General features: G+C 74.0%; 410 protein-coding genes, 4 pseudogenes and 1 riboswitch (2 of these 415 only partly in view). Of the genes and pseudogenes, 188 read left to right on the forward strand and 226 right to left on the reverse strand.

What is annotated here, in order from left to right:
* Positions 1–651: the 3' portion of an alpha/beta hydrolase-fold protein gene (locus ACU436_RS12990; protein WP_459024892.1), read on the forward strand. Its footprint begins 492 nt before the window's first position; only the last 651 of its 1,143 coding nucleotides appear in the window; the start codon falls outside the window, past its left edge; the stop codon is at positions 649–651.
* Between the two features lie 36 nt (positions 652–687).
* Here ACU436_RS12990 and ACU436_RS12995 read toward each other — a convergent pair whose 3' ends face one another.
* The 13 genes from ACU436_RS12995 to ACU436_RS13055 form a co-directional block, all read right to left on the reverse strand.
* Complete coding sequence (locus ACU436_RS12995) at positions 688–2,163, reverse strand: glutamate--cysteine ligase (RefSeq protein ID WP_459024894.1); 1,476 nt, start codon at positions 2,161–2,163, stop codon at positions 688–690.
* Positions 2,164–2,261: 98 nt separating this feature from the next.
* Positions 2,262–3,119, reverse strand: a complete 858-nt coding sequence (locus tag ACU436_RS13000) for a sugar phosphate nucleotidyltransferase (RefSeq protein ID WP_459024896.1) — start codon at positions 3,117–3,119, stop codon at positions 2,262–2,264.
* Between the two features lie 55 nt (positions 3,120–3,174).
* Positions 3,175–4,101 (reverse strand): DMT family transporter, encoded by a 927-nt coding sequence (locus ACU436_RS13005; protein ID WP_459024898.1) that lies wholly within the window; start codon positions 4,099–4,101, stop codon positions 3,175–3,177.
* Positions 4,102–4,187: 86 nt separating this feature from the next.
* Complete coding sequence (locus ACU436_RS13010; protein ID WP_459024900.1) at positions 4,188–5,948, reverse strand: serine/threonine-protein kinase; 1,761 nt, start codon at positions 5,946–5,948, stop codon at positions 4,188–4,190.
* A gap of 93 nt (positions 5,949–6,041) precedes the next feature.
* Entirely contained in the window at positions 6,042–7,031 is a 990-nt protein-coding gene (locus ACU436_RS13015) for an aldose epimerase family protein (RefSeq protein ID WP_459024902.1), read from the reverse strand.
* A gap of 25 nt (positions 7,032–7,056) precedes the next feature.
* Positions 7,057–8,544, reverse strand: a complete 1,488-nt coding sequence (gene araA / locus ACU436_RS13020) for an L-arabinose isomerase (protein ID WP_459024904.1) — start codon at positions 8,542–8,544, stop codon at positions 7,057–7,059.
* Positions 8,541–9,230 (reverse strand): L-ribulose-5-phosphate 4-epimerase, encoded by a 690-nt coding sequence (locus ACU436_RS13025; RefSeq protein WP_459024906.1) that lies wholly within the window; start codon positions 9,228–9,230, stop codon positions 8,541–8,543. The genes araA and ACU436_RS13025 overlap by 4 nt, the downstream gene beginning before the upstream one ends.
* Positions 9,227–10,903, reverse strand: a complete 1,677-nt coding sequence (araB, locus tag ACU436_RS13030) for a ribulokinase (RefSeq protein WP_459024908.1) — start codon at positions 10,901–10,903, stop codon at positions 9,227–9,229. Before araB ends, ACU436_RS13025 begins: the two co-directional genes overlap by 4 nt.
* Positions 10,904–11,042: 139 nt before the next feature.
* Complete coding sequence (locus ACU436_RS13035) at positions 11,043–12,089, reverse strand: LacI family DNA-binding transcriptional regulator (RefSeq protein ID WP_459024910.1); 1,047 nt, start codon at positions 12,087–12,089, stop codon at positions 11,043–11,045.
* Between the two features lie 77 nt (positions 12,090–12,166).
* Positions 12,167–13,450 carry a nickel-dependent lactate racemase gene (gene larA, locus ACU436_RS13040; protein WP_459024912.1) on the reverse strand — a complete coding sequence of 428 codons (1,284 nt, stop codon included), beginning with the start codon at positions 13,448–13,450 and terminating at the stop codon, positions 12,167–12,169.
* Positions 13,447–14,220 carry a 5-formyltetrahydrofolate cyclo-ligase gene (locus ACU436_RS13045; RefSeq protein WP_459024914.1) on the reverse strand — a complete coding sequence of 258 codons (774 nt, stop codon included), beginning with the start codon at positions 14,218–14,220 and terminating at the stop codon, positions 13,447–13,449. Before ACU436_RS13045 ends, larA begins: the two co-directional genes overlap by 4 nt.
* On the reverse strand, positions 14,217–15,017 hold the full coding sequence (locus tag ACU436_RS13050) for an SDR family oxidoreductase (RefSeq protein WP_459024916.1): 801 nt from the start codon (positions 15,015–15,017) through the stop codon (positions 14,217–14,219). The genes ACU436_RS13045 and ACU436_RS13050 overlap by 4 nt, the downstream gene beginning before the upstream one ends.
* A gap of 69 nt (positions 15,018–15,086) precedes the next feature.
* The gene (locus tag ACU436_RS13055; RefSeq protein WP_459024918.1) at positions 15,087–16,007 is read right to left on the reverse strand and encodes an NADP-dependent oxidoreductase; all 921 of its coding nucleotides are present in this window, start codon (positions 16,005–16,007) and stop codon (positions 15,087–15,089) included.
* Between the two features lie 99 nt (positions 16,008–16,106).
* Here ACU436_RS13055 and ACU436_RS13060 point away from each other — a divergent pair, with 99 nt between their 5' ends.
* On the forward strand, positions 16,107–17,030 hold the full coding sequence (locus tag ACU436_RS13060; protein WP_459024920.1) for an AraC family transcriptional regulator: 924 nt from the start codon (positions 16,107–16,109) through the stop codon (positions 17,028–17,030).
* A 653-nt stretch (positions 17,031–17,683) separates the two neighbouring features.
* On the opposite strand, the gene ACU436_RS13065 is transcribed toward ACU436_RS13060, so the two are convergent.
* From ACU436_RS13065 to ACU436_RS13080, 4 genes are read right to left on the reverse strand one after another with little or no spacing between them, the layout of a single operon-like run.
* Entirely contained in the window at positions 17,684–18,589 is a 906-nt protein-coding gene (locus tag ACU436_RS13065) for a phosphotransferase (protein ID WP_459024922.1), read from the reverse strand.
* 48 nt (positions 18,590–18,637) lie between these two features.
* The gene (locus ACU436_RS13070) at positions 18,638–19,864 is read right to left on the reverse strand and encodes a GNAT family N-acetyltransferase (RefSeq protein ID WP_459024924.1); all 1,227 of its coding nucleotides are present in this window, start codon (positions 19,862–19,864) and stop codon (positions 18,638–18,640) included.
* A 43-nt stretch (positions 19,865–19,907) separates the two neighbouring features.
* Positions 19,908–21,023, reverse strand: a complete 1,116-nt coding sequence (locus ACU436_RS13075) for a glycosyltransferase family 4 protein (RefSeq protein ID WP_459024925.1) — start codon at positions 21,021–21,023, stop codon at positions 19,908–19,910.
* Positions 21,024–21,081: 58 nt separating this feature from the next.
* The gene (locus ACU436_RS13080; protein WP_459024927.1) at positions 21,082–21,939 is read right to left on the reverse strand and encodes a metallophosphoesterase; all 858 of its coding nucleotides are present in this window, start codon (positions 21,937–21,939) and stop codon (positions 21,082–21,084) included.
* Positions 21,940–21,993: 54 nt separating this feature from the next.
* Here ACU436_RS13080 and ACU436_RS13085 point away from each other — a divergent pair, with 54 nt between their 5' ends.
* Complete coding sequence (locus ACU436_RS13085; protein ID WP_459024928.1) at positions 21,994–23,253, forward strand: MFS transporter; 1,260 nt, start codon at positions 21,994–21,996, stop codon at positions 23,251–23,253.
* On the opposite strand, the gene hrpB is transcribed toward ACU436_RS13085, so the two are convergent.
* On the reverse strand, positions 23,250–25,694 hold the full coding sequence (hrpB, locus tag ACU436_RS13090; protein ID WP_459024929.1) for an ATP-dependent helicase HrpB: 2,445 nt from the start codon (positions 25,692–25,694) through the stop codon (positions 23,250–23,252). The two genes, ACU436_RS13085 and hrpB, sit on opposite strands and share 4 nt — an antisense overlap.
* A gap of 41 nt (positions 25,695–25,735) precedes the next feature.
* Entirely contained in the window at positions 25,736–26,680 is a 945-nt protein-coding gene (locus tag ACU436_RS13095) for a hypothetical protein (RefSeq protein ID WP_459024930.1), read from the reverse strand.
* 205 nt (positions 26,681–26,885) lie between these two features.
* Here ACU436_RS13095 and ligD (ACU436_RS13100) point away from each other — a divergent pair, with 205 nt between their 5' ends.
* Entirely contained in the window at positions 26,886–27,869 is a 984-nt protein-coding gene (ligD, locus tag ACU436_RS13100) for a non-homologous end-joining DNA ligase (RefSeq protein WP_459024931.1), read from the forward strand.
* Between the two features lie 129 nt (positions 27,870–27,998).
* Positions 27,999–28,838 carry a polysaccharide lyase family 7 protein gene (locus tag ACU436_RS13105; RefSeq protein ID WP_459025696.1) on the forward strand — a complete coding sequence of 280 codons (840 nt, stop codon included), beginning with the start codon at positions 27,999–28,001 and terminating at the stop codon, positions 28,836–28,838.
* Between the two features lie 17 nt (positions 28,839–28,855).
* Here ACU436_RS13105 and ACU436_RS13110 read toward each other — a convergent pair whose 3' ends face one another.
* Positions 28,856–29,365 (reverse strand): MarR family winged helix-turn-helix transcriptional regulator, encoded by a 510-nt coding sequence (locus tag ACU436_RS13110; protein WP_459024932.1) that lies wholly within the window; start codon positions 29,363–29,365, stop codon positions 28,856–28,858.
* Positions 29,366–29,514: 149 nt separating this feature from the next.
* On the opposite strand from ACU436_RS13110, the gene ACU436_RS13115 reads away from it, so the two are divergent.
* Entirely contained in the window at positions 29,515–30,900 is a 1,386-nt protein-coding gene (locus ACU436_RS13115; protein WP_459024934.1) for an MFS transporter, read from the forward strand.
* Between the two features lie 769 nt (positions 30,901–31,669).
* Here the strand turns inward: ACU436_RS13115 and ACU436_RS13120 are convergent.
* Genes ACU436_RS13120 through ACU436_RS13135 form a run of 4 tightly spaced genes read right to left on the reverse strand, consistent with a single transcriptional unit; the run spans position 31,670 to position 32,896 of the window.
* On the reverse strand, positions 31,670–31,837 hold the full coding sequence (locus ACU436_RS13120; protein WP_459024935.1) for a hypothetical protein: 168 nt from the start codon (positions 31,835–31,837) through the stop codon (positions 31,670–31,672).
* On the reverse strand, positions 31,824–32,180 hold the full coding sequence (locus ACU436_RS13125; protein ID WP_459024937.1) for a DUF3618 domain-containing protein: 357 nt from the start codon (positions 32,178–32,180) through the stop codon (positions 31,824–31,826). Before ACU436_RS13125 ends, ACU436_RS13120 begins: the two co-directional genes overlap by 14 nt.
* A complete protein-coding gene (locus tag ACU436_RS13130) occupies positions 32,177–32,647 on the reverse strand; it encodes a phage holin family protein (RefSeq protein ID WP_459024939.1) in 471 nt (156 codons plus the stop codon). Before ACU436_RS13130 ends, ACU436_RS13125 begins: the two co-directional genes overlap by 4 nt.
* A 30-nt stretch (positions 32,648–32,677) precedes the next feature.
* Entirely contained in the window at positions 32,678–32,896 is a 219-nt protein-coding gene (locus ACU436_RS13135) for a hypothetical protein (protein WP_459024940.1), read from the reverse strand.
* Between the two features lie 179 nt (positions 32,897–33,075).
* On the opposite strand from ACU436_RS13135, the gene ACU436_RS13140 reads away from it, so the two are divergent.
* A complete protein-coding gene (locus ACU436_RS13140; RefSeq protein ID WP_459024941.1) occupies positions 33,076–33,531 on the forward strand; it encodes an ATP-binding protein in 456 nt (151 codons plus the stop codon).
* A 46-nt stretch (positions 33,532–33,577) separates the two neighbouring features.
* Here ACU436_RS13140 and ACU436_RS13145 read toward each other — a convergent pair whose 3' ends face one another.
* On the reverse strand, positions 33,578–35,023 hold the full coding sequence (locus ACU436_RS13145; RefSeq protein ID WP_459024942.1) for a pyridoxal phosphate-dependent decarboxylase family protein: 1,446 nt from the start codon (positions 35,021–35,023) through the stop codon (positions 33,578–33,580).
* Positions 35,024–35,186: 163 nt separating this feature from the next.
* Here ACU436_RS13145 and ACU436_RS13150 point away from each other — a divergent pair, with 163 nt between their 5' ends.
* Positions 35,187–36,395, forward strand: a complete 1,209-nt coding sequence (locus ACU436_RS13150) for an MFS transporter (protein ID WP_459024944.1) — start codon at positions 35,187–35,189, stop codon at positions 36,393–36,395.
* Between the two features lie 155 nt (positions 36,396–36,550).
* Here ACU436_RS13150 and ACU436_RS13155 read toward each other — a convergent pair whose 3' ends face one another.
* A complete protein-coding gene (locus ACU436_RS13155; protein ID WP_459024945.1) occupies positions 36,551–36,886 on the reverse strand; it encodes a histone-like nucleoid-structuring protein Lsr2 in 336 nt (111 codons plus the stop codon).
* A 12-nt stretch (positions 36,887–36,898) separates the two neighbouring features.
* On the reverse strand, positions 36,899–37,468 hold the full coding sequence (locus ACU436_RS13160; protein WP_459024947.1) for a hypothetical protein: 570 nt from the start codon (positions 37,466–37,468) through the stop codon (positions 36,899–36,901).
* Between the two features lie 129 nt (positions 37,469–37,597).
* On the opposite strand from ACU436_RS13160, the gene ACU436_RS13165 reads away from it, so the two are divergent.
* The 5 genes from ACU436_RS13165 to ACU436_RS13185 all read left to right on the forward strand — a co-directional run bounded on the left by ACU436_RS13165 (position 37,598) and on the right by ACU436_RS13185 (position 42,305).
* Positions 37,598–37,921 (forward strand): hypothetical protein, encoded by a 324-nt coding sequence (locus tag ACU436_RS13165; RefSeq protein ID WP_459024949.1) that lies wholly within the window; start codon positions 37,598–37,600, stop codon positions 37,919–37,921.
* Between the two features lie 202 nt (positions 37,922–38,123).
* Positions 38,124–39,707 carry an acyl--CoA ligase family protein gene (locus ACU436_RS13170; RefSeq protein WP_459024951.1) on the forward strand — a complete coding sequence of 528 codons (1,584 nt, stop codon included), beginning with the start codon at positions 38,124–38,126 and terminating at the stop codon, positions 39,705–39,707.
* Positions 39,708–39,789: 82 nt separating this feature from the next.
* Entirely contained in the window at positions 39,790–40,119 is a 330-nt protein-coding gene (locus tag ACU436_RS13175) for a DUF3817 domain-containing protein (protein ID WP_459024953.1), read from the forward strand.
* Between the two features lie 198 nt (positions 40,120–40,317).
* Positions 40,318–40,887, forward strand: coding sequence for a TetR/AcrR family transcriptional regulator (locus tag ACU436_RS13180; RefSeq protein ID WP_459024954.1), 570 nt, complete (start codon positions 40,318–40,320; stop codon positions 40,885–40,887).
* Positions 40,884–42,305 (forward strand): MFS transporter, encoded by a 1,422-nt coding sequence (locus ACU436_RS13185; protein WP_459024956.1) that lies wholly within the window; start codon positions 40,884–40,886, stop codon positions 42,303–42,305. Before ACU436_RS13180 ends, ACU436_RS13185 begins: the two co-directional genes overlap by 4 nt.
* On the opposite strand, the gene ACU436_RS13190 is transcribed toward ACU436_RS13185, so the two are convergent.
* From ACU436_RS13190 to ACU436_RS13210, 5 genes are all read right to left on the reverse strand, one after another.
* Positions 42,250–43,476, reverse strand: a complete 1,227-nt coding sequence (locus ACU436_RS13190) for a trans-sulfuration enzyme family protein (protein ID WP_459024958.1) — start codon at positions 43,474–43,476, stop codon at positions 42,250–42,252. The two genes, ACU436_RS13185 and ACU436_RS13190, sit on opposite strands and share 56 nt — an antisense overlap.
* Positions 43,477–43,485: 9 nt before the next feature.
* Positions 43,486–44,301, reverse strand: a complete 816-nt coding sequence (locus tag ACU436_RS13195; RefSeq protein ID WP_459024960.1) for an SWIM zinc finger family protein — start codon at positions 44,299–44,301, stop codon at positions 43,486–43,488.
* Complete coding sequence (locus ACU436_RS13200) at positions 44,294–47,398, reverse strand: DEAD/DEAH box helicase (RefSeq protein WP_459024962.1); 3,105 nt, start codon at positions 47,396–47,398, stop codon at positions 44,294–44,296. Before ACU436_RS13200 ends, ACU436_RS13195 begins: the two co-directional genes overlap by 8 nt.
* 534 nt (positions 47,399–47,932) lie before the next feature.
* Positions 47,933–48,928 (reverse strand): ABC transporter substrate-binding protein, encoded by a 996-nt coding sequence (locus ACU436_RS13205; protein WP_459024964.1) that lies wholly within the window; start codon positions 48,926–48,928, stop codon positions 47,933–47,935.
* Positions 48,925–49,698 (reverse strand): GntR family transcriptional regulator, encoded by a 774-nt coding sequence (locus ACU436_RS13210; protein WP_459024966.1) that lies wholly within the window; start codon positions 49,696–49,698, stop codon positions 48,925–48,927. Before ACU436_RS13210 ends, ACU436_RS13205 begins: the two co-directional genes overlap by 4 nt.
* A 163-nt stretch (positions 49,699–49,861) precedes the next feature.
* Here ACU436_RS13210 and ACU436_RS13215 point away from each other — a divergent pair, with 163 nt between their 5' ends.
* A complete protein-coding gene (locus ACU436_RS13215) occupies positions 49,862–50,845 on the forward strand; it encodes a mannonate dehydratase (RefSeq protein ID WP_459024967.1) in 984 nt (327 codons plus the stop codon).
* 513 nt (positions 50,846–51,358) lie between these two features.
* Here the strand turns inward: ACU436_RS13215 and ACU436_RS13220 are convergent.
* Positions 51,359–52,087 (reverse strand): MBL fold metallo-hydrolase, encoded by a 729-nt coding sequence (locus ACU436_RS13220; RefSeq protein WP_459024969.1) that lies wholly within the window; start codon positions 52,085–52,087, stop codon positions 51,359–51,361.
* Positions 52,088–52,166: 79 nt separating this feature from the next.
* Between ACU436_RS13220 and ACU436_RS13225 the strand changes: the two genes are divergently transcribed.
* From ACU436_RS13225 to ACU436_RS13245, 5 genes are all read left to right on the forward strand, one after another.
* Positions 52,167–52,598, forward strand: coding sequence for a TIGR03668 family PPOX class F420-dependent oxidoreductase (locus ACU436_RS13225; RefSeq protein ID WP_459024971.1), 432 nt, complete (start codon positions 52,167–52,169; stop codon positions 52,596–52,598).
* A gap of 126 nt (positions 52,599–52,724) precedes the next feature.
* Positions 52,725–54,053: an ABC transporter substrate-binding protein gene (locus tag ACU436_RS13230; protein WP_459024973.1), complete on the forward strand. Its 1,329-nt coding sequence runs from the start codon at positions 52,725–52,727 to the stop codon at positions 54,051–54,053.
* A gap of 25 nt (positions 54,054–54,078) precedes the next feature.
* Entirely contained in the window at positions 54,079–55,005 is a 927-nt protein-coding gene (locus tag ACU436_RS13235) for a carbohydrate ABC transporter permease (RefSeq protein WP_459024975.1), read from the forward strand.
* A complete protein-coding gene (locus ACU436_RS13240; RefSeq protein ID WP_459024977.1) occupies positions 55,002–55,829 on the forward strand; it encodes a carbohydrate ABC transporter permease in 828 nt (275 codons plus the stop codon). Before ACU436_RS13235 ends, ACU436_RS13240 begins: the two co-directional genes overlap by 4 nt.
* 14 nt (positions 55,830–55,843) lie before the next feature.
* Positions 55,844–58,639, forward strand: coding sequence for a family 78 glycoside hydrolase catalytic domain (locus ACU436_RS13245; RefSeq protein WP_459024979.1), 2,796 nt, complete (start codon positions 55,844–55,846; stop codon positions 58,637–58,639).
* Here ACU436_RS13245 and ACU436_RS13250 read toward each other — a convergent pair.
* From ACU436_RS13250 to ACU436_RS13260, 3 genes are all read right to left on the reverse strand, one after another.
* Complete coding sequence (locus tag ACU436_RS13250; RefSeq protein WP_459024981.1) at positions 58,617–59,852, reverse strand: MFS transporter; 1,236 nt, start codon at positions 59,850–59,852, stop codon at positions 58,617–58,619. The genes ACU436_RS13245 and ACU436_RS13250 overlap by 23 nt on opposite strands.
* A gap of 171 nt (positions 59,853–60,023) precedes the next feature.
* Positions 60,024–60,776: an IclR family transcriptional regulator gene (locus ACU436_RS13255; protein ID WP_459024983.1), complete on the reverse strand. Its 753-nt coding sequence runs from the start codon at positions 60,774–60,776 to the stop codon at positions 60,024–60,026.
* The gene (locus ACU436_RS13260; protein ID WP_459024985.1) at positions 60,773–62,206 is read right to left on the reverse strand and encodes an APC family permease; all 1,434 of its coding nucleotides are present in this window, start codon (positions 62,204–62,206) and stop codon (positions 60,773–60,775) included. Before ACU436_RS13260 ends, ACU436_RS13255 begins: the two co-directional genes overlap by 4 nt.
* Positions 62,207–62,422: 216 nt before the next feature.
* Here ACU436_RS13260 and ACU436_RS13265 point away from each other — a divergent pair, with 216 nt between their 5' ends.
* Both ACU436_RS13265 and ACU436_RS13270 read left to right on the forward strand, forming a co-directional pair.
* Positions 62,423–64,366, forward strand: a complete 1,944-nt coding sequence (locus tag ACU436_RS13265; protein ID WP_459024987.1) for a primary-amine oxidase — start codon at positions 62,423–62,425, stop codon at positions 64,364–64,366.
* Positions 64,359–65,885: an APC family permease gene (locus ACU436_RS13270; RefSeq protein WP_459024988.1), complete on the forward strand. Its 1,527-nt coding sequence runs from the start codon at positions 64,359–64,361 to the stop codon at positions 65,883–65,885. Before ACU436_RS13265 ends, ACU436_RS13270 begins: the two co-directional genes overlap by 8 nt.
* A 169-nt stretch (positions 65,886–66,054) precedes the next feature.
* Here the strand turns inward: ACU436_RS13270 and ACU436_RS13275 are convergent, their stop codons facing one another.
* Positions 66,055–66,546 carry a Gfo/Idh/MocA family oxidoreductase gene (locus ACU436_RS13275; RefSeq protein ID WP_459024989.1) on the reverse strand — a complete coding sequence of 164 codons (492 nt, stop codon included), beginning with the start codon at positions 66,544–66,546 and terminating at the stop codon, positions 66,055–66,057.
* Between the two features lie 286 nt (positions 66,547–66,832).
* Here ACU436_RS13275 and ACU436_RS13280 point away from each other — a divergent pair, with 286 nt between their 5' ends.
* The 5 genes from ACU436_RS13280 to ACU436_RS13300 are packed head-to-tail and all read left to right on the forward strand — an operon-like array spanning position 66,833 to position 73,509.
* Positions 66,833–68,038 (forward strand): hypothetical protein, encoded by a 1,206-nt coding sequence (locus ACU436_RS13280; protein WP_459024990.1) that lies wholly within the window; start codon positions 66,833–66,835, stop codon positions 68,036–68,038.
* A complete protein-coding gene (locus tag ACU436_RS13285; protein ID WP_459024992.1) occupies positions 68,035–70,461 on the forward strand; it encodes a serine/threonine-protein kinase in 2,427 nt (808 codons plus the stop codon). Before ACU436_RS13280 ends, ACU436_RS13285 begins: the two co-directional genes overlap by 4 nt.
* A 57-nt stretch (positions 70,462–70,518) precedes the next feature.
* Complete coding sequence (locus ACU436_RS13290) at positions 70,519–71,550, forward strand: PP2C family protein-serine/threonine phosphatase (RefSeq protein WP_459024993.1); 1,032 nt, start codon at positions 70,519–70,521, stop codon at positions 71,548–71,550.
* 3 nt (positions 71,551–71,553) lie between these two features.
* Positions 71,554–72,843 carry a vWA domain-containing protein gene (locus ACU436_RS13295; RefSeq protein ID WP_459024995.1) on the forward strand — a complete coding sequence of 430 codons (1,290 nt, stop codon included), beginning with the start codon at positions 71,554–71,556 and terminating at the stop codon, positions 72,841–72,843.
* Positions 72,844–73,509, forward strand: a complete 666-nt coding sequence (locus ACU436_RS13300) for an FHA domain-containing protein (protein ID WP_459024997.1) — start codon at positions 72,844–72,846, stop codon at positions 73,507–73,509.
* Here ACU436_RS13300 and ACU436_RS13305 read toward each other — a convergent pair.
* Both ACU436_RS13305 and ACU436_RS13310 read right to left on the reverse strand, forming a co-directional pair.
* The gene (locus ACU436_RS13305) at positions 73,497–74,462 is read right to left on the reverse strand and encodes a glutamate ABC transporter substrate-binding protein (protein WP_459024999.1); all 966 of its coding nucleotides are present in this window, start codon (positions 74,460–74,462) and stop codon (positions 73,497–73,499) included. The two genes, ACU436_RS13300 and ACU436_RS13305, sit on opposite strands and share 13 nt — an antisense overlap.
* Entirely contained in the window at positions 74,459–75,802 is a 1,344-nt protein-coding gene (locus tag ACU436_RS13310; protein ID WP_459025001.1) for a hypothetical protein, read from the reverse strand. The genes ACU436_RS13305 and ACU436_RS13310 overlap by 4 nt, the downstream gene beginning before the upstream one ends.
* 151 nt (positions 75,803–75,953) lie before the next feature.
* Between ACU436_RS13310 and ACU436_RS13315 the strand changes: the two genes are divergently transcribed.
* Entirely contained in the window at positions 75,954–78,011 is a 2,058-nt protein-coding gene (locus tag ACU436_RS13315) for an acyltransferase family protein (protein WP_459025002.1), read from the forward strand.
* 149 nt (positions 78,012–78,160) lie between these two features.
* On the opposite strand, the gene ACU436_RS13320 is transcribed toward ACU436_RS13315, so the two are convergent.
* Both ACU436_RS13320 and ACU436_RS13325 read right to left on the reverse strand, forming a co-directional pair.
* Positions 78,161–81,622 carry an ATP-binding cassette domain-containing protein gene (locus ACU436_RS13320; protein WP_459025004.1) on the reverse strand — a complete coding sequence of 1,154 codons (3,462 nt, stop codon included), beginning with the start codon at positions 81,620–81,622 and terminating at the stop codon, positions 78,161–78,163.
* 172 nt (positions 81,623–81,794) lie between these two features.
* Entirely contained in the window at positions 81,795–82,466 is a 672-nt protein-coding gene (locus tag ACU436_RS13325) for a LysM peptidoglycan-binding domain-containing protein (protein ID WP_459025006.1), read from the reverse strand.
* A 238-nt stretch (positions 82,467–82,704) separates the two neighbouring features.
* Between ACU436_RS13325 and ACU436_RS13330 the strand changes: the two genes are divergently transcribed.
* Both ACU436_RS13330 and ACU436_RS13335 read left to right on the forward strand, forming a co-directional pair.
* Positions 82,705–83,298 (forward strand): tetratricopeptide repeat protein, encoded by a 594-nt coding sequence (locus ACU436_RS13330; RefSeq protein WP_459025008.1) that lies wholly within the window; start codon positions 82,705–82,707, stop codon positions 83,296–83,298.
* Between the two features lie 45 nt (positions 83,299–83,343).
* Positions 83,344–84,942 carry an amino acid permease gene (locus ACU436_RS13335; protein WP_459025009.1) on the forward strand — a complete coding sequence of 533 codons (1,599 nt, stop codon included), beginning with the start codon at positions 83,344–83,346 and terminating at the stop codon, positions 84,940–84,942.
* Positions 84,943–84,969: 27 nt separating this feature from the next.
* Here ACU436_RS13335 and ACU436_RS13340 read toward each other — a convergent pair whose 3' ends face one another.
* Both ACU436_RS13340 and ACU436_RS13345 read right to left on the reverse strand, forming a co-directional pair.
* Positions 84,970–85,482, reverse strand: coding sequence for a DinB family protein (locus ACU436_RS13340; RefSeq protein ID WP_459025011.1), 513 nt, complete (start codon positions 85,480–85,482; stop codon positions 84,970–84,972).
* A gap of 49 nt (positions 85,483–85,531) precedes the next feature.
* Positions 85,532–85,951 carry a hypothetical protein gene (locus ACU436_RS13345; RefSeq protein ID WP_459025013.1) on the reverse strand — a complete coding sequence of 140 codons (420 nt, stop codon included), beginning with the start codon at positions 85,949–85,951 and terminating at the stop codon, positions 85,532–85,534.
* A gap of 72 nt (positions 85,952–86,023) precedes the next feature.
* Between ACU436_RS13345 and ACU436_RS13350 the strand changes: the two genes are divergently transcribed.
* The gene (locus tag ACU436_RS13350; protein WP_459025015.1) at positions 86,024–86,626 is read left to right on the forward strand and encodes a TetR/AcrR family transcriptional regulator; all 603 of its coding nucleotides are present in this window, start codon (positions 86,024–86,026) and stop codon (positions 86,624–86,626) included.
* Here the strand turns inward: ACU436_RS13350 and ACU436_RS13355 are convergent.
* The 6 genes from ACU436_RS13355 to ACU436_RS13380 all read right to left on the reverse strand — a co-directional run bounded on the left by ACU436_RS13355 (position 86,607) and on the right by ACU436_RS13380 (position 97,445).
* Positions 86,607–88,928, reverse strand: coding sequence for a phosphotransferase (locus ACU436_RS13355; protein ID WP_459025016.1), 2,322 nt, complete (start codon positions 88,926–88,928; stop codon positions 86,607–86,609). The genes ACU436_RS13350 and ACU436_RS13355 overlap by 20 nt on opposite strands.
* Before the next feature lie 187 nt (positions 88,929–89,115).
* A complete protein-coding gene (locus tag ACU436_RS13360) occupies positions 89,116–89,454 on the reverse strand; it encodes a DUF3040 domain-containing protein (protein ID WP_459025018.1) in 339 nt (112 codons plus the stop codon).
* A gap of 88 nt (positions 89,455–89,542) precedes the next feature.
* Positions 89,543–90,448 carry a L,D-transpeptidase family protein gene (locus tag ACU436_RS13365; protein WP_459025020.1) on the reverse strand — a complete coding sequence of 302 codons (906 nt, stop codon included), beginning with the start codon at positions 90,446–90,448 and terminating at the stop codon, positions 89,543–89,545.
* 138 nt (positions 90,449–90,586) lie between these two features.
* On the reverse strand, positions 90,587–92,344 hold the full coding sequence (locus tag ACU436_RS13370) for an ABC transporter ATP-binding protein (RefSeq protein WP_459025022.1): 1,758 nt from the start codon (positions 92,342–92,344) through the stop codon (positions 90,587–90,589).
* Positions 92,337–94,004 carry an ABC transporter transmembrane domain-containing protein gene (locus ACU436_RS13375; RefSeq protein ID WP_459025024.1) on the reverse strand — a complete coding sequence of 556 codons (1,668 nt, stop codon included), beginning with the start codon at positions 94,002–94,004 and terminating at the stop codon, positions 92,337–92,339. Before ACU436_RS13375 ends, ACU436_RS13370 begins: the two co-directional genes overlap by 8 nt.
* A 33-nt stretch (positions 94,005–94,037) precedes the next feature.
* A complete protein-coding gene (locus ACU436_RS13380) occupies positions 94,038–97,445 on the reverse strand; it encodes an indolepyruvate ferredoxin oxidoreductase family protein (RefSeq protein ID WP_459025026.1) in 3,408 nt (1,135 codons plus the stop codon).
* A 144-nt stretch (positions 97,446–97,589) separates the two neighbouring features.
* Here ACU436_RS13380 and ACU436_RS13385 point away from each other — a divergent pair, with 144 nt between their 5' ends.
* Positions 97,590–98,024 (forward strand): Lrp/AsnC family transcriptional regulator, encoded by a 435-nt coding sequence (locus ACU436_RS13385; protein ID WP_459025027.1) that lies wholly within the window; start codon positions 97,590–97,592, stop codon positions 98,022–98,024.
* On the opposite strand, the gene ACU436_RS13390 is transcribed toward ACU436_RS13385, so the two are convergent.
* The 7 genes from ACU436_RS13390 to ACU436_RS13420 all read right to left on the reverse strand — a co-directional run bounded on the left by ACU436_RS13390 (position 98,025) and on the right by ACU436_RS13420 (position 104,739).
* On the reverse strand, positions 98,025–99,221 hold the full coding sequence (locus ACU436_RS13390) for an alpha-D-ribose 1-methylphosphonate 5-triphosphate diphosphatase (RefSeq protein WP_459025029.1): 1,197 nt from the start codon (positions 99,219–99,221) through the stop codon (positions 98,025–98,027).
* 85 nt (positions 99,222–99,306) lie between these two features.
* Entirely contained in the window at positions 99,307–100,038 is a 732-nt protein-coding gene (locus ACU436_RS13395) for an ATP-binding cassette domain-containing protein (protein WP_459025031.1), read from the reverse strand.
* Positions 100,039–100,040: 2 nt separating this feature from the next.
* Entirely contained in the window at positions 100,041–101,876 is a 1,836-nt protein-coding gene (locus ACU436_RS13400) for an alpha-D-ribose 1-methylphosphonate 5-phosphate C-P-lyase PhnJ (RefSeq protein WP_459025032.1), read from the reverse strand.
* Positions 101,873–102,964, reverse strand: coding sequence for a carbon-phosphorus lyase complex subunit PhnI (locus ACU436_RS13405; protein ID WP_459025034.1), 1,092 nt, complete (start codon positions 102,962–102,964; stop codon positions 101,873–101,875). The genes ACU436_RS13400 and ACU436_RS13405 overlap by 4 nt, the downstream gene beginning before the upstream one ends.
* A 1-nt stretch (position 102,965) precedes the next feature.
* Positions 102,966–103,541 (reverse strand): phosphonate C-P lyase system protein PhnH, encoded by a 576-nt coding sequence (gene phnH, locus ACU436_RS13410; protein WP_459025036.1) that lies wholly within the window; start codon positions 103,539–103,541, stop codon positions 102,966–102,968.
* A 44-nt stretch (positions 103,542–103,585) separates the two neighbouring features.
* On the reverse strand, positions 103,586–104,014 hold the full coding sequence (locus ACU436_RS13415) for a phosphonate C-P lyase system protein PhnG (RefSeq protein WP_459025038.1): 429 nt from the start codon (positions 104,012–104,014) through the stop codon (positions 103,586–103,588).
* The gene (locus ACU436_RS13420; protein ID WP_459025040.1) at positions 104,014–104,739 is read right to left on the reverse strand and encodes a GntR family transcriptional regulator; all 726 of its coding nucleotides are present in this window, start codon (positions 104,737–104,739) and stop codon (positions 104,014–104,016) included. The genes ACU436_RS13415 and ACU436_RS13420 overlap by 1 nt, the downstream gene beginning before the upstream one ends.
* A 175-nt stretch (positions 104,740–104,914) precedes the next feature.
* Between ACU436_RS13420 and ACU436_RS13425 the strand changes: the two genes are divergently transcribed.
* The gene (locus ACU436_RS13425) at positions 104,915–105,490 is read left to right on the forward strand and encodes a hypothetical protein (RefSeq protein WP_459025042.1); all 576 of its coding nucleotides are present in this window, start codon (positions 104,915–104,917) and stop codon (positions 105,488–105,490) included.
* A gap of 131 nt (positions 105,491–105,621) precedes the next feature.
* Here ACU436_RS13425 and phnE read toward each other — a convergent pair whose 3' ends face one another.
* Genes phnE through ACU436_RS13440 form a run of 3 tightly spaced genes read right to left on the reverse strand, consistent with a single transcriptional unit; the run spans position 105,622 to position 108,970 of the window.
* A complete protein-coding gene (gene phnE / locus ACU436_RS13430; protein WP_459025043.1) occupies positions 105,622–107,229 on the reverse strand; it encodes a phosphonate ABC transporter, permease protein PhnE in 1,608 nt (535 codons plus the stop codon).
* Complete coding sequence (gene phnC, locus ACU436_RS13435; protein WP_459025044.1) at positions 107,226–108,044, reverse strand: phosphonate ABC transporter ATP-binding protein; 819 nt, start codon at positions 108,042–108,044, stop codon at positions 107,226–107,228. The genes phnE and phnC overlap by 4 nt, the downstream gene beginning before the upstream one ends.
* Entirely contained in the window at positions 108,026–108,970 is a 945-nt protein-coding gene (locus ACU436_RS13440; RefSeq protein ID WP_459025046.1) for a phosphate/phosphite/phosphonate ABC transporter substrate-binding protein, read from the reverse strand. The genes phnC and ACU436_RS13440 overlap by 19 nt, the downstream gene beginning before the upstream one ends.
* A gap of 350 nt (positions 108,971–109,320) precedes the next feature.
* Between ACU436_RS13440 and ACU436_RS13445 the strand changes: the two genes are divergently transcribed.
* Genes ACU436_RS13445 through ACU436_RS13460 form a run of 4 tightly spaced genes read left to right on the forward strand, consistent with a single transcriptional unit; the run spans position 109,321 to position 113,110 of the window.
* Positions 109,321–109,941, forward strand: a complete 621-nt coding sequence (locus ACU436_RS13445) for a bifunctional 4-hydroxy-2-oxoglutarate aldolase/2-dehydro-3-deoxy-phosphogluconate aldolase (protein ID WP_459025048.1) — start codon at positions 109,321–109,323, stop codon at positions 109,939–109,941.
* Positions 109,938–110,891, forward strand: a complete 954-nt coding sequence (locus ACU436_RS13450) for a sugar kinase (RefSeq protein WP_459025049.1) — start codon at positions 109,938–109,940, stop codon at positions 110,889–110,891. The genes ACU436_RS13445 and ACU436_RS13450 overlap by 4 nt, the downstream gene beginning before the upstream one ends.
* A gap of 45 nt (positions 110,892–110,936) precedes the next feature.
* A complete protein-coding gene (locus ACU436_RS13455) occupies positions 110,937–112,349 on the forward strand; it encodes an Nramp family divalent metal transporter (RefSeq protein ID WP_459025051.1) in 1,413 nt (470 codons plus the stop codon).
* A gap of 14 nt (positions 112,350–112,363) precedes the next feature.
* Positions 112,364–113,110, forward strand: coding sequence for a pirin family protein (locus ACU436_RS13460; protein ID WP_459025052.1), 747 nt, complete (start codon positions 112,364–112,366; stop codon positions 113,108–113,110).
* 43 nt (positions 113,111–113,153) lie between these two features.
* Here ACU436_RS13460 and ACU436_RS13465 read toward each other — a convergent pair whose 3' ends face one another.
* The 4 genes from ACU436_RS13465 to ACU436_RS13480 form a co-directional block, all read right to left on the reverse strand.
* Positions 113,154–113,591, reverse strand: coding sequence for a DUF1707 SHOCT-like domain-containing protein (locus ACU436_RS13465; protein WP_459025054.1), 438 nt, complete (start codon positions 113,589–113,591; stop codon positions 113,154–113,156).
* Positions 113,592–113,685: 94 nt separating this feature from the next.
* Positions 113,686–116,001 (reverse strand): penicillin-binding protein, encoded by a 2,316-nt coding sequence (locus ACU436_RS13470; RefSeq protein ID WP_459025056.1) that lies wholly within the window; start codon positions 115,999–116,001, stop codon positions 113,686–113,688.
* 82 nt (positions 116,002–116,083) lie between these two features.
* Positions 116,084–116,755, reverse strand: coding sequence for a maleylpyruvate isomerase family mycothiol-dependent enzyme (locus tag ACU436_RS13475; RefSeq protein WP_459025058.1), 672 nt, complete (start codon positions 116,753–116,755; stop codon positions 116,084–116,086).
* Between the two features lie 22 nt (positions 116,756–116,777).
* On the reverse strand, positions 116,778–117,329 hold the full coding sequence (locus tag ACU436_RS13480; protein WP_459025060.1) for a MarR family winged helix-turn-helix transcriptional regulator: 552 nt from the start codon (positions 117,327–117,329) through the stop codon (positions 116,778–116,780).
* Positions 117,330–117,378: 49 nt separating this feature from the next.
* Here ACU436_RS13480 and ACU436_RS13485 point away from each other — a divergent pair, with 49 nt between their 5' ends.
* Positions 117,379–118,653 carry an amidohydrolase family protein gene (locus ACU436_RS13485; protein ID WP_459025062.1) on the forward strand — a complete coding sequence of 425 codons (1,275 nt, stop codon included), beginning with the start codon at positions 117,379–117,381 and terminating at the stop codon, positions 118,651–118,653.
* A 49-nt stretch (positions 118,654–118,702) separates the two neighbouring features.
* On the opposite strand, the gene ACU436_RS13490 is transcribed toward ACU436_RS13485, so the two are convergent.
* Entirely contained in the window at positions 118,703–119,830 is a 1,128-nt protein-coding gene (locus tag ACU436_RS13490; RefSeq protein ID WP_459025064.1) for a LacI family DNA-binding transcriptional regulator, read from the reverse strand.
* A 156-nt stretch (positions 119,831–119,986) separates the two neighbouring features.
* Here ACU436_RS13490 and ACU436_RS13495 point away from each other — a divergent pair, with 156 nt between their 5' ends.
* The 7 genes from ACU436_RS13495 to ACU436_RS13525 all read left to right on the forward strand — a co-directional run bounded on the left by ACU436_RS13495 (position 119,987) and on the right by ACU436_RS13525 (position 128,017).
* Positions 119,987–121,276 carry an ABC transporter substrate-binding protein gene (locus tag ACU436_RS13495; protein ID WP_459025066.1) on the forward strand — a complete coding sequence of 430 codons (1,290 nt, stop codon included), beginning with the start codon at positions 119,987–119,989 and terminating at the stop codon, positions 121,274–121,276.
* A gap of 3 nt (positions 121,277–121,279) precedes the next feature.
* Entirely contained in the window at positions 121,280–122,221 is a 942-nt protein-coding gene (locus ACU436_RS13500; RefSeq protein WP_459025068.1) for a carbohydrate ABC transporter permease, read from the forward strand.
* Entirely contained in the window at positions 122,211–123,143 is a 933-nt protein-coding gene (locus tag ACU436_RS13505) for a carbohydrate ABC transporter permease (RefSeq protein ID WP_459025070.1), read from the forward strand. The genes ACU436_RS13500 and ACU436_RS13505 overlap by 11 nt, the downstream gene beginning before the upstream one ends.
* Positions 123,144–123,173: 30 nt before the next feature.
* A complete protein-coding gene (locus ACU436_RS13510; RefSeq protein ID WP_459025071.1) occupies positions 123,174–123,941 on the forward strand; it encodes an SDR family NAD(P)-dependent oxidoreductase in 768 nt (255 codons plus the stop codon).
* Between the two features lie 5 nt (positions 123,942–123,946).
* A complete protein-coding gene (locus ACU436_RS13515) occupies positions 123,947–125,455 on the forward strand; it encodes a heparinase II/III domain-containing protein (RefSeq protein WP_459025073.1) in 1,509 nt (502 codons plus the stop codon).
* 7 nt (positions 125,456–125,462) lie between these two features.
* Entirely contained in the window at positions 125,463–127,355 is a 1,893-nt protein-coding gene (locus tag ACU436_RS13520) for a DUF4962 domain-containing protein (RefSeq protein ID WP_459025075.1), read from the forward strand.
* Positions 127,356–127,432: 77 nt separating this feature from the next.
* Positions 127,433–128,017 carry a hypothetical protein gene (locus ACU436_RS13525; protein WP_459025077.1) on the forward strand — a complete coding sequence of 195 codons (585 nt, stop codon included), beginning with the start codon at positions 127,433–127,435 and terminating at the stop codon, positions 128,015–128,017.
* A gap of 194 nt (positions 128,018–128,211) precedes the next feature.
* Here ACU436_RS13525 and ACU436_RS13530 read toward each other — a convergent pair whose 3' ends face one another.
* Positions 128,212–128,910 carry a GntR family transcriptional regulator gene (locus ACU436_RS13530; protein WP_459025079.1) on the reverse strand — a complete coding sequence of 233 codons (699 nt, stop codon included), beginning with the start codon at positions 128,908–128,910 and terminating at the stop codon, positions 128,212–128,214.
* Between the two features lie 97 nt (positions 128,911–129,007).
* Here ACU436_RS13530 and ACU436_RS13535 point away from each other — a divergent pair, with 97 nt between their 5' ends.
* From ACU436_RS13535 to ACU436_RS13555, 5 genes and pseudogenes are all read left to right on the forward strand, one after another.
* A complete protein-coding gene (locus ACU436_RS13535) occupies positions 129,008–129,916 on the forward strand; it encodes a dihydrodipicolinate synthase family protein (protein WP_459025081.1) in 909 nt (302 codons plus the stop codon).
* The gene (locus ACU436_RS13540; protein ID WP_459025083.1) at positions 129,913–131,616 is read left to right on the forward strand and encodes a dihydroxy-acid dehydratase; all 1,704 of its coding nucleotides are present in this window, start codon (positions 129,913–129,915) and stop codon (positions 131,614–131,616) included. Before ACU436_RS13535 ends, ACU436_RS13540 begins: the two co-directional genes overlap by 4 nt.
* Before the next feature lie 18 nt (positions 131,617–131,634).
* Positions 131,635–131,859 carry a hypothetical protein gene (locus ACU436_RS13545; protein WP_459025085.1) on the forward strand — a complete coding sequence of 75 codons (225 nt, stop codon included), beginning with the start codon at positions 131,635–131,637 and terminating at the stop codon, positions 131,857–131,859.
* 268 nt (positions 131,860–132,127) lie between these two features.
* Positions 132,128–132,349 (forward strand): hypothetical protein, encoded by a 222-nt coding sequence (locus ACU436_RS13550; protein ID WP_459025087.1) that lies wholly within the window; start codon positions 132,128–132,130, stop codon positions 132,347–132,349.
* Positions 132,350–132,553: 204 nt separating this feature from the next.
* Positions 132,554–132,829: pseudogene (locus tag ACU436_RS13555) on the forward strand (LysE family translocator); the annotation flags it as partial.
* 6 nt (positions 132,830–132,835) lie between these two features.
* On the opposite strand, the gene ACU436_RS13560 reads toward ACU436_RS13555, so the two are convergent.
* Genes ACU436_RS13560 through ACU436_RS13570 form a run of 3 tightly spaced genes read right to left on the reverse strand, consistent with a single transcriptional unit; the run spans position 132,836 to position 135,880 of the window.
* The gene (locus ACU436_RS13560; RefSeq protein WP_459025089.1) at positions 132,836–134,347 is read right to left on the reverse strand and encodes a tripartite tricarboxylate transporter permease; all 1,512 of its coding nucleotides are present in this window, start codon (positions 134,345–134,347) and stop codon (positions 132,836–132,838) included.
* 10 nt (positions 134,348–134,357) lie between these two features.
* Positions 134,358–134,861, reverse strand: a complete 504-nt coding sequence (locus tag ACU436_RS13565; protein ID WP_459025091.1) for a tripartite tricarboxylate transporter TctB family protein — start codon at positions 134,859–134,861, stop codon at positions 134,358–134,360.
* Positions 134,861–135,880 carry a tripartite tricarboxylate transporter substrate binding protein gene (locus ACU436_RS13570; RefSeq protein WP_459025093.1) on the reverse strand — a complete coding sequence of 340 codons (1,020 nt, stop codon included), beginning with the start codon at positions 135,878–135,880 and terminating at the stop codon, positions 134,861–134,863. Before ACU436_RS13570 ends, ACU436_RS13565 begins: the two co-directional genes overlap by 1 nt.
* Positions 135,881–135,983: 103 nt before the next feature.
* Between ACU436_RS13570 and ACU436_RS13575 the strand changes: the two genes are divergently transcribed.
* The 5 genes from ACU436_RS13575 to ACU436_RS13595 all read left to right on the forward strand — a co-directional run bounded on the left by ACU436_RS13575 (position 135,984) and on the right by ACU436_RS13595 (position 141,043).
* Positions 135,984–136,889 (forward strand): LysR family transcriptional regulator, encoded by a 906-nt coding sequence (locus tag ACU436_RS13575; protein WP_459025095.1) that lies wholly within the window; start codon positions 135,984–135,986, stop codon positions 136,887–136,889.
* A gap of 70 nt (positions 136,890–136,959) precedes the next feature.
* Positions 136,960–137,874: a 5-dehydro-4-deoxyglucarate dehydratase gene (gene kdgD, locus ACU436_RS13580; RefSeq protein ID WP_459025096.1), complete on the forward strand. Its 915-nt coding sequence runs from the start codon at positions 136,960–136,962 to the stop codon at positions 137,872–137,874.
* Entirely contained in the window at positions 137,874–139,208 is a 1,335-nt protein-coding gene (locus ACU436_RS13585) for an enolase C-terminal domain-like protein (RefSeq protein ID WP_459025102.1), read from the forward strand. Before kdgD ends, ACU436_RS13585 begins: the two co-directional genes overlap by 1 nt.
* Positions 139,209–139,229: 21 nt before the next feature.
* On the forward strand, positions 139,230–140,366 hold the full coding sequence (locus tag ACU436_RS13590; protein ID WP_459025103.1) for an L-talarate/galactarate dehydratase: 1,137 nt from the start codon (positions 139,230–139,232) through the stop codon (positions 140,364–140,366).
* A gap of 56 nt (positions 140,367–140,422) precedes the next feature.
* Positions 140,423–141,043 carry an L-threonylcarbamoyladenylate synthase gene (locus ACU436_RS13595; protein ID WP_459025105.1) on the forward strand — a complete coding sequence of 207 codons (621 nt, stop codon included), beginning with the start codon at positions 140,423–140,425 and terminating at the stop codon, positions 141,041–141,043.
* Between the two features lie 101 nt (positions 141,044–141,144).
* Here ACU436_RS13595 and ACU436_RS13600 read toward each other — a convergent pair whose 3' ends face one another.
* Entirely contained in the window at positions 141,145–141,444 is a 300-nt protein-coding gene (locus ACU436_RS13600; RefSeq protein ID WP_459025107.1) for a MoaD/ThiS family protein, read from the reverse strand.
* The gene (locus ACU436_RS13605; RefSeq protein WP_459025109.1) at positions 141,441–142,556 is read right to left on the reverse strand and encodes a WD40/YVTN/BNR-like repeat-containing protein; all 1,116 of its coding nucleotides are present in this window, start codon (positions 142,554–142,556) and stop codon (positions 141,441–141,443) included. The genes ACU436_RS13600 and ACU436_RS13605 overlap by 4 nt, the downstream gene beginning before the upstream one ends.
* Before the next feature lie 538 nt (positions 142,557–143,094).
* On the opposite strand from ACU436_RS13605, the gene ACU436_RS13610 reads away from it, so the two are divergent.
* Together ACU436_RS13610 and ACU436_RS13615 are read left to right on the forward strand one after the other, a co-directional pair.
* Complete coding sequence (locus ACU436_RS13610; RefSeq protein WP_459025111.1) at positions 143,095–144,507, forward strand: hypothetical protein; 1,413 nt, start codon at positions 143,095–143,097, stop codon at positions 144,505–144,507.
* 31 nt (positions 144,508–144,538) lie between these two features.
* Positions 144,539–145,747 (forward strand): cysteine desulfurase-like protein, encoded by a 1,209-nt coding sequence (locus ACU436_RS13615; protein WP_459025113.1) that lies wholly within the window; start codon positions 144,539–144,541, stop codon positions 145,745–145,747.
* A 107-nt stretch (positions 145,748–145,854) separates the two neighbouring features.
* Here ACU436_RS13615 and ACU436_RS13620 read toward each other — a convergent pair whose 3' ends face one another.
* Both ACU436_RS13620 and ACU436_RS13625 read right to left on the reverse strand, forming a co-directional pair.
* On the reverse strand, positions 145,855–146,529 hold the full coding sequence (locus tag ACU436_RS13620; RefSeq protein ID WP_459025115.1) for an RNA polymerase sigma factor: 675 nt from the start codon (positions 146,527–146,529) through the stop codon (positions 145,855–145,857).
* A 46-nt stretch (positions 146,530–146,575) separates the two neighbouring features.
* Positions 146,576–147,088, reverse strand: coding sequence for an Lrp/AsnC family transcriptional regulator (locus ACU436_RS13625; RefSeq protein WP_459025117.1), 513 nt, complete (start codon positions 147,086–147,088; stop codon positions 146,576–146,578).
* Between the two features lie 67 nt (positions 147,089–147,155).
* Between ACU436_RS13625 and ald the strand changes: the two genes are divergently transcribed.
* The 7 genes from ald to ACU436_RS13660 all read left to right on the forward strand — a co-directional run bounded on the left by ald (position 147,156) and on the right by ACU436_RS13660 (position 154,347).
* Positions 147,156–148,274 carry an alanine dehydrogenase gene (ald, locus tag ACU436_RS13630; RefSeq protein WP_459025118.1) on the forward strand — a complete coding sequence of 373 codons (1,119 nt, stop codon included), beginning with the start codon at positions 147,156–147,158 and terminating at the stop codon, positions 148,272–148,274.
* A gap of 86 nt (positions 148,275–148,360) precedes the next feature.
* On the forward strand, positions 148,361–149,407 hold the full coding sequence (locus ACU436_RS13635) for a diacylglycerol/lipid kinase family protein (protein WP_459025120.1): 1,047 nt from the start codon (positions 148,361–148,363) through the stop codon (positions 149,405–149,407).
* 8 nt (positions 149,408–149,415) lie between these two features.
* Positions 149,416–150,183, forward strand: coding sequence for a precorrin-6A synthase (deacetylating) (gene cobF, locus ACU436_RS13640; RefSeq protein WP_459025122.1), 768 nt, complete (start codon positions 149,416–149,418; stop codon positions 150,181–150,183).
* Positions 150,180–150,959, forward strand: coding sequence for a cobalt-precorrin-6A reductase (locus ACU436_RS13645; RefSeq protein ID WP_459025124.1), 780 nt, complete (start codon positions 150,180–150,182; stop codon positions 150,957–150,959). Before cobF ends, ACU436_RS13645 begins: the two co-directional genes overlap by 4 nt.
* A 165-nt stretch (positions 150,960–151,124) precedes the next feature.
* Positions 151,125–152,300, forward strand: coding sequence for an ABC transporter substrate-binding protein (locus ACU436_RS13650; RefSeq protein WP_459025126.1), 1,176 nt, complete (start codon positions 151,125–151,127; stop codon positions 152,298–152,300).
* A 44-nt stretch (positions 152,301–152,344) separates the two neighbouring features.
* On the forward strand, positions 152,345–153,328 hold the full coding sequence (locus ACU436_RS13655) for a FecCD family ABC transporter permease (protein WP_459025128.1): 984 nt from the start codon (positions 152,345–152,347) through the stop codon (positions 153,326–153,328).
* Positions 153,325–154,347: an ABC transporter ATP-binding protein gene (locus ACU436_RS13660; protein ID WP_459025130.1), complete on the forward strand. Its 1,023-nt coding sequence runs from the start codon at positions 153,325–153,327 to the stop codon at positions 154,345–154,347. The genes ACU436_RS13655 and ACU436_RS13660 overlap by 4 nt, the downstream gene beginning before the upstream one ends.
* 96 nt (positions 154,348–154,443) lie before the next feature.
* Here the strand turns inward: ACU436_RS13660 and pip are convergent, their stop codons facing one another.
* From pip to ACU436_RS13675, 3 genes are read right to left on the reverse strand one after another with little or no spacing between them, the layout of a single operon-like run.
* Positions 154,444–155,394, reverse strand: coding sequence for a prolyl aminopeptidase (pip, locus tag ACU436_RS13665; RefSeq protein ID WP_459025132.1), 951 nt, complete (start codon positions 155,392–155,394; stop codon positions 154,444–154,446).
* Positions 155,395–155,410: 16 nt separating this feature from the next.
* Positions 155,411–156,187, reverse strand: a complete 777-nt coding sequence (locus ACU436_RS13670; protein WP_459025134.1) for a class I SAM-dependent methyltransferase — start codon at positions 156,185–156,187, stop codon at positions 155,411–155,413.
* Positions 156,188–156,228: 41 nt separating this feature from the next.
* A complete protein-coding gene (locus tag ACU436_RS13675) occupies positions 156,229–157,266 on the reverse strand; it encodes a DNA polymerase IV (RefSeq protein WP_459025136.1) in 1,038 nt (345 codons plus the stop codon).
* 95 nt (positions 157,267–157,361) lie between these two features.
* Between ACU436_RS13675 and ACU436_RS13680 the strand changes: the two genes are divergently transcribed.
* Positions 157,362–159,044 carry a S8 family serine peptidase gene (locus ACU436_RS13680; RefSeq protein WP_459025138.1) on the forward strand — a complete coding sequence of 561 codons (1,683 nt, stop codon included), beginning with the start codon at positions 157,362–157,364 and terminating at the stop codon, positions 159,042–159,044.
* 131 nt (positions 159,045–159,175) lie between these two features.
* Here ACU436_RS13680 and ACU436_RS13685 read toward each other — a convergent pair whose 3' ends face one another.
* Positions 159,176–160,633 (reverse strand): GDSL-type esterase/lipase family protein, encoded by a 1,458-nt coding sequence (locus ACU436_RS13685; protein ID WP_459025140.1) that lies wholly within the window; start codon positions 160,631–160,633, stop codon positions 159,176–159,178.
* Positions 160,634–160,812: 179 nt separating this feature from the next.
* On the reverse strand, positions 160,813–162,987 hold the full coding sequence (locus ACU436_RS13690; protein ID WP_459025142.1) for a SpoIIE family protein phosphatase: 2,175 nt from the start codon (positions 162,985–162,987) through the stop codon (positions 160,813–160,815).
* 230 nt (positions 162,988–163,217) lie between these two features.
* Between ACU436_RS13690 and ACU436_RS13695 the strand changes: the two genes are divergently transcribed.
* Positions 163,218–167,732, forward strand: a complete 4,515-nt coding sequence (locus ACU436_RS13695) for a HAMP domain-containing protein (protein WP_459025144.1) — start codon at positions 163,218–163,220, stop codon at positions 167,730–167,732.
* Positions 167,729–168,271 carry a response regulator gene (locus tag ACU436_RS13700; protein WP_459025145.1) on the forward strand — a complete coding sequence of 181 codons (543 nt, stop codon included), beginning with the start codon at positions 167,729–167,731 and terminating at the stop codon, positions 168,269–168,271. Before ACU436_RS13695 ends, ACU436_RS13700 begins: the two co-directional genes overlap by 4 nt.
* Positions 168,272–168,372: 101 nt before the next feature.
* Here ACU436_RS13700 and ACU436_RS13705 read toward each other — a convergent pair whose 3' ends face one another.
* Together ACU436_RS13705 and ACU436_RS13710 are read right to left on the reverse strand one after the other, a co-directional pair.
* A complete protein-coding gene (locus tag ACU436_RS13705; protein ID WP_459025147.1) occupies positions 168,373–168,549 on the reverse strand; it encodes a CsbD family protein in 177 nt (58 codons plus the stop codon).
* An 83-nt stretch (positions 168,550–168,632) separates the two neighbouring features.
* On the reverse strand, positions 168,633–169,661 hold the full coding sequence (locus ACU436_RS13710; protein WP_459025149.1) for an AbrB family transcriptional regulator: 1,029 nt from the start codon (positions 169,659–169,661) through the stop codon (positions 168,633–168,635).
* A 344-nt stretch (positions 169,662–170,005) separates the two neighbouring features.
* Here ACU436_RS13710 and ACU436_RS13715 point away from each other — a divergent pair, with 344 nt between their 5' ends.
* The gene (locus tag ACU436_RS13715) at positions 170,006–170,413 is read left to right on the forward strand and encodes an STAS domain-containing protein (protein ID WP_459025151.1); all 408 of its coding nucleotides are present in this window, start codon (positions 170,006–170,008) and stop codon (positions 170,411–170,413) included.
* 90 nt (positions 170,414–170,503) lie between these two features.
* On the opposite strand, the gene ACU436_RS13720 is transcribed toward ACU436_RS13715, so the two are convergent.
* Together ACU436_RS13720 and ACU436_RS13725 are read right to left on the reverse strand one after the other, a co-directional pair.
* The gene (locus ACU436_RS13720) at positions 170,504–171,244 is read right to left on the reverse strand and encodes an ATP-binding protein (protein ID WP_459025152.1); all 741 of its coding nucleotides are present in this window, start codon (positions 171,242–171,244) and stop codon (positions 170,504–170,506) included.
* Positions 171,245–171,570: 326 nt separating this feature from the next.
* The gene (locus ACU436_RS13725) at positions 171,571–175,980 is read right to left on the reverse strand and encodes a SpoIIE family protein phosphatase (RefSeq protein ID WP_459025154.1); all 4,410 of its coding nucleotides are present in this window, start codon (positions 175,978–175,980) and stop codon (positions 171,571–171,573) included.
* 275 nt (positions 175,981–176,255) lie between these two features.
* On the opposite strand from ACU436_RS13725, the gene ACU436_RS13730 reads away from it, so the two are divergent.
* A complete protein-coding gene (locus ACU436_RS13730) occupies positions 176,256–177,470 on the forward strand; it encodes a glycosyltransferase (RefSeq protein WP_459025156.1) in 1,215 nt (404 codons plus the stop codon).
* Between the two features lie 105 nt (positions 177,471–177,575).
* Here ACU436_RS13730 and ACU436_RS13735 read toward each other — a convergent pair whose 3' ends face one another.
* From ACU436_RS13735 to ACU436_RS13750, 4 genes are all read right to left on the reverse strand, one after another.
* Positions 177,576–179,276 carry a formate--tetrahydrofolate ligase gene (locus tag ACU436_RS13735; protein ID WP_459025158.1) on the reverse strand — a complete coding sequence of 567 codons (1,701 nt, stop codon included), beginning with the start codon at positions 179,274–179,276 and terminating at the stop codon, positions 177,576–177,578.
* A gap of 285 nt (positions 179,277–179,561) precedes the next feature.
* Positions 179,562–179,975, reverse strand: a complete 414-nt coding sequence (locus ACU436_RS13740; RefSeq protein ID WP_459025160.1) for a hypothetical protein — start codon at positions 179,973–179,975, stop codon at positions 179,562–179,564.
* A complete protein-coding gene (locus tag ACU436_RS13745; protein WP_459025162.1) occupies positions 179,972–180,562 on the reverse strand; it encodes a hypothetical protein in 591 nt (196 codons plus the stop codon). Before ACU436_RS13745 ends, ACU436_RS13740 begins: the two co-directional genes overlap by 4 nt.
* A gap of 51 nt (positions 180,563–180,613) precedes the next feature.
* Positions 180,614–180,871: a hypothetical protein gene (locus ACU436_RS13750; protein ID WP_459025164.1), complete on the reverse strand. Its 258-nt coding sequence runs from the start codon at positions 180,869–180,871 to the stop codon at positions 180,614–180,616.
* Positions 180,872–181,075: 204 nt separating this feature from the next.
* Between ACU436_RS13750 and fabG (ACU436_RS13755) the strand changes: the two genes are divergently transcribed.
* The 3 genes from fabG (ACU436_RS13755) to ACU436_RS13765 all read left to right on the forward strand — a co-directional run bounded on the left by fabG (ACU436_RS13755) (position 181,076) and on the right by ACU436_RS13765 (position 184,067).
* Positions 181,076–181,837 carry a 3-oxoacyl-ACP reductase FabG gene (gene fabG / locus ACU436_RS13755; RefSeq protein WP_459025167.1) on the forward strand — a complete coding sequence of 254 codons (762 nt, stop codon included), beginning with the start codon at positions 181,076–181,078 and terminating at the stop codon, positions 181,835–181,837.
* A 24-nt stretch (positions 181,838–181,861) separates the two neighbouring features.
* Complete coding sequence (locus ACU436_RS13760) at positions 181,862–183,115, forward strand: DUF4032 domain-containing protein (RefSeq protein WP_459025169.1); 1,254 nt, start codon at positions 181,862–181,864, stop codon at positions 183,113–183,115.
* A 139-nt stretch (positions 183,116–183,254) separates the two neighbouring features.
* A complete protein-coding gene (locus tag ACU436_RS13765; protein WP_459025697.1) occupies positions 183,255–184,067 on the forward strand; it encodes an SAM-dependent methyltransferase in 813 nt (270 codons plus the stop codon).
* A gap of 161 nt (positions 184,068–184,228) precedes the next feature.
* Here ACU436_RS13765 and ACU436_RS13770 read toward each other — a convergent pair whose 3' ends face one another.
* The 7 genes from ACU436_RS13770 to ACU436_RS13800 all read right to left on the reverse strand — a co-directional run bounded on the left by ACU436_RS13770 (position 184,229) and on the right by ACU436_RS13800 (position 192,909).
* Positions 184,229–185,590 carry a hypothetical protein gene (locus ACU436_RS13770; RefSeq protein ID WP_459025171.1) on the reverse strand — a complete coding sequence of 454 codons (1,362 nt, stop codon included), beginning with the start codon at positions 185,588–185,590 and terminating at the stop codon, positions 184,229–184,231.
* Between the two features lie 58 nt (positions 185,591–185,648).
* Positions 185,649–187,397, reverse strand: coding sequence for a thiol reductant ABC exporter subunit CydC (cydC, locus tag ACU436_RS13775; protein WP_459025173.1), 1,749 nt, complete (start codon positions 187,395–187,397; stop codon positions 185,649–185,651).
* Positions 187,390–189,063, reverse strand: coding sequence for a thiol reductant ABC exporter subunit CydD (gene cydD / locus ACU436_RS13780; RefSeq protein WP_459025175.1), 1,674 nt, complete (start codon positions 189,061–189,063; stop codon positions 187,390–187,392). The genes cydC and cydD overlap by 8 nt, the downstream gene beginning before the upstream one ends.
* Positions 189,060–190,061, reverse strand: a complete 1,002-nt coding sequence (cydB, locus tag ACU436_RS13785; RefSeq protein WP_459025177.1) for a cytochrome d ubiquinol oxidase subunit II — start codon at positions 190,059–190,061, stop codon at positions 189,060–189,062. The genes cydD and cydB overlap by 4 nt, the downstream gene beginning before the upstream one ends.
* 25 nt (positions 190,062–190,086) lie before the next feature.
* Complete coding sequence (locus ACU436_RS13790) at positions 190,087–191,520, reverse strand: cytochrome ubiquinol oxidase subunit I (protein WP_459025179.1); 1,434 nt, start codon at positions 191,518–191,520, stop codon at positions 190,087–190,089.
* Positions 191,521–191,647: 127 nt separating this feature from the next.
* Positions 191,648–192,370: an anti-sigma factor family protein gene (locus ACU436_RS13795; RefSeq protein ID WP_459025181.1), complete on the reverse strand. Its 723-nt coding sequence runs from the start codon at positions 192,368–192,370 to the stop codon at positions 191,648–191,650.
* Complete coding sequence (locus ACU436_RS13800) at positions 192,367–192,909, reverse strand: sigma-70 family RNA polymerase sigma factor (protein ID WP_459025183.1); 543 nt, start codon at positions 192,907–192,909, stop codon at positions 192,367–192,369. The genes ACU436_RS13795 and ACU436_RS13800 overlap by 4 nt, the downstream gene beginning before the upstream one ends.
* 193 nt (positions 192,910–193,102) lie before the next feature.
* On the opposite strand from ACU436_RS13800, the gene ACU436_RS13805 reads away from it, so the two are divergent.
* The 8 genes from ACU436_RS13805 to ACU436_RS13840 all read left to right on the forward strand — a co-directional run bounded on the left by ACU436_RS13805 (position 193,103) and on the right by ACU436_RS13840 (position 202,085).
* A complete protein-coding gene (locus tag ACU436_RS13805) occupies positions 193,103–193,786 on the forward strand; it encodes a hypothetical protein (RefSeq protein ID WP_459025185.1) in 684 nt (227 codons plus the stop codon).
* 198 nt (positions 193,787–193,984) lie between these two features.
* Positions 193,985–194,629, forward strand: coding sequence for a DUF6529 family protein (locus tag ACU436_RS13810; protein ID WP_459025187.1), 645 nt, complete (start codon positions 193,985–193,987; stop codon positions 194,627–194,629).
* A 10-nt stretch (positions 194,630–194,639) separates the two neighbouring features.
* Positions 194,640–195,110, forward strand: coding sequence for a Rieske (2Fe-2S) protein (locus ACU436_RS13815; RefSeq protein ID WP_459025189.1), 471 nt, complete (start codon positions 194,640–194,642; stop codon positions 195,108–195,110).
* Positions 195,111–195,231: 121 nt separating this feature from the next.
* Positions 195,232–197,154, forward strand: coding sequence for a methylmalonyl-CoA mutase family protein (locus ACU436_RS13820; protein ID WP_459025191.1), 1,923 nt, complete (start codon positions 195,232–195,234; stop codon positions 197,152–197,154).
* A complete protein-coding gene (scpA, locus tag ACU436_RS13825) occupies positions 197,151–199,310 on the forward strand; it encodes a methylmalonyl-CoA mutase (RefSeq protein WP_459025193.1) in 2,160 nt (719 codons plus the stop codon). The genes ACU436_RS13820 and scpA overlap by 4 nt, the downstream gene beginning before the upstream one ends.
* Positions 199,311–199,318: 8 nt before the next feature.
* Positions 199,319–200,302, forward strand: a complete 984-nt coding sequence (gene meaB / locus ACU436_RS13830) for a methylmalonyl Co-A mutase-associated GTPase MeaB (protein WP_459025195.1) — start codon at positions 199,319–199,321, stop codon at positions 200,300–200,302.
* Positions 200,303–200,435: 133 nt separating this feature from the next.
* Positions 200,436–201,239 (forward strand): metal-dependent hydrolase, encoded by an 804-nt coding sequence (locus ACU436_RS13835; RefSeq protein WP_459025197.1) that lies wholly within the window; start codon positions 200,436–200,438, stop codon positions 201,237–201,239.
* Between the two features lie 33 nt (positions 201,240–201,272).
* Positions 201,273–202,085, forward strand: coding sequence for a DUF1932 domain-containing protein (locus ACU436_RS13840; RefSeq protein ID WP_459025198.1), 813 nt, complete (start codon positions 201,273–201,275; stop codon positions 202,083–202,085).
* A gap of 120 nt (positions 202,086–202,205) precedes the next feature.
* Here the strand turns inward: ACU436_RS13840 and ACU436_RS13845 are convergent, their stop codons facing one another.
* From ACU436_RS13845 to ACU436_RS13885, 9 genes are all read right to left on the reverse strand, one after another.
* A complete protein-coding gene (locus ACU436_RS13845; RefSeq protein ID WP_459025200.1) occupies positions 202,206–202,373 on the reverse strand; it encodes a hypothetical protein in 168 nt (55 codons plus the stop codon).
* Between the two features lie 153 nt (positions 202,374–202,526).
* Positions 202,527–203,267 (reverse strand): GntR family transcriptional regulator, encoded by a 741-nt coding sequence (locus tag ACU436_RS13850; protein WP_459025202.1) that lies wholly within the window; start codon positions 203,265–203,267, stop codon positions 202,527–202,529.
* 69 nt (positions 203,268–203,336) lie between these two features.
* Positions 203,337–203,657 (reverse strand): methyltransferase domain-containing protein, encoded by a 321-nt coding sequence (locus tag ACU436_RS13855; RefSeq protein WP_459025204.1) that lies wholly within the window; start codon positions 203,655–203,657, stop codon positions 203,337–203,339.
* Between the two features lie 712 nt (positions 203,658–204,369).
* Entirely contained in the window at positions 204,370–205,098 is a 729-nt protein-coding gene (locus ACU436_RS13860; protein ID WP_459025205.1) for a ferredoxin reductase, read from the reverse strand.
* A 7-nt stretch (positions 205,099–205,105) separates the two neighbouring features.
* On the reverse strand, positions 205,106–205,714 hold the full coding sequence (locus ACU436_RS13865) for a sulfite oxidase-like oxidoreductase (RefSeq protein ID WP_459025207.1): 609 nt from the start codon (positions 205,712–205,714) through the stop codon (positions 205,106–205,108).
* Between the two features lie 7 nt (positions 205,715–205,721).
* Positions 205,722–206,612 carry a DUF4126 family protein gene (locus ACU436_RS13870; protein WP_459025209.1) on the reverse strand — a complete coding sequence of 297 codons (891 nt, stop codon included), beginning with the start codon at positions 206,610–206,612 and terminating at the stop codon, positions 205,722–205,724.
* A 10-nt stretch (positions 206,613–206,622) separates the two neighbouring features.
* A complete protein-coding gene (locus tag ACU436_RS13875) occupies positions 206,623–207,090 on the reverse strand; it encodes an NUDIX domain-containing protein (protein ID WP_459025211.1) in 468 nt (155 codons plus the stop codon).
* Positions 207,091–207,116: 26 nt separating this feature from the next.
* Complete coding sequence (locus ACU436_RS13880) at positions 207,117–208,205, reverse strand: glycoside hydrolase family 172 protein (protein ID WP_459025213.1); 1,089 nt, start codon at positions 208,203–208,205, stop codon at positions 207,117–207,119.
* 74 nt (positions 208,206–208,279) lie between these two features.
* Positions 208,280–210,178 carry an FAD/NAD(P)-binding protein gene (locus ACU436_RS13885; RefSeq protein ID WP_459025215.1) on the reverse strand — a complete coding sequence of 633 codons (1,899 nt, stop codon included), beginning with the start codon at positions 210,176–210,178 and terminating at the stop codon, positions 208,280–208,282.
* Positions 210,179–210,456: 278 nt separating this feature from the next.
* On the opposite strand from ACU436_RS13885, the gene ACU436_RS13890 reads away from it, so the two are divergent.
* Positions 210,457–211,566, forward strand: a complete 1,110-nt coding sequence (locus tag ACU436_RS13890) for an LLM class flavin-dependent oxidoreductase (protein ID WP_459025217.1) — start codon at positions 210,457–210,459, stop codon at positions 211,564–211,566.
* Positions 211,567–211,583: 17 nt separating this feature from the next.
* Here the strand turns inward: ACU436_RS13890 and ACU436_RS13895 are convergent, their stop codons facing one another.
* Positions 211,584–212,357, reverse strand: a complete 774-nt coding sequence (locus ACU436_RS13895; protein ID WP_459025219.1) for an LLM class F420-dependent oxidoreductase — start codon at positions 212,355–212,357, stop codon at positions 211,584–211,586.
* A gap of 468 nt (positions 212,358–212,825) precedes the next feature.
* Here ACU436_RS13895 and ACU436_RS13900 point away from each other — a divergent pair, with 468 nt between their 5' ends.
* A complete protein-coding gene (locus ACU436_RS13900) occupies positions 212,826–213,188 on the forward strand; it encodes a DUF742 domain-containing protein (protein ID WP_459025221.1) in 363 nt (120 codons plus the stop codon).
* Between the two features lie 182 nt (positions 213,189–213,370).
* Here ACU436_RS13900 and ACU436_RS13905 read toward each other — a convergent pair whose 3' ends face one another.
* The 3 genes from ACU436_RS13905 to ACU436_RS13915 all read right to left on the reverse strand — a co-directional run bounded on the left by ACU436_RS13905 (position 213,371) and on the right by ACU436_RS13915 (position 218,597).
* Positions 213,371–215,500 (reverse strand): putative bifunctional diguanylate cyclase/phosphodiesterase, encoded by a 2,130-nt coding sequence (locus ACU436_RS13905; protein ID WP_459025223.1) that lies wholly within the window; start codon positions 215,498–215,500, stop codon positions 213,371–213,373.
* Between the two features lie 100 nt (positions 215,501–215,600).
* Positions 215,601–215,972: a hypothetical protein gene (locus tag ACU436_RS13910; protein WP_459025225.1), complete on the reverse strand. Its 372-nt coding sequence runs from the start codon at positions 215,970–215,972 to the stop codon at positions 215,601–215,603.
* 93 nt (positions 215,973–216,065) lie between these two features.
* Positions 216,066–218,597, reverse strand: coding sequence for a DEAD/DEAH box helicase (locus tag ACU436_RS13915; RefSeq protein WP_459025227.1), 2,532 nt, complete (start codon positions 218,595–218,597; stop codon positions 216,066–216,068).
* Between the two features lie 62 nt (positions 218,598–218,659).
* Between ACU436_RS13915 and ACU436_RS13920 the strand changes: the two genes are divergently transcribed.
* The 3 genes from ACU436_RS13920 (at position 218,660) to ACU436_RS13930 (ending at position 223,347) form a co-directional block, all read left to right on the forward strand.
* Positions 218,660–220,177: an ATP-dependent DNA ligase gene (locus ACU436_RS13920; protein ID WP_459025229.1), complete on the forward strand. Its 1,518-nt coding sequence runs from the start codon at positions 218,660–218,662 to the stop codon at positions 220,175–220,177.
* 66 nt (positions 220,178–220,243) lie between these two features.
* Entirely contained in the window at positions 220,244–220,990 is a 747-nt protein-coding gene (locus ACU436_RS13925; RefSeq protein ID WP_459025231.1) for an HAD family hydrolase, read from the forward strand.
* Positions 220,987–223,347, forward strand: coding sequence for a glycoside hydrolase family 65 protein (locus tag ACU436_RS13930; RefSeq protein WP_459025233.1), 2,361 nt, complete (start codon positions 220,987–220,989; stop codon positions 223,345–223,347). The genes ACU436_RS13925 and ACU436_RS13930 overlap by 4 nt, the downstream gene beginning before the upstream one ends.
* A 74-nt stretch (positions 223,348–223,421) precedes the next feature.
* Here the strand turns inward: ACU436_RS13930 and ACU436_RS13935 are convergent, their stop codons facing one another.
* A complete protein-coding gene (locus ACU436_RS13935) occupies positions 223,422–224,066 on the reverse strand; it encodes an SDR family NAD(P)-dependent oxidoreductase (protein ID WP_459025235.1) in 645 nt (214 codons plus the stop codon).
* 165 nt (positions 224,067–224,231) lie between these two features.
* Between ACU436_RS13935 and ACU436_RS13940 the strand changes: the two genes are divergently transcribed.
* Positions 224,232–224,810 carry a DUF6328 family protein gene (locus tag ACU436_RS13940; RefSeq protein ID WP_459025237.1) on the forward strand — a complete coding sequence of 193 codons (579 nt, stop codon included), beginning with the start codon at positions 224,232–224,234 and terminating at the stop codon, positions 224,808–224,810.
* A gap of 49 nt (positions 224,811–224,859) precedes the next feature.
* On the opposite strand, the gene ACU436_RS13945 is transcribed toward ACU436_RS13940, so the two are convergent.
* Entirely contained in the window at positions 224,860–225,630 is a 771-nt protein-coding gene (locus tag ACU436_RS13945) for an RNA polymerase sigma factor SigF (protein ID WP_459025239.1), read from the reverse strand.
* 237 nt (positions 225,631–225,867) lie between these two features.
* Here ACU436_RS13945 and ACU436_RS13950 point away from each other — a divergent pair, with 237 nt between their 5' ends.
* Positions 225,868–228,111, forward strand: coding sequence for an ATP-binding domain-containing protein (locus ACU436_RS13950; RefSeq protein ID WP_459025699.1), 2,244 nt, complete (start codon positions 225,868–225,870; stop codon positions 228,109–228,111).
* The gene (locus ACU436_RS13955) at positions 228,104–228,307 is read left to right on the forward strand and encodes a hypothetical protein (protein WP_459025241.1); all 204 of its coding nucleotides are present in this window, start codon (positions 228,104–228,106) and stop codon (positions 228,305–228,307) included. The genes ACU436_RS13950 and ACU436_RS13955 overlap by 8 nt, the downstream gene beginning before the upstream one ends.
* Positions 228,308–228,563: 256 nt before the next feature.
* Here ACU436_RS13955 and ACU436_RS13960 read toward each other — a convergent pair whose 3' ends face one another.
* The 5 genes from ACU436_RS13960 to ACU436_RS13980 form a co-directional block, all read right to left on the reverse strand.
* A complete protein-coding gene (locus ACU436_RS13960; RefSeq protein WP_459025243.1) occupies positions 228,564–229,331 on the reverse strand; it encodes a 3-oxoacyl-ACP reductase in 768 nt (255 codons plus the stop codon).
* A 24-nt stretch (positions 229,332–229,355) separates the two neighbouring features.
* The gene (locus ACU436_RS13965) at positions 229,356–230,075 is read right to left on the reverse strand and encodes a gamma-glutamyl-gamma-aminobutyrate hydrolase family protein (RefSeq protein ID WP_459025245.1); all 720 of its coding nucleotides are present in this window, start codon (positions 230,073–230,075) and stop codon (positions 229,356–229,358) included.
* Positions 230,056–231,399, reverse strand: a complete 1,344-nt coding sequence (locus ACU436_RS13970; protein WP_459025701.1) for a glutamine synthetase family protein — start codon at positions 231,397–231,399, stop codon at positions 230,056–230,058. The genes ACU436_RS13965 and ACU436_RS13970 overlap by 20 nt, the downstream gene beginning before the upstream one ends.
* 113 nt (positions 231,400–231,512) lie before the next feature.
* Positions 231,513–233,354, reverse strand: a complete 1,842-nt coding sequence (locus tag ACU436_RS13975; RefSeq protein ID WP_459025247.1) for an amino acid permease — start codon at positions 233,352–233,354, stop codon at positions 231,513–231,515.
* 17 nt (positions 233,355–233,371) lie between these two features.
* Positions 233,372–234,313, reverse strand: a complete 942-nt coding sequence (locus ACU436_RS13980; protein ID WP_459025249.1) for a phosphotransferase — start codon at positions 234,311–234,313, stop codon at positions 233,372–233,374.
* Positions 234,314–234,366: 53 nt separating this feature from the next.
* On the opposite strand from ACU436_RS13980, the gene ACU436_RS13985 reads away from it, so the two are divergent.
* The 3 genes from ACU436_RS13985 (at position 234,367) to ACU436_RS13995 (ending at position 238,203) form a co-directional block, all read left to right on the forward strand.
* Positions 234,367–236,820: a GcvT family protein gene (locus tag ACU436_RS13985; RefSeq protein WP_459025251.1), complete on the forward strand. Its 2,454-nt coding sequence runs from the start codon at positions 234,367–234,369 to the stop codon at positions 236,818–236,820.
* A 371-nt stretch (positions 236,821–237,191) separates the two neighbouring features.
* Positions 237,192–237,611: a DUF742 domain-containing protein gene (locus ACU436_RS13990; RefSeq protein ID WP_459025253.1), complete on the forward strand. Its 420-nt coding sequence runs from the start codon at positions 237,192–237,194 to the stop codon at positions 237,609–237,611.
* Positions 237,601–238,203, forward strand: coding sequence for a GTP-binding protein (locus ACU436_RS13995; RefSeq protein WP_459025254.1), 603 nt, complete (start codon positions 237,601–237,603; stop codon positions 238,201–238,203). Before ACU436_RS13990 ends, ACU436_RS13995 begins: the two co-directional genes overlap by 11 nt.
* A gap of 7 nt (positions 238,204–238,210) precedes the next feature.
* On the opposite strand, the gene recQ is transcribed toward ACU436_RS13995, so the two are convergent.
* From recQ to ACU436_RS14010, 3 genes are all read right to left on the reverse strand, one after another.
* Positions 238,211–240,070: a DNA helicase RecQ gene (recQ, locus tag ACU436_RS14000; RefSeq protein WP_459025255.1), complete on the reverse strand. Its 1,860-nt coding sequence runs from the start codon at positions 240,068–240,070 to the stop codon at positions 238,211–238,213.
* Between the two features lie 178 nt (positions 240,071–240,248).
* Complete coding sequence (locus ACU436_RS14005) at positions 240,249–242,237, reverse strand: GTP-binding protein (protein ID WP_459025257.1); 1,989 nt, start codon at positions 242,235–242,237, stop codon at positions 240,249–240,251.
* Between the two features lie 124 nt (positions 242,238–242,361).
* Entirely contained in the window at positions 242,362–243,126 is a 765-nt protein-coding gene (locus tag ACU436_RS14010; RefSeq protein ID WP_459025259.1) for a GntR family transcriptional regulator, read from the reverse strand.
* A gap of 105 nt (positions 243,127–243,231) precedes the next feature.
* Between ACU436_RS14010 and ACU436_RS14015 the strand changes: the two genes are divergently transcribed.
* From ACU436_RS14015 to ACU436_RS14040, 6 genes are read left to right on the forward strand one after another with little or no spacing between them, the layout of a single operon-like run.
* Positions 243,232–243,945 (forward strand): GntR family transcriptional regulator, encoded by a 714-nt coding sequence (locus ACU436_RS14015; protein WP_459025261.1) that lies wholly within the window; start codon positions 243,232–243,234, stop codon positions 243,943–243,945.
* The gene (locus ACU436_RS14020) at positions 243,942–244,793 is read left to right on the forward strand and encodes an ABC transporter ATP-binding protein (protein WP_459025263.1); all 852 of its coding nucleotides are present in this window, start codon (positions 243,942–243,944) and stop codon (positions 244,791–244,793) included. The genes ACU436_RS14015 and ACU436_RS14020 overlap by 4 nt, the downstream gene beginning before the upstream one ends.
* The gene (locus ACU436_RS14025) at positions 244,790–245,638 is read left to right on the forward strand and encodes an ABC transporter permease (RefSeq protein WP_459025264.1); all 849 of its coding nucleotides are present in this window, start codon (positions 244,790–244,792) and stop codon (positions 245,636–245,638) included. Before ACU436_RS14020 ends, ACU436_RS14025 begins: the two co-directional genes overlap by 4 nt.
* Positions 245,635–246,486: an ABC transporter permease gene (locus ACU436_RS14030; protein ID WP_459025266.1), complete on the forward strand. Its 852-nt coding sequence runs from the start codon at positions 245,635–245,637 to the stop codon at positions 246,484–246,486. The genes ACU436_RS14025 and ACU436_RS14030 overlap by 4 nt, the downstream gene beginning before the upstream one ends.
* A 33-nt stretch (positions 246,487–246,519) precedes the next feature.
* Positions 246,520–247,566 (forward strand): ABC transporter substrate-binding protein, encoded by a 1,047-nt coding sequence (locus ACU436_RS14035; RefSeq protein ID WP_459025268.1) that lies wholly within the window; start codon positions 246,520–246,522, stop codon positions 247,564–247,566.
* Positions 247,567–247,583: 17 nt separating this feature from the next.
* Entirely contained in the window at positions 247,584–248,348 is a 765-nt protein-coding gene (locus ACU436_RS14040) for a fumarylacetoacetate hydrolase family protein (protein WP_459025270.1), read from the forward strand.
* 21 nt (positions 248,349–248,369) lie between these two features.
* On the opposite strand, the gene ACU436_RS14045 is transcribed toward ACU436_RS14040, so the two are convergent.
* Positions 248,370–248,849, reverse strand: coding sequence for a MarR family winged helix-turn-helix transcriptional regulator (locus ACU436_RS14045; RefSeq protein ID WP_459025272.1), 480 nt, complete (start codon positions 248,847–248,849; stop codon positions 248,370–248,372).
* Positions 248,850–248,938: 89 nt separating this feature from the next.
* Here ACU436_RS14045 and ACU436_RS14050 point away from each other — a divergent pair, with 89 nt between their 5' ends.
* On the forward strand, positions 248,939–250,501 hold the full coding sequence (locus ACU436_RS14050; RefSeq protein ID WP_459025274.1) for an FAD-dependent monooxygenase: 1,563 nt from the start codon (positions 248,939–248,941) through the stop codon (positions 250,499–250,501).
* Between the two features lie 7 nt (positions 250,502–250,508).
* On the opposite strand, the gene ACU436_RS14055 is transcribed toward ACU436_RS14050, so the two are convergent.
* Together ACU436_RS14055 and ACU436_RS14060 are read right to left on the reverse strand one after the other, a co-directional pair.
* Positions 250,509–252,380, reverse strand: a complete 1,872-nt coding sequence (locus ACU436_RS14055) for an ABC transporter ATP-binding protein (protein WP_459025276.1) — start codon at positions 252,378–252,380, stop codon at positions 250,509–250,511.
* On the reverse strand, positions 252,377–254,152 hold the full coding sequence (locus tag ACU436_RS14060) for an ABC transporter ATP-binding protein (protein ID WP_459025278.1): 1,776 nt from the start codon (positions 254,150–254,152) through the stop codon (positions 252,377–252,379). Before ACU436_RS14060 ends, ACU436_RS14055 begins: the two co-directional genes overlap by 4 nt.
* A 136-nt stretch (positions 254,153–254,288) precedes the next feature.
* Here ACU436_RS14060 and fgd point away from each other — a divergent pair, with 136 nt between their 5' ends.
* Positions 254,289–255,320, forward strand: coding sequence for a glucose-6-phosphate dehydrogenase (coenzyme-F420) (gene fgd, locus ACU436_RS14065; protein ID WP_459025280.1), 1,032 nt, complete (start codon positions 254,289–254,291; stop codon positions 255,318–255,320).
* A gap of 1 nt (position 255,321) precedes the next feature.
* Here fgd and ACU436_RS14070 read toward each other — a convergent pair whose 3' ends face one another.
* The 6 genes from ACU436_RS14070 to ACU436_RS14095 all read right to left on the reverse strand — a co-directional run bounded on the left by ACU436_RS14070 (position 255,322) and on the right by ACU436_RS14095 (position 261,085).
* The gene (locus ACU436_RS14070; RefSeq protein WP_459025282.1) at positions 255,322–255,714 is read right to left on the reverse strand and encodes a DUF4235 domain-containing protein; all 393 of its coding nucleotides are present in this window, start codon (positions 255,712–255,714) and stop codon (positions 255,322–255,324) included.
* A 14-nt stretch (positions 255,715–255,728) separates the two neighbouring features.
* Complete coding sequence (locus tag ACU436_RS14075) at positions 255,729–256,526, reverse strand: AfsR/SARP family transcriptional regulator (protein WP_459025284.1); 798 nt, start codon at positions 256,524–256,526, stop codon at positions 255,729–255,731.
* A gap of 247 nt (positions 256,527–256,773) precedes the next feature.
* The gene (locus tag ACU436_RS14080) at positions 256,774–257,745 is read right to left on the reverse strand and encodes an ATP-binding protein (protein ID WP_459025285.1); all 972 of its coding nucleotides are present in this window, start codon (positions 257,743–257,745) and stop codon (positions 256,774–256,776) included.
* Positions 257,742–258,794, reverse strand: coding sequence for an MEDS domain-containing protein (locus ACU436_RS14085; protein WP_459025287.1), 1,053 nt, complete (start codon positions 258,792–258,794; stop codon positions 257,742–257,744). The genes ACU436_RS14080 and ACU436_RS14085 overlap by 4 nt, the downstream gene beginning before the upstream one ends.
* A gap of 210 nt (positions 258,795–259,004) precedes the next feature.
* Positions 259,005–260,585, reverse strand: a complete 1,581-nt coding sequence (locus tag ACU436_RS14090; protein ID WP_459025289.1) for an acetolactate synthase large subunit — start codon at positions 260,583–260,585, stop codon at positions 259,005–259,007.
* Positions 260,582–261,085, reverse strand: a complete 504-nt coding sequence (locus ACU436_RS14095; RefSeq protein WP_459025291.1) for an OsmC family protein — start codon at positions 261,083–261,085, stop codon at positions 260,582–260,584. Before ACU436_RS14095 ends, ACU436_RS14090 begins: the two co-directional genes overlap by 4 nt.
* A gap of 400 nt (positions 261,086–261,485) precedes the next feature.
* Here ACU436_RS14095 and ACU436_RS14100 point away from each other — a divergent pair, with 400 nt between their 5' ends.
* From ACU436_RS14100 to gcvP, 9 genes are all read left to right on the forward strand, one after another.
* Entirely contained in the window at positions 261,486–262,139 is a 654-nt protein-coding gene (locus ACU436_RS14100) for a CDP-alcohol phosphatidyltransferase family protein (RefSeq protein WP_459025293.1), read from the forward strand.
* A gap of 9 nt (positions 262,140–262,148) precedes the next feature.
* Complete coding sequence (gene gcvH, locus ACU436_RS14105) at positions 262,149–262,535, forward strand: glycine cleavage system protein GcvH (RefSeq protein ID WP_459025295.1); 387 nt, start codon at positions 262,149–262,151, stop codon at positions 262,533–262,535.
* A 139-nt stretch (positions 262,536–262,674) separates the two neighbouring features.
* On the forward strand, positions 262,675–263,127 hold the full coding sequence (gene garA, locus ACU436_RS14110) for a glycogen accumulation regulator GarA (RefSeq protein WP_459025297.1): 453 nt from the start codon (positions 262,675–262,677) through the stop codon (positions 263,125–263,127).
* A gap of 136 nt (positions 263,128–263,263) precedes the next feature.
* A complete protein-coding gene (locus ACU436_RS14115; RefSeq protein WP_147259945.1) occupies positions 263,264–263,737 on the forward strand; it encodes a bifunctional nuclease family protein in 474 nt (157 codons plus the stop codon).
* A gap of 141 nt (positions 263,738–263,878) precedes the next feature.
* Positions 263,879–264,457 (forward strand): MerR family transcriptional regulator, encoded by a 579-nt coding sequence (locus tag ACU436_RS14120; protein WP_075953851.1) that lies wholly within the window; start codon positions 263,879–263,881, stop codon positions 264,455–264,457.
* Between the two features lie 14 nt (positions 264,458–264,471).
* The gene (locus ACU436_RS14125) at positions 264,472–266,130 is read left to right on the forward strand and encodes a LuxR C-terminal-related transcriptional regulator (protein WP_459025299.1); all 1,659 of its coding nucleotides are present in this window, start codon (positions 264,472–264,474) and stop codon (positions 266,128–266,130) included.
* Positions 266,131–266,232: 102 nt separating this feature from the next.
* Positions 266,233–267,102, forward strand: a complete 870-nt coding sequence (locus ACU436_RS14130) for an alpha/beta fold hydrolase (RefSeq protein WP_459025301.1) — start codon at positions 266,233–266,235, stop codon at positions 267,100–267,102.
* Positions 267,099–268,316, forward strand: a complete 1,218-nt coding sequence (locus ACU436_RS14135) for an NAD(P)/FAD-dependent oxidoreductase (protein ID WP_459025303.1) — start codon at positions 267,099–267,101, stop codon at positions 268,314–268,316. The genes ACU436_RS14130 and ACU436_RS14135 overlap by 4 nt, the downstream gene beginning before the upstream one ends.
* 18 nt (positions 268,317–268,334) lie before the next feature.
* A riboswitch (glycine riboswitch) is annotated at positions 268,335–268,424 on the forward strand.
* A 151-nt stretch (positions 268,425–268,575) separates the two neighbouring features.
* Positions 268,576–271,434: an aminomethyl-transferring glycine dehydrogenase gene (gene gcvP, locus ACU436_RS14140; protein ID WP_459025305.1), complete on the forward strand. Its 2,859-nt coding sequence runs from the start codon at positions 268,576–268,578 to the stop codon at positions 271,432–271,434.
* A gap of 201 nt (positions 271,435–271,635) precedes the next feature.
* Here the strand turns inward: gcvP and ACU436_RS14145 are convergent, their stop codons facing one another.
* The 3 genes from ACU436_RS14145 to ACU436_RS14155 all read right to left on the reverse strand — a co-directional run bounded on the left by ACU436_RS14145 (position 271,636) and on the right by ACU436_RS14155 (position 275,205).
* Complete coding sequence (locus ACU436_RS14145; protein ID WP_459025307.1) at positions 271,636–272,727, reverse strand: DUF4037 domain-containing protein; 1,092 nt, start codon at positions 272,725–272,727, stop codon at positions 271,636–271,638.
* A gap of 115 nt (positions 272,728–272,842) precedes the next feature.
* Entirely contained in the window at positions 272,843–273,886 is a 1,044-nt protein-coding gene (locus ACU436_RS14150) for a hemolysin family protein (protein ID WP_459025309.1), read from the reverse strand.
* Complete coding sequence (locus tag ACU436_RS14155; RefSeq protein ID WP_459025311.1) at positions 273,883–275,205, reverse strand: hemolysin family protein; 1,323 nt, start codon at positions 275,203–275,205, stop codon at positions 273,883–273,885. Before ACU436_RS14155 ends, ACU436_RS14150 begins: the two co-directional genes overlap by 4 nt.
* Positions 275,206–275,433: 228 nt before the next feature.
* Between ACU436_RS14155 and coaA the strand changes: the two genes are divergently transcribed.
* Together coaA and ACU436_RS14165 are read left to right on the forward strand one after the other, a co-directional pair.
* Positions 275,434–276,471, forward strand: a complete 1,038-nt coding sequence (gene coaA, locus ACU436_RS14160; protein ID WP_459025313.1) for a type I pantothenate kinase — start codon at positions 275,434–275,436, stop codon at positions 276,469–276,471.
* 35 nt (positions 276,472–276,506) lie between these two features.
* Positions 276,507–276,968 (forward strand): MarR family winged helix-turn-helix transcriptional regulator, encoded by a 462-nt coding sequence (locus ACU436_RS14165; protein ID WP_459025315.1) that lies wholly within the window; start codon positions 276,507–276,509, stop codon positions 276,966–276,968.
* A 51-nt stretch (positions 276,969–277,019) separates the two neighbouring features.
* Here ACU436_RS14165 and ACU436_RS14170 read toward each other — a convergent pair whose 3' ends face one another.
* Both ACU436_RS14170 and ACU436_RS14175 read right to left on the reverse strand, forming a co-directional pair.
* Positions 277,020–277,817, reverse strand: coding sequence for a DUF427 domain-containing protein (locus ACU436_RS14170; protein WP_459025316.1), 798 nt, complete (start codon positions 277,815–277,817; stop codon positions 277,020–277,022).
* A 40-nt stretch (positions 277,818–277,857) separates the two neighbouring features.
* On the reverse strand, positions 277,858–278,559 hold the full coding sequence (locus tag ACU436_RS14175) for an SIMPL domain-containing protein (RefSeq protein ID WP_459025318.1): 702 nt from the start codon (positions 278,557–278,559) through the stop codon (positions 277,858–277,860).
* 290 nt (positions 278,560–278,849) lie between these two features.
* Between ACU436_RS14175 and ACU436_RS14180 the strand changes: the two genes are divergently transcribed.
* Genes ACU436_RS14180 through ACU436_RS14200 form a run of 5 tightly spaced genes read left to right on the forward strand, consistent with a single transcriptional unit; the run spans position 278,850 to position 284,077 of the window.
* A complete protein-coding gene (locus ACU436_RS14180; protein WP_459025320.1) occupies positions 278,850–280,646 on the forward strand; it encodes a serine/threonine-protein kinase in 1,797 nt (598 codons plus the stop codon).
* Entirely contained in the window at positions 280,643–281,836 is a 1,194-nt protein-coding gene (locus ACU436_RS14185) for a heparan-alpha-glucosaminide N-acetyltransferase domain-containing protein (RefSeq protein ID WP_459025321.1), read from the forward strand. Before ACU436_RS14180 ends, ACU436_RS14185 begins: the two co-directional genes overlap by 4 nt.
* Positions 281,837–281,882: 46 nt before the next feature.
* Positions 281,883–282,509, forward strand: coding sequence for a dihydrofolate reductase family protein (locus ACU436_RS14190; protein WP_459025323.1), 627 nt, complete (start codon positions 281,883–281,885; stop codon positions 282,507–282,509).
* Between the two features lie 6 nt (positions 282,510–282,515).
* Positions 282,516–282,845: a YciI family protein gene (locus tag ACU436_RS14195; protein ID WP_459025325.1), complete on the forward strand. Its 330-nt coding sequence runs from the start codon at positions 282,516–282,518 to the stop codon at positions 282,843–282,845.
* Entirely contained in the window at positions 282,842–284,077 is a 1,236-nt protein-coding gene (locus ACU436_RS14200) for an RNA polymerase sigma factor (RefSeq protein WP_459025327.1), read from the forward strand. The genes ACU436_RS14195 and ACU436_RS14200 overlap by 4 nt, the downstream gene beginning before the upstream one ends.
* Before the next feature lie 165 nt (positions 284,078–284,242).
* On the opposite strand, the gene ACU436_RS14205 is transcribed toward ACU436_RS14200, so the two are convergent.
* The 7 genes from ACU436_RS14205 to ACU436_RS14235 all read right to left on the reverse strand — a co-directional run bounded on the left by ACU436_RS14205 (position 284,243) and on the right by ACU436_RS14235 (position 293,067).
* On the reverse strand, positions 284,243–285,016 hold the full coding sequence (locus ACU436_RS14205) for an SWIM zinc finger family protein (RefSeq protein WP_459025329.1): 774 nt from the start codon (positions 285,014–285,016) through the stop codon (positions 284,243–284,245).
* A gap of 37 nt (positions 285,017–285,053) precedes the next feature.
* Complete coding sequence (locus tag ACU436_RS14210; protein ID WP_459025331.1) at positions 285,054–287,819, reverse strand: DEAD/DEAH box helicase; 2,766 nt, start codon at positions 287,817–287,819, stop codon at positions 285,054–285,056.
* Positions 287,816–290,101, reverse strand: a complete 2,286-nt coding sequence (locus ACU436_RS14215) for an ATP-binding cassette domain-containing protein (protein WP_459025332.1) — start codon at positions 290,099–290,101, stop codon at positions 287,816–287,818. Before ACU436_RS14215 ends, ACU436_RS14210 begins: the two co-directional genes overlap by 4 nt.
* 47 nt (positions 290,102–290,148) lie before the next feature.
* Positions 290,149–290,598: a nitroreductase/quinone reductase family protein gene (locus ACU436_RS14220; RefSeq protein ID WP_459025333.1), complete on the reverse strand. Its 450-nt coding sequence runs from the start codon at positions 290,596–290,598 to the stop codon at positions 290,149–290,151.
* The gene (locus ACU436_RS14225) at positions 290,595–291,404 is read right to left on the reverse strand and encodes an ABC transporter permease (RefSeq protein WP_459025335.1); all 810 of its coding nucleotides are present in this window, start codon (positions 291,402–291,404) and stop codon (positions 290,595–290,597) included. The genes ACU436_RS14220 and ACU436_RS14225 overlap by 4 nt, the downstream gene beginning before the upstream one ends.
* Positions 291,401–292,369, reverse strand: a complete 969-nt coding sequence (locus ACU436_RS14230; protein WP_459025337.1) for an ATP-binding cassette domain-containing protein — start codon at positions 292,367–292,369, stop codon at positions 291,401–291,403. Before ACU436_RS14230 ends, ACU436_RS14225 begins: the two co-directional genes overlap by 4 nt.
* A 95-nt stretch (positions 292,370–292,464) precedes the next feature.
* Positions 292,465–293,067, reverse strand: coding sequence for a PadR family transcriptional regulator (locus tag ACU436_RS14235; RefSeq protein WP_459025339.1), 603 nt, complete (start codon positions 293,065–293,067; stop codon positions 292,465–292,467).
* Positions 293,068–293,185: 118 nt separating this feature from the next.
* On the opposite strand from ACU436_RS14235, the gene ACU436_RS14240 reads away from it, so the two are divergent.
* Entirely contained in the window at positions 293,186–293,803 is a 618-nt protein-coding gene (locus ACU436_RS14240; protein ID WP_459025341.1) for a DUF4232 domain-containing protein, read from the forward strand.
* Here ACU436_RS14240 and ACU436_RS14245 read toward each other — a convergent pair.
* Positions 293,793–294,674: a TIGR03564 family F420-dependent LLM class oxidoreductase gene (locus ACU436_RS14245; RefSeq protein WP_459025343.1), complete on the reverse strand. Its 882-nt coding sequence runs from the start codon at positions 294,672–294,674 to the stop codon at positions 293,793–293,795. The two genes, ACU436_RS14240 and ACU436_RS14245, sit on opposite strands and share 11 nt — an antisense overlap.
* A gap of 95 nt (positions 294,675–294,769) precedes the next feature.
* Between ACU436_RS14245 and ACU436_RS14250 the strand changes: the two genes are divergently transcribed.
* Positions 294,770–295,633 (forward strand): LysR family transcriptional regulator, encoded by an 864-nt coding sequence (locus ACU436_RS14250; protein WP_459025345.1) that lies wholly within the window; start codon positions 294,770–294,772, stop codon positions 295,631–295,633.
* Between the two features lie 18 nt (positions 295,634–295,651).
* Positions 295,652–296,476: an alpha/beta fold hydrolase gene (locus ACU436_RS14255; protein ID WP_459025347.1), complete on the forward strand. Its 825-nt coding sequence runs from the start codon at positions 295,652–295,654 to the stop codon at positions 296,474–296,476.
* 18 nt (positions 296,477–296,494) lie between these two features.
* Here the strand turns inward: ACU436_RS14255 and ACU436_RS14260 are convergent, their stop codons facing one another.
* The 3 genes from ACU436_RS14260 to ACU436_RS14270 form a co-directional block, all read right to left on the reverse strand.
* A complete protein-coding gene (locus ACU436_RS14260) occupies positions 296,495–297,499 on the reverse strand; it encodes a sigma-70 family RNA polymerase sigma factor (protein ID WP_459025349.1) in 1,005 nt (334 codons plus the stop codon).
* Positions 297,500–297,601: 102 nt separating this feature from the next.
* Positions 297,602–298,798: a CynX/NimT family MFS transporter gene (locus ACU436_RS14265; RefSeq protein WP_459025351.1), complete on the reverse strand. Its 1,197-nt coding sequence runs from the start codon at positions 298,796–298,798 to the stop codon at positions 297,602–297,604.
* 79 nt (positions 298,799–298,877) lie between these two features.
* On the reverse strand, positions 298,878–299,531 hold the full coding sequence (locus ACU436_RS14270; RefSeq protein WP_459025353.1) for a FadR/GntR family transcriptional regulator: 654 nt from the start codon (positions 299,529–299,531) through the stop codon (positions 298,878–298,880).
* Positions 299,532–299,624: 93 nt separating this feature from the next.
* On the opposite strand from ACU436_RS14270, the gene ACU436_RS14275 reads away from it, so the two are divergent.
* On the forward strand, positions 299,625–300,242 hold the full coding sequence (locus ACU436_RS14275) for a CG0192-related protein (protein WP_459025354.1): 618 nt from the start codon (positions 299,625–299,627) through the stop codon (positions 300,240–300,242).
* Between the two features lie 481 nt (positions 300,243–300,723).
* Here the strand turns inward: ACU436_RS14275 and bfr are convergent, their stop codons facing one another.
* Both bfr and ACU436_RS14285 read right to left on the reverse strand, forming a co-directional pair.
* On the reverse strand, positions 300,724–301,209 hold the full coding sequence (bfr, locus tag ACU436_RS14280) for a bacterioferritin (protein WP_459025356.1): 486 nt from the start codon (positions 301,207–301,209) through the stop codon (positions 300,724–300,726).
* 133 nt (positions 301,210–301,342) lie between these two features.
* Entirely contained in the window at positions 301,343–301,540 is a 198-nt protein-coding gene (locus tag ACU436_RS14285; protein ID WP_459025358.1) for a (2Fe-2S)-binding protein, read from the reverse strand.
* Positions 301,541–301,617: 77 nt separating this feature from the next.
* Between ACU436_RS14285 and ligD (ACU436_RS14290) the strand changes: the two genes are divergently transcribed.
* From ligD (ACU436_RS14290) to ACU436_RS14305, 4 genes are all read left to right on the forward strand, one after another.
* Entirely contained in the window at positions 301,618–303,531 is a 1,914-nt protein-coding gene (ligD, locus tag ACU436_RS14290) for a non-homologous end-joining DNA ligase (RefSeq protein WP_459025360.1), read from the forward strand.
* 26 nt (positions 303,532–303,557) lie between these two features.
* On the forward strand, positions 303,558–304,355 hold the full coding sequence (locus tag ACU436_RS14295; protein WP_459025362.1) for a glycerophosphodiester phosphodiesterase family protein: 798 nt from the start codon (positions 303,558–303,560) through the stop codon (positions 304,353–304,355).
* Positions 304,356–304,461: 106 nt separating this feature from the next.
* Positions 304,462–305,778: an MFS transporter gene (locus ACU436_RS14300; RefSeq protein WP_459025364.1), complete on the forward strand. Its 1,317-nt coding sequence runs from the start codon at positions 304,462–304,464 to the stop codon at positions 305,776–305,778.
* Positions 305,779–306,022: 244 nt separating this feature from the next.
* Positions 306,023–306,367, forward strand: coding sequence for an RNA polymerase-binding protein RbpA (locus ACU436_RS14305; protein ID WP_142101180.1), 345 nt, complete (start codon positions 306,023–306,025; stop codon positions 306,365–306,367).
* 50 nt (positions 306,368–306,417) lie between these two features.
* On the opposite strand, the gene ACU436_RS14310 is transcribed toward ACU436_RS14305, so the two are convergent.
* The 7 genes from ACU436_RS14310 to ACU436_RS14340 all read right to left on the reverse strand — a co-directional run bounded on the left by ACU436_RS14310 (position 306,418) and on the right by ACU436_RS14340 (position 312,945).
* Entirely contained in the window at positions 306,418–306,915 is a 498-nt protein-coding gene (locus ACU436_RS14310; RefSeq protein ID WP_459025367.1) for a phosphoribosyltransferase, read from the reverse strand.
* A 73-nt stretch (positions 306,916–306,988) separates the two neighbouring features.
* The gene (locus ACU436_RS14315) at positions 306,989–307,834 is read right to left on the reverse strand and encodes a polyprenol monophosphomannose synthase (protein WP_459025369.1); all 846 of its coding nucleotides are present in this window, start codon (positions 307,832–307,834) and stop codon (positions 306,989–306,991) included.
* Positions 307,827–309,431 (reverse strand): apolipoprotein N-acyltransferase, encoded by a 1,605-nt coding sequence (lnt, locus tag ACU436_RS14320; RefSeq protein WP_459025371.1) that lies wholly within the window; start codon positions 309,429–309,431, stop codon positions 307,827–307,829. The genes ACU436_RS14315 and lnt overlap by 8 nt, the downstream gene beginning before the upstream one ends.
* Before the next feature lie 357 nt (positions 309,432–309,788).
* The gene (locus ACU436_RS14325; protein ID WP_459025373.1) at positions 309,789–310,664 is read right to left on the reverse strand and encodes a PIG-L deacetylase family protein; all 876 of its coding nucleotides are present in this window, start codon (positions 310,662–310,664) and stop codon (positions 309,789–309,791) included.
* An 89-nt stretch (positions 310,665–310,753) separates the two neighbouring features.
* Positions 310,754–311,074, reverse strand: a complete 321-nt coding sequence (locus ACU436_RS14330) for a DUF3040 domain-containing protein (RefSeq protein ID WP_459025375.1) — start codon at positions 311,072–311,074, stop codon at positions 310,754–310,756.
* 122 nt (positions 311,075–311,196) lie between these two features.
* Positions 311,197–312,738: an amidohydrolase gene (locus tag ACU436_RS14335; RefSeq protein WP_459025377.1), complete on the reverse strand. Its 1,542-nt coding sequence runs from the start codon at positions 312,736–312,738 to the stop codon at positions 311,197–311,199.
* An 18-nt stretch (positions 312,739–312,756) separates the two neighbouring features.
* Entirely contained in the window at positions 312,757–312,945 is a 189-nt protein-coding gene (locus ACU436_RS14340) for a PspC domain-containing protein (protein ID WP_459025379.1), read from the reverse strand.
* 235 nt (positions 312,946–313,180) lie between these two features.
* Between ACU436_RS14340 and ACU436_RS14345 the strand changes: the two genes are divergently transcribed.
* From ACU436_RS14345 to ACU436_RS14355, 3 genes are read left to right on the forward strand one after another with little or no spacing between them, the layout of a single operon-like run.
* The gene (locus tag ACU436_RS14345; RefSeq protein ID WP_459025381.1) at positions 313,181–314,227 is read left to right on the forward strand and encodes a GDSL-type esterase/lipase family protein; all 1,047 of its coding nucleotides are present in this window, start codon (positions 313,181–313,183) and stop codon (positions 314,225–314,227) included.
* 23 nt (positions 314,228–314,250) lie between these two features.
* Entirely contained in the window at positions 314,251–315,702 is a 1,452-nt protein-coding gene (locus ACU436_RS14350; protein ID WP_459025383.1) for an amidase, read from the forward strand.
* A gap of 16 nt (positions 315,703–315,718) precedes the next feature.
* The gene (locus tag ACU436_RS14355) at positions 315,719–316,972 is read left to right on the forward strand and encodes an amidohydrolase (protein WP_459025385.1); all 1,254 of its coding nucleotides are present in this window, start codon (positions 315,719–315,721) and stop codon (positions 316,970–316,972) included.
* Between the two features lie 9 nt (positions 316,973–316,981).
* Here ACU436_RS14355 and ACU436_RS14360 read toward each other — a convergent pair whose 3' ends face one another.
* Entirely contained in the window at positions 316,982–317,692 is a 711-nt protein-coding gene (locus ACU436_RS14360; protein WP_459025386.1) for a TetR/AcrR family transcriptional regulator, read from the reverse strand.
* Positions 317,693–317,765: 73 nt separating this feature from the next.
* On the opposite strand from ACU436_RS14360, the gene ACU436_RS14365 reads away from it, so the two are divergent.
* Positions 317,766–318,623, forward strand: coding sequence for an NAD(P)H-binding protein (locus ACU436_RS14365; protein ID WP_459025388.1), 858 nt, complete (start codon positions 317,766–317,768; stop codon positions 318,621–318,623).
* 8 nt (positions 318,624–318,631) lie between these two features.
* Here ACU436_RS14365 and ACU436_RS14370 read toward each other — a convergent pair whose 3' ends face one another.
* Positions 318,632–319,759 carry a M24 family metallopeptidase gene (locus ACU436_RS14370; protein ID WP_459025390.1) on the reverse strand — a complete coding sequence of 376 codons (1,128 nt, stop codon included), beginning with the start codon at positions 319,757–319,759 and terminating at the stop codon, positions 318,632–318,634.
* 65 nt (positions 319,760–319,824) lie between these two features.
* Between ACU436_RS14370 and ACU436_RS14375 the strand changes: the two genes are divergently transcribed.
* Positions 319,825–320,769: a 5'-3' exonuclease gene (locus ACU436_RS14375; RefSeq protein WP_459025702.1), complete on the forward strand. Its 945-nt coding sequence runs from the start codon at positions 319,825–319,827 to the stop codon at positions 320,767–320,769.
* A 42-nt stretch (positions 320,770–320,811) separates the two neighbouring features.
* Here the strand turns inward: ACU436_RS14375 and ACU436_RS14380 are convergent, their stop codons facing one another.
* From ACU436_RS14380 to ACU436_RS14390, 3 genes are all read right to left on the reverse strand, one after another.
* Entirely contained in the window at positions 320,812–322,023 is a 1,212-nt protein-coding gene (locus tag ACU436_RS14380) for a GNAT family N-acetyltransferase (RefSeq protein WP_459025704.1), read from the reverse strand.
* 2 nt (positions 322,024–322,025) lie between these two features.
* Positions 322,026–323,480, reverse strand: a complete 1,455-nt coding sequence (locus ACU436_RS14385; RefSeq protein WP_459025391.1) for a DUF4333 domain-containing protein — start codon at positions 323,478–323,480, stop codon at positions 322,026–322,028.
* An 88-nt stretch (positions 323,481–323,568) separates the two neighbouring features.
* On the reverse strand, positions 323,569–326,328 hold the full coding sequence (locus tag ACU436_RS14390) for a DEAD/DEAH box helicase (protein WP_459025705.1): 2,760 nt from the start codon (positions 326,326–326,328) through the stop codon (positions 323,569–323,571).
* Positions 326,329–326,396: 68 nt separating this feature from the next.
* On the opposite strand from ACU436_RS14390, the gene ACU436_RS14395 reads away from it, so the two are divergent.
* A complete protein-coding gene (locus tag ACU436_RS14395) occupies positions 326,397–326,528 on the forward strand; it encodes a hypothetical protein (RefSeq protein WP_459025728.1) in 132 nt (43 codons plus the stop codon).
* Positions 326,529–326,579: 51 nt separating this feature from the next.
* On the opposite strand, the gene ACU436_RS14400 is transcribed toward ACU436_RS14395, so the two are convergent.
* Positions 326,580–327,500 (reverse strand): DsbA family oxidoreductase, encoded by a 921-nt coding sequence (locus tag ACU436_RS14400; RefSeq protein WP_459025393.1) that lies wholly within the window; start codon positions 327,498–327,500, stop codon positions 326,580–326,582.
* Positions 327,501–327,557: 57 nt separating this feature from the next.
* On the opposite strand from ACU436_RS14400, the gene ACU436_RS14405 reads away from it, so the two are divergent.
* Together ACU436_RS14405 and ACU436_RS14410 are read left to right on the forward strand one after the other, a co-directional pair.
* Positions 327,558–328,115, forward strand: a complete 558-nt coding sequence (locus ACU436_RS14405; protein ID WP_459025395.1) for a TetR/AcrR family transcriptional regulator — start codon at positions 327,558–327,560, stop codon at positions 328,113–328,115.
* Positions 328,116–328,276: 161 nt separating this feature from the next.
* Positions 328,277–328,612, forward strand: coding sequence for a DUF1330 domain-containing protein (locus ACU436_RS14410; protein WP_459025397.1), 336 nt, complete (start codon positions 328,277–328,279; stop codon positions 328,610–328,612).
* Here ACU436_RS14410 and tatC read toward each other — a convergent pair.
* From tatC to pafA, 6 genes are read right to left on the reverse strand one after another with little or no spacing between them, the layout of a single operon-like run.
* Entirely contained in the window at positions 328,605–329,564 is a 960-nt protein-coding gene (tatC, locus tag ACU436_RS14415; RefSeq protein WP_459025398.1) for a twin-arginine translocase subunit TatC, read from the reverse strand. The two genes, ACU436_RS14410 and tatC, sit on opposite strands and share 8 nt — an antisense overlap.
* A gap of 10 nt (positions 329,565–329,574) precedes the next feature.
* Complete coding sequence (gene tatA / locus ACU436_RS14420) at positions 329,575–329,880, reverse strand: Sec-independent protein translocase subunit TatA (RefSeq protein WP_459025400.1); 306 nt, start codon at positions 329,878–329,880, stop codon at positions 329,575–329,577.
* A gap of 54 nt (positions 329,881–329,934) precedes the next feature.
* A complete protein-coding gene (locus ACU436_RS14425; protein ID WP_459025402.1) occupies positions 329,935–330,108 on the reverse strand; it encodes a hypothetical protein in 174 nt (57 codons plus the stop codon).
* A 7-nt stretch (positions 330,109–330,115) separates the two neighbouring features.
* Complete coding sequence (locus ACU436_RS14430) at positions 330,116–331,087, reverse strand: helix-turn-helix transcriptional regulator (RefSeq protein ID WP_459025404.1); 972 nt, start codon at positions 331,085–331,087, stop codon at positions 330,116–330,118.
* A complete protein-coding gene (locus ACU436_RS14435; protein WP_459025406.1) occupies positions 331,084–332,079 on the reverse strand; it encodes a helix-turn-helix transcriptional regulator in 996 nt (331 codons plus the stop codon). Before ACU436_RS14435 ends, ACU436_RS14430 begins: the two co-directional genes overlap by 4 nt.
* 57 nt (positions 332,080–332,136) lie before the next feature.
* Positions 332,137–333,498 (reverse strand): Pup--protein ligase, encoded by a 1,362-nt coding sequence (pafA, locus tag ACU436_RS14440; protein ID WP_459025408.1) that lies wholly within the window; start codon positions 333,496–333,498, stop codon positions 332,137–332,139.
* A 110-nt stretch (positions 333,499–333,608) separates the two neighbouring features.
* Here pafA and ACU436_RS14445 point away from each other — a divergent pair, with 110 nt between their 5' ends.
* On the forward strand, positions 333,609–335,156 hold the full coding sequence (locus tag ACU436_RS14445) for a phosphatase PAP2 family protein (protein WP_459025410.1): 1,548 nt from the start codon (positions 333,609–333,611) through the stop codon (positions 335,154–335,156).
* Positions 335,153–336,613 carry a serine hydrolase domain-containing protein gene (locus ACU436_RS14450; RefSeq protein WP_459025412.1) on the forward strand — a complete coding sequence of 487 codons (1,461 nt, stop codon included), beginning with the start codon at positions 335,153–335,155 and terminating at the stop codon, positions 336,611–336,613. The genes ACU436_RS14445 and ACU436_RS14450 overlap by 4 nt, the downstream gene beginning before the upstream one ends.
* Here ACU436_RS14450 and ACU436_RS14455 read toward each other — a convergent pair.
* From ACU436_RS14455 to ACU436_RS14480, 6 genes are all read right to left on the reverse strand, one after another.
* Positions 336,591–336,965, reverse strand: coding sequence for a VOC family protein (locus tag ACU436_RS14455; protein ID WP_459025414.1), 375 nt, complete (start codon positions 336,963–336,965; stop codon positions 336,591–336,593). The two genes, ACU436_RS14450 and ACU436_RS14455, sit on opposite strands and share 23 nt — an antisense overlap.
* A 33-nt stretch (positions 336,966–336,998) precedes the next feature.
* On the reverse strand, positions 336,999–337,787 hold the full coding sequence (gene prcA, locus ACU436_RS14460; protein ID WP_459025415.1) for a proteasome subunit alpha: 789 nt from the start codon (positions 337,785–337,787) through the stop codon (positions 336,999–337,001).
* A gap of 46 nt (positions 337,788–337,833) precedes the next feature.
* Positions 337,834–338,703, reverse strand: a complete 870-nt coding sequence (prcB, locus tag ACU436_RS14465) for a proteasome subunit beta (RefSeq protein ID WP_459025417.1) — start codon at positions 338,701–338,703, stop codon at positions 337,834–337,836.
* Positions 338,704–338,773: 70 nt separating this feature from the next.
* Entirely contained in the window at positions 338,774–338,971 is a 198-nt protein-coding gene (locus tag ACU436_RS14470) for a ubiquitin-like protein Pup (protein ID WP_459025419.1), read from the reverse strand.
* Between the two features lie 149 nt (positions 338,972–339,120).
* The gene (dop, locus tag ACU436_RS14475) at positions 339,121–340,620 is read right to left on the reverse strand and encodes a depupylase/deamidase Dop (protein WP_459025707.1); all 1,500 of its coding nucleotides are present in this window, start codon (positions 340,618–340,620) and stop codon (positions 339,121–339,123) included.
* 53 nt (positions 340,621–340,673) lie between these two features.
* On the reverse strand, positions 340,674–340,817 hold the full coding sequence (locus ACU436_RS14480; protein WP_459025421.1) for a hypothetical protein: 144 nt from the start codon (positions 340,815–340,817) through the stop codon (positions 340,674–340,676).
* A 16-nt stretch (positions 340,818–340,833) separates the two neighbouring features.
* On the opposite strand from ACU436_RS14480, the gene ACU436_RS14485 reads away from it, so the two are divergent.
* On the forward strand, positions 340,834–341,415 hold the full coding sequence (locus ACU436_RS14485; RefSeq protein WP_459025422.1) for an NUDIX domain-containing protein: 582 nt from the start codon (positions 340,834–340,836) through the stop codon (positions 341,413–341,415).
* Positions 341,390–342,868, forward strand: a complete 1,479-nt coding sequence (locus ACU436_RS14490) for an amidase (RefSeq protein ID WP_459025424.1) — start codon at positions 341,390–341,392, stop codon at positions 342,866–342,868. The genes ACU436_RS14485 and ACU436_RS14490 overlap by 26 nt, the downstream gene beginning before the upstream one ends.
* On the opposite strand, the gene lpdA is transcribed toward ACU436_RS14490, so the two are convergent.
* Positions 342,858–344,267, reverse strand: a complete 1,410-nt coding sequence (lpdA, locus tag ACU436_RS14495) for a dihydrolipoyl dehydrogenase (RefSeq protein WP_459025426.1) — start codon at positions 344,265–344,267, stop codon at positions 342,858–342,860. The two genes, ACU436_RS14490 and lpdA, sit on opposite strands and share 11 nt — an antisense overlap.
* Before the next feature lie 20 nt (positions 344,268–344,287).
* Entirely contained in the window at positions 344,288–344,806 is a 519-nt protein-coding gene (locus ACU436_RS14500) for a MarR family winged helix-turn-helix transcriptional regulator (protein WP_459025428.1), read from the reverse strand.
* Positions 344,807–344,892: 86 nt separating this feature from the next.
* On the opposite strand from ACU436_RS14500, the gene ACU436_RS14505 reads away from it, so the two are divergent.
* The gene (locus ACU436_RS14505; protein ID WP_459025430.1) at positions 344,893–345,456 is read left to right on the forward strand and encodes a YceI family protein; all 564 of its coding nucleotides are present in this window, start codon (positions 344,893–344,895) and stop codon (positions 345,454–345,456) included.
* On the opposite strand, the gene ACU436_RS14510 is transcribed toward ACU436_RS14505, so the two are convergent.
* Complete coding sequence (locus tag ACU436_RS14510) at positions 345,419–346,459, reverse strand: LysR family transcriptional regulator (RefSeq protein WP_459025432.1); 1,041 nt, start codon at positions 346,457–346,459, stop codon at positions 345,419–345,421. The two genes, ACU436_RS14505 and ACU436_RS14510, sit on opposite strands and share 38 nt — an antisense overlap.
* A gap of 85 nt (positions 346,460–346,544) precedes the next feature.
* Here ACU436_RS14510 and ACU436_RS14515 point away from each other — a divergent pair, with 85 nt between their 5' ends.
* Genes ACU436_RS14515 through ACU436_RS14530 form a run of 4 tightly spaced genes read left to right on the forward strand, consistent with a single transcriptional unit; the run spans position 346,545 to position 350,134 of the window.
* Positions 346,545–347,867, forward strand: a complete 1,323-nt coding sequence (locus tag ACU436_RS14515) for a CitMHS family transporter (RefSeq protein WP_459025434.1) — start codon at positions 346,545–346,547, stop codon at positions 347,865–347,867.
* On the forward strand, positions 347,864–349,186 hold the full coding sequence (locus ACU436_RS14520; protein WP_459025436.1) for an acyclic terpene utilization AtuA family protein: 1,323 nt from the start codon (positions 347,864–347,866) through the stop codon (positions 349,184–349,186). Before ACU436_RS14515 ends, ACU436_RS14520 begins: the two co-directional genes overlap by 4 nt.
* Positions 349,167–349,499, forward strand: a complete 333-nt coding sequence (locus ACU436_RS14525; RefSeq protein ID WP_459025438.1) for an AtuA-related protein — start codon at positions 349,167–349,169, stop codon at positions 349,497–349,499. Before ACU436_RS14520 ends, ACU436_RS14525 begins: the two co-directional genes overlap by 20 nt.
* A gap of 20 nt (positions 349,500–349,519) precedes the next feature.
* The gene (locus ACU436_RS14530) at positions 349,520–350,134 is read left to right on the forward strand and encodes a gamma carbonic anhydrase family protein (protein WP_459025440.1); all 615 of its coding nucleotides are present in this window, start codon (positions 349,520–349,522) and stop codon (positions 350,132–350,134) included.
* Between the two features lie 6 nt (positions 350,135–350,140).
* Here the strand turns inward: ACU436_RS14530 and ACU436_RS14535 are convergent, their stop codons facing one another.
* Positions 350,141–350,956, reverse strand: coding sequence for an SAM-dependent methyltransferase (locus ACU436_RS14535; RefSeq protein WP_459025442.1), 816 nt, complete (start codon positions 350,954–350,956; stop codon positions 350,141–350,143).
* Positions 350,957–351,052: 96 nt separating this feature from the next.
* Between ACU436_RS14535 and ACU436_RS14540 the strand changes: the two genes are divergently transcribed.
* Positions 351,053–351,772 (forward strand): helix-turn-helix domain-containing protein, encoded by a 720-nt coding sequence (locus ACU436_RS14540; protein ID WP_459025444.1) that lies wholly within the window; start codon positions 351,053–351,055, stop codon positions 351,770–351,772.
* On the opposite strand, the gene ACU436_RS14545 is transcribed toward ACU436_RS14540, so the two are convergent.
* Positions 351,751–352,152, reverse strand: coding sequence for a VOC family protein (locus ACU436_RS14545; RefSeq protein WP_459025446.1), 402 nt, complete (start codon positions 352,150–352,152; stop codon positions 351,751–351,753). The genes ACU436_RS14540 and ACU436_RS14545 overlap by 22 nt on opposite strands.
* Before the next feature lie 10 nt (positions 352,153–352,162).
* Positions 352,163–352,936, reverse strand: a complete 774-nt coding sequence (locus ACU436_RS14550) for an AraC family transcriptional regulator (protein WP_459025448.1) — start codon at positions 352,934–352,936, stop codon at positions 352,163–352,165.
* Positions 352,937–352,990: 54 nt separating this feature from the next.
* Here ACU436_RS14550 and ACU436_RS14555 point away from each other — a divergent pair, with 54 nt between their 5' ends.
* Positions 352,991–354,145: an MFS transporter gene (locus tag ACU436_RS14555; RefSeq protein ID WP_459025450.1), complete on the forward strand. Its 1,155-nt coding sequence runs from the start codon at positions 352,991–352,993 to the stop codon at positions 354,143–354,145.
* Positions 354,146–355,025: 880 nt separating this feature from the next.
* On the opposite strand, the gene arc is transcribed toward ACU436_RS14555, so the two are convergent.
* The 3 genes from arc to ACU436_RS14570 all read right to left on the reverse strand — a co-directional run bounded on the left by arc (position 355,026) and on the right by ACU436_RS14570 (position 358,972).
* Positions 355,026–356,789 (reverse strand): proteasome ATPase, encoded by a 1,764-nt coding sequence (gene arc, locus ACU436_RS14560; protein WP_459025708.1) that lies wholly within the window; start codon positions 356,787–356,789, stop codon positions 355,026–355,028.
* A gap of 214 nt (positions 356,790–357,003) precedes the next feature.
* The gene (locus ACU436_RS14565; protein ID WP_459025710.1) at positions 357,004–357,846 is read right to left on the reverse strand and encodes a tRNA (adenine-N1)-methyltransferase; all 843 of its coding nucleotides are present in this window, start codon (positions 357,844–357,846) and stop codon (positions 357,004–357,006) included.
* A gap of 178 nt (positions 357,847–358,024) precedes the next feature.
* Positions 358,025–358,972, reverse strand: coding sequence for a RecB family exonuclease (locus tag ACU436_RS14570; protein WP_459025452.1), 948 nt, complete (start codon positions 358,970–358,972; stop codon positions 358,025–358,027).
* A gap of 49 nt (positions 358,973–359,021) precedes the next feature.
* On the opposite strand from ACU436_RS14570, the gene ACU436_RS14575 reads away from it, so the two are divergent.
* On the forward strand, positions 359,022–359,561 hold the full coding sequence (locus ACU436_RS14575) for a hypothetical protein (protein WP_459025454.1): 540 nt from the start codon (positions 359,022–359,024) through the stop codon (positions 359,559–359,561).
* The gene (locus ACU436_RS14580; RefSeq protein WP_459025456.1) at positions 359,558–360,358 is read left to right on the forward strand and encodes a thioesterase family protein; all 801 of its coding nucleotides are present in this window, start codon (positions 359,558–359,560) and stop codon (positions 360,356–360,358) included. The genes ACU436_RS14575 and ACU436_RS14580 overlap by 4 nt, the downstream gene beginning before the upstream one ends.
* Positions 360,359–360,535: 177 nt before the next feature.
* On the opposite strand, the gene hisG is transcribed toward ACU436_RS14580, so the two are convergent.
* The 4 genes from hisG to metH all read right to left on the reverse strand — a co-directional run bounded on the left by hisG (position 360,536) and on the right by metH (position 366,157).
* A complete protein-coding gene (gene hisG, locus ACU436_RS14585; RefSeq protein WP_459025458.1) occupies positions 360,536–361,447 on the reverse strand; it encodes an ATP phosphoribosyltransferase in 912 nt (303 codons plus the stop codon).
* A 33-nt stretch (positions 361,448–361,480) separates the two neighbouring features.
* Positions 361,481–361,744 (reverse strand): phosphoribosyl-ATP diphosphatase, encoded by a 264-nt coding sequence (locus ACU436_RS14590; RefSeq protein ID WP_459025460.1) that lies wholly within the window; start codon positions 361,742–361,744, stop codon positions 361,481–361,483.
* 161 nt (positions 361,745–361,905) lie between these two features.
* A complete protein-coding gene (locus ACU436_RS14595) occupies positions 361,906–362,559 on the reverse strand; it encodes an HAD family hydrolase (protein ID WP_459025462.1) in 654 nt (217 codons plus the stop codon).
* Positions 362,560–362,596: 37 nt separating this feature from the next.
* Entirely contained in the window at positions 362,597–366,157 is a 3,561-nt protein-coding gene (gene metH / locus ACU436_RS14600; protein WP_459025463.1) for a methionine synthase, read from the reverse strand.
* Positions 366,158–366,223: 66 nt separating this feature from the next.
* On the opposite strand from metH, the gene ACU436_RS14605 reads away from it, so the two are divergent.
* Both ACU436_RS14605 and ACU436_RS14610 read left to right on the forward strand, forming a co-directional pair.
* A complete protein-coding gene (locus ACU436_RS14605; RefSeq protein WP_459025465.1) occupies positions 366,224–367,108 on the forward strand; it encodes a PAC2 family protein in 885 nt (294 codons plus the stop codon).
* Positions 367,109–367,160: 52 nt separating this feature from the next.
* Positions 367,161–368,303 (forward strand): MFS transporter, encoded by a 1,143-nt coding sequence (locus ACU436_RS14610; RefSeq protein WP_459025467.1) that lies wholly within the window; start codon positions 367,161–367,163, stop codon positions 368,301–368,303.
* A gap of 91 nt (positions 368,304–368,394) precedes the next feature.
* Here the strand turns inward: ACU436_RS14610 and ACU436_RS14615 are convergent, their stop codons facing one another.
* The 3 genes from ACU436_RS14615 to mshC all read right to left on the reverse strand — a co-directional run bounded on the left by ACU436_RS14615 (position 368,395) and on the right by mshC (position 370,553).
* Entirely contained in the window at positions 368,395–368,796 is a 402-nt protein-coding gene (locus ACU436_RS14615; RefSeq protein ID WP_459025469.1) for a hypothetical protein, read from the reverse strand.
* A gap of 10 nt (positions 368,797–368,806) precedes the next feature.
* Positions 368,807–369,175 (reverse strand): DUF2237 family protein, encoded by a 369-nt coding sequence (locus tag ACU436_RS14620; RefSeq protein WP_459025471.1) that lies wholly within the window; start codon positions 369,173–369,175, stop codon positions 368,807–368,809.
* A 130-nt stretch (positions 369,176–369,305) separates the two neighbouring features.
* Positions 369,306–370,553: a cysteine--1-D-myo-inosityl 2-amino-2-deoxy-alpha-D-glucopyranoside ligase gene (gene mshC / locus ACU436_RS14625; protein WP_459025473.1), complete on the reverse strand. Its 1,248-nt coding sequence runs from the start codon at positions 370,551–370,553 to the stop codon at positions 369,306–369,308.
* A 63-nt stretch (positions 370,554–370,616) separates the two neighbouring features.
* On the opposite strand from mshC, the gene ACU436_RS14630 reads away from it, so the two are divergent.
* Together ACU436_RS14630 and ACU436_RS14635 are read left to right on the forward strand one after the other, a co-directional pair.
* Positions 370,617–371,186: a TetR/AcrR family transcriptional regulator gene (locus tag ACU436_RS14630; protein ID WP_459025475.1), complete on the forward strand. Its 570-nt coding sequence runs from the start codon at positions 370,617–370,619 to the stop codon at positions 371,184–371,186.
* 5 nt (positions 371,187–371,191) lie between these two features.
* Positions 371,192–372,370 (forward strand): FAD-dependent monooxygenase, encoded by a 1,179-nt coding sequence (locus ACU436_RS14635; RefSeq protein ID WP_459025712.1) that lies wholly within the window; start codon positions 371,192–371,194, stop codon positions 372,368–372,370.
* A 10-nt stretch (positions 372,371–372,380) separates the two neighbouring features.
* On the opposite strand, the gene ACU436_RS14640 is transcribed toward ACU436_RS14635, so the two are convergent.
* Positions 372,381–372,548, reverse strand: coding sequence for a hypothetical protein (locus ACU436_RS14640; RefSeq protein WP_459025477.1), 168 nt, complete (start codon positions 372,546–372,548; stop codon positions 372,381–372,383).
* Positions 372,549–372,641: 93 nt separating this feature from the next.
* Between ACU436_RS14640 and ACU436_RS14645 the strand changes: the two genes are divergently transcribed.
* From ACU436_RS14645 to ACU436_RS14655, 3 genes are read left to right on the forward strand one after another with little or no spacing between them, the layout of a single operon-like run.
* Complete coding sequence (locus tag ACU436_RS14645) at positions 372,642–373,532, forward strand: N-acetylglucosamine kinase (RefSeq protein WP_459025479.1); 891 nt, start codon at positions 372,642–372,644, stop codon at positions 373,530–373,532.
* Positions 373,533–373,564: 32 nt separating this feature from the next.
* The gene (locus tag ACU436_RS14650; protein ID WP_459025713.1) at positions 373,565–374,590 is read left to right on the forward strand and encodes an SIS domain-containing protein; all 1,026 of its coding nucleotides are present in this window, start codon (positions 373,565–373,567) and stop codon (positions 374,588–374,590) included.
* Complete coding sequence (locus ACU436_RS14655; RefSeq protein ID WP_459025481.1) at positions 374,587–375,747, forward strand: N-acetylglucosamine-6-phosphate deacetylase; 1,161 nt, start codon at positions 374,587–374,589, stop codon at positions 375,745–375,747. Before ACU436_RS14650 ends, ACU436_RS14655 begins: the two co-directional genes overlap by 4 nt.
* 101 nt (positions 375,748–375,848) lie before the next feature.
* Here ACU436_RS14655 and ACU436_RS14660 read toward each other — a convergent pair whose 3' ends face one another.
* A complete protein-coding gene (locus tag ACU436_RS14660) occupies positions 375,849–377,798 on the reverse strand; it encodes a VWA domain-containing protein (protein WP_459025482.1) in 1,950 nt (649 codons plus the stop codon).
* A complete protein-coding gene (locus tag ACU436_RS14665) occupies positions 377,791–379,179 on the reverse strand; it encodes an ATP-binding protein (protein WP_459025484.1) in 1,389 nt (462 codons plus the stop codon). Before ACU436_RS14665 ends, ACU436_RS14660 begins: the two co-directional genes overlap by 8 nt.
* Before the next feature lie 116 nt (positions 379,180–379,295).
* Between ACU436_RS14665 and ACU436_RS14670 the strand changes: the two genes are divergently transcribed.
* On the forward strand, positions 379,296–380,282 hold the full coding sequence (locus ACU436_RS14670) for a zinc-binding dehydrogenase (protein ID WP_459025485.1): 987 nt from the start codon (positions 379,296–379,298) through the stop codon (positions 380,280–380,282).
* Positions 380,283–380,322: 40 nt separating this feature from the next.
* Complete coding sequence (locus tag ACU436_RS14675) at positions 380,323–381,648, forward strand: MFS transporter (protein WP_459025714.1); 1,326 nt, start codon at positions 380,323–380,325, stop codon at positions 381,646–381,648.
* Here the strand turns inward: ACU436_RS14675 and ACU436_RS14680 are convergent.
* Positions 381,645–382,454, reverse strand: a complete 810-nt coding sequence (locus ACU436_RS14680; RefSeq protein WP_459025486.1) for an FAD:protein FMN transferase — start codon at positions 382,452–382,454, stop codon at positions 381,645–381,647. The two genes, ACU436_RS14675 and ACU436_RS14680, sit on opposite strands and share 4 nt — an antisense overlap.
* Positions 382,455–382,789: 335 nt before the next feature.
* Here ACU436_RS14680 and ACU436_RS14685 point away from each other — a divergent pair, with 335 nt between their 5' ends.
* Positions 382,790–383,833 (forward strand): fatty acid desaturase family protein, encoded by a 1,044-nt coding sequence (locus tag ACU436_RS14685; RefSeq protein ID WP_459025488.1) that lies wholly within the window; start codon positions 382,790–382,792, stop codon positions 383,831–383,833.
* A 15-nt stretch (positions 383,834–383,848) separates the two neighbouring features.
* Here the strand turns inward: ACU436_RS14685 and ACU436_RS14690 are convergent, their stop codons facing one another.
* The 3 genes from ACU436_RS14690 to ACU436_RS14700 are packed head-to-tail and all read right to left on the reverse strand — an operon-like array spanning position 383,849 to position 385,937.
* Positions 383,849–384,751, reverse strand: a complete 903-nt coding sequence (locus ACU436_RS14690; protein ID WP_459025490.1) for a M56 family metallopeptidase — start codon at positions 384,749–384,751, stop codon at positions 383,849–383,851.
* Positions 384,752–384,764: 13 nt separating this feature from the next.
* The gene (locus tag ACU436_RS14695) at positions 384,765–385,115 is read right to left on the reverse strand and encodes a BlaI/MecI/CopY family transcriptional regulator (RefSeq protein ID WP_459025492.1); all 351 of its coding nucleotides are present in this window, start codon (positions 385,113–385,115) and stop codon (positions 384,765–384,767) included.
* A gap of 42 nt (positions 385,116–385,157) precedes the next feature.
* Positions 385,158–385,937: a L,D-transpeptidase gene (locus ACU436_RS14700; protein ID WP_459025494.1), complete on the reverse strand. Its 780-nt coding sequence runs from the start codon at positions 385,935–385,937 to the stop codon at positions 385,158–385,160.
* 140 nt (positions 385,938–386,077) lie between these two features.
* Here ACU436_RS14700 and ACU436_RS14705 point away from each other — a divergent pair, with 140 nt between their 5' ends.
* Complete coding sequence (locus ACU436_RS14705) at positions 386,078–387,568, forward strand: MFS transporter (protein WP_459025495.1); 1,491 nt, start codon at positions 386,078–386,080, stop codon at positions 387,566–387,568.
* Between the two features lie 87 nt (positions 387,569–387,655).
* Here ACU436_RS14705 and ACU436_RS14710 read toward each other — a convergent pair whose 3' ends face one another.
* Positions 387,656–388,495: an LLM class F420-dependent oxidoreductase gene (locus ACU436_RS14710; RefSeq protein ID WP_459025496.1), complete on the reverse strand. Its 840-nt coding sequence runs from the start codon at positions 388,493–388,495 to the stop codon at positions 387,656–387,658.
* A 64-nt stretch (positions 388,496–388,559) separates the two neighbouring features.
* Here ACU436_RS14710 and ACU436_RS14715 point away from each other — a divergent pair, with 64 nt between their 5' ends.
* The 4 genes and pseudogenes from ACU436_RS14715 (at position 388,560) to ACU436_RS14730 (ending at position 392,603) form a co-directional block, all read left to right on the forward strand.
* Positions 388,560–390,077 (forward strand): FAD-dependent oxidoreductase, encoded by a 1,518-nt coding sequence (locus ACU436_RS14715; protein WP_459025498.1) that lies wholly within the window; start codon positions 388,560–388,562, stop codon positions 390,075–390,077.
* Complete coding sequence (locus ACU436_RS14720) at positions 390,074–391,654, forward strand: bifunctional 3'-5' exonuclease/DNA polymerase (protein WP_459025500.1); 1,581 nt, start codon at positions 390,074–390,076, stop codon at positions 391,652–391,654. The genes ACU436_RS14715 and ACU436_RS14720 overlap by 4 nt, the downstream gene beginning before the upstream one ends.
* Before the next feature lie 218 nt (positions 391,655–391,872).
* Positions 391,873–392,151: pseudogene (locus tag ACU436_RS14725) on the forward strand (ArsR/SmtB family transcription factor); the annotation flags it as partial.
* Positions 392,148–392,603, forward strand: coding sequence for an SRPBCC family protein (locus ACU436_RS14730; RefSeq protein WP_459025501.1), 456 nt, complete (start codon positions 392,148–392,150; stop codon positions 392,601–392,603). The pseudogene ACU436_RS14725 and the gene ACU436_RS14730, both read left to right, overlap by 4 nt.
* A 134-nt stretch (positions 392,604–392,737) precedes the next feature.
* Here the strand turns inward: ACU436_RS14730 and ACU436_RS14735 are convergent, their stop codons facing one another.
* Genes ACU436_RS14735 through ACU436_RS14745 form a run of 3 tightly spaced genes read right to left on the reverse strand, consistent with a single transcriptional unit; the run spans position 392,738 to position 395,153 of the window.
* Positions 392,738–392,956, reverse strand: a complete 219-nt coding sequence (locus ACU436_RS14735) for a VanZ family protein (RefSeq protein ID WP_459025503.1) — start codon at positions 392,954–392,956, stop codon at positions 392,738–392,740.
* A gap of 25 nt (positions 392,957–392,981) precedes the next feature.
* Positions 392,982–393,881: an SGNH/GDSL hydrolase family protein gene (locus tag ACU436_RS14740; RefSeq protein WP_459025504.1), complete on the reverse strand. Its 900-nt coding sequence runs from the start codon at positions 393,879–393,881 to the stop codon at positions 392,982–392,984.
* Between the two features lie 57 nt (positions 393,882–393,938).
* Positions 393,939–395,153, reverse strand: a complete 1,215-nt coding sequence (locus ACU436_RS14745; RefSeq protein ID WP_459025715.1) for an RNA polymerase sigma factor — start codon at positions 395,151–395,153, stop codon at positions 393,939–393,941.
* A gap of 129 nt (positions 395,154–395,282) precedes the next feature.
* Between ACU436_RS14745 and ACU436_RS14750 the strand changes: the two genes are divergently transcribed.
* Positions 395,283–395,534: a hypothetical protein gene (locus ACU436_RS14750; RefSeq protein ID WP_459025506.1), complete on the forward strand. Its 252-nt coding sequence runs from the start codon at positions 395,283–395,285 to the stop codon at positions 395,532–395,534.
* Here the strand turns inward: ACU436_RS14750 and ACU436_RS14755 are convergent.
* Complete coding sequence (locus ACU436_RS14755) at positions 395,498–396,643, reverse strand: NAD(P)/FAD-dependent oxidoreductase (RefSeq protein ID WP_459025508.1); 1,146 nt, start codon at positions 396,641–396,643, stop codon at positions 395,498–395,500. The two genes, ACU436_RS14750 and ACU436_RS14755, sit on opposite strands and share 37 nt — an antisense overlap.
* 63 nt (positions 396,644–396,706) lie before the next feature.
* Between ACU436_RS14755 and ACU436_RS14760 the strand changes: the two genes are divergently transcribed.
* Positions 396,707–397,162, forward strand: a complete 456-nt coding sequence (locus ACU436_RS14760; RefSeq protein WP_459025510.1) for a pyridoxamine 5'-phosphate oxidase family protein — start codon at positions 396,707–396,709, stop codon at positions 397,160–397,162.
* A gap of 6 nt (positions 397,163–397,168) precedes the next feature.
* On the opposite strand, the gene ACU436_RS14765 is transcribed toward ACU436_RS14760, so the two are convergent.
* The gene (locus ACU436_RS14765) at positions 397,169–398,503 is read right to left on the reverse strand and encodes an ABC transporter substrate-binding protein (RefSeq protein WP_459025511.1); all 1,335 of its coding nucleotides are present in this window, start codon (positions 398,501–398,503) and stop codon (positions 397,169–397,171) included.
* 311 nt (positions 398,504–398,814) lie between these two features.
* On the opposite strand from ACU436_RS14765, the gene ACU436_RS14770 reads away from it, so the two are divergent.
* Complete coding sequence (locus ACU436_RS14770; protein ID WP_459025513.1) at positions 398,815–401,547, forward strand: nitrate- and nitrite sensing domain-containing protein; 2,733 nt, start codon at positions 398,815–398,817, stop codon at positions 401,545–401,547.
* Positions 401,548–401,631: 84 nt separating this feature from the next.
* Here ACU436_RS14770 and ACU436_RS14775 read toward each other — a convergent pair whose 3' ends face one another.
* Complete coding sequence (locus ACU436_RS14775; RefSeq protein WP_459025515.1) at positions 401,632–402,642, reverse strand: acyl-CoA dehydrogenase family protein; 1,011 nt, start codon at positions 402,640–402,642, stop codon at positions 401,632–401,634.
* Entirely contained in the window at positions 402,639–403,808 is a 1,170-nt protein-coding gene (locus tag ACU436_RS14780) for an acyl-CoA dehydrogenase family protein (protein ID WP_459025517.1), read from the reverse strand. Before ACU436_RS14780 ends, ACU436_RS14775 begins: the two co-directional genes overlap by 4 nt.
* A gap of 99 nt (positions 403,809–403,907) precedes the next feature.
* Here ACU436_RS14780 and ACU436_RS14785 point away from each other — a divergent pair, with 99 nt between their 5' ends.
* On the forward strand, positions 403,908–405,395 hold the full coding sequence (locus tag ACU436_RS14785) for an NAD-dependent succinate-semialdehyde dehydrogenase (protein WP_459025519.1): 1,488 nt from the start codon (positions 403,908–403,910) through the stop codon (positions 405,393–405,395).
* A 24-nt stretch (positions 405,396–405,419) separates the two neighbouring features.
* On the opposite strand, the gene ACU436_RS14790 is transcribed toward ACU436_RS14785, so the two are convergent.
* The 5 genes from ACU436_RS14790 to ACU436_RS14810 form a co-directional block, all read right to left on the reverse strand.
* Positions 405,420–405,869: a hypothetical protein gene (locus ACU436_RS14790; RefSeq protein WP_459025521.1), complete on the reverse strand. Its 450-nt coding sequence runs from the start codon at positions 405,867–405,869 to the stop codon at positions 405,420–405,422.
* Complete coding sequence (locus ACU436_RS14795) at positions 405,866–407,674, reverse strand: hypothetical protein (RefSeq protein ID WP_459025522.1); 1,809 nt, start codon at positions 407,672–407,674, stop codon at positions 405,866–405,868. The genes ACU436_RS14790 and ACU436_RS14795 overlap by 4 nt, the downstream gene beginning before the upstream one ends.
* Before the next feature lie 377 nt (positions 407,675–408,051).
* A complete protein-coding gene (locus tag ACU436_RS14800; RefSeq protein ID WP_459025524.1) occupies positions 408,052–409,518 on the reverse strand; it encodes a polysaccharide biosynthesis protein in 1,467 nt (488 codons plus the stop codon).
* Between the two features lie 118 nt (positions 409,519–409,636).
* Positions 409,637–410,017: a hypothetical protein gene (locus tag ACU436_RS14805; protein WP_459025526.1), complete on the reverse strand. Its 381-nt coding sequence runs from the start codon at positions 410,015–410,017 to the stop codon at positions 409,637–409,639.
* A 152-nt stretch (positions 410,018–410,169) separates the two neighbouring features.
* A complete protein-coding gene (locus ACU436_RS14810; RefSeq protein WP_459025717.1) occupies positions 410,170–411,225 on the reverse strand; it encodes a glycosyltransferase family 2 protein in 1,056 nt (351 codons plus the stop codon).
* A 306-nt stretch (positions 411,226–411,531) separates the two neighbouring features.
* Here ACU436_RS14810 and ACU436_RS14815 point away from each other — a divergent pair, with 306 nt between their 5' ends.
* The 5 genes from ACU436_RS14815 to ACU436_RS14835 all read left to right on the forward strand — a co-directional run bounded on the left by ACU436_RS14815 (position 411,532) and on the right by ACU436_RS14835 (position 415,997).
* Complete coding sequence (locus tag ACU436_RS14815; protein ID WP_459025528.1) at positions 411,532–412,377, forward strand: glycosyltransferase family 2 protein; 846 nt, start codon at positions 411,532–411,534, stop codon at positions 412,375–412,377.
* Positions 412,378–413,362: 985 nt separating this feature from the next.
* Positions 413,363–414,073: an energy-coupling factor ABC transporter permease gene (locus ACU436_RS14820; RefSeq protein ID WP_459025530.1), complete on the forward strand. Its 711-nt coding sequence runs from the start codon at positions 413,363–413,365 to the stop codon at positions 414,071–414,073.
* Positions 414,070–414,432 (forward strand): PDGLE domain-containing protein, encoded by a 363-nt coding sequence (locus ACU436_RS14825; protein ID WP_459025532.1) that lies wholly within the window; start codon positions 414,070–414,072, stop codon positions 414,430–414,432. Before ACU436_RS14820 ends, ACU436_RS14825 begins: the two co-directional genes overlap by 4 nt.
* Positions 414,433–415,212, forward strand: a complete 780-nt coding sequence (gene cbiQ / locus ACU436_RS14830) for a cobalt ECF transporter T component CbiQ (RefSeq protein ID WP_459025534.1) — start codon at positions 414,433–414,435, stop codon at positions 415,210–415,212. It begins immediately after the preceding gene.
* Positions 415,213–415,283: 71 nt separating this feature from the next.
* Positions 415,284–415,997, forward strand: coding sequence for an energy-coupling factor ABC transporter ATP-binding protein (locus tag ACU436_RS14835; protein WP_459025719.1), 714 nt, complete (start codon positions 415,284–415,286; stop codon positions 415,995–415,997).
* Here the strand turns inward: ACU436_RS14835 and ACU436_RS14840 are convergent.
* Entirely contained in the window at positions 415,984–416,592 is a 609-nt protein-coding gene (locus ACU436_RS14840) for a dihydrofolate reductase family protein (RefSeq protein ID WP_459025536.1), read from the reverse strand. The two genes, ACU436_RS14835 and ACU436_RS14840, sit on opposite strands and share 14 nt — an antisense overlap.
* A gap of 145 nt (positions 416,593–416,737) precedes the next feature.
* Between ACU436_RS14840 and ACU436_RS14845 the strand changes: the two genes are divergently transcribed.
* Entirely contained in the window at positions 416,738–417,745 is a 1,008-nt protein-coding gene (locus ACU436_RS14845; RefSeq protein ID WP_459025537.1) for a sigma-70 family RNA polymerase sigma factor, read from the forward strand.
* On the opposite strand, the gene ACU436_RS14850 is transcribed toward ACU436_RS14845, so the two are convergent.
* The 3 genes from ACU436_RS14850 to ACU436_RS14860 form a co-directional block, all read right to left on the reverse strand.
* Positions 417,718–419,112 carry an SPFH domain-containing protein gene (locus ACU436_RS14850; RefSeq protein WP_459025539.1) on the reverse strand — a complete coding sequence of 465 codons (1,395 nt, stop codon included), beginning with the start codon at positions 419,110–419,112 and terminating at the stop codon, positions 417,718–417,720. The genes ACU436_RS14845 and ACU436_RS14850 overlap by 28 nt on opposite strands.
* Positions 419,113–419,142: 30 nt before the next feature.
* Positions 419,143–419,577, reverse strand: a complete 435-nt coding sequence (locus ACU436_RS14855) for an NfeD family protein (RefSeq protein ID WP_459025541.1) — start codon at positions 419,575–419,577, stop codon at positions 419,143–419,145.
* A gap of 75 nt (positions 419,578–419,652) precedes the next feature.
* Positions 419,653–420,465 carry a DUF3097 domain-containing protein gene (locus tag ACU436_RS14860; protein WP_459025543.1) on the reverse strand — a complete coding sequence of 271 codons (813 nt, stop codon included), beginning with the start codon at positions 420,463–420,465 and terminating at the stop codon, positions 419,653–419,655.
* Between the two features lie 141 nt (positions 420,466–420,606).
* Here ACU436_RS14860 and ACU436_RS14865 point away from each other — a divergent pair, with 141 nt between their 5' ends.
* Positions 420,607–421,434: a hypothetical protein gene (locus tag ACU436_RS14865; RefSeq protein ID WP_459025545.1), complete on the forward strand. Its 828-nt coding sequence runs from the start codon at positions 420,607–420,609 to the stop codon at positions 421,432–421,434.
* 21 nt (positions 421,435–421,455) lie between these two features.
* Here the strand turns inward: ACU436_RS14865 and ACU436_RS14870 are convergent, their stop codons facing one another.
* The 4 genes from ACU436_RS14870 to ACU436_RS14885 form a co-directional block, all read right to left on the reverse strand.
* Positions 421,456–422,583, reverse strand: coding sequence for a M20 family metallopeptidase (locus ACU436_RS14870; protein WP_459025546.1), 1,128 nt, complete (start codon positions 422,581–422,583; stop codon positions 421,456–421,458).
* Entirely contained in the window at positions 422,580–423,881 is a 1,302-nt protein-coding gene (locus ACU436_RS14875) for an MFS transporter (protein ID WP_459025547.1), read from the reverse strand. The genes ACU436_RS14870 and ACU436_RS14875 overlap by 4 nt, the downstream gene beginning before the upstream one ends.
* A gap of 81 nt (positions 423,882–423,962) precedes the next feature.
* Positions 423,963–424,463, reverse strand: a complete 501-nt coding sequence (locus ACU436_RS14880) for a GyrI-like domain-containing protein (RefSeq protein WP_459025548.1) — start codon at positions 424,461–424,463, stop codon at positions 423,963–423,965.
* A 29-nt stretch (positions 424,464–424,492) separates the two neighbouring features.
* Positions 424,493–425,305 carry an SDR family oxidoreductase gene (locus tag ACU436_RS14885; protein WP_459025549.1) on the reverse strand — a complete coding sequence of 271 codons (813 nt, stop codon included), beginning with the start codon at positions 425,303–425,305 and terminating at the stop codon, positions 424,493–424,495.
* 78 nt (positions 425,306–425,383) lie between these two features.
* Here ACU436_RS14885 and ACU436_RS14890 point away from each other — a divergent pair, with 78 nt between their 5' ends.
* Positions 425,384–426,313 (forward strand): LysR family transcriptional regulator, encoded by a 930-nt coding sequence (locus ACU436_RS14890; protein ID WP_459025551.1) that lies wholly within the window; start codon positions 425,384–425,386, stop codon positions 426,311–426,313.
* Positions 426,314–426,328: 15 nt separating this feature from the next.
* Here ACU436_RS14890 and ACU436_RS14895 read toward each other — a convergent pair whose 3' ends face one another.
* Entirely contained in the window at positions 426,329–427,405 is a 1,077-nt protein-coding gene (locus tag ACU436_RS14895; protein ID WP_459025553.1) for a response regulator receiver protein, read from the reverse strand.
* 256 nt (positions 427,406–427,661) lie between these two features.
* On the reverse strand, positions 427,662–428,492 hold the full coding sequence (locus ACU436_RS14900) for a FadR/GntR family transcriptional regulator (protein WP_459025555.1): 831 nt from the start codon (positions 428,490–428,492) through the stop codon (positions 427,662–427,664).
* A gap of 78 nt (positions 428,493–428,570) precedes the next feature.
* Between ACU436_RS14900 and ACU436_RS14905 the strand changes: the two genes are divergently transcribed.
* The 13 genes from ACU436_RS14905 (at position 428,571) to ACU436_RS14965 (ending at position 442,092) form a co-directional block, all read left to right on the forward strand.
* The gene (locus tag ACU436_RS14905) at positions 428,571–429,611 is read left to right on the forward strand and encodes an LLM class flavin-dependent oxidoreductase (protein ID WP_459025557.1); all 1,041 of its coding nucleotides are present in this window, start codon (positions 428,571–428,573) and stop codon (positions 429,609–429,611) included.
* Positions 429,608–430,852 carry a peptidase dimerization domain-containing protein gene (locus tag ACU436_RS14910; protein WP_459025558.1) on the forward strand — a complete coding sequence of 415 codons (1,245 nt, stop codon included), beginning with the start codon at positions 429,608–429,610 and terminating at the stop codon, positions 430,850–430,852. The genes ACU436_RS14905 and ACU436_RS14910 overlap by 4 nt, the downstream gene beginning before the upstream one ends.
* The gene (locus ACU436_RS14915) at positions 430,849–432,189 is read left to right on the forward strand and encodes an MFS transporter (RefSeq protein WP_459025559.1); all 1,341 of its coding nucleotides are present in this window, start codon (positions 430,849–430,851) and stop codon (positions 432,187–432,189) included. The genes ACU436_RS14910 and ACU436_RS14915 overlap by 4 nt, the downstream gene beginning before the upstream one ends.
* Positions 432,186–433,049 (forward strand): FAD binding domain-containing protein, encoded by an 864-nt coding sequence (locus tag ACU436_RS14920; RefSeq protein ID WP_459025561.1) that lies wholly within the window; start codon positions 432,186–432,188, stop codon positions 433,047–433,049. Before ACU436_RS14915 ends, ACU436_RS14920 begins: the two co-directional genes overlap by 4 nt.
* Positions 433,043–433,519: a (2Fe-2S)-binding protein gene (locus ACU436_RS14925; protein ID WP_459025563.1), complete on the forward strand. Its 477-nt coding sequence runs from the start codon at positions 433,043–433,045 to the stop codon at positions 433,517–433,519. Before ACU436_RS14920 ends, ACU436_RS14925 begins: the two co-directional genes overlap by 7 nt.
* Positions 433,516–435,771, forward strand: a complete 2,256-nt coding sequence (locus tag ACU436_RS14930; RefSeq protein ID WP_459025565.1) for a xanthine dehydrogenase family protein molybdopterin-binding subunit — start codon at positions 433,516–433,518, stop codon at positions 435,769–435,771. Before ACU436_RS14925 ends, ACU436_RS14930 begins: the two co-directional genes overlap by 4 nt.
* Positions 435,768–436,730, forward strand: coding sequence for an asparaginase (locus ACU436_RS14935; RefSeq protein WP_459025567.1), 963 nt, complete (start codon positions 435,768–435,770; stop codon positions 436,728–436,730). The genes ACU436_RS14930 and ACU436_RS14935 overlap by 4 nt, the downstream gene beginning before the upstream one ends.
* A gap of 81 nt (positions 436,731–436,811) precedes the next feature.
* Complete coding sequence (locus ACU436_RS14940) at positions 436,812–437,276, forward strand: nitroreductase/quinone reductase family protein (RefSeq protein WP_459025569.1); 465 nt, start codon at positions 436,812–436,814, stop codon at positions 437,274–437,276.
* Between the two features lie 114 nt (positions 437,277–437,390).
* Positions 437,391–438,620, forward strand: a complete 1,230-nt coding sequence (locus tag ACU436_RS14945; protein WP_459025570.1) for an FAD-dependent monooxygenase — start codon at positions 437,391–437,393, stop codon at positions 438,618–438,620.
* A gap of 71 nt (positions 438,621–438,691) precedes the next feature.
* The gene (locus tag ACU436_RS14950; protein ID WP_459025572.1) at positions 438,692–439,861 is read left to right on the forward strand and encodes a tyrosine-type recombinase/integrase; all 1,170 of its coding nucleotides are present in this window, start codon (positions 438,692–438,694) and stop codon (positions 439,859–439,861) included.
* Between the two features lie 118 nt (positions 439,862–439,979).
* Entirely contained in the window at positions 439,980–440,090 is a 111-nt protein-coding gene (locus ACU436_RS14955; protein WP_459025574.1) for a DUF397 domain-containing protein, read from the forward strand.
* A gap of 178 nt (positions 440,091–440,268) precedes the next feature.
* A complete protein-coding gene (locus tag ACU436_RS14960) occupies positions 440,269–441,231 on the forward strand; it encodes an LLM class F420-dependent oxidoreductase (RefSeq protein ID WP_459025575.1) in 963 nt (320 codons plus the stop codon).
* A gap of 48 nt (positions 441,232–441,279) precedes the next feature.
* The gene (locus tag ACU436_RS14965) at positions 441,280–442,092 is read left to right on the forward strand and encodes a methyltransferase domain-containing protein (protein WP_459025576.1); all 813 of its coding nucleotides are present in this window, start codon (positions 441,280–441,282) and stop codon (positions 442,090–442,092) included.
* 73 nt (positions 442,093–442,165) lie between these two features.
* On the opposite strand, the gene ACU436_RS14970 is transcribed toward ACU436_RS14965, so the two are convergent.
* From ACU436_RS14970 to ACU436_RS14990, 5 genes and pseudogenes are all read right to left on the reverse strand, one after another.
* On the reverse strand, positions 442,166–443,200 hold the full coding sequence (locus tag ACU436_RS14970; protein ID WP_459025578.1) for a ferrochelatase: 1,035 nt from the start codon (positions 443,198–443,200) through the stop codon (positions 442,166–442,168).
* 7 nt (positions 443,201–443,207) lie between these two features.
* Positions 443,208–443,984, reverse strand: coding sequence for an enoyl-ACP reductase FabI (gene fabI, locus ACU436_RS14975; protein WP_459025580.1), 777 nt, complete (start codon positions 443,982–443,984; stop codon positions 443,208–443,210).
* A 29-nt stretch (positions 443,985–444,013) separates the two neighbouring features.
* Positions 444,014–444,724, reverse strand: a complete 711-nt coding sequence (gene fabG, locus ACU436_RS14980) for a 3-oxoacyl-ACP reductase FabG (RefSeq protein ID WP_459025582.1) — start codon at positions 444,722–444,724, stop codon at positions 444,014–444,016.
* A gap of 50 nt (positions 444,725–444,774) precedes the next feature.
* Positions 444,775–445,713 (reverse strand): annotated as a pseudogene (locus tag ACU436_RS14985) (RNA polymerase sigma factor); the annotation flags it as partial.
* Positions 445,714–445,727: 14 nt separating this feature from the next.
* Positions 445,728–445,994, reverse strand: a complete 267-nt coding sequence (locus tag ACU436_RS14990) for a hypothetical protein (protein ID WP_459025583.1) — start codon at positions 445,992–445,994, stop codon at positions 445,728–445,730.
* Positions 445,995–446,126: 132 nt separating this feature from the next.
* Between ACU436_RS14990 and ACU436_RS14995 the strand changes: the two genes are divergently transcribed.
* On the forward strand, positions 446,127–446,843 hold the full coding sequence (locus tag ACU436_RS14995) for a TetR/AcrR family transcriptional regulator C-terminal domain-containing protein (RefSeq protein WP_459025585.1): 717 nt from the start codon (positions 446,127–446,129) through the stop codon (positions 446,841–446,843).
* 30 nt (positions 446,844–446,873) lie between these two features.
* Here ACU436_RS14995 and ACU436_RS15000 read toward each other — a convergent pair whose 3' ends face one another.
* The 5 genes from ACU436_RS15000 to ACU436_RS15020 form a co-directional block, all read right to left on the reverse strand.
* Positions 446,874–447,077 carry a cold-shock protein gene (locus tag ACU436_RS15000; RefSeq protein WP_142101412.1) on the reverse strand — a complete coding sequence of 68 codons (204 nt, stop codon included), beginning with the start codon at positions 447,075–447,077 and terminating at the stop codon, positions 446,874–446,876.
* A 202-nt stretch (positions 447,078–447,279) separates the two neighbouring features.
* Positions 447,280–448,266 (reverse strand): VWA domain-containing protein, encoded by a 987-nt coding sequence (locus ACU436_RS15005; RefSeq protein ID WP_459025587.1) that lies wholly within the window; start codon positions 448,264–448,266, stop codon positions 447,280–447,282.
* Positions 448,267–449,145 (reverse strand): DUF58 domain-containing protein, encoded by an 879-nt coding sequence (locus tag ACU436_RS15010; RefSeq protein ID WP_459025721.1) that lies wholly within the window; start codon positions 449,143–449,145, stop codon positions 448,267–448,269. It lies immediately after the preceding gene.
* Positions 449,146–449,282: 137 nt separating this feature from the next.
* A complete protein-coding gene (locus ACU436_RS15015) occupies positions 449,283–450,320 on the reverse strand; it encodes an AAA family ATPase (RefSeq protein ID WP_459025589.1) in 1,038 nt (345 codons plus the stop codon).
* Positions 450,321–450,502: 182 nt separating this feature from the next.
* Positions 450,503–451,834 carry a C40 family peptidase gene (locus ACU436_RS15020; RefSeq protein ID WP_459025591.1) on the reverse strand — a complete coding sequence of 444 codons (1,332 nt, stop codon included), beginning with the start codon at positions 451,832–451,834 and terminating at the stop codon, positions 450,503–450,505.
* Positions 451,835–452,091: 257 nt separating this feature from the next.
* Between ACU436_RS15020 and ACU436_RS15025 the strand changes: the two genes are divergently transcribed.
* Together ACU436_RS15025 and ACU436_RS15030 are read left to right on the forward strand one after the other, a co-directional pair.
* The gene (locus ACU436_RS15025; RefSeq protein ID WP_459025593.1) at positions 452,092–454,902 is read left to right on the forward strand and encodes an aconitate hydratase; all 2,811 of its coding nucleotides are present in this window, start codon (positions 452,092–452,094) and stop codon (positions 454,900–454,902) included.
* A 170-nt stretch (positions 454,903–455,072) separates the two neighbouring features.
* On the forward strand, positions 455,073–455,969 hold the full coding sequence (locus tag ACU436_RS15030; RefSeq protein WP_459025595.1) for a LysR family transcriptional regulator: 897 nt from the start codon (positions 455,073–455,075) through the stop codon (positions 455,967–455,969).
* 81 nt (positions 455,970–456,050) lie between these two features.
* On the opposite strand, the pseudogene ACU436_RS15035 reads toward ACU436_RS15030, so the two are convergent.
* Positions 456,051–456,818, reverse strand: a pseudogene (locus ACU436_RS15035) (oxidoreductase).
* Positions 456,819–457,026: 208 nt separating this feature from the next.
* Here ACU436_RS15035 and ACU436_RS15040 point away from each other — a divergent pair.
* Complete coding sequence (locus ACU436_RS15040; protein WP_459025597.1) at positions 457,027–457,737, forward strand: TSUP family transporter; 711 nt, start codon at positions 457,027–457,029, stop codon at positions 457,735–457,737.
* On the opposite strand, the gene ACU436_RS15045 is transcribed toward ACU436_RS15040, so the two are convergent.
* The gene (locus ACU436_RS15045) at positions 457,724–458,827 is read right to left on the reverse strand and encodes a LacI family DNA-binding transcriptional regulator (protein WP_459025598.1); all 1,104 of its coding nucleotides are present in this window, start codon (positions 458,825–458,827) and stop codon (positions 457,724–457,726) included. The genes ACU436_RS15040 and ACU436_RS15045 overlap by 14 nt on opposite strands.
* Positions 458,828–458,876: 49 nt before the next feature.
* On the opposite strand from ACU436_RS15045, the gene ACU436_RS15050 reads away from it, so the two are divergent.
* Positions 458,877–460,712: a glycoside hydrolase family 2 protein gene (locus ACU436_RS15050; RefSeq protein ID WP_459025600.1), complete on the forward strand. Its 1,836-nt coding sequence runs from the start codon at positions 458,877–458,879 to the stop codon at positions 460,710–460,712.
* Positions 460,713–460,717: 5 nt separating this feature from the next.
* Here ACU436_RS15050 and ACU436_RS15055 read toward each other — a convergent pair whose 3' ends face one another.
* Positions 460,718–461,373 carry the 3' portion of a ribonuclease activity regulator RraA gene (locus tag ACU436_RS15055; protein ID WP_459025602.1) on the reverse strand. Its footprint extends 88 nt past the window's final position, so the window shows 656 of its 744 coding nt (coding positions 89–744); its start codon lies off the right edge, out of view — the gene reads right to left on this strand; the stop codon is at positions 460,718–460,720.

A 461,373-nucleotide genomic window follows, 5' to 3' on the forward strand; every position in this document is an offset into this window, starting at 1 on the left:
CGGACGGCCGCGTACCCGCTGCTGGTCGTGCACGACGGCGGCGACTTCCTGCAGTACGCCGCGGCGAAGACCGTGCTGGACAACCTGATCCACCGGCTCGACGTCGCCGAGACCGTCGTCGCCTTCGTCCACCCGCAGGACCGCCTCGCCGAGTACGCGGACTCGGCGGCGCACGCCCGGTTCCTCACCCGGGAGCTGGTGCCGCGGCTGGAGGCGGAGCTGCCGCTCGTCGGCCAGAGCTCCGGCCGCTGCCTGCTCGGCTCCAGCTTCGGCGCGGTCGCCTCGCTCTCGGCGGCGTACCGGGCCCCCGACGTCTACGGCTCGCTGGTGCTGATGTCCGGCTCGTTCGTCTTCACCGACATCGGCGGGGCCGACCACGGCGGCGGCCCCGCCCTCGACCCGGTGGTGCGGTTCGTGAACCGCTTCCGGCAACGCCCCCGGCGGGTGGCCGATCGCCTCTTCGTCAGCTGCGGGGTGTACGAGCCGCTGATCACCTACAACCGGTCGGTCGTGCACACCTTCGAGTCCACCGGCATGGCCGTGCGCTTCGTCGAGACGCGCGACGGCCACAACTGGGAGAACTGGCGCGACCGCCTCCGCGACGCGCTGTCGTGGGTCTACCCCGGCCCCCAGAAGCTCGTCTACGAATGACCCGTGCGAGCGAGCCATGAACACAGCGTGGGCCACTCACGAGGAGGCAGCCCGCTCCCAGGTGTGCACGGGCTCGTTGCCGTGCATGTTCTCGACGTAGCGCCGCAGCATCTCGTGCAGCGCCGCGACCCGGTCCCCGCCGAGCGCCCGCACGGTGTCGACCTGCCACGTTGCGCCGTTCGCGCCGGTGACGCAGCGGGCCTCGGCGATACCGAGCAGCCGGTCCCGCACGGCCGGGTCGACGCCCCACGCGTCCAGGCCCGCGTGTGCCAGCGGCAGCAGCCTGCGCAGCACGAGCTCGGCGGCGGACACCGGCCCGAGGCCCGGCCAGTAGAGCGTGGCGTCGAGGCCGTCGCGGGCGCCGCTGTGGAAGTTCTCCTCGGCGGCCGAGAACGACATCCGGGACCACACCGGCCGCTCGTCCTCGGCGAGGGTGCGCACGAGGCCGTAGTAGAAGGCCGCGTTGGCCATGGCGTCCACGACCGTCGGTCCGGCGGGCAGCACCCGGTTCTCCACGCGCAGGTGCGGCCGCCCGTCGACGACGGCGTAGATCGGCCGGTTCCAGCGGTAGACCGTGCCGTTGTGCAGGGAGAGCTCGTCGAGCGACGGCACCTCGCCGCGGCCGAGCTGCTCGATCGGGTCGGCGTCCTCGCAGATCGGTAGCAGCGCGGGGAAGTACCGCGTGTTCTCCTCGAACAGGTCGAACACCGAGGTGATCCAGCGCTCGCCGAACCACACCCGCGGCCGCACCCCCTGCTCCTTCAGCTCCTCGGGCCGCGTGTCGGTGGCCTGCTCGAACAGCGGGATCCGCGTCTCGCGCCACAGCTCGGTGCCGAACAGGTAGGGCGAGTTGGCGGCGAGCGCGAGCTGCACGCCGGCGATCGCCTGCGCCGCGTTCCAGTACTGGGCGAACTCGGCGGGGCTGACCTGCAGGTGCAGCTGGAAGCTCGTGCACGCCGACTCGGGCGTGATCGAGTCGGTGTAGGTGCTCAAGCGCTCGACACCCTGGATGGCGAGGGCCATGTCCTCGCCCCGCGCGGCGAAGATCTGGTCGTTGAGCAGGGCGTAGCGCGGGTTCGCGCTCATCGACTCGATGCTCACGTGGCGGGGCATGAGCGTCGGGAGGATCCCGATCATCACCAGTCGCGCGTCGCCGGCCCGGGCGCGCCCGTCGGCGGAGTTCAGGCTCGCCCGCACGGTCTCCTCGAACGAGACGAGCCCGGTGCCGCCGATCTCGCGCGGCGGGACGTTGATCTCGATGTTGAACTGGCCCATCTCGGTCTGGAAGGCCCGGTCGGCCACCAGGCTCAGCACCTTCTCGTTGACGTTCGCGGGCTCGCCGCGCTCGTCGACCAGGTTGAGCTCGATCTCCATCCCGGTGAGCGGCCGCTCGAAGTCGAACTGCGACTCCCGCAGCATCTGGGTCAGCGCGTCGAGGCACCGGCGGGTCTTGTCGCGGAACCTGCGGCGGTCCTCCCGGCTGAACTCCCTGTGCTCGACCTCGCGCCCCACCGGATGCCCCCTCCGTCGGACGTGCGGAAGCCCCCATCGTCGGTCCCCCGGGCGGCGGACGTCCACCACGAGCGGCCGGCAGCGTGGAGACGCGACAGCTAGCGCCCCACGGCGACCTCGGCCCGCAGCCGAGGCGGGAACAGCTCGGGTGCCACGAGCCCGTCGTCGTCGAGGTCCGGGCCGAGGTCTCGCTCCCAGACCATCCAGGGCCGGTCGCCCGCCCGGTAGGCCGCGTCGAGGGCGTGCCGCTCCTTCACCGTGTCGGCCGGCTGCCAGAACCCGCGGTGCCGGTAGGCCATCAACCGGCCCTCCTTCGCCAGCGGCCGGCACGCGTCCATGATCAGGTCCCCGTTCCGGGGCAGGTGGTCGAAGACCTCCGGGCGCAGCACGAAGTAGCCGCCGTTCTCCCACAGCGGCATCTCCTGCAGCGTCGTGATGCCCGCGACCCGGTCGTCCTCGCCCACGTCCACGCAGTGGAACGCCGACTGCGGCGGCACCGCCAGCAACGCGCCCACCGCGTCCGAGCGCCGGAACCTGTCCACCATCGAGTTCAGCGGCAGGTCGGTGAGCACATCGGCGTAGTTGGCCAGGAACATCTCCTCGCCCGCCACGTGCCGGCGCACCCGGCGCAACCGCTCCCCGATCGGCGAGTCGAGCCCGGTGTGGACGAAGGTGATCGTCCAGTCCGAGATGTCGCTGCCGAGCAGGTGCACGTCGCCGCCGCGCAGCACGAAGTCGTTGGACGCCGTCTCGGAGTAGGTGAGGAAGAAGTCCTTGATGTGGTGCGCCCCGTAGCCCAGGCACAGCACGAAGTCGGTGTGCCCGAAGTGCGCGTAGTAGCGCATCACGTGCCAGATCAGCGGGCGCGGGCCCACCGGGTGCATCGGCTTGGGCAGGTCGGACACGCCGTCCCGCATCCGCATCCCGAAACCACCGCAGAACAGCACGACCTTCATTCGATGAACCCCACACCCGTCGTCGAGACGGGGCCTCCCCCTGAAGCCCCCGTGATCACCCCATAGTGCCCGCAGATTCGATCGTGAGCATTGCTTCCTTCTTCCGGGCCGGCCGCGCCCGCACCCCGAGCACCAGTCCCGCGACGACCAGCGCCGTCCCGGCCCACACCCCGGCGCTCGGCACGGGGGCGCCGAGCAGCACGCCGACCGCGGCCGCGGCGACCGGCGCCACACCGGTCAGCAGGCCCGCCACCGCGGTGCCCAGCCGTCCGACCGCCGAGTACCAGAGGACGAACGCGATCGCGGTGAGGACGACGGCCAGGTACGCGATCGCGGCGAGGTGGGACACGCGCAGCGTCGCCGCCGCGGCGGGGCCCTCCGTGACGGCCGCGAGCACGACGAGCTGGGCCGTGGCGATCCAGCAGGTGTGCACCGAGACGCCCCACGGGCCGTGCCGGCGCAACACCGGCACCGCGAGGAGGGTGAACCCGACCTCGCACGCCAGCACCGTCGCCGCCCAGCCGAGCCCGGCGAGGTCGGTGCGCCCGCCGCTCTGCACCAGCACCGCGCCCGCCGTGACGACCACGGCGGCGAGTGCCGCGCCGCGCGCCGGTCGCCCGCCCTCCAGCAGCGGTCCCAGGAGCGCGAGCACCACCGGCACGCACGCCACCGCGACGCCGAGCGCCGCGGGCTCGGCGTGCTCGGAGCCGCGCACCAGCGCGACGTTGAACAGCACGAGCCCGGTCGCGGCCACTCCGGACAGCCACAGCCACTCGGCACCCCGGGGTGCCCGGACCGGTACCCGGGTGGCGCGGGCCAGGGCGAGGAGCAGGATCGAGGCCGCCGCGTAGCGGATCGCCTGGACGGTGAACAGCGGCGCGTCGGCCAGCACGCCGGACACGGCCACGCTGCCGCCCACGCTCGCCATGGCCACGGCTCCCATGGCGAGGGCGCCACCCCGCGTCCCGGTTCGGATCGTCATGCCTTCAGCCTGGGCGAGAATGGTTCTCCGAGGAGGTCCATTCGCCCGCCAGGCTGTAGGTCCAATCCGCGGCGCGGGCGCGGACCTTAGGACGCGGCGGGCAGGCGCTCGACCGCGGCCGTGGCGACCGTGACGCCCAGCGCGCACGGATCGGGGACCGGGAGCGGCTGGTCGACCTTCACGATCAGCAGTTCGTCCCCCGGTTTCCCGCCCGGCTCGGTGTAGGGCCGGTGCCGGATCGTGATGTCGCACCCGGCGCGGTCCTCGTCCGGCCGGGTGGCGGCATCGCGGCCGGCGATCTTCACCGGCTTGCCCGCCTCCGGTTTGATCCCCTCGTCGCGGTCGTAGGTGACCACGATGGACGCCCCGGTAGCGACGTTCTCCCAGTCGCAGTACCACCCGGCGAAACCCGGGTCGGGATCGACGGTCTCCAGGCCCGGCACCTTCGCGACGGTGGCCCGGTCGAGCAGCCCGCACGCGTCGACCATGGCCAGCGACCGGGTGTCGAACGGCGCCGAGCGCCGGGGCACCGGGCCGCGGGTGAGCACCGCGAGCGCGGCGTCGGTGGCGACATCGGCGACGGCGCACGGGTCGGGGGCCGGGCCCAGCAGGAGCTGACCGGAGATGCGGACGTCGCTGCCGTCGGTCAGCCGCAGCGTGCGGACGCACTCGCCGTTGACCGGTGCGCCACGCACGATCACCAGGCCGTCGCGCTCCTCGGGCACACCCTCCGGAGGCGCCTCGCTGGCCGCGGCCAGCTGCAGCCGCGCCACGGAGCGGTCCGGTCCGACCTCGATGTACACGTCGCAGCGCTCGAAGCCCCCGCCGTCGGTCTCCAGGATGGGCTTGCCGAACCGCTCGAACGTCTCGGGGCGCAGCAGCGAACACGGGTCGGCCGTGGCGGGCTCGCCGAGCGTCGGGGCGGGCCCCGTCGCGTTGACCGCCTGCGAGACCGCGCTCGGCCAGACGACCAGGCCGGCCGCTGCCGCCACCACGATCGCGGCGACCGCCGCGACCGAGACCCAGAGCCACCGCCGCCCACCGGTGCGCTCGCCGCGCCCGCCGGGCCCGGCACGGGCCACCTCGGCGAGCATCTGAGCGGCCTCCGCAGCCGCCGGCCGCTCGCGCGGCCTGCTCTCGAGCATGCGCATCAGCACGGGGCCGAGCGCCCCGGCCCGGCGCGGCGGCTCGACGACCCCCTTCATCGCCGCCGCGCGGCTCTGCCCGAGGTCGCCCTCCCCCCACGGGGACCGTGCCTCCACCGCCGCGTACAGCGTGGCCGCGAGCGAGAAGACGTCGGCCTGCGGGCCGGCCTCCAGGCCGTTCGCCACCTCGGGGGCCAGGAACTCCACCGCGCCCTTGCCGTCGGTGGCGGGGATCCCGAGGCCGGTGAGCGTGGCGTGGTCGCCCGCGCCGACGAGGACGTTCCGCGGCGTCACGGCCCGGTGCACGACGCCGCGTGAGTGCACGTAGGCGAGCGCCCCGGCCACCTGCGCGCCGATCCCGGCCGCCTGGTGCGGGGGCATCGGCCCGGTGACCGTGAGCTCGGTCAGGTTGGGGGCCCCCGCATACGTCATGACCAGCCACGGCTCGCCGTCGTGCTCCACCACCCGCTGCACCGAGACGATGTTCGGGTGGTCCAGCAGCGAGGCGATCCCGGCCTCCGCGCGCAGCCGTTCCCGGGCGCGCTCCCGCTCCGGGGGCGGCAGCTGGGACAGGCGAGCCCGTCTCAGCTCCACGGTGGCGTTCGACCCCTGTTCGGTGGCCCGCCACACCTCGCCGGTGCCGCCGGTGCCGATCTCGGCATCGAGGCGGTATCGCCCGGCGATCAGGTCACCACGCTCCACGGATCCCCCCACTGCCATTCGACCCGGCGCACGGTAGCGGACGCCGCGCCTGGTCACGCGCGCGCGTCCGCATCGGCCGTTGCGGCCATACCACTAACGGGTGCCGAACGTGAACACCATCCGGGAGCGGTACTCCTCGCCCGGGCGCAGGACGGTGGAGGGGTAGTCGGGGTGGTTCGGCGCGTCCGGGAAGCCCTGGGCCTCCAGGCAGAAGGCGTCGGTCTGGCGGGCCGTGCTGCCGTCGCGGAGCACCAGCGTGCCGTTCAGCATGTTGGCCGAGTAGAACTGCACGCCCGGCTGGTCGGTGCGCAGCTCCAGGGTGCGCCCGCTGCGGGGCTCCACCACCCGGGCGGCGGCCCGCAGCTCGCCGGCCGGGCCGTCGATCACGTAGTTGTGGTCGTGCCCGTGCACCGCGCGGAGCTGGGGATGGCCGTCGCGGATGCGGGCACCGAGGCGCGCCGGGGAGCGGAAGTCCAGGGGCGTGCCGTCCACCGGGATCGGCGGGCCGGTGGGCAGCGACTCGTCGTTCACCGGCAGGACACGGCCGGCGTGCAGCTGCACCTCGTGGTCCTCGGCGCTGCCGCCGCCTGCGAGGTTCCAGTAGGTGTGGTTCGTGAGGTTCACCACGGTCGGCTTGTCCGTGGTGGCGGTGTGCTCGATGGCGAGCTCCGGGCCGGTCACGGTGTAGGTGACGGCCGCGGCGAGCGTGCCGGGGAAGCCGTTGTCCCCGTCCGGGCTGGTGTGCCGGAGGGTCACGGACGAGCTCTGCGGACCGTCGGTCGACCACACGACCGACTCGAAGCCGCCCGGCCCGCCGTGCAGCACGTTCGCACCCTCGTTCGGCCGGATCCGATGCTCGACCCCGTCGAGCGTGAACCGGGCACCGGCGATCCGGTTGGCGTAGCGGCCCACGCAGGCGCCGAGGTAGCCGGGGGCGTCGCGGTAGGCGTCGAGGTCGGCGAGCGCGAGGGTGGTCTCGCCCCACGTGCCGTCGCGGTCCGGCGTGCGGACCGAGACGATCCGTGCGCCGTACGCGATCACGCCGACCTCGAGCGCGCTGCTGCGCAGCCACATCACGTTCATGTGCATTTTCTACAGGGCCTCGTTCCTACAGGCCCCCGGCCAGCCGGTAGTACGCCTGGTTCCACCGCAGCTCCTGCTGGAACCGGCGCACCCGCGTGTCGCCGTCGATCACGACGAGCTCGGTGCGGGCGAACTCGGCGAGGTCGGCGACCTCCTCCGTGGACAGGGCCGTGGAGAGCACGGTGTGGTGCGGGCCGCCTGCCATGATCCACGTCTCGGCGGAGGTGGCCAGGTCGGGCCGAGGCTCCCAGACCGCGCGCGCGACGGGCAGGTTCGGCAGCGGCTCGTCCGCCGGCACGACGTCGATCTCGTTGAGCACGAGCCGGAACCGGTCGCCCATGTCCGACATGCCGACCACGAAGCCCGCGCCGGGTTCGGTGTCGAAGACCATCCGGACCGGGTCCTCGCGGTTGCCGATGCCCAGCGGGTGGATCTCGATGCGCGGGGTGCCGGCCGCGATCGTCGGGCACACCTCGAGCATGTGCGCACCCAGGATCTTCGGGGTGCCCGGGCCGAGGTGGTAGGTGTAGTCCTCCATGAACGAGGTGCCGCCGGGCAGGCCCTCGGCCGCCACCTTGAGCGTGCGCAGGAGCGTGGCGGTCTTCCAGTCGCCCTCTCCGGCGAACCCGTAGCCCTCGGCCATCAGCCGCTGGACGGCCAGGCCGGGCAGCTGGCGCAGGGCACCCAGGTCCTCGAAGTTGCTGGTGAAGGCCTTCGCGCCCGTGCTCTCCAGCAGCGCGCGCAGGCCCAGCTCGATCCGGGCGCCGTAGCGCAGCGACTCGTGCCGCTCGCCGCCGCGGCGCAGCTCCGGGGCGACGTCGTAGCGCTCCTCGTATTCCGCGACCAGGCGGTCTGCCTCCGCGTCGAGGCTCGCGTGCACGGCGTCGGCCAGGTCGGTGACGGCGTAGCCGTTGACGGTGACGCCCCAGCGCCACTGCGCCTCGGTGCGGTCGCCCTCGGTGACTGCGACGTCCCGCATGGTGTCGCCGAAGCGGGCCAGCCGCAGCGTGCGCACCTCGGCCCAGCCGCGCGCCGCCCGCGTCCACGCCGCGATCTTGCGCTGCACGCCGGCTTCGGCCACGTGCCCGGCGACGATCTTGCGGACGACCCCGAGCCGGGCCTGGATGTACCCGAACTCCCGGTCGCCGTGGGCGGCCTGGTTCAGGTTCATGAAGTCCATGTCGATTTCTGCCCACGGCAGCGCCTGGTTGGCCTGCGTGTGCAGGTGCAGCATTGGCTTCCGCAGCGCGTCGAGGCCGTGGATCCACATCCGGGCCGGGGAGAACGTGTGCATCCACGCGATCACGCCGATGCAGTCCGGGTCGGCGTTGGCCGCCAGCATCGTGGCGTGGATGCCCTCGGAGTCGGTGAGCACCGGCTTCCAGGCGAGGTCGGCCGGCAGGGTCGCCCCGAGCTCCTTGGCGATCTCCTGCGACTGCTGGGCGACCTGCTGCAGCGTCTCCTCGCCGTAGAGCCCCTGGCTGCCGGTCAGGAACCAGACCTGCCCCATCATCGCCCCTTCTGCTGGCCGTAGACGTTCTGATAGCGGTCGTAGAGCGCGTCGACGTCGTCCTGCGGGATCGGGACGAGCGGGCCCATCTGGCGGGCGATGAACGTCGAGCGGGCGACGTCCTCGCACATCACGGCGGCCTTCACCGCCGCCTTGGCGTCCGGGCCGATCGAGAACACGCCGTGGTTGCGCATGATCACCGCGCGGGAGCGGTGGCCCGTGAGCGTGTCGACGATGCCGCGGCCGATCGCGTCGTCGCCGATGCGGGCGAACGGGCCGAGCGGGATCGGGCCGCCGAACTCGTCGGCCATCGCCGTGAGCACGCAGGGGATCGGCTCGCCGAGTGCCGCCCACGCGCTCGCGTAGCCGGAGTGGGTGTGCACGACGCCGCCCACCTCGGGCATGTGCCGGTAGACGTGCGCGTGCGCCTCGGTGTCGCTGGAGGGGGAGTGGTCGCCCTCGACGAGCTCGCCGGAAAGGTCGCAGACCACCATCCGGTCGGCGGACAGGTCGTCGTAGGACACGCCGCTCGGCTTGATCACCATCAGGTCGTGGCCCGGCACCCGCGCGGACACGTTGCCGGCCGTCCAGACCACAAGGCCGTAACGCACCAGCTCGGCGTGCAGTGCGGCGACGCGCTCGCGCAGCTCGTCCACGGCCGCCTTGGCGCCGTCGGGAACGGCACTCACCTCGTCACCGCCGCCCGACGGATCGCCCGCAACCGGTGCAGCACATCGTTTTCTCCTCGTCCGAAGTAGTCGTGCAGGCGGCGGTACTCGGCGTAGAGCGCGTCGTAGGCGCGGGCGCGCTCCGGGTCGGGTGTATAGGCGCCCCGGTGCGCGCCGCCCATCGCCGCGGCGGCGGAACGGACGTCCGGGTAGGCGCCGGCGGCGACGGCGGCGTGGATGGCGGCGCCGAGGGCGGGGCCCTGCTCGGACACGATCGTCGAGAGCGGCATGTTGCACACGTCGGCGTAGAGCTGCATGAGGAAGCGGTTCTTCAGCAGCCCGCCGGCCACCACCAGCTCCCGCACCGGTACACCGGACGCCTCGAAGGACCCGATGATGGTGCGGGTGCCGAAGGCGGTGGCCTCGAGGAGGGCGCGGTAGGTGTGCTCGGGCCGGGTGGCGAGCGTCTGCCCGACGATCACGCCGGAGAGCTCGTGGTCGACGAGCACCGATCGGTTGCCGGAGTGCCAGTCCAGCGCGACGAGCCCGTGCTCGCCGACCTCCTGCTCGGCGGCCAGCTCCGTGAGGAGGTCGTGCACGTCGATGCCCCGCTCGGTGGCCCGCCGGTGGTACTCCGGCGGCAGGGACGTCTCGACGAACCAGGCGAAGATGTCGCCGACACCGCTCTGGCCCGCCTCGTAGCCCCAGGTGCCGCGCAGGACGCCGCCGTCCACCACGCCGCACATGCCGGGCACCTCGGCGAGCTGCTCGCCGATCATCACGTGGCAGGTGGAGGTGCCCATGATCGCGACCAGGCGGCCGGGCTCGAGCGCGTTCGCGGCGGGCACGGTGGCGTGGGCGTCGAGGTTGCCGACCGCCACCGCGATGCCTTCCGGCAGCCCGGTCCAGGCCGCGGCCTCGGCGGTGAGGCCGCCCGCGCGGTCGCCGAGCTGGGCGATCGGGTGGTCCAGCTTGTCGTCGACGAACCCGGCGAAGCCGGGGTTCAGCGCGGCGAGGTACTCGCGGCCGGGGTGGTGCCCGTCCTGGTAGATGCCCTTGTAGCCGACGACGCAGGCGTTGCGGACGTACGTGCCGGACAGGCGCCAGATGATCCAGTCGGCGGCCTCGACCCAACGCTCGGTGCGCGCGTAGGTCTCGGGGTCCTCCTCCAGCAGCTGCAGCGCCTTGGCGAACTCCCACTCGCTCGAGATGCGGCCGCCGTAGCGCGCGAGCCAGGCCTCGCCGCGCTGCCGCGCCACCTCGTTGATCCGGTCGGCCTGGCCCTGCGCGGCGTGGTGCTTCCAGAGCTTCGGGTACGCGTGCGGGCGGTCGGCGTACTCGGGCAGCTCGCAGAGCGGGGTGCCGTCGGTGAGCGTGGGCAGGACCGTCGACGCGGTGAAGTCGGTGGCGACGCCGATCACGTCGCGCGGGTCGACGCCCGCCGCGGCCACGGCCTTCGGCACGGCGACCTTGAGGACCTCGATCCAGTCGCCCGGGATCTGCAGGGCCCAGTCCGGCGGCAGGGCCGCGCCGGTGGCCGGCAGCGTGTGGTCCACGACCCCGTGGGGGTAGGGGTGCACGGCGCTCGCCAGCTCGGCGCCGTCGGACACCCGGACGACGACCGCGCGCCCGGACAGCGTGCCGAAGTCGATGCCGACGGTGACGGCGCCCTGCGGGGCGTGCGGACTGGCCACGGTGCGATCTCCCGTCGGACGGCGTTGTTAGCGCTCACAATCGGGGGCGGGTGGGGGCCTTGTCAAGGACACCGGGCGAACCCCTCTGACATCCCAGGTTGAGGGATCGCCGTGGCGGAACCGGGCTGCGGGAGCGGTGTCAGGCGGGACCCGTGCTACGGCGCAGGACGAGGTCGGTGGGCACCAGGTCGGACCCGGACTCGGGGCCGAAGCCCACCGCCTCCTCCGGTCGGATGATGTCGAGCAGCAGGCGCACGGCGCGCCGGCCCGCCTCGGGGAAGTGCTGGCGCACCGTCGTCAGCGGCGGGCCGAAGAACTCGGCCTCCGGCACGTCGTCGAACCCGACAAGGCTGACGTCCTCCGGCACGCGGCGGCCGGCCTCGTCGAGGGCGCGCAGGGCGCCGAGCGCCATGTGGTCGTTGGCCGCGAACACGGCGGTGAGGGCCGGGTCGGTGGCGAGCAGGCGTTGCATCGCGGCGAAGCCGGAGCGCGCGCTCCAGTCTCCCGCCTCGGGTGTGGTGACGGGCGCGCCCGCGTCGGTGAGCGCCGAGTGCCAGCCCTCGACGCGCCAGCGGGCGTCGAGCCAGTCGGCGGGCCCTGCCACGTGGTACACGGTGCGGTGCCCCAGCTCCAGCAGGTGGCGGGTGGCGCGGGCCGCGCCGCCCCGCTGGTCGATCCCGATCGCCGGCACCGGCGCGATCTCGCCCGCGCTCCCGCCGCCGAGCAGGCCACCGACGAAGACGGTGGGCACCGGCCGCAGCTTCGCGGTGAGGACGTCCACCGCGTCGAGCTGGGCGGCGAGCGCCACGACGCCCTCGACGGACTGGTCCTGCAGCCGGCCGAGCGCGCGCTCGACGGCCTCGTAGCTGATCCGCTCGACCACCGCGATGCTCACGCCCATGCCGACCGTGCTGGCCGCCTGCTCGATGCTGTACAGCGTGCTCACCGGCCCGTACAGCACCGTGTCGAACGTGATCACGCCCAGGGCGCCCGAGCGGCGGGTGGCGAGCGCGCGCGCCACCGCGTTGCGCCGGTAGCCGAGCTCCTCCATGGCGGCCAGCACGCGGGCCCGGGTGGTGTCGCTCACGTGCGGGGAGCCGTTGACGACGCGTGAGACGGTCTGGTGGGACACGCCCGCCAACCGCGCGACGTCGGTCATCACGGGTGCCTGTGCGGGTTCCACCATGGGGCACATGCTCGCACGCGCGGTTCCCGGGCGATGTGATCCACTCGCGCCCGCCGGAGCCGCGGCTCGAACCGGGTTCAGGCCAGGTAGGGGATCGTCTGCGGGCCCTCGGGCAGCACGCACACCCGCGCGTCCGGTCCCGCGGCCGAAAGCGCCCGCTCCACGGTGTCGGCGATGTCGGCGGTCTGCTCGAGGTGGGCGGTGGCCAGCGCCTCGTCGGACAGGTACGAGGTGTGCATCACCACCCGCGCGAGGTTCTGCACCTTGGCCTGCACCTGCACCTGCCACTGGTCGGGCACCGTCTGCGGCCGCGCCTCGATGGCGTCGAGCAGGGCGCGCGGGGACGGCGCCGATGCCAGGACCTCGCGGTACGAGCCGTGGTCGGGGAACCCGTCGCGGCACTCGGCCGCGCACACGATCGTGCCGCCGTCGCGCACCACCGTGGCGCCCGCCGTCATGCCCTTCACCGACTGGTAGAGGTTCTGGTCGAGCGGGAAGCCCGCGTTCGTCGTCACGACCACGTCGAAGCGGCCGTCGACGGGGCGCATCGCGAGCCGCCTCGCCGCGTCCCGCGCGGCGGCGTGCATCGCGAACAGCTCACCGCCGAACGCCTCGACGATCTGCTGCTCGCGGTTGAGCACGACGTCCAGCGCGAAGTCGACCCGGCCGACCGCGCCGACGACCGCCCGGATGTCGTCGTGCACCGGGTTGCCCTCGCAGACCGCCCAGGTGGCGTGCGGGTGCCCGATGCGGCGGGCGTCGTGCAGCGTGAGCACGGTGTCGAGCCCGGCGAGGCCCGGCGCCACCATCTTGGGGCCGCCGCTGAAGCCCGCGAAGAAGTGTGGTTCGACGAAGCCGGTGGTGATCCGCAGGTCCGCCTCGGCCCAGTGCCGGTCGAGCCACACCGGCACGCCGTCGCCGTGGGTTCCTAGGTGCACGAGCGACGACGCGTCGCGCGCGTCGTGGTTGACCACCTGCACGGCGTCGACGACCCGGTCGCCGAGCATCGCGCGGATCTCGGCCTCGGTGTTGCCGCGGTGGGTGCCGGTGGCGACGAGGATCACCACGTCGTCGAGGTCGACGACGCCGTCCAGCTCCTCCAGCACGGCCGGGACCATGAGGTGCCGCGGCTGCGCGCGGGTGCCGTCGCACATCGAGATCGCGACCCGCTGCCCGGGCCGGGCGATCTCGCGCAGCGGCGGCCCGGCGACGGGCCGCCGCAGGGCCGTGCGCAGGACGTCGCGCTGGTCGGTCGCGCCCGCCGCGTAGACCGGCTCCACCACGGTGGTGCGCGCGGCCGGCAGGTCCACCGCCAGCCCGGCCTCGCCGTAGGCGAGCCGCACCCGTGTGGTCCCCGTCATCGTGCCGCCTCCTTCTCCAGGGCCCGCAACAGCGGGATCGCCTCGATCTTCTCCCGCGTGAGCTCGGTCCAGCGGATGCCGTCGGTGGGCCGCGCGCCGCGCCGTTCCCGGCAGTCGATCACCCGGTCCGGCGTGACGACCAGGTCGACCGGGGCGTCGTGCGGCGCGGTCGGGATCGCGCCTGGGGGCCGGACCTGCAGCTCGTGCACGGTCGTGACCACCAGCGTCCCCGGGCCGACGAGCCCGGCCGCCGTGGCGAGCGCGAACTCCAGGTCGGCGAACCCGCCGCCCTTGCCCAGCCGTGCGCCGTCCTCGCCGACGGCGACGCACCCGCTCACGACGAGGCCGACCGGCTCCAGGTCGGCGACGGCCACCCGCCGGGCCGAGCGCGTCGCCCCCGCGATGGAGGCGGCGCGCCGGGGCGGGTCGGCGAGGTGCCCCGGATCCAGCAGGAAGAACGGCTCGGGCTCGGCGAGGCGCGGCACCGCCATGTAGACCGTCTTGCCGTCCTCGAGGGCCCGCTGCCGCACCGGGAGCTGGGCCGAGTCGGGGTTGGCCTTGACGGTGGCGGCGGCCCTCCACGCGTCCGTCTCGGCGAGTTTCCCAGCCGCGGCCTCGGCCCCGGTGAAGTTGGAGATGCGGTTGCGGGCGCCGGGGAACCGTGCCACCCGTGCCTCCGACAGCGCCGTCCAGACCTCGTCGCGCAGCGCCGCCTTCGCGGCGAGCAGCTCGGGATCGCCGCCCGCGTCGTGGTCGTGCCGCCTGCTCACGACCCCGCGGTCCGGCGCCGGTCGCCCTGCGCGCGCAGCCGGGCGAGCGCCGGCAGCCCCACCCGCGGCAGGATGCCGGCGATCCGCATCGCCCCGGACCGGTAGCCGGGGACCGACCGCACGATCCGGCGCGCGTCGAGCAGCGCCACGGCCGCGTCCGCGACCGCGGCCGGGGTGAGGAGCGACCGCTGTGAGAACAGGATCGCCGTGTCCGGGCTGGACTGCTCGTCGCGCACGAGCGCGGTGTCGGCGGCGTCCGGGCAGAGCGCGTGCGCGCGGACCGGCACCCGCGCCATGTCCAGCTCCCCCTGCAGGCTGGTGGTGAAGCTGAGCACGGCCGCCTTGGTGGCCGCGTACACCGCGAGCCCCGGCACCGGCCCGTGCGCCGACATCGACGCGATGTTGAGCAGGTGCCCGCCGTGCTCCCGCATCGCCTCGACGGCCGTGCGGGAGCCGTGCACCACGCCCAGCAGGTTGACCTCGACCTGCAGCGTGACGTCCTGCTCGGGCTGCTCCCACACCCGCCCGGCCCGCAGCACGCCCGCGTTGTTGACCCACACACCGACCGGACCGAGCTCGGCGGCGGCCGCCGCGACCCGGGCGTGGTCGGCGGGCACCCGCGCGTCCGCCGGCACGGCCGCGACGCCCAGCTCGCCGGCCGTGGCGGTGACCGCATCGGCGTCCAGATCGGTGATCAGGACCCGGTGGCCGCGGGCCACGAGCCGGCGGGCGATCTCGCGGCCGAACCCGCGGGCGGCGCCGGTGACGACGGCGACGGAGGTCTGTGCGGTGGTCACGGGCGACACCCTGCCACTCCGGGCTGCCATGTGAGACATCAGCCGAAGTGACGGCGGAGTGCACGGGCCTCAGGGCAGCAGGACGATCTTGCCGCGGGTGCGCCGCAGCATGAGCTGCCGGTACGCGGCGCGGACCTCGGTGAGCGGGTACGTCGCCGCGACGGGGACGTCGAGCTCGCCTGCGGCGACGAGCTTGGCGAGCTCGCCCAGGACCTCGACGTTCGCGGACCCGGCCATCCCCTCGCCCTTGACCCCGGTCCGCGCCGCCGCGGCGAAGTCGATGATCGTGTTGACGCGGTCCTTCGCGACGCCGAGCCCGAGCGCGAGGTCGACGTAGCCGTCCCCGAAGGTGTCGATGAACGCGTCGACGCCGCCGGGCGCGGCCGCCCGGATGCGGTCGGCGACCCCGTCGCCGTAGGTCAGCGCGGTGACGCCGTGTTCGGCCAGCCAGGCGTGGTTGGCCTCGCTCGCCAGGCCGATCACCGTGGCCCCGGCCCGCCGCGCGAGCTGCACGGCGATCGACCCGACCCCGCCCGCGGCGCCGGCGACGACGACCGTGTCGCCCGGGCCGGCGCCGGCCGCGTGCACGGCCGCGTGGGCGGTGGTCCCGGCGACGAACAGCGCCCCGGCGGCCTCCCACGGCACGTTCGGGTCCCGGCGCACGAGGTGCGCGGCGGGCACCACGACCAGCTCGGCCTGGGCGGCCCGGGTGTCGACCCAGCCGATCACGTCGTCGCCCGCCGTCCAGGTGGACACGTCCGGCCCGACGGCCTCGATGCGCCCTGCGAGGTCGCTGCCCTGGCCGGACGGGAAGGTCGCGGGCCAGGTCTCCCGGAACACGCCGATGCGGATCGCGTTCTCGCCGGGGTTGATCCCGGCGGCCCGGACGCGGACCAGTACCTCGCCGGGTCCGGGCCGCGGTCGTGGCACGTCCCGGACCTCGAGCACCTCGATGTCGCCGTACCCGTCGAACTGCACTGCCAGTGACATGGCGCCACTCCTCCTCGTGTTGTGGCATCCATACAACGCGCGGCCGGTGCGGTCATCCATGCTGGATCGGCGCGAAAATATGTGTCATCGTCTCATCTCGTGGACGTGCTCACAGATCTGTTGCAGCGCTCCCGTGCGCGTGGGGCGGCGTTCTCGCACTCGACGGCGCGCGGCGAGTGGGGCGTGCGGTTCCCGGAGGCGGCCCAGCTCGCCATCCACGGGATCCTGGGCGGCGAGGCGTTCACCTGGACCGAGCGGCCCGGCGAGGCCCGCCGCGTGCTCCCCGGCGACGTCGTCCTGATCCGGGGCCCGTCGCCGCACCACATGGGCAGCACCCCGGTCGCCGACCTCGTCCCGTTCGCCGGCCACCCGGCGGCCGCACCCCCGTCCGGCGCGGTCCGGATGGAGCTCGGCTCGGGCGACGGCGACCCGACGACGTTCTTCTGCGGCGCGTACCGCTTCGAGGGCGACCTCTGCGCCGGCCTGCTGGCCGGGCTGCCGCCGCTCACCGTCGTGCGCCCGCTCGCCGGGTCCAGCCTGCGCGCCACGCTCGACGTCTTCGCGGGCGAGCTCATGGCGGAGGGGCCCGGCCAGCAGGCGCTGCTGGACAGCCTGCTGGACGTGATCCTCGTCCAGTCCCTGAGGGAGCAGCTCGCGTCCGACGTGGACGCGGCCCCCGGCTGGTTCCGCGGCATGGCCGACCCGGGCGTGGGAGCGGCGTTGCGCGCCATCCACGCCGACCCGCGGCGGGAGTGGACGGTCGCCGGCCTGGCCGCCGAGGCCGCGCTGTCGCGGGCGACCTTCGCGCGGCGCTTCACCCACCTGCTCGGGCTCGCCCCGCTGGGATACGTCACGGACTGGCGGATGGCCCTGGCCCGCGAGCAGCTCCGCGCGGGCGATCCGAGCCTCGCCGCCGTCGCCCGCGCGCTGGGCTACGCGTCGGAGTTCTCGTTCGCGGCCGCCTTCAAGCGCCACCACGGGGTGGCCCCGGGCCGCTGGCGGGCCACCGCGAGATCGGCCTGAGCCCGCCTGAGATGAGTGGGTCCGAATCCGATGATCGCGAGGCGGGTGTCGGCGGCCCCGGGAGGTATCTGTCGGATGTCGGCCCGATCAACACTATGGCGCCGTACTGCTGTTTTGGCCCGCCACGAAACAGCAGTACGGATCCAACGTGCGCCTGACCGCCGCACCCCCGCTCACGGGTCGCCTCCAGTGGGGTCCTCGAGTTGATCTCAAGGCGACGGCAGAGACGGTCTCGCGGGAACTGGCGTGCCCGAGCAGCGCGGCAGTCCGGCCCGAGCCGGGAACGGCGCGCCAAGCCGGACATTTCATGATGATGTCGACACCTTAGGTGTCGGCCGGCCGCAGACCCCATGACGTCTACGTGATCATGCAAAGCCGCATACGCCCGTGGGCGACGCTTGATCAGCGGAATCGGGACCTGGCGTTCGTATCGAGGGTGTTGCCGAATCGGCCGCGGCGGCGTTTCGGCGATCAAGGTGAAATGGTCGCTAGTCGATCTTCAACAGCGACCATGACCCCTTGATTGCCGCCCTGACCTGCCGTTATCGGGTGCACATCGTCGTTGCCGCAACCATCCGACCCGGGAGGCCGTGATCGATGCGGGGTGGTGTTCGCATCCACCTCGGATCAATCTCCGGGGTCGGACTTGCGCCTCAGGCGAGCCGCGACGCCGCCACGGTGAGCCAGCGGTCCACGTCGTCCGGGCCGTGGTGGCGGATCGCCCAGTCCACCAGCCGCAGCCCCATGTGCGCCCAGTAGGCGCGCAGGCTCGCCTCGTCGAACAGGTCGTCGATGCGGTTGTCGAGCCACCGGGCCGCGGCCGACCGGGCCGAGCGGTCCTGGGCGTCGACGGCGGGCGCGGCGAGGTCGAAGCGCAGCGTGATCAGGGCGAAGCGGTGGTCACCGCGGCCGACGCCGTCCCAGTCGACGACGCCGGTGACGGCGCCGGTGCGGTCGACCAGCACGTTGCCGGGGTGGAAGTCCATGTGCACGAGGTCGTCGCCTGCCATCCGGTGCGGCGACGCGGCGCCGATGCGGCGCACGACGTCGAGCAGGCGCCGGGTGCGCTCGTCGTACTGGGCGAGCGTCTGGTGCAGGCAGAAGCCGGGCCCGCTGCGCAGCAGGTACAGCTCGGCGGCCGGGACGTCGGGCCGGCCGCGCAGGAGACCGGCGCCGCGGCCGGCGATCGCGACGAGGCCCTCGACGAGCGCCAGGTCCACCCGGGAGGGCGGCTCGCCGGGCAGCCGCTCCTGCACCACGGCGATCCGGTCGGCGAGGCGCCGGACGAGCTCGTAGCGGGGTGCCGGGATCCCGGCGGCCCGGGCGAGGCCGAGCAGCTCGCCGGTCCGCTCGATGCGGGCCCACGCCTCGTCCGTGGCGTCGCCCCAGTGCGTGAGGACGCCCTCGTGGCCGTCCGGCCGGCGAACGAGCGCCGCCCCGACCTGGCCGCCGGGCAGCGGCCCGACGAGCTCCAGCTCCACCCCGGTCTCGGCCTGCAGCCGGGCGAGGAGGTCCGCGGGGTCGAGCCGGGTGACGGGGGGAGCGGCGGGGTCGGGCACAACCGGCCACCTTATCCGGGAACGGCCGATTCGGAACCCGGCCCCGAGTCAGAACTCGGTGCCGTGCTGCGGGCTGCGTTCGCCCTGGAAGGCGGCGGTGAGGCGGCGCACGACCGCCGGGTCGTCGGCCTCGATCAGGCGGGCCCGGGCGAGCGAGCCGGCGTGCGCGCCGCCGAACAGCAGGGAGCCCAGCGCCGCCACCCCGACCCCGACGACGGGAGCGCCGCTCTCCGCGGGCACGCACTCGGCCCCGTCCGGCCCGCCGCGGAGCCGGAAGCGCCCGCCCCGGTCGAGGAAGGGGTCCCGCACGTCGAGGACGACGTCGACCTCGGTGCCGTAGCGGCGGGCGGCCAGCGCGGCCGGCACGTCGAGCACCCGGGCCCACATGCCGTCGTGCTGGCTGACGGTGCGCATCTGGCGGGGGTCGGCGAGCAGGAACTGCAGGGGCTCGGCCGCGGTGAGCGACCGGGCGGAGACGGTCTCCACGAGGTCGAGCGCGAGCAGGGTGCGCCAGAGCGCGATGTACGCCTCGTCGGTGGCCGTGGCCATGTCGGCGACGCGGCAGGTCCACGTGGCGCGGTCGATGCGGTAGGAGACGTAGCCGTCCGGATGGACCAGGTGGAACAGTGCCGTGGCCCCGCCCCGCTGCGACTCGCGGTCGGCCAGGTGCACGTCCCACCACCGATCGGTGCGCGACAGGGCGCCCGGTGTCCGCGCCGCCCACCTCCGGTGGATGTCCGGGGCGATCCGGCGCACCTCGTCCGTCTCGACCTGGCGGACGCCGCCGGTCTCGGGCAGGTCCGATCGGAGCGTGGCGCGGCGCCTGCTGATCTGCACCTCGCGGTGCTCGGTGGCGATCCCGTAGCCGAACCGGCCGTAGATGACGCCCTCGCTGGCGGTGAGCAGGGAGACGGCGAGGCCGTCGGCGCCGAACCCGCGGTGCTGCTCGGCCATGAGCGCCCGCAGGATGCCGCGCCGGCGGTGGGTGACCGCCACGGACACCCACGTCACGCCGGCCGCCGGGAGCGCCGCGCCCCCCGGCAGCGTCACGTCGAACGGGTACGAGCCCGTGACCCCGACGATCTCGCCCCGGTCCTCGGCGAGGACGTAGCGCTCCGGGTCGAACAACGCCCGGATGTCCTCCAGGCGCTCGGCGGTGTAGTGCTCGGCGAACGACCGGCCGTCGACCACGGCAATGGCCGGGAGGTCGGCGGCGGTGGCCCGGCGCAGGGTGATCGACGGGGGGACGAGGGGCGGCGCGTCGTGGTGCAGCACGACACCACAGTCTGCTGCGGTCCGGCGTGGGCGTCGACCGGATTCAGGCGCGGCCCGCCAGCACGTCGTCGTAGACGGCGCGCAGGCGGCGCGCCCAGCCGGCCGCGTCGTACTCGGCGAGGAAGCGTGCCCGCGCCGCCGCGGCCATCCGGGCGCGCCGCTCGTGGTCCTCGGTGAGCCCCACCAGCGCGTCCACGAGCGGGGGTGCGCTCAGCGGGACGAGGACGCCGGTCCCGGGCGGGACGATCTCGGGGACGCCCCCGACGCGGGTGGCGACGACCGGCACGCCGGCCGCCATCGCCCGCAGCAGCGCGGTGGGCGCGGCCCCGGACGTCGCGGTGTGCACGACGAGGTCGGCGGCGGCGAGGAGGCCCGCCGGGTCCTGGTGGCGGTGCACGAAGCGGACGCGGCCGGACAGGTCGGCGCTGCGGTCGACGCGCGACTCCAGCCACGGCCGCATCGGGCCGTCGCCGGCGAGCGCGACGGCGAGGGGGAGCCGGTCGGGAAGCGCCTCGACGGCGTCGAGCAGGAGCTCGTGGCCCTCGCCGCGGCGCATCGGTGCGCTGCTGACCACCAGCACCTCGTGGTCGGCGACGTCGAGGGCGGCGCGGCGGGAACTGCGGGTGGCCGGGTCCAGCACGCCCGGGTCGGCCACCCCGTTGGGCACGACGACGAGGTTGCGGCCGGTGCCCGTGAGGCCCCGGTACCACTCGAGCTGGACCTGCGAGATCGCGATGGTGCGGGCCATGAAGCGCTGGCGGGCGACGATGCGGGCGGTGCGCTTGAGGCGGTCGCCGCGGTCGGCGGGCATGTTCTCGATGCGGTGGAGCGTGGACACCGCCGGGATCCGGTTGCGGACCGCCGCCGCGGCGCCGACCACGTCCGCGGGCGGCAGGTGGGTGTGCACGAGCTGCGCCCCGTGCGCGCGCAGCTGGGCGGCGGTGCGCGCGACCGCCCGCGGGTCGAAGCGTGCGAGTCCCAGCTCGACGACCGGCACGCCGAGCCGGCGCAGCGGGCTCACGTAGGTGGTGTCGGAGGTGGCGGCGAGGGCGACGACCACCAGCTCGAGGCCGGCGTCGGCGGCCGCGCTCGCGAGGTCGCCGAGCCCGATCTCCGGGCCGTTCGGATGCAGGGTCGGGACGAGGTGCGCGATCTTCACACTGCTCTCCGCGGCGAGTCGCATCCGGTCGGTGACCACGCCACGCTACCGGAACCCCTCAGCCGCTCCAGGCGGCCCGGAAGTCCGCGATCGTGGGCTCCATCGTCGCGGCCGAAACGTCCGACATGCGCCGCGCGCCGGTCGGCACGCTCGTGGTGAGCAGCCCGTCCGGGAACAGGTCGATCCGGCTCACCGACGGCGTGGCCAGCCCGCGCAGCGCGGCGCCGGGGGCGAGCGAGTCGAGGGTGGTGGCGATCGGGCCCCCGGTCCAGACCGGTACGCCGCCGAGGGTGCCGGCGCTGACGACGTGGGTGTGCCCGGCCAGCACGAGCCGCACGTCGGTGCCCGCGACGGCGGCCGCGAGGTCCTCGCGGCGGAGCAGCGGGATCGAGGCGGCCAGCGGCGCGGCGCTCGGCAGCGGCGGGTGGTGCAGCGCGAGCACCGTGCCGGCGGGCGCCGGTTCGGCGAGCTCGGCGCGCAGCCGGTCCAGCTGCCCGGCCGCGAGCGCGCCGTGCGGGTGACCGGGCACGGTGCTGTCGAGCACGACGATCCGCACGTCCCCCACCCTGACGGTGTGGTCGAGCGGCCCGGTCGACGGCGGCTCGTCCAGCAGGTGTTCGCGCAGCGCGGCGCGGTCGTCGTGGTTGCCGGCGACGTACACGAGGGGGGCGCCGAGCCGGGCCGCCGCGGGTTCGACGATCGCGCGGAGGCGGCGGTACTGCGCGGGCCGCCCGTGCTCGGTGAGGTCGCCGGTGAGGACGAGTGCGGCCGGGCGCATCGCGGCGTCCTCGACGGCGCGCAGCGCCTCCTCGAGGACGGCCGCGGTGTCGACGCCGCTGGGGAGCTCCTCCCCGTCGGCGACGACGTGCAGGTCGGTGAGCTGGACGAGCGTGCTGGTGGGAGAGGAATGCGTCACAACGCCCATCTTGCCGCAGCGGATCATTAGCAACGCTATCTATACTCGGGCGTCGTGAGTGCTCAGAGCAGCCCCTTCCGGCAGCCGAAGGCCGTCTGGGCCGTCGCCTTCGCCTGCGTCATCTCGTTCATGGGCATCGGCCTCGTCGACCCGATCCTGCCGGCGCTCGCCACCCAGCTGGACGCGAGCCACACGCAGGTGGAGCTGCTGTTCACCAGCTACCTGGTGGTCACGGCCGTCGCGATGCTGGTCACCGGTGCGGTATCGAGCCGGATCGGCGCGAAGCGCACGCTCATCGCGGGCCTCGTGCTCATCGTCGTGTTCGCGGCGGCGGCCGGGGCCGCGGACAGCATCACCGGCATCGTCGGCTTCCGCGCCGGATGGGGCCTGGGCAACGCCCTCTTCATCGCGACCTCGCTCGCCGTGATCGTCGGGTCCGCGAGCGGCGGCTTCGCCGGCGCGATCGTGCTCTACGAGACCGCGCTGGGCATCGGGATCGCCACCGGGCCGCTGCTCGGCGGGTTGCTCGGCAACATCAGCTGGCGCGGGCCGTTCCTCGGCGTCTCCGTCCTCATGCTGATCGCGCTCGTGGCGACCGTGGTGTTCCTGCCGCCGACACCCAAGCCGGAGCGACGCTTCTCCCTGCGGGAGCCCATCGTCGCGCTGCGGCACCGCAGCCTGCGGACGACGAGCGTCACCGGCCTGCTCTACAACTGGGGCTTCTTCACGCTGCTGGGCTACGCGCCGTTCCTCATGGACCTCGACGCGCTGCAGCTGGGTGCGGTGTTCTTCGCCTGGGGCCTGCTGGTGGCGATCTTCGCGGTGTTCGGCGCGCCGTGGCTGGACGGCCATTTCGGGACCGCGCGCACCCTCACCGTCTCCCTCGTCCTCGTGGCCGTGATCCTCGCCGTGATCGGGACGTTCCCCGGCGCACGCTGGGTCGTCATCGTCGCGGTCGTCGCATCCGGGGCGCTCGTCGGGCTGAACAACACGCTCGTCACCACGGCGGTCATGAGCATCTCGCCGGTGCCGCGGCCCGTGGCGTCGGCGACGTACGGGTTCGTGCGGTTCATCGGCGGCGGCCTCGCCCCGTTCGCGGCAGGCCTGCTCGCCGAGAACCTGAGCGTGCACGTGCCGTTCCTGCTCGGGGCGGTCGTCGTGCTGGCCGGCGCCGTGCTGCTGCAGACGGTCCGCGCCGACCTGAACCGGGCCACCGAGTCCGCCGCGGAGGCCGAGGAGGCCGTCACCGAGGTGCCGACGCTGGAGGAGGAGGCGGTCATCGCCCAGGAGGCCATCGCCCGGGAGCGTTCCTAGCGGGGTTGGCGGCGGCGGGTGGGCGGTGCCGACCGCGGGTCCTCCGGCCATGCGTGCTTCGGGTAGCGGCCCCGCAGCTCCGCCCGGACCTGCGGGTAGCCCGTCGTCCAGAACGTCTCCAGGTCCGCCGTGACGGCGGCGGGGCGCCCGGCGGGCGACAGGAGGTGCAGCAGCACCGGGAGCCGGCCGCCCGCCACCGCGGGCGCGCCGGTCCAACCGAACACCTCCTGCACCCGCACCGCCAGCACCGGGCGCTCGCCCGAGTAGTCGAGGGCGATCCGGGAGCCCGACGGCACCGCGATCCGCTCGGGCGCCAGCTCGTCGAGGGTGGCGGCCTCGCGCCAGCCGAGCAGGGTGCGCAGGATCCCCGCGGCGTCGACGCGGGACAGGTCGGCGCGGCCGCGGGCGGACGTGAGCGGGCCGCCCCACCAGGGGCCGGGATCGGCGAGCAGGGCCTCGTCCGTGACGTCCGGCCACGGCGGCCCGAGGGTGCGGTGCAGCGTGGCGAGCCGGTCGCGCAGCCTGCGCGCGCCGTCCGTCCACCGCAGCAGGCCGAGGCCCTCTGTGCGCAGGCCGTCGAGCAGGGCGGCGCGCAGGGCGTCGGGCGGGGGACGGGGGATGCGGCGCTCGTCGAGGACGATCGCCCCGAGCCGCCGGACGTGCCGGGCCACGACACCGGCCGGGTCCCCGCGCACCCACGCCACCTCATCGGCCTCCGCGAGGAGGGCGGGCGCGGCGCGCACGGCGAGCTCCCGGTCGGCCGCGGCGGCGAGGCGGACCCGGCCGTGGTCGGCGCCCGGCGTCCGGTCGGCCACGGCGACGGCGAGCCACTCCTGGTCCTCGAACGCCGTGCCGGCCGGCAGCTCCACGGCCGTGCCGCCGGCCATCAGGTAGCGCCGGGAGCCGGGGGAGCGGCGGCGGGCGAGCCGTTCCGGATGGGCGAGCGCGGTGACGAGGGGGGCGATGAGTGCGGGGTCGTCCCGCCCGCCCGTGCCGTCGACGAGCCGCTGCAACCGGCGCACCTCGGCCCGCCACCGCCCGGATCCCGGCGCCGTGCCGGAGCGCAGCCTGCGCAGCTCGGCGTCCGCCTCGACGCCCGCGGCGAGCGTGTCGTCGTCGAGCAGCGCCACCACCTCGGCGGCGGCGCGCGGGCCGACGTCCGCGGCCCCGTCGAGCAGGGCCCGCGCCAGCCGCGGATGCAGGCCGAGGTCGGCCATCCGGCGGCCCCGGTCGGTGACCGCCTCGCCGGACAGCGCCCCGAGAGCGCGCAGGACCGCCCGGCCGGCCCGCAGCGGGCCCTCCGGCGGGGTGTCCCACCAGCGCAGGCCGGCGCCATCGGGGGTGCCCCAGCAGGCGAGGTCGAGCGCGAACCGAGTGAGGTCGGCGGTGCGGATCTCCGGATCCGGCTCCGGTGCCAGCAGCTCGCCCTCGGGCCAGCAGCGCAGCACCCGCCCCGGGCCCTCCCGCCCGGCCCGCCCGGCGCGCTGCTCGGCCACCGCCGCCGACACGCGGATCGTGACCAGCCCGGCCAGGCCGCGGCGGTGGTCGGTGCGCGGCACGCGGGCCAGCCCGGCGTCGACCACCGCGCGGACGCCGGGCACGGTGAGGCTCGACTCCGCGACGGCGGTGGCGAGCACCACCCGGCGGCGCGGCCCCGGTCGCAGCGCCCGGTCCTGTTCCGCAACGGGCAGGCGCCCGTGCAGCGGGAGCACGTCCGCGTCGATCCCGCTCAGCGCGGAGGCGGTGCGCCGGATCTCCGCGACGCCGGGGAGGAACGCGAGCACGTCGCCGGCACCCTCGTCGAGCGCGGTCCGGACGGCGCGCGCCACGCAGGCCTCGACGCGCTCGCGGCGCGCCGGCGGGACGTGCCGGACCGCCACCGGGAACGCCCGCGCCGGCACGTCCAGCACCGGCGCCGGGTCGGCCCCGCCGAGCAGCTCGGCGAGCCTGCGGGTGCGCACCGTCGCCGACGTCGCCAGCAGCTGCAGGTCCGGGCGCAGCCCGTCGCGGGCGTCCAGCAGCAGCGCCAGGAGCAGGTCGGCGTCGAGGTGCCGCTCGTGGCACTCGTCGAGCACCACCGCGGCGGTGCCGGGGAGCTCCGGGTCGGCGACGAGCCTGCGCAGCAGGAGCCCCGACGTCACGACCTCGATGCGGGTGGCCGCGGACGTGCGGGCGTCACCGCGGACCGCGTACCCGACCGTGCGGCCGACGTCCTCGCCGAGCAGGGCCGCCATCCGCGTGGCCGCGGCCCGCGCCGCCAGGCGGCGGGGCTCGGCGACGACGACCTTGCCCGTGAGCCCCGGCGCGAGCGCCAGCGGAACGAGCGTGGTCTTGCCGGTGCCGGGCGGCGCCACCAGCACCGCCGAGCCGGCCGCGGCGAGCGCGGCCGTGATCTCGGGGAGCGCGGCGCGGACCGGGAGGTCGGGAAGGGCGGGGATCATCGCTCGCGAGGATGACAGCAGGCACGCGGAGGGCCGCCGGCCTATGCCTCCAGCTCCTCGAGGCGGGCCTTGGCCCGCGCCGTGCGGGACGCGGCCACCCCCACCGCGCGGGCGGAGGCCTTCGCCGCGGTCTCCGCGTCGCGGGCGGCCGCGGTCGTCGTGCGCTCCTCCTCGCGGGCGGCCTCGATCTCGGCGGTGAGGTCGGCCACCCGGCGGCGGGCGTCGTCGCGGGCGGTGACGGCCTCGTCCCGCGCGGCCTCGTCGGAGTCCTGTGTGGCCCGCGCCGCCGCCTCCTCGTCCTCCGCGGCGGTGAGCGCCTCCGCACGCCGGTCGCGCTCGGCCCGCAACCGCTCGCGCCGGGCGCGCTCGGCCGCGCCGTCGCCGTCGTCCTCGGTGCCGTCGTCCCCGGCCTCGGGGGCCTCCTCGGGTCGCGGTGCCGGACGGGTGGGCGGCGCCGGCGCGGCGCCCGGGTCGGCCTCCGGCCCGAAGCCCGTGTAGCTCAGCGTGCGCGTCAGCCGCCCGGACCGCACCTGCTCGGCGATCTCCGGCCGGGCCAGCGCCGCGTCGAGGATCCCCTGCAGCTCGCGCAGCACGCTCTCGGCCGCCGGGTCGCCCGCCTCCTGTGCCAGCCGTCCCGCCTCGCGGGCCATCGCGGCGACGAGCTGGTGGCGCTTGCTGGACAGCTGCCGCAGCGCCGTGCCGTCGAGGGTGCGCTGGGCGTCCGCGAGCCCGGTGGCGAGCGCGAGCAACCCCTCGAGCTGCGCCGCGCGGCGGCGGGCGAGGAGGTTCGCGAGCCACGCGGCCTTGGTGGGTCTGCGCAGCCTGCCGATGGCCTTCGCGAGCTCGCGGTCGCCCCGCTCGCGGGCGGTGGCGACGGCGGCGTCGCGCGCCCCGATGAACTCGTCGGGCGGCACGGCGTACAGCTCGTCGGCAGCGTCGTTCAGTCCGGCGTCCAACCCCGTGTCGGGTTCGGCGTGTTGCGACACACACCGATCCTAGTGCGCCGTTCCGGCCCGAAGATCCGCCCGATTGCGCGCGCAACAGTTACCGTGGGGTAGCACGGCAGGCGGACCCCCGGCCGCCCCCGTGCCCCCGGCGGCCGCCTCCCCACCCCCTCGAGAGGCGGCCGCCGGCCCATCCGATCGGGATCCCGGGATGCGCAGCCCGCGGTGGCCCGGGCAGGCTCCCGGGATGGTCCCGACCACTCCACTTCCGCCGCCGGTATCGCCGATGCTGGCCACCGCCGGGGAACCGCCCGCGGGCGCCGGGTGGTCGTTCGAGTTCAAGTGGGACGGGGTGCGGGCCGTCACGGCGGTGGCGGGCGAGCGGATCCGCGCGCAGAGCCGCCGCGGCAACGAGGTCACGGCCGGGTACCCGGAGCTCGCCGACCTCGGCGCGCTGCTGGACGGCAGGCCGGTCCTGCTCGACGGCGAGGTCATCGCGCTCGACGACGACGGCCGGCCCGACTTCGGCACGCTGCAGCACCGGATGCACGTGCGCATGCCCGACCCGGAGCTGGTCGAGCGCATCCCGGTGTCCTACGTCGTCTTCGACCTGCTGCACCTGGACGGTGCGTCGCTGCTCGGCGAGCCCTACGACCGGCGGCGCGAGCTGCTCGAGGGCCTGGGGATCGCCGGGCCGCGGGTGCGCGTGCCCCCGGCGGCCGCGGGGGTGAGCGGCGCGCAGCTGCTGGAGGTCGCGAGGGCCCATGGCCTGGAGGGCGTCGTCGGGAAGCGGCGCTCCGCGCGCTACGAGCCGGGCCGCCGCTCGCCGGCGTGGGTGAAGACGGCGTTGCTGCACACCCAGGAGGTCGTGATCGGCGGCTGGACCACCGGGGAGGGGCGGCGGGCGCAGAACATCGGGGCCCTGCTCCTGGGCGCCTACGACGCGAGCGGGTCGCTGCGGTACCTCGGGCACGTCGGCACCGGGTTCACCGAGGCCGCGCTGCGCTCGCTGCTCGCCGAGCTGCAGGTCAGGGAGCGGGGGACGAGCCCGTTCGACGAGGAGGTCCCGCGCGACGAGGCGCGCAAGGCGCGCTGGGTGGCGCCGGAGCTGGTGGGCGAGGTCGTCTACCGGGTGCTGACGAAGGAGGGGCGGCTGCGGCACGCGGCCTGGCGGGGCCTGCGCAGCGACAAGGACCCGGCCGACGCGACGATCCGACCGCCGCGGTCGTGACCGACCAGGTGATCCACATTCGAGTGACTCGGCATCACAAGTCGCAGCGGCGTGATTACCGTTCGACATCGTCCGCTCCCGCACCACTCACGCTGACCCCGCGCGAGTCCGGCCGAGGGGAAGTCCGTGATGACGTTCAGCCACCCGCTACTGACCACCGCGATCGCCGCCGCGCTGTCCGCCGGCGTCTCGGGGATGTCGCTCGGCGCCGCACCACCGCTGCCGGCACCTCCACCGGCCGAGGCGGTGGCGGGGCCACCGGCGCAGGAGGCTCCGCTGGCCCCCGGGAAGGCGAGCGTGCCCGCCGACCTCCTCGACCTCAGCAACTGGAAGCTCACCCTCCCGACCGGGGACGCGGGCAGCCCCGTGGAGGTGCTCTCCGGGACGCTCTCGCAGTTCACGAACGAGTTCTTCAAGGTCAACGACTCGCGCAACGGCGTGGTCTTCACGGCGAAGGTCGGCGGCGTCACGACGAAGAACAGCCACTACCCGCGGTCCGAGCTGCGTGAGATGCAGGATGGGGAGAACGCCGCCTGGTCGAACCCCGGAGGCACGCACACGCTCGAGGTGCGCGAGGCGATCCTCGAGGTCCCGAAGGTCAAGCCGGAGGTCGTGGCGGCGCAGATCCACGACGGCGACGACGACGTCCTGCAGGTCCGCCTCGAGGGGGAGCGCCTCTCCGTGCAGTCCGACGACGGCGAGAGCGAGACCGTCATCGACCCCGCCTACCGGCTCGGCACGCCCTACGACCTGAAGATCGTCGCCGAGGGCGGGCGCGTCGACGTCCACTACAACGGGGCGAAGAAGGCCGAGCTGAACAAGAGCGGCACGGGCTGGTACTTCAAGGTCGGCGCATACGTGCAGTCGAGCACGGAGAAGGGCGACCGGGAGGGAACCCCGGGAGCCGTCGCCGTCTACGCGTTGAAGGTGACCCACACCGGCGGTGAGGAGTCGGCCCGCCTCGGGTGAGGGTGGCGGGCCGGGCGTCAGCCCGGCGGCCGCTGACCGGGTGTTCCCGGGGCCGGCTCGGCGTCGAGCTTGTCGAAGTAGGCCTCGATGTCGTCGACCCAGCGGGTGATGAGCGTGCACACCTGTCGCCGGTCCTCGACCGGCCAGCCGGCCACCGCCTCACGCATCCAGCTCTTGATCACCGCGTGGTAGCGGTCGATCAGCTCGGCCCCCTCCGGGGTCGGCGCGAGCCGCGCCACCCGCCGGTCCTCGGCGTCCACGGTCTTCTCGAGCAGGCCACGGGCGACCAGCCGCTGGACCTGCCGGGTGGCGTGCGGCCCCTCGACCTGCATCGCCTCGGCGAGCTCCTTGACGCTGAGCGGCTGCTCCGCCTTGCGCACGAGCCCCAGTATCTGCAGACCGATCCGGTCGAGCGTGATGCCGGCCTCGGCGCAGGCGCGTTCGGACAGCTTGGCGCGCCGCAGCATGCGGGTCATGCGGCTGATCGACGTCGTGGCCTCCAGCAGGTCGTCGCCGTAGTCCTCCACGACAATCTCCCTTGACGGTTACCTAAGTTAGGTATGTAGTCTCGCTGGCAGGTTACCTACCTAAGTTAGCCGTTTGAAAGGTTGAGATGGCACAGGCTCTCCAAGCCGCCATGACCGATGCCGGATCGAGATCTCCCCGCTCCCCGGTCGTGGCACCCACCCAGGGCCGGTCGGTCGTCGCCGCGGCGGCGTTCGGGGCGGCGGTCACCGTGATGCAGCAGAGCGCGGTGCTCCCACTCCTCCCGCGCCTGCAGGCCGAACTGAACGTCGGCGTGGCCGCCGTGAGCTGGACGTTCACGATCAGCATGCTCGTCGGCGCGGTGGCGACGCCGCTGTTCAGCCGGTTCGGCGACATGTACGGGCGGCGGCGGATGCTGCTGGCGTCGTTCGTCATGCTGCTGGCCGGCTCGGTGATCGCGGGTCTCGCGTCCTCGCTGCCCGTGCTGCTGGTCGGAAGGGTGGTGCAGGGCTTCTCGGTCGCCGTCATCCCGCTGTCGATCGGTGTCGTGCGGGGCGTCCTGCCGCCGGAGAGGCTGGCCACGGGCATCGGCATGATCAGCGCGACCATCGGCATCGGGAGCGGGATCGGCCTGGTGCTGAGCGGGGTGATCGCGCAGTACACCACCGGCTTCCGGGCCGTGTTCTGGGTGATGGCGGTCCTCGCCGCGGCCGCGCTGGCGGTCGGTGTGGTCTTCCTGCGCGACCCGACACCGCCGCAGGGCGGGCGCCCGGACATCCCGGGCGCGGTCCTCCTGGCGGGCGGCCTGGTCACGCTGTTGCTCGGCATCACGGAGGGCCAGAGCTGGGGCTGGACCTCCGCCCGCATCCTCGGGCTGTTCGCCGCCTCGGCCGTGCTCTTCGCGGTCTGGGTGGCCGTCGAACGGCGGACCGCGGAGCCGCTGGTCGACATCGGCCTGCTGACCCACCGCGGCACGGTCGGGGCGAGCGTCGCCTCCATGCTGCTCGGGTTCGCGATGTTCGGCGGCTTCTCCCTCGCCCCCCAGTTCGTGCAGGCACCGGCCTCCGCCGGGTACGGGTTCGGCGCGTCCGTCCTGCAGGCCGGGCTCTACCTGCTTCCCGCCTCGCTCCTGATGATGATCGTCTCGCTGGCGTCCGGCGGGCTGATCCGCCGGCTGTCCGCGCCGTACGTCGTCGCGATCGGGGCGGTGCTGACCGGGGTGTCGGAGCTGTGGCTCGTGCTGTCCCACACCCACGTCACCGACGTGCTGAGCTCGATGACGCTGCTGGGTCTGGGCATCGGGCTGGCCTACTCCGCGCTCGCGACGATGGCGATCGAGCACGTCGACCCGTCCAGGACCGGCGTCGCCAGCGGTGTGAACAGCCTCGTCCGCATGCTCGGGGCGAGCATCTCGGGGGCGCTGGCGGCGGCGCTGCTCGCGGCGCACGTGACGCCGGGCGCGACGCTCCCGTCGATCGGGGGGTACGAGCTGGGCTTCGGCATCACCGCCGTCGGTGCCCTGCTCGCCGCCGTCTTCGCCGTCTGCTTCGGGCTGCTCAACCGTCGCCCGGGCTAGGAGGCTGGGGTCTTTCGCCGGAGCGGCTTGATCAGCGAATCGGTGCAGTCGCGGCCGCATGTGGCCGCTCTCGCACCAGGCGGCCGATCATGCCCGTCGGGTGGTCGGCTTGATCAGCAGCTGGGTGCGAGAGTGGCCGTATGGTGTCTGTTGCCGGATCGGGCGCGTTGCCGTCGCTCGCGCATGTCGTGTCGCCTCGGGTATCCGGTGGTCGAGGGGTTGGTCGGTGTCCCGGGACCCGTGGGCGAGTGGGGCCCCGACGTGGTGCACGCCGGTTTCCGGCGAGACCGTCATTTGGCTCGAGATCGACGTGACGGGTCTCGGGGAAGATCCAAGCCTCGTGAGGTCTACGTGGTCCCGGTGGACAACTTCTGCCGGCCGGGTTCGGCGGCATCTGCCCAGCGAGGCGGGCACCCGTGTGCCGCGGGTAGTGCTTCCCCATGATCACATGCCTGGAACCGTCCTCGGGAGGACCATGAGGGGGATCTCGCAACGATCAGCGCGTCATGATCGGTGCGAGATTCGCCGCAGCGCCCACCCGAGGGCGCCCAGCCACAGCTGATCACGAAGTGGCCGCCTCCGGTGGCGCCGCGCGCGCCCACCGGGCAGGCCCCGGCCTGCCCGGGCTGCAGCCCGGAGTGGTCGCAGAGGCTCACAGGTCAACGATCAAGGCGACCGGCGCGAGCAGCGATCCAAGCCCCTCATGGAACAACTGGGGATATCCAGGCGTCCAACGCCGCGTGGGCGTGGCGCAGTAGGCCAGAGCTGTTCATGGTGCTCCTGGAGGGCCGGTCCGCTCGGGCGGGTCGTCGTCGGCGGGTGGCTCCGCCGACGCCCACTCCTCGCGGTTCGACCCGCCCGGGCCGAGCTCACCGGCGACCTGGTCGGCGAGCGCCTCGTCCTCTCGGGGGCTGTGCTTGGAGTTACCGCGCTCCATCGGCGTCCTCCTTCCGGGGCCTGCGCCGGCGGCACAGGCTGCGCAGGGACAGCAGCAGGAGGGCCGCGATGACCCCGCCGACGACCATCGGCCGCCGGCGCACCGCGTCCTCGACGGCGGGTGCCTTCTCGACCATCGCATCGCGGGCGACGTCGCGGGCGTGCGCCACCCGGGCCTGCACCCGCTCCGCGGTCTCGGCGCGCTTCTCGCGCAGCCGCTGCGGCACGTCGGCACGGTGGACCAGCTCCTCGACCGTGTCGCCGAGCTCCGAGCGCAGCTGCTCGACGTCCCGTTCGACGACCTCGCCCTCGTGCGGGGTGCCTGCACCCCCGGGCGCAGTCACCGGTGCACCGCGTTCCGCACGGCGTCCACGTCGCTCTGGACGCCCTGGACGGCCTGCTCCGGCACCGGGGGTGTCGCCCGCCGCAGCCGGCCCCGCCCGACGAAGGCGAGGATTGCGGCCACGAGCAGCAGCACCACCCCGATGATCAGCGCCGACAGCCACACCGGGACCACGGTGGCGAGCCCGGCGATCGCCGCCGCGACCAGCGCGCCGACCCCGAAGAGGGCCACCACGCCGCCTGCCCCGGCGAGGCCGGCTCCGGCACCGGCACGCTTGCCCTTCGCGGTGAGCTCGGTCCTGGCGAGCTCCAGCTCGCGGCGGAACAGCTCGGAGAGCTGCGTCGAGAGCCGCCGGACGAGCTCGCCGGTCGAGACGTCGCTGAGCCCGGTACCCGTCGTAGCGTGCTCCGGCGCCCCCGGGAGGGGCGCCGACCGCTGGGCCGGCACATCCGTCGTGTGCGAGGTCATGTCCAGGGCCTACCCGGGGATCCGGCCCCGCTAACGCATGGCGGCCTCCAGCTCGGCGACGGCGCCGGACACGGCGATCACGCACGCCCCGCGCACGAACTGCTCACCCGCGCCGTCGCGCAGCCGCCGCACATCGGAGCCGTCGGTGCCGAGTGCCGCGGCGAGCACCTCGACCGCGTCGGCCGGCTGCTCGAGCATGGTCGCCGGCTCGGCGTCGCCGGTGGCCACGTTCGCCAGCAGCACGCTCACCTGTAGCACCCATGCGCGGAGTGGGCAGCTCCCACTTCTGCCGCTGATCGCCGTCCTGCGGGTGAACCGCAGGTGAACGAAGCGACCGCCGGTCCGTGCGGCGCGGCGAACGGGCCACCGGACGAATGGGGGCGGCGGGCGACGTTTGCTTCTCGGTGGAGTGGTGGAACGTGACGGGCATGGAGGTTTCGCGCCGGCCCGCCCCCGGCCACATCGAGTTCGTCCACCGCAGTTGGCCCGCCGATCCGCATCAGCTTTCGCTGATCCGGCGGGAGCTGTCCGGCTGGCTCGCCCCGCTGGCGCTCACGGAGGTGGAGGTCGCCGATGTCGTGCTCGCGGTCGACGAGGCGGCCGCGAACGCAGTCCGCCATGCCTACGGCCCCGACGAGGCCGGGGCCGTCGAGCTCACGCTGTGGACGGAGTCGGGGACCCGCACGGAGCCCGGGACGCTGTGCATCGAGGTCGTCGACCACGGCAGCTGGCGTCCACCCGCCGACCAACCCACGGAAGGTGGGCGGGGGATCCCGCTGATGAGCCACATGTCCGAGTCGGTGCTCATCCGCTACGACGACCGCGGCAGCCGGGTGCTCCTGCGCCACCGGATCCCCGGTGAGCGGGAGCACGAGGAGGCCTGACCGCGTTGTGGAGCCATGACGCTGTTCTGGCGGTCTCCTGGCAGCGCTATGGAGCCACAACGCTCCGGGAGGACTTCAGCTCGGACCATAGGTGGTCTACATCCGTTTTCTCCGTCGTCACCGAACCTATTGCCACGCGGATGACGTAGCGGCCTTCGGTCACCGTGTGGGTCAGGAAGGCGGCACCCGTGGCGTTGACGCGGGCGAGGACCTCCCGGGAGGCGGCGTCGTCGGCGTCCGGGCCGGCCCCGGTCACCACGCGGAGGCAGACCAGCGCGAGGGACGGCTCGGCGGCCAGCTCGAACCCCGGGTCGGCGCGCACGCGGTCGGCGAGCGTCGCCGCGAGCGCGACGTGCTCGCGGATGTGCGACCGCAGGCCGGTGAGCCCGGCGCCGTGCACCACGGCCCACAGCTTGAGGGCCCGGAACCGGCGCCCGAGCGGCACCTGCCAGTCGCGGTAGTCGACCACCGCCCCCGACTCCGACGCGGTGTTGCGCAGGTACTCCGGGGTGATCGACAGCGCCGCCGGGAGCGCCGCACCATCGCGCACCCACAGCAGCGACGCGTCGAACGCGGTGAGCAGCCACTTGTGCGGGTTCGTGGAGAACGAGTCGGCGAGCTCGACGCCGTCGAGCAGGTGCCGGAACTCGGGGCACAGGGCGGCCACGCCGGCCCACGCGGCGTCCACGTGCACCCACGCGCCGTGCTCCCGGGCCACGTCGGCCACGGCTCGCACCGGGTCGACCGCGCCGGTACCGGTGGTGCCGACGGTCGCGCAGATCAGGACCGGCCGCAGCCCGGCCGCGACATCGGCCTCCAGGGCCGCGGCCAGCGCGTCCGGGTGCATCGCGAGCGAGCCCGGCGCCGTGTCCACCGTGCGGAGCGCCCCCGCGCCGAGCCCCGCGACGCGCACCGCCTTCGCCAGTGAGGAGTGGGTCTCCGCGGTGACGTAGACCCGCTCGTCGCCGCGCACCCCGGTCTCCCGCCACCCGGCGTCGGCGCGGTGGAGCGCGGCGAGCAGCGCGACGAGCGCGCCGGACGACGCCGAGTCCTGGATGCAGCCGCCCCCGCCGCCGGCGAACGTGAACGCCGGGTCGAGGCCGAGTGCGGCGGCGAACCCGTCCACCACGACCTGCTCCACCTCGGTGGCGGCGGGCGAGGTGGACCACAGCATCCCCTGCGCCCCCAACGCGCCGGAGAGCATGTCGCCGAGGAGGGAGTGCAGCGACGCGCTCGCGGGGAAGTAGCCGAAGAACCGCGGGTGCTGCCACAGCGTGCTCGCCGGCACCACGACCCGGTCGACGGTGTCGAGGAGATCTTCGAGCGGGGCGGGATCCTCGGGCAGCGTGGCCGGCAGCCGGGCCCGCACCCATCCGGGTTCCACGCGGGGCTGCACGGGAAGCTGGTCGAGCCCGGCGCGGTGGTCGGCGATCCAGTCGACGACGGCGTGGCCGAGCCTGCGGAACTCCTCGGGGTCGAGATCGGCGGTCACGCATCCCACGCTATCGGGGTGTCCACGACCGGGACGGAGTCGGGAACTTGCTTCAGTTGCACGAACGGCACTCTCGTTCGCCCCACTCGGGGCTGGCTGCGAGTGGCAGGACTCACGTGCAGTCCCGGCAGCGGACGGAGCGGGCGCGGAGCATGGTCGAGCGGTGACGACCGACATCGGCAGAGCCGGCGAGCGGACCCGGCTGCGGCTGCTGCAACTGACCGCCCTCACCAGCTCCTGCGACCGTTTCGCGCTGGCCCCGATGCTCGTCGTCATCGGCCTCGACCTGGGGGAGCCCCTCGTCGCTGTGCTCGCCGTGGCGAGCGCGTACTTCCTGGCCTACGGGCTCATGCAGCCCGTGTGGGGCCTGGTCAGCGATCGGATCGGGCGGGTCCGGGTCATGCGGGTGTCGCTCCTGGGCGCCGCAGTGGCGGGCGCGGTGTCGGCGCTCTCCCCGAACCTGCTGGTCTTCGGCATCTCCCGCACGGTGGCGGCCGCGTGCGTCGCCGCGCTGGTCCCGGCCACGCTCGTGTACGTCGGCGACATGTGGGAGGCGCGGCTGCGGCAGCGTCCGCTCGCGGAGGTCCTCACGGCGTCGTCACTGGGCACCGCGGTGGCCACGGCCGGGGCGGGGGTGCTCGCACAGGTGATCGGCTGGCGCGTGGTGCCGGCGCTGACCGGGATCGCGGCGGCCGTGCTGTGGGTGGCGCTGCGCCGCCTGCCGGAACCGGAGCGCCAGCCGATGACCGGCAGCCCGCTGCGGTCGATCACCACGGTGCTGCGCCACCGGTGGGCGCTCGTCGTGCTCGTCCTGGTGCTCGTCGAGGGCGTGGTCGTGCTGGGTGTCGTGACCTACCTGGCGCCCGCCGTGCAGGCGCTCGGGTTCTCGGCGGCGGTCGGCGGGCTGGTCGCGGCGTCGTTCGGGGCCGGCGCCGTGGTGCTGTCCCGCCTCGTCCGGATCCTGGTCGGCCGCCTGTCGGCGCCGGCGCTCGCAACGGTCGGCGCGGCCATGCTCGCCGCGGGGTGGGCCCTGCCCTCGCTGACCGTGTCGGTCCCCACCGTCATCGCCGCCGGCGTGCTGCTGGGCGGGTCGTGGGCCTTCCTGCACACCACGTTGCAGAGCTGGTCCACGGAGGTGGTCGCGGAGGAGCGGGCGACGGTGGTGGCCCTGTTCGCCGCGCTGCTGTTCCTCGGCGCCGCCGTCGGGACCGCCGTGCTGGCTCCGCTCGCCGACGCCGGTGACTTCCAGGCGGTGTTCCGGGTGGCGCTCACGGTGGCCGTGCCGCTGGCGATCGCGGCCGTTCTCGCCCGCCGCCGTTACGGCGACCGAGGCAGTGACCCGGGAAACGTCGACCCCTCGCCGGCACCCTGACGGCGGCATGACGAGACCCCCCGATCGCCGCAACGCGAGAGGCCGGCACTCGAACGCACATCGTTGCCGAGCTGTTGCCGAGCGGCACGGTCATCCGGCTCGACGACGCAATCCGGATGACCCGCCCTCGCGCTGATGTCCCGGCGTGTCTTGTCTCAGTGCGCCTTGTGGTAGGCCTCGAGCACGTTGGATGGGATCCGGCCCCGCTCGGAGATCTTCATGCCCTGCTGCTGGGCCCATTCCCGAATGGCCTGGTTCTGCTCGCGGTCGGTGCTGGGCCGGGCCGTGGCGACGGCGCCACCCGAACGGCGGCGGCCGCTCGTGCGACGAGCAGCGGAAATGAAGGGCGCGAGGGCATCGCGCAATCTGGCGCCATTGGAGGAGGACAGGTCGATCTCGTAGGACTTGCCGTCCATCGCGAACTCGACCTGCTCGTCCGCGTCGCTGCCGTCCAGGTCGTCGACCAGGGTGACGGTCGTCTGCTTGGCCACTGGTGCTGCCTTTCAGAACTGCTCCGGGTACGCCGGACAACCCGCCGGGGCGGGCTTGCGGCGCAGGAGAACGGTGGGCACTAATTTCGGGATCGATGATAAAGGAGGTAGCCACGCATTGTCGATCCGGGTCCGACTCTTGGGGGGCGCCGTGGCCGGAATGGATCGCGCGCCGGGGAAAGGGGAGCCTCCGGGCATCGCGGGAGCCGCTGGCAGCTTCACGGCGATCTCACCGCCGAGCCGGAACCCGGGAGCGAGGTCGAGATCGTCGCCGCTCCAGAACCGTCCGGGGTCATACCAGTCCGGGCTGCGATCCGGCGGCAATAACCCCATCTCCTGGTAGGTGCGGGCTACGACCTCCGCGCAGTAAGCGCTCTCCAACCCGAGGTCCGTTCCGGAACCGCTTCCGCGGAGTGCGGCGGGCAGCCGCCCGCGCAACCACCGGCCCGCGAGCCGGACCGTGGACGGGAACGGGGCGCCGTCCAACCGGGCGACCGCCCGCAACGCGCCGTTCTCCTCGGCGCGGCCGATGGGGCCCGCCAGCCGGCGCAGCCAGGCCCGCTGCCCGTAGCGGTGGCCCACTGGAGCACCGCTACGGGCAGGTCGTGCAACTGCACGCCGCGGTGCCGGGTGCCCGCCCAGCGGTCGGGGAGCGCCCGGCCCAGCTCGGCGTGCCACATCAGCGGTGGCAGGTCGTCGACGACGAGGGCCATGCCGACGTGGTTCACCGTGGCGTTGGTGACGCCGCGGATCGCCCGGTCGGCGCGGGAGGAGCCGCGGAAGAGGCAGATGTCGCCCCGTGCGCATCAGCTCGCAGGCCTGGTCGAGGGTGATCTGTTCCCCGAGCACCGGATCAAGTTGGTGCGCCGCGGTTGTGGAAGGTGCTCGGGCTCGCCGGTCTCGCCGGGGTCGCGACCGCCGGGCGTCGTCATCGGCCGGAGCGAGCGGCAACGGCGGGCGTACCCGCCGGAGGAGATCCGGGCGCGGCTGCACGAGCGGGTGGCCGCGCTGGAGGAGGCGCCTCCTCCGGGGTGACCCGCGGGGGCGGGCAGACCCAGCCGCAGCGGGTGTGGTCCCAGTAGCAGCCGCGGTGGTGGTGGTGTCCGGGCTCGGCGAGCGGGTCGGTGCTCATGATCGGTCCCTTCGACGGCGGGAAGCCCGTCGGGTGTGCCTGCGTGCTCGGCCCGTGCGGAGCGGGCGTTACCACCCGCCCGGAGCCGCGGGAGATAGTGACCGCATGGATGCCGCCGTGGATGTCGACGTGGACCTCTCGTTCGAGCCCCTGACGCCGGTGTCGTTCCTCGATCGGGCCGCGGCCGCGCACGGCGACCGGATCGCCGTCGTGGACGGGGACCGGCGCTACAGCTACGCGCAGTTGCACGACCGGTGCCGGCGTCTGGCGGGAGCGCTCGCCCCGCTCGCCGGCGGCCGTCCGGTGGCCGTGCTGGCGCCGAACACCCACGTGCTGCTCGAGGCGCACTTCGGGGTGCCCTGGGCCGGCGTGCCGCTGGTCGCGATCAACACCCGGCTCGCGGCGCCGGAGGTCGCCTACATCCTGGAGCACTCGCGGGCGGCCGTCCTCGTGCACGACCCGGTGTTCGACGGGCTGGTCGCCGACGCCGTGTCCGGGCTGGCCGAGCCGCCGGTGCTCGTGCCGGTGGGGGAGCGGTACGAGGAGCTGCTCGCCGCGGCCGCCCCGCAGGCCGCCGCCCCGGCCGACGAGCGCGCGCTACTGTCGGTCAACTACACCTCGGGGACGACCGGGCGCCCCAAGGGCGTGATGTACCACCACCGCGGCGCCTACCTGCAGGCCCTCGCCATGGCCGCGCACACCGGGCTGTCCCCGTCGGCGGTGCACCTGTGGACGCTGCCGATGTTCCACTGCAACGGCTGGTGCTTCCCCTGGGCGGTCACCGCGGCCGCCGGCACCCACGTCTGCCTGCCGAAGGTCGAGCCCGAGGAGGTCTGGCGGCTGGTCCGCGAGGAGGGCGTCACGCACCTGGAGGGGGCGCCGACCGTGCTCTCGATGATCGCGTACGCCGACGGCGCCGCCCCGCTGGACCGCACGGTGCGCGTCGCCGTGGGCGGGGCGCCGCCGTCGCCCGCGATCCTGCGCCGGATGGGCGAGCTCGGGTTCGACGTCACGCACCTCTACGGCCTCACCGAGACGTTCGGGCCGGTGATGATCTGTGACTGGCGGCCGGAGTGGAACGGCCTCGACGCCGCCGAGCAGGCGCGGCGCAAGGCCCGGCAGGGCGTGGGCAACATGATCTCGTGCCGGGCCCGGGTGGTCACGCCGGACGGCGCGGACGTGCCGGCCGACGGCGCGACGATCGGCGAGATCGCGCTCCGCGGCAACAACGTGATGCTCGGGTACCTGCGCGATCCGGAGGCGACGGCGGCCGCGGCCCCGGACGGCTGGTTCCGCACCGGCGACCTCGGCGTCCTGCACCCCGACGGCTACGTCGAGCTGCGGGACCGCAGCAAGGACGTGATCATCTCCGGCGGGGAGAACATCGCGAGCGTCGAGGTGGAGCAGGTCCTCGCCGACCACCCCGCCGTGCTGGAGGCGGCGGTCGTGGCCGCGCCCGACGAGCGCTGGGGCGAGGTCCCGATCGCCTACGTCACCCTGCACGACGGTGCGAGCGCCACCGCCGACGAGCTGCGGGAGCACGTCAGGGGCAGGCTCGCGCGGTTCAAGGCGCCCAAGGCGGTGGTGTTCGGTCCGCTGCCCAAGACCTCGACCGGAAAGGTCCAGAAGTACGTGCTGCGACGGCGCACGGCCGGGGCGAGCGGGTCGGCGCCGGAGCCGTCGGTGTGATGATCTCGCCGACTAGCGGCGGATACGCTCGGTGGTCGGCCCCGGCAAACGGGTGGGATCATGCGTCCGGCAGAGTGAAGGGGTGGCTGTCGTCTCCCCGTCCACCGGCGCACTGGCGTTCCGCGTCGTCGCGATCGCCGAGGCGTGCTCGTGGGCCGGCCTGCTCGTCGGGATGTTCTTCAAGTACGTCGTCGTGTTCGACGACATCGGCGTGAACGTGTTCGGCCCGATCCACGGCGCGCTGTTCATCGCCTACGTGGTCGTCACGCTCGTCGTGGCGCGCACCTTGCGGTGGCGCCTTCCGGTCACGCTGATCGCGCTGGCCGCGAGCATCCCGCCGCTCGCGACGCTGTGGTTCGAGCGGCGGGCGCGTCGTCAGGGCATGCTCGCCGAGCCGGTGGCCGTCGCCTAGTGCGACGCTCGCTCGTCCGGGGGCGCCCCCCGCCGTCGGGCCCGGGGCGGGGTCGCCCGCCGGGCCCGATGGCCCCTCCCGGACCACCGCGCATCGGCTGACCGCCGAACATCAGCACGACCAGGTCCCGCCGGCCCGGTCCGCGCGGAAGGATCCCGCCCTACTAGTTAGTAGTCACTCACTAGTAACTTGAGTGGCGTGAGCCCACGCATGAGCGCCGGCGAGAGACGCGCACAGGTCCTCGCGATCGCGGCCCGGGAGTTCGCCGACCACGGCCTGCACGGCGCGTCCACCGAGGCCATCGCGCGCGCGGCGGGAATCAGCCAGCCCTACGTCTTCCGCATGTTCGGCACCAAGAAGGCCCTGTTCCTCGAGCTCGTCGGCGCCGCGTTCGACCGGGTCGCCGATGGCATGGCCGAGGCGGCTGCAGGCCGCGCCGGGCTCGAGGGACTGGCGCCGATGGGCCGCCAGTACTACGACCTGCTGGCCGACCGCACCTCGCTCCTGCTGCAGCTGCAGGGGTTCGCCGCCTGCGGGGACGCCGACGTGCGCGAGGTCGTGCGCTCCCGCTTCGCCCGCTTGTGGGAGGTGGCCGCCGGTACGGGCCTGGATGCGATCACGGTCAAGACCTTCCTGGCCTACGGGATGCTTCTGAACACCGGCGCCGCCCTGGGCGTGGACGAGGTCGACGAGCCCTGGGCGCAGGGCGTGCGTACGCGGGTGCGGGCGGGCCTGTTCGAGCACGTGACCTCGGAGTCGAACACGTGACCGCTCCGAGGCGGAACGAGACCGGCGAACGGTCCGAAGCCGCGGCGCCCGCGCTACTGGCGCCCACGCTGATCTTCATCGCCCTGGTGGTGGCCGCCATCGGCAGCCTCGGCGCGCCCCTGATCACCGCGGTCGCGGTCGAACACCGCGTCTCGCTGGCCGCAGCGCAGTGGACCCTGACCAGCACCCTGCTGGCGGGCGCGGTGGCCACCCCGCTCCTGGGCCGGCTCGGCACCGGCGGGCGCCGCCGGACCACGATCCTGGCCACCCTCGCCGTCGTCCTCGCGGGCAGCGTGCTGACCGTGCTGCCCACCCCGTTCTGGTGCGTCCTGCTCGGCCGTGCCCTGCAAGGCGTCGGCCTGGGCCTGACCGCTCTGATGATGGGTGTGGCCCGGGACCACCTGCCCGCCGAGCGTTCCCGCCGCGTGATCGCGATGATCTCGGTGGCCTCCACCGTGGGCATCGGCGTCGGCTATCCGCTCGCCGGGTTCCTCACCGACGCCGCCGGGCTGCACGCCGCCTACGCCATCGGCCTGGTCGTCTCGGCGCTCGCGCTGGCCGGCGCCTGGGCGGCGATCCCCGCCGCGCGGGTCGGGAAGGCAGCCCGCCTGGACCTGCCCGGCGCGTTCCTGCTGTCGGCCGGGCTGCTCGCGATCCTGATCGACGCCTCCCAGACGAGCCTCTGGGCCACCCGCCCGGGCACGGCCGTCGCGGTGGGCGCCGTGGGTGTGCTGCTGCTGGCCGGGTGGGCCCGGCGCGACCTGCGCACCGACCAGCCGTTGGTCGGGCTGCGCCTGCTGCGCCACCGCCCGGTGGCGGTGGCGAACCTCGCCATGGCCCTGGCCGGGCTGGGGATGTACCTGCTGCTGGCCCTGGCCACCCGCTACGCCCAGACCCCCACCAGCGCGGGGTACGGGTTCGGCCTGAGCACGTTCTGGGCGGGCCTGGCCCTGGTGCCGTTCTCCCTGGCCGGATTCGTCGCGGGCACCGCCGCACCCAGGACCGCCGCCCGCCTGTCGCCGCGCGGCATCCTCACCGTCGGCGGCGCCGTCGTCCTCGCCGCGTTCGCGGTGTTCCTGGCCGTGCGGGGCAACCTGGTCGGGCTCCTGGTGGCGCTGGCGGTGCTGGGCTACGGGGTCAGCACGTTCTCCGCGGCCATGCCCCAGATCATCCTGGCCGCCACCCCGGCGGCCGAGACCTCCGCGGCGATGGCGTTCAACCAGGTCGTCCGCAGCGTCTTCTTCTCCTTCGGGTCCGCGATCGCGGGCCTGGTCCTCCAGGCGCACACGCCGGAAGGCCTCGAGTTCCCGGCCGAGTCGGGCTACGCGACCGCGGCCGTGATCGGCATCGTCGTCATGATCGCTACCGTGGCGACCGTGACGGGGTTGCTCCGCGCCGAGGACCGACGGTCGCCGTGAGGGCCTGGTCGAGGTCGGCGACCAGGTCCCGCGGGTCCTCCAGGCCCACCGAGAACCGCAGGTGCCCGTACCGGCGGAAATCCTCCGGGTAGAACCGGGCGCGCTCGTCGTCGCCGGACACGTGCACGATCAGCGACTCGTCGTGCCCGAGCGACACCGCCGACGTGATGACCCGCAGCGCCGCGACGAACCGGTTCTGGGTGTCGGCGTCGCCGGAGACGGCGAACGCGAGCATCCCGCCGAACCCGCCGTCCAGGGTGCGGGCGGCGAGGGCGTGCTGCGGGTGCGACGCGAGCCCCGGGTAGGCCACGTACGCCACGCGCGGGTCCTCCACGAGGAACTCGGCCACCGCCAGCGCCGCCGCGCAGTGGGCCCGCATCCGCATCGGCAACGTGACCGAGCCGCGCATGATCAGCCAGGCGTTGAACGGGCTGATCGCCCCGCCGACGTTCACCATCGCGTCCGCGCGCACGGCCTCGACCAGCGCCGTGCCCGCCGCACCCGCACCGATGACGGCGCCGCCCATCGCGTCGCCGTGGCCGTTGATGTACTTGGTGAGCGAGTGCACGACGACGTCCGCCCCGAGCGCGAGCGGGCGCTGCAGGACGGGCGTGGCGAACGTGGCGTCCACCGAGCAGACGGCGCCCGCGGCGTGCGCGATCTCGGCGACCGCGGCCACGTCCGTGATCCGCGTGGTCGGGTTGGCGGGGGACTCGACGTGCACCAGCCGCGTCTCCGGGCGGACGGCGGCGGCCACGGCCCGCGGGTCGGACGAGTCGACGAGCGTGGCCGTGATCCCGTACTTCGCGGGCAGCAGCTCGGTGAGCAGCCGGTACGTGCCGACGTAGGTGTTGTCGGAGCAGACGACGTGGTCGCCGGAGCGCAGCGCGGTGAAGAGGAGGGCGTGTATCGCGGCCATCCCGCTGGCGAGGGTCACCGCGGAGGTGCCGCCGTCGAGCGCGGCGAGCTTCTCCTCCAGCCACCCCTGGTTGGCGCCGCCGTTGCGGGTGTAGAGCCGCGTGCCGGTGCCCGACCAGGACAGCCCCGACGGGTCGTCGGGCAGGGCGTAGGAGTTGGCCATGACCAGCGGGCGGCGGATCGCCCCGCTCCCGGCGTCGACGGCGTTGCCGCCGTGGACGGCGAGAGTGGCGAGGTGAGGGGAGTTCGACACGACTCCTTTCTAGAGCTCCGTGCCCAGCGCCCGGTAGGCCGGGCGCAACAGCTCGGCCAGCTGCTCGCCACGCACCTCGATCGGGAACGGCGGCACCTGGTCCAGCAACGCATCCGGCGGCGTGCGCGGCCCGGCGAGCTGCTCGGGCAGGTCGGCCGCCGCCCAGAACCGGTCCATGACCTCGGCGAGGTCCTCCCCGTGTGCGGCGGGTGGGGCCGCCGAGCGCCGGGCGCGCAGCTCGTCCAGCAGCGCCTCCCGGTGCCGGCCGCGCAACGCGAGGATCTGGAACGGGTCGGCGTCGAACCGCTCCGCGAGCACGTAGCAGACCGCGGCGAGGTGCTTGCACGGCACGGCGTGGTCGGGGCAGCTGCAGTCCATCGCCAGGTCGCGCTCGGTGGCCGGGAAGAGCGAGAGCCCCACCGCCTCGAACACCCGCTCGATGTCGCGGGGCATCTCCCCGTTGAGCAGCGCCGCCGCGTACGAGGCGTCGTCGGCCAGCGCCTGCGCCACCGCCGCCCACTCCGCCTTGCCGAACGCCGGCACGCCCACCCGCACCTGGTAGGGCTGCGGCCGCGAGCCCTGCACCCGGGCGGTGGCGCCGCCCACGTCGACGTCGAGGGAGACGATCTGGCCGGCGCGCGCGTAGCTGCGGCCCCGCGAGAGCCGCCCGCCCATCCCCAGCGACTCCAACACCGACAGGAACCGCTTCGACCACCACGTGCGCGCCACCGGACCGCGGGTGCTGTTGATCTGGATGCCGCCCTCGACCTTGCGCGGCCGGGCGGGCGCGGCGTCGCGCCACCAGAAGGGATCCGGGTCAGGCATCGGGGTCCTCCTGATCGGACTCCTCCTGCAGGGCTTCCCCGCCGAGCGTGAACAGCTCCCGCAGCGACTCGGTGGACAGCTCCGTGAGCCAGCCCTCGCCGTCGCCGACGACCATGGAGGAGAGTGCCTTCTTCTTGGTGATGAGCTCGTCGATGCGCTCCTCGACAGTGCCCGGGCACACGAACTTGCGGACCTGCACGTTGCGGCGCTGGCCGATGCGGAACGCGCGGTCGGTGGCCTGGTTCTCGACGGCCGGGTTCCACCAGCGGTCGAGGTGGACCACGTGGTTGGCGGCCGTGAGCGTGAGCCCGGTGCCGCCCGCCTTGAGCGAGAGCAGCATGATCGGCGGGCCGGCACCGGCCTGGAACCGCGTGACCATCTCGTCGCGCCGCTTCTTCGTGGTGCCACCGTGCAGGAACGCGACGTCGGTGTCGAAGCGGGCCGACAGGTGCGGGACGAGCATGTGGCCGAACTCGGTGAACTGGGTGAAGCACAGCACGCGGTCGCCCTCGTCCAGGATCTCGGCGAGGATCTCCTCGAGCCGGATGATCTTGCCGGAGCGCCGGCCGACGGGGGAGCCGTCGTGCAGCAGCTGCGCCGGGTGGTTGCAGACCTGCTTGAGCTTGGCCATCGCCGCGAGGACGTTGCCGCGGCGCTCGATGCCCTCGGAGTCCTCGATCTTCTCCAGCATGTCGTCGACGACGGTGCGGTAGAGCGACGCCTGCTCGCGGGTGAGGCGGTAGTGCTGCGTGACCTCGATCTTGTCGGGCAGGTCGTCGATGATGGTGGGGTCGGTCTTGACCCGGCGCAGCAGGTACGGGCGCGTGACGCGGCGCAGCAGCGCGGCCGCGTCCTTGCTGCCGTGGCGCTCCACCGGGATCGCGTAGCGCGTGCGGAAGGCGTCGGCGGTGCCGAGCAGGCCGGGGTTGAGCACGTCCATGATCGACCAGAGCTCGGAGAGCCGGTTCTCCACCGGGGTGCCGGTGAGCGCGACCCGGTGCTCGGCGTCGAACCGGCGCACGGCCCGCGCGTGTGTGGCCCGGCTGTTCTTCACCGCCTGCGCCTCGTCGAGCACGAGCCGGCGCCACGCGACCCGTGCCAGGTCGTCGCCGTCGCGGGCGGCCGTGGCGTAGGTGGTGACCACGAGGTCGGCGTCGGCCACGGCGGCGAGCAGCTCCTCGCCGTGGGCGCGGCCGGCGCCGTGGTGGGCGAGTACGCGCAGATCGGGGGTGAACCGGGCCGCCTCGCGCTGCCAGGTGCCGACCAGCGACATCGGGCAGACCAGCAGGGTGGGGCCCTGAGCCTCCCGCGCCCGCTCGTGGGCCTCGAGGGCGAGCATCTGCACGGTCTTGCCCAGCCCCATGTCGTCGGCGAGGCAGGCGCCGAGGCCGAGCGCGGAAAGGAACGCGAGCCAGGACAGGCCGCGCTGCTGGTAGGGCCGCAGCTGGGCGTGGAAACCCGGCGGCGGTTCGACGGCTGTGATCGTGCGCTCCGCGGTGCCGGCGAGGAGCTCGCCGATCCAGCCGTCGACCCGGACGTCGGTGAGCGGGAGCGGGAGCTCGTCCTCGGGCCAGTCGTCGGGGTGGCGCTGGGCGAGCGCGAGCACCTCCGCGGCGGTCGGCGCGGCGGAATCGGCGCGACGCCGCGCGCGGCGCAGGAACTCAAGGCCCTTGCGCAGCCGCTCCGCATCGACGCTCACCCACCGGCCGCGCAGCCGCACCAGCGGCGCCTTCGTGGCGACGAGATCGCTGATCTCCTCCTCGGAGAGCTCCTCGTCGCCCACCGCGATCGACCAGCGGAACTCCGCCAGCTGCTCGCGGCCCAGGCCGCTGCGGGTGAGCACGCGGTCGGCCGGGGTGCTGCGGGCGGACAGGGTGAGCCCGACGCGGCGCGCGCCGTCCCACCCGCGGGGCAGCTGCACCCCGAACCCGGCCTCGACGAGCAGCGCGGCCCGGGAGGTGAGGAACTCGTGGGCGTCGTCGACGGTGAGGTCGAGGTGGTCGGGCCGGGCCTGGCGCAGTGCCCGGGCGAGCGCCGGGTACACCAGCGCCGCCCGGCCCAGCTCGGCGAGCATCAGCTCCTGGGGTTCGGCGAGCAGCCGCGCAGCGGCACCGGCCCAGACCTGCTCGCCCGGTACGAGCAGGCTCGGGTCGGCGGTGGACTGCAGCAGGAACTCCAGCACCCAGCGGGTGCCGTCGCCGGTCTGGTCGAGCGTGTCGGGCCCGGGATCGGACGGGTCGTGCAGCGTGGTGATCTCCGAGAGCCGGAAGGAGGCCCGGCCCTCGCCGGTGGTGTCGGCGCCGACGGCGTCCCACCCGGCCACGGCGTCCTGGAGGGTGGAGACCTCCGTGGCCGCGACCGACTCGTCGATCCGGCCGTCGGCGGTGAGCAGGGCGGCGAGCCACGCGTCCGTGGCCGGCAGCGGCCCCGGCCGCGGCGGCAGCAGCGTGACCGGTTCGGGAGCGCGGGCCAACCGGTCGCGCACCGCGGCGTCGGTGAGGGCCTCGAGCGCGTCGGCGAGCAGGTCGTGCGGATCGGGCCCGGCGTCCGGTGCGACCGCTTCCGCTCGCCCGATCGGCGGCAGCGCACCCACCAGCGCGTCGAACGCGACGGCGTCGAGCCCCTGCACGACCGGGCGCCACCGGGCGAACGCCCGGCCGCCGGAACGGCGCAGGGTGGGCAGCACCCGGCCGCGGGCGGCGAGGTCGGCCGCGAGCGCCGCCACCGCGCGGAGGTGCTCCACCGAGCTGCCGTAGCGCGCCTCGTCGGCCGGGTCCTCCAGCTCCGCGGCATCGACGGCGAGCGCGGGCACCGTCCACGCGCGCAACGTGGGACCGCCCCGCGGCGCCCCGGCCCGGCCCCCGCTGCGCACCAGCTCCGGCGAGGCGAGCGGCCCGCCCGGGCGCGAGGGCAGCAGGAGCGTGGCGGCGGCCGGCTTGCCCGGGTGCAGGGCCGCGAGCGCGGACACCGGCGCCGCGAACGGGTGCGGCCGCGCGGGGCGCAGCGAGCGGCTCGACGAGCCGGTGGGCCGGTCGCCGTCCTCGGCCCAGAGCAGCACCCCGCGGCCCGGGGACCAGAGGGCGTGGACGGCGAGCACGGGATCAGGTTACGGAGCGGCCCCGACAACCGGTGGTGTCGGGCTCGAGAGCCCGGTGATCAAGGGCAGATGGTCGCTGCGAGCTCCGCGATCCGCCGGTGCCGCTCTCCCCAGGGCTGTCGTCAGCGTTGTTCCTGCGTTCGCCGGGCGATCTCGACCACCACGCAAGGCCAGCGGACGCCCCGGTGGCCGCATCCGATACAACGGCTCTTGGCGTCCGGGCGGTGGATCGCGAGGGCGCGACGCGCGGCGCCCGGCTGTGCCGCCATGAACCGCGCTGCGGCAGTGATGCAGTCGACGGGCTCCAACGGGGTTCCGCCGTCATGATCAGTGACCACGGCTCATCGCCACCAGCCGCGGGACCGCCGGTATGCGACGTACTCGCGGAAGGTGACCTGTTCCAGTCTGGCGGCGAGCCGTCGTCGTCGACGCTCGCTAATGATCTTCCCCAGCTGTCCCGGTAGCGGCGCAACGACATGTTCAACCCCTCGTCCTGGATGGGAAGAGGGTAGCGAACTTGGTAATACAAGTCCATCACGCGGCTGCCAGCTGACCCTGTCGCCAGCGCACCATCGCCATTCGATGTGCGGTCTGGACGCCCGCGCCGTCCACTGCGAACGCCCCGAACATCGTCGTCGTCCGGAGGCCGGCAGCAGCTCGCAGGAGATCATCTGCCGCTGTTCCGCCAGCAAGACCGGCGCAATGCACGGCGAGGGCTGCCGCTGCCACCGCCTGGACGGCGGGATAGTCGGGCAGAGTGCCGGTCCGGCGGCGGTACGCACCGAGGAACGCTGCCTCGGACGGCCCGATCGCCACGTCGCATCCCGTGCCCGGAAACCACTGGGCGACACCGAGCACGCCGTCGCTGTCGCCCACGGCATCGTGGAACTCGCGTACCCCAGCGGCCACCGTCCCGATGGTGCGTGGTGGTCGGGGTGCGGTCCGGGTTGCTGCCACGAGGGCGGTGTCCTCCTCGAAGGTCCCCGCGCAGAAGAGATCCCACGGCCTGTCGTCCGCGGGCAGGCTGTCGTGACCTGCGCGCACCGTCTCGACGCCGATCTGCGCCGCAGTCCGTTCGGCGCCGGCCACGACCTGGGTCGCGAAACGCCCGCGACCCTCGACGAGGACGAGCCGAGGATGATCGACTGTTTCGGCGAGGTGGCGGACGAACGGGGCGGCATACTCACTGGTCGGCGTCAGGATGGACACGACCCGACCGGGGGCGGCGTGCTGCACGTCGTCGCCCGATCCTCCGTGGTTCCAGATCAATCGGTCGCGCTCCACGGCCGTCTGCGCGGCCGCCCGCATCAGCAACGTCGAGTAGGGCCCGAGCAGTAGGTCGCACCGTGGAGAGAGCGCATCCAACTGCCGCCGCACCGTGGCAACGTCTCCCCGATCGTCCTCGACGATGACGTCTGTGCCGGGGGCCAGCTCGCGCCAGCACTCGAGGGCGTGGGCCGCCTGCACGCCGAACCGTGCGAACCGTCCGGACAAGGAAAGGACGGCTCCGAGTCGAAGAGCGCCGGTCACAGGTCGACCTCGTATCGAAAGGTGTGCCGATCGGCTGTTGCGACGGAAACCTGAACCTCCACCGCGTCACCTGAAACGTCGTACATCGTCCTGTGCACCTGGACTACCGGCACCCCGGGTGGGATCCGCAGCAGCTCGACCTCCTCCGGTGTCGGCATCCGGCTGACCAGCTCGTCGACGGAACGTGCCAGCCGACGCCGGATGGGACCGTCGGGGTCCTCGACGATGCGGGCGGTGCCACCGGGGACGAGTGACTCCTCCGCGATCCGTGTGCCGCGCACCAGGGTTGCAGGAAAGTAGCTGTCGACACGCGCGACCGGCTCGCCCTCGATCAGGAACAACCGCCTCCTCAGCACGAGCGGTGTTTCCGGTGCAGCTCCCAGGAGTGCCACGATCTCGGCCGGTCCGGTCGCCTCCGTCACTCCGAGGAGACGCTGCTCAGGGTGTAGGCCTTGTTCCCTCGCCTGGGCGTTGAAACCGGCCAGTCCGGCAGAGCGGTGTCTCCGGAAGTTCGTGCCGGTCACGGTCAGGCGCACGCTCGGACGTGGGCGCACGAACGTTCCGCGTCCCTGCTCGGTGACCACGAGGCCCTCGGCCTTCAGAACGGCGATGGCGCGGCGCACGGTAGGTCTGCTCGCCCCGAACCGCTCTGCGAGCGTCCACTCCGATCCGAGTTGGTCGCCGGGCGGCAGCTCGCCGCTGACAATCGCGTCACGCAGGTCCGCGACGATGCGGTGGTACGGAAATCCTGCGCTCGACGATTCCGCCATGGACCGACCCTACGGCCGCGATGCCGCACCAACCCGGACCCGCCGCCGAGAGGTTCGTTTCCGTGATCGAGCTGTGGATGTGCCGTCTCACGGACGGTACGGTCGACGGAGGTTCACTCCAGCGGGATTACGTTCTGCGTAGCGGAACAGGAATGGGTGGTCGATGAGGATCGCGGAGATGCTGCCGGCCGATCGAGCGGACGGCAGCCTCTGGCCGCTGATGCGCCAGGCGGGCGTGACCGACGCGGTGGGCACGCTTCCCGGCGACCCCCGGCCGCAGCCGGGGCACGACGCACCGTGGGACTACCTGCCCATGGTCCGCACGAAGGACCTCTACGAGCGCAACGGCTTCGACCTCGGCGTGATCGAGTGGCGCCCGCCGTTCAACCTCGCCAAGCGCGGCCTCCCCGGACGCGACGAGGAGATCGAGACCGTCTGCACGATGCTGCGCAACATGGGCAGGCTCGGCATCCCGGTCTGGTGCTACGAGTGGATGACCGACCGCAACTGGGTGCGCACCAGCACCTCCGTCCCGGCGCGCGGCGGCTCCACCGTCACCGGGTTCGACCGGGCGGTCTTCGAGGCCGGGCCGCCGCCCCCGCTCGGCACGATCTCGGAGGAGCAGCTCTGGGAGAACCTGGAGTACTTCCTCGCGCGGGTGCTCCCCGTCGCCGAGGAGGCGGGCGTGCGGCTCGCCATGCACCCCGACGACCCGCCGATCTCACCGCTCGGCGGCATCGGGCGGATCATGTCGAGCGTCGACGGCTTCCGGCGGCTGCTCGAGGTCTCCGACAGCCCGATGAACGGCGTCACGTTCTGCCAGGGCAACTTCCGGCTCATGACCGACGACCTGCCCACCACGATCCGTGACCTCGGGGACGGCGGGAAGATCTTCTTCGTGCACTTCCGGGACGTGGAGGGCACGGTCGACAGCTACGTCGAGACCTGGCACGACGCCGGGCCCACCGACATGGGCGCCTGCATCGACGCCTACCGCGGCATCGGGTTCGACGGCCTGATGCGCTCCGACCACGTGCCCACCCTGCACGGCGAGGTGGGCACGCAGGCCGGGTACGGGGTGCTCGGCCGGCTGTACGCCGTCGGCTACATCCGCGGCCTGCTCGAGGGCAGGGCCGGGCGCCCCTAGCCGGGCCGGGCGGCCCCGGGATTGCAGCAAAGCCACTTTCACGCAGCGAGGTTGCGTGGAAGTGGCTTGGCTGCAACGGGGCTCAGCGCGATCGGAGATCGCGGCCAGTCGATCTCCGATCGCGAGCACCTCCCCTTGGTTTCCGTGGCCGGGACCCCAGGACCGATGATCCGAGCGCCATGATCGGTACGATCGGGACATAAGCCGCATGGGTGCAGTTCATGTCCCGATCCTGCTGATCAAGGCGATCGCGGCGGCCATCTCCGAGTGCCGACGCGCGGGACCTGTCTGCTGGTCATGCCCGAGGCCTGATGGTCGTGATCAGCAGGTTGGTGCAGGGGCGGCCGGATGTGGCCGTTGGTGCACCGACCCGATGATCATGCATCTCGGGCCACCCCCGGAGGGTGCCCCTGGCCGGGCCGGGCCGCGGCCCCGGGATTGCAGCAAAGCCACTTCCACGCAGCCAGGTTGCGTGGAAGTGGCTTTGCTGCAACGGGCTCGGCCGGCGCGTGGCTACTCCGGCGTGTCCGGCCGGACCGTCCTGGCGAGGAACCGGCGCACGGCCTCGCGCGCGCCGTCGACGATGTCCGGGCCGTGGGTGAACCCCACTCGGTCGTACTCCAGCTCGCCCAGGACGTGCGCGGTGCGCCTGGTCATCCGGAAGTCGGTGCACAGCATCCGGGGCGGGTAGCGGAGGCCGAGCACGTTGAAGATCGCGTCGCCGGTGATCAGCGTGCGGGTGGGCTCGTGCAGGAGGGAGATGTGCCCGGGGGAGTGGCCGGGCGTCGCGACCACCCGCAGCCCTCCGGCGGCGTCGAGCAGCCGGCCGTCCACGAGCTTCTCGCCCACCGGCACCGGTGGGAAGCGGCCGTTCTGCAGCCGGGCGAAGATCCGGCCGACCGGGTACGTGCGATCGCTGGGCGGGCTGGTGCCGGCCTCGGCGAACCCGGCGTCGTCGGCGTGCACGGCGACCGGGGCGTCGGTGCGGGCGGCCATCTCCCGCGCGCCGCCCGCGTGGTCGGGGTGGGCGTGGGTCAGCACGATCCGCTGCACGTCGGAGGGGTGTTTCCCGAGCGCGGCCAGCCCGGCGACGATCCGGGCCGGCGCGCGGTCGAGGCCGGCGTCGACGAGCGTGACGGCACCGTCGTCGCCGACGAGCGCGAACGAGTTGACGGCCCACGACCCGACGGTGGGGATGCGGAAGACGCCCGGTGCGACGGCCACGGCGGCGGGAGGAGCCATGCACGCGCAGCGTAGCCCTGATCGTCTGGCAGGGGCCTCAGCGATCGCGCCGGGCGGATCCGCGCACCACACTGCGCGGGTGCCCGCGCTCGATCCCGTGACGATGCGGTCCCGGTTCGCCGCCGCCCCGGTGGCCCGGCTGGCCACCCTGCGCCCCGACGGCACCCCGCGGTTGGTGCCGGTCACCTTCGTGCTGCTCGACGGGCTCGTCTGCTCGGCCGTGGACGAGGTCAAGCCCAAGACCACCACCCGGCTGGCGCGCCTGGCCGACGTCGGGCGCGACCCGCGGGTGGGCGTCGTCGTGGACCACTACGCGGACGACTGGTCGGCGCTGTGGTGGGTGCGTGTCGACGGCACCGCGGCGGTGCACGAGTACGGCGGGCTGCGCGAGCGGGCGCTCGCCGCGCTGGCCGCCAAGTACCCGCCGTACGCGGCGGCGCCGCCGGCGGGTGCGCTCCTGGTGGTCACACCGTCGCGGTGGGCCGGTTGGGCCGCCGCCGACCAGCGGTGAAACCTTTCACTACTGATCGTTTCTCGTGGCCGCGCGTGAGGTTCGACTTGACGCAAGTCACATGCGCCAATAGGGTCGCCGCAGCGTCTGAAACGTTTTAATTCCCGTCCCGACAAAGAGGTCCTGATGAGGAAGCAGACATCACCGCGCCGTCACCTGCGGATGATCGCGCTCGCGGCCGGCGCCGTGCTGGCCCTCGCCGGCTGCAGCGCCGGCAGCCTCGGCTCCAGCAGCGGTGGGGACGGGGTCTCGCTGACCTTCCTCGTCGGCAGCAACCAGAGCACGGTGAACGCCGCCGAGAGCGTCGCCGAGGCGTTCATGGCGCAGAACCCCGGCATCACCGTCGACGTCGAGACCCGGCCCAGCGGGTCCGAGGGCGACAACATCGTCAAGACCCGGCTCGCGACCGGCGACATGGCCGACGTGTTCGTCTACAACTCCGGGTCGCTGTTCCAGGCCATCGGCCCCGAGCAGAACCTCGCGCCGCTGACCGACCAGCCCTGGGTCGGCTCGCTCGAGGAGAACTTCAAGCGGGTCGTCAGCGCGGGCGACCAGGTCTACGGCGCCCCGTTCGGGCCCCAGCTGACCGGCGCGATCCTCTACAACAAGAAGATCTACGCCGACCTGGGCCTGCAGATCCCGCGCACGTGGGACGCGTTCATGGCGAACAACGACGCGATCAAGGCGGCCGGCACCGTCCCGGTCATCCAGACCTACGGCGAGACCTACACCTCCCAGCTGTTCGTCCTCGGCGACTTCCACAACGTGGCCGCGGCCGAGCCGGACTTCGCCGAGCGCTACACCGCGGGCCAGGCGAAGTACGCCACGTCCCCCGCCGCGCTCAAGGGCTGGGAGCACCTGCAGCAGCTGCACGACCTCGGCTACTACAACGAGGACTTCCCCACCGCCAAGATGGAGGAGGGCATGCGGAAGCTCGGCGAGGGCGAGGGCGCGCACTACCCGATGCTCACCAACGGCATCCCCACCCTCACCATCGCCTCGCCCGAGGGCGCCAAGGACGTCGGCATCTTCCCGATCCCGGGCGACGACCCCGCGAAGAACGGGCTGACCGTCTGGTCGCCCAACGGCGTCTACATCCCGAAGACCACCGAGGGGGCGAAGCTGGACGCCGCGAAGAAGCTCGAGGCGTTCATCGCGAGCCCCGCGGGGTGCGACGCGCAGTCCGAGGGGGCCACGCCCACCGGGCCGTACGCGGTGGACGGGTGCACGCTGCCCGCCGACGTCCTCCCGGCCACCACCGACTTCCAGACCTACATCGACGCCGGGACCTACAGCCCCGCGCTCGAGTTCCTGTCGCCGATCAAGGGCCCGGCCCTGGAGCAGATCACCGTCGAGGTCGGCTCCGGCATCCGCTCGGCCGCCGACGGCGCCGCCCTGTACGACCAGGACGTCCGCAAGCAGGCCCAGCAGCTCGGGCTGCCGGGGTGGGACTAGCGGCGACCATCCGGAGAGCGACCAGATGGCCATCACCACCACGAGGAGCAGCGCCGCCCCCGCCGGGGCGGCGCCGCCCGCGTCCACCGGGCGGCGGCCGCGCAGCCAGTACCCGACGTGGTTCTACGTGCCCGCCGCGATCATCTACACGATCTTCTTCCTGGTCCCGACGTTCGCCTCGTTCTGGTTCAGCCTCACGCGCTGGAGCCTGTTCGAGTTCGAGTTCATCGGGATGGACAACTTCGTCCAGTTCTTCCGGGAACCGGCGCTGGTCACCGGCCTGGTCAACACGGTCGTCTACGGGGTCGTGACGTCGGGGCTCAAGGTCGTGCTCGGGCTGCTGCTCGGCGTGCTGCTGACCTCCCAGATCATCGCGCGGGGATTCCTGCGGTCGGTGGTGTTCTTCCCGGTGCTGGTCAGCACGATCGGCGTCGGGATCACGTTCCAGGCCCTCATGGACCCCTTCGGCGGCCCGATCAACGAGGCGCTCGCCGCCGTCGGGATCGCGGGGCCGGGCTGGCTCACCGACCCGTCGATCGCGCTGCTGTCGGTGGCGCTGGTCGACGTGTGGAAGGGCGTCGGGCTCGCGACCGTCATCTACATCGCGGGCATCGTCTCGATCCCGCAGGAGTACTTCGAGGCGGCGCGGGTGGACGGCGCCGGGCCGATGGCGCAGTTCCGGCACGTGTTGCTCCCGCTCGCGCGCCCCGCGACCGTCACCGTGATCATCCTGTCCCTGATCGGCGGCCTGCGGTCGTTCGACCTCATCTGGGCGATGACGCGGGGCGGGCCCGGTTTCACCTCCGACGTGATCGCCTCGGTGATCTACAAGCAGTACCAGGCCGGGTTCTACGGCCTGTCCACCGCCGGGAACGTCCTGCTGTTCGTCCTGGTCACCGCGATCGTCCTGCCGCTCTCGCGGTTCCTCTCCCGCAAGGAGGTGCAGATGTGAGGACCGCGACCCGCTACTGGCTCGGCACGGCGGCGATCCTCGCGTTCGCCTTCCTGTTCGTCGTCCCGTTCGCGTTCGTCCTCGTCACCGCGATGAAGACGCAGCAGGAGGCGGGCCTGCTGGAGTTCACCTGGCCCACCGAGATCGCGCTGCTGGACAACCTGCGGGAGGCCATCGAGGCGCGCGACTACATCCTCATCATCGCGTTCATCAACAGCACGATCCTCACGGTCTCCAGCGTGGCGATCATGGTGATCATCGCGGCGATGGTCGGGTTCGTCCTGCAGCGCCGCCCCACCCGCTGGACCGGGTTCGTCAACTTCCTCGTGCTCTCCGGGCTGATCATCCCGCCCGCCGTGGTACCGACGATCTGGGTGCTGCAGGGGCTGGGCCTGTTCCGGACCATGCCGGGGCTGATCCTCGTCGAGGTCGCCTACGGGATGTCGTTCTCGATCCTGCTGTTCCGGGCCTTCATCTCCACGGTGCCGCGCGAGCTGGACGAGGCCGCGACCATCGACGGCGCGGGCCCGCTGCGCCTGTTCTTCCGCGTGATCTTCCCGCTGCTGCGCCCGGTGGCCGTCACCGTGATCGTCGTGCAGTCGGTGGTGGTCTTCAACGACTTCACGCACCCGCTGTACTTCCTGCCCGGCGAGCAGAACGCCACCGTGCAGCTCACGCTCTACAACTTCCAGAGCCAGTACGAGACGCAGTACAACCTGCTGTTCATGAACATCCTCCTCATCACCATTCCCCCGCTGGTGATGTTCCTGTTCTTCAACCGCCAGATCGTGGCCGGCATGACCGCCGGTGCCATCAAGGGCTAGTAGAGGGAGAATCCGTGCCGTCCGTCGTCCGTGTCACCGCCGAGTACGCCACCGATCGGACCACCGTCGCCACCGCCCGCCCCCGCCTGTCCTGGGTGACCGAGTCCGACGCGCCCGGATGGCTCCAGGCCGGCGCCGAGATCGACCTGGACGGCGGCGCCACCGTGCGGCTCGACGGGCGCGACTCGGTGCTGGTCGAGTGGCCCTTCGCCCCTCTCGGGGCCGGCGGTGCGCACACCGTGCGGGTCCGGGTCACGGGTGCCGACGGCGCGACGTCGGAGTGGAGCGAGCCACACGAGATCGTGGCCGGGTTCCTGCCCGACGGCGGCTGGGTGGCGGAGCTGGTCGGTCTCGACGAGCCGGCGGGGCACGCGCAGCCCGCGCTCCTGAGGACCGGTTTCACCGTCGACGGCCCGGTGCGCCGTGCCACCCTCCACGCCACGGCGCACGGCGTCTACCAGGTCGAGGTCAACGGCCGCGAGGTGGACGACGAGGTGCTCAAACCCGGCTGGACACCGTACGAGCAGCGGTTGCTGCACGAGACCACCGACGTCACGGCGCTGCTCGCCGACGGCGCGAACGCGGTGGGTGTGTGGCTCTCGGGCGGGTGGTACACGGAGCGGTTCGGCTTCCGGAACGCGGAGCTGCACTACGGGCCGCAGCCGGCGGTGGCCGTCCAGCTCGTGATCGAGTACGCCGACGGGCGGACCGCCACCGTGGCGAGCGGCCCGGACTGGCGCGCCACGGCCGAGGGCCCGCTCACCGCGGGCGGCATCTACGGGGGGGAGTCGTTCGACGCCCGGCGCGCGCTGCCCGGCTGGTCCGCGCCCGGGTTCGACGACTCCGGGTGGGCGCCGGTGCGGGTGGACGAGACGGGCGTCGTGCCCGAGGCCCGCAACTCGCCGGCGGCCCGGCGCACCGAGGAGGTGGCGGTCCGGGAGGTGCTGACGACCCCGAGCGGGGCCACCGTCCTCGACTTCGGGCAGAACGTCGTCGGGTGGCTGCGGATCACGGTGACCGGCGAGCGCGGCCAGGAGGTGGTGCTGCGCCACGCCGAGGTCCTCGAGCACGGGGAGCTGTGCACCCGGCCGCTGCGCCGGGCCGAGGCCACCGACCGCTACACCCTCGCCGGCGGCGGCCCGGAGACCTGGGAGCCGCGCTCGACGTTCCACGGGTTCCGCTACGTGCAGGTCGAGGGCTGGCCGGGCGACCTCGACCCGGCGGACGTCGTCGCGGTCGTCGTGCACACCGACATGCGCCGGACCGGGTGGTTCGAGTGCTCGTCCGACCTGGTCAACCGGTTGCACGACAACGTGGTGTGGGGGATGCGGGGCAACTTCCTGCACGTCCCCACCGACTGCCCGCAGCGCGACGAGCGGCTCGGCTGGACCGGCGACATCCAGGTCTTCTCGCCCACCGCCACGTACCTGTTCGACTGCGACGGATTCCTCACCTCATGGCTCACCGACCTCGCGCTGGAGCAGCGGCGCCACGGCGGGGTGGTGCCGTTCATCGTCCCGAACGTCCTCGAGCGGGCCGCCACGCCGGCCGCGGCGTGGGGTGACGCCGCCACCGTGATCCCGCACGTGCTGTACGAGCGTTTCGGCGACCGCGGTGTACTGGCCGCCCAGTACGACAGCATGCACGACTGGGTGGAGGTGCTGCTCGCGCTGGCGGGTCCCCGGCTGCTGTGGGAGGGCCGGTTCCAGTTCGGGGACTGGCTCGACCCGGCGGCCCCGCCGGACCGCCCCGGTGACGCCACCACCGACCGCGACCTCGTGGCGAGCGCGCACCTTCACCGCTCCACCGACCTGCTCGCCCGGGCCGCCGGCCTGCTGGGCCGCGACGACGACGCCGCGCACTACCGGAAGCTGGCCGAGGACGTGCGGGCCGCGTTCGTCCGCGAGTACGTCACCCCGGCCGGGCGGATGATGTCCGACACCCAGACCGCCTACGCGATGGCGCTGGTGTTCGGCATCGTCACCGAGCCGGGGGAGCGCCGCGTGCTGGGTGAGCGCCTCGCCGAGCTCGTGCGGGTGGCCGGCTACCGCGTGGCCACGGGGTTCGTCGGCACCCCGATCGTGCAGGACGCGCTCACCGGCAGCGGCCACCTGGACGCCGCCGCCCGGATGCTGCTGCAGACGCAGTGCCCGTCCTGGCTCTACCCGGTGACGATGGGCGCCACCACGGTCTGGGAGCGCTGGGACAGCATGCTCCCGGACGGCACCGTGAACCCCGGCCAGATGACCTCGTTCAACCACTACGCCTTCGGGGCCATCGCCGACTGGCTGCACCGTGTGGTCGCCGGCCTCGCGCCGGCCGCGCCCGGCTACCGCGAGCTCGACGTCGCCCCGCACCCGCTGCCCGGCCTGGACCGGGCGCGCACCGCGCACGAGACGCCGTACGGGCGCGCGTCCGTGGGCTGGGAGCGGCAGGGGGACACGATCGTCGTCGACGTCGTGGTGCCCGCCAACACCACCGCCACGGTGCGGCTGCCCGGCGGCGCCGAGCCGGTCGTCGTCGGCTCGGGCACCCACAGCTGGGAGGTGCCGAACCCGGCGCCGGGCAACGGCCGCGGGCCCGTCACGCTGGAGACGCCGCTCGCCGACGTGATCGACGACCGGGCGGCGTACGACGCGCTCCTCGGGGCCGTCCGCGGGCGGGACGAGGCGAAGGTGCAGGAGCTCCTCGACCAGACCCGGTGGCTGCCGCACATGTCGCTGGTCGATGCGCTCGGCCGCATGCCGGCGGAGATCCGCGAGGACGTGCGCACCGCGCTGGAGACGGTCAGCCGGGGCCGGGCCGGGTAGCCCACCGGCCGCCGGTGCTGCCGCCGGCCACGGCGAGCACCACGACCGCGGCGAGCACCACCATGAGCGGTGCCGTCCAGCCGCCGGTGGCGGCGTGGACGGCGCCCAGCACCGGCGGCGCGGCCCCGGCCACCGTGTACCCGCCGCCCTGCACGAGCGCGGAGAAGTGCCGGCTCTCCGCGGCGTCGCGGGCCACCCGCACGATCAACGAGAAGATCGCGACCAGCCCGCCGGCCTGGGCGAACCCGCCGACGACGCACCAGACCGTCCACAGCTGCGGCGCGAGGACGAAGCCGAGCGGGACGGCCGTCCACGCCGCGCACACGACGAGGACGGTGGTGAAGGGCCCGGTGCAGCGCAGCAGCACCGGCACGCCGAACGCCCCGGTGAGCGCGGCGATCTGGAAGACCGACGCCGCAGCGCCCGCGGTGGCGGCGGGCATCCCGAGCTCGTCCCGCAGGATCTGGGGGAGCCAGGCCGTCATGCCGTAGTAGGCGAAGGCCTGCCCGGCGAACGCCGTGGTCAGCACCCACGCGATCGGGCGGCGCCACCAGGCCGGGTGGTCCGGCGCGTCCGGCGCGTCCGGCGTGTCCGGGGCGGGCGCGGGTGCCGGTTCCGGTTCGGGGTGCCGGGTCGCCCACCACCAGACGGCGGCGGAGCCGACGACCAGCACCCCCCAGCTCGCCAGCGCGAAGCGCCAGCCGGTGGCGGCCGCGATCGGCACGGTCAGCGACAGCGTGAGCATCGACCCGACGTTGAGCGCCGCGGTGTACGCCCCGAGGACCGCGCCCGCGTGCCGGGGCAGGTCCCGCCCGATGACCACCGGGATCGCCACGTTGCCGGCCGTGATCGCCAGGCCGAGCAGCACCGTGCCGGCGATCGCGGCCGGCAGGCCGTCGAGGGAGCGGACCACGATCCCGACGAGCAGGACGCCCAGGGAGACGAGCACGCCCCGGGCGAGCCCCAGCCGGGCGAGCAGCGCCGAGGCCAGCGGGGTGGCGAGCCCGAAGCAGAGGACCGGGAGGCTCGTGAGGAGCCCGGCGGTGGCGGCGTCGATCCCGAGGTCGGCGCGGATCGGGTCGACCACCGCGGAGACGGCCACGAGCGGCCCGCGCAGGTTGAGCGCCAGGAGCAGGATCGCGGTGATCAGGAGCGCCGCCGGCACCGCGGGGGAGTCGGACGCGGGGAGGGAGCGGGGGCGGGCGGCGGTCACGTGGCTCCATGCTCCTGCCCGCGGCCTGCGGAGTCACGCGGAGGTGAGAGGACAGACAGGCGCGCGCCCCGGGTGCGCCCGGGCAGCCACACACCAAGATTGGTGCTCACACATGAACTGCAGTTGGTGTGCGAGCGCGCATGTTGGTGTGTGACGGGGAGGACCCTCAGTTCAGGCGAGCAGGGGGGAGAGGCGCTCGGCGTGCTCGCGCAGAAGGGCGACGAGCTCGTCGTTCGGCTCCGCGACGCGCTGCGGCGGCCCGGCCAGCGCCAGCCCGGCGACGATCTCGCCGGTGCCCGGGCCGCGGACGGGTACGGCGAGGCAGCCGCGGTCGGGGCGCAGCTCACCGCACTGCCGGGCGAGGCCGGTGGTGGCCACGGTGGCGAGCTGCCGGTCGAGGGCGCCGGCGTCGACGACGGTGTGCTCGGTGAACCGGCGCAGGTCGCGGGCCACCGCCCGCCAGTCGGGCTGGTCGGCGAGCAGCAGCTTCCCGAGCGCCGACGCGTGCGGGTACCGGGTGATGAGGGTCGGCTCTGCCGGGGGGTGGTCGGGGTCGGTGTCGACGAGCGTGACCTGCCCGGTGGTGAACGACGCGAGGTGCACGCCCCAGCGGACGAGCCCGCGCAGGTGCTCCACCACCGCGCGGGCCGCCGTCGGCGGGGTGGTGACGACGGGGAGTGCGAGGCGCGCCGCCCGGCGGCCGAGGGCGAACCCGCGCAGGTCGGGCAGCCGCACGAGGTACTCCTCGCCGACGAGCAGGTTGAGCAGCCGGTATGTGGTGGCCTGCGGCAGCTTGAGCGCGGCCGAGATCTCCTTGGCGGTGACGCCGGGACCCGCCGCGACCACCTCCTCGAGGACGGCCAGCGCGCTGCGGACCGCGCGGGGCTGGCGGCCCGAGAGCGGGAGCGGGTCGATCCCGGTCACGCGGCGCGCCCCGTATGCACGTCGGCCGTCGACGGTTCGTCGTACACGCCGATCGCGGCGAGCTCGCGCGGCCGCCGGAGCCGCAGCACCGCGTACCAGGCGAGCGCGGCGAGCACGAGCGCGCCGAGCACGATCGGGACCACGCCGCCGAGCTCCGAGATGACGAACGCGCAGCAGACCCCGGCGAGCACCGGCACGGCGACGGAGGTGACGACCAGCGGTGCGACCGTGAGCTCGCCGATCCGCCGCAGGAACAGCGGTGCGGCGAGCGCCACGAGCAGGTAGGCGACGAGGTAGCCCGCGGTCGCGACGCTGATCAGCTCGCGCAGCATCGTCAGGCCGGGCACCCCGGCCAGGAACAGTGCCGCCGGGACCGCCGCGCCGACGGGGACCGCGACGGCGATCGCGACGTGCGGGGTGCGGTAGCGGCGGTGCGTCGCCCCGATGCGGCGCGGCACGATCCCGTCGCGTGCCATCGAGAACAGCACGCGGACCAGCGCGTTCGTGGTCGCGAGGGTGCACGCCACGAACGAGGTGGCGATGCCGAGGTCGAGCAGGACGGCGAGCCACGGCGTGCCGTGCGCCGCGGCGAGGGTGACGACCGGCTCCGGCTGCCCGCCCAGCGCCCCCGCGAAGCCGACGACCTGCGTGTGGGCGGCGAGCAGGGTCAGCAGTCCCACCAGCGCGGCCGTACCGAGCACCGCCCGCGGGACCGTGACGAACGGCCGCCGCGCCTCCACCCCGAGGGTGGTGGCGGCCTCGAAACCGATGAACGCGCCCATCGCGGGCAGCACCCCGGCCACGACGCCCGCGATGCTCCAGTCCGGAGTGGCGCCGGCCGGTGCGGGCGGCGCCGGGGGACCGGCCAGCAGCACGACGAAGATCACGAGCATCAGCCCGATGGAGACGGCCTCGACCGCGAGCACGATCCGCGCCGACACCCGCACACCGCGCAGCACGAGCCCGGCCGCGAGCACGGCGAGTACCACGACGGCCGCGGCCCCCACCGCGGGCGGCGGGATCCACCCCAGCCGGCGCAACAGCGCCCCGGCGTAGAGCACCGCCCCGGCGAGGACCGCCATGAGGAGCACGGCGTACCCGGCCAGCAGCGCGGCACCGCACGCGAACGCCGCAGCGGGTCCGAGTCCCTTCGCCGTGAGGCTGTACAGCGAGCCGGCCGCGGCCATCCGGCGGGTGAAGGTCGCGATGCAGGCCCCGACGGCGAGCGCCACCGCGGTGGCGAGCACGAACGACCAGACCGTCGCCGTGCCGCCGGTGGTGGCCACGATGGCCGGGATGGTCGCCATCCCGGCGGCGGGCGCGGCCGTGGACACCGACTGCGCGAGCACCTCGAGGGGGCGGAGGTTGCGCCGGTCGAGCCCGTGCACGGGCGAGCGGTGCCGCAGCGCCGCCAGTGCCCCGTACCGCATCGCTCACCTCCGATGATCCGACGGACGCTAACCCGGCGACCGCGGCCGCGACAGGCGGAAACGGCTCGAATGAGAATCGTGCGACGGGGATTCTCATGACGTGAGGACGATCACAGCCACCTTTCGCGGCTGCGGAGACCCGCCTTTGACGGCGGCGTCGTCCAGCGGTGACCGTCCCTCATCACGCTCTCGCCGATGACGCAGGGAGGAACCCGCATGACCACCGTCGAGGACCGGCGTGCCGCGACCACGGCCGCAACCCATCCGCTCGCGATGACCAGGAGCGCGGAGGTCGACCGGGTCCGGGAGACCCTCGTCGCCGCGGGCCTGCTCACCGACACCGTCCGCTTCGCGTTCTTCGCCCCGGAGGAGCCACCGAAGCCGGCGGTGCTCGCCCACGCCGAGGGTGCACCGCTCGACCGCCGGTTCCGGGCCGTGCTGCTGGACCTGGCGACCGGCCGGTCGTGGGACACGGTGGTGTCGGCGACGAACGGTGCGGTGGTGTCGTCCCGCGAGCTCGACCCGCCGGTGGACGGCCAGCCGCCGATCATCGACGCCGAGTTCGAGCTGATCGAGGACATCCTGAACGCCGACGAGGGCTGGCTCGCCGCCTTGGCGAAACGGGACGTCGAGCCGGCGTCGGTGCGAGCGGTGCCGCTCTCGGCGGGCGTGTACGACCACCCGGAGGAGATCGGCCACCGGATCGTGCGCTCCTTCGGGTTCCGCCAGGACCACGAGCGCGACCACCCGTGGGCGCACCCGATCGACGGGCTCGTCGCCTACGTCGACCTCACCGACCGGCGCGTCACCCGGATCATCGACGTCGACGCGCCCCCGGTCCCGGCGACCTCCGGCAACTTCGACGACCCGCAGGTGCAGGGCCCGCCGCTCGACTCGCTGCGGCCGATCGAGATCACCCAGCCCGACGGCCGCAGCTTCACGGTCGAGGACGGCCGGGTGCGCTGGGGGAAGTGGGACCTGCGCATCGGGTTCAACGAGCGCGAGGGCCTGACCCTGCACCAGATCGCCTTCGACGGGCGGCCGATCTGCTACCGCGCCTCGGTCGCCGAGATGGTGGTGCCCTACGCCGACCCGGCGCCGACCCGGTTCTGGCAGAACTACTTCGACTGCGGCGAGTACATGTTCGCCCGCTACGCCGACTCGCTGCAGCTGGGCTGCGACTGCCTCGGCGACATCCACTACGTCGACGCCGTGATCGCCGACGACCTCGGCACGCCGAAGACGATCACCAACGCGATCTGCGTGCACGAGGAGGACACCGGTGTGGCATGGAAGCACTCCGACATGTTCACCGGCTCGCGCGAGGTGCGCCGCCAGCGTCGCCTGGTGATCTCGTTCTTCACGCCGATCGGCAACTACGACTACGGCTTCTACTGGTACCTCTACCTCGACGGCACCATCCAGCTCGAGGTCAAGGCCACCGGCATCGTGTTCACCGCGGCCTACCCCGAGGGCGGCAACGACCACGCCACCGAGGTGGCGCCCGGCCTCGGCGCTCCGTACCACCAGCACCTGTTCTCGGCGCGCCTCGACATGACCGTCGACGGCGTGCGCAACGCGGTCGTGGAGGCCGAGGCCGAGCGGATGCCGATGGGGGAGGGCAACCCGTACGGCAACGCGTTCCGGCAGCGGCGCACGCGCCTGACCCGGGAGTCGCAGGCGCGGCGGCGCGCGGACGGGTCCGTCGTGCGCACCTGGCACGTCGTCAACCCGGAGAAGCAGAACGCCCTCGGCCAGGACGTCGGCTACGCCCTGGTGCCGGAGGGCCGGGCCACCCTGCTCGCCGACGAGGGCTCCTCGATCCACGCGCGGGCGACCTTCGCCACCAACCACCTGTGGGTCACCCGCTACGACCCGGCGCAGCGCTACCCGGCTGGCGACTTCGTCAACCAGAACCCGGGCGGTGCGGGCCTGCCCGCGTGGGTGCGGGCCGACCGGGAGATCGACGGCGAGGACGTCGTCGTGTGGCACACGTTCGGCACCACCCACTTCCCGCGGCCGGAGGACTGGCCGGTCATGCCCGTCGACCACACCGGCTTCACGCTCAAGCCGGTCGGGTTCTTCGACCGCAACCCCGCTCTCGACGTGCCCCCGTCCCGTTCTGCGCACTGCCACGGTGAGGGGCCGGGCGATGGCTGACACGGCCGCGACGCCGGCGGCCACCGCGGGCGGCTTCCACCGCACGCTCGGCCTGCGCGACGTCATCGCGCAGAGCCTGTCGGTGATCGCGCCGGCGATGTCCGGGGCGTTCCTCACCTACCTGGCGTCGACGAAGGCGGGCGGCGCGACGCCGCTGGCCTACCTGCTCGGCACCCTCGCCATGCTCGCCGTCGGCGGCACGGTGGCGATGTTCGCGCGCTCGCTGTCCTCGGCGGGGTCGATGTACACCTACATCACCCGCGGCGGCGGCAAGGTGCTCGGCTTCCTCGGCGGCTGGTGCTACGCGGCGGCGTTCCTGGTGCTCGGCGGCGCGGTGCTGTGGGGCTTCGGGTTCTTCACGGCGAGCCTCGTCGCGCTGCTCACCGGCGCCGACCCGGCCTGGTACTGGTTCTCGCTGGCCGGGCTCGTCGTCATCGCGCTGATGAGCCTGTTCGACATCCAGGCCTCCACTCGCACCCAGCTGGCGATCCTGCTGGTCACGATGATCGCCCTGCTCGCCGTGGCCGTCGCCGTCATCGCGGTCGGGGCGCCCGCCGTCAGCGTCATCGACGGGACCACGCCGGTGGCCGACCCGGGCCGCAGCCTCGACCTCGCCGCGTTCTGGCCGTCCGCGGCCGGCGTCTCGTGGACGGGGGTGCTGTTCGGGCTGTCGTTCGCGATGCTGTCGTTCACCGGGGCCGAGGCGAGCGCCGTGCTGTCGGAGGAGACGCGCGACCCGCGGCGGGCGATCCCGCGGGCGATCATCGGGTCGATCGTCGTGGCCGGGCTGTTCTACCTGGTGATCACCTACGCGACGGCGGTCGGGTTCGGGGTGCAGCAGGCGGCCACCGACTGGCCGACGTCCGTGGCGGGGCTCGCCGCAGTCGCCCCGAACGAGGCGGTCGGCGCGGTCGTGCTGGCGTGCGCGGCGCTGGCGAGCCTGTTCTGCGCGCTCGGGGTGCACATCGCGGTCTCGCGCGTGCTCTTCGCGATGGGGCGCGAGCGGGTGCTGCCCGCCTGGCTGGGCGTGCTGCACCCGCGGTGGGGCACGCCGTGGCGCGCGATCGGGCTCGACCTGGCCGTCTGGGTGCTGCTGGCCGTCGTGTCCGTCCTGCTCACGAGCCAGGAGAGCCAGGTCGCGCTGGCCGGCGGGATCGAGGGCGGGCAGACCGGTGGGATCTTCCTGTTCACCTTCCTCGCCGGCATCGGCACGCCGCTGGTCATGGCCGTGTACCTGATGCTCGGGATCGCGGGCGCGGCGCAGGGCCGGCGCACCGGCAAGCCGTGGTTCACGGTGACGGGCGTGCTCGCCGCGCTGGTCGGGGCGCTCGCGGTGGTCGGCGGGCTCTACTACTCGTTCGTGCCCGCCGCGCCCGACACACCCGTCGTGCTGCAGGTCGCGATCGTGCCGTGGGTCTGCCTCGTGATCGCCGCCGCCGGCCTGGCCGTGGCCGCCTGGACCTGGCGCTACCGGCGGGACGTGTGGGCCGACATGGGGCGGATCTTCGACGAGGTCTAGTGGCCGCAGTCGGTTCGGTCATCACACCCGTCCGGAGCTCCTGATCACGAGGCTGGGGCAGCGATCGGCGAAGTCGGGACCCTGGCGCTCGGATAGCGGTTCCCATTGATCGCATGCTTGCGACCGTCCTCGGGAGGGCGCGGAGCGGGATCTCGGAACGATCAACTCGTCACGATCGGTCCGAGATTCGCCGCAGCGCCCACCCGAGGGCGCTCAGCCACACCTGATCATGAGAGCGGCCTCCGGCGGCGCTGCGCGCCCACCGGGCAGCGGTGCTCGTGCTGCTCGCCTTGCCGGCCGCCGCCTGGCTGCGACCGGCGGGCCGCGGCACGGGTTCGGGTGGGCCGGCGGGTCGCCGAAGTCGGCGATCGGGAGGCGCTCGCCGTCGCCCTCGGTGTAGAAGATCCGCCCGAAGGCGCCCTCGGCGAGCTTCCCGCGGGCGAACACCGTGGCCGGGTGCTAGTAGCTCCGTCTCGCCCATCATGTAGGTCAGCCCCGTCTTGCGGACGGCCTCGATGATCGCGCCGATCTCGTCGGCGGTGATCGCCATCGGCACCGCGGAGTAGACGTGCTTGCCCGCCTCGAGCGCCGCCACCACGAGCGGGCCGTGGGTCCAGCGTTGCGTGAAGATCGCGACGGCGTCGACGTCCGACGCGAGCACGTCCTCGAAGGGCGGCCCGCTCCGGGAGCACGTCCGTGGCGTACACGGCGCTCACCCCGGGGTGCTTGTGGAACAGCTCGGTGAACCGGCCGGCGAACTGCCCGGCCCCGACGAACCCGATCGAGAACATGGACGCCCTTCTTTGCCAGACGATCTTCTGATGACGAGAACCGGTGATCAGCCTGCCCGTTGCCAAACCGTCGCTCAGCGCCATGCCCCGACGGTCCTGATCGCGCTACCCTGCCGACACGATGGGGTGCTGTGTGGCTGGGGGGCGTGACAGCGGATGACGGGCGGAAGTAGCCGGGTGCCCACCGGCGGGGTCGAGGCGGAGCTGGCGCAGCGCAGCGCCGCCGAGGGGCGGATCGCGACGTCGCTGGTCGAGCTGGAGCAGCATCCGGCGCACGCGCTGCTCTCCGCGGGACGGTTGACCGGCCGCACGGAGCGGGAGTGGGCGAGGGCGAGCGACGACCTCGCCGGCCTGTGGCGGGACTTCGACACCTACCGGCGGGTCGTCGCCTCGGCCCGGGACGCGCTCGCCCGCGGCGCGGACGACCCCGAACTGCACCGGCTGCTGCGCGAGCCGTCCATCGAGGTGGGGCGCTCCGTGGTCGAGCGGCGGCTCACCGGTGCCGTCGAACGCGTCGACACCATCACGCTCGGCGAGCTCGCCGAGCGGATGGAGGCGGCGTTCGACCGGGTCCACGACCTGTTCGTCACCAGCCACGACCTGCACGAGAGGTTCCTCGCCGCGATCGGTCCGCTCGCCGAGAGCCTGCGAGGTGCCCGGCAGCTGGCCGCCGACCTGGAGGACGCCCGCGTGGGGGAGCTGACCACCCGGGTCGAGGAGCTCACGGCCAGGTACACGACCGACCCGCTCGCGCTCGCCGACGCCCCACCGGACGACGCGCTCGCGGATCTCGGGGCGCGCGTCGACACCCTCACCGCCGACCTCGACCGGGCCGGCGCCGCGCGCGACGGGTGGGACGACCGCCTCGCCCGGGTGGACGCCGCGATCGTCGAGATCGAGACCGCCCGCTCCGCCGCCGAGCAGGTGCGCCTGCGCGCCCAGGAGCTGGTCGTCACCGCCCCGCTCGATCCCGCACCGGACCGCACCGCTGCGCTGCGCGGTGTGCTGAGGGCGTTGGTCGACGGTCGCCTCCCGAGCCGCCGCACATGGCCCGCGCGTGCGCGGGCCCTCACCGACCTGGAGACCGAGGTGGACGTGGCGGCTGCGGAGGTGCGCACGGCCCATGTGCTCGCCGACGGCCTGTTGGAACGGCGCACCGAGCTGCGCGGCCGGTTCGAGGCCTACCGGGCGAAGGCCGGCCGGCTCGGCCTCTCCGAACGCCCGGACCTCCTCGCGATCGACACCGACGTCCGCCGCCTGCTCTGGACGCGCCCCGCCGATCTCGCCGCGGCCACCCGCGCACTGGTGTCCTACCAGCAGCTCCTGGCCTCCGGTGACAGCTCCACGGGGAGGTCGGCATGAGCTCCGGCCAGGCCTGTGGCCGTCCCGGCTGCGACGGCACGATCGACGGTGGCTACTGCGACACGTGCGGGCTGGCGGCGACACCCGCGGCCCAGCCGTCCGCGCAGCCCACCCCGGCTGCCGCGAGCGGCCCGCAGGCCTGCGAGCGCCCCGGCTGCGACGGCACCATCGACGGCGGCTACTGCGACACGTGCGGGCTGGCGACCGCGAGCGAACCGGCCGTCTCGTCCTCGACGGCCCCGTCGACCGGGCCGTCGACCGCGGCTTTCACCGGGCCGAGCGGCTGGTCCAGCACCAGCGGCGGCAGCCGCCCGTCGCGCCGCGGCTCGGGCCGCACCTCCACCACCGCGCGCAGCCGCCTCGGGGCCGGCCTCGTCGACGTGCCCGCGGTGCCCCGGGTCGACCCGGCGAACGCCCTGCTCACCGACCCCCAGGTGCCGGAGGAGAAGCGCTTCTGCAGCACCTGCCAGCGGCCCGTCGGCCGGTCCAAGGGCGACCGGACCGGCCGTCCCGACGGCTTCTGCCCCCACGACGGCACGCGGTACTCGTTCACCCCGAAGCTCGGCAAGGGCACCGTCGTCGCCGGCCAGTACGAGGTGCAGGGCTGCCTCGCCCACGGCGGGCTCGGGTGGATCTACCTCGCCACCGACCTCAACGTCGACAACCGCTGGGTGGTGCTCAAGGGCCTCCTCGACTCCGGCGACGCGCACGCCATGGCGGCGGCCGTTGCGGAGCGCAGGTTCCTCGCGCAGGTGAACCACCCGAACATCGTCACGATCCACAACTTCGTGCAGCACCCCGACGAGGACGGCACCCCCGTCGGGTACATCGTCATGGAGTATGTCGGCGGCTCGTCGCTCAAGGAGCTGATGGACGACCGCCGCCGCCCCGACCGGACGCTCGACCCGATGCCGGTGCCGCGCGCGATCGCGTACATGCTGGAGATGCTGCCGGCGCTCGGGTACCTGCACGAGGGCGGCCTGGCGTTCTGCGACTTCAAGCCGGAGAACGTGATCCAGTACGAGCGGCAGCTCAAGCTGATCGACCTGGGCGCCGTGATCCGGTTCGACGACCTGGCCAGCGACGTCTTCGGCACGAAGGGCTACCAGGCGCCGGAGATCGGCGCCGACGACGTCGTCGACAACGGCCCGTCCGTGTCCTCGGACGTGCACACCGTCGGCCGCACGCTCGCCGTGCTCGCCCTCGCGATGCCACCCGCTCGCCGCGGCGTGCCCACCCCGATCCCGGACCCGGCGGAGCACGAGGTGCTCGCGCGGCACGAGTCGTTCCACCGGCTGCTCCTGCGGGCCACCGACCCCGACCCGCTGCGCCGGTTCGGGTCGGCCGACGAGATGGCCGACCAGCTCGGCGGCGTGCTGCGCGAGGTGCTGGCCACCGACCGCGCCGAGGGGGTCGACGACGGGTCCGGCCCGGTGCCACCCGCGGTCTCCACCGTGTTCGGGCCGCCGCGTGGCACGTTCGCCCCCGGCCTGCTCGCGGACACCGGCACCGATACGGCCGAGCCGGGTCGACCCGATCCCGCGCGGGTTGCCGCGATGCTGCCGGTGCCGCTCGTCGACCGCGACGACCCGGCGGCCGGACTGCTCGCCGCCTCGGCGCCCGCCACCCCCGCGGACGTCGAGCGGGTGCTCGCCGCGGCGCCGAAGGGCAGCCGGGCTCTGCAGCTCGCCCTCGTGCGCGCCCACCTCGACGCGTCCGACGCGGAAGCGGCCACGCAGGCCATCGACGCGCTCGCCGCCGAGGACGCGGACGACTGGCGGCTGGACTGGTTCCGGGGTGTCACGGCGCTCGTCGAGGGCCGGGTCGATGCGGCGTGCACGGCGTTCGACACCGTGTACTCCACGCTCCCCGGCGAGGCGGCGCCGAAGCTGGCGCTCGCCGCCGCGTCGGAGTGCGCGGGCCAGGACGAGCCTGCGGGCCGCTACTACGCGCTGGTGGCCCGGCCGGATCCGGGGGTGGCCGACGCCGCGTTCGGGCTGGCCAGGGTGCGGGTGCGGGCAGGCGACCGCACAGGTGCGCTCGGGGCGCTCGACGCCGTGCCGGAGGCGTCCAGCGCTTTCGTCGTCGCCCAGCTCGCCGCGGTCGAGGTGATCCTCTCCGGCCGCTTCGGCACCCGTCCCGGCGAGGCGGACCTGCGGGCGGCGGCCACGCGGGTGGAGGGACTGCGCCTCGACGAGGCCACCGCGGAGCGGGTGCGCGCCCGCCTGTTCGAGCAGGCGGTCGAGCTCGCCCCGAACGGCGCGGGTGGCGCGCCGCTCCTGACGTGCCCGTGGGACGAGCGGTCGCTGCGGCTGGCCCTCGAGACGAGCCTGCGTGCCTCGGCCCGGCTGGCGTCCGACTCGTCGCAACGGGTCGTGCTGGTCGACCGGGCCAACGCCGTGCGCCCCCGGACGTGGGTGTAGCCGATGCCGGAACAGACGAGCCCACCGGTCGCCGCGTGCCCCCGGTGCGGGGATTCCGTGGAGGACCACCGCTTCTGCGAGAACTGCGGGCAGGACCTGTGGCTGCGCCGGGGCGGGGCCGCCCGGTTGCCGGCGGGCCCCTGCCCCGGGTGCGGCGCGAACGGCGGTAACGGGTCGGGCAACGGGAACGGCTCCGGTGGCGTCGACGGGGCGGGGGAGGGCTACTGCGGCAACTGCGGGTTGCGCCGCTCCGACGGCACCGAGCGCGTCGAGGCCGACCTCGGCCGGCTCGCCGGGGTGAGCGACCGGGGGCACTCCCACGCCCGCAACGAGGACGCGATGGCCGTGGGGGTGCTCGACGCCCCCGGCGGGCGGGCGGTCGTGGCCGCCGTCGTCTGCGACGGCGTGTCCACGGTGGACTCGCCGGAGCTGGCCTCCCGGGCGGGGGCCGACGCCGCGCTCGACCGCTTGTTGCACCCGAGCGGGCCCGACATGAAGGAAGCCGTGGCGCAGGCCGCGGCTGCGGTGGAAGCGGTCGCGCAACCGAACATGCGGAACCCGCCGTCGTGCACGCTCGTGGCGGCCGTCGTGCAGCCCGGCGCCGGCGACGACCCGGAGAACGGCGCGGAAACCGGCACGGAGCACGGCGTCTCGATCACGGTCGGGTGGGTCGGCGACAGCCGGGCCTACTGGCTCGCCGGCCCGGACGCGGCCGAGCCCGCGCGCCTGCTCACCGTGGACCACTCGTGGGCGGTGGAGATGGTCGCGATGGGAGCGCTCGACATGGACGCGGCGATGGCCGACCCGCGTGCGCACGCGATCACGCGGTGGCTCGGGGCCGGGGGCGAGCCCGAGCCGGATGTCGTCACATTGCGCCCGGCCGGTCCCGGCCTGCTCCTGCTGTGCTCGGACGGGCTGTGGAACTACCTGCCGGGTGCCGCGGAACTGGCCGAGGCGGCGCTGCCCGCGCTCGCGCGCGGCGGGCCCGCGGCCGTCGCCCGCGTGCTCACGGCCATCGCCCTGGACGCGGGCGGGCGCGACAACATCACGGTGGTCGCCGTGCCCGTCGGAACCCGTACGAGGAGGTAATGGATGACCGACGAGCAGTTGTTCACCGTCGAGGTCGACCAGAACAGCTACCTGCCGGTGGATGCGACCGGGGTGGACGCGATCGTCACGGTCACCGCGGGCGAGGGTGTGGCCGGTCCGGCCCCGGCGTCCGACGTGCTCGAGGTGATCGTGATCGACTGCTCGACGTCGATGACGGGGAGCAAGATCCACGCCGCTCGGCAGGCCACGGTGGCGGCGATAGGCGCCCTGCGGGACGGTGTGTCGTTCGCGGTGGTGGCCGGTAGCCACGTCGCGAAGCAGGTCTACCCGGCGGCGGGCACGGTCGTGTCCGGCGACGTGACGCGGTGGGAGGCCACCCGGCTCGTCGACCGGCTACGCGCCGACGGCGGTACCGGGATCGGGAACTGGCTCACGCACGTCGGCGCGCTCGCCCGCGCGCACCCCGGCTCGATCAAGCACGCCATCCTGCTCACCGACGGCCAGAACGGCGAGTCACCCGAGTACTTCTCGAACGCGCTCGACGGCGCGCTCGGCGCCTTCACCTGCGACTGCCGCGGCGTGGGCACCGACTGGCAGGTCGAGGAGCTGCGCACGATCGCCACCGCGATGCTCGGCACCGTCGACATCGTGGCCGACCCCGACGACCTCGCCGCCGACTTCCAGTCGATCATGGGGGAGGCCATGGGCAAGAGCATGGCCGAGATCTCCCTGCGCCTGTGGACTCCGCGGGGCGCGGACATCCGGTTCGTCAAGCAGGTGGCTCCCACCGTCGAGGACCTGACCGGCCGGCGCACGGACGCCGCCCGGCAGAGCGGCGACTACCCGCTCGGGTCCTGGGGTGCCGAGTCGCGCGACTACCACATCGCGATCGACGTCGCGGCCGGGTCGGTCGGCGACGAGATGCTCGCCGGGCGGGTGAGCGTCGTGCGGCCCGGATCAGACGGCTCCGAGGACACGGTGCTCGGGCAGGGCCTGGTGAAGGCGATCTGGACCGAGGACACCGCGCTGTCCACGCGGATCAGCCGCGGCGTCGCCCACTACACGGGGCAGGCCGAGCTCGCCGAGGCCATCCAGGAAGGCCTCGCCGCGCGGAAAGCGGGTGACGAGCCCACGGCCACCGCCCGGCTCGGGCGCGCGGTCGCGCTCGCCGCCGCGTCCGGCAACGACGGCACCGCCCGGCTGCTGGAGCGGGTGGTGGAGGTCGTCGACGCCCCGTCGGGCACCGTCCGGCTGCGCAAGGCCGTCGCCGACGTGGACGAGATGACCCTCGACACCCGCTCCACCCGCACCGTACGCGTACGGGGCGAGTAGATGACCACCTGCACCGAGGACCACTCCGCGGCCACGGGCGAGTACTGCGACGTCTGCGGGCTGCGGCTGCACGGCGCGCCCGCCGCTGCGGCCGCACCCGCGCCGGCCGAACGCTGCCCGAGCTGCGGGGCCGCGCGTGAGGGCCGCTTCTGCGAGGTCTGCGGGTACGACAGCGCTCTGGGACCGCCGCCGGAGGGCACCGCCGTCCCGGCGCCGGAGGATTCGCAGCCCGCCCCGCAGCCGACCGGCGGGACGTGGACGGCGGTGGTGCGCGCCGACCGCGCCTGGTTCGAGGAGGTCGTGAGCCGGCAGGGGCCGGATGCGGGCTCGTTGCAGTTCCCCGCGTTCAGCACGGAGCGCCGGTTCGCGCTCGACCGGCCGCAGCTGTCGCTCGGGCGCCGCAGCCGGTCGCAGGGCATCGAGCCGGACATCGACCTTTCCGCCCACCCGGTCGACCCGGGCGTGTCCTCGCTGCACGCACTGCTCGTCGGCCGCGCCGACGGGGGCTGGGACGTGGTGGACCTCGACTCCACGAACGGCACGGTCGTGGGGGACGGGCCGGACCCGATCCCGCCGAACACGCCCGTCCCGCTGGCGGACGGGGCCGTGGTCAAGGTGGGTGCCTGGACCACGGTCACGCTCGTGGGCCCGGATCAGTCCCGGTAGACGGGCGGCGGGGGAGGCGGCACCGGGTCGAGCCGGCCCGTGTACCAGAACCGGTTGCTGGCGGCGAGGCTGCCGTCGGCGCGGGCGGCCTCGAGCACCCCGTTGACGAAGCGGACGAGGTCGGGCTCGTCGGGCCGCATGCCCACCGCGTAGCGGGCCGCGGTCAGTACCCGGCCCACCACCCGGGTGTTGGGGTCCTGCGCGGCGAGCCCGGCGAGGATCACGTCGTCGCTCGACACCGCGGCGACCCGGCCGCGCTGCATCTCCAGGACGCAGTCCGGGATGCCGGGGAGCGACTCCACCTGCAGCCCGAGATCGCGCAGCACGATCTCCGTGGTGGAGCCGAGCGAGGTGCAGACGGTGCGCCCGCGGAGGTCCTCGACCTCCCGGATCCCGCTGCCGTTCGGCACCAGCAGGCGCTGCAGGGCCGGCATGTAGGGGGCCGAGAACTCCACCAGCCGCTGCCGCTCGCAGGTGACGGTGAAGTTGTTGACGACCACGTCCACCTGGTCGCGCTCGAGCGTGGTGGCCCGGTCGGCGATGTTCAGCACCACGAACTGCACCCGTTCCGGGTCACCGAAGATCGCCTCCGCGATCCGGCGGGCGACGTCGATGTCGGATCCTTCGAGCCGGCCCGTGAGCGAGTCGCGGTACCCGGTGAGGAACTTGCCCTGGTCCACGCCTGCGATCAGCCGGCCCCGGTCGGCGATCGCGGCCATCGTCGAGCCGGCCGGCATCGCGCCGGGCGCGGGCAGCGGCCCCTGCGGGCGAAGGCTCTCGCGCACCTCGGTGCAGGCCGGGGTGGGCGCCGTGGGCGCGTCGGCCTGCGGGGCGGGCGCGGGCCCGGCGGGCGCGCCGGTGGCGGCCGGGCCGATCAACAGGGCGCCGCCGAGCGCGAGCACAGCCCCCACCACCAGGTAGATGGCCGGCCTGCGGGCATCGACGGTCCTCACCGGTACTCCTCCACCCGTTGCGCGATCCCGGCGGCGGCCGCGGCCGCCGCCACCAGCGCCAGCAGCGCCGGACCGACCGTGAGCCCGGTGAACGCGGCCGCCGCGGCGTCCGACTCGGCCCGGAACGCCGCCCGCTCGGCGTCGATCGTCTCGCCGGTCACCGCGCCGAGCCGGTCGAACGCGACACCGGAACCGTCGGGGTCCTCTCCGGTGGCCGACGCGACGGCCTCCCGGTAGAGCCCGCCGTCGTCGAGCTCGCGCAAGCTGCGGTGGGCGGTGCGCCACTCCTCGACGGCGGTGCGGACCGCGGTGATCCGGTCGTCGGTGTCCGGACCGGCCGCGTCCGTGGCGGCGGCGAGGAGGCCGGGCTCCGCCGCCGTGCCGATGACGCCGTCGATCGCGGTGGTGAAGCCCGTGTCGGCGGCCCCGCCGCCCCGGGCAACCAGCACCAGGCTCTCGTTGCTGCGCGCCTGCAGCACGGCGGCCCTGGCGTCGTCGAGGGTGTCGGCGATCCCGCTGTGCCGTTGGGCATCGGTGAGCCGGCCGCTCGCCACCGAGGTAGCGACCACCCACCACAGCAGCGCGAGCACGACGGCCGCCGCCGCAACCGACAGCCCCACCGACAGGACGCGCTGGGTGCGCCGGCGTTCCCGCACGGCGGCGTCGATCACTGCGGCGAGCGCGGCGATGCCGATGAGCAGCACGGCGACCGGTGCGCTCCCGGCGCGGCCGAAGGCGCCGTCGAGCGCTGCGGCCTGCAACGTGCGCAGCTCGTCGGCCGCCGGCAGGATCTCGCGCGCCATCAGGCGGGAGGCGCTGTCGAGGTACGACTGCCCCAGCGGGTAGCCGAGCCGGTTGTAGGTGCGCGCGGACTCCACGAGGCCCGTGTAGACCGGGAGCTGCGCCGAGATCGTGGCGAGGGCCGGGGCCGCGGGATCGTCGGCGGGCAGCAGTCCGGCGGTGTGCACCAGCCGGGCCGTTGTGTCGGCGATGTCGCGGTCGTAGCGGGCGCGCAGCTCGGCAGGCTCCTGCCCACCGGAGACGAAGCCGCTGGTCGCCATCGCGTCGGCGTCGGCGAGCGACCGGTACATCTCGGCGGCGTCGGCGTGCACGGCGGCGATGCGGGTGCCCCCCTCGCTGACCGCGTCCGTGCGGGCGGCCCCGTCGACCAGGCTGAACACTCCGGTGAGCAGGCACCCCAGCACGAGGACGGCGCCGACGCGGCGCAGCCGGTCGGGTGTGGTGGGGCCGGTGGCGAGCACCCGCAGCCGCTTCCGCAGGCCGCTCCGGGTGGCGCTTCCCGCCCGGGGACGGGTGGCGCTCTCGAGGTCCAGGCTCACTCGTCCCCCCAAACGCTCGAGGCCCGGGCGCCCAGACTAGAACCAATCGCCCTCCCGAATGGTCAAGATCCGGTCAGGATCCGACGTGGGCGAAGATCGCGATTCGCGACTTCCTAAAATCAAGTGATCGATCGCGGAGGGGGAGGACTGCATGACACCGCGTGAGCAGCCGGGTGGGCATCCGGTCGTGCGACCGGGTGTTGCGTCGGCGTTCCGCCCGGAGCTGCAGGGTCTACGTGCGCTCGCGGTCCTCCTCGTCGCCGTCTACCACATCTGGGTCGGTCGGGTCTCCGGCGGCGTCGACGTCTTCTTCCTGGTGTCCGGCTTCCTGCTCACGGGCCAGTTGCTGCGCGCCGCCGGCCGTGGCGACCTCGACGTCCGGCGCCGGTGGACCCGCTCCGTCTCGCGCCTCGTGCCCGCCGCGGCGGTGGTGCTCGTCGTCACCACGGTGGCCGCCGTGCTCGTCCTTCCGGAGGGCCGCTGGGGCCAGACGGTCCGCGAGATCGTGGCCTCGGCCCTGTTCCTGGAGAACTGGCAGCTCGCGGCCGACTCGGTCGACTACGCCGCCCGCAACAACGTCGAGAGCGTGGCCCAGCACTTCTGGTCGCTGTCGGTGCAGATGCAGGTGTTCCTGCTCTGGCCGCTGCTGTTCGCGGTGGTGGCGCTGGCCTGCCGCAACGTGGCCCTGATCGATCGGCCCGGCACCCTCCGGCGCACCGCGACGATGGTGCTGCTGGGGGTGTTCGCGGCGTCCCTCGTCTACTCGGTGGACCTCACGATCACGAACCAGCCGCTCGCGTACTTCCACACGCTGACCCGGCTGTGGGAGTTCGCGCTCGGCGGGCTGCTCGCGCTGCACGGCGACCGGATCGTCCTCTCGCTCCGGGCCCGCGTGGCCGCCGGCTGGACGGGCGTGGTCGGGCTGGTGGCGTGCGGTGCGCTGATCCCGGTCGCGCAGGCCTTCCCCGGCATCGCCGCGCTGTGGCCCACCGGCTGCGCGGCGCTCGTGCTGCTGGCCGGCTGCACCGGCGCGCCGCTGGCCGCCGACCGGATCCTCACCGCGGCCCCGGCCCGCTACCTGGGCGACATCAGCTACGGGCTGTACCTGTGGCACTGGCCCCTGCTCGTGCTGTACCTGCAGGGCACCGGGGCGGAGTCGGTCGGCTTCGGCACGGGCGCGCTGATCATCGGGGTGGCCACGGTCCTCGCCGCGAGCACCCACGAGTTCGTCGAGAAGCCCCTCGCGCGCCGGCGCGGCGGCACCCGCCGGCAGGCCCGGATCACGGTGGCCTGCACCGCGGCCGTCCTCACCGTGGCGCTCGCCTGGCAGGTGGCCGCCGTGCTCCGCGTCGACCCGGAGGCCGTGCTCGGCGACGACGCCCACCCGGGCGCCCACGCGCTGCTCTCGGACGACGAGATCTCGCCCGCGCCGCTGCTGCCCTCCGCGGTGGCGGTCACCGAGGACTGGGTACGCATCGAGCGATGGGACTGCACGCCGATGACCGGCTTCCCGATGGACGCATGCGCCCAGCCGTTGCGCGTGGCCGAGGACACGCAGGAACTCGTGCCGCCCGACCGCAGGATCGTGGTCGTGGGCGACTCGCACGCCCAGCAGCTCACCGGCGCGCTGCTGCCGATCGCGGAGCAGCACAACTGGCAGATCATCGCCATCGTGCGCGGCGCGTGCCCGTTCTCCACGGCGTCCGAGGTGGTGCCCGACGAGGCCGACTGCCTGGCCTGGAACGCCGCCGCCGCCGACGAGATCACCGCGCTGCAGCCGGACGCCGTCGTCACCCTCGCCACCCGCGACGCCCGCGTCGGCCAGACCGAGCAGACCCCCGCCGGGTTCGTCGAGCGGTGGCGCCGGCTCGACGAGCAGGGCATCCCGGTGATCGCGCTGCGCGACAACCCGCGGTTCGACCACTCGGTGCCCGACTGCGTGCAGACCCGACCCGACGACGTCGGCGGCTGCGGCGTGGACCGTGCGGACATCTACGCGCCCACACCGCCATGGGCCGACCTGCCCGACATCCCCCCGAACGTCACGTTCGTCGACACCGCCGACGCCGTGTGCGACGCGGAACGCTGCCCGCCGGTGATCGGCAACGTCCTCGTGTACATGGACGACAACCACCTCACGGCCACCTACAGCACGTCGATGTCCGACCTGCTCGCGAGCCGGATCGAGGAGGGCCTGGGCTGGCCGTGACTCGGTCGGCGGTCTCGCTCCGGCGCGCGGGGCCACCGGAGGCCGGTTTCGCGGGCATGATCATTGCTTCGGCGCGAAAGCGGGCGAATCTGGCCCGGGAACGCGCCGAATCGCCGATCGAGTGCAGTCAGTGTGACCGGGGGTTCTGGTCAACCCGCCAGGTGGCCCCAGCGCCCGGCGAGCTCCGACCACGGTCCCGTGGCCGCCACCCTCCCGTCCTCCAGCACCACGACGCGGTCGGCGCGGGCCAGCGCGGAGCGCTTGGAGCTGCAGCCCACCACCGTGGTGCCGCGGCGGCGCAGCGCCTCCCACAGCTCGATCTCGGTGCGGGCGTCGAGCGCGGAGGAGACGTCGTCGGCGACCAGCAGTTCGGCCTCCGTGGCGAGGGCCCTGGCGAGCGCCAGCCGCTGCACCTGTCCACCGGAGAGCCGCACGCCGCGGTGGCCGATCAGCGCCCCGTGGCCGCCCGCCTCGTCGACGTCGGCCTCCAGCCGGGCGTCGTCGAGCGCGTCCTGGAGCGGCCGGTCGTGGTCGAGTGCGACGTTGTCGGAGAACGAGCCGGACAGCACGCGCGGCACCTGGCCGACGTATGCCACCTGGCCGGGGCGCAGGAAGAGCTGCGGGTCGTCGACCTCGAGGTCGTTCCAGCGGATGCTGCCCTCGTGGTCGACCAGCCCGGCGAGGCCGGCGAGCAGGCTGGACTTGCCGGCGCCGACGCGCCCGGTCAGCAGCACGAGCGAGCCGGCGTCGATCGTGAGGTCGACGTCCTGGACGCCGACGGTGCCGTCGTCGTGCACGGCGGTGACGCGGTCGAGGCTGAGGCGCTTGAGCGGCACCCGGCCGGGCGCCGGGGGCGCGGGGGCGGTGCCCGCCGCGAGGTCGACGCCGGGCGGCAGCCGGGTGAGGTCGGCACCGCCTGCGAGGTCGGACGTCGCCTGCAGCCAGCGATGGGCCACCGGGGCCTCGGTGACGGCCGCGCCGAACACCACGCCGAACCAGCCGGACCCGCTCACCACGGTGGTCACCAGCAGGGCGGTGGCGAGGTCCCAGCCGCCCGCCAGGTGCACCGCCCATGCCGTCACCACGCCGATCTGCATGAGCAGCGCGGGCGCCCCCTCCAACAGCATGCGCACCCGCTGCTCCCGCACCGCGGCCGCGACCCGGCGCCCGTCCACCCGCCGCAGGTGCTCCTGCACGTCGGTGGTGGCCGCGGCGAGCTTGACGGTGCGCGCGGCGTCGAGCACCGACACCAGGGCCGCGCCGAACCGGGCCCGCGCGTCGCCCGCGACACGTGCCGACGACCCGGCGAGAGGGGCACCGAGGGCCGACACGGCCGCGGACACGAGCAGCACGGCGCCGAGCACGCCGCCTGCGAGCAGGTTCTGGCCCGCGACGGCCGTGGCCAGGACGACGAGCGCGCCGCCCGCCACGTCGACCCAGCGGTCGACGTAGAGCACGAGGCGGTCGGAGTCCAGCGCCCTCGCCACGACCTCGCCGGCGGGGGTGCGGGCCAGGCGCCGCTGCATGGTCTGCCCGCACAGCACGGCGAGGCGCATTCGCAGCGTGACGGCCGACCACCACTGCGGATAGGTGCGGAAGGCGACCGCGAGGGCCAGCGGCGCGAGGAGCAGCGTCGTGGCCAGCGGAGCGGCCGAGCTCCACGGGGACGCCCCTTGTTCGAGGGCGCTCACGAGCCGGCCCCACAGCCAGCCCGTGACCACCCCCCACACGCCCAGCAGCGACGCCACGAGGAAGGCGGTCCCGCCCAGCAGGCCCCAGCGCGGGTGGGCGAGCATCGTGCGCACCACCGTGCGGGCGAGGCGGGCACGCACCGGCGGGGGAGCGGGCTTCGGTGGACGCCGGACCGCGGTGCCGAACCGGGTGGCGGGCTCGACGGCGGGTTCGCCGTCGCCTGCCGCGGCGAGCAGGTCGCGGAACGGTCCCGGCTCGGCCGCGAGCCGGACGCGATCGCCGTGTTGCACCAGGCGCCCGCCGTCGAGCACCGCCACGGCGTCGCAGCGGCGGGTCGTGGAGAGCCGGTGCGCGACGACGATGCCGGTGCGGCCCGCGAGGAGCCGGTCGGTGGCGTGGGTGACGCGGCGCTCGGTCTGCGGGTCCATGCGTGCGGTCGCCTCGTCGAGCACGACCACCGCGACGTCGCGCACGAGGAGCCGGGCGAACGCCACCAGCTGTTCCTCGCCCGCGGACAGCGTGGTGCCGCCGGCGCCGAGCCGGGTCTGCAAGCCGCCGGGCAAGGCGGCGACCCACTCGGACAGGCCGAGCGCGTCGACGGCAGCCTCCACCGCGGCCGGTGGGACGTCCCCGAAGAGCGTGATGTTCTCCTCGAGGGTGGCCGTGAGGATCTCGGTGCGCTGGGTGACCACCCCGACGGCCCGGCGGAGGTCCGCCACGTCGGTGGCGGTGACGTCCTGCCCGGCGACGAACACGCTGCCCGGTGGCGGCTCCACGGCGCGCGACAGCAGCTTGGTGAGCGTGGACTTGCCGGCCCCGGTGCGCCCGACCAGCGCGCACGTCGTGCCGGCGGGGACGGTGAGGTCGACCGACCGCAGGGCGAACCCGCCCGGGTAGCCGAACGTGAGGTCCCGGACCTGCACCGGGCATCCCGTGCCACCCGGCAGGGGACGCCCGCCGACCGGCTCCTGCGGCGCGGCCAGGAGGCCGCGGATGCGCTGGAGCGCGCCCAGCCCGGCCTGCACCTCGGGCATCTGCATGCTGATGTTGTTCAGCTGGCCCCCGAACGTGGTGAAGAGCAGCCAGAGCGTGACGAGCTCGGCCACCCCGAGCCCGCCCGCGCTGACGAGGGCGGCTCCGGTCACGGCGAGCGCGGCGAGCATCCCGTGCAGGACCAGCCCGCTGCGCAGCCCGACGCGCGTGGCGGTGGCGCAGGTGGCCGCGACGCGGCATAGCACCTCCCGCGCGCGCAGCGCGTACTGGCGCACGACGTGCGGTTGACCGAGCGAGGAACGCACGTCGTCGCGGCCGGCGACGGCCTCCTCCAGTTGGGCGGAGTGGTCCGACCACGCGGCTTCCTCCGCGAGCTTGCGCGCGGCGATGACGGCGGTGAGCGGGCGGACCAGCGCGGCCGCGAGCAGCCCGACGACGGGGAAGGCGATCCAGGCCGGCCACCAGGTGAGGCCGGCGACCACCCAGGCCAGCACGGACCGCAGCGCGGCATGCCCGAGCTGCCACCCGGTGCGCCGCATCAGCACGCCGAGCTGGCGGGCGTCGTCGTCGACGCGGTCGAGCACCTCCCCGACGGCCTGCTCCTCCAGCACCGGTAGCGGCTGGTGGAGCGCGGCGTGCAGCAGGTCGGCGCGCAGGCGCCCCTCGGCGCGCCCGACGACCCCGGAGAACGCGGTGCGGCCGGCGGTGTCGAGCGCGGTGGCCCCGACCAGGAGCGCGCCGAGCAGCCCGATCAGCCCGGCGTCGGGGTGTTCGGCCACCCGGCCGGCGACCACGGCACCGAGCGTCTCGGCGACCGCGGCGACGACGACGAGCGCGGTGACCACGGCGCTGGTGCCGCCGGCGAGACGCCGCCAGGTGAGCGGCGGCACCGCAGGTCGCCGCTCGCGCAGCCCGCTCTCGTCCATGCCCCCCGGCCCGTGCCCCCCGCCGGCCCTCGTGCCGGAGGTCGGACACTAGCTGCCGCGGAGGCGGGATGCGCCCGATTTTCCGGGGCTCTCGCGGCCGGGTCCGGTGGAGCGAGCGGCTCGTTCGCGCGCTTGGTGCGAGCGGGTGTGCCGTTCGCTCGCGGTCGGGACACTAGGAGATGCGCAGGCGGGCGCCGGCGACGATCCGGTCGGCGTCGGCGATCTCCGGGTTGAGCCGCAGCAGCTGCGAGACGGTGATGTTGTGGCGTGACGCCAGGCCGGTGAGCGTGGCGCCCTCGGGGATCGCGATCTCGTTCGGCGGCGCCGGCCGGATGACGAGGCTCGCGCCCGCCTGGATCCGGTCGGGGTCGGCGATTGCGTTCTGCTCGGCGATCTGCTCGAGCGGGACCTGGTAGCGCAGGGCGATGCGGGCGAGCGTCTCCCCGGGCTGCACGGTGTGGGTGGCCGGCCGGTCCGCGTCGGGTGGCGGGCCGGGTTCCGGTGGCGCGCTGCGCGGCGGCTCGGGGCGCGCCGACCCCGGGCGCGGTGGGACGTCGGGGCCGGTGGAGGTGGCCGGCGCGCGCGGGGTCGTCGGCCGGGGCGGCGAGGGTGGCACGGCCGGCTCGGCCGGGGGTTCCCCGACGGGGGCGGGGGTGGCGGGCTGCGGCTCGGACTGGGACGCGGTGATCACCGCGATCACCGCGGCGGCGACCGGGACGGCGGCGAGCAGCCCGATCAGCGCCTGCTTGCCGGTGACCGGGCGCCGACCACCGCCTTCGGCACGCGCGTCGGAGGCAGCGGACTCGAGGTCCCGCCGCAGCCTCTCGTGATCGGGCTCGTTCATCGCGCGTATTCTCCATCCCTCGTTCGGGTGTACGCCACCGGGTCGGCTTACGCGGACGGTGGTCACATCCGGCCGTCGCGGCTTGCATCCCCCGTGGTCGATCAGGTTGACTCTCCACGTTCGGCCGAGCGGTCGTCACGGAACGTGTCGACACGATCCCTTGGGGGTCTGAATGCCCTGGTGGTCCGGTGAGGCGGACGGTGAGTTGCCCGTCGCCGCGGATGGATCGCGACCGGCGGTGCGGGGTGCCCCGGAGCGGGGCACCGTGCAGGAGCTCGCGGTCCGCAACGCTCGTGCGGCCGCCCTCTTCTCGGCGGGCAACGTGAAGGAAGCCGCCGCCATGTTCGAGGACACGCTGCGCGGGTGCCGCGCGCTGCTCGGGCGCGACCACCACGCCACGCTGACCGTCGCGGGCAACCTCGGCGCCGCGCGGGTGTCGGCGGGCAAGCGGCGGGAGGGCATCCACATGATCGCCGAGAACGTGGCCGACCGCGCGCGCCTGCTCGGCGACGAGGACCCCCGCACCCTCACCGCCCGCGACGCGCTCGCCGTGGCGTACCGGCTCGCCGGTGACGTGGACGACGCCGTCGAGATCTCGGGGCAGGTCACCTCGCAGCGACGGCGGAACCTCGGCCCGGCCCACCCCGACACGCTCACCTCGCGGATGGGCCTGGCCCGCGCCCAGGCCGCGGCCGGTGACCTCGAGGCGGCCACCGCGCTGCTGAGCGCCGCCGTGCAGGACGCGGAGCAGGCGCTCCCGCCGCGTCACCCACACCTCACCGCCCTCGTCGACTGCGCCGAGGCCATCGGCATGACCCGCCGCGAGGGTTAGCCCCCGGAACTCCGAGCTCCCCACCCCCCGAACCGAGGCAATACCATGTCGACCCCGACCGGCTACCTGACGCGCGAGCGCGAGACCGCGCGCAGCGACGAAGCCCTGCTGCTGCGCCTGGGCTACTCGCAGGTGCTCTACCGCCAGATGGGCGGGTTCTCGAACTTCGCCATCTCGTTCACGATCATCTCGGTCCTCGCCGGGTGCCTCACGTCGTACTACCTCGCGTTCAACAACGGCGGCCCGATCGCGATCACCTGGGGCTGGTTGCTCGTCGGCGTCTTCTGCGTGCTCGTCGCGATGGCGATGGGCGAGATCGCGTCCTCGATGCCCACGGCGGGAGCGCTGTACTTCTGGGCGTCCAAGCTCGGCGGGCCCGCGTGGGGCTGGTTCACCGGATGGTTCAACCTGCTCGGCCAGATCGCGGTGACCGCCGCCATCCAGTACGGCTCGGCGACGTTCACGACGGCGCTGCTGAACCTCTGGTTCCCGAGCCTCGTCGGCACCGACACGACCACGATCTTCATCGTCTTCAGCGTGATCGCCGCCGGCCAGCTGGGGCTGAACCTGTTCAACGTCAACCTGCTGTCGCGGATCAACGCCCTGTCCGCGTGGTGGCACATGGCCGGGGTCGCGCTGATCGTCGTGATCCTGATCATCGTGCCGACCCAGCACCGGTCGGCGGCGTTCGTGTTCGGCGAAGTGATCAACAACTCCGGGTTCTCCGACACGAGCATCTGGTTCGTCTTCGGCCTCGGGCTGCTGATGGCGCAGTACACCGTCACCGGGTACGACGCCTCGGCCCACATGAGCGAGGAGACGCGGGGGGCGTCGCGCGCCACGGCGCTGGGCATCGTGTGGTCCGTCGTGGCGTCGGTCGTGTTCGGGTTCATCCTGCTGGTCGCCGTGACGTTCGCGGTGCCGGACGTGCAGGGCACCCTCGACGCCGGCGGGATGGCGGTGGTCTACATCTGGTCCGAGGCCACCAACGAGTCGTGGGCCGAGTTCATGCTGATCATCGTCGTGATCGCGCAGCTGTTCTGCGGCACCGCGTCGGTGACGTCGGCGTCGCGGATGATGTTCGCCTTCTCCCGCGACCGGGCGGTGCCCGGGTCGCGGCTGTGGCGCCGGGTCGGGGCCAACCGCGTGCCGGTGAACGCGGTGATCGCGATCGCGGTCACCGCGTGGGCGCTGATGCTCCCGACCCTCGCCAACGGTGTGGTCGGCTACGCGGTCGGCACCTCGATCGCCGTGATCGGCCTCTACATCGCGTTCGCGCTGCCGATCATCCTGCGGATCAAGGCCGGCGACCGGTTCGAGGCGGGCGCCTGGAGCCTCGGCAGGCACTACAAGTGGATCTCCCGGATCGCGGTGGTCTGGATCGGGCTGGTGTGCGTCCTCTTCCTGATGCCGATCTCGCCGAACGGCATCCCCGGGGCCGAGGGCTTCGCCTGGGAGTCGGTGAACTACGCCCCGCTGACGGTGGGCGGCGCGGTCGTCCTGTTCGGCGGCTGGTACTTCGTCTCGGCCCGCAAGTGGTTCACCGGGCCGGTCCGGGAGACCCGCACCCAGGAGGATCTCACCACCGCCCAGTACGAGAACGGCCGCTCGCACCACGTGCGCCAGCCCGTCCGGCCGTACTGACCCGGCCGTACCGCCGCGGGACGGGGCTCAGCGCCCGGCCGCCCGCAGCATCCGGAGCTGGCCGAGCTCCGCGGTGTTCTTCATGAGCTCGGCGTTGGCCCAGGCCAGCATCTGAGCGACGGTCATCCCGGCGTCGGCCGGCCAGGGGAACGGGGCGGGCGCGGCGAGGTCGGCGTCGGTGAGCCGGTCGAGCACCGTGAGCCACTCGTCGTGCAGCCCGCGGAGCCAGTCGACGGTGGCGGCGGGGCCGGGCCACGCCACCGCCGTCCGCTCGTGCGGTTCGCGCCCCTGCGCGTGGTCGGTCGTCACGGTCCACCACCAGCCGAGGTGCCAGGTCACCCAGCCGATCGTCGGCACCGGGACGGGGTCGGGCTCGGTGTCGGCCCAGTCCGGCACCCAGCTCCCGTCGGGCCCCTGCCGCACGGTCCAGCAGCGCGCCGCCGGTTCCCAGAGGAAGTCCTCGGCGGCCAGCAGTTCCAGGTGCAGCTCGGCGAGCGACCAGGTCAGGTCGAACTGCCAGCGCAGGAGGTCGGGCGGCACCCGGTGATCATCTCGGCGCGCCGCCGCTCGTGCACCTCGATTTGCCGACTCACGCGGCCCCGCGCCACCGGTGGCGGGCCGTGGGGTGGACCAGGGCGCCGGCCGGAGGGACCTCGACGCCGACGGTCCGCCGCACGAGTCGCCGCTCCCGCTCGTGCGCGGCGGCGAGCGCGGGGACGTCGGAATGGGCGTCCAGGAGCGCGCGGACGCCCCGGCCGCCCGTGGCGGGATCGATCCACGCCGCCACGACCGCGGCGTCGAAGTCCGCAGGAGAGCCGTCGGGCGCGTTCTCGAGCAGCGCGTCGACGCGGGCGAGGAGCGCCGTGCGCCAGCGGTGGTGGAGCGCGAGCAGGAACGCCTCGACATTGCCGAACGCGGCCTCGACGTCACCGCGGCGGCTGATCTCCGGGCGCCCGGTGCGGACGGCCTCGGCGAGCACCTCGCGGATCAGCAGGAACTTCGGGGACATGGCGTCGGTCTCCAGCGCTGCGATGGTTACATACTCTGTGTACGTACTCTGAGTATGTCGTAGACTCCGTGCATGTCAAGGCCGAAGAGCCGCCGCGAGCTCTACTCGGAGGCCACCCGCGCCGCGCTGCTGGAGACCGCCACCGCGATGTTCGCCGAGCGCGGCTTCGCGCGGACGTCCCTGGACGACATCGCGGTCGCCACCCAGGTCACCCGCGGCGCCGTGTACCACCACTTCGAGAGCAAGCAGGCCGTGTTCGAGGCGGTCTACGACGCGCTCGAGCAGGACATGACGGCGCGGGTCTCGGCCGCGGCGGCCGAGCAGCCGGACGCGTGGCAGGCGGGGATGTCCGCGCTCGACACGTTCCTCGACCTGTGTTGCGAGGACCGGTACGGCCGGCTGTGCTGGCTGGAGGGCCCGATCGCGTTGGGCTGGGCGCGGTGGATGGACTACGAGAAGAAGTACGCGTACGCGCTGATCGACGGGTTCCTGCAGGCCTCCCGGGAGCAGGGGCTGCTCGCCGCGGTGCCGGCGCCGACGACGAGCGAGCTGGTCTTCCACCTGCTGGGCGGGGCCGGGCGCATCATCGCCGAGTCACCGGAGGCCGACCGCGGAGCGGTGCGTGACGGCTGCGCCGCGACGATCCGCCGGATGCTCAACGGGTTGCGCGCGTAGCCGGCTCGGCCCGGGCCCCCTGCGTGCGGCGGAGCAGGTCGGCGGCACCCTGCACGACCACGCGCACGTTGCGCCGGTTCCACACCGGGTTGGCGGCCATCCGGTCCGAGCGCGTCACGCAGGAGTTGACGTGCTCCAGCCAGCCGAGCAGGACCAGCAGTTCGGGGGCGAGGGCACTGCCGCCGAGCGCGGACTGGCAGCCGACGAGCACGTCGCCCTCGGCCCGCGGCATGCTCTCGAGCCACCGCAGCACCGCCGGGCCGTACTCCTCGCCGTTCGCCATCGCCTCCGCCATCGGCATGAAGGTCGCGACGTCGAGCACGGACAGGCCGTCCGGCTGCGCGGTGCACCAGTCGATGATCGCGCTCACCTGCCCGTTCGGTGCGGCGAGCAGGTTCACCGGCAGGTAGTCGCCGTGGGTCCAGCCCACGCCGACGATCTGGCCGCGCAGCTGGGAGTCCACCAGCGCGGCGAGCCGGCCCGCCTCCGTCCGCAACCCGGACGGCAGCGTGCGGGAGATCGCGGCGATCGGGCCGTGCACCCAGCTGTCGAGCTCCGCGTCCCCGATCCGGCGCAGGGTGGACGTGTGCCGGTGCAGCTCGCTGATCGCGGCGACCGCACTGGACTGGAAAGCGCCGCGGCGCGCCGGGTCGGCCAGCGCGTCGGGTCCGGGCTCGCCGGGCAGCATCGTCTCGGTGAGGCAGTAGGTGTCGCCGATCTCGGCGGTGCCGAGCACGCGGGGGATGAGCGGTGTCCAGTGCTGGAGGCGCGGGTCGGCGTGCAGTGCCGCCAAAGCCGCCGTCTGCTGGCGCAGCTCCAGCTGCCCGTTCGCGGTGTCGGCGGCCTTGAGCAGGGCCTGGCGCTCGCCCGCCGGCCCGACGGCGACCACGACCGTCTCGGAGCCCCCGCCCATGCGGGAGCCGAGCGCCCAGCCGGCCGGGGCGCCCAGCCGCTGCAGGCCGTCCGTGCCGACCCGGCGCAGGAGGGCGGAGCTCCGGATGGCGTCGAGCCACCTTCCGGGCGGGCCGGGGACCCACGGTGCGCTCGTGATCAGCACGATCGCCGCGACGGCGCACTGCGCGATCAGCCAGGCCAGCCCGACGGCAAGGACGCCCAAGTGCGGCATGAGCACCCAGGCCAGCCCGATCGTGAGCACCGAGAGGGCGGTCGGCACGCCGAACTGCACGCTCCGGTGCTGCCGGACACGCGCCGTGCTGGTGGCGGCCGCCGTGATCACGTTGGGGATCGCGGAGAGGGCGACGAGCGCGAGCGCCCCGGTGCCCGTGGCGGCGTAGTGCGGGCCGAACAGCGCGAGCACCAGCGGCGCGCCGAGGGCCAGGACCAGGGCGACCGGGACCACGAGCATCAGCCCGCGCCGCACCGTCTCCCGCCGCGCCTTGTCGACCTGCGCCGGGTCGGCCGCGCTGTGGGCGATCATCGACTGCCCCATGCCGGAGGGCACCATGTACAGGGCGAGGCCGAACTGCCAGACCATGTTGTAGGCGGCCGCCGCCTCGGCGCCGAGCCGGCCGAGCACCAGCACCGGCAGGCCCATCATCGCGGCCTGCCAGAAGAGTGCGCCCACGTAGTCGGCGCCGATGAACCGGCCGATGGCGCCCACCGTGATCGGCACCGCGCGGTCGGCGGTCTTCTGGCCGTGTGCGGGCAGCAGCCGCAGTGTCAGCCACAGGTTGATCGGCAACACGACGACGGCCGTGGCGATCACCCAGGACAGGGCGATGCCACCCGGCACGGCCGCCAGGGCGACCACGATCAGCAGGCCGATCTTGAGCACGGAGAAGGCGACGTTCTGGAGCGGCACGGAGGTGGCCCGGCCCACGGCGGTGAGGACGTAGGGCTGCAGGCTGAACAGCGTCCACACCGGGCAGCTCACGGCGAAGAAGGCCACCAGGGCGCCGTAGCCGGCCACGTCGACCAGCTCGGGAGCCCACCAGATCGCGCCGAGGGCGAACCCCGCGCCCGCGAGGGCGGACACGGCGACCGCCACCAGGAAGCCGAGCACGACGAGCCGCCGCGCCGCCGCGCCCGCGACGGGGACGAACCGCAGCAGTGCGTGGGACATGTTCAGGTGCGCGACGCCGCCGACGAGCATCAGCGACGAGAGCGCCACCGCGTTCACGCCGACCACCTCGGCCGGGAACATCTGCGCGGCCAGCACCCAGTAGAGCAGCCCGACCGCCGCCGTCACGCCGGAGCTCATCACCAGGGCCAGCCCGTCGCGGTGCTGCGGTGCCCGCCACCCGTTCAGCAGGCCTTTCACCCGCGCGACCGCCACTGCCACCTGCGCGCCCTCCAAAGGGAACCGGGCCGTAGAAACACCTTCGTGAACACCGTGTGGACGACAGCCGAACACCGCCGGTCCAGGGGACATCCTGCCGGAGTGCCGGATCTGTCCGCTCTCGGCCCCGGGGGACCGGCCGGTTCCCCGGCCGATCGGCTGGTGAGCGCTACGCCTGTTGCGGGGTGGATCAGCGGCCGTCGTCGTCCGGGAGCCGCTCCTGCTTCTCGATCGCCCACAGCATCCCCCACGGCACGACGATCATGGTGCCGATCACCGCGAGCAGCGCCCACACGATGGTGGGCACGAGCCCGGCGGCGGCCAGGACGGCGAAGACCGAGACGACGAGGAACGCGGCCTCCACGGCACCGGCCGGCACCGGCCGTGCGGTGGCCGTGGGACGGGCCATCTCCCGGGCGAGGCGCGGCGCGCTCGCGTCGAGGTCGTGCTCGATGGCGGCGAGGATCTCCCGCTCGCGGCCCGAGAGGGCAGGTGGCTCGTCCGGGTTCGACGCCGGTGGCGGGGGCATGCGCGACCCTCCCCACGTGGTGGTGGCCGTGGTCTACGTGTCTAGTTTACGCAGATTGTCCGGATTGACGTGCGCTCCGAACGTGCCGTCAGTAGACGGTGACCTCCGTGCCCACCGGGGCGACGTCGCTGGCCCACAGCAGGTCCATGGCCGCGTTGGTGACGCGCACGCAGCCGTGGGACGCCGGGTGCGCCGGGATGCTGCCGGAGCCGTGCACGGCGATGCCGCCGTGGAAGTACTTCGGCCGGTAGAGCATCCCCAGCTCCGCCTCGCGCATGCCGTTGATCTGGCGGTCGATCTCGAAGTCGCCGCGCGGGGTGCTCGCCACGCCCGAGCCGCCGGACGGGCGGTCGTAGGCCTCCCCGTTGCCGGTGGAGGTGTTCAGCGCCCATTGCACCTCGCCGCCGCGCACCACGAGCAGCAGCTGCCGCTCCAGGTCGACCTCGATGTGGTCACCCTCGTCGTCGTGGGGCGCGGGCCGCGACGCCGTCGGGAGCTCCGCGCGCGTCAGCGGTCCGGCGATGCCGTCGCGGTCGAGATCCGCTTCCTTCTGGAAGGCCATCACGGCCTGGCGGGTGAGCTGCCCGTAGTGACCGTCGATCTCTCCGAGCCAGTAGCCGAGCGTGGACAGGCGCTGCTGGATCTCCAGCACGGCGGGCCCGGACGAGTCGAGGTCGAGCACCGCGTCGGCGGCCTCGGGCGTGGGCGGGGCGGAGCTGGGCGGTGCCGTCGGGGACGCCGAGATGGGGGGCACGGTGGTGCCGGGCGGGGCAGTGGTGGCAGGTGCGGGCGCCGTGGCCGCGGGCGGGAGGCTGTCCGTCGAGGGGAGGAGCGGGCCGCCGCACGCGCCGGTGAGGGCGAGACCGCCCGCCACGACCACGGTGACCGCGAGCCGGACCGGTGTGCGGGCGGGGTGGTGTGGTCCTGCGCCCTGTGCATCGTCGACTGCTGCGCCGGCGGCCATGATGTACTCCTCGGGTCCCGAAACGATCATGCCCGGAGGAGTGTCCGTCGAAACGCCACGGCGCCTCGACCGCGGCCCCCGACCGGTCGGCATCGTCGAGATCATCCTGCATGCCGGGGTGCGCGGCCCGCATATCGCCCCCTGGACGCGGCGATGTCACCCGCCAGGTCAACGGGCGGTTCGCTGGGGACGCCCGTGCCACGAGTCCCATAGCGCTGCGTAGGCGCCACCGGCCCCGATGAGGTCGTCGTGGGCACCGATCTCGGTGATGCGCCCGTCCTGGAGCACCGCCACCCGGTCCGCGTCGTGGGCGGTGTGGAGCCGGTGGGCGATCGCGACCACGGTGCGTCCGGCGAGCGTGGCCGCGAGGGCCCGTTCGGTGCTGCGGGCGGAGGTCGGGTCGAGCAGCGCGGTGGCCTCGTCCAGGACCACCGTGTGCGGGTCCGCGATCACGACGCGGGCCAGCGCGAGCTGCTGGGCGACGGCGCCGCCGGGCTGGAGCGCACCGGGGCCGAGCCGGGTGTCGAGGCCGTCCGCGAGCTCGTCGAGCCGGCCGCCGACGGTGGCGAGCGCGGCCCGCAGCGCGTCGTCGCCGGCGTCCGGGTCGGCGAGGAGGAGGTTGTCGCGCACGGTGCCGAGGAACACGTGGTGCTCCTGGGTGACCAGGACGACGTGGCGGCGGCGCTCCGCGCGGTCGAGGTCGGCGATCGGGACGCCGCCCACGGTGACCGCGCCCGTGCGGGGGGCGTCCAGCCCGGCCAGGAGCCTGCCGAGGGTGGACTTGCCCGCCCCCGACGGCCCCACGAGGGCGATCCGCTCGCCCGGGTGCAGGTCCAGGTCCACGCCGCGCAGCGCGTCGCGGTCGTGTCCCGGGTAGCCGAAGTGCACGTCCCGCACGGCGATGCGCTCGCCCTGCGGTGCCCCGACCGGCCGCGCGGCCGGCGGTCCGGGTGGGTCGCCGGTGACGCCCTCGACGCGGGCGAACGCGGCGGTGCTGCTCTGCAGCTGCTCGAGGCGCCAGAGGATCTCGTTGAGGGGTGGCGCCAGCTGGAGCAGGTAGAGCGCGGCGGCGGCCACGGCGCCCAGCGTCACGGCTCCGTCGGCGAGCAGCGCCCCGCCGACCAGCAGCACCGCGACGACCGGGAGCACGTGGCAGACGTCCACGGCCGGGAACAGCACGCTGCGCAGCGCGAGCGTGCGTTCCCGGGCGAGCACGGCCGTCTCGACCGCCGCGCGGGACGCGTCGATCCGGCGCTCCTGCAACCGGAGGGCCTCGACCGTGCGGGCGCCGGCCGCGGTGGCGGTGAGGACCTCGGCGAGCGCGGCGGTGGCCGAGCCTTCCGCGAGGTAGGCGGCGTGGGCGCGCCGCAGGTACCAGCGCGCCGCGAACCACATCCCGACGAGGCCGACGAGGCCGCAGGCACCGAGCAGGGGAGCCACGACCACCACGGCGGCGAGCAGGAACAGCGCCTGGACCGCCGCGATGAGCAGTGCCGGACCGCCGTCCCGGAGGGTGACGGCCATCGCGGCCACGTCGCCGGTGCCGCGGGCGGCGATCTCGCCGGTGCCGGCCCGCTCCACCACGGCGGTCGGGAGCTCGAGCACCCGAGCGACGTACCGCTCGCGCACCCGGGAGAGCGTGCGCTCGCCGAACCGGAACGCGACCCACCGCGCCTGGCGCGCCAGGAGCAGCTGGACCACCGCGCACGCGAGGATGCCCAGCGCCAGCCGGTCCACGACCGCCGGGTCGCTCCCGGCTCGCACCTCGTCCAGGATGCGGCCCACCAGCCACGGCCCGGCGAGCCCGGCCGTGGCGGCCAGCGCGTTCAGCGCGACCATGGCGGTGACCGCCCCGGCGTCGGCCCGCGCCAGACCCAGAGCGGCGCGGCGCGCGGCGGCCGGAGTGGCGACGGGGAGCTCACCCACGGGAGACCACCGCCCGGTAGCGCGGCTCGCCGGCGAGCAGCTCGTCGTGGGTGCCGGTCGCCGCAACCCGCCCGTCCAGCAGCAGGCACACCGTGTCGGCGTGTGCCAGCACCAGCGGCGAGGTGGTGGTGACGAGCGTGCTGCGGCCGACCCGCGCCGCGCGCAGCCCGGCCGCCACCGCCGCCTCGGTGTGCGCGTCGAGCGCCGAGGTGGGATCGACGGCGAGCAGTACCTCGGGGTCGGCGACGAGGGCCCGGGCCAACCGGACGCGCTGGCGCTGGCCGCCCGACAGGTTCCGGCCGTCCCCGTCGACGCGCCCGGCGAGCCCGCCCGGCAGCCCGTGCACGACCTCCTCGACCGCCGCGGTCGCCACGGCTCGCTGCGCTGCCCCGTCGTCCTCCGGACCGGGCCCCGCCAGCACGTCGCGCAGCGGACCGGCGAACAGCGCGGCGTCCGGGTCCGCCACCAGGATCCGCTCCCGGACCTCGCCGATGGCGACCCCGTCGATGCGGTGCCCGCCCCAGGTCGTGTCCGAGCCGGCGAACCGGCCGAGCCGGTCGACCACGGCCGCGGCGTCGGCCGGGCGGGGGCTCACCAGCGCGGTGAACGAGCCGGTGGCCAGCTCCACGCCGGAGTCCGGGTCGCGCAGCGGCGCCGGTGCGCGCGGACCCGGCCCGCCGGTGGCCGGCTGGGGTTCGAGGGCGAGGAACCGCGCCACCCGGTCGGCGGCGACCCAGCCGCGGCTGAGCTGGTGGCCACCCTCGATGAGGGTGCCGACGGGCGACACGAGCAGGGCCGCGTAGCCGTACACGGCCAGCAGGTCCCCGACCGTCATCGCGCCGCCCGCGGCCGCTCGGGCGGCGACCCAGGTCACGGCGCCGACGAACAGCACCGGCAGTCCGGCCCCGACGGCCTCGATCCAGCTGCTGATCGTGCCGACCCGGTACCCCTCGGCGCGCAGGGCCCGCGAGGTGCGGCCGTAGCGCCGCGCGACGACGTCCTCGCCGCCGAGGCCGGCCAGCACGCGCAGCCCGCCGGCGATGTCCAGCAGCCGGGCGGTGAGCGCGCCCTGCCGGACCCGGTAGGTCGCCTCGACGGTCCGGAGCCGGCCCATCAGCGGCCCGACGAGCACCGCCAGCAGCGGCACGCCGAGCAGCACGACCACGGCCAGCGCCGGCGCGACCAGGCCCATCAGCACGGTCACCAGCAGCAACGTGACCACCGCACCGACACTGGGCCCGGTGACGGTCAGGGCGGTGCTCACCGTGAGGACGTCGCCCAGGCCGATGGTGGCGACCTCGCCCGCCGTGGTGCGGGCGGGCAGGGCGGCACCGAGGCGGGTGGCGTGCACCAGCACCGAGTGGGCGATGCGGAACGTCGCGTCCATCCGAACCCGCGACATGGTGCGGTGGCGCAGGATGTTCAGCGCGGCGGCGGCGACACCGGCCGCGAGCAGCGCACCCGTCCAACCGGCCAGCGCGGGCCAGTCGCCGGGGGAGAGCCCCTCGTCGACGGCGCGCCCGAGCAGGAACGGCACCAGCACGACGCTCGTCAACGACAGCGTGCCGAACACCGACCCGGCCGCGACCCGACCACGCTGGCGCACCACCAGCCACCAGAGCACGTGACCCGCACTCGCGCGGGCCGGCACGTCGATCACCGGCCCCCCGATGCCCGATCCGAACTCGCGGACCTACGTTGCCAGATCGGCGAGCGCCGCGGCGGCCTTTTCCCGGAAGGCGGTCACGGAGCGGAGCTTGATCTCCTCGTAGCCGCGGATCACGTCCGGCAGGGCGGCGATCTCCGTCACGGCATCGGCGGTGTCGGGCCGCAGGTGCTCGAGGGCCTCGCGGACGAGCGCCTGGTACTCCGGCACGAGCGCGCGCTCGACGCGGCGGACGTCGGCGCGCCCGAACGGGTCGAGCGCGGTGCCGCGCAGCCGGCGCGCGGCGCGCAGCGCCCGGAACGCCGGGCCCGCGGAGCGGCGCAGCCGGATCTTGCGGGTCATCCCGAGCGCGCGCAGCACCGGCGGGTGCAGCAGCACGGAGACGGCGGCGTCCGGGCCGAACTCGGCGTCGCGGCGCGCCTGCTCGGCCGGGTCGAGGTGCAGCCGCGCCACCTCGTACTCGTCCTTGTAGGCCATGAGCTTGTGCAGGCCGCGGGCGTAGGCGGCGGCGACCCGCTCGCCGGCGTCCGCTCCGGCCCGCTCGGCGGCGATCGTCGCGACCCGCTGGACCTCCTCGGCGTAGCGGTCGGCGTAGCGCTCGTCCTGGTAGCCGGTGAGGTCGGCGACGCGGGTGGCGAGGACGTCGGCGAAGCCCGTCGCGGTGTCGGGGGCGGCGGACGCGCCGGTGGCGGCGGCCACGGCGGCCGGTTCGGCGACGGCGGCGCGGCCCCAGCGGAACGCGGCGAGGGTCCTCTCGACGCCCGCGCCGTTCAGCCGGATGGCCTGCTCGATCGCCTCCGCCGCGATCGGGATGCAGCCGTGCTGGAACGCCGCGCCGATCAGCAGCATGTTGGCCGGCATGTGGTCGCCGAGGAGCGCCTCCGACAGGCCTTGCGCGTCGACGTGCAGGGCCGCGTCCGCACGGGTGGCCCCGGCGATCCGGTCGAGGGCGTCGGCGGGGGAGCCGGGTACGGCCACGCGCCCGGTGACCATGGCCGCCGTCGGTACCACGGCGGAGCTCACCACCGCGATCGTGTGCCCCGGCCTGGCGACGGCGAGGTTCGCCTCGGAGGCGGCGCCGAGCAGGTCGAAACCGATGAGCACGTCCGCGGTGCCGGGAGAGGCCCGCAGGGCCCCCCGCACCGGCTGCTTGGCGATGCGGACGTCGCTCACCACCGGCCCGCCCTTCTGGGCCAGCCCGATCTGCTCCAGCCCGGCCGCGTAGCGACCGTCGAGGTGCGCGGCCATCTGCAGGATCTGCGACACGGTGACGACGCCGGTGCCGCCGATGCCGGGCATGCGCAGGAGCGTGGTGTCCTCGGTGAGTCGGCTCACCGGCTCGGGGAGCCCGGTGGGCGGGTCCGGAATCGGCCGCGGGCGCCGGCTGCCCGGTTCGACCAGCAGGAACGAGGGGCAGTCGCCCTTGAGACAGGACAGGTCGGTGTTGCAGGAGGCCTGGTGGATGCGGGTCTTGCGGCCGAACTCGGTCTCCACCGGCTGCACGGACAGGCACGTGGAGGCCTGCGCGCAGTCGCCGCATCCCTCGCACACGCGCTCGTTGATCACGACCTTCGCGGTGGGCGCGGGAAGCTTCCCGCGTTTGCGCAGGCGTCGCTCCTCGGCGGCGCAGCGGTCGTCGTGGATCAGGACGGTGACGCCCTCCAGGGCGGCGAGCTCCCGCTCGGCAGCGGCGAACTCGTCGCGGTGCGCCACGGTCGCGATCGGGTCGAGGGTGACGCCGCGGTAGCTGCCCGGGTCGGCCGTGGTGACGACCACGCGGCGCACACCCTCGACCGCGAGCCATCGGGTGAGCGCGGGAACGTCGAGGCGGCCCTCGGCGCGCTGGCCACCGGTCATCGCGACGGCGTCGTTGTAGAGCAGCTTGTAGGTCATGGTGACGCCGGCGGCGACGGCCGCGCGGACGGCCAGGGACCCGGAGTGGTGGAACGTGCCGTCGCCGAGGTTCTGCACGAAGTGGCGGTCGTCGGTGAACGGGGCCAGCCCGAGCCACTGCGCGCCCTCGCCGCCCATCTGCGTGAGCCCGAGCTGGTGGCCGCGGCCCGCGCCGTCGAGCGCGATCATCGCGTGGCAGCCGATGCCGACGCCGACGAGCGTGTCGTCGCCGGTGCGCGTGGAGGTGTTGTGCGGGCAGCCGGAGCAGAAGAACGGGGTGCGGGCGGCGAGGGGGAGCGCGATCCGGGACGGCGGCTTGGGGGTGATCGCCTCCAGGTGGACCGTGGAGGTGCGGGGGAGCCGGTCGGGGCCGATGCGGGCGGCGAGCGCGCGGGCCACGTCCTCGGCTCCGAGCGCAGAGCGGGCGGGGAGCAGCGGGCGGCCGTCCGGGTCGTGGCGGCCGACGATGCGCGGCACGCCCGCACGGCCGTACAGCGCCGACTTGAGGTGGTTCTCGAGGAACGGCACCTTGTCCTCGACGACGAGCACCTCGTCGAGGCCGTCGGTGAGCTCGGCGAGGTGCTCGGCGTCCACCGGGAACGGCATGCCGAGGGTGATGATCCGCAGGCCGAGCGCCTCCATGGCGGGCTCGTCGAGCCCGAGGTCGTCGAGGGCGCGTTGCACGACCGCCGCGACCGTGCCGGACGCGAGCACGCCCAGGCGCGCGTGCCGGGCGGTGAACGAGATGCGGTTGAACCCGGCCGTGCGCGCGTAGGCGCGGGCGAGGTCGAGCCGCCGGGTCAGCGCGTCGTGCTCGGCGTCGAGGGCGGTGGCGCCGACGAGGACGCGGGGCGCCTCCTCGGCGCGGCCCGGCACCGGCACGCCGAGCTCGAGCGCACCGACGTCGACCGTGGCGGCGGCGTCGGCGACGTCGGCCACGATCTTCATCCCGGTCCAGAGCCCGCAGGCGCGCGACATCGCCACGGCGTGCAGCCCGAGCTCGACGATCTCCGCGACGGATCCGGGCGCGAAGAGCGGGAGCACCAGGCTCTGGGCCATCGGCTCGCAGGAGCTGGGCACGGTGGAGGACTTGCAGGACGGGTCGTCGCCGATCAGGGCCACCGCGCCACCGAGCGCGGTGGTGCCGGCGAGCGTGCCGTGCCGGATGGCGTCCGCCGCCCGGTCGAGGCCCGGGTTCTTGCCGTACCAGAAGCCGGTGACCCCGTCGTGCCGGCGGCCGGGGGCCTGGCGCAGCAGCTGGGTGCCGGCGACGGCGGTGGCCGCGAGCTCCTCGTTGACGGCGGGCCGGAAGACCACGCCCGCATCGTCGAGGAACCGGCCGGCGCGGCCCATCTCCTGGTCCAGCCCGGCGAGCGGCGAGCCCTGGTACCCGCTGACGAACGCGCGGGTGTCCAGGCCGCGGGCGGTGTCGAGCCGGCGTTGCTCGAGGATCATCCGCACGAGCGCCTGGATCCCGGTGAGCAGGACCCGGCCGTTCAGGGCGGTGTACTTGTCGTCCAGCGTGACTGTGGTGGGCGGCACCCTCGACCTCCGTCAGTGCGGGTATGAGGAGGAGACCCGGTTCGGACCCGATCGGGCAAGAGCCCGGGCGTCTCCACCAGGAAACACGCAAAGAGGTTGTGCTTGGATCGGTCGGAAGTGGATGTTCTTTGCGCGGAGGGTTATGTGGTCGACGACACGGATCGCCTGCTCGTCGACCTGCTGGTGGCCGACGGCCGTCGAACCTACTCCGAGATGGCCGTGGAGGTGGGGCTCTCGGTCGCCGCGGTGAAGCGGCGGGTGGACCGGCTGCGCGAGCTCGGCGTGATCACCGGGTTCACGGTGCAGGTGGACCACGCGAAGCTCGGCCAGGGTGTCGAGGCGTTCATCGAGCTGCGCTTCCTCGGCACGACCCGGGTGAGCGAGATCGTCCGCTCGGTGTCGACCATCCCGGAGGTGCGCGCGGTCTTCACGCTCGCGGGCGACCCGGACGCGCTGGTGCAGCTGCGGGTGCGCGACCTCGGCCACCTGCAGCTCGTGATCGACACGCTGCGCCGTTCCGGCTCGGTCACCGGCACCCGCACCCTCATGGTCCTGGGCTCGTGGGAGCGGGGCGGCTGATCACCAGGGCCCCTCGGCCCGCAGCACGGTCCGCACCACCGGCCAGGGCCGCCCGGCCTCGACGAGCACGAGGTCGGCGCGGCCGCCGGGAGTCAGCGCGCCTCGGTCGGGGAGCGCGACGGCCTCCGCGGCGCCCGCCGTCACCAGCCCGACCGCGGCCGGCAGGGTCGCGACGCCGTCGGCGGCGAGCAGGAACGCGGCGGCCAGCAGGCCGGACGGCAGGTAGTCGGAGGCGAGCGCGGTCACCAGGCCGCGGGCCACGAGCTCGCGCGCGGAGGCGTTGCCGGAGTGCGAGACGCCGCGCAGCGCGTTCGGCGCGCCCATGACCACCGGCATGCCGCGCTCCCTCGCCGCGACCGCGGCCCCGGCGGTGGTGGGGAACTCGGCCACCGCCCCGCCGCGCCCGGCCAGCGCGGCGATCTCCGCGGCCGACGCCGGATCGTGCCCGACCAGGCGCACCCCGCCGTCCCGCGCCAGCCCGCCCAGCACGGCCAGGGCCTCGTCCCGGACGCCGGCGTTCGCCTCGCGCTGGGCGACGAACGCGTCGACGTGGGCGCGGGCCTGCTCGGTGGTGAGGTCGCGGGTGCCCATGACCCACCGCTCGTAGAAGCTGCGGTCGGCGTACTGGCCCTGGCCGGGCGTGTGGTCCTCGTGCGAGACGAGCGCGGTCGCGCCGAGGCCGGTGAGCCGGGTCCGCAGTGCCGCGAGCCCCTCGGCGGACCGCACGTCGAGCCGGTGCAGGATGCGGTGCTCGACGGGGCCGTCGCCGCGGTCGGCCACCTGGCGGCACATCTCGAGGGCCGCGTCCACCGAGCGCACCTTGAGCGAGCCCTCGCCCTGCTCGAACGCGGCGCCGTGGAAGACCGTCGTGATCCCGGCGGCGCGCAGCTTGCCCTCGAACGACAGCAGCGCGAACCGCCACGGCATCTCGGCGCCGGGGCGCGGCATCCGCTCGCGCTCGAGCCCGTCGGAGTGGACGTCCACGAGACCGGGCAGGCAGTAGGCCCCGCCGCCGTCCACGTCGGCGCTCGTGCCGGCGGGGTGCGGGCCGACCTCGGCGATGCACCCGCCGCGGACGGCGATGCGGGCGTCGTCGAGCACGCGGTCGGGCAGGACGGCCCGCACGTGCCCGAGCACGTAGTCGGCGGGCGGGCGGCCGAGCGACCACGGCGCCGCCGTTGCCGCTGAGGCGGTCACCGCCCGCCCCCGAACCGCAGCATGGTGGCTTTACTCCGGTTGAGCCGGAGCAAAGCCACCATGCTCCGGCGGGTGACCGGGCTACTCATGCCGCCACCTCCAGCACCTCGCGCGGTGTGCCCGCACGGGACACCCGGCCGTCGCTCAGCTCCACCACGCGGGTCGCCAGGCGGCGCATCGCGTCGGCGTCGTGGAAGACCGCGAGCACCGCGACGCCCGCACCCGACAGCGACGCGATCAGCTCGAGGGCGCGCTCCCGGTTGGCCGGGTCGAGCGCCGACACCGGCTCGTCGAGCAGCAGCAGCCGCGGCGGGCGCACGGTGGCCGCCGCGAGGTTGACGCGCTGGCGCTCGCCGCCGGAGAGCACGCCGCAGTCGACGTCCCACAGCGCCTCGTCGAGGGCGAGGCGGCGCAGGGCCGCCGCGGCGGCATCGGTCGCGGCGACGCGGTCCAGCCCGCGCCGGCGTGCGGCTGCGGCCACCAGCGCGAGCGGACCGGTGCGCGGCGGCGCGGCGAGGAACTGCGAGACGTACCCCAGCTCGCGGGCCCGCAGCCGGGCGAGCGCGCGGTCGGGGAGGGCGGTGAGCTCGACCGGCCCGCCGTCCCCGCACAGGGTGACCGTGCCCGCGTCGGGCAGGTAGGTGCGGTGCACGCAGCGCAGCAGGCTCGACTTGCCCGCGCCGCTCGGCCCGGCCAGCGCGACGTGCTCGCCGGCGTCGACGTCGAGGTCGACGCCGCGCAGCGAGGCGACGGTGCGTCCGTCGACGGTGTGCAGGGTGAACGTCTTCTCGAGGCCTCTGACCTGCAGGACGCTCATGATCACCTCCGGGCTGCGGCGACGAGCCGCTGGGTGTAGGGGTGGTGCGGGTCGCGGAAGAGCTGGTCGGTGAGCCCCTGCTCGACCACCTGGCCGAGCTGCATCACCAGCGACCGGTCGGTGAGCGCCTCGATCACCGCGAAGTCGTGGCTCACCACCACGGCGGCGACGTCACGCTCGGCGAGCAGGCCGCGCAGCAGGTCGAGCACGCCCGCGGCGACCGACGCGTCGAGGCCGGTGGTCGGCTCGTCGAGCAGCAGGATCTCCGGGTCGGTGGCGAGCGCCTTGGCGATCTGCACCCGCTGGCGCATCCCGCCGGAGAACGTGCGCACCGGGTCGTCCATCCGGGAGAGCGGCACCTCGACGCGCTCCAGGAGCTCCGCGGCGCGGGCGCGGATGGCGCCGTAGCTGCGCCAGCCCGCGGCCGTGAGCCGCTCGGCGATGTTGCCGCCCGCGGTGACGTCCAGCGCGAGCCCCTCCGAGGGGTCCTGGTGGACGATGCCGAGCGTCGCGATCCGCAGCTTCCGCCGGGCCGGGCCGTCGAGGGCCATGACGTCGGTGCCACCCCCCTCCACGGCGGACAGGAACAGGTGCCCCGCCGTGGCCGGCTCGTCGCCGACGATGCAGCGCAGCACCGTCGACTTCCCGGACCCGGACTCGCCGATCAGCCCGAGAGCCTCGCCCGGGGCAACGTCGAACCCGACGTCCCAGGCGGCCACGATCGCCCCGGTGGAGGGGCTGACGGCGGTGCCGTGCGCGGGCCCGGTCCCGGGGACGGCGGCGGCCCCACCGGGCCCGTGCACCTTCCCGATGCCCTCGACGAGGAGCGCCCACTCGGGGCCGTCACCCGTTGAAACGCCACTTTCACGCAACGGCGTGGCATGGAAGTGGCCTTCCTGCAGTCGGGCAGCGCGGTTCGCCGGGGACGGCAGCAAGTGGAGCGGGGCCGCCTTCCGGTGGGACGCCTCGTCGGCGTCGCCTTCCGCCACCCGCGCGCACCACTCCGTGTCGCTGCACGCGAAGCGGCCGGGCCCGGCCTCGACCAGGAACGTGTCGTCGGAGCCGCAGCGGATGCACCGTCCGTCGGCACCCTCCACCTCGAACGGCACGTCGTCGAACGTCAGGGGTTCGACGTCGGTGTGCGGGGGCACCGCGTAGATCCGCTTCTCCCGCCCGGCCCCGAAGAGGCTCAGGTGCTCCGAGCGGTGCAGCCGCGGCACGTCCCAGCGCGGGATCGGCGTGGTGGCCATGACGTAGCGGCCCCCGACGAGCACCGGGTAGCCGGTGGACCTGGTGATCACCCCGTTGCGGACGAGGTCCTCGTAGAGGCTGACCCACATCGTCGAGTAGTCGGCCTCGGCGTGCATGCGGGCGCACTCGGCCACCGAGCGCTGCACCCCGCGCAGCGGCTCGGGCACCGGCACCTGCAGCACGAGCACGTGCCCGTCGTGAAGGGGCTGCTCGGGCACCCGGTGCCGGGTCTGGATCACCGTGGCCTCGCGCGAGTCGGCCGACTCGGTGCAGCCGTTGCTGCCGGCGATGAGGCGCCGCAGGTTGGTGGCGTTGACGCCGGCGTCGTCGCCCTGGTCGATCACCTTGACGGTGTCGTCCGCACCGATCACGCCGAGCGTGACCTGCAGGCCGCCCGAGCCCCACCCGCGCGCCACCGGCATCTCCCGGGACCCGAAGGGCACCTGGTAGCCGGGCACGCAGACGGCGGTGAGGGCGGCGCGGCGGATCTCGCGCTTCGCGCCCTCGTCGAGGATCCCGACGGGGGCGGTCGTGGCGTCGATGCCGGCGAGCAGCTCGTCGACACCGGTCGTGGTTGCGAGGGTCATCGACAGTCCCTCCCGGGGGGATCGGTGGCCACGCCCGTCGCGCGCATGGCCTGCTTGCGCTCGACCATCGACCGGAACGTGACGTAGTGGGGCAGCTTGAGGTGTTCGAGGAACCCGGCGGAGTCGAGGCCGTCGGTGGTGAGCAGCAGCAGCTGTTCGAGGGGGCCGGTGCGGCCGAAGCGGCGGCAGGCGATGTCGAGGTTCGCCATCGCGATCGCCTTGCGCTCGTTGTGCCCGAAGCACAGGCCGTAGCCGACGTCGAAGCGGGTGCGGTCCTCGTCGGCGCCGTCGAGGTCCTCGATGGCCTCGGTCTCGGTGGCGCGGAACCGGCCGACCTGGACGGGGTTGCCGGTGTGCGGGTGCCGCACCCGGAGCGGGAGGTGGCCGTGGCGGACCTCGCCGAGCGTCACCTCGTGGATGTCGCCGTCCGGGCCGAGGATCGAGCGGTACCAGAGCCCGACCAGCGCCCCGGTCTCCGCGCGCGCCATCGAGGCGAGTACGGCCGAGCGCGGTGCGGGCGGCCGGGCCGGGCGCCGGGTGACGTCGAAGGGCGCGGCGGTTCCCGGGGTGTGCTCGACGAGCAGCCCCTGGGACCTGAGGAAGGCCGAGAACCGGGTGGGTCGCCGCTGCTCCGGGCCCCGCGCCGGCGCCGCGCCATCGGACGAAGGTGCTGTTCGTGCGGGGGGAGAGGGCTCGCGCTCCAGCATCCTCCCCGTGTAGTCCGTGGTGCGGCCCAGCAGCTGCGGGCCCTCGGGTGTGCGGTGGGCCGGGACGATGCGGCGCAGCACCACCATGTCGTCGGGGTCCACCGGCTCGCTCACGGCCAGGCGGGGCAGCGTCGAGCGGTGGGCGCGCACGAGGTGCGCGGCTTCCAGGGTGTCGCCCTCGGCCTGCCGGAACGCGTCGGCGGCGGTGGGCTCGTGGTAGAGCCCGGCCTCGCCCTGCACGCGGTCGACGGCGAGCCGGAAGCGGGCCGTGATCTGCTCGGTCGACGCCCAGGGCGCCGGTGCGTCGTCGCGGGCCTCGCGCACCAGGCGCTCGGCCGCGAGGATGGCCTCGAGCCCGCCGCGGGCTCCGGAGTAACCCATCTCAGCTCTCCTCGATCCGGGTGCTGCGGGGGATGCCCAGCACCGCGCCGTCCGGGGTGACGAAAAGCAGGTCGGGCCCAGCGGGGAACACCGTGGCGGCGCGGGTGGCGACCAGGTCCGCGGGGAGCCCGCGGGGGGTCACCGTGCGGGTGCCGGGGACCCCCGGCCCGGACAGGGTGAGCGCCGGCCCCCCGTCGAGCGCCGGCACGGCGAGCGTGACGAGGGCCGCCTCCTCCGGCGCTCCCGCGCTGCCGGCGCGGATCGCGCCGAGCTCGCCGGTTGCGAGGGGCCGCAGCGCGGCCACCAGGCGGGCCGACCCGAGCGCGGCCACCGGGGCGGACGTCGCGGTGCCGAGCGCGACCGCCCACGCACCGTCCCCCGCGTCGTCCACCGTGTCCCCGAGCACGCACGTCGGCGTGTCCAGGTCGGCGAGCGCGAGGACCGGCAGCAATGCCGCCGGCGCCTCCGTGACCGGGAGGTCCGCCGGCACGCCGGGATGCGCGAGCGCGTCGAGCACGACCCGGAACGCGCGCTGCGCGGTGTCCGCGTCCAGCACCGGGAGCAGGGCGGATGTCACGAGCCCTCGCCGTGCTGTGCCCATTGGTTCGCCCGCAGGCTCGATCACGCCAGCTCCTCGAACTCGACGACGGTCGGGGCGAGCCGCGCCCATTCCTCGGCCTCGGCCGCGGCCTCGCGGGCGGCGACGCGCCCGCACAGGTCGAGCACGTCCGCGGCGTGGGGCCGCCCGGCCTGCACCTCGGCGTCGCAGATCGCGGCGGCGAGGGTCGCGGCGCGGTCGTCCCCGAGCCGCATCGCCCACCCGCGCGACCCGCCCAGCTCCACCTCGGCCTGCACGGCGAGGACGTCGCCGAGCAGGAACCGGTCGCCGGCGATCGGCTCGGTCACCTGCGTGGCCACGCAGCCGACCTCGGGTGCCCGCAGCACGCGGGGCACCGCGCCGTCGGCGAGGCAGGCGTCGGCCAGCCCCACCAGCTCCTCGGGGCGGGCGAGCGCCAGCATGGCCGCCCGCTCCTCTCGCGAGTACTTCATCACCCTCCTTCCGGTGGCGAGCCCAGCTCGACCACCACCCGGACCGCGTCCGAGCGCATCCACGACCTGCTGCACATGACCGGGCGCCCGCTCGCGGCGTCCCGGCTGACGCTCTCCACCAGCCACACCGGCCGGCTCGGTTCGATGTCCAGGCCCGCGCAGACGGCGGGCGGGGGTACGTCGAGGCTCACCCGGCACCACGCGCGGACCGGCTCCACCCGGGCCACCTGCCGCAGCACCAGGTCGAGCGACTCGGCGGCCTGCACCGCCAGGTCGAGGTCGGCGACGAGGTCCACCGGCACCCACTCGTGCACACGTGCCGCGAGCAGGTCGTCGACGTAGGACTGCCGCACGAGCCGGTGGCAGGGGGTCCCGGCCGGCAACCCGAGCCCGGGCGCGTGCTCGGGCGGGAGCGGCAGCACCTCGATGCCCCGCACGACCGTGCGCGGTTGCGCACCGGCCGCGGCGACCGTCTCGTGCCACGACGGGCGCCGGTCGTGGGAGATCGTGTAGTCGATGCGCCGGTTCACGAACGTGCCCGCGCCCTGCACCCGCCGAACCAGGAGCCGGCGTTCCAGCTCCTGCAGGGCGGCCCGCGCCGCCGCGCGCCCCACCCCGAACCGCCTGCCGATCCCGTGCTCCCCGTCGACGCGGGAACCCGCGGGTGCGCCGGTGAGCTCGGCGGCGAGCTCTTCGGCGATCTCCAGGTACCGGGTGGTCGTCACGGCCGGCAACGCTGCCGGGCCGGCTTGTCCGGACAACGGCGCCGCCGGTAACGGGCGAGGAAACGGCCGTGAACGTCCGGGCCGGTTGTCGCCCGGTCGACCCGGGAGATCTGCACGGGTCACCCGTGACGGCACGCACCTGCCGTTCGCGTCCGCTCCGGCCGAACCTGGGGACATGACGACGATCGAGTCGCGCCCGGTGGGGCGCACCGTGGCGGCCGTGGCCCGGCGCTGGCCGACCGCTCTCGGGTTCGCCCTCGGCGCCGACGTGTTCTTCGCCGAGGTGACCGACGCGACCACCCACGGCTACGCGCGGTTGCTGATGCTCATGCCCTTGCTCTACGTCGTGCTGGCGGTCCTGCGCCGGCAGCACGCCAGCTGGCCGGCCCTCGCCGTCCTCGGCGGCGGGTTCGTCCTGCTCCGCATGCAGGACGCGGTCGAGCCGGCCGTCGTGATCCTCGCCGCCGCCCTCGGCGCGACGGTCTGGGGCGCGAGCCACGGCCGGCACCGCGAACACGACTTCCGCGTGCAGCTCGCAGGGCTGGCCGGGTTCGCCGCGGTCGCGGCGGCCGGGCTGGCGATCCACCCCGACGTCGGCCGCTACCTCGTCGCCGCCGGCATGCTCGCCCACGGGATCTGGGACTTCGTGCACATGGCGAAGGAGCGCACGGTCTCCCGCTCCTACGCCGAGTGGTGCGGTGCCCTGGACGTGACGGTCGCGGTCGGGCTGGTCGTCGTCCCCCTGCTCTGAGCCGGTTGCCCCCGACGGCCCGGCCGGTCTCGCGAGCATGATCAGCGCTTCGGCGCGAAAACGGGCGAATCTCGCACGGGAACGCGCCCGATCGCCGATCATGGGGCTGGGACGCGGCCGCGCGCCGAGGGCTAGCGGACCGCGCGGCGCAGCCACAGCGCGAGCAGCTCGACCGCCATGACCGTGGCGAAGACCAGCACCATGATCGTCGTGACCACCCCGAACTCCATGACGCGCGACGCGTTGAGCAGGTAGAACCCGATCCCGCCCGCCCCCACGATGCCCAGGAGCGTCGCGGAGCGGATGGCGACGTCGAGCTGGTAGAGCAGGTGCGCCACGATCGCGGGCGCGGCCTGGGGGAGCGTCACCGCCGTGAGGACCTGCAGGCGGGACGCGCCGGTGGCCCGCACGGCCTCCTGCACGCGCACGTCGGTCTCCTCCAGGGAGTCGGCCACGAGCTTGCCCAGCAGGCCGACCGCGCCGATCGCGAGCGCCAGCGCCCCGGCCACCGGGCCGAGCCCGGTGATCACGACGAACACGATGGCGATGATCAGCTCCGGGATCCCGCGGACCACCACGATGACGCCCCGGAACGCGGCGGCCACGCCGGGCGCCGGCGCGACGTTGCGGGCGGCCATGGCGCCCACCGGCAGCGCGAGCAGGGCCCCGAGGAGCGTCGCCGCGAGCGCGATCTGCACGGTGACGGCGAGCTCCGCGAGCAGGTCGGGGAGGATCCCGCCGGTGCTCGGCGGCCAGAACAGGCCCAGCGTCGTGGGCAGCTGCCCGGCGCCGGTGACGAGCTGCGCGGGGGAGAGGCCCGCCACGGGCACCGAGAGGGCGATCACGGCCACGGTCGCGCCCGCGTAAGCGGCGGCGCGGACCCGCGGGGCCGTCCACGGCGGGGTGAGCCGGCCGGCCGGCGGGGGCGTCGGCGCGCGGCCGGTCGTGTTCAGCAGCAGTGCCCGGCGCACCGCGCCCGAGATCAGCTCGACCGTCACGCAGAGGCCGAGCACGATGAGCGCGAGCGCCATGCCGCGCTGGTAGTCGAGCCTGCGCAGGGCATTCGCGATCTCGAAGCCGAGGCCCCCGACGCCCACGAACCCGAGCACCACGGAGATGCGCAGGTTGATGTCGAACCGGTGCAGGGCGGTCGCGACGAACGCCGGCAGCACCCCGGGCAGCACCCCGGTCACCAGCTCCTGCAGCCGTCCCGCACCCGCGGACCGCGCGGCGGTGCGCGGGCCCTCGTCGACCTGCTCGATGGCGTCGGCGTACAGCTTGGCGACCATGCCCACCGAGTGGAGCCCCATCGCGAGCACGCCCGCGGCGGCGCCGAGGCCGAAGAGGCGGAAGAACACGATCGCGAGCACCACGTCGGGCACGGCGCGTGCGACGACGACCAGCGCGCGGGCGCCGTAGCGGGCAGCGGGTCCCGGGCTGGTGTTGCCCGCGGCGAGCACCGCGACCGGCACGCTGAGCAGCACCGAGAGCAGGGTCGCGCAGACGACGATGGCGAGGGTCTGGCCGCACAGCGCGAGCACCTCGTGCAGCGGCGGGAAGTCCAGCGGCACCGTGCGGGACAGGAAGTCCGCGGCGTTGCCCGCGCTGTCGACGAGGGTGGCGACGTTGAGCCGCAGCTCGCCCACCGACCAGATGGCCGCGCCGAGCAGCCCGAGCAGCACCAGCACGGCGGCCGTGCCGGTGCGCGAGGGCCGGGCGAGGGTGCCGGTATCCGTCACCGGGTGAGCACCGGGACCGCGGCGGGCGTCCGGGGCGCGTACACCGCCATGGCCGTGTCGTGGTCCAGCCCGGCCACCGGCCGGTCGAGTACCACCTGGCCCGCGCGCAGGCCGACCACCCGCTCGCCGAGCGCGAGCGCCAGGTCCACCTGGTGCAGGCTGCACAGCACCGTGAGCCGGTCCTCGCGGGCGAGCGTGGCGACGAGCCGGAGCACCTGCGCGGCCGACTCCGGGTCGAGCGAGGCCACGGGCTCGTCGGCGAGCAGGATCCGTGGCCGCTGCAGCAGCGCCCTGGCGACGGCCACCCGCTGCTGCTGCCCGCCGGAGAGGGTGTCGGCGCGCTGGAAGCGCTGGTCGGCCAGCCCGACCCGGTCCAACTGCTCCAGCGCGGCAGCGCGCACGCGCCGCGGGTAGGTCGGCAACCCGAGCCGCGGGCCACGCAGCGTGCCCAGCGCGCCGGTGCAGGCGTTCTCCAGCACCGTCAGGCTGCCCACGAGGTGGAACTGCTGGAACACCATGCCGACGCGTCGCCGCAGGCCCCGCAGCGCGGCCCCGCCGGCCGTGCCGGCGTCGGTGCCCAGCACCCGGACCGTGCCGTCCGACGGGCGGTGCAGGCCGTTCACGTGCCGCAGGAGCGTCGACTTGCCCGAGCCCGACGCGCCGAGCAGCACGACGACCTCCCCCGCGTGCACGGTGAGGGAGACGTCGTCGAGGGCGTGGACGCCCGGGCCGAACCGTTTGTGGACGCCGGTGAGCTCGACGACCGCTTCCGGTGCGTGCGTCATCGTCGCGCCGCTCAGCTCAGGCTCGTGCACGACTCGGCCTTCGTGACGTCGCAGACCCGACGCACCCCGTTGTAGAGCGCGTCGTCCACCGCGACGTAGCCCCAGCCGCCCTCCTCGCCGACCTCGCAGTCGGCCGCAGTGGCGCAGAACCCGTTCGCGGTGAGGTAGTCGACGTTCGCCTTCTGCGCGAACGCGTCGGCGATCACCTGGCGGCGCTGCGGGTCGACGTGGCTCGACACGGCCACCGGGGAACCGGCGATCATCTCCGAGCGCCACACGACGCGCAGCTGCCCCGCCTGCAGCTGCCCGGAGTCGATGAGCTGCTTGTCGACGATCGTGTCGTAGGCGAAGCCGGCGTCGCACTGACCGCTGGCCACCGCGAGGGCCGACGCGTCGTGCCCGCCGGCGAACACCGGCGTGATCCCCTTGGCCGGGTCGACGCCCGCCTCGATCAGGCCCGCGGTGGGGTAGAGGTAGCCGGAGGTGGAGTTCGGGTCGACGAAGCAGACGGTGCGGCCGGCGTACCCGGCGAGGTCGGTGATGTCGGAGTTCGCGGCGGTGATCCCGTAGGACTGGTAGCCCGGCTCTTCGCCGGGGGCGTCCACGACCGACGCGATCGGCGTGATGCCCGGGTCCTGGCCCTTGGCCAGCACGTAGGAGAACGGGCCGAACATCGCGACGTCGATCTGACCGGCGCGCATGCCCTCGATGACGGCGGCGTAGTCGGTGGCGTTCTGGAACTCGACCTTCGTGCCGGTCTCGCGCTCCAGCATCGCGATGACGGCCGCGTAGCTCTGCTGCAGCGAGGTCGACTCCTCCGACGGGACGGCGGCGAACACCAGCGCGTCACTGCCGGCGTCCGCACCGGCGGGGGAGCCGACGGCGCTCTCACCGCACGCGGTGAGCGCGAGCAGGGCCGCGCACGCGACGGCGGCGCGGCGAAGTGTTGAGATCATCGGGGCAGCTCCTCGGGCCCGCCGGTCACGGTCGGCAGCGAGCCTGGGCCGTGCGGGTGCCCGTGCCGGCACGGCCGGGTGACGCGGGGGCGAACGGGGCCGGACGCTTCGGGTGACCGGTCCGGACAGCGGTGCGAGTCGGAGATCACGGTGGCCGATCATGAATAGCGGCGCGCCGGCCGCTTGTCGTCCCGCCTCGGGGCGGCCATCATGGCGCGAGCTTGGTGAAACTTCATTCCACTACGTAAAACGTCGCTGGTGCCGCCGCGGGAACCCCGTTTCCGGCGCCCGCGGAAGGGGGACGACCGCCTGTGACCGGATTCAGCGCACCCGATCATGATCGCGTTCCGGTGGGTGCCGCGCTCGCCGCCACCCGCGTCGTCGCGATCCTGCGGGCGGAGAACGCCGACCGCGCCGAGGCCGTGGTCGACGTCCTCGTCGAGGCCGGCGTGCGCAGCCTGGAGCTGACGCTCACGACCAAGGGCGCCCTCGACGTCGTCGAGCGGCTCGCGGCCCGCGTCCCGGCCGAGGTGGAGGTCGGTGTCGGCACCGTGCTGACCGCCGCGGACGTCGATTCCTCGGTGGCCGCGGGCGCGCGGTTCGTCGTGTCCCCGTCCGTGGAGCCGGAGGTGATCGCCGCGGCGCTGCGCCACCGCATCGCGAGCTACCCGGGCGCGTTCACCCCCACCGAGATCGCCGCGGCGTGGAAGGCCGGCGCGAGCGCGGTGAAGCTGTTCCCGGCCGGGCACCTGGGCCCCGGCTACCTCAAGGACGTGCGCGCCCCGCTGCCGGACATCCCGGTGGTGCCCACCGGTGGCGTCGACATCGCCTCGGTCGGCGGGTGGCTGGCGGCGGGGGCGGTGGCCGTGGGCATGGGCTCGCCGCTGATCGGCGACGCGCTCTCGCCGGACGGGGACCTCACCGCTCTCGCCGAGCGGGCGGCGGCGGCGCTCGCGGCGGCCCGTTCATGACCGGCACCGGGCTGGTCACCCTCGGCGAGACGCTCGGGCTGCTCGTCGCCGAGGACGTCGGCCCGCTCTCCCTCACCAGGGGGATGCGGCTGTCCATGGGCGGCGCGGAGTCCAACGTCGCCATCGGCGTCTCCCGGCTCGGCGTCGCGGCCACCTGGGTCGGGCGGCTGGGCCGCGACCCGATCGGTGACCTCATCGAGCGGAACCTGCTCGCCGAGCGGGTCCAGGCCGTCGTGCACCGTGACGACGCGCCGACCGCGCTCATGCTCCGCGAGCGCCGCACCGGCTCCGTGCAGAACGTGACGTACTACCGCCACGGCAGCGCCGGCTCGCACCTGCAGCCTGCGGACGTGCCGGCCGGGATCGTCGAGGGTGCCGGGGTGCTGCACCTGACCGGCATCACGCCGGCGCTGGGGGAGGGCCCGGCCGCGGCCGTGCGGGAGGCGCTCGGCCGGGCCCGCGCCGCGGGCGTGCCGGTGTCGGTGGACCTCAACTACCGGTCCCGGCTGTGGGACCCCGCCACCGCGGCTCCGGTGTTCCGGGAGCTCGCCGCGGGCGCGGACATGCTCTTCGCCGGCGACGACGAGGCGCGCATCGCGCTGGAGGTCGACGGGGCCACCGGCCCCGAGAAGCTGGCGGCCGCGCTGGCCGAGCTGGGACCCCGCGAGGTCATGATCAAATGTGGCCGGCGCGGCGCCACCGCGTTGATCGACGGCCGCTCGATCGACGTCCCGGCGGTCCCCGTGCACGCCGTCGACAGCGTGGGCGCGGGCGACGCCTTCGTCGCCGGCTACCTCGCGTGCCGGCTCACCGGCCGCGACCCGGACGAGGGCCTGCGCACGGCGGCCGTCACCGGGGCGCTCGCCGTGACCGTGCCCGGCGACTGGGAGGCGTCCCCCCGCCCGCACGAGCTGTCCCTGCTCGATGCGGGAGAGGACGTGCAGCGCTGAGGCCCGGGCTCCCCGAACGATCACTGAACTACGAAAGGCACGTCCATGTCCGCCGACCCGTCGACGCTGTTCCCCACGAAGTACCTGCCCCCACCGCAGGTGCGTGAGCTGCCCGCCCCGCCGGTGAACCAGTGGCGGTACGTCGGCCCCGGCATCATCGCCGCCGGGGTCGGGCTGGCGAGCGGCGAGTTCATCCTGTTCCCCTACATCGCCTCCCAGATCGGGCTGGGCTTCGTCTGGGCCGCGCTGCTGGGGCTGATCACCCAGTACTTCCTGAACATGGAGATCGAGCGCTACACCCTCGCCACGGGCGAGACCGCGATCACCGGGTTCAGCAGGCTGTGGCGGCACTGGGGCCTGGTGTTCGCGGTCCTCGCCTACTTCGCGAACCTGTGGCCGGCGTGGGTGACGAGCTCGGGCACGCTGTTCAGCTACCTCTTCGGGGGCAGCCCGTCGATCATCGCGATCGTGCTGCTGGTCCTGGTCGGGGCGATCCTGACCCTCGCCCCGGTGGTCTACAACGCGCTGGAACGGGCGCAGATGGTGAAGGTGGCGGCCGTCGTGCTGCTGCTCGTCGTCGGGGCGGCGCTCGCCGTCGGCGCGGCGTGGGCCGACGTGCCGAAGATCGTCACCGAGGCGCAGTTCCCCGCCGCGGAGCTCGGGTTCGCCACGCTGATGGGTGCGCTCGCGTTCGCCGGTGCGGGCGGTGGGCAGAACCTCGTGCAGAGCAACTGGATCCGGGACAAGGGCTTCGGCATGGGCACCTACGTGCCGAAGATCGCGTCGCCGCTGACCGGGGAGCCCGAGGCCCGCGGCCGCGTCGGGTTCGTCTTCACACCCACCGACCAGAACCTCGAGCACTGGCGCGGCTGGTGGCGCTTCGCCAACCGCGAGCAGCTCTGGACGTTCGTGCTGATCTCGTTCCTGTCGATCGTGTTCATGTCGCTGCTGGCCTACGCGACGGTGTTCGGCCACCCCGACGTCACGAACGACATCTCGTTCCTGAAGATCGAGGGGAACGTGCTGATGGACCGGGTCGGCACCTGGTTCGGGTACTTCTTCTGGGTCATCGGGGCGGTGTCGCTGTTCGCCGCGGCGCTGGGCATCGTCGACTACACCAGCCGGCTGGCCGCCGACGTGCTGAAGACGGTGTACTTCCCCGACACCTCGGAGAGCAAGCTCTACGCCGGGCTGGTGTGGGGGCTCGCGGTGATCGGGATCATCGTGATCGCGGCCGGCTTCTCCCAGCCCATCGTCCTGGCCGTGATCTCGGCCTGCGTGGGCGGGGTGATGATGTTCATCTACTCCGGCCTGCTGATCGTGATCAACAAGAAGATGCTGCCGGCGGCGATCCGGATCCGCGGGTTCCGGGTCGGTGCGCTGGTGTGGTCGGTGCTCCTGTTCGGCGTGCTCGCGGTGCTCACGGTCATCCAGCAGGCCGGGAAGCTGATCGGCTGAGCTAGTGTCCCGAGGTGCGCCGCATCGACCGGGTCGAGGAGGCCCTGCACACCGGCCCGGACGCCGAGGTCGACGACAAGTGGCTGCACGTGCGGCCCGGCGACCCGCGCACGGCCCCGTTCCTGGTGCTGTCGGAGGACCGGATCTCGGTGCCGGGCTTCGAGTGGCACCCGCACCGCGGCATCGAGACGGTCACGGTCGTCCTGGACGGTGCGCTGGAACACGACGACGACGCGGGCGGCGCCGGCGTGCTGGAGGCCGGCGACGCGCAGTGGATGACCGCGGGTCGCGGCATCGTGCACCGGGAGGTCGCCGCCCCGGGATCGCACGCCCACGTGCTGCAGCTGTGGCTGGAGCTGCCCGCGGACGCGCGGGAGGCGCTGCCGGGACATCAGCAGCTGCGCGCCGCGGATCGTCCGCGGATCGCGCTGCCGGGTGCGGAGGTGGACGTGCTCGCCGGCACGGTGGAGGGGGTTCGCGGCCTCGCGCGGCCTGCCGCCCCGGCGCAGGTCGTGCTCGTCGTGCTGGCCCCTGGCGCCGCGCTCGACCTGCCCGTTCCGGCGGCCGACCGCGCGTTCGCCCTCGTGATCGAGGGGGACGCGGCGGTGGCGGGCGAGCCGGTCCGGGCGCGCCGGACGGCGTGGGCGGAGCCGGCGGACGAGACGTACCTGCCCCTCCGGTCCGGACCGGCGGGCGCCCGCCTACTGGTCGCGAGCGCCCCTCCCAGCCCCTCACACACCAACTCTGGTGCCCGCACATGAACTGCAGTTGGTGTGCGAGCGCCGAAGTTGGTGTGCGAGCTCGTCAGGCCGCGGCCGCATCGGGTGGCGTTCGCGTTGCGAAGCGGCGGTGGACCAGCACGCTGAGGCCGAGCCAGAACATCGGCCACACCGGCCAGAACCAGGGCGCGGGGTCCATCGCCCACCGCGTCACGAGGAACACGGCGAGGAAGCCGACGATCGCGACGTGGACCGCGAGCCGCCTGCGGGCTCCGGTGGTGAGCGGACCGCGCCGCCCGGGTGCGATGGGCCGGTCCGGCCTGGTCTGCTCCGCTGTGGGCAGGTCCACCGTGAGCGGCACGAGCTCGTCACGGGTGACGGCGGCGTAGGCGGCGCCCTGGCGCTCGTCGGCCTCGGCGATGGTGAGGAGCCCGGCGCTGGCGGCCTCGCGCAGGCGCTCGGCGACCGCCTCGCGCTCGGCGTCGGAGGCGCGGATACCGGTGGGGTTCGAAGGTGTCGTCATGCCCTCGATGCTGGCCCGCACGCGGGGCCGGCGCGTCGGCTCGGCGGAGGTAGTTCCCCTACGCCCCCCGTCGTACGGGAACACCCGTAGGGGATCAGCCCGCGCCCGGCGGCGGGGGCGGCGGCGGAACCGATCCGCTGCTGATCTGCAGCACCACGGTCTCCTCCGGCAGCGCCGTGCCCCGCGGGGACTGCCCGATGACGGTGCCGGCCGGTGCCGCGCTGTCGACCGTGCCGCTCTTGACCGGGAAGCCGGCCCGGTCCAGCCGGGCCCTGGCGTCGGCCTCCGTGCGCCCGATGACGTCGGGGACGCGGGCGGCCGCACCGCCCTCGAGGTAGCGCGGGTCGGTGGGCGGCAGCGGCTCGAACGGCTGCCCGGCGAGCAGGGGCGTCATGGTGCCGAACCAGGTCTGGGCCGGCGTCTTGCCGCCGAAGATGTTGCCGCTGCGGCAGGCGAACGGGGCGCCGGGGCCGTCGCAGAGCGGCCGGGGGTTGGACGAGTTGTCGAACGTGATCACCGCGCCGGCCATCTGCGGCACCACCCCGAAGAACGCGGCGGACTGGTGCACCTGGGTGGTGCCGGTCTTGCCGGCCATGGGCCGGGTCCAGCCGAACTGGCCGGCGGCGCCGCCGGCCGTGCCGCCCGGCTGGTCGTCCTTGGACAGCCCGGTGAGCAGCGTGTCGGCCAGCCCGGGCTCGACGACCTGCTCGCACGCCGCCTCCGGCACGGGCACGGCGTTGCCGGCGGCGTCGGTGATCGATTCGATGGGCGTGGGCGGGCACCACCTGCCGCTGCTGGCGAGCGTGGCGCCGACGTTCGCCAGCTCCAAGACGCTGGTGGGGGTGACGCCGAGGGTGAAGGACGCCTGGTTCTGGGCCTTGGTGACCTCGGCGATCGAGCGGTCGGTGGGGCGTCCGGTGGCCGGGTCGACGAACGGGGTGGTGGCGAGCGAACGCATGCCCAGCCGCACCGCCATGTCGACGACGGGCGGGACGCCGGTGAACTCCTCCAGCCTGATGAACGCGGTGTTCGGCGACTGCGCCAGCGCGTCGGTGAGCGAGAGCCGCGGGGGGTAGCTACCGGCGTTCTCCACGGGGATGGGGCGGCCGGCGCCGTCCCGGTAGATCGGCGAGGCGTACCCGCCGGGCGGAACCTCGATCTGGGTGTTGATGCCCAGGCCCTTCTCCAGCGCCGTGGCCGCGGTGAAGATCTTGTAGGTCGAGCCCGCGCCGAGGTTCACCGGCTCGTACGGCAGCCCGTAGCTGGTCTCGTGCGCCGCGGCGTCGAGGCCGAAGACGCGGCTGGACCCCATGGCCAGCACGCGGTGCGCGTCGGCGCCGGGCTGCACGATCGACATGACGTTGGCCGCGTCGGGCGAGTCGGGGGGCACCTGAGCCTTCAGCGAAGCGGTCATGGCGGCCATCGCGTCCGGGTCGAGGGTGGTGCGAATGGTGTAGCCGCCACGCTCGAGCTGGGTGCGGGAGATCCCGGCCGCGGCCAGGTAGTGGAGCAGGTAGCTGCAGAAGAAGCCGTCGTCGCCGGCGCCGATGCAACCGTTCGGCAGGGTGTCGAGCGGCGAGACCACCCCGAGCGGGCTGGCGAGCGCCGCCTGCGCCTGCTCGTCGTCGATCATGCCCTGCTCCTGCATGAGCCGGATCACGAGGTCGCGCCGCTCGTGCGCGGCCTCCGGGTGGCGCGCCGGGTCGAACCCGCTGGTGCTGCGCACCATCCCGGCGAGCAGTGCGGCCTGCGGGATCGTGAGCTCGTCGGGCGTCACCCCGAAGTACGTGCGGGCCGCGGCGGCGATGCCGTACGCGCCGTTGCCCCAGAACACGGTGTTGAGGTAGCGGGTGAGGATCTCCTTCTTCGTGAGCTGCTGCTCCAGCTGCATCGCGATCTGCACCTCGCGCAGCTTGCGCGCGGGCGTCTGCTCGACGGCCTGCAGCCGCTCGGTCTCGCTCCCGGCCAGCACGTAGAGCGTGTAGTTCTTGACGTACTGCTGGGTGAGGGTGGAGGCGCCCTGCTCGATGTCGCCCGACGCGGTGTTGGCGAGCACGGCCCGTAAGGTGCCGGCCCAGTCGACGCCGCCGTGTTCGAAGAAGCGGCGGTCCTCCACCGCGATCAGCGCGGCGATCATCGCCGGCGCCACCTGGTCGGCCGTGACGAGCTCGCGGTCCTGCGCGAACAGGTGGGCGATCGGGGTGCCGCGGCTGTCGGTGACGGTGGTGGTCTGCGGGAGCGCGCCGTCGATGAGTTCGGTGGACAGGCCGCTGAGGCTGTCGCTGGCCTGGTTGGCGGCCATTCCGGCGCCGGCGGCGAGCGGATAGGACACGCCGGCGACGAGCACGCCGGCGAGCAGGCAGAGGCCGAGCAGCAGCCCGACGCATCGAAGGATCAGACGCCCCCGCACACCCCATGACGGTAGCCGCGAAGGCGTGAGGCCGCAGTCGGAGAACGGCCCCGCGGGGCCGCGTTCTCGCCCGCCGCGACTTTCAACCGAGGACGGGCAGTCGGGCGGCGAGCAGGCCGGCCCCTGCCGACTGTTCCTCGTCGGGCCGCACGCGGCCGGTGCCGATCAGCACCGTCGTCTCGTCGTCCCAGGGGAGCCGGCCGCCGGCGAGCTCCTCCACGACGGCCCGGGCCGCGGTCAGGGCGGCCGGGGCGGGGGGTTCGAGGGTGAGCTCGACGCCGAGGTCCAGGTGGTGGACGGCGAGCTCGAGCGCCCAGGTGGCCAGGAAGTCCCCGGTGCGCATGGTGCGGCCCTGGATCGCGACGGCGCCGTCGGGCAGCGCGTCGACGGCCGCGACGAGGGCGTCGGCGGTGGGGCGCAGGTGCGCCACGATCCCGGTGGGGCACCGGTAGGCCCCGCCCATCGTGCGGACGAACCGCACGTGACCCACGGGGCCGGCCGCGGGCTGGGGCCCGGCCGGGGCGCTCCAGTAGCTCGCGGCATCGGTGTCGGGGCAACGGTCGGTGGGGCTGACGACGCCGAGCAGCATCTCGTGCAGGCCCAGGTGCACGTGGACGAGCACGTCGCCCACGGTCCAGCCCCGGCAGCGGCTGGTGGCGAGCAGTTGGTCGTCGTCGAGCCCGTCGGCCACGACCCGCAGCGCGTGCAGCCCGTCGAGGAACGCGGTGCGCCCTGCGTCGTGGTCGACCTGCACCCGGGAGAGGCTAGCGACTCCGTCACCCCGGGCCCGGCCGGCGGGGCCTGCGCGCGGCCGGCGCCCCCGGCCGGCGGATCGTGCCGACCGCGGCGAACACCTCGCGCAACGCGGCCGCGGCGGCGGCGAGCACCGGCTCGGGGACGGCGGAGAGCACGGCGGCGTGGGAGGCGGTGCTCGTGCGCACGGCCTCCTCGGCGAGCGCCACACCGTCGGCGGTGAGGGCCACGAGCGTGCCGCGGCGGTCGTCCGGATCGGGCATGCGGGCGACGAGGCCGCGGGCGGCGAGGCGGTTGACCACGTTGCTCGTGCCGCCGGAGGACAGCAGCAGGGCGCGGGTGAGGTCGTTCGGCCGGCAGGCGTAGGGCTTGCCGGCCCGGCGGAGCGCCGCGAGGACGTCGAACTCGGCGGGGGTGAGGCCGAGGTCGGGCAGCTCGGCGTCGACGGCGTCGCCGAGGGTCCTCGCGAGGAGGGTGACCCGTTTGACCAGCTCGGTCTCCGGGCCGAGCACGTCGGGGAGCTCGGACTGCCAGGCCGCGATGAGCTCGTCGGCGGGATCGGTGAAGCGCACCATCTTCTTATGGTATAGCTTTACGGAAAGCTACTCAAAGAGGGGGATGAGAATGGCCGAGCTCCTCGTCAGAGGCGGGTGCGTCATCGACATGCGTCCGCATCCGGTGGTCCTGCGCGACACCGACGTGCACGTGGTCGACGGCCGGATCGCCGCCGTGGGCCCCGGGCTCGTGGTGCCGGGGGCCGACGTGGTCGACGCCCGGCAGCGGATCGTGCTCCCGGGTTTCGTGGACACCCACCGCCACGGCTGGCAGTCCGTGCTGCGGGCCAGCGCCCTCGACGTCGACCTGGGCGGCTACCTGGAACGGGTCGCCGGCCGGCTCGCGCGGGCCCTGGGACCGGACGACGTCGCGACGGCCAGCCTGCTCACCGGCCTGGAGTGCCTCGACGCGGGCGTCACGACCGTGCAGGACCACGCGCACATCGCCTTCACACCCGAGCACGCCGCCGCCGTCGTGGAGGGGCTGCAGGCCGCGGGCGTGCGGGCGGTGTTCGGGTACGGACGGCCGGTCCTCTCGGAGCCGCAGCCGTGGCGGCCGGGCGACGTGCGGCGCGTGCGGCAGGAGGTACTGCCCGGCGACGACGGCCTGGTGACGATGATGCTGGCCGCACTCGGCCCGACGCACGGGGGCGTGGAGGAAGCGGTCGCCGACTGGAACCTCGCGCGCGAGCTGGGCCTGCGGGTCGCGGTGCACATCGGCGCGAGTCCCGAGGTTCCGCGTCCGGTCGCGCTGCTGCGGGAGCTGGGCATCGTCGCGCCGGGCACCCTGTACGTGCACGGGAACTCGCTGCCCGACGACGAGCTGGGCCTGATCGCCGGCACCGGGGGCGCCCTGTCGATCACCCCGGCCGTCGAGGCGCGGATGGGACACGGGGCACCGGTACTGGGCCGGGCCCGGGCGCGCGGCGTGCCCACCGGCCTGGGCGTCGACGTCGTCACCACCGTGCCCGGCGACATGTTCTCGGTGATGCGCGCCGCGCTGCTCAGCGTGGACGCGTCCGGCGGGGAGCGGGTGCCGATGGCCGACGTCGTGGCGGCCGCGACGCTCGGTGGCGCCACGGCGCTGGGGATGGCGGACCGCATCGGTTCCCTGCGCCCGGGCGCGCAGGCCGACATCGTCCTGCTCCGCACCGACGCCGTGGGCGCCGCGGGCGGGCACGACCCGGTGGGCCTGGCGGTGAACGCGCACCCGGGCCTCGTCGACACCGTGCTGGTCGCGGGCCGGGTGGTGAAGCGGGACGGGCGGCTGCTGCACCCCGCGGTCGCGGAGGTGGTCGCGGCGGCGAACGAGGTCGCGACGAGGCTGACCCCCTCTGCCCCGTGAGTGGATAGGAGTGTTCCAGCACTCGTATCCACTCACGAGGGGCCGGGGCTCAGGCGCGCGGGGCCGGACCGGTGGAGCTGCGCACCACCAGCTCGGGGCGCAAGAGCAGGGAGCCGCCGCCCGCCGCGCTCCCGCCCGCCGCGCTCCCGTTGGTCGCACTGCCGTTGGTCGCGCTGCCGTTGGTCGCACTGCCGTTGGCCGCCCCGCCGTTCCGGTCGACGCCGGCGCGCAGGTGGGCGAACGCGGCGTCGGCCATCGCGGGGAGCGGCTGGCGGATGGTGGTGAGGGGCGGGGAGGCGAGGTCGGCGAGCACGATGTCGTCGAAGCCGACCACGGACAGGTCCGTGCCCACCTGCAGGCCCGCGTCGCGCGCGCCGGCGATGATGCCGAGCGCGCACATGTCGTTGATCGCGACGATGGCGGTGGGCGGGCGGCCGGTGCCGAGCAGCTCGCGGGCGGCGGAGCGGCCGAGGTCGGGGAAGTCGAGGTCGCCGTAGTCGTGGTCCGCGGCGCCGGACCAGACGAGGGTGTCGTCGGCGGTGAGGCCGAACTCCTCGAGGGCGGCCTCGAACCCGCGGAACCGGGCGCGGCGGTTCACGCTGCGCAGCGAGCCGGAGACGAAGGCGAGCCTGCGGTGGCCGAGCTGCAGCAGGTGCCGGGTGGCGAGCTCGGCCCCGACGGCGTTGTCGACGCTGATGTTCACGAGCGACGCCGGGTCGCCGGCCTGGGCCGTGCGGTCGAAGGCGACGAGGGTGAGCCCCTGCTCGACGAGCGGGCGCACGTGGTCCAGCGACGGCAGCGACGAGCAGAGCACGACGCCGCGGACGCCGTCGGCCCACAGCTCCTCGAGGTAGTCGCGCTCCCGGGCGGGGTCGCGCTCGCTGTTGCACAGCAGCACCCGTTGGCCCGCCTGCAGTGCCGCCGCCTCCAGGTGGCGCGCGAACGTGCCCCAGAACGGGTTGGCCACCGACGGGACCACCAGCCCGAGCGCCTGGGAGCGGCCGGTGCGCAGCGACCGGGCCGGGCCGTTGGGGCGGTAGCCGAGCCGGGCGATAGCCTCCTCCACGCGCTCGCGGGTCTGGGGCAGCATCCGGTCCGACCGGCCGTTGAGCACGTTCGACACCGTGCTCGGCGAGACGCCTGCTTCCGCGGCGACCTGGTGGATCGTGACACTCACCGCGCCTCCTCGACTGTCCACATCCCCGCCCGATGTCGATCGTTGACAGGGCATGATGGCGCACCTAGTTTGGTGCATCGTTGCAATGGTGCAACGTTGCAGTGGTGAGCGCCACCCATCCGGCCGATCCACATCGCAGTGGAGGGGAGCTCAGAGATGACCATCCGACACCGGTCGGTCCTGCGGACCGTGGCGGTCGCGGCGGCCGGCCTCGTGGCCCTCGCCGCGTGCGGGGGGCCCGCGCCGGGCGGCGGTGGCGACGGTGCCGAGAGTGGCGAGATCACCATGCTCACGCCGATCTTCGAGGAAGCCGACGGCCACGCGGTCCTGGAGCAGCAGCTCGCCGCGTTCAAGCAGCAGTACCCCGACATCACCGTCAAGCCGGACTACACGTCCTACAGCAAGCTCAACGAGAAGCTCACCACGTCGATCGCGAGCGGCCAGCCCTACGACGTGATGCTGATGGGCGCCGGCTGGATCCCGCCGTTCGCGGAGAAGGGCGTGCTGGCCGACCTGCAGAAGGACCCGGCCCAGCTGGCGTCGCAGTACTACGAGGGCGCCCTGTCCCCGGGTCTCTACCAGGACAAGGTCTACGGCCTGCCGATCATGATGGACACCCGGATCGGCCTCTACCGCAAGGACCTGTTCGCGCAGGCCGGGATCACCGAGCCGCCGAAGAACTTCGGACAGCTGCGCGACTACGGCAAGCGGCTCACCCAGCGCAACCCCGACGGGACGCTCGCGGTCGCCGGGCTGGACGTGCTCGGCATCGACCCGCGCCAGGAGTTCCTCACCATGCTCTGGGCCGCGGGCGGCGAGCTCTTCGGCCCGGACGGCGCACCGGCGTTCAACTCGCCCGCGGGGGTCGAGGCGCTGCAGACGATGACCGATGTCATCCAGGTCGACCGCAGCGAGGACATCGGGTGGGCCGAGCCCAACTCGAAGACCGGCAACGTGATGGCGCAGGGCCGCGTCGCGATGATGGTCGGGCACCACAACTTCTGGACCGCGATCCAGAAGGAGAACCCCGACCTGATCGCGCAGGACAAGCTCGGGTTCTTCGTGATCCAGGACGAGCGCCCCGCCGTGTTCCAGGGCGGCACCCTCGCCACGGTCGCGGCGCAGAGCAAGCACCCGGCGGCCGCGAAGGCCCTGGCCGAGTTCATGGCGTCCGAGGGTCCGGCGCTCGCCGCGAACCAGCAGCGCGGCAACATCCCGGGGCTGAAGTCCCTCGAGTCCTCGGACTTCGTGCAGCAGAACAAGGCGATCCAGTTCGCCATGCAGCACTTCGACAGCGTGCACTCCGAGGGCGGCGTGCCGCAGTGGCTCGACATCCGCGACAAGTTCAAGCCGGCGGTCGAGAGCGCGATGCTGGGCCAGAAGACCCCGAAGCAGGCCCTCGACGACCTGGCGGCCGAGGCGTCGGCCGCGCTGGCCGGAAGCTGAGCGATGGCGGCTCCGACCACGGCACCCCCGGCCGCCCGCGTGGCGGCCGGGGCGCACCGGCGTCAGCGCCCGTTCGGGCGCGAGCGCCGGCGGGCGGCATACCTCATGCTCGCCCCGGCCGTGGTGCACCTGGCGTGGTGGATCGGCATCCCCACGGTCGCGACCTTCGTGCTCGCCTTCACCCACTACGACATCCTCGCCGGCACCATGACCTGGGCCGGCCTGGACAACTTCGTCGCGATCTTCCGCGACCCGGTGTGGTGGAAGGCGATCTGGAACACCGTCGTCTACACGTTCTTCACGGTGCCCGTGGCGATGGCGGTCGCCGTGGTGATCGCCGTGCTGCTCAACACCAGGATGCGGGCCCGGGCCTGGTACCGCACCGCCGTGTTCATGCCGCACATCACCGCGACCGTCGCGATCGCGCTGGTCTGGATGTGGATGTTCGAGCCGAACATCGGCCTGTTCAACTGGGTGCTGTCGTGGTTCGGGGTGCGCGGCCCGGCGTGGGTCTCCGACCCGGCGTGGGCCATGACCTCGGTGATCCTGATGAGCGTCTGGAAGGGCATCGGGCTCAAGATGGTCATCTACCTCGCCGCGCTGCAGGGCGTCCCGCACGACCTGTACGAGGCCGCCGAGATCGACGGCGCGGGGCCCGTCCGCCGCTTCTTCGCGATCACGCTGCCGCTGCTCGGGCCCGCCACCTTCTTCGTCCTGGTCGTCTCGCTGATCGACTCGTTCCAGGTGTTCGAGCAGTTCTACGTGCTGACGCCGGAGGGCGGCCCGGCCAACGCGACCACCGTGATGACCTACGAGATCTACAAGTCGGCGTTCCAGCGTTTCGACATGAGCACGGCGAGCGCGCAGAGCGTGGTGCTCTTCGTCTTCCTGCTGGTGCTGACGATCATCGGCAGGCGGTTCACCGGGAGGGACGATGTTGCCTGAGGGCACGTCGGCCGAACCGGTGGCGCCTGCGTCGGGGGCGCCCGGGCCGGGGCGGATGGGGGGTGCGCCCCGGCCCGGGCGGGTCGTTCTGCACGCCGCGCTGGTCGTGCTGTCGCTGCTGATGGTGGCGCCGTTCGTGTGGATGGTGCTGACCTCGTTGAAGTCGCACGCGGAGGTCATGGCCTACCCGCCCACGGTCCTGCCGTCGGTGTGGCAGTGGGTCAACTACCCGGACGCGCTGCAGTTCGCGCCGTTCGGCACGTACTTCCGCAACAGCCTCGTGATCGCCGTGACCCACACCGCGATCAACGTGGCGCTCGCGGCGATGGCCGGCTACGCGCTGGCCCGGCTGCCGTTCCGCGGACGCTCGCTGCTGCTGATGCTCGTGCTGGCGGCGATGATGATCCCGACCTTCACCAAGATCGTGCCGCAGTACCTGATCGCGAAGACCATGCCCTTCTTCGGCGGCAACGACTTCCTCGGCCGCGGCGGCAGCGGCTGGCTCGACTCGTGGTGGGGGCTGATCGTGCCGGGGGCGGTCACGCCGCTCGCGATCTTCCTGTTCCGCCAGTTCTACCTGTCGCTGCCGCGCGAGCTGGAGGAGGCCGCGCGCCTGGACGGCCTCGGCGAGTTCGGCATCTTCGCCCGCGTGATGACGCCGCTCATGAAGCCGGCGATCGCGACGGTCTCACTGATCACGTTCGAGAACAGCTGGAACAACTTCGTGTGGCCGCTCATCGTCACCCGGAGCGACGAGCTGCGGGTGATCCAGGTCGGGCTGGCCGCGTTCCAGCAGGTCGACGAGACGCTGTGGGAGTACATGATGGCCGGCACCGTGCTCGCCACGCTGCCGATGATCGTGCTGTTCCTGTTCACCCAGCGATACTTCGTCCAGGGCTTCGCCACTGCGGGGATCAAGTAATGGGATCGAGCAAGTAGTAAGGGAGATCGCGTGAGTTTCGATCTGACGGGCCGCCGTGCCCTGGTCACCGGCGCCGGCCACGGCATCGGCGCGGGCATCGCCGAGGGGCTCGCGGCCGCGGGCGCCGACGTCGTCGTGCACCACGGCCACTCCGCCGGGCCGGCGGCCGAGGTCGTCGAGCGGATCGGCGCACTCGGGCGCAAGGCCACCGCTATCGGTGCGGACGTCACCGTCAGCGCCGAGGTCGACCGCCTCGTCGACGAGGCCGTGGGCTTCCTCGGCGGCCTGGAGATCGTCGTCACGAACGCGGGGCACCTCATCGGGCGCTCGCCGGTCGCGGAGATGACCGATGAGCACTTCTCGAAGGTGGTCGAGGTCAACCTCGGGTCCACCTTCCGCACGGTGCGCGCGGCGATCCCGCACCTGCGCGCGGCCGGCGCCAAGGGCCGGGTCGTCACGATGGCCTCGCTCGCTGCCCACAACGGCGGCGGCGCGGGCGCTGCCGTGTACGCCGCGTCGAAGGCCGGGGTCGTCGGGCTGACGAAGGGCCTGGCCAAGGAGCTCGGCCCGGCCGGGATCACGGTCAACGCGCTCGCCCCCGGCTTCATCGGCGGCACCGCCTTCCACGACACGTTCACCCCGCCCGAGGCGCAGAAGGCGATGGTCGGCGGCATCGGGGTCGGCCGCGGCGGCACCGTCGAAGACGTCGCCGGTGCCGTGGTCTGGCTCTGCTCGGACGCCGCCGCGTTCATCAACGGCACCACCGTCGACATCGACGGGGGCGTCGGGTACCGGTGAGCCCGGTGGCGCCGGCGGTGCTGCCGGGCGAGCGGGGTGGGTGGTGGCACCACTACGTCTGCCCCGCCCACGGGGTCGAGCTCGAGCACGCCGGCCTGCTGACCGGCGAGTTCCCCGAGGGCGGGGCGCCGTGCGCGCACGGTTGCCGGGTCGACACCCCCGACGTGCGCGGCGCGTGGACCGTGCTCGCCCACCAGGCGTGCGCGCGGGCCATCCTCGCGGCCGCGGGGGGATCGGCGGACGAGCGGGCCGGCGCCGTCGCGCTGCTGCGCGAGTACGCCGACCGCTACACCGCGCTCGGCGCCACCGGCCACAACGGTGCCGCCGGCTGGATGCTGCGCGGGCGCCTGTTCCAGCAGGCCCTCACCGAGGCGATCTGGGCCGTGCCGATCGGGCGCGCCGCGCGGCTGCTCGGCGACCCGGTGCCCGAGCTCACGGAAGGCCTGGCCGAGGCGGCCCGGATCGCCCGCGACTCCCTGGTGGCCGAGGGGCGTTTCCGCTCCAACTACACCGCATGGCTGGACGCGGCGGGCGCTGCATGCACCGGCAAGCCCGAGTGGCTCGACGGGCCGCACGGGATCTTCGCGCACGTCCTCACCTCCACCCACCCCGACGGGTGGGAGTGGGAGGCGAGCACCTACTACCACTCGTTCGTGCTGCGGGCCTACCGGCACGCGATCGCAGTCGTGCCGGGGGTCAAGGTGCCGGCCACCGTGCGGGCGCGGATCGACGCGATGGCCCGCGTGCTGCGGGAGCTCGTCGTACCGGGCGGGCTGCTGCCGTCGCTGCACGACGGCCCGTACCGGCGCGCGGAGTGGGACCGCGAGCTCGCCGAGCTGGACCTGACCCCGGCCGCCCGGCGCCCCGTCACCGTGCACCCGGACGCGGGTTACGCGCTGCTGCACGGCAACGGCGTGCACGCGGTGCTCGACTACGGGCCGCACGGCGGGTCCCACGGCCACCTGGACACGCTGTCGCTCTACCTCTACGGCGAGAACGCGCCCTGGCAGCCCGACCCCGGCCAGGTCCCGTACGGGCACGCGTACTGGCGCCGGTACTACGCGTCCACGGCGGCGCACCCCACGTTCTCCGTCGACGCCCTCGACCAGGCCGAGTGCACGGGAGAGCTGGTGAGCGTCGGCGCGGAGGAGGTGACCGTCGCCTGCGGTACCGCCTACGAGGGCGTGAGCGCGGTGCGGCGCGTCGTGCTCACCCCGGACGGCACGCTGCGCGACGAGCTGTCCGTCACGGCCGACCGGCCCCGGCGGATCGCCGCGCACCTGCGCCCGGACGTGTCGCTCACCGTGCGCACCGACCCGGACGGCACGGTCCGCACCGGGTGGGGCGCCGGCCTGAACGGCACCCACACGACGTCAGGTGCGGCGGCGCGGTTCGTCGCCCGCCCCGGCCCGGGCCCGGCCGACGACCCGCAGCGCACCCGCACCCACGTCGACTGGGTGGCCGAGGACGCCACCGCCGTCACGTTCCGATCGACCTACCGGGTAGGGAAGTAAGAGGCACGTGGAACCGCTCCTGATCGCCGGCCGCCTCGACGACCTGCGCGCGTCGCTCACCACGACGCACGCGGCGCAGTGGCGCCGGCTCGCCGAGCAGTGCGACTGGTACCGCGGGCAGACCCCGCCGCCCGAGCACCCGACGGCGAGCATCACCTACTTCGGCCCGGCCGCGGCCAACCTCGCGCTGGCCTACCGGCTCACCGGGCAGCGCGGCTACCTCGACGAGGCGTGGCGCTGGATCGCCACGGCCATCTCTTACCCGCACTGGGGCAAGGCCAAGATGCCCGACCACGACCTGGACGCGGGCTGGATCCTGCACGGGCTGTCGCTGGCGTACTCGTGGCTGCGCGACGACCTGCCTGCCGACCGCGCCGCCGCGCTGCGGGAGAAGCTCGAGCGCCACGGGGAGCGGCTGTACGGGTTCGCGGTGGAGTCGGAGGGCTCCTGGTGGTCGTCCAGCTTCTGGCAGAACCACAACTGGATCTGCTACGCGGGCCTCGCCACCGCGGGCTACGCCCTGGACCGGCCCGAGTGGACGGACCGGGCACGCGACAACTTCGCCCAGGTCCTCGAGCTGATGCCGGCCGACGGGTCCGACTCGGAAGGCGTCGTCTACTGGCGCTACGGCGTGCCCTGGCTCGCGATCTACGCCGACCTCCTCGAACGCACCGAGGGTGTCGACTGGTGGCGGCGCGGCTCGTTCCTGGAGAACACGTTCACCTGGCGGCTGCACCAGTGCGCGCCCGGGTTCGAGGAGAACGTCGACCACGGCGACTGCCACGACCGCCGCAGCGGCCACAGCGTGGCGCTGTACTACAAGTTCGCCGCCGCCTACGGCGACGGGCGCGCGCAGTGGCTCGCGAACCGGGTGGCGGAGCGGTACTTCTGGCGCGAGGCCTACGCGTCCGGCGTCAAGCCCGGCGTGATGCCCGAAGCGTTCTACGAGCTGCTCTGGTACGACCCGGCCGTCTCACCCGTCGACCCGGCGGGCGAGCCGACCGCGGCCCACTTCCCGGACCTCGGCCAGGTCACCGCCCGCACCTCGTGGGCCGACGACGCCGCGTTCGTCAGCTTCAAGGCCGCCCCGGGCGGCGGGCACACGGCGTGGGACACGGCCGAGCGGTTCCGGCGCGAGCGGGGCTGGGAGACGCTCTCGGCCGGGCACCACCACCCCGACGCAGGCGGGTTCGTGCTCGCCGCGCACGGCGCGTTCCTCGCCGTCGACTGCGGTTACTCGAACGCGAAGCGGGCGGCTGAGCACAACCTCGTGCTCGTCGACGGGCAGGGCTGGGCGGGGGAGGGCCGCTACCACGTCTACCAGGACCTGCCCCACGAGTCGCAGCCCCTCCTGCGGGACGTCGCGATCGTGGACGGCTGGGTGCACGCGGTGGCCGAGTCGGCCGCCATGTTCGACCCCGCGCTCGGGGTGCGGCGGGTGGACCGCACGCTCGTCGTCACGCCGCGGGGGCGGCTCGTGCTGCTCGACCGGCTGGCCGCCGACGAGCCGCGGGAGTGGACGTTCCTGCTGCACAGCGACTGGCCCGCGGACCCGGTCGACGGTAGGTGGGCGATCCGCTCGGGCTCGGGGATGGCCTGGCTCACCACCCTCACGCCCGGCCTGCACGCCGAGCAGGCCGACACGGCGATCGAGGCCAACCCCACCGGCAGCACCCCCAGCCTGCGGATCACGAAGACGCTGCGCACGGTGCGGATCACCACGCCCCGCGCCGCCGAGACGGTGCTCCTGACGACCCTGGAACCGACGGGCGCCCTCGACCCCGAGCCCGCCCTCGCCCGGGCGATCCCCGACGGCGTCGACTTCGGCGACGAGCAGGTCCGCCTCCCGGAGACGGGTTCTCCGATGCTGACCAGCGGGGGTAGGGCGACCCGGATATGAGCCCGGCGGCCGTGGAGCGAACGGCACCTTCGCACGCACCTTGCGAGCGAGCGGGCCGCTCGCTCCCGGTGGCTGGGGTGGGGTGGGCCGGTCCGGCCCTGCGGGGCCTCGAGTTCGTCGCCTTCCCCGCGCTGGCGGGCGCCGCGTTCTGCCTGCTCGCGCTCGGCGTCGTGACCTGGCTGCCCGCGCTGGCGGCACTCGCGTCCGCGCTGCGCCGGTGGCGGCGCGACGGCGACACCCGCTGCTTCACCGGCGTCCTCGCGGCCTTCCCGGGGTACTGGCGGGCGATGTGGCGCCACGCGCTGGTGGCGACCGTCGCGCCGGCCGCGATGCTCGTGGCGATCGGGTTCCTCGCCGGGCGCCCCGAACCCGTGTCGATCCCGCTGCTCGCGGTGCAGGTCGGCGGGCTGGCCGCGTTCGCCGTCTACCACCTGGCGCTCGCCGTGGTGGCCGGCGCCGACCCGGACGCGCGACCGGTGTGGCGCGCCCGGGCCCTCGCGTTCGCGTTCGGTTCACCGCGCCGCGGTCTCGCGCTGCTCGCCGCGCTGGTGCTCGCGCCGTTGGTCGGGCTGCCGCTCGTGCTCGGTCCGCTGGTGTTCGGCCCGAGCATCCCGGTGCTGTGCGGCCTGGCGCTCCTCGATCGGCCGGCCGCGGAGCGCTGAGCCCGCACGCTCGCACACCAACCTTTGCGCTCCCACACCAACTGCAGTTGGTGTGCCGGCGCCGAAGTCCGTGTGCGACGGACGGATGGCGGGGCGCTGCCGGCCCGGTTCGGCCGCACACCAACTTCGGCGCTCGCACACCAACTGCAGTTCGTGTGCCGGCACCACAGTTGGTGTGCGACCGCCCGGCGGGCTCAGCCGTCGGCCGACGGCGACCCCGTGCGGGCGTCCTTCAGGCGGTCGTAGGCGCCTACCAGGTGCTTGTCGATCACCGCGACGGCGGCATCGACGTCGCCGCAGGCGACGATGTCGCGGATCGCCCGGTGCTCGGGGTGGGCGATCTCGTGGAAGTCGCGCCGCGCCTGGTGGCGGTCGTGCAGGAACATCGCGACCTGGCTGCGGGTCTGCTGCCACGAGAGCGTCAGCCTGCGGTGGGCGGCCGCGCGGACGAGCACGTAGTGGAAGGCGAGGTCGAGCTCGACGGCCAGCCCGGGGGAGTAGTCGGCGTCGAGCCGCTGCATCCGCTCGAGGATGGCGTCGAGCTCGGCGAGGTCGTTCTCGGCGAGCCGGCCGCAGGCGCGCTCCACCGCGAGCCGCTCCAGCGCGCGCCGCAGCGTGTAGACCTCCTCGGCGTCCTCGGTGGTGAGCGTGATGACCTGGGCGCCGCGGTGGCGCCGCAGCACCACGAGGCCCTCCCGAGCCAGCTCGACCAGCGCCTCGCGCACCGGCCCGCGGCTCATGCCGAGCGCGGTGGCGAGCTCGGCCTCCCGCAGGTGCGCGCCCTGGGGAAGGGCGCCGGTCGTGATCATCTGCCGGATCGCGGGCACCACGGTGGCCGACAGCGCGGGGCTGGGTTGGGTCTCGATCGTCATGTGGTCGAGCGGCCCAGGCACGGGGCCTCCCTCGGGGCGCATAGTTCGTAGATTGTAAACAATTGACTTTCGGTCGAGCGACGATCAGGCTACCGGCAGCGCCGACGAAAGGAAGTCCGTGACCGTCGAGAAGCTCGCCCCCGGGGTGTGGGGGGTCCTCGCCACACCGCTGACCGCCGACGGCGCGGGCGTCGACACCGAGTCCCTGACGCGGCAGGTGGAGCACTACGTCCGCATCGGGGCCACCGGGCTCACCGCCCTCGGCGTGTTCGGGGAGGCGGCGCGGCTCACGCCGCAGGAGCGGCGCACCGTCATCGGCACGGTCGCGGCGGCCGCCGCGGACCTCCCGATCGTGATCGGGCTGTCCGCCCTGGACGCGGAGGCGGCCTGCGCGGAGGCCGAGAACGTGCTCGACGCGCTCCACCGCCCGCCGGCCGGGCTGATGGTGCAGGTCGGCTCGCCCGACCCGGACGCCGTGGTCGCGCAGGCCACCACGGTCGCCGAGCGCACCGGGCAGGGGATCGTCGTGCAGGACTACCCCGTGGTGAGCGGGGTCTCGATCGCCACGGACGACCTCGTCGCGGCCGTGCGGCGGATCCCGGCCGCGGTGGCCGTGAAGTCGGAGTCGTCGCCGAGCCCGCCCGCCGTCGCGAAGCTCGTGGCCGGCGTGGACGTGCCGGTCTTCGGCGGCCTGGGCGGCACCGGCCTCCTGGACGAGCTCGCCGTCGGCGCCGCCGGGGCCATGACCGGCTTCTCGGTGCCGGAGGGCCTCATCGCGTGCGTGACCGCGTTCCGCGACGGCGGGTTCGCCGCGGCCCGCGAGGTGTGGCTGGACTACCTGCCGCTGGTCAACTTCGAGTTCCAGGCCGGCATCGCGCTGTCGCTGCGCAAGCACAGCTTCGTGCACCGCGGGCTGATCGCCACGTCCGCGGTCCGCCCGCCGGCCGCCCTCGCCCCGGAACCCCTGCTCGGCGTGTTGCTGGAGCACCTGCGGCACACGCCGCACGCGCTGCAGGTCCCCTCGTGACCGATGCGGTGAACGGTCTCGACCAGGGATTCGCCCAGTACGGCGACATCGGGTTCTCCCGGTTCCTGCGCCGCAGCTTCCTGCACGCGAGCGGGCGCTCCCCGGAGTCGCTCGACCGGCCCGTGATCGGGATCGCGACGTCGGCGAGCGACTTCAACCCCTGCCACCGCGCGCAGCCGGAGCTGGTGGCCTCGGTCGAGCGCGGGATCCTCGCCGCGGGCGGGCTCCCGATGGCGTTCCCGACCATCTCGCTGGGCGAGAGCTTCCTGACACCCACCTCGATGGTGTTCCGCAACCTCATGGCCATGGACGTCGAGGAGATGGTGCGGGCGCAGCCGATGGACGCCGTCGTGCTGGTCGGCGGCTGCGACAAGACCGTGCCCGCGCAGCTCATGGGCGCGTTCTCGGCGGGCCGCCCGGCGATCCAGCTCGTCACCGGGCCGATGTCCACCGGCCGCTACCACGGCGAACGGCTCGGCGCCTGCACCGACTGCCGCCGGTTCTGGGCGCGGTACCGGGCGGGCGAGGTCGACGACACCGAGATCGACGAGGTGGAGTACAACCTCGCCACCACCGCCGGGACGTGCGCGGTGATGGGCACCGCCAGCACGATGGCCTGCATCGTCGAGGCCCTGGGCATGGCCCTGCCCGGCAGCGCCACCGCCCCCGCCGTGCACGCCGACCGGCTGCGGGCCGGCGAAGCCACGGGCGCCGCAGCCGTGGAGATCGCCCGAACCCGGCGCACCCCGGACCAGGTCGTCACGGCGGCGTCGGTGCGCAACGCGCTGCGCGTGCTGCTCGCGATCGGCGGGTCGACGAACGCGCTCGTCCACCTCACCGCGGTGGCCGGGCGACTCGGCCTGCGGGTCGACCCCGACGAGCTCAACGCCCTCTCCGACACCACACCGGTCCTCGTGGAGCTCAAGCCCACCGGCGAGCACTACATGGAGGACCTGCACGCCTCCGGTGGCCTGGCCGCGGTGCTGCACGAGCTGCGGGACCTGCTCGACCTGTCCGCCCCGACCGTCACCGGGAAGACGCTGGGCGACGTGCTCGGGGCCGGCCCGCGCTGGGTCGACCGCTCCGTCGTCCGCCCGCTGTCGGATCCGGCGCGGCCCGTGGGCGGGCTCGTGTGGCTCGCCGGGTCGCTCGCGCCGCAGGGCGCGGTGATCAAGCGGTCGGCCGCCGACCCCGCGCTGTTCGAGACCACCGGGCGGGCCGTCGTGTTCACCTCGCTCGAGGACCTGGCCGCCCGGATCGACGACCCCGACCTCGACGTCGAGGCCACCGACGTGCTCGTCCTGCAGAACGCCGGCCCCCGCGGCGCCGGCATGCCCGAGGCCGGCTACCTGCCGATCCCGGGCAAGCTCGCCCGCGCCGGCGTGAAGGACATGGTGCGCATCTCCGACGCCCGCATGAGCGGCACCGCCTACGGCACGATCGTCCTGCACGTCACGCCCGAGGCGGCGGTGGGCGGCCCGCTCGCGCTCGTGCGCACCGGCGACCCGGTCCGGCTCTCGGTGCGCGAGGCCCGCCTCGACCTGCTCGTCGACGACGCCGAGCTGGCCCGCCGCCGCGCGGTGCTCCCCGCACCACCGCCCGGGCCGGCCACCGGCTACGGGCGACTGTTCCACGAGCACGTGCTCGGGGCCGACCAGGGCTGCGATCTCGACTTCTGCGTGCCCGCGGCGCGCTCGTGATCAAAGCCGGCCACGCCGGTGCCGGGCGCGAAGCCGTCCCAGCATCTCGGCATCTCCCGGGCGAAGCGGTGCGAGTTCAAGGCCGGAAAGCACCCGGCGAAGCCGCAGGACATCACGGTCCTGTGCGGCTTGCTGCAGACCGAGGATGGGGCGGAGCTCTTCTTCACCCGCGCCGAGCGGCGTGCCTTCGCCGCCGGTGCGCGAGCGGGCGAATGCCGGCCCGCGCTCGGCCCGGTGCGCTGAGAGCTCGCCGGTCCCGACGGTCCCGCGGAAGGCCCCGGCGGTCGCATTTCGGCACGCTGCGTGCGTGATCCTGTCGCCCCGGTCGCGGTGCATCACTCGATCGGGCGGGATCGCGTCGCCGACGGTGAGAATCGTGCTCCTATGGTCTGGAGCAGATCGAAGCCGGGTGGGGATCCCCGGCGACGCGCCCGTGACCTCGGCTTTTCTTCGGAAGTCGGCCACTCGACGGCTGCGCTGCCGATCTGGGGGAGTCGGAGGAGGGGCGATCATGTTCACCCTGATCGTGCTTGCCAGCGGAACGACCATCACGCCGCTGATCAGGTTCATGCTCGCCGGGTTCGAGTTCCTCTCGGTCGGTGCGGTGGTGCTCCGGATCACGGACGCGATCCGGGGGCCGCGCCTGGCGGATCTCGCGGCCCAGCGGCGGGAGCGGTGGGAGGCGGTGCACCCGGATCCGGCGGGTGACGGTGCCGACCAGGACGACGACTGACGCCACTCGGGGCCGCGCCAGCTGTAGCAGCGATCAAGGGGAAATGGTCGCTCCTGGAGATCATTTGGCTACCATTTCGCCTTGATCGGTGAGCCGGTGCGCGTGTCATGCCCATCGTGTGGTGCGTCCTCGCCCTGGGCGTCGCGATCTGGCTCAGCTGGAGCCGTCCCGGCTCGTCCTTGCGGGTGAGCGGCGTTCGGCGATGGCTTCGTCGTCATGCTCGCCAACCCGAAGGCCGCGGTGTTCATGATCGCGTTCTACCCGCAGTTCGTGCCGGCCGACATGCCGCTCTTCGCCGCCACGGCCGTGCTCGCTGCGCTGCGGGTCGTGCTGGAGACCGGCTACTACCTGGCTCTCGCGGCCGGGGTCGCGCGGGCGGGCGGCTGGTTCCGCGGCCCCCGTGTCCGGGCGCGGCTGGAGGCCCTCAGCGGCACCGTTCTGGTCGGGCTGGGGCTGCGGGTGGCCGTGACCGTCCGCTGACGCGCACTACCGGTTCTCCGCGAGCTCCTTCGCGGGCGTCCGGCGGCGGGTGAGCGCGAGCCGCACGAGCGGGAGGAGCGCGACCACCACGAACGCGGCGAGCAGGGTGCCGGAGATCGGGCGGGTGACGAACCCGGTGGCGTCGCCCTCGAAGATGATCAGCGAGCGGCGCAGGGAGTCCTCCAGGAGCGAGCCGAGCACGAAGGCGAGCACGAGCGGGCCTGGTTCGAACCCGAGCTTCTTCATCAGGTAGCCCAGCGCGCCGAAGACGATCACGAGGACGATGTCGAAGACGTCGTTGCCGACCGTGTAGACGCCGATGAGCGTGATCAGCACGGTGATCGGCGCGAGGATCGTGGCCCGCACGCGGAGGATCCGGACGAACAGGCCGACCAGCGGGATGCTCATGATCAGCAGCAGGATGTTGCCGACGTACATCGAGTTGATCACGCCCCAGAACAGGTCCGGGTGCTCGGTGACCAGTTGCGGCCCGGGGCTCACGCCCTGGATGAGCAGCGCCCCGAAGATCACGGCCATCGTCGCGTTGGCCGGGATGCCCAGCGTCAGCAGGGGGATGAACGACGAGGTGGCGGCCGCGTTGTTGGCGGTCTCCGGCGCCGCGACACCCTCCACCGCGCCCCGCCCGAACCGCTCCGGTTCCTTCGCGCGCCGCTTCTCGATCGCGTAGCCGGCGAGCGAGGCGATCGTGGCGCCGCCTCCCGGCAGGATCCCGAGCAGGAACCCGATCACCGAGCCCCGGCCGATGGCTCCGGACGAGGCCCGCAGGTCGGCTCGCGACGGCCAGACGTTCGCGACGCGCTTCGGGGCCTGCACCGCGCGGTGGCGCTCCTCGAGGTTGTAGAGGATCTCCCCGAGCCCGAACAGTCCCATCGCGATCGGCACGAAGTCGATGCCGTCGGCCAGCGAGAGGTTCTCGAACGTGAACCGCGCGGCGCCGGTGAAGCTGTCGCGACCCACGGTGGCCAGCAGCAGCCCGATGCACGCGGCGACGAGCGCCTTGACCCGGTGGCCGCTGCTGATCGTCGCGACCAGCAGGATGCCCAGCAGCGCGAGCGCGGTGTACTCGGGCGGGCCGAAGTCGAGTGCGAACCGCGCGACCACCGGCGCGAGCAGCGACAGCGCCACGATCGACACGGTGCCGCCGACGAACGAGCCGATCGCCGCGATGCCCAGCGCGGTGCCGGCCCGGCCCTGGCGGGCCAGCGCGTGCCCGTCGAACACCGTGACCACCGAGGACGCCTCGCCGGGCAGTCGCAGCAGCACCGAGGTGATCGTGCCGCCGTACTGGGCGCCGTAGAAGATGCCGGCGAGCATGATGATCGCGGTCACCGGCTCGAGCCCGAACGTGATCGGCAGCAGGATCGCGATCGTGGCCGACGGACCGAGCCCCGGCAGCACCCCGATCAGCATGCCGACGACGACGCCGATGAGGCAGAACAGGAGGTTCGTGGGCTCCAGCACGACGCTGAAACCCTCGACCACCGGTGTCAGGTCCATGGGGCCTCTTCTAGAACATGTGCGGGATCGGGACGGAGAGCAGCCCGACGAAGACGACGTAGAACGCGACCACGGTGGCCAGGCTCGTGATGACCGAGGTACGCCAGGACTCGCCGCCGAGGAACTTCAGCCATCCGAACATCAGCAGGGCCGACGGGATCTCGAAGCCGATCACCGCGATGAGCGCCACGAACCCGACCATCGTGGCGAGGCCGGCGAGCACGAGCCGGCTGGCGGCGGTGAACCGCTCGGCGTCGCGGGTCCGCCCGGCCAGTGCCAGCAGCCCGAGCCCGAGGACGACGAGCACGATGCTCACCAGCAGCGGCCAGGTGCCGCTTGCGGGGCTGGCGGTGCTGCCCACCCCGAGCGCGAGGGAGCCGAGCAGCGTGGCCACGCCGATCCCCACCACCACGGCGGCGACGACGACGTCGGTCACCCGCCCGGCGACGGGCGGCCGGAACTCGTGCTCGACCTCCTCCACGTCGTGCACGGCGTCCGGCAGCCGTTCGCTCACTACTCCGCACCCAGCTCGATGCCGTACTGCTCGGTGACCTTGCGGTAGTCGTCGAGGCTGGCGGTCCACTGGGCGGAGAGCTCCGTGCCGCCGACCTCGTTCGGCGTCAGCTGGTTGTCGGCGTTGAACTGCTTGTAGGCGTCGCTGCCGAACGCCTTTCCGAATGCGGCGCGCAGCCGGTCGAGCACGGCGGGCGGGGTGCCCTTCGGGGCGGCGACGGCACGGCTCTGCTGCACCGGGACGTCGTAGCCCGCCTCCACGGCGGTGGGCGTGTCGGGCAGGTAGGAGGGCCGCTGCGGCGCGAACGTGACGATCGGTGTGAGCGCACCCGCCTGGATCTGCTCGACGGCCTCGCCGAGCTGGATCGAGCCGACGTCGACCTGGCCGCCGAGCACGGCGGTGAGCGTGGGTGAGCCACCGTCGAAGGGCACGGCGCTGGCGGGGATGCCGGCCTGGTTGAACAGCAGCGCCTGCGAGAGCTGGCTCCCGGTTCCGACGCCGGTCGTGCCGTAGGTGATCGGGCGTCCCGCGTTCGCCAGGTCCTGGACGGTGTGCAGGCCCGAGGAGGACGCGGTGACGAGGACGTAGTCGTCCTGGGAGACGCCGGTGACGACCTCGTAGTCGGTGATGGCGACGGCCTCGTCGGCCGAGACGGCCAGCGGCGTGATGTACGCGAGGCTGCCGTTGAAGATCATGAGCTGGTGGCCGTCGGGTGCGGCCGTCGCGAGCTCCTGGGCGGCGAGCGCGCCGTTGGCCCCGGGCTTGTTCTCGACGACGACCGGCACGCCGAGATCCTCGGACGCCTGCTCGGCGAGCGCGCGGCCGATCAGGTCGGTGCTGCCGCCGGGGTCCTGCCCGACGACGATCGTGATGGGGTCCCCGCCCGGGAACTCCTCGGCGCTGCCCGTACTCCCGGAGTCGCCCGAGCCGAGGTTGCCACCACAGGCCGTGAGCGCGACGGCGAGCCCGAGCCCGATCCCGAGTCCGAGCCGGCGGCGCCCGGCGACGGTCCTGGTCATGTGGTTCTCCCCTTCGAGATGCCGCTTCCTCTGCCGGGGCAGCCTAGGAACGCCGGTCATGCCTGTCCAAATCCGATGGAGCATGGATTGATACCGGCAAGGCATGATGGGAAGCGTGGCCTACACCCTCGAGCAGCTTCGCGGGTTCGTGGCCGTCGCCGACGAGCTGCACTTCGGCCGGGCCGCCGCCCGCCTGAAGATGACGCAGCCGCCCCTCTCGCGCCAGATCCAGAAGCTGGAACGGGCCGTCGGCGCGCAGCTCCTCGTGCGGGACAACCGGCGCGTGAACCTCACGGCGGCGGGCCAGGTCTTCCTCGCCGAGGCACGCCGGCTGCTGGCCCTCGCCGACGCGGCCCCCGATCTCGCGCGCCGCGTCTCGTCGGGCACGAGCGGTGTGGTGCGCATCGGGTTCACCGCGGCGTCCACGTACGGCGTCCTCGGCCAGCTGCTCAACGAGCTCGGCGGGCGGCTGCCCGACGTCGCCGTCGACCTGGCCGAGATGGTCACCCGCGAGCAGGTGGCGGCCCTGGCCAACCGGGAGATCGACCTCGGGCTCGCCCGCCCGCCGTTCGACCGCGACACGTTCGAGTCGCGGCTGCTGCACCGGGAACCGATGCTCGTCGCGGCGCCGGTCGGGCACCGGCTGCTCGTGCTCGAGCGCCCCGTGACCGCGGCCGACCTCGAAGGCGAACCGGTCGTCATGCACTCGCCGACGAAGGCGCGCTACTTCTACGACCTGATCGCCGGGGTCGTCCCGATCCCGGAGGAGGACATCGTCCACAGCGTGAGCCAGGTTCTCACGATGCTGTGGCTGGTGGAGGCGGGCCGCGGGATCGCATTCGTGCCGGCGTCGGCGACCCGCCTGCCGATCGCGGGTATCGGCTTCGTGCGCCTCGCCACGCTCGTGCCCGAGCCGGTGGAGCTGCACCTGCTGTGGGTGAAGGAGTCCGCCAACCCGGCGTTGTGGCAGGCCCTCGACGTCCTGGACGGCTATGCGGTCACGTCCTGATGCAGGCCGGGTATCGCACCATGCGGAACCGCTCTTGGACAGGCATCGTCGCGGTTCTTACGGTGACCGCGTGACGCTGCTGCCCCCGGACGTGCTCGCCGACCGGCTCCGGTCCGGTCTGCTGTCCTTCCCGGTGACCCACTTCGACGCCGACCTCCAGTTCGACGAGCCCCGGTACCGGGAGCACCTGGCCTGGCAGGCCGGGTTCGACGTCGCGGGCCTGTTCGCCGCGGGGGGCACGGGGGAGGGCTTCTCGCTCACCCCGCCCGAGGTCGACCAGGTCGTGCGCACCGCCGTCAGCGAGGTCGGAGACCGGGTGCCCGTCGTCGCGCCGGCCACCGGCGCCACCGCGCTCGCCGTCGCGCAGGCGAAGGCCGCCCAGGACGCGGGCGCGTCCGGCGTGCTGCTGTTCCCGCCCTACCTCACCGAAGCGGGGCAGCGCGGGCTCGCCGAGCACGTCTCCGCCGTCTGCCGGGCCACCGACCTTGGTGTGATCGTCTACAGCCGGGCCAACGCCGTGCTGACCGACGTCACCGTCGCCGAGCTCGCCGACCGCAACCCGAACCTGGTCGGGTTCAAGGACGGCGTCGGCGACATCGAGCGGCTCACCCGCATCTACGCCCGGCTCGGCGACCGGCTGACCTACATCGGCGGCCTGCCCACCGCCGAGACGTTCGCGTTGCCGCTGCTGCAGCTGGGCGTGAGCACCTACTCCTCGGCGATCTACAACTTCGTGCCCGAGTTCGCGCTGCGGTTCTACGCCGCGGTGCGCGCGCAGGACCGGGAGACCGTGTACCGGCTGCTCTCGGAGTTCGTGATCCCCTACCTCGACATCCGCGACCGCGGGAAGGGGTACGCGGTGTCGATCATCAAGGCGGGGCTCACGGCCGTCGGCCGGGACGGCGGCCGCGTGCGCCCGCCGCTCACCGACCTCACCGAGGACGAGCGCGCCGATCTGGCGACGCTGGTGCAGAAGGTCTCCTGATGACGGGCGCGGCATCGCCGACGGTGGCGCGGGTGGAGGTCGTGCCCGTCGCGGGCCACGACAGCATGCTGCTCAACCTCAGCGGCGCGCACGGTCCGTTCTTCACCCGCACGATCGTGATCGTCACCGACAGCGCCGGACGCACCGGCGTCGGCGAGGCGCCCGGCGGGGAGGGGATCCGGCGGACGATCGCGGACGCCGCCGACCTGCTCGCCGGCGAGCCCCTGGCCCGCGCCGGATCGCTCCTGCGGTCCGTGGCCGACGCCTTCGCCGACCGCGACTCCGGCGGGCGCGGCCTGCAGACCTTCGACCAGCGCACCACGATCCACGCCGTCACGACGCTGGAGTCGGCGCTGCTCGACCTGCTGGGCCAGCACCTCGGCGTGCCGGTGGCCGAACTGCTCGGCGACGGGCAGCAGCGCGACGTCGTCCCGGTGCTCGGCTACCTGTTCTACGTCGGCGACCGGCGGGCCACCGACCTGCCCTACGTCGTCGAGGAGAACCCGCACGACGACTGGGAGCGGCTGCGCCGCGAGCCCGCGCTGACCCCGAAGGACGTGGTGGCGCTCGCCGAGGCGGCCCAGGCCCGCTACGGGTTCGCCGACTTCAAGCTCAAGGGCGGTGTGCTCGCCGGGGAGGAGGAGATCGCCACGGTGCGGGCCCTCGCCGCCCGCTTCCCGGACGCGCGCATCACCCTCGACCCCAACGGCGCGTGGCCCCTGGCCGAGGCCGTGGAGCTGTGCCGCGACCTGCACGACGTGCTCGCCTACGCCGAGGACCCCGTCGGCGCGGAGGGCGGCTTCTCCGGCCGCGAGACCATGGCGGAGTTCCGCCGGGCCACCGGCCTGCCCACCGCCACCAACATGATCGCCACCGACTGGCGGCAGCTCGCGCACGCCGTGCGCGCCGGCGCCGTAGACATCCCGCTCGCCGACCCGCACTTCTGGACCATGCGTGGGTCCGTCCGGGTCGCGCAGCTCTGCTCCGGGTTCGGGCTGACCTGGGGCTCGCACTCCAACAACCACTTCGACGTGTCGCTCGCGATGTTCACCCACGTCGGTGCGGCCGCGCCCGGGCCGATCACCGCGCTCGACACGCACTGGATCTGGCAGGACGGGCAGGCGCTCACCCGCGAGCCGCTGCGGATCTCGGGCGGCGCGATCGCCGTGCCCGACGCGCCCGGGCTCGGCGTCGAGCTCGACCGGGACGCCCTGGCCGCGGCGCACGAGCGCTACCGCGAGCACGGGCTCGGCGCCCGGGACGACGCCGTCGCCATGCAGTACCTCGTGCCGGGCTGGGAGTTCGACCCCAAGCGCCCGTGCCTCGTCCGCTGACCACCTTTCGAAGGAGCCGCATTGTCCGCCGTCCTGGACCGGATCAGCTCGGTCACGCTCTCGTCGGTGACGTTGCCGCTGCCGACGGGCATCAGCGACGCGAAGGTGCTCACGGGCCGGCAGCGGCCGATGACCGAGGTCGCCTTCCTCTTCGCCGAGATCACCACCGAGGCGGGCCTGGAGGGCGTCGGGTTCAGCTATTCGAAGCGGGCCGGGGGACCGGCCCAGTTCGCCCACGCCCGCGAGGTTGCCCCCGACCTGGTCGGGGAGGACCCCAGCGACATCGGCCGGCTGTGGACCAAGCTCGTATGGGCGGGTGCCTCCGTCGGGCGCAGCGGCGCCGCCACCCAGGCCCTCGCGGCGGTCGACGTGGCGCTGTGGGACCTCAAGGCCAAGCGGGCCGGCCTGCCGCTGGCCAAGCTGCTCGGCGCCCACCGCGACTCCGTGCGCTGCTACAACACCTCGGGCGGCTTCCTGCACGAGCCCGTCGGGCAGGTGCTCGACAACGCCACTCGCACCCTCGAGTCCGGCGTCGGCGGCATCAAGATCAAGGTCGGGCAGCCGGACCGGGCCGAGGACCTGCGCCGGGTCCGCGCCGTCCGCGAGCACATCGGCGACGACGCGCCGCTCATGGTCGACGCGAACCAGCAGTGGGACCGGCCCACCGCGATGCGGGTCGGGCGCGCACTCGAGGAGTTCGGCCTCGTCTGGATCGAGGAGCCCCTCGACGCCTACGACGCCGAGGGCCACGCCGCGCTCGCCCGCTCGCTGGACACCGCGATCGCGTCCGGCGAGATGCTCACGAGCGTCGCCGAGCACGCCGAGCTGATCCGCCACGACGCCGTCGACATCCTGCAGCCCGACGCCCCGCGCATCGGCGGCATCACCCAGTTCCTGAGGCTCGCCGCCCTCGCCGAGCAGCGGAACCTCCAGCTCGCGCCGCACTTCGCGATGGAGATCCACGTGCACCTCGCGGCCGCCTACCCCCTCGAACCGTGGGTCGAGCACTTCGACTGGCTCCACCCGCTCTTCCCCGAGCGCCTGGAGATCCGCGACGGCCGGATGCACCTGTCGGAGCGGCCCGGCCTGGGCGTCACGCTCAGCGACAAGGCGCGGGAATGGACGATCGAGAAGATCACCGTGGAGAGACCGCGCTGACCCGCACGGGCGTTTCGATCTGCCGGGAGCGACCGATCCGTCCTACGCTCCGCCACATGGCGCGGTACTTCGACGTCCACCCGGTCGATCCCCAGAGACGCGCGATCGGCCAGGTCGCGGCCATCGTGCGCGACGGTGGGCTGATCGCATATCCCACCGACTCGTGCTTCGCGCTGGGCTGCCAGCTCGGCGACCGGGACGGCATCGACCGCATCCGGTCGATCCGCAAGCTCGACGACAAACACCACTTCACGCTGGTGTGCAGCGACTTCGCCCAGCTCGGGCAGTTCGTGCACATCAGCAACACGGTGTTCCGGGCGGTCAAGTCCGCGACGCCGGGCAGCTACACCTTCATCCTCCCGGCCAGCAAGGAGGTGCCGCGGCGCCTGCTGCACCCCAAGAAGAAGACCGTGGGCGTGCGCATCCCGGAGCACACCGTGGCGCAGGCCCTGCTCGCCGAGCTGGGCGAGCCGCTGCTGTCGTCCACCCTGCTCCTGCCCGACGAGCCGGAGCCGCTCACCCAGGGCTGGGAGATCAAGGAGCGGCTCGACGGCGCGGTCGACGCGGTGCTCGACTCGGGCGACTGCGGCACGGAACCCACCACGGTGGTCGACTTCTCCGGAGACGAACCGGAGATCACCCGCCGAGGCGCAGGCGACCCGAGCCGCTTCGAGTAGCCGCGCCTGCCCGCCCCGCCCCGGAACCGCAGCATGGTGGCCATACTCCGGCTCAACCGGAGTATGGCCACCATGCTGCGAATCGGGAGCCGTTGCGGGCCTCAGCCGCCCGCCATCGCACCCACCACCAGGAACGGCTCCTTTCCCGCCACCACCTCGCTCGGGAGCGGCGCGTCGGGCTCCTCGTGGGACAGGTCCTCCTCGCAGGCGAAGAACCGCACGAAGGCGCGGCGGCGCAGCGTGCCGTGGTCGCGGATCGTGCCGCGCAGCACCGGGTGGCGGGCCTCCAGGGCGTCGAGCACGGCCCGCTGGGTGACCGGGGCCGGCACGTCGAGCCGGACCTCGCCGTCGACCTGTGCCAGCTTCCGCAGGTGCGCGGGCAGCTTCACCCTCACGGTCATCGCAGGGTCTGGACCTGCACCGACAGCACGGCCGGCAGGTTCTCGACGATCGGGGCCCAGGTGTCGCCCGCGTCGGCCGAGGCGTACACCTGGCCGCCGGTCGTCCCGAAGTACACGCCGCAGCCGTCCAGCGAGTCGACGGCCATCGCGTCGCGCAGCACGTTGACGTAGCAGTGCTCCTGCGGCAGGCCCTTGGTGAGCGGCTCCCACTCGTTCCCGCCGGTGCGGCTGCGGAACACCCGCAGCCGGCCGTCCGGCGGGAAGTGCACGGAGTCGCTCGTGATCGGCACGACGTAGACGGTGTCGGGCTCGTGCGCGTGCACGTCGATCGGGAACCCGAAGTCGCTGGGCAGTCCCTCGCCGATGTCGTACCAGTGGCCGCCGCCGTCGTCGCTGCGCATCACGTCCCAGTGCTTCTGCATGTAGAGCGTGTCCGGCCGGTCCGGGTGCATCGCGAGGTTGTGCACGCAGTGCCCGACCTCGGCGTCGGTGTCGGGGATGCCCTCGGAGCGCAGGCCGCGGTTCGCCGGCTCCCACGACGCGCCGCCGTCGGCCGTGCGGAAGACGCCCGCCGCGGAGATCGCGACGTGCATCCGCGCCGGGTCCCGCGGGTCGACGACGATCGTGTGCAGGCACATCCCGCCCGCGCCCGGCTGCCAGTTCGGCCCGGAGCCGTGCTCGCGCAGGCCGCGCACCTCGGTCCAGCTGCCGCCACCGTCGGTGCTGCGGAAGAGCGCCGCGTCCTCGACGCCTGCGAGCACGGTGTCCGGGTCGGTGGCCGACGGTTCGAGGTGCCACACCCGCGCGAACTCCCACGGGTGCGGGGTGCCGTCGTACCACTGGTGGGTGCCGGGCACGCCGGCGTAGGCGAACTCGTTGCCCACCGGCGACCAGGTGGCGCCCCCGTCGTCGGAGCGTTGCACGATCTGCCCGAACCAGCCGCCCGACTGCGACGCGTACAGCCGGTCGGGATCGGCCGGCGACCCGGCCACGTGGTAGATCTCCCACCCCGCGAAGTGCGGTCCGCTCACCTCCCAGCGCTCGCGCACCCCGTCCGCGGTGAGCACGAAGGCTCCCTTGCGCGTACCCACCAGGACCCGGACACCGGTCATGGCACTCCTCCTCGCACATCGGTCGTCCCGGCCGGGCGCGCATACGCCCGGCGCAGACTTATGACCTCCCGCGGCAGCGGAACTCATCGGTGGCGAGCGCTTGTACCACTCCGCCGCGGCGAGGCGGCCGCTCGCCACCCGCCGGTAGGCGAAAGGCACCCGAATGGGCTACGGTGCCTGCCGCCCTACGCAGGTCACGGCCGGTCGGGGCCGCCCGTCGCAGAAAGGCGCGCCCTGAGCGCACTCTCCGCGCTCGCGATCAGTGGGAGGCCGCCGCGGGGTAGCGTGCGGTCGCCAGGGCAGCCGGTGACGTTGCCCGACCGTGACACATGTCACGCCGCTCGGGGGTGGAACCGGCACGACTCGTCGACCCTTTGGAGAGGACTGGCTGGTGGACAGAGGTTACGAGGGAGACTCGGGCTACCTCGCGCACCTCGGATCCGCTGCGGGCACCGACCGGTGGGATGCCGGCGCGCCTGATTTCGCCGTCGATCGAGGTGCTGTCGATCGTGGCGGTGACGATCTTGGTGGGGACGATGTGGCCGCCGGGATCGCGCGGCGGCTGCAGGCCCGGCTCGACCGCCACATCTGGCTGCTGGAGCGGCTCCAGGCCGAGCAGCTCTACCCCGAGCCGCCCGGCCTCCCCGAGATGCAGGACACGGCCCACCGGATGCGCCGCGACGCCGAGAGCCTCCTGCTGCTCGCCGGGCACGAGCCCGGGGTGCGGTCGGCGGGGCCGCGCCCGCTCGGCGAGCTCGTCTCCGACGCCGCCGCCGTGGCCGAGGAACCCCACCGGGTGGACGTGCGGTCGGCCCCGGCCGTCCTCGTCGCGCCGGCGGCCGCGGTGGAGCTCGTGCACGTGCTGGCCGAGCTGGTCGATCACGTCACTGCCGTCTACCCGGGTGCCGGCATCGATCTCGTGAGCCGGGTTGAGCGCTCCGCCCGGGGCAGCGGCGCCACCGTCGACGTGCTGGTAGACGGTGCGGCCCGGTACGACCCCGACGGGCTCGGTAGCCACCGGGCCGCCGCCGCGGCCGAGGAGCTCTCCCGGTGCTCCCGGCACGGCATCGCCCTTCGCCGGCCCCCCGCCGGCCCCCCGCCCGCAGGCTCCGGACTCGTGGCGAGCGTCCACTGCCCGCCGTCGGTGGTCACCGTGGAGGAGCCGGTGCTCCCCACGCCGGAGCCGGCGGTGGACCGCACCGGGTTGTCCTCCTTCTCGTCGCTGTCGTCGTTGTCGTCCCCGCCGCCCGCGCCCCCGGTGCCGCCCGCGCCCCCTATGCCGCCCGTGCCGTCGTCGCCACCCGTGCCCTCGTCGCTGTCTTCGCTGTCGTCGCTGTCGACGTACGAGTTCGGCTTCGACGCGGGCAGCGGCAACGGGCACGGGACGAACGGCACCAACGGCACCAACGGCACGACCCTGCCCCCGAGCGGGGAGCCGACCAACGGGAGCGTGCGGCCGTCGCTGTCGTTCGACGAGGCACCCGCCTACTCGCCGTCGTCCTCCTCGCAGGTGGACGAGCTCTTCGGCCCGTTGCTCGACCTGCCGCTGGAACCGATCGACGACCGGTACGCCACCCCGATCTTCGAGGCGATCGCGTCCGCGTGGTTCCGCGAGGACGAGTCGGGCGGTGGGCCGGGTCCGTCCGGCCCGATGGACTGGGAGACACCGCAGGACGACGAGTGGCGCGAGGCCGCGGCCCGTGCCGCCCGTTCCGAACCGGCGCCCCCCACCACGTCCAGCGGCCTGCCCCGCCGCCGCCCGGGTGACCAGCTCGTACCGCCCCCGCGCACCACCGAGAACGGCCGGAGCGCCGGCGTGCCGCGCCCGACCCCGCCCGCGGAGCGCGCACCCGACCGCGTCCGGGACCGGCTCAGCACCTACCAGCGCGGCCTGCACGAGGGACGGCATCGTGCCGACGGCGAGGGTGGCCCCGAGCCCGACGACTGGTGATTACCGCCCCGTCCCGTGACATGGTGTCGGGGTGATCTACGACGTCGCGGCGGTTCGCGCCCAGTTCCCGGCCCTGGAGGCGGGATACGCCCACTTCGACGGTCCGGGCGGCTCCCAGGTCCCCGCCCCGGTGGCGGATGCGGTGGCACGCACGCTGGTGGCTCCGCTGGCCAACCGCGGCCGCGTCACCGCATCCGAGCGCATCGCCGACGACATCGTCGTGGCCGCCCGCCGTGCCGTGGCCGACCTGCTCGGCGCCAACCCGGCCGGGGTCGTCTTCGGCCGCAGCATGACCCAGATCACCTTCGACGTCGCCCGCACCCTCGCGGCCACCTGGGAGCCCGGCGACGAGGTCGTCGTCAGCTCGCTCGACCACGACGCCAACGTCCGGCCCTGGGTGCTGGCCGCGGAGGCGGTGGGGGCCCGCGTGCGTTGGGCGGAGTTCGACCCGGCCACCGCCGAGCTCCCGGCGGAGGCCGTGGCGCAGGTCCTCTCCCCGCGCACCCGGCTCGTCGCCGTCACGGCCGCGTCGAACCTGCTCGGCACCTGCCCGCCGGTCCGGGCGATCACCGACCTCGCGCACGACGCCGGCGCCCTCACCTACGTCGACGGGGTGCACGCCGCCGCCCACCAGCCCGTGCACGTCGAGACCCTCGGCGCGGACTTCTTCGCCTGCTCCCCGTACAAGTTCCTCGGGCCGCACTGCGGGGTGCTCGCCGCGGCGCCCGCCGTGCTCGAGGGGCTGCGGCCCCAGAAGTTGCTGCCCTCGTCCGACGTGGTGCCGGAACGCTTCGAGCTCGGCACGCTGCCCTACGAGCTCCTCGCCGGCACCACCGCGGCGGTCGACTTCCTCGCCGGTCTGGCCCCGCCGGGGTCCGGCGGCACCCGGCGCGACCGGCTCGTCGGCGCGCTCGGCGCGATCGCGGCGCACGAGGATCGGCTGCGGGAGCGGATCGAGGACGGGCTCGCCCGGCTCCCCGGCGTCACCGTGCTGTCGCGGGCGGCGCACCGCACGCCCACGCTGCTCGTCACGTTCGCCGACCGGGAACCGGCCGCGGCGTACGCCTTCCTCGCCGAGCGCGGGGTGCACGCGCCCGCGGGTGCCTTCTACGCCCTCGAGCCCTCGCGCCGTCTCGGCCTGGGCGACACCGGGGCGCTGCGGATCGGCCTGGCGCCCTACGTCGACGACGCCGACGTCGACCGGCTCCTAGCAGGGCTACGGGAGTTCGTGCAGTCCTGAGCCCCGGCCCCGGCAACCTCACCGCGCACATCGTGGCTGCACCGCACACATGCCCGACCATGTGTGCGGACCCCAGACGGTGTGCGCGGCCGGCCGGGGCGGCCGCCTCAGGCGACGAACGCCGGGTCCAGCCGCTCGCGCAGGCGGCGCAGGCCGTCGGACGTGTACCGCTTCACCGCTCCGGCGGACAGCTGCATGACCTCGGCGGCCTCGGCCACGGACAGCTGCCACTGCATCCGCATGACGACGGCCTCGCGCTCGCGGGGTGAGAGCGTGGCGAGCGCGTCGCGCAGGACCGCGGCGTCGGCGACCTGGGTGGAGACGTCGACGCGGGCGCTGGGGGTGTCGTCGCCGCCGCGCTCGGGGTCGTCGATGCTGACGTTCGCCCGGGCCGGGATGACCTCGCGCAGCTCGCGGTTGATCTCGTTGCAGACGGCGGTGAGCACGTAGGCCTGCATGTTGGTGATCTCGGGCGGGTCGCCCTGCTGGCGGCGCAGGATCTTCTCGAAGGCCCGCTGCACGACGTCCTCGGCGCGGCCGGCGTCGCCGACCTTGCGCGTGGCGTAGCGGACCATCGCGGGCGAGCGCTCCCGGTAGGCCGTGGCGAGCCGCTCGGCGAACGCCGCGGAGTCGACCCGCGACACGCGTCCGATCCGCGACCGCCCCGGCGGCACCAGCCCGAGCACGGTGCCCTCGCCGCGCTCGGCCGCGGCCTGGAACAGCCGCGTGAGAAGAGGGAATTCCTCGACAGGATCGACGTCCACGTTGCCCCCCGGACTCATGGGATCACATCCTACGGGGACGGCGTGCCGAGTTGCGGGCCCGCGCTCAGATGCCGCGGCGGCCGGCCGCCCTCGTGTGCTCGAAGATCAGGTTGGTCTCGGTGCCCGCGATGCCGGGATCGCGGTTGAGGTGGTCGGCCACGAACGCGCGCAGCGCGTCGGTGCTCGAGGTGGCGACGTGCAGCAGGAAGTCGTTGGCGCCCGCGAGGAAGTAGACGTCCAGCACCTCGGGGCGGCCGGAGAGCGCCGCGACGTGCTCGGTGAGGCTCCCGCGGGCGTGCGGCTGGAGCCGGATGGCGATCATGGCCTCGAGGTCGTGGCCGAGGGCGCGCGGGTCGATGTCGGCGTGGAAACCGCGGATCACGCCACCCGCCCGGAGGGCGCGCACGCGGGCGAGGCAGGTGGACTGGGCGATCCCGACCCGGTCGGCCAGCTCCTTGTTGGAGATGCGCGCGTCGTCGGCGAGGACCCGCAGGATCGACCGGTCGGTCCGGTCGAGTCGAACGTCCTTCGGCCGGAGCGGCCTTGGAGGCCGCGGACCTGCAGGTGGCAATGGCATTGGAGTAACGTACCGAATCTCCTGCGGAACAGTTGCCGGCAATCGGCATTATCTTCATGCTCTGAGCATGAGGATAGGTGTGGCCCGCGAGGTCAAGAACCACGAGTACCGGGTGGCGCTGACCCCGGCCGGGGCACGGGAGCTCACCCGCGCCGGACACCACGTGCTCGTCGAGCGGGGCGCTGGCGTCGGCAGCTCGATCAGCGACGCCGACTTCGAGGCGGCCGGTGCGCGCATCGTCGCCACCGCCGACGGCGTGTGGGCCGCGGCCGACCTGCTGCTCAAGGTCAAGGAGCCGATCGAGCAGGAGTACCACCGGTTGCGCCGCGACCAGGTCCTCTTCACATATCTGCACCTGGCGGCGTCCAAGGAGTGCACGCAGGCGTTGCTCGACGCGGGCACCACCTCGATCGCCTACGAGACCGTGCGCCTGCCCGACGGGAGCCTGCCGCTGCTCGCCCCGATGAGCGAGGTCGCGGGCCGGCTCGCGCCGCAGGCCGGCGCGAACGCCCTGCTGCGGGCCGCCGGCGGCCGCGGCGTGCTGCTCGGCGGGGTCCCGGGGGTGCGGCCGGCGAACGTCGTGGTGATCGGCGCCGGCGTCGCGGGCCAGAACGCGGTCGCGATGGCGGTCGGGCTCGGCGCCGACGTCACGGTCCTCGACCTCGACCTCGGCAAGCTGCGCCGGATCGACGAGCGTTACGCGGGGCGCGTCCGCACCGTCGCCTCCAACGTCCACGAGCTGGAGCAGGCCTGCCTGGACGCCGACCTCGTGATCGGCGCCGTCCTCGTGCCCGGCGCCCGCGCCCCGCGGCTGGTCGAGGGCGACCTCGTCCGGCGGATGAAGCCGGGCTCCGTGCTCGTCGACGTCGCGATCGACCAGGGCGGCTGCTTCGAGGACTCGCGTCCCACCACGCACGCCGACCCGACCTACACCGTGCACGGCTCGGTCTTCTACTGCGTGGCCAACATGCCTGGCGCCGTCCCGCACACCTCGACGTACGCGCTGACCAACGCGACGCTTCCCTACGTCCTGCGCCTGGCGAACCTCGGCTTCAGCGACGCGATCGCGGCCGACCCCGCCCTCGCCGCCGGCCTGTCGACGCACCACGGTGCGCTCACCAACCTGCAGGTCGCCCACGACCTCGGCCTGCCCTACGCCGACCCGCACAGCCTCGTCGCCGCCTGAGCCGGCCTCACGCTGTCGGGCTACGCCGCTCGGTTGTGTGGCGTAGGCCGCGCGCCCGGAGCGGGCAGGGCGCATAGGGTTCCGCCGTGAACGAGTGGTGGGTCTTCGCGCTCGCGACGCTGCTCGTGGTCGGGCTGCTCGTGGCTGTCGTGGTGCGGGGGCGCCGGCGCGCCGCCGACCCCGACTCGCTGACCGCCGAGCCGGAGGACCGCCCCATCGCCGCCGTGGTGGTGAACCCCACGAAGATCGAACCGGGTACGCGGCAGCGGATCGAGGCGGTGTGCCTCGGGCTCGGCTGGGCCGACCCGCTGTGGCTGGAGACCACGGTGGACGACCCCGGCACCGGGCAGGCGAAGCTCGCGATCGAGAAGGGCGCGGACGTCGTGCTCGCCTGCGGCGGCGACGGCACCGTCCGTTCGGTGGCGGAGGCACTGACCGGGACCGGGGTGGCGATGGGCCTGGTGCCGGTGGGCACCGGGAACCTGCTCGCCCGCACCGTCGGCACCCCGGACAACGTGGCCGCCGCCACCCGCGTCGCCCTCACCGGCGACGACCGGACCATCGACGTCGGCCGCATCCGGATCGACGGCGCCGAGGAGGAACGGGTGTTCCTCGTGATGGCCGGCACCGGATTCGACGCCGCGATCATGGAAAGCACTCCGGAGGCGTTGAAGGTCAGGGTCGGCCCGCTCGCGTACGTGATCTCCGGACTGCGCGCGATGCGCGGCCGGCGCATCCGCGTGACCCTCAGCCTCGACGACGGGCCACCGCTGCGCCGCCGCACCCGCACCGTCCTCGTCGGGAACAGCGGCACCCTGCTCGGTGGGCTCGTGCTCATGCCTCGCGCGGCGATCGACGACGGCGTCCTCGACGTGGTGAGCCTCGCGCCGGGCACGATCGCCGGATGGATCGCCGTGGCCCTGCGCGTCATCACGAGACGTCCCCGCGGGCACGAGCGCGTCGAGCACTGGCAGGCTCGCTCGATCCTGATCCGCACCGAGGCCCCGCAGCCCTGCCAGGTGGACGGCGACCCGGTGGGCAACGTGCAGGAGCTGTCCATCCGCGTCGAGCCGCACACGTTGGTACTGCGCGTCCCGGACGTCCCGTCGCCGGACGCGCCGTACGTGGGATAGGAGCGAGAGTGCGCACGATCTACGTGATCGGTATCGGCGCGGGCGACCCCGAGCACCTCACGCTGCAGGCGATCGCCGCGATGAACCGCGCCGACGTGTTCTTCACGATCGACAAGGGCGAGGCGAAGGCCGAGCTGACCGGCCTGCGCGCCACCTTGCTCGCCCGCCACGTCACACACCCGCACCGGGTGGTGACCGCGCGCGACCCGGAGCGGGACCGCAGCGCCACCAGCGGCCGGTACGCGGGTGCGGTGGCCGACTGGCAGGAGCGCCGGGCTGCACTCTACGAGCGGATGCTCGCCGACGAGGTCGGCGACGACGGGTGCGGCGCCTTCCTGGTGTGGGGCGACCCGGCGCTCTACGACGGAACCCTGCGGATCCTGCAGCGGATCCGCGACCGGGGCGCCGTCGCGTTCGAGGTGGTCTCGGTCCCGGGCATCAGCGCCGTGCAGGCGCTCGCCGCAGCACACGGGGTCCCGCTGAACCGGGTCGGGCGGGCGGTCACGGTCACGACGGGGCGCAGGCTCGCCGACGAGGGACCGCCTCCGGGGGTGGACGACGTCGTCGTCATGCTGGACGCGGTGGACGCCTTCGCCGCATTGCCCGACGCCGCCTGGGACATCTACTGGGGTGCCTACCTCGGCACCCCTGACGAGGCGCTCCTGCACGGGCCCCTGCAACAGGTCAAGGCGGAGATCGTGCGGCGACGCGCCGAGCTGCGGGCCCGCAAGGGCTGGATCATGGACACCTACCTGCTGCGGAGGCGGACCCGGTGACTCCACCCACGACCGTTCGGCGCAGCGTTCTCGTACTCGGCGGCACCCACGAGGCACGCCGCCTCGCGGCCGCCCTGCACCAGGATCCCGCGTTCGTCGTGACGTCGTCGCTCGCCGGGCGCGTCGCGGTGCCGAGGCTGCCCTGCGGCGACGTCCGCATCGGCGGGTTCGGCGGCGCCGAGGGCCTCGCCGCGTGGCTGCGGGGGCACCGCACCGACGTGGTCGTGGACGCCACGCACCCGTTCGCCGCCCGGATGACGGCCAACGCGGTCGCGGCGGCCGCGGCCACCGGCGTGCCGCTGGTCGTGTTGCGGCGGCCCGGCTGGGCCGAGGGGCCGGGGGACCGGTGGCGCCGGGTCCCCGACGCCGGGAGCGCGGCCGAGCTGGTGCCCCGCCTGGGGACGCGGGTGTTCCTCGCCATCGGCAGCGGTGACCTGGCCGCGTTCGCCGGCCTGGACGCCTGGTGCCTGCTGCGCGCGGTCGACCCGCCGCCCCCACCGGTACCGGCCCGGCACCACCTCGTGCTCGCGCGCGGCCCGTTCACGGCCGATGCCGAGCGCGCGCTGCTGCGCGAGCACCGCGTCGAGGTGGTCGTCGCGCGGGACAGCGGCGGCGAGCTGACCGCGGCGAAGCTGGTGGCCGCGAGGGAGCTGGGCCTGCCCGTCGTGCTGATCGCCCGCCCGCCCGTGCCGGACGCGCCGGCCGTCGCGAACGTGGAGGAGGCCGTGGCGTGGCTCTCCGCGGCGTTCCGGGAGCCCGGTGATCATCACGAGTGATCACCGCGAGATCCGCGGCACCGCCCTTCGCGGGGCCCCACAGCGCATCTCGGAGCGATCACTGGCGCATGATCGGTCCGAGATGCCTGCACGCGCCCTCGCGAGGGTGCTGAGGCAGATCTGGGAACGATCATCGTGCTGCCCAGCCCGTTCGTGAGGAGAGCCGTGACCAGCCCCCGCCGCGCCTCCGGGTGGTCGCTGCTGGCCCTGCTGGCCCTGCTGGTTGCTGCTTGCGGCGCACCGGCGGCCGCCCCGCCCGGCCGGTCCGCGGACTGCCCGCCGGGCGCGGGGTCGGTGCCGGCGCCGGTGGACCTGCGCTACGCCACGAACGTCTCGGTGCGCGAGGCCGACGGCTACCGGGTGCTGACGATCGCCCGGCCGTTCCCGGGAGGTGCGCCCGAGTCGACCGTGCTGGTGCCCTGCGGCGCACCCGCGCCGGCGCTGCCGCCGGAGCTGGCCGGCGCGCCGGTGGTCGAGGTGCCTGTGCGCAGCGTCTACGCCGCGTCGACCACCCAGCTGCCGATGATCGTCGCCGTCGGTGCCCTCGACGCCCTCACCGGCGTCGGGACGCCCGGTTTCGTCTCCGGGCCCGAGGTGCGTGCCCGCATCGACGCCGGCCGCGTGGCCGGGTTCGCCACCGGCGGGCAGGTCGACGTCGAGCGGGTGGTGGCGGCCGCGCCGGACGTGCTGCTCAGCGAGGGCACCGACGACCCCGCGTTCCCGACGCTGCGGGAGGCGGGGATCCCGGTGCTCGGCTGGGCGGAGTACCTGGAGAGCGGCCCGCTCGCGCAGGCCGAGTGGATCAAGGTGATGGGCGTGCTGACCGGTCGGGAGGCCGAGGCCGAGCGGGTGTTCACGGCCATCGAAGCGCGTTACCGGGAGCTGGCGGCGCTCGCGGCGGGCGGGCCGCCGGTGCCGGTGCTGGCCGGGCAGGTCTACGAGGGCGGCTGGCGGGTGCCGACCGGCGGGAGCACCGCCGGTGCGCTCCTGCGCGACGCGGGCGCCACGTGGTCGCAGGCGGGCAACCCGGCGTCCGGCGGCATCCCGGAGGACTTCGAGACCGTCTACACGGCCGACGGCGCGGCCCCGGTCTGGATCGCCGACGGGCCCTGGCCGACGCTCGCCGACGTCACCGCGGCCGACCCGCGCTACGCCGCGCTCGCGGCGGTCCGCACCGGTCAGGTGTGGAACCGGGACCGGCGGATCGGCCCGACCGGGGGCAACGAGCTGCACGAGCGCGGCGTGACCCACCCCGACGAGCAGCTCGCCGACCTGGTCGCCGTACTGCACCCGGACCTGCTGCCCGGGCACGAGCTCACCTACCTGCGGCGGGTGTCGTGACGCGCCGCCACAGGCTCCTCGCCACGACGGGTGCCGTCACGGTTGTGCTTTTCGTGCTGGCCGTGGCGCTCGGCCCGGTGAGCGTCCCGCCGGCCGACACGCTGCGGGTGCTCACCGGCGCCGCGCCGTCGGACCCGCGGTGGAGCGTGCTGATCGGCACGGTCCGGCTCCCGCGGGCGTTCACGGCCGCGCTGGTCGGCGCCGCGCTCGGTGTGGCGGGCGCGCTCGTGCAGACGCTCTTCCGCAACCCGCTCGCCGACCCGTACGTCCTGGGCGTGAGCTCCGGCGCCGGGCTGGGGGTGGCGCTGTCACTCGCCGCGGTCGGCGGCGCGACCTTCACCGAAGGCCTCGCGGGCGTCGGCGCGCTGGGCGCCGTGGGTGCGGCGGCGGTGGGCGCCGCGGCCGTGCTGGGGCTGGTGCTCCTGCTGGCGCGCTGGGTGCGCTCGGTGGTGACGCTCCTGGTGGTCGGGGTGATGGTGGGCGCCGCGACCACCGCGGTCGTCGGGCTCGTGCTCGCCTGGAGCGACCCGCGGATCGCCCAGCAGTTCCTGGTGTGGGGGCTCGGCAGCGTCGACGGCACGAGCCGGGCCGACCTCGCCGTGCTCGCACCCGTCGTGGCCGCGGGCCTCGCGGTGGCCGCGCTCTCGGTCAAGCCGCTGAACGCGCTCCTGCTCGGCGAGGCGCACGCCCGCAGCGTCGGCGTGCCGGTCCGGCGGCTGCGCGCCGCCGTCGTGCTCGCGGTCGCGCTCCTGGGCGGCGGGGTCACCGCGTTCTGCGGCCCGATCGCGTTCGTCGGGATCGCGGTGCCGCACCTCGCCCGGGTGCTCGTCGACACCTCCGACCACCGGGTGCTGCTCCCGGTCACCGCGCTCGTCGGGGCCGCGGTGGTGCTGGCCTGCGTGCTGGCGGGCCATCCGCCCGGCACCGAGGTCGTGGTGCCGCTGAACGTCGTGACGTCGCTGGTCGGTGCGCCGGTCGTGATCGCGCTGCTGCTGCGGAGCAGGCGGTTCGCCGTCGCGGTCTCGTGATCGTTCTCGACGGGCTGTCGGCCGGCCACCGGGCGGGGCGGCGGCGACCGCCGCGCACCGTGCTCGCCCGGGTCGACGCCCGGGCCGCGGCCGGCGAGCTGACCGTGCTGGTCGGGCCGAACGGCACCGGGAAGTCCACCCTGCTGCACACCGTCGCCGGCCTCCTGCCACCGCTCGCCGGCACGGTCCGGCTGGACGGCACCGACCTCGCCGCGCTGCCACCCGCGGAGCGCGCCCGCCGGCTCGCCGTGGTGCTCACCGAGCGCGTCGAACCCGGGTTGCTGTCCGTGCAGGAGCTGGTCGCGCTCGGCCGCCACCCGCACACCGGCCCGACCGGTGCGTTGCGCGACACCGACCGGAAGGTGGTGGCCGCGGCCGTCGACGCGGCCGGGGCCGGGCACCTCGCCGGCCGGCGGGTGGCGGAGCTGTCCGACGGCGAGCGGCAGCGCGTCCTCGTGGCCCGCGCGCTCGCCCAGGAGCCCGCCGTGCTGCTCCTCGACGAGCCGACCGCGTTCCTGGACGTGTCCGCCCGCGTCGGGCTGCTCGGTGTCCTGCGGCGGCTCGCGCGCGAGGACGGGCTGTGCGTGGTGGTGTCCACCCACGACCTCGAGCCCGCCCTGCGCGTCGCCGACCGGGTGTGGCTGCTCGACCGGGCCGGCGGGTTGCGCACCGGGCCGCCCGAGGCGCTCGTGGCGGCCGGCGCGGTGGCGGAGGTGTTCGAGGCGCCGGGACTCGCCTTCGACCCGGCCGCGGGAGCGTTCACCATGCGCCCGACGGCCGGTGGACCGCCCGTGGCGGTGGTCGCGCCCGACCCGGAGGCCGCGCTCGTGGCCCGGCTGCTCACCCGGGAGGGCTGGGCCGTGGGCCGGGAGGGCGGCGCGCTGGTGTCGCGGACCGCGCCCGGCCGCTTCACCGCGGTGGACGGGGGAGGGACGGTCGAGGGGTTGGACTGGACGGAGCTGGCGGCGTGGGCGCGCAGGGCGGGCCCCGATTGCGGCAAAGCCACTTCCACGCAATGAGACTGCAGGAAATTGGCTGCGCATTCCCCGGCGGCCCCCCACCTTGCTTCGCTGCGGCGGTGGCTCCCCGGAAGTGCGTTCGGGCTGCAATGGGCCTCAGCTGCGGGCGAAGCGGTCCAGGGCGGCCAGCACGTGGGCGCGCATCGTGTCGCTTCCCGTGTGCCCCGAGTCCTCGACGATCACCAGCTCGGCGTCCGGCCACGCACCGGCGAGCTCCCAGGCGGTGCGCGGCGGGCTGCCCATGTCCAGGCGCCCGTGCACGAGGAAACCGGGGATGCCCGCGAGCCGGCCCGCGTCGCGCAGCAGGGCACCCTCCTCCAGCCAGGCGCCGTGGGAGAAGAAGTGGGCGCAGATGCGCACGAACGCCAGCTGGGCGAGCGGCGGCCGGTCGCCGTACGCGCCGGTGCGGGCGTTCGGCTCCGCCGAGATGACGGCGTCCTCCCAGGCGATCCAGTCCCGGGTGGCCTGCTCCCGGACGGCGGGGTCGGGGTGCTGCACCAGGCCCGCGTACGCCGCCACGAGGTCGCCGTCGCGCTCGGCGCGCGGCACGCCGTCGCGGAAGCGTGCCCACGCCTCCGGGTAGAAGCGCCCGACGCCGCGGTAGAGCCAGTCGATCTCCGACCGGCGGGTGGTGGTGACGCTCGGGATGACGATCTCCGAGACGCGGTGCGGGTACCGCTGCGCGTACGCCAGGATCAGCGTGGAGCCCCACGACCCGCCGTGCAGCAGCCACCGCTCGATCCCGAGGTGCTCGCGCAGCCGTTCCATGTCGGCGACGAGGTGTGCGGTGGTGTTCCCGCGCATGTCGGTGCAGGGGTCGCTCGCGTGCGGGACGCTGCGCCCGCAGCCGCGCTGGTCGAGCAGCACCACCCGGTAGCGGTGCGGGTCGAACGCGCGGCGGTGGCCCGGCGTGCACCCGGAACCGGGCCCTCCGTGCACGACGAGCGCGGGCTTGCCGTCCGGGTTGCCGCAGGTCTCCCAGTACACCTGGTTGCCGTCGCCGACGTCGAGCATCCCGTGGTCGTACGGCTCTATGGGCGGGTACACGCCCCGAACGTAGTGATCAGGCCGGGCGGGCGGCGAACAGTATGTGCGTGCCGCCGTCGCGCGCGCCGGGCTCGGCGCACGCGGCGATCTCGTGCTCGACGAACCGCCGCCAGGCCTCGCGGTCGGCGGCGAGGTGCGCGAGCGAGGCGGGTGGCCCGGCCGACGCCCAGTTGCTCGCGCTGCCGCCGGCGAGCTGCCCGCCCGCCGTGTGGACGAGCTCCGCCACTTCCGACCACCGGTACCTGCGCTCGGCGGTCTCCGGCCGTCCGTCGACCTGCCGGTCGAGGCCCGGTGGGTGGTGGCGCCACGAACCGAGCAGCGACAGCACCGACGCGACGACGACGCCGTCCGTCCCGACGACGCGCAGGAGCCCGCGCAGGGCCCCGGCCGCGCAGCCGCGCACGGCCGACAGCGGCCCCCCGTAGGCGAGCACCACGTCGAACTCGCCGTCGGCGTACCGGCTCACGTCCGGGCCGTCGAGCACCTCCCGCCGCAGCACGCTGCGCTCGGCGGGGGTGCCGCGCACCCGGCGCTCGTGGGCGGCCAGCCGGGCGGACGACGGGTCGGTGACGACGACGCGGCAGCCGCGGGCCGCGAGCTCGGTGGTGAACCGGTTGGCCCCGGCCCCGATCTCCAGCACGTGCGCGCCGCGCGGGACGAACCGGCGCAGGAACCGGCGGTGGACCTCGCGGCTCACCCAGCCGCACGCGTCGGCGTCCGGGCGGGCCGGCCCCTGCTCACCGAGCCGGTCGAAGTGCTTCCGCACCGCCCCCACCGCCGCGCTGTGATCCACGGGACCGACGATCCGTGGATCGGACTGAGGTGTCTCTCAGCTCACACCGGCCCGAACTCCGCCCGCACCCCCAGCAGGCGCACCGGGCGGCGCGAGGAGAACAGTTCGAGCACGTCGAGGGCGGCGGCGGCGAACCGGTCGGCGTCGGTGGTGGGGGCGTCGAGGGTGGCGCTGCGCGTGTAGGTCGAGAACGGTGCGAAGCGCACCTTCACCGCCACCCGCACCGCCGGGCGGCCGGCACCGTCGATCTCGGAGGCCAGGCGGCGGGCGAGCGCGGCCACCTCCGTGCGGACGTCGGCCCAGTCGGTGAGGTTCTCCTGGAAGGTCGTCTCGTGGCTGCGCGAACGCGGCACCCAGGGCGTGCCCTCCACCACCGCGCGGCCGATCCCGCGACCCAGCTGCACGTACCACGGCCCCAGCGCGGGGCCGAGGTCGGCGGCGAGCACCGCGGGGTCGGCGAGCGCCAGCTCCCGCACGGTGGTGATGCCGCGGTCGGCGAGCTTGCGCGCGGTCTTCGTGCCGATGCCCCACAGCGCCCGGGTGGGGCGGTCGAACATCACCTCGGCCCAGTTGGCGGCGGTGAGGCGGTAGACGCCACCGCCGGCCCCCGGTTTGGCGAACGAGGTGGCGAGCTTGGCCCGCAGCATGTTGTCGCCGATGCCGATCGAGCAGTGCAGCCGGGTGCGTTCGAGGACCTCGGCGCGGATCGTGCCGGCGAGGGACTCCGGGTCGTCGGTGTCGGCGCCGACGAACGCCTCGTCCCACCCCATCACCTCGACGACCACGTCCGGCTGCGCCCGCAACGTCGCCATGACGTTCTCGGAGATCCCCTCGTAGTGGGCGTTGTCGGCGGGCAGGAACACCGCCTCCGGGCAGCGCTTCGCCGCGGTGCGCAGCGGCATGCCGGACCGCACCCCGAACTCGCGCGCCTCGTAGGAGGCGGTGGCGACGACCGCCCGCTGCGTCGGATCGCCCTTGCCGCCCACGACGACCGGCCGCCCGGCCAGCTCCGGGTGGCGCAGGACCTCGACCGCGGCCAGGAACTGGTCGAGGTCGACGTGCAGCACCCAGTTGGCCACCGCACCAGTGTGCCGTGACGGCCCGACCACCCCGGATGTCCTATGGTGATCGACCGACCCCGGATCCCGGGGCTTCGGGGGAACCGGGAGGTCGCGTGAAGAGCCCTCGCCCACTGGGGTGGGCCCTCGCGGCCACCGTCGCCGTCCTCGCCACGGCGGGGGCGGCCTCCCTGGCACAGACCCCGTCCACGTCACCGGCGGTGCCGTACGCGGTCCCGGTGACGTCGGTGGCGGCGGGCCACGCCACGTTCACCGTGCTGCTCGACGGCCCGGCGGCCCGCGACGGGGTGGTCTCCGCGATCGAGGCGGCGGGCGGGCACCTGCTGCGGGAGAACACGGCCGTGAGCGCGCTGGTGGTGGACGCCCCACCGGCCGGGTTCGTGGAGCGGGTGTCCGCGATCGAGGGCGTGTTCGGCGCGACCCGCGCCCACGTGGTGGGCACGGCGCAGTCCACGCCGGCCGCGCCCGCCGCCGGGGCCGTGTCCACGGACCAGGCCGCGGCCGGACCGACGGGCCTCGACCCGCTCGACACGCGGCTGTGGGGCCTGTCCATGATCCGGGCGGACGCCGCGCGCGCCGAGCAGGCGGGCGACCGGCGGGTGCTGGTCGGCATCCTCGACACCGGCATCGACGGGAGCCAGCCCGACCTCGCCCCGAACCTCGACAAGGGGCTGTCGCGCAACTTCGTCACCGACGTCCCCACCGACCCGACCGGGGCCCGGCTCGACGGGCCCTGCGAGTTCGACGGCTGCGTCGACCCCGCCGACCACGACGGCGGCGGCCACGGCACCCACGTCGCGGGCACGGTGGCGGCGGCCGCGAACGGGTCCGGCGTGTCCGGGGTGGCCCCGAACGTCACGCTGGTGAACATCCGCGCCGGGCAGGACGCCGGCCTGTTCTTCCTCCAACCGGTCCTCGACGCCCTGACGTACGGCGCCGACATCGGCGTCGACGTGATCAACATGTCGTTCTACGTGGACCCGTGGCGCTACAACTGCATCGACAACCCGGCCGACCCGCCGGCGGCGCGGATCGAGCAGCGCACCACCGTGGAGGCGGTCGACCGCGCGCTGGAGTACGCGCACGCCAAGGGCGTCACGCTGGTCGGGTCGCTCGGCAACGAGAACGAGGACCTCGGCCACCCGCGCCAGGACACGAGCAGCCCGAACTACCCGACCGGCTCCGAGTACCCACGCCCCATCGACAACGCGACCTGCAACGACCTGCCCGTGGAGGGCCCCCACGTCATCGGGGTGTCCGCCGTGGGGCCGTCCGGGGAGAAGGCGGCCTACTCGAACTACGGCGTCGAGCAGAACTCCCTGGCCGCCCCGGGCGGCAACGGCGGCATCGGCGGGAGCCAGGACGAGATCCTCTCGACGTACCCGAAGAGCATCCTGCAGGAGGAGGGCGACGTCGACGCCGCAGGCGAGATCACCCCGCAGGGCACGGCGGGCGGGGTGCAGAAGGTCTGCGGCACCGATCCGGCCAACTGCGGCTACTACGCCTACCTGCAGGGCACGTCCATGGCCGCACCCCACGTCACCGGCGTGGCGGCGCTGGTCGTGAGCCAGCACGGCGTGCCCGACCCGCAGCACCCGGGCGGGCTCACGATGGACCCGGACGCGGTGGAACGCGCGCTCACCGGCTCGGCGCACGAGACCGCCTGCCCGGTCACCGCCCTTCCGACGGCCCCGTGCGAGGGTTCGGCGAGCTTCAACGGCTTCTACGGCAACGGCATCGTCGACGCGGTGGCGGCGCTCGGGCAGCCGGCTGGATGAGGGCTTCGGATCGCCGCCGACCTCCGCGGGCACTTCACACATCCAGCATGGACTTCGCATAAGGCCCGCCATGTGTGAAGTCGGCGTTGGATGTGTGAAGTCGGCTCGTGTCTCACATGGCGGGACAAGTCCTACCCCGACGGGGGCGGGGCGATCTGCCGCACCACCGACGAGGCCATGCGCAGCGAGCCGATCCCGGTGGGGTGGAACGGGAACGGGTCGGCCATGCCCTGCAGGTCCGGCCCGAGCCCGTCGGTGCCCTTCTCGCACAGCATGGCGAGTTGGGGGTCGGCCACGGCGAACCCGTACTTCTGGGCGCCCGCCGCGAGGACGTCGTTGAGCTGTTGGTTCCGGTCGTTCAGCAGCCCGATCTTGACGGGGTCCAGGCCGGGGTAGCCCTCGGCGCGGGTGTCGGCGCAGTCGGCGCCGGGCGGGAACGCGCCGTACGACGTCACGATGATCACCTGCGGCCGGCCGGGCAGCTCGTTGAGGTCGATCAGGAGGTCGCCGTACACGCGGTCGAACGCGGCGAGGCGGTAGTCGAACTCGCCCTGCGTGAGGCGGTCGGAGCAGTCGGGGACGCCGTAGCAGTAGCGCAGGAAGTCGATCCAGCCCACGTCGTTCGGGCCGATCGCGACGACGACGAACCGCAGGTCCTGCGCCTGCTTGAGCACGCCGACCTGGGCGGGCACCGAGCGGCCGCCCGCGTCCTGCGGCCCGCGCAGCCCGCTGGTGACGGTGGCGCTCGGGCAGGCGAGGTTCAGCACGCGCGCCGAGGTCAGGTGGCCGACCTCAGCGGCGAGCGAGTCGGTGCTGCGCTGGCAGGCCGCGTCGTCGGGGCTGCCGTCGGGGACCGGCGGGCCACCCAGCCGCGAGGCGCGCGAGTCGCCGATCACGGCGCCGTCGAACCCGGTGATCGGCGGGCCGACCGGGTCGGGGGTGAGGTGGTAGGCGCCGACGAGCTGGGCCAGCGAGGTGACGCCGCGCAGGCCCTGCAGCGACCCGGTGACCGCGAGCGTCCCCGAGACCAGCCAGGCGAGCACCGCGGTGACGAGGGCGATCATCGTCATGCGGCGGGCGGCGCGCACGCAGTAGGAGACGATCTCGTGCAGCGGCTCGTGCTCGCCGCCGTGGCGGCCCTGGCGCCGCAGCACCACCAGGGTGCGGATGCCGGCGGCGCCGCCTGCGGCCGCGAGGGTGAACGCGAGCAGGCCGAGCCCGCCCAGGACGTACCAGATGAGGAAGCCGTGGGTGACGGCCGAGATCGCGTCGTCCTGCGCCTGCGGCCCCTCGACGGGGTCGAAGACGGCGGCTGCGGCAGCGTTGCGCTGCACCGGCCCCATGGTGAGCTCGGGCCGCAGCGGGCCGTAGATGTGCATCTGGTCGATGTCGAGCGAGGTGTTGCCGACCTGCACGAGCCGGGCGGGCCCGGCGAGGGACAGGTCCGGGGGCCGGGCGCCGACGGAGATGTGCTGGCCGAAGACGTCGAGCTCCTGAGCGGGGGTGACCGCGACCGTGACCGGGATGCCGACGCACAGGCAGAACAGGACCAGCACGATCGTCGGCCACGAACGCAGCTCCCTGAGCACTGTCCGCCGGCTGCGCTGCGCGTCCAGTGCTCCACCTCCGTCGTTCACTGGGATCGGGGGCCTCGGGAGCGGATCTCGGGCCTCCTCCACTATGCGTCGGCTCGGCGGCCGAGGGTACGGCCGACCGGTCGATCCGGCGGTGGCTTCGAACGGCGGGTGTCGGTGGTACCGGTTGCCCGTCAGGGTGCTGCGCGTACCGCGAGCAACGCCACGTCGTCGTCGAGCGGCTCGGTGGAGAAGCGTTCCACCGCCTCGCGCACGGCGCCCACCACCTGCACCGCGGGACGTCCGGCGGCGCGGGCGGCCACCGTCAGCAGCCGCTCCGCCCCGAACTGCTCGCGGCCCCTGCGGCGCTCGGTGACGCCGTCGGTGTAGACGAGGAGGGTGTCACCGGGCCCGACGCGGTGGCTGGTGCACGTCAGGCGCACGGTGGGCACGAGCCCGACCGCGGTGCCGAACGTGCCGATCAGCTCCGCGGTGCCGTCCGCCCGCACGAGGACCGGCTGGACGTGCCCGGCGAGCACGAGCTCGACGTCGAGCCCGCCGCGGGACGTGCCGTGCGACCGGTCCGGGCCCCCGGTGCCGCGGTGGCGCCTGCTCACCATCGCCGCGGCGAGCGTGCAGAACTGCAACGGGTCGGCGGCCTCGATCATGACCTCGTTGAGCCGTTCGACGGCGCGCGGGAGGGAGCGGTCGCCCCGCACCAGCACCCGCAGCACGTCGCGGACCAGCCCGGTGCGGGCGGCGGCCCGCGCACCCTTGCCGCACACGTCACCGATCGACACCAGCCAGTTGGACGGGTCGACGGTGAGCACGTCGTAGAAGTCCCCGCCGACGTCGCTGCCGGAGCTCGCCGGGAGGTACTCGGCCGCGAAGTCGAGGCCGGGCACCATAGGCAGCGCCCGCGGCAGGAGCGCCTGTTGCAGCGCCTGCGAGACCGCGACGTGCGCGGCGGTGCTCTGCGCGTTGTGGATCGCCAGCGCGGCGCGGCGGGCGACGTCGCCCGCGAGCACGACGTCCTCCGGGCTGTGGGGCCGGTTCGGCGGGCGGCCGACCAGCAGGGTGCCGAGGGTGCGGCCGCGGGCCCGCAGCGGCAGCGCGATCCCGTCGGTGGGAACGGCGAACCGCACGGCCGACGAGCCGTCACGCGCCACCTCCGCGAGCCGGTTGCGCAGCTCGGCGGGCAGGCCGGGGTAGCCGTCCGGGTCGAGCACGCCGCGCAGCTCGGGCAGGGCGTCCTCGTCGGCGTGGGTGAGCGCGGCGAGGCGCATCCCGCCGGACGGCTCGACGAGGTGCACCGCGCACCAGCGACCGAGCCGCGGCACGACGACCTGCGGTACCACCGCCACCGCGAGGTCGACGTCGAGCGACTGGCCGAGCAGCTCGCTCGTCTCGGCGAGGTAGGTCATCCAGGACCGCCTGCGCTGGTCCACCGCGCGCAGCCACTGCGACTCCACCGCCATGGCCACCCGGTAGGCGATCAGCTCGGTGAGGTCGCGGGTGCGGTCCGGGTCGGTGGCGGCCCCGCCACCGATGCGGTGCGTGACCCGCAGGACCCCGCGCAGCGGCGCGGTGGTGGGCAGGCGCACCTCGACGCGGCGGTCGGAGCCGGCCCCCACCCCGGTGATGATCTCGCCGCCGGTGGAGAGCCCGGGGTCGGGGTTGCCGTCGCGGGTGACCTCGCGGGCGCCGGTGCCGTCGCCCTCGTCGACCTCCACGCTCACCGACTCGGCGTCGAGGAGCTCGCGCAGCCTCCGCACGAGCTCCGCGACGAGCTCGGCCGGCTCGAGCCGGTCGACGAGCCCCGGGGGCACGTGCAGCAGCCATCGGGCCTGCTCGGCGGTGGTCCAGACCCGCTCCGCGTCCGGCGGTGCCGCCGGGGCCGGTGCCGCCGTGGGCTGGTCCTCGCGGGCGAGGGAGAACCAGATGACGTGGCGGCCGTCGGCCTCGTGCCGGGTGCCCCACGAGGTGGCCAGCCGCTGCACGAGCGCGAGGCCGCGCCCGTGGCTCGCCGCGCGCCCGTAGCGCTGACGGGGCTGGGCGAGGTGGATCTCCAGCGGACCGGCCCCGCGGTCCGTGACGGCCACGGTGATCTCGGCTTCGGTGACGGTGAGGGCCACCTCGAACTCGGTGCCGGCGTGCAGGACCGCGTTCTCGCACAGCTCGCTGGCCAGCAGGACGACGGTGTCGACGAGGTCGACGTCGACGCCCGAACCGTCGACGACCGGGCCGTCGGCGGACGGCTCGGGAGGCTCCTCGAGCTCGCGGAAGGCCTCCTGGAGCATCCGCCGTGCTCGCCCGGCCGATCGCGGGTCCGGCGGCAGCCTTGTCCGGCGCTCGAGCAGAACGGGCACGGCGTGCAGTCTGCACCCCTCGTCCACCGGGTGCCCACTGCACCGGCCCACCGGGATGTCCGGCGGGACGGTCGACCGGTTACCGGCCCGGTGCACCGGGCCGGGGTCGGATGGGGTTCGGATCCACTAGGGTCGAGGGCTGCGGCGGCCGCGCCGGTGCTCCGGCCCCTCGTGGATACGGCGCGCGCCTGTTCCAGGTCGCCGGACCGAGCAGTGGAGGAACGGCCGAGATGACCACCACCCCGCGCCAGAGCATCGAGCCGACGGGCGCCGACCCGTCCGCGCGTGCACAGGCGCCGGTACCGGAGACGGTCCACGAGTCGGCGCTCCTGCAGGAGCTCGCCGAGGTCCTGCACCAGGTGCGGCGCGGACGGTTCGACGTCCGGATGCCGCGGCGGGCCGGTTCCCCCGGTGAGCTGGTCGACCAGGTCAACGACCTCGTGGCGCTCCTGGAACGCCGCAACCGCGACATCCTGCGGATCAGCCGGACGGTCGGCCGGGAGGGCCGGATGTCCGAGCGGCTGAACGAGGAGGCGTACGACGGCGCCTGGGCCCACGGCGTGCAGGCGGTCAACGCGCTGATCGACGACCTCGTGACGCCCACCGCCGAGATCGCCCGCGTGATCGAGGCGGTCGCGGAGGGCGACCTGTCCCAGCACATGACCCTCGAGATCGAGGGCAGGCCGCTGCGGGGCGAGTTCCGCCGGATCGGCCGCACCGTGAACACGATGGTCGACCAGCTGTCCTCGTTCGCGGACGAGGTCACGCGCGTGGCGCAGGAGGTGGGCACCGAGGGCATGCTCGGCGGGCAGGCCGACGTCCGCGGGGTCGCGGGCACCTGGCGCGCGCTCACCGACTCGGTGAACACGATGGCGAGCAACCTGACCAACCAGGTGCGCTCGATCTCCACGGCGGCCACGGCGATCGCCCAGGGCGACCTGTCCCGCAAGATCACGGTGAGCGCCCGGGGTGAGGTGGCCGAGCTCGCCGAGACCATCAACTCGCTGACCGACACGCTGCGCCTGTTCGCCGACGAGGTCACCCGGGTCGCGGTGGAGGTGGGCACGGACGGGCGACTCGGTGGGCAGGCCGCCGTGCCGAACGTCGCCGGCACGTGGAAGAACCTCACCGACGCGGTGAACCTGATGGCGGCCAACCTCACCGACCAGGTGCGCGGGATCGCGTCGGTTGCCACGGCGGTGGCGCAGGGCGACCTCTCGCAGAAGATCACGGTGGACGCGCGGGGCGAGATCCTGGAGCTGAAGTCGACGGTCAACACGATGGTGGACCAGCTGTCGAGCTTCGCGGACGAGGTCACGCGTGTGGCGCGCGAGGTCGGTATCGAGGGCAAGCTCGGCGGGCAGGCCGCGGTGCCCAACGTGTCGGGCACGTGGCGCCATCTCACCGAGAACGTGAACGAGCTGGCGGGCAACCTGACGGCGCAGGTGCGCAACATCGCGCAGGTCACCACGGCGGTGGCGCGCGGCGACCTGTCGCAGAAGATCACGGTGGACGCCCGCGGCGAGATCCTGGAGCTGAAGTCGACGGTCAACACGATGGTCGATCAGCTGTCCAGCTTCGCGGACGAGGTCACGCGCGTGGCGCGCGAGGTGGGCACCGAGGGCAAGCTGGGTGGCCAGGCCACGGTGGGCGGGGTCGCGGGCACGTGGCGCGACCTCACCGACAACGTCAACTACATGGCGTCGAACCTGACCGGGCAGGTGCGCAACATCGCGCAGGTCACCACGGCGGTGGCGGGCGGTGACCTGAGCCAGAAGATCACCGTGGACGCGCGGGGCGAGATCCTGGAGCTCAAGTCGACGGTCAACACGATGGTCGATCAGCTGTCCAGCTTCGCGGACGAGGTCACGCGCGTGGCGCGCGAGGTGGGCACCGAGGGCAAGCTCGGCGGGCAGGCGGAGGTGAAGGGCGTCGCGGGCACGTGGCGCGACCTCACGGAGAACGTGAACCAGCTGGCGGGCAACCTCACCGCGCAGGTGCGCAACATCGCCCAGGTCACCACGGCGGTGGCGCAGGGCGACCTGTCGCAGAAGATCACGGTCGATGCGCGCGGCGAGATCCTGGAGCTCAAGTCGACCGTCAACACGATGGTCGATCAGCTGTCCAGCTTCGCGGACGAGGTCACGCGCGTGGCGCGCGAGGTGGGCACCGAGGGCAAGCTCGGTGGCCAGGCCACGGTGAAGGGCGTCGCGGGCACGTGGCGCGACCTCACGGAGAACGTGAACCAGCTGGCGGGCAACCTCACCGCGCAGGTGCGCAACATCGCCCAGGTCACCACGGCGGTGGCCCGCGGCGACCTGAGCCAGAAGATCACCGTGGACGCCCGCGGCGAGATCCTCGACCTCAAGCTGACCGTCAACACGATGGTCGACCAGCTGTCGTCGTTCGCCGACGAGGTCTCGCGCGTGGCCCGCGACGTGGGCACGGAGGGCAAGCTCGGCGTGCTGGCCCAGGTGCGCGGCGTCTCGGGCACCTGGCGCGACCTCACGGAGAACGTGAACCAGCTGGCGGCCACCCTCACCACGCAGCTGCGGGCGATCTCGGCCGTGTCCACCTCGGTGGCGAGCGGCGACCTGACCCAGCAGATCACGGTGGCGGCCCGCGGCGAGGTCGCGGACCTCAAGGACACGATCAACCAGATGATCGCCACCCTGCGCGAGACCACCCAGCAGAACGCCGAGCAGGGCTGGCTCGACTCGAACCTCGTGCGGATCGGCGGGCTCCTCCAGGGGCAGCGCGACCTGAACGAGGTCTGCCAGATGATCATGAACGAGGTCGCGCCGTTGGTGAACGGCCAGGTGGGTGCGGTCTTCCTGGCAGCGGAGCCCTCGATCATCTCCGGCGGCGACCCGGACCGCTGGGTCATGACCGGCGGCTACGCGATGACGGCCGGGGAACCGCCGCTGTCGTTCGGGCCGGGGGAGGGGCTCGTCGGGCAGGCGGCCGCCACCCGCCGGATCGTGCTGGTCGAGGACGTGCCGCAGGGCTACCTGCCGATCCGCTCGGCCGTCGGTGCCGCGTCACCCCGCGCGGTGGTGGTGCTCCCGGTGCAGTTCGAGGGCGAGTGCCTCGGGGTGATCGAGCTCGGGTCGGTCACCCCGTTCTCGCCGCTGCACCTGACGTTCCTGGAACGCCTCGTCGTCACGATCGGCGTCGCGATCACCACGATCCGGGCGAACCGGCGCACCGAGGAGCTGCTGTCGCAGTCCCAGGTCCTCGCCATGGAGCTGCAGGACCAGTCGGCCGAGCTGCAGCGGGCCAACGCCGAGCTGGAGGAGAAGGCCGAACAGCTGTCCCAGCAGAACCGCAACGTCGAGATCAAGAACATGGAGATCGACACGGCGCGGCGCGGCGTGGAGGAGAAGGCGCAGCAGCTGGCGCTCGCGAGCCAGTACAAGTCGGAGTTCCTGGCGAACATGAGCCACGAGCTGCGCACACCGCTCAACTCGTTGCTGCTGCTCGCCCGGCTGCTCGCCGACAACCCGAACCACAACCTCACCGAGAAGCAGATCGAGTTCGCCGCCACGATCCACAGCGCGGGCTCGGACCTGTTGCGGCTGATCGACGACATCCTGGACCTTTCGAAGATCGAGGCGGGCCGGGTGGACGTCGATCCGGCGCCGGTGGACCTCGGCCGGGTGCGTTCGTCGGTCGAGCAGGCGTTCCGCCCGCAGGCCGAGGAGAAGGGCCTCGAGCTGCGGGTCGACGCCTCCGACGACCTGCCCGCGGCCATCACGACCGACGAGCAGCGGCTCCAGCAGGTCCTGCGCAACCTGCTCGCCAACGCCGTGAAGTTCACCGACTCCGGGCACGTCAGCTTCAGCGTCTCGGCCGTGCCGTCGGGCACCTTGCACGGTGTCCCCGCACTGGACTCGGCCCGCACCGTGATCGCCTTCGGTGTCGGTGACACGGGCATCGGGATCCCGGGCGAGAAGCTGGAGATGATCTTCGAGGCGTTCCAGCAGGCCGACGGCACCACGAGCCGCAAGTACGGTGGCACCGGGTTGGGACTGTCGATCTCCAAGGAGCTGGCGGCGATGCTCGGCGGGAAGATCGAGGTCACCTCGCAGCCCGGTGAGGGGTCGGTGTTCACGCTCCTGCTGCCCGACGAGCTGCCGCCGGTCACGGCTGCGGCCGCCCGGATGACCCCGCGGCCCCCGATCCCGGCGCTCGCTCTTCCGGAACCGACCCGGGAACCGCCGCGCCCGGCCGCGTCCCCGAACCCGATCCTGCGCACGGGCCCCGGCGGGCCGGCCGGGGTGCGCCCCGCGCCGGAGCTGGCCGGTGTCACCGTCCTGATCGTCGACGACGACGTCCGGAACGTGTTCGCGCTCACCAGCGCGCTCGAGCTGCACGGGCTCACGGTGATCTACGCCGACAACGGCACGGAGGGAATCCGCCTCCTCACCGAGCACCCCGAGGTCGACGTGGTGCTGATGGACGCGATGATGCCCGACCTCGACGGCAACGAGAGCACGCGGCGCATCCGCAAGCTCCCGCAGGGCCGCGATCTGCCGATCGTGTTCCTCACGGCCAAGGCGATGCCGGGCGACCGGGAGTCGAGCCTCGCGGCGGGCGCCACCGACTACGTCACGAAACCGGTGGACCTCGACGAGCTGCTCGCGCTGATGGCGTCGTGGGTCATCCCGCGCCGCGGCCGGGCGAGCACCGCCGGCGTGGGCGGGCTGAGCACCGGGATCGGGGCAACCGGTGGTGGACGGTGATCCGCCAGACCGCGCGCGTGCTCGCGGTCGACGACCGCCGGGAGAACCTGCTGGCGCTGCAGGCCATCCTCGAGGGGCTGCCGATCGAGCTGGTGGCCGTCACGAGCGGTGAGGACGCCCTGAAGCGGCTGCTCGTCGAGGACTACGCCGTGATCCTGCTCGACGCGCACATGCCGGGGATGGACGGCTTCGAGACCGCGGGGCACGTCAAGCAGCGCGAGCGCACCCGCCACATCCCGATCCTGTTCCTCACGGCCGTCGACTACGACCCGCACCTCGCGTTCCGCGGCTACCAGGCCGGGGCCGTCGACTACATCACCAAGCCCTTCGACCCGTGGGTGTTGCGCTCGAAGGTTGCCGTGTTCGTCGACCTCTGGGCCACCCACACCCAGCTCGCGGACCGGGCCGGGGAGGTCGTGGTGCTGCGCGGCGCGATCGACGAGGCGGTGCAGCTGATGGAGAGCGGCGACCCGGCCGACGTCGCGCGGGCCCGCGCCCGGCTGGCCGCCGTCCGCGGAGCGCGCCTGGGAACGGGCTGACCGGCGCGTTCGCTCGCACCTGGTGTCAGAGTGCCGTTCGCTCCGCCGGCTGGGATGGGCCCCGGCCGGTCGGGGGTCGGCCGGGGCCCGGGGCGGGGTGGTCAGCGCCGGAAGGCGTCCTTGACCTTGTCACCCGCCTGCTTCAGGTTGCCCTTCGTCTTGTCGAGTTGGCCCTGCGCCTCGAGCTCCTCGTCGTCGGTGGCGCGGCCGACCGCCTCCTTGGCCTTGCCCCCGAGCTCCTCGAGCTTGTGATCCACCTTCTTCTCGTGGCGGCCCATCGGGTCCTCCGATCTCTCGCTCCGGGCGCCGGTTACCCGGCACACCTCGCCGCACTCGTCAATTCCGCCGAACGGGTGATGTCTCATGGGTCGGGGCGGCCGGCGAGCCGGGCGATGGCGGGCGTCACCAGCAGCATCATGATCACGCGCAGCACCTGCACCGCCATGACGAAGGTGACGTCCGTGCCGGCCGAGACCGCCGTGGCCAGCACGGCGTAGACGCCGCCCGGGGTGGTGGCGAGGTAGCCGTCCAGCGCGCTGGTGCCGGTGACGGCGGACAGCACGAGGCCCAGGCCCGCGCAGGCGACGATCACGCCCACGACGAGTGCGGTGGCCGGGACGAGCGCGCCGAGCACCGCGCGCAGGCTCTCCCGGGTGAAGCGGGCCCCGGCCTGCCACCCGATCACCGCGTACGCGAGCTCGACCAGCACCTCGGGCGGCGTGGCGCCGAACGACCAGCCGGCGAGGTTCACGACGATGGCCAGGGTCATCGGGCCGAGCAGCGCCGCGGCCGGCACCCGGGCGACCCGCGCCAGCACCGTGCCGGCCACCGCGCAGACGACGAGGTGCGCGACGTCGACGACGAGGGACGCGGGCCCGTTCGTCTCGGGGGCGGAGCCGCCCGCGGCCGCGCCGAAGCCCACCGCCGCCACCACCGGCATCGTGGCCGTGACCATCCCCACGCGCAGGTACTGGACGACCGCGACGGTGCGGTCGTCGCCGCCGAGCTCGCGGCTCACCGCCACCAGTCCCGACGCTCCGCCCGCGGTGAGGGCCAGCATCCCGGTGAGCGGCGAGACGCCGCGCCGCAGCCCCAGGAGCAGCCCCGCGGCCATGCTGACCGCGAGCGTCGCGAGGCAGACGAGCAGCACCGGCACCCACTGGCCGGCCAGGCCGGCGAGCGTGCCGGGCTGCGCGAGCACGCCGATGACCACGCCGATGACGGCCTGCGCCGACCCGCTCACCGGCCGCGGGACCGGTACCGGCATCCCGCCGAGCGCGAGGGCGGTGGCGACCAGCAAGCCGGCGAAGAGCGCCGGGGACGGCACACCGAGCGTCGCCATCGCAGCGGTTCCGCCGACGGTGAGCACGATCAGGAGCGTCCAGCGCACCCCGGCCCGAGTTCTCCACGACCTCATGTCGTCCGTGATCCCATTGCCCTCGATTCTCGCCGTACGGCTCGCCGTGTGCGTCCGGGACCCTCGATGCAGGAGCGGCCTCGTCCCGATCGGGAGGCGGCGCCCACCGGGCTCGCCGGGCGTCCGCTGGACGACGGCGCCGGCGCCTGCTGCGTGCGTTACCGGCTCCGCAGGCGCCTGACCTCCGCCTCGTCCAAGATCGACCCGTCCGGGTGTGACCCACTTGCGCGCCGGTTGGCCGGGGAGCAGTCTGGACCGGCGGGGCGGCGCCCACGTGACCGGCCGGCCCCGGAGGTCCAGCACGAGAGCGGGACGGGATGAACCACGGATCCGAGCAGGTCGGGCCGGTCGAGCGCACGCAGACCGCCCCGCGCCCGGACCTGCTGCGGATCGAGACGGCCGAGTCGCGGCCGGGGGTGGTCGTGCTGTCGCCCCGCGGCGAGATCGACGTGTCGAACGCCGAGGTGCTGCGCGACGCGGCCGCCGCCGCCGTCGCGATGACGCCGCGCTGCCTCCTGGTGGACCTGTCCGGCCTGACCTTCTGCGGGTCCACGGGGCTGGTCGTGCTCATGGGCGCGTGCCGCCGCGCCGAGGCGGCCGGGGTGCGGTTCGCCACCGCCGGCGGGCCGGCGATCGTGCGGCGGGTACTCGAGATCACCCAGCTCGGGCCGGTGCTGCGCCACCGCGAGTCGCTCACCGTGGCGCTGCAGGACCTGGACGCCTAGGAGCGCCGGTGGGCCTCCGGTGGCGCCGCGCATCGTGCGGGGCCGCTCCTCCTGGACGCCGCCCGCTACGGCCGGAGATTCAGGATCCTCCTACGCGGGCAGCGAGATCTGCGCCCACGTGGTCTTGCCGTCGGTGTGCCGCAGCACACCCCATGCGCTGGCGAGCATCGCGACGAGGTGCAGGCCGCGTCCGGCGGGCCGATCGTTGTCCACGGGGCGTGGCCGCAGCTCGGGCCCCGGCGCGTAGTCGCGCACGCCGACGTGCAGCCGGGCGCCGTCGACGGCCACGGACACGCGGCACGAGCTGCGGGCGTGCAGGACGGCGTTGCTCACGAGCTCGCTCGCGACGAGCGCGGCCGCGTTCTCGGCCGACGTGGCCGACCAGTCCGCACACGCCTCGCGCACCAGCGCGCGCGCCATGGCGGGCGCGTCGAGCGCCCCCGGCAGGTCCCGGTGCCGGCTCACCCGCTGCGGCCTGCGGTGCAGATGCGCCGGCGCTTGTGCGGGGTCGACGACCAGCGGGACGGACCAGTGGATGCCCAGCGCGCACAACCGGGCGGTGAGGTGCACGCCGGCGCCGGTGAGGACGAGCCGGGCGACGGGCCAGCCACCCGCCGTGGTGAGCGTCGCCGGGAAGACCTCCGCGGCGGGGTCCCACACGAGCTCGACATCGGTCAGGTCGACGACGACGGCGCCGCGGTCGCGCAACGCCCTCCCCAGCACCGTGCGGGCACGCGGCACCGTGGCCGGCGAGAGCCCGCCCCGCAGTCGCAGCAGGTCGTGGTCGGGATGCTCCTCGACCTCGCTCCACAGCCCGGCGACCACCGTCATCGAGCCCCGCTCCCGTCGTCGGAGCGCGCCACCTGCCCGTCGGCGCGCTCGTCCTGCTCCATCATGAGGATCACACCGCCCGGCCGGTCATCGGCGCCGGCTGTTCGAGGGGCAGCCCGGTGCCGAGGGTGCGGAAGTGCTGCCCGACCGTCTCCTCGGCACCACGACCGCGGCCGCCGCGAGGTCCGGAGGGAGGCCTGCGACGACCGCGCGATGCGCCTCGACCCGACCGGCGGAGGCGCCGATCACGATCAATCGCCGACCCATGATGCTGACCTACCCTAGCCCTCGCACGCCGACACCATGCGGGGCCCGGCGTGAACCTCTCAGGCCCCGGAGTCGAGCACCTCGAGCAGGGCATCCACCCCGGTCAGGTTCAGGGCGCGGCGGACGACATCACCTCCGGCCACCCGCACGCGCAGCGTCCCGCCGGCCGAGCGCACCCGGCGGTCGGCCTCCACGAGGAGGGCGACCCCCGCGCTGGCGAGGTAGGTGGTGGGACGGAGGTCAACGGTGAGGGTACCGCCGGCATCGGCGCAGGCCAGCAGCTCGTCGCCGACGGCGCGCACGCCGGCGAGGTCCAGCTCGCCGCGGACCTCGACCGTGCCCGCGCCGCCGTCCTCGGTGCCGCCGGCGACCCGCAGGGCGGCGGGGCCCCGGAGAGCCGGCGCGACCTGCGTTGCCACGGCGGGCCCGGCCGGGGTGGTCGGGGAGTCGGTCGGCGAGCCGGTCGGGGCCAGCCTGAACCGCACGTCGGTGCCCTCCGGGCCGTGGTGCAGCCGCATCCCGCCGCTGACGTCGCGGATCAGCTCGAGGCCCCGGCCGCGGTATCCCTTCTCGTTCGGGACGGGCTGCCAGCTGCCTTCGTCGCGGACGTGCGCGTCGATGCCGCCGTCCGGATCCCGGGTCAGCTCGACCCACATCGGGCCCGGTGCGCGGCCGCGGTAGGCGTGCTCGACGGCGTTGGCGGCGGCCTCACCGACGGCGAGCTGGAGGTCGTAGACCTCGTCCTCCTCGATGGCGGTCGCCTCCGCCCACGCGAGGACGGCGGCCCGCAGCTCCCGCAGCACCGGCGCCGCGGCCGGCAGGACGAGCCGCAGTGGGGCCGGCACCAGCCGGGCCACGATGAGGGCGACGTCGTCGACCGGGTCGGGCCCGCCGTTCGCGGTGGTCCCGTCGAGCGCGCCGGACAGCAGCACGTCGGTGAGGGCCTCCGGTGCGAGGGCGTGGTGCCGTGCGGCGACGTCGGCCAGGCGCGCGATGCCGTCGTCGACGATCTCGCCACGCCGCTCCACGAGCCCGTCGGTGTAGAGCAGGATGCTCTCGCCCGGCGTGATCGTCGCCGCCCCGGCGGTGAACGGGGGCCGGGCGCGCACCCCCAGCACGGTGCCGCTCGCGTCGTCGAGGTGGCGGCAGCCCTCCGGCCCGGTGACGAGGGGCGGCGGGTGACCGGCCCGGGCCCATTCGAGGGCGCCGGTCTCCGGGTCGAGCACCAGACACGCGACGGTGCTGCCGGTGGCGTCGGGCACGCGGCCGGCGAAGCGGTCGAGCCGTTCGAGGGCCTGGACCGGGTCGTGGCCCTCGAGCAGGTATCCCGACAGGGCGCTGCGCAGCTGGCCCATGATCGCCGCGGCGCGCGCGCCCTGGCCCACGACGTCGCCGACCGCGATCGCGACGCGGCCCTCGTCGAGCGGCAGCACGTCGTACCAGTCGCCGCCCGCCTGGCTGCCGCGCGCGCCGGGCAGGTAGCGCGACGCCAGCGGGAGCCGGTGCAGGCGGGGGAGGGTCGGTGGCAGGAGGCTCTTCTGCAACGTCTCGGCGATCAGCCGGCGTACGTCGGCGGCGGCGGCCCGCTCGAACGCGGGCGCGGCCTGGGCGACGAGTGCGAGCATGAAGTCGCGTTCGTCGGAGGCGAAGGTGCGTTCGGTGGGGAACGTGAGACCGATCGCGCCGACGACCCGGCCGACGCCGGTGAGCGGCAGCGCGGCGGCCGCGTGCATCTGCGCCGCCGAACCCGACGCCAGGGCGTGGTCGAGCAGCTTCGGCCAGCCGCGCGCCCACTCGTCCCGGTCGTGGATCCACACCGGCTCGCCGGTGCGGGCGGCCACCGCGATCGGTGCCGGGTCGTCGAGGCGCATCGTGGAGTACGAGCCGAGCACCGGCTCGCCGTGCCCGCCGGCGTGCACGAACCGCAGGCCGCGTTCGGGGTCGGCGAGGTGCACGCTCGCGGCGGACGCGCCGAGGAAGTCGGGCAGCCGCGCGACGAGCAACCGGGCGGCCTCCAGGACGCTCCCGGCGGAGGCCAGGTCGGCGCTCACCTGCTGCAACCGGCGTTCCCGGGCGCGCCTGCGGTCCGATGTCAGCATCATCGACGCCCGCCTGCCGAGCTCTGCGGCCAGATCGAGCTCCGTGTGGTGGTAGTAGCGGCCCGGCCCGAAGTTCACGAACGCGAGCACGCCGGCCACCTCGTCCCCGGCGACGAGCGGGACGGCGAGGGCGTTGCCGGCCCGCTGCGCGAGCCGCTGCGCATCGGCGTCGGCTCCCGTGGACCGGATGAGCTCCTCGGTGATCGGCACGACCACGGGCTGCCCGGGTTCGAGCGCCTCGGCGAGGGCGGGCGGCAGCCTGTTCGCCGTGAGCGCGCGCAGCACATCGGCGACGGCCGGGTGGTCGTGGGCGACCGCGGCGCGGTGCAGGAGGCCGTCCGGGCCGACGAGGGCCACGACGGCGGCGTCGCCGAGCTCGTGCACGACGAGCCGCGCGAGGTCGCCGAGCCGCTTCTCGGCGCTGCCCTCCTGCGTCACGAGCCGGCCCGTGTCGGCGAGGAGCGCGGCCGAGCGTTCGGCGCGCTTCTGCTCCGTGACGTCCACGGTGAGGCCCTGCGCGGCCTTCGGGACGCCGTCCGGCCCGGTGACCACGTGGACCACCTGGTGCAGCCACAGCACCCGGCCGTCGATCGTGACGGCCCGGTAGGTGAGGTCGTGGTCGACGCCGGCGGCGGTGCGGTCGCCGGTGAAGGTGAGCGCCGCGTCCCGGTCCTCGGGGTGGATCATCGCCGGCCAGAAGTCCGGGTCGTCGCACCAGCGGGCGGCGGGGTGGCCGAGCAGCTCCTCGGCCCGGTCGGAGACGAAGGTGAAGCGCAGGCTGCCGCCGTCGGGGTCGTCCGGGTCGCGTGCCGGGCGCCAGTCGGCCTCCCACACGATCGCGGCGAGCCCCTGCACCATCGCGCGCAGCCGGGCCGCGGCCGCCTCCGAGACCTTGCGCGCCGCGTGCTCGGTGGCGACGTCGCGCCGCACCTGCTCGGCCCGGCGCTCCTCGGTGATGTCGGCCGTGGTGGCGAGGAAGCCGGTGACCTCGCCCGCGGGGTCGCGCAGCGGCCGGGCCGCCGTCCGGACCTCGTGCACGGCGCCGTCGGCGGCGACGATGCGGTAGGTCGCCTCCCAGACCGTGCCGCTCCGCACCGCGGCGGCCCACCCGGCCGCGGCGACCTCCCGGTCGTCGGGGTGCAGCTGGTCGGTCCAGCCCGCGCCCGTGAGCTCGGTGGCCGGCCGGCCCCACAGCTGGGCGATCTGGTCGTTGACGAACGTGGTGGTGCCGCGGCGGTCGGCGACCCAGATCCCGACGGGCGCCTGCGTGACCAGCGTGCGGTAGCGCTCGCGTTCCTGGAACAGCGCGCTGCTGAGCGCCTCGCCCGACGGCGCGTCCCCGTCGCGGCGGGCCGCGTCGAGTGCCCCGTCGAGTGCGCCGGCGTCGGAGAGCGCCGTGGACACGTGGCGCCCGACGGCGTGGAGGAACCCCATCTGGTCGTCGTGGAGCGGGCGGTAGGGGTTGACGCCGAGGACGAGCACGGCCGTGGGCGCGCCCGGGCCCAGCGGCAGCACCACCGCGGCGTCCGGAGTCAGCGGCCCGAGCGCGTGGGCGGCCGGGAAGGCGCCGGGCGAGCCGTCCCGCAGCCCGCTGACGACGACCTGCTCCCCGGTGCGCAGCGCTTGCGCCAGCGCCGAACCCGACCCGTCCGGGGCGGGCAGCGGCGGCAGCCCGTACGGGAGGCCGTTGGCCGCCGCCACCTGCAGCTCCGGGCCGCTCGCGGCGTTCGGCACCGGACGGAGGACGGCGGCGAACGGGACGTCCTGCGGGTTGCGCGCGAGCGCGTCGAGCGCGGCGACGGCGACGCGCTCGACCGCGTGGCCCGCCGGTGCGATGCGCACGGGGGAGAGGTCGCTCAGCGCGCGCAGCGTCTCGCGCCTGCGCTCGGCCACCACGCGGCCGGTGCTGTCGGTGGTGGTCGTCAGCACGGCGAGGACCTCGCCGTCCTCCCCGCGGACCGGTGAGTGCGTGAACGCCCAGTGGGTCTCCTCCGCGGCGTCCGTGCGCCGCAGGACCATCGGCTGGTCCTCGACGCGGATCGCCGGCCCGCCGGCCAGTACCTGGGCGAGCGCGGGACCGACCACCGGCCAGCCGTCGGCGAACCCGAGGGCGGCCGGCCGGCCGAGCGCCGCGGGATGGGTCCGCCCGACGAGCGCGGCGAAGGCGTCGTTGTACAGGGCGACGAGCTCCGGCCCGATCCACAGCGACATCGGGTGCGGGGACTCCAGCACGATCCCCACCGCGGCGCGGAGGGGACCTGGCCACGTCGCCGGCGAGCCGAGCGGGCCGGCCTCCCAGTCGTGCTCGCGGACCAGCGCACCCAGCTCGCCACCTGCGGCGATGAAGGGGAACGCGCGGGCAGCGGTCACCGGGAAAGTCTAGGCGGGCGGTGATTCCGTCGCCCGATGAGCGACCGGCGCGCCGCACGCTCCGCCGGGTGGAATCCGCCGTTCGAGCGGCAGGCGAGGCTCGCTCACACGTAGTAGTCGCGCGGAGTCGGAGAGTAGTGGTCGGGTGAAGAGCGTTTCGATCGCCGCCCGGTCGGCCAAACCGAAAGCGTGAACATCCTGCTCGCGGACGGGACCGACCGTCCGGTCGCCCGCCCACCGGCCACCGCCGCCACGAACGCAAGGAGCTGATCGGCATGCGTATCGCCATGGTCTCCGAGCACGCGAGCCCGCTGGCCGTGCTCGGCGGTGCCGATGCCGGTGGGCAGAACGTGCACGTTCTGGAGCTGAGCGCGGCGCTCGCCACCCTGGGACACGAGGTCACGGTGTGGACCCGCCGCGACGACGACGCCCTACCCGACACCGTGCCCGTCCGGCCCGGCGTCGTGGTGCGCCACGTGGCGGCCGGGCCGTCGCGGCACGTGCCCAAGGACGAGCTGGTGCCGCACCTGCCCGCGTTCACCCAGGTTCTCGACGACGCCTGGAGCGCCGACCCGCCCGACATCGTCCACGGCCACTTCTGGATGTCCGGCATGGTCGCGCTCGCGGCCGCGCGCGAGCGGTTCCCGGTGGTGCAGACCTTCCACGCGCTGGGCAGCGTGAAGCGCCGCCACCTCGGCGCCGACGACACCAGCCCGGACGGCCGCGTCCGCGCCGAGCTCGCGGTGGCCCGCCAGGCCGACCGCGTGCTCGCCACCTGCACCGACGAGGTGTTCGAGCTGGCCCGGATGGGTGCGCCGCGGCGCCGGATGACGATCGTCGCGTGCGGGGTCGACACGACGCAGTTCACGCCCGACGGTCCGGTCGCCCCGCGTCGCGAGCGCCCGCGGCTGGTATCGCTGGGTCGCATCGTGCGCCGCAAGGGCGTGGACGAGGTGATCGAGGCGTTGCGCCGCGTGCCCGCCGCCGAGCTCGTGATCGCCGGCGGCGAGGGCCCGGGTGATCCCGACGCCGCGCGGCTGCAGGAATGCGTGCGGCGGGCCGGTGTGGCCGACCGCGTCCGGCTGGCCGGGCCGGTGGCCCGCACCGACGTGCCCGCGCTGCTGCGCTCGGCCGACGCGGTGGTGTGCGCGCCGTGGTACGAGCCGTTCGGCATCGCCTCGCTCGAAGCGATGTCGTGCGGGCGGCCGGTGGTGGCGAGCGCCGTCGGCGGATTCCAGGACACCGTCGTCGACCAGGTCACCGGTCTGCTCGTGCCCCCTCGGAAGGCCGACGCCCTCGCCGCGGCCCTGCGGGACGTGCTCGCCTCGCCCACCATGGGCGCCGCGTACGGGATCGCGGGCCGCGACCGGGTCCTCGCCCGCTACGACTGGGAACGCGTGGCCACCGCCACCGCGCAGGTGTACGACGAGGTCGTCACCGCCCGCGCCCGGATGTCGGCCGTGCCCGAGCCCGTGGAGGTGCACCCGTGAGCGCGCCCGAGGGGAGCCGCTTCGGCTCGTCGCACACCAACTGTGGTGCCGGCACAGCAACTGCAGTTGGTGTGCGAGCGCGCGAGTTGGTGTGCGAGGCCTCGCTCAGGACAGGTTGACGATCTCCCCGTTCGCGTCGATGTCGATCCGGTGCGCCGCGGGGTCGGCGCCCAGCCCGGGCATCGTGCGCATGTCGCCACAGATCGGGTAGATGAACCCGGCGCCGACCGACGCCCGCACCTCCCGCACCGGCAGGCGCCACCCGGTGGGCGCGCCCTTCAGCGACGCGTCCGAGGAGATCGACAGGTGCGTCTTCGCGATGCAGACCGGCAGGTCGCCGAACCCGTTGCGCTCGTAGGAGTCGATCTGGCGCGCCGCGGCCAGGTCGTAGTCGACGCCGTCGGCCCCGTAGACCCGGCGGGCGATGGTCTCGATCTTCTCGCGGAGCGGGGCCTCGTCGGGGTAGAGGAACCGGAAGTCCGAGGGCTCCTCCGCGGCCTCGGCCACGGCCTGCGCGAGGTCGGCCGCGCCGCGCCCGCCGTCGACGAAGTGGGTGCAGACCGCCGAGCGCGCGCCGACCGACGCGGCGATCTCGGCGATCGCGGCGTGCTCGCTCGGGTGGTCGTCCGGGAACGCGTTGATCGCCACGACCGGGGAGACACCGTGCAGCCGGATGTTCTCGATCTGCTTGCGCAGGTTGGCGGCACCGGCGTGCACGTCGTCGGGGTTCTCCGCGAGCAGCTCGGCGGGGAGCGGCTTGCCGGCCACGATCCGGAACCGGCCGGAGTGCGCCTTGAGCGCCCGCACGGTCGCGACGACGACGGCGGCATCCGGCCGCAGGCCCGACGCGCGGCACTTGATGTTGAAGAACCGCTCGGCGCCCATGTCGGCGCCGAAGCCGGCCTCGGTGATCAGGAACTCGCCCGCGTGGATCCCGATCAGGTCGGCGACCACCGACGAGTTGCCGTGCGCGATGTTGCCGAACGGCCCCGCGTGCACCAGGACGGGCGTGTTCTCGAGCGTCTGCAGGAGGTTGGGGCGCAGCGCGTCGCGCATGATCACCGCCATCGCGCCGGCGCCGCCGATGTCCTCGGCCGTGACCGGCTTGCCGTCGCCGGTGTAGGCGACCACGATCCGGCCGAGCCGCTCGCGCAGCTCCGGCACCGAGCGGGCGAGCGCGAAGATCGCCATCACCTCGGACGCCGCGGTGATGTCGAAACCGGTCTGGCGGGGAACGCCGTCCGTCTTGGACCCGAGACCGACGATCACGTTCCGCAGGACGCGGTCGTTGACATCCAGCACCCGGCGCCAGGTGATGTTGTGCTGGTCGATGCCGAGCGCGTTGCCCTGGAACAGGTGGTTGTCGAGGAGCGCCGACAGCATGTTGTGCGCCTCGGTGACCGCGTGGAAGTCGCCGGTGAGGTGCAGGTTGAGCGTCTCCATCGGCACCACCTGCGAGTAACCGCCGCCCGCCGCGCCGCCCTTGATGCCGAACGTCGGGCCCATCGACGGCTGCCGGACCGCGACGGTGGCGCGCCTGCCGATGTGCGCCATCGCCTGTCCCAGGCCCACGGTCGTCGTGGTCTTGCCCTCGCCCAGCGGGGTCGGGGTGATCGCCGAGACCACCACGTACTTGGCCCTCGGCCGGTCGGCCAGCTCGTCGATCGCGGCGAGCTCGATCTTCGCGACCTCCCGGCCGTACGGCGTGACGAGGTGCCGCCCGATCCCCATCCCCGCGGCGACCTCCTCCAGCGGCTGCAGCGTGGCACTCTTCGCGATCGCCAGGTCGGACGGGAATGCCCCCATCGCGCCCCCTCTCCGTCATGGCCCCGACGCCGGAGGCCGCCGATACCCGCGCGGACCACCGTAACCGGGGAGGTGGCCTCGATCACAGGAGAAGATCGGATCCCGGGGGCCGGGGGTGACCGACGGGCCACGCCCGGCCTCACCGGCCGGCGATGACCTCTCGTCGGCCCCCATCGATCCGCGCACACGCACACCGTGTGGGCGTCCCGGGTTCGCAGCGCGAAACCGTCGGCCTCTCCTCGCTGGAGAGGCCGACGGTCCCGGGCTCTGGTCGGACCGCGAGGGTCAGACGGAGAGCAGGCGGTCGAAGAAGCTGCGGTAGCGGCCCAGCGCGATGCGCAGGTCCTCGGTGGAGGTCTCGTCGGTGTCGAGGCCCCGCTCGATGTGGCGCCGCTGTTCGCGGAACAGCGTCTCCAGCTCGTCGAGGACCTCGCCGACCAGCTCGTCGGCCTGGGCGACCGCCTGGCGCGGTTCGTCGACGAACGTGCCCTTGACCGCATCCCACCGCGAGCCGTACGACTCCGCGTGGTCCACGGGGACCAGGCGCTCGTGCGCCGCGCCGTCCCCGGGGCGGGCACCGGGTTCGTCTCCGGTGCGGGTCTCGGGGTGGCCCGTCCGCTGCCCGACGGGCTCGGAGAACTGCTGGTCGTGGTCGGTGTAGTTGCGTTCGGTGACGGTGTGGTTCTGTTCGGGCCTCATCGGGCGGTTCGCTCCTTGCTGGTCTCGTTGTGCCGGCTGTCGCCGTGGAGCAGCGCATCGATCAGGGACCGGTACGAGGTCACCGCGGAGCGCTGCTGCTCGGTCTCGACGTCGCCGCTCTTCGTGGCGTCGCGCACGGCGTGGGCATCGCGGTAGCGCTGCACGACCTCCGGGTGCTCGACCGAGATGTCCTCGGCGCGGCGTTCGAAGTCGTCGCCGTGGTCCCCGACCGGGTATCCGCGGGTCCGCATGATGTCGAGGACCAGCACGTCCGCGTCGTGGACGGCGCGCTTCGGATCGTCGACGAACTCGCGCTGGATCCCCTCCCACGACGTGGCGAACCGGTCGCGCTCGTCGGAGCGCAGGTCGCGGATGTCGAGCTCGCGGTGCCGCTTCTCGCGTTCGCTCAGTCGGGCCTCGCCCGCTCGGCGGCTCCCCGCCTGGTCGACGCTGCGCTCGTACTCCGGTCCGTAGTGCTCCTGCATGCGCTCGCTGCGGCGACGCTGCATCAGCATCGCGCCGGCTGCGCCGAGCGCGAGCACGAGCACCACGATGACGACGATGAGGGCGGTCACGGTGCTGTCCACCGGACTCTCCTTCTCTGTGGTGTGCCGTTCACTCGTTGGAGTGGGGCGTGCTCATCGGGTACCTGGATGGGTGACCGGCAAACATCGGCGGAACCGGGCCGACCTCCGTCGCCGTCTCCACGTCCGGGCGGCCGTCGACGTCTTCCAGGCGCACGTGGCGAAGTCGGGCTGGTAGCCGTCGGCGATCCGGTGCACGGCGGCCGGGGTGAGCTCGACGGTGACGTCCCGCGCGGCGAGGCGACTGCGGGTGTCCTCCAGCAGCAGGTCGGTGTGCCGATCGCCGAACTCGCTCATGTCCGGGCGCACCATGCGGTCCTCGTCGCCGAGCGGCCTCCAGGAGAACCGGGTGTTCGTCGACGGTCTGGGCCGGCCATGCGAAGGTCACGAACGCCACCGGGTCCGGCCGGGAGGACGCGAGATCGCTCACCGTCGGGTGGCACGTCGGCGCGCGGTGTTCGAGACTCCCCGGGGATGTCGGTGCCGACATCGAGTGCGACGACAGGAGAGCAGGACATGACCCAGAGCCCGCAGCGCGTGGCGATCGTGACCGGAGGGGCGCGCGGGATCGGCGCGGCCACCGCCCGGCGGCTGGCCGCCGACGGCCTCGCGGTGGCGGTGATCGACCTCGAGGAGGCCGCGGCGAAGGGCACGGTGGACGCGATCGAGGCCGCGGGCGGGCGGGCGCTGGCCGTCGGTGCCGACGTCTCCGACTCCGGGCAGGTCGAGGCCGCCGTCGCGCGCGTCGCCGCCGAGCTCGGCGCCCCCACGGTGCTGGTCAACAACGCCGGCGTCACGCGGGACAACCTGCTGTTCAAGATGTCCGAGCTCGACTGGGACACCGTCATGGGGGTGCACCTGCGCGGCTCGTTCCTGATGGCGCGCACGGTGCAGAAGCACATGGTCGAGCAGCGCTTCGGCCGCATCGTCAACCTGTCCAGCACGTCGGCGCTCGGCAACCGGGGGCAGACCAACTACTCCACGGCGAAGGCCGGGCTGCAGGGCTTCACCAAGACCCTCGCGATCGAGCTGGGCAAGTTCGGCGTCACGGCCAACTGCATCGCGCCCGGGTTCATCGTGAGCGACATGACGAAGGCGACGGCGGAGCGCATCGGGCAGGACTGGGACACGTACGTGACCGCCCGCGCGGCGGAGATCCCGGTGGCCCGGGCCGGCCAGCCGGAGGACATCGCGAACGCCGTGTCGTTCTTCGTCGGCGAGAGCGCCGGGTTCGTCAACGGCCAGGTGCTCTACGTGGCCGGTGGCCCCAAGGCCTGATCGGCCTCACCCATACTGGCGCACGTGCGCTTCATCTTCCGGCCCCCGGCCGAGCACGCGGCCGGGCTGCTGTCGCTGCCGTGGCACGAGCCCCTCGAGGAGTGGGTCGACGACCGGCTCCTCGAGGTGGCCCACCGGGGCATCTCGCGGCACGTGGTGCGCTTCGTCGAGGCCGACGGCCACGTCTACGCGCTGAAGGAGATCGGCGAACGCCTCGCCCGGCGCGAGTACCGGCTGCTGGGCCGCCTGGAGACCATGGGGATGCCGGCGGTGTCGGTGCTCGGCGTGTGCGTGGAGCGCCCGCCCGCCGGTGACCTGCCGGACGACCCACCGCAGGACGCCATCCTCGTCACGCGGTTCCTCGACTACTCGATGTCCTACCGGTACGTGTTCTCGCACGGCCACGCGGCGCGCCCCACCGACCAGCTGGTCGACGCGATGGTGGAGCTCCTCGTGCGGCTGCACCTCGCCGGCCTGTTCTGGGGGGACTGCTCGCTGTCGAACACGCTGTTCCGTCCGGACGCGGGCGGCATCGCCGCGTACCTGGTGGACGCCGAGACGGCGGAGCTGCACCCGTCGCTCACGGCGGGGCAGCGCGGCTTCGACATCGACTACGCGGCCGAGCGCGTCGGCGGGGAGCTGTTCGACCTGCAGGCGGGTGGCCTGCTGCCCGACGACGTCGACCCCGTCGAGATCGCGGCCGAGCTGCCGCGCCGCTACCACGCGCTGTGGGACGAGCTCACCCGCGAGGAGCTGCTGCGGCCCGACGAGCAGCGCTACCGCGTGGCCGCCCGGGTGGACCGGATCAACGAGCTGGGCTTCGACGTCGACGAGATCGAACTGATCACCACCGACGACGGGGTGCGGCTGCGCGTGCGCACGCAGGTGGCCGAGACCGGCCGGCACCGCAACCGGCTCTACTCCCTCACCGGGCTGGAGGTCACCGAGAACCAGGCCCGCAGGCTGCTGAACGACCTGCGCAGCTACCGCGGCTACCTGGAGCAGAAGGAAGGCCGCTCCGTGCCGGAGACGGTGGCCGGGCACCGGTGGCGGGCCGAGGTCTACGACAAGGTGATGGCGCGCATCCCGGAGTCGCTCGCCGACCGCCTCGAGCCCGCGGAGATCTTCCACGAGGTCCTGGAGCACCGCTGGTTCCTCTCCGAACGGGCGGGCAAGGACGTGGGCACCACCGCGGCGGCGAAGTCCTACATCGACGCGATCCTGCCGAACACGCCGAGCACGCTGACCCTCCCCGGCGGCGACCCCCTCCCGCACTGAGGAACGGCGGGTCTTCCCAAGTCAGCAAGGCCCTTGCGCCCCGTTCGCGTCACCCGGTGGGGGATGACCCCGCGCGCACGGGACCGCTACGGTACGTGGCGTGACGTCCGGCGCCCCGCTCGATCCCGATGACCCGCCTGTGCCGCCATCGCGGAGGATCGACCCGTCCAAGCCGAACCTCGCGCGCGTGTACGACACCTTCCTCGGGGGCAAGGACAACTACGGGGCCGACCGTGCCGTCGTCCACGAGATCCACGGCGTCACGCCGCAGCTCACCCGCGTGGTGCAGGAGGAGCGGGCGTGGCTGGGCCGGGTCACCCGGTTCCTCGTGAAGTCGGCGCAGATCGAGCAGATCCTGCACGTCGGCGCGGGCATGCCCACCAACGAGAACACGCACGAGGCCGCCCAGCGCTTCAACTCCGACACCCGCGTCATCTACGTCGCCGACGACCCGGTGGTGCAGGCCCACGGCCGGGCGATCCTCGCGGAGAACGACCTCACCCACCTGGTCGACGCCGACTTCTCCCGGCCCGACGACGTGCTCGGCCACGAGACGGTCAAGAAGTTCCTCGATCCGGACGAGCCGGTCGCCGTGATCCACAGCCGCACCATGCACCACGTGGCCGGCACGCAGCACGCGCGCGAGATCGTGCAGCGCTACCTCGAGCTGGTCCCGTCCGGCTCCTACCTGGCGCTCACGCACTTCTGCGACCCCGAGGACGACGGCCCCGGCACCCAGCTCGCCCGGTTCATCGAGGGCGTCTTCGCCCGCAGCGGGCTGAACCCCGTGGCCTTCCGCCCGCGGGAGGAGATCGAGGGGTTCTTCGACGGGCTCGACCTCGTCGAGCCGGGGGTCACGCGCCTGCGGGACTGGTGGCCCGACGGGCCGCTGATGGCCTCGGCCACCCAGGAGGACGAGATGATCGTCGGCGGGGTGGCCCGCAAGCCCTGAGCGACCATTCGCCCGAGGCCGGCTTCGCGGGCATGATTATTGCTTCGGCGCGAAAGCGGGCGAATTCGACCCGAGGATGCGCCGAATCGCCGATCAAGGGGAAATGGTCTTGCCCTTGATCGGCCCTGCAGAACGACGACCTCCGAGGGGTGGCTCCCGCCCTACGAGCTGCGGGGCACCACCGTGATCGACCACGGGCCGACCGCCTCGGTGTCCGGTGCCACCTGCACCGACTCCTCGCTCGCGTTCACCACCACGGCGCCGTCGGGGGCGCGGAACACGAGCATCGGTGACGTGGCGGAGTGCCCGATCTCCACGTCGCCCTTCGCGAGCCGCGGCACGAGCCACTGCCAGGCCGCGGTGAGCGGGGTCGGCCGGCCGCCGTCGTCCTTGGTGGCGTCGGTCCACAGTGCGGCGTAGTGCAGTTCGGGGTCGCCCTGCGGGCCCCACAGCAGCGCGCCGGCGGCGCCCGACCGGGCGTACGCGGCGACGGCCGCGAGCGTGGCGGTGGCGCTGGCCGGGCTGGCCGCTCCCGGCTGGGCGTCGTCGGGCACGTCGGGGTAGAACTCCGCCCACCAGATCGGCAGGTCGTCGCCCGCAGCCCTGCTGCGCTCGCTCAGCCACCGGTCCAGATCGGCGTACTTCTGGGCGCCGTCGAGCACGGACGGGACGGTGTCGTTCCTGGTCTTGGTGGAGGCGTCGACCGCGATGAAATCGGCGCCGACCTTGTGCTGCAGCCAGTAGTCGACCACGTCCAAGGTGCGTTGGTCCGCAGCGCCCCACGGGCCGGTGACCTGGGGGGACGCGTCGGTCGTGCCCGGGTCGAGGCTGATGAGCACGACGTAGGGGCCGCCGACCTGGATGTCGGGGCGCACGGCCTTCACGGCCGTGTACACCTGGTTGTAGAAGTCGGTGTAGCCCTCGTAGTCCCAGCGGTTGGCCGCGTCGTTGTAGAAGCCCTTGAGCTCGTTCCAGACCAGCACGCGGTCGACCTGCGGGTAGCGCTTCACCGCCTCGGCGGCGAGGTTCGCGTAGTCGGCGAAGTGCTCGGGCAGCGGGTTGTCCTCGAGCTTCGACCAGTCGGTCTCGTCCTCCTCGCCGCCCTTCATCCAGTCGGGCGCGCAGCACAGCGTGAGCATCGCCTTGCCGCCGGTCTCCTCGGTGAGCTCCATGCGCTGGTCGAGGCTGTCCCAGTCGTAGTCACCCGGCGACGGCTCCGGGTTGTCGGTGCCGAAGCCCATCAGGTGGTTGTTCTGCCAGATCGCACCGTCGTCGCTGAGGATCTCCTTGCCCCGGTCCGTGGCCTCCTCGGGGTCGTGGGAGCCGAGGCTGTCCTGGGTGTGCGTCACGCCGAGATCCAGCGGCACCGGCTGCTTGTCCCAGGTGAACCCGGAGTCCGCCTCGAGCGCGCTCAACGTCTGCTCGGAGACCGTCGTGGGCTCGCTCGGACCCGACGAGCAGGCGGCGAGGCCGGTGACGACCGCTGCGGCGAGCAGCGCGGCGAGGAGACGGGAAGAACGCACGAGAAGAACCTCGATGTCGACTGTTCGAAGTGACTGCCTGACGGGGGCGGGCGAAACCCTACCGCTCGGCGCCGACAGGTGAGACAGTGGTGGGTCGCCCCTGCGCCAGAGCGGCGCGCCGGTACCAGCCCGGGTGTTCCCGCAGATCCGCCGGTGCTCCCCGTTGCCGGACGCTCCCCCCGACCAGCACCACCACCTCGTCCATCCGGTCGAGCGCGGCGAGGTCGTGGGTGATCAGGATCAGCGCGCGGCCCGCCGTCGCGGAGAGCAGGTCGTCGAGCACCGCGTCGCGGGTGCCGGGATCGAGGTGGGTGGTCGGCTCGTCGAGCACGAGCAGCGTCCCGGTCCGGCCGGCCACCGGCACCAGGAGCGCACGGGCCAGGGCGAGGCGCTGCCGCATCCCGCCGGAGAGCCGGGCGCCGTGGGTGCCCACCTCGCTGTCGAGCAGCGCAGGGTCGAGCCCCACCCGCTCCAGCACGGCACGCAGGTCGGCGTCGGTGGCGTCCGGCCGGGCCAGGCGCAGGTTCTCGCGCACCGTGCTGGCGAACAGGTGCGGGTCCTGGGGCACCCCGGTCACCTCGGCGCGCACGGTGTCGGCGGGCAGCGCCGTCACGTCGGAGCCGTCCAGGTGCACGGTGCCGGCGTCCGGGTCGCGGAAACGGAAGAGCACCGCGGCCAGGGTGCTCTTGCCCGACCCGCTCGGGCCGACCACCGCGACCCGCCGCCCCGGGGGCACATCCAGGTCGACGCCGTCGAGCGCCCACGGCTCGCCGGGGCCGTAGCGCACGCGCAGCCCCCGCACCCGCAGCCCGTCCCCGGCCGGCGCGGGCGCGGCGGCCGTCCGCCGGGTCAGCGCGGGCGGGGTGTCGAGGACGTCGAACAGGCGGGCGCCCGCGGCGCGCACCGCGCCGAGCCGCGCAGCGGCACCCGGCAGCGGCGCCACGATCTCGAACGCCGCGATCGCGGTGAGCACCAGCACGGCCAGGGGCACCGGGGCGAGCGCGCCGTCCCGCACCGCGGCGACGCCGAGCAGCAGGGTGCCCCAGAGCGTGAGCCCGGCGAGCAGCGCGGACGCGCCCGCGCCGAGGCCCAGCAGCCCGGCGTCGCGGCGTTCCACACGGGTGAGCTCGGCGTCGGCGGCGCCGACGCGGGCGAGGGCGGCGGGCATGGCCCCGTAGGCGACGAGGTCCGGGGCGCCGTGGAGGGTGTCGACGAGCGCCGTGGACAGCGCCGCTCGGCCCGCGGCGCGCCGCCTGCCCGGTGCGCGCCCGGCGGCCGCGGCGGCCAGGGGCACGGCCGCGCCACCGAGCACGAGGCCCGCCGCGAGCAGCAGCCCGCCGGGTACGAGCAGCGCGGTGCTCACCGCGACCGCGCCGGCCCCGGTCACCAGCGCCGCGAGCGGCGGCGTGAGGCCGCGCACGAGCAGGTCCTGGGTGGCGTCGGTGTCGCTCACGAGCCGGCTGACGAGGTCGCCCGCACGGAACCGGTGCACCGGCTCGGTGCGCGCCAGCCGCTCGTACACCCGGGCCCGCACGTCGGAGAGCGTCCGCAGCGCGGCGTCGTGCGTGACGAGGCGCTCCAGGTAGCGGGCCACGCCCCGGGTGACGCCCAGCGCCCGCGTCGCGACGATCGCCACGGAGAGCGCCGTGAGCGGCGGTGACGTGGCGGCCGTGGCGATGAGCCATGCCGCGACGACGAGCAACGTGACGCCGGCCGCGGTGGCCGCGGCCCCCGCGAGCACCCCGAGCGCGAAGCGCGCGCCCCGTGGCCGGGCGAGCGCGACCATCCGCAGCAACGGATCAGCCATGACCGGCTCCGACGAGCGCGCCGTCGAGGTCGACCACCTCGTCGGCGAGGGCGGACCAGCCCTCGTCGTGCGCGACGATCACGCCGGTGCGGCCGTCCAGCAGGCGGGACACGCCGGCCCGCACGGCGGCGGCGTGCTCCGGGTCGAGGTGTGCGGTGGGCTCGTCCAGCAGCACGATCGGCGCGTCGAGCACCTCCTGGCGCAGGAACGCCCTCGCCAGGGCGATGCGCTGGCGCTGGCCCGCGGACAGCCGGTGCCCGCGGTCGCCGAGCGGGGTGGCGTAGCCGTCGGGGAGCGCGCGGATCACGTCCTCGGCCTCGGCCCGCCGGGCGGCCCGGCGCACCGCTTCGTCGGCGGCGTCGGGGAGGCCGAGCCGGATGTTGTCGGTCACGGAGGCGTCGAACAGGTACGGGTGCTGGGGGAGCCAGGCGATGCGGCGGCGCCAGGTGTCCGGATCGACGTCCGCGAGGTCGACCTCCCGGCCGTCGGCCGCCGTGACGAGCAGGCGGCCCGCCGTCGGCTCGGCGAACCTCAGGAGCAGGGCGAGGAGGCTGGTCTTGCCGGCGCCGCTGCGGCCGGTGACGAGCGTCGTCGTGCCCGGGCGCAGCGTGAGGTCGACGCCGTCGAGGGCGGGGGCGTCGCGGCCCGGATAGGTGAGACCGGCGCCGGCGAACCGCACCCCCGGGCGCGGCGCGGGCCGGACGGACCCGGCATCGGTCACCGGGGCGGGGCGTTCCAGCACGGCGAACACCCGCTCGGCGGCCGTGACCCCCTCCATGCTCGCGTGGAAGCGGGCACCCACCTCGCGCAGCGGTAGGTACGCCTCCGGGGCGAGGATCAGCACCAGGAGCGCCGTCTCCAGGTCGAGGCGGCCGTAGAGCAGGCGCAGCCCGACCTCCACCGCCACCAGCGCCACGGCGAGGGTCGCGAGGAGCTCCAGCACGAACGCCGACAGGAACGCCACCTTCAGCGTGCGCATCGTCGCCTCGCGATGGGCCTCGGTCACCCGCCGGACGAGCTCGGCCTCGGCCTTCGCCCGGCGGAACACGGCGAGCGTCGGCAGGCCCTCGACGACGTCGAGGAAGTGGCCGCCGAGCCGCTGCAGCAGGTGCCACTGCCGGCGCGTGCGCGCTTCGGTGTGCACCCCGACGAGGGCCATGAACACCGGGATCAGGGGGAGCGTCAGCGCGATGACCAGCCCGGAGATCCAGTCGGCCCGGAACACGACGACGAGGACGGCCAAGGGCACGAGCACCGCGAGCACGAGCTGGGGGAGGTAGCGGGCGACGTAGTCGTCGAGGGCGTCGAGGCCCCGGGTGGCGAGGGTGGCGAGCTCGCCGGCGTCGGTGCTCGCGGGGTCCCCGGCCGCCACGTGCCCCACCAGGCGCAGCCGCAGGTCGGACTTGACCCGGGCGGCGCTGCGCAGCGCCGCGGTCTCGGCCCCGTAGGTGAGGGCGGCGCGGGCGAGGGCCACGGCCCCGACGGCGGCGACCGTGCCGGCGAGGGCGTCCGCCGCCCCCGCCGTGGCGCCCGCGACCACCCGGGCAAGCAGCCAGGCCTGCAGCAGGATCAGCGCCGTGGCGGCGAACCCGCACGCGACCGTGACGGCCAGGTGCACCCGCACCGAGGCTGTGGAGCGGACCAGGCGCGGGTCGAGCGGCTTCATGAGACGTGCGCCCGGGTCACCCGGCGCCGGAACACCCAGTAGCTCCAGGACTGGTACAGCACCACCAGCGGCAGGAACCCGGCGCCGATCCAGCTCAGGATCCCCAGCGTGTAGGGGGCCGACGCGGCGCCGGCCACCGTGAGGTCGTAGGCCGGGTCGACCAGCGAGGGCAGCACGGCCGGGAACAGCGCACCGAAGAGCGCTGCGGTGGTGCCCGCGATCGCGACGGCCGTGGCGACGAACGCCCAGCCCTCCCGGCCGCGCGCCAGCAGCGCGGCAGCGGCGAGCAGCGCGCCGACGGCTACCGCCGCGACCACGGCGGTCGCGGGTGACCCGTGGTCGGCCTGGGTCCACATCAGGAACGCGAAGAGCGCCGCCGTCGCGGCGGGTGCCGCCGCCCGCGCCGCGACCCGGGCCCGCCGCCGGACCGGGCCGTCGGTCTTGAGCGCGAGGAACACGGCGCCGTGCAGCACGAACAGCGCGAGCGTCGTGATGCCGCCCACCAGCGCGTACGGGTTGAGCAGGTCGGCGAGGCCCGACCGCACGACCCCGTCCGGGCCCAGCTCGACGCCGCGCACGACGTTGGCGTACACGAACCCCCACGTGAACGCCGGCACCGCGCTGCCGAACACGATGGCGGCGTCCCAGCGGGCCCGCCAGCGCGGATCGTCGCGCTTGCCCCGGTACTCGAACGCCACCCCGCGGCCGATCAGTGCCACGATGACCAGCAGCAGCGGCAGGTAGAAGCCGGACAGCAGGCCCGCGTACCAGGCCGGGAAGGCCGCGAACATCGCCCCGATCGCGGTGATCAGCCAGACCTCGTTGCCGTCCCACACGGGGCCGATCGCGTTGATCACCACCCGGCGGTCGGCCTCCCGCTCGCGCCCGCGGCCGAGCACCGGCATCAGCATCCCGACCCCGAAGTCGAAGCCCTCGAGCACGAAGTAGCCGGTCCAGAGCACCGCGATCGCGACGAACCAGACGGTGGGCAGGTCCACGGCCGTTCCCTCCTGGTAGACGGGCTCAGTAGACGAACGCGGGCACGCGGTCGGGCTCCGGCTCGCCCGCGCGCGGGTAGGGCATGACGTGGCCCGGGCCCGCCTTGACGTAGCGCAGGAGCAACCGCGCCTCCACGACCGCGAGCACCCCGTAGAGCACGGTGAAGACCGTCAGCGAGATGGCCACCTCGGCGAGGCTCACACCGGGGGAGACGCTCGCGGCGGTGAGCAGCTGCCCCACCACCGTCCAGGGCTGGCGGCCCATCTCGGTGAGGACCCAGCCGAAGATGTTCGCCGCGAGCGCGGCGGGCAGGGCGGCGATCGCCACCCGGTACATCCACCGCTGCCGCGGCAGCGCACCGCCCCGGGTGAGCCACAGGCCGACCACACCGACGCCGACACCGGCCAGCCCGAGCCCGATCATCAGCCGGAACGACCAGTACAGCACCGGGATGTTCGGGGTGTAGTCACCGGGGCCGAACTGCTCGGTGAACCGCTGCTGCAGGTCGTTGATGCCGTGCACCTCGCCCGCGGTGGAACCGGTGGCGAGGAAGCTCAGGACGTAGGGCACCTCGAGGTCGACGAAGTTGCGCCCGGCGCCGACCTCACCGATCTCGTGATCCCCGATCGCGAACAGGGAGAACCCGGCGGCGCTCTCCGTCTCCCAGATCGCCTCGGCCGAGGCGAGCTTCATCGGCTCGTACTCCGCCATGAGCTTGGCCTGGTGGTCGCCCGAGAGCGCCACGACCGCCCCCGCCACCGCCGTCGTGACCAGCCCGGCACGCAGCGCCCGGCGGAACATGCCGGGCTCGCCGTCGTGCGGCGCGCGGTCGCGGTGCAGCAGCTTGTACGCGCTGACCGCCACCACGAAGAGCCCCGCCACCACGAACGACGCGCTGACCACGTGCACGTAGGTCGAGATCGCCTGCGGGTTGGTGAGCACCGCGCCGATGTCGGTGAGGCGGGCCCGCCCGGTGGCCGGGTCGACGGCGAAGCCCACCGGGTGCCGCATCCAGGCGTTGGCGGAGAGGATGAAGAACGCCGAGAGGTTCGACCCGATCGCGGCGGCCCAGATCGTCGCCAGGTGCACCCGGCGGGGCAGGCGGTCCCACCCGAAGATCCACAGCCCGATGAAGGTGGACTCGAGGAAGAACGCGAGCAGGGCCTCCAGCGCGAGTGGCGCCCCGAAGACGTCCCCGACGAACGTCGAGTAGGTGCTCCAGTTCATCCCGAACTGGAACTCCTGCACGATCCCCGTCACCACGCCCATCGCGAAGTTGATCAGGAACAGCTTCCCGAAGAACTTGGTGGCGCGCAGGTACTCCGCCCGCCCCGTGCGGTGCCACGCCGTCTGCAGCGCCGCCACCACGACGGAGAGCCCGATCGTCAGCGGGACGAACAGGAAGTGGTAGATCGTCGTCATCCCGAACTGCCACCGCGCCAGGTCCAGTGCGTCCACCACGTGCCTCCCCGTGAACTTCTACGGCCTGTAGTAGTTCTACCGTACGTAGAAGGTCGGGAGGCGGGAGGGTGTTGCGGATCTCGCTGCCGGGGGGATCTCGGCCTGCCGAGGGTCGGGCCGAGGATCAGGTCCGCGCCGTGGCGAACGCCCGCCCTTCCTCGTTCTGGATGACCACCTCGGCGACGTCGTCGAGGGGGACGAGCGCGGAGCCGTCGAGCGTGATCCCGTCGCGCCAGCCCTTCTCCGGGACCTGCCAGCTCCCGGCGACCTCGCGGGTGCCGTCGCGGGCCACCACGACGATGTAGCACCGCTCGCCACCGGGGATCCCCTTGACGGTGGTCGAGAGCCGCACCCAGCCGGCGGCCGGGGTGAGGGTGGCGGTCATGTCGACGCCGGGGGCGCCGTTGCCGGTCAGCTCGATGGCGCCCGGCGCCGCGGCGACGACCGCGGGGGGCGGCGGGGACGTCTGCCGCCCGATCAGCACCCCGCCGCCGAGGAACACGGCGACGGTGGCCGCGGCGGCGCCGGCGACCACGAAGCGCCGCCAGCGGCGCCGGGTCGTGACTTCCGCCCGCACCTGCCGCACCGTGCGCTGCAGCATGAGGTCGGCGTCGGGCGGCCCGTCGATGAACGCTTCGGGTGGTACGTCGTCGAGGAGGTTGACCATCCCGCGCAGCTCCTCCCACTCGCGGCGGCACGCCGGGCAGCCGGCGAGGTGCTCCTCGACGGCGCGGGACTGGGCCGCGTCGAGCAGGCCGAGGGCGTGCGCGCCGAGCTCCTCGGGGTCGTGCGCCCCGCCGTGCTCCCGATCTGACCAGTCGCCGTTCCCGGCTCGGTGGCGGTTCACGCCGGCACCTCCCGCCCCGCCGAAGTTTCGGACATCGTCCCTGCCAGGGCCTGGCGCAGCGCCCGCAGCGCGTAGTACGACCGCGACTTCACGGTGCCGGCGGGGATGCCGAGCGCCGTGGCCGCCTCGCCGAGGCTGCGTCCCTTGAAGTAGATCTGGTCGAGCACCCCGCGGTGGTCCTCGGAGAGCTCGTCGAGCGCCGCCATCACGGTGACGGACGCGACGACGCTGTCGGCGTGGTCGCGGACCGTCGGCGGGGTGTCCGGGTTCTCCGCCACCTCCTGGGGCCGGGCCGCCCTCGCCCGGTACCGGTCGGTGACGAGGTTGCGGACCACCGTGAGCAGCCAGCCCCGTGCGGAGCCCTTGCCGTTGGTGAGCACGTCGGGATGTCGCCAGGCACGGATCAGCGTCTCCTGCACGATGTCCTCCGCAGCGGCACGGTCGCCGGTCAGCCGGGTGGCGTAGGCGAGCAGGGCGCGCCCGTGCTCGGAGTAGACGGCGTGCACCAGTGCCTCGTCACGATCACGGGCGGGTGGCATTGTCGGTGGGCTCCCGGGGCTTGGGTCGGGGGCGGAACCCTAGCGGAGCCGCTCCCACCCCGGGACACGGCCGGACGGCCGGACGGGTTCACGGGAAGTTCCTGACGAAGTTTCCTGAACCGGGCGCCCCCCGGATCCGTGTGAGGAAGAGCGCGCCCGGACCGACCGGGCCCCGACGAGCCGGGGGAGAGCCGTGGGCAGGTTCGCACCGCTGATCACGCTCGGGACGGTGGCCGCGCTCGGCGGCGGGCTGCTGTTCGTCAACACGACGGTGGCCGGCCCGCCGACGGTCACGGCCGGCACCGCGGTGGCCGCACCGCCGATCACCGCCGCCGAGGCGGCGCCGGTGCCGGACGCCGCACCGGTCCCGCCCGCCGCCGCGCCGGCGGTGGCCGAGGCCGCCTACACGGGCCGGTCCGCCGGCAACGAGGTGACCGTCGCCCTCGCGGTGAAGGACGGCAGGGCCGTGGCGTACGTGTGCGACGGCAAGAAGGTCGAGGCGTGGTACGAGGGCACCCTCGCCGGGGAGGACCTGCAGCTGTCCGCCGCCGACGGGAAGCCCGGCATCACCGGGACGGTGACCGAGGCGGCCACCCTCGGCACGGTCACCGTCGGGGGCAAGGACCTCCCGTTCGCGGCGAAGGGCGTCGAGGCGCCGGCCGGGCTCTACGAGGGGCGAGCCTCCGTGCGCGGGGTCCTCACCCGGATCGGCTGGATCGTCGACGACGACGGCAAGGTCACCGGCGTCGCGAACGCCGATGGGACCCGCCGCCCCGCACCCACCCTGGACCCGGCCGACCCGACCGGCACGAGGATCGACGGCACGCCGGTCACCGTCACCGCCCTCGACGGCGCCGACCGGGTGATCGAGCGATGAGTGAGCGTCAGCGAGCGAATCAGTGTCACAGCGCCCCGACGAGGTGTCGGCCGAGCGTCAGCGAGGCTGAGCTATGAGTGAGCGTCAGCGAGCGAATCAGTGTCACAGCGCCCCGACGAGGTGCCGGCCGAGCGTCAGCGAGGCCGAGCGATGAGTCGGCCCGCGCCCGGTGCCCCGCCGCGGCGGGCGACCGTCCGGATGATCGGACCGAACGGGGAGCGGGACCTCCCGCGCACGCCCGGTCACGGCGCCCCGCCGCCCCGCAGGCGGGCGGCGCGGCGTGGCGACGGGCGGCGTGGCGGTGGGCTGGGGCTCCTCGTGGCGGCCGCGCTCGGATCCCTGGTCGCCGTGGGCCTCGGGGTGTACGGCAGGCTGCACGAGCCGGCGCCGGTCGTGCTCGGCGTCGCGGGGTTCTCCTCGGTCATCGCCGCGAAGGCGTGGCTGGCGACCGGCGCGTTCGTGCTGGTGCTGGTGCAGCTGTGGTCCGCGGCCGCGCTCTACGGCCGGGTGGGCAGGCGGTGGCGCGCCCGGGGCGGCGCCCCGCCGTGGGTCGCCGGCCTGCACCGCTGGTCCGGCCGGGTGGCGGTGCTGATCACGGTCCCGGTGGCCGTGCAGTGCCTCTACGCGCTCGGCTTCTCCGACGGCACGCCGCGCGTGCTCGTGCACTCGCTGGCCGGCTGCTTCCTCTACGGCGTGTTCGTCACGAAGATGCTGGTGCTGCAGCGACCGCGGAGCCCCCGCTGGAGCCTGCCCCTGCTCGGCGGCGTGCTGTTCACGACCCTCACCGCCGTGTGGCTCAGCTCGGCGGGATGGTACTTCTCGACGTCCGGACTCTCCTTCTGAAAGGACCCTCGTGCACTCTGTCCACCCGCACCCCATCCCGCGGCGCGCTTTCGTCGCCGGTACGTGCGGCGCGGCCTGTGTCGCCGCGCTGAGCGGCTGCGCCACCTACCAGGTCGGGACGGCGCCCGCGCCCGCACCGGACGCCCAGGGCGCCCCCGCCACGGGTGGGTCCGGCGGGGGCGGTTCCGGCCGGGCCGGGGCGCTCGCCAGCACCTCCGACATCCCGGTGGGCGGCGGCACCGTGTTCGGGGACCGGGACGTCGTGGTCACGCAGCCGGAGGAGGGGGAGTTCCGCGCCTTCTCCGCCACCTGCACCCACCAGGGCTGCACCGTCGGCGAGGTGACCGACGGCACGATCAACTGCAACTGCCACGGCAGCAAGTTCGCCGTCGCGGACGGGTCGGTCGTCGACGGGCCCGCCAGCAAGCCGCTCCCGGAGCGCGACATCACGGTGACCGGGGAGGACATCGTGCTCGCCTGAGTGGCCGTGGGTCGGATCACCCTGCCGGGACCCGGCCGCGGCTCCCGCGCCGACCTACACTCCGGACCGTCGGGCCCGGTGGCACGGTTGCCGCCCGGGGTGGCGGAAGGTGTGGCGCTGCATGGACACGGCCTCAGGTGAGACGGCCCCAGGTACGGCACATGTCGACGGTGACGCGCTCGACGCGCAGGCGCCCCCGGAGCCGGAGGAGCTGACGCTCGGAGCGGAGTTCCCGCAGGCGGACCGGGCGGCCTGGCTCGCGCTCGTCGACCGGGTGGTGCGCAAGGCCGGGCGGATCCCGCAGGACGCGGCGGCCGGCGCCGGGTTCGAAGAGCTGAGCCGGCGCACGCTCGACGACATCCCGGTGCGGCCCCTCTACACGGCGCAGGACGCCCCGGACCCGGAGCACGCGGGCGTGCCGGGCGCCGCCCCGTACGTCCGCGGTGGGCGCGCGAACGGCGCCGCCCCCGGCGGGTGGGACGTCCGCCAGCGCCATGCCGACCCCGACGCCGCCGCGGCCCGCACCGCGGTGCTCGCGGACCTCGAGAACGGGGTCTCCTCGGTCTGGCTGGCCGTCGGCGCCGGTGGCTGCACCGTCGCCGATCTCGGCGCGGTGCTCGACGGCGTCCACCTCGACCTCGCCCCGGTGGTGCTGGACGCCACGGCGGACACCGCCGAGACCGAGCTGGCGGCGGCCGGCGCGTTCCTCGAGCTCGCGCCGGACCGGGGCGGCCTGCTCGGCACGCTCGGCCTCGACCCGGTCGGGCGCCGGGCCCGCACCGGGGAGGGCCCCGACGTCGACGTCGTCGTCCCCACCGCGGTCACGACCGCGTCGGGGTTCCCGCGGGTGCGCGTCGTCGTCGTGGACGCGCTGCCGGTGCACGGTGCCGGGGCGTCCGACGCGCAGGAGCTCGGGTACTCGCTCGCCGCCGGGGTCGCGTACCTGCGGGCGCTGACCGGGGGCGGGCTCGACCTGGCCACGGCCGCGGGTCTGCTGGAGTTCCGGTACGCGGCGACCGCGGAGCAGTTCCCGACGATCGCGAAGCTGCGCGCAGCGCGCCGGCTGTGGTCACGGGTCACCGAGGCGTGTGGTCAGGCGCGCCCGCAGTACCAGCACGCCGTCGGCTCCCCGTCGATGCTCACCCGCCGCGACGTGCACGGGAACCTGCTGCGCGGCACCGTCGCGGCCTTCGCCGCCGGTGCGGGCGGCGCCGACGCCGTCACCGTCGCTCCGTTCGACGCCGCGGTCGGTGCGTCCGAGCCCTTCTCCCGCCGGATCGCCCGCAACACCCAGTCTCTGCTGGTGCAGGAGGCGCACCTGGCGCGGGTGGTCGACCCGGCAGGGGGGTCGTGGTTCGCCGAGTCCCTCACCGGGGAGCTCGCGACGGCGGCATGGGCGTTCTTCCAGGAGATCGAGGCCGCGGGCGGCGTGCTCGCCGCGCTGGACGCGGGTCTCGTCGCCGAGCGCGTCGCGGCCGTCCGGGAGCGGCGCGAGGAGGCGGCGGCGCGGCGCACCGCCCCGATCGTCGGGGTGAGCGAGTACGCCCACCTCGCCGAGCCGCAGCCGCCCTCCCCGGCTCCGGTGCCGTCCCGCGGCGGGCTGCCGCACTTCCGTCCCGCCGAGCCCTACGAGGCGTTCCGGGACCGTTCCGACGCCGTGCTCGAAGGGACCGGGTCCCGCCCGCGCGCGTTCCTCGCCACCCTCGGCCCCCTGTCCGCCTACACCGCGCGGGCCGGCTTCGCCCGCAACCTGCTGCAGGCGGGCGGGATCGAGACGCCCGAGGCGGGTCCGACCGACACCCCCGAGGACGTGGCCGGGGCGTTCCGGGAGGCGGGCACCCCGGTGGCCGTGCTGTGCTCGACCGACGCGGTCTACACCGAGCGGGCCGCGGACACCGTGGCCGCCCTGCGCGCGGCCGGCGCCCGGCACGTGCTGCTCGCGGGCAGGGCCGAGGTTCCGGGGGTGGACGGGAACCTGGCCGCGGGCTGCGACGCGCTGGTCGTGATCGAGTCGGTCCACCGGGCGCTGGAGGCAGACGCATGATTCCCGACTTCACCCAGGTCCCGCTGCAGGACGGGTCGGGTCCTGCTGCGGACTGGTCCGGCGACGTCCCGGTCTGGGAGGCGCCGGAGGGCATCGACGTCAAGCCGCTCTACACCGCGGCCGACCTCACCGACGTCGACTTCCTGCACACGTACCCGGGCATCGCGCCGTTCCTGCGTGGCCCGTACCCGACGATGTACACCACGCAGCCGTGGACGCTGCGCCAGTACGCGGGGTTCTCCACCGCGGCGGAGTCGAACGCGTTCTACCGGCGCAACCTCGCCGCCGGGCAGAAGGGCCTGTCGATCGCGTTCGACCTGGCCACCCACCGCGGCTACGACTCCGACCACCCGCGCGTGGGGGGCGACGTGGGCATGGCGGGCGTCGCGATCGACTCGATCTACGACATGCGGCAGCTCTTCGACGGCATCCCGCTGGGCGACATGTCGGTGTCGATGACGATGAACGGCGCCGTGCTGCCGGTGCTCGCGCTCTACGTCGTGGCGGGCGAGGAGCAGGGGGTGCCGCACGGGAAGCTGACCGGGACCATCCAGAACGACATCCTCAAGGAGTTCATGGTCCGCAACACCTACATCTACCCGCCGCAGCCGTCGATGCAGATCATCTCCGACATCTTCTCCTACACCTCGCGGGAGATGCCGAAGTTCAACTCGATCTCGATCTCGGGCTACCACATCCAGGAGGCCGGGGCCACGGCCGACCTGGAGCTGGCCTACACGCTCGCGGACGGCGTGGAGTACCTGCGGGCGGGCATCGACGCCGGGCTGGACGTGGACGCGTTCGCGCCGCGCCTGTCGTTCTTCTTCGGCATCGGCATGAACTTCTTCATGGAGGTCGCGAAGCTGCGCGCCGCGCGGCTGCTGTGGGCGAAGCTCGCGAAGCAGTTCGAACCGTCGAACGAGAAGTCGCTCTCACTGCGCACGCACTGCCAGACGTCGGGCTGGTCGCTGACCGCGCAGGACGTCTACAACAACGTGGTCCGCACGTGCGTGGAGGCGATGGCGGCCACCCAGGGCCACACCCAGAGCCTGCACACGAACGCCCTGGACGAGGCGCTCGCGCTGCCGACGGACTTCTCGGCGCGCATCGCGCGCAACACCCAGCTGCTGCTGCAGCAGGAGTCGGGCACCACGAGGGTCGTCGACCCGTGGGGTGGGAGCTTCTACGTCGAGCGGCTGACCTACGACCTCGCCCGGCGGGCGTGGGCGCACATCGAGGAGGTCGAGCGCGCAGGCGGGATGGCCAGGGCGATCGATGCGGGCATCCCCAAACTGCGCGTCGAGGAGGCCGCGGCCCGCACCCAGGCCCGCATCGACTCCGGCCGGCAGCCGGTGATCGGCGTGAACACCTACGCGGTCGACGAGGACGAGGACGTCGAGGTCCTGAAGGTCGACAACGCCGAGGTGCGCCGCGAGCAGCTGGAGAAGCTGCGCCGGCTGCGGTCCGAGCGCGACGACCGCGAGGTGGACGCCGCGCTGTCGGCGCTCACCTCGGCGGCCGCGCTGATCGCCGAGGGCTCCCCGCGGTCGGACGACCAGAATCTCCTGGGTCTGTCGGTGGCCGCGGCGCGGGCCAAGGCCACGGTGGGGGAGATCTCCGATGCGCTGGAGAAGGTCTTCTCGCGCCACGCCGGCCAGATCCGGATCATCTCGGGTGTGTACGCGCACGAGGCCGGCCGGAGCCCGGCGATCGACCGGGCCCGCGAGCTGGTGGGCGAGTTCGCCGCCCAGGAGGGGCGCCAGCCGCGGATCCTGGTGGCGAAGGTCGGCCAGGACGGGCACGACCGTGGCCAGAAGGTGATCGCCACCGCGTTCGCCGACCTCGGCTTCGACGTCGACGTCGGCCCGCTGTTCTCCACGCCCGCCGAGGTGGCCCGCCAGGCCGCCGATGCGGACGTCCACGTCGTGGGCGTCAGCTCGCTCGCCGCCGGCCACCTCACGCTGGTGCCCGAGCTGCGCGCCGAGCTCGCCGCGCTCGGCCGGGAGGACATCACGATCGTCGTCGGCGGGGTCATCCCACCGGCCGACCACGCGGCGTTGCGCGAGGCCGGCGCGGCCGCGGTGTTCGGGCCCGGCACGGTGATCGCGGAGGCGGCGGTGGACCTGCTCGGCACCCTCACCGCGAAGTTGAGCTAGAGGCACCGATGCCGCGCGAGGTCGACGTTCCAGCCCTGGTCAAGGGCGTGCTGGACGGGTCGCGGGCGGTTCTCGCGCGGGCGATCACCCTCGTCGAGTCGCACCGTCCCGACCACCGCGAGGCCGCGCAGCAGCTGCTGATGGAGCTGCTCCCGCACGCCGGAGGCGGTCGCCGGGTGGGGATCAGCGGGGTGCCCGGCGTCGGGAAGTCCACGTTCATCGAGTCGCTCGGCACCCGCCTCACCGGGGCCGGTCATCGCGTGGCCGTCCTCGCCGTCGACCCGTCCTCCACGCGGACGAAGGGCTCGATCCTCGGCGACAAGACCCGCATGGCGCGCCTCGCGGGCGACGACAACGCGTTCGTGCGGCCCTCGCCGAGCGCGGGGACGCTCGGCGGGGTCGCCCGGGCCACCCGCGAGACCATCGTGCTGATGGAGGCCGCGGGCCACGACGTGGTGCTGGTCGAGACCGTCGGCGTCGGGCAGTCCGAGGTGGCGGTCGCCGCGATGGTCGACACGTTCCTGCTGCTCACGATCGCCCGCACCGGCGACTCCCTGCAGGGGATCAAGAAGGGCATCCTGGAGCTCGCCGACATCGTCGCCGTCAACAAGGCCGACGGCCCCCACGAGGGCGACGCCCGCGCGGCGGCCCGTGAGCTCCGCGGCGCGCTCCACATGCTGACCCCGGCGAGCGCGGCCTGGACCACGCCCGTCCTGACCTGCAGCGCCCAGACCGGCGCCGGGATGGACGAGGTGTGGACGGCGGTGCAGGACCACCGCGCCGCCCTCGAGGCCGCGGGTGAGCTGGAGCGCCGCCGCGCCGACCAGCAGGTCGAGTGGATGTGGCGGGTGGTCCGCGACCGCCTGCTCGACCGCCTGCAGTCCGACCCCGGCGTCCGCGCCGCCCTCCCGGACGTCGAGCGCGCGGTCCGCGAGGGCGAGCTCACCCCCACCCTGGCCGCGCAAGAACTCCTGGACCGCCTCGGCGGCTGACCGCTCGCACACGGACTTCGGTGCTCGCACCGCAACTGCAGTTGGTGTGTCAGCACCAGAGTTGGTGTGTGACGCTCGGAGCGTCGGCGTGGCGCAACCCGATCTTGTCGCCCGGTCGGGTTAACGTCCCGGCGTGCTCGGGGTCAGCCACGCGTTGTCGGGAGCGGCCCTCGGGCTCGCGGTCGCGGGCTTCGTGCCCCAGCTCCTGGGGGAGCACCCGGATGCGGGCACGGTGCTGACGTTCACCGCGGTCTGCGCGGGCGCTGCGCTGCTGCCCGACCTCGACCACCCGTCCTCGATGGCAACCCGGCGGTTCTCGGTGGCGTCCTGGCTGGCGAGCCACGTGGTGCGGCCCGTGTCGCGGCTGGTCTACGACCTCACGCGGGGGCGCCGCGACACCGGCCGCGGCTCTCACCGCGGCCTCACCCACACGGTGGTCGCGGCCGTCGCGCTCGGGTTGGCGGTGAACCTGGCGTCGGCCCGCTTCGGCACCCCGGTGCTGGTCGGCACGCTGTTCGTGTGCCTCGCCCTGGCCATCAAGGGCCTCGACGCCCTCGTGCCGGGGCCGCCGTCGCTGGTGATCGCCGCCGGGCTCACCTACGCGATCGAGCAGGTCGTGCCGGGTGGCACCGCGGGCACGGCCGGGTGGCTGGGCACGGCCGTGACGCTGGGCATGGTCGTCCACTCCGCCGGCGACGCCGTCACCGAGTCCGGTGCGCCGCTGCTGTGGCCGCTGCAGATCCGCAAGCGGCGGTGGTACCCGGTGGGCAGCCCGCGGCCGCTGCGGTTCCGCACGGGTGGCGCCGTCGAGGCCTGGCTGGTGGCGCCCGCCCTCACCGTCGGGGTGTTCCTGCTGGCCGCGTTCGTCGTGCCCGGCGTGGCGCCGTGGCTGCTGGAGATGCGGGCACACGTGGAGCGGCTGGTCGCGGGCGGCTGACGCCCCGGACGGTGCGAGGGCGATGATTCACGGGTGGACTCACCCTTCCCGAACCGGCCGGTGGTCGCGATCCTGCACCCCGGCGCGATGGGCGCCGCGCTCGGCTCGGCGCTGAAGGCACGGGCGGGCACGGTGATCTGGGCGGACGCCGGGCGCAGCCACGCCACGGCCAAGCGCGCGGAGCTCGCCGACCTCGTCGCCGTGCCCGACGTGGCCGAGCTGGCCCGCCGGGCGCACGTGATCGTCTCGATCTGCCCGCCGCACGCCGCCCGCGCGGTCGCCGAGGAGGTCGCCGCCGCCCTGGACGGCCGCGCGGAGCCTCCGCTCTACGTCGACGCGAACGCGGTCGCGCCCGAGACCGTGCGCGGCATCGGCGCGCTGCTCGGCGACGCGCGCGTGGTGGACGGGGCCGTGATCGGCCGCCCGGCCTGGGAACCCGGCCGCACGATGCTGTGGCTCTCGGGGGAGGCGGCGCCCGCGGTGGCCGACCTGTTCGCGGGCTCCCCGTTCACCGCGCGGGTGCTCGGCCCCGGTCTCGGCGCGGCCAGCGCGCTCAAGGCGTGCTACGCGCTGCAGACCAAGGCGTTGCCCACGGTGTGGGCGGCGCTCGCCGACGCCGCCGACGCCTACGGCGTGCGGGACGCGCTCTCCGATCAGCTGGCCCGCGACGGCGTGGACCTCACCGCGCACCTCGACGCGCTGCACACCCGTGCCGCGTCGAAGGCGTGGCGCTGGGCCGGCGAGATGGACGAGTCGGCGGCCACGCTCGCCGCCGTCGGCGTGCCGGACGGCTTCTCCCGCGCGGCCGCCGAGGTGTACCGCCGCATGGCCGGCGGCCCGTCCTGACCCGTCCGCCCGCTCCCGGTGCGTCCGGGTCGGGTGCGAACGCGGACCGCCGCCGCACCGGAGGGGGTGGGAGCGGCGGCGGTCTGCTCGGGGCGTCCGGCCCCGGGTCGAGGTCGTCCGTCAGCCGTCGTCGCTGTGGGAGTGGTGCGGGGCGCTCCAGCCCCGGTTCCCGGGCGAGCTGCCGGACTCGGAGCTGGACGCCGCGATGGCCGACGGTGCGAGCAGCGCCAGCACGGCGCCGATCACCACGCTGACCAGGGCTGTTGCCGCCAGACGCTTGCGTCGCATGGGGACAGCTTGGCCGCCAGGGTCGGGGTCCGTCGCGTTCGGCGCGGGATTTCCACCCGAAGGGGTCCCTTCAGGGGCGAGATCGGGTGGTTCGGGCACGGAACGTGGCCGTACGGATCGCCCGAGCCGGCCCGACGTCCCCGGTCCGGGCGGTCACCGGCCGGTGAGGGCCACTTCGAACGAGTAGCGCGACGCCCGGTACAGGTGGTCGCCGAACTCGACGACGAGCCCGCGGTCGTCGAACGCGGTGCGCCGCATCGTCAGCAGCGGGGCGCCGCGGGTCTCGTCGAGGAGCTTCGCCTCGGCGGCGGTGGCGCGCCGCGCCCCGATGCTCTGGCTGGCCGAGGCGAGCGCCACCCCGGCCTCGCGGAGGACCTCGTAGAGCCCGCGCTGCTCGAGCAGTTCCGGCTGCAGCGGCACGAGGTCGGCGCGCAGGTGGTTGTGCATGATGGCGAGGGGCTCGCCGTTCGTGCTGCGCAGCCGTTCCAGCGCGATCACGGGGGTGCCCTCCGGCACCTCGAGGGCGGTGGCCACCACGCCGGACGCGGCCTCGACGGTGTGCGAGAGCACGGCGGTGGTCGGTTCCTGGCCCGAGCTCGTGAGATCGTCGAACAGGCTGGTGAGGCCGACCGGGCGGCGGACCCGCGCCCGCGCGACGTGCGTGCCGACGCCGCGCTTGCGCACCAGCAGCCCCTTGTCCACGAGGTACTGGATCGCCTGCCGCATCGTCGGGCGGGAGAGGCCCAGCTCGCCGGCCAGTGCGATCTCGTTGTCCAGCCGCGAACCCGGCGGCAGGGTGCCGGACTCGATGGCCTGCTCCAGCTGGCGCGCCACCTGGAAGTACAGCGGCACCGGGCTGGCACGGTCCACCAGGACCTGCGGGCGGTCTGGCATCGCGGCCTCCTGTCCAGCCGGTGGCTGCCCGTTGGTCCTGACAACCTAACGATCGGCGCAACGGTGCCGCTACCGCCGCCGGCAGACGAGCTCTCCGTGCGTGGGCCGTGGGAACGCCGACTCCTCGAGGGTGAACCCGGCGCAGCTGGTGCAGCGCCGACGACGTCGGCGAGCGGGCCCGCGTGCTCGCAGCAGAGGAACCCGGCGCGGTGCGGTGACACGGAGACCCCGGCGCCGTCCGCCCGCTTCGCGGGTGTACGCGAGCATCTCCTCGGCCACGTCCACGCCGTGCGCGTCGGCGCCGCGCCGGGCCGCCTCGACCACCAGCGACCCCGTGCCGCACGCCAGGTCCACGAAGCGGGTGGCCGATGCCCGTCGATGCGCGGGCATGATCCGAAGTTTCGGTTGTCCATGGCTGTCTCCACGACCATGGACGCCCGATACCTCGGATCTTGACGGGGAAGATCGCGGATATCGGTTGTTCATGGCTGTGGCTGCAGCCATGGCCGACCGATACTGCGGATCATGAACGTGACCGGCGCCTGGCGGTCGGGTCTGTCTGTTCGCGGGATCGGCTGCCGGTGGGCGCGCCGTGCCCGGCTCGTAGCGCGATCGCCTCACCCTTCGATCCGGTCCCGGGTGCGGCCACTCCCGTTCCCGCCCCGACCTCGCCCCGGCGGGGTGGTCGGGTTGGCGCCACTACCGTCCCCCGGCGTTACCGGGGCGGCCGTCCCCGGCCTGCTGGCACGCCAGTACGCGACGAGCCCGTCGCTGCTGGCGGCCACTCGACCTGCGGTGGTCCCGCCGGCCCCTTCTGCACTCCCCAGACACCCGGGCGACCCCACGAACAACCCCGAGGTCGACGCCCGGCGGGCCGTGATCGGCGGGATCGGGGCATCACGCTCATACATGCACGTCAGGTCCCGTTTCCGCTGAGCATGGCCCCGTTTTCGGGTCGTTCCAGGCAGCCTGTCGGCCGGCACGACACCCGGTGCCGACACCACAGCCGCGCACAGTCCATTGCAGGAAAGCCACTCCGACGCAAGGAGACTGCATGAAAGTGGCTTTGCTGCAACGGGGCCGGTGCTGCGACGGGGCCGGGTCAGCCGGAGGGGCCGAAGCGTTCGACGCGGATGCTCTCCACCGGTACGCCGGCCTCGACCAGCACTGCCGTCGCGGCGTCGGCGAAGCCGGGGGGGCCGCAGACGTACACCGTCTCGCCGCCCCGCACCAGCGGCGCCACGTCGGCTGCGGCGAGCCGGCCGGCGGCGCGGCCCGCGTCGGGGGGAGCCTGGCGCGTGTAGATCACCGTGGTCTCGGGGCCGGGCAGCTCGTCGGCGTAGTACAGGTCTCCGGACGAACGCGCGGAGACGACGAGGCGCACCAGGTCCGGGCGGCCGAGCCGGCGGGCGTGGCGCAGCATCGCGATCAGCGGCGCCACGCCGGACCCGCCGCCGACGAGCAGGGCGGGCCCGCTCGCGTCCCAGGCGAAGAAGCCGCCGATCGGCCCGCGGACCTCGAGCTCGTCGCCGGGTACGACGACGTCGTGCAGGAACTCGGAGACCTCGCCGTCGTCGAGCCGCTCGACGGCCAGCTCGATCTCGCCCGTCCCGTCCGGTGCGGACGCCACGGAGTAGTCGCGGGAGGCGGTGTAGCCGTCAGGCGCGGTGAGCCGCACGACGTAGTACTGCCCGGGCAGGTGTGGGCGCGGCTCGGGCAGCGCGAGCCGGAACGTGCGGGCGCGGGGCGTCTCGTCGCGGACGTCGAGTACGCGCGCGGTCTGCCAGCGCAGGGTGCGGCGGTGGGTGGTGCCGCCAGGGGTGAGCGTCATGGGCCGCTCAGTCGCCCTGGTAGCGCTGCTCGGACCAGGGGTCGCCGCGGTCGTGGTAGCCGCCCCGCTCCCAGAAGCCCCGCTCGTCGTGGTCCATCAGGCGCAGACCCGACACCCACTTCGCGCTCTTCCAGAAGTACAGGTGCGGCACCAGCAGGCGGGCCGGGCCGCCGTGGATCGTGCTGAGCGGTTCGCCGTCGGCGTCCCAGACGACCCACGCCTTGCCGCCGGTGACGTCGTCGAGGGGGAGGTTGGTGGTGTAGCCGGTGTGGGACACCGCCATCACGTGCGTGGCCGCAGGCGACGGCTCCGCCGCGGCGAGCAGCGTGTCCACCGAGACGCCGTCGAACGTCATGCCGAGCTTCGACCAGGTGGTGACGCAGTGGATGTCGCCCTCGTAGCGCGACCGGGGGAGTGCGTGGATCTCGTCCCAGGTCCAGGTGACGGTGTTCTCGACGAGGCCCTCGATCGTGAACGTCCAGCGCTCGGCCGGGATGTTCGGCGTGGCCTCGGCGTGCAGGACCGGCCAGTCGGCACGCGCGTCGTACTGGCCGGGAGGTAGCCGCGGGTCGTGCTCGCGCCGCCGTCCGACGAAACCTCGGGTGGTACCGGCCATGCTCTCCTCAACCTTCGCGACTCGGGTTCATTCCTGGGCGGCGGGCGCCGAGCCGGCCGAGGAGCGCGGCGAGGACGTCCTCGGCCAGGGCTCCCGGCCGGTCGGTGCCGAACCGGGCCCGGGCCGCCGCCCGCAGGCGAACGCCCAGCACGGCCGCCCCGACGGCGGCGGCCGCGCCGACGAGGCCGGGCAGCGTCGGGTCGTGCCCGTCGCGGCCTGCGACGGCGGCCGCGCAGGTCGCGCCGAGCGCCGCGCGGGGGATCAGCCCCAGCGGTGCGAGGCGGCTCGGGACACCGGGGAGCTTGTCGGCCACGAGTTCGGCCGCGGCGGCCACGCTCGAGAGCGCGCTGCCGGTGCGGCCGCCGAGCCGGGAGGCCACCGGGCCGGCGTCGCCCGGCCGGGAGGTGAGCGCGACCGCGGCGATGCCGGCGGTGCTGCGGGACCCGCTGGACGCGCCCAGCGCGGCCGCCCGCAGCAGCGCCGCGGGGCTCGCCGGGGGTACCGCCTCGCGCCCCTCGGCCACGCGGGACACCGAGACGAGCGTGGAGTGCGTGGTGAAGCCGTAGACCAGTGGCGCGACGACCTCGGCCGGCCAGTCCGCGCTGCGGCGCGGGTCGACGATCCGCAGCACGGCCGCCGGGCCGGCGCCGGCCGCGGCGGCGGCGAGCCCGAGCAGGGGGCCGTTCACCGCGGCGGGTGGGCGGACCCCGGCGGCGCGCAGCACCCCCGCGAGCGCGCCGACGCCCACCCCGGCCGCCGTGGCGCGCAGGTCCGAGCGCCGCCCGGCCCGCTCCGCCGGTTCGGCGGAGCCGTCCAACCGGCCGGTGGCGAGGTACGCGGCTGCGCCCGCGGCGCCGGCCGCGGAGCCGCGCAGGAGCCCGGGGAGCAGCGACCTCACGAGAACCCCGCTACCCGGCGAGCAGCGCCGGCAACCGGTCCAGCAGCGGCAACTGCCCCTTCGTGATCTTCCGGCGGGCGGTCTCCAGGCCGAACCAGGCGGCGCGGTCGATCTCGGGGAACTCCTGCTGCCGGCCCGACCGCGGCGGCCACTCCATGCTGAACGTCCCGGGCGTGATCCGGTCGGCGTCGAAGTCGGCGGCGAGGGCGAAGGCCGTGATCCGCTTCCCGCCCGAGAGCCGCACCTCCCCGAGGTCGGCGAGCGGCCCGTCCGGCAGCGGTGCGCCGAGCTCCTCGGCGAACTCCCGGGCCGCCGCGGCCCGCGGCTCCTCGTCGGGGCCGTGCTCGCCCTTGGGTATCGACCAGGCGCCCTCGTCCTTGCGGGCCCAGAACGGCCCGCCCATGTGCCCGAGCAGCACCTCGGTGCCGCCTCGCCCCGGTCGGTGCAGCACCACTCCCGCGCTTCGCGTCGCCGCCACCCGAGGAAGTGTGGCAGGCCCGGCCGTCAGCAGACCTCGAGGTCGTCGGCGTCGGGTGCCGGCGGTCGCCGGGTGGAGGTCCGGTCGAGGTAGAACCAGGCGGTCGAGGCGATGTCGTCCTGCAGCTGCAGGTAGCGCCGGCCCGAGCGCCAGCCGAGCGCCTGGACGTCGACGGACAGGGCGTGCTCGAACCGGATGGGGTCGGGTAGGTGCCAGCGGTACATGCCGAAGCGCTGCTGGCTGCGGTAGCACCCGTCGGGCCGCAGGACCTGGTGCAGCCCGAGGTAGGGGGTGGTGAAGGCGGTGTAGCCGCTGCCGGGGACGTCGAAGTTCCAGGCGCCGCCGAAGTAGTCCTCGGTGCCGGTGCCGCAGATGGTGGGGAGCTCGCGGTCGTGGTCCGTGACGTCGTCGTCGAGGTAGAACTTCACCTCGCCCTCGCCCCACCAGCCGCTCGAGTTGGTGGCCCACGCGAGGTAGGTGCCGACGTAGTGCCCCTGCCCGGTGACGCCGTCGAGGAGGGTGTGCGTGTCGCCCTTCGCGAGGGGGTTGTCGCGGCGCCACTGGGTGTGCAGGTAGCCGGCCTGTTCGGGTACGGGTGCGAGCGAGTAGGTGATCTGGAAGTAGACGATCGCCGGGTCCGGCCCGATGTTCTCCAGCGTGATCCGGGCGGCAGACCGGAACGGCATCTGCCAGTAGCTGTTGAACCCCCCGTGCGGGTTGACGGCCACGACCTGGGAGGACAGCTGGGCGAACTCGCCCCAGCCCTGCCCGAAGAAGTCGCCGATCGGCACCTCGACGGCCGGTTCGGCGTCACCGTCCCAGTGCATGCGCAGCAACAGGCTGCGCCAGTGCGAGGGGTGGGTGGTGAGCCAGATGTGCTGCACCACGCCGGGCCCGTCGATCTCGGCCAGGCGGGCGGTGCTGCCGGCCGGCACCTCGATCGAGGGTGAGACCTTCCAGCCGCGGCCCAGGTCGCGGGCCGCCGCCGCACCGGTGCCCTCGGTGGCGCCACCGCCGGCGCCGGGTGCTCCGGTCGGGTTCTCGGGGCTGATCGAGCGGGTGACCGCCGTGCTCAGCAGGGCCATCTCGGGTTGCAGCGGGCTCGGGTGCGCCATCGGTGCCTCCGGGGACGTCGTCGGCGGTCGTGAAATCGATTTCAACGGTGTCGGACGCACCGTATCCGATCCTGCTACGCCGCCGCCGCCCGCGCCCCCGGGAGGCTGCGCAACACCGCCCGGGCGACGGCGTCGTTGTACCGCAGGCTCTGGGCGTTCATCCCGGGCCGGGTGAACGCGCCAGCCACCTTCACCGTGGTGTGCGGGCCCACCGCGAACCGCCGCGGGTGCACGGAGCCGGTGGCGTCGACCAGGGCCCCGTCGGCCGGCCGGACGCGGATCAGGCCGGTGTTGCGCAGGAGCGTGCCGTCGGCGGCACGCAGCACCTCCTCGCTCACGGCGCCGGTGGCCAGCAGGGCGGCGAGCAGCGGGTCGGTGGTGCGGGACACGCTCGGGCTCGGCAGGCGGGCGTCGACGAGCGCCCGGGCCGTGACCGGCGGGGCGCCCGCCAGGCTGGAGCTCCCGGCGCGGAAGGCGCCGCCTGTGACGTCCACCCACATCCCCTCCCCGAGGAACTCGACGTACCCGGCGCGCGACAGCGCGAGCAGCTCGCGCACCCGGAATCCGGGCGGGCCGCTCGCGACCGCGTTGAAGAAGCCCTGCCACCAGGCCAGGTCGACCGCCCGGGAGCGGGGCGACAGCACACCCGAGCCCGAGAGGCGGGTGACCTCGCCGTACACCGACAGCATCGCGACGAACGCGCCGAGGTGCGGCGTGTGCGCCGGATCGACGTGCTGGCGCAGGTCCTCGGCGATCCGGTCGCGCACGAGCGGCTGCAGCGCGGCGAGGTCCGGGGCGTGGACGCCGGCGAGGGGCTGGTCGAGGGCGGTGAGGTCGATCCGGTCGACCGGTGCGGGGACGGCGGTGGCGATCAGCTCGTCCATCCCGGGTGAGTGCCAGTCGAGACCGGCGAACCGCTGTGCGAACGCGGCCCACGGCAGCCGGACTCGCTCGGGGTGGCCGACGAACAGCTCGTGGTACCAACCCCAGGCGATCTCCTTCGCCATCAGCGGCCATGCCTGCGCGCCCAGCTCGACCGGCCCGCCCGAGCCGATCAGCGGGTCGACGGCGGCCGGACCGAAGAACCGCGGCAGCGGCGGCCGGCCCGCACGCAGGCCGTAATGGGGTTTGGCGTGGTAGGTCATCCCGCGCGGGGAGCCGGCGACGAGCCGCGGCTCGGCCCCCGACGGCACGTACCGCAGCCCGTCCCCGTCGGGTTCGAACCGCCCGCCACGCCCCTCGAACAGGAGCACGACCAGGTCGATGAACGCCAGGCCGAGCCCGCGGACCAGCACGGTCTCGCGCGGGGCGAGCACCGACAGGTCCGAGTCGGTGGTCTGCTCGGGAGGGAGGTAGGTGAGCCCCGCGTCGGCGGCCCGGGCGGCGAGCGCGTGCTCCTCGTCGGTCGGCGTGGCGTCGAGGTGTCCGGACGCGAGCACCACGGCGTCGACGCGCAGCGCGTCGCCGTTCTCCAGCCGCACGACCTGCAGGTCGCCGTCCTCGGCGAGGCCGACCGCGCGCGTCCGGTGCACCCTCGCCCGCATCCCGGGTGGCAGTCCGGCGATGACCTCGCCCAGCACCCAGCCCAGGTAGGCGCTCTGCAGCCGCCGGGTGGGGAACGTCGAGGAGGTGACGGCGGCCAGCTCGGCGGCGAGCTCGGGGCCGAGCCGCTCGTCGGGGTCGCCGCCTGCGCGGAACGCCTGCGCCCACTCCCAGAACGACGGGCCGGGGACGATCGGACCGTCGCAGACCACGGTGTCGTCGGTGAACATCGTGACGTCGGAGGCCATGGAGTTCATCGCGAGCAGCGGCGACTGGTCGTGGCGCCAGATCCGCCCCGGGCCCGGCGGGTACGGGTCGACCAGGTGCACGTCGAGCCCGTCCGGTCCCAGCTCGGGCGCGCTCGCGCCCAGTCGCTCGAGGATCCCCACGCCACGCGGGCCCGCCCCGACGATCGCGATCGCAGAGCCCACGGGCGGCGTCCTCACTTGTGCGCAGGGTGAACCGCTTCGACTGTAGGTCGACATCGGGGCGGCGGCACACAACGTGTGTCGGCCCGCACGCCCGCCGTTGACGGGCGCACCGCCGGGTGCTGGAGTGGAGGTCGTGGTCTTCTCCACGTCCCGCGCCATCCGCGTTCCTCTGGTGACCCGACGGCACATCGACCTCGGTCGGGTGTGGTCGGCGGTGTGTCCGGGTTCCTGACCCCGCTCCACCGCCACCCCCTCCACCACACTCGAGGAGTAACGACATGCCCGTGGAGTTCCTCGGCATGGGAGCCACCAACGACGGCACCGAGACGCAGTCCCGTTCCGGCCCGGCGTTCGACCCGGAGTTCACCGTGGCGCTGGCCCGCGCCCACGAGGAGACCGGCTGGGACCGGGTGCTCACCGCGTACGGGAGCGGCAGCCCCGACCCCGGGCAGGGCGCGGCGCTGATCGCCTGCCGCACCGAACGGCTGCAGGTGCTCGTGGCCCACCGGCCGAACGTCTCCTACCCCACGTTCGCGGCGAAGACCATCGCCACGCTCGATGTGATCAGCGGTGGCCGCACCACCGTGCACGTCATCACCGGCGGCAACGACCACGAGCAGCAGCGCGAGGGCGACATCCTGCCCAAGGACCGCCGCTACGACCGCACCCGCGAGGCGATCCAGATCTTCAAGAAGGCGTGGACCGCGCGGGAGCCGTTCGACTTCCACGGCGAGCACTACGACTTCAGCGACTTCGTGCTCGACGTCGAGCCCGTGCAGAAGCCGCGCCCGCGGATCTCGTTCGGCGGCTCGTCGCCCGCCGCGTACCGGGTCGGCGCGGAGGAGGCGGACATCTACGCGCTCTGGGGCGAGCCGCTCGCCGGCACGGCCGACCAGATCGCCGCGATCACGGAGCTCGCCGCGGCCGCCGGCCGGCCCGCGCCGACCTTCCAGGTGGCCTTCCGCCCGATCCTGGGCCGCACGGAGGAGGAGGCCTGGGAGAAGGCGTACGCCACCGTCGCTCGCATCCAGGACCGGACGAAGGGCGGGGTCCAGCTCACCCGCCGCCACAAGCTCACCGACCCGGAGAACGCGGGTTCCCAGCGGTTGCTGGCCATCGCCGAGCAGGGGGAGCGGCACGACCGGGCGCTGTGGACCGTCACGGCGAAGGCCACCGGCGGCGCGGGCAACTCCACGGCGCTGGTCGGCACGCCCGAGACGGTGGCCGCCGCGCTGATGGACTACTACGACCTGGGCGTGCGGATCCTCTCGGCCCGTGGTTACGACCTGCTGGAGGACGCGAGGGAGTTCGGTCGCGAGGTGATCCCGCTCGTCCGGGCGGAGGTCGCCAAGCGGGACGCGGCGCAGCGCGCGACGGTTCCCGCCTGAGGCGGCTCCCGATCAGGTCAGCGCCGGGCGTCGCGCCAGGCGACCCACTCCTTCACGAGGCCCAGGTCGTAGCCCGGGCCGCTGACGCCGATCGTGAAGAGGGTCGCGCCCGCGGCGACGAGGCCGTCGGCGACCTCGTGCGGCGGGGCCGAGACGCCGACGGAGCGCTCGATCTCACCCGGGTCGCGGCCGACGTCGGCGCAGTGGCGGTCGAGGATCGCGGACTTGCGGGTGAGCGTGTCGAGGTCGCCGAAGCTGTGCCAGATCGCGGCGTGCTCGGCCGTGTAGCGCAGGGTCTTGCGCTCCCCGCCGCCGCCGATGAGGACGGGGATGTCCCGGGTGGGCGCCGGGTTGAGCGCCGACCAGCGGTCGCGGATGCGGGGGAGGGCCTGCGCGAGGTCGGCCAGCCGGGTCCCCGGCGTGCCGAAGTCGTAGCCGTACTCGTCGTAGTCGCGCTGGAACCAGCCCGCGCCGATCCCGAGGATGAGCCGGCCGCCGGAGATGTGGTCGACGGTGCGGGCCATGTCGGCGAGCAGTTCGGGGTTGCGGTAGCTGTTGCAGCTGACGAGGGCACCGATCTCGACCCGCCTGGTGGCCTCGGCCCAGGCCCCGAGCATCGTCCAGCACTCGAAGTGCTTCCCGCCGGGATCGCCGTTCAGCGGGAAGAAGTGGTCCCAGTTGAACACGATGTCGACGCCGGTGTCCTCGGCCTCGGTGACGGCGGCACGGATCTGCGCGTAGTCGGCGTGCTGGGGCTGGATCTGGACACCGATCCGGATGGGGTGCGTCATGCCCTTGATCCTTCCACTGCCGTCGTGCACCGCCGCTCGCTCGGCAGCCCATCACATCCGGTGATCATGCGAGTACGAAACGTCATGGGCGTGGAACGGCCGGGTAACGCGGCCGTAACGCCCTGTCGACATGGTGGGGCCCCTTCCGAGGTGTGACGCCGCGATGGGGGAGGCCGCGAAGTGGGCACCGGCGAAGTGGACACCGGCGACGATCCCGGCCCCGCGATCGGGACCACCGGCGCGCGGTTCGGTGGTGCCCCGCGCCGGAGGCGGGCGGCCCGCAGGAAGGCTGCGGAGGCGGACACGACACCCGTCCCGGCCGTACCTGCGGCTCCGGGGGACCAGCCCGATGGGTCCGACGGCCCGGTCGTGGGGCTGACGGGCGCGCGTTTCGGTGGGGCTCGCCGGAAGCGGCGACCGGGCCCTACGCCCGCGGTCACCCCGCCGCCCCGGCCGCCCACCCCTGAGGTGCCCCGTCCGCCGGACGTCGAGGTCGAGGAGCCGATCGCCGGTGGGTCGGCGTCCGTGCGGCCCTACGTGTTCACCCGCGGCCGCACGCGCGCGTCGCTCGACCTGTCGATCGAGACGCTCGTGTCGGCGGACCCGCAGGTCGCGCCGGCCGGTTTCACCGGCGCGCACCTCGCCGTGCTGGACCTGTGCCGGGAACCGCGGTCGGTGGCGGAGCTCGCCGCCCACGTCGGCGTGCCGCTCGGGGTGGCGCGGGTTCTCGTCGGCGACCTCGCGGCCGCGGGCGCCGTCGCCGTCCACCGCGCCGCCGGCCCCGACGTGGCCCTGATGCGGCGAGTGCTGGGCGGCCTCCGGAAGCTCTAGCTCTAGGTGGCTGGTGTCTCTCGCGTGGCCGCTCTCGCGCCAGGTGGCTGATCATGGTCGTCGGGCCCTCAGACGGTCGCCGGCAACGGCAGCGCGCCCGGTTCGGCAACAGACACCTCCTGCCGCTCATGCCACGACCGTGGTGATCAAGGCGTTCCCGGGTGGTCGGCGCTCCTGGAGGGTCAGGTCGGGCCGACCGGGCCGGTGAACAGGGCCGGCACGGCCGACGGGCGCACCGGCGGGGCGAAGTACCAGCCCTGCCCGGTGTCGCAGCCGAGCTTGCGCAGCCGTTCCAGCTGCACGGAGGTCTCCACGACCTCGGCGGTGACGGAGAGGCCGAGCGTGTGGGCCAGCTCGATGAGCAGCGCGAGCACCTCGAGGTCGACGCTGTCGTATTCGTGCTCGCCGGATGGGTCGGACACGGCGGAGGCAAAGGGTCTCGTGACGAACGGCCCGGCGAGCTTCAGGGCGTGGACCGGCAGGGTGCGCAGGTAGGCGAGGTTGGAGTAGCCGGTGCCGAAGTCGTCGATGGCGATGCGCACGCCCATCGCCGCGAGGTCACGGAGCGCGTCGAGGGGCTCCCCGGTGGTGCTCATGAGGTCGCTCTCGGTGAGCTCGAGCTGCAGCCCGTGCGCGGGCCAGCCGGAGTCGGCGAGGACGCTCGCCACGTCGTCGACGATCCCGGGCTCGCGCACCTGGCGCGCCGCGAGGTTGACGCTGACGAACAGGTGCGCGTCCGGGTGCTCCTCGCGCCAGCGCACCGCCTGCCGGCACGCCTCGGCGAGCACCCACCTCCCGAGCGGGACGATCAGCCCGCTCTCCTCGGCGAGCGGGATGAACACGTCCGGGCCGATGCGGTCGCCGCCGGGCGGCTGCCAGCGCACGAGCGCCTCGACGCCGACCAGCCGCTGGTCGGTGAGGCGGACCAGCGGCTGGTAGTCGACCACGAACTCGGCCGACTCGAGGGCGGCGGGCAGCCGGGCGGACAGCTCGAACCGGGCGACGGCGGCACGGTGGCGGTCGGCGTCGAAGCGGGCGACGCGGTTGCGGCCGTCCTTCTTCGCCCAGTGGAGCGTGGTGTCGGCCGCCTTCATGAGGTCGGCGGCCTTCTCGAGCTCCCCGGAGCCGGAGGCGCTGTCCGCGCGCTCGACGACGCCGATGCTGGCGGACACGACGATCCGGTGCGGCCCCGAGACGACCGGGCGCCGCACGGCGTCGAGGGCGCGTGCCGCCATGCGGAGCGGTTCGTCGGGGTCCGGGTGGTCCGCGGGCCGCTCGACGAGGACGACGAACTCGTCGCCCGCCATCCGGGCGACCAGCCGTCCGGGCCCGCCGATCTCGGTTGTGAGCCGGTGGGCGATGGTCTGCAGCACGTGATCGCCGACGTCGTGGCCGAGGGTGTCGTTGACGGCCTTGAGGTCGTCGACGTCCATGTAGCAGACCCCGACGTGCCGTCCGGCTTCGAGCGCGGCGTCGAGCCGCTCGAAGAACAGGGTGCGGTTCGGGAGGCCGGTGAGCGGGTCGTGCTGGGCCTGGTGGCGCAGCGACGTCTCGAGGCGGTGCCGCTCCGTGACGTCGGCGATCATGGCGACGATGAAGCGGGGCACCCCGTCCGGCGCCCTGACCAGGGAGAGGACGATGTCGGTCCAGATCGTGGTGCCGTCGGCGTGCGCGTAGGGCCGTTCCAGCCGGGTGTGCTCCAGCTCGCCGGCCTGCATCGCGCGCAGCAGGCGCCGGTGCTGGTGGTCGTCGGCGGGGACGTACGCATCCACGGTGCTGTGGAGCACCTCGTCGGCCGGGCGGCCGAACATCTCGCAGAGGGCCCGGTTCGCCTCGACGACCTCGCCGGCGGCCGTGACGACGGCGATGCCGATCGCCGCGTCGGCGAAGAGGGCGCCGAAGCGGGCCTCGCTCGCCCAGCGGGCCTGCTCGGCGGCGGCCCGGGCGACGAACGCGGCCGCGGTGACCCGTTCCTGCTCGGCGCGCGTGCGCTCCTGCAGGGCGGCGGCGTAGCCACCGGCGAGGGCGGAGAGAACGGCGGGTCCGCGCTCGGGATCGATGCGGACGAGGTCGGGGCCGAGCACGGTGAGCGTCTGTTCCAGCGTGGACGGATGCGTGAAGTGGGCCTCGACGAGCCAGCGTCCGACGGCGCCGGCCGCTGCCGGGTCGCCCACCCCGGAGGCGGCGTCGAGCAGCACGCCGGTCCACTCCACCAGCGCGGTGTCGAGCTCGCGGCGCGGAAGCGCGACGAAGCCCGCGGACTGCACCGATCCGGCCCAGGAACTGCCGAGCGTCCGCGCGTGATCGCCCATGGCGCGCCCCCGCTCGTGACTCTGATCGCCCGGGTCCAGGGGCGATCTTGGCGGGAGCCTACCGCCCCGCACCGGTCGGGGGCCGGATCAGAGAACTGGATCAGGGGTCCTGGCGGGGGCGGCCGCCGCGGCGCATGTCGCCCGTCGTGGTGCGGCGGCCGGGGTCGAGCAGCCGCTTCCATTTCGCCTGGGCGGCCTGCCGGCTCGACAGTTGCGCCTGCACCGCGTCGGCGACCTGGGCCCAGGTCAGCCCGTCGGCGCGCAGCCTGCGGATGAGGTCGCGCTCGTAGTAGTCGGCGAGGCGGCGCATCTCGCCCACGAGGGCGTACCAGGCCGCCGAGGCGTCGCGGGTGAGCCCGCCGTCGGCCGACACCTCCTTGAGCCGGTCCAGCCGTCCGGTGATGGAGCGGTCGGGCCGGGCGATCATCGGGTCGACCCGGTCCAGCCAGCGCACCGCCTCGTCGTACTTCATGCGTCAATCATTCATTGACGCCTTCGAAACGTCAACCGATCATGGACACCGCACGTCGGCGTGTCGCAGGGCCCGGACGGGGGAGCGGGACCGTCAGCCGCCGAGCGGCTCGACCCCGGTCACCCAGACGACGGGGGTGCCCTGCTCGTCGGACGCGCCGAGGTCGACCTCCGCGGTGATGGCCCAGTCGCGATCGCCCGCCGGGTCCTCCAGGACCTGCCGGACGAGCCAGCGCTCGGACTCCTCCGCGACGGAGAAGAGCTGCGGGCCGCGGGCGTCGGGGCCGGTGCCGATCGCGGTCCCGGTGTCGCCGTGCTCGGCGAAGTACGGCGCGAGCGCCTCGCGCCACGCGGCCGCGTCCCAGCCGGCGTCGGCGTCGAGCTCGCCCAGCTCGTCGAATCGGCGCAGGGCGGCCAGCTCGACGCGGCGGAACATCGCGTTGCGCACGAGCACGCGGAAGGCCCGCGGGTTGGCGGTGACGGCGGTCGGTGTCGTGTCGAGCGGCGGCCGCTCCGGTTCCTCGCCGGTGCCGGCGCCCGCGGCGAGCGCCTCCCACTCGTCGAGCAGGCTGGAGTCGACCTGGCGCACCAGCTCGCCGAGCCACTCCTCGACGTCGAGGAGCTCCTCGGTCTTCGCCTCGTCGGGCACGGTCTGGCGCAGGGCGCGGTAGGCGTCGGCGAGGTAGCGCAGCACCAGGCCCTCGGACCGGGCGAGGCCGTAGTGCCCGATGTACTCGACGAACGTCATGGACTTCTCGAACATGTCCCGCGCCACCGACTTCGGCGACAGGTGCGCGTCCTCGACCCACGGGTGGCCGCGCCGGTAGGTCTCCAGGGCGGCGTCCAGGAGCTCTTCGAGGGGCTTCGGGTACGTCACGTCCTCGAGCAGCGCCATCCGCTCCTCGTACTCGATGCCGTCGGCCTTCATCGCGGCGACGGCCTCTCCGCGGGCCTTCTTCTGCTGCGCCGCCACCACGGGCCGGGGGTCGTCGAGCGTGGCCTCGAGCACCGAGAGGACGTCCATCGGGTACTGCGGCGCCTCCTTGTCCAGCAGATCGACGGCGGCGAGGGCGAAGGGGGAGAGCGGCTGGTTGAGCGCGAAGTCCAGCTGCAGGTCGCCGACCACCCGCACGCGGCGGCCCTCCGCGTCGGGCTCGGGCAGCTCCTCGACCACGCCCGCGGTGCGCAGGGCCCGGTAGATGGCGATGGCCCGGCGGATGTGGCGGAGCTGGCGGGACCGCGGCTCGTGGTTGTCCTCGAGCAGGTGCCGCATGGCGCTGAACGCGTCGCCGGGACGCGTGATCACGTTCAGCAGCATCGCGTGCGTGACCTTGAAGTGGCTGGTCAGTGGCTCGGGCTGGGCGTTCTGCAGCTTCTCGTAGCTCGTCTGCGACCACCCGACGAACCCCTCGGGCGGCTGCTTGCGCACCACGCGGCGGCGCTTCTTGGGGTCGTCGCCCGCCTTGGCGAGCAGGCGGGCGTTCTCCACCTCGTGGTCGGGTGCCTCGGCGACGACCGTGCCGACCGTGTCGTAGCCCGCGCGCCCCGCGCGCCCGGAGATCTGGTGGAACTCCCGCGCCTTCAGCGGGCGGGTGCGCTGCCCGTCGTACTTCGACAGCGCCGTGAACAGCACGGTGCGGATCGGCACGTTGATGCCGACGCCGAGGGTGTCGGTGCCGCAGATGACCTTCAGCAGGCCGGCCTGCGCGAGGGTCTCCACGAGCCGGCGGTAGCGGGGGAGCATGCCCGCGTGGTGCACCCCGATGCCGTGGCGCACCAGCCGCGACAGCGTCTTGCCGAAGCCCGCGGTGAAGCGGAACCGGCCGATCAGCTCGGCGATCGCCTGCTTGTCCTCGCGCGAGGTGACGTTGACGCTCATCAGCGCCTGCGCCCGCTCGATCGCCGAGGCCTGCGTGAAGTGCACGACGTAGACGGGGGCCTCGTGGGTCTGCAGGAGCTCGCTGATCGTCTCGTGCAGCGGCGTGAAGACGTAGCGGAAGTGCAGCGGCACGGGGCGTTCCACCGAGGTGATCACCGCGGTGTCCCGCCCGGTGCGGCGAGTGAGGTCCTCGCGGAAGAACGAGACGTCGCCGAGCGTGGCGCTCATCAGCAGGAACTGAGCCTGGGGGAGCTCGATCAGCGGCACCTGCCAGGCCCAGCCGCGGTCGGGATCGGCGTAGAAATGGAACTCGTCCATCACCACCGAACCGACATCGGCACCCCGCCCGGAGCGCAGCGCGATGTTGGCGAGGATCTCCGCGGTGCAGCAGATGATCGGGGCCTTCTCGTTCACCGCGGCGTCCCCGGTGAGCATCCCGACCTTGTCGGCGCCGAACGTGTCGATGAGCTGGAAGAACTTCTCGCTGACCAGCGCCTTGATCGGCGCCGTGTAGAAGGTGCGCTCCCCGCGGCCGAGCGCCGCCGCGTGCGCCCCCACCGCGACGAGCGACTTCCCCGAGCCGGTGGGCGTGGAGAGGATCACGTTGCCGCCGGTGACCAGCTCCAGCAGCGCCTCCTCCTGCGCCGGGTAGAGCGAGAGGCCGCGTTCCTCGAACGCCCAGTCGGTGAACGCCTCGACGAGCGCGTCGGGATCGGGGGCGGGGGGAAGCCGGTCGGTGAGGCTCATGATGCCTCGATCGTCCCCCACGGAGGTCCGCGACGTGACGGCGGCCAGCTACGGTGGCTCCCGTGACGGAGCGGGTGACCCCAGGCGTGCCCGCCCTCGTCCCGCCCATGCAGCCCGGCACCGTCACCGGTGACCCGCCGACCGGCCGCGACTGGATGGTGGAGGTGGCGTGGACGGGGCACCGCTGCATCGCCTACGTCGAGCCCGGGCGGCGGGTGCGGCTGCTCTCGGGCGCTGACAACTCGATGAGCGCCGCCTACCCGGAGCTCGCCGAGCCGCTGCTGCGCCGGGCGCCGCCGGGCGGGATGGTCCTCGACGGCACCCTCGTCGCCCGCGGTGAGGAGCACGCCGTCCGCCCGCGGCTGATCGCCCGCCGCAGCGCCCGCCACCGCCCGTCGGACGCGACGATCCGGCGCATCCCGGTCGACTTCCAGGTCGCCGACCTGCTGTGGCTCGACGGGCACAGCACCACCGACCTGCCCTACGCCGACCGCCGCTCGCTGCTCGACGGCCTCGGCTTCGCCAGCCCGCCGGTGTGGACCACATCCCCGCTGCCCGCCACCGAGATCGACACGATGCTCGCGATCGCGGAGCAGAAGGGCGCCGACGGCCTGCACGCCCGGCACGTGCGGGGCCGCTACCACCCCGGCGGGCGCTCCCGGTTCTGGCTGCGCGTGCCGGTCACGCGCACGCGCCAGGTGCTCGTGGGCGGCTGGACGCCCGCCGACCCGCACCGGCCCGAGACGGTGGGCACCCTCCTGCTCGGCGCACCCGTGGCGGGCGAACCGGGCGCCGCCCACTACGTCGGGCGCGTCGGGGTGTCGCTCGGGGAGCGGCGCACGCTCGCCGCCGCGCTCGCCGACCGGGAGCAGGACGCACCCCCGTTCGTCGACGCCGTGCCGGCGGGAGCGGCGCGCCACGCCCGGTGGGCGCGGCCCGAGCTGGTGGGGCTCGCCGAGTTCTCCGGCTGGATCGGTGGTGGCCGCATGCGCCGCCCGTACTGGCTCGGCCTGCTCGACCCCGCGGACGTCCACGAGGACCGCTGGGCCCGCCCGCCGGAACCGGCGCCGGCCATCCCGGCACCCGAGCCGCCGGCGGAGCTGCCCGACGCGTCCCCCGAGCCGGTGAGCGCGGAACCGCCGGCCGTCACCGAGGTGCGCCGGCTGGAGCAGCACTTCGTCTACAACTCCCTGAACACGATCGCCGCGCTGATCCGCAGCGATCCCGGCCGGGCCCGGGACCTGCTCATCGGCTTCGCCGATCTGAACCGCGCCGCCGACCAGGTGGGCGGGAGCACGCTGGGCGACGAGCTCGCCGCCGTGCACGGGTACCTGCAGCTGGAGCAGGCCCGGTTCGGCCCGCGCCTGCAGGTGGCGGTGGACGTCGAGCCCACCCTGCATCCGATCCCGGTGACCCCGATGCAGATCCTCGCCGCCGTGCGCGAGGCGGTGCAGCGCGACATCGAGCCGCAGCCGGACGGCGGACTGCTCAGCCTGGCCGCCCGCCCCGTCGAGGGCGGCTGCGAGGTCCTGGTGACGGGCGGCGCAGCCGCGGCCCGGACGATCCGGCTGCCTTCGTAGGCCGCACCCTTACGAGTTGCCCACTCCGCCTCCCCGGGTGATCGCGGTCTCGGTACCGTTCGGCCCATGCTCGGCCTTCCCGACGGCACGCGCGCGTGCCTCTTCGACCTCGACGGCGTGCTCACCGACACGGCCAGCGTGCACGCGGCCGCCTGGAAGCAGATGTTCGACGAGTACCTGCGGGCCCGTGCCGAGCGCGAGGGCACCCCGTTCCGGCCGTTCGACGTCACGGACGACTACGGGCCCTACGTCGACGGCAAGCCCCGCCTGGCGGGCACCGACTCGTTCCTGCGCTCCCGCGGCATCGAGCTCCCGGCCGGTGGGCCGGACGACGCCGCGGACGCCGAGACCGTGTACGCGCTGGCCACCCGGAAGAACGCGCTGGTGCAGGAGAAGATCGTCAGCGTCGGGGTGGAGGTGTACCCGGGGTCGGTGCGCTACCTGCACGCCGCGAAGGACGCCGGGCTCGCCACGGCCGTGGTGTCCTCGTCGGCGAACGCGAAGCAGGTGCTCGACGTCGCGGGCCTCGCCGATCTCATCGACCACCGCGTGGACGGCGTCACCGCCAAGGAGCGCGGCCTCCCCGGCAAGCCCGCGCCGGACACGTTCCTCGCCGCGGCCGCCGACCTCGGCGTCGGGAAGGATCAGGCAGTCGTGTTCGAGGACGCCCTCGCGGGCGTCGCGTCGGGGAAGGCGGGCGGGTTCGGCTTCGTCGTCGGGGTGGACCGGCTCGGGCAGGCCGACGCGTTGCGCGCGCACGGTGCCGACGTCGTCGTCACCGACCTCGCCGACCTGATGGGGAGTGCGTCATGAGCCCGGATCCGGGCCGCGCGTTCGCGGTGGAGCCGTGGGTGGTGCGGGAGCCACGGTTGGACCTGGACCGGATGGGCCAGGTCGAGTCGGTGTTCGCGCTGTCCAACGGGCACATCGGGCTGCGGGGCAACCTCGACGAGGGGGACCCGCACGCGATGCCGGGGACGTACCTGAACTCGTTCTACGAGCGGCGCCCGCTGCCGTACGCGGAGGGTGGGTACGGCTACCCGGAGTCCGGGCAGACGATCATCAACGTCACCAACGGCAAGCTGATCCGGCTGCTGGTGGAGGACGAGCCGTTCGACCTGAGATACGGCCAGCTGCACCGGCACGAGCGGGTGCTGGACCTGCGGGCCGGCACGCTCACCCGCGAGGTCGAGTGGGCCTCGCCCGCGGGCCGGATGGTGCGGGTGCGCTCGACGCGGCTGGTGTCGCTCACCCAGCGGGCGATCGCCGCGATCGAGTACGAGGTGGAGGTGCTCGACGCGCCCGCCCTGCTCGTCCTGCAGTCGGAGCTGGTGGCCAACGAGCAGCTGCCGTCCCGCGACGAGGCGGACCCGCGCGTCGAGGCCGCGCTCACCGACCCGCTCGTCGCCGAGCAGCACCGCTGCGACGAGGCGGGCGCCACGCTGCTGCACCGCACGCGCCGCTCCGGCCTGCGGGTGGCCGCGGCCATGGACCACGAGGTGCAGGGCCCGGAAGGGGTCAAGGTCACCTCCGAGGCCACCGAGGACATCGGGCGCACCACGGTGATCGCGCGTCTCGAGCCCGGCCGGACGCTGCGCCTGGTGAAGTACCTGGCCTACGGCTGGTCGTCGCGCCGGTCGCTGCCCGCCCTGCACGACCAGGTCCGCGCGGCGCTGGCGGCCGCCCGCTACACCGGCTGGGAAGGGCTGTGCGGTGAGCAGCGGACCTACCTCGACGAGTTCTGGGAGACCGCGGACGTCGAGATCGACGGTGACGCCGAGCTGCAGCAGGCGGTGCGGCTGGCCACCTTCCACGTGCTGCAGGCGGGCGCCCGGGCCGAGCGCCGCGCGATCGGGGCGAAGGGGCTGACCGGCGAGGGCTACGACGGGCACACGTTCTGGGACACCGAGACCTTCTGCCTGCCGGTCCTGTCCCACCTCGCTCCGGAGGCCGCGGCCGACGCCCTGCGCTGGAGGCTGTCGATCCTCCCGCTCGCCTACGAGCGGGCCGAGCAGCTCGGGCTGCGGGGGGCGGCGTTCCCCTGGCGCACGATCCGCGGGCAGGAGTGTTCGGGCTACTGGCCGGCCGGCACGGCCGCGTTCCACATCAACGCCGACATCGCCGACTCGGTCCGCCGGCACGTCGCGGCCACCGGGGACGTGGTGTTCGAGCGGGAGGTGGGGCTGGAGGTGCTGGTGGCCACGGCCCGGCTGTGGCGGTCGCTGGGGCACCACGACTCGGCGGGGGAGTTCCGCATCGACGGGGTGACCGGCCCGGACGAGTACACCGCGATCGTCGACAACAACGTCTACACGAACCTGATGGCGCAGCAGAACCTGCGGGTGGCGGCGGACACGGCGGCGCGGCACGCGCGGGCGGCGGCGCGGCTCGGGGTGAACGCCGAGGAGATGGCGTCCTGGCGGGACGCGGCGAAGGCGATGCGGATCCCGTTCGACGACGTGCTGGGGGTGCACCCGCAGGCGGAGGGGTTCACCCACCACCAGGTGTGGGACTTCGAGAACACGCCGGCGGAGAAGTACCCGCTGCTGCTGAACGTGCCGTACTTCGACCTGTACCGCAAGCAGGTGATCAAGCAGGCGGACCTGGTGCTGGCGATGCAGCTGCGCCCGGACGCGTTCACCCCGGAGCAGATGAGCCGCAACTTCGCCTACTACGAGGCGTTGACGGTGCGGGACTCGTCGTTGTCGGCGTGCACCCAGGCGGTGGTGGCGGCCTGGACCGGGCACCTGGACCTGGCCTACGACTACCTGGCCGAGGCCGCGCTGGTGGACCTGGACGACCTGGCGGGCAACTCCGACCACGGGGTGCACATCGCGTCCATGGCCGGCACCTGGACGGCCGTCGTCGCCGGGTTCGGCGGGATGCGGATGGACGAGTCCGGGATCGGGTTCGCACCGCGGCTGCCCCCGGCGCTGTCGCGGATCTCGTTCGGGTTGAGGTGGCGCGGCCGGCAGCTGCGGGTGGAGATCCGGCCGGACGAGGCGGAGTACCGGCTGGTCTCGGGCCCGCCGATGCGGCTGCGCCACCATGGGGAGCCGCTCGCGCTGGCCGAGGAGCCGCAGGTGCGCCCGCTCCCGGCGCTCGACCCGGTGGAGCCGGTCGAGCAGCCGTACGGGCGGGGGCCGAAGGCCAGGCACCCGGGTAGCTGAGCGGAGCTCGGACCGACATCCGCCGCAGCGCCCACCCAGGGGCAGCCACGCCCAGGTGATCATGGGGAACCCGGTCAGTGCACGACCTCGTGGGTCCACGCCTCGCGTGGCTGGTGGTGCAGCCGCCAGTAGTGCTCGGCGATCTCATCGGGATCCCAGGCCGTCCCCGGGCCGACCGGCCCGGCGACCGTCACGGTGGCGACGTGGACGCCTGCGTCCCGGTACTGCAGGTCGAGCAGCGCGGCGAGCGCCCGGACGCCCGCCTTGCCCAGGGAGAGGCTCACGTAGCCGGGCTTCGGCTCCGGCATGCCGCCGGTGACCAGGAACGTGCCGCTGCCCCGCGCGGCCATGCCGGGGAGGGCCCGCGCGGCGGCCGTGAGGACACCGACGACGTTCACCGACCACGCGGCGAGCTGGCCCGCCGCGTCGAGCTCGCCGGGCGCGTCCGGCCGCACGAGCGCCGCGTTGTACACGACGACGTCCGGAACGCCGAAGCGCTCTTCCGCCGCGCCCAGGGCGGTGCGCAGGCCGTCCTCGTCGGCGACGTCCGCGGCCAGCCCCAGCACGTCGGCCCCGCTCGCCCGGACCGCCGCGGCGACCGCGTCCACGGTCGGCCGCGACCGGGCGACGACCGCCACCGGCATCCCGCCCGCGGCGAACCGGCATGCGATCGCCCGGCCCATCCCCGGCCCCGCTCCGAGTACCACTGCTCCTGCCACGGCCGCGGACGGTATGGCCTCACACCGGTGTCAAGGTCAAGGGAGGTGTGCGCAGCCGCACGGCCGCTGGGTACGCGACGGGCATGAGTGGCGGGCTGGACCGCCGCCTGAGCAGTTCGCCCGCCGCCGCTGCGTGGGTGTCACCCCATCGGGTAGTCATGTCCCATGACGGAGTGGCGCTACACCGGTAGCCGCGCCGACGGGCGCGGCGAGGGCCCGTTGCAGCGCGCCGACCGCAACATGATCGAGCTCCTGCAGGAACTGCGCGTGGCGCAGACCGGTGTGCAGATCCTGTTCGCGTTCCTGCTGACGCTGTCGTTCACCGAGCGCTTCCGCTCGATCGACGAGGTGCAGCGCTGGACCTACGTGGTCACCCTGCTGTGCTCGGTGATCACGGCGGGCCTGCTCGTCGCCCCGGCGGCGGTGCACCGCATGACGTTCCGGCGGGGGGTGAAGCAGGAGACCGTGCAGATCGGGCACCGCCTGTTCACCGTCGGTCTCGGTTCCCTCGCGCTGACCCTCACCGGCTCCGTGCTGCTGGTGCTCGACGTCGCGGTGGGGCTGCCGTTCGCCATCTCGGCCGCGGCGGCGGTCCTCGTCGTGCTGTGCCTGCTGTGGTTCGTGCTGCCGGTCCCGCTGCTGCGCCGCTCCCGCCCGACCCCGGCGCTCAACGACAGCGACGGAGGCGACGAAGAGCCACCGCCCGGTGAGTGGGCGGCGGCTCGCGAGCCGTCATCGGTGTGAGCCGATCGGCGGTGCACGACGTCGGTGGTCGTACGGGCAGGCGGCCCGCCTACCCGTCCTCGGTCATCCGCCGCCGCAGCTGTGCGACGGTCTGGGCGAGCAGGCGGGACACGTGCATCTGGGAGATGCCGACGCGGTCGGCGATCTGGGTCTGCGTGAGGTTGCCGAAGAACCGCAGCAGCAGGATCGTGCGCTCCCGTTCGGGCAGCTCGTCGAGCAGCGGCGCGAGGGTCTCCCGGTACTCGACCTTGTCCAGCTCGGCGTCCACACCGCCGAGCGTGTCGGTGAGGGGGGTGTCGCCGCCGGCCACCAGCTCGTCGAGGGAGCTGCTGCGGTAGGCCTGCTGGGCGTCGAGGCCCTCCACGACCTCCTCGGTGGGCATCCCGAGCCGGGTCGCGATCTCGCTGGGGCGCGGGGCGCGCCCGAGCTCCTGCGACAGCGGACCGATCGCGCCGTTGATCGCGCTCTGGAGGTCCTTGAGGCGCCGCGGCACCCGCATGGACCACGTCCGGTCGCGGAAGTGCCTGCGGATCTCACCGGTGATGGTGGGGACCGCGTAGGAGAGGAAGTCGATCCCGCGGTCGGGCTCGAACCGGTCCACCGCGTTGATCAGCCCGACGGTGCCGGCCTGCTCGAGGTCGTCGACCGGCTCGCCGCGGCCGGCGAACCGGCGCGCGATGTGCTGCACCACGGGCAGGTACCCGGTGACGAGCTTGGACCGCAGCGCCACCCGCTCGGGGTGCTCCGGCGGCAGCTGCGCGAACTCCTCGAAGAGCGGCGCGAGGTACGCGTAGTCGGAGTCCCGGGACGTCTCATTCATCGCACGATCGGGCGCGCCGGGCCGACTGGGGGTTGCACGCGAAGACCTACCCGCGGCCTGCCGACCGGAAACCCGGTCGCTGGTACGTTCGTAAGCTGCCCAGTCCTCCGTCACGCCAGCGAAGGTGATCTGCCGGTGTCGAACAGCACGTCCGCCGCGGTGCCGGACGCCCGCATCGAGGACCAGGTCCCAGGCCAGGCCGAGGACGGGATCGAGCACGAGCGGGCTTACGTCCGCATGCTCTACGAGCGGCTCGACGCGCGTCGGGCCGAGACGGCTCGGCGGCTGTCCGCCGTGCTGCACGACGAGACCGTCGGCACGCCGCAGGCGCTCACCGAGCGGGACGCCGCCGCCGCCATGTACACCGACCGCCTCGCCGCACTGCGGGCCGCCGAGCACGGCCTCGCCTTCGGCCGCCTCGACGCCGAGGACGGCGAGCGTCGCTACGTCGGGCGGCTCGGCCTGCTCGACGAGGACAACGAGTACGAGCCGCTGCTCATGGACTGGCGGGCGCCGGCGGCCCGGCCGTTCTACACGGCCACCGCGGCGTCCCCGGAGGGCATCCGGCGCCGGCGGCACCTGCGCACCCGCCGCCGTGACGTCATCGCCGTGGACGACGAGGTGCTGGACCTCGACGACGCCACCGCAGCCACCCAGTCCAGCGGGCTGACCAGCGAGGCCGCCCTGCTGGCCGCCGTCGACGCCCGCCGCACCGGCCGGATGGCCGACATCGTGGCCACGATCCAGGCGGAGCAGGACGCGATCATCCGTTCGAAGCCGTCCGGGGTGCTGGTCGTGCAGGGCGGGCCGGGCACCGGGAAGACCGCGGTGGCCCTGCACCGGGCCGCCTACCTGCTCTACACCCACCGCGACCGGCTGGCGCGCCGCGGCGTGCTCGTCGTCGGGCCCAACCCCACGTTCCTGTCCTACATCGGGCAGGTGCTGCCCTCCCTGGGCGAGACCAGCGTGGTGCTCGGCACGGTCGGGCAGCTGCACCCCGGGCTGGACGCGCGGCGCACCGAGCCCGCCGTCACGGCGGCGGTGAAGGGGAGGGCCGAGATGGCGGCGGTCGTCGCGGCGGCGGTCCGCGACCGCCAGCAGGTGCCGCGCCGGCCCGTCGAGCTCGTGGTGGAGCAGCAGCCGGTGCGGCTCGACCGCGACCTCGCCCATGCCGCCCGCACCCGGGCCCGCCGCTCCCGCAAGCCGCACAACGAGGCCCGCCGGATCTTCCGGAAGGAGGCGGTGCGGCTGCTCGCCGAGCAGGTGGCGCGCACGCTCACCGGCCCCGGCGGGCGGAACCTGCTCGACTCGGGCGACCTGGCCGACATCCGCGACGAGCTCGTCGAGAGCCGCGAGCTCTCCCGCGAGCTGGACGCGCTGTGGCCGACGCTCTCGGCCGAGCAGCTGCTCACGGACCTGTTCGCCGACCGCAAGCGCCTGAGCTCGGTGGCCCGCAGGCTGCCGGCCGCCGACCGCGAGCTGCTCCACCGGCCCGCACCGGCCGACGACGTGCCGGCCGAGCTGCGGTGGACCCCGGCCGACGTCCCGCTGCTCGACGAGGCGGCCGAGCTGCTCGGGGACGACGGCTCGGAGGCCGCCGCCCGGGAGGCCGCCGCGCTGCGCGAGGAGGTGCTCTACGCGCAGGGCGTGCTCGACGTCCTCGACCTGGAGGAGGACCTCGACCCCGAACTGCTGCGCGCCACCGACGTGGTCGACGCCGACCGGCTCGCCGAGCGGCAGGCGGTGCGCCGCTACGACTCCACCGCCGATCGGGCGGCCGCCGATCGCGAGTGGACCTACGGGCACGTGATCGTCGACGAGGCCCAGGAGCTCTCGCCGATGGCGTGGCGCCTCGTGATGCGCCGCTGCCCGAGCCGGTCCATGACGATCGTCGGTGACATCGCCCAGACCGGGGACCTCGCCGGCGCGGGTTCGTGGGACGAGGTGCTCGCCCCGTTCGTCGAGCGCCGGTGGCGGCTCGAACAGCTGACGGTGAACTACCGCACCCCGGCCGAGATCGCCGACGTCGCCGACGACGTGCTCGCCACGATCGAACCGGGACTCGCCCCGCCGCGCTCGGTCCGCAGCTCCGGCGTGCCGCCGCGGGCCGTGCGGACCGTCTCGGGTCAGCTGGAGGACACCGTGGCGAAGGTGCTCGCCGAGGAAGCGGGCGCCGTCGGCGACGGCCGCACCGCGGTTCTCGTGCCCGCCGGGCGGCTGGACGCGCTGCGCGCCCGGTTGCTCGGCGGGGACGGCGCGGAGGTGGATCTCACCGCCCCGGTGGTGGTGCTGCCGGTCTCGGCGGCGAAGGGCCTGGAGTTCGACGCCGTCGTCGTGGTGGAGCCCGCCGAGCTGCTGGCCGAGTCACCGCGCGGGGGCGGTGACCTCTACGTCGCCATCACCCGCGCCACCCAGCGGCTCGCGGTGGTGCACGCCGAACCGCTCCCACCGATGCTGCACAAGCTGCAGAGCGGTGGCTGAGGCGCCGGACCGCTTCTTCGCCCCGCGCTTCGGTGGCCGCGGCTGGGTGGGGATGCGGCGCGACGCCGGGCCCGACTGGGACGAGGTGGGCGAGGTGATCGTCGACGCCTACCGGCAGGTGGCTCCCAAGACGCTCGTCGCGAGGCTGCAAGTCCGATCGCCGGCGAGCCGCGCGTCACCCGAGGGGCCGACATGATCATGAACCCCGAGACGTGATCGTTGCGGGATGCGGCTCAGCGCCCCAGCCGGGGCGATCCACCGTACTTCGGACCGATCATGCGACCTTGATCGTTGCGAAACCACGCTGAACGCCCTCGTCCGGGCAGTTCCCAGCATCTCGGATCGATCAGCAGGCGCCGATCCGCCCGAGCCCCGGCCCGCACGCCCGGGAGTGCTTCTGTTGCACGAGCGGCTCTGCCGCTCGCTCCATCGGGACGTCCGGTGCCGGAGAGCTACAGCGGCGTCACGTACGCCCCGGAGATGCCGCCGTCCACCAGGAAGGTGGAGGCGGTGATGAAGCCGGCGTCGTCGCTCGCCAGGAACGCGACCGTGGAGGCGATCTCCTCGGGGCGGGCGAAGCGGCCCATCGGGATGTGCACCAGGCGGCGCTGGGCGCGCTCGGGGTCGGCGGCGAACAGCTCCTGCAGCAGCGGGGTGTCGACCGGCCCGGGGCACAGCGCGTTGACCCGGATGCCCTCGCGGGCGAACTGGACGCCCAGCTCGCGGGTCATCGCGAGCACGCCGCCCTTGGACGCGGTGTAGGAGATCTGGGAGGTCGCGGCGCCCATCACGGCCACGAAGGACGCCGTGTTGACGATGGCGCCCCGGCCCTGGCGCTGCATGTGCGGGATCGCCGCCTTGCAGCACAGGAACACGGACGTCAGGTTGACCTCCTGCACCCGCCGCCATGCGTCGAGGCCGGTGTCGAGGATGGAGTCGTCCTCCGGTGGGGAGATCCCGGCGTTGTTGAAGGCGACGTCCACGCTGCCGTACGTGTCGACGGCCGCGGCGAACAGCTCCTCGACCTGCGTCTGCGACGTGACATCCGTCTGCACGAAGAGCCCGCCCACCTCGTCGGCGGCGGCCTTGCCGGCGCCCGCGTCGATGTCGGCGACCACCACCCGGGCACCCTCGGAGGCGAGCCTGCGCACGGTGGCGAGCCCGATGCCACTGCCGCCACCCGTCACGACCGCGGTGCGGCCGGAGAACCGTTCCGTCATGGGGGCGAGCCTAGATCCCGTGGTCTAGACCGTTGCGGCCGCGGTGACCAGGGCCGCCATCAGACGCACGTCCGTCGCGTCCTCCTCCGGATGCCACTGGACCCCCACCACCCACGGGGTGCCGGCCAGCTCGACCGCCTCCACGAGGCCGTCGGCGGCGCGGCCGGTCACCACGAGTCCGTCCGCCAGGCCGTCGAGGGCCTGGTGGTGGTGGCAGCGCACGGTCGCGCCTGCGCCGAGGGCGGACCCGACCCGGCTGCCCGGCTCCAACACCACCTCCACCGTCCCGAAGACGCCGGGGGAGGGGTTGTGCCCGGAATGCCCGACCCTGTCGGGCACGTGCTGCACGAGGGTGCCGCCGAGCGCGACGTTGAGGACCTGCGCACCCCGGCACACGCCGAGCACCGGGATGCCGCGCTCGAGGGCGCGGTGCACCACGGCGATCTCGGACGCGTCGCGCTCCGGGCGCGGCTCTCCGGTGCGCGGGTGCGGGGACGCACCGTAGCGGTCGGGGCCGACGTCCGGCCCTCCGGCGAGGACGACGGCATCGAGCCGGTCGACCGCGGCGGCCGACTCCGGGACCGGCGGGAGCAGCACCGGCACCCCGCCGGCCGCGATCACGACGTCGGGGTAGGTGCGGGGCAGCAGCACCGCCTCGGTGTCCCAGACCCCGTAGCGGGCGTGTTCCCCGTACGCGGTGATCCCGACGACGGGGCGCGGCCGGCTAGAGCCGTTCGAACCCACGCCGGCGCTCCCAGTCGGTGACCGCCACGTCGAAGGCGGCGAGCTCCACCCGCGCGGCGTTGGTGTAGTGCTCCACCACCTCGGTGCCGAACGCCGTCTCGGCCACCTTGGAACCGGCGAAGAGCTCCGCCGCCTCGCGGAGCGTGGACGGCACCCGGAGCCCGTCGGCCTGGTAGGCGTTGCCGGCGAACGGCGGCGAGAGCGGCAGCTCGTTCTCGATGCCGTACAGACCGGCCGCGATCAACGCGGCCACCGCGAGGTAGGGGTTCACATCGCCCCCGGGCACTCGGTTCTCCACCCGGAGCGACGGGCCGTGCCCGACCACCCGCAGCGCGCACGTGCGGTTGTCCAGCCCCCACTCGACGGCCGTGGGCGCGAAGCTGCCCTCGGCGTAGCGCTTGTAGGAGTTGATGTTCGGTGCGAAGAGATAGGTGAGCTCGCGCAGGCAGGCCTGCTGCCCGGCGACGAAGTGCGAGAACAGCGTCGAGAAGCCGTGCTCGCCGTCCCCCGCCGACACCGGCCCGTCCGCCCCCCGCAGGGAGATGTGGATGTGGCAGGAGTTGCCCTCGCGCTGGTCGTACTTCGCCATGAAGGTCAGCGCCATGCCGGCCTGGTCGGAGATCTCCTTGGCGCCGGTCTTGTAGATGGAGTGGTTGTCGCAGGTGGTGAGGGCGTCGGCGTAGCGGAACGCGATCTCGTGCTGGCCGAGGTTGCACTCGCCCTTCGCCGACTCGACCACCATCCCGGCGCCGGCCATCCCGTTGCGGATGCGCCGCAGCAGCGGCTCCACCCGGGCGGTGCCCATCATCGAGTAGTCGACGTTGTAGAGGTTGGCCGGCTCGAGGTCGTGGTAGGCCTTGCGCCACGCCGTGTCGAACGAGTCGGCGAACAGCATGAACTCCAGCTCGGTGCCCACGTCGGCGACGAGCCCGTGGGTGGCGAGCCGGTCGAGCTGGGCGCGCAGGATCTGCCGCGGCGACGCGACGACGGGGCCACCGTCGGCCCACTGCACGTCGCACAGCACGAGCGCGGTGGCCTCCTGCCAGGGCACCAGGCGGAGCGTGGTCATGTCCGGGACGAGCACGAAGTCGCCGTAGCCGCGTTCCCAGCTCGACATGGCGTAGCCGTCAACGGTGTTCATCTCGACGTCGACCGCGAGCAGGTAGTTGCACGCTTCCGCGGCGTGCGGCACGACCTCGTCGAGGAAGTACTGCGCGGCGCACCGCTTGCCCTGCAGGCGGCCCTGCATGTCGGTGAACGCCACGAGCACGGTGTCGATCGCGCCGTCGTCGACCGACGTGCGCAGCTGCTCGAGGGTGAGCATGCCGGGGCGGGCCATGGGAGTCCTTCCAGGTCCAGCTGACGACGACGAGCGGGACGTTCGCCGGATGGCTTCCGGCGAGGGTCCCGCTCGTCGTCGATGACGTTGTTCTCTACTTACTTGATCTCGGCCTCGGTGTCGGCCTTGCCGGCCGCGGCCGCGTCCTCGGTGACGGCCTCGGTGGCAGCGGTCGCGTCGACCTCGCCGTTCCCCTCGGCCTCCGCCTTCGGCGCCGCGTCCGCCTCGGCGGCTTCCGGCTCCGGCTCGGCCTTCTCGTCGGCAGCCTTCTCGTCGCCGGTCTCGGCTTCCGGCTCGTCCGCCTTCTCGGCGACCGCCACGGCGGTGGCGGTGGCCACCGCACCGGCAGCCGTCGCGGCACCGGGGCCCGTCCCGTCGTGCGTTCCGCCGTGCGCCTCGGCTTCCAGCTGCTCCTCGATGCTCTGCAGCTCCTCGAGGGAGCCGCCCTCCGGCACCGGGCCGGTGAACCAGTTGCGGGCCGACAGCAGGTACCAGCCGCCGAAGAGGATCAGCGCGCCTCCGACGGTGATCGGCGCGTAGTTCAAGGCCTCCCAGTCGAACTCCGCCGAGAACGGCACGCCGGCCGGGGAGAGCGGCATCAGGAACAGGATGCAGACCAGCGCGATCCACACCACCGCGATCGTCGAGATCCACTTGTAGTGGTCGCCGAGGTGCCACGAGCCGCGCTCGAACCGGTCGCCTGCCCTGATGCGCAGGAGGATCGGCAGCCCGAAGGCGATGTAGAGCCCGATGACGGCGATCGAGGTGCCGACGGCGTACCCGAGCACGCCGTTGACCAGCGTCGGGAGCATCAGCGCCCAGGCCAGGACGGAGATCGCGGTCACGGCGTTGACGGGCACGCGGTTGCTCGCGACCTTGCGCCACACGCCCGAGAAGGGCACCGCCCGGTCTCGGGAGAACGCGAACATCATCCGCGAGGAGGCCGTGACCGAGGCCGTGCCGCAGAACAGCTGCGCGATCACGGCGATGATCAGCAGGAACTGGGCCCACGTCTCACCGAGCGCCGTGGTCCAGATGTAGATCACGGCATCGCCCTCGGCGTCGATCACGCCCTGGACGTCCGGCACCGCGAAGGTCACCGCGACCAGCAGGACGAAACCGAAGATGACCGATGCGACCACGGCCATGACCATGCCCAGCGCGGCCGTCCGCGACGCCGACCGCGTCTCCTCGCTCATGTGCGCCGACGCGTCGAAGCCGGTGATCGTGTACTGCGACATCAGCAGGCCGATGCCGAAGACGAACCAGAAGGCGGAGTCGGAGAAGCCGGAGTTGTTGATCGTCTCGCCGAACACGAAGGCCGCGGACTGGTGGTTGTCCGGCACCGCGATCAGCACGGCGACGACGACCGCGACGCCGGCCATGTGCCACCAGGCCGAGACGGTGTTCAGCAGCGCGAGGACGTTGATGTTGAGCAGGTTCAGCCCGAGCTGGAGGGCGACGATCACGGTCAGGACGATGAAGATCGTCCCGGTGTCGTTGCCCATGCCCGGGAACCAGAGGTTCAGCAGGGCCGTTGTGAAGATGGCCGAGCCGTACTGGATGGAGGCGGTCACCGCGATCTCGCCCACCAGGTTGAACCAGCCGGTGAACCAGCCCCACGCGGGCCCGCCGAGCTTGGAGGCCCAGAAGTACAGCGCACCCGCGGTCGGCATCGCCGAGGCGATCTCACCCATCGCCATCGAGACGAGCACGCAGAAGGCCCCGACGAGCAGCCAGCCCCAGGTGATGGCCACCGGGCCACCGTTGTTGAAGGCGAGGAAGTAGGACGTCAGGCATCCCGCGAGGATCGAGATGATCGTGAACGAGATGGCGAAGTTCGAGAACCCGCCCATCTCCCGGTACAGCACTTGGGCGTAGCCGAGGCGATGCAGGATCGCCTCGTCGTCGGTGCGCTGGGCACCCTCGGTGGCGGCCACGGGGGCTCCTCGGTGGTTCAGGGGGTGATCGTGGGTTGGTCGGGTCGGGCGGCCGCCACGAGCAACTGCTCGAGGTCGGGTCCGTCGAACGCCGCGACGGCGCGGTCGTACTTCTCCATCCCCCAGGACCAGAAGTCGAAGTCCATGGGGCTGGAGCCGTGCTGGATCGCCGCCCAGAGTGTCCAGCCGTACTGGGACATCAGGGCGTGCAGGCGCGCCCGGGCGACCTGCCGCGGGCGGTGCCGCCCGTAATAGGCCGCGACGAGTTCGTCGAGCAGGGGGAGCGGCAGCGTCGCCTCGCTCCAGATGTTGCCCAGCTCGAAACACGGGTCGTTGTTGCCCGAGTACTCGTAGTCGATGATGCGCACGCTCTCGCCGTCGTCGAGCAGGTTCTCGGCGAGCAGGTCATTGTTGCAGGGCACCGTGTCGGTGCGGGGGCCGAGCGCCTCGCGGATGCGGGCCACGGCCGGGGCGAACTCGTCGTAGCGGTCCGGGATCCGGAAGCCGTGCTCGGCCACGATCCGCCGGTAGCGGACCTGCGCCTCGAACATGTCGAAGTCGTTGACGAACCGCGGGCCTGCGTGCAGCTGCCGGCACGCGGCCGCGACGCGGTGCAGGACGTCGGTGCGCTGCAGGTCGGCGTCGCTGAGTGCCCGGCCGGGTAGGAAGCCGACGACGATGCCCTCGCTCGGCCGGTAGTGCAGGACCGGGGCGCCCACGCCGGCCTCGGCGGCCGCCACGGAGTTGGAGTGCTCGATGTCACGGTCGATCCCGAGCAGGCCCTCCCCGGCGGCCGGGATCCGCACGACGCACGTGCCGTCGCTGTTGGTGACCTTGAGGTTGCGGTTGGTGAGACCACCGGGCAGATCCACGACGGTGCGGGGGTGTCGCGCGGTGCTCGGAATCGTGTCGAGCAGCGCTTCTAGGTCCGGATCGAGCACGGTCGTGGTCAACTCCACGGGGGGATGGTAGAAGTCGCGTCAAATACGGTCTAGACCGTATGGTGCGGAACATGCCCGACGTGTTGCCCGGCCGTGCCCGCATCGTGATCGTCGGTGGAGGGGTGGGCGGGGCCAGTCTTGCCTACCACCTCGCGGAGCGCGGCGAGCGGGATGTCCTGCTGCTCGAGCGTTCGGAGCTGACCAGCGGGTCGACGTTCCACTCGGCGGGCCTCGTCGGCCAGCTGCGCTCGGATCCGGCCCTGACCAGGATGAACGTCTACTCCGCCGAGCTGTACCGCAAGCTCGAGGCCGGGGGCGGGGAGCACGCGCCCGGGTGGGTGGAGTCGGGGTCGTTGCGGCTCGCGTCCTCGCCCGAGCGCCTCGAGGAGATCCGCCGCCAGGCCGGTTGGGCAGCCCGGTCCGGCCTGCCCCTGGAGCTGATCTCCGCGGAGGCGGCGCGCGAGCTGTTTCCGCTGATGAGCATGGATGGCGTGCTCGGTGCGGCGTACACGCCGACCGACGGGCACGTGGACCCCTCGCGCCTCTGCTACGCCCTCGCGGCGCTGGCCAGGGCGAACGGAGTCACGATCGCGCAACGAACCCGTGTCGTCGCGATCAACACGGACAAAGGCCAGGTCACCGGCGTGCGGACGGACCGGGGCGGTGTCGAGCAGACGGTCGAGTGCGAGATCGTCGTCGACTGCGGCGGGATGTTCGCGGCCGAGATCGGGCGCCTCGCGGGGGTCCGGATCCCGGTGGTGCCGATGTCGCACCAGTACGTCGTCACGGCACCGTTGCCGGCCGGCTCGATGCCGGCGGACCGGCCGCTGCCGTCGCTGCGCGACCCCGACCTGCTCGTCTACTACCGCCAGGAGGTCGACGGCCTCGTCATGGGCGGCTACGAGCGGCAGTCGGCCCCGTGGACGGCCACCGGGCGCTCCTACGACTCCGTGCCCGCGGACTTCAACGGCAAGCTGCTGTCGCCCGACTGGGACCGGTTCTCCGAGATCATCGAGAACGCGCAGGTCCGGGTCCCGGCACTGGTGGACACCGGCATCGTCACGATGATCAACGGTCCGGAGGCGTTCACCCCCGACAACGAGTTCTGCCTCGGCGAGACCGACGTCGCGGGCTTCTTCGTCGCCGCCGGGTTCTGCGCGCACGGGATCGCGGGCGCCGGTGGGATCGGGCGCGTGATGGCCGACTGGATCGTCGAGGGCGATCCGGGCATGGACCTGTGGCACATGGACGTGCGCCGATTCGGCCGCCACTACCGCTCACCCGGCTACACCCTCGCCCGCACCGTCGAGAACTACGAGAGCTACTACGACATCCGCTACCCGGCGGCCGAGCGCGAGGCGGGCCGCCCGCTGCGCACCTCGCCCGCCTACCCCTGGCACGCCGCGCACGGGGCGGAGTTCGGCGAGAAGGGGGGCTGGGAGCGGGTGAACCACTACTCGGAACCCGGTTCCGAGGCGCTGCGGCCCCACGGCTGGGCCGGGCGGCACTGGTCGCCGTGCGTCGAGCCCGAGCACCGCGCCGTGCGCGAGGCGGCGGGGCTGTTCGACGAGAGCTCCTTCGCGAAGATCTCGATCAGCGGGCCGGACGCGGCGACGTTCTGCGCGCACGTCTTCGCCGGCCGGGTGGACCGGGCGCCGGGCGCGGTGGTGTACACCCAGGCGCTCAACGACCGCGGCGGCATCGAGATGGACGTCACGGTCACCCGGCTCGCCGACGACGAGTTCATCGTGGTCACCGGCACGGCGTTCGGCACCCACGACCTCGGTTGGCTGCGTCGCCGGGCCCGGCTGACCGGGGCGTCGGTACGCCTGGCCGACGTCACGGGCGCCGAGGCGTGCTTCGGTCTGTGGGGCCCGCAGGCACGGGACCTGTTGGCCCCGCTGACCCCCGCGTCGCTCGCCAATGCCGAGTTCCCGTTCGGCACCATGCGCGAGACCACCGTGGGCGACGTGCCGGTGCGGGCGGTGCGCGTGACGTACGTGGGCGAGCTGGGCTGGGAGCTGTACTGCCCCACCGAGTACGGCGCCGCGCTGTGGCGCACGCTCGCGGACACCGGGGTCCGGCCGTGCGGCTACCGGGCGATCGAGAGCCTGCGGCTGGAGAAGGGCTACCGGGCGTGGGGGGCGGACATCACCCCCGAGACGACGCCCGACGAGGCCGGCCTCGCCTTCGCCGTCCGGCGGGAGGGGGAGTTCGCCGGTCGCGCGGCGCTGCTGGAAGCGCGGGAGCGGGGGCCGGCCCGTTCCCTGCGCTGCCTCCTGCTCGACGACCCGCGCGCGGTGGCGCTCGGCGGGGAACCGGTGCGGCTGGCGGGTGCGGTGGTGGGCCAGGTGACCTCCGGGGGCTACGGGTACACGGTCGCCCGCTCGATCGCCTACGCCTACCTCCCCGCGGGGACGCCGGAGGGCGCCGAGCTGGACGTGCAGGTCGACGGCACCTGGCAGCGCGCCGAGGTGGCGCCGAGCCCCCTGTACGACCCGAAGGGGCAGCGCATCCGCGCCTGACCGCCCGAGGCGCTCCGCGCGGGCAGGCCCGGGTGGCCGCACACACCGGCCGGGGTCCGCACACATGGTCGGACATGTGTGCGGTGCCGCATCAGTGTGTGCGGTGGGCTCGTCCGCGCCGGCGCCCTCCGCTCGTGATCTTCACTCGGGTGTACTAATTGTCGATAACCCCCGTACCCCGCGTAACGATCGACAGCGCTGCGTCGACTACCAATGCGCTGTACGTGAGCGCACCTGCCCGAGACCGTCTCCCCACGGTGACGCCGGTGACCCCCGGCGCCGGTGTCACCGTGCGGGGGCGCTCCCGGGGCCGTCCCGGATCCTGACCATGTGCGCTCCGCTCCCCATCAGCTCAGCCGTGGAGAATGCGGATGCCCCGCTCGGTCTGGAGTCCTGTCCTCAACCACGCCCCTGAATCCGGGACGGTGAGCGGCGTCGAGCCGCCCCGGCGGGGAGCCCACAAGGGGCCGCCGGGCGGGGTCGTCGCCCTCCCCGCCATCGCCGGCCGCGAACTGCCGATGGAGTCGCTCGTCACCGCCACCGCCCGCGCCCGGTGGGGCCACGGCCTGGACACCGAGCGCCGCACGATCGTCGAGCTGGCCCGGCGTCCGGTGTCGCTCGTCGAGATCGGCGCGGCGCTCACCGTGCCGGTGGCCGTGGCGCGGGGGCTCGTCGGCGAGCTCGTCGAAGGCGGCTTCCTCGAGGTGCACGCCCCGCCGCCCGGTTTCATGGGCGGATGCCCGAGCGCCTCCGTGCTCGCACGGCTCCTGGACGGTCTGCGTGTCCCCTGACCACAGGCTGCAGGAGCAGGCTCCGATCCCGCTGAAGGTCGTGGTGGCAGGCGGGGCCGGGGTCGGGAAGACGACGTTCGTGCGGGCCGTGTCCGAGCTCGCGCCGCCGTCCACCGACCGGTACGTCACGGTGGCCCCGATGGGGGTCGACGACCCACGGGCGGGATCGGGCGGCGCCACGGCGACGGCGCCGGCGTTGGAGGTCGCCCGGGTCGGAATCGGCGGCTCGCAGATCCTCTACCTGCTCGGCATACCGGGGGAGGACCGCTTCTCGTTCATGTGGGACGAGCTCGCGCGGGGCGCGGTCGGCGCCGTGGTGCTGGTCGACCCGCTCCGCATCGAGGTCTCCTTCCCCGCCGTGGACTTCTTCGAGGGCCGCGACATCCCGTTCGTCGTGGCGGCGAACGCGTTCCCCGGTTCCGACCGGTTCCGCCCGGCGGACGTGCACGACGCGCTCGGGCTGCGGGGCGACGTGCCGGTGCTGCCGATGGACGCGCGGGGGCGCGGATCGTGCCTCTCCACGGTGGTGCGCCTCGTCGAGCACGCGCTGGACCGCTCCGTGGTGGTGCGGTTCCCGCCGATCATCCGGTGAGGGGCGGTCACTCGGTGAGCGCGCCGAGCACCTGCTCGCCGTAGCGGGCCAGCTTCGTCTCGCCGACGCCGCTGACCGCGCCCAGCTCGGCGAGCGAGGCCGGGCGCCGGGAGGCGATCTCGCGCAGCGTGGCGTCGTGGAAGATCACGTAGGCTGGGACGCCCTGCTCCTTGGCCGTGGCGCCGCGCCACGTGCGGAGGCGCTCGAACAGCGGGGCCGCCTCGGGGGTGAGGTCGGGCTGCGCCGCCTTCGCCGTGGAACCCGCGGGCCGGGACCGGCGGGCCTGGCGCGGCGGGTCGCGCCGGAGCATCACCTGGTGCTCACCGCGCAGCACGGGACGGCTCTCGTCGGTGAGCACGAACGTCTGGTGCCGCGGCTCGACGGCGAGCAGCCCGCGGGCCACGAGCTGGCGCACCACCGTGCGCCACTCACCCTCGCCGAGGTCGGTGCCGACCCCGAACACGGTGAGCGAGTGGTGGTCGAACTGCTCGACCTTGGCCGTGCGCCGGCCCAGCAGGATGTCGATGATCTGCCCGGCGCCGAACTTCTGCCGCCGCTCGCGGTCCAGCCGGAACACCGTGGAGAGGATCTTCTGGGCGGCCACCGTGCCGTCCCAGGACTCGGGCTGCACCAGGCAGGTGTCGCAGTTGCCGCACGGGGGAGCACCCCGCTGGCCGAAGTAGGCGAGCAGCTGCGTGCGGCGGCACTCGACGGTCTCGCAGAGCGCGAGCATCGCGTCGAGGTGCTGGGCCAGCTTGCGGCGGTGGTCGCGGTCGCCGTCCGACTCCTCGATCATCTTCCGCTGCTGGACGACGTCGGCGAGCCCGTAGGCGAGCCAGGCGGTGGACGGCAGCCCGTCGCGGCCGGCCCGGCCGGTCTCCTGGTAGTAGCCCTCGACGGACTTGGGCAGGTCGAGGTGGGCCACGAAGCGCACGTCGGGCTTGTCGATGCCCATCCCGAAGGCGATCGTGGCCACGACGATCACGCCGTCCTCGCGCAGGAACCGCGCCTGGTTGGCCGCGCGGGTGCCCGCGTCGAGCCCGGCGTGGTACGGCAGTGCGACCAGGCCCTGGGCCGCCAGGAACTCGGCGGTGCGCTCCACCGAGTTGCGCGACAGGCAGTAGACGATGCCGGCGTCGCCCGCGTGCTCGGTGCGGATGAGGTCGAGCAGCTGGCGGCGCGGCTCGTCCTTCGGCGCGATCCGGTACTGGATGTTCGGCCGGTCGAAGCTCGCGACGAAGTGCCGTGCGCGCTCGCCCGGGGGCAGGTCGAGGCGCTGCGCGATCTCGGCGTGGGTGGCCTCGGTGGCGGTGGCCGTGAGCGCGATGCGGGGCACGTCGGGCCAGCGCTCGTGCAGCTCGGACAGGGCCAGGTAGTCGGGCCGGAAGTCGTGGCCCCACTGCGCGACGCAGTGGGCCTCGTCGATCGCGAAGAGCGCGACCCGGCCGCGGTCGAGCAGGCTCATGGTGGACGGCACGCGCAGCCGTTCTGGGGCGAGGTAGAGCAGGTCGAGCTCGCCCACGAGGAAGGCCCGTTCGGTGTCGCGGCGCTCCTCGAGGGTCTGGGTGGAGTTGAGGAACCCGGCCCGCACGCCCAGCGCCCGCAGCGCGTCGACCTGATCCTGCATCAGCGCGATGAGCGGCGACACGACCACCCCGACGCCCGGGCGCACCAGCGCCGGGATCTGGTAGCACAGCGACTTCCCACCGCCGGTGGGCATCAGCACCAGCGCGTCGCCGCCCGCGCACACGTGCTCGATGATCTCCGCCTGCTGGGCGCGGAAGGCCTCGTAGCCGAAGACCCGGCGCAGGACGTCGAGTGGGGCGGCGGACTCGGTTGCGGCATCTGCGGACCGGACGTCGGGCACCCGGCGATCGTAGGGCCACGGCCCGACGGCGCGGGCCCGAACCGGGGAAGCCGAGGGCGCGGCAGCCGGTGCAGGGCGCTCGCACACCAACCGTGGCGCCCACACACCAACTGCAGTTGGTGTGCCGGCACCGAAGTTGGTGTGTGACGCGTCATTGCGGCGGATCCGGCGGGGAACACTAGGGATTCGCGCGTACCCGGCGCTCGACCCGAAGGAGGTACTCCTTCCGGTGCAAGGGGTCGTCGTCGGTGCGGGGGCGTTGCGGCACCGGCCCCGACACCGCCTCGTAGTGGTCGAACTCGCTCTCCAGCACGCCTTCCCCGCGGGTGAGGGCGGGGAGGAGCTGCTCCAGCCCGTGCACGGAGGCGGCGGGGACGACGCCGTCGAGGACGAGGTCCGGGTCGCGTACGACGGGAGCGTGCGGGACCGCGCGGAAGCGGCTCAGCGCGGGCAGCACGGCACCGAAGGCGTCGGCCGGGACCTCGAGGTGGAAGCGGTGCATCGGCTCGTGCACCGTGGTGCCGGCGCGCCGCAACGCGCTCATCAGCACCAGCGGCGTGAGGTGGCGGAAGTCGCGGGCGGTGCTCGACATGCTCTTGTCGAAGGTCGCATGGGCGTGGCTCTGCCGCGGGGCGTACCCGGAGCGGGTCATGGTCACCGCGCAGTCGAGCACCTGCCAGCCGTGCAGCCCCTGCCGGAGCGTCTCGCGGACGGACTCCTGCACCGCGACGAAGAACGCGTACGGCATCGACCCCAGCTCGACGCCCAGCCCGAACACCACGCCGGAACCCGCCGGGCCCGGTTCCACGCGCAGCCCGACCGTGGCCAGGAACGGGTTGGGTTCGACCTTCATGACCTCCGTGGCCGCGCCGGTCCCGGTCAGGCGCTCCGCGCAGATCGTGGTGGACTCGCGGAAGGCCACCTCGAGGCCGAACTCCTCGGCCAGGGTGGCCTGCACGACCTCCTTCTGCACCTCGCCGTAGAGCGACACCGAGATCTCCCGGCCGTCCCGGCGCAGGTCGATCAGCGGGTCCTGCTCGGCGAGCAGGGTGAGCGCGGCGTGCAGGGCGCCGGCCTCGGCCGGCGTGGCCGGCACCACCACGGTCTCGAGCGTCGGCGGGGCGAACTGGCGGGCCGCGGTGCCCGGCCGGGGGACGCCGATGGGGTCGCCGACGCGGATGTCGGGCAGGCCGCGCAGCGTGGCGATCTCCCCGGCCGTGACGGCCTGGCGCCGCACCGGCCGACCGCCCTCGACGGCGGCGAGCGCGGTGACCTTGCCGCCACCGGCGTCGAGGCGCTCCCGCACCCGGACGGTGCCGGAGTGCAGGCGCGCGTAGGCGACCTTCTCGCCCGCCGGACCTCGCTCGATCTTGAACACGGTGCCGGACAGCGGCCCGTCCGGGTCGCCGTCGGACGCGGGCAGCAGCCCGGCGATGCCGGTCGTCAGCGCGTCGACGCCGGCCCCGGTGACGGCCGACCCGGCGAACACCGGGTGGACCTGCGCCCGCGCGACCTGCGCCACGAGCTCGCGGCGCATGCGTTCGTAGGACAGCCCGCCGTCGACGTAGTCGGCGAGCACCGCGTCGTCGTGCTCGGCGAGCACCTCGGCCAGGCGCGCGGTGAACGCGGCGTCCTCCGGGCCGTGGGGGAGCACCCGCCCGTCCCGCACCCCCGCCATCGCGACGGCCGCGGGCGTGAGCCTCCTCCCGACGTCGGCCAGCACCCGGTCGACGTCGGCACCCATCCGGTCGATCTTGTTGACGAACAGCAGGGTGGGGATGCGCAGGCGCCGCAGCGTGCGCATCAGCACGCGCGTCTGCGCCTGCACGCCCTCGACGGCCGACAGCACGAGCACCGCGCCGTCGAGCACGCCGAGCACCCGCTCCACCTCGGCGATGAAGTCGGGGTGGCCGGGCGTGTCGATGAGGTTGACGGTGGCGGCGCCGGCGCCGGTCCCCGTGCCGGCGCTGATGCCGAACGAGACCACGGCGGAGCGGATCGTGATGCCGCGCCTGCGTTCGAGGTCGCCGGCGTCGGTCTGGGTGGTGCCGTCGTCGACGCGGCCGATCGTGTCGATCACGCCGGCGTCGTACAGCAGCCTCTCGGTCAGGCTGGTCTTACCGGCGTCGACGTGGGCGACGATCCCGAGGTTGAGCGTGCGAGCCAAGCGTCATGTCCTTCGGCGATGCGGAAGCGGCGGGGGTGGACATGCACGCAGCTCGCATCGCGGGACTCCTTCTCGTCGACCGGTGACGGAGTACAGCCCATCGCCGCTCGGGGCGGCAACCGGTTTAGCGGTGGACCTCGGTGCGCACCATGAGCCGGACGCGGTCGGCGCGGTACAGGTCGCGGGCGTACTCGACCGGCAGGGCGCCCACCGAGAGCGCCGTGCGTTCGACGCCCATGAGCGCCGTGCCGCGGACGACGCCGAGCGCGGCCGCCTCGGCCGGGTCGGCGCTCACCGGCTCGAGGTACTCCACCGCGGTGTGCGGGGCGAGCCCGTACTCGTCGGCGAGCAGCTCGTAGATCGACCCCGTCAGGGGGAGGGCGAGCAGGCCGGGCAGCCGGTCGGCCGGCAGCCACGAGCGCTCCAGCGCCAGCGCGGCCCCGTCGGCGGAGCGGACGCGCACCACCTCGTAGACCGGGGCGCCCGGGGCGAGCCGCAGCGCCCGCGGCACGGGCCCCTCGGCCTCGACGGTGCGCGCGGCGATGATCTCCGCGCCGGCCCGCCGGTGCGCGCGCCGCATCTGCTCGGTGAAGCCCGCGACGCCGGTGAGGTCGCAGTCGATCCGGGGCTCCGCGACGAACGCGCCGCCGGAGCGTCCCGGCGTGCGGATGAGCACCCCGCGGCGTGCGAGCCCGTCGAGGGCCTGGCGCAGGGTCATCCGGCTCACCTGCAGCGCGGCCGCCAGCTCGCGCTCCCCGGGCAGCCGGTCGCCCGCCGAGATCGCGCCCGCGGTGATCTCCTCCATGAGCCACCGTTCGATCTGGAGGTGCGCGGGGACGCCCTGATTGCGCTCCAGTACCGGCGCGCGCCCGAGCAGCTCTGGCGACATCCGCCCAGGGTAGGCGCTACCGAGCCGGACCGGTGCGGAACGCAGCGTGCACGGTGGCAAATATCTGATATGATCGGAGTGACGGAGGCCACAAGGGGGTGGTTCGTGTCCGACCTGAAGTCGCAGACGATCTATCGCGCGCTGCGTGAACGGATCCTGTCCAACGAGATCCTGTCCGGCACCCGCCTCGTGCTGCGCCAGCTGGCGAACGAGTACGACTCCAGCGACATCCCGGTGCGGGAGGCGCTGCGGATGCTCGAGCGCGACGGGCTGGTCGAGATGATCCCGTACCGGGGCGCGCGGGTCACCACGCTCACGGCCCGGGAGATCGAGGAGACCTACTTCATCCGCGGCCACCTCGAGAGCATCGCCACGGGCCTGGCCGCCGAGCGCATCACCGACGCCGAGCTGCAGATCCTCGACGACCTCATGGTGCGGATGCGCGCCGCCGTGGCGGCGCAGGACGGCCCCGGCTTCTCGGACCTCAACCGCGAGTTCCACGCGACGATCGTCGGTGCCTGCGGCAACGAGATGCTGCGCGAGCTGACCATGGACATCTGGCAGCGCCACTCCGGCTTCCAGCGGGTCTTCCGGATGGTGCCCGAGCGGCTGGCCGCCTCGCAGTCCGAGCACGAAGGGATCATGGACGCGCTGCGGGCGCGGGATCCCAAACGCGCCGCGGCGCTCGCGCTGTGGCACAAGCGCTCGGTGGGCGACACGGTCAGCACCCTGCTGGACACCACCCTGCTGGACAGCACCGCGATGGGCAGCACCTCGATGGATGACGAGAAGCCGACCGCGGGTGAGGAGCCGGCATGAGCACGGTTGAGAACGCCACGCACCAGGGGGCCGAGACCGCCGCGGACGGCGCCGCGGTGGGCTTCGACCACGTCTACAAGGCCTTCGTGGCCCGCGGGCGGCGCAGCGAGCCGGTGCTCGCGCTGCAGGACGTCGCGTTCGACGTGCGGCCGGGCGAGTTCGTGAGCCTGGTCGGACCGTCCGGCTGCGGGAAGTCGACCTGCCTGAACATGGTGGCCGGGCTGGCCGGCCCGTCCGAGGGCACGGTCACGCACCACGGGCGGCCCGTGCGCGGGGTCAACACCGAGGTCGGCTACATCACGCAGGAGGACAACCTGCTGCCGTGGCGCACCCTGTCCGGCAACGTCGAGCTCGGCATGGAGATGCAGGGCGTGCCGCGGGCCGAGCGGCGCGCGCGGGCCCGGGAGTTCGTCGAGCTGGTCGGGCTCGCCGGGTTCGAGGAGCACTACCCCCACGAGCTGTCCGGTGGCATGCGCAAGCGGGCCGGGATCATCCGCACCCTGGTGTACGACAGCGACGTCGTGCTCATGGACGAGCCGTTCGGCCCACTCGACGCGCAGACCCGGGTGATCCTGCAGGCCGAGCTCCTGAAGCTCTGGCAGCGGTCGCGCCCGACCGTGCTGTTCGTGACCCACGACCTGGTCGAGGCGATCGCGCTGTCGGACCGGATCCTGGTGTTCACCGCCAACCCGGGCACGGTGAAGCGCGAGTACCGCGTCGAGATCCCGCGCCCGCGCGACCCGTTCCGCATCCACGAGACACCCGGGTTCGGCGAGCTGCACGAGGCGCTGTGGGCCGACATCCGTGCAGAGATCGGGGACGTCGAGACCGGGGGCGGGTCGCCGTGACCGCCACCGTCGCCCCGGACGTCGGCCGCGGAGAGTCGGTGCTGGCGGCCACCGCGGCGGCCGACCGGAGGGCCGCGCGGTCGGAGCGGGTGGTGCTGTGGGCGGGCACGGCGGCCTTCGGCGGCGCCATCCTGCTGTTCTGGCAGTTCGGCCTCGGCCATCTGGTGAACCCGCGGTACGTGAGCGACCCGGTCACGATCGCGGGCCGGATCGGCGAGCTCGCGGCGGAAGGGGAGATCTTCCGCCACGTCGGGGTCACGCTCGGTGAGGCGGCGATCGGTTTCGTGATCGGCTCGGTGCTGGGCCTGGCGAGCGCGTTCGGGCTGGCGCAGACCCGCCGCGGGTACGCGGTGTTCGAGCCGTTCCTGATCGGCTTCTACTCGATCCCGAAGATCGCCCTGGCGCCCCTGTTCATCCTGTGGTTCGGCCTCGGCACGACGCCGAAGATCATCATGGCCGCGCTGCTCGTCTACTTCGTCGTGTTCGTCAACACCGCCACCGGCATCCGGGAGGTGCACCCGGGACTGCTGCAGGTGTGCCGCGTGCTCGGTGCGAGCCGGCACGACCTGCTGGTGAAGGTCACGCTGCCCTCGGCGGCGCCCGCGATCGTCGCGAGCGTGCGGATCACGGTCACCCGCGCGATCGAGGGCGCGCTGCTCTCGGAGTTCGTGGCCTCGACGCAGGGGCTCGGCTATCTGGTCGCCCGGGCGTCGCGGGAGTTCGACATCGCCTCGGTATTCGCCGGCATCGTGATCATCGCGGTCGTCGTGATGGCCGCGAACGGGCTGCTCAGGCTCGTCCAGGCGCGGCTGGCCCCGTGGCACGGCGGGAGGGTCCACGGATGAACGAGCCGACGTCGGCGGGGACGGCAGTCCTCGACGCCACCCGCCGGGCCGACCGCACCGCCCGCACGGCGGAGCGACGGTTCCTCGTGGCCGCGCGGCTCGGCATCGTCGTCGTGGTGCTCGTGGGCTGGGAACTCGCCTCCGGCACCGTGATCCGGTCGTTCTACGTGAGCTCGCCCGGCGACGTGGCCGAGACCCTCGTCGAGTGGGCCGTCTCGGGGGAGCTCGTCTACCACGGCGGGTTCACCGTCACCGCCGCGTTCCTCGGGTACGTGCTCGGCGCGGTGGCGGCCGTGCTGGTGGCGTGGCCGCTCGCCATGCTGCGCACCGCCTACCGGATCACCGAGCCGTACTTCCTGGTGGCGTACTCGATCCCGGCCGTCGCGATGGGCCCCGTGTTCATCCTCTGGTTCGGGATCGGGATGACGCCGAAGGTCCTCATCGCCGCCTACTTCGTGTTCTTCATCGTCTTCATCAACACGGTGGCGGGCTTCCAGCAGGTGCCCACCGGCCTGCTCGACGTCACCCGGGTGATGGGCGCGTCGCGGCGGGACCAGCTGCGCACCGTCCTGCTGCCCAGCGCGCTGCCGTTCGTGCTGGCCGCGCTGCGGATCACCCTGCCCGCGGCGATGATCGGCGCGGTCACCGGCGAGTTCATCTCGTCCAACCGCGGGCTGGGCTACCTCACGCGCGCCGCCGCGTCGAGCTACTCCACCGCAGGTGTGCTGGCCGGCGTGCTCTCGCTCAGCGTGATCGTGCTGCTGATGAACCTGCTGCTGCGCCCGTTGCGGCACGCGCTGCGCTGGCAGCCGGACGTCGACGTGCCGCAGGCGGCCGACGGCCGCTGAGAACCGACACCGATCCGATCGACAGGAGTGAGCATGCGAGGACAACGGCGTTCCGCAGTTCTGGGTGGTGCGTTGGCGATGGCGCTCGCGCTCGCCGCGTGCGGCGGGGACGCGGGCGGCGGGGCACCGGGGGAGGGAGGCCGCACCGCGATCACCGTGTCGTCGCTGCCGAGCGCGTTCCTCGCTCCGCTCTACATCGCCGAGAAGGACGGGCTCTTCGAGCGGGAGGGCCTCGACGTCACGATCGTCGAGCTGCAGAGCGGTGCCGACGGCGTGCCGGCGGCCATCTCCGGCAGCTCGCAGTACGCCGACCTGGGCTTCGACGACCTGGCCACGCTGTCCGCCGAGGGCGAGGACAGCCTGGTGATGGTGCACAACCTCGTGCGTCGCGTCACGTTCACGCTGGTCATGAACCCCGACGTCGCCCGGGAGCGCGGCGTCACCCGGGACTCGCCCATCGAGCAGCGCTACGCGGCGCTTGCGGGCCTGCGGCTCGGCGTGACCTCGCCGGGGGCGGCGAGCGACAAGTACATGCGCTACTACCTGCGCGAGGCCGGCCTCGATCCCGAGCGCGACGCCGAGATCATCGCGATCGGCGACGGCGCGTCGCTGCTCGCGGCGCTGGAGACCCACCAGATCGACGCGTACCAGCTCTCGCCGCCCACGCCGTACGTGGCACAGGCGGAGGGGTTCGGCACGGTGCTGATCGACGGTCCCTCGGGCGACGTCCCGCGGTTCGCCGACTTCGCCTACACCGGCTACGCCGCCAACCGGGAGTGGGCGGAGGCGAACCCGGATGCCGCCCGCGCGTTCGGCCGCGCGCTGAACGCGGGGATGGAGCAGGTCCTGTCCGACCCGCACGCCGCGGCCGCGAAGATCGTCGACCGGATGTCGGCCGGTGACCTCCCGGTGCTGCAGCAGACCCTGGAGGCCTTGGCCCCGGCCCTGTCCGCGGACGGGTGCTTCGACGCCGCCGCCGTGCAGAGCACCCTCGCCGTGATGCACGAGGTGGAGATCACCGACAGCCCCGGCGACCCCGCCGAGGGCGTGCTGTGGACGAACGCGTACAACGACTGCTGAGGCGGAAGGACACCCAGTTGAAGATCGTTCGCTACTCGAGCCCGGACGGCCCCGCGTGGGGCGTCGTCGACGACGGGGTCGTGCGGGCCGCCGAAGGCGCGCCGTTCGCCGGCCTGCGGCCCACGGCACAGGAGGTCGGCCCGCTGGACGGGGTGTCCCTGCTCGCGCCGGTGACCCCCCGCACCGTCCTGTGCGTCGGGCGCAACTACCGCTCCCACGCCGAGGAGTTCGGCAACCCGGTGCCGGAGGAGCCGCTGCTGTTCCTCAAGCCGCCCGCCGCGGTGGTCGGGCCGGGCGCCGACGTCGTCCACCCGCGGCTGTCGCAGCGCGTCGACCCGGAGGCCGAGCTGGTCCTCGTGATCGGGCGCACCGCCCGCAACGTCGCCGCGGCCGACGCCTGGGATGTGATCGGCGGCTACACCTGCGGCAACGACGTCACCGCCCGCGACATCCAGCGCTCCGACGGCCAGTGGACCCGCGGCAAGGGGTTCGACACCTTCTGCCCGATCGGGCCGTGGGTGGACACCGAGTTCGACCCCACCGACGTCGGCGTCTCGTGCACGGTGGACGGCGAGCGCCGCCAGGACGGCCGCACCAAGGACCTGATCTTCCCGATCCCGTTCCTGATCGAGTACATCACGAGGTTCACCACCCTCGAACCCGGCGACGTGATCCTCTCCGGCACCCCCGAGGGCGTCCGGTCGGTGGAGCCCGGGAACACGATCACGGTGGAGGTGGAGGGCCTCGGCGCCCTGACGAACACGGTGGTCGCCGAGCCCTGACCCGTTGCTGCGATCCGGGGGTCACGCCGAGGCGGGCCCGGTGGCACTGATCCGGGCGGCCTGCTCCTGGGCCAGGTCGTTGAGCCGGCGGTACAGGCTCAGGAACGCGGCCAGCTGGTCGTCGTCGTAGTCGTCGAGGGTCTGGCGCACCGCCGCCTCGATCTCCTCGAAGATCGACCGGTTGGGGGCGGTGTGCGCTCCCGTCGACACGATGATGATCTTGCGTCGGTCCGTGGTCGAGCGGCGGCGCGCGATCATGCCCCGCCGTTCGAGGCGGTCGACGAGCGCCGTGACCGACGACGCGCGCAGGCCGGTGAGCTCGGCGAGCCGGCTCGGCGTCAGCTCGGGTTCGTCCCGGGCCAGGTCGAGCGCCTTCATGTCGGTGGGCCCGAGCCCCAGGCGGTCGGCGACGGCCTGGTGGAGCAGCAGCGTCCGCGATGCGGAGTCGCGCATGGCCTGCGTCAGGTCCAGGTAGAGCTCTTCTCGGCGGGCGGAGGGCACGGGCACCACCTTGACGGGTTCGGCGTGGACGGGTATTAGTTCGATGCATCGAATCATTCGACGCGTCGAACTATAGTCCTGGAGGACGCATGCGTGAAGAAGAGGTTCCCATCCTCATCGTCGGAGCCGGCCTCGGCGGGCTGTCCACGGCCCTGTTCCTCGGGCTGCACGAGGTGGGCGCGACGGTCGTCGACCGCCACCCGAGCACGTCGAACCAGCCGAAGGCCCGGGGGCAGATGCCCGCGATCATGGAGGCGTTCCGGGCGGCGGGCGTGGCCGACGAGATCGTCGCCGCGATCCCGCCCGGGCGGCCGGAGATGACGATCGTGATCTGCGAGAGCGTCACAGGACGCGTGCTGACGAGCTTCTCCGAGGCGCTCGAGGAGTACCCGACGCTCAGCCCCGCACCGGTGGGAATGGCCAGCCAGCAGCGTGCCGAGGCGGCGCTGTCCCGGCGGTCCGCCGAGCTCGGTGCTGACCTGCGCTTCTCGACCCGGCTCGAGTCCCTCACCCAGGACGCGGACTGCGTGCACGCCGTGCTCACCGACCTGCGCACGGGGGAGCGGTACGGGCTGCGCAGCCGGTACCTGGTGGCCGCCGACGGGCACCGCGGCGCCATCGCCGGACAGGTCGGCATCACGACGCGCAGCCGCGGCGCGTTCGGCCACTCCACAACGACCTCGTTCACCGCGGACATCGCCGGCCGGCTGCCGGGCTCCGCGGTGCTCATGTACTACGTCCAGAACCCCGCACTCCCCGAGGGCGCCGGCGCGTTCGTCTCGACCGACGTGCCGGGGGAGTACGTGGCGGCCTTCGCCGCCGACCCGGGACGCACCGAGCAGCAGACGCGCGAGCTGATCCAGGAGATGCTCGGGCTGGACGTCGAGATCACCACCGGCGGCTCCAGCACGTGGGAGATCGCGCACCGGGTCGCCGCCCGGCTGTCCGCGGGGCGGATCTTCCTCGCCGGCGACGCCGCGCACCTCATGCCTCCCACCGGAGGGCAGGGCGGCAACACCGCGCTGCTCGACGGGCTGCACCTCGCGTGGAAGCTCGCCGCCGTCGTCAAGGGCCAGGCGGGGCCGGGGCTGCTCGCGAGCCACAGCGACGAGCACCTCCCGTACGGCACGGCGGTCGCCGACTGGCAGTTCGCCAACATGATCGAGCGGCAGCGCCCCGACCAGGCCGTCGAGGACCCGCCCACCCCCGTCGACGCGCTCTCGCTGCTGTTCGGCTACCGGCGGCAGAGCGGTGCGTTCGTCGTCGAGGGCGGGGGTGACGGCGAGCTCTTCGAAGATCCTCGCAAGCCCAGCGGCCGTCCCGGCACCCGTGCCCCGCACGTCGCCCTGCGGCGCGGCGCGGACCCGGTGTCCACCCGCGAGCTCTGCTTCCGCGGGTTCGTCCTGCTGAGCGAGGACGAGGGCTGGATCACGGCTGCGCAGCACGTGGCGGGGCAGCGCAGGCTCCGGCTGGACGCCCACCACATCGGCAAGGAGCTGATCGACCCGGACGGGATGTGGACGCAGACGTACGGCGTGACCCGGTCCGGTGCTGTCCTGATCCGGCCGGACGGCGTCATCGGATGGCGCACCTCCGCCGCGCCGGAACGGTCGGCACTCGATGCGGCGTTGACCACCATCCTGGGCACGTGACGACGGATCAGGCCAGGCTGGCCCGCCAGGCCTCATGGAGGTCCGCGAACTCGCCGTCCTCCTCCAGGAGTGCCTCGGGAGGGCCGTCCTGCACGATCCGGCCGTCGGAGACCACCAGCACCCGGTCGGCGATCAGCACCGTCGACAGGCGGTGGGCGATGATCAGCGACGTGCGGCCGGCGAGCACCGTCTCGAGCGCCGCCTGCACCGCGCGCTCGGACGGGACGTCCAGCGAGGACGTCGCCTCGTCGAGCAGCACGACGGCGGGGTCGGCGAGCACCACCCTGGCGAGCGCGACGAGCTGGCGCTGGCCGGCCGAGAGCCGCCCGCCGCGCTTGCGGACGTCGGTGTCGAAGCCCTCCGGCAGCGGGTCGATGAACCCGCGGGCGCCCACGGCCTCGGCGGCGGCGACGATCTCGGCGCGGGACGCCGTGCCGCGCCGGCCCATCGCGATGTTCTCCGCCACCGAACCGGAGAACAGGAACGCCTCCTGCGTGATCATCACGAGCGCGGTGCGCAGGTCGGCGTCGGTGAGGTCGCGCAGGTCGACGCCGTCGAGCCGCACGGCGCCCTCGGTGGGGTCGTAGAAGCGCGCCGCGAGCTTCGCGAGGGTCGACTTGCCGGCACCGGTGGCGCCGACGAGGGCGACGGTCTGCCCGGCCGGGACGTGCAGCGAGAACTCCGGCAGCACCGTGCGCTCGGGTGCCCCCCGGTAGGCGAACCGGACCCGGTCGAACTCCAGCTCGCCGCGCACCGGTCGCGGTAGAGGCACGGGGCGTGCCGGTTCGGGCACCCCGACCGGGGTGTCCAGGACCGACGAGATCTTCTCCAGCGCCGCGGCCGCGGACTGGTAGGCGTTGAGGAACTGGGCGAGATCATCCAGGGGGTCGTAGAAGCGGCGCAGGTAGAGCACGAACGCCGTGAGCGCCCCGAGCGCGAGGGTGCCGTCGACGACACGGAGCCCACCCAGCAGCAGCACGAGCGCGAGGGTGGCGTTGCCGACCAGCCGCACCGCGGCGACGAACCACGCGACGGTGAGGAAGGCGGTGGTGGCGGCGTCGCGGTGGGCGGCCGTCAGGCCGGCCATGATCTCGTCGTTGCGGGGTTCCCTGCGGAACGCCTGCACGGCGCGGATCCCGTTGGCCGACTCGACGAAGTGCACGATCACCCGGGCCACCGTGCTGCGGGTGCGCCGGTAGCTCGCGCGGGAGCGGCGCTGGAACCAGCGCGTGAGCAGCAGCAGCGGGACGAACCCGGCCAGCACCACCGCCGCGAGCAGCGGGTCGATCCACACCAGCAGCACCGTGACGCCGACCAGCGACAGCAGCGCGCCGAAGAAGCCGTCGAGGCCCTTCTCGAGGAGGTCCGAGAGGGCGTCCACGTCGCTGGTGAGGCGGGAGATCAGCCGCCCCGAGGTGAACGACTCGTGGAAGTCGAGCGAGAGCCGCTGCCCGTGGGCGAAGAGCCGCTCGCGCACGTCGAGCAGGAGGTCCTGGCCGATGCGCCCGGAGAGCAGCAGGAACGCCGACCGCAGCCCGGCACCGGCGATCCCGCTGGCGGCGTACCCGCCGATCGCCGCGGCCAGTGGGCCCGGCCGCCCGCCGAGTGCCGCCGGCACGCCGGTGTCGATGGCGAACGCCACCATCAGCGGGCCGGCGAGCATCACCGCGTTCTCGGCGACGAGCAGCACCGCCGCCAGCACCACCGCGCGCCGGTGCGGCCGCAGCAACTCCGCGACCAGCCGCCGGGCGCGCGCCTGCAACCGCAGCCCGGTGCGGCGGTCGACGGCGTCGGCCTCGTCGTCCTCGGCGACGTTCCCGGCCGCGATCCCGCGCCAGGCTTCCTCGTCGTCCTCCGGGTCAGCGAGGTCGGTCGTCACGCCCCCACCTCCTCGCGGTCCTCGCCGGTACTGGCCAGCAGCCTGCGGTACTCGGGCACGGTGGCGAGCAGCTCGGTGTGGGTGCCCACCGCGGTGATCCGCCCGCCGGCGAGCAGCGCCACCCGGTCGGCCAGCTGCACGGTGGACGGCCGGTGCGCCACGACCAGCGCCGTGACGCCGCCCAACACCCTCCGCAACGCGGCCTCGACCTCGGCCTCGGTGTGGACGTCCAGGGCGGAGAGCGGGTCGTCGAGCACCAGCACCGGCGGGTGCCCGGCCACCGCCCTGGCCAGCGCCAGCCGCTGGCGCTGGCCACCGGACAGCGACATGCCCTGCTCACCGATGCGGGTGTCGAGACCCCACGGCAGCGCCGCCACGAACCCGTCGGCGCTGGCGACCCGCAGCGCCTCCCACACCTGGTCGTCGGAGGAGCCCGGGGAACCGAGCAGCACGTTCTCCCGCACGCTGGCGGAGATCAGCACCGGGTCCTCGAACGCCGTCGCGACGGCCGCGCGCAGGTCGGCGAGCCGGAGCCGGCGCACGTCCACCCCGTCGAGCAGCACGGCGCCTCCGGTGACGTCGTGCAGGCGCGTGACGAGCGCGGTGAGGGTGGTCTTGCCCGACCCCGTGGCGCCGACCAGGGCCATGGTCTCGCCCGGGCGCACGGCGAGGTCGACCCCGGCGAGGATCTCCCGGTCGCCGCCCGGATGGCGGAACCGCACCCCGCGCAGCTCGAGGGCGCCGCGCACCGGGTTCGGCAGGGGCTGCGGGTCGGCGGGATCGACGATGTCCGGTGCGACGTCGCGGACCTCCCAGTAGCGCCTGGTCGCGGCGGCGGCGTTGCTCGCCTCCGCCAGCAGCCACCCCAGCGAGGCGATCGGCCAGTACAGGTAGGTCATCACCGTGACGGCCGCGACGAGCGTGCCGATCGTGAGCGAACCGCTCGCCACGCCCCAGGCGCCGAGCCCGAGCACCACGGCGATCGCCGTTTCCGGCAGCAGCACCAGCACCGCCCAGAGCGCGGCGATGAGCCGGATCTTGAGCAGCTCGGTGCCGCGCAGCCCGCGGGAGTCGGCCACGAAGCGCTCGGTGAACCGCCGCCCCCGGCCCAGCGACTTGAGCACCCGGATCCCGAGCGCCGACTCCTCGACGGCGGTGGTGAGGTCGCCGGCCTGGTCCTGGGCGCGGCGGGCAGCGACGGAGAACCGTCGCTCCAGCAACAGGGTGAGGACCAGCAGCGGCACCGCCGCGACCGCGATGACGGCCCCGAGCCACACCGAGAGCCACAGGAGCACCCCGATCCCGACGAGCACGGTGAGGGCGTTGACCACGAGGAAGATGCCGGAGAACGCGACGAACCAGCGGATCGTGTTGAGGTCGGCCGTGGCGCGCGAGAGCAGCTGTCCGGACGGCCATCCGTCGTGGAAGGCCACCGGCAGCCGTTGCAGGTGCGCGAACAGGTCGGTGCGCATCGTGGCCTCGATGCCGGTGCTGGGCCGGGCCACCAGGCGCCTGCGCAGGAACGTCAGCGCGGCTTCGAGGACACCGAGACCGAGCACGCCCAGCACCAGCCAGGGGAGGCTGCCGAGCTCGCCGTGGGCGATCGGGCCGTCCACGATCGCGCGGGTGACCAGCGGGACCGCCAGGCCCGCCAGGGTGCCGGCGAGCGCCGCCGCACCGCCCCCGAGCAGCGTCCACCGGTGCGGACGGACGTAGGGGGCGAGGCGGCGGAGCGTGGCGAGGCCGGCCCGTTCGGGCGGAAGCTCGGTCATGGCTCGATCGACGCTAGAACCGCCCGGCGGCCGGCGCACCCGAGTTCTCTCATGCCATCGACGGAACCACCTCCACCCGGGTTGAAGTCCAGTGGCAGGCTGGGCGGTGAAGGTTGATCGATCGGAAGGCGGGATCGTGGCGTCAGCGCAGCAAGATCCGGGGCGGCAACTGAGGATCGGGTACAAGGCCTCGGCGGAGCAGTTCGCGCCGCGGGAGCTGGTGGAGTACGCGGTCCGGGCCGAGGAGGTGGGCCTCGACAGCGTCGTGACGTCGGACCACTTCCTGCCGTGGCGGCACGAGGGCGGGCACGCGCCCGCGTCGCTCGCGTGGTTCGCGGCCGTGGGGGAGCGCACGTCGCGGGTGCTGGTCGGCACGTCCGTGCTCACGCCGACGTTCCGCTACAACCCGGCGGTGCTCGCCCAGACGTTCGCCACCCTGGGCCTGCTGTACCCGGGGCGGGTGATGCTCGGCGTGGGCACCGGTGAGGCGCTCAACGAGATCGCGGTGTCCGGCCGGGAGTGGCCGGAGTTCAAGGAGCGGTTCGCGCGGCTGCGCGAGTCGATCCGGCTGATGCGGCAGCTGTGGACCGAGGGGGAGGTGTCGTTCGAGGGCGAGTACTACCGCACCGTCGGGGCCACCATCTACGACCGGCCCGAGCAGCCGGTGCCGGTGTACGTGGCCGCGGGCGGCCCGGTGGTGGCCAGGTACGCGGGCCGCTCGGGCGACGGGTTCATCTGCACCTCGGGCAAGGGCATGGACCTCTACACGGAGAAGCTCATCCCGGCCGTCGAGGAGGGCGCTGCGGCGGCCGAACGCGACCCCGCCGAGGTCGACCGGATGATCGAGATCAAGCTGTCCTACGACCGCGACCCCGACCGGGCACTCGCCAACACCCGGTTCTGGGCGCCGCTGTCGCTCACGGCCGAGCAGAAGCACAGCGTCGACTCGGCCGTGGAGATGGAACGCCTTGCCGACGAACTGCCCATCGAGCAGGTCGCGAAGCGCTGGATCGTGGCCTCCGACCCGGACGAGGCGGTGGCGCAGATCAAGCCCTACGTCGACGCCGGGCTCAACCACCTCGTGTTCCACGGCCCGGGGCACGACCAGGAGCGCTTCCTCTCCCAGTTCGCCGAGGACGTGCTCCCGCGCCTGCGCGGTCTGGCCTGACTCACGACCCCACGTACGCTCGGCCCTGCCCGGCATCCGTCGACACCTCGACGGGCCGGCGGGCCGGCGGGCGCGGGGTGTCCAGGAAGCGCCGGACGCCCTTCATCCCGTACCGGTCCACCGCGGTCTTGATCAGCCCGAAGATCGCGCCCTGGAGCGTGGCGGCGAGCAGCACCTCGCGGGTGCTGTAGGCGTCGGACAGGGGCTGCGGGGTCTCGTCCTCGTCCGAGATCCTCTTCCACACCATCCCGAACACCTTGCCGGCGAGCAGGCCGCCGATCAGCCCGAAGATCAGCCCGATCGGCTTGTAGGCGAGCTTCTCGAGGCCGGTCAGCTCGTTGCCGTCGCCGCGCTTCATGACGGCCGGGTACCCGATCACGCGGGTCCCGAACACGGAAAAACCGCAGATCAGTACGGGCGCGAAGGCCCGCCACCCGAGACGAGCCTGCGGGTGCCGCCGACGGCACCCCGGACCGCGCGCAGCGCCGGGAGCTGTACGGCCGAGCGCGGCATCGGGCGCCGGGCCCGCAGCACCGGCCACACCGGCGACGGCGGGAAGAGCGCGTCGAGGCCGCTGGAGGCGGGCCCGCCGACGCTGGAACGCAACAGCTCCTCGTACGCGTCGTACTCGGCGACGGCGGCGGCGATGTTGCCCTGCGCGAGGTGCGCCTCGATCAGGGCCCGGCGGGCGCTCTCCCGGCTCGGTGCGGCGCGCACCGCCATCTCGGCGAGCGTGACGGCGGCGGCGTGCCGGCCGGCGGCGGACAGGCGCAGGCTGCGCTCCTCGAGGGCGTGCAGCCGCAGCTGGCGGAACCGTTCGCGCTCCACGGCGATCCAGGCGGCGGTCCAGCCGGGCAGGATGTCGGCCGACAGCAGCCCGATGTCCGGGCTGTCGGTGGCCGGGATCTCGGGCAGGGCGCGTACGAGGCCCAGCGCGTCGGCGAGGTCGACCTCGACGTCCGCGGCGAGGGCGAGCGGCCCGGTGGGGTCGTCGTCTGTGAAGAGCGTGGGGATGCCGACGGCGGTGACCGCGTCGGCCAGTAGCCGCCGGGCGGCTGCGGCGGGGACGCCGGGCCACAGGTCGGCAGCGAGCGCGGCGTGCTCCTGCGGGCGGGGGTGCACGGCGAGGTAGGCGACGAGCCTGCGCGAGTCGACCCCGAGCGGGACGGCGGATCCGTCCGACACGAGGGTGAAGGCCCCCAGCACGCGCACCGCGTGCCGTGCGCCCGGGTGCGCCTGAGTCGTGCGAGGTCGTCGCTGATCGTCAGACATGATCGTCCCATGTGTGAAGTGCCCGGGCTGAAAGCTCGCAGGGACCCGTGGGCAGCATGACAGCGCCCGAGTCCGCGAAGAAGTGTTCTCTCGAGCGACCGCCTTGCCAAGGGGCATGTTCGTCACACTTCCGGCTGCTCTGCGGCCGTCCGGGTGACGTGCGAGTCATGGGCCATCTTACTCATGGGGTGGCGTGCACCCGAACGTGGGTGCCTCGGCCGTCCGCCCACACGTGGAGCGAGTCGCAGAGCTGCCGGGCGATCCACACGCCCCGCCCGCGGGGTTCGGCCGGATGGGGGGCCTGCAGCCCGGGCAACGGGTCGCGGAGGGTGCCGCCGTCGTCGATCTCGCAGAGCAGCCCGCTCTGTCCGGTCCACAGCGACAGGTGTGCCTCGGGCGTGCCGTGCTCGACGGCGTTGGTGGCCAGCTCGTTGACGGCGAGGACGACGTCCTCGACCCGCTCGCGCTCGTAGCCGCGGCCCGACAGCGCCTCCTCGACGGTGGTGCGCACCTCGTGGAGTTGCCACGCGCTGAACGGCATCCGCACGTCCGGCGGCCCGAGCAGGGGCGGCTGGGCGGCAGGGCGCTGGGCGAGCACGGCGCGCGGGTCGTGATGGCCGGAGTTGTGCCGCAGCTCGCCCTCGGTGAGCAGGAGCGGGTGGTTGCGCCGGGCCCCGTCGAGGATCTCCAGGTGCAGCGGGAGCTCCGGGTAGAAGCAGGTGACGCGCACCGGCAGGTCGGCGAGCGCGACGTTGAGGGCGGCGTCGAGCTCGGTCCAGAAGCGCCCGTCGGCTCCGTCGAAGGCCGCCGCGTGCTCGCTGAACACGGTGACCGGGCGCGCCTGCGCGACGCTCATCGCGCGCAGCTCGAGGGCCCACCGGGCGGCGAGCGTCTGTGCGGACGCGCCGGCCGGGCTGCCGTCCGGCGGCCGCAGGCGGACCACGCGGTGCCCGGAGGTGAGCGCGGGGTCGAGCCGGTCGCCGAGCGCCCGCTCCGTGGCCGGCTGCAGGGCCGTGGCGAGGGGCTCGTCGCGTTGCAGCGCCTGCTCCACGAGTGGGGCGAGCTGGTCGAGCAGGTCGGCGGTGGAGGCGTGGAACCCGGCGGCGTGTTCGAGCCGGACGGCGTTGGCCGAGCGGGTGGTCTCGATCCTCATGCGGGCGCCTGCGCGTTGCGCGCCCCTTCGTCCGGGGTCTGCCTGTTCGCGGGGTCTTCGCCGGCGGGTTGTGGGCGCTGGGCCTGTTCGTTCACGGTGAGCTCGTTCTGGGGTTCGTCGTCGTGGGGGTCTTCGTCCGGGCGTTGGTCGGCGGGCGGTTGGTCGGGCGGTTGTCGATCGCTGCGGTTGTGCACGACGAGCTGGGTGGCGAACGGTGCGCCGCACCGGTCGAGCACGCGCTGCACGCGGGGCCGGACCCCGGTGAGCACCAGCCGGTGGGCGTTGGGGAACTCCTCCGCGGCGTGGACGAGCCCGACGGCGCCCGCGACGTCGAGGAACCGCAGCGAGGAGAGGTCGAGGCTGATGTCGGTGGGGGCGTCCGGGAGGCGCAGCGCCCTGTCGAGGGCGCCCTCGAGGAAGCTGCGGATGCGCGGCCGGTTGCTGTGGTCGACCTCGCCCGCGACCCGTGCGGAGCCGGCGCCGAGGGCGGTGATCCGCAGGAGGCCGTCGTCGTAGATGGCGGGAGCCACGACCTCGGTGCGGTGCGCGGCCCGCACCGCCTCCACGACCTCCTCCGGGTAGCGGGAGCGGTCGTAGATGCACAGGACGTGTGCCGGCCGGTGGCGGACGACCTCCTCGATGACCCGGTCGTAGTCGGCCATGCCGGACTCGCGCACGCCGGACTCGCCGCCCCCGTGCTTCGCCACGAACGTGAGCCGGCCGGTGATGCGGACGGCCGGGTAGCCGGCGGCGAGGGCGGCGTCGACGGTGGAACGCACCGTCTCGGCGACCTCGTGGGGTGAGCGGTGCCCGTCGCTGGGGACGATGGTGAAGCGGCCCTCGCGCAGCGGCCCGGCCACCGCGACGCCGTCGTCGGTCATCCGTTCGAGGACTCGGTCGGAGGTGCCGTCGTCGAAGTAGATGACGTGCTCGCCCCGTACGAGCCCGTGGGCGAGGAACGCGGCGGAGATCTGCCACAGCTGCTCGTCGCTCACAGGCACCGCGACGGCATGGTCGACGGACCCGCAGTCCTCGACCGTTGTCGTCATCACGCATCCCGGGACGAGCGAACTTGAGCGTCAGGTCATGAGAGCACGCAGCGAACACCGCGCCGACCGGCAGCGCCGATGCGGACGCAGCGTTACGCGGGACACACTGTACGTCCAGGGGTCGGGCGGCGGGCCGACCGGTCGGGCGCGAACGACGAAGCGCATGATCGCCGCGGTGAACGGACCCTCGCGGGGGTGGGAAAGGCCAGATCAGGGCACCAGGGGCGGCACCATCGCCTCGACGAGGTGCGGCCCCGGCTCCGCGGCGGCGCGACGCAGCGCGGCGGCGAGCCCGTCGGCGGTGGTGACCCGCTCCCCGGGCACGCCCATCCCGGCGGCGAGCGCCACGAAGTCGAGGTCGGGCCGGCCGAGGTCGAGCAGCGACCTGGCGCGTGCGCCGTCGCCCGTGAGCTGCTCGGCGGCCCCGGTCTGCAGGAGCTCCATGCGCAGGATCGCGTAGGCGCTGTTGTGGTAGACGAGCGTGGTCACGTCCAGGCCCTCCCGGGCCTGGGTCCACAGCGCCGAGATCGTGTACATGGCGCTGCCGTCGGCCTGCAGGCACCACACCGGCCGGTCCGGGCACGCCACGGCGGCCCCGGTGGCGGCCGGGAGGCCGTATCCGATCGCGCCGCCGGTGAGCGTGAGCCAGTCGTGGGGTGGCGCGCCCGCCGTGACCGCGGGGAGGCCGAGGCCGGAGGTCACCGACTCGTCCACGACGACGGCGCCCTCCGGTAGCAGGGCCCCGACCACGGCTGCGGCGCTCTCGACGGTGAGCGGGCCGCTGGGCAGGCCGGGCCGGGCGGCGGGCGCCGGGCGCGGCGCGGTGCCCGGGGCGAGCAGGTCGGCGAGCTCCTCGAGCGCGGCGGTGGCGGTCCCACCCGTGACGGCGCCCTCGCGCGGCACGACGGCGTGGACGCGGCATCCCGCGGGTACGAGATCCGACTCCTTCCCGGGGTAGGCGAAGAACGACACCGGCGAGCGGGCACCGACCAGCACGAGGTGGCGTGCCCCGGCGAGCTGCCGCACCGCCACGTCGACGACGTAGCCCAGCCGGTCGACGGGCGCGATCCCGGCCCCGCGCTCGAGGCGGGTGGGGAACGTCTCGGCGAGCACCCGGGCACCGGTGGCGGCGGCGATCCGGTCGGCGGCGGCGAGCCCGGCGGCCCGGGTGGCGTCGCCCCCGACGAGCAGGACGCACGGCTCCCCGGAGGAGAGCGCCTCGGCGGCGGCGTGGATCGCGTCCGGCTCGGCGCGGGGCGGGGCCGCGACCGGGTCCGGGCCGGGCGCCGGTTCCCCGCCCTCGTCCCAGCTGACGTCCGCGGGCAGCACCAGGGTGGCCACCTGCCCGGCCCGGGCGGCGGCCACCGCCGCGGCCGCGTCCGCGCCGATCTCGGCGGTGAGCGTGCTCTCGCGCACCCAGCCGGACACCGCGCCGGCGATCGCGGCGATGTCGGACTGCAGCGGTGCGTCGTACTTCGCGTGGGTGGTGGCGTGGTCGCCGACCACGTTGACGACGGGTGTGCCGGCCCGGCGGGCGTTGTGCAGGTTGGCCAGGCCGTTGCCCAGGCCGGGGCCGAGGTGCAGCAGGGTGGCGGCCGGCCGCTCCGCCATCCGGGCGTACCCGTCGGCGGCTCCGGTGGCGACGCCCTCGAACAGGGTGAGCACCGCGCGCATCCCGGGCACCCCGTCGAGCGCGGCGACGAAGTGCATCTCGGACGTGCCGGGGTTGGCGAAGCAGGTGTCGACCCCGCTCGCCGCGAGCGACCGCAGGAGCGCGTGGGCGCCGATCACGCCTGCACGCTCACCGACGTGGCCGGCGAGGACTTCAGCGTCTGCAGCACCACGCAGTACCGCTCGGTGAGCCGGATGAGCGTCGCGACCTCGTCCTCGCTCGCGGTGGTGTCGAGGTCGAACCGGAGGCGGATCTCGCGGAACCCGACCGGCGCCTCCTTGTCGACGCCGAGCGTGCCCCGGAAGTCCAGGTCGCCCTCGGCGTGCACGGTGCCTCCCGCCTCCAGGCCGAGCGACGTCGCCACGGCGCGCAGCGTGACGCCCGCGCAGGCCACGAGCGCCTCGAGCAGCATGTCGCCGGAGCACAGCTGCGTGCCGTCGCCGCCGGTGGCCGGGTGCAGGCCCGCCTCGGCGAGCGTGGTGGCCGTGCGCACCCGGCAGGCGACACCGGTGCCGTCCAGCTCACCGTCCGCGGTGAGGGTGACGACCGCGGCGGCCGGCTCCTCGCGGTAGCGGGCCTTCAGCGGGGTCTGAACTTCCCGGAGGGTCGAAGCGTCCATCACTGCATCGTGCCTCGCGTCGGCACGGGGCGCGACGTGGCGTCAGGAGGGGCGGTCGCCTCGCAAGGCGGACGCATCGCACCGATGCCCCGGTCCCCGGCGCGGCCCCGCAGCGAGGCGGCGCTCGGAGGCGCCAGGGCCGGCCGGGCCGCACGCGGCGATGACCCGCGGCTTCGGTTCACGGGCGCTCGGCGACGCGATGCCCGCTCCCGCACCGAGTTCACGACGAGACCGCTGCGGCGGCGGTCTTCACGCAGCCGCTCGCCCACCGAGCTGCTTGATCAGCGGATCGGTGCGGCCGATCATGCCCGTCGGGCCCTGGGCTTCGGCTCGAGCGGCGATCCAGGCCCCTTTTAGGCGCTCCTAGGCCGGTGGGGACGTGCCTCAGTAGGCTCGCCGGGTGCCCGAACCGTCCCTGACCAGCCTGCTGGCACAGGTCTGCCGCGACCGGGTGCTGACCGTGCCCAACCTGCTCAGCGCGTTGCGGCTGGCCGGGGTCCCGGTGTTCCTGTACCTCCTGCTGGTGCCCGGCGGGGCGGCGTGGGGTGCCGACATCTGGGCGGTCGTCGTGCTGGCCGTGGGCGGGATCACCGACTGGCTCGACGGCAAGCTCGCCCGCCTGCTGGACCAGTACAGCGCGCTCGGCGCGCTCCTGGACCCGGCGGTGGACCGGCTGTACGTCCTCGCCGCGCTGGTGGCGCTGGGCGTGCGTGACGTCGTGCCCTGGTGGGCGGTGATCGCGCTCGTGGCCCGCGACCTCCTGCTCGCCGCCACGCTCCCGGTGCTGCGCTCCCGCGGGTACGGGCCGTACCAGGTCACCTATCTCGGCAAGGGCGCCACGTTCCTGTTGCTGTACGCGTTCCCGCTGCTGCTGGCCGCGCAGGCGCAGGGGTGGTTCGCCGACCTCGCCCGCCCGTTCGCCTACGCGTTCGCGGTGTGGGGGACGGTGCTCTACCTGTACACCGGTGCCCTCTACCTGGCCCAGTTCGTCCGGGCGCTGCGCACGCCGGCGGATCGGGCGGGTGTCGGGGGAGGGGCCCCACGCGGGGACTAGGCTCACCGCGTGATCCCCGAGGACCTCCGCTACACCGACGCCCACGAGTGGGTGCGTGACCGGGGGGACGGGGTGGTTCGGATCGGCATCACCGACCACGCCCAGTCCCAGCTCGGCGACGTCGTGTTCGTGCAGCTGCCCTCCGTCGGCGAGGAGGTCACGGCCGGAGTGGCCGTGGGCGAGGTCGAGTCCACGAAGTCGGTCTCGGACATCTACTCGCCCGTCGCCGGCACCGTCGCGGCCGTCAACGACGCCCTGGACGCCAACCCCGAGCTCGTCAACTCCGGCCCGTACGAGGAGGGCTGGATGTTCGAGGTCCGGCTCTCCGGCGACGCGCCGGGGCTTCCCGACGACCTGCTCGACGCGGCGGCGTACCGGGAGCTGACGGGGAGCTGACCGGGCCTTCCGGGCCCGCCGTCGCACGGTAGGTTTGCCGGATCCGACGCCACCGCGCGGGTTCGCCCGAACGGCGTCACACTGACTGCATCCAGAGCAGGGCACCACACCCGCCCACCCACCAGGAGGAGACCCCGAGGTGACCACGAACGACGGGCCCGGCGTGCCCCCGGAGCGATCCCCGGAGACCACATCGGTCTTCCGTGCGGACTTCCTCTCCGAGGCCGAGTCCACGGGCCAGGACCAGCCGGTCTCCGGCGTCGAGTCGCTGCCTGCCGGCTCCGCCCTGCTGGTGGTCAAGCGCGGCCCCAACGCGGGCTCGCGGTTCCTGCTCGACCGGCCGTCCACCAGTGCGGGACGCCACCCGGACAGCGACATCTTCCTCGACGACGTCACCGTGTCGCGCCGCCACGCGGAGTTCCGCAGCGACGCCGGTGAGTTCGTCGTCGTGGACGTCGGCAGCCTGAACGGCACGTACGTCAACCGGGAGCCGGTCGACACCGCCGTGCTCGCCAACGGGGACGAGGTGCAGATCGGGAAGTTCCGGCTGGTGTTCCTCACCGGGCCGCGCGAGTCCGGGGCGAGGGGCTGACCTCCGGTCCACCCGCTGCCGCCGCGCCGCGACCCGTCCGGAGTCGGGCGCCGACGGGGTGCGCCGTGTAGCGTCGGGAAGCGCAGGATCGCGAGGAGGAGTCGGGAAGCGCAGGATCGCGAGGAGGAGCAGTGCGATGAGCGAGATGCGCGTCGTGGGTGTACGGGTCGAACTCCCCGCCAACCAGCCGATCCTTCTGTTGCGGGAGACCACGGGCGATCGCTATCTGCCGATCTGGATCGGGTCGGTCGAGGCCACGGCGATCGCGTTGGAGCAGCAGGGCGTCAAGCCGGCCCGGCCGCTCACCCACGACCTGCTCAAGGACGTGATCAACGCCCTGGGGCGTCGCCTCGAGCAGGTGCGGATCACGGACCTGCAGGAAGGCACCTTCTACGCGGAGTTGGTGTTCGACGGCGGCATCACGGTGTCGGCGCGGCCGAGCGACTCGGTGGCGCTGGCGCTGCGGATCGGGGTGCCGATCCACGCCGAGGAGAGCGTGCTCGCCGAGGCCGGACTGATCATCCCGGACGAGCAGGAGGACGAGGTCGAGAAGTTCCGCGAGTTCCTCGACTCGATCTCCCCCGAGGACTTCCGGGGCGCCCAGCCCTGACCCCGGGGCGCCCCCGGGTTCACCCGGGCGGCGTGCCGCGTTGACCGGGCGCTCGCCTGCTCATATCGTCGGTTTCTCTCAGCCCGTCGGCTCCGGCAGACCCCCCGGTCCTCGGAGCCGGGCTCCGGCGGAAGGAGTTCGGTGGAGCAGCCGCCGTCCGGCGCGCCCGAGCAGGGCGAGCTCTTCCCCGATCCACTGCTCGGAGAGGGGTTCGACGGCCTGCCCGACCAGCTCGTCGGCTTCCGCGGGCCGACCGCCTGCCAGGTCGTCGGCATCACCTACCGGCAGCTGGACTACTGGGCGCGCACCGGGCTCGTCGTCCCGTCGATCCGCGGCGCAGCGGGTTCCGGCTCGCAGCGGCTGTACTCGTTCAAGGACGTGCTCGTCCTGAAGGTCGTCAAGCGGCTCCTGGACGCCGGGGTGTCGCTGCAGAACATCCGCGTGGCCGTCGAGCACCTGCGTCGCCGCGGCATCCGCGACCTCGCCGGCATCACGCTGTTCAGCGACGGCACCACCGTGTACGAGTGCGCCTCGCCGGAGGAGGTCGTCGACCTGCTGCGCGGGGGCCAGGGTGTCTTCGGCATCGCGGTCGGCGGGGCCATGAAGGAGATCAGCGGGTCCATCAAGGACTTCCCGGTGGAGCGGGCCGACGGCGGCAGCGTCGACGACGCGCCCGAGGACGAGCTGTCCCGCCGCCGGGCGCGGCGCGCCATCAGCTGACCTCACCGGGTGCCGTGGCCGAGAGCGCGGACTTCGGGGAGCGGGCCCGCCAGGCGTACCGGCTCCGGCGGTGGGCCGAGGCCTTCGAGCTGCTGGGCGCGGCGGACCGGGAGTCGGCGCTCCGGCCGGACGACCTCGAGCTGTGGGTCACCGCGGCGTACCTCACCGGGCGCGACGGCGCCGGCGACGACCTGTCCGCGCGCGCGTGCCGGGAGTGCGCGGGCACCGACCCGGCCCGTGCCGCGCGGCACGCGACCAGGCTGGCGATCCTGCTCCTGCTCCGGGGCGAGGCCGCGCGCAGCGGTGGCTGGCTCGCCCGGGCGCGACGGCTGCTCGACGAGCGGGGGGACTGCGCGGAGCGCGGGTACCTGCTCGTCCCGGCCGCGCTGGAGCACCTGGTCGGGGGCGACCCGGCCGCCGCCGAAGCCGCGTCCGGTGAGGCGGCTGCGATCGGCGAGCGCTTCGGGGACCCCGACCTGCTGGCGCTGGGCAGGCTCGGCGTGGGCCAGGCGCTGGTGGCGGCGGGCCGAACCGGTCCCGCGCTGGCGCTGCTGGACGAGGTGATGGTCGCGGTGACGTCCGAGGAGGTCTCGCCGATCTTCACCGGGATCCTCTACTGCGCCGTCATCGAAACCTGCCAAGAGGTGTTCGACCTGCGCCGGGCCCAGGAGTGGACGCTGGCGCTGACCCGCTGGTGCGAGGCGCAGCCGGACCTGGTGCCCTACCGCGGCCAGTGCCTGGTGCACCGGTCGGAGATCATGCTCCGGCACGGGGCGTGGTCCGACGCGCTCGACGAGGCGAAGTCGGCCTGCGCCGGCCTGGGTGGCCACCCGGCCGCCGGCGCGGCCTTCTACCAGCTCGCCGAGGTGCACCGGCTGCGCGGGGAGTTCGGCCAGGCGGAGCAGGCCTACCGGCAGGCGAGCCGCTGGATCCCGGAACCGCAGCCCGGCCTGGCCCTGCTGCGGACGGCCCAGGGCCAGGTCGAGGCGGCGGCCGCCATGCTGCGCCGCGCGCTTTTGGGGGCGGTCCGGTTCGAGGCGCTGCGGCGGGCCATGGCGATCGAGCCCGTGCCGCCCGCGGCGGTCCGGTCCCGCCTGCTCGCCGCCCACGTCGAAGTGATGATCGCCACGGGCGACCTCGCCGCCGCACGTGCCGGTGTCGACGAGCTCCAGGCGATCGCCGACCGGGTGGGCGCGCCGCTGCTGCAGGCGATGGCGTGGCACGCGTCGGGTGCCGTCCGGGTCGCCGGGCGCGACCCGGATGCCGCGGACGTGCTGCGCCGGGCGTGGCGCGCATGGCGGGACCTCGACGCACCGTACGAGGCGGCCCGTGTCCGCGTGCTGATGGGACTCGCCTGCCGGCAGTTCGGGGATCCGGACTCGGCCGAGATGGAGTTCGACGCGGCCCGCCTGGTGTTCCAGCAGCTCGGTGCCGTGCCGGACGCGAACCGGGTGCGGGCGTTCTCGAGGGTGGCCGGGGCCGGTCCGCTCACCGGCCGCGAGGTGCAGGTGCTGCGCCTGGTGGCGACGGGGATGACGAACCGGGCCGTGGCCACGGAGCTGTTCCTCAGCGAGAAGACCGTCGCCCGGCACGTGAGCAACATCTTCACGAAGCTCGAGGTGTCGTCCCGCGCGGCGGCGACGGCCTACGCCTACGAGAACCGCCTCGTGTGACCCGTACACAGATCCACCCATCCTCCGGCGTGGGTGCTTCGCCCGATGAGCCCCGCCGGGCGCCCTCCCTACGGTCGTGCGCTCGAGACGCGGGAGGTCGTCATGGACGTGAGGCAGCGCGCACGGGAGACCCTGCTGGCCGGGCTGCCGGTCGGTGAGCGGCGGCGACACCTGGCCGGGGTGTCGACCGCGATGCTCGAGGGCGGCGGCGAGGGCCCCCCGATGGTCCTGCTGCACGGTCCGGGGGAGTTCGCCGCCACCTGGCTCCCCGTGCTGCCCCGGCTGGCGGCGACCCACCACCTGGTCGTGCCCGACCTGCCCGGCCACGGTGAGTCGCGGGTGGACAGGGGCCTGCTCGACGCGGAACGCGTGCTCGGCTGGCTCGACGAGCTCATCGAGCAGACCTGCCCGGCGCCCCCGGTGCTGGTCGGGAGGACCGTCGGCGGCGCCGTCGCGGCCCGCTACGCCGCCGGCAACCGCGGCGGCCTCGCCGCCCTGGTGCTCGTCGACACGCTCGGGCTCACCGCGTTCGACCCCGACCCGCGGTTCGGGATCGCCCTGCACCGCTTCCTCGGCGCGCCGACCACCCGGTCGTACGAGCGCCTGATGGACCTGTGCGCCTTCGACCTCGACCGGATCCGCCGGGACACGGGGATGCGCTGGGACTCGTTCGCGGCCTACGCGGTGGCGCTGGCCGCTGACGATCGGGTGCAGGCGGCACTCGGCGGCCTCATCGGCGAGTTCGCCCCGCAGATCCCGCCCGAGCACCTCGCGGCGATCGACGTGCCCACCACGCTGATCTGGGGCCGGCACGACCTCGCCACCCCGCTCCACGTCGCCGAGACCGCGAGCACCCGCCACGGCTGGCCGCTGCACGTGGTCGAGGACGCGGGCGACGATCCGGCGCTCGACCGGCCCGACGCGTTCGTCGAGGCGCTGGAGGCCGCGCTGCGGACGGCGGCCGTCGGATGAACCGCCACGACGTGATCGTGGTGGGAGCACGGTGCGCCGGGTCGCCCACCGCCATGCACCTGGCCCGGGCGGGCCACCGCGTCCTGGTCGTCGACCGGGCGAGCTTCCCGAGCGACACCCTCTCGACGCACATCGTGCACGCGCCCGGGGTGGCGGCACTGCGGCGCTGGGGCCTCCTGGACCGGGCGGTCGCGGGCTGCCCTCCGATCGACACGTACGCGTTCGACTTCGGCCCGTTCACGATCACCGGGAGCCCCGGCACCGCGTACGCCCCGCGGCGGACGGTCCTGGACACCGTGCTCGTGGAGGCCGCCGTGGCGGCGGGCGCGGAGGTGCGGGAGCGGTTCACCGTGTCCGAGATCCTCGTCGAGGACGGCCGCGTCGTGGGCGTGCGCGGGCAGGGCGGTGGTGGGCGGGACGTCGTCGAGCGGGCGCGGGTCGTGGTCGGGGCCGACGGCCTGCACTCGCTGGTGGCCCGCACCGTGCGGCCCGAGCAGTACCACGAGAAGCCGCGACTGCTCTGCGGCTACTACGCCTACTGGAGCGGCCTGCCCATGGGCGGGCGTTTCGAGACCTACGACCGTCCGGGCCGTGCGTTCGCCGCGTGGCCGACGAACGACGACCTCACGCTCGTCATCGCCGGCTGGCCCTACCGGGAGCTCGCGGCGAACCGCACGGACGTGGAGGGGAACTACCTCGCCACGATCGGCGCGGTCCCCGCCTTCGACGAGCGCGTGCGCGCCGCCCGGCGGGTGTCGCGCCTCGCGGGCACGGCCGTGCCGAACTACTTCCGCAGGCCGTTCGGGTCGGGCTGGGCGCTCGTCGGCGATGCCGGGTACAACACGGACTTCGTCACCGGCCAGGGGATCCAGGACGCGTTCCGGGACGCCGAACGGTGCGCGGCCGCGCTGCACGAGGCGCTCTCCGGGGCCCGCCCGTTCGAGGAGGCGCTGCGCGACTACCAGTCGGCCCGCGACGCGCACGTCCGGGCCATGTACGAGTTCACCGCCGGCATCGCGTCCCTGGAGCCACCGCCGCCCGACCTGTCGCGGCTGCTCGCGGCGGTGAGCACCGACCGGGACGCGATGGACGGGTTCACGCGGGTGGCGGCCGGGGTGACCTCGCCCGCCGAGTTCTTCTCCGCGGAGAACGCCCGCCGCATCCTGGCGCGCGGACCGCGTGCCGCGGGGGTCGGTGAGGGGGCGCAGCGGTAACATCGGCCGCGTAGTCGCCGAACCCGCGCGGGAGAGCCCGGCCCGGCCGGGCGCCGAAGGAGCAACTCCTCCCCGGAACCTCTCAGGCACCAGGACCGCGCAGGTGAGACGCCTCTGGAAAGCGACGGGCATGCCCGTCCGCCGACGGGGAAAGCTCCTTCTCACGGGGCGAATCTCTCAGGCGCCCGGTCGCCGGGCGGGGACAGAGGGGGAGGGTGGTTCCACCCTGGCCCGCCGCCCGCTCCGCCTGGAGGATCTCGTGTCCGACCGACCCACACTCTCCGATCTGGAGCGCGGTACCCCGTTCGCCGACCGCCACATCGGGCCCCGCCCGCACGAGCTGCAGACGATGCTCGCGGCCATCGGCGCCTCCTCGCTCGACGAGCTCGCCGCCGCGGCCGTGCCCGACAGCATCCGGAATCAGGAGCGGGTCCCGTCCACGCTCCCGCCCGCGGCCTCCGAGACCGAGGTGCTCGCCGAGCTGCGGGCGCTCGCCGCGCGCAACACCGTGACCGTCCCGATGATCGGTCTGGGCTACGCCGGCACGGTCACGCCGCCGGTGATCCGGCGGAACGTGCTGGAGAACCCGGCCTGGTACACCGCCTACACGCCCTACCAGCCCGAGATCAGCCAGGGGCGGCTCGAGGCGCTGCTGACGTTCCAGACGGTGGTGGCCGACCTCACCGGCCTCCCGGTGGCCGGGGCGTCGCTGCTGGACGAGGCCACCGCGGCGGCGGAGGCGATGACGCTCCTGCGCCGGGCCGGGAAGGCCCGCTCCCCGCGCTTCGTGGTGGACGCCGACACGCTCCCGCAGACGCTCGACGTGCTGCGCACCCGGGCCGAGCCGCTGGGCATCGACCTCGTCGTCGCGGATCTGGAGAACGGCCTCCCCGAAGGCGAGCTGTTCGGGCTGCTCCTGAGCTACCCGGGCGCCTCCGGAGCCGTCCGCGACCCCTCTGCGCTGATCGCGGCCGCGCACGAGCGCGGGGCGCTGGTGGCCGTGGCGGCGGACCTGCTGGCGCTCACCCTGCTCACCCCGCCCGGCGAGCTGGGCGCGGACGCGGTCGTGGGCACCACGCAGCGGTTCGGCGTGCCGCTCGGGTTCGGCGGCCCGCACGCGGGCTACCTGTCGGTGCACGAGACGCACGCCCGGCAGCTGCCCGGGCGGCTGGTCGGCATGTCCCGGGACGCCGACGGGCATCCCGCGCTGCGGCTGGCGCTCCAGACCCGCGAGCAGCACATCCGCCGCGAGAAGGCCACCTCGAACATCTGCACCGCGCAGGTGCTGCTCGCCGTCGTCGCGGCCTGCTACGCCGTGTACCACGGCCCGGAGGGGCTGCGCCGGATCGCGCAGCGCACCCACCGGATGGCCGCGGTGCTGGCGGCCGGGCTGCGGGCGGGCGGCGTGGAGGTCGTGCACGGGGAGTTCTTCGACACCGTGCGGGTGCGGGTGCCGGGCCGCGCCGAGGAGGTCGCCGACGCCGCGCACGGCGCCGGGATCGCGCTGCGGCGGGTCGACGCCGACACGCTCGGCATCGCGTGCTCCGAGGTCACCACGGTGGCGCACCTGGAGACGCTGTGGACGGTGTTCGGGGTGGCCGCCGACGCGGTCCGGCTGGACCCGGCCACCGACGACGCCCTGCCCGCAGGCCTGCGCCGGGAGTCGGAGTACCTGACGCACCCGGTGTTCCACGAGCACCGCAGCGAGACCTCGCTGATGCGCTGGCTGCGCCGCCTCGCCGACGCCGACCTCGCGCTGGACCGCACGATGATCCCGCTCGGCTCGTGCACGATGAAGCTCAACGCGGCCGTCGAGATGGAGCCGATCACCTGGCCGGAGTTCGCGAACCTGCACCCGTTCGCCCCCCGGGCGGACGCCGCCGGCATGCTCGAGCTGATCGCCGACCTGGAGCGCTGGCTCGCCGAGCTCACCGGCTACGCGGCGGTGTCGCTGCAGCCCAACGCGGGCAGCCAGGGCGAGTTCGCCGGCCTGCTCGCGATCGCGGCCTACCACCGCAGCCGCGGCGAGGGACACCGCGACGTCTGCCTGATCCCGGCCAGCGCGCACGGCACGAACGCCGCGTCGGCCGTCATGGCGGGCCTGCGGGTGGTCGTGGTGGCCACCGCGCCCACCGGTGACGTCGACCTCGACGACCTGCACGCCAAGATCGCAGAGCACGCGTCGTCGCTGGCCGCGTTGATGATCACCTACCCGTCCACGCACGGGGTGTACGAGGCGCGGGTCCGGGAGGTCTGCGACGCGGTGCACGTGGCGGGCGGCCAGGTGTACCTGGACGGCGCCAACCTCAACGCGCTGGTGGGGCTGGCCCGGCCGGGCGCGTTCGGCGGCGACGTCAGCCACCTGAACCTGCACAAGACGTTCTGCATCCCGCACGGCGGGGGAGGGCCGGGAGTCGGCCCGGTGGCGGTGGCCGAGCACCTGGTGCCGTTCCTGCCCGGGCGGGGCGAGGTGGGGCCCGTGTCGGCGGCGCCGCACGGTAGCCCGGGCGTGCTGCCGATCTCGTGGGCGTACCTGCGGCTGATGGGGATCGACGGCCTGCGGCGGGCGACGCTCACGGCGGTGGCGGCGGCCAACTACGTGGCCGCGCGGCTGCGTGATCACTACCCGGTGCTGTACGCGGGCGCGGGCGGCCACGTGGCCCACGAGTGCATCCTCGACCTGCGCGGGATCTCCAAGGAGACCGGCGTGACCATCGACGACGTGGCCAAGCGGCTGGCCGACTACGGCATCCACGCCCCGACCATGTCGTTCCCGGTGGCGGGCACGCTCATGGTGGAGCCCACGGAGAGCGAGGACCTCGCCGAGATCGACCGGTTCGTCGACGCCATGATCGGCATCCGGCAGGAGATCGAGCGGGTGGCGGCGGGGGAGTGGCCCGTCACTGACAGCCCGCTGCGCGGCGCCCCGCACACCGCCGCGTGCCTCGCGGACAAGTGGGACCACCCGTACACGCGGGAGATCGCCGCGTACCCGAGGGGCGGGACGCCGGGCGTGCACGACCGGAAGGTGTGGCCGCCGGTGCGCCGGATCGAGGGCGCGTACGGCGACCGGAACCTGGTCTGCAGCTGCCCGCCGGTGTCGGCGTTCTCGTCCTGATCCCCGGTAGGAGTGGACGGGCGGGCCCCCTCCAGTCCCACCCGTCCACACCGAGGAGGGGCGGGGGCCCGGATCTGATACGTGTGACGGCAACCACTCCTACCCCATCGCCAACATCGCCAACATCGTCAACGAATCATTGACGCCATCGGATCGCCAACGAATCGATGACCGCGGCAGCGGCCGCGGGGGAGCGAGCCGCTAGGCGAGGGCGGCGCGTGAGACGGCCCGGCACCGCGTGGTGTCGGTGAGGAGGTCGGTGCTGTCGGCGTGCTGGTCGACGGCGCCGACGCGGGGGAGCGCGGTGATCGCCGGGTCGGTGACGGCGGCGTGCAGGGCGTCGGCGATGCGGTCGGCCTTGAGCACCTGGAACGGGCGGCCGAAGTAGGGCCGGGTCGTGGGGTCGACGGGCGCGGCGAGGCCGGTGTCGTTCTGCACGGTCGCGAGTGCCTCGTACGCCGCGCCGAGGTGCCGTTCGCGTTCGCGCCATGCGGTGGCGGCGAGGGCGCCCCGCAGGACGGGGTCGAGGGCGCCGGCCACCGGGAGTGCGGCGAACGCGCTACCGAGCCACTTGCCGTACGGCGGGTAGCGCCGGTGCAGCAACAGGGCCAGCCGCATGAGGTCGCGGACGAGGCGGGCGGCCACGACGGCGGAGCCGAGCTCGTCCCCGACCTCGCCCGCGCGGCCCACGAACGCTTCCTCCTGCGCGATGCGCCGCCACTGGCAGGCCAGGACGTAGCGCCATACGTCGGACGGGTACCAGGCCAGCGCCGTTCGGACGGGTTCCAGCGCGCCGAGCCCGTCGTGGAACACCGCGCCGCCGGTGGCCTCGGCGAGGGTCTGCGTGGGCAGCGCGAGCCAGTCGTGGGCCCGCATGCCCTCTCGCGGGTCGACGCCCAGCCCGGCGAGCCACCCGTCGACGGTCGAGAGCCCGACGCGGTGGCGGACCGGGCCGTCGGTGGGGGCCATGCGACCGATCCGGTCGCCCTCGATCGGCTCGAAGTGGGTCGGCCACCCGTGGAAGGTGCGGGGGAGGCGCTCGGCGAGGCGGCGGTCCAGCTCGGGGATCCGGCCGGCGTCGGCGGGGGAGAGGAAGACCCCCAGGCGCGGGCCCCACTCGTGGTCGGCCGAGCGGGGGGTGTCGAAGCCGAGGACCTCGGAGCCTGATCCGATGCGCGCGGCGGAGTGTGGGACGTCGGCCAGGAGCGGGCCTACCGCCTGGGCGTAGAAGAGGCGGGACAGCTGGAGTCCGGGGATGAACACCCGGGCATCGTCGCCGCCGGGGGTGAGCACGGCACCCGCATTCTATGTCAACGAATCATTGACGCCCACTGATCGTCAATCGAAGATTGACGATCGACAACAGCCACGACGACGCAGCCGCCGACGCGAGCGGGGGAGCGGGCCGTCAGGCCGGGTGCTCGTTGGCGTGGGTGGCGTCCCTGACCTCTCCCACGTAGTGCTCGACGAGGTCCTCCATCGCCACGAGCCCCGCGGTCTCGCCGCGCGGGCCGACGGCGCGCCCGAGGTGGGCCCGCGCGCGCCGCAGCACGGCGAGCGCCTCGTCGAGCCGGGCGGACGTCGGTACCTCCGGCAGCGTGCGCACGCGCGGCCCCGGGACGGCCGCCGCCGGGTCGTCGACGAGATCGAGGATGTCCTTGACGTGCAGGTACCCCGCGAGGTCGCCGCCGGCGGCGTGCACGGGGAACCGGGAGAACCCGGTCTCGGCGACGGCGTGGGCGACGTCGCCGACGGTGGGCTCGGCGGGGAGCATCACGGCCTCGGAGACGGGCACGAAGACGTCGGCCACGGTGGTCTCGGCGGAGCTGAGGGTGCGGGTGAGCCGGCGGGACTCGTCGTCGTCGAGCAGGCCCTCCCGGCCGGACTCGGCGATGAGGTCGGCGAGCTCACCGGAGGTGAACGACGACTCCAGCTCGTCGCGCGGTTCCACCCGCAGCAGGCGCAGCACGCCGTTCGCGATGACGTTGAACAGCTCGATCAGCGGCCGCATCACCGTCGTGAACAGGAGGAACGGCGGGACCAGCAGGATCGCCGTGCGTTCCGGCCCGGCGATGGCGATGTTCTTGGGCACCATCTCACCGAGCAGGATGTGCGCGACCACGACGATCGCGAGGGAGATCGTGAACGCGATCGGGTCGACGAGGGCCTCGGGGAGGCCGAGCCAGCCCATGGGGCGTTCGATGAGGTGGGCGACGGCGGGTTCGCCGAGGCGGCCGAGCAGCAGCGAGCTGATCGTGATGCCGAGCTGTGACGCCGCGAGCATCCGGGTCAGGTCGGCGTGGGCGCGCAGCACGGTGCGGGCGCCCGCACCGGGCATCGCCTCCAGGCGGTCGCGGCGCGCGGAGATCAACGAGAACTCGGCGCCGACGAAGAACGCGTTGGCGGCCAGCAACGCGATCGCGGCGAGCAGCGCGAACAGGTCCGAGGTCAAGTTCCCTCCTCGGCACCCGGCCGGGCGAGCCGCAGCTCGGCGACCCGGTTGCGATCGCGGCGCACGACGGTGAGCCGCCACCCGTCGACGGTGACCTCCTCGCCGACGTCCGGGATGCGCCCGAGCCGCGTGAGCACGAGGCCGGCGAGCGTCTCGTAGGCGCCCGACGGCATGGAGAAGCCGGTGGCGTCGGCCACCTCGTCGTCCCGGAGCAGCCCCGAAACCAGCCAGCTGCCGCGGCCGAGCGGGCGCACCGTGGCCTGCTCGGCGCGGTCGTGCTCGTCGCGGACGTCGCCGACGATCTCCTCGACGAGGTCCTCGAGGGTGACGATGCCGGCCGTGCCGCCGTACTCGTCGACCACCACGGCGAGCTGGAGCCCGGAGCTGCGCAGCCGCGTGAGCAGTTCGTCGCCGTCGAGCGACCCGGGCACGGTCGGCACCTCCTGCACCAGCTCGCCCACCGCCACGCAGCCCCGGCGCTCGGGCTCGATCCCGAACGCCTGCTTGACGTGCACGACGCCGAGCACGGCGTCGGGGTCACCGTTGTGCAGGGGGAAGCGGGAGAAGCCGCTGCGCCGGGCCAGCGCCACCATCTCGGCGACGGTGGCGTCGGCGGCGAGCGACTCGACGCGGACCCGCGGGGTCATGAGGTCCTCCGCCACCCGGTCGGTGAACCGCAGGGACCGGTCCAGCAGCGTGGCGGTGCCGGCATCGAGCGTGCCGTGCTGGGCGCTGGTGCGGACCAACGAGCTGAGCTCGCGGGCCGAGCGGGCCGAGCGCAACTCCTCGGCGGGTTCGACGCCGAGCCTGCGCACCACCGAGTTGGCGGCGCCGTTGAGCCCGTTGATGAGCCACCGGAACGCGTGGGCGAAGCCGCTCTGCAGCCAGACGACGGCGCGGGCGACGCGCAGCGGGCCCGCGATGGCGAGGTTCTTCGGCACGAGCTCCCCGAACACCATCGACAGGCATGTGGCGAGCAGCAGCGAGAGCACCGTGGCGGTGCCGGCGGCGATCCCGGGGGAGAGCCCGACGGCCGCGAGCCCCGGGCGGAAGAGCGTCGCGATGGCCGGTTCGGCGATGTAGCCGGTGGCCAGCGTCGTGACCGTGATGCCGAGCTGGCTGCCGGACAGCTGGAACGACAGGCTGCGGTGGGCCCGCTGCACCGCCCGGGCCCGCCGGTCGCCGACCTCGGCGACGTGGGCGTCGACCTGGCTGCGTTCGAGGGCGGTGAGCGCGAACTCCGACGCCACCGAGATCGCGGTGCCGAGCGTGAGCAGGGCGACGGCGACCAGGCCGAGGACGGAGAGCAGGACGGTCATCCGCGGCCTCGGCGGGGACTGTCGCAGGAGGAAGCAGGGCAGGTGAGCGGGCGCCGGGTCGGACCCGGCCGACTACTGCAGCCCGGTTCGGTGGGACGTGCGGTGGGCACGGCGTGTTCCTCCTGGTGCGGAGGCCACAGTGTATGACCGCGCGGATGAGGGTTCCCGCGGGAGTCACGCCGGTCACGAACGGGGGCGATCCGGCCGCGCGAGATCTAGGTTGACCGGATGAGCGGCATTCGCACCGGTGCGTTGCCCGAGACATGGGTCCCACCAGAGCTGCAGGGGGCCCGGAACTCGTCAACGCCGGATTCCTCGCAGGACTCACCGCAGGATTCGTCGCCGTTCGTCGACTTCGATCGGGAGTCGTGGGCCCGGCTCGGGGCGAACATCCCGCTCCCGCTCACCGCCGACGAGCTCGACCAGGTCCGCAGCCTCGGTGACGAGGTCGACCTCGACGAGGTGCGGGAGGTGTACCTCCCGCTGTCCCGGCTGCTGACGCTGCACGTGCAGGAGGGCGGGCGGCTGTACCGCGCGTACCGGACGTTCCTCCGCGCCACCACCGCGCGCACCCCGTTCGTGATCGGGATCGGCGGGTCGGTGTCGGTGGGGAAGTCGACCACGGCGAGGCTCATGCGGCTGCTGCTCGCGCGCTGGCCGCAGCACCCGCGCGTCGCGCTCGTGACCACCGACGGTTTCCTGCACCCGAACGCGGAGCTGGAGCGGCGCGGGCTCATGGCGCGCAAGGGCTTCCCCGAGTCCTACGACCGGCGGGCCCTCCTGCAGTTCGTCACCGAGGTCAAGGCGGGCCGGGCCGAGGTGTCGGCTCCCGTGTACTCGCACCTGACGTACGACATCGTGCCCGGGGCGCGTTCCACCGTGCACCGGCCGGACATCCTGCTGCTGGAGGGTCTCAACGTCCTGCAGCCCGCGCAGGCGTCCCGGGAGGGTGGGCCCGCGCTCGCGGTGAGCGACTTCATCGACTTCTCGGTGTACGTCGACGCGGACACCGAGGACATCCGCCGCTGGTACGTCGAGCGCTTCCTGCGGCTGCGCGAGACCGCGTTCCGCGACCCCGAGTCGTACTTCCGCCGGTACGCGGCGCTCGACGAGGCCGGCGCCACCGCGCGCGCCGAGAGCATCTGGGCCGAGATCAACGGGCCCAACCTGGAGCGCAACATCCTGCCCACCCGCGGCCGCGCCACCCTGGTGCTGCGGAAAGGCCCCAAGCACAACGTCACCGGCATCCGACTGCGCAAGGTATGAGCACGCGCTCCGACGGCACCTGGCACCATGTGTCGATGACCACCGGGTCCGTGGAGACCGAGGACGTGGCGACCGAGGAGCAGACCGAGCTCGCCGCCCGGCTGCGGCTCGTCGTCGGCCGCCTGCACCGCCGCATCCGCATCGACGGGCGGGAGTCGATCCCGCCACTGCAGCTGTCCGCACTGGTCACGGTGGAGCAGCACGGCCCGTTACGGCTGTCCGAGCTGGCCCGCCGGGAGGCCGTGACGGCACCGACGATGAGCAGGGTGCTCGCCTCGCTCGACGAGCAGGGACTGGTGATCCGCACCCCGGATCCCCACGACGCCCGCGGCGTGCGGATCGTCCTCTCCGACGAGGGCGCCGTGCGGCTGGCGGAGGTGCGCAGCCACCGCACCGCCCTGGTGGCCCGCCGCCTCGTCCGCCTCGCCGACGAGGACCGGAAGCGGATCGTCGCCGCCCTCCCGGCCCTCGAGGCCTTGCTGGTCGAGGACGACTGAACCCACCCGTGAGTGGATACGAGTGCTGGAGCGCTCGTATCCACTCACGACCTATGCGGGCTCGCCGTCCACCAGGACCGTCACGTCGTCGTGCAGGAAGCTGAGGCGCCCGGCGATCCGGGACGACTCGGGCAACGGGTGCGGGTAGGCCCATGCCGCGTCGGTGAGCTCGCGGCCGTCCGGGAGCCGGACGGTCCAGTAGCTCGCCTCACCCTTGTACGGGCACCGGGTGTGGGTGGTCGTCGGTTCCAGCGGCACGCGCACGTCGTCCGGTGAGAGGTACCACCGGGCGGGGAGGCCGGTCTCGTTCAGCACGAGCGGGTGGTGCGACTCGGCGACGAGGGTGTCGCCGGCGAGCACCCGGACGTGCCGGCTGGTGGGTCGCACGTCCACGCGGGTGTACGGGTCGGTGAGGTGCGCGTACACCTGCTCGTCCTCGTCGAACCACGCGTCGGCGGCCTCCCAGTACAGCGATGCGTACCCGGCGAGCCACTTCGCGTCGGGCACCGGGTCGGGGTAGGCCCACAGCGCGTTCTCGACGACCCGGTCGCCCACCTGCAGCGACCGGTAGGTGGCGTCGCCCTTGAACGGGCAGTGCGTGGTGTGGTCGCTCGGGACGAACAGGGTCCGGTCGATGTCCTCCTCGGGCACGTAGAGCCGGGGCAGGAGGGCCGTCTCGTGGACGAGCACGCCGCGGCGGGTGTCGAGCACCGTGCGGCCGGCGGACTCGGCGCGTACCCGGCGCGGGAACGGGTGCATGAGCAGCTTGTGGGCCGGTCCGTCGATCCGGTAGTTGACGGTGGCGGGCGCGGCCGCGGACAGGGGACCGTCGGTACGGGTGAGGGCCATGTCACCACCAACGCAGTACACGGCCGCGCATTCCGGGCGATCACGCGATGTCGTGCACGACCTCCACGGTGACCGACAGCTCCTGTGAACCGGGCTGCAGCGGCACGGCCTTCTGGGCGACGCCGGCGTCGGCGCGGTAGGGCATCGGCGGCTGGCCGGACACCTCGACGATCGAGCGCACCGGCCCCAGACCGACGCCGGCGGCGTCGGCGAGCTGCTGCGCCTGGGTGAGCGCGCGGCGCACCGCGTCGGCCCGGGCGTCGGCGCGCGCGGCGCTCTCGTCCGCGATGGAGAACTGGATCGACTGGACGCGGATCGCGTCGCCCGCCGCCGCGGCGGCCTGGTCGATCAGCGGGCCGGCCGCGGCGATGTCGTGCAGGGTGGCCGTGACCTGGTTGCTCACCTCGTACCCGGTGATCCGGCCGGTCTCCGGCGCCGTCGTCGGGGACACGCTGAGCTGGCTCGTCCGGATGTCCGCGGGCGCCACCCCGGCACCCTGCAGCACGCCGATCACGGCGTTGGCGCGGTCGGAGTTGGCGGTGAGCGCCGTGGTCGCGCTGCGGTCGCGGGTCTCCACGCCGAGCACGACCGTGGCGGTGTCCGGCGCCGCGACGACGGTCCCGGTGGCGCGGGCGGTGATGGCGGGCGGCGCGGCCGACCCGGGCTGAGCGGCCGCCGCCGACGAGCAGCCGGACAGGGTGAGCGCTGCCAGTGCGAGCAGCGGGAGCGTGGCGCGGTGCATGACTCCAGGACGGAACGGCCGGGCCATCGGTTGCATGAACGACGAACTCGGCCGGCGAGCCGGGGCGGCCGCACACACCGTCTGGGGTCCGCACACATGCTCGGGCATGTGTGCGGTCCCGCCACGATGTGCGCGGTGAGGGTTTCCCGGGTGGCGGCGCCGTCACCTGATCGCCGGCTACCACCGTCGAGCACTCACCTACACCGGCGCGTGACCCGGTGATGCCATAGTGGGGGCCGGGATCCCCCGGCGGACCGCCGCCGCGGGGCGGAGGGGAAGGGGAGCACGGCGTGGACGCGCTCACCGCGCTCGTCGCCGGCCTGGTGGCGAGCCTGCGCACGGCGCTGGCCGCTGACGCCTGCCCGGGCGGATGGCCGTGGGCGGTCACGGTGCTGGGCATCGGGGTCGGGTTGCTGCCCACCGCGGCCGCGGTGCTGGTGGCCGTGCTGCGCAAGCGGATCGGGTCCCGCTACGGAGCGGGCGAGTCCGCGCTGATCGCCCTCGCCGGGTTGGTCGGTGCAGGCCTGTTGCCGCTCGTCCTGTTCACGGCCACCGGCAGGGTGTTCGGTGCGGTGGCCGCGGGCCGCGAGGTCGACGGGCTCACGTCGGCCCAGGTCGCCGACCTCGGCACCACCGTGTGCTTCAGCCCGCAGGCCACCTACCTGGGCGGCTACAGCGTTGCCGCCGCGTTCGACCCGGCGAACCCGGTGCGGTTCGGCCTCGCGCTCGTCCTGCTCGTCGGGTTCCCGCTGGTGGCTGCGCTGTGCGTGGCGGCGCAGGCGCGGTTGGCGCTGCGACGCGGCCCGCGGTGGCCCGCCAAGTTCTTCTGGGTGCCGCTGGTGGCGCTCACGCTGCTCACGGCGCGCACGCCTGCGGGGTCCACGGGCCACCTCTGGATCGGGGTCACCGTCGGCGCGTTCCTGGGCATCGCGGTCGTGCTGACGGTCGGCGCCCCGCCGCGGGAGGTGGTGCGCCGCTCGCTGGCCGCGCCCGCCCCGGCGCAGCGGCAGCCGCCCCGGATGGAGTCGCTGCGCCCGCCGGTCGCGGCCCGCCGTCCCCCGGTGCCTGCGGGACCGCCGCAGGCGTCCCTGGCCGACCGGATGGCCCGCCGGTTCGCGGCGCGCCGACCCGAACCGCCGGTGCTGCCGGCGCCACGTACGCCGGCCCCGCAGCAGAGGGCGCAGCAGCCGCCGCGCCCCACACTCGTCGCGCCCTCACCTCCGTTCGGTGGGGGCACGCCGCGGTTCCGGTTGGTCCGCAGGCTGGGATCGGGCGGGTTCGGCCGGGTGTGGCTCGCCCACGACGCCCGCCTGGGGCACCCGGTGGCGCTCAAGGCCGCCCACGCGCCCGACCCGGAGACGGAGGAGCGGATCCGCCGCGAGGCGCGTGCGCTCGTGGCCGTCCGCCACCCCCACTGCGTGCGCATCCACGACCTGCTCCCGGCGGCCAGCGACCCCGGCCTGCGTGAGCTCGACGGCCTCGTCATCGTGATGGAGTACGTCGAGGGCGCCCCGCTCGGTGACCTGCTGCGCGCCCGCGGTCCGCTCGACGACGTCACCGCCGCCCGGGTGTGGATCGGCCTCGCCGGAGCGCTCGACGCCGCCCACGCCCGCGGCGTGCTGCACCGCGACGTGAAACCGGCCAACGTCGTCGTCGACCAGGCCGGGCTGGCGCACCTCATCGACTTCGGGATCGCCCGCAAGACCGGCGACTCGACGATGACGATGGCGGGTTTCGTGCTCGGCACGCCGGACTTCCTCGCCCCCGAGGTGGCGTGCGGCGAGCGCGCCACCCCTGCGTCGGACTCCTGGCAGCTCGCCGCCACGGTCTCCTACGCCCTGACGGGGCAGCCGCCGCGGGGCGGCCACCCCGACGCGGTGTCGGGGCTGCGTGCGGCGGCGTCCGGTGCCCGGTTGACCCATCTCCCGTCCCGGTCCGCGCACCTCGCGCTGCTGCGGGCGGCGCTGGACAACGATCCTCGCCGCCGGCCCGCGTTGCGCGCAGTGCAGGGCACGCTCGACGAGTGGTTGCGCAGGGCCGGGCAGCGGCCGGACGGCCCGGTCGGCGCCGGCGCACCAGCGCGGTGACGCGGGCGCTCCCCGCAGAGGTCGGGCGGGAGGCGACCACGGTCCGGGGGCGCATCCTCGGCGTCGACGCGGCACGTGCCGTGGCGTTGGTCGGGATGTTCGCCACGCACATCTTCCCGCTCCGCGACGGCCGCGAGGCCACGTTCACGGGTCTGGTGGCGTCCGGGCGGGCGTCGGCGCTGTTCGCGGTGCTGGCCGGGGTCGGGGTGGCCCTCGCGACCGGCGGTACGCGGCGGCCGGTGGGGGCCCGCGCCCACCTCGGGGCGGGGGCCGCCCTCGTCGTGCGCGGTGTCCTGGTCGGCGCGGTCGGCCTCACCCTGGTGGCGTCCGACGCCCCGGTGGCGATCATCCTGGCCTACTACGGCGTCCTGTTCGTGGTGGCCGCCCTCCTGCTGCGGGCCCCTCGCGGCGTGCTCGCGGCGGGTGCGGTGCTCGCGTGCGTCCTCACCCCGGTGGTGAGCCAGCTGTTGCGGGCGGGGCTCCCGGAGGGCCCCGGCGAGCAGGTCGGGTGGCCGGAGCTCGCCGAGCCCGGCGCCGCGCTCGGCACGCTCGTGCTCACCGGCTACTACCCGGTCCTGACCTGGACGACGTACCTGCTCGCCGGCATGGCCGTCGGCCGGCTCGACCTGCACCGCCCCCAGGTGGCCTCCGGCCTGCTGGCCGGGGGTGTCGTGCTCGCGGTGGCCGCGCACACCGCGTCGTCGTTGCTGCTCGGCCCGGGCAACGGGGTGTGGGTGCTCGGCGCCGAGGCGGCGGCGCGCCGGTACGGCACCACTCCCACCGGGAGCTGGTGGTGGCTCGCCGTGGACGTCCCGCACTCCGGCAGCACGCTGGACCTGGCCGCCACCACCGGGTCCGCGCTCGCGGTGCTGGGCGCGATGCTGCTGCTGGCGCGTTGGTCCCGGCGCGTCGTCCGGGTGCCGGCTGCGCTCGGCTCGGTTCCGCTCACCCTGTACGCGCTGCACGTCGTGGCCCTGGCGGTGTACGCGGGCAGCGGTTCCGACGACCTCGTGCTCTGGCTGGGGCACGTGCTGGTCGCCACGCTGATCGGGATCACCCTGTGGCTCACCGGTCTCCGGGGCCCGCTGGAGGCGGTCGTGGCGGCGACGGGCCGCGCGGTCCGCCGTGGTGTGTCCGGCGTCACACCTGGCCCTGTCGATTCACCGTCGCCTCGCCCGCCGGGAACGTGACGGGCGCCGGAAGGTGGCGTCCGCGCTCTCGTGAGGAGGAGACGGCATGCGCACCCTGATGGTGACCGAGTTCGTGTCGATGGACGGTGTCGTACAGGGTCCCGGCGGGCCCGACGAGGACCGCGACGGCGGGTTCGAGCACGGCGGCTGGGCGGCGCCGTACATCGACGACGAGGTCCTCGCCCGGATGATCGGCGTGGTCGCCCGGGCCGACGGGCTCCTGCTCGGCCGCCGGACGTACGAGGAGTTCGCCGCCACCTGGCCGCTGGCGGCGGCCGACGACCCGATCGGGTCGAAATGGGCCGCGGTGCGGAAGTACGTCGCGTCCCGGACCCTGACGTCGGTGGACTGGCAGAACTCGACCCTGCTCGAAGGCGACGTGGTGGACGCCGTCGCGGCGCTCAAGAAGTCCGATGGCGGCGAGATCCAGGTCCACGGCAGCATCCAGCTCGTGCAGACGCTGCTCACGCACGACCTGGTCGACGAGCTCCAGCTGGTCGTGATGCCGGTGCTCATCGGGTCCGGGAAGCGGATCTTCGGGAGCGGGACGGTGCCGGCCCGTTTCGACCTGGTCGCGGCGGCGACCACCCGGTCGGGGGTCGTCGTCGGCCGGTACGCGCGCGCGGGCGCCATCACCTACGGTGCGATCGGGCCCGAGACAGGGAACTGGTGACGAACGATGCCTCAGTACGCGGTCCTGATCTATGAGAAGGAGCTTCCCGGCGGCGTGGCCGACATCCCGCCCGAGGTCATGGAGGCGAACATCGGTGCGGGGGAGAAGATCGCCGCGATGGGCGTGCGGGTCGTCCACGAGCAGGGCCTGAAACCGGCGGCGGCCGCGCGGACGATCCACAAGGACGGCCTCGTCACCGACGGCCCGTTCCTGGAGACCAAGGAGGTGCTGGCCGGCTTCTTCGTGGTGGAGGCCCCCGACCTCGACACCGCGCTCGCGGTGGGCAAGCTCCTCCCGATCATGGACGGTGCGGTCGAGGTGCGTCCCCTCCTGTGACCCCGGAAGCCGTCCGGCACGCCGTCGCGGACGCGCACCGCCGTGAGTGGGCCGCCGTGCTCGCCGCGACGGTGCGCGTCACCCGGGACCTGGACCTGGCCGAGGAGTGCGTCCAGGACGCCTACGCGGCCGCGCTCGAGTCCTGGACGGGCGGCGTGCCGGACCGCCCGGGTGCCTGGCTCACCACCGCGGCCCGGCACAACGCGCTCGATGCCGTCCGGCGGGCGCGGACACGGCAGGCGAAGCTGCACCTGCTGGTGGAACCGCCGGTTCTGCCCGCGGTGGCCGACGACCGGCTGCGCCTGGTGTTCCTGTGCTGTCATCCGGCGCTGGCGCTGGAGGCCCAGGTCGCGCTCACGCTCCGGCTGGTCTGCGGCGTGCCGACCCCGGACGTCGCGCAGGCCTTCCTGGTGCCGGAGGCGACGATGGCGGCGCGGATCACCCGGGCGAAGAAGAAGATCGCGGCGAGCCGGATCCCGTTCCGCATGCCCGCGCCGGATGAGCTGCCGGTCCGGGTGGACGCGGTCCTGACCGCCATCCACCTGCTCTTCACCACCGGGCACACGGCCCCGGCCGGTCCCGCGCTCACCCGGGACGAGCTCGCCGAGCGCGCACTCGACCTGGCCCGCATGCTCCGCGCGCTCCTGCCGCGGCAACGCGAGGTGAGCGGGCTGCTCGCGCTGCTCCTGGCCAACCACGCCCGCCGGACGACCCGGACGGGCGCGGGCGGGCGGCTGCTGCGCCTGGAGGAGCAGGACCGGTCGGCGTGGGACCGGGAGGTCGTCGCCGAGGCGGACGCGCTGGTCGTACGCGCGCTGCGGGGCGGCGACCCGGGCCGGTTCGCCCTGCAGGCCGCGATCGCGACCCTCCATGCGGTGGCCCCGACCTACGAGGACACCGACTGGCCACAGATCCTCGTGCTCTACGACGAGCTGCTGCGCCGCTGGCCGTCACCGGTGGTGGCCCTGAACCGGGCCGTGGCGGTGGCGATGGTCCACGGGCCCGCCGCCGGGCTGGTCGAGATCGAGGCGCTCGAAGGGGACCCCCGGCTGACCGGGTACCGCTACCTCCCCGCGGCCAAGGCCGACCTGCTGCGCCGGCTCGATCGGGCCGCCGACGCCGCCGCGGCGTACGAGCGGGCGATCGCGCTGACGGCCAACGAGACCGAGCGCGCGTACCTGATCGGCCGCCTGTCGGAGCTCCCGAGCAACGGCGCGTTCGTCGCCTGGTGATCGATCCGAGATGCTGGAAACTGCCCTTACGAGGGCGTTCAGCGTGCTCTCGCAGCGATTAAGGTCGCATGATCGGTCCGAACTACGGGGGAATGTCCTGCGCGGGGCGCTGAGCGCCGTCTCGCAGTGATCATGCCCCCGAGTTCATGATCAGGTCGACTCCCATCAGGACTCCGTGAGGAGCGCTCGGGCCTGCGCGGCTGCACCGGCCACGAGGTGCCTCAGCGCATCCGGCGGGAGGCCGGGCGCCCCTGGGAACACCGGGTCCGGAGCCCGTGGCGGTGGCGGGAGCGGGGCGGGCAGGGCGGCCGGAGCGGTCGCGTACGCCGCCGCGGCCGGCACCGGGTGGTCCACCTCCCGCCCGGACCCGGCCGGCTCGGCAGCGGCCACCGGCTCCCGGCCCAGCACGTCGAGCAGCTCGTCGGCGCCGCGCCCGCGCAGCAGGAGCAGCACGAACGGGTCGTCGTCGAGCAGCCAGGCCACCTGGTAGCAGAGCCCGGCCGCGTGCGGGCACGGGTCGCCGATGTCGGGGCAGTCGCAGTCGGACTCGAGGTCGCCGATCGTCGGGAGGAGGGCGACGTCCGCGGCGTCGGCCGACCGCACGAGCGACCGCGGCACCTCGCGGTCGAGCAGCGCCGCGAGGTGGCCTGCCTCCGCCCGCACCTGGTCGAGGAACCGGTCCCACTCCGCGTCGGTGAGCTCGGAGAGGTGGACGACGACGTCGTAGATCCCGTCCGGGTCCTCGACGGTGGCGGCGATCCGGCCGGGTGCCACGGTGATCGGCCCGATCCGCCCGCTGCCCGCGAACCGCCGCCCGGCCCGCAGCAGCGTGGCGTCGAGGGCGGCGTCCTCCATCGCGGCGACGAACGCACGCGCCCACCAGGACCGGCCGCGCCGGCCCGGGCGGGGCGGGAAGGCGGCGAACCCCCGTGCTCTCATGATCGCGCCTCCGCGGGAAGGAGCACGTCGGCGGTGGTCATGCCTCACCCCGCAGCGCGACGAGGTCGGCCAGCTCGGCGTCGGTGAGCTCGGTGATCGCGGCCTCGCCGCCGGCGAGCACGGCGTCGGCGAGCGCGCGTTTCGCGTCCAGCAGTGCGGCGATGCGGTCCTCCACGGTGCCCTCGCTGATCAGCCGGTGCACCTGCACCGGCCGGGTCTGGCCGATCCGGTACGCCCGGTCGGTGGCCTGCTCCTCGACGGCCGGGTTCCACCAGCGGTCGAAGTGCACGACGTGGTCGGCGCGCGTCAGGTTGAGCCCGGTGCCCGCCGCGCGCAGCGACAGCAGGAACACCGCCGCGCCGCCGTCCTGGAACCGGTCGACCATCGCCTCCCGCTCCGGCACCGGGGTGCCCCCGTGCAGGAACTGGACGGGGATGCCCCGTGCCCGCAGGTGCTTCTCGAGCAGCCGCCCCATCGCCACGTACTGCGTGAACACGAGCGCCGCGCCGTCCTCGGCGAGGATCGTGTCGAGCAGCTCGTCGAGCAGCTCCAGCTTCCCGGACCGGCCGGTGAGCACCGGGTCGGGCTCCTTCGCGTAGAGGGCAGGGTGGTCGCAGATCTGCTTGAGCGCGGTGAGGAGCGCGAGGACGAGCCCGCGCCGGGCCATGCCGTCGGCGCCGGCGATCCGGGCCATCGTCTCGGCCACCACCGCCTCGTAGAGCCCCGCCTGCTCGCGGGTGAGGCCGACGGGACGGTCGGTCTCGGTCTTGCGCGGCAGCTCCGGTGCGATGCCCGGATCCGACTTGCGCCGGCGCAGCAGGAACGGGGCGACCAACCGGCCGAACCGCTCGGCGACGGCCCGGTCCTCGGCGATCGGGTCCGCCCACCGGGCCCGGAACTCGGCGAGGGTGCCGAGCAGGCCCGGCGTGGTCCAGTCGAGGATCGACCAGAGCTCCACCAGGTCGTTCTCCACCGGCGTGCCGGTGAGCGCCACCCGTGCCGCCGACGGGATGCGCCGCAGCGCGATCGCGGTGCCCGACGCGGGGTTCTTCACGTGCTGCGCCTCGTCGGCGACCACGAGCCCCCACCGGTGGCCGGCGAGGGCGTCGGCGTCCCGGCGCATGGTGGCGTAGGTGGTGAGGACGAACCCGGTGTGCCCGGGCAGGGCGCGGCCGCTGCCGTGGTAGCGGTGCACGGGCACCCCCGGCGCGAACCGCGTGATCTCCCGCTCCCAGTTGCCGAGCAGCGACGCCGGGCAGACCACGAGCGTGGGCCCGCTGTTCTCCCCGGCGAGCCCCCGCCTTGCTTCGCTGCGGCGGTCGCTCCCCGGAAGTGCGTTTGGGAGCGCATCGCGGTGCAGGTGCAGGGCGATCACGGTGATCGTCTTGCCCAGGCCCATGTCGTCGGCGAGGCAGGCGCCGAGGCCGAGTGACGTCATGCGGTCCAGCCAGCCCAGGCCGCGCCGCTGGTAGTCGCGCAGCGTGGCGGCGAGCCCGTCCGGCGGGGCGAGCGGCGCGGGCGGGGCGGCGATGCGCTCCTTCAGCCGCTGCAGCCACCCCGTCGTGACCACCGGGACCGGCGCGCCGCGATCGTCCACCTGGCCGGTGAGCGCCGCACCCAGCGCCGCGACCGGGCCGACCGGGCCGAGCGTGCGGTCGGTGGCCCGTGCCTTCGCGACGGGGTCCAGGAGCACCCACTCGTCGCGCAGCCGCACGACGGGCCGGTGGCTCGCGGACAGCTCGGCCATCTCCTCGGCGGTGAGGGGGTCGCCGCGCAGGGCGAGCTCCCAGTCGAGGTGCAGCGGCTCCCCGGCGGCCGTGAACCCCGCCGGACCGCTCCCGCGCCCGGCGACGACCCGGGCCGAGAGCTCCGGCCGCAGCTCCCGCGGCCAGTGCACGGCGATCCCCGCCGCGGCGAGCCGCGCGGCACCGTCGCCGAGCAGGTCGGTGACGTCCCCGTCGTCCAGGTCGAGGACGTCGGGCACCGACTGCCCGAGCAACTGCCGCACGGGATCCCAGAACCGCGCGGCGCGCCGGACGGCGAGCAGCGCGTCGAGCCGGGAGCGGGGGCCGAAACCGACCGCCGCCCCGCTCCACACGGCGGCGAGGTCGGCCACCCGCGTGGGGTCGTCGAGCGCGTGCAGCTGGACGACGACCCGGAACCGGGTGGCGCCCGGATCCGCCTCGACCCGCAGGGACAGCCGCACGCCGGCGTCGACGCCCGCGGCGACCTCGTCGGCCCAGTCCCGCAGCTGTCCGCAGGCCTGCGGCTCCGGCGCGGCGTAGAGCGACGTCCCGGCGACCGCCACCGCGTCGGGTGAGCGGGGCAGCACGTCCGCGACCGCGTCGAGGAACGCCCGCACCAGTGGTGCCGCTGCCGGCAACTCGGGCGGTTCCGTCCCGGGCCCGGGCACCGACCGCGCCGTGGGCGGCATCGCCGCGGCGAGGGCGTGCAACCGGTCGGCGTCCTCGGCGTCGAGCGGGCCGGCGCGCCACGCGTCGAACCCGGCCGGGCTGACGCCGGGCAGGATCCGGCCCCTGGCCACGAGGTGCACCCCGAACCGGGCCGCGGAGGCCCAGAACTGCAACGCCGCCGGATCATCCGGGGTGCCGGGCCGGAGCAGCCGAGGCAACGCCTCCTCGAGCGGGACCCGGCGCACCGGGACGGTCTTGGCGCCGTTCCCGGGCGGTGGCACCAGGTCGGACGTGCCGGGCGTGCCGAGTCCGGGCAACAGCTCGCCCGCCAGCACGAGCAGCCCGGACCGCGGCGGGTCGGCGGGGGTGAAGGCGGCGAGCTCGCTCACCGGACCGCCGTGGTGGCGACGTGGCGCCGGAGGTGCTCGCCGGTGAACGAGCCCGTCGCCCGGGCGAGCGCCCGCGGTGGTCCCTCGAACAGAACTGCGCCGCCCGCGTCACCGCCGTCCGGGCCGAGGTCGATCACCCAGTCCGCGTGCGCGATCACGTCCAGGTTGTGCTCGACGACGATCACCGAGCTGCCCCCGTCGACGAGCCGGTCGAGCAGGGCGAGCAGGTGCCCGCAGTCGGACATGTGCAGGCCCGTCGTGGGCTCGTCCAGCACGTAGACGTTCCCCTCCTCGTGCAGCTTGCCCGCCAGCTTGAGCCGCTGGCACTCGCCGCCGGACAGCGTGGAGAGCGGCTGGCCGAGCGTCAGGTAGCCGAGCCCGACGTCCACGACGGCCTGCAGCCGGCGCCGGATGTCGCGCGCGGTGAAGAACTCGCAGGCCTGCTCCGCCGTCATGTCCAGGGCGTCCGAGATCGACCGCCCGTCGACGGTGAGCGCGAGCACCTCCTCGGTGTAGCGGCGGCCGCGGCAGTCGGTGCAGGTGGAGCGCACACCGTCGAGGAAGGCGAGGTCGGTGTACAGCACGCCGAGCCCGTTGCACGTCGGGCAGGCACCCTCCGAGTTGAAGCTGAAGAGTGCCGGCTTCACCCCGGTGGCCTTCGCGTACAGCTTCCGGATCGGGTCCATCACGCCGGTCCACGTCGCGGGCGTGGAGCGGATCGACGTGGCCACCGCGCTCTGGTCCACCACGATCGCGCCCGGGTGCTGCGGGACCAGCACCTCGCGCACCAGGGTGCTCTTGCCCGACCCGGCGACGCCGGTGAGGGCCACGAGCACCCCGAGCGGGACGTCGAGGTCGAACCCGCGCAGATTGTTGGCCGTGGCCTTCGCCAGGTGCAGGTGGCCGGTGGGCGTGCGGGGTTCCTCCCGCAGCGTGATCGGCCGGTGCAGGAACTCGCCGGTGAGCGTGCCGGAGGTGGCGAGCCCGGCGACGTCGCCCTCGTAGACGACCCGGCCGCCCTCGGTGCCGGCTCGCGGGCCGAGCTCCACCACGTGGTCGGCCGCGGTGATCACGTCGCTGTCGTGCTCGACGACCAGCACCGTGTTGCCCTTCTTCCGCAGCCGGTGGAGCAGCGCGTTCATCCGCCCCACGTCGCGCGGGTGGAGGCCGATCGTCGGCTCGTCGAACACGTACATGACGTCCACCAGCGATGAGCCGAGGTGGCGCACCATCTTGATCCGTTGCGACTCGCCGCCGGACAGCGTGGACGTCTCGCGGTCCAGCGTGAGGTAGCCCAGGCCCATGTCGATCAGGGCGCCGACGCGCTCCGTGGCCTCGTGCACCAGGGGCGCGACATCCGGATCGGACAGGGTGGGCAGCAGCGCGTGCACGGCGTGCAGGTCCATCGCCGTGACCTCGGGCAGCGGGTGCCCGCCGACGGTGGCGGTGCGCGCCGCCGCGTTCAGCCGCGCGCCGCCGCAGTCGGGGCAGCGCACCGACGTGGTGTAGCGCGCGACGGTCTCCCGCTTGCGCTCCGAGCTGCCCGAGTCGGCGTCGGCCTGGATGAAGAGGCGATTGAACTTCGCCTCGACGCCCTCGAAGTCCATGTTGACGGCCTTGCGGCCCGGTCCCTCGAGCGCCACCTTCTCGTCCGAGCCCCACAGCAGCAGCCGCCACTCGGCGTCGGTGTAGTCGCGCAGCGGCCGGTCGTTGTCGAACTTCCCGGACTGCGCGTAGATGTGCCAGTACCAGGAGTCGACGGCGAAGTCGCGGTGCAGGATCGCGCCCTCGTTGAGCGACCGGTCCAGGTCGAAGAACACCCGGTGGTCCAGCTGCACCCTCCGCCCGATGCCCCGGCACCCCGGGCACATTCCTTGCGGCTCGTTGAACGAGAACGCGTAGGCGTACCCGACGTGCGGGCTGCTGCGGCGCGACCACAGCAGCCGCAGGAACGAGTTGATGTCGGTGACCGTGCCCAGCGTCGAGCGTGCGCCGCCACCGAGGCGCTTCTGGTCGACGACGATCGCCGTCGAGAGCCCCTCGATCAGGTCGGCGTCGGGCTGACCGAGCTTGGGCAGGAAGCCGCGGACGAACGCCGAGAACGTCTCGTTCAGCTGCCGCTGCGCCTCCGCGGCGATCGTGTCGAACACCAGCGACGACTTCCCCGAACCGGAGACCCCGACGAACGCGGTGATCCGGCGCTTCGGGACCCGGACGGACACGTCGCGCAGGTTGTTCTCGCGCGCGCCGGTGACGGCGATGAACTCGGGGACGAACTCCATGCAGTCCTCTCCACGCGGGTGAACGGACGGTTCCTGTCCGGTTCCGGTCACGCGGCCTCGATGCGGAACACCCCGCACCGGCCCGCGACCGCCTCGAACGCCTCCGGGGTGACGGCCTCGACCACGCCCGCGTCCGCCATGATCTTCGCGCCGTCCGCGATGCGCACCGGCCACAGCCGCAGCACGGGCAGGGCCTCCTGGGCGTCCAGCTCGACGAGCCGGACCTGCTCGTGCCGCTTCCCCGTGGTGAGGGTCGCACGGCCGGCGGCGGACCGGACGTTGCGGGCCCAGTCGGCGCCGGGGAAGCCCTCCAGCAGGAAACGCTGCCCCTCGTGCTCCAGGACGGAGAGCGGCGTGCTGCGCGGCTTGCCGCTCCTGCGGCCGGGGACGGTGAGGACCGGGAGCTCCTTCATCCCCAGGCCGGTGCGTTGCACCGCCATCAGCACCTTGTTCAGCGGCTTCAGCCAGCGGGGCGGTGTGGGCTTCTGGGTGGTCAACGGCTCATCTCCCGGTATCGGTGGACGGAGAGCGGCCCGAAGACCGCGATGATGACGAGCGGCCAGGCGACGGCCATGAGGACGGGGTGCTGGGCGACCCACGACTCGCCACCCCAGCCGGGGTTGCCGAACAGGTCCCGGGCGGCCGCCGCGGTGGCGGTGAGCGGGTTCCACTCGGCGACGGTCGACACCACGTCGGGCATGGCGGCCGGGGCGACGAAGACCCCCGACAGGAACGCCACCGGGAACTCCAGCGCCTGGGCCGCCGTGACCGGCCCGGTGCCGCGGGCGAGCAGGCCCAGGTAGATGCCCACCCACAGCAGTGCGAACCGCAGCAGCAGGAGCAGCCCGACGGCGGCGGCGACCTCGAGCGGTCCGGCGCTCCACCGCCAGCCGATCGCGAGCCCGGCGAGCACGAGCACGACCAGGCCGAGCGCCGAGATCGCCAGGTCGGCGGCCGCCCTCCCGACGAGCACGGCCGAGTGGGCCATCGGCATCGAACGGAAGCGGTCGGTGATGCCACGCTGCGCGTCGGTGACGACCGCGACCATCGTGGAGCCGATCCCGGACAGCATCGTCATGGTCAACATGCCCGGGAGCAGCAGCTGCCGGTAGTCGCCTCCCGGCACCACCATCATGCCGCCGAGCAGGTAGACGAAGATCAGCAGGATGAGGATCGGGAACCCGATCGTCAGGACGACCTGCTCCGGCTGGCGTCCGAGGTGGGCCAGGTAGCGGCGGGTGAGCGTGGCGGCATCGGCGAGCGCCCAGCGCAGCCGCGAGCCAGGTGCGGGTAGAACGGTCACGCCGCCACCTCCGTGGCCGTCGTCAGATGCAGGAACACCTCGTCGAGCGTCGGACGGCGCACGGTGAGGTCCTCCGCGTCGATCCCGTCGTTGCGCAGGCCGTGCACCACCGCCGTGAGCGCCTCCATCCGGTCGCTGACCGGGGCGGTGATCCGGTGTGTGGCGTTCTCGACATCGGGGGCGGTGCCGGCGACCCGTTCCACGAGCGCGGCCGCGCGCGGCACGTCGGCCGCGTGCCGCACCACGAGGTCGACCCGGTCGCCGCCGATCCGCGACCGCAGCCCGTCGGGCGTGCCCTCGGCGACCACGCGGCCACCTGCGCCCTTCGGCGCGGCCAGCACCGAGATCCGGTCGGCGAGCTGGTCGGCCTCGTCCAGGTACTGCGTGGTGAGCAGTACCGTGGTGCCCCCCGCGACGAGAGCGCGTACGGCGTCCCACACCTCCGCGCGGCCGCGGGGGTCCAGGCCGGTGGTGGGCTCGTCGAGGAACAGCACCGCGGGCGCGAGGATCATGCTCACGGCGAGGTCGAGCCGCCGCCGCATGCCACCGGAGTACGCCCCGACCGACCGGCCCGCGGCCTCGGCGAGGCCGAAGCGCGTGAGCAGCTCGTCGGCCCGCCGGTGCGCGTCGGCGCGCGAGAGGTGGAAGAGCCGGCCGAACATCACGAGGTTGCGGCGGCCGTCGAGGATCTCGTCGACCGCGGCGTACTGGCCGACCAGGCCGATCCGGCGGCGCACGTCCGCGGCCCGGGTGGCCACGTCGAAGCCGTCGATGGCGGCGCGCCCGGCGTCGGGGCGCAGCAGGGTGGTGAGGATTCGGACGGCGGTGGTCTTGCCGGCCCCGTTGGGGCCGAGCAGCCCGTGCACCGTGCCCGGTGGCACGGACAGGTCGAACCCGTCGAGCGCCGGAGTGTCGGAGCCCGGGTAGCGCTTGCGGAGCGCCTCGGCGCTCACAGCGGCGACCATGTTCCTCCTGATACTCAAGTTTGAACCCCCGACCGTCGAGGATGCCCGGCGGGAAGGGGGTATGCAAACTTGAATCGTCCGGAACCGGACGCGCGTTACTCGTCCCGGGGCGGATAGGGCGGGAACCTCAGCGACTCCCAGCTACCCGGCTTGCCCGGCGACCGCGGCTCGCCCGCCATCGGGTACGCGCCCGCCTCGAGGCGCGCGATCAGGCCGCGCGTCCAGTCGGCACCGCCCGCCGCCTGGCTCTCCCAGAGGCCGAACAGCTCACGCACGTGCGGCGGCTCCACGAGCGCGTCGATCTGCGCCTGCGCCTTGTCGCGCTGCGCCTCCAGGGCCTCGAGCCGCTGCTCCAGCAGGGCCATCGCCTCGTCGCGGGGGAGCGAGGGCAGCATGGCGAGCGCCGCACCCAGGAAGTCGGGGCGCGGCTGCGGGCGGCGCAGGGCATCCCGCAGGAGCTTCATGTACTCGGCGTCGCCGCGCTCGGTGATCTCGTACTCGGTGCGGCCCGCGATCTCGTTGTGATCGCGAAGGAGCCCGCGCTCGGTGAGCGCGTGCAGCGCGTGGTAGATCGAACCCCACTTCACGTTCGCCCACTCGTCGGCGCCCCACGACAGCAGGTCGTTGCCGATCCGGTAGCCGTGGGCACGCCCGTATCCGCGAACGATCCCCAGCACCAGCAAGCGCGTCGCCGACATCGACGCAGAGCGTAACGCGGCCACCCGATCGGTTGTACGGCGCAACGCGTCGTCCCACTGCGCGTCTGAGCAGGTGGAGCGGCGCTGGGGAGTGCCGCGGAGGATCGGGGGAGTCCACATGATCCGGATCAGGGTCGGGGCGACGGCGATCGTCGCAGGGGTGTTGCTCGGTGCCACGGCGTGCGCGGGAGCTCCGCGGGCCACGCCGCAGGTGCCCGCCTCCCCGCCCACCACCGCGAGTGCCGGGAGCGCGATGACACCGGCCGCCGCCGCCACGCGCGCGATCGAGCCGGCCGAGCAGGCGGACGGGGCAGACCTGGCCCGCTGCACCACCGGGGAGCTCTCGGTCTCGCTCGGCGAGGGTGGGGCCGCCGCCGGGTCGGTGTACCGCGCGCTGGTCTTCACCAACGCCGGCTCCCGCACCTGCGAGCTGCGCGGATTCCCGGGCGTCTCCTACGTCGCGGGCGACGACGGCCACCAGGTCGGACCCGCGGCGGCCATGTCGGGGGAGCGCGGCGGCCAGGTGCCCATCCCGCCCGGCGGCACGGCGCAGGCGCAGCTCCAGCTCGCCAACGTGCAGAACTTCGACCCCGCCGACTGCCACCCCGTGCCGGTCCGCGGCCTGCGGGTCTACCCGCCCGGCGACACGGCGTCCTTGTTCGTCCAGACGGACGGAACGGGCTGCAGCACGACGCCCCCGGGAAACCAGCTGGCGATCCAGACGATCACGCCGTAGCCGAGGCCAGCTCCCCGAAGAACTCGATCGTGCGGGCCTGCTCCGCAGGCGGGCCCACCGGGCAGAGCTGCAGCTCCGTGGCGCCCGCGTCGGCGAAGCGCCGCACCGCCTTCTCCAGGTCCGCCTCGGTCCCCGCGAGGATCGTGTCCTCCGGACCCGCCAGACCGGCCTGGTCGAGCGAGTGGCGGTAGCTCGGCAGCCCGCCGGCCAGGCCGAACGCCTCGGCGACGTGGGCGCGCGCGGCGTCGGCGTCGTCGGTGAGCGTCGCGATCACGCCGACGACGACCTGCGGGTCCGGCCGGCCCGCCGCGGCCGTCCGCACCGCCGGTACCACGTGCTCGGCCACGCCGCGGGCGTCCGTCCACGTGGTGATCACGCCCGCGGCCCTCTCGCCGGCGAGCCGCAGCAGGCGCGGGCCGTGGGCGGCGAGCAGCAGCGGCGGTGCGGGCGCACCGGGTGCGCTCAGCCCGCCTTCCGCGGTGACCGCTTCGCCGCGCAGGGCGCGGGAGAGGACGTCCGCGTACTCCTCGACGTGCCGGCCCGGGCGGTGCCAACGCTGCCCGTACCGGCCCTCGACGATCGGTTGGTGGCTCGGTCCGATCCCCAGCGTGAGGCGGCCCCGTACCGCGGCCTGCGCGGTGAGGGCCTCGGCGGCGAGCGTGAGCGGGTGCCGCGACCACGTCACGACGACGGCCGTCCCCAGCCCGATGCGCGGCGCGCGGTCACCGACGGCGGCGATCACGGCCAGCGGGTCCCAGCCGAGCCGCTGGCCGAACCACGCTCGGGCGAAACCCCGGCGTTCCGCGTCCACCACGGCATCGATCACGGCCGGCAGCGGCCTCTCGTCGTCGATCCACATCCCGATCTGCATGCCACCAGTCCAGCCACTGCCCGGTCGCCGATCAACGAGCATTCGCCCCGCGCAGCGATAAGGACACGTGATGGATCCGGTGGTAGAGAAGGGACGTGGAGGTTCGCCAGCTGCGCTACTTCGTGGCCGTCGCCGAGGAGCTGCACTTCGGGCGGGCCGCCGAGCGCCTGCACGTCGCACAACCCGCGGTGAGCCAGCAGGTCGGCCGGCTCGAGCGGGAGCTGGGCGTACGGCTGCTGGAGCGCACCTCCCGGCGGGTCGTGCTCACCAGCGACGGCAACCGGCTGCTCGACGAGGCGCGGGCCGCGCTGGCCGCGGTGGATCGCGTACGCGCGGTCGCCGCCGAGCTGTCGGCCGGGCGCGCGGCCGTCCTGCGTGTCGGCACCACCCCCGGCGTCGGCGCGCGGCTCTCCCGAGCCGCGGCGAAGTGGCGGGCGGCCGTCCCCGATCTCACGCTCGCACTGGTCGACGGCACGGTCGCCGAGCACGTCGCGGGGCTGCGCGCGGGCGAGCTGAACATCGCACTGGTGCGCGGGATGGTGGCCGCTCGGGACCTGCAGGCGGTGGAGGTGTGGCGAGAGCCCCTGCAGGTGCTGCTCCCGGCCGCCCATCCTGCGGCCGCGGGTCCCGCGGTCCCGGTGGCGGCGCTCGCCGAGCTCACCCTCCGCCTGCCCGACCGCGCAAGCGACCCGGCGCTGCACGACGCGCTCCTCGCGGCCTGCACCGCCGCCGGCATCGTCGCGAGCACCGGCCGCCCGGTGCGGTCCCTCGAGGACGCCGCGGTGGAGATCGCCATGAGCAGCCAGGACGCCACGGTGGTCTGCGGCTGCGAGGGTGAGCCGGTGCCCGGGGTCGTCGTCCGGCCACTGACCCCGCCGATGGAGGTGCCCGGGGTGCTGCTCACACCGCCGGCCGCCGGCCCCGCCTGCCTGGAAACACTCGTCAGCGCGCTCTCATGACCGCGCTACGGTGACCGGATGGTGATCACCCGGGACCTGCGGCTGGCGGACGGGCGCGACCTGCGGATCCACGACACCGGTGGCGGTGGCACCACACTCGTCTGGCAGCACGGCACACCGCAGACCGGCGCCCTGTACGAGCCGCTGCTCGCGCTGGCCCGGGAGCGCGGGATCCGACTCGTGTCCTACGCCCGCCCCGGCTACGGCGGATCCACAGTGGCGCCGGGCCGGGCGGTCGGGTCCGCAGGCGCCGACCTCGCGGAGGTGGCCGACGCGCTCCGCCTCGACCGGTTCGCCGTGATGGGCTCGTCCAGCGGCGGTTCGCACGCGCTCGCCTGCGCCGCCGTGCTGCCCGACCGCGTGACCGGCGCGGCCTGCTTCGCCGCGATCGCCCCGTTCACCGCCGACGACGGCTGGTTCGCGGGCATGGCGGACGACAGCGCGCTCCGCGCCGCCCTCGGCGGGCGTGCGGCCCGCATGCGGCACGCCGAGCAGAGCGAGTTCGACCCCGCGACCTTCACCGCCGCCGACTTCGAGGCCCTGTCCGGTACCTGGGAGCTGATGGGCGTCGACGCCGGTACCGCCGACCGCGCCGGCCCCGACGGCCAGGTGGACGACGACGTCGCGCTCGTCACCCCCTGGGCCGCGGACCTCGCCGCGGTGAAGGCTCCGGTGCTGCTCGTGCAGGGCGAGCAGGACCGGGTGGCGCCCCGCGCACACGCCGAACGGATCGCCCACGCGCTCGGGCAGTCCGAGATCTGGTTCCGGCCCGACGACGGGCACATCTCCGTGCTCGACGCCTGCCCCCAGGCCATGGACTGGCTCCTGCAGGTGGCCCGCTGAGGCGCGGGCCGAGGTGCGCTATACCGGCCGGCCCTCCCGGTCGAGCGAGAGCGGCATGTCCCACATCGGGAACAGGATGTCGACGTCGAGGAACGCCGTCTGGCCGACGATCCGGTCGTCCTTGATGTCGATGACCTGCAACGCCCAGGCGTGGTACCCGTCGCCCTCGGGGTTGGGCCGCCACTGCGCGAAGGCGGGCATCCCGTTGGCCGAGAGCGCCTGCAGCTTCGAGCCCCGGCACGGCGCGCCCGGGCCGACCCACCACTTCTGGATCTCCTCGACGCCCTGCAGCCAGAGGTCGAACGGCGGCATGTTGAGGATGGCGTCCTCGTGCAGGAGGTGGACCAGCGCCCCGACGTCGTAGCGCTCGAACGCCTCGGCGTAACGGGTGAGCAGCTCCCGGTGCTCGGGGTCGACCTCGCTGGTGGTGTCGCCGCCCGGCCCGGGCTGCGCGAGCTCCTGCTCGGAGAGCGTGGCGCGGGCGCGCTGCAGCGCGCTGTTGACCGACGCGGTGCTGGTGCCGAGCAGCTCGGCCACCTCGGACGCCTTCCACTGCAGCACCTCGCGCAGGATCAGCACGGCCCGCTGACGGGCGGGCAGGTGCTGCAGCGCGGCCACGAACGCGAGGCGCACCGACTCCTTCGCCACGGCGAGCTCGGCGGGGTCGGACGCGGTGGGTAGCACCCGGGCGTCGGGTATCGGCTCCAGCCAGGAGATCTCCGGCTTCTGCGTGGGTACCGGGCCGGTGTCGGCCGTCCACGCGGTGCCGAAGTCCATCGGGGTGGCCCGGCGCTTGCGGCTGTCGAGCATCGTCAGGCAGACGTTCGTCGCGATCTTGTACAGCCAGGAGCGCACGGAGGAGCGACCCTCGAACTTGTCGTACGAGCGCCACGCCCGCACCATCGTGTCCTGCACCGCGTCCTCGGCGTCGGCGGACGAGCCGAGCATGCGGTAGCAGTAGGCGGTGAGCTCCACCCGGTGCTGCTCCCACGTGCCGGGCGGGGCATCGGCGGCGACGGTCATCGGTTCCCCTTCTCTCGTGCGCGAGGAAGCCTAGAACGGGTGACCGACAATACCGAGCACGAGATCGTGGGTGGCGAGAAATCTGCGGTCGGACCGAGCCCGCTAGCCCCGCCGCACGTGGCGGTCCCGGCCCGCGAGCACCCCGGCCGTGCCCTGCACGGTGAGCAGCGCGATCAGCAGCACCAGCGGGACGGTCCACCCGCCGGTCACGTCGCGCAGCGCGCCCATCACGAACGGGCCCGCGGCCGCGAGGACGTACCCCGCGCTCTGCGCCATGCTGGACAGCTGCGCGGCGTGCGCGGCGTCCGGTGCCCGCACCGCGACGAGCGTGAGCGCGAGGCCCAGCGCCGCGCTCTGCGCGAAGCCCAGCAGGAGCACGGCCACCAACTCGACGCCGACCGGCAGGAGTACGCCGAGCAACCCGATCGCGGCGATGGACGTGATGCCGACGGCGACGGCGCGCTGTCGCGGCCCGCGGGTGGCGAGCACCGGGGCGCTCGCGGCGCCCGCGATGCCGGCCACCGTGGAGAGCGAGAGCAGCCAGCCGGCCACCACCGGGTCGTAGCCCCGCTCGACCAGCAGCGCCGGCAGCCAGGCCGTGATCGCGAAGTAGCCGAGCGACTGCAGACCCATGTAGATGGTGACCTGCCAGGCCACTGCGTCACGCCAGAGCCCGCCGACCCGCACGTCGCCCAGCCGGGCGGGCCGCCCGGCGCGGCGCACGTGGGGCAGCCAGCACAGCAGCGCGACCAGCGCGAACAGCGCCCACGAGGCCAGCCCACCCTGCCACCCGAGGCCGGTGGCATGGGCGATCGGCAACGTGACGCCCGCCGCGAGGGCGCCACCGGTCGCGATCGCCATCGTGTAGAGGCCGGTCATCATCCCCGTGCGGTGCGCGAAGTCGCGCTTGATCAGGCTGGGGAGCAGCACGTTGCCGATGGCGATCGCCGTGCCGAGGAGCGCCGTGCCGGCGAAGAGCGCCGTGAGCGAACCGCTGGAACGCACCAGGAAACCGACGATCAGCAGCGCCAGCGCCGCGAACAGGGCGCGCTCGATCCCCACGCGCCGGGCCAGCGGCGGGGCGAGCGGCGCGAGCAGGCCGAAGCACAGCACGGGCAGGGCGGTGAGGATCCCGGCCGCCGTGGCGGAGAGCTGTTCCGCGGCCTGGATCTCCGAGAGCACCGGGGCCACCGCGACGACGGCGGGCCGCAGGTTCGCCGCGACCAGCACGATCGCGACACCGATCCACCACGCCGAAGCAGGCGTGGGCCGCGCGGGCCGCGCCGCGTCGACGCTCATCGCACGCCCTCGCTGCGCTCGGCCGACGCTTCGCGCGGGCGCTGTGACATCGACTCGCTCGCAAACTCGCTGATGGACCTCATCGCCGCTGCTCGCTACCGTTTCGCGCCATGATCGCCCGGGCCGCGTCGAGGTAGCGGTCGGCCGCGGCCCGTGCCGCGTCCGGGTCGCCTGCCGCGATCGCGGCAGCGAGCTCCTCGTGGCCGGGGAAGGCCGCGGGGTCGTCGTCCATCTCGTCGATCTCGCTGACGGTGCGCTGCAACGCCTCGGTGAGCCCGGTGTACAGGTCGACGAGCACCGGGTTGCCGGTGGCCGCGACCACCGCCCGGTGGAACGCGACATCGGCGGCGGCGAACGTCGCGCGGTTCGGTTCGGCGCACGCGGCGCGGCGGGCATCGAGAGCGGCCCGGATGGCCGCGACGTCCGCCTCCGTCCGGTGCAGCGCCGCGGCCGCTGCGGCGTCGCGCTCCAGGCTGGTGCGCACGGCGAGGACGTGCTCCGCCGTGGTGCGCCGGGCCCTGCGCAGCAGCGCCGCACCGAGATCGCTCGTGGCGCGCACGTACGTGCCGTCACCCCGGCGCGGCTCGAGGACACCCGCGTGTTCCAGGGCGCGCACGGCCTCGCGCACGGTGTTGCGCCCCACGCCCAGCGCGGCGACGAGCTCGGGCTCCGGCGGGATCTTCGCCCCCACCGGCCACTCGCCGGACGCGATGAGCGCCTCGAACTGCGCCACGACCCCGTCGCACAACCGGCCTGGCCGAACCGCCGTCAATCCCACCCAAAGAACCTAACATCCCATGTTTGGCCGCCGCGTAGCGTCGCCGCCGTGGCCGTCATCCATCGCGCGCAGATCACCCCGACCAAGGCCGAGCTCGTCGCCGGGTGGCTGCCGTCGCGCGCCTGGGCGAGCGGCGCCGACGCCCCGTTCGAGCTGCTCGGTGCGTACCGGTTCGACGACCTGGCGGGCGAGGTGGGCATCGAGACCCACCTGGTGCGGGCGGGCAACGGTGACGTGCTCCAGGTCCCGCTGACCTACCGCGGCGCCCCGCTCGACGGCGCCGGGCACCACCTCATCGGCACGATGGAGCACAGCCACCTCGGGCGCCGCTGGGTCTACGACGGCTGCGGCGACCCGGCCTACGTGGCGGCGGCGGTCGCCGCGATCCGCACCGGCGGCCGCGAGGCCGAGGAGTGGGTCGAGACGGACGGTGCGCCCGTCCGGCGCGCGGCCACCGCCCACGTGACCGGCTCCGGAAGCCCGGACGCGGCGGTTCCCGGCGTCCAGCCGGTCCAGCCGGTCGACGGCCCGGACACCACGACCGTCGGCCGGCTCGTCGTGCTGCGGGTCGTCGGGCGGACGGAGGGCCCGGACAACGCCGAGACCCTCACCGGGACCTGGCGGGGGAGCGACGGCCAGGCGCTACTGGCCTACCTGCCCGGCTGAGCCGCCACCCGGGATCGCCCTCCGGATCGCCTCCCAGGTCGGCGCGCAGTCGGAGCACGCGCTCCGCGCCGACGATCTCGCCCACCTCGTGCTCCAGGTCGGGGACCAGGCCCTGGGCGATGGCGATCACGTCGTGGCCGCGCCCGCGGGCCCGGCGCGGGGCCACCTTTTTCCTAAGCCGCGTCGTTCCGTCGCAACTGTCATAACGTCGATTATCGGCTCTTGCCGGCCGGTGACCGGCCACGAGATCCGCCTCATCGCCCTCCACGGGACGGATCCTGCGATCTCGGACCGATCGATCGTTCCGAGCACGGGCTCGTCGCCCCCCGGAGGGCGCATCCGCCGAGCTCGGAACGATCTCGCCGCGCGGCGAGATCGATCGACCCCTCGACCGCCGCCCCAGGTCGACCCCGTTCGTTATGACAGTCATGTCATTCGGTGCCCGACCGCCTGGGCGGCCGGGCACGCCGTGATCGAGATTTCAGCCGGCGGTGGGCGGCTGGTCGACCAGCTGGGCGAGGTAGAGCTGCTCGCCCAACCGGTCCATGAGCTCGAGGTTGGTCTCGATGTAGTCGATGTGGTGCTCCTCGTCGGCGAGGATGTCCTCGAACAGCTTCGCCGTCGTGATGTCGCCCTTCTCGCGACACAGGGCGATGCCGGGGCGCAGGCGCTCGACGACCTCGACCTCGATGGCGAGGTCGGACTGCAGCTGCTCGCGGACGGTCTGCCCGATCCGCAGCGTGAACAACCGCTGGTAGTTGGGCAGGCCCTCGAGGAACAGGATGCGGTCGGTCAGCAGCTCCGCGTGCCGCATCTCGTCGAGCGACTCGCTCTTCGTGTAGGCCGCGAGCTTCGTCAGGCCCCAGTTCTGCTGCATCTTGGCGTGCAGGAAGTACTGGTTGATCGCCGTGAGCTCGCTGGTGAGCTGCTCGTTGAGCAGAGCGATGATCTCGTCGTCGCCACGCATCGGGTCCTCGCTTCCGCGGTGAAAGGAAATGGAATGCTCCGCGGACCCTAGCCCTACAAATGGGAAGGAAAAGACCCAGGATCGCCTTTGCGCAGGTCAGGCGAACCTTAAAAGATGACAGGCGGCCCTGGCTCTACGCCGTTCTGGGCAGCACTGCGATCGTGGACGGTGCATTTGCGGCGGCCAGGAAGGCGTCGATGTGGTCGTGGCAGGAGCCGCAGCCCGTGCCCGCGTCGCACGCGTCGCCGACCTCCTCGACGGTGCGCGCCCCGCGCGCGATGCAGGACCGGACCACCGAGTCCGGCACCGCGTAGCAGATGCACACGTACACAGGCACTCCTTCGCACAAGCAAGGCTTGCCTATCGTCACATCCCCTCCCGCCTGGACGCAAGAACTAGCCTTGTCGAGTGCCGCTCGACGAGTACCGCCGCAAGCGCGACGCGCAGCGCACACCGGAGCCGGTCCCCGCGGACGACCCGGTCGCCGCGGACGGCTCGGGTCACCGGTTCGTGATCCAGGAGCACCACGCGCGGCGGCTGCACTGGGACGTCCGGCTGGAGCGGGACGGGGTGCTGGCCTCGTGGGCGGTGCCGAAGGGCCTGCCGACCGACCCGGAGACCATCCGGCTGGCCGTGCGCACCGAGGACCATCCGATCGAGTACCTGGGGTTCTCGGGGGAGATCCCGGCCGGCGAGTACGGCGGCGGCGCCATGACCATCTGGGACTCCGGCACCTACGAGGCCGAGAAGTGGAACCCGCGCGAGGTCATCGTCCAGCTCAGCGGGGCGCGCGCGTCGGGGAGGTTCGTGTTCATCCGCACGGACCGCGACGGCAACCGCGGAAAGGACAACTGGCTGCTGCGCCGCTCCGACCGGGACGGCGGACGCACCCCGCTCCCCCACGACGCCCGCCCGATGCTGCCGACGCCAGGCGACCTGCCGACCGAGGGCGAGTGGTGGCTGCAGGTCGGGTTCGGCGGGCGGCGCGTGATCGTGCGTGCCGACGGCGGGCGCGTCCGGATCACCGACGGCGAGGGGGACGAGGTCGCGGCACCCAGCCTGCGCGAGCTGGGGCCGTCGCTGGGCGCCACCCAGGCATTGCTGGACGCCGAGCTGGTCGGCGGCGGGGAGGGCGCGTACCTGTGGATCGGGGACGTGCTGCACGCCGACGGGCGCGACGCGTGCCCGCTGCCGTTCCGGGAGCGGCGGGCACTGCTGGAACGGCTTCCCCTGGACGGGCCGCGCTGGCGGCTCGCCCCGGTGTTCCCGGGGGCCGGGCCCGAGGTGCTGGCCGCCGCGACGCAGCAGAACCTCCCGTACGTCGTGGCGAAGGATCCCGGCTCGCCGTACGAGCCGGGCCGCACCGGTGCGAGTTGGGTGCAGGTCGACACGGGGGTTGCCGCGCCGGCGGTTCCGCCCCGGCGCGCCGCGAAGAAGGGCTTCGGCCGGGCCCCGCTCAGCAACCCGGACAAGGTGCTCTACCCGCTCACCGGCACCACCAAGGCCGACGTGCTCGGGTACTACCTCGCGGTCGCGGACGTGATGCTGCCGCACCTGCGCGAGCGGCCCGTCACGCTCGTGCGCTGGCCCGACGGGGTGGAGCGGGGTTCGTTCTTCGAGAAGGACGTGTCGCGGCACTCCCCGCGTTGGCTGCGCACCGCGCGGGTCGGCACCCCGGGTGGCCGCTCGGAGAACGCCGACTTCCCGCTGATCGACGACGCCGAGGGCCTCGCGTGGGCCGCGAACCTCGCGGCGCTGGAGCTGCACGTGCCGCAGTGGCGGGTGGGGCCCCGGGGTGCCCAGCAGCTCCCGGACCTGGTGGTGTTCGACCTCGACCCGGGTGAGGGCACCACGGTGGTCGACTGCGCGCGGGTGGCGGAGCGGATCGCCGAGCGGCTGTCCGACGACGGCCTCGTCGCGTACCCGCGGACCAGCGGCGGGAAGGGTATGCAGCTGTACCTGCCGGTCACGGTCTCGCGTGCGGAGCGGACGTCGGAGTTCGCCAAGGCGTTGGCCGAGGAGCTGGCCCGGGAGTCGCCGGGCCGGGTGACCGCGGTGATGGCGAAGGCCCGGCGGCGGGGCAAGGTGTTCGTCGACTGGAGCCAGAACAACCCGTACAAGACCACGATCGCGAGCTACTCGTTGCGCGGGCGAGCCCGCCCCACCGTCGCCACCCCGGTGACGTGGGACGAGGTGCGGGCCTGCCGCCGGCCGGACGATCTCGTCTTCACCGCCGCCGACCTGCCCGCCCGCATCGCCGAGCACGGCGACCTGCTCGCCCCGCTGTTCACCGAACCGCAACGCCTCCCCCGTCGCGGCTGATCGGACCGGCCTGCAAGGCTTCGGCCGTGCCCGGGCACCCCTACTTCGACGGTCCCTACCCGCGTGCCTACGCGCACCGTGGCTGGCACATCGACGACCTCGACGGCTGCGAGAACACCCTGGCCGCGTTCCGCCGGGCGGTCGCCGAGGGGTTCGGCTACCTCGAGATGGACGTCCATGCGAGCGCCGACGGCGTGCCGGTGGTCCACCACGACGCGATGCTCGAGCGGACCACCGACGGCAACGGGCCGATCAGCGCCCACCCCGCCGCCGCGCTGGCCGGGATGCGGGTGCGCGGCCGGGAGCCGCTGCCGTTGCTCGAACAGGTGCTGACGGCGCTGCCCGACACGCGGATCACGGTGGAGCTGAAGTCCGGCGCGGTGGTGGAGCCGGTGCTCGAGGTGCTCGAACGCACCGGCAGCTGGCACCGGGTCTGCCTGGGTGGCTACCAGGACCGGTGGCTGCGGCGGGCGCGCGAGGCGGCCGGCCCGCGGCTGTGCACGTCGATGGCCCAGGGTGCCGCGTTCGGGCTGCGCACCAGGGCGTGGCTGGACTCCCTGCCCGCCCCGGTGCGGCGCCTCCCCGCGCCGCCGTCGCCCGGGGACCTCGCCCAGCTCCCCCGGCGCCTCGGCCCCCTCACCGTGGTGGACGCCGCGCTGCTGCGGACGGCGCACGGGAGCGGCCGCGAGGTGCACGTGTGGACGGTCGACCGGGCCGCGGACATGACCGCGCTGCTCGACCTCGGTGCCGACGGGCTGCTGTCGGACCGGCCCGACGTGCTGCGGGACGTGCTGCAGGCGCGCGGTGCGTGGCAGGGCGCCTGAGGGGTCGCCGGGCGCAGTGCCCCGGACCGGGAGTCCGGTGCACGAATCGGCGCTGGGCCGTCGAGTCGTGTGGTGGACTCCCGGTTCGGGGCACTAGTCTCCGCGGGTGACTGCCCCGCCCGCTCCCGCCGGCGGCGGCCGGGTGCTCTCGTGGGCGTTCTGGGACTGGGGTTCCGCGGCCTACCACGCGGTGATCCTCACGTTCGTCTTCTCGGTCTACCTCACCGACGCGGTCGGTGACGGCAGCCCGGCGGCGAGCGCCGCCCTCGGCTACGCGATGGGCGCCGCGGGACTCGTGATCGCGCTGCTGGCCCCGGTGATCGGGCGGCGGGCGGACGCGTCGGGTCGGCGGAAGCTCTCGACGATGGTGTGGACCGGCTGCACGATCGCGACGATGGTCGGGCTGTTCGCCGTGCGCGACGACCCCCGCTACCTGTGGGCGGGCCTGGCGTTGCTGGCACTCGGGGCGGTCGTCGTCGAGCTGGCCCAGGTGTCCTACAACGCCATGCTCGCCCAGGTCTCGACGCCGGTGACGATCGGGCGGGTGTCCGGGTTCGGGTGGGCGATGGGCTACGTCGGCGGCATCGTGCTGCTGCTCGTCGTCTACTACGGGTTCGTGGCGGGCGACGGCCCGACCGCGGGGCTCGCCGGTCTCCCCCGGTACGACGGGTTCAACGTGCGGGTGGTCGCGCTCGTCGCGGCGGTGTGGTTCCTGGTGTTCGCGCTGCCCCTCCTGCTGCGCATGCCGGAGGTGCCCCCGGCCGCGGACCGGCCGGCCCGGCTCGGCGTCGTGGGCGCATACCGGGCGCTGGCCGCCGACATCGCCGCGCTGTACCGCGAGGACCGCCACACCGTCTACTTCCTCGGTGCCAGCGCGCTCTTCCGCGACGGCCTCGCCGCGATCTTCACGGTCGGTTCCGTGCTGGCGGTCGGCGTGTACGGCATCGGCGCCGGGGACGTGCTGCTGTTCGGCGTGGCCGCCAACGTCGTCGCGGCGGCGGGCGCGGTCGCCGGTGGACGGGTGGAGGACCGGGTCGGGCCGAAGCAGGTGATCGTGGTGTCGCTGCTCGGGATGATCGCGGCGGGCGCGGGGCTGCTCGTCGTGTCCGGGCCGCTGATGTTCTGGGTGTTCGGCCTCGTGCTGGTGCTCTTCGTCGGGCCGGCGCAGTCGTCGTCGCGCACGTTCCTCGCGCGCCTGGCCCAGCCGGGCCGCGAGGGTCAGCTCTTCGGCCTCTACGCGACCACGGGGCGGGCGGTGTCGTTCCTGGCACCGACCCTGTTCGGGTTGTTCGTGTCGCTCTTCGACGCGCAGCGGGCCGGGATCGTGGGTATCCTGCTCGTCCTGGCGGCGGGGTTGCTGGCGCTGTGGCCGGTGCGCCCTCCGGCAATGAGGCCGGGTAACGACATGACGGCGTCGCTATGAACAGCACGTCAGGCGGTAGTGACATAAGTCACAGTTGGCTGACAGGTCACAACTGCGTGTGTAGCGGCCGCCGATCGGGGACACTCGTGTACCGGGGCGGCAGACGTCCGGGGTGGTCGCATGAACTGACCACGCCCGGTCGGATTCCGCCCCTATGGCGGGAATGGACGGCTGCTCTGCAGACGTTACACCCGGTGGTGATGGCCGAGGGAGGCTCCCTCGGCCCGGGTAGGGAGGATGACGCATGGCCGACCGCGTGCTCCGTGGCAGCCGGCTCGGGGCTGTCAGCTACGAGACGGACCGCAACCACGACCTGGCGCCGCGGCAGTCGATGCGCTACGCGTGCCCGCGCGGACACGAGTTCGAGGTGCCCTTCGCGGGCGACGCCGAGGCCCCGGCAACCTGGGAGTGTCGCCTGCACGGCAGCATCTCCCGCCTCGTGGACGGCGCAGAGCCCGAGCAGAAGAAGGCCAAGCCCCCGCGTACCCACTGGGACATGCTGCTCGAGCGTCGCTCCGTGGCCGAGCTGGAGGTGCTGCTCAACGAGCGCCTCGAGCTGCTGGCAGAGCGTCGGCGCGAGATCGCCTGACCCGCACGACGAGAACCGGGCCGCCTTCGGGCGGCCCGGTTCTCGTCTGTTCAGGCGTCGAGCACCTGTTCGGCGCGCTTGACCACCGGCGGCAGCGTCGACCACGGGAAGTTGATCCAACGGTCGGTGCGGCGCCACACGTACTCGCACTGCACGCTGCTGTGCGGCTTCTCGTACACCACCGCGCAGCGCACGTCCGCGACGTGGCCGGCGCAGAAGTCACGCACGAGCTTGAGCGTGGCGCCGGTGTCCGCGACGTCGTCGGCCACGAGCACGCGCGCCCCGGACAGGTCCACCACGTTGGGCACGGGCGGCAGCATGATCGGAACCGGCAGGCGCTCGTCGACACCCGTGTAGAACTCCACGTTCGCCACGTGCAGGTTCTTGACGTCGAGGGCATAGCCGAGCGCGCCTGCGACGAACAGGCCGCCCCGGGCGATCGACAGGATGATGTCGGCGTCGTAGCCGTCGGCGGCGATCTGATCGGCGAGCTCCCGGGAGGCGCCGCCGAAGAGCTCCCAGGTGAGCTCCTCGCGTGGCTCGCTCACGCCGCCTCCTCGCTGACGCTCGTCGGCAACGCTCGCGACGCTGCTGCGTGGAACGGTGAGCTCGCAAGCTCGCTCACGTGCGGACCGAGCCGTCGCTCACGGCCTCGTCGCCTGCCGGCCGGCTCGGACGCTGCGGCTCCGGCGGCGGCTCGGCGGCGGAGCCGTCGGGACGGTCGGAGCGCATCACGGCGGGCGTGCGCCGCACCAGCCGCCCGGCGCCCCAGCAGGCCACCCGCCAGAACGCCTCGACGACGATGGTGGTGTCCATCTTCGACGCCCCGCGCTCGCGCTCGGTGAAGGTGATCGGCACCTCCCGCACGCGGAAGCCGCCGAGCACGGCCCGCCAGGCCATGTCGATCTGGAAGCAGTAGCCCTGCGAGGAGATCTGGTCGAGGTCGAGCTCTTCGAGCACCTGCCGGCGGAACACCCGGAACCCGGCGGTGATGTCCTTGATCTGCACGCCGAGCGCCACCCGGGAGTACAGGTTGCCGGCGCGCGAGATCAGCTGCCGGCGGGCGGGCCAGTTGCGCACGACGCCGCCGGGCACGTACCGGGAACCGAGCACGATGTCGGCATCGTCCAGGGCCGCGATCAGCGCCGGCAGGTCCTCCGGGGGGTGCGAGCCGTCGGCGTCCATCTCGACGACGACCTGGTAGTCGCCGCGCAGAGCGGTCGCGAACCCCGCCAGGTAGGCCGCACCCAGCCCCGCCTTGCCCTTGCGGTGGAGGACCTTGATGCGCGGGTCGGCCGCCGCCATCTCGTCGGCAAGCTCACCGGTGCCGTCGGGGCTCGCGTCGTCGACCACGAGGACGTCCGCCTCGGGCACTGCGGCGTGCAGCCTCGCCACGACCGGACCCAGGTTGTCCCGCTCCTGGTAGGTGGGGATCACCACCAGAACCCGGCCCCTCGGCTCAGCCATCCTCGTCCCTTCCCGCACGCATCACCGCGCGACGCCTGGTGGCGATCCCCGCGCCGATCGCGAGCACCCCCAGAGCGACCAGCGCCCATTCGGGCGCGGACCGCCATCGGGTGGCCAGAGTAGTGGTGTCCCGCAGCTGGGTCCGATCGACCAGGACATCCGGGGTGAACTGACGCGTGCTCGCGGTGACCGTGCCGTCCCGGGTGATCGTCGCGCTCACCCCGCTGGTGGTCGCGACGATCACCGGCCGGTCGTGCTCGACGGCGCGGATCCGCGACATCGCCAGCTGCTGGTAGGTCATCTCGGACAGCCCGAACGTGGCGTTGTTGCTGGGCACGGCGAGCACCTCGGCGCCCGCGTCGACGCTGTCGGCCACCAGGTCGTCGAAGGCGACCTCCCAGCAGATCGTGACGCCGACGCGCACCCCCGCCATGTCCACCGCACCCGCGCCGTTGCCCGGCACGAAGTAGCCCGCCCGGTCGACGTAGGGGGAGAACAGGCGGAAGAACTCGCGCCACGGCATGTACTCGCCGAACGGCTGCACACGCCGCTTGTCGTTGCGCTCGACGACTCCCTTGCCTGCTTCCCAGACCAGGGCGGAGTTCGAGGTGGTGAGCCCGTCCGGGTTGCGCAGCACCGTTCCGACCAGCAGCGGCACGCCGACCGCCGCGGCGGCCCGGTCGATCTGGGCGGCGGCGTCCGGGTTGCGCAGCGGGTCGATGTCGCTGGAGTTCTCCGGCCAGATGACCAGATCGGGGCGCGGCGCCCGGCCGGCGGCGACATCGGCGGCGAGCTGCTCGGTGGCCTTCACGTGGTTGTCGAGCACGGCGCGGCGCTGGGCGTTGAAGTCGAGCCCCAGCCTCGGCACGTTGCCCTGTACGGCGGCGATCGTGACCGTGCGGTCGTCCCCGTTCGGGGTGGCGGGCACCAGCGCGGCGAGCGGCCCCGCGACCATCGTGAGGACCGCGATGAGCGCCGGCGCGATCATCCGGCGCGGGGGCTGCCGGCGTACCAGCCGCCGTACCAGCTCCCCGAGCGCGAGGCCCGCGAGCACCGCCGCGAACGACAGGAGCGGCTCGCCGCCGATCGCGGCGATCGGCAGCAGCGGCCCGTCGGGCTGACCGAAACCGACCCGCCCCCACGGCAGCCCGCCGAACGGGATCCGCCCCCGCACCGCCTCGCCCGCGATCCACACGGCGGCCGCCCACAGCGGCGCGGCGGGGAGCCGGGAGACCACGGCGATCCCCGCGCCCGCGAGGCCGACGAAGAGCGCCTCGAACGCGCTCAGCGCGACCCAGGGCAGGGAGCCGACGAACGAGCCGGTCCAGGCGAGCAGGGGCAGCAGGAACCCGAGGCCGAACAGGAAGCCGTAGCCGAAACCGGGACGGGCCCGCCGCCCGTACAGCACGACGCCCAGCAGCGCGAACGCCGGGAGCACCAGCCACCACAGCGGGCGCGGCGGGAAGCTGACGTACAGCAGAACGCCGCCCGCCACAGCGCCGACCATCCGGGCCGCCACCGCAGGCCGCCACCGCTTGAGCACCGCGGCAGGCACGGGCGGCTCGGGCGCGACGGGATCAGTGGTGGGGGCGGCCACGGGGAGAGCCTACGTGCCGTCCGTGTGGCGCCGGTGACCTGGGAGCGCGCCGACGGACCCCGGCCTACCGCACGACGCCCGGGCGGCCCCTCGCTGCGTTGTCGTCGCCGCAGATACGACCCCGTATCGGCCTCCTCCGCCGCCTTGCGTGTCACCGGCTTGTTGCCGAGTCAGGCGCGCCGCCACCGGAGGCCGGCCTCGCGGAAATGATCACGGCATCGGTGCCGCGGCGGCCGTATGTGGCCAGGGCGTTGCTGCCTCAGCGGTGGCGTGCGGCTCGAACCGATCACGGGCGGTTGATCGCCGTGTGGATGCGGCGAGGCCACCAGCCCGGTCCCTCACGATCGGGCAACGGCCTCATGCGGGGGCCAGGAGGTGTGCGTTGCCCAGCGCGTCGAGCGGGCCGGGGGCGCCGCTGCGGGTGAACCACTCGTAGCCGTAGGCGCCGGCGAAGCCGTCGACGGGCACGTCGCCGTCGGCGATCTGGCTCGCGTGCGCCACCATCGCCGCCCGCTTGTGCTGCAGGTGCGCGGCGCTGCCGGTGACGGCGAGCCCGATCTCGGCCGTGACCCGCCCGAACGGAACGGCGGCGGCGCGCGCGGCGCCGTGGATCAGGTGGCGGTCCCGGGCCGAGACGTGCAGGTGCTCGCGGTCGACGGTGGCGCGGTACCCGGTGAGCCCCAGCATGTCGGCCGCGGTGGACCCGACCCGGAAGACCGCGCGGTGGTCGGGGTGGCCGTAGATGCCGTGCTCGTCGTCGTGGACGACCGCGCCCGCGCCCTCGTCGTCGGCGATCTCGGCGACGTCCCGGGCGAGCTGCAGCAGGTCGGCCACGGCGAGCGCGCGCTCGTGGCGCGCGTCGGCCCACCCGGGCAGGCCCGAGTCCCGCCGGCCCAGCAGCGCCAGCCGCGACACCCCGAGCAGCTCCGCCGCCCGCTCCAGCTCGGCGAGCCTGCGCTCGGGGATCGTCTCCCCGGGGCGCAGCGGCACGCGCGAGCCGCCCAGCTCGCCCGCGGTCGCGACGACGAGGATCGTGCGCGCGCCCGCATCGGCCAGGCGGCGCAGCGTGATCCCGGTGAAGATCGCCTCGTCGTCGGGGTGGGCGTGCAGGACGAGGACGGTGTGCCCGCGCAGGTCGGGGGTGGTGATCATCGTGGGTTCGCAGACGTGCGGGGCCGCGGCGGGCGGCCGGGACGGACGGGGTCGGGTCAGCTGCGACAGCAGCGACAACACCCCGGACAGCGCAGAGCCACGCCCGCGCAGTAGGTCCGGTCCGTCACGGCGCAGATAGTGCCAGACCCCACCCCGAACCCACCATCGGGTCAGCCCCCGTTGGGGCGAAGCGCACGCAGGCGACCGGACCCGGGCCGGATCAGGCGGTGTCGCCACCGCCACCACAGCCCCACCGCGACGGCCGCCACTGCCAGGGCGCTCGCCGGCAGCCCCAGGACCAGCAACATCACGACGAGCGCCACGAGCAGGGCGAGCGCGGCGCGCAGCCAGCCACTGGTGGCGGCGCGGGTGAGGCTGCGCTCACCGCGCAGGAGCGCGGCGAGATCAGGATCCGCGGCCGTGATCTGCCGCTCGATCTCGTGCAACGCGTCGCGTTCGTCCTTGTCCAGCATCTCGACCTCCGGGCGCACCTGTGCAAAGGCATACGCACGACGCCGGCGGCCGGTTCACGTCGCCGTGGCCACAGGCGGGCGGCGGGCCGCTGGACGCGGCAACAGGGCCCGGAGCGACCGGCACCGCCGCGCGCCAGACACTAGATGCGAGCGGGTGCGCCGTTCGCTCCCCCGAGACCGTCGTGGAGCACCTCGCCGCGGTGGACCAGGCGCAGGCAGCGCGGGTTCGGGGTGCCGGTCAGGGGGCCCGCGCCGTCCCAGATCGCGTAGCTCGCAGGGGCGCCGGGCACCAGGCGGCCGGCCAGCGGGGACCGGTCCCCCGCCGCGCGGTGGCCGCCCACGGTGTGTGCGGCGAGGGCGTCGGCCGCGGCGATCGCCGAGCCGGGCGTGCGGTGCTCGATCGCCGCGCGGACGGCGGCCCACGGGTCGACCGGGGTGACGGGGGCATCGGAGCCGAACGCGAGGACCACACCCGCCTCGTGCAGGCCGGCGAAGGGGTTCATCCCGCGGGCCCGGGCCGGTCCGAGGCGCGCGGCGTACATGCCGTCCGGGCCGCCCCAGTACGCGTCGAACAGCGGCTGCACGCTGGCGACGACGCCGAACGCGGCCAGCCGGCGCACCTGGGCGGGATCCACCATCTCCAGGTGCTCCACCCGGTGGCCCGCGGCACGCACGGCCGCGGGTGAGGTCACGGCGGCAGCCTCCGCGAGCCCGGCGAGCAGCGAGTCCGCGGCGGCGTCGCCGATCACGTGGAACCCGGCCTGCGTCCCGGCCGTGGTGCAGGCGGCGACGTGCGCGCCGATCCCCGCGGCGTCGAGGTAGCGGTTCCCCGTGCAGCCGGGAGCGTCGGCGTAGGGCTCGCGCAGCGCCGCGGTGCGCGAGCCCAGCGAGCCGTCGACGAAGAGGTCGCCCGCGAGCCCGCGGGCCCCGGTGGCCGCGATCAGTTCCGCGGCCTCCCCCGCGCTGCGCACCGCCTCCCCCCAGTAGCCGACGACCTCCGGCCCGCGACGCGCGCGGAGCGCGGCGAGGTCGGCGGCCGACGAGATGTCGGGGCCGGCGCACTCGTGCACGACCGCGATGCCACGCGCCGCGGCGTGGGCGAGGAACGCGGCCTGGGCGGCATCGCGGGTGGTGCCGTCGATGGTCGAGAGCGCCGCCCGGCGGGCCCGGTGGTGGGCGTCGCCCGAGAGCGCCGTGAGCGACCACCCGACGGCACCGGTCACGCCGGGGGCCTTCTCGAGGAGCGGGGACGAGGCGAGGGCCGAGTGCACGTCGACCCGGCTCAGATAGACGGGTGCGCCCGCGGCGGCCCGGTCGAGGGCGGCCCGCGGCGGGAGCTCGTCGGGCCAGTGCTGGTCCTGCCAGCCGTGGCCCCACACGAGCGCGCCCGGACGGGCGGTGGTGCGGGTGGCCACCGCGTCGAGCAGTTCCCGCGCCGAGCCGCAGCCGGTGAGGTCCAGGCCGTCGGCCAGCAGGCCGGCGGCGGTGGCGTGCACGTGCGCGTCGACGAAGGCCGGGGTGACGACGGCGCCGGCGAGCTCCAGCGCGTCGGCGCCCGGCCGGCGCTCCTGCGCGGCGGCGGCGCCACCCACCCAGCTGATCCGCTCCCCCTCTATCTCGAGGGCGCCCGACCCCCGGGCCGGGCCGAACAGCCTGGCGCCGAGGAGCAGGGTGCGGGCCATCCCGCGATGTCTACCGGATCAGTACGCCCGCTTCGGCATGAGGACCCACAGCACGATGTAGATCACGAACTGCGGGCCGGGCAGCAGGCAGGACAGCAGGAACAGCAGCCGGACCACGAACGGGCTCATTCCGAACCGGTCCGCCAGCCCCGCGCACACGCCGGCGATCACCTTGCCGTGCTGCGGGCGGGTCAGGGTCGATGCCACCTTCGGGCTCCTTCCACATCGCGGCGCGTCTCGCCGCTGGACTCCAGTGTCGGCGCCGCGGCCGGCTCCGGAACTCCGGAAACGCCCGGAGGCGTCCCTGAAGTTCCCCTGGGATACCCCCGCACGGCTGACCGGACTCGCCGTCGGTGACGGTGCGCTGCGCCGCGCGGCTGGTGATCGCTGGTATCGGTGAAAGTCCTGGTCAGCGACCTGCGATGTGCATAGCGTTCAGTTCGTGACGCGATCACGCTCCCTGGCCCTGATCAGCGCCGCGGCCGGCGCCGTGGCGCTGGCCCTGTTCGGTGTCCCGGCGTCGGCGATGGCGCAGGCGCCCACGGCGGTGGTCGTGCTCGGCGACAGCGCTGCTGCGGGCGACGGCGCGGACGACTACGAGCCGGGCACCCGCGGGGAGAACGACAACTGGTGCCACCGTTCGGTGCACGCCTACGTCCACCGCACCGGTCTCGCCTCCGAGTCGGTGAACCTGGCGTGCTCGGGGGCGAAGGCGGGCGACGTCGCGTTCGGCAGCGGCACCCACTACACGGAGGGGTCCCAGGCCCAGCGGCTCGTCGAGGTGGCCGGCCGCTACCGCCTCACCACGGTGATCGTGCAGGTCGGCGCCAACGACGACGCGGCACTGTTCGGCACCGGCGTCGCCTGCATCCGCGCCTTCGTCGACCCGCGCGAGCCCCCGTGCCGCGACACGATCGGCCCACTGGTGGCCGAGCGCATGGCCGCCACCGCGTCGAAGGTGGAGGCGGCGGTGCGGGACGTGCGGTCGGCCATGCGGCAGGCCGGGTACGGCCTGGGCGACTACACGCTCGTCCTCGCCTCCTACGCGTCCCCCGTCACGGAGCACATGGTGCCGCTGCAGGCCCTCGCCGGGTGCCCGTACAGCAAGCCCGACGCCGGCTGGGGCCGCACCACGCTCTTCCCCGCGCTCTCCACCGCGCTGCACGGCGTCGCCGAGCGCACCGGCGCGCTGTTCCTCGACATGGCCCGGGCCACCGAGGGCTACGAGGCGTGCACCAAGCCGCTGCAGGCGCAGGAGTGGCAGCGGCGCATCACCGTGGATCCGGAGGCGCTCGTGTACGGCGGGCTGGACGCCATCGGCTTCCACCTCGCCCAGGAGTCGTTCCACCCCACGGCCGCCGCCCACGCGCAGATGGGTCGCTGCATCGGCGACCTCGTGCGTTCCGGGTCGAGCGCCGCGGCGTGCGTGGCGGGCCCCGACGCCAAGGCTCATCTCGAACCGGCACCGGCGGCGGCCCCCGCCGCCTGATCGGGAGCACTAGCGTCGCCCTCGTGACGATCAGTGAGAACTCGACCAACCGGCTCTCCGCGGTCGAGCTCGCCGGCCTGACCCGCTCCGGTGAGCTCGGCGTCGCCGAGGTGATGGAGGCGCACATCGCGGAGATCGAGCGGCTCAACCCCGCCGTCAACGCGATCGTCGACCTCCGGCCCGAGCGGGCCATGGCCGCGGCCCGCGAGCTGGACCGCACCTACCGCAAGGACGAGCAGCGCGGGGCGCTCTACGGGCTGCCGGTCGCGCACAAGGACCTCGTGCCGGCCGCCGGGTTCCGGTTCACCCAGGGCAGCCCGATCTTCGCCGACCGGGTCGCGACGCAGGACCACACCGTCGTCGAGCGGATGGCGGCGGCGGGGGCGATCGCGGTCGGCAAGACCAACGTCCCCGAGTTCGGGCTGGGCTCGCACACGTTCAACGACGTCTACGGGGTCACCCGCAACCCGTACGCGCCGAACCGCACCGCGGGTGGCAGCAGCGGCGGCGCGGCGGCCGCCCTCGCCGCGCGCATGCTGCCACTCGCGGACGGGAGCGACACCGGCGGCTCGCTGCGCAACCCGGCGTCGTTCTGCAACGTCGTCGGTTTCCGGCCGTCCCCGGGGCGGGTGCCGTCGTGGCCGGACGGCGACCCGTTCAGCCGCCTCGCGGTGGTGGGCCCGATGGCGCGCACGGTCGACGACCTCGCGCTGCTGTTGAGCGTGCTCGCCGGGGCGGACCCGCGGGCCGGGTGGTCGGTGCCCGCGGACCCCGGGTCGTACTTCCCGGTGCCCGCCGCGAGGCGCCCGATCCGCCTGGCCTGGTCGCCCGATCTCGACGGGCGGGTCGTGGTGGCCCGGGAGGTCCGGGACGCGCTCGAACCGGTGGTCGCCGCACTGGCATCGCAGGGCTGGGAGGTCGAGCTCGTCACCCCCGACCTCACCGACGCCATCGAGACGTTCCGGGTGTTGCGGGCGCTCAAGATGCAGGTGGGGCTCGGCCCGGTGCTCGCCGAGCACCCCGGCCGGCTCAAGGCCGATGCGCAGTGGAACATCGAGGAGGGCGCCAAGCTCGACGGGCCCACGATCGCGCGCGCCGAGCGCAACGCCGCCCGGATCTTCCACGAGATGCGGGAGTTCTTCGGCTCCTTCGACGTGCTGGCCACCCCCACCTGCCAGGTGGCCCCGTTCGAGATCACCACCCGCTACCCGCGCGCCATCGACGGCACCCCGATGCGCGACTACCTGGAGTGGATGGGCCTGCCGTCCGCGATCACGATGACCGGGTGCCCGGCGATCTCGCTCCCGGCGGCGTTCACGCCGGACGGGCTGCCGGTCGGCCTGCAGCTGGTCGGGCCGCACCTGCGGGAGGACCGCCTGCTCGCCATCGCGCGTGTGTTCGAATCGGTCGCGAACGCGGGCCGTCCACCGGAGGTCGACCCGTCGCCCCGGCCGGCGTTCGTCGCCGTCGACTGATCGAGAAGGGGGAACAGTGCTCACCAACGGGTTGGACGACCGGATCCCGGACCTGGAGCTGCTCTACCGCGACCTCCACGAGAACCCCGAGCTGTCGTTCCAGGAGGAGCGCACCGCGTCCGTGTTGGCCGCTCGCCTGGCCGCGGCCGGGCTCGAGGTGACCACCGGCGTGGGCAAGACCGGCGTCGTCGGCGTGCTGCGGGGCGGCGAGGGCCCCACGGTGCTGCTGCGCGCCGACATGGATGCGCTGCCCGTGCAGGAGATCCAGAAGGTCCCCTACCGCAGCCGGGCCACGGCCGTCGACCCGGACGGCATCGCGACCTGGGTCATGCACGCGTGCGGCCACGACACCCACATGACGGCGCTGATCGGTGCGGTGGAGCAGCTGGTGGCGAACCGCGACGCCTGGTCGGGCACCGTGCTCGCCGTCCTGCAGCCGGCCGAGGAGGTGGGCGGCGGCGCGCGGGCGATGCTCGACGACGGGTTCCTCGACCGCTTCGGCCCGTTCGACGTGGCGCTGGGTCAGCACATCGTCTCGGCGCCCAGCACCCACCTGTACGTGTGCCCCGGCGTGTTCATGGCCGCGGCCGACAGCCTGCGCGTCACGGTGTACGGCCGCGGCGGGCACGGATCGGCCCCGCACACCACCGTCGACCCGGTCGTGCTCGCCGCGTCGATCGTGATGCGCCTGCAGGCGGTCGTGGCCAGGGAGGTCGCGCCGACCGACGTCGCGGTCGTGACCGTGGCGGCCATCCACGCGGGGCGCAAGGAGAACGTCATCCCGGCGGAGGCCGAGCTCAAGCTCAACGTGCGCACGTTCGACCCGGGCGTCCGCGAGCGCGTGCTCGCCGCGATCACCCGCATCGTCAACGCCGAGGCCGAGGCGGCCGGCGCCCCGCGCCCGCCGGAGATCGCCCCCATCAACGGCTTCCCGCTGCTGCGCAACGACGTCGCGACCACCGACGCCGTGCGGGCCGCGTTCACGGCGGCGTTCGGCGAGGGGCACGTGCACGAGGCCACGCCCAAGACGGGCAGCGAGGACTTCGGGTTGTTCGCCGAGGCCGCCGGGGTGCCGTCGGTGTTCTGGAACTTCGGTGGGTTCGACCCCGCGCTGTACCCGGCCGACGGCACCGACCCGGACACCGCCGTGGCCGCGGGCGTCGCCCCGGGCGGCCATTCCCCCGAGTTCGTGCCGACCGGCGTCGCGCCCACCCTGCACCGGGCGGTGGAGGCGATGCTGGCCGCCGCCGGGATCTGGCTGGTGCGCTGATCGCCGGAGCTAACGGGCCCGGGCATCGGCAGGTCGGTCCAACCACTCCGTCAACAGCGCCTGCTCGGCGTCGGTGAGACCCGGCAATGTCGGCGCGACCGCCCGGAACGCGACGCCGGCCGCGGTCGTGCCGTCCGTGGGGAGTGCCGGTGCGTCGGTGAGGATCGATCGCAGCACCGCGTCGTACATCGCGTCGGCCAGGTCCGGCTCCCGCTCGTGAGGGGGCATGGCCAGCAGGGTGAGCACGGCGCCGGTGCCGGCGGCGTGGATGAGCTCGACGGCCCGTCGTTCGTCGACGCGGAGCCTGCCGGTTGCCGCGATCCGGTGCACGCGGGTGCGCAGGACCTCGAGGCCTGCGGTCGCGGCCGATGAGCGGGCGCCGCGGGCCGGGTCGGTGAGCAGGCCGAAGAGCGCGCCGTTGGCGAGGCCGAAGGCGATGTGCGCCTCCCAGCCGGCCCGCAGGTCGGCCAGGGGGTCGGAGCCGTCCTCGGCGAGGGCCTTCGTGGCGACGTAGGTGGCGAGGACGTGCTCGGCGACGGCATCGAGCAGCGCGTCCTTGTCCTCGAAGAACCGGTAGATGGTAGGTGCCTGCATGCCCGCGGCCTGGGCGACCGCCCGGGTGGTGACCGCGGGTGCGCCCTGCTCGCGCAGCAGCCGCGCCGCGACCTCCACGATGCGCTCGCGCGTCCGCTGCCTGCCGACGGCTCTCGTTCCCACCATGTTGTCGACGATAGCGAAGATCTGCTACCAATGTTGCTAACGTTGCTGCTATCAACGTTCACGGAGGTGGGACATGATCATTGTCACCGGGGGTACCGGCGAGCTCGGCTCCCAGATCGTCGATCGGCTGCTGGAGCGGGTCCCGGCCGACCGGGTCGGCGTCAGCGTTCGCGATCCCGGCCGCGCCGGCGACCTGGCCGCCCGCGGCGTCCGCGTGCGCCGCGGCGACTTCACCGACCCGGACTCCCTCGCCGAGGCGTTCGAGGGCGCGACACAGGTGCTCGTCGTCTCGACGAACCGGCTCGGCGAGGCGGCGGTCGCCCAGCACGTCGCGGCCGTCGACGCCGCGCGCGATGCCGGGGCCAGGCGCATCCTCTACACCAGCCACCAGGCTGCGGCCGCCGACTCGCTCTGCGCGCCGATGCCCGACCACGCCGCCACCGAGCGCTACCTGTCGGCGACGCACATCCCGTTCACGGCGCTGCGGAACGGGTTCTACGCCAACACCGTCCGGCTCCTGCTCGGCCGGGCGCTGGAGACGGGGGAGCTCGTCGCGCCCGCCGACGGACCCGTCTCATGGACCGCGCGCGCCGACCTCGCCGAAGCAGCGGCGGTCGTCCTCGCCGCCGAGGGCCGCTTCGACGGGCCGACGCCGCCGCTGACCGCACCGGACGCGCTGGACCTGCACGACGTCGCCGGCATCCTCACCGAGCTCAGCGGACGCAGGATCCGCCGCGTCGTCGCCGACGACGACGAGTGGAGGGCCACGCTGATCGCCCAGGGAGTTCCCGAGGACGGGCCGACCATGCTCCTCGGCATGTTCCGGGCGGCCCGCCGCGGGGAGTTCGCGGCCACGGGACCCGAGCTGGAGGAGCTGCTCGGGCGGCCGGCCACCCCGGTGCGTTCGCTCCTCGAGGGAGCCGTCGCGTAGCGCGGGTCCTACAGCACCACGAGGTCGTGGGGGCGCGCGTTGAGCCGCTCGTGGCCGTCGTCGGTGACGACGACGATGTCCTCGATGCGCGCCCCCCACTCGCCGTCGAAGTACACGCCGGGCTCCACGCTGAAGGCCATGCCCGGCTCGAGCGGGAGCGCGCTGCCGGCCACGATGTAGGGCTCCTCGTGCACCTCGAGGCCGATGCCGTGGCCGGTGCGGTGCACGAACCGCTCGCCGAGGCCGGCCGCGGTGATCGGCTCGCGCGCGGCGGCGTCCACCTGCTCGGCGGTGACGCCCGGCCGCACCGCCCGCACCGCCCGGTCCTGGGCGTCCTGCAGCACGGCGTAGGCCTCCCGCACCGCGGCCGGCGCCTCCGCGCCGACGGCGTAGGTGCGGGTGGAGTCGGAGTTGTAGCCGCTCGGCAGCGGCCCACCGATGTCGATCACGACCACCTCGCCGCTCTCGATCACGCGGTCGGACACGTCGTGGTGCGGGCTCGCGCCGTTCGGGCCGGACCCGACGATCACGAACGCGGCCTCGGTGTGGCCCTCCTCGAGGATCGCGGCGGCGATGTCGGCGCCGACCTGGGCCTCCGTGCGGCCCGGCTTGAGGAACTCGCCCATGCGGGCGTGGACGCGGTCGATCGCCGCCCCCGCCGCACGCAGCTCGGCGACCTCGGCGGCGTCCTTGCGCATCCGCAGCTCACGCAGCACCGGCCCGGCGAGCACCTGCTCCACGTCGGGGAACGCGGGCTGCAGCGGCAGGACGTGCGCGGCGGGCATCGCGTCGGCGAGCCCCACCCGGCTCGGGACGCCGCCCAGATCGCTGACGAGCAGGTGGGCGTCCTCCCCGTCGCGCCACGTGACGACCTCGATCCCCAGCTCGTCGAGCGGCAGCCCGAAGAACCCCGGCGCCTCCAGCCGCGGCACCACGAGCGCGGGCGGGGCCCGGTGGCCCGCCGCCGGCAGCACGAGGCAGGTGAGCCGCTCGTGGGACTCGCCGGACATCCCCAGGAGGTACCGCATGTCCGGGCCGGGCGTGATGAGCAGCAGGTCGATGTCCTGCGCGGCGGCCACCTCACCCGCACGGCGGATGCGGTCGGCGAGCAGCGCGGTCGGAACGGCCGGTGTCATGGGGGGCAGGGTATTCCGGCAAGCTGTGCCGCGTGACCCCGCCTGCACCGCCCGCGCAGTCCCTGATGCTGCTCGACGCCGCCAGCCTGTACTTCCGCGCCTTCTACGGCGTGCCGGAGTCGATCACAGGGCCGGACGGCACGCCGGTCAACGCGATCCGCGGCTTCACCGACATGGTCGCGCGCCTGATCACCGAGCGGCGCCCCACGCGCCTGGTGGCGTGCCTCGACCTGGACTGGCGGCCGGCGTTCCGGGTGGAGGCGCTGCCGTCCTACAAGGCGCACCGGGTGCCCGGCGAGCCGGAGGTGGCGCCCGCGGGGCTGCCGGAGATCGTGCCCGACACCCTGCAACCACAGGTCCCGGTGCTGCTCGAGGTGCTAGCCGCGGCGGGGATCGCGACGGCGGGCGCGGAGGGCTACGAGGCCGACGACGTGATCGGCACGCTCGCCGCCACCGAGCGCACCGACCCCGTGCTCGCGGTCAGCGGCGACCGCGACCTCATGCAGATCGTGCGCGACGAACCGGTGCCGGTGCGCCTGTTCTACGTCGGCCGTGGGCTGGCCAAGGCCGAGCACCTCGGGCCGGTCGAGGTGGCCGCGAAGTACGCGGTGCCGGTGGAGCGGGCCGGGACCGCGTACGCCGAGATGGCGATGCTGCGCGGTGACCCCTCCGACGGCCTTCCGGGCGTGCCCGGGATCGGCGCCAAGACCGCCGCCACCCTCGTCGGCCGGTTCGGGACGTGGGCCGAGCTGCGGGCCGCTGTGATCGACAAGGCCGACGGCAGGTTGAGCCCTCCGGTCCGCACGAAGCTGGCCGCGGCCGCCCCCTACCTCGCCGTCGTCGAGCCGGTGGTGCGGGTGGCCGTGGACGCGCCCGTGGAGCTGGACCGCCCCGACGCGCTGCCCGCCGAGCCGGTCGACCTGGAACGCCTGGCGGCGCTGGGCGACCGCTGGGGCGTGGGGAGCTCGATCGAACGCCTCTGCACGGCGCTCCTGAAGAACGCCCGCTGAGGGCGCGCCCCGGACGACGGCGTCACCATGCTGGCCTTCGGGTCAGAAGTACGTGCCGCACCACGGTGCGCCCGCCGTCGCGAAGGCCGCGTCGGCCCGGGGCACCGCGGCCGGGTCGGGCGCGGTCCACCAGCCGCTCGCCACGAGCTCGGACGGGCGGCGGTCACCGAGGTAGGCCATCGCGAGGGCGTCGACCGTGCACTCCAGCTCCGGCCGCACCGGGCCACCGAGCGGGCCGACGCGCTCCGCGGAACCGTCGCAGATCCGGTAGACGCCCGAGTTCTCCTCCAGGAAGCCGTCGTGCACGGCGATCAGCACCGGGTCGGCGGCGCCGTAGCCGCGGGCGGCGAGCGCCTCGGGCACGTCCACGAGCCGCAGCCAGGTCTCGTCCTCGGTGCCGGTCACGGCGCAGGCGCGCGGGTCGGCCAGCAGCAGCTCGAGGGGCTCGTCGAGCGGGCGCAGGTACGCCTGCACGCTCTCCACGAGGTCGACGCCGAGGAGGAACCGCCACAGCCCTGCGGTCGCGGCGACGTCGACGGCGTGCAGGTCGGCCACGTCGAGGGACCGTTCGGGGCCGTCGGCGCGGTAGGCGACGGCGAACCCGTCGTCACCGTCCGGCCCGGCGTGCACGGCGGCGAGGACGGGGGCGCGGTCCACCTCGATGCGGCGGGCCGTGGTCGCGGACCACCAGCCGTCGGTGCGGCTGATGCCGCCGGGATTCCGCAGCGCGATCCGCGCGTGCAGCTCACGCAGCACCGGCACGATCTCGTCGCGCCGGAGCAGCCGAACGGTGCCGGCCAGCGGGGCGCCGGGCCGCATCAAGGTCGGGTCGGCGCGCACCCGCACGGCCCGGCCCCGGGTCGCGACCCCGTAACCGAACCGACCGTAGATCCGGGTCTCGCTGGCCCGCAGCGACGCGACCGCTTCGCCGCGGGCCGCCGCGTCGTCCATCTGGGCCCGCATCAGCGCCGTCAGCATGCCGCGGCGGGTGTGGTCGGCGCGCACACCGACCCGCGTGACCGCGGCCATCGGCAGCACCGACCCGCCCGGTACGGCCAGCTCGCTCGGGAACGAGGTGGCGGTGGCGACGAGCGCGCCGCCCTCGTGGACGCCGTGCACGCGGCCCGGGCTGTAGAGCCTCGCGGACCGGGCCCACGCGGCGTCGTCGGCCGGTGGCCGGTGGATCGCCGCGGCGAACAGCGTGTTCGCGGCGCGCAGCTCACCGTCCTCGAGCGGCTCGACGGCGAGCGGCACCGTCAAGCGGGCCGCCCGACCTCGTAGTTGCCGTCGGCACTCGTGATCTTGATCGGCACGCTGACCTGGTCGCCGTCGACCACGGCGGTGCACTCGAACGTGGCATCGGGCACGACCTGCTGACCGTCGGGGCAGGTGACCGACTGGACCTCGAGGTCGTAGTCCTGCGCGAGGACCTGCTGCACCCCGTCCTGCACGGCGGCGGCGTCGAGCACCCGGGTGTTGAAGAAGCCGGGGCTCACGAAGCCGAGCACCCCGACCACCAGGAGCACGACCACCACGACGCCGGCACCGATGATCAGCGGCATCCGGCTCTTCGCCCCACCCGACGCCTGCGCCTCCGGGTGCGACGGGTAGCCCGGGCCCCACGGCTGCTGCTGACCGTCCGGACGGCCGCCCCACTGCTGGCCGGGCTGCTGACCTGCGCCCTGCTGCTGACCCCATCCGGCCTGCTGGCCCGCCCACGGGGACTGCTGGCCCGCCTGCTGCTGGCCGTACGGGGCCTGCCCGTAGGGCTGCTGACCCGGCTGGCCGTACGGGGCCTGCTGACCCTGCTGGCTCTGCTGTCCTTGCTGGCCCCACTGCGGCTGCCCGAACTGCTGCGTGGGCTGCTGGCCGTACTGGCCCTGCTGAGTACCGGGCTGCTGAGTACCGGGCTGCTGAGTACCGGGCTGCGGAGTACCGGGCTGCGGAGTACCGGGCTGCGGAGTACCGGGCTGCGGAGCGGCCTGCTGCTGAGCACCGTACGGCTGCCCGTATGCCTGCTGGCCGTAGCCGGGCTGCGCCGTCCCGTAGGGACCCTGTTGGCCGGCGTACGGCTGCTGCTGCCCGGGCGGCGCGAACGGCGAGGGCTGCTGACCCTGCTGACCCTGCTGACCCTGCTGACCCTGCTGACCCTGCTGACCCTGCTGTGCCTGCTGTGGCTGCGTGTGCTGGACCGCGCCCGGCTGCTGGCCCGGGTGCTGCTGACCCGGCTGGGCCTGCGCCGCGCCGTAGTGCTGCTCGGGTGACGCGTACGGCGAGATGGCGACCTGCGTCTGGTCGGCCGCCCCCCACCCCTGCTGCGGCTGCTGCTGTTGCTGCTGCGGCGCCTCGTCGGCCTCCGGCGCCCCCTGCGCCGGGACGATCGTGGTGGCGTCAGCGGTGTCGACCGCCTGCGGCTGCTCGGGCGGAGCCTCCTCGGACCTGAACAGGTCGACCTCGCCGCCCTCGTCCTCGGCAGGCTTGCGCTCCTGCGGCGGCTCCTGCTGCTCGCCCGCGTCCTGCCGAGGCACCTCGCTCGTCTCGGGCGCGTTCCACTCCTGCTGCGGGACGGCGCGGGTCTCCTCGCTGGGCCGCTGCTGCCCCTCCTGCGGGGCCCCCCACCCGCCTTGCGGCTGCTGCTGGCCCCACGCGGGCTGCTCGGCAGGCTGCTGCGGCGCGCCCTGTGGCGGCTGCGGTCCCTGTGGCGTACTCATCGCGGGCCTTCCCCCTGGAGACGTGCGGTCGGGCGATCAAAGCACAGGGCGTCCAACGGGCACAGAGCCGGTCGGCCCTTCGGCCCAATCATCCGGTCCCGACCGCGACGACGCCGCGGCGGATCGTCGAGATCGCGGTGGCCGCCGCCCGGCCGACCCCGCTGCCACGCCCCGCGACCGCGGCAACCTGGTCGAGCAGGTCCAGCACCTGCCGGCACCAGCGCACGAAATCGCCCGCCGAAAGCTCCACCCCGTTCTGTTCTGCGGCGGTGAGTACGGCCGCGAGGGACTCGCCGCGCGCCCACCGGTGCATGGGCCACGCGAAGCCGAGGTCCGGTTCGCGCGTGCGCTCGACCTTGTGCCGGCGCTCGTCACCCTCCAGCTCGGCCCACAGGCGCACGGTGGCCGCCAACGCGTCGGACACCGCGCCGGAGGGCACCCGCGGCATCGCCCCGTGGTCGCGGCGCGACTCGTAGACCAGCGCCGACACGACCGATGCCAGCTCGGAGGGCTCCAGGCCGTCCCATGCGCCGTGACGCAGGCACTCGGCCGTGAGCAGGTCCGACTCACCCCACAGCCGCGCCAACCGCTCGCCGTGCTCGGTGACGTGCTCCTCGTCGAGGTAGCCGCGCTCGGCGAGCAGCGCCCGGATCCGGTCGAACGCGCGGGCGAGGGAATGGGTGGTGGCGCGCACCTTCTGCCGCAGCTGCTCGGTGTCCCGCTCCAGCCGTGCGTGGCGGTCGGCCCACCGGGCGTGGGCCTCGCGGTCGGCGCATCCGTGGCAGGGGTGGGCGCGCAGGGCGCGGCGCAGCGTGGCCAGCTCCGGGTCGTCCACGGCGCCGCCACGCGCCCGCCGCCGCTCGGTCGGGGGTGCGACGATCCCGGTGTTGCGCAGCGACGAGGCCAGGTCGCGGCGCACGCGCGGAACCCGGTGGTCCATCCGCTTCGGCAGCCGCATGCGGCCCAGCGGCTCGACGGGCGCCGGGAAGTCGGCGGCCGAGAGCCGCCCCGCCCAGCGGTCCTCGTTGAGCACGAGCGGGCGCGGGTCGCCGTCGCTGCCGATTCCGGGGTCGAGCACGACGGCGAGGCCGGCGCGGCGTCCGGACGGTACGGAGATCACGTCGCCCGGCCGCAGGGCGCGCAGCGAGTCGGCGGCGGCCTCGCGCCGCTCCGCCACCCCGTGCCGGGACAGCGCCTTCTCCCGCTCCGTCACGCGCCGGCGCAGCGCCGCGTACTCGCGGAAGTCGCCCAGGTGGCAGTCGAGGGACTTCGCGTAGCCCGCGAGCGCCTCGACGTTGCGCTCGATCCGGCGGGCGAGCCCCACCACCGACCGGTCGGCCTGGAACTGCCCGAACGACAGCTCGAGGAGCTCTCGCGCGTCCTCGGTGCCCAACCGGCCCACCAGGTTGACGGCCATGTTGTAGCCGGGCCGGAAGGAGCTGCGCAGGGGGTACGTGCGGGTGGAGGCGAGCCCGGCGACCTGCTCGGGGTCGACCCCGGGCTGCCAGACCACGACCGCGTGGCCCTCCACGTCGATGCCGCGGCGTCCCGCCCGGCCCGTCAGCTGGGTGTACTCACCGGGCGTGAGCTCGGCGTGGGACTCGCCGTTGTACTTGACCAGCCGCTCCAGCACGACCGTGCGCGCCGGCATGTTGATCCCCAGCGCGAGCGTCTCGGTGGCGAACACGGCGCGTACCAGCCCGCGGACGAACAGTTCCTCCACGGTCTCCTTGAACGCGGGCAACATCCCCGCGTGGTGAGCGGCGATGCCGCGCTCGAGCGCCTCGCGCCACTCCCAGTAGCCCAGCACGGCCAGGTCGGCCTGCGGGAGCTCGGCGGTGCGCCGCTCGACGGTGCGCCGGATCTCCTCGGCCTCGTCCTGGGTGGTGAGCCGCAGCCCGGACCGCACGCACTGGCCGACCGCGGCGTCGCACCCGGCGCGGCTGAACACGAAGGTGATCGCCGGGAGGAGGGCCTCCCGGTCGAGCCGGTCGATCACGGTGGTGCGCGACGGCGGCCGGAACCCGCTGCGCCGCGACAACCCCGTGCGTCCGCGGCCGCGGCCGCCGCGGTCCCACTGGGCCATGGAGCTCTGCCGGTCGAGCTCGCGGGTGTGGCGGACGAGGTCCGGGTCGACCTCCAGCTCACCCGCGGCGGACTCGCCGGCGAACAGGTCGAGCAGCCGGTTGCCCACCATCATGTGCTGCCACAGCGGCACCGGCCGGTGCTCGTCGACGACGACGGCGGTGTCGCCGCGCACGGTGACCAGCCAGTCGCCGAACTCCTCGGCGTTGCTCACGGTGGCCGACAGGCTGACGAGCGCCACGTGCTCGGGCAGCTGGAGGATGACCTCCTCCCAGACCGCTCCGCGGAACCGGTCCGCGAGGTAGTGGACCTCGTCCATCACCACGTAACCGAGGTGCTCCAGCTGCCGGGACCCGGAGTAGATCATGTTGCGCAGCACCTCGGTGGTCATCACGACCACCTGGGCGTCGCCGTTGATCGCCTGGTCGCCGGTGAGCAGCCCCACCGCGGCCGCGCCGTGCCGCTCCACGAGGTCCGCGTACTTCTGGTTCGACAGCGCCTTGATCGGCGTCGTGTAGAAGCACTTCTGCCCCTGCGCGAGCGCGAGGTGCACGGCGAACTCGCCGACGACCGTCTTCCCGGAACCGGTCGGGGCGCATACGAGCACGCCGTGACCGTCCTCCAGGGCGGCACACGCGGTGTGCTGGAAACCGTCGAGCTCGAACGGGAGCGTCTGCACGAACTCGGTGAGCCGGGGACGTGCGGCGCGGCTCCGAGCGGCGGCGTAGGCGTCCGCCGGAGCAGACTGGCTGCTGGCCACGATCTCCAGGTTTCCACATGCCCGGCGAGCCGACCGGAGTGCCTGCTCACAAGGGCTGGCACGATCGTCCCATGAGTGCCTCCCTGCCCGATGTCGCGCCCGGATTCGCCGCGCTGCGGCTGGACCCGTGGCGGGTGCGGGTCCAGCCGGCGCCGGTGCTGCTGGAGGGCAGGGTCGACCTGGTGCGGGAGTGGCGAGGCTGACGGCCGGCCGTTCCGAGCTGATCTTGCGGACGGGTTCGCCCCTACGGTGGATCAGCTCGCGTACGCCGGCACCAGGGCGCCACTCAGCCGCATGTGCGGCTGCGCTTCCTCGTGCCGGCCGAGCCGTTGCAGGGTCCGACCGAGCAGGACGTGGGCGTAGGCGTCGTCCGGGCGCTCCGCCACCAGCTCCTCCAGGGCCGTGCGGGCCCGGCCCAGCTGCGCCGAGGCGTACCAGGCGCGGGCGGCGAGCGTGCGCACGGACCGGTCGTCCGCGTGCTCGTCGAGCAGCGGGCGGAGCAGGACGAGGGCGCCGAGCGGGTCGCGCTGCTCGAGCAGCGACTCGGCCCACCGGAAGCGCTCGACCTCGGCCGGCACCCGACGGTGCTCGGCGCCCCCGGCGAGGAACTCCGCGATCACCTCGGGCGGCTGGGCGCCGGCCAGCGCCCGATCCCCGGCGACGATCGTCGGCGAGGTCCGGATACCGCGGGCCCTGCCCACCAGGAGCAGCTCACGCACCCGCTCCTCACCGGCGTTCCCGTCGAGGAGCGCCGGTCCGTCCGGGAACACCTCGCGAACGACGTCGGCCAGGACCTCTCGGTCGCTGATGTCCACCGCGTCGACGAAGTGGGCCCGCAGCAGCGCCTCCACCACCGCGTCCTGGACCCCGGCCGGCTCGGCCAGCGCGATCAGCCGGTGGGCGTCGTGGCTGCTCGCGCGCCAGGCGGCACCCCAGCGTGGCCCGATGCCCTCCCGGGCGGCGATGCGGGCCATGCCCGGCCCGTTCTCCACCGGCGTGGCGGCGGCCAGGGCCTCCGCGAGCGGGACGGCGGGCAGCGGCGCGGCCGGGTCGATCCGGTACGGCCGCCACACGATCTCGACCGGCTCGCCGAGAGCGGCGACGGTGCGCTCGACCCGCCGCTTGCCGATGTAGGCCCACGGGCAGACGACGTCCATCCAGATCTCGATGCGCATGGCTCCCACGATACACGACATGTGTCGTTTAAACGACGCATGTCGTAGACTGTCGACGTGCCGCCCGATGATCCCCGCGCCCGTCGCACCCGTACGAGCCTGCGATCCGCCGCGCTCGAACTGGCGGGCGAACGCGACCCGGCCGGCGTCACGCTCTCAGCGGTCGCGACCCGGGCCGGCATCAACCGCGCCACCGTCTACCTGCACTACCCCGATCTCGACGCCCTCTTCGCCGACGCGATGGAGGACGCGGTCGCCACCGTCGCGCGGGCCGCGCAGCTGTGCCCGCTCGACGCGCCCCCCGGCAGCGCTCCCCCGCCGCTCGTGGAGCTGTTCGAGCACGTGCGGGCCCATGCCACGCTCTACGCCCGCATGCTCGGCCCGCAGGGCAGCGCCCGCTTCGCCGCCCGGTTGCGCGAGGCACTGGGCGAGGCACTCATGGAGCGGTTCCGGGCCGGCGCGCGGCCGGCGCCGGCGGACGAGGTGCCGATCGGGGTGCACGCCGCCTACCTCGCGGGCGCCCTGGCCGGGGTGATCGCACACTGCGCCACGGGCGAGCCGCGGCCCGCCGCCGACACCGCGAGGGCCACCTGGCAGCTCCTCGCCCGCGCCTGACCGGCTCCGGGACGCCCGTTCAGCCGGTCCACCGACCACGACGATGCCGGTGCCGAGTGGCGGGAGCAGCGAGGGATCACCGTGCTGGGCGGGCACGGATAGCTCGCCGGGCGACCTGGGAGGTAATCGACCGGCCTCCGCCCGCGGGCGAGGGTGGGCACATGACCACTTACGCAGTCGCCCACATGAAGACCGTCCGGAAGGGCCCCGCGGTCGTCGAGTACCTGCAGCGGATCGACGCCACGCTCGCCCCGTTCGCGGGCCGGTTCCTGGTGCACGGGGACGAGCCGGACGTGCTGGAGGGCGATTTCCCCGGCCACCTCATCGTGATCGGGTTCCCGACCCGCGCGCAGGCCGAGGGCTGGTACGCCTCACCCGCCTACCGGGAGATCCTCCCGCTGCGGCTGGAGAACTCGACCGGGCCGGCGATCCTCGTGGACGGGGTCGGGCCCGACCACGTCGCCACCGACGTGCTGGGCCGAGGCCGGGTCAGGTGACGTCGTCGAGCCGCTTGGCGTCGAGCCCGCTCGGGCTCGTGTCGATGCTGCTCGGCGCGGTGTCGATCGCGCTGGCGCCGGTGTCGATCGGGCTCGGAGCGTCGGGGTCCCACTCGTCCCAACCCTCGGCGGCCCGCTGCCGGGCGCGGCGGCGGTCGTTCAGGCGGCTGATCTGGATCGCCAGCTCGAACAGCAGCACGAGGGCGAGGGCGAGCGCGATCATCGAGATCGGGTCCTGGCCCGGCGTGGCGATCGCGGCGAACACGAAGAGGCCGAAGGTCAGCCCGCGCCGCCAGGCCTTGAGCTTGGCGTAGCTGAGCACGCCGGCGACGTTCAGCATCACCACGAACAGGGGGAGCTCGAAGCTCACCCCGAAGATCAGTAGCAGGGCGATGACGAACGAGAAGTACAGGTCACCCGACAGCGCGGTGGTCTGGATCTCCGAGCCGATGGTGAGCAGGAAGGCCAGGCCCTGGCTGATGACCGCGTAGGCCAGCACGGCACCGGCCACGAACAGCACCGACGCCACCGCCACGAACGACAGGGCGTAGCGCCGCTCGTTGGCGTGCAGCCCCGGCACGACGAACGCCCAGATCTGGTAGAGCCAGATCGGGCAGGCCAGCACGACACCCGCGGTGGCCCCGACCTTCAGGCGCAGCGTGAACTGGTCGAACGGCCCGGTGCCGAGCAGCGTGCAGGCCCCGTCCGCGGTGAACACCGCCCGCGAGGACGCCGGAAGCGCGCAGTACGGCGCCTTCAACAGTTCGCCGAGGCTGGGCAGCGTGTAGATCGGGACGGCGAACCAGATGTAGCCGAAGACCGTGGTGATCACGATGGCGACGAGCGCGACCGTGATCCGGTTGCGCAGCTCGTACAGGTGGTCGACGAGCGACATCGTGCCGTCGGGGCTCTTCGGTCTCTTACCGGCCCGACGGATCGGGAATCCTGCCACCGCGCTGGGTCTACTGGGCGGAGGTGCTGCCCGAGCCCGGCTGGGACGCGCGCGACGACTCGGGGGTCTTCTCCGCGGGCTTCACCTGGCTCTCGGTGAGCGCCTTCGGCTCCGCGGTCGCGGGCTGGGCAGTTGCGGGCTCGTCGGCCGGCGCGTCGGACTTCGACCCGTCGTCCTTCATGCCCTTCATCTCGCCCTTGAACACCCGGGCGGACTGACCGATGGACCGGGCCATGTCCGGCAGGCGCTTGGCACCGAACAGGAGCACCAGGACCCCGATGAGGATCACCAGCTCCCAGCCGCCGAGGTTCGGCATGATTATCGTCCTTCCGCCGTGAAGAGTCCTTGCGAAGTCTACGCGGGACGCGGCTCAGGTCGATCCGCGTCGTCGCTCGCCGGCCAGGTCGCGCAGCACGGCGGCACGTTCCGCCACGGCCGCCCGCAACGCCGCGTTGGCCCGGGCGAACCGCCGCACGGGTGGGAGCACGAGCACCAGCAACACCACGAGCAGCACGATCCCCACGCCGGCCGTGAGCATAGCCATCAACACGTCACCCGTCCCCCCAGTCCCGATCCACCGCGTCGAGCGCCTCCCGCGCCCGCGCGGCCACGGCCTCCACCAGCTCCGGCGGCTCGATCAGCCGCGCCCCGCCCCCGAGGCCCAGCACCAGCCGGACCAGCCAGGCGGGATCCGCGAAGCGCAGCTGCACCTGCACCCGCTCCTCGCCGAGCTCCACGACGTCGTCCACGGGGTAGTACTCGGCCACCCAGCGCACCTCCCGCTCCAGCAGCAGCACCGCCGACCGGTGCTCCGCGCTGGGCCGGAACAGGCCCTCGGACACGTCCGTCGGCTCCGCGTCCGGCGGCGGCGCGGCGGGCTCGTCGAGCACGGCGACGTCCTCGACCCGGTCGAGCCGGAACAGCCGCACGGCCTCGGCCCGCCGGCACCACGCCTCCAGGTAGCCGCGGCCGTCGACGATGAGCAGCCGCATCGGGTCGATCGTCCGCTGGGAGACGGCGTCGCGCCCCGCCGTGTAGTAGACGATCCGCAGGGCCTTGCCCGCCGCGAGCGCGTGCCGCACCGCGGCCGTCGTGGCGGCCTCCTCGCGGGTCGGCCCGTCCATCGCCACGCCGGCGAGCCCCGCGTCGCCCACGGCCCGCTCCACCTTCGCGGCCGCCCGCCGCACCGCCTCCGTGTCGGCGACGCCGGGGACGTCCGCCAGCGTGCGCAACGCCATCAGCAGCGCCGTCGCCTCCGAGGTGGTGAGCCGCAACGGGCGGCGCATACCGGCGTCGTGGGTGACGGTGACGGTGTCGCCGGAGAAGGACAGGTCGACCAGGTCGCCCGGGCCGTAGCCGGGCAGGCCGCACATCCAGAGCAGCTCGAGGTCGCGCCGCAGCTGCTTCTCGGAGATCCCGAAGTCGTCCGCCGCCTCGACGACCGGGATGCCGGGGCGCGCGAGCAGGTAGGGCACGAGCGAGAGCAACCGCGGCAGCCGCTCCGTCACACCACCGGTACTCATGTTGTTCGGGCCAGCGGCTCGGTGTGCGCCGCCACCGCGGCGGCCCAGTTCGCCCGCACGGCGGCGGCGAGGGCCTGCGGAGCCAGCACGGCCACGTCCCGGCCGTGGCCGGCCACCCACCGGGCGAGGGTCTCCACGTTGCGCAGGTCGAGCTCCACCTCGTCGCCCGCCCGCCCGGCGTGGGCGCGCCGGCCCGCGACGCGGCCGAGGCGGCGCAGGCCGTGCGCGCGGCCGTCGGCGACCCAGACCCGGGCGGTCTCGGTGGCCGGCGGCGGGTCGACGCCGTCGCGGACCATCCCCATCAGGTCGACGCCCTCGGGCGCCCGCACCGCGCCGGCCGGCCCGATCGCCGTGACCGGCTCCATGATCCGCGAGATGCGGAAGCAGCGGGGCGCGGCGCGGTCGCGGTCGTAGCAGCACAGGTACCAGCGCCCGCGCCACGACACCACGCCCCACGGCTCCACGGTGCGCTTCTGGACCGGCCCGCCGACGCCGCCGCGCTGGTGGTCGAACGTGACGGCCCGCCCGGCCCGCACCGCGGCGAGCAGCGGGGTGAACGCCGGGTCGGCGGCGCGCACGCGTGGCTGCACCCGCCCCTGCTCCTCGTCGACCTCGACGCCGGCGGCCCGCAGCTTGACCAGCGCGCTGTGCGCCGGCATCGCGAGCTCGGGGGAATCCCAGAGCCGCGCCGCCAGCGCGACGGCGGCGGCCTCGTCCGGCTCGAGGTCGATCTCACCGAGCTCGTAGTCCTGGCGGGCGATCCGGTAGCCGTCGACGGCGTCGAAGCTCGACAGCCTTCCGGTCTCGAGGGGAACGCCGAGCTCGCGCAGCTCGGACTTGTCGCGCTCGAACATCCGGAAGAACGCCTCGTCGCTCCGGACGTCCGCGTACCCGGGCACGATCTTGCGGATCCGTTCCGCCGTGAGGAACTGCCGCGTGGACAGCAGGCAGAGAACCAGGTTCACCAGCCGCTCGGCCCGGGCAGAGGACACGCAGGCATCGTACGACCGAGCGGCTCCGGCGCGTGGCCGACCGGCGGTACCCGGCCCCTACAACGACGCGATCAGGCGCTCCACGCGCTCGTCGACGGCCCGGAACGGGTCCTTGCACAGCACGGTGCGCTGGGCCTGGTCGTTGAGCTTGAGGTGCACCCAGTCGACGGTGAAGTCGCGCCCGGCGGCCTGGGCGGCGGCGATGAAGTCGCCGCGCAGCTTCGCGCGGGTGGTCTGGGGTGGGGTGTCCTTGGCCGCCTCGATCTCGCCGTCGTCGGTGACGCGGTCGACCATGCCCTTGCGCTGCAGGAGGTCGAAGAGGCCCCGGCCGCGGCGGATGTCGTGGTAGGCGAGGTCGAGCTGGGCGATCCGGGGGCTGGCGAGGTCCATGTTGTTGCGCTCGCGGTAGCGCTCGACGAGCCGGTGCTTGATGGCCCAGTCGATCTCGCGGTCGATCAGCGACAGGTCCCCGCTCTCGACGGCGTCGAGCGCCCGGCCCCACAGCTCGACCACGCGCGGGATGGTGGGGTCGGCGCTGCCCCGGGTGCGGACGTGCTCGACGGCCTTGGCGTGGTACTCGCGCTGGATGTCCAGCGCGCTCGCCTCGCGCCCACCGGCGAGCCGGACGGTGCGCCGGCCGGTGAGGTCGTGGCTGATCTCGCGGATGGCGCGGATCGGGTTGTCGAGGGTGAAGTCGCGGAACTGGACGCCTGCCTCGATCATCTCCAGCACGAGCGTGGCCGCCCCGACCTTGAGCAGGGTGGTGACCTCGGACATGTTGGAGTCGCCCACGATGACGTGCAGGCGGCGGTAGCGCTCGGCGTCCGCGTGCGGCTCGTCGCGCGTGTTGATGATGGGCCGGGACCGGGTGGTGGCGCTGGAGACGCCCTCCCAGATGTGCTCGGCCCGCTGGGACAGGCAGTACACGGCGCCGCGCGGGGTCTGCAGGACCTTCCCGGCGCCGCAGATCAGCTGCCGGGTGACGAGGAACGGCAGCAGCACGTCGGCGATCCGGGAGAACTCGCCTGCCCTGGCGACCAGGTAGTTCTCGTGGCAGCCGTAGGAGTTGCCCGCGGAGTCGGTGTTGTTCTTGAAAAGGTAGATGTCGCCGCCGATGCCCTCGTCGACCAGCCGGCGCTCCGCGTCGACGAGGAGGTCCTCGAGGATCCGCTCCCCCGCCTTGTCGTGGGAGACGAGCTGGGCGAGCGAGTCGCACTCGGCGGTGGCGTACTCGGGATGGCTGCCGACGTCGAGGTAGAGCCGGGCGCCGTTGCGCAGGAAGACGTTCGACGACCGCCCCCACGACACCACCCTGCGGAACAAGTAGCGCGCCACCTCGTCGGGCGACAGGCGCCGCTGCCCGTGGAAGGTGCACGTGACCCCGAACTCGGTCTCGACGCCGTAGATCCGCCGCTGCATCCGGCAAGCGTAAGCGGAGAGAGCCGGGTCGTGTTACGCCTGTGACCGACTGGCCGTGTCGTGTCCTTCCTCCGGCCGCCCCATATGGGCCATGTGCGTAGTGTCTAGCCGTGCTGCCATGGATCCGGCGGGTCACGGACGACGTGGTCGACGCCGATCGCGCGGTGTCGCGCACGATCGCGGCGCTGCCGCCGACCCCGTTCGACACCGCCATGAAGACGGTCTCGACCGTCGCCAACCACAGCCTGCTGTGGTTCTTCGTCGCCGCGATCCTGGCGGCCCGGCGCGGCGCGAACCGGAAGGGGGCGGCCCGCGGCGTGCTGGCCATCGCCGGGGCGAGTGCCACGGCGAACGGGCTGCTCAAGCCGCTGTTGCCGCGCCGCCGTCCGGCCGCCGCCGAGCTGCCCGCCTACCAGACCCTCCGCAACCCCCCGACGTCGTCGTCGTTCCCGTCCGGGCACGCCGCGTCCGCGGCCGCGTTCGCCACCGCCGTGGCGATGGAGAGCCCGAGGCTGGGGCTCGCGGTCGCCCCGCTCGCCGCGTCCGTGGCCTACTCGCGGGTGCACGTCGGCGTCCACTGGGCCACCGACGTGGTGGCGGGTGCCGCCGTCGGCAGCGGGATCGCGCTGGCCACGCACCGCTGGTGGCCCGCGCGGCCCAGCGACGAGGCGCGGGCCCGGCCGCTCGGCGCCGTGCCGGAGCTGCCCGACGGCGACGGTCTGGTGCTCGTGTCCAACCAGCGCTCCGGCGACCCGGACTACGATCCGGCGGCCGACCTGCAGAAGAGGTTGCCCGCCGCCGACGTGCTGCGCGCCACCCCCGACCGGGACATCGACGAGCAGCTCGAGGCCGCCGTCGAGGAGCGCGGCACGTGGGTGCGGGCGATCGGTGTCGCGGGTGGCGACGGGTCGGTGGCCGCCGCGGCGACGGTGGCGGGACGCCGGGACCTGCCGCTGGTCGTGGTGCCCACGGGCACGCTCAACCACTTCGCCCGCGACGTCGGCGTGTACGACATGCAGGAGGCGGTGGACGCCACCGGGGCGGGTGAGGCCGTCGCCGTCGACCTCGGGCTGGTCGACGTCCACCCGGGCCACGGCACCGACCCGCGCAGCGGCGACGTGGTGCGCCGGCGCCACTTCCTCAACACCGCGAGCCTGGGCTCCTACCCGGACCTGGTGCGGCTGCGCGAGAAGTGGCAGGGCCGCTGGGGCAAGTGGCCCGCGTTCGCCGCCGCGCTCGTGGTGGTGCTGCACCGCGCCGAGCCCGTGCGGATCCGGGTGGACGGCCGCTGGCTCGCGGTCTGGCTGCTGTTCGTCGGCAACGGGCCCTACCACCCGCGCGGCATGGTGCCGGCCTGGCGCCCGTCGCTCGACTCCGGGCTGCTCGACGTGCGGTGGCTGCGCGCGGACATCCGCTTCTCCCGGCTGCGGGCCGTGGTCGCGCTGCTCCTGGGCGCGCTCGGGCACAGCCGCGTCTACCACCAGCGCGAGGTCGGCGAGCTCGACATCGAGCTGGCGGTGCCCGGCATGCTCGCCACCGACGGTGAGGTGGTCGAGAGGGCCGGGCGGTTCACGTTCCGGGTGGCCGAGCGGCGGGTGCCGGTGTACCGCCGCCAGGAGGACAACTGGAGCGGCCGGGACCGCCCCTTCCTCGGATGAGGGCCCGCAGCCTGGCGGCAGCCGGTGCGGCCGCGTGCGTCCTCGCCGTGCTCCCCGCCCCGGCGGCCGCCGCCGAGCCCGGGGAGCCCGACGCGGCGACCATCGCCGCGGTCGTGCAGGCCCACATCGGGGCCACCCGGCTCCCCGGCGCGGCGGTCGCGGTGGTCCACGACGGCCGGGTCGTGCACGTCGGCGGGTACGGCCACGACTCCCGCGGGGAGCCGGTCACCGAGAAGACGCCGATGTGGCTCGGCGGGGTCTCCGAGTCGTTCACCGCGATGCTCCTGGCGGAGCTGGCCGGGCCCGGGTTCGTCCCGCTGGACGACCCGGTCGTCGAGCACCTGCCCGAGTTCACCACGGCCGACCCGCGGTCCGCGCAGATCACCGTGCGGCAGCTGCTGAGCCACACCTCCGGCCTGCCCGCCACCCAGGGCGCGCCGGGTGGTCGCCCGCGGTCGCTGCAGGAGGCGGTGGCCGGGCTGCGCGACGTCGCGCTCGTCGCCGCGCCCGGCGAGCGGCGCGTGCGCAGCGAGGCCGGCTACTGGGTGGCCGCCCGGCTCGTGGAGGTGGCGACGGAGCGCCCGTTCGACACGCTCCTCTGGGACCGGGTGCTCTTCCAGACCGGGATGCTCGCCACCACGGCCGTCGCCGGCACGCGGGACCTCGTGCCCGGCCTCGCGGACGGGCACGACCGGTTCCTCGGCGTCAGCCGGGCGCAGGCGGAGCCCGACCGGTTCGTCGACGGGTCGGGCGGCATCGTCAGCCCGGCGGAGGACGTGGCCACCTGGTTGGCCTTCAACGCCGGCAACGGCCTGCGCACGGTGATGATGGGCGACGGGCTGCGCGAGGTGCAGCGGCTCGGGTGGGAGGACCGCTCCGGCGGGGCCGGACCCCCGGAGATGGTGCTGCGCGGGCGCACCGCCACCGCGTCGGCCACGCTGGTGCTGCTGCCCGAGACCCGTTACGGCGTCGCGGTACTCGCGAACAGCCGCGAGCCCCTGGACGGCGGGACCGGCGCGGGCCCCAGCGAGGTCGACGACCTCGCCGACGCGCTGGTGGCCCTCACCCGGGGCGCCCCGCCGCCCGCTCCCGGCCTGCCGCTCGCGTTCCTCACGGAGCTGTTCCTGGTGGCCGTCGGCGCGGCGGCGATGCTCGCCGCAGCCCTGGCGGTGGTGCGGTCCCGGAGGTGGGCGCGGCGCCGGAGCGCCGGACGGCCGGTGCTACGGCTCGTCCCGTACGTGGTGCCGCTGCTGCTGCTCCCCGTGCTGCCGCGCGCCGCAGCCCCGCTGGTGGGTGGCGACACCTTCCACGACCTCGCCGAGGTGTGGCCCACGGCCCTCGTCGCGGCGGAGGTGGTCGCGGCCGCCGGGGCGGTGGTGGTGGCCACGAGGCTCCTCGCGCTGGCCCGCCTGCGCCACAGCGGCGGCCGGGGCGTCACCCCCCGTACGGAACCGTGAGCACCTCCAGGAAGTGGCCTTCGGGCGACTCGAAGTAGAGTCCGCGCCCGCCGTCGTTCGTGTTGAAGCCCGGGCTGCGCCGGCCGGGGTCGGCCCAGGTCTGCAGCCCGCGCTCACGCAGCCGTGCGGCGACGGCGTCGAACTCGTCCTCGCTGATCAGGAAGGCGTAGTGCTGGGTGGTGACCTCGCCGTCGACGTCCATGAAGTCGAGGCTGACGCCGTTCTGGAGCTCGACGACCGCGAACGGGCCGAAGGACTGCGGCTGCGGTAAGCCGAGGACCTCGCTGACGAACCGCGCGCCGGCCCGTTTGTCGTGGGTGGAGACGATGGTGTGGTTCAGTTGGACGGCCATGCGCCCAGCATGGAACCTGGAGCCCGGTTCAGGTCAAGAGCCGTTCACCGCTCCGCTGCCCGCCGGGGCGTCGTCGCCGCCCGTCTCGGCCCGTGGCCCGCCGCTCACGGCCCGGTTGGCCTCGGGGAGCAGGTCGCTCAGGACGGTGCCGGTGATGCGGCGGAAGGTGCGGCGCGGACGGGCGCGATCGAGAACGGCGACCTCCAGCGCACCGACGGCGAGCGCCTCGGTGGTGCTGCCGCCGTTGGCGGCCGAACCCGCCTGCAGCGCCTCCACCGCGATCGCGATGGCCTCGCCGAGCTCCAACCCGCTCCGGTAGGTCTCCTTGAGCTTGGTGCTGATCGGCTCGGTGGTGCCACCCATCACGACGAACTGCGGCTCGTCGGTGATGGAGCCGTCGTAGGTGATCCGGTAGAGCTGGTCGGAGCCGGTGTCGGCGCCGACCTCGGCGAGGCACAGCTCCACCTCGTAGGGCTTCTGCTGCTCGACGAAGGACGTGCCCAGGAGCTGGGCGTAGCCGTTGGCGAGCCCGCGCCCGGTGACGTCGCGCCGGTCGTAGGTGTAGCCGCGCAGGTCGGCGTGGCGGATGCCGGCGGTGCGCAGGTTGTCGAACTCGTTGTAGCGGCCCACCGCGGCGAACCCGATGCGGTCGTAGATCTCCGAGACCTTGTGCAGGGCGGTGGAGCGGTTCTCGGCGACGAACAGCACGCCGCCGGTGTAGGTGAGCACGACGACGCTGCGGCCGCGGGCGATGCCCTTGCGCGCCAGCTCCGAGCGGTCGCGCAGGAGCTGGTCGACCGACGAGTAGAACGGCATCGTCACGGGAGGAACTCCTGGTGCGTCGAGGGGGAGCGGATCACGGGGCGGGTCATCCCCCGGGGTTCTCGGTGCGGCCCGCGACGACCTCGCGCGCGACCGCCTCGATCTCCTCCTCGGGCCGGCGCACCGCACCGTCCGGTCCGGTGATGCTCGCGACCACGGGGAAGATGCGGCGGGTGAGGTCGGGGCCGCCGGTGGCGGTGTCGTCGTCGGCGGCGTCGTAGAGCGCCTCGACGGCGGTGCGGACGGCGCCCGCGAGGTCGGCGGCCGGGTCGTAGCGCTTCTTCAGCGCGGACTTCGCGTACACCGAGCCGGACCCGATCGCGTGGTAGCCCAGCAGCTCGTCGTAGCGGCCGCCCGCGGCGTCGTAGGTGATGATCCGACCCGCCTGCGCCGGCTCGGCGTCGACGTCGTACCCGACGAGGATCGGCACGACGACGAACCCCTGCATGGCGGCGGGCAGGTTGGCCTGGACCATGCCTGCGAGCTTGTTGGCCTTGCCGTCCAGCGAGAGCGACACGCCCTCGGTCTTCTCGTAGTGCTCCAGGTCGACGCTGAACAGCCGCACCAGCTGCAGGCCGTTGGCGGCCGTGCCGGCGAAACCGACCGCGGAGTACGTGTCGGTGAGGAACACCTTCTCGATGTCGCGCTGGGCGATCACGTTGCCCTGCGTGGCCCGCCGGTCGCCCGCGAGCACCACGCCCTCGGAGAACGTGAGCGCGACGATCGTGGTGCCGTGCGGGACCTCGAGCGCTCCAGCCACACCGGTGGCGGCAGGCACGGCGCCCGGCGGCACCCGGCCCGGCATCAGGTGCGGTGCGGTGGCGGCGACGAAGTCGGTGAACGACGTGACGCCGGGGGCGAGGTACGCGCCCAGGCCGGTAGGCACGCCGAGGGGCGGACGCTCGGGGAACGTCATGGTCAGGTGAGAGCCCTTCTCCGTGCGGGTGCGATGACGGTGTGGTGCCGGTGGCCGGGTGCCGGGGCGGCTACTCGCCGCCCTTCTGCACGTAGGCCCGGACGAAGTCCTCGGCGTTCTCCTCGAGCACGTCGTCGATCTCGTCGAGGATGGTGTCGACGTCCTCGCCGAGCTTCTCACGCCGCTCCTGGCCTGCTCCAGCGGCGTCGGCACCCTCTTCGTCGTCGCCGCCGCCACCGCCCTGGCGCTTGGTCTGCTCCTGCGACATCGTGAATCCTCCTCGCGCCTGCCCGGCCACCGCTGCCGTCCTGCATGCGGTGCGCCGGATCGGTGTAGGTGAACACTACCTAGCGGATCCGCAACACGCCCGGGATTGCGGGCGGGCCGATGGGCGCGTCGACGCCCGTTCCGGGCATGTCAGCCGCGGGTGAGCGCCTCGACGAGCTCCTCGGCCGTGCGGGATCGATCCAGCAGCTCCCCCACGTGCCGGCGCGTGCCGCGCAGGGGTTCGAGCGTGGGGATCCGCACCAGCGACTCGCGACCGAGGTCGAAGATCACCGAGTCCCACGAGGCGGCGGCCACCTCCGCGGGGTAGCGCTCCAGGCAGCGGCCGCGGAAGTACGCGCGGGTGTCGTCGGGCGGGCGGTGCATCGCCGCCACGACGTCGTCCTCGGAGACGAGGCGCTTCATCGACCCCCGCGTGGCGAGCCGGTTGTACAGGCCCTTGGCCATGCGGACGTCGGTGTACTGCAGGTCGACCAGCGCGAGGCGCCCGGAGTTCCAGTTCAGGCCGTCGCGCCCGCGGTATCCCTCGAGCAGCCGCAGCTTCGCGGTCCAGTCCAGGCGGTCGGCCGTGCTCATCGGGTCGCGGGCGAGGTCGTCGAGCACCTCCCCCCAGAGCGTGAGCACCTCGGCCGTGGCGTCGTCGACGTCGGCGCCGAGGGTGTTCTCGACGTGCTTCTGGGCCTTCTCGAAGTACGCGCGCTGCACGTCGAGGGCGGTCATCTTCCGGCCGTCGGTGAGCTCGACCAGCGTCTTGAGACCGGGGTCGTGGCTGATCCGGTGGACCGAGCGCACCGGCTCGGACAGCCGCAGCTCGTCGAACCGCACCCCGGCCTCGATCATGTCCAGCACCAGCGCTGTGGTGCCGACCTTGAGCAGCGTGGAGTACTCGCTCATGTTGGCGTCGCCGATGATGACGTGCAGGCGGCGGTACTTGTCGGCGTCGGCGTGCGGCTCGTCGCGGGTGTTGATGATGCCGCGCTTGAGCGTGGTCTCCAGCCCGACCTCGACCTCGATGTAGTCGCTGCGCTGGGCGATCTGGTAGCCGGCGTCGTCGCCCGTGGAGCCCAGCCCGACCCGCCCCGCCCCGCAGACCACCTGGCGCGTGACGAAGAACGGCATGAGCCCCGCGACGATGGACGGGAACGTCGTCTGCCGGGACATGAGGTAGTTCTCGTGCGAGCCGTAGCTCGCGCCCTTGCCGTCGACGTTGTTCTTGTACAGCTGGATCCGCGGCGCCCCGGGCACCGTGGCGGCCCGCTCTGCCGCCTCCTCCATCACCCGCTCGCCCGCCTTGTCCCAGATCACCACGTCGCGCGGGGTGGTGACCTCAGGCGTGGAGAACTCCGGGTGGGCGTGGTCGACGTAGAGCCGGGCGCCGTTGGTCAGGATGACGTTGGCGGCACCCAGGTCGTCCAGCTCGGACTCGGCGGGGTTGTGCATCGTGGGCGCCGACAGGTCGAAGCCGCGCGCGTCGCGCAGCGGCGACTCCACCTCGTAGTCCCACCGGGCGCGCCGCGACCGCGGGATGTCGGCGGCGGCCGCGTAGGCGAGCACCACCTGCGTGGAGGTGATCACGGGGTTCGCGGTGGGGTCGCCCGGGACCGAGATCCCGTACTCGACCTCCGTGCCCATGATCCGGCGGGCGGTCACGAGACGGCCTCGACGTGCGCACTCATACCACGAGCCTAGCCGCCGGAGAACGGTCGCAGCGTCGGGTGGACGAGGTCGAGGTCGCGCGACACCGACTCCTCGGCCCAGACGACGCGAGCCGCGACCGCGTCGAACGGTTGCTCGCGAACCCGTACGCACCGCGGGCCGACCACGAGCACGGGCGATGATGGCCGCATGCAGGACGCGGACGAACCGGTCGCCCGCTACGACGCGGCCGGGCACGAGATCGGCGTGGCGCCCCGCGGCGTCGTCTACCGGGACGGGCTGTGGCACGCGAGCACCGGCGTGCTGGTCCTCCAGGGGACGGAAGCCGGCGGAGCCGGCGGGGTGGGTGAGCACAGCGGGAACGGCGAGCGCGTCTACCTGCACCGCCGCTCGCCCGAGAAGCTGATCTTCCCGGGGTGCTACGACTGCTGGGCGGGCGGCGTGCTGGGGCCCGGCGAATCGCCCGACGCCGCCGCGGCCCGCGAGCTCGACGAGGAGCTGGGCGTGCGGGGGGTCCCGCTGACCCCGATCGGCCGCCTCGCCTACGACGACGGCGCGGTGCGCTACCACCTCTTCCTCTACGAGGCGCGCTGGGACGGGCCGCTCACCCACCAGCCCGAGGAGGTGGTCTGGGGCGGCTGGGTGACGCTGCCGGAGCTGCGGGGCGTCCTCGACGACCCGGACCGCCCGTTCGCCCCGGACGGACGGGTGGCGATCGAACGCTGGTTCGCGGTAGGCAGGGAAGATGGACACGGGGAAGCAGGGCGCTGAACTGCCGTACCGGACCGCGACGGAGCTCGTCGACGAGATGGCCGCGGGCGCCGTGTCGGCGGTGGAGCTCGCCGAGGAGGCCATCGCACGCATCGAGCGGTACGACGGGTCCCTGAACGCGGTCTGCGTGCCCGACTTCGAGCGGGCGCTCGACGCCGCGCGGGCCGCCGACGCCGCCCGTGCCCGTGGCGAGGCGCGGCCGCTCCTCGGGGTGCCGATGACGGTCAAGGAGTCGTTCAACGTGGCCGGGTTGCCCACCACGTGGGGCCTGCCGGAGTTCGCCGGGTTCGTCCCCGACGCCGACGCGGTGGCCGTGGAGCGGCTGAAGGCGGCCGGCGCCGTCGTGCTGGGCAAGACGAACGTGCCGCTCGCCCTCGGCGACATGCAGAGCTACAACGCGATCTACGGGACGACCCGCAACCCGTGGGACCCGGAACGCACCCCCGGCGGGTCGTCGGGCGGGTCGGCCGCGGCGCTCGCGGCCGGGTACGGCGCGCTGTCGATCGGCTCGGACATCGGCGGTTCCCTGCGCAACCCGGCGCACTACTGCGGCATCCACGCCCACAAGCCGTCCCTCGGGCTGCTGGCGTCCCGCGGGCACACGCCGCCGGGGGTCCCGGCGCTGCCGGCCGAGGGCGACCTGGGGGTGATCGGACCGATGGCGCGCAGCGCGGCGGACCTCGCGCTCGCGCTGGACGTCCTCGCCGGCCCCGACGAGCTCGGCAACGGCATCGCCTACCGGCTCGCGCTCCCGCCCGCCCGGCACACCCGGCTGGCCGACCACCGGGTGCTGGTCGTCGACACGCACCCGCTGATCCCTTCGGCGTCGAGCGTGCGCGCCGCGATCGCCCGGTTCGCCGACAACCTGGCCGCGGCGGGTGCGAAGGTCGAGCGGGAGAGCCCGCTGCTGCCGGACCAGGCGGAGGCGGCCCGCATCTACATGCGCCTGCTGCTGTCGTTCCTGGGATCGCAGTACCCGCCCGACGTCTACGAGCGGGTACGCGCGGACGCCGCCCGGCTCGATGCGGACGACCGGGGCCTCGTCGCGGAGCGCGCCCGCGGCGTGGTGCTCAGCCACCGCGACTGGATCGCCGCCGACGGCGCGCGTGCCGTGCTTCGGCAGCGCTGGCGCGAGCTCTACGACGAGTTCGACGTGGTGGTGTACCCGGTCATGCCGACGCCCGCGTTCCCGCACGACCACAGCCCCATACCGACCCGCCGGATCAGCATCGACGGTGCCGACCACGACTACTTCAGCCAGATCGCGCTCGCCGGCGTGGCGACCCTCCCCGGCCTCCCGGCCACGTCGCTGCCCGTCGGCACGTCCGACGAGGGGCTGCCGATCGGGGTGCAGGCCATCGGCCCGATGTTCGGCGACCGCGCCACCATCCGGTTCGCCGAGCTGGTCGAGCGCGAGTTCGGCGGCTTCACGCCGCCGCCGCTCAGAGATTGATCATGTGGCCGGTGAGACCGTGGAACGCCTCCTGGAGCGCCTCGGACAGGGTCGGGTGGGCGTGCACGTTGCGGGCGAGCTCGTAGGCGGTGAGGTCCCACTTCTGGGCCAGGGTCAGCTCGGGCAGCAGCTCGGTGACCTCCGGGCCGATGAGGTGCCCGCCGAGGAGCTCGCCGTAGGTCTCGTCGGCCACGAGCTTGACGAACCCGCCCGGCTCGCCGAGGCCCTGCGCCTTCCCGTTGGCGGTGAACGGGAACTGGGCGACGGTGACCTTCCAGCCCTTCTCGTCGGCCAGCTCGCGGGCCTGCGCCTCGGTGTAGCCGAAGCTCGCGACCTGCGGGGTGCAGAACGTGGCCCGGGGCATCATCACGTAGTCCAGCGGCACGGTCTCGGCGCCCGCGATCGTCTCGGCGGCCACCACGCCCTGCGCCTCGCCGACGTGGGCGAGCATGAGCTTGGCCGTGACGTCGCCGATCGCGTAGATGTGCGGCACGTTGGTGCGCATGTGGTCGTCGATGGCGATCGCGCCGCGCTCGGTGAGCTGCACCCCGGTGTTCTCCAGGCCGTATCCCTCGACGCGCGGGCTGAACCCGATGGCCTGCAGCACCTTGTCGGCGTGCAGCTCCTTCGGCTGCCCGTCCTTGCCGGTGACGGTGACGGTGACCTGGTCGCCCGAGTCGTCGATCGAGTCCACGCGCGTGGAGGTGAGCACCTGCACGCCCAGCTTCCGGTAGTGCTTGGCCAGCTCCTTGGACACGTCGGCGTCCTCGAGCGGCAGCAGCCGGTCCAGGAACTCGACGATCGTGACCTCGACGCCGTAGTTGCGCAGGACGTAGGCGAACTCGACGCCGATCGCACCCGCGCCGGCGACGATGACGCTGCGCGGCAGCTCGCGGGTGAGGATCTGCTCCTCGTAGGTCACCACGCGGTCGGACAGCGAGGTGCCGGGCAGGAGCTTCGTCTCCGTCCCGGCGGCGATGATGGCGTCGTCGAAGGTGATCCGTTCGGTGCCGCCGTCGGCGAGCCGCACCTCGATCGTCGAGGCGTCGACGAAGGAGCCCCAGCCGTCCACCTCGGTGATCTTGTTCTTCTTCATGAGGTAGTGCACGCCCTTGACCCGGCCCTCGGCGACGGTCCGGCTGCGGTCGAAGGCCACGCCGAAGTCGAGCGAGATGTCGCCGGAGATGCCGAACGTCTTCGCCTCGGAGGTGAGGATGTGGGCCAGCTCGGCGTTGCGCAGGAGCGCCTTCGACGGGATGCAGCCGACGTTCAGGCACACCCCGCCCCAGTACTTCTTCTCCACCACGGCGACGCTGCGGCCGAGCTGCGCCGCGCGGATCGCCGCCACATACCCACCCGGACCCGCCCCGAGGACCACGACATCGACGTGAGTTGCCATGACAGCGACTCTAGGCTCCGTCAACGTGGCGGCTCGCGGCCAGTGGGCGTCCGCCGTTGATCGTCCACCGCGGGCCAGACCGGCCCGTTGGACAGGTGGTCGACGAGGGTGTCGCTGATCTCCCGCAGCGCCGCGACCTGCTCCGGGGAGAGCGCGTCGAACAGGCCGCGCCGCACCGCTTCGACGTGCGCCGGCGCGGCCTCCTGCAGGCCGGCCAGGCCGGCGTCGGTGAGCTCGGCGAGCTGACCGCGCTTGTCGTGCTCGCAGGGTTTGCGGCGCACCCAGCCGTTCTCCTCGAGCCGCGCCACGGCGTGCGAGATGCGGCTGCGCGACGACAGCGAGGTGGTGGCGAGGTCGCTCATCCGCAGTGTGCGTTCCGGAGCCTCGGACAGCCGCACGAGGATCTCGTAGTAGGCGTGCGGCAGACCGGAGTCCTGCTGCAGCTGCCGCTCGATGCCGTCGAAGAACAGGCGGGTGGCGGTCACGAAGCTGCGCCAGGCCCGCTGCTCGTCGTCGCCGAGCCACCGTGTGTCGGACACCACACCTCCGGAATAGTTGAACGCTCAGGTGCCTTTGGCTAGTATCGCTCTCAACAACTGAGAGTTCAACTACTTCGGGAGATCCGATGACCAGCCCAGCAACCACGTCGATCCCCGGCTACCTCGCGGGAACCTGGGACATCGACACGGCCCACTCCGACGTCTCCTTCACGGTCCGTCACATGATGGTCAGCAAGGTACGGGGTCGCTTCGGGACGTTCGCCGGCGAGATCGTCACGGGCGAGAGCCTGGGCGACTCCACCGTCAACGCCACCATCGACGCCACCTCGATCGACACCAACAACGAGCAGCGGGACGGGCACATCCGCTCGGCCGACTTCTTCGACGTCGAGAACCACCCGCAGTGGACCTTCCGCTCCACCGGCGTGCGCACCGACGACGGCGACCTGGTGCTCGACGGTGAGCTCACGATCAAGGGTGTGACCCGCCCGGTGGAGTTGGCGCTCGAGGTCAACGGCTTCGGCCCCGACGCCTGGGGCGGCACCCGGGCGGGCTTCTCCGCCTCCACCACCATCGACCGCAACGACTTCGGCGTCGACATCAAGATGCCGCTCGACGGCGGCGGCGTGGTCGTCAGCGACAAGGTGCAGCTCAGCCTGGAGATCGAGGGCGTGCTTCGCCAGGCGTGACCCGACCCCGATCCACGACGGCCCGGCCCCCCTCCCGTGAGGGCCGGGCCGTCGCCTGTGCGGGATCGAGCCACCGCGCCTGCTGCGGCAGCTCGGGCCGGGCACGCGCCGGGTCGGTGAGCGCCGCGACGAACGCCGCCCCGATCGGCGAGAGCGGGCGGGCGGCGGCCCGCACCACGGCCATCGTGCGGTGCGCCGCCGGCTCGTCCAGCACGACGTCGCGGACCCCGGCGAACCCCATCAGCGGGAGCACGAGGCCGGGCACGACGGACACGCCGAGGTCGGCGGCCACCAGGCCCGCCACCGCGGCGATGTTGCGGGCCGCCACCACCTGCCGCGGCACGACGCCCGCCACCGCGAACGAGGCGTCCACGTGCTGGCGGATGCTCGTCGTGCGGTCGAAGGCGATGAACGCCTCCCCCGCGAGCTCGCTCCACGACAGCACGTCGCGGCCTGCGAACCGGTGGGCGGGCGGCACGACGCAGCAGAACCGGTCGGTGGCCACCGGCGTGACCGCGAGGTCCCCGAGCGGGTCGGGTGTCTCCGACACGACCGTGACCGCCAGGTCGACGACGCCGCCGCGGACCCGCTCGAGGACCTCGTCGGACAGCGCGTCCTCGATCGACAGCTGCACCTCCGGACGCTCGGCGCGGAACGCCGAGACCACCCCGGGCAGCAGGATCGCGGCGAGCGAGGGCAGCGTGGCGATGCGCACCCGCCCCGTGCGACCCGCGAGGTAGCCCTCGACGTGCCGCAGCTCGGCCTCCACCGCGTCGACGGCGCGGCGGGCCGCGGCCACGACCTCGCGCCCGGCGGTCGTCGGCTCCAACCGGCGCGTGGTCCGTTCGAAGAGCGGCGTGCCCAGCCGCCGCTCCACCTCGGCCACCGTCCGGCTGAGCGAGGACTGGGCCACGAGCAGGTGCCGGGCCGCCGCGGTGAAGCTGCCGGCCTCGTGCACCGCCGCGATCACGCGCAGCTGCTGCAGCGTCAGATCCGTGCGCATGGTGCATGAATCTATCGAGAACCGGTGTTTGACGTGCATAACCAGTGTCGCAGAGGGTGACCGCAATCAACGCCGGAGGTCAACGATGCTCGCCGCGACCGGTTTCCTGACGATCGCCGCATTCCTGGTGGCCGTGCTGTCCCAGCGCGTGTCCGTGTTCATCGCGCTCACCGTGCTGCCGATCCTCGCGGCCGTCGTGGTGGGCGAGGGTGGCCGGCTCGGCGAGCTGGTGCTCGACGGGTTCGAGACCGTGGCCCCGGTCGCGATCATGATCACGTTCGCGGTGCTCTACTTCTGCCTGATGATCGACGCCGGGCTCTTCGACCCCGCCGTGCGCCGCGTGGTCCGGTGGGCGGGCGGCGACCCGCTGAAGATCACCGTCGGCACGGCGGTGCTCACGCTCCTCGTGGCGCTCGACGGCGACGGCGCGTCCACGTTCCTGATCATGGTCTCCGCGATGCTGCCGATCTACCGCCGCCTCGGCATGCGCCCGCTCGTGCTCACCGCGGTGATCTGCCTCGGCGCGGGCGTGATGAACATGGTCCCGTGGGGTGGGCCCACCGCACGGGCGATGGCCGCGCTCGGCCTGGGCAGCGGCGACGTCTTCGTGCCGGTGCTGCCGGCGATGGGTGCCGGCATCCTGTGGGTGCTGGTGGCGGCGGTCCTGATCGGGCGTGCGGAGCGCAAGCGGATCGGCACGATCGCCGAGCCCGGTGCCGAACCCGCTGCCTCCGCGCCGGCCGACGCACCGGGCGCCGCGCACGCGCCCGCCGCCCCGCGCACCTCCGTCGACCGGGTGCGGTTCTGGCTCAACGTCGTGCTCACCGTCGCGCTCGTGGTGGTCCTGCTGGCCCAGCTCGCCGAGCTGCCCGTCGTCTTCGTGGTCGCGTTCGTGCTGGCGCTGCTGATCAACCGGCCCGGCTGGGAGGCCCAGAAGGACCTGTTCACCCGGCACGGCCACAGCGTCGTGCTCGTCACCACGATGATCTTCGCCGCCGGCGTGTTCACCGGTGTGCTGGGTGGCACCGGGATGATCGAGGCGATGGCCCGGGCGATCGTCGGCCTCGTGCCCGCCGGCGCCGGCGGAGCCCTGCCCACGCTCGTGGCGGTGACCAGCATGCCGCTCAGCCTCGTGTTCACGCCCGACGCGTACTACTTCGGCGTCCTCCCGGTGCTCGCCGAGACGACGACCGCGCTGGGCGGCGATCCGGCCGAGGTCGCGCGCGCCGCCATCCTGGGCCAGATGACCACCGGGTTCCCGCTCAGCCCGCTCACGGCCTCCACGTTCATCCTCGTCGGGATGGCCGGCGTGCAGCTGGGCGCCCACCAGCGGTTCGTGTTCGGGTGGGCGTTCGGCACCACGCTCGTCATGACGGCGGTCGCCCTCGCCACCGGGGCGATCGTATGAGGACCGTCCGGATCGGCGCCGGTGCCGGGTTCGCCGGCGACCGCCTCGAACCCGCCGTCGAGCTCGCCGAGCGGGCCGGGCTCGCCGACATCGTGCTCGAGTGCCTCGCCGAGCGCACGACCGCGCTCGGGCAGGGACGGCGCCTCGCCGACCCGGACGCCGGCTACGACCCGCGGCTGCTCGCCCGGTTCGAACGCCTGCTGCCCGTGGCGCTCGCCCGGGGCGTCCGGGTGATCACGAACATGGGCGCGGCCAACCCGCTCCGGGCCGGCCGCGTCACGCGCGACCTGCTGGGCCGGCTCGGCACGCCCGCCCGGGTCGGGGTCGTCACCGGCGACGACGTGCTCGAGCGCCTCGACCTGGACGCCCCCGCCTGCGAGGACGGCCGGCCACTGCACGCCCGCGGCGAGGTGGTCGCCGCGAACGCCTACCTGGGCGCCGACGCCGTGCTGCCCGCCCTCGAGGCGGGGGCCGACGTCGTGATCACGGGGCGGGTGGCCGACCCGTCGCTCTTCGTCGCCCCGCTCGCCCACCGGCTCGGCTTCGACCTGGCCGACCCGCGCGCCGCCGCCGCCGGCACCCTCGTCGGACACCTGCTCGAATGCGCGGGCCAGCTCACCGGCGGGTACTTCGCCGACCCGGGCGTCAAGGACGTGCCGGGCCTGGCCGAACTCGGCTTCCCCTACGCGGACGTGGCGGCGGACGGCACCGCGGAGTACGGCAAGCTGCCCGGCACCGGTGGGGTGCTCGACCGGGCCACGGTGCGGGAGCAGCTGCTCTACGAGATCACCGATCCCACGGCGTACCGCACCCCGGACGTCGTGCTCGACCTGCGCGGGGTCACCGTCGACCGGGTGGGGCCGGACCGCGTGCGGGTCGCCGGCGCGCGCGGGCGCCCGCGGCCCGACCGGCTCAAGGTGAGCGTGGCCTACCGGGCGGGGCACAAGGTCGAGGCGGAGATCTCCTACTCCGGCCCGCGGGCCGACCGCCGCGCCGCGCTCGCCGGCGAGGTCCTCGCCGCGCGGCTCGCCGGCCTCCCGGTCCGCCCGCGGATCGACGTGCTCGGCGTCGCACCCCCCGGCGCCGACGAGCACGCCGAGTGCCGGGTCCGGGTCGCCGCGCTCGCCACCGACGCGGACGTGCTCGACACCGTCGGTCACGAGGTCGAGGCCCTCTACACGAACGGCCCCGCGGGCGGCGGGGGCGTGCGCGTGTTCACCGGGGAGGTCATCGGCGTGGTGTCCACGCTCGTCCCGCGCTCGGCGGTCGCGCCTGCCGTCACGATCCTGGAGCCCGGGAATGCCCGTCCGGCTGCATGAGCTCGCCCACTGCCGGGCCGGCGACAAGGGGAACGTCGCCACGCTCTCGGTGATCCCCTACTCCGACGCGGACTACCCGCTGCTCGTCCGCGAGCTCACCGCCGAGCGGGTGCGCACCCAGCTGGCCCGCCACGTGGGCGGCGAGGTGCTCCGCTACGAGCTGCCGCTGCTGCCGGCGCTGCAGTTCGTCTGCACCGGCGTCCTCGACGGCGGGGTGACGACGTCGCTCGCCCTCGACACGCACGGGAAGTCGCTGAGCTCGCGGCTGCTCGCGCTGGAGCTGCCGTCCGAAACCCGCCAGCCCCGCGTGTGACCCGCTCGTAGCGTCGTGGGATGCGCATCCGGCATCGAGGACGGGAACCGACGGTGCATCCGGACGCCTACGTGGCGCCCACGGCCACCCTCATCGGCAACGTGGAGGTGGCCGCGCACGCCCGCGTGCTGTCCGGCGCCGTGCTCGACGCGGAGGGCTCGCGCGTGCGGGTCGGCGAGTACAGCATCGTCGGCGAGCACGCCGTGCTCCGTGCCTCCGCCGTGGTCGGGCCCCAGCCCGTCGACGTCGGCGACCACGTCCTCATCGGCCCGCACGTGACCCTGCTCGGCTGCACCGTGGGACGGTGCTGCTACGTCGCCACCGGGGCCACGGTCCTGCAGACCGCGCGGCTCGGGGAGGGCGCCGTGGTGGCCGTGGGGGCGCTGGTGCACGCCCGCACCGCGGTGCCCCGCGAGTACTTCGTGCCTCCCATGACCGTGGCCGTGGGAGACCCGGTGCGCCTGGTCGCACCGGGAGATCCGGCGCTCCCGGACGCGGTCCGCGAGGTGGGTTTCGCCGAGACCGCGTTCGGGGCGACGGCGCAGTGGGCCGACCGGAGCCGGCGGGCCGAGCACGCCACCCGGATCCGGTCGGCCGAGTTCTCGGTCCACCGCGAGGACGAGGTGCTCCGGTAGGAACGCTCAGGGCTTGCGGGCCACCCCGCAGTACATGGCGACGTCGGTGTCCGTCTTCACCAGGCCCCTCGCGATGTCGTCCGGCCGCCACTTGTGGGCCTGCACGACGCCCGGCTCCAGCAGCTCCAGACCGTCGAAGAAGCGCTCCACCTGGGCCTGGTTCCGCAGCTTCATCACCTCGCCGTTGGCCTCGTAGGCCTGAACGACGCCGGCGAGCGGCTCGGGGTCGAAGTCAGCGGTGCCCGTCGACACTGCGAGGTGGCTGCCCGACGGCAGCGCGTCCACCAGGTGCCGCAGGACGCTGGCCGCCTCGCCGTCGTCGTCGATGAAGTGCAGCACCGCGATGGCCAGCAGCCCGACCGGCTCGTCGAGGTCGAGGGTGGCGCGCAGCTGCGGCGCCGCCAGGATGGCCGCCGGGTCGCGCAGGTCGGCGTGGACGTAGGCCGTGCGCCCCTCCCGGGTGCTGCGCATCAGCGCCCTCGCGTGGGCGAGCACGATCGGGTCGTTGTCGGTGTAGACGATCCGCGCGTCGGGGGCGATCCCCTGCACGACCTCGTGCAGGTTCGGCGACGTCGGGATGCCCGTGCCGATGTCGAGGAACTGCCGGATGCCGCGGTCGCCGGCGAGGAACCGGGCCACGCGCTGCATGAACGCCCGGTTCGACCGCATCGAGGTGCGCAGGCCGGGCCACGCCTTCATCGCCCCTTCGGCGGCCTCCCGGTCGAGTGCGTAGTTGTCCTTGCCTCCCAGGACGTAGTCGTAGATACGGGCTCCGTGGGCCCGGTTCGTGTGTAGGTCCAGCTCTTCGCCGGGGTCGGCCATCAGGGCTCCGTTTCCGTCCGGTCGTCGCGGTGATCCTATGGCCGGCGGGGGCTGCCGCGCCGCCCGATGTCGGGGCAACGGGCTACCGTTCGAACCGTGGGCTACCGGGAGATCCCGCCGCCGCGTCCGCTGCGCGGCGAGATCGAGTGCGCCTGGACGGCCGGGGTGGCCGCCGGGGCGCCCGCCGAGGCGCTCGACGTGCTGCCCGACGGGTGCATGGACCTGATCTGGACGGGGCAGGAGCTGCTCGTCGCCGGGCCGGACACGGGTCCGCACCCGACACTGCGGGAGCCCGGTGTCCTGAGCGCGGGCCTGCGCTTCGCCCCCGGCCGCCTCCCGGCGCTGCTGGGCCTCCCCGCGGCCGAGGTGCGCGACCGGCGTGCCCCGCTGGCCGAGCTGCACCCCATCCTCGCCCGGCGGGCGCGCACCCGCCTCGAGCAGGGCGAGCCGCCCCTCCCGGTGCTCCTCGGTCTCGCCCTCGCGTTGCCCGGCGAACCGGCCGAGCGGTCGGTCCGGGCGGTCGCCGCCCAGCTGGCCAGGGGCGCGTCGGCGGCTGCCACGGCCGACCGGCTCGGTTGGACCGAGCGTTCCCTGCACCGCCGCTGCCTCACCGCGTTCGGATACGGACCCGCCGTGCTGCGGCGGGTGCTGCGGTTCCGGCGGGCGGCACTGCTGCTCTACGACGGTGTGCCGATCGCCGAGGCCGCCGCCGAGGCCGGCTACGCCGACCAGCCGCACCTGTCCCGCGAGATGCGGGCGCTGGCCGGCGTCGCACCCAGCAGGCTCTACGGCGGTCAGGTCGCGAGCGGCGCGTAGAGGTCGACGCCGTTGCCGTCCGGGTCGTTCATGCTGGCGTAGCGCTGCCCCCACGGGGCGTCGAACGGCGCCAGCTCACCGTGGTGGCCGGCCGCGGTCAGCTCCGCGTACAGCGCGTCCACCGCGGCGGCGTCCGGCAGCGACACCGCCAGCCCGATCCGCCCGGCGCCGACGCCGGGGCTCCAGGACGGGTGGAACGAGCGCACCGTCTCCTCGGTGTCGAACATCAGGCGCATCCCGCCCCCGAGCGGCACCTCCACGTGCGGCGCGTGCTCGGCGCCGTCGGGCACGGCGAGGCCGAGGGCGCGGTAGAAGGCCAGTGACTTCGCCAGGTCGGCCGCCACGATGCCGACGGCGTCCAGCTTCGCTTCGATCGTCATGGCCGAGACGCTAGGCGCGGCGCCCCCGGCGGGTCGTGAACGGATCGGACAGGTGCGTACCGGGCGTGTGGCCGTACGCGCGGCGGAACACGTCGATGAACGCGCTGGTGGACGACCACCCGCACGCGTGCGCCACGGTGGTGACCGGCGAGCCGTCGGCCAGCATCCGCAGCGCGTGGTAGAGGCGCAGCTGGGTGCGCCACTGCGGGAAGGTCATGCCGAGGTCGCTGCGGAACAGGCGCGTGAGCGTGCGCTCGCCGACCCCGGCCTCGGCACCGAGCGCGGCGAGGGTGCGGGGGTTCGCGGGGTCGCGACGCAAGGCGGCGCAGACGGCCGCCAGCCGTGGATCGGTGGGTTCGGGCAGGTGGACCGGCCGCTGGGGGGACGCGCGCAGCTCGTCGAGCAGCACGGCGTGCAGCCGGCGCCGTTCGGGGGTGTCGTCGTGCGGGCCGCGCGTCCAGGCGCGGATCAGCTCGCGCAGGAGCGGGCTCACGACCAGGACGGTCGGCCGGTCGAGGCCGAGCGGGTTGACCGAGGCCGGCACCCCCAGCATGTGGAGGTCCAGATCGCCGTACGCGCGGTGGGCGTGCACGGTGCCGGCCGGGACCCAGATCGCGCGGGTGCCCGGGGCGAACCAGGTACCGGCGCCGGTGGTGATCGCCAGCACCCCGGAACCCGCGTAGAGGATCTGGTGGTCGTCGTGCCGGTGCGGGTCGATGGTCTCGCCGCCGGCCATCGACTGCTGCCGGGTGGGCGCCACCGGGGTGTGGCGGACGTTCGGCATGTGTTGGCACTTTATCGGAAGCGCGACAACCGGCGCCGGAGCGACGATCACCCCGTGACCCAGCTCGCCACCCGCACCGGACCGATCGCCCTCCTGGCCGGCGGCCACGCCTGCGTCGACGTCTACCAGGGCGCCATCGCCGCGCTGGTGCCGTTCTTCGTCTCCCAGCGCGCCTACACCTACGCGGCGGCGGCCGGCCTCGTCCTCGCCGCCTCGCTGCTGTCCTCCGTGGTCCAGCCCGTGTTCGGCGCCCTCACCGACCGGTGGCCGATGCCCTGGCTGCTGCCGGTGAGCACGCTCGTCGGGGGCGTCGGCGTCGCGTTCTGCGGGGTCACCGACTCCTACGCCCTGACGCTCGCGCTCGTCGCGCTCTCGGGTGTCGGGGTGGCGGCCTACCACCCCGAAGCCGCCCGGGTGGCCCGCGCCGCGAGCCGCGGCAGCCACACCGCGATGAGCTGGTTCTCCCTCGGCGGCAACCTGGGCTTCGCCACCGCGCCCCTCATGGTCGCCGCCGTGGTCGCGCTCGGCGGCCTGCACGCCTCCCCCGTCCTGCTCGTGCCCGCCGTCGTGGGCAGCGCGCTCTGCGTCGTCGCCATGCGCGCGATCGCGGCCCCCCGGCCTGCCGGTGGCCGCGGCGCTCCTGCCGCAGGCGCCGACGACTGGGCGTCGTTCGGCAGGCTGTCCGGCTCGATCGTGTGCCGCTCCATCGTCTTCGTCGGTCTGTCCGCGTTCATCGCCCTCTACGCGGCGGAGCGCTCCCGCGGCGGTGAGGTCGCGGGCACGGCCGCGCTGTTCGTGCTGTACCTCGGCGGCGCCGTCGGCACCGTGCTCGGCGGGACGCTGGCCAACCGCTTCGGCCGCGTCGCGGTCGTGCGCTGGTCCAACGCCCTCGCCGTGCTCGCGGTCGCGGGCGTGGTCTTCGTGCCCGGCCCGCTCATGTTCGTCTGCGTGGCCCTCACCTCGGCCTGCCTCTACGTGCCGTTCTCCCTGAGCATCACCCTGGGCCAGGACTACCTGCCCCGGCGCGTCGGCACGGCCAGCGGCGTGACGCTCGGCCTCACCGTGAGCGTCGGTGGCATCGCGAGCCCGCTCATCGGCGTCGTGGCCGACCACACGTCCCTACAGGTGGCGCTCGCCCCGCTGATCGCGCTGCCCGCCGTGAGCTGGCTGCTGCTGCGCGCCCTGCGCGAACCCCGGCAGACACGCTGAACGAACGGCGCCCCTTGTCCGGACACGTCGACGTCGTGGCGTGTCGTTGCCGCGGCGCCGCGAGTGGGTGGGGTTGGCGCGATTTCCGGATGCCCGTCGCGTTCGCCGGTCGGAGATGACGTCGGGGAAGGCCCCGGGTAGGCGCCCGTGGATTCGCGTGGGATGCACGAGTGGACATGTGGCGCGTTGCGCGCTGCGGTGCGGACGGGGCCGAGTGGGAAACGACCGATCCTGTGGGCGCGCTGCGAGATGCTCGTCTTGCCTCCCGGACCTGCGCACGAGCACTCACCTGGACGGCAAGTCGACGGCGTTTGGTCACCCTGCAGTCACAGATTCGGGACCACAGGATAGTGGCGTTGGCACCCGGCAGCGACGGACTCGTCCAAGACGGGCGGGCCCCCACGTCGGGGACGGCCGCCCACGCCACCACGGGGTCCGGTAGTTGTGCCCACCCGGCCATCCCGCTCAGGTGAGGGATCGCTGCGGGCGGGGGTGCTGCACGGGGCAAGGGGGCGGTAGGTGGTGGCCGTCCGGCGGGGGTGCCGGGACGGCGCGCCAAGCCGCGCGTTTCATGATCAGATAGACCTCACAGAGCTTGGATCAAGATCCAACCCCGCTGGTGTCGACATGATCATGGACACGCCTCCGCGGCCGGGCATGATCGTTGCGAGACCATGCTCAGCGCCTCGGGCAGGGCGATCCGCCGCAACTGGGAGCGATCAAGCGCCCTTGATCGCTACGAAACCGCGCGCAACGCCCTCGCGAGGGCAGGTTCCCGCATCTCGGATCGATCACCGGGCCCCCGCTTCCTGTTGCACGAACGGCACCCTCGTCCGATAGAGCTGGACGAGGGTGCCGTTCGTGCAGATGGAGCGGGGCCCTACAGGTACTGACCCGTGTTCGAGGCCGTGTCGATCGCCCGGCCCGTTTCCGCGTTCTTCCCGGTCACCAGGGTGCGGATGTAGACGATCCGCTCCCCCTTCTTGCCGGAGATGCGCGCCCAGTCGTCGGGGTTGGTGGTGTTGGGCAGGTCCTCGTTCTCGGCGAACTCGTCGACGATCGCGTCCAGCAGGTGCTGCACGCGCAGCCCGGGCTGACCGGTCTCGAGCACCGACTTGATCGCGGCCTTCTTCGACCGGTCGACGATGTTCTGGATCATCGCGCCGGAGTTGAAGTCCTTGAAGTAGAGGGTCTCCTTGTCACCGTTGGCGTAGGTGACCTCGAGGAACCGGTTCTCCTCCGTCTCGTCGTACATCCGCTCGACGATCCGCTGGATCATCGCGTCGATGCAGGCCTTGCGGCTGCCGCCGAACTCCGCCAGGTCGTCCGCGTGGATCGGCAGGGTCTCGGTGATGTACTTGGAGAAGATGTCCTGCGCCGCCTCGGCGTCCGGCCGCTCGATCTTGATCTTCACGTCCAGCCGGCCCGGCCGCAGGATCGCGGGGTCGATCATGTCCTCGCGGTTGGAGGCGCCGATGACGATGACGTTCTCCAGGCCCTCGACGCCGTCGATCTCCGCCAGCAGCTGCGGCACGATCGTGGTCTCGACGTCGGAGGACACGCCCGACCCGCGGGTACGGAAGATCGAGTCCATCTCGTCGAAGAACACGATCACCGGGGTGCCGGCCGAGGCCTTCTCCCTGGCCCGCTGGAAGATGAGCCGGATGTGCCGCTCGGTCTCGCCGACGAACTTGTTGAGCAGCTCGGGGCCCTTGATGTTGAGGAAGAACGCCCGGCCCTCGTCGGGGTTGTCGCCGCGAACGGCGGCCACCTTCTTGGCCAGCGAGTTGGCCACGGCCTTCGCGATGAGCGTCTTGCCGCAGCCGGGCGGGCCGTACAGCAGCACACCCTTGGGCGGGCGCAGCTCGTACTCCTTGAACAGCTCCGCGTGCAGGAACGGCAGCTCCACGGCGTCGCGGATCTGCTCGATCTGCCGGAACAGGCCACCGATGTCCTCGTACTCGACGTCGGGCACCTCCTCCAGCACGAGGTCCTCGACCTCCGCCTTGGGCACCCGCTCGTAGGCGTAGCCGGCCTTCGTGTCGACCAGGAGGGAGTCGCCGGGCTTGAGCGCGACACCGTCGGGATCGTCCGGGCCGGGGAACAGCGGCGCGGCGAGCCACACCACGCGCTCCTCGTCGGCGTGCCCGATCACCAACGCGCGGCCGGCGAGACCGTCCTCGGTGGGCTCGGACAGCACCTCCCGCAGCCCGCAGACCTCGCCGATGCGCTCGTAGTCGCCCGCCTCGACGACGGTGAGCGCCTCGTTGAGCCGCACGGTCTGCCCGCTGGACAGCTCGGCCGTCTCGACCGCCGGGGAGACGGCAACCCGCATGCGCCGCCCGGAGGTGAAGACGTCGACCGTCTCGTCGGGGTACCGAGCGAGGAAGACGCCGTAGCCGCTCGGTGGCTGCGCCAGCCGGTCGACCTCCTCGCGGAGCGCCACGAGCTGGCCGCGGGCCTCCTTGAGGGTTTCGGTGAGCTTCTCGTTGCGGGCCGAGAGCTGCGCGAGCCGGCTCGCCGACTCGGCCAGGCGCTGCTCGAGGACGCGCGCGTGCCGCGGGGACTCGGTGAGCTTGCGGCGGAGCAGGGCAACTTCCTCTTCGAGGAAGCGGATCTGCGCGGCGGCCTCGGCGGGGCTCAGCTCGCCGTGATCACCTGGTTCTCGCCTGCCGGGACCGTCGTAGGGGTTCACGGCATCCTCCCTCCGTGTTCCGTTTCCATACGGTACCTGCCAATGGGCGGTCTCCACCTTGTGGCAAACCGGTGATCCACCACTCAACCGGACGGCACCTTGACGCCGGGCGATAGTCCTGGTCCGGTCACCGGCGAGACGCGTGCCGTTGAGCCAGTCGGATTCACCGGCTGGTCGGTCTGCGCTGCGGCCGGGGGGGAGCAACACCCTCCGCGAGTCGACGCGCCGTCACGAGGAACGCGGTGTGCCCCTGCATCCGGTGTTCCGGGCGCACGGCCAGGCCCACGACGTGCCACGGGCGCATGAGCGTTTCCCACGCCTGGGGTTCGGTCCAGCACTGCTGCGTGCGCAGGTCCTCCACGAGCCTGGACAGCTGCGTGGTGGTGGCGACGTAACCGACGAGCACCCCGCCCGGCACGAGTGCCTTCGCGACGGTGTCGAGGTGCTCCCATGGTGCGAGCATGTCCAGCACCACCCGATCGAAACGCTCCGGCGTCTCCTCCCCGTTCAGCGCCGCGAGGTCGGCCACCCGGAGGCTCCAGTGCGCCGGCAGCTCGCCGAAGAACTGGCGGACGTTGCGCTCGGCGTGCTCGGCGTGATCGGCACGGACCTCGTAGGACACGACCCGGCCCTCGGGCCCGACGGCCTGGAGCAGCGAGCACGCCAACGCGCCCGACCCGGCGCCGGCCTCCAGCACGCGCGCGCCCGGGAACACGTCGCCCCACATCAGGATCTGCGCCGCGTCCTTCGGGTAGATCACCTGCGCGCCGCGGGGCATCGACAGCACGTAGTCGGCCAGCCGGGGTCGCAGCGCCAGGTAGGGCGTGCCCACCGGCGAGACGATCAGGCTGCCCTCCGGCTTGCCGATCAGGTCGTCGTGGGCCAGCCCGCCGCGGTGGGTGTGGTACTCCGCGCCGGCCTGCAGGGTGATCGAGTAGTGCCGCCCCTTGGGATCGGTGAGCTGCACCCGGTCCCCCGCGCGGAACGGACCGCCGCGGGCGGGCAGGCCGGCCGCCCCGTTGTGGGCAACGGTCTCGGCCGGTCGGGATTCGGACACGAGGCGTAACGCTAACGGTCGCCTCCGCGGACCCGTCACAGCGGGCCGCCACACCGAAGCCGCGGCCGCCGGGCTCCGGGAGGGATCACCGGCCCTTGTGCCGATCGAGTGATGTGGATCAGCGCCGTTAGTCCATCCGATCGAGTGCTGCTTCCTCGGCCGGCACCTCGGCCGACTCCGGCCAGCCGGGGTACGGGGGCGGAGTGCCGTCCCAGGCCGGGCAGAGCGCCTTGTGGCTGCACCAATCGCACATGCGCGTGCGGTTGGGGCGGAAGTCGCCCGTCTCCCCCGCCGTGCGGATGGCCAGCCAGATGGCATCGAGGGTGCGTTCGAAGCGGCGCAGCTCGGGCTCGTCGGGCTCGTAGGTGAGGTACTCGGAGTCGGCCAGGTACAGCAGCCGAAGCTGGCGGGGCAACACGCCACGCTCCTGCAGGAGCGCGAGCGCGTAGAACTTCATCTGGAACAGCGCTGCGACCTCGCCGGCTTCCCGCGGCGCCGAACCGGTCTTGTAGTCGACCACCCGCACCTCACCGGTGGGAGCGACGTCGAGGCGGTCGATGTAGCCGCGCAGCAGAAGGCCCGATGCCAGCTCCGTCTCGACGAGCAGCTCACGGGCGGCCGGCTCGAGCCGGCGGGGGTCCTCCAGCCCGAAGTACGCCTCCAGCAGCCCGGCCGCGGACTCCAGCCACACCGGCAGCTCGGGATCCTCGGCGCCGTCGAACAGCTGGCCGACCAGCTCGGGCAACGCGGCGCACAGCTCCTCCCACACCGGGCCGACGAGCCCACGGGCCGCCTCCGGGGAACGCTGCGGCGCGGGCAGGTCGTACAGGCGCTCCAGCACCGCGTGCACCAGCGTGCCCCGGACCTGGGCGCGGGACGGCTGCTCGGGCAGGCGGTCGATGGCGCGGAAGCGGTACAGCAGCGGGCATTGCTTGAAGTCGCCGGCCCGCGACGGCGACAGGGCCGGGCGGCGCCGGGGAGCGGGCTCCACCACGGTGCCCGCGCTCCCCGGGCCCGCGCTCTCTGTGCCCGCCGTGTCCGTCACGCTCCGCAGCGTAGGCGACCCCCCTGACACTCCCGGGCGGTGCGGCCGGCGCTCCGGGGGCTCCTCTAGGTTCATCCTGGTGAAGACGATCCGCACCGCCGTGGCCGCCGCCGCGCTCGTCGCCGCCCTTGCCGGGTGCGGCAGCCCGGTGGCCGGGACGCCCGCAGCACAGCCCGCCCCGCCACCGCCGCCACCGGCCCCGACGACGCCGCCACCGGACCCCGCCGCGGACCAGGACGCGATCGAGACCGTGTTCCACGACTACTACCGCGCGCTGGGTGCCCGGGACTTCGCCACCGCGTGCGGCTACAACGCGCCGGAGACCACCAGCCGGCTGCTCGCCGACCTGCACGCCCGCGGGGTCGAGGCCAGCACCTGCGAGGAGGGCATGACCGCGGTCTACGCGATCCCGGAGAACGCGCGGATCGTGGAGCAGGCCGGGAAGAACGCGACGATCAAGAACGTCACCGTGAACGGCGACCTGGCCACGCTCGACTGGACCTCGAAGGTGGACGGCAAGAGCGGCTCGGGCGCCACCAACCTGCGCCGCGTCGACGGCCAGTGGCTGCTGTCCGGCACGGGGGGCGCCAGCCCGGCCAACCCCGGCAGGGGTACATGACCGAGCTCGAGCCGTTCTACCTGCCGCTCGACGGGCCGGACGGCGCGCGGTTCCAGGCCACGTCGTCGACCGCGGGACCGTGGTTCCCCGCCGCGCAGCACGTGGGGCCGCCGTCGGCGCTCCTCACGCGGGCCCTCGAACGGCTGCCCGACGGGCCGGGCGGCCAGCTCGTCCGCATCACGGTGGAGGTGCTCGGGCCGGTCCCCACGGGCGAGGTGCAGGTGGCCGCCGCGGTGGAGCGCCCCGGACGGTCGGTCGAGCTCGTGGCGGCGGAGATGGCCGCAGGGGGCCGCACCGTGCTGCGGGCCCGCGCCTGGCGGGTCGCCGGGGGCGACACCGAGGCCGTCGCCGTCGGCGCGTCGGATCCCCTGCCACCGCCCGCGGCGGCCGCGCCGCAGACCACCTGGGCCGAGGGGTGGCTCCCAGGCTTCATCGACGCCGTCGAGTGGCGCTGGGTGACGGGTGGGCCGCCCGGGACCGGCCCGGGCACGGCGTGGCTGCGGCAGCGGGTGCCGCTGGTGGACGGCGAGAAGGCCACGCCCGTGCAGCGGCTGATGGTGGCCGCCGACTGCGCGAACGGCGTCGGCGCACCGCTGGACCTGCGCGAATGGCTCTTCGTCAACACCGAGCTCACCGTGCACCTGCACCGGCCGCCGGTGGGTGAGTGGATCGGCGTGGGCGCCACGACCGTGCTCGGTCCGTCCGGGGCCGGCACGGTGTCCGCGCTGCTCCACGACGAGCAGGGGCACACCGGCAGGAGCGGGCAGGCCCTGATCGTGCGGCCCCGCCGGGCCTAGGGACCGTGTTCGGGAAGTCCCGGTCGATCGAGCAGTTTCCCGGCACGATCGGGACATCAGCTGCACGGGGGTGCGGTTCATGTCCCGATCCCGCTGATCACGCCCACCCCGCCCCCGCGCGTGTTCAGCCCGGTTCGGGCGACGCCGTCTCCTCGGGCGGGTTCCGCGGAACCGGGCTCAGCTCGGGAACGGCTGGATCGAAGCGCCGTCGACCGCGCGGCAGGAGCGGATCTCCGACGTGAGGATGGCGCGCACGCCCAGCTCGGCGAGGTCGTCCATCACCTTGTTGGCCACCGTGCGGCGCACCATCGACCGCACCGCCGACCAGCCGGGCTCGGTGAGCGGGGAGACGGTGGGCGCCTGCATGCCGGGCGTGATCCGCTTGGCGTCCTCGAGCACCCGGTCGGGGCAGTCGTAGTCGAGCATCAGGTACTGCCGCGCGTAGACCACACCCTGCAGCCGGCCGGTGAACACGACCTTGGCCGCCTTGATCTCGGCCGTCTCGGGGCGGTCCGGGCGCGGCTCCCGCTCGATCAGGGTGGCCTGTGAGACGGCGATCGCGTCGTCGAAGGGGAGGAGGTTGTGCTGGCGCAGCGTGCGCCCGGACGAGACGACGTCGGCGATCGCGTCGGCCAGCCCCAGCTGCACGGAGATCTCGACGGCGCCGTCGAGCTTGATGATGTCGGCGCGGACCCGGTTGCGCGCGAGGTGGGCGCGCACCAGCCGGGGGTAGGAGGTGGCGATCTTCTTGCCCTCGAGGCTCTTGATCGTCCACTGCTCGCCGGTGTCGGTGAGCGGCGGCGCGGCGAAGCGGAACTTGGAGGCCCCGAAACCCAGCTCTATGACGCGCTTGACCTGGCTGCCGGACTCCTCCATGAGGTCGGCGCCCGTGATGCCCAGGTGCAGGTCGCCCGATCCGACGTAGGTGGCGATGTCCTTGGGGCGGAGGTAGAAGAACTCGACCTCGTTCTCCTCGTCCAGCATGCTGAGGTCGCGCGAGTCCGTGCGCTGCCGATACCCCGCCTCCCGCATCATGGTCGCGGCGGGCTCGGCCAGCGTCCCCTTGTTCGGGAGTGCGACGCGGAGCATGGGACTCTCCTCAGAAAGCTACGTACTGGTGGTTCAAAGGTACTTGTAGACGTCCTCGAGCGTGATCTTGCGTCCGATCATGAGGACCTGGATCCGGTACAGCAGCTGGGAGATCTCCTCGGCCAGCGCGTCGTCGGCCTCGTGCTCGGCCGCCAGCCAGACCTCCCCGGCCTCCTCGAGCAGCTTCTTGCCCTGCTCGTGCACGCCGGCGTCGAGCGAGGCGACCGTGCCCGAGCCTGCGGGCCGGTTGGCGGAGCGCTCGATGAGCTCGGCGTACAGCTCGTCGAAGGTCTTCACGTCGGTATCTCCTCTCCTGGTAAGTGTCATATCTTCTCGAGAGCGACGCGAACGGGGCCCCAGCCCGTGCTGCGCCCGGTCAGCGCGATGCGCCGGACGGTCTCAAGCCTCGCATCACCCGCGCCGGCCCCGGTGAGCGGACCCTGTACACGGACGAGCGGTTACGCCACGCGGTCGCTTCGTGCCTGCGTGTAGCCGAATCGGACGTCGTCCGACGTCAGCCCGAGCAGTGAGCCCCGGTGGACGCGCCGCGGCCCGGCGGGCACCGGCACGTCGCACGGCACGACGAGCACGGCGCAGCCGGCCCGCTCCGCCGCCGTGGCTCCCGTCGGGGAGTCCTCCACCGCAAGGCAGCTGCCGGGGTCGACGCCGAGCAGCTCGGCCGCCCGCAGGTACGGGGCGGGATCCGGCTTGCCGCGCGGGACCTCGTCCCCGCACACCGTGACGGTGAAGTGTTCGCGCCCGATGCTGTCGAGCGCCTTCTCGGTGAGCGACCGCGCGGTGTTCGTGACGAGCGCGGTGGGCCAGCCCGCCGCGCGGACCGTGCGCAGCGCGTCGAGGGCTCCCGGCCGCCACTCGAGCCCGGCGGCGAACAGCTCGCCGGTGCGGGCGGTCAGGAACCGCTCGGCCCGCGCCATCCGCGCCGGATCCGGCTCGAGGCCGAGGTCGTCGACCATCAGCGCGAGGGTGCGCGCCATGTTCGAGCCGACCATCGCCTCGCGGGCCCCGGCCGACAGCTCCCCGCCGAGGTGGCGCGCGGTGTCGAGGAGGGAGACCGTCCAGACCTTCTCGGAGTCGACCAGGGTGCCGTCCATGTCCCACAGGACGGCGGCAGGAGCCGTCGGAGCCGGATTACCCCGCATTGAAGTACTTCGCCTCCGGGTGGTGGGCCACGAGCGCGTCGGTCGACTGCTCGGGATGCAACTGCAGCTCCTCGGACAGCTGCACCCCGATCCGGCCGGGATCGAGCAGCTCCACGATCTTCGCGCGGTCCTCGAGGTTCGGGCAGGCGCCGTAGCCGAGCGAGTACCGCGCGCCCCGGTAGCCGAGCTTGAAGAACTCCTCGACGTCGTCGGGGTCCTCCGCGGCGACCGCGCCGCCCGCCGGGAACACCAGCTCCTCCCGGACACGCCGGTGCCAGTACTCCGCGAGCGCCTCGGTGAGCTGCACGCCCAGGCCGTGCACCTCCAGGTAGTCGCGGTAGGCGTCCTCGGCGAAGAGCGCGTTCGCGTGGTCGGCGATCGGCTGCCCCATCGTCACCAGGTGCAGCGGGAGCACATCGACCTCGCCCTCGGCGACCGCCCGGTCGCGGGGCCGCCAGAAGTCGGCGAGGCACAGGTGCCGGTCCCGGCGCTGGCGCGGGAACGTGAACCGGAAGCGCTCGGGCGCGTCGGGGTGCGGCTCGGCCAGCACGACCAGCGAGTCGCCGTCGGCGACGGCCGGGAAGTACCCGTAGACGACGGCGGCGTGCGCGAGCACCCCCTCGGTGGACAGCCGCTCCAGCCAGTGGCGCAGGCGCGGGCGGCCCTCGGTCTCCACCAGCTCCTCGTAGCTGGGCCCGCCACCGCCCTTCGCGCCGCGCAGGCCCCACTGGCCCAGGAACAGCGCGCGCTCGTCGACCATGCCGGCGTAGTCGGCCACCGCGACGCCCTTCACCACCCGGGTGCCCCAGAACGGCGGGGTGGGGAGCGGGTTGTCCAGCGCGACGTCCGATCGGGCCGGCAGGGGCCCCGCCGCCTCCGCCTCCGCGGCCTTGCGCTTCGCCGCGATGCGCTGCGAGCGCTCGTGGCGCGCCTTGCGCTCGGCTCGGCGCGCCTCCTCCTCCGCGTCGACGGCGGGCGCGGCGCCGCGGGCGCGGGCCATCGTGGCGTCCATCAGGCGCAGGCCCTCGAACGCGTCCCGGGCGTAGGAGAGCCGGCCCTCGTAGACCTCCGTGAGGTCGTTCTCGACGTACGAGCGGGTGAGCGCGGCCCCGCCGAGCAGCACGGGGAGCGTCTTGGCCACGCCGCGGGCGTTCATCTCCTGCAGGTTCTCCTTCATCACCACCGTGGACTTGACCAGCAGGCCGGACATGCCCACGGCGTGGGCCCGGTGCTCGTCGGCGGCGGACAGGATCGTGGAGATCGGCTGCTTGATGCCCAGGTTGACCACCGTGTAGCCGTTGTTGGTGAGGATGATGTCCACGAGGTTCTTGCCGATGTCGTGGACGTCGCCCTTCACGGTGGCGAGCACGATCGTGCCCTTGCCGTCGGAGTCGGTCTTCTCCATGTGCGGTTCGAGGTGGGCCACCGCGGCCTTCATCACCTCGGCGGAGGCCAGCACGAACGGCAGCTGCATCTGCCCCGAGCCGAAGAGCTCCCCGACGGTCTTCATGCCGGACAGCAGCGTGTCGTTGATGATCTCCAGGGCGGGCCGGGACACCAGGGCCTCGTCCAGGTCGGTGTCCAGGCCGCCCCGCTCGCCGTCGACGATCCGCCGTTCCAGGCGCTCGAACAGCGGCAGGGCCGCCAGCTCCTCCGCGCGCCCCGCCTTCGCCGAGGAGGCCGTGACCCCTTCGAACAGCTCCATGAAGCGGTTGAGCGGGTCGTAGTCGGGGCGGCGGCGGTCGTACACGAGGTCGAGCGCCACCGAACGCTGCTCGTCGGGGATCTTCGACATCGGCAGGATCTTGGCCGCCGAGACGATCGCGGTGTCCAGGCCGGCGTTCACCGCCTCGTGCAGGAACACCGAGTTCAGCACCTGGCGGGCCGCGGCGTTCAGCCCGAAGGAGATGTTGGAGACGCCGAGCGTGGTCTGCACGTCCGGGTGGCGGCGCTTGAGCTCGCGGATGGCCTCGATGGTCTCCAGCCCGTCGCGGCGCACCTCCTCCTGCCCGGTGGTGATCGGGAAGGTGAGCGCGTCGACGACGATGTCGCCGACCTGCATCCCGTGGTTCCCGGTGAGGTCGCGGATGAGCCGCTCGGCCACCTGCACCTTCCACTCCGCCGTGCGGGCCTGGCCCTCCTCGTCGATGCACAGCGCGACCACCGCGCAGCCGTGCTCGCGGACCAGCTCCATGGCGCGCTGGAACCGCGACCCCGGCCCGTCGCCGTCCTCGTAGTTGACCGAGTTGATGATGCAGCGCCCGCCGAGGCGCTCCAGCCCGGCGCGCAGCACGTCCGGCTCGGTGGAGTCCAGCATGATCGGCAACGTGGACGCCGTGGCCAACCGCCCGGCCAGCTCGTTCATGTCGGCGACGCCGTCGCGGCCGACGTAGTCGAGGCACAGGTCGATGAGGTGGGCGCCGTCGCGGGTCTGCTCGCGGGCGATCGCGACGCAGTCCTCCCACGCCTCGGCGAGCATCGCCTCGCGGAACTTCTTGGAGCCGTTGGCGTTGGTGCGCTCCCCGACCATCAGCACGGAGGTGTCCTGCCGGAACGGCACCGCGGCGTAGAGCGAGGCGACGCCCGGCTCCGGTCGCGGGTTGCGCGGAGCGGGCACGAGGTCCCGGACGGCGGCGGCGACCGTGCTGATGTGCTCCGGGGTGGTGCCGCAGCAGCCGCCCACCAGGCGCAGCCCGTAGTCGCGCACGAACGTGCCGAGCGCCTCGGCGAGCTCGTCGGGCGTCAGCGGGTACTCCGCGCCGTTCGGCCCGAGCCGCGGCAGGCCCGCGTTGGGCATCACCGACAGCGGGATCCGCGCGTGCTTGGAGAGCGTGCGCAGGTGCTCGCTCATCTCGGCGGGCCCGGTGGCGCAGTTCAGCCCGATCACGTCGACGCCCAGCGGCTCGACCGCCGCGAGGGCCGCACCGATCTCGCTGCCGAGCAGCATCGTGCCGGTGGTCTCCACCGTGACCTGGGTGATCAGCGGGATGCGCCGGTCCTCCGCGGCCATCGCCCGCTGCAGCCCGTGCACGGCGGCCTTCACCTGGAGCAGGTCCTGGCAGGTCTCCACGACGAACGCGTCGGCCCCGCCGGCGAGCAGCCCGCGGCCGCACTCGGTGTAGGCGTCGCGGAGCCGGGCGAACGTCTCGTGGCCGAGCGTGGGCAGCTTCGTGCCCGGCCCGACCGAGCCGAGCACGAACCGCGGCCGGTCCGGCGTGGACAGCTCGTCGGCCACCTCCCGGGCCAGTGCCGCGCCCTTCTCGGCCAGCTCGCGGATCCGGTCGGCGATGTCGTACTCGGCGAGGTTGGGCAGGTTGGCCCCGAACGTGTTGGTCTCGACGGCGTCGGCGCCCGCCTCCAGGTAGGCCCGGTGGATGTGGCGCACGACGTCGGGCCGGGTGTCGTTGAGGATCTCGTTGCAGCCCTCGAGCCCGGCGAAGTCGTCGAGCACCAGGTCGGCTGCCTGCAACATCGTGCCCATGGCACCGTCGGCGAGTACGACGCGCTCGGAGAGCGTGGCGAGGAACGTGGAGTCGAGATCGGACCGCACCTGCCCACGGTAGCCGCCGTGGGGGATGGACCGGTCGGGGAGCGCGCCTAGCCGTAGGCTGGGCGGATGACCGACCGCGATCCGCGAACCGGAGCGTCGGGCGACCTGCCGCGTCTGGTCGAGCCGGTGATGATCGCCGCCTTCGAGGGGTGGAACGACGCAGGAGAGGCCGCCAGCACCGCACTGGAGCACCTCGAGCTCAGCTGGGACGCCACGCCGCTGGCCTCGATCGACCCCGAGGAGTACTACGACTTCCAGGTCACACGCCCGCACGTCCGGCTGGCCGACGGGGTCACCCGGAAGATCGAGTGGCAGACCACCCGGCTCTCGGTGGCCACGCTGCCGGGCACCGAGCGGCACGTCGTGCTGATCAACGGCATCGAGCCGAACCTGCGCTGGCAGAGCTTCTGCCGGGAGCTCCTGGAATACGTCGACAAGCTCGGCGTGACGAAGGTCGTCACGCTGGGTGCGCTGCTCACCGACACCCCGCACACGCGGCCCACCCCGGTCAGCGGCATCTCCTACGACAAGTCCTCCGCCGGCGAGCTGCGGGTGGAGCCGTCGAGCTACCAGGGTCCCACCGGGATCGTCGGCGTCTTCCAGAACGCGTGCGTCGAGGCCGGGATCCCGGCGGTGTCGTTCTGGGCGTCCGTGCCCCACTACGTGTCGCAGGCCCGCGTGCCCAAGGCCGCCGTCGCCCTGCTGCACCGCGTCGAGGAGGTCCTCGACGTGGAGGTGCCGCTCGGTGCGCTGCCCGAGCAGGCCGAGGAGTGGGAGCGCACCGTCTCGGAGATGGCCGAGGCCGACGACGAGGTGCGCGAGTACGTGCGCCAGCTCGAGGAGCAGGCCGAGGCGGAAGGCGACGCGCTGCCCGAGGCCGACGGCGACGCGATCGCGGCCGACTTCGAGCGGTACCTGCGCCGCCGCGGCACGGGGGGCTCGGGCAACTGATCCCCCCGGCCGTTGCAGTAGGGCCACTTTCCTGCAACCAGGTGGCGTGAAGGTGGCTTTCCTGCAATCGAAGGCCGGTGCCGCGCTCGCCCGGGCCGGGCTCTACGCGGGGGCCTTCCTCGGACCGTTCGGGGCCGGCATCACCGTCGCGATGCTGCCCGAGCTCGGAGCGACGTACGGCGTGTCACCCGGCACGGCGTCGCTGTCGGTCACGGCGTACTTCCTGCCTCTCGCGGCCGTGATGCTCTTCTCGGGCACCCTCGGCGAGCGCTGGGGGCGGCGGCGCACCGTCGTCGTCGGCTACGCCGCCTACGTGCTCGCGTCGGTCGCGTGCATCCTCGCCACGACGTTCGCGCTGTTCCTCGCCGCCCGGGCGCTGCAGGGCATCGCCAACGCGTTCACCACCCCGCTCCTGCTCTCCGCCCTCGGGGCCGCGGCGCCCCCGGGCCGGCTGGGCCGCGCACTCGGCTGGTTCGGGTCGCTGCAGGCAGCGGGCCAGACGTCCGCCCCGTTGCTCGGTGGACTCGCCGCGGAGATCGACTGGCGGTTCGCGTTCGCCGGCGTCGCGGTGGTGGCCGGGGGGCTCGCCGTCATCGGCATCCCCACCGAACAGACCGCCGACGGCGCACGCCGGGCGCCGCTCGGCAGAGCGCTGCGAGCCGCACTGCACCCCGCGGTCCTGCGGATCGGGCTGGCCTCCGCCCTCGGCTGGGGGTGTCTCACCGGGCTGAGCTTCATGGTCGCTCTGCGGCTGGAGGAGGGGTTCGGGATCGGCGCCGGCCCGCGTGGGCTGGTACTCACCGGCGCCGGTGTCGCCGGCCTGCTCACCGCCCGGCTCGTCGGCGGCAGCGTCGACCGGATCGGGCGGCGCCGCAGCGTGCTCGTCGGCGTGGTCCTCGGAGCTCTCGTCGTCGTCGGCGTCGGCACGCTGCCCGCGGTCTGGGGCGTCGCCGTCGCGTGGGCGCTCGGCGGGGTCGCCACCCAGCTCCAGCTCGTCGGCGTCAACGCGATGGTGCTCGGCTCGGAGCACAACAGCGGGGGCGCGGTGTCCGTGGTGCAGTCGCTGCGCTTCGGCGGGGGATCGATGAGCCCGGTGGTGTTCACCCCGCTCTTCCACGCCGACCCGCTCGCCGGCTTCCTGGTCCCGGCAGCGCTCCTGATCACGGCGATCCCGGCGGTCCTCCCGCGGGAGTGATCAGCACTATGGAGCCGTAGTGCTGATTCAACGGCCTCCAGATCGCGTTATGGCTCCATAACGCGCCCCACGGCGCCGCTCCCAACGGGAGTTACCCTCCTAGGAGCGCGAGCAGGGCCCTCGCGTAGGCGCGTTCGGCGTCCACGTCCACGTGGCGTACCTGCGCGCCGCCGGCGCCGTCGACCACCACGGCGAAGCCGTCACCGATCGGTTCCAGCCGCCGGAACCGGGATCCGAGCGCCTCCCGCAACTGGCCCTCGTGCGGCAGCCAGACGACTGACTCCTGCGGCACGCTGTCCAGCGCCCACTCCGTGGTGCCGTTGAAGCGGATCAACGGGCCGGTGGGCGCCTGGTGGACGTCGATCGTCAGCTCGCTCACCACGAACACGTCGGCGTCCATCTCGCGGCCGGGGATCACGAACCGGTCGCCGGACGTGGGCGTCCACGCCAGGCCCGCGGCCCGGAGCCGCAACGCGAGCTCGACCGAGATCATCTCGTGCCGATCATTCGTCGGGCGCCACGGCGTGACGGCGCAGGTCGGCCAGGTCCACCCAGTCCAGGGTGCGGGCGTGCGTGGCCTCCAGCACCACCGGTGGCGCGGCCCCGGCCTGGAACGCCTCGACCCAGCGGTCGGCGCACAGGCACCAGCGGTCCCCCGGCTGCAGCCCGGCGAAGCCGTACTCGGGGCGCGGCGTGGACAGGTCGTTGCCCCGGTCGACGCTGAACTGGAGGAACTCGGCCGTGACCTGGGCGCAGACCGTGTGCACCCCGGCGTCCTCGGCCCCGGTGTCGCAGCAGCCCGTGCGGTAGAAGCCGGTGATCGGGTCGGTGCCGCAGGTCTGCAACTCCCCGCCCAGCACGTTGCGCGCCATGTGCCCCACCCAACCAGAACGGGTGGCCCGAGCGCACGGAGCCGCCGCGCCCACTCGTCACACACCAACTGTGGTGCCGGCACACCAACTGCAGTTGGTGTGCGAGCACCACAGTTGGTGTGCGGGCGGGTCAGCGTGGCTGCAGCGTGACGCCGAGGAGCGCGTCGACCGCGTCGCGGGCGAGGGCCGGGGCACCCGCGTCGCGACCCCGGCGCTCCAGCGCCTCCTCCGCCCACGCGTCCACGGCGGCGAGCGCGGCCGGGGTGTCCAGGTCGTCGGCGAGGTGGGTGCGCAGCCGGGCCACCAGGTCGTCGGCGGGCGGGGCGGCGGGGAGCGCCACGGCGGCGCGCCAGCGGGCGAGCCGCGCCTCGGCGGTGGCCAGCAGGTCGGCGGTCCAGGCGCGGTCGGTGCGGTAGTGCCCGGCCAACAGCGCGAGCCGGATCGCGTTCGGGTCGACGCCCTCCGCGCGGAGCTTCGAGACGAACACGAGGTTGCCCCGCGACTTCGACATCTTCTCGCCGTCGAGGCCGATCATGCCGGCGTGCACGTAGTGCCGGGCGAACGGGTGCACGCCGGTGAACGCCTCCGCGTGGGCCGCCCCGAACTCGTGGTGCGGGAAGACCAGGTCGGATCCGCCGCCGTTCAGGTCGATCTGGTTGCCGAGGCGGTTGAGCGCGATCGCGGCGCACTCGACGTGCCAGCCCGGACGGCCCTGGCCGAGGTCCGAGTCCCAGTGCGGCTCGTCCGGCCGCGCCATGCGCCACAGCAGCGCGTCGGCGGGGTGGCGCTTGCCCGGGCGGTCCGGGTCGCCACCGCGCTCGCGCGACAGCGCGATCATCGTGGCCTCGTCGTAGTTCGACTCGTAGCCGAAGTGGCCGCTGGCGTCCGAGTCGAAGTAGACGTCGGGGTACTCCGGGTCGGGTACCCGGTACGCCGCACCGGCCGCGAGCAGCTTGCCCACCAGCTCCGCGATCTCCCCCATCGCCTCCACCGCGCCGATGTAGTGGCGGGGCGGCAGCACGCGCAGCGCCTCCATGTCCTCCCGGAACAGGGCCGTCTCGCGCATGCCGAGCACCACCCAGTCGTCCTGGTCGCGGGCGGCGCGCTCGAGCAGCGGGTCGTCGATGTCGGTGATGTTCTGCACGTAGTCCACCTCGTGACCGAGGTCCCGCCACACGCGGTTGACCAGGTCGAACGCCAGGTAGGTGGCGGCGTGGCCGAGGTGGGTGGCGTCGTAGGGGGTGATGCCGCAGACGTACATCGTGGCCGTGGTGCCCGGCGCCGTGGGGCGGATCCGGCCGGACGCGGTGTCGTACAACCGGAGCGGCGGGCCCCCGCCCTCGAGCCGCGGGACGTCGACGGATGCCCAGGTCTGCATACCGACAACGTACGTGATGCTATCCTTTGGTCACTTGCCCAAGGCGACTGCCCAAGGAGTGTGATGGCCGAGACGGCGACGAGCCGGGGCCGCGAGGTGCGGCGACGGCTGGTGCAGGCGGCCCGGGAGCTGGTGCCGGAGCGCGGGTGGACGGCCGTGAGCACCCGGACGGTGGCGGAGCGGGCGGGTGTCGCTCCGGGGCTCGTCCACTACCACTTCGCCTCGTTGCAGGCGCTGCTCGCCGAGGCGGCCATCGGCGCGCTGCGCGAGATGGTCGGCGGCGTCGGCGGGATGCTGCAGCAGGCTCGCACCCCTGCCGAGCTCGTCGACCTGATCGCGGGCGCGGTGGACCAGTACACCGGCAGCGACCCGGCCTCGCTGCTCGCCGTCGAGACCTACCTGGCCGCCACCCGCGACCCCGACCTGCGCGAGCAGCTCACCGCCGTCCTCGACGACTTCCGGGACGGGGTCTCCGGGTGGCTGCACGAGCACGAGGTGCCCGAGCCGTCCGCAACGGCCGCCGTCCTGGCCGCCGTCATCGACGGGGTGCTGCTGCACCGGGCGCTCACGCCGCTACCGGCCGGTGCGCTGGTGCCGGTCCTGCACCGCATCGTCGAGAAGGGAGTGCACTGATGAGGATGAAGGTCGCGATCTGCGGCGCCGGCATCTCCGGGCTCGCGCTGGCCCACCGCATGCACGCGCACGGGTGCGACGTGGTCGTGCTGGAGCGCGCGCACGGGCCGCGCGAGCAGGGCTACATGATCGACTTCTTCGGGCCGGGCTTCGACGCGGCAGAGGCGATGGGGCTGCTGCCGACACTGCAGGAACGGGCCCATCCGATCGACGAGGCCAGCTACGTGGACGCCGCCGGCCGCACGACGGCCAACCTCAGCTTCGCCCGGTTCGCCGCCACCGAGAACGGCCGGCTGCTGAGCCTGTTGCGCTCCGAGCTGGAGGCGGTGCTGCGCGAGCAGCTGCCCGCCGCGGTCGAGCTGCGGTTCGGCGCGGGCGTGGCCGACGTGCGCGAGCGGCCCGACGGGGTGGAGATCGGGCTCGCCGACGGCACCCGCCTGTCCGCCGACCTCCTCGTCGGCGCGGACGGGATCCACTCCACCGTGCGCAGGCTGGTCTTCGGCGAGGAGCGCCGCTTCCTGCGCTACCTCGGGTTCCACACGGCGGCCTTCCAGTTCGAGGACGCCGTCGTCGAGGAGGCCACGCGGCACCGGGTCTGCCTGACCGACACCGCGGCGCGCCAGATGGGCATCTACGGCCTGGGCGGCGGCCGGGTCGCCACGTTCGCCGTGCACCGCACGCCCGATCCCACACTGCCGGTCGACGCCCGCTCGGCGGTGCAGGAGGAGTACCGCTCCCTCGGCTGGCTCGTCCCCCGCGCGCTCGCCGCCTGCCCGCCCTCGGCCAAGGTGTTCTACGACCAGGTCGCGCAGATCGAGATGCCGCGGTGGAGCAGCGGCCGGGTGACGCTGCTGGGCGACGCGTGCGCCGCGGTGTCCCTGCTGGCCGGTCAGGGCGCGTCGCTCGGCCTCGGCGGCGCGTACGTACTCGCCGAGGCGCTCGCCGAGGCCCCGACGATCGAGGCGGGGCTGGACCGGTACGAGCGGACGTGGCGCCCGATCTCCGCCGACCGGCAGGAGGTCGGCCGGCGCGCGGCGCGCTGGTTCCTCCCGGCCTCGCAGCGGTTGGTCCTGCTGCGCAGGGCGATGCTGAAGCTCGGCGGGCTGCCCGGGATGGACCGCATGATCGTCAAGGCCGTCGCGGGCAACCGGACGCCGGTGGTGACCCAGCTCGCAGCCCAATAGCGCCCCGGGGTCACCACCACTCGTGCGGGAGCTTCGCCTCGATGTCCCGCACGTGCCGGCGGGCGCAGGCCTCGCAGAGCCAGTGCTCGTGGCCGTCGGGGTCGCGTTCGCGCACCCAGGTCAGGGCGCTCGGGGCATCCTGTTCCCGGGTGGCACCGCAGTGCCGGCACGTGTGCACGCGCACAGCATGCCGAACTTGCCCGCGGCCCTGCCGCGTGCCAACCTGAGGCAAGTCATCTAGACCAAACGTCTAACCTCTGCGAGGGCACGCGTGCGGACGGTCATCGGGGTCGACATCGGCGGCTCCAAGACGCACGGGATCCGGGCGGTCGACGGCGAGCCGGTCGCAGAGGCGGTCGCGGGCAGCGCCAACGTCGCCGCGGTGGGTGTCCCGGAGGCCGGGCGCCAGCTCGACGCCCTGTTCGCCCGGCTCGATGTCCGCGGGGTCGACGCCGTCTGCGCCGGGGCGGCGGGCGCCGACGGCACCGAGTCGATTGCCGCCATGACCCGGCTGCTCACCGAGCGGGTGCCGGGCGCGCAGGTGGGCGTGGTGCACGACGCGCGGCTCGTGCTCGCGGCCGAGGGCCTCGACGCGGGCGTCTCGCTGATCGCCGGCACCGGCTCGGTGGCGTGGGGCAGGCGCGCCGACGGCACCGCGGCGCGTGCGGGCGGGTGGGGTCACATGCTCGGCGACGAGGGCAGCGGCTACCGCGTGGCGCTCGACGCCGTGCGCCACGCGCTGGACCGGATGGACGCGGGGCTGCCCGCCGACCCGTTCACCACCGCGCTGGTCGCGGACTGCGGCCTCGCCGACCGCGCCGAGCTGATCGACTTCTTCTACGGCCGGCAGGACAAGCGCTACTGGGCGGAGCGCGCCGCCGTCGTCACCGGGCTCGCCGCGCGGGGCGACGCCGCCGCCTGCCAGATCCTCGACTCCGCCGCCGACGCCCTCGTTGCGCTGGCCACGCGGGTGCTCCGCCGGCTGGACCTGGCCGGTCCCGTGGTGCTGGGCGGCGGGTTCGCCGTGCACCAGCCGCTGCTGCTCCAGGCGGTCCGCGAGCGGCTGGCGGGCATCGAGGTGCGCGTTCTCGCCCACGCGCCCGCCGTCGGTGCGGTGCGACTCGCCGCCGCCCTCCCCCGTCCCGAGATGGAGAAGCTGTGACTCCCGCACTCACGTCCCGCCCGGGCCACCTGATGGCGACGGAGATCGGCGAGCAGCCCGCGATCTGGCGCAGCCTGCTCGCCCACGGCGACGAGGCCGGCATCGACGCCGCCGCCGAGCTGATCCGGGCCAGGCGCCCGCGGGCCGTGCTGTTCGTCGCCCGCGGCACGAGCGACCACGCCGCGCTCTACGCGAAGTACCTCGTGGAGATCCGCCACGGCCTGCCGGCGGGGCTCGTCTCCCCCTCGACGATGACGGCGTACGGCGCCCGGCCGGACCTGCGGGACGTCCTGATGATCGGGATCAGCCAGTCCGGCGGCTCCCCCGACCTCGTCCGCTCGCTCGCGGTGGCCCGGGAGCAGGGCGCGCTCACCGTCGCCGTCACCAACGACGCGTCCTCGGCGCTGGCGCAGGCCGCGCACGCGCACGTGGACGTGCTCGCGGGCGCGGAGCGCTCGGTGGCGGCCACCAAGTCGTACACGGCGCAGCTGCTCGCCCTGTACCTGCTCCTGGAGCGGGTGCGGGACGTCGACGGCCGGGCGGCCGCCGCGCCGCTGCCGGACCTCGGCGACGCGCTGCTCGATCGGGGCGGGGAGGTCGTCGAGCTGGCGCAGCGCTACCGGTTCGCGCAGCGCATGCTCACCACGGCCCGCGGCTACTCCTACCCCACCGCCCGCGAGGCCGCGCTGAAGCTGATGGAGACCTCCTACGCGTCGGCGCAGGCGTTCTCCGGGGCCGACCTGCTGCACGGCCCGCTCGCGCTGGTCGACCCGCAGGTGCCGGTGTTCGCCGTCGTGGCCTCCGGTGTCGGTGGCGCGGCGATGGGCGACGTCCTGCCGCGGCTCGCCGAGCGCAACGCCGACGTGTGCTGCGTCGGCCACCGCGGCGCGGTGGGTGCCGCGGCCGTCGGCTTCGCGCTGCCCGATGGGGCGCCGGAGGAGCTGTCGCCGCTGCTGGAGATCCTGCCGTTCCAGCTGCTCGCGCTGCACGTGGCGGTCGGGCGCGGCGGCGACCCGGACGCCCCTCGCGGCCTGTCCAAGATCACGGAGACCCTGTGATCCTCACCGCCGGCACGCTCGTCGCCGACGGCCTCCCGGTCGGCCCGGGCTGGGTGGAGGTCGGCGGCGACCGGATCACCGCGACCGGGCCCGGCACCCCCGCCTCGGAGCCCGACGTCGATCTCGGGGACGCCCTGCTCGTGCCCGGCTTCGTGGACATGCACGTGCACGGCGGCGCGGGCGCGGCCTTCCCGGACGGCGACACCGAGGCCGCGCTGCGGGCCGTGCGGTTCCACCGCGCCCACGGCACCACGACCATGGTGGCCAGCCTCGTGGCCGCCGGGCCGGACGACCTGCTGAAGACCGTCGACGCACTGGGCGAGCTGGTCGTCGACGGCGAGCTCACCGGTGTGCACCTGGAGGGCCCCTGGCTCGCCGAGGGGCGGTGCGGCGCGCACGACCCGCGGCAGCTGCGCGACCCGGATCCCGCCGAGCTGGACCGGCTGCTGCGGGCCGGGAGCGGCGCCGTCCGGATGGTCACGCTCGCGCCCGAGCGGACCGGCGGCCTGGACGCGGTGCGCCGCATCGCCGGCGCGGGCGCCGTCGCCGCGCTCGGGCACACGGACGCCAGCTACGCGCTCACCCGCGCGGCGATCGATGCCGGCGCGCGGGTCGGCACGCACCTGTTCAACGCGATGGCCCCGGTGCACCACCGCGAGCCCGGCCCGGCCGTGGCGCTGCTGGAGGACCCGCGGGTCACGGTCGAGCTCGTGACCGACGGCCTCCACGTGCACCCGGCGTTGTGGGAGCACGTCGTGCGGAGCGCCGGCGTCGGGCGGGTGGCGGCGGTGACCGACGCGATGGCCGCGGCCGGCATGCCCGACGGCGAGTACCACCTAGGCGCGATGCGCGTGACCGTGGCCGAGGGCGTGGCCCGGCTCGCCGCGGGCAGCGACGGCCGGGCGGGCGCCATCGCCGGGAGCACGGCCACCACCGACACCCTGTTCGCGAACGTCGTACGGCACGCCGCCGGGCCCCGCGAGGAGGCGCTGCGCCGGGCCGTCGCCCTGACAGCGGGCAGCCCGGCCCGCGCCCTCGGCCTCGACGACGTCGGCGCCATCGTGCCGGGCCGCCGGGCCGACCTGGTGGTGCTCGACCCGGACCTGCGGGTCCGCGAAGTCCACCGCGCCGGCGCCGCGGTCGCGCGGCCGCACTGACCGGGGGAATGATCGGCGTTTGGGCGCGTTCCCGTGTTGATTTCGCCCGGTTTCGCGCCGAAGCCCTGATCATGGCCGCGAAACCGGCCTCCGGAAGCTCCTCAGCGCTTGCGGGCGCGGATGTAGTCGCTCACCACCTCCGCACCCAGGCCGTCCAGGGTCGGGGCCACCACCCTCCCCGCGCAGCGGCGCGCCACGTCGTCGACGAACATCGCGAGGCGCGGGTCGTCGCCGAGCATGAAGAACGTGATCGACGGCCGCAGGGTCGTGATCTTGTCCAGCGCGCCGACCGTGGCTCGTAGCGTCTCCGGGCTGGGTGGCCAGTCGAACACGGCCTCGCCGTCGGGCTCCAGGTGGGCCGTGGGTTCGCCGTCGGTGACGACGAGGACCACGGGCTGCGCGTCCGGGTTGTGGCGCAGGTGCTCGCCCGCCAGCAGGAGCGCGTGGTGCAGGTTGGTGCCCTGCTCCCACACCCCCTCCAGGCCGACCAGCTCCCCCAGCTCCACCGACCGCGCGTGCCGGCCGAAGGTGATCAGCTTCAGGTCGTCGCCGCGGAAGCGCGTGGAGATCAGCTGGTGCAGCGCGAGCGCCGTGCGTTTCATCGGCACCCAGCGCCCGTCCTGCACCATCGACCACGACGTGTCGACCAGCAGCGCCACCGCGGCGCGGGAGCGTTGCTCGGTCTCCACGATCTCCACGTCGGTGACGTCGAGCGCCCGGTCGTCGCCACCCGCCCGGCGCAGCTGGGCGTTGAGCAGCGTGCGCGGCACGCTCCACGCCTCGGTGTCGCCGAACGCCCACGGCCGGGTGGCGCCGGTGGCCTCGCCGGCAGGCCCGGACCTGCGGTCCTCCCGTTCGCCGCGCCGGGCACCGATCTTGTCGACGACGTCGCCCAGCGCGGACTCGCCGAGCCGGCGCAGCGCCTTCGGCGACAGCTGCAGCGACCCGTCGGGGGCCCGCTCGAACAGGCCCTGGCGCTCCAGCTCGCGCTGCAGCTCGGCCAGCGCGCGGGCGTCGACGCGGGCCTGGTCGCCCAGGTGCTCGCCGAGCGCGTCGAGGTCGATGTCCTCCATGCGGGCGCCCGGGTAGCTCTGCGACAGCTGCTCGGCCAGCGCGTCGAGCTGCCCGAGCTGCTCCATGGCCCGGGTGGCCTCGCCCATGCCGAGGGGGTTGTCGCCGCGGAAGCGGCCCCGGCCCTCCCAGTCCTCGCCGGGGCGCAGGCCCTGCAGCTGGGCGTCCAGCTGGGAGAGCGCCTGCGCGAGCCGGGGGTCGCCGAAGGCCTGCTGCGACAGCTCCATCAGCTCGGCCTGCTGTTCGGCCGACATCGAGTTGAGCATCCGCTGCGCGGCGGCGGCCCGCTGGGCGAGCAGGTCGACCAGTTCCTCGGTGTTCTGCGGGTTCTCCGGGAAGAACTCGCCGTGCTGCTGCATGAACTGCTGGAACTGCTCGGTGGTGTCCTGCCCCGCCGCGTGGTCGGCGAGCAGCTGGTTGAGATCGTCGAGCATCTCCCGGATCCGCTCGACGTCCTCCGGGGTGGCGTTCTCCATCGCCTGCTTCATGCCCTGGAAGCGCTGGTCCAGCATCTCCCGGCCGAGCAGGTCGCGGATCTCCTCGTACGCCTCGCGGGCATCCGCGGACTGCCAGTCGTACTCTTTCAGCTCCCGGACGGCCCCGCCGGTGTCCGACGGCAGCGCGTCGAGCTGCATCTCCCGGAACCGGGCGTCGTCGGTGTCCTGGCGGCCGAGCGAGTCCCGCTCGGCGTCGAGCGCACGCTGCAACAGCTCGCGGACCTGCTGCAACGTGCCGTCGAGCCGGTTCTCCCGCTGCAGCTTGCTGCGCCGCTGCCAGACCTCGCGGGTCAACTCGTCGAGGCCGCGGCGCTCGCGGGTGCCCCGGCGCAGCAGCTCCTGGAGCGCGGAGCGCGGCGACGAGCCGTCCATCACGTCCCGGCCGATCTCGTCGAGGGCGGCCCGGATGTCGACGGGCGGGGCGAGCGGGTCGGGCCCGTCGACGTAGGGCCCGTAGGCGTAGCGACGCGGACGTCTAGCCATAGCTCACCGTGTCCCCGTCGTCGGACTCGTCCTTCGCGAGCCGCCGGGTGAGGAACAGCAGCTCCAGCGCCAGCTCGGCGGCGCTGGCCATGGGGCCGGGGTCCTCGGTGCCGGCGGCGTCCAGGCGCTTGGCGACCTCGGTGAGCTCCTCGACGGCCGGCAGTGCGGCCACCACCTCGACGGCGGGCACCCGCTCCCCGGTGCGCACCGGCGTCGCGGCGACGGCCTCCGCGAGGGGGTTCAGGTCGATCCCGCGCAGCCGGGCACGGGCGGTGTCGGCGGTGGCGCGGCGCAGCAGGTGCTCGAGGTGCTCCATCTCGCGCCCCTCCTCACCGGAGGCGAACTCGAGCTTGCCGCGCAGGACCGACGGCACCGACTCGAGGTCGATCGGCCGGGCGACGGGACGCTCCTCGCCGGTGATCGCGGCCCGGCGCAGCGCGGCGGCGGCGACGGTCTCGGCGGCGGCGACCGCGAACCGGGCCGAGACGCCGGAACCCTGGTCGACCGCGCTCGACTCGCGCAGCGACCGCGTGAACCGGGCGACCACCTCGACGAGGTGGCGTGGCACGTCGGCCACGAGGTCGGCCTCCTGCCGCACGAGCGCGATCTCGTCGGACAGCTCGAGGGGGTAGTGGGTGCGGACCTCGGCGCCGAAGCGGTCCTTGAGCGGGGTGATGATCCGCCCGCGGTTGGTGTAGTCCTCGGGGTTCGCGCTCGCGACGAGCAGGACGTCCAGCGGGAGCCGCAGCGTGTAGCCGCGCACCTGGATGTCGCGCTCCTCCATGACGTTGAGCAGCGCCACCTGGATGCGTTCGGCCAGGTCGGGCAGCTCGTTGATCGTGACGATGCCGCGGTGGGCGCGCGGCACGAGGCCGAAGTGGATGGTCTCCGGGTCGCCGAGCGAGCGACCCTCGGCGACCTTGACGGGGTCGACGTCGCCGATCAGGTCGGCGACGGCGGTGTCGGGGGTGGCGAGCTTCTCGGTGTAGCGCTCGTCGCGGTGGCGCCACGCCACCGGCAGGTCGTCGCCCAGCTCCGCGGCGCGGCGCCGGGACGCGGGGGTGATCGGTTCGTAGGGGTGCTCGCCGAGCTCGGAGCCCTCGATCACGGGCGTCCACTCGTCGAGCAGGGTGGCCAGGGTGCGCAGCAGGCGGGTCTTGCCCTGCCCGCGCTCGCCGAGCAGCACGACGTCGTGCCCGGCGATCAGCGCGCGCTCCAGCTGCGGGAGCACGGTGGACTCGAACCCGACGATGCCGGGCCACGCGTCGCGCCCCTCGCGGAGCGCGGTGAGCAGGTTGGAGCGGATCTCGTCCTTGACGCCACGGAGCTCGTGGCCGGACGCGCGGAGCGCGCCCAGGGTGCGGGGGAATCCAGAAGGCACGTAATCAACGTTACGCCCGGGTCCCCCTTCCGCCGCCAACCCGTTACCGTTGACCTCGACCTGACTTCAACTCCTAGCGTTCGGTCGACGAGATCGACGCGAGCGAGGAGACGAACGTGAAGGCGATCCGGCAGTACGAGTTCGGGCCGGCCGAGAACCTGCGCTACGAGGAGGTCCCCGACCCCGTGCCCGGGGAGGGGCAGGTGCTCATCGACGTCGCCGCCGCCGGCGTCCACCTGCTCGACACCGCGATCCGCTCCGGCGAGGTGGGCGGGCCGTTCCCGGTGCCGCAGCTGCCGATGACCCCGGGCCGGGAGGTGGCCGGCACCGTCGCCGCCGTCGGCCCCGGTGCCGATCCGGCCCGGGTGGGCAGGCGCGTGGTGGCCCACCTGGGCATGGCGAGCGGCGGCTACGCCTCCCGTGCGGTCGCCGCGGAGGCGTCCCTGCACGAGATCCCCGACCCGCTCAGCGCCGAGGCGGCGGTCGCGATGATCGGGACGGGACGGACCGCGGTCGGGATCCTCGACGCCGCCGAGATCGAGTCCGGGGACGTCGTGCTGGTACCGGCCGCGGCCGGCGGTCTCGGGAGCCTGTTCGTGCAGGCCGCCCGCGGCGCCGGCGCCGTGGCCGTGGGGCTGGCCGGTGGGCCGGACAAGGTGCGGCGGGTCGAGGCCCTGGGCGCCGACGTCGCCGTCGACTACCGGGAGCCCGGCTGGCCCGAGCGGGTGCTCACAGCGCTCGACGGGCGCAGGCCCACCGTCATGCTCGACGGCGTGGGCGGCGAGGTCGGGCGCGCCGGTTTCGACATGCTGGACACCGGCGGGCGGATCGTGATGTTCGGGTGGACCTCCGGCGGCGTCACGCCGTTCACGAGCGCGGACATCGCCGCCGGATCACTGTCCGTCGTGTGGGTCACCGGGCCGCGGATGACGAAGCGCTACGGCGGCCTGCGCGGCCTGGAGACCCGGTCCCTGGCCGAGGCCGCCGCCGGACGCCTGGTCCCGCTCGTCAACCCGCCGTTCCCCCTCGCGGACGCCGCGGCGGCGCACCGGGCCCTCGAGAACAGGGGCACGACGGGCAAGGTCGTGCTGGCGCCCGGCTGAGCCGGGAATTCCTGGCCCGGCCGCACGGTTCCCCGTGCACGTGCGGTCTCCCGGGCGGTCTGCCGCCCTGCTCGGTCTCTTGTTCGGACTCGCCGGCATGTCCACGTCGGCCGTCACGGTCACGCTCCCGGAACTCGCGGGCGATCTCCACGTCAGCGCGGCCACGGCCGCCTGGATGATCAGCGGCTACACGGTGGCGCTCGCCGTCGCCACCCCGGCCCACGGCCGGATCGCCGACATGATCGGCATCCGGCTGCCGCTGGCGGTCGGCACCGGCGCGATGGCGCTCGGCGCGCTGGTGGCGGCGCTCGCGCCGTCCTTCCCGGTGCTGCTGGTGGCACGGGTGGTGCAGGGCGCGGGCGCGGCCGCCGTCCCCGTGCTGGCCACGGCGCTGGTCAGCGCCCGCTGGAGCGGCAGCGACCGGGGCGCGGCGCTGGGGCGCATCGCCGGCGTCGCCGCCACGCTCGGCTCGATCGGCCCGCTGATCGGCGGCGGCCTCGAGGCGCTCGGCGGCTGGCGGTGGGCCGTCGCCCTGCCCGTGCTCGGCGTCCTCGCGATCCCCCCGCTGTGGCGGGTCTCCCCCACGGGTGGCACCGGCGAGCGCATCGACGGGGTCGGTGCGGTGCTCGTCGCGCTCGCCGCGTCCGGGATGGTGCTGCTCATCCAGTCGCCGTCCTCCGGGGTGGTGACCGCGGCCGTCGGCGCCACCCTGCTCGTGGTCGGCGCCCCGCTGCTCGCGCTGCGCATGCGGACGCGCCCCCACGGGTTCCTGCCGCGCGAGATCGTCACCAACAACACCGTGCTGCGCAACTCGTTCGCCGCGGCCGCGGTCCCGGCCAGCTGGTTCGCGTTGCTGCTCGGGGTGCCGCTCGCCGCCGCGTCGTGGGGCTGGACGCCGTTCGCCACCGGCACGCTGCTCGTCCCGGCCGCGGTCATCGGCTTCATCTCCCCCGCGATCGCCCGCAGGCTGCTCGACCGGTTCGGGGCGCGCCGCTCGATCGCGCTGGCCTGCCCCACCGCGATCCTCGCGTTGCTGATGGCGGCCGCGGGCGCCCTCGTGCAGGCGCCGGCACTGCTCGTGCTCGCCGTGATGCTGGTCAGCGCCGCGTTCGGGGTCGGGCAGCCTGCGATGATCTCCTCGGTGGGTGCCGCCGTGGCCCCGGGCCAGCGCGGCGTCGCGCTGGGCATCGCCACCCTCGTGTTCCTCACCGGCGCCAGCGTCGGGGCCGCGCTCGTCGGAGGTCTGGCGGGGACGATCGGGGTTCCGGCGGCGCTGTGCGTGCTGGTCGTGCTGCCGCTCGCCGGGCTGACGGCGTTGCTCGTGGGCGGCCCGGACCGGGTGGCGGTCGAGCCCGTGCCGGCCTAGGCCGGCCAGTTCCCCACGGTGTGCGAGACGCCGTGGACGTCCACCAGGCGGGCGGGGAGCCCCTGCTCGGCCAGCCACTCCGGGGCGGCGGTGCCGCGCAGCAACGCCCCGGTGCAGGCCGCGCTCGCTGCAGGCGCGTCGGCCGCCGCCACCGCGATCGACCGCCACGCCGGCACGACCGAGCGCCCGCTGGCCGACACCACGAACGGCTGCACCCGGTCCGCCCGGCCGGGCCGCACGCAGCCGACCGTGGAGATCGCGCCGCCGTCGATCGCGACGAGCTCGGTCGGGGCACCGGGCGCGTCCCGCAGCTCCACCCGCCAGCCGCCGACCGGCGCGAGGCCGGACGTGGCCACGTGGTCGCCGAACGCCACGAGCACTCCGCAGGAGCTCGACTCCGCCACGAGCTCGGCGCACCGCTGCGCGATCAGCGCGGGGCCGGTCGGGCCGGGCGCGACGGCCCAGCCGTCACGGTCGCGGGCGGCGGCCGTGAAGGCCTGCTGCCAGGACGCGGGCGCCGGGCGGTGGACGTCGGCGTCGGCGGGCGCCGCCGCGATCCCGTAGGGGAACGGGCGGGGTGCGTCGCAGGTGCCGCCGAGCAGATCGGCCAGCCGCGCGTCGCGCTGCGCGGCGGGGAGGCGCCGGTCGACGGCCGCCACGAGCGCGCCGACGAAGTCCGTCACGTGCAGCCGGGCGTGGTGCATCGCCCAGGGATCGGTGACCACCAGCCGGAACGGGGCGTCCCAGGCCGTCCACGCGGTGCTGACGGTCGCGGTGCGGATGCCGGTGTGCAGCGAGATCGTCATCGTGCGCCTCCGGGGGTCGTGCAGGGGGAACCACACGTTCGCAGACGGTCGCTGTGACGACGCTGTGAGCTGGTGCTCCCCGCCGGAGGTTCGCCAAGGGTCTCGGCGGCCCAGCTCCCCGCTGGACGCACCGGCGAACAGCCCGAGTACAACCCGGTACGAGGGCTGCCCGCCGGCACGCCCAGCGAGAAGCTGGATCCACCGACACCCCCGACGAACCACCTCCGACGGGAAGCACCCGCGTCAGATGATCACCTGATCGGGGGTGATCCCCACCATCGGTCCGGGGGCCCGCAGGCTCATCACCGACGTGCGGGTCGCGCGAGGGTCGGAACATGACCAGCAGCACGATCACCGACCCCCCGGCGGGCACCGCCGGGAGTGACTTCGCCCGCCTCTCCGCACGGGTGGCGGCGGCGGGCCTGATGCGCCGCCGACCCGGCTACTACCTGGCCCGCTTCCTGCTCGTCGGCGCCTTCGCCGCGGCCACCGCCACGGCGTTCGTCCTGCTGGGCGACTCGCCGTGGCAGCTGGCCGTGGCCGTGGCCGCGGCCGTGCTCTACGGCCAGATCGCGCTGCTCGCGCACGACGTGGCACACCGCCAGGTCTTCCGCACCCGGCGCCCGTCCGCGATCACGGGCCGCGTCCTGGGCAACCTCGGCATCGGCATGTCGTACGGCTGGTGGCAGGACAAGCACACGAGGCACCACGCCAACCCGAACCACGAGGGCCTCGACCCGGACGTCGAGCCGGGAGCGCTGGCGTGGACCGGCGAGCAGGCGCGGGCCAGCCGCGGCGTCAACCGGTTCCTCAACCGCCACCAGGCGATGATCTTCTTCCCGCTGCTCACGCTCGCCGCCATCGACCTGCGCCGCGCGAGCCTGCAGGGCCTGCTCGGCGCGAACGGGGCGAAGGTGCGCGGCCGCGGCCTGGAGCTCACCCTGCTGGCCGCACACGCGCTCTGCTACCTGGCGGCGCTCCTCGCCGTGCTGCCGCCCGGGCTCGCGGTGGCGTTCTTCGTGGTGCACCAGTGCCTGTTCGGCGTCTACCTCGGCTCGATCTTCGCCCCGAACCACAAGGGCATGGAGATGCCCACCACGCGCATGGACTTCCTGCGCAAGCAGGTCCTCACCTCGCGCAACGTGGCGGGCGGACGGCTCACCGACGGGCTCGTGCACGTCGCGATGGGCGGCCTGAACCACCAGATCGAGCACCACCTCTTCCCGAGCATGCCGACGCCGAACCTGAGGCGGTCCCGGAAGCTGGTGCGCGAGTTCTGCGCCGAGATCGGGGTGCCCTACCACGAGACCGGCCTCGTGCGGTCGTGGGCGGAGTCGCTGGGCCAGCTGCGCGCGGCCAGCGCACCGCTGAAATCCTGATCACCGCGGGGCTGATCAGGACAGGAGCAGCAGTCCGGTGGGGATCGCGACCAGCCCGACGGCGGCGAGCCGCACCAGCACCCGGACCGCCACCGGCAACGGCGCCGGCGGCCGGCTGATCCGCAGCAACCGCCGGTCGAGCGCGTCGGTGAAGGAGCTCAGCGCGGCCGCCGGGGCGGCGCCACCGACCCGGCGCAGCGCGCCCGTGAGCTGCTTCGGCGTGACCGCCCCCGAGGCGACGTCATCGGCGCGCATCTCCACGAGCGCGGCCACCGCCACCTGCGCACACACCATCCCGCGCACGAACGGGGCGGTGGCCCCCCACGCGACGAAGGGGAGCACGACGAGGTCGTGGCGTTCCCGCAGGTGCGCCTGCTCGTGGGCGAGCACGGCCTTCACGGCGGGCGGGTCCAGCGCGTCGAGCACGCCGGCCGAGACCACGAGCCGCGCACGCAGCCCGGGCAGGCAGTACGCCACGGGGACGGGGTGGTCGAGCACCTGGGCGTGCGGCACGGACGGCCACGGCGTGGCGAGCAGGTCGAGCAGGTCGCGGTGCCGCCGGCGAACCTGCAGCGTGCGCAGCGTGACCACGACGAGCACCCCGACCAGCCGCAACGCCAGCACCAGCGCCGCGAGCAGGGCCAGGACGTGCGTGATCCCCAGCTCCGGGACCTGCCCGGCCGCGAGCGTGTCGACGGCGTTGCCCGCCGCCTCCGGGAGCCCGGGTCCGAGCGGCGCGAGACCGTAGACCACCCCGCAACCCAGCAGCGCGAGCCCGCCGGCGAGACCGACGGCCTGCCAGACGAGCAGGGCGCCGACCGGGTCGCGCGCGGGCCAGTGCGCCCGCGCCAGCGACCGGCTCACCGGCTCGGCGAGCAGCACGCCGAGCACGAGCAGCAACAGCGCCGCGCCCTCCATGAGGACCAGGATGTCAGTCGAGCAGGTTGCGCAGTGCGGTGCGTTCGTCCTCGGGGATCGAACCGAGGAACCGGGCCAGCGCCGCACCGCGGTCGGGTGCGGCGTCGAGGGCGTCGCGCATGAGCTCGGCGACGTGGTCCTCGCGGCTCGCGACCGACCGGTAGCGGTGGGCGCGGCCGTCCCGCTCCCGGGTGACGAGGCCCTTGCGCTCGAGCCGCCCGAGGACGGTGAGCACGGTGGTGGTGGCGAGGTCACGACCCCCGAGCGCGTCCTGCACGTCGCGGGCGGTGACGGGTGCCGTCGCCGACCAGAGGGTCTCCATCACGGCGCGTTCGAGCTCACCCAGTGTCGGCACGCAGACCATTCTACCGGAGGTAGAAGCCTACTGGTACCACCCCGGCCGATCTCAGTGGATCTGCACCTCGTCACCCACCTGCAAGAAGGCGAAGAACGCCTCGGCGTCCTCGCGGCGGAGCTTCACGCAACCCGCCGACGGGGTGTCCTGGGCGCCCTGGTGGAACGCGACGCCGCCGTCGGCGAAGAACACCGAGTAGGGCATCTGGGTGAGGTACTCGCGGCTGGTGTACTGCTCGGCCTTCCACTGCACCTTGAACGTGCCCAGCGGGGTCGGGTCCTCCGCGTCACCGTGCTGGATCTCGACCGGCCCCCTGACCAGGTTGCCGCTGTCGATCAGCCATGCCTGCCGCTTGTCCAGTGCGACGCACGCCCGGGCCGTCGCCGTGCAGGGCGTGCCGGCCACCAGGGCGGGCCCGCCGCCACCCGACGGTGCGGCCGGGGCCGGCTGGCCGGTCGGCTTCGAACCCGCCGGCCGGGAGTCGGCGGGCCGGTCGGAGTCGACGGGCGGCGCGGCGCGGCGCGTCGACTGCGAGGTGTGCGGCGCGGCGGCGCGCAGTCGTCCCGGGGTCGCCCGGGGGGCGTCGCTGTCGCTGCTCGCGCCGTCGTCGGTGTCGGCGTCGGTCTCGCTGTCGGGCTCGACCGCCGGCGTGCGCTCCACTGGCCGGGCCGGGCCGGTGACGGCGGGAGCCGGAGCGGGTGGGAGGTCGGGGGCCGCGAGCCGCGGGTTCGCCTGTGCGTACCCGTATCCCAGCAGCCCGGTCGCCACCGCCGCCACCAGCACACCCACCGCCACACGGGCGGCCGGTCGCCGCCGCGCGCTTCTTGCCATGTCGCCTCCCGGATTCCTGCACCGTCAACGATCAAAACCCACAGAGGTGACGGGCTGTCATCCGTCGTGCACGGGGAGTTGTTCAGGCGGTAGTGATCACGGCCATGATCGCGGTCCGACGGGGTCGTAAGCTCCGTCGCATGGTGGCGGGGGAACTGCGGATGGGTACCGCGGCGGGCCGATGGGTGCTTGCCACGACGGTGCTCGGGTCCGGGCTCGCGATGATCGACGGCACGGTCGTGAACGTGGCGCTGGAGCGCATCGGCACCGAGCTCGACGCGGGGTTCGACGGCCTGCAGTGGACCGTCAACGCCTACACGCTCACCCTCGCGTCGCTCATCCTGCTCGGGGGCTCGCTCGGTGACCACCTCGGCCGCAGGCGGGTGTTCCTCATCGGGGTCGCGTGGTTCGCGCTGGCGTCGCTGGCCTGCGGGCTCGCCCCGGACATCGGCACCCTCATCGCGGCGCGGGCGCTGCAGGGCGTGGGTGGGGCGCTGCTCACGCCGGGCAGCCTCGCGTTGATCTCCGCCTCGTTCCACGGGCCGGACCGGGCCGCCGCCGTGGGCGCGTGGTCCGGCCTCGGCGGCGTCGCGGGCGCGGTCGGCCCGTTCCTGGGCGGCTGGCTCGTCGAGTGGAGCTGGCGCGCGGTCTTCCTGATCAATCTCCCGCTCGCCGCCCTGATCATCGTGATCGCTCTCCGGCACGTGCCGGAGAGCCGCGACCCCGAGTCGGCGCCGGGGTTGGACGTCACCGGCACGGTGCTGGCCGTGGTCGGGCTCGGTGCGCTGACCTACGGCCTCACCGGGCTCGGCGCGCGCGGTGCCGACCCGGTCTCGCTGATCGCGGCGGCGGTCGGGGTGCTGGCGCTGGCGGCGTTCGTGCTGGTGGAGCTGCGCTCCCCGCACCCGCTGGTCCCACCCACCCTCTTCCGGAACCCGACGTTCAGCGCCGCCAACATCGCCACCGTCCTCATCTACGGCGCGATGGGGGTGGTGTTCCTGATGCTGGTGCTGCAGCTGCAGATCGTGGCCGGTTTCACCCCCCTCGCGGCCGGGGTGGCCCTGTTACCGGTCACCGCCCTGATGCTGATCTTCTCGGCGCGGATGGGCGCGCTCACCGGACGGATCGGACCCCGGTTGCCGATGACGGTGGGACCGCTGGTGAGCGCGGGCGGGCTGCTCCTGCTCCTGCGCGTCGACGCCACGACGTCGTGGTTCACCGACGTGCTGCCCGCGATGCTCGCCTTCGGGGCCGGGCTGACCCTGACCGTCGCCCCGCTCACCGCCACCGTGCTCGACGCGGCCCCGGACCGGTACGCGGGCGCCGCGTCCGGGGTGAACAACGCGGTGGCCAGGGCGGCAGGCCTCCTGGCCGTCGCCACGGTGCCGGGCCTGGCCGGCATCGCGGGCGACGACTACTCCGACCCCGTCGCCTTCGACGCCGGCTACCGGATGGCGATGGTGATCGGTGCCGGCCTCCTCGTGGCGGCGGCGCTGGCCGCGTTCACGATGATCCGCAAGCCGCTGCAGGCCGCCGCGGAGGCGCCGGATCGCGAGTGCATCCGGGTGGAGGAGAGCTTCTCCTGCCCACTGAGCAGCCCACCCCCGCACCCCTCCGACGCGCCCCGCTGATGGGCGTCGCACCCAGCTTCCGTCGGGCGAACGGCACCTTCGCTCGCACCTGGCGTCCGAAGGTGCCGTTCTCCCGCGCCGAGTAGGTCAGGCGAGCTTCAGGGCCACCGCGAGCTCGCGGAAGGCGGGCAGCGGGTCGGCGCCGTCGGCCGTGAGCACCTGCGCGCAGACGTGGTCGGCACCGGCGTCGAGGTGCGCGGTGAGCCGCGCGGCCACCGTCTCGGCCTCGCCGTGGGCGACGAGGGCGTCGACGAGCGCGTCGCTGCCGCCGCCGTCCAGGTCCGCCTCGCTCCAGCCGAGCCGCAGCAGGTTGGACCGGTAGTTGACCAGGTGCAGGTACGGCCGGTCGACGACCGGCCGCCCGATCGCGCGGGCGCGCTCGGCGTCGGTGTCGAGCACCACCTTCTGCTCCGGGGCGACGAGGACGCCGTCCCCGACGATCCGCCGCGCCTCCCGGGTGTGCTCCGGGGTGGTGAGGTAGGGGTGCGTGCCGGCCGTGCGGTCGGCGGCGAGCCGCAGCGCCTTCGGTCCCAGCGCGGCGAGCGCGCGGCCGGCCACCGGGACGTCGGCCGCGTCCAGCCGGTCCAGGTAGTCGACCATGGTGGCGTAGGGGCTGCGGTACTCCGCCGTGGCCTCCGGGTGGCCGATCCCGACGCCGAGCAGGAACCGGTCCGGGTGCTTCGCCGCGAGCCGGTGGTAGGACTTCGCCACCTCCTCCGCCGGTGTCTTCCACATGTTCACGATGCCGGTGGCGACCACGATCCGCTCCGTCGCGTCGAGCAGCGACTCCGAGAGCGCGAGATCACCGGGAGGCGACCCGCCGATCCAGATGGCGCCGTACCCGAGCGCTTCCACCTCGGCCGCGAACTCGGGGCTCAGATCCGCCGCCCGCTGCCAGATCCCGTACCGACCCACATCGATCGTCATGCTCGGGCCAACGCGGCCGGGACGCGCGGGCATTCCTGTCGGGGTCCGCGCATAGGGTCGGTGGGTGAGTCGCGAACCGCGTGCGCGGGTGCTCGTGCCGGCCGATCCCTCGCTCCCCCGTGCCGCGCCGGCCGGCACCGAGGCCGTCGTCGTCGGCGGCGGGATCGCCGGTGTCTCGGCGGCCGTCGTGCTCGCCGAGCGCGGTGTTGCGGTCACGCTGCTGGAGGCGGCACCCACCCTGGGCGGGCGGCTCGGCGCCTGGCCGCACACGCTCCCCGACGGCACCGGGCAGGTGGTCGAGCACGGGTTCCACGCGTTCTTCCGCCACTACCACACCTGGCGCGCCCTCCTGGGCCGCATCGATCCGGAGCTGGGCTTCCTGCGCCCGGTCGGCGGCTACCCGGTGATCTCCCGCGACTGGCCGGCCGAGGATCTCACCGGCCTTCCGGGCGCTCCGCCGTTCAACCTGATCGCGCTGTTCGCCCGCTCCCCCAGCCTCGGGCTGCACGACCTGCTCCGGTCCCGCTGGTCCGTCGCCGCCGAGCTGCTCGCCTACGACCGCGCGCGCACCACCGCCCGCTTCGACCACGTGCCCGCCGCGCAGTTCCTCGCCTCGCTCGGCATGACCGACCGCGCGCAGGCGATGCTCTTCGAGGCGTTCGCACGCTCGTTCTTCGCCCACCCCGGCGCGCTGTCGGCGGCCGAGCTGATCGCGATGTTCCACTACTACTTCCTGGGCAACCCGCACGGCATCGGCTTCGACGCGCCCGCCACCGACCACCGCACCGCGATCTGGGAGCCGTTCGAGTCCCACCTGGAGAAGCTGGGAGCGCAGGTGCGCACGGCGACGCCGGCCCGGGCGATCACACCGGCCGAGGACCACCGCTGGCGGGTGGAGCTCGACGACGGCGCGCTGGTCACCCGGCACCTCGTGCTCGCCACCGAACCGCCCGCGCTGCGGGCCCTCCTCGCCGCGTCCCCGCAGGCGGCGGCGGTGGCGCCGCGCCTGGCCGCGAAGGCCGCCGCGATCCCGGTCGCGCCGCCGTTCGCCGTCAGCCGCCTGTGGCTCGACCGCGACGTCGCCGCGCACCGGGCCACGTTCAGCGCCGTCAGCCGGGAGCGCACGCTCGACTCGGTCACGGTCTACTCGCGCCTGGAGGCGCCTTCGGCGGAGTGGGCCGCACGCACCCGCGGCTCCGTCGTCGAGCTGCACTCCTACGCCTGCTCCGCCCCCGACGCCACCACCGCGTCCGCCCGCATGCGGGCCGAGCTCGCCGAGCTCTGGCCCGAGACGGCCGCCGCAGGCGTGCTGCACCAACAGGAACGGATGGAGGCCACAGCGCCCTCGTTCCCGCCCGGCGGCGCGGCGGCACGGCTCACCGTCACCGGCGAGGGGCGCGGCGTGCGCGTCGCGGGCGACCACGTCGCCACCGGGTTCCTCACCGGGCTCATGGAGCGCGCCGCCGCGTCCGGCGTGCTGGCGGCCAACGACGTGCTGGCCGAGGTGGGCACCGGTCCGGAGGAGATCCGCGGTGGCCCGCAGCGGGGCCTGCTGGCCGGGCTCCTGCCGCGCCGCCGGTGAGGGTCGCGTACGACCCGGGTCCGCGCGACGGCGCCCCGCGGATCCAGCGGCTGCACGAGGACGGCGCCGCGGCCGGACCCCCGGAGACGCTGCCGGACCTCGCCGCGCTCGAGAAGGCCGAGGCGCCGCGCTGGGTGTTCGCCAGGCCCCGCGGATACCGGCGACTGCTCGCCGCGGGCGTCGACGTCGGCCGCGCTCACGCCGTCGAGCTGGTCGAAGGCCTTCTGGTCGCCGCCGACGGGGGGTTCGGGCAGCCGCACGGCCTGGCGGCGGCCGTCGCCCGCCTGCACGGCCGCACCCCTGCTCCCGACCCGCCCGCCGTCGACGACGGCCCACCCGCGCTGTTCGACACCGCCGTGTCCGGCGACGAGCTGGCCGACGTGGTGGCGGTGCACGCGGCGCAGCAGCGCGCGCTGGCCGCGGCCGGGCCGCGCATGCGGCTGCTCGCGGCGGCGGAGTCGGCGGGCATGCTCGTGGCCGAGGAGATGACGGCCGCCGGCCTGCCGTGGCGCGCCGACGTGCACGACCGGCTCCTCGTCGAGCTGCTGGGGCCGCGCCCGGTGCTGGGCGGTCGCCCGCCGAAGCTCGCGGCGCTGGCCGACGCGGTCGACGAGGCGTTCGGGCGCGCGGTCAACCCCGATTCCCCCGCCGAGGTCCTGCGCGCCTTCGCCCGGGCCGGCCACGAGCTCTCGAGCACGCGGTCCTGGGAGCTCAAGCGGGTCGACCACCCGGCCGTCGCGCCGCTGCTCGCCTACAAGGAGCTCGCCCGCCTGCACTCCGCGAACGGCTGGGCGTGGCTGCGCACCTGGGTGCACGACGGGCGGTTCCGGCCGGAGTACGTGGTGGGCGGGGTCGTCTCCGGCCGCTGGGCGTCCCGCGGAGGCGGGGCGCTGCAGATTCCCAAGGCGGTGCGGGCGGCGGTGCGGGCCGATCCCGGCTGGCGGCTGGTGGTGGCCGACGCCGCGCAGCTGGAGCCGCGGGTGCTCGCGGCGCTCTCCGGCGACCACGCGCTCGCCCCCGGCGACGACGACCTGTACACCGCGCTCGCCGCGCGCGAGTTCGGCGACGACCGGGCCAAGGCGAAGCTCGCCCTGCTCTCGGCGATGTACGGGCAGACGTCGGGCAACGCCGCCGTGCTGCTCGCCACGCTCCGTCGCCGATTCCCGGCGGCGATGGCGTTCGTCGAGGACGCGGCCCTGGCAGGCGAGGAGGGCCGCCTCGTGCGTTCGCACCTGGGGCGCACCTGCCCGCCGGCGCGCGCCGGCGACGAGCAGCCCACCGCAGCCCGGGCCAGGGGGCGGTTCACCCGCAACTTCGTGGTGCAGGCCACCGCAGCCGAGTGGGCGCTGGTGCTGCTCGCCGAGCTGCGCGGGCAGCTGCGCGCGGCGGGCAGCCCGGCCCGGCTCGTGTTCTTCCAGCACGACGAGGTGCTGCTCCACGCGCCCGCGGAGGTGGCCGAGGAGGCGGCCGCCTCCGTCCAGGCAGCCGCGGACACGGCCGGCAGGCGACTCTTCGGCGACACCCCGGTGCGCTTCCCGATGCAGACCCGCGTGGTCGAAAGCTACGACGAGCGCTAGTCCCGCGGCCCACTTCGGCGAGGGCTGATGCCCAGCGGCGATTCGGCATCACCCTCGCACCTGATCAGCGGGATCGGGACATCAACTGCAGGGGTGCAGGCCATGTCCCGATCCGGCCGATCACCACGCCCCTGCCCCCTGGTCCTTCTCCGCGGCCCGCAGCTCGGCCGCCGCGGCGTCCCACTCCCCGGCCGTGACGACGGGCGGCCGACCCCACGCGCCGCGCCATGGTGCGCACCCTCGCCGGGGGTGAGCGGACCGTCGGCGAGCTCGCCGCCCCGCACCCGATCTCGCTCGCCGCCGCGTCCAAGCACGTCAAGGTGCTGGAACGGGCCGGCCTGGTGCACCGCACCGTGCTCGGCAGGCGGCACGTGTGCCGCCTCGAGGTCCGACCCCTCGCCGCGGCGACCCGGCACCTGCGCTTCTACGAGCAGTTCTGGACCGACCGCCTCGATGCGCTCGAGGACTTCGTCACCCGACCCGAGGAGGCACCGTGAACGTCGTTCCCCACCGCGTGACCCTGGTCCGCACCATCCCGGCGTCGCCGGAGGCCCTCTACGCGGCCTGGACCGAGCCGGACCGGATGCGCCGGTGGTACGCCACCGTCGTCGACGCCGACGTGCGCGTCGGCGGCCGGTACCGCATCGAGCTGCACGAGGCCGACGGCACCGTCAACGGCTTCACCGGCGAGTACCTGGAGCTCACCCCGCCGACGCGGATCGCGTTCACCTTCACCCACCACTCCCAGACCCCCGAGGACCGGATCAGCGACGAGAAGGTGGAGGTCACCTTCCGCGAGGCCGGGCCGGGACGCACCGAGCTGACGCTCGTGAACAGCTGGGTGGGGCCGGAGTTCGAGCCGTCCCACTACGACGGGCTGCGCGTCGGCTGGGAGGAGTGGATCAACCGCCTCGAGAAGGCGCTCCAGCACGACAGCCGCAATTCGTGATCGCAGGTGCTTGCCCGATTCGCGCCGTACGCCTCCGGAGGCGGGTGTTCCCGACATGATCGGCGCTTCGGCGCGAACTCGGGCGAAATCGACCCGGGAACGCGCCCATCTGCTGATCAAGCCGCTGCTACCCGTTACGCCGGCGCTCTCGCTCGAGCCGCCCGGATGAGCAGTTCGACGCAGGCCCCGAGGACTGCGCCGCAGCCGTTCAAGATCACGTCGTCGATGTCGGCGATCCGTCCGACGAACGACTGCGCCACTTCGATCGTCACCGACAACCCGGCACCGACGATCACGGCACCGCATCGGCCTCTCCGGGACCGTGATCGCCAGTGGCGATCTGGCAACGCCAACTGCTGTGGTGGTACTGGGCCGTGTCTAGGCGCGGGGGGACGACCCGCCGGCGGCGCCGGCGACGACCTGCCCGATCTCGCTCATGCCCAGCGCGTTCGGGTGCACCGGAGCGGCGGGCGCGGTCGGCACCAGGCCCTCGACCCACTTGGTGCCCGGAGGCTGGCAGGAGTCGTGCCCGATGGACGGGGTGTAGGTGTCCACGAAGTCCTGGCCCGCCGCGGCCGCCTGCTTCGCGAGCATCGCGTTCAGGTCCTTCTCGACGTCACGCAGGTAGGCGACGTCGCCGGGGCTGAACGGCACCACGGGGAAGCAGCCGGGGCCCTCGTCGGGCAGGATCGCCGGGTAGCCGACGAGCAGCACGCGCGCGTCCGGGGAACGCCCGTCGATCGCGGCGAGCGTGTCCGCCACCTTCGGGGCGGCGTCGTCGATGCGCTGGGCGAGCTGGTCGGTGCCGCCCGCCGTGTAGTGGTCCTTGCACGCGCTGCCGGTCGGCTGCAGCGGCGAGCGCGTCGCGCACTCCTGGACGATGTCGCCGAAGCCGACGTCGTTGCCGCCGATCGTGATCGTCACCAGCTGGGTGTCGGGCGTCAGCGCGTCGAGCTGCGGCGGGTTCTCCCCCAGCGGCACGCTCTGCGGCCCGTCGATGTTCTCGGTGGTCGCCCCGCTGCAGCTGGCGTCCTGGAAGTCGGCGACACCGAGCTCCCGCGCGACCACCGACGGGTAGTTGTGGTCGGAGCGCAGGCACCCGGCCGGCTCGCCCGTGGGGATCGGCACGAGCGGGCCGGCCGCGTACGAGTCGCCGAGCGCGACGTAGCGCTGGACCGGTCCCTGATCCGGATCCGCGGCAGCGGGTCCGGCCGTCGCCATCGGGGCGGCGACGGCGATCAGGACCGGGGCGACCCACAGGGCCGGGGAGCGGCGCACATCGGATCAACGACGAAGTGATCGTCTCGATACGCCGGGTACACACCCGTCCGGGTGTCAGGCGAGCCTGGCAGCCCGCTCCTCCAGGTACCGCCGCTCGGGCTCGCTCGTCGTCCGGCCCGCTGCCTCCCGGTACGCCGCGAGCGCGCCGTCGCGGTCGCCGGCCATCTCCAGCAGGTGCGCACGCACGGCCGACACCCGGTGGTGCCCGGCGAGCGGACCGTCGCCGTCCAGGGTGGCGAGCAGGTCGAGCCCGGCCTGCGGGCCCTCGACCATGCCGACGGCCACGGCCCGGTTGAGCGTGACCATCGGCCCCGGCGCCACCGCGGACAGCACCCGGTACAGCTGCGCGATCTGCGGCCAGTCGGTCTTCCCGGCGCGCTCCGCCTCGCCGTGCACGGCCGCGATCGCCGCCTGCAGCTGGTAGGGCCCCACCGGGGCGCGCGCCATCGTCGCTGCGATCAGCCCGATCCCCTCGTCGAGCAGCGTCCGGTCCCAGAGCGTCCGGTCCTGCTCCCCGAGCGGCACCAGCCCGCCGTCGGCCCGGGTGCGGGCCGGCCGGCGCGCCTCGGTGATCAGCATCAGCGCGAGCAGGCCGGCCACCTCGCCGTCGTCGGGCAGCAGGCGCCGGACCTGCCGGACCAGCCGGAGCGCCTCCCGCGTGAGGTCGCGCCGGTGCAGGTCGGGGCCGGACGTCGCCGTGTAGCCCTCGTTGAAGACCAGGTACAGCACGTGCAGTACGGCGCCGAGCCGGGGTGCGCGGTCGGTCTCGGCCGGCATCTCGAAGGCGGCGCCCGCCACGGCCCGCTTCGCCCGGCTGATCCGCTGGCCGATCGTCGGTTCGGGCACGAGGAACGCGCGGGCGATCTCGGCGGTGGTCAGCCCGCCGACGGCGCGCAGCGTGAGCGCCACCTGCGACGGCGGCGGGAGCTCGGGGTGGCAGCAGAGGAACAGCAGCGTCAGGGTGTCGTCGGCGGCCGCGGGCGGTTCGGGCGCGGCCTCGTCGAGCCCGTCCAGCTGCGCGGACGTGGCTTCGCGGCGCCGCCGGGCGTGCTCGCTGCGCCACTGGTCGGTGAGCCGCCGGGTGGCCACCGTGAGCAGCCACGCACGCGGGTTGTCCGGCACGCCGTCGGCCGGCCACTGGGCGGTGGCCGCGAGCATGGCCTCCTGCGCCGCGTCCTCGCACGCCTCGAACTGACCGTGCCGGCGCACGAGCACGCCGAGGACCTGCGGGGCGAGCGGCCGCAGCAGATCCTCGAGCGCAGTCCCCACCACCGTCGCGAGTCTAGGAGCGCGAGACCCGGGGGATGCCGCACCGCCTCGCCCTGCTGCGGGCCGCCCACCCGGAGCCGACGGTCGCCGTCACGGCCGTCGGCACCGTCCTCGCCGTGGTGGTGGGGCGTGCTGCTCGTCGCGGCCGCGGTACTGGCCGGGCAGGTCTCGATCGGCTGGCGGGGCGACGCGCTCGACGCCGGCCGGGACGCGGCCGCCGGGCGGCCCGACAAGCCGGTGGACACCGGCGCCGTGCCCGTGGCCGGACACCGGGCCGGGCGGCCCTTCCCCGCGGTGCTGGTGGTCGCCGCGATCGCGCTCCTGGTGCTGTTCGCCGCGTCGGGTCAGTGGGCGGGGGCCGTCCGGGGCGCGGTGGCGTAGCTCAGCGCCACGTGCGCGAGCGCGGGGAGCGAGGCCGTGCCGCGGCCGAGACCGAGATCGACGGCGGCGTCGAAGACGGACTGGCGGCGCGCCGCCGCCACCACCGCGGCGTCGAGGAAGCGGGGCCGGCGCAGCAGGTGCGACAGCAGGGCACCGTGCGCGTGGTGCCGCTCGAACGTCCGGCGCATCGCGGACCGGTGTGCAGCACCCGCCCCGGCGCCGAGCAGCGCGGCCCGGCCGGCCAGCACACCGGAGGCCAGCGCGTCGAAGATGCCCTCCCCGGTCAGCGGGTTGACCAGCGCCGCAGCGTCGCCCGCGAGCAACACCCGGCCGTCGGGGTGGTGGCGCGGGCCGGTGGAGAGCGGCAGGTGGTGGCCGCGGACGGAGGCCGGGTCGGGCTCGTGGCCGGGCAGGAGCGCGTGCAGGGCCGACACGAGCTCGGCACGGGGGCCGCCGCCGCGCTTGTCGAAGACCCCGAACCCGACGTTGGCCCCACCCCCGGGCAGCGGGAACGACCAGGCGTACGCCGGGTAGCGCCCGCGGGCGAACTCGATCACGAGCGAGTCCGGGTCCACCGCGGTGCGGGCGTACCCGCGCACGGCCATGGCGGTGGCCGAGGGCGGGGCGACCGGGGCCCCGAGCAGCCGGCGGACGACGGAGTTGGCGCCGTCGGCGCCGATCACGACCCGCGCCGCGACGGCACCGTCGATGACGACGCGGTCCGCGCACACCTCGAGGCGCCGGACGCGGTGCCGCAGCAGCCGGGCGCCCCGCGCGACGGCCGCGGCCACGAGCTCGGCGTCGAACACGGTCCGTGGCACCACCCGGTTCGGGCGGACGCAGGTGCGCTCGACGACCCGCCCACCGGGGCTGCGCAGCCGCATCCGCGGCACCGGCGGGCCGAGCCGGGACACGCCCGGCACCCCCAACGCCTCGACCAGGTCGAGCGCCTGGGCGGCGATGCCGTCACCGCAGGTCTTGTCGCGCGGGAACTCCGCGGCGTCGACCAGCAGCACGCGGGCGTCGGGGCGCAGCTGCAGCGCGCGTAGCGCCGCGGCGCTGCCGGCCGGGCCGGCGCCCACCACCGCCAGGTCGACCACATCGTCCACGCCACTGGTTCTACTCGCCCGCTCCCGGTGTGCAGCGCACCGGGTCGGCTACGCTCCGTACTCATGCGGGAGCAGCGCCGGGGCCGACGGATCGCGATGTCCCCGGAGGAGGTCGACGCGTTCCTGGCCGAGCAGCGCACCTGCCGCGCCGCCACCGTCGGCCGGCACGGCCCGCACGCCACGCCGCTCTGGTACGCCTGGCACGGCGGCGCGCTCTGGCTGACGTCCGTGGTGCGCAGCCAGCGCTGGGCCGACCTGCGGCACGACCCGCGGATCGGCGTCGTCGTCGACGCCGGCACCTCCTACGAGGAGCTGCGCGGTGTGGAGCTGCGCGGGCGGGTGGAGGTCGTCGGGGAGGTGCCGCGCACCGGGGAGCCGGTGCCCGAGCTGGACGGGCCCGAGCGGCTCTTCGCCGACCGCTACCGCGGAGGGGTCGTCGCGCACGACGGCCGGCACGCCTGGTTGCGCCTCGTCCCGGACAAGATCACCAGCTGGGACTTCCGAAAGGTGGGCGGCTGACCCGCGTCACCCGGCCGGCAGCGGTTCGACGGTGCCGGCGGCCGGGATCTCCGGGTGCCGGGCATTGCTGACGATGACCAGTTCGTACGGGCTGGTGGCGCCCGGGCGCCACTGGCCCCCGACCAGCGGGGTCTTGGCGACACCCCGCACCGGTCCCGCGGTGAAGTCCAGTGGTCCGGCGACCGTGTCGAGCCGCATCCCGGCGATCGCGTCCGCGATCCCCCGGCGGTCCTCGACCGACCCGACGGTGCCCAACGCCGCCACGGCGACCTCGAACAGGGCGTGCGCGAAGCCGATCGGCTGGGACCACTGCCGCCCGCTCGTGGCCCGGTACTCGGCGGCGAGGTCGGCGGCACCCTGCCCGGTGAGGGACGACCGGAACGGGTGGCTCGGTGACCAGCCGACCTCGGTGGCGAGGTTCACGGCCGTCGGCCCGATCTCCTCCACCGTCACCGGGAAGTGGATGCCCCTGCCGATCGTCGCCAACCGCGGGCGGTAGCCCTGCCGGGCCGCCTGCCCCCAGAACGTCACGAAGTCCGCGGGGCTCGGGCCGCCGAGCAGGATCTCCGCGGCCCCCGCGCGGAACGCGTCGACGTGCGCCGAGAAGTCGTCGGTGCCGCCGACGTAGTTGCCCGGGTCGACGATCGTGTAGCCGCTCTGCGCGGCGGTGGGCGCGAAGTCCGCGCCCGGGTTGCCCCAGGCCAGCCCGTCGGTGTCGGTGGGCCACAGCGCGCCCGCGGTCCGGTTGGTGGCCACCTGGTCCCACATGTCCACGTAGACCGCCTGGACGTCCTCCAGGCCCCACGAGAACAGGTGGGTCCACTCGAACGGGGCCTGCGGCTGCCCGCCCCGCCCGTAGAACCACGACTGCCACGGGGTCGCCGTGGCCACGCACGGCAGGCCCGCGGCCTCGCACTGGTCGCTGACCGCGTTCGTCGTGTCGGACGTGGCCGAGACCAGCATCAGGTGGACGCCGTCGGCGAGGACGAGACCGGCCGCGACGTCGCCCGCGCGGTTCGAGTCGGACTGGCTGTCGCGCCTGAGGATCTCCACCCGGTGCGGGCGGCCGCCGACGTCCACCGGGTTCGCGGCGAAGAACGCGCTCATCATGTCGACGACGAACCGGTCGGCCTCGCCGAAGGGCGCCAGCGCCCCCGTCTCCGGGCTGACGTAGCCGATCCGGATCACGTCGTCGCTGCCGGCGGCGGCGTCCGCGGTCCGGGGCCCGGACGCGCAGGCCGCGGCCGCCCCGCCGGCGAGCGCGGCGACCCCGGCGGCGCTGACGGTCCGGAGGAACTCTCGACGGTTCCGCGGCGAGCCGCCGGTTGTGCCGTCCTGCATGCCGTCCTCGTGCTCGCGTTCGGGGTATGAATGGATGCCGTGGGCCGACGCGCAGCATCATCGGGAGACATCTGAGGTGTCAAACCAGAGATTGCGACACGCGGTGCGCCGTGGCCGCGCGACGGACCACCCGCGGTGCCCATATCATGACGCAGCGCAGCAGGTGGCCACCCGTTCAGCGCATCGTGGTGCCGGTACTACCGACAAGCCCGGGTGACTCTGGTTACACTGCGACAACAGGTGATCATGGTGCCGGGCGGCCATGGGCGGGCCGCCTCGCTCCCCAGCGTCCGAGTGGAGAGAAGACCGACGTGACAACGGACGACCGGCCGGCCGCCCGCCGGCGGTCCGCATGGCCGTCGCCACGGCACTGGAGCGTGCGGGTCAAGTTCTCCGTCGTGCTCGTCGTACCGCTCGTCCTCGCGGTCGCGCTCGGCACCATCCGGATCTTCGACGAGGTCAGGGAGGCGAACGAACGCGACCTGGTCTCGCGGTTCGTCGCCACCCAGGGCATGGTCACGTCGCTGGTCGTCGACGTGGAGCGGGAGCGCTACCGCGCCACGGAGTTCGTCGCCAACGGCCGCACCGACGAGCGTGCGCTGCGCGGCGTGATCGACGCCGTCGACCAGCGCGCGGCCCGGAGCCGCGACGCCGTGGCGCGGCTCGCCGACGACGTCCCGGCGATCGTCCTCGTCCAGCAGCAGGCCGACCAGGCCATCTCCCGGCTCCCCCCGCTACGGGAGGTCGTCACGCGGTCCAACGCCCCGCCCGAGGCGGTCGTGGCGCGCTACTCCGAGCTCATCGAGCAGCTCGTGCAGCTCGACACAGCGCTGCTGCGCAACATCAACACCTCCGACGTCACCGGGCTGGCCAACGCCCTCGCCGGCCTCGGCGCCGCACGCAACGAGGCCACCCTGCAGCAGGCGCAGATGGCGATCTCCGTGCACACCGGCCTCTCCCCCACGCTGGGCTCCGACCTGCAGTTCAGCAACGCGCGGCTGGAGAGCGGCCTCGCCGACTTCCGGGTGTCGCTGAACGCCGCGCAACGCGTCCGGTACGCCGGGCTGATCCCGGGTCCCGGCAACACCGCCCGCAACGGCCTCGTCCAGGCGGTGCTCTCGGGCACACCCCCGGCAGGGGCAGGCGTGGCCACCGTCGCCGACGTCTACAGCCGGTTCCTCGGCGAGCTCGACGCGGCGGCCGAGGGGCTGCGCTCGGAGCTGCGCAACGCGGTCGCGGAGCGCCGGCAGAGCGCGCTCGTCGAGGCGTGGCTCAACGCCGTCGTCCTGCTGCTCGCCCTCATCCTCGCCGCGGTCATCGTCGGCCTCGTCGCGCGCGGGATGATCGCCTCGCTGCGCACGCTGCGCCGCAGCGCCATCACGGTCGCCCAGGACCGGCTGCCGGAGGCCGTGCGGCGGATGCGCGAAGGCACAGCGCCGAACATCAACATCACCACGGTGCCGGTCACCACGCGCGAAGAGGTGGGCGAGGTCGCCCGCGCGTTCGACGCGGTGCACGAGCAGGCGGTCCGGCTCGCCGCCGAGCAGGCCACGCTGCAGAACAACATCAACGCCATGTACGTCAACCTCTCCCGCCGCAGCCAGGCCCTGGTCGACCGGCAGCTCGTGCTCATCGAGCAGCTGGAGGAGGGCGAGGTCGACCCCGAGCAGCTGTCGGACCTGTTCCGGCTCGACCACCTCGCCACGCGCATGCGGCGCAACTGCGAGAACCTGCTCGTCCTCGCCGGCGCCGACATCCCCCGGCCGGCGGCCGAGCCCACCCCGGTGCTCGACGTGCTGCGCGCCGCGGTCTCGGAGATCGAGCACTACCAACGGGTGGTCGTGCAGAACCCGCCCGACGCCACCTTCGCCGGCAGCGCGGCCAACGACGTCCAGCACATGCTCGCCGAGCTGCTCGACAACGCCACCAACTTCTCACCCGCCGACAGCCAGGTGGTGATGAGCTGCAGCCAGGCCCGGGACGGCTCGATCCTGGTGGAGATCTTCGACGAGGGCATCGGCCTGTCGCCCGGGGAGCTCGGCACGCTCAACGACCGGCTGCGCAACCCCGTCGAGTCCACGGCCTCCGTGGCGGCGTCCCGGCGCATGGGCCTGTTCGTCGTCGGCAGGCTCGCCAACCGCCACGGCATCATGGTGGGGCTGTTCACCGACTCGATGGGCACGTCGGGCAACGCGCCCCCCGGCTCCACGAAGCGTGGCGTCACCGCCCGGGTCACGATCCCGGCCGTGCTGGTCGGCGAGCGCACCAGCGAGCCCGACCAGGTGGTGTGGTCGCGCCTCGCCCCGGCACCCGCACCGCCGGGGCCGTCCCGCATCGTGCTCCCGGCCGGCCCTACGCCGGACGGCGAGAACGAGCCGATGACCGCCGCCGCCGCGGGCTCCGACGGCGCCGCGCTGCCCCGCCCGCGCTACGACCCCACCAGCGGCGAGACCACCATGCGGCTCCCGGTGGTGCCCGCCCAGCCGGATCCGCCTGCCCAGGAGCAGCCCGCGCCCGAACCGCTCCCGATCGACGCCGGCGCGGACATGCGCCCGGACCCGATCGGGCTGTTCGAACCGGCCGTCCCACCGCACACGCTGCCCGACCCCACGGCACCCCGGCCGGTCGACCCGCTGGCCTCCGACGCCGAGGACGCCGAGGCCACCCCGATCTTCGCGGAGGTCACCTCGGGGTGGTTCCACGTGACGGCCGGCGGCCCCCACGACGGTGAGCCGGTGCCCGCGGGCGTCGGGGTCCGCTCCCACGCCGCCGGCGGCCCGGACCCAGCCGCGTTCGTCACCTCGGCCGACGCCGTGTGGCAGGCCGCCCGCGCCGCCACCGAGAGCCAGACCGGCGGCTACACGCACGCCGGCCTGCCGAAGCGGGTGCCCCGCGGGCGGCTCATGCCCGGGAGCGCGATGCCCGGCGAACCGCCACCGTCGATCTCCGGGCGCGACCCGGAGGCCGTCCGCGGGCGGCTCTCCACCTTCCAGCGCGGGGTCCGGCACGGGCGGCACGCCCGCGGCGACGAAGACGGCGCCTGACACCCCACTTCGCACACCCAGCGGTGACTTCGCACAAGGCCGGCCTTGTGCGAAGCCGGTCCCGGGTGTGCGAAGTATCGGGCGCTACGAGCCCGTGATCAGTGGCCAGAGACCGGACGGGCCGGCCGCGAGGACGGTGGCGCCGAGGTCGGCGTTCCACTCCGCGTCGGAGCCGTCCTCCTCCCGCCAGGCCCACAGCCGGGTGGTCCACAGGCGCAGGTCGTGCTCGCGGGTGAAGCCGATCGCGCCGTGCACCTGGTGGGCGATCCGCGCGACCGCACCCGCCGCCTCCCCGGTGCGGGACTTCGCCGACGCGACGGCGAACCGGGTGGACGGCGCCGCGAAGCCCGCGCCGGCGGCCCGGGCCGCGGCGGAGGCGGCGGCCGACGCCGCGGCCACCTCGCCCGCCGCGAGGGCCAGCTGCTGCTGCACCGCCTGGAACCGGCCGATCGGACGGCCGAACTGCACGCGCTCGCCCGCGTAGCGGACGGTGGCGGCCAGCGCCCCGCGCGCGGCGCCGGCGAGCAGCTGCGCACGGCCCAGCGCGGCGCGCAGGCGCAGCTCGGCGGCCACGCCCTCCGGCGCGGCGACGACGGCGGCGAGCCCGTCGACCGTGACCGTGTCGCGCGGCTCCTCGGCCAGGTTGACGCCCTCGGCGATCTCGACCGTGCCCGGATCCAGCAGCACCACGTGGGAGCCCGTCAGCACGACGACGCCGGCGGCGGCCCGCGCCCACGGCACCCGGCGCAGCTCGCCGCGCACCGTCGTGCCGTCCACCTGCAGCGCCCCCGCGGTCGCGGTGAGCGGCCCGTCCGGCAGCGGCACACCCGCGGCGTGCAGCAGCCACCCGCCGAGCAGATCGGTCTCCACCAGAGGCACCCGGGCGGCGTGCGCCCCGGCCTCCGCGAGCACCACGGCGGCGTCCTCGAGGGTGCCCTCGCTGCCGCCGGCATCGGCAGGCAGCGTCAACCGGGCCAGCCCGGTCTCCTCCAGCGTGCGCCAGAGCGCGGCGTCGAACCCCGTGTCGCTCGACGCCGCATCCGCGAAGATCGACTCCGCGAGCTCCTGCAGTTCCGCGTTGATCGACGTGGTCATCGCAGCCCCAGCCCCCTCGCGACGATCCCGCGCAGCACCTCGTTCGTGCCGCCGCGCAACGTGAACCCGGGCGCGTGCAGCACCGCGTCGGCGAGCAGGCGCGCGAACCCGGACTCCGCGCCCGGGTCCGGTGGGATGGCGACCAGGAGCCGCGCCACGTCGATCACCTCGTTCTCGTACCGCGTGCCGAGCTCCTTCACCACGGCGGCGGCCAGCTCGGGCGCCTGCCCCGACTCCAGCGAGCCCGCCACGGCGAGCGACATCCGACGCAGCGTCCACAGCCGCGCCGCCAGCCCGCCGATCTCCCGCTCCGCGCCCGACGACCCGGCCAGCTCGCCGACCAGCGCCACGAGCAGGGGGAACGTCGACAAGAACCGTTCGGGCCCGCTGCGCTCGAACGCCAGCTCGCTGGTGACCTGCTTCCACCCGGCGCCGACCTCGCCGAGCACCATGCCGTCCGGGATGAAGACCCCGTCGAAGACGACCTCGTTGAAGTGGTGGGCGCCGGTGAGCAGCGGGATCGGGCGGATCTGCACGCCGGGCGAGTCGAGCAGCACGACGAACTGCGAGAGCCCGGCATGGCGGTGCTGCTCGTCGCGCGGCTCCGAGCGGGCGAGGGCGAAGAACGCGTGCGCGTGGTGCGCACCCGACGTCCACACCTTCGTGCCGGTGAGCTCCCACCCGCCGTCCACGCGGGTGGCCCGGGTGCGCACGGCGGCGAGGTCCGAGCCGGCGTCGGGCTCGCTCATCCCGATGCCGAAGTACACCTCGCCCTTGGCGATCCCCGGCAGGAACCGCTGCCGCTGCTCCTCGGTGCCGAACCGCAGGAGCGTGGGGCCGATCTGCCGGTCGGCGATCCAGTGCGCGGCCACCGGCGCGCCCGCCGCGAGCAGCTCCTCGGTGACGACGTAGCGGTCCAGCGCCGACCCGCCCTGCCCGCCGTACTCCTTCGGGATCGTCATGCCCAGCCAGCCGCGGCGGCCCAGCTCCCGGGAGAAGCGCTCGTCCCAGCCGGAGAGCCACACGTCCGGACGCGGTGTCCACCGCCCGGCCGCCCGTTCCTCCGCGAGGAACGCCCGGACCTCGGCGCGCAGGGCCGCCGTGCTGGGCGGCAGCTCGGTGGGCGGTGGCACGAGGTCGGGCAGGCGGTGCAGCGTCGCAGTCACCGGCCCATCCTCTGTCATCACGCGGACGGGCACCGAGTGGCACGCCCCACACGGGGACGATGGCTGCGCCGCCAGGTCAGGGGTGGCAGCATCGCGGCCATGACGAACGCCACCACCAGCAGCTCCAGCGACGAGGCCCGGGTGGTCGACGCCGTTCCCACCGGCCTGTTCATCGGAGGGACGTGGCGCCCGGCCGCATCCGGGCGCACCCTCGCCGTCGACGACCCGGCCACGGGCAAGGCGCTGTGCGAGGTGGCCGATGCCGGGCCCGAGGACGGCATGGAGGCGCTCGCGGCGGCCGCGGCGGCACAGCCGTCGTTCGCCGCCATTCCGCCGCGGGACCGCGGGGAGATCCTGCGCCGGGCCTACGAACTGCTCATGGAGCGCATCGACGACCTCGCGCTGCTGATGACCCTCGAGATGGGCAAGCCGCTCGCCGAGAGCCGCGGCGAGATCACCTACGCCGCCGAGTTCTTCCGCTGGTTCGCGGAGGAGGCGGTGCGCATCGACGGCGGCTACGCGGTGGCGCCGAACGGCGCGAGCCGCTTCCTCGTGCAGAAGCAGCCGGTCGGGGTGTGCGTGCTCATCACTCCCTGGAACTTCCCCATGGCGATGGGCACCCGCAAGATCGGTCCCGCGATCGCGGCCGGCTGCACGATGGTGATGAAGCCCGCGCAGCAGACCCCGCTCTCGATGCACGCGCTCGCCGCGATCCTCGCCGAGGCCGGCCTGCCCGCCGGTGTCCTGAACCTCGTCACCACCTCCGACGCGGGCGGTGTCATGGAGCCCCTGATCCGCGACGGCCGGGCGCGCAAGCTGTCGTTCACCGGGTCGACTGCCGTCGGGAAGAAGCTCCTGGAGCAGTGCTCGGAGAAGGTGCTGCGCACGTCGATGGAGCTCGGTGGCAACGCCCCGTTCCTCGTCTTCGACGACGCCGACCTCGACAATGCCGTCGAGGGCGCGATGCTCGCCAAGATGCGCAACATGGGCGAGGCGTGCACGGCGGCCAACCGCTTCCTCGTGCAGCGCGGCGTGGCCGAGGAGTTCGCCCGCCGCCTCACCGAGCGGATGGGTGGGCTCGTCGTGGGCCGCGGCACCGAGGACGGCGTGCAGGTGGGCCCGCTCGTCGACGCGAAGGGCCGGGACAAGGTCGTCGAGCTCGTGCGCGACGCGGTCGGCCGCGGCGCCCGGGTGCACGTCGGCGGCGAGACCGGTGACGGCCCCGGGTACTTCTACCGCCCCACCGTGCTGTCCGGCGTGCCCCTCGAAGCACGCCTGACCTCCGAGGAGATCTTCGGCCCGGTCGCCGCGATCAGCGTGTTCGACGACGAGGACGAGGCGCTCGCCGCCGCGAACGACACCGAGTACGGCCTGGTCAGCTACCTGTACACGGAGAACGTGACGCGGGCACTGCGCGTGTCGGAGCGGTTGGAGGCCGGGATGATCGGGCTCAACACCGGGCTCGTGTCGAACCCGGCCGCCCCGTTCGGCGGCATCAAGGAGTCCGGTCTCGGCCGCGAGGGTGGCTCCGTCGGCATCGACGAGTTCCTCGAGACCAAGTACGTGGCCATCGGCTTCGGGGGCTGAGGCGACTTCTCAGGGGGCTGCATCTCAGGGACCGGCGGGCGCTGCGCCTGCCGGTCCCCCCTGTGCCGGCGGCGCACCCGGTCCCAGGTTGTCCGGCCCCGGGTTGTCCGGCGCGGCCCCACCCGGCCCGGCGGGCGCGTTCGGGTCGGCGGGAGCCCCGGGCTGGTCGGGCTGGTCGTCCGGGTCGGCCACGGCCTGGTCCGCGTTGCTGTCGTCGCCGATCACGGTCACGAACGTCTCGGGGTCGGTCCGGGTGACGATGGCCTGGACGAGCAGGACGCCGCCCTGCATCGCCATGAGCCCGACCAGCCCGACGAGGGCGAGGGCGGTGGCCCCGTTCAGCAGCCGTACCCGCGCCGACTTGCGGTAGTGCCGCGCCGCCGTGGTCTCCACCGCCCACGCCCGCATGCCCATCAGGACGAGCAGGAGCAGCACGGCGCCCCAGACGAGGAGGTCCAGCCGGGGGTCGATCACGGCGTACCTCCCGGCTCGACCTTGCGGAGCACGACGTCGAAGCCGTTCTGGTAGGTGATCACGTACTCACCGGTCGCGACGATCTGCTGCACGGCGTCGAGCGACCACCCCGGCGGCATGAGCTTGAGGTCGCGCCCGTACGCCTCCGTGGACTCGAACGAGACGATCACGTCCGGATCCTGCTTGTCGACGCAGAGGACCGGGTCGTCGGCCAGGTCCGAGCAGCCCTCGATCGAGTTGCCGCGGCTGTGGGTGTCGATGCCGTCGACGGCGTAGGGACCGACGCCGCTGATCAGCGGCACCACCTCGAGCCCTGGCGGCGTGGTGGCGTACACCTCGCGTGCCATCGCCACCTCCTCCGGGTAGACGACCATGTACGACTCGTTGCCGCCCCGGATCAGGATGAGCGAGCCGAACAGCGCCGCCATGCCGACGGCGAGCACCTTCTCCATGCCGCGCTTCTTGCGCGCGACCCAGCGCAGCGCGTCGGCGCCGAGGATCGAGAGGATCGGCAGGCCGAACAGCACGATGCGCAGGAACACCTCGCTGCCGTAGCCCTGCGCGGCGAAGGCCATGGGCACCGCGGCCAGTGCGATCGGGGTGAGGTCGCGCCTGCGCCGCCAGTACACCCAGGCGCCGACGATCGCGAGCAGCCAGGTGAGACCCGGGACGAGGATGCGCAGCACCTTGACGACCTTCTGCCCCATGTCGCCGGCCAGCCGGTCCGCGACCCCCGCCTCGAGCGCGTCCCCCGCGTTGCCCGACCCGATGATCATGTCGAGCTGGTTGAGCCAGAAGTCGCGGCCCGCGATGAGGATGTACACGACCACAGCCATGATCCCGATCAGCACGAGGCCGCGGCCGCGGAACCGGCCGACGATCGCGAGCACCGCCAGCTGACCGATGATCGCGAACGGGGTGAGCTGGTGCTCCGGCGCCACCGCGATGATGCACAGCGCGGCGCAGAAGTAGATCAGCAGCAGTTGTCGTGGGGGCAGCGTCGGCCGGTTCGGTGGGGTCAGGGCGGCCACGAGCCAGCGCCGTGGCAGCGCCAACCGCTTCGCGTCGGGGTGCGGCTTCGGCCAGCCGGGCACGCCCGCGGCGTCGGTGCGGCGGGTGGCCAGCGGGCCCAGCGCGAACACCAGCGGCGTCAGCATCAGCACGATGGCGGTGGCCTGCGGGGAGAAGTAGTCCTGCTCGATCCAGTTCAGGCCGAGGAACAGCCACGCCGCGGCCCACGGGGCGCGGTGGCCCCCGAGCATGGAGCGGGCGAGCGCGTAGATCCCGATCGCCCAGACACCGACGATGACGGGCGGGAACCAGCGCAGCACCTCGTCCAGCTGGGTAGCACCGGCGGCGTCGCGGAACCACGCCCACTGCGCGAAGAACGCGGGCCAGTAGAAGCGGGCGTCGTAGCCCTCGACGACCCGTCCGTCGCCGGCCATCGCGTCGACGAACCCGGAGATCAGCCACGCCGTGGAGAACCGGGCGGCCGGTTCGACGACCGACGGTATGCCGTACGAGCAGAGGATCAGCACGGCGGTGGCGGTGCCGAGCATCGGGATCCGCGGCCGCGGCGACCACAGCTCGCTGGCGCAGGCCGCGACGGCGCACAGCATCGACGCCCACGCCGCCGGGCCGAGGACCTTGGCCAGGCCCCACCCGTCGAGCGAGGAGAGGTCGGTGGTGGCCGCGGCGATCGGCAGCAGGGCCACCGCCGCGAGCGCCAGGGCCGGCGAGAGCCACCGGTAGATGCCGATCGACGGCGGCGCGGGCGGCGGGGCGGGCGGCTGTTGCCGTTGCACGGGCAACGCGGTGGTGCGCGGGTCGTTGGCGGCCGCCGGGACGGCGGCGGGCGAAGGGTTCGCGGGGCGGCTCGGGCGGGGAGCCGACGGTCGCGGTGCCGGCCGTGCGGGCGGACCGGACGGGCGTGCGGCCGCCGGCCCCGGATTCGGTCCGGGGTTCGGCCCCGGGCGCCGTCCTTCCTGAGGACCCGGCGTGGGCCGGCCGGGCTGGGCGGATTGCGCGGGGCGCGGCCCGTCCGGGCGTGGCTCGGGGTGTGCCTGCGGCCGGGGGCCTGGTGTGCTGTCGGTCCGGGGCCCGGGTGGCGGGGGGCGCCGGCCCGGCGGAGCCGGAGGCGTGCGGCCGCGGCCGGGAGCCCCGCCACCACGGTCGGTCGATGTCACGGTGCACGCACCTCCACGTCGGTCCGGCGCGCCGCCGGGATGACGAGCACAGCGGCCGCGCAGGCCACCTGGACGATGATGTAGCCGATCGCCGCGAGCCGCAGCTCGGCGACGCCTCCGGCGGTGCCGGGCAGGGCGATCGCGACGGCCAGCACGAGCACGGCGCTGAACAGCTGGAGCCGGTCGAAGCTCACCCCGCCGTCGAGGGCCTGCCGCACGCCGAGCTCGTGCGTGACGACGAGCCGGAACGCCAGTCCGAGCAGCATGAGCCTGAGCAGGTCGCCTGCCTCGGCGTAGGCCGGGCCGAACGCGGCCAGGAGCGGGCCGGCGAGCGCGGCGCCGAACGCGATCAGCGGAAGGAACACGACGAGCAACCGCCTGCGGGCCCGCGCGACCAGTTCGGCGGTGCGTCCCGGTTCGCGGGCCACGGCCCCGGAGAGGGCGTGCACGGTGTACGCCGCTCCGAGGTCGACGAGCACGAAGACCTGCCATGCGACGAAGAACGCCGCACCGGTCTCGGGCCCGAACCGCACGGTGACCACCATCGGGACCAGCTGGTAGAGCAGGGCGGTGCCGACCAGTGAGATCGCGGCGGGCGCGACGAGGGGTCCGTCCGCGCCCGACCGGCGGACCAGCACCGGGACGGCGGCGAGCCCGAGCACGGCCGCGACGGCGATCGGGCCGAGCCAGGACAGCACCACCCCGAAGGCGCCGAACCCGGCCACCGCGCAGAGGGCGACGAGCGCGCCGATCTGCACCGCCGCGAGGAGCGCGCTGCGCCAGATCACCCAACGCGGCCTCCCGGCCGCGGCGAGCACGACGTCGTGCGCGGCGACGATCCCCCCGCCCACGCATCCGATCGCCACGACCACCAGCCCGGGAACCGGCACGGCACCCGGCCCGGTGCCGGCGGCGGCGATCCGCGGCACCACCAGGCCGCATCCCAGGCCGACCAGCGCGGCCGGCGGCACGACCAGCAGCGGCGCCATCCAGGCGACGCGCGCGGGCCGCTGCCGGCGCATCGGCCGGATCGCCACCGGGGCGAGCGTGGCGACGAGGAGGAACACCGACACCACGAGCTGCGCGTCGCCGAGGACCGCCACCGGCACGAGGTGCGCCGCCACGAGCCAGCCGACCAGGCCCCCGGCCGATCCGAGCAGGGCGCTCAGGGCCAGGGCGTGGCTGCCGGACACCGGGCTCGCGGGCCCGACGACCGGGATGTCGACGGTGTCGACGTCGTCGTAGGTGTCGTCGTCGTGGGTGTCGCCGCTGTGGGTGTCGGTCTCGGGTTCGGCCGGCCCGTCCGCCGGCATCACCGGTATGCGCTGGGTCTCCGGGGACTCCGCGACGACCAGCTGGAGCTCCTCGGTACGCGCACGGGACGCATCGAGGACGACGGTGGGCGGGTCCGCCCGGGGGTCGGGGTGGGTACGACCGAAGTGGTCGGGTCGTACGACCGCCACCTCCAGGACGACGTTCCCCGCTGAGCTCGATGTCGGGGCGCTCGGTGTCGGGTGCCGACGGCTCACGACACCGCGACCCGCAGCGGCCCGGCCGCGGCCGTTCTCGTCATGTCCCTCGTCACTGGGCCACCACCGCGTGTCGGAGCAGGAACGGAACGCTGGCGGCCGTGATCGCGTACAGCGCCAGATCGGGCCGCCAGAACGCCGCGTTGACCATGATCTGGCCGATCAGCAGCGTGACGGCCACGCCGACGCCGACGGTGAGCAGCCACACGTGCGCGGCCGGGGCCCGCCGCAGGAAGCCCGCGGCGGCCCAGCCAGGGCCCAGGACCAGGAACGCGATGGTGACGACGAACCTGATGTCGCCGAGGACGCCGCCGACGGTGCCTAGCGCGTTGAAGACGCACGCGGTGACGCCGAAGATGACGAGGACCAGAGCCACGTAGCGCCGTGCGACACGCGCGCGCGTCAGCACCGCGTTCGAGGCTGGCATGGTCACCGTCTTGCTCCGTTCGTCACCTCGCCACGGCCCCTCCCGGCGCGGCGCAACCGCACGTGCTCCACCGGAGGCGCGGGAGCACCCGACCGACCGGCAAGTCTAGTCGGGTGACCCTGAGAAGAAGCCCGGCGCCCCCGGCGGGCAGCCCCTGATCAGGAGGCCTCCTCCTCGAGGGCGAGGCGCAGGCTCACCCCGTCGCGCGTGTCACGCACGGGACCCTCGACCCGAGGCTGGCTCTCGACCCGGGCCTGCGGCAGCGGGCGCCGCTCCACGGGCTCGGCCTGCACGTTCGCGTCGCCGGAGGTCTGGCCGTTGACCTGTGCGCCGCGCGCACCGTTCACCGGCGGCGTGGAGCCGGCGGGCGGAGTGGGGGTCACCGGCTGCGGTGCGGGCGGCACCACCGGGATGCCCCCGACCGGCGTGAGCGCGCGAGCCTCCTCCTCGACCTGCACCCGCTCGGCCCGCCCGCGCGACGCCCGCCGCCGCTCGGCGGCGAGGGTGCGCAGCACGCGGGTGCCGTCGGCGAACGTGCGGAGGTTGGTCTGGCCGAAGATCCGCTCACGCTCCATCGACGGCACTTCGGTGATCTTCAGGCCGGCGGCGGCGACCCGGCAGTTGAGCACCGTCTCGATCTCGAACCCGTCACCCCAGAGCATGGTGCCGTCGGCCGGTGCGGGCGTGTCGATCGGCGGCAGGTCGAGCACGGCGAGGATGTCGGCCCAGAAGGCGTTGTAGCCGTAGCAGAGGTCGGTGTACGCGGTGCCGAACAGCGCGTTGGCCACGCCGTTGAGACCCGCATTGCCCGACTTGCGCAGGAGGGTGATGTCGTCGCTGCCCCCACCGCGGACGAACCGGCTCCCCTTCGCGAAGTCCGCCCCGTTGATCAGCGCCCGGACGAACGCCGGGATCTCGGCGGGATCGGCCGACCCGTCGGCGTCGAACATGACGATGACGTCCCCTGTTGCGGCCGCGAAGCCGCACGCCATCGCGTTGCCCTTACCCTTGCGCGTCTGCGAAATGACCTTGACCCAGGGCAGGACCCGCTGAGCGGTCTCGATCGTCCCGTCGACGGAGTTCCCGTCAACGATGATGATCTCGTGCACCGCCGGCCGCACCGCCGCGATCGCCGGCAGCACGACCTCCAGGTTCCTCGCCTCGTTCCGGGTCGGCACCACCACGGAGACCCGCGGGTTGCCGTTCCGCTGCATCACCTTTCTCCCCCCCACCGCGTCAGCGGCGTGCTCGCGCCCGTCAGATCGTTGCCCGTAGCCACCGCCGGAGACGTTCGTCATCACTGGCCTTATCTCCACGAGCCCCCGTCGCGTTACGTCACGCATCTGCGACGGGGAGCCCTGCTTTCGGCGACTCTCCGCTACTGCTCGGCCGGGGCGGTTCTGGTGCTGCGGGCGCACTCTACGGATGAGATCGCCTCCGCGCCTCCTCGGGTACCTCGTCCGCGCGAACCGTGAGGGAGGCCGCCGGGACCCCGCAGGCGGGAGCGGTACCGTCGAGCCGTGCTGTCGGTTCCCAGCGTCTCGGTCTGCCTGCCGGTCTACAACGGCGAGCCATTCCTCGGCGAGACGTTGCGCAGCGTCCTCGACCAGAGCTACCGGGATTTCGAGCTCGTCGTGCTCGACAACGGCAGCACCGACCAGAGCGGCCAGATCGCCCGCTCCTTCGGGGACCCGCGCATCCGGATCGAACGCAACCGGGAGACGCTGCCGCAGGCCGACAACTGGAACCGGATCGTCGAGCTCGCCCGGGGGCCGCTGATCAAGGTCGTCTGCGCCGACGACCTGCTCCACCCCCGCTGCCTGGAGCTGCAGGTCGCGCCGATGGACTCCGATCCCGGACTCGCGGTCGTCGCCGCGCGCCGGCACATGATCGACGAGCAGAGCCGGGTGATCGTGCCGCGGCGCGGCCTGAAGGGCCTGATCGGCGTCCACACCGGCGTGGAGGTGGCCCGCCGCGTGGTGCGCAGCGGCGCCAACCCGATCGGCGAGTCCAACAACGTCCTGTTCCGGCGCGACGACTTCTTCACCGTCGGCGGCTGGAAGACCGACCGCCCCAACGTCATGGACATCGACCTGTGGCTGCGGTTGCTGCAGCTGGGCGACTTCCTCGGCCTTCCCGAGACGCTCGCGGCGTTCCGCATCGCGAGCGACAGCATCTCCTCGCACAGCGACGAGGACCTCTACGCGCAGCAACGCATGCTGATCGAGGAGATCGGCGATTCGCCGTACTTCCAGGTACGCGGCATCGACCTCGCCGTCGGTCGCATGCTCGCCCCGGCGGGGCGGGCGCGCCGGCGCGCGCTCTACACCCTTTCGAAGGTCACCGGCCGCGGAAAGGCCGCGTAGCGCGTGATGGTGCCCGGCGCAGCGTGGCCGGTGGGCGCCGTTCGGGGTCACGTTCCGGGTGTCGGGCCGGCCGGTGGTGGCCCGGTGCTGTCGGCGCGAAGTGCCGTGCCGGCCGACGGGCGGCCTGGAGTGACCCGAAAATGGGGTTGATCAGCGGATACGGGACCTGGCGTGCATGTGTGAGCGTGATGTCCCGATCCCGCCGATCACGGCCCGCTGGGTGTCGACCTCGGGGTTGTTCCTGGAGGATGCCCGGGTGTCTGGGGAGTGCAGGGTGGGCCGGCGGGACCACCGCAGGTCGAGTAGCCGCCAGCAGCGGCGGTCTCGTCGGGACTGGCGTGCCGGCAGGTCGGGGACGGCTGCCCCGGTGACCCCGGGGGGACGGTGGTGGCGCCAACCGGATCACCGCGCCGGGTGAGGTCGGGTCCGGACGGGAGTGGCCGCGCCCAGGGCCGGGTCGACGGGGTGGGTCGGGCTACGAGCCGGGTACGGCGCGCCCACCGGCAGCCGATCCCGTGGCGAGGCAGCCCTGACCGCCGGGCGCCGGTCACGTTCATGATCCGCGGTATCGGTTGGCCATGGCTGCGGCCACAGCCATGGACAACCGATACCTGCGATCTTCCCCGTCAAGATCCGAGGTATCGGGTGCTCATGGTCGTGTGGACAGCCATGGGCAACCGATACTTCGGATCTTGCCCCGCGGATCGACGGGCATCGGCCCCAAGGCCGTGTGTGCGGGCCCCGTCCAGCCGATCAGGGCCGCTCGGATGAGCTGCCGCGCAGTTGGGCCGGCGACCCGACACCGACACAGTGGCCGAGCCGGCCACTACCGGCGCCGACCAGCAACACGATCACGACCTACCGCTGCAGCACCAGGCGCGAGTTGCCTGTCGCACATCATTTGCGACTGCCGCTTTCCCGCGTCTGCGTCTAGCCTGGGTCGGTCACCCGAACCGGGTGCGCACAGCTGCGCGAAGGAGGTCGCATGGTCTCCCAGGCACCCCTGGCCATGCACATGAGCGACGGGCTCGTCAACGCCCCCACCGCGGTGGGGTTCGGGCTCGTCGCGATCGTCGGCCTGGCGATCGCGGTGCAGCGGGCCCGGGCCGACCTCGACGATCGCACGGCCCCCATGGCCGGCCTCGTCACCGCGTTCGTCTTCGCCGTCCAGATGATCAACTTTCCGATCCTGCCCGGCGCCAGCGGCCACCTGCTCGGCGGAGCGATGGTGGCGATCCTGGTCGGCCCGTGGGTCGGGTCGATCTGCATCGCCATCGTGCTCGTCGTGCAGGCGCTCCTCTTCGCCGACGGCGGCCTCTCGACGCTCGGCACCAACATCGTCAACATGGCGCTGGTCGGTGTGCTCGTCGGCCACGTGGTGGCCACCGCGATGCGCCCGATCGCCCGCCGCAGCCGCGCCGGGCTGGTCACCACCGCGTTCGTCGCCGCGTTCGTCAACACGGTCGTCGCGTCCCTCGCCTTCGTGCTGGAGTACGCGATCGGCGGGGCGGGCGGGGCGTCGCTGGGCACCGTCGCCGCGCTCATGATCGGCCTGCACGCGCTGATCGGCGTCGGCGAGGGGATCATCACGGCCGCCACGGTCGGCGCCGTGGCCGCCGTGCGCCCCGACCTCATATACCTGCTGCGCGGCCGCCGGTCCCCGCTCGAGGTCCGCGGCGCCGGGGAGCCGGCATGAACGCCCCGGCCGGTAACCGGAAGGCGGCGGGGTTCTTCCTCGGCTTCCTCGTGGTCGCGCTGCTGGTGGCGGGCGGGCTGTCCTATTTCGCGAGCTCCGACCCCGACGGCCTCGACTCCGTCACCCGGTCGGGCTGCGACGTCGTCGAGACCGACGCGGGCGAGCAACTCCAGGGCACGTGCATCGCGCAGCACGCCACCGACAGCGCCGTGGCCGGCAGCCCGCTGGCCGACTACGCCGTCGGGGGCGCCGAGGGCTCGGTCGGGCTGGCCGGTGTGATCGGCGTCCTGGTCACGCTGGTGCTCGCGGGCGGGCTGTTCTGGCTGCTGCGCCGCCGCTCCGGCACCGGGGAACGCTGAGTGGGCGCGGGGCACGCGCACCCGCTGTACCTTCCGGGGAGCTCACCGATCCACCGGCTCCCGGCCGAGGTGAAGATCGTCGCGGCCATCGCGGTCGTGCTGTGCGTGGTGGCCACCCCGCGGGAGGCGTTCCCGGCGTTCGGCGGCTACCTGCTGCTGCTCGCCACCGTCTGGGCGGTCGCACGGATCCCACCGGGCTGGATCGCGCGCCGCGCGCTCATCGAGGCGCCGTTCGTCGTGCTCGCGGTGCTGCTGCCGATCACGGGCGGCGCGCCGTACGTCGAGTGGCCCCAGATCGGGCAGCTCGGCCTCACGCTGTCGGAGCCCGGGCTGCTGGGCGCGTGGAACATCCTCGTGAAGGGCACCCTCGGCGTGCTCACCTCGCTCACGCTCGCCGCCACCACCCCGTTGCGCGACCTGCTCCTCGGGCTGCAACGGCTGCACGCGCCCGCCATCGTCGTCACGATCGCCACGCTGATGCTGCGCTACGTCGACGTGATCGTCGACGAGGCCCGCCGGATGCGGCTCGCCCGCATCTCCCGCGGGCACGACCCCCGGTTCCTCTGGCAGGCCGGTGCTACGGCCCGTGGCGTCGGGTCGCTCTTCGTCCGCTCGTACGAGCGGGGCGAGCGGGTGCACCTCGCGATGCTGTCGCGCGGCTGGACCGGGCGGATGCCGCACCTGTCGCAGCACCGCACGAGCCGGCGGCAGTGGCTCGCCGGGCTCTCCCCCGTCCCCGTCGCGCTCGTCCTGGCGACCACGGGGTGGCTGCTGACGTGAGCACCGCCGACACCAACACCGCCGGCCGGCCCGTCGACGCCGCGGAACCCGGTCCCCCGCCGTCGCTCGAGGTGCGGGGGCTCGCCTTCGCCTACCCGGACGGGCACCAGGCCCTGTACGGCGTCGACCTGACGGTCCGCAGGGGCGAACGGGTGGCCCTGCTCGGCCCGAACGGCGCCGGCAAGACCACGCTGGTGCTGCACCTCAACGGCATCCTCGCCCCCGGCCGCGGTTCGGTGGCCGTGGCCGGGCTCCCGGTGGAGAAGCAGCACCTGCGCGAGATCCGCAGGCGCGTCGGCATCGTCTTCCAGGACCCGGACGACCAGCTGTTCCTGCCGACCGTCGGCGAGGACGTCGCGTTCGGCCCGGCGAACTTCGGGGTGGGCGGCGCCGACCTCGACGTGAGGGTCGACACCGCGCTCGACGCCGTCGGGATGCGCGAGCACCGCGACCGCTCGCCGCTGCACCTGTCCGGTGGGCAGCGCAGGCGGGTGGCGCTGGCCACCGTGCTGGCGTGCGAGCCGGAGATCCTCGTGCTGGACGAGCCGTCCACCAACCTGGACCCGGTGGCCCGGCGCGAGCTGGCCGAGGTGCTGCTCGGGCTGGAGCCGACGATGCTCATGGTCACCCACGACCTGCCCTACGCCCTTCAGCTGTGCCCGCGCAGCGTGGTGCTGGACGACGGCGTCGTGGTGGCCGACGGCCCGACGCGGGACCTCCTCCGCGACGCCGATCTGCTGCGCCGCCACCGCCTCGAGCTGCCCTACGGGTTCAGCCCGCGCTGACCCTGCCCGCCCGTCCGGCCGCGCCGACGGGCTCGTACGCGAGGAGGGCGATGTTCTCTCCGACGACGCGGGTGCCGATCAGGCGCATCGGCTTCACGGCGCCGGTCGCGCCGAACAGGCGCTCGCCCGCCCCGACCACGAACGGGTAGGTCATCAGCCGCACCTCGTCGACGAGGTCGTGCTCGATCAGCGTCGGCACGAGGCCGCCGCTGGCGTAGACGACGATCTCCCCGTTCACGCTCCCGCGCAGCGCCGAGACCTCGCTCACCGCGTCGCCCTTCAGGACCTTGCAGTTGCTCCAGGCGGCCGCGTCGTCGAGGGTGGTGGACACGACGTACTTGGGGAGCTCGTTGAACCGGTCCGCCAGCTGCCCGGTGCGGGACGGGTACCGCGCGGCGAAGAACTCGTAGCTCCGTCGACCCAGCAGCACCGCCTCGGCGCCCCGCATCTCGGCCAGCAGCACGTCGGCCCACTCGGCGCGGTCCCGGCCGCCGATCCAGGTGAACCAGTCGCCACGGCCGGTGCCCTCGTCGCCCCTCGGGTCCTGGATGACCCCGTCGAGCGAGACGTTCTCGCTGACAACGATCTTTCCCATGTCACTTCTCCTTCGATCGCGGTGCCACCGATGGAGAAACCGCGACGCCGGGAAAGTGGGCGGTCCCCGACCGCCCAGTTCGTCCATCGGCCGGTGTCCGTACACGATGGAACCGTCACGTGGTGCGGGAAGAGGTGACGCGAGGGTGGCGACCGGGGATCCGACGCGGGCGCGGGCCGGGGACGGCGCCGCGTTCCGGGAGCTGACCGAACCGCACCACAGGGAGCTGCTGGTGCACTGCTACCGGATGCTGGGGTCGTTCCAGGACGCCGAGGACGCGCTCCAGGAGACGCTGCTGGCGGCGTGGCAGGGCCTCGACGGGTTCCAGGAACGCGCATCGGTCCGCACCTGGCTCTACCGGATCGCCACCAACCGCTGCCTCAACGCGCGTCGGGCCGCGAGCCGCCGCCCGGCCGTGGAGTGGGACGTGCCCGACGTCGTACCGCCCGAGCCGACCCGGCTCGGCGAGGTCGCCTGGCTCGAGCCGTACCCCGACGTCCATCTCGGAGGCCCGGAGGCCCGCTACGAGCAGACCGAATCGATCTCCCTGGCCTTCGTGACCGCCCTGCAGCTCCTGCCGCCCCGGCAGCTCGCCGTGCTCGTCCTGCGCGACGTCCTCGGGTTCCGGGCCGCCGAGGTCGCCGGGATGCTGGACTCGACCCTCGACTCGGTCAACAGCGCCCTCAAGCGGGCCCGCGCAGGCCTGGACCGCAGGCTCGCACCGGTCGCCGGCCCGCCTCCCGGCCCCGGTTCACCCACCGAGGACGCGGTCGTGGCGAGGTTCGTCCGCGCATGGGAGTCGGCCGACGTCGACGCCCTGGTGACCCTGCTGACCGACGACGCCTTCGTCGCGATGCCGCCGGTGCCCTTCGAGTACCAGGGCCGCGACGTCGTCGTCCGCTTCTGCGCCGGCATCTTCCGCGCGGGCCGCAGGTTCGACCTCGTGGCCACCCGGGCGAACGGGCAGCCGGCGTTCGGCGCCTACCTGCGCGGATCCGACGGCGTCAGCCACGGCACCGGTGTCTACGTCCTCGCCCTCACCGGTGACCGGATCCACGGCATGACCCGCTTCGACGACAGCGTCCTGCCGTCGTTCGGGTTGCCGCGATCGCTCCCGGGCCGGCCCTACTGCTGCGGCGGAGGGGTGGGGTAGCCCGGGCGCGGGCCACCGCCGTTGCCCCGGTCGTCCGGGACCTGCGGGATCCCCCGCGGCGGGGTCGGTGCGGAGCTCTCCGGTGTGGGGGCAGGCGTGGGCGACGGCGGCCGGGCGGCCGACTGCGGACGTCCCTCGCGGGGCGGGGCCGGGGCAAGGGCGGGGCGGTCCGCCTCCGGGGCGGGGCCGGCCGGGGAAGGCCGCGCCGCGGGTGCCGGGGACGAGGTGGGCGTCGGCGTCTCGGGGATGGGCGCGCCGATCGGCGGCACCTCCGCGCGGGCCTGCGCCTCGGCGTCGGCGACGACCTTCGCGATCTCCGGGTCGGTCCTGGTCTCGAACCAGTGCTGGATGGCGTCCTCGTCGTAGTTCGGCTTGACGGCGTCATCGACGGCGCTGGGCTCGAACCGGAAGACGCCGTCCTCGCCGGGCGCGCCCAGCATGCGGGTGAACCCCTCGAGTGCCTTGCCGAAGTCGGACGGCACGAGCCAGACCTTGTTGGCCTCACCCTGCGCCATCTGCGGCAGCGTCTGCAGGTACTGGTAGGCCAGCAGCTCCGGCGTCGGCTTGCCGGACTTGATGGCCGCGAACACCGTCTCGATGGCCTTGGCCTCGCCCTGGGACTGCAGCGCCTGCGCCGCCCGCTCACCCTCGGCCCGCAGGATGCGCGACTGGCGATCGGCCTCCGCGTTCATGATGGCGGCCTGCTTGGCACCCTCCGCGGTGAGGATCTGGCTCTGCTTCTGACCCTCGGCGCTGCGGATGGCCGACTCCCGCTGGCCCTCGGCGGTGAGGATCATCGCCCGCTTCTCGCGGTCGGCCTTCATCTGCCGTTCCATCGACTCCTGGATCGACGCCGGCGGGTCGATGGCCTTGATCTCGACGCGCCCGACCCGGATGCCCCAGCGTCCGGTGGCCTCGTCCAGCTCGCCGCGCAGGACGGTGTTGATCTGGTCCCGGGACGTGAGCGTGCCCTCGAGGGTCATCCCGCCGACGACGTTGCGCAGCGTCGTGGTGGTGATCTGCTCGACGCCGGTGATGTAGTCGGAGATCTCGTAGACGGCGGCCTTCGGGTCGGTCACCTGGAAGTAGACGACGGTGTCGATGTTCACCGTCAGGTTGTCCTGGGTGATCACCGGCTGCGGCGGGAACGAGACCACCTGCTCGCGCAGGTCGATCCGCTCGCGCACCTTGTCGATGAACGGCACCAGGAACGCCAGGCCCGGCTCCGCGGTGCCCTTGTACCGGCCCAGCCGTTCGATCACGGCGGCCGTGGCCTGCGGGATGATCTGCACCGCCTTGACCAGCGACACGACCACGAGCAACACCAACAGCACCACGACGATCAGCAAAACGGAACCTTCGGTCACGGCTACCCCCTCTCGGAGCAGGTCAGATAGTCAGTCCTGTGCGACGACCACCGCGGTGGCGCCGGAGATGCTCAGCACGGTGACCCGGGCGCCGGGCTCGATCGCATGGTGTCCGTCGCTCGTACGCGCCGACCACAGATCGCCGCCGATCTTCACCCGGCCACCGTGCTCGTCGACCCTAGCCACCACGATCGCCGTGCTCCCCAGCAACGCCTGGTGGTGCATCACGGCCGGATCGATGCCGCGGTCGAGGCGCCTGCGCAGCGCCGGTCGCACCGCGAAGAGCAGCAGCACCGACACGACGGCGAACACGACGCCACCGACCACCGGACCCGCGAGCAGCAGCGACGCCCCGCCGGCGGCGAGCGCACCCCCACCGAGCATCAGCAGCACGAACTCACCGGACAGCAACTCCGCCACGACCAGCAGGACGCCGACGATGAGCCAGATCACGGCGGCCGTCATGCCCGCAGATCCTGCCAGATCCACCCGGCCGAGTGATCAGCTGAGGTCAGGCCGTTACGAATCGGGCATCACGGGTCAAGCGGTCACGAAGTCGATGAGCCGCTCGACCGCGCCGATCAGCGGCGTCTCCAGGTCCCGGTAGCTGCGGACGGCCCCGAGCACGCGACGCGCGCCGTCGGCGGGTTCGCCCCACCTCAGGGCGCGGCAGACCCCGGTCTTCCAGTCGGTCCCCCGCGGCACCTGCGGCCACTGCCTGATCCCCACGACCGACGGCTTCACCGCCTCCCACACGTCGACGTAGGGGTGGCCGGTGACGAGGACGTGCGGGCCGGCGACGGCGGCGGCCGCGCGTGTCTCCTTCGACCCCTCCACGAGGTGGTCGACGAGCACGCCGAGGCGTCGCTGGGGCCCCGGCTCGAACTCGGCGACGGCGGCGGCGAGGTCGTCCATGCCGTGCATCGGCTCCACCACCACACCCTCGACCCGCAGGTCGTGGCCCCACACGCGCTCGACGAGCTCGGCGTCGTGCAGGCCCTCCACCCAGATCCGGGCCGCCCGCGCGGTGCGGGCGGTGTGGCCCTGCACGCGCACCGACCCCGACGCCGAACGGGCGGGCGCCACCGGGGTGCGCGCGGGCGCCACGAGCGTGGCGGGTGCGCCCTCGTGAAGGAACGCCGCCGGCCGCAGCGGGAAGACCCGCCGGCCGCCGTCGCGGTCCTCGAGGGTGACGCCATGCGCGTCCACCGCGACGACGGCACCGCAGAACCCGCTCGCCGGGTCCTCGACGACGAGGCCCCGCTCGGCCGGGACCTCCGGGATCTGCTTGCGCGTCCGGATCCTCGTCCCGTCGGCGGCGAAGGCCCCTCGGTAGTCGTGCGCACGGCTCACACGCACGTTCTACCGGGCCCGGGAACCATCGCCCGAGCGCGACACGCCGGGTCACCGCGCGTGAGCTGCGGCAACGGAGCGTGCGCACGTTCACCCCGAGGCGGCAGTGCTCCCGCACTCGGACGTGGATAGCCTGACGCTGTGCCCTGCCCCTCCGCCACCTTCACCGTGTGGGCCTCGGCCTGGCTGGTGGGCGCCGCCGCGCCCGACGACGTCCTCGACGCGCTCGCGCCGTGGGCGGACGCGCACGACGCCCAAGCCGCCGACTCGGCCACGGCACAACTGACCAGCCTGCCCGCGCCGGGGCGGCCGGTGAGCTCGTTGACGTTCCTGCTGGCGGCGCTGCGGCGCGCCACGGCCGGCCGGGGTGCGGCCGGACCGGCGCGCCTGGTGCTGCCGGCGCCCGGTGACGTGCGGGGGCTGCCCGGCCCCGGGGTGTTCAGCACCGCCGCCACGACGGCGGGCGAGGGAGTGCTCTTCCCGGAGACCGGCTCCGACGACGTGTCGGGTCTGGGCATCGTGCCCACCACCGTGGCCGAGGGTGTGCTGCGGTGGACCGTCTACCCGGTGGTCGAGCCCGGCCCGCCGCCGGAGTTCGTCGCGCTGAGCCATGCGGAGCGCGACCTGCGCGACCAGGTGCGGCAGTCGGCCTCGGTCCTCACCTCGCTCGGTGTCGCCCGGCACCGTCCCGGGGTCCGGGAGGAGATCGCGGCCGCCCTGCGCGCCCGGCCGGCGTCGCTGTGGCCCGCGGGCATGCCGCCACAGGCCCTGCGCGTCCTGCAGCACGCCGACGAGGTGGAGGCGATCCTCGCGGCCGCCCAGATCGACGAGCCGGGCGGCGCGATCTCCGCATCCGCCGCCACCGCGCGCCGTGAGGCCCTGCGCCCGATCGAGACGGCGGTGCGGGTGGCCCGCCGCGCCGCGGTGGCCGAGGCCGTCCGGGTGCTGGCGATCAGCCCCCTGGTCTGACGCACCCGCGGCTCACCCCGGTCAGGCCGGGGCGCACCACCGTTCGAGCAGCTCCCGGTACACCGCCACGGCCTGCTCCACCCGGCCGGCGAGGCAGTACTCGTCCACCACGTGGCACTGCGCAGGCTCGCCGGGGCCGAGCACGACGGTCGGGGCCGGCGAGCCGTCGGCCCCGAGCACGCCCGCCAGGACGGACGCGTCGGTGAAGAACCGCGCGGGCGGAGCCACGGTGTCGGGGGCGCCCACGGCCTGCAGCGCCGAGCGGACCATCCCGACGAACGGCTCGTCGGGCCCGGTGTCCAGCGGCGGCAGCACGACGTGGTCGGCCACGTCCACCCGCTCCCCCGCGAGCAGGCCCACCTGAGCGCGCAGCTGCCCGGCGTCCACGCCCGGCACGGTGCGGATGTCCAGCATCAGCTCCGCGGCGTCCGGCACCACGTTCGGGGCGACGCCGCCGCGCAGCACGCCGACGTTCGCGGTGACCGGCCCGAAGCGGTCGTCGCGGGGCCAGCCCGCGTGGTCGTGCAGCGCCACCGCGGCCCGCGCGAGCCGGACCACGGCGTTGTCGCCCAGCTCGGGCGCGGAGCCGTGCGCGGCGCGTCCGGTGGTGCGCAGCCGCATCCAGTGGGCGCCCTTGTGGGCGACCACGAGCGCGCCCGCCGTCGGCTCGGCGACGACGAGCGGGCCGCCGCGGGCCATGGCGTCACGACCGGACGCGTCCAGGCCGACCAGGCCGGTGCAGCCGGTCTCCTCGCCCGCGGTCAGGACGAGCTGCACCCCCCGGCACGAGTGGGGCCGGGCGATGTGCTCGACCGTCGCGACCACCGCGGCGGCCACTCCGGACTTCATGTCGCTCGCGCCGCGGCCGACCACCTTGTCCCCGTCGCGTTCGGCCGCCCACGGGTCCACGGACCAGTCGTCGGGCTGGACGGGCACGGTGTCGAGGTGACCGGTGAACGTGAGGGGCGGCCCGCCGGCGCCCGGCGTGCGCGCGACGAGCTGCTCCCGATCCGGCGCCCAGGCGAGCAGCTGCGTGTCGAGCCCGGCCTTCTCGACCAGGGCCGCGCAGTGCCGGGCCGCGGCCCCCTCGCCGCCGCCGACCGTCCGGAACCGGATCAGCTCCCCCAGCAGGTCGAGGGCGCCCGTCACCGCAGCACCTGACCCCGGGTCTCGGGCAGGGTGAGGATCACGGCGAACGCGATCACGGCACCCGCCGCGACGTACCAGAAGAACACCTGCGCAAGGCCCACCCCGGACAGGGCCTGGATCACGAGCGGGGCGGTGCCGCCGAACATCGCGACTGTGAGGTTGTACCAGGCGCCGATGCCGAGCCCGCGCAGCTCCGTGGGGAAGAGCTCGCTCATGATCGCGGGAGCGATCGAGGTCATCGCGGTGTAGAGCCCCAGCCCCACGACGAAGACGACGAGCAGGTTCCAGAACCCGGGCCCGATCAACGAGGACAGCGGCACGATCAGCACGGCCGTCGCGGCCGACCAGACCAGCAGCTGCGGCTTGCGCCCGAACCGGTCCGACAGCACGCCCATCGGGTACTGCAGCGCCACGAAGATCGCGGTCGCGATCGACAGCGCCCAGAACACCTCACTGGCGTCGGCGCCCCGTGACGTCACCGCGAACGGGGTGAGCGCGGAGAAGAACGTGTAGTAGCACAGCGTCGAGAGCAGCGTGAACGCGATGAGCTGCCCGACGGCCTTCGGGTGGTCGCGCAGCGTGGTCAACAGCGGGTGCTGAACCTGCTGGGCCTTGGCCTTGTTCTCCTCGAACTGCTCGGTCTCGGGCATCGCCCGGCGCAGCCACAGGCCGATGATGCCCAGCACGCCGCCGATGATGAACGGGATGCGCCAGCCGTACGTGGCCAGCTCCTCCTTGGTCAGCAGCTCCGTGAGCAGGGCGCCGAGCAGCGACGCGATCAGCACCGACCCGCCGGTGGAGATGTAGAAGAACGCCGAGTAGCGGCCGCGCCTGTCCGGCGGGGCGATCTCGCCGAGGTAGGCCGAGGCGTTGGAGACCTCCCCGCCCAGCGACATGCCCTGCCCGATGCGCGCGAGCAGCAGCAGGATCGGCGCGAGCCAGCCCACCATGCCGAAGGTCGGCAGGATGCCGATGATGAACGACCCGCCGGCCATCAGCACGATCGTCAGCAGCATCGCCGTGCGCCGGCCCCGCAGGTCGGCGAACCGGCCCAGCAGCCAGCCGCCGAGCGGCCGGAAGAAGAACGCGAGCGCGTACGTGGCGAGCGTGCTGAGCAGCGCGAGGGCCGCGTTCTCCTTCGGGAAGATCTGCGTGGCGAAGAAGATGCTGAACGTCGCGTAGATCGTCCAGTCGTACCACTCGATGGCGTTCCCGATCGACGCCGCGAACAGCGTCCGGACCGGCAGCCGGTGTGGCGGCGCATCCTTGGCGATGGACGGCGTCGATGGGTCGGACACGGCTGACTCCCGGGGCGTGGTGACGGACGGTGAGGCGACATTAAGCCACTCGAGCGCCGCCGTCACCCGAGAGCGCAGCCCTCAGTCCGCAAGGCGGAAGGCGAGCTCGGTCTCCCACGTGCTCGGGTCCGGCTGCTCGGCCGGGTTCGTGAGCAGGAGCTCCAGCCGGCACCCCCATCGGGTTCCACGCTCGGTCTCGGTGGCGTCCCAGGTCAGGCCGCGTGCCGCGGCCTCGTCGAGGAGAGCTCCGGTGACGGCGATCAGCTCGTCCGGGTGCCCGGTGTGCGTGACCGTGGCGTACCGGCCGGCCGGCAGCACACCCGCGAGGACGTCGCCGTCGCTGTCGCTGTCGACTGGCGCCGTGACCGGCACGCCCGCCTCGACGTCGAGCTCCCGCTCCATGTCGATCACGAGGTACCGGAAGAACGGCGCACCGGCCGGGGCGACCCCACGCTCCGCGAGCCACCCGAACACCCCGGGAAGGCGGTCGGCGACCTCGGGGAAGGTCTGCACGGTGATCGTGCGCCGGACCGCCACGTACGGCTGCGCGGCTCGTTCCTCGATGACCAGATCGGTTCCCATGACCGGCAGACCGGCGGAACGCCCGGAACTCATCGGTCCGCGGCGATCGCCACCTCGGCGCAGGCCTCCAGATCGGCGAGCTGTCCGGTCAGCTTCGCGCGGATCCGCTCGACGGCCGAGCGGCCCAGCGGCAACCGCAGCGGCGACGACGGCGAGTGGACGGCGTCGATGATCGCCTCGACCGCCCGGACCGGGTCGCCGGGCTGCTTCCCGTGCCCGTCCCGGGCCCGCAACGCGCCGGCCGGGCCGTCCTCGTAGTCCGGGATCGGCGTGGCGCGCGCCATGGAGCGGCCGAGGAACTCGGTGCGGAAGGGGCCCGGCTCGACGATCGTCACCCGGATCCCGAACGGCGCCACCTCCCCGGCGAGCGCCTCCGACGCACCTTCCAGCGCGAACTTGCTGGTGGCGTAGATCGCGTGACCCGGGTTCCCGACCACGCCGCCGACCGAGGACAGCTGCACGATGTGCCCCCGGCGCCGGGTCCGCATGTGCGGGAGCACGGCGCGGGTGACGGCGAGCACGCCCAGCAGGTTGACCCCGAGCACCTCGTGGATCTGCTCGTCCGAGAGCTCCTCCAGCGCGCCGAGCAGCCCGTGGCCGGCGTTGTTGACCAGGACGTCGATCGGGCCCGCGGCCACGGCGGCGTCGACCGCCGCGCGCACCTGGCCGGCGTCGGTGACGTCCAGCGGGAGCGCGAGCACCGCGTCCGGGTACTCGTCGACGAGATCGGTGAGGGCCTGCGGGTTGCGGGCCGTCGCGACGACGGTCTCGCCGCGGGCGAGCAGGGTCTCGGCGAGGAGGCGGCCGAACCCGGCCGAGGAACCAGTGATGAACCAGCGCATGCCGCCATCGTGGGGCGGTGCCACTCATAAGTCCAAGACATGTTCGTGCTGACACTCATGGCCGTGCACTATGAATCCGTGGAGTTGCGCCAGCTCGTGTACCTCGATGCGGTCGTCCGGCACGGCGGGTTCACCCGGGCCGCAGAGCACCTGCGGGTCGCCCAACCCGCCGTCTCGGTGCAGATCCGCAGGCTGGAGGCCGAGGTCGGCTCGCGGCTGCTGCACCGCACCACCCGCACCGTCGCGCTGACCCACGCCGGCGAGCTGGTCCTCGGCCGGGCGCGGCGGGCCATCGCCGAGCTCGACGCCGTCCGCGACGACCTCGCCGGGCTCGCCGGAGGCCTGGCCGGGCGCGTGCGGATCGGCGCGATCCAGGCCCTCGACCCGTTCGACCTGCCGGCCGCCCTCGCCACGTTCCACCGGCAGCACCCGGGCGTCGAGCTCGCGCTGGGGTCCGGGGCGCTGCGCCGCCTGCTCGACGGCCTCGACCACGGCGACCTGGACCTCGCGATCGGCCCCACACCGCCCGGACTCCCCGCCCGGTACGCGCGCACCCCGCTGTTCACCGACGAGCTGGTGCTCGTCACGGCGCCGGGCCATCCCCTCGCGGGAACCGACCCCCTGCCGATGGCCGCGCTGCGCGACGAGCCGTTCGTCTGCCTGCCCGCCGACAGCGGCCTGCGCGCGATCCTCGACCGGCTCGCGGCCGCGGCCGGCTTCGCCCCGCGCGTGCCGTTCGAGAGCACGCACCTGCCGAGGCTGCGCGACCTCGCCGCCCACGGCCTCGGCGTCGCGCTCGTCGCGCGATCGGTCGCGGAGGCGCCCGGGCGGCCGCCCGTGGCCGTGCACACCGTCGACCCGGGCCCGCAGCTGCGCCCGGTCGGGCTGCTGCACCGCACCGACGCCGCGCTCGGCGCCGCCGCCGAGGCGTGCCGGGCGTTCCTGGCCGGTTGGACCGCCCGCCCCACGAGCACGTTCACCAGGGACGGCCACCCGGTTCCCTGGTGACGCGCTCCGCCGGCATCACGCATCCGGCGGTCCGGCATCGGTCGTCTGCGCGGCGTCGCGGATCGCCGCCGTCACCAGAGCCCGTAGCTCCGCCGCCCCCGCCTCCCGCGCTTGCGTCGCGTCGGCGCGGGCACGCTCCAGGTCCGCCTCCGCGCGGGCGCGCAGGGCCGCCTCGGACTCCGCACGGTCCCTGGCTCGGGCGAGCTCGCGGTCGCAGCGGTGCCGGGCATCCCGCTCGGCGGCGAGCGTCGCGACGGCCTCGTCGCGGTCCGCCCCGGCCGAGGCGAGCCCGGTGCGCGCGTCCGCCAGCTCGGCGCGGGTCCGCTCCTCCCCGGCCTGGGCCGTCGCCAGCCGGGACCGCGCATCGGCCAGCTCGGCACGGACGGACTCCGTCTCCGCCCGGCGCTCCTCGGCACGGTCGCGCGCGGCATCCCGCTCGGTGACCGCACGCTCCGTACGCACCGTCGCTTCCCGGACCGCCGCGAGGGCCTCGGCCGCCCGGTGGTCGGCGGCGAGCGCGCGTTCCTCGGCGTCCTCCCGGGCCGCGACCGACTCCTGCGCCTGCTGACGGGCGGCACCCAGCGCCTCGGTGGCCTCCAGGGCCTGCCGCGCCGCGGCGGCGGCCCGCTCCACGGCGGCCGCCTTCTCCTCCGCCGCCTGCCCGGCCTGCCCCCGCGCCACCCGGGCATCCCGCTCCGCCCGCTCCCGGGCCTCCTGCGCCTCGACCCGCGCCGACTCGGCCTCCGCCGAGCCCCGGTTGGCCGCCTCCACGGCGGCGAGCGCACCCCCCTCCACCTCGTCGAGCCGCGCCCGGACCGCGTCGAGGGCCTCGGCCAGCTCCGCCACCGGCCCGCGCAGCGCGTCGACGTGCTCGCGCAGCCGGTCGGCGTCCAGCTGGAACGTCACGCGCCCCGCGTCGAGGCCGAGCGCGTCCAGGGCGTCGCGTTCCGCCCGCGCCATCTGGGCGCAGCTACGCCCGCCCGGCCAGCGGGTCTCGCGGCAGAAGGAGCGGCGCCTGCCGCCCTGCGGCCCGGGCGGGGGCAGCTCGGCCCGGCACTTGCTGTAGCCGCAGCGTACGGCCTCGTCGATCATGGTTTCGCAGGCTATCAGTTCATAGTTTTCGAACCGTTCGAACCTGTTTGTGTTATATCGATCGAATCATGAACCAACGAAACGTGTGTTTCGTTGGCATGACTGTGCCCGGGCGGCCCCGCGGACTAGGACCCCTGTCGTCAGCGCCGTGCGAGCAGCACGCAGCCGCTCACACACCAACTCTGGTGCCGGCACACGAACTGCAGTTGGTGTGCGAGCGCCGATGTTGGTGTGTGAGCGGGGCGGTGAGTGTGTGTTAGCCGGCTGCTTCGGGGTCGGAGGTGAAGCAGGAGATCAGCTCGGAGAACTCGAGCATGGGACGGCCCGACGCGCCGGACTCCTCGACCGCGGCGCGCAGCTCCTTGTACAGCCCCGCGATGTGCCGGGCGACCGCGTTGCCGCTCTCGCGGGGTGACCGGGCGATGATCCCGTTGAGGATGTCGCGGTGCCCGGGCACGAACCGCTGGCTCGACCGTTCGAGCTTGAGCGTCTCCAGCCGGAAGTCCGACATCTGGGGCACGATCATGCGATACATCGAGTGCAGGTTCTGGTTGTGCGCCGCTTGCAACAGGGAGTCGTGGAAGTCCTCGTCCGTGCGGTGCTCGGCGTGGACGTCCCCTCGCTCGGCGGCCGCTTCGTGGTCGGCGGCCCGCCGCTGCATCTCGGCCAGGTCGTCCTCGGTGGCCCGCACGCACGCCAGCGAGACCGCTGCGGTCTCCAGCGCGATCCTCAGCTCGAGGACCTGGGCGAGCTCGGTGCCGCCCACCGAGCTCAGACCGACGAACTGCTCCGAGTGGGACTGGCCCATGGGCTCGGCGACGAAGGTGCCGCGGCCCCGCACGACCTGCAGCACCCCCAGGGTGTGCAGCGTCCGGATCGCCTCCCGCACGCTTCCCCGCCCCACCTGTAGCTGCCGGGCCAGTTCGGGCTCGGCGGGGAGCTTGTCCCCCGGCTGCAGGCTTCCCGACCGGATCCGTTCGGTGATCACCTCGGTGATCACCTCGGTCACGGGCCGGCGGGACAGCGCCGTGTAGACGCCGGGATTCTCGCGTGGGCGCGCTGGGGAGGCCGGCTCAGTGCTGCTCACGGCGAGACCCTAGCACTCCTGTTCGATGTCGGACATCGTACTTGTGCGATGTCCGACATCTTACTACCGTGCCCGCTCATGACTTCCCGTGTGCGTGTGGGCGTCCGCTTCCCACCGGCGATGTCCGTCGCCGACGTGGCCGACGAGGTCGCGCGCAGCGAGCGGTTCGGGTTCGACACCGCGTGGATCGCGGACTCCCAGCTGCTCTGGCGCGACGTGTGGGTGGCGATGGGGCTCGCGGCCGACCGCACCGAGCGGATCACGCTGGCCTCGGCGGTGACGAACGTGGCGACCCGCTTCCCCAGCGTCGTCGCCTCGGCGGTGAACACCGTCGCCGAGCTCGCCCCGGGGCGGGTCTGGCTGGGGCTGGGCACGGGTGACAGCTCGGTGAAACCGATCGGGCTCCCGCCCAGCACCCGGGCGCAGCTGCGGGCGGGCATCGCCGAGATCCGGGGCCTGCTCGACGGCGAGACGGTCACGATCAACGGTCGCGGAGTGCACCTGCACCGCCCGACCGGATCCGTGCCGGTGCACCTCGCGGCCTCCGGGCCGCGGACCCTGCGGCTGGCCGGCGAGGTCGCCGACGGGGTGCTGACACTGGCAGGGGTGTCTCCGGAGACCCTGGCCCGCACGGTGGGCGCGGTGGCCGAGGGCGCCCGGGCTGCGGGGCGCGCGATGCCGGACGTGACCGTCGGGGCGTTCTGCGCCTTGACCGACGACATCGAGCGCGACGCCCGGGTGCTCAAGCCGATCTGCCTGCACATGGCGACGATCGGTGCCCAGGACTTCCTGCGGCTGGCCGGCATCGAGCTGCCTCCACCGCCGCCGGTGCCCGACGTCTATCCCGACATGGTGCACGCCGAGGACTGGGAGGAGGCGATCACCCACGCCTCGCGCTACGTCAGCGACGAGATGGCGGTGCGCTTCGCGCGCACGTTCTGCCTGTTCGGCACGGCCGACGAGATCCTCGACCGGGCCCGGCAGGCCGTCGACGCCGGCGCCACCGGGTTCTACCTGCGCCACGTCGGCAACTACACCCTGCCCTCGGAGCTGATCACCGGGTTCGGTGAACAGGTCCTCCCCGGTCTGCACGCGCTGGCCCCGAGGGTGGCGGCGTGAGCGCCGCGGCGGACCCGAAGGGGCAGGAGCTCGCGGGCCAGGAGCTGGTCGAGGACCTGCGGGCGCTGGCGCGGGTGCCCTCGGCCGTTCCCATGGGGGCGCAGACGCTCATCGCGCCCGACGACCCGGTCCTGCTCGCCTACCACCGCGCGCTGCGGCCGCGCTTCGCGGCACTGGCCGAGCGGGTGCCCGGGGCCCGGGTGGTCGACCTGCCGCTCGAGCAGTTCGCGGTGCACGTGCAGGCCGAGGCGCCCGGCCCCGCGCTGATGCTCATGGCCTACACCCCGACCCAGCACCACAACCAGATGGCCGACCCGTGGTCGGGAGACCTCCGGCCGACCCCGGACGGCGCCGACCTCGCCGTGTTCGGGCAGGGTGTCACCCAGAACAAGGCCCACCAGGCGGTGCTCCTCGAACTGCTGCGCCGCCTCGGCGCCACCGGCGGCATCACCCGCGGCTCGCTCTGGCTGTGCGTGAACAACGAGGGGCGCTCCAGCCACGGCTGCTCCACCGCGATCCTCGAGGCCCTGCCGACGACGCCCGACCTCGTGGTCGAGCTGTTCTGCACCGACTTCGCCGTCACCGTGGGGAACCGCGGGCGGGTGGACGTCCACGTGGACCTGCAGGGCCGGGCCACGCACTCCTCCACGCCGCCTGCCGCGGGGCGGGTGATCGACGCGACCGCTGACGTCGTCGTCGCGCTGCGCCAGCTCGACCGCCTGGCCGCGGCACACACCCACCCCGACCTGGGGGCCGAGCAGGTCGTGCCCTACCTGGTGAGCTACGACCCGCTGGCGCCGCACACGCTGCCGTCCCGGGCCCGGATCACCGTGGACCGCCGGCTGCTGCCCGGGACGTCTCCCGCCGATGCCACCGCCGAGCTGGCCGCCGGCCTGCGCGAGCGGCTCGGGGACGCCCCGCACGGCTGCACGATGAGCGTCACCGAAGGGGTGGCGATGCTGCCGCACCACCTCGACGCGGACCGCCGCCACGTGCTGGCGCCATTGGACGATGCGATCCGCGCGCGCCTCGGCGAGGTCCGCCACCGCGTGTACGGCGGCACGTTCGACGCGGGCGGGCCGGCCGCGCGCGGCGTGCCCACCGTCATGTTCGGGGTACCCGACGCCGGCGGGTTGCTCGACGACGACTACCTCGCTCTTGCCGCGCTGCGGGACGAGGCCGACATCGTGCACGACGCGGTCGTGCGCTACCTGGGCACCAGCGAGAGGGCACCGCAATGACGCCACCCGACCCGTCACCCGCCCCCGGCCGTCCCGTCCGGGTGGTCTCGGCGAGCCTGCTGGGCACCGCCATCGAGTGGTACGAGTTCTTCGTCTACGGCACCGCGGCCGCGCTGGTGTTCCCGAAGGTGTTCTTCCCCGACAACGACCCGCGGATCGCCACCCTGCTCTCGTTGTCGACGTTCGCCGTGGCCTTCATGGCCCGCCCGATCGGCGGGGCGATCTTCGGGCTGTTCGGGGACCGCTTCGGGCGCAAGCCGGTCCTGATCGCCACGCTCGCGCTGATGGGGTGCTCGACGCTGGCGATCGGGCTGCTGCCCTCCCACGGTTCGATCGGGATCGCCGCCCCGCTGCTGCTGGTGCTGCTGCGCGTGTTCCAGGGCCTGTCGCTGGGCGGGGAGTACGGCGGCGCCGTGCTGATGAGCGTCGAGCACGCCCACCCCGGTCGGCGCGGCCTGTTCGGGGCGCTGGTCAACACCGGCGCCGGCTGGGGGCTGTTGCTGGCCAACCTCGCGTTCCTGAGCGTCTCGGGCATGTCCGAGGAGTCGTTCCTTTCGTGGGGGTGGCGGGTCCCGTTCTGGCTGAGCGTCGTCCTGCTCGTGGCGTGCTTCGTGGTGCGGATCCGGATCAGCGAGAGCCCCGAGTTCACCCGCGCCGCGGCCCGCGGTCAGACCCGACGGGCCCCGCTGCGTGAGGTCGTCACCCGCCACTGGCTGCTGACGATCCTGATGATGCTGTCCTACGCCGGGGCCGGCGTGGTCTTCTACGTCGGCACCGTGTACGTGCTGACGTACGGCACCGGCACCCTCGGGATGTCGCGCAGCACGATGCTCACCCTGGTGCTGCTGATCAACGTGGTGACCATCGTGGCCATCCCCGCCTTCGGCGCGCTGTCGGACCGCGTGAGCCGCAAGGCCGTCTTCATCTCCGGCGCCGTCGCGATGGCGCTGCTCTCCCCCGTGTGGTTCCTGCTGCTCGAGACCCGCTCGTTCGCCTGGATGCTGGTCGGGTTCGTGCTCCTGTTCCTCCCCTACGCCGCCAACTACGGGGTGATGCCGACGTTCTTCGCGCAGGTGTTCCCCGCACCGGTGCGCTACAGCGGCCTGTCCCTCGGCTACACCCTCGGCACCGTGATCAGCAGCGCGATCGCCCCGCTGATCGCGACCAGCCTGCTCGCGGCGACCGGGAGCTGGACGGCGATCGCGGTCTACATGAGCGTCGCGGCGCTCGTGTCCGCGGTGGCCGCGGTGTGGATGCACGAACTGCCCGTGGGGGCGGCCGCGGCCGACGAACCGGAGTCCGCCGCGGGGTACGCCCCGGCCGGGAGGACGGAGTGAGGACGACCGTGGACCAGCACTACCTCAAGCCGACGTCGCTGTCCGATGCGCTGGCCATGCGGTCCGAGCGGCCGTCCGCCACGGTCGTCGCGGGCGGCACCGACGTGATGGTCGCGGTCAACGAGGGCCGGCGCCGGCTCGACGAGGTGATCGACCTCAGCGACGTCGCCGAACTCGGCGGCTGGGAGGTCAACGGCGACCGGGTGCGCATCGGGGCGACGCTGCCGCTCACGCGGGTCGTCGACGAGCTCGCTGCGCACCTGCCCGGCCTGGTCGCCGCGGCGCGCCTGGTCGGGTCCCCGCCGATCCGCCACCGCGCGACGCTGGGCGGCAACATCGCCACGGCGTCCCCCGCCGGGGACACCCTGCTCCCGATGCTCGCCGGCGACTCGTCCATCGAGCTCGCCTCGGTCCGCGGGACCCGGGAGGTCCGCAGCGACGAGTTCTTCCTCGGGCCCGGCCGCACCGTCCTCGCCCCCGACGAGCTGATCACCGCGGTGCGCACGACGACGGCCAGGGGTGAGGCGTTCGCCAAGACGGGCACCCGGCAGGCGATGGTCATCTCCGTCGCCGCCGTCGCCGTGCGGATCGACCCGGATCGGCGCCACCTCGGGGTGGCACTCGGCTCGGTCGCGCCCACACCGCGGCGCGCCCGCACGGCGGAAGCCTTCGGCACCCGCGAGCTCGACTGGTCCGGTCGCACCGCCCCCGACGAGGAGTGGTGGACGGAGCTGGGCCGCCACGCCGCCCGCGACGCCGCCCCGATCGACGACCTGCGCGGCACCGCCGAGCACCGGCGACGGGTCACCGCCGTGCTGGTGACCCGCTGCGCCCGGCAGGCCTGGAGCCGCACATGCTGACGTTCACCGTCAACGGGACCGAGACCACCCTGCACGACGTGCCGCCCGGCGAGAGCCTGCTGACCGCGCTGCGGGAACGCTGCGGGTTGCGTGGCACCAAGAACGCCTGCGAGCAGGGCGAGTGCGGCTCGTGCCTGGTCGCCCTCGACGGCCGCACCGCCTGTTCCTGCCTGGTGCCCGCGCACCAGGTCGACGGGCACGCGGTCACCACCATCGAGGGTCTCAGCCCGGACAACGGGGAGCTCGACACCGTCCAGCAGGCCTTCCTCGACTGCGGCGCCGTGCAGTGCGGATTCTGCACCCCGGGCCTGGTGGTCGCCGTGCACGACCTGCTCGCCCACCACCCCGACCCCACCGGCGAGCAGACCCGCGAGGCGCTCGCGGGCAACCTGTGCCGGTGCACCGGCTACCACGGCATCTTCGACGCGGTGGCGCTGGCCGCGCAGCGGCGGAAGGACCTGGACGGATGAGCCTGGCCCCGGAACGCCCGCGCACCGCCACCGATCCCGGCCTCGGCGTCGGCGGTGCCGCCGCCCGCCCCGACGGGCCGGCCAAGGTCCGCGGCGAGTTCGAGTTCTCCTCCGACCTGCACGTACCCGGCATGGTGCACGGCGCCACCGTGCGCAGCCCGCACCCCCACGCCCGCATCCGCGGGATCGACACCGCACCCGCGCTGGCGATCCCGGGGGTTCTCGCCGTCCTCACCGCGGACGACATCGCCGGCACGAACCGGTTCGGGCTCGAACGCCGGGACCAACCCGTGCTGGCCGACCGGCTGGCCCGCTACGCCGGGGAACCCGTCGCCGTGGTCGCCGCGACCAGCCCCGTGACCGCTCGCCGGGCCGCCGACGCCGTCGTCGTCGACTACGAGGTCCTCGACGCGATCACCGATGCCGAGACCGCCGCCGAACCCGCCACCGCGAGCCTGCACCCCGGGGGCAACCTCGTGCGGCACCTCCGGCTGCGCCACGGCGGCCCCGTTCCCGACGACCCGGACCTCGTCCGGGTCAGCGGCGAGTACCACGTGGGCATGCAGGACCAGGCCTTCCTCGGGCCGGAGTCCTGCCTGGCCGAGCCCACCGGAACCGGCGGTATCCACCTGCGGTGCTCCACCCAGTGGCTGCACATCGACCGCGACCAGCTCGCCGACGCGCTGGGGCTGCCGCCCGCGCAGCTGCGCCTCACCCTCGCCGGGGTCGGCGGTGCCTTCGGCGGCCGCGAGGACCTCAGCGTCCAGGCGCACGCCGCGCTGCTGGCCCTGCGCACCGGGCGGCCCGTGGCCATGAGCTACCCGCGGCGGGAGTCCTTCGTCGGGCACGTGCACCGCCACCCCGCACGCATGCGCTACACCCACACCGCCACCCGCGACGGGCGCCTGCTCGCCGTCGAGGCCGACATCCTGCTCGACGGCGGCGCCTACGCGTCGACCTCGCCCGCGGTGGCCGGCAACGCCGGGTGCTTCGCCGCCGGGCCCTACGCCGTGCCCACCGTCCACGTCGACTCCCGCGTCGTCTACACCAACAACCCCCCGTGCGGGGCGATGCGCGGCTTCGGCGCGATCCAGGTGTGCTTCGCCTACGAGTCGCAGATGGACGAGCTCGCCCGCGCGCTCGGCATGGACCCGGTCGAGCTGCGCCTGCGCAACGCCGTCACCACCGGATCCACGATGGCCACCGGGCAGACCGTCCACGGGCCCGCTCCGGTCGCCGAACTGCTCGAGCGCGTCGCCGCCCGTCCCCCCGCGCCACCGCGCACCGACGGTGCCCCGGCCGTCCGCGGCGTCGGCTACGGCCTCTCGATCAAGAACATCTGCAAGTCCGCCGGGGTCGACGACTACGGCACCGCCCGCGTGCGCCTGTTCCTGGGCCCCGACGGCCGGCCCGCCGCCCAGGTCCAGACCGCCGCCAGCGAGGTCGGCCAGGGGCTGGTCACCGTCCAGCAGCAGATCGTCCGCACCGAGCTCGGCGTCACCGACGTCGGGTTCCTCCCCACCGACACCACCGTCGGCGACGCCGGGACCGCGTCGGCCTCGCGGCAGACCTGGATGTCCGGCGGCGCCGTCCAGGAGGCCTGCCGCCGGGTCCGCGGCGAGCTGCTCGCCCGCGCCGGCGGCGCCGGCGACGACCTGCGGCTCCAGGACGGCGTCGTGCACGCCCCGACCGGCCCGATCCCCCTGGCCGAGCTCCTCGACGAGGAGATCGACGAGACCGCGGTCTTCCGCCACCGGACGACCTCACCGCTCGACGAGGACGGGCAGGGCGACGCCCACGTCGCCTACGCGTTCGCGGCCCACCGCGTCACCGTCGACGTCGACGCCGAGCTCGGCACCGTCGAGGTCGTCGAGGTCGCCTGCGCCCAGGACGTCGGGAAGGCCGTCAACCCCCTCGGGGTGGCCGGTCAGATGCACGGCGGCATCGTGCAGGGCCTCGGCCTCGCGGTCATGGAGGAGATCCAGGTCCGCGACGGGCGCATCCTCAACCCCGGCTTCACCGACTACCTCATCCCGACAGCCGCCGACGTCGGCACCCACCACCTCGACATCGTCGAACACCCGCGCCCCGACTCCCCCTACGGCCTGACCGGGGTCGGCGAGCCACCCATGCTCTCGGTCCCCGCCGCCGTCGCCGCCGCCGTCCGCCACGCCACCGGCGCCGACATCCACCGGGTCCCGATCCGGCCGCAGGACCTCACCGCGACCCGGCCCCCAGACGCCCGGGGATGAGCGCACGGATCGCCCTGCTCGCCACGGGCGGCACGATCGCGTCCCGCACGCGTGGCACGGAACGGGCCGTCGCCGCCACCGCCAACGACCTGCTGGAGGCGAGCCGGCAACCCGCCGGCGCGGTCGTCACACCGATCGACCTCGCCGCCAGGCTCTCCTCGGCCACCAGCACCGACGACCTGCTCGACCTGGCACGAGCCGTGCACGTCCACGCGGCGGGCCACGACGGCGTGGTGATCACCCACGGCACGGACACCCTGGAGGAGGCCGCCTTCCTGCTCGCCCTGGTCCACCACCACGACACGCCGGTGGTCGTCACCGGCGCCCAACTCCCCCTCGACCACCCCGAGACGGACGGCCCGGCGAACCTCACCACCGCCCTCGAATGGGCCTGCCGCGGCCGGCCCGGGGTCACCGTCGGCTTCGACGGGCAGATCTGGCCCGCGATCGGGATCCGCAAGCTGCACACGACGGCGCGGCGCGCCTTCGCCGTGCCGGGAACCGACCCCGTCGCGACCGCCGGATCCGAGGGCCTCGTCGAGCACCGCCCGCCCCCGGCCCCTCCCCCGCTGCCCACGCCCGCCCACCTGCCCCGGGTCGAGGTCATCCCCCAGTACCTCGGTGCCGACACCACCGCCCTCGACGCGGCGATCCGAGCCGGCGCCGACGGGTTCGTCGTCGCCGCGTTCGGCGACGGCAACGCCACCCCGGAGCTGACCCGACGCACGGTCGCCCTGCTCCACCGCGGCGTGCCCGTCGCCGTGGCCAGCCGGGTGGCCGCCGGCCCGATCCACGGCCACTACAGCGGCGCCGGCGCCAGCCTCGCCGACGCCGGTGCCCTGATGGCCAGCGGCCTCAGCCCCTGGCAGGCCAGGCTGCTGCTCGCCACCGCGATCGCCCACACCCCCGGCGATCCGATCCGCACCGCGAGGCGGTGGCTCGCCGGCGCCGAGTCCTGATCCTGCGCCACCGAGCTGTCACGCCTGCGGGCCCTGTCTCGTCCTCGGAGGGTGTCCCGCCGACGAACCCGAGGAGCAGCAGTGCCGGACCAGAGCGAACGGCCCCGGATCCTCCGGATGCAGAACAAGCTGATCAACCCGCTGGTGGCGGGCGTGATCGCGCGCGGGCTCGAGCCACCGACGTACGCCGTGCTCGAGACGGTCGGGCGGCGCACGGGCCGGGTCCGGCGGGTCCCGGTGGCCAACGGCCTCGACGGCGACACCTTCTGGCTGTTCGCGCCGCTGGGCGAGCGGAGCGCGTACGTGCGCAACCTGCGGGTCGATCCGCGGGTGCGGGTCAAGGCGCGGCCGCCTCGGTTGCGCGACGGGTTGCGCAGCCGCTGGCGGACCGGCACCGCCCACCCGCTGCCCGACGACGACGCCGGCGCCCGCCACCGTGCCCTCGGCCGCGGCCGGCCCGGCTACCGGCTCGACGGCGTGCTGCTGCGCGCGCTGGCCGACGGCAACCGGATGCTCACGATCCGGATCGACCTCGACCGCGGGTGATGCGCAGTCGCGCCGAGGAGCGATGATTTCCTGGCCGCGCCCGAGTCTGATCGTCCGGGTGGGGGCGGACCCGACTCCACATCATCGGCACGAATCTGACGAGCAGGGGGCGCTGTGAGCGGTACCAGGGTGTTGGTGGCGGGGGCGAGCATCGCGGGTCCCGCGCTGGCCCACTGGCTGCACCGCCGGGGGGCCGAGGTGACCGTGGTCGAGCGGGCCCCCGGGCTGCGTCCCGGTGGACAGGCGGTCGACGCGCGCGGGGTGGCCAAGGAGGTGATCCGGCGCATGGGGCTGGACGCGGTGGTGCGCGCGGCCTGCACGGACACCGCCGGCGCGTACACGGTGGACGTGGACGGGAACGTGCTGGAGACCTTCCGCGCGGACGACCACGGCGGCGACGGGTTCATCGCGGAGATCGAGATCCTGCGCGGGGACCTGTCCCGGGTGCTCCACGACGACACCCGCGACGGTGTCGAGTACGTCTTCGGCGACCGGATCGCTGAGCTCGCCCAGGACGCGGACGGGGTCGATGTGACCTTCGCGGGCGGCGCCCGGCGACGCTTCGACCTGGTGATCGGCGCGGACGGGCTGCACTCGGCACTGCGCGCGACGGTGTTCGGGCCGCGCGAGCGGTTCGTCCGCCATCTCGGGCTGGTGCTGGCCTTCCACAGCGTGCCCAACGAGTTCGGGCTGGACCGCTGGCTGATCGACTACCAGGACCCGGCGTCTGGCCGTTCCGCCGGCCTGCGGCCGATCCAGGACGCCACCCGGGCGATGGCCATGTTCTCCTTCCCCTCGGCCGACTTCGACGTCGACCACCGCGACGTCGCGGCCCAGAAGCGCCTGCTGCGCGAGCGGATGGCCGGCTTCGGCTGGCTGACCCCGCGCATCCTCGCGCACCTGGACGACACCCCGGACTTCTACCTCGACCAGGTCGCCCAGGTCGTGATGGACCGCTGGTCGAGGGGACGGGTGGGGCTGCTCGGGGACGCCGCGTTCTGCTCGTCTCCGATGTCCGGGGGTGGCACCGGGCTGGCTCTGGTCGGCGCCTACCTGCTGGCCGGGGAGCTGGCCGCCGCCGGGTGGGACCCGGAGGCCGGGTTCGCGGGCTACGAGGCGCGGATGCGCCCGTTCGTCGAGGCCAACCAGGAGATCGGCCGGATGCACGTACAGAGCCGCGAGGCCCCGGCTCCGGGCGCGGAGCCGGGCCCGGAGCCCGACATGGAGGCGCTCATGGAGCTGGTCGAGGGCGCGATCAACGGCGTCGAGCTGCCCGACTACGCCGGGGTGCCGGACTCCGGGGCTCCGGCCGGACCGCCGATCACCGCGTCGGCCAGGCCGTAGGGCACCGCCGGACGACCTTGATCACCACGCGTATCGTCGGCCTGCACGGCCGGTGACGCAGGAGGAGTGACATGACCCAGGACGCCCTCGCTGTCCTGGAGTCGCTCGACCGCTCCCGGCCGCCCGCCGTGCCCGGCGACGAGTCGGACTGGCCCGGCGTCGCCGACCCGGAGGTCCTGCGGGCCCAGCTGCTCGACTGGCTCTCCCAGTACGCCAACGCCGGCACCCGCCGCACGTACGCCTACGCGCTGGGTGTCCCGATCGCGTGGGTCGACCCCACCGACGCGCCGCCGCGCCCCGGGCCACCCGCCGCCGCGCCGGGCCCGCTGCACGACATCGCCTGGTTCCGCTGGTGCGCCCGCCGCGCCCTCGACCCCCGCGCCGCGACGGCCGGGCACGTCAAGGCATGGCTGCACGCGCTCGACGAGGCCGGCGCGCAGCGGCGCACGCGGCAGCGGATGCTGTCCACGCTGTCCGCGCTGTACGGCCACCTCGCGGAGAGCGGTGTCGTCGCGGCGAACCCGGCCGCGCTCAACCGGGCCCGCCTGGGGCTCTCGTCCAGCGCCCGGGACGCCTCGCCGACCGTCCGGCTCACCGCCGAGCAGCTCAAGGCCCTCCTCATGGCCGCGGCCCGGCTGCCGTACTCGCGCAGCCGTCGCCTGGCGCGGCTGTACGCCCTGCGCGCGGTGGCCGTCGTCTCGCTCCTGACCTCGGGGCTGCGCATCTCCGAGCTCGTCGGCCTCGACCGCGACGACCTCTACCGCACCGGCGGCGACGACGTCCTCCGCGTGCTGGGCAAGGGGGGACTGCACCGCGAGGTGTACGTCACCGACCTCGTGCGCGATGCGCTCACGGCCTACCTGGCCGAGCGGGACCGCCTCGCCGGCACCGCCGTCCCCGCCCGCCGCGGCCGCACCACCGCCGACGCCGCACCGATGATCGCCACCCGGGACGGCGGCCGCTGCTCCCGCATCGACCTCTACACCCTGCTGCGTCGCATCGCCGCCCATGCCGGCCCCGCCCTCGACGGCGTCGCCGACCGCGTGCACCCGCACGCCCTGCGCCACGCCTACGTCACGATCGCGCTGGAGCAGGACGCCCGCATCCAGCACGTCCAGGCCGACGTCGGGCACGCCACGATCGCCACCACCCAGCACTACGACCGAGGCCGCCGCACCCGGGCCAGCACGGCCGCCGACCTGGTGGCCGCAGCGATCGCCGCAGCCCCCGACCCGCAGTAGGGCCACTTCACACACCTGGGCCGAAGTCTGTGAAGTCGGGCGCCTCTCCGTGGGCGAGCAGGGAGGGCGCAGGGCCAGTGCGGCGCCGTCCGCTCGATGAGCGTTCCTGACCGACGGGGTGGCCGTGCGCGACACGAAGGACCGCACGCCGGCCCCGCACCGGTACGCAGCGGCCGGTTGGTCGGAGTTCCTGGCCGGTGTGCGCAGGAGCGAGTTCGATCGGCCCTGAGTTGCCCCCGGGCCCCCTCACACACGAAGCCTGGTGCTCGCGCACCAACTGCAGTTCGTGTGTGACGTACGTAGTTGGTGTGCGAGCGCTCTGAGGTGAACGCCCGGCGGCCGGCCTGGGTGGGCGTCGTCGTCCGCCGGCGGAACAACACGCGGGACACCTGACGTTGGGCGTTCCCATGGAGCTCACCGTGGTCATCGCGTCGCGACCCGACGTCCCGCCCGACGAGGAGATGCGCACGGCCGTCGTGGCCGATCGGCTCGGCTACCGGGACCTCTGGGTCGGCGAGGGATTCGTCTGGGACGCGTTCGCGCTGGCCACCGCGGCCGGGCTGGCCACGCGGCAGATCGACCTCACGGTCGGCCCGATCCCGGTGTCCGTCCGGGACCCGGCCTCGATCGCCCGCGCCGCCGCGTCCACCGCCGCGCTGGTCCGCCGGCCGGTCGGGGTGGCGCTGGGGACGTCGAGCCTGCGCGTGGTCGAGCGCATGCACGGGCGGTCCCGGCGCCGCGCGGTGACCACGATGGCCGAGAGCGTGCAGGCCCTGCGGGCCCTCTACAGCGGGGAGATCGCCGACTACGAGGGCGAGCTGGTGTCCAGCCACGGGTACCGGCTGCGGCTGGACCCGCCCGGCGGCCCGATCACCCTCGCCGCGTTCGGTGACCGGGCGATCGCCGTCGCCGCGGAGCACGCCGACCGCATGGTGCTCGACCTCGTCAACCCCGAGCTGGCCAAGGGCTACCGCGGGAAGCTCGACGCGGCGGCGCAGCGCCTGGGCCGCCCGGCGCCGCGGCTGGCGGCGTGGATCCCCGCCGCCGTCGACCCGACCCCGGAGGCCCGCGCGCAGGTGCTGCAGAGCCTCGTCGGGTACCTCGAGGTCGCCGGGTACGGCGAGATGTTCGTCGCCGCGGGCCTCGGCGGGGCGGTGGAGATGGCCCAGGCCGGCGCAAGCCGCGACGAGCTCCTCGCCGCGATACCGGCCGAGGCCGCGGACCGGATCGGCCTGGTCGGCGACCTCGCCACCGTGCGCGAGCGGCTCGACGCCTACGCCGCCGCCGGCCTCGACGAGGTGGTCCTCGTCCCCGCCACCGCAGGCGATCCGGGCGGGGAACGCACCCTCACAGCCCTCGCGCCTCGCTGAGAGTTCACCACTAGGGTGCTCCATCAATCGGACGCTCGGGGGGATCGCATGGGGCAACGGGAGTACTTGACGGCGGACCGGGAGGCAGAGGAGGAACGCCTGCTCGCACAGGGGGAGGTGCTCGATCCGCTGACCCGACGGGTGCTCGCGTCGGCAGGGTTGTCCCGCGGGATGCGGGTTCTCGATCTCGGCAGCGGCGCGGGGAACGTGTCCCGCCTCGCCTCCGAGCTCGTGGGCCCGGAGGGCAGCGTCGTCGGTGTCGAGCGGGACCCGGACGCCGTCCGGCGCGCGGCGCGCGCGGCGGATGCCGCCGGGGTGCACAACGTCGAGTTCCGCGAGGGCGACGTGCAGACGCTGGCCGGCATCGACGGCGAGTTCGACGCGGTCGTCGGGCGCATGGTGCTGGCGTACCTGGCCGACCCGGCGAGCGCGTTGCGGCGGGCGGCGGCGCTGGTGCGCCCCGGTGGTCTGGTCTGCGCGCACGAAGCCGATCTGCACTACATGTGGTCCAGCGTCGAGACCCCGTTGTGGCAACAGCTCAGGTCCTGGGGACTGGACACGTTGACGGCTCTCGGCGCGGAGGTGCGGATGGGCCCGGCGCTGTTCGCGACGTTCCGCGCGGCGGGGCTCCAGGACCCGGAGATGACGATGGAAGCGGCCGTCGGCGGTGGCGACCGTGCACCCGCCTTCGGATGGGCGAACCCCGCACGCGTGGCCCTGCCGTTGATGGAACGCCTCGGTATCGCCACGGCTGCCGAGGTCGACCCGGACACGCTGACCGATCGCCTGCTCGCGGAGGTCCACGCCGCGCAGGGAGTGGTGCTCGGGCCTTGCATGTACGGCGCCTGGGCCCGGGTCTGAGGGGCTAGGAGCGCCCTGAACAACTCGGGCCTACTGCGCGGCGTCGCTACGGCCGGAGTGGTTCAGGACCCTCCTAGCGTGGTCGGCCGACCGGCCGGCAGCAGTCCACGGCGCACGGGGCGCCGTTCACGGTGCAACCGTCGCCCGGGACGTCGCCGAGCGCGCGCGGGGCGGCGTCGTGCAGGTGCTCGGCCACGAGCTCGGCGACCATGTCGGCGAACCGGGGGTCCGGCCCGGCCGTCGCGGCACGGGCGAAGCCCATGCCCAGTTCGTCGGCGCGCCCGCGGGCCTCGGTGTCGAGGTCCCAGACCACCTCGACGTGATCGGAGACGAACCCGACCGGCGCCACCACCACCGCGGGTACGCCGCGGGCGTGCAGGGCGTCGATGTGGTCGACGATGTCCGGCTCCAGCCACGGCACCCGCGGCGGCCCGGAGCGCGACTGCCACACCACGTCGTGCTCCGCCGCGCCCAGATCGGCCGCCACCAGCCGGGCGGCCTCGGCGACCTGCCGGGAGTACCGGTGCCCGCCGTCGGCCGGTGGACCCGCCGCGGCGTCGGCGGCGACGGGCACCGAGTGGGCGGTGAACACCAGCCGCGCCCCGTCCCGGACCGCCGCCGGCAGCGTCGCACGCGCCGCCCGCACGGCGTCGGCGTTCGCCGCGACGAACAGCGGGTGGTCGAAGAAGTGACGGATCTTCACCAGCTCCGGGGCGCTGTCCCCCACCGCCTTGCGCGCGCGGGTGATGTCCTCCTGGTACTGGCGGCAGGCCGAGTAGCCGCCGTACGCGCTGGTGGCGAACACGAGGGCCCGCCGCACGCCGTCGCGGGCCATCTCCGCGACCGTGTCCTCCACCATCGGGTGCCAGTTGCGGTTGCCGAAGTACACCGGCAGCTCGAGGCGCTCCCGGACCGCCGCGATGATCTCCCGGTTGCGGGCGTTCAGCGGGCTCACGCCGCCGAAGTGCCGGTAGTGCTCCTCGACGGCGTCGAGCCGCTCGGGTGGCACGCCGCGGCCCCGGACGACGTTCTCGAGGAAGGGACGCACGTCGGCAGGGCCCTCCGGGCCGCCGAACGACAGCACCAGCAGGGCGTCGAACTGACTCACGGTCGCATTAGACACCCACGGCGTGGAAGCCGCCGTCGGCCCACACCATCGAGCCGGTGGTGGCCGGCATCCAGTCCGAGAGCAGCGCGCAGACCGTCTTCGCCACCGGCTCCGGGTCGTTGACGTCCCAGCCGAGCGGCGCGCGACCGTCCCAGGCGTCCTCGAACGCGGAGAAGCCGGGGATCGACTTCGCGGCCATCGTGCGCACCGGGCCCGCGGCGCAGAGGTTGACGCGGATGCCCTTCGGCCCGAGATCGCGGGCGAGGTAGCGGGTGACCGACTCCAGCGTCGACTTGGCCACGCCCATCCAGTCGTACGCCGGCCAGGCCTGCCGGTTGTCGAAGTCCATGCCGACGATCGAGCTGCCCGGCCCGAGCAGCGGCAGCAGCGCGGTGGACAGCGACTTGAAGGAGTAGGCGCTCACCTGGATCGTCTGCGCGACGTCCTCCCACGGCGCCCCCATGAAGGCGCCCTCACCGAGGCACGACGCCGGCGCGAAGCCGATCGAGTGCAGCACCCCGTCCAGCCCGGGGTCGTCGCCGAGGTGCGGCGAGACGCGCTCGACGAGGGTGTCCAGCTGCTCCTGGTCGGCCACGTCCAGCTCGACGACGGGCGCGGGCTGCGGCAGCCGCTGCGCGATCCGCTCGACCAGCCGCAGCCGGCCGAACCCCGTCAGCACCACCTGCGCACCCTGCTCCTGCGCCACCTTCGCGACGTGGAAGCCGAGCGAGGCGTCGGTGATCACACCGGTGATGAGCAGGCGTTTGCCGTCGAGCAGTCCCATGGAGAGCCTTCCAGGTCGGTGAGAGCGGGTCAGTGGCCCATGCCGAGGCCGCCGTCGACGGGGATGACCGCCCCCGTGACGTACCCGGCGTCGTCCGAGCCGAGCCAGGTGACGGCGGAGGCGACCTCCTCGGTGCTCGCGTACCGGCCGAGCGGCACCTGCGTGAGGATCTCCGCGCGCCGCGCGTCCGGAAGGGCGCGGGTCATGTCGGTGTCGACGAAACCGGGCGCCACGACGTTGGCGGTGATGCCGCGCGAGCCCAGCTCCCGGGCGACCGAGCGGGCGAGACCGACCAGCCCGGCCTTCGAGGCCGCGTAGTTCACCTGGCCCGCGGATCCGCTGAGCCCGACCACGCTCGAGATGAAGATCATCCGCCCGCTCCTGGCCTTGAGCATGCCGCGCGAGGCGCGCTTCGCCACGCGGTAGGCGGCGGTGAGGTTGGCGTCGATGACGCGCGTGAAGGAGTCCTCGCTCATGCGCATGAGCAGCGTGTCGTCGTTCATGCCGGCGTTCGAGACGAGGACCTGCACGGGCCCGTGCTTCTCCTCGACCTCCTTGAACGCCGCGTCGATGGCGGCGGCGTCGGTGACGTCGCACTGCACCGGCAGCAGCTCCCCGGGCAGCCCCTCGACGCCGCTGCGGTGGGTGACCGCAACCTGGTCCCCCTGCGCCGCGAACGCCTTCGCGATCGCCAGCCCGATCCCGCGGTTGCCTCCGGTCACCAGCACGCTGCGTCCCACGCGCCCACCCTATGGGGCCCGCCTCCCGCCGAGCGACCCCGGCTCGCCGGTCAGGTCAGGTAGTCGCGGAGGCTGCGGGCCCGGGAAGGATGGCGCAGCTTCGTCATCGTCTTGGCCTCGATCTGCCGGATCCGCTCGCGGGAGACCCCGTAGACCCGGCTGATCTCGTCGAGGGTGTGCGGGCGCCCACCCATGAACCCGAACCGGAGGCGGACGATGGAGGCCTCCCGCTCGGTCAGCGTCGTCAGGACGGCTCCGATCTCGACGTGGAGCATGGTCGCGATCGCGGCGTCCGCGGCGACGACCGCGGCGGTGTCCTCGATCAGGTCGCCGATGGAGGCGCTTCCGTCGGGCCCGATGGTGACGTCGAGGGACACCGGTTCCCGCCCGAGACGCTGGATCTCCACGACCTGCTCCGCCGTGATCCCAAGATCCACCGCCAGATCGGCTGCGGTCGGCTCGCGCCCGAGCTGGACGACCAGCACGCGACGCTGCCGCTCGAGCCTGGTGACGGACTCGGCGACGTGCGCCGGGAGGCGGATGGTGCGTCGCTTGTCGGCCATGGCGCGACTGATCGCCTGGCGGATCCACCAGGTGGCGTAGGTGGAGAACTTGTAGCCCTTGGCGTAGTCGAACTTCTCGACCGCGCGGATCAGGCCGATGTTGCCCTCCTGGACGAGGTCGAGGAAGGCCATGCCGCGGCCCGAGTAGCGCTTGGCGACCGACGCGACCAACCGCAGGTTCGCCTCGACGAGCCGCGTCCTGGCCCGGTCACCGTCGCGGACGAGCCACCGCAGGTCCCGGCGCGAGACGCCCGCGCTCGCCGGCTCGCCGTCCGGGTGGTCGAGCCGACGCGCGGCGTAGACCCCGACCTCGATGCGCTTCGCGAGGTCGACCTCGTCCGCGGCGGTCAACAGGGTGACCTTGCCGATGCGTTGGAGGTAGGCGCGGACCGGGTCGACGACGGGCTGGGAGTCCGCTGCCGTCCTGGGCAGAGCGCGGGTCATGGCGTCTGCCGGTCGTAGACCGCGTCGAACGCGACCGCGGTCAGCGAACGCGCCATCTCCCGGAAGATCGCGAGAGCGCGGTACTTCTCGCCCACGTCGGGCTGTTCACCGGCTCGCTGCACGTCCTGCCAGAGCGCCTCGAGGTACTCCAACAGCGCCTGCCGGGCGTCGAGCTGCTCCACTCGTGCCTCGTCGTCCATCCTGGTGAGCCGGGCGCGGTCCAGCGAGGAGAAGGACTCGACGACCTCCTCGGGAAGCTGCACGCGCGTCTCCCTGCTGTCAGCGGTATCGCGGTCAGGCGGCCGGGACGTGGGCGGGTTCGACGCGGCGCCGTAGCGCTACGGTGCAGACGCTACGCTGTAGCGATCGTTTCCTCAACAGCTCGAGGGGGTGAGATGACGGCTGACACGCAACGGCGCAGGACGCGCCGGCCCGCGCTGACCCGCCACGAGGTGCTCACCACCGCGCTGGGTCTGATCGACGCGGGTGGGGTGGACGCGCTGTCGATGCGTCGCATCGGGAAGGCGCTCGACCGCGACCCGATGCGCCTCTACCGCTTCGCGTCGAGCAAGGAGGAGCTGCTCGACGGCGTCGTCGAGCTCGTCCTCGCCGACCTGTGCATCCCCTCCGCCGAGGGCGCGGGCTGGGAGGACGTGCTGCGCCGCACGGCGCGCAGCTTCCGGGACATCGCCCTGGCCCACCCGCACGTCGTGCCGCTGCTGGTGACCCGCCCGCTCGCCACGCCGCTGGCGCTGCGGCCGCTCGGGATCCTCCGCCCGCTGGAGAACCTGCTCGAACTGCTCATCGGGGCGGGCTTCGACGCGCGCGGCGCCCTGCACGCCTACCGGCTCTACATGGGCTTCCTCCAAGGGCACGTCCTCAACGAGCTGCAGGAGCGCGTGCACGACCCCGACGAGACCGACGATCTGCTCCGGCTCGGACTGCACCGGCTCCCCCTGCGGCAGTTCCCCCGGATCCGCTCGCTCGCCGCCGAGCTGGCCGCCTACGACGGGCTCGAGGAGCTCGAGGAGGGCCTCGACGTGGTGATCGGCGGGCTGCGCCGCCAGCTCCACCTGGTGTCCCCCCGGAACGACCGGAGCCCGCCTCCGTAGGGAGGCGGGCTCCGGTGCGAGCAGGTCGACTCAGATGACGCGCACGCCGGTGGCCTGCGGGCCCTTCGCGCCCTGGCCCACCTCGAACTCCACGCGCTGGCCCTCCTCGAGGCTGCGGAAGCCACCTGCGTTGATCTCGGAGTAGTGCACGAAGACGTCAGCGCCGCCGCCGTCCGTGGCGATGAAGCCGAAACCCTTCTCGCCGTTGAACCACTTCACAGTTCCCTGTGCCACTGCTCTGCTCCTCGCAGGTTGTTTGGGCCCGCTGCTTGCGGGGCCCGGCCGGGCTCGACGGCGACGGGCCGGCATCCTCGTGATGCCGGTTCCGTGGCCTCGAGTCAGATCCTGCGGCGTGCGCGAAGGCACGAGCACGGAAGCCGAACGACCTGGCGTAGTCAACCACGGACGCGCCGTGCACGTTCCATCGCACTCGCCGTCACGGCAGTCTGCGGCCCAGGGCGATCCCCGCTCCGAGGCCCACCACGAGGAGCAACGCTCCCCCGGCCAGCCAGGGCCTGCTGACGTCGACGCGCCGGACCTCGTAGCCGATCTGGTCGGACAGATCGGCGTACACCTGCCTCAGCTCGCCCTCGCTCGCGGCCGTGAAGAACTGGCCGCCGGAGAGGTCGGCGATCTGGCGCATCGACGCGTCGTCGACGGCCACGGGCGTGCGCTCCCCCGGGTTGATCTCGATCGTGCCGTAGTCGGTGCCGAACGAGATCGTGGACACCGGGATCCCGGCCTCCGCGGCCGCGCGCGCCGCGGTGAACGCGCCGCGCGGCTCCTCCTCCGGCATGACGCCGCCGGGCACGGTCTGCTTGCCGTCGCTCATCAGCACGATCCGGGCCGGCGGCGGCCCGTCCGCGTTGGCACCGGCGATCGCCTGCGAGAAGGTCTCCACCGACTGGATCGACGCGAAGATCGCCTCGCCGGTGGCGGTGGACTCGGACAGCTTCAGCCCGTCGACCGCCCGCTTGATCGGCCCCCGGTCCACGGTGGGCGACACGAGCACCGCCGCCGTGCCGGCGAACGAGACGAGACCGAGGTTGATGCCGGGCGTGAGCTGGTCGGCGAACGCCTTCGCCGCCACCTGCGCGGCGGCCAGCCGGTTCGGCTCGACGTCCGTGGCCTGCATCGACAGCGACACGTCCACCACGAGGACGACCGTGGCCCGGTTGCGCGGCACCCGCGCCTCCGCCTGCGGCCCGGCCAGGGCGATGGTGAGCACGCTCAGCGCGACGATCAGCGCCGCCGCCGGGAGGTGCCGGTACCAGCCCTGGCGCTTCGGGGCGACCCGGTCGAGCAGCTCCAGGTTGGTGAAGCGGATCGTGTCGCGGCGGCGTCTGCGCAGCAACAGCACGTAGCCGGCCACCAGCGCCGCCACGATGACGAGCAGCAGCAGCCACCACGGGTGCGAGAACATCTACCGCCCTCCGGACCAGGCGCGCTTGCGGGCGAGGACGAACCGTACGACCTCGGCGATCCAGTCCGAGTCCGTACGCAGCGTGAGGTGCGCCGCCCCGCACCGGCGCAACGAGGCGGCCACCTGCTCGCGGTGCTCGGCCGCGGCCGCGGAGAACTCGCGCGCGAGCAGCGGGGTGATCGTCACCTCGCGCTGCTTGCCGCTCTCCGGGTCGGCCAGCACGACGGTGCCGACGTCGGGGAGCTCGAGCTCGCGCGGGTCGAGCACCTCGACGGCGAGCAGCTCGTGGCGGGCCGACAGCGCCCGCAGCGCGCGCTCCCATTCCGGCTCGCCGAGGAAGTCGGAGATCACGACCGCGAGGCCGCGGCGGCGCGGCGGGCGGCGCAGCTGCTCGATCGCCGCGGCGAGATCCCCCCGGGTGCCCTCGGTCGGGCGCGGGGTGCTCGCGACGCGCCGCAGCATGCCCTGGGCGTGGGCCAGCCCGCCGCGCGCCGGGATCCGCACGAGCTTCTCCCCGGTGGCGACCAGCACACCGATCCGGTTGCCCCCGCCGCGGGTGAGGTGGGTGACGGCGGCCAGCGCCGCGATCGCGAGGTCGCGCTTCTCGCACGTGGCGGTGCCGAAGTCGAGGCTGGCCGACAGGTCCATGACGACCCAGGTCTCCAGCTCCCGATCGGCCATCGTCTCGCGCACGTGGGGCGCGGTGGTGCGCGCGGTGACGGCCCAGTCCATGTGCCGCACGTCGTCGCCCGGCACGTAAAGCCGCGACTCGCCGGGCTCGCTGCCCGGCCCGGGCACGAGGCCGAGGTGGTTGCCCTGCAGCAGCCCGTCCAGCCGACCGCGCACGGTGAGCTCCAGCGTGCGCAGCGCCGCCTCCATCTGGCCGTCGCGGAACGACGGCGGTGTGGTCGGCACGCGACGGCGCCCCGGCGTGGGCACGCCGCCCGTGCCCCCTTCCGCGCCGCCGTCCGTGCCACCCCCCTCCGGAGGGCTGTTCTCGCGGACGTCGGGATGGCTCACGCCGAGCTGCCCGCCGGGAACGGCGTGGGCCCGCCCTGCGGCCGCGCGCTGACCTGCGGCAGCGGCACCGTGGCGAGCACCCGGGAGATGATGTGGTCCATCGGCACCTGGTCGGCGACGGCGTCGTAGGACAGCACGAGCCGGTGCCGCAGCACGTCGGGCGCCACGTCGAGCACGTCCTGCGGCAGCACGTAGTCGCGGCCGCGGACCAGCGCGAGCGCACGGGCGGAGGCCACGATGCCCAGGGTGGCGCGCGGCGAGGCGCCGTAGGACACCCAGCCGGCGATGTCGGAGAGCCCGTGCTCCGCCGGCGTGCGGGTGGCGACCACGAGGCGCACCACGTAGTCGACGAGCGCGTGGTGCACGAACACCCGGGTGGACACCTTCTGCAGCCGGGTGAGCTCGGTGGGGTCGATCACCTGCTGCGCGACGGGCGGCTCCGCACCCATCCGGTAGACGATCTCCCGCTCCTCCTCCACCCCCGGGTACTCAACGATGATCTTGAAGAGGAACCGGTCGCGCTGGGCCTCCGGCAGGGGGTACACACCCTCGTTCTCGATGGGGTTCTGCGTGGCGAGCACGAGGAACGGATCCGGCATCGGGTACGTGCGGCCGCCGATCGACAGGTGCCGCTCGGCCATCACCTCGAGCATCGCCGACTGCACCTTCGCCGGCGCGCGGTTGATCTCGTCGGCGAGCACGAAGTTGGCGACGACGGGCCCGAGCTCGACGTCGAACTCCTCCCGCCCCTGCCGGTAGATGCGGGTGCCGAGGATGTCGGCGGGCACCAGGTCCGGGGTGAACTGCAGGCGCGTGAAGGTGCCGCCCACCACCTTCGCCACCGTCTCGACCGCGAGGGTCTTCGCGACGCCGGGCACACCCTCCAGGAGGAGGTGGCCGCGGGCCAGGAGGCCGACGAGCATCCGCTCGACCAACCGGTCCTGACCGACGATCACGCGCTTGATCTCGAAGACGACGCGCTCGAGGCGCTCCCCTTCGTTCGCCGGGCTCGGGACGGACTCCTGCACACTCACGTCCCCCATCCCACAGTGCGGCCCGTGAGACGCCGGTGAACCGGGGCTTCCGCCGTCGTCGACCATCGCCGCGTGAGCGGCGGATGGTCAACGAAAGGTGGACGAGCTGTAGGCGTCAATGATTCGTTGACATCGGAAGGGTCGGCGTCGGGGCACCGAACCTCCGACGGAGCGGCGGGCGCTCAGAGCACCCGCGCCGCCTCGGGCATCAGGCCCTTCGTCCGCATGTCGGTCACGCGCACGTTCCCGCCCGTGTACGGGGCCTCGATCATCTTGCCGTCGCCGACGTACATCGCGACGTGGTGGATCGGGGCGCCCGGGTTCTTGTAGAAGACCATGTCGCCCGGGCGGACGTCGGAGACGGGCACCTGCTCGCCCGCGTGGAACTGGTTGCGGCTCACGCGCGGCAGCGAGACCCCGGCCCCGCTGAACGCGTACTGCATCAGCCCGGAGCAGTCGAAGCCCACGCGGCTCAACGACGATCCGAAGGCATCCGGGATGCCCGTGCTCGGGCCGCCGCCGTTCCCGCCGCCCCACACGTACTGCACGCCGATCTGCGACATCGCCCGGTCGATGACGCGCCGCACCCCCGCGCTCCCCCGCACGGTCGCCGACCGGCCGGCCGAGGCCACCCGCGCGGCGGCGGCATCGCGCTCGGCCCGCTGCCGCGCCGCACGCTCCTCGGCCATCCGGCGCTGCCAGTCGTCGAACCGCTGGCGCTGCGCGCGCAGGCCCGCATCGGCCGACTCCGCGGCGTCGAGCTGCCGCTGCACGCCCGCCCGCTGGGCCGCCACCGCTGCCAGCTTCTCGGCCTGGGCGCGGGCGGCGGCCTGGGCGGCGGCGACCGCGTCGTCGGCCTTCGCCTTGGCCGCCTCGGCGGCGGCCTCGGCCCTCTTCGCCTCCTCGAGCGCCGCCCGGGCGGTGGAGTCGGCGTTGGCCTTGTCGACCCGCGCGCGCTCCAGGCCTTCCTGCGCCTGCAGCTGGTTGCGCGCGACGATGTCGGTGTACTCGGCCCGGGCGAGCAGGTCGTCGGGGCTCGTGGCCTCGGTGAGCAGCCCCAGCGGGCCGGCGTCGATGCCCTGCAGGTACGTGGTGGACACGATCTCGTCGAGCCGGGTCCGCGCCTGGTCGATCGCGACGGTGGCCGCATGCGTCTCGATGCGGGCCGCCTCGGCCCGCTTCCCCGCGGTCGCGGCGGCGTCCTGCGCGGACTGCAGGTCCACGAGCGCCGCCTCGGCGGTCTCGCGCTGCGCCGCGAGCGCCGCCTGCAGGTCGTCCACCTTGCTGTCCAGCTCGGCGAGCGTGGCCGTCAGGCGGGCCACGTCCCCGGCGCGCGCATCCACGTCCTGGCGGCTGTGCCGCAGGTCGTCGTCGCTCGGGTTGGGCGGCGGCGCCGGTTCCTGGGCGAACGCGGTGCCCGTCCCACCCGGCACCGCGAGGCCCAGGACCGCGGCGAGCAGGGCCAGTACGAGCACGCGTCGACTCCGCACGAGCCGCACGAGACCGACCTCCATCCATCGCGCGAGTGACCGTGTTGCGAGTGATCTCCACGAGCGATGGCACTGTGACACTTCCAGCGCAGATGCACCCGACGCCACACCCGTAACGGGGGCAACTTCCACCACTTCGGTGGAGTCGGGGGCCACCTCGACCTCTTAGCAGGACAAGCGTACTGTTTGAGGTGCGGGGCCTGTCGTACCGCGAACGTGGCGGTGCGCGAGACTCCGGGGAGCCCGATCCCAGCGCCCACCACCGCCAGGAGGACAGCGACGTGACCAGCCCTGACAGCTTCGGAGCGAGAGGAACCATCCAGGCCGGAGGGGCCGATCACGAGATCTTCCGCCTGTCGGCCGTCGAGGGCGCGGACCGCCTGCCGTTCAGCCTCAAGGTGCTGCTCGAGAACCTCCTGCGCACCGAGGACGGCGCGAACGTGACGGCCGACCACATCCGCGCCCTCGCGGGCTGGGACCCGGCCGCCGAGCCGAACACCGAGATCCAGTTCACGCCCGCCCGCGTGGTGATGCAGGACTTCACGGGCGTGCCGTGCGTCGTCGACCTCGCCACCATGCGCGAGGCCGTCACCGAGCTCGGCGGCGACCCCGGCAAGGTCAACCCGCTCGCGCCCGCCGAGCTCGTCATCGACCACTCGGTGATCATCGACATCTTCGGCCGCCCGGACGCCTTCGAGCGCAACGTCGACTTCGAGTACCAGCGCAACAAGGAGCGCTACCAGTTCCTGCGCTGGGGCCAGGGCGCGTTCAGCGAGTTCAAGGTCGTCCCGCCGGGCACCGGCATCGTCCACCAGGTCAACATCGAGCACCTCGCGCGCGTGGTGATGACGCGGAACGGCCAGGCCTACCCCGACACCCTCGTCGGCACCGACTCGCACACCACGATGGTCAACGGCCTCGGCGTGCTCGGCTGGGGCGTCGGCGGCATCGAGGCCGAGGCGGCCATGCTCGGCCAGCCCGTCTCGATGCTCATCCCGCGCGTGGTCGGCTTCAAGCTCACCGGCGAGATCCCCGCGGGCGCCACGGCCACCGACGTCGTGCTGACGATCACCGAGATGCTCCGGCGCCACGGTGTGGTCGGCAAGTTCGTCGAGTTCTACGGCGAGGGCGTCGGCGCCGTCCCCCTGGCCAACCGCGCCACCATCGGCAACATGAGCCCCGAGTTCGGCTCCACCGCCGCGATCTTCCCGATCGACGACGAGACGATCCGCTACCTCACGCTCACCGGGCGCTCCGCCGACCAGATCGCGCTCGTCGAGGCCTACGCCAAGGAGCAGGGCCTCTGGCACGACCCGTCGCGCGAGGCCGTCTACTCCGAGACGCTCGAGCTGGACCTGTCGACGGTCGTCCCGTCGATCGCCGGGCCGAAGCGCCCCCAGGACCGCATCGAGCTCTCCGACTCCAAGGCGTCGTTCCGCAAGACCGTGCACGACTACACCGACGACGCCGTCGCCGAGCCGCCTGCGCACAGCGGCGTGGACGAGGCCGGCCGGGAGTCCTTCCCGGCCAGCGACTCCCCCGCGCTGAGCTTCGCCGACGACGACGCCGAGCCGGTGGTGTTCTCCGCCGCGAACGGCGGCGAGGGCCGGCCCTCCAAGCCGACCACGGTGAAGTCGGAGGGCCGCGGCGAGTTCGTGCTCGACCACGGCGCCGTCGTGATCGCCTCGATCACGTCGTGCACCAACACGTCCAACCCGTCGGTGATGCTCGGCGCCGCGCTGCTCGCGAAGAACGCGGTCGACCGGGGCCTCACCGTCAAGCCGTGGGTCAAGACGTCCATGGCGCCCGGCTCGAAGGTCGTCACCGACTACTACGAGAAGGCCGGGCTCTGGCCGTACCTGGAGAAGCTGGGCTACCACCTCGTCGGCTACGGCTGCACCACCTGCATCGGCAACTCCGGCCCGCTGTCGGACGAGATCTCGGCCGCGGTCAACGAGGCCGACCTCTCGGTGGTGTCCGTGCTCTCGGGGAACCGCAACTTCGAGGGCCGCATCAACCCCGACGTCAAGATGAACTACCTGGCCTCGCCGCCGCTGGTCATCGCGTACGCGCTGGCCGGCACGATGGACTTCGACTTCGAGTCCCAGCCGCTGGGCCAGGACACCGACGGCGGCGACGTCTTCCTCCGTGACATCTGGCCCTCGCCGCAGGACGTGCAGGCCACGATCGACAGCGCGATCAGCCAGGAGATGTTCACCAAGGACTACGCCGACGTCTTCGCCGGCGACGAGCGGTGGCGCTCGCTGCCCACACCCGAGGGCGACATCTTCGCGTGGGACGCCGACTCCACCTACGTCCGCAAGCCCCCGTACTTCGAGGGCATGCAGCCGGAGCCGGAGCCGGTGCAGGACATCTCCGGCGCCCGGGTGCTCGCGTTCCTCGGCGACTCGGTCACCACCGACCACATCTCCCCCGCGGGCTCCATCAAGGAGGACTCCCCCGCCGGGCAGTACCTGCGCGGGCACGGCGTCCAGAGGCGGGACTTCAACTCCTACGGCTCCCGCCGCGGCAACCACGAGGTGATGATCCGCGGCACCTTCGCGAACATCCGGCTGCGCAACCTGCTGCTCGACAACGTCTCGGGCGGCTACACCCGCGACTTCACGCAGGACGGCGCCCCGCAGGCGTTCATCTACGACGCCGCCGAGAACTACGCCGCCCAGGGCACTCCCCTGGTCGTCCTCGGCGGCAAGGAGTACGGCTCCGGCTCCTCGCGCGACTGGGCCGCGAAGGGCACGGCGCTGTTGGGCGTCCGGGCCGTGATCGTGGAGAGCTACGAGCGCATCCACCGCTCCAACCTGATCGGCATGGGTGTGCTGCCGCTGCAGTTCCCCGAGGGCGAGTCGGCGAGGTCGCTGGGTCTGGACGGCACCGAGGCGTTCGACGTCAGCGGCGTCACGGCCCTGAACGACGGCTCGACCCCGCGCACCGTGCACGTCACCGCCACGAAACCGTCCGGCGAGAAGATCGAGTTCGACGCGGCCGTGCGCATCGACACCCCCGGCGAGGCGGACTACTACCGCAACGGCGGGATCATGCAGTACGTGCTGCGGGGCATGCTGCGCAGCTGAGCACCGAAGAGGCCCTGATTGCGGCCCGAACGCACTTCCGGGGAGCCACCGCCGCAGCGAAGCAAGGCGGCGGGTCTCCGGGGAAGGCGCAGCCACTTCCCTGCCGCCACGTTGCAGGGAAGTGGCTTTGCCGCAATGTGGCGGGGCGGCCCGCGTAGGATTGTGAATCGATGAGCCTTCGCCAGTTCGAGTACGCCCTGGCCGTTGCCGCGGAGGGCTCGGTCACGGCGGCGGCGGAGCGGCTGCACGTCGCCCAACCGTCGATGTCCCAGCAGATCCGCAACCTGGAGCGGGATCTGGGTGTGCGGCTGTTCACCCGCACACCCACCGGGCTGGTGCCCACCGTGGCCGGCCGCGCGTTCCTCCGGGACGCGGAGGTCGCGGTGAACGCGGCACGTCGGGCGCGGGCCACGGCGCGGGCCGGTGCCGACGAGCTGGTGGGCGAGCTGGTGGTCGCGGCGCAGATGGGCTTCGGTACGCGGCAGCTGCCGGGCGCGCTGACGGCGCTGCGCCGCCGCTTCCCGCGGGTGGAGATCACGGTCTACGAGGAACCGAGCTCCGCCGAGCTGGAGCGGCTGTGCCGCCGGGGCGTGCTGGACCTCGCCCTGATGGCGAAGTGCGAGCGGAGCCCCGCCGACGCCCACCACCTCGGCGACGAGGAGTTCGTCGTGGTGCTGGGCGTGGGGCACCCGCAGCTCGCCGCCGACCGGGTCGAGCTGCGCGTGCTGGAGACCCAGCCGTGGGTCAGGTTCGACCGCGACAGCGCGCTCGACGGCGTGCTGCTGAGCGTGCTGGGGGACGGCGAGCCGACGCCCACCACGGCCGCCCGCGTGTCCCAGACGGCCACCGCCGTGCGCTGGGCCGCCGACGGGCTGGGGGTCGCGCTCGTCCCGGCCTCCGCGGTGCCCCACGGTTACGAGCACCTCGTGCGCCCGGTGTTCCCGGCGGTGTCCCAGCCCGTCATCGCCGTGGTCCGGCAGCACGCGGGCCCGGCGGAAACGGCCCTGCTCGAGCTCCTGCGCCAGGAGACCTGGTACGACGCAGCTCCCGTCTCCCTGGTGTCCTGACCCGAGGCCGCTCAGAGCTGCGTGCGGCCGCCGTCGACGGCGAGCTCCGCATTCTTGTCGCTGTGGACACCCATTTTCTCCTCACCCCCTGGGGAACTCGCCGCCGTCGATGCCGAGGACCTGTCCGGTGACCCAGCTCGCCCGGTCGGACACGAGGAACAGCACGGCGTGGGCGATGTCGTCGGGCCGGCCGGCACGCCCCAGCGGAGGGGTGTTCGTCGCGCCGGGCCCCACGCCCAGGCTCTTTCAGTGCTCGCGGGTGGCCTCGCCGCCGGGGGTGGCGGTCCGGCCGGGGCTCACGGCGTTGACCCGGACCCCGGACGGGGCCAGCTCCGCGGCCAGCCCCCGGCTGTAGTTCTCCAGCGCCACCTTCGCCGCCTGGTAGTGCAGGAACGGTGGCGTCGGGGGGACGACCGCGGCCGTGGAGACGTACACGATCGCCCCCGAACGCCGCTCCCGCATACCCGGCGCGAGCAGCGCATCCACTCGCACCGCCGACAGGAGGTTCAGGTCCAGCGCGTCTCGCCACTCCTCGTCGGGGATGGCCAGAGCGGACGCGTGCGGTCGCGCCCCACCCACGTTGTGGACCAGGACGTCCACCCCGCCGAGCACCTCCTGTGCGGCCGCGGCGAGCGCCTCCGCTCCGGCCCGCGTCCGCACGTCGGCCGCGACGAAGGCGGCCCCCTGCGGCGTCGTGCTCGTCGCGGACCGCGCGGTCGTGAGCACCTCGGCGCCCGCGTCCAGGAGGTGGCGCACGATGGCCGCCCCGATTCCGCGGGTGCCACCCGTCACCAGGGCCCGCTTTCCCGACAGTTCCCGCGTCCCCGATCCGTTTTCGACCGTGGTCATGTCACCCGCCCTTTCGATTGTGTGTCCGGCCGAGCGGCGAACCGTTTCAGGCTACGGCCGGAAAACAACGACAAGCAAAGACGAAATGCGAGCAGGCGGCATAGGCCGTTCCTATGGCGTCCCGGCCTCCCCTGCGGCCGGTCAACGATCCGTTGCCGATCGGTCGGCGTCAATGATTCGTTGACAAGGTACGGACTATCGTCACCCCGTGACCATCGCGCTCGCCGGGCTCGCCATCGCGCTCGGAGCGTTGGTGCAGGGTTCGGTCGGGTTCGGCATCGCGCTCGTGGCCGCGCCCCTCCTGGCCATCATCGACCCGCGGCTCGTGCCCGTCCCGATGCTGTTGCTCGCCACCGCCCACGCGATGCTCACGCTGCGCCGCGAGTACCGCGACACCGACTGGACCGGCGTCGCCTGGGCGCTGCTCGGCCGCCTCCCCGGAATCGTGATCGGCGTGCTCGCCGTGGCGCTGCTGCCGCCCCGCTGGTTCGGCCTGGCGGTGGCCGTCGTCGTGCTGACCTGCGTCGGCCTCTCGATGGTGCGCTGGCGGCCCCGGCCCACCGTGCCCGCCCTGCTGCTGGCCGGGGTCGTCTCCGGCGCGGCCGGCACGGCGTCGGCGATCGGCGGCCCACCCGTCGCGCTGCTGTACCAGCACGCGCACGGCGCCCGGTTGCGGGCCACGATGGCGGCCTACTTCGTGGTCGGCTCGCTGCTGTCCCTCACCGGGCTCCTCGTGGGCGGCCAGTTCAGCGCCGACGCCGTGGGGGCCGCCGCGGTCATGGTCCCGTTCCTGATCGCCGGCTTCGCGCTGTCCGGCCCGTTGCGGCGCCACCTCGACCACGGCTGGACCCGCCCGGCCGTGCTCGCCATGGCCGGCGCGGGCGCCCTCGCCCTGCTCGGACAGGTCACGCTGGGCTGACCGCTCCGGTGACGCGGTCCGGTCGGCGATCACGGAGCTGCTCGGCCCGGTCGGCGCCGCCGACCGCCGACCCGGGATCCGGGGGTGCCGGCGCGCTCTCCCGGACGACGAGGTGGTGGCCCACGGTGACCTGCCGCCCCGGGACGTCGGGGTCGGCCATCCGTTCGAGGAGCAGGTCCAGGGCCCGTTCCCCCAGGGCGCGGGTGTCGGGGGCGACGCTGCTGAGGCTCGGCACCGTGCTCGCGGTGAGGTCGATGGCGTCCCAGCCGACGACCGCGACGTCGCCGGGAACGGCGAACCCGCGCTGCTGCAGCGCTCGGAGCGCGCCGACCGCGGCCAGGTCGTCGCGGCAGAGCAGGCCGTCGATCGCGAGCCCGGCGTCGAGCGCCGCGCGCAGCGCCCGCTCGGCCCCGACCGCGTCCCCCTCACCCCGGGCCACGAGCAGCGACACGTCGAACGGGAGCCCGGCCCGGTCGAGCGCGCGCCGGTACCCCTCGATGCGCAGCTCGGACGGGCGGGAGGGGGCGCCGATCTCGTGGCCGAGGAAACCGATGCGGCGCCGCCCCAGAGCGACCAGGTGCGTCAGCGCCTCCTCGGCCGCGACGACGTTGTCGATGGCCACCTGGTCGGCGCTCGGGGGCCGCGGGTCCTCGCCGAGGAAGACGAGCGGGGTGTCGCGCCGCAGGCCTTCGAGCTCGGCGGCGGTGAGCGCCTGCGGGTGGATCACGACCCCGTCGACGATGCCGGCCTCGAGGTCGCGCAGCACGGAGCGCTCGCCTTCGGGCGTGCCGCCGGTCTCCTCGAGCAGCAGCCGGTACCCGCGGGCCGTGCTGACGCGCGCGAACACGTGCGCGAGCTCGGCGAAGTACGGACGCCGCAGATCCGGCACGGCGAGCGCGAGCACCCGCGACCGCCCGGTCGCCAGGCTTCGGCCGCTGACGTTCGGCCGGTAGCCGAGCTCGTCGATCGCGGCCTGCACGCGCTCCCGCGTGCGCGGGCTCACGTGCCGGTAGCCCCGCACCACGTTGGACACGGTCATCACGGACACACCGGCCCGGATCGCGACGTCCCGCAACGTGACCCTCTCCACCGTCGCACCTTATCGCCGAGCCGGATTTGTAGCGCTATAAAGTACCCCCGTGAGCGCTTCCCCCTCCGACCTCCCCCTGGCCTCCCAGCAGGACGGCTCCTACCCCCGCCCGCAGATGATGCGCACCGCATGGGCGGACCTGGACGGCACGTGGTCGTTCCGGCACGACGACGCGGACGCCGGCCTCACCGCCGGTTGGAGCGCCGGGCTGCCGGAGGCCCAGGAGATCGTCGTGCCCTTCCCACCCGAGTCGACGGCGTCCGGGATCGCCGAGCCCGGCTTCCACCGGGTCGTGTGGTACGCCCGCACGATCACCGCGGACGACGTGGCCGCCGCCGGCGGTTCCGGGCACGCGCCCCAGGTGCTGCTGCACTTCGGCGCCGTGGACTACCGGGCCCGCGTGTGGGTCGACGGCGCACTCGTCGGGGAGCACGAGGGCGGCCACACCCCGTTCACGTTCGACGTCACCGCGCTCGTCACGGGCGGCGACGACCACGTCCTCGTCGTCCGCGCCGAGGACGACCCGCACGACCTCACGCAGCCGCGCGGCAAGCAGGACTGGCACGAGGACGCCCACGCCATCTGGTACCGGCGCACCACCGGGATCTGGCAGACCGTGTGGCTGGAGGCGGTGCCGGCCACGAGCATCGCGCACGTGCAGTGGCTACCGGGCGGGCCGTCGGCGGTCGACCTGGACGTCCGGCTCCGCGGGCGCGCCGCCCCCGGCACCCGCCTGCGGGTCGCACTGCGGTTCGACGAGGGGGACGCGGACCTCGGCGCCCTCGACGTCGACGTGCCCGCCGAGGCGACCGTCGTCCACGTGCCGGTGCCGGTCGCCCGGCAGCGCAACGGCCAGGCCGCGGACGAGCTGACCTGGTCGCCGGACCGCCCCCGGCTGGTCGACGCCGCGGTGTCGCTGCACGACGCCGACGGGGGCGTCGTCGACGCGGTGAGCTCCTACCTGGGGATCCGGACCGCCGGCGTCGACCGCGGCGCATTCCTGCTCAACGGCCGGCCCTACGACGTCCGGTCGGTGCTGAACCAGGGGTACTGGCCCGACAGCCACCTCGCCGCGCCGTCCCGCGCGGCCCTGCGCCGCGAGGTCGAGCTGATCAAGGAGCTCGGGTTCACCGCGTGCCGCATCCACCAGAAGATCGAGGACCCCCGGTTCCTGTACTGGGCCGACCGGCTCGGGCTGCTCGTGTGGGGCGAGACCCCCGGCGCCTACGAGTTCTCCGCGACCGCGGTGCACCGGCTCGCGCGGGAGTGGATGGACGCCGTCGACCGGGACGCCTCGCACCCCTCGATCGTCACCTGGGTGCCCTTCAACGAGTCGTGGGGGATCCAGCACGTCGCCGACGACCCCGCGCAGCAGGCCTTCTCCCGGGCGCTGACCGACCTCACCCGCGCGCTCGACCCCACCCGGCCCGTCATCTCGAACGACGGCTGGGAGCAGCAGAACTCCGACATCCTCACCGTGCACGACTACGAGGGCGACGGCGCGGCGCTCGCGCGGACCTACGCCGACGCGGCCGCGCGCCACCGCCTGCTCTCCGGCATGGGGCCGGCCGGCCGCCGCATCCTCGTCGGCGGAGCGGAGGACCGCGGCCAGCCGGTGATGCTCACCGAGTTCGGCGGCATCGACTACCAGCCCGGCACCCCGCGCGACGACGGCTGGGGCTACACGGCCGCGGCCGACGCGGACGACTGGATCGCCCGCATCACCGCCCTCTACGACGGCATCCGGGCGAGCGCGTTCCTCGCCGGCTCCTGCTACACCCAGCTCACCGACACCATGCAGGAGACCAACGGGCTGCTGACCGCCGAGCGCGAGCCGAAGGCGCCGATCGAGGAGATCCGCCGGGCCGTGCGCGGCAGGCCCTGACCCGATCACCCCTCGGTCTGGGCCCGCCGCCACTCCTCGTACTCCGGCCGGGCGGCGTCCGACAGCGGGTAGTAGCGCTGCAGGTCGCCGCCCTCCGCGAGCTTGATCCGGGAGAACACCTCCCACTCGGCGTGCGCCCCGGCGATCTCGAGCAGCTTCGGGGCCAGCGCGATCGGCACCACCACGGCGCCGTCGTCGTCGGCGATGACGATGTCGCCCGGCACCACGACGGTGCCGCCGCAGGCGACCGGCACGTTCACCGCGGTGGGCACGATGCCGGTCTGGGTGTGGAAGTTGGGCGTGGTGCCGCGCAGCCACATCCCGATCCCCAGCTCGGACGCGGGGCCGAAGTCGCGGATGCAGCCGTCGACCACGATCCCCTTCCCGCCGCGGCCCGCGAAGTAGGTGAGCATCATCTCGCCGAAGATCCCGCTGGTCATGTCCCCGCGGGCGTCGACGACCACGATGTCGCCCGGCTGCGTGTGGTAGAGGACGTGCCGGTGCAGCTGCCGCTCCGGCTGGCTGTACTCGTCGACCGGGTAGAGGTCCTCCCGCTTCGGCAGGCACTGCAGCGTCAAGGCCGGACCGGCCACGCACTTCCCGGGCGTCCGGCTGACCGGACCGGCGATGTGGGCGCTGCGGATGCCGAACTGCTTGGCGA

It is taken from the genome of Pseudonocardia wallangbongensis (genome assembly GCF_054486945.1).

Coding starts and splice junctions, on each gene's coding strand:
- ACU436_RS13000 (WP_459024896.1), bottom strand. CDS start 3,119: ATGAAGGTCGTGCTGTTCTGCGGTGGTTTCGGGATGCGGATGCGGGAC.
- ACU436_RS13005 (WP_459024898.1), bottom strand. CDS start 4,101: ATGACGATCCGAACCGGGACGCGGGGTGGCGCCCTCGCCATGGGAGCC.
- ACU436_RS13015 (WP_459024902.1), bottom strand. CDS start 7,031: ATGAACGTGATGTGGCTGCGCAGCAGCGCGCTCGAGGTCGGCGTGATC.
- araA (WP_459024904.1), bottom strand. CDS start 8,544: ATGATGGGGCAGGTCTGGTTCCTGACCGGCAGCCAGGGGCTCTACGGC.
- ACU436_RS13035 (WP_459024910.1), bottom strand. CDS start 12,089: ATGGTGGAACCCGCACAGGCACCCGTGATGACCGACGTCGCGCGGTTG.
- larA (WP_459024912.1), bottom strand. CDS start 13,450: ATGACGGGGACCACACGGGTGCGGCTCGCCTACGGCGAGGCCGGGCTG.
- ACU436_RS13055 (WP_459024918.1), bottom strand. CDS start 16,007: ATGTCACTGGCAGTGCAGTTCGACGGGTACGGCGACATCGAGGTGCTC.
- hrpB (WP_459024929.1), bottom strand. CDS start 25,694: ATGATCCCCGCCCTTCCCGACCTCCCGGTCCGCGCCGCGCTCCCCGAG.
- ligD (WP_459024931.1), top strand. CDS start 26,886: ATGGTCCCGACCACTCCACTTCCGCCGCCGGTATCGCCGATGCTGGCC.
- ACU436_RS13105 (WP_459025696.1), top strand. CDS start 27,999: ATGACGTTCAGCCACCCGCTACTGACCACCGCGATCGCCGCCGCGCTG.
- ACU436_RS13120 (WP_459024935.1), bottom strand. CDS start 31,837: ATGGAGCGCGGTAACTCCAAGCACAGCCCCCGAGAGGACGAGGCGCTC.
- ACU436_RS13130 (WP_459024939.1), bottom strand. CDS start 32,647: ATGACCTCGCACACGACGGATGTGCCGGCCCAGCGGTCGGCGCCCCTC.
- ACU436_RS13140 (WP_459024941.1), top strand. CDS start 33,076: ATGGAGGTTTCGCGCCGGCCCGCCCCCGGCCACATCGAGTTCGTCCAC.
- ACU436_RS13165 (WP_459024949.1), top strand. CDS start 37,598: ATGCCGACGTGGTTCACCGTGGCGTTGGTGACGCCGCGGATCGCCCGG.
- ACU436_RS13170 (WP_459024951.1), top strand. CDS start 38,124: ATGGATGCCGCCGTGGATGTCGACGTGGACCTCTCGTTCGAGCCCCTG.
- ACU436_RS13195 (WP_459024960.1), bottom strand. CDS start 44,301: ATGCCTGACCCGGATCCCTTCTGGTGGCGCGACGCCGCGCCCGCCCGG.
- ACU436_RS13210 (WP_459024966.1), bottom strand. CDS start 49,698: ATGGCGGAATCGTCGAGCGCAGGATTTCCGTACCACCGCATCGTCGCG.
- ACU436_RS13215 (WP_459024967.1), top strand. CDS start 49,862: ATGAGGATCGCGGAGATGCTGCCGGCCGATCGAGCGGACGGCAGCCTC.
- ACU436_RS13220 (WP_459024969.1), bottom strand. CDS start 52,087: ATGGCTCCTCCCGCCGCCGTGGCCGTCGCACCGGGCGTCTTCCGCATC.
- ACU436_RS13230 (WP_459024973.1), top strand. CDS start 52,725: ATGAGGAAGCAGACATCACCGCGCCGTCACCTGCGGATGATCGCGCTC.
- ACU436_RS13235 (WP_459024975.1), top strand. CDS start 54,079: ATGGCCATCACCACCACGAGGAGCAGCGCCGCCCCCGCCGGGGCGGCG.
- ACU436_RS13260 (WP_459024985.1), bottom strand. CDS start 62,206: ATGCGGTACGGGGCACTGGCGGCGCTGCGGCACCGCTCGCCCGTGCAC.
- ACU436_RS13265 (WP_459024987.1), top strand. CDS start 62,423: ATGACCACCGTCGAGGACCGGCGTGCCGCGACCACGGCCGCAACCCAT.
- ACU436_RS13270 (WP_459024988.1), top strand. CDS start 64,359: ATGGCTGACACGGCCGCGACGCCGGCGGCCACCGCGGGCGGCTTCCAC.
- ACU436_RS13280 (WP_459024990.1), top strand. CDS start 66,833: ATGACGGGCGGAAGTAGCCGGGTGCCCACCGGCGGGGTCGAGGCGGAG.
- ACU436_RS13285 (WP_459024992.1), top strand. CDS start 68,035: ATGAGCTCCGGCCAGGCCTGTGGCCGTCCCGGCTGCGACGGCACGATC.
- ACU436_RS13295 (WP_459024995.1), top strand. CDS start 71,554: ATGACCGACGAGCAGTTGTTCACCGTCGAGGTCGACCAGAACAGCTAC.
- ACU436_RS13300 (WP_459024997.1), top strand. CDS start 72,844: ATGACCACCTGCACCGAGGACCACTCCGCGGCCACGGGCGAGTACTGC.
- ACU436_RS13315 (WP_459025002.1), top strand. CDS start 75,954: ATGACACCGCGTGAGCAGCCGGGTGGGCATCCGGTCGTGCGACCGGGT.
- ACU436_RS13320 (WP_459025004.1), bottom strand. CDS start 81,622: ATGGACGAGAGCGGGCTGCGCGAGCGGCGACCTGCGGTGCCGCCGCTC.
- ACU436_RS13325 (WP_459025006.1), bottom strand. CDS start 82,466: ATGAACGAGCCCGATCACGAGAGGCTGCGGCGGGACCTCGAGTCCGCT.
- ACU436_RS13335 (WP_459025009.1), top strand. CDS start 83,344: ATGTCGACCCCGACCGGCTACCTGACGCGCGAGCGCGAGACCGCGCGC.
- ACU436_RS13345 (WP_459025013.1), bottom strand. CDS start 85,951: ATGTCCCCGAAGTTCCTGCTGATCCGCGAGGTGCTCGCCGAGGCCGTC.
- ACU436_RS13350 (WP_459025015.1), top strand. CDS start 86,024: ATGTCAAGGCCGAAGAGCCGCCGCGAGCTCTACTCGGAGGCCACCCGC.
- ACU436_RS13360 (WP_459025018.1), bottom strand. CDS start 89,454: ATGCCCCCGCCACCGGCGTCGAACCCGGACGAGCCACCTGCCCTCTCG.
- ACU436_RS13365 (WP_459025020.1), bottom strand. CDS start 90,448: ATGATCGTTTCGGGACCCGAGGAGTACATCATGGCCGCCGGCGCAGCA.
- ACU436_RS13395 (WP_459025031.1), bottom strand. CDS start 100,038: ATGAGCGTCCTGCAGGTCAGAGGCCTCGAGAAGACGTTCACCCTGCAC.
- ACU436_RS13400 (WP_459025032.1), bottom strand. CDS start 101,876: ATGACCCTCGCAACCACGACCGGTGTCGACGAGCTGCTCGCCGGCATC.
- ACU436_RS13405 (WP_459025034.1), bottom strand. CDS start 102,964: ATGGGTTACTCCGGAGCCCGCGGCGGGCTCGAGGCCATCCTCGCGGCC.
- ACU436_RS13415 (WP_459025038.1), bottom strand. CDS start 104,014: ATGAAGTACTCGCGAGAGGAGCGGGCGGCCATGCTGGCGCTCGCCCGC.
- ACU436_RS13425 (WP_459025042.1), top strand. CDS start 104,915: ATGACGACGATCGAGTCGCGCCCGGTGGGGCGCACCGTGGCGGCCGTG.
- ACU436_RS13440 (WP_459025046.1), bottom strand. CDS start 108,970: ATGATCTCAACACTTCGCCGCGCCGCCGTCGCGTGCGCGGCCCTGCTC.
- ACU436_RS13450 (WP_459025049.1), top strand. CDS start 109,938: ATGACCGGCACCGGGCTGGTCACCCTCGGCGAGACGCTCGGGCTGCTC.
- ACU436_RS13455 (WP_459025051.1), top strand. CDS start 110,937: ATGTCCGCCGACCCGTCGACGCTGTTCCCCACGAAGTACCTGCCCCCA.
- ACU436_RS13465 (WP_459025054.1), bottom strand. CDS start 113,591: ATGACGACACCTTCGAACCCCACCGGTATCCGCGCCTCCGACGCCGAG.
- ACU436_RS13480 (WP_459025060.1), bottom strand. CDS start 117,329: ATGGTGCGCTTCACCGATCCCGCCGACGAGCTCATCGCGGCCTGGCAG.
- ACU436_RS13485 (WP_459025062.1), top strand. CDS start 117,379: ATGGCCGAGCTCCTCGTCAGAGGCGGGTGCGTCATCGACATGCGTCCG.
- ACU436_RS13495 (WP_459025066.1), top strand. CDS start 119,987: ATGACCATCCGACACCGGTCGGTCCTGCGGACCGTGGCGGTCGCGGCG.
- ACU436_RS13500 (WP_459025068.1), top strand. CDS start 121,280: ATGGCGGCTCCGACCACGGCACCCCCGGCCGCCCGCGTGGCGGCCGGG.
- ACU436_RS13505 (WP_459025070.1), top strand. CDS start 122,211: ATGTTGCCTGAGGGCACGTCGGCCGAACCGGTGGCGCCTGCGTCGGGG.
- ACU436_RS13550 (WP_459025087.1), top strand. CDS start 132,128: ATGTTCACCCTGATCGTGCTTGCCAGCGGAACGACCATCACGCCGCTG.
- ACU436_RS13560 (WP_459025089.1), bottom strand. CDS start 134,347: ATGGACCTGACACCGGTGGTCGAGGGTTTCAGCGTCGTGCTGGAGCCC.
- ACU436_RS13570 (WP_459025093.1), bottom strand. CDS start 135,880: ATGACCAGGACCGTCGCCGGGCGCCGCCGGCTCGGACTCGGGATCGGG.
- ACU436_RS13575 (WP_459025095.1), top strand. CDS start 135,984: ATGATGGGAAGCGTGGCCTACACCCTCGAGCAGCTTCGCGGGTTCGTG.
- ACU436_RS13585 (WP_459025102.1), top strand. CDS start 137,874: ATGACGGGCGCGGCATCGCCGACGGTGGCGCGGGTGGAGGTCGTGCCC.
- ACU436_RS13595 (WP_459025105.1), top strand. CDS start 140,423: ATGGCGCGGTACTTCGACGTCCACCCGGTCGATCCCCAGAGACGCGCG.
- ACU436_RS13600 (WP_459025107.1), bottom strand. CDS start 141,444: ATGACCGTGAGGGTGAAGCTGCCCGCGCACCTGCGGAAGCTGGCACAG.
- ACU436_RS13605 (WP_459025109.1), bottom strand. CDS start 142,556: ATGACCGGTGTCCGGGTCCTGGTGGGTACGCGCAAGGGAGCCTTCGTG.
- ACU436_RS13620 (WP_459025115.1), bottom strand. CDS start 146,529: ATGAGTCCGGGGGGCAACGTGGACGTCGATCCTGTCGAGGAATTCCCT.
- ACU436_RS13625 (WP_459025117.1), bottom strand. CDS start 147,088: ATGCCATTGCCACCTGCAGGTCCGCGGCCTCCAAGGCCGCTCCGGCCG.
- ald (WP_459025118.1), top strand. CDS start 147,156: ATGAGGATAGGTGTGGCCCGCGAGGTCAAGAACCACGAGTACCGGGTG.
- ACU436_RS13695 (WP_459025144.1), top strand. CDS start 163,218: ATGACCACCACCCCGCGCCAGAGCATCGAGCCGACGGGCGCCGACCCG.
- ACU436_RS13705 (WP_459025147.1), bottom strand. CDS start 168,549: ATGGGCCGCCACGAGAAGAAGGTGGATCACAAGCTCGAGGAGCTCGGG.
- ACU436_RS13715 (WP_459025151.1), top strand. CDS start 170,006: ATGAACCACGGATCCGAGCAGGTCGGGCCGGTCGAGCGCACGCAGACC.
- ACU436_RS13720 (WP_459025152.1), bottom strand. CDS start 171,244: ATGACGGTGGTCGCCGGGCTGTGGAGCGAGGTCGAGGAGCATCCCGAC.
- ACU436_RS13730 (WP_459025156.1), top strand. CDS start 176,256: ATGCGTATCGCCATGGTCTCCGAGCACGCGAGCCCGCTGGCCGTGCTC.
- ACU436_RS13735 (WP_459025158.1), bottom strand. CDS start 179,276: ATGGGGGCATTCCCGTCCGACCTGGCGATCGCGAAGAGTGCCACGCTG.
- ACU436_RS13740 (WP_459025160.1), bottom strand. CDS start 179,975: ATGAGGCCCGAACAGAACCACACCGTCACCGAACGCAACTACACCGAC.
- ACU436_RS13750 (WP_459025164.1), bottom strand. CDS start 180,871: ATGGTGCGCCCGGACATGAGCGAGTTCGGCGATCGGCACACCGACCTG.
- fabG (WP_459025167.1), top strand. CDS start 181,076: ATGACCCAGAGCCCGCAGCGCGTGGCGATCGTGACCGGAGGGGCGCGC.
- cydC (WP_459025173.1), bottom strand. CDS start 187,397: ATGGCTGATCCGTTGCTGCGGATGGTCGCGCTCGCCCGGCCACGGGGC.
- cydD (WP_459025175.1), bottom strand. CDS start 189,063: ATGAAGCCGCTCGACCCGCGCCTGGTCCGCTCCACAGCCTCGGTGCGG.
- ACU436_RS13800 (WP_459025183.1), bottom strand. CDS start 192,909: ATGCCACCCGCCCGTGATCGTGACGAGGCACTGGTGCACGCCGTCTAC.
- ACU436_RS13810 (WP_459025187.1), top strand. CDS start 193,985: ATGATCGGACCGAACGGGGAGCGGGACCTCCCGCGCACGCCCGGTCAC.
- ACU436_RS13820 (WP_459025191.1), top strand. CDS start 195,232: ATGGACACGGCCTCAGGTGAGACGGCCCCAGGTACGGCACATGTCGAC.
- scpA (WP_459025193.1), top strand. CDS start 197,151: ATGATTCCCGACTTCACCCAGGTCCCGCTGCAGGACGGGTCGGGTCCT.
- meaB (WP_459025195.1), top strand. CDS start 199,319: ATGCCGCGCGAGGTCGACGTTCCAGCCCTGGTCAAGGGCGTGCTGGAC.
- ACU436_RS13845 (WP_459025200.1), bottom strand. CDS start 202,373: ATGCGACGCAAGCGTCTGGCGGCAACAGCCCTGGTCAGCGTGGTGATC.
- ACU436_RS13850 (WP_459025202.1), bottom strand. CDS start 203,267: ATGCCAGACCGCCCGCAGGTCCTGGTGGACCGTGCCAGCCCGGTGCCG.
- ACU436_RS13855 (WP_459025204.1), bottom strand. CDS start 203,657: ATGCCCGCGCATCGACGGGCATCGGCCACCCGCTTCGTGGACCTGGCG.
- ACU436_RS13860 (WP_459025205.1), bottom strand. CDS start 205,098: ATGACGCTCACCCCTGGCGGCACCACCCACCGCCGCACCCTGCGCTGG.
- ACU436_RS13865 (WP_459025207.1), bottom strand. CDS start 205,714: ATGGCCGGTACCACCCGAGGTTTCGTCGGACGGCGGCGCGAGCACGAC.
- ACU436_RS13880 (WP_459025213.1), bottom strand. CDS start 208,205: ATGGCGCACCCGAGCCCGCTGCAACCCGAGATGGCCCTGCTGAGCACG.
- ACU436_RS13890 (WP_459025217.1), top strand. CDS start 210,457: ATGCCCGTGGAGTTCCTCGGCATGGGAGCCACCAACGACGGCACCGAG.
- ACU436_RS13895 (WP_459025219.1), bottom strand. CDS start 212,357: ATGACGCACCCCATCCGGATCGGTGTCCAGATCCAGCCCCAGCACGCC.
- ACU436_RS13905 (WP_459025223.1), bottom strand. CDS start 215,500: ATGGGCGATCACGCGCGGACGCTCGGCAGTTCCTGGGCCGGATCGGTG.
- ACU436_RS13910 (WP_459025225.1), bottom strand. CDS start 215,972: ATGAAGTACGACGAGGCGGTGCGCTGGCTGGACCGGGTCGACCCGATG.
- ACU436_RS13915 (WP_459025227.1), bottom strand. CDS start 218,597: ATGAGCCTCACCGACCGGCTTCCCCCCGCCCCCGATCCCGACGCGCTC.
- ACU436_RS13925 (WP_459025231.1), top strand. CDS start 220,244: ATGCTCGGCCTTCCCGACGGCACGCGCGCGTGCCTCTTCGACCTCGAC.
- ACU436_RS13930 (WP_459025233.1), top strand. CDS start 220,987: ATGAGCCCGGATCCGGGCCGCGCGTTCGCGGTGGAGCCGTGGGTGGTG.
- ACU436_RS13940 (WP_459025237.1), top strand. CDS start 224,232: ATGACGGAGTGGCGCTACACCGGTAGCCGCGCCGACGGGCGCGGCGAG.
- ACU436_RS13945 (WP_459025239.1), bottom strand. CDS start 225,630: ATGAATGAGACGTCCCGGGACTCCGACTACGCGTACCTCGCGCCGCTC.
- ACU436_RS13950 (WP_459025699.1), top strand. CDS start 225,868: ATGCTCTACGAGCGGCTCGACGCGCGTCGGGCCGAGACGGCTCGGCGG.
- ACU436_RS13960 (WP_459025243.1), bottom strand. CDS start 229,331: ATGACGGAACGGTTCTCCGGCCGCACCGCGGTCGTGACGGGTGGCGGC.
- ACU436_RS13970 (WP_459025701.1), bottom strand. CDS start 231,399: ATGCTCACCCTCGAGCAGCTGCGCACGTCGGTCGACGACGGCGCGATC.
- ACU436_RS13985 (WP_459025251.1), top strand. CDS start 234,367: ATGCCCGACGTGTTGCCCGGCCGTGCCCGCATCGTGATCGTCGGTGGA.
- ACU436_RS13990 (WP_459025253.1), top strand. CDS start 237,192: ATGCCCCGCTCGGTCTGGAGTCCTGTCCTCAACCACGCCCCTGAATCC.
- ACU436_RS14010 (WP_459025259.1), bottom strand. CDS start 243,126: ATGTCGCCAGAGCTGCTCGGGCGCGCGCCGGTACTGGAGCGCAATCAG.
- ACU436_RS14020 (WP_459025263.1), top strand. CDS start 243,942: ATGAGCACGGTTGAGAACGCCACGCACCAGGGGGCCGAGACCGCCGCG.
- ACU436_RS14030 (WP_459025266.1), top strand. CDS start 245,635: ATGAACGAGCCGACGTCGGCGGGGACGGCAGTCCTCGACGCCACCCGC.
- ACU436_RS14035 (WP_459025268.1), top strand. CDS start 246,520: ATGCGAGGACAACGGCGTTCCGCAGTTCTGGGTGGTGCGTTGGCGATG.
- ACU436_RS14050 (WP_459025274.1), top strand. CDS start 248,939: ATGCGTGAAGAAGAGGTTCCCATCCTCATCGTCGGAGCCGGCCTCGGC.
- ACU436_RS14060 (WP_459025278.1), bottom strand. CDS start 254,152: ATGACCGAGCTTCCGCCCGAACGGGCCGGCCTCGCCACGCTCCGCCGC.
- ACU436_RS14080 (WP_459025285.1), bottom strand. CDS start 257,745: ATGAGGATCGAGACCACCCGCTCGGCCAACGCCGTCCGGCTCGAACAC.
- ACU436_RS14085 (WP_459025287.1), bottom strand. CDS start 258,794: ATGACGACAACGGTCGAGGACTGCGGGTCCGTCGACCATGCCGTCGCG.
- ACU436_RS14095 (WP_459025291.1), bottom strand. CDS start 261,085: ATGGACGCTTCGACCCTCCGGGAAGTTCAGACCCCGCTGAAGGCCCGC.
- ACU436_RS14115 (WP_147259945.1), top strand. CDS start 263,264: ATGAGCGAGATGCGCGTCGTGGGTGTACGGGTCGAACTCCCCGCCAAC.
- ACU436_RS14130 (WP_459025301.1), top strand. CDS start 266,233: ATGGACGTGAGGCAGCGCGCACGGGAGACCCTGCTGGCCGGGCTGCCG.
- ACU436_RS14135 (WP_459025303.1), top strand. CDS start 267,099: ATGAACCGCCACGACGTGATCGTGGTGGGAGCACGGTGCGCCGGGTCG.
- ACU436_RS14155 (WP_459025311.1), bottom strand. CDS start 275,205: ATGACCGTCCTGCTCTCCGTCCTCGGCCTGGTCGCCGTCGCCCTGCTC.
- coaA (WP_459025313.1), top strand. CDS start 275,434: ATGAGCGGCATTCGCACCGGTGCGTTGCCCGAGACATGGGTCCCACCA.
- ACU436_RS14165 (WP_459025315.1), top strand. CDS start 276,507: ATGACCACCGGGTCCGTGGAGACCGAGGACGTGGCGACCGAGGAGCAG.
- ACU436_RS14170 (WP_459025316.1), bottom strand. CDS start 277,817: ATGGCCCTCACCCGTACCGACGGTCCCCTGTCCGCGGCCGCGCCCGCC.
- ACU436_RS14175 (WP_459025318.1), bottom strand. CDS start 278,559: ATGCACCGCGCCACGCTCCCGCTGCTCGCACTGGCAGCGCTCACCCTG.
- ACU436_RS14190 (WP_459025323.1), top strand. CDS start 281,883: ATGCGCACCCTGATGGTGACCGAGTTCGTGTCGATGGACGGTGTCGTA.
- ACU436_RS14195 (WP_459025325.1), top strand. CDS start 282,516: ATGCCTCAGTACGCGGTCCTGATCTATGAGAAGGAGCTTCCCGGCGGC.
- ACU436_RS14205 (WP_459025329.1), bottom strand. CDS start 285,016: ATGAGAGCACGGGGGTTCGCCGCCTTCCCGCCCCGCCCGGGCCGGCGC.
- ACU436_RS14215 (WP_459025332.1), bottom strand. CDS start 290,101: ATGGAGTTCGTCCCCGAGTTCATCGCCGTCACCGGCGCGCGCGAGAAC.
- ACU436_RS14230 (WP_459025337.1), bottom strand. CDS start 292,369: ATGGTCGCCGCTGTGAGCGCCGAGGCGCTCCGCAAGCGCTACCCGGGC.
- ACU436_RS14235 (WP_459025339.1), bottom strand. CDS start 293,067: ATGTCGGCGACGCGCTTGCTGGTGCTGGGGATCGTTCGCGGATACGGG.
- ACU436_RS14240 (WP_459025341.1), top strand. CDS start 293,186: ATGATCCGGATCAGGGTCGGGGCGACGGCGATCGTCGCAGGGGTGTTG.
- ACU436_RS14245 (WP_459025343.1), bottom strand. CDS start 294,674: ATGCAGATCGGGATGTGGATCGACGACGAGAGGCCGCTGCCGGCCGTG.
- ACU436_RS14255 (WP_459025347.1), top strand. CDS start 295,652: ATGGTGATCACCCGGGACCTGCGGCTGGCGGACGGGCGCGACCTGCGG.
- ACU436_RS14260 (WP_459025349.1), bottom strand. CDS start 297,499: ATGACCGTCGCCGCCGATGCCCCGCCCGGCACGTGGGAGCAGCACCGG.
- ACU436_RS14265 (WP_459025351.1), bottom strand. CDS start 298,798: ATGAGCGTCGACGCGGCGCGGCCCGCGCGGCCCACGCCTGCTTCGGCG.
- bfr (WP_459025356.1), bottom strand. CDS start 301,209: ATGCGTGGCGACGACGAGATCATCGCTCTGCTCAACGAGCAGCTCACC.
- ACU436_RS14305 (WP_142101180.1), top strand. CDS start 306,023: ATGGCCGACCGCGTGCTCCGTGGCAGCCGGCTCGGGGCTGTCAGCTAC.
- ACU436_RS14315 (WP_459025369.1), bottom strand. CDS start 307,834: ATGGCTGAGCCGAGGGGCCGGGTTCTGGTGGTGATCCCCACCTACCAG.
- ACU436_RS14335 (WP_459025377.1), bottom strand. CDS start 312,738: ATGGCCCGCACCCTGCTCCTCGGCGCCAGGCTGTTCGGCCCGGCCCGG.
- ACU436_RS14360 (WP_459025386.1), bottom strand. CDS start 317,692: ATGGTGGGAACGAGAGCCGTCGGCAGGCAGCGGACGCGCGAGCGCATC.
- ACU436_RS14365 (WP_459025388.1), top strand. CDS start 317,766: ATGATCATTGTCACCGGGGGTACCGGCGAGCTCGGCTCCCAGATCGTC.
- ACU436_RS14370 (WP_459025390.1), bottom strand. CDS start 319,759: ATGACACCGGCCGTTCCGACCGCGCTGCTCGCCGACCGCATCCGCCGT.
- ACU436_RS14375 (WP_459025702.1), top strand. CDS start 319,825: ATGCTGCTCGACGCCGCCAGCCTGTACTTCCGCGCCTTCTACGGCGTG.
- ACU436_RS14385 (WP_459025391.1), bottom strand. CDS start 323,480: ATGAGTACGCCACAGGGACCGCAGCCGCCACAGGGCGCGCCGCAGCAG.
- ACU436_RS14395 (WP_459025728.1), top strand. CDS start 326,397: ATGAGTGCCTCCCTGCCCGATGTCGCGCCCGGATTCGCCGCGCTGCGG.
- ACU436_RS14400 (WP_459025393.1), bottom strand. CDS start 327,500: ATGCGCATCGAGATCTGGATGGACGTCGTCTGCCCGTGGGCCTACATC.
- ACU436_RS14410 (WP_459025397.1), top strand. CDS start 328,277: ATGACCACTTACGCAGTCGCCCACATGAAGACCGTCCGGAAGGGCCCC.
- tatA (WP_459025400.1), bottom strand. CDS start 329,880: ATGCCGAACCTCGGCGGCTGGGAGCTGGTGATCCTCATCGGGGTCCTG.
- ACU436_RS14425 (WP_459025402.1), bottom strand. CDS start 330,108: ATGGCTATGCTCACGGCCGGCGTGGGGATCGTGCTGCTCGTGGTGTTG.
- ACU436_RS14430 (WP_459025404.1), bottom strand. CDS start 331,087: ATGAGTACCGGTGGTGTGACGGAGCGGCTGCCGCGGTTGCTCTCGCTC.
- pafA (WP_459025408.1), bottom strand. CDS start 333,498: ATGCAGCGGCGGATCTACGGCGTCGAGACCGAGTTCGGGGTCACGTGC.
- ACU436_RS14450 (WP_459025412.1), top strand. CDS start 335,153: ATGAGGGCCCGCAGCCTGGCGGCAGCCGGTGCGGCCGCGTGCGTCCTC.
- ACU436_RS14455 (WP_459025414.1), bottom strand. CDS start 336,965: ATGGCCGTCCAACTGAACCACACCATCGTCTCCACCCACGACAAACGG.
- prcB (WP_459025417.1), bottom strand. CDS start 338,703: ATGACGTTCCCCGAGCGTCCGCCCCTCGGCGTGCCTACCGGCCTGGGC.
- ACU436_RS14470 (WP_459025419.1), bottom strand. CDS start 338,971: ATGTCGCAGGAGCAGACCAAGCGCCAGGGCGGTGGCGGCGGCGACGAC.
- dop (WP_459025707.1), bottom strand. CDS start 340,620: ATGGGCACGGAGGTCGAGTACGGGATCTCGGTCCCGGGCGACCCCACC.
- ACU436_RS14485 (WP_459025422.1), top strand. CDS start 340,834: ATGCAGGACGCGGACGAACCGGTCGCCCGCTACGACGCGGCCGGGCAC.
- ACU436_RS14490 (WP_459025424.1), top strand. CDS start 341,390: ATGGACACGGGGAAGCAGGGCGCTGAACTGCCGTACCGGACCGCGACG.
- lpdA (WP_459025426.1), bottom strand. CDS start 344,267: ATGGCAACTCACGTCGATGTCGTGGTCCTCGGGGCGGGTCCGGGTGGG.
- ACU436_RS14505 (WP_459025430.1), top strand. CDS start 344,893: ATGACCAGCCCAGCAACCACGTCGATCCCCGGCTACCTCGCGGGAACC.
- ACU436_RS14510 (WP_459025432.1), bottom strand. CDS start 346,459: ATGCGCACGGATCTGACGCTGCAGCAGCTGCGCGTGATCGCGGCGGTG.
- ACU436_RS14515 (WP_459025434.1), top strand. CDS start 346,545: ATGCTCGCCGCGACCGGTTTCCTGACGATCGCCGCATTCCTGGTGGCC.
- ACU436_RS14520 (WP_459025436.1), top strand. CDS start 347,864: ATGAGGACCGTCCGGATCGGCGCCGGTGCCGGGTTCGCCGGCGACCGC.
- ACU436_RS14525 (WP_459025438.1), top strand. CDS start 349,167: ATGCCCGTCCGGCTGCATGAGCTCGCCCACTGCCGGGCCGGCGACAAG.
- ACU436_RS14530 (WP_459025440.1), top strand. CDS start 349,520: ATGCGCATCCGGCATCGAGGACGGGAACCGACGGTGCATCCGGACGCC.
- ACU436_RS14535 (WP_459025442.1), bottom strand. CDS start 350,956: ATGGCCGACCCCGGCGAAGAGCTGGACCTACACACGAACCGGGCCCAC.
- ACU436_RS14545 (WP_459025446.1), bottom strand. CDS start 352,152: ATGACGATCGAAGCGAAGCTGGACGCCGTCGGCATCGTGGCGGCCGAC.
- ACU436_RS14550 (WP_459025448.1), bottom strand. CDS start 352,936: ATGCCGAACGTCCGCCACACCCCGGTGGCGCCCACCCGGCAGCAGTCG.
- ACU436_RS14580 (WP_459025456.1), top strand. CDS start 359,558: ATGACCGAGCTCGAGCCGTTCTACCTGCCGCTCGACGGGCCGGACGGC.
- hisG (WP_459025458.1), bottom strand. CDS start 361,447: ATGCTCCGCGTCGCACTCCCGAACAAGGGGACGCTGGCCGAGCCCGCC.
- ACU436_RS14595 (WP_459025462.1), bottom strand. CDS start 362,559: ATGGACGGCACCCTGGTCGACTCCGAGAAGGTCTGGACGGTCTCCCTC.
- ACU436_RS14605 (WP_459025465.1), top strand. CDS start 366,224: ATGACCGACCGCGATCCGCGAACCGGAGCGTCGGGCGACCTGCCGCGT.
- ACU436_RS14615 (WP_459025469.1), bottom strand. CDS start 368,796: ATGATCTCGGTCGAGCTCGCGTTGCGGCTCCGGGCCGCGGGCCTGGCG.
- ACU436_RS14620 (WP_459025471.1), bottom strand. CDS start 369,175: ATGGCGCGCAACGTGCTGGGCGGGGAGTTGCAGACCTGCGGCACCGAC.
- mshC (WP_459025473.1), bottom strand. CDS start 370,553: ATGCAGACCTGGGCATCCGTCGACGTCCCGCGGCTCGAGGGCGGGGGC.
- ACU436_RS14630 (WP_459025475.1), top strand. CDS start 370,617: ATGGCCGAGACGGCGACGAGCCGGGGCCGCGAGGTGCGGCGACGGCTG.
- ACU436_RS14635 (WP_459025712.1), top strand. CDS start 371,192: ATGAAGGTCGCGATCTGCGGCGCCGGCATCTCCGGGCTCGCGCTGGCC.
- ACU436_RS14650 (WP_459025713.1), top strand. CDS start 373,565: ATGGCGACGGAGATCGGCGAGCAGCCCGCGATCTGGCGCAGCCTGCTC.
- ACU436_RS14660 (WP_459025482.1), bottom strand. CDS start 377,798: ATGGCTAGACGTCCGCGTCGCTACGCCTACGGGCCCTACGTCGACGGG.
- ACU436_RS14680 (WP_459025486.1), bottom strand. CDS start 382,454: ATGACGATCTCGCTGCACACCGGCATCCGCACCGCGACCGTCAGCACC.
- ACU436_RS14685 (WP_459025488.1), top strand. CDS start 382,790: ATGACCAGCAGCACGATCACCGACCCCCCGGCGGGCACCGCCGGGAGT.
- ACU436_RS14690 (WP_459025490.1), bottom strand. CDS start 384,751: ATGGAGGGCGCGGCGCTGTTGCTGCTCGTGCTCGGCGTGCTGCTCGCC.
- ACU436_RS14695 (WP_459025492.1), bottom strand. CDS start 385,115: ATGGTCTGCGTGCCGACACTGGGTGAGCTCGAACGCGCCGTGATGGAG.
- ACU436_RS14700 (WP_459025494.1), bottom strand. CDS start 385,937: ATGGCAAGAAGCGCGCGGCGGCGACCGGCCGCCCGTGTGGCGGTGGGT.
- ACU436_RS14705 (WP_459025495.1), top strand. CDS start 386,078: ATGGTGGCGGGGGAACTGCGGATGGGTACCGCGGCGGGCCGATGGGTG.
- ACU436_RS14710 (WP_459025496.1), bottom strand. CDS start 388,495: ATGACGATCGATGTGGGTCGGTACGGGATCTGGCAGCGGGCGGCGGAT.
- ACU436_RS14760 (WP_459025510.1), top strand. CDS start 396,707: ATGCGGGAGCAGCGCCGGGGCCGACGGATCGCGATGTCCCCGGAGGAG.
- ACU436_RS14765 (WP_459025511.1), bottom strand. CDS start 398,503: ATGCAGGACGGCACAACCGGCGGCTCGCCGCGGAACCGTCGAGAGTTC.
- ACU436_RS14775 (WP_459025515.1), bottom strand. CDS start 402,642: ATGACCACGTCGATCAACGCGGAACTGCAGGAGCTCGCGGAGTCGATC.
- ACU436_RS14785 (WP_459025519.1), top strand. CDS start 403,908: ATGACGAACGCCACCACCAGCAGCTCCAGCGACGAGGCCCGGGTGGTC.
- ACU436_RS14810 (WP_459025717.1), bottom strand. CDS start 411,225: ATGCAGCGGAACGGCAACCCGCGGGTCTCCGTGGTGGTGCCGACCCGG.
- ACU436_RS14820 (WP_459025530.1), top strand. CDS start 413,363: ATGGTCTCCCAGGCACCCCTGGCCATGCACATGAGCGACGGGCTCGTC.
- ACU436_RS14825 (WP_459025532.1), top strand. CDS start 414,070: ATGAACGCCCCGGCCGGTAACCGGAAGGCGGCGGGGTTCTTCCTCGGC.
- ACU436_RS14840 (WP_459025536.1), bottom strand. CDS start 416,592: ATGGGAAAGATCGTTGTCAGCGAGAACGTCTCGCTCGACGGGGTCATC.
- ACU436_RS14855 (WP_459025541.1), bottom strand. CDS start 419,577: ATGACGGCCGCCGTGATCTGGCTCATCGTCGGCGTCCTGCTGGTCGTG.
- ACU436_RS14880 (WP_459025548.1), bottom strand. CDS start 424,463: ATGGGAACCGATCTGGTCATCGAGGAACGAGCCGCGCAGCCGTACGTG.
- ACU436_RS14885 (WP_459025549.1), bottom strand. CDS start 425,305: ATGCGCTGGTTCATCACTGGTTCCTCGGCCGGGTTCGGCCGCCTCCTC.
- ACU436_RS14895 (WP_459025553.1), bottom strand. CDS start 427,405: ATGATCGACGAGGCCGTACGCTGCGGCTACAGCAAGTGCCGGGCCGAG.
- ACU436_RS14905 (WP_459025557.1), top strand. CDS start 428,571: ATGACTTCCCGTGTGCGTGTGGGCGTCCGCTTCCCACCGGCGATGTCC.
- ACU436_RS14915 (WP_459025559.1), top strand. CDS start 430,849: ATGACGCCACCCGACCCGTCACCCGCCCCCGGCCGTCCCGTCCGGGTG.
- ACU436_RS14925 (WP_459025563.1), top strand. CDS start 433,043: ATGCTGACGTTCACCGTCAACGGGACCGAGACCACCCTGCACGACGTG.
- ACU436_RS14930 (WP_459025565.1), top strand. CDS start 433,516: ATGAGCCTGGCCCCGGAACGCCCGCGCACCGCCACCGATCCCGGCCTC.
- ACU436_RS14935 (WP_459025567.1), top strand. CDS start 435,768: ATGAGCGCACGGATCGCCCTGCTCGCCACGGGCGGCACGATCGCGTCC.
- ACU436_RS14950 (WP_459025572.1), top strand. CDS start 438,692: ATGACCCAGGACGCCCTCGCTGTCCTGGAGTCGCTCGACCGCTCCCGG.
- ACU436_RS14960 (WP_459025575.1), top strand. CDS start 440,269: ATGGAGCTCACCGTGGTCATCGCGTCGCGACCCGACGTCCCGCCCGAC.
- ACU436_RS14965 (WP_459025576.1), top strand. CDS start 441,280: ATGGGGCAACGGGAGTACTTGACGGCGGACCGGGAGGCAGAGGAGGAA.
- fabI (WP_459025580.1), bottom strand. CDS start 443,984: ATGGGACTGCTCGACGGCAAACGCCTGCTCATCACCGGTGTGATCACC.
- ACU436_RS14995 (WP_459025585.1), top strand. CDS start 446,127: ATGACGGCTGACACGCAACGGCGCAGGACGCGCCGGCCCGCGCTGACC.
- ACU436_RS15005 (WP_459025587.1), bottom strand. CDS start 448,266: ATGTTCTCGCACCCGTGGTGGCTGCTGCTGCTCGTCATCGTGGCGGCG.
- ACU436_RS15010 (WP_459025721.1), bottom strand. CDS start 449,145: ATGGAGGCGGCGCTGCGCACGCTGGAGCTCACCGTGCGCGGTCGGCTG.
- ACU436_RS15020 (WP_459025591.1), bottom strand. CDS start 451,834: ATGGAGGTCGGTCTCGTGCGGCTCGTGCGGAGTCGACGCGTGCTCGTA.
- ACU436_RS15030 (WP_459025595.1), top strand. CDS start 455,073: ATGAGCCTTCGCCAGTTCGAGTACGCCCTGGCCGTTGCCGCGGAGGGC.